Raw genomic sequence first — 461,373 nt, 5'->3', positions numbered from 1 at the left:
CGGGGCCTCGGTATCGATGATGATGGTTATCGGATTCGACGGGGCGCTCTCGTTGCCCGCGCCGTCGCTGCTGGTCACGATCAGGACGAGGTTATAGGTCCCATTCGGCAGATCCGCTGGCGGCGTCCAGGTCCAGGTCCCGCCAGGCTGAACGGTGGTTTCGCCGATTTGGGTGGTGCCGTCGTAGATGGTAACGATATCCCCTTCATTCCCGGTGCCGCTCAGGGTTGGGGTGGTATCGCGGGTGCTGTCCCCGCCGGTGAGGGCTGTCTCTTCGTCGCCGTCAGGGTTGACGGTGATGTCCGGGATACCCGGTGTGGCAGGAGGAACGTTATCCACCACCAGGTTAAAGGTGCCGGAGGTAGCGGTGTTGCCTGCCGCATCGCTGACCGTCGCGGTCAGGGCGTGCGTGCCGTTACCCAGCGGAGTCGTCAGCTGCACGCTCCATGCCCCCGTCGGGCTGGTGGTGGCGGTGCCGAGCAGGGTGGTGCCTTCATAGAGGCTAATCTGCGCGTTGGCCGGGCCTGTCCCCTGGATCAGCGGCAGGGTTTCGTCTGTCGGCTGGTTGCTGACCACGTCGCCTGTGACGGTGCCGGTGTTGTCCACGGCCAGGGTGATGACCGGGGCGGCCGGCGGTACGGTATCAATGGTGACGTTAAAGGCCGCAGACGGCAGGCCGGTATTACCGGCGGCATCCGTTGCCACCACGGTGATAGCGCGTAGCCCTTCGGCGAGGGCGGTCTCTGGCGTGAAGGTCCACGCGCCACCCGCGCCCACCACGGCGGTGCCCACTTCCACGCCATCCACCCGAATGCTGAGGGTGGCGCCCGCTTCCCCGGTGCCGTTCAGGGTCGGACGGCTGTCGTTGGTGGCGGTGTTGTTAGCGATGGCTACCGGGCTGCCGGAGAGATCGTTGATCGCGTTGACGATCGTCGGGGCGTCCGGGGCGGTGGCATCGACCACGATGCTCCAGCTGTTGGACGCGGCGCTGCTATTGCCCGCGGTGTCCACGGATTGTGCCGTCAGGACGTGGCCGCCGTCAGGCAGGGCGGTGGTGAGCTGGATCTCCCAGGTGCCTTCCGCGCTGACCTGCGTAGTGCCGACCAGATCCGAGCCGCTGTAAAGCTGGATAGTGGCATTGGCAGGGCCGGTGCCGCGGATCAGCGGGGTCGCATCGTTGGTGGTCTGTCCGTCGGTGATGGTGCCGGTGACGGCGGTCACGTTATCCACCACGTCGGTAATGATCGGAACGGCCGGAGGCGTGGTGTCAGGCGCCACGAACTGGCCTTCTGCGCCACTATTCCCGGCGCTGTCGGTAGCGGTGGCCGTCAGCAGTTCCCCGTTCGCTTTCGGCGTGGTGAGGGTAATGGAGAAGCTGCCGGCGTCATTGACGACCCCGGTGCCGATCACCGTGTTGCCATCGCGCACGGTGATGGTGCTGCCCGCTTCCCCGCGGCCGGTGAGGGTGTTGCCGTTATTGAGGATAGTGAAGCTGTCCGGAGCCCCCGGAGCGATGGTGTCGACGGTAATCGAGGTCACCGGCGACGCCGCGCTGAGGTTGCCCGCCGCATCGGTGGCGGTAGCGGTGAAGTTATGCTCCCCGTCTTCGAGGGCGATGCTGGTTTGATCCAGCGTCCACTGGCCCTCGGCGTTAGCGGTTGTCTCGCCCACCAGGGTCTCGCCGTCGTAGATGCGAACAGTTGCGCCTGCTTCGGCGGTGCCGTTGAGGGTTGGACGGGTGTCGTTGGTCGGGTTGCCGTTGAGCACTGGCCCCTGCGCCGAACCGGTGTCATCCACCACCGAGGTGATGGCTGGCGCGACCGGGGCGGTGGCATCGACGTTGATCACGAAACCGCTGGTTGCCGGGCTGACGTTGCCCGCCGCGTCGGTAGTGGTCACCGTCAGGGTATGTTCCCCGTCGGCCAGCGGGCTCTGCGGGGTAAAGGTCCAGGCGTTGTTCGCCCCGACGGTGGCGCTGCCCAGCAGGGTAGTGCCGTCGTACACGTTCACCGTGGTGCCCGCTTCCGCCGTGCCGCTGAGGGTCGGCCTGGCGTCGTTGGTCAGCTGGCCGCTGGTGAGGGCCACTTCGGTGCCGACATCGTCAAGAACCGAGACCAGCACCGGGGCGACAGGTACCAGCGTATCCACCGTCAGGGTGAAGGTGGCGGACGGATCGCTGGCGTTGCCTGCGGCATCGATCGCCACGGCCGTGAAGCTGTGCAGGGCATCGCTGAGCTGCGTGTCCAGCTCGATCGACCAGTTACCGTTGCTGTCTGCCTGGCCTTCGCCAAGCAGGGTCTCACCTTCAAAAATCCGCACAAGGGCGTTCGGTTCGCTGGTGCCAGTGAGCACCGGCTGCGGGTCGTTGGTGGTGCGGCCGCTGGTGAGCGGGCCGGTCACCGGGCCGACGTCGTCAATCGCCAGGGCGATCGTTGGCGGGATTGGTTTCAGGGTATCGACGATCAGGGTGAAGCCCGGCGAGGTTTCGCTGAGGTTGCCCGCCGCATCACGGGCGGTGGTGGTGAAGGTGTGGCTGCCGCCGGTCAGGGCGTTGTCCGGCGTCCAGCTCCAGCTGCCGGTTTCGGTGGCCTGTACGGTGCCGACGAGGGCTCCGTTGTCGTAAATCGCCACCGTGGCGTTGGCTTCGGCCTGGCCGGTCAGCGTTGGCGTAGCGTCATCGGTAGCCTGGCCGGAGGTGGTGATCGGATCCTGAAGGGGGCCCACGTTATCACTGATGGCGGTCAGCGTTGGTGCCGCCGGGGCCAGGGTATCCACCGTCAGGATAAACGGATCGCTGGCAGGCCCGGTGTTCCCGGCGGTGTCGGTGGCGGTAAAGCGGATGCTGCGTGTGCCTTCATCCAGCGCCGTTTCCGGGGTGAAGGTCCAGCTGCCCGAGGCGTTAACCACCGCGGTGCCGATCTCCAGCTCGTCGACAATGATGTGGATGGTGGCCCCAACTTCGCCGCTGCCGGTCAGGGTTGGCTGCGCGTCGTTGGTGGTATCGCCGCTGTTCAGGGTGGTAGTCGCGGTGCCGACATCATCCACAGCAGTAAGCAGGATCGGTGCCTGCGGGGCGGTGGTGTCGATATTCAGCGAGAACGCTGGCGAGGTGCCGGAGACGTTGCCCGCGGCATCGGTGGCGCTGACGCGCAGATCGTGCGGCCCCTGAGCCAGATCGCTGGTCGGGGTAAAGCTCCAGCTGCCGCTGGCGCTGACCAGCGCGGTGCCGATCTCGATACCGTTATCCAGGATGTGGACAGTGCTACCCGCCACGCCGGTACCGGTCAGTTCCGGACGCACATCGTTAGTCACTTGCCCGTTAGTCAGCGGGCCGGTATTGCCCGCCACGTCGTCGTTGATGCTGCTGATCACCGGGATGGCCGGTGGGGTCATGTCGACGGTCAGGATATACGCCCCGGAGATCGGGCTGACGTTGCCCGCGCTATCGGTGGCGACGGCGGTAAAGACGTGCTGACCTTCCGCCAGCACGGTGGTCGGGGTGAAGCTCCATGCACCCGTGTCGCTGGCGGTGACGGTGCCAATCAGCTTAATGCCGTCGTAGATAGCGACGCTGCTGTTGGCTTCTGCGGTGCCCGACAGGGTCGGGGTGTTGTCGTTGGTGCTGCCGCCGTTGGCGACGTTGCCGGTGACCGGGCCCGCATCATCGTTGGCCCCGGTGATGACCGCTTCGCCCGCGGTGGTATCCACCACCAGAGAGAACGGCGCCGAACGCGGGCTTTCGTTCCCAGCCGGATCGGTGGCGCTGAGGGTCAGGGCGTAGGTGCCATCATCCAGCGGTTCGGTCAGGGTAATGCTCCAGGCCCCGGTGTTGCCCACCGTGGCGGTGCCGATCAGGGTATCGTCCGCGTAAAGGCGGATCACATCTCCCGGCGTGGCCGTGCCGCTGAAGGTTGGCTGGTCATCGTTGGTCGGGCTGCCGCTGACCACCGTACCGGACAGCGGGCCCACGTCGTCCACCACGGCACCAAAGGCCGGAGCCTGCGGCGGGGTGAGATCGATATTGACCGTCGCCGCCGGTGACTGGCCGCTGGTCTGGTCCTGGAAGGTGGTGGTCACGCTGAAGCTGTGGCTGCCTTCAGCCAGGGCGGCTACCGGGTACGACCAGGCACCGGTCGTGGCGTCGGCGGTGACGTTGCCCAGCGCCGTGGTGCTGCCGTCCAGGTAAATCGTGACCAGACTGCCCGGGATTGCCGTACCGGTGAGGGTCGGGGTGGTGTCGTTAGAGCTGCCGCCTTTGACGTTGACGTTGCCGTCGGTGCCGTTGTCATCAAGGATGGCGTCGATTGTCGGCACGGCTGGCAGCGCAGGCGTCTGCGGAACCTCGTACGTCGTCGCCGGGTCGCTGGCGTTGCCCGCCACGTCGGTGGCGGTCAGTGTGAGGGTGACCGCATCGCTTTGCGGCGGGGTCAGGGCGATGGAGAACTGCCCCTGGGCGTTGGTCACGCCGGTCCCCAGCACCACGTCACCCGGGCCACGGACCGTAATGGTGGAGCCCGGTTCGGCGGTGCCGTTCAGCGGCGTGCCGCCGGAGACGACCCCGGTGACCAGTGGCGCATCCGGTGCGTCAGTGTCGATCACCACGCTAACCGGGCTGCTTTCGCTGGTATTACCCGCCGCGTCGCTCGCCACCAGGGTGATGGTGTGGGTGTCATCCGGCAGTTCAGTGCCGGCCGGCAGCGGGAAGGTCCACTGCCCTTGCTCGTCGACCTGCACCTAGCCGAGCGAAGTGCCGTCAACCGAGACGGTGATGGTGCTCAGCGGCTCCCCGGTGCCGCTCAGGGTCGGGGTACTGCTGTTGGCGTACAGCGTGCCGTTGGTGAGGGTGCTGTCAGAGATATCCAGCAGCTGCGGGTTGCCCGGCGGCACGGTATCGATGGTGAGGGCAAAGTCGCTTCCGGTGCCGCTGACGTTCCCGGCGGCATCCAGCGCCGCCACCGTCAGGGTGGTCGGGCCGTCATTCAGCGCTGGCGTGGTGATGGACCAGCTGCCGTTGGTGACCAGGCCGCGTCCCACCTCGACGCCGTTGCTGTAGAGGATCACCGTAGTGCCGTTTTCGCCGGTCCCGGTGACGGTTGGGGTGGTGTCGTTGGTGCTGCTGCCCGCGGCAAGGGTGTCATTCACGCTGGCGATCGTCGGGATCTCCGGCGCCTGGCTATCAACGGTCACGGTGATGGTGTCCGAGACCACCGAGGCGTTGCCCGCCGGGTCGGTGGCGACAACGGTAAAGCCGTGCGTCCCCTGGGCCAGCGGCTCATCGGCGCGCCAGGTCCAGTTGCCGTTGATGTCGACCACCACTTCGCCCACCAGTACGTTGCCGGTCGCGGTCTGGTCGTAGATGCCGATCACGTCATCCGGCGTGCCGGTGCCGCTCAGCACCGGACGGGTGTCGTTGGTGGCACCGTTGTTGCCCACCGGGCCGGTGATTTCGCTGACGTTATCGGTGACCACCGGCACATCAGGTTGATCCGGCGCTTCGGTATCAATGGTGATGGACACCGGTTGCGACGGGGCGCTTTCGTTGCCCGCGCCGTCTTTGTTGGTCACGGTCAGGCTGAGATCGTAGGTGCCATTTGGCAGACCTGCTGGCGGGGTCCAGGTCCAGTTGCCGCCCGGCGGAATAGTGGTTTCCCCGATTTTGGTGGTGCCGTCGTAGATGGTGACGATATCGCCTTCCGTACCGGTGCCGCTCAGGGTTGGGGTAGTGTCGCGGGTGCTGCCCCCGGAGGTGAGGGTCTCTTCCGTGCCGCCCTCAGGATTGACGGTGATCGCCGGGATGCCCGGCGTGCCCGGGGCCAGGGTATCGACCACCAGATTAAAGCTGTCAGAGGTGGCGATGTTGCCCACCGCATCGCTGACGGAGGCGGTCAGGACATGGGTGCCGTTACCGAGCGGGGTGCCGAGCTGAAGGCTCCAGACGCCATCCCCATTGCTGGTGGTGGTGCCGAGCAGGGTGGTGCCTTCGTAGATGCTGATCTGCGAGTTCGCCGGACCCGTCCCCTCGATCACCGGCCGGGTTTCATCGGTTGGCACATTGCTGGTCACGTCACCTGTGATGCTGCCGGTGTTGTCCACGACCTTGGTAATCACCGGGACATCCGGTGCCACGGTATCAATGGTCAGGGTAAAGGTTCCGGAGGCGGGGCTGCTGTTCCCGGCTGCATCCTTCGCCACCGTGGTGATCTCATGCAAACCATCCTCGAGGGCGGCGTCAGGCGTGAAGATCCACTCCCCGCCGATGCCGACCTGCGCGGTGCCGACCTCCACGCCATCCACCAGAATGCTGATGGTCGAACCTGCTTCACCCGTGCCGTACAGGGTCGGGCGGTTGTCATTGGTGGTGCTGTTGTCAGCGATGACTACCGCGGTCTCAGGCAGATCGTTGATCGCCTGGACGATCGCCGGGGTGGCCGGTGGGGTGGCATCAAGAATGAAGCTCCAGCTGTTGGAAGATTCGCTGAGGTTGCCTTTGCCGTCCACGGCTTGTGCCGTCAGGACATAGCCGCCGTCGCCGCTCAGCGCCAGCTCGGTGGACCAGTTGCCGTCGGCACCCACTTCGGCGGAACCCACCAGGATCTCGCCGTTGTAGATATTAATGGTCGCACCCGGCTCGCCGGTACCGGTGATTAGCGGCCGGGTGTCATTGGTAACCTGCCCGTCAAGGATCGCGCCGGTGCCAGCCTCCACGTCATCCACCATGCTGGTGATGACCGGGGCCTGCGGCGGAGTCACGTCCGGGGCGGTAACGCTGGCTTCCGGCCCGGTATTGCCCGCTGGGTCGGTGGCGGTAACCGCCAGGTCCTCCCCGTTCCGGCGCGGGGTGGTGAGGATAATTTCGAAGCTGCCGTCAGGGCCGGCGACGCCTCCGCCGATCACGTCGTCGCCATCGCGAACGGTAACGGTGCTGCCCGCTTCCGCCTTCCCGGTGACGGTGGCGCCGTCCGCAGAGATCTGAAGATCGGTTGGCGCATCAGGCGGGGTGATATCACTCACCACGGCGGTCGCTGGCTGGCTCGGGTTCCCGGCGGCATCAGAGGCGACCACGGTGAAGGTATCTCCCACGGCTTGCGCTTCCTTGAGGTCAACGCTGAACTGGCCGCGAGCGTCGGCCGTGCCGCTGCCAATCACCGTGCCGAGCGAGTTGAAGATGGTGATGGTGCTGCCTGGCTCGGCGGTGCCGATGACCTGGTTGCCGTTAGGGATTTGAGTGATGGTCGGCTGGTCCGGCGGCGTGCGGTCAATGGTAAAGTCAAATGAGGCGGAAGGCGCGCTGGTGTTGCCCGCCAGATCGGTCTCCGTCAGGGTGATGGCGTGTGCGCCATCGGCAAGCGGCGTCTCTGGCGTAAAGGACCATTTGCCGTCGGTGCCGACGGTTGCCTGGCCCACGGGCTGGCCGTTGTCATAAATCGTGATGGTGCTGCCCACTTCGCCCGTGCCGCTGAGGGCAGGGCGGTTGTCATCGGTGCTTTGCCCGGCGGTCACCACGCCCTGTTGCGTGCCGGTGGTGTCACTGACCGTCACGCCGGAAGGGGCGTTCGGAGCAATGGTATCGACGGTGATGCTGAATGCCGGGGATGCCGGTCCGGTGTTGCCCGTGCCGTCGGTGGCCCGGGTGGTGATTTGGTGCGCCCCTTCGCCCAGCGCGGTGGCCGGGGTGAAGCTCCAGCTGCCGTCGCCGTTGACCCGCGCGGTGCCGATGGCGGTGCCGTTGTCGTAAATCGTGATGGTGCTGCCTGCCTCGCCGCTGCCGCTAAAGGTCGGGCGGGCGTCATCGGTCGTCTGGCCGCTGGTGAGCGACCCGGTTACGCTGCCCACATCGTCGGCAACGGTGTTGATGACCGGGGCCTCCGGCGGGGTGGTATCGGCGGCGGTCACCGGGGTGCCTGGACCGACGTTGCCGGCACCGTCGGTGGGTGTCGCGGTCAGGGTTTCACCGTTAGTGTACGGCTTGTCCAAATCGACGGTGAACTCACCGTTGCTGTTGGTCTGGCCTCTGCCGACCACGTTGCCGTTGGCATCGGTGATGGTGATGCTGCTGTTGGCTTCGGCGCTCCCGCTAAGTTGCGTGCCATCTGCTGAGAATTTGAGGTTGCCGGGCGCGCCCGGAGGAGTGGTGTCGTTCGGGTCGGTGCCCGGCAGCGGCGGGTTAGTACCATTGCCGCCGTCACTGCCGCCGTCACTGCCGCCGTCACCACCACCGCCATTGCTGCTGTCCCCGTCGCTCCCGCCGCCGCCACCGCCACCGCCGCCACCTGCGGCCAGCGCAATGCCGCCTGCCACCGCCACGCCACCCAGGGCCCAGGGCCAGATCGCCGCCTCACCTGCCGACGCGGTAGTGGTGCCTGCCAGCAGGACATCAAGAGAGGCGATTGACTGGTAGCTCTCTGCCGCGATGGGATCGGCAATCCACCACAAGGCGCCGTTATCCTCCTGCAGCACCAGCTGGCTGATACCCTGCTCACCGCTGACGAAGAAATTTTTGAGTGTCAGGGTTTCGCCGTCGGCCAGCTTAACGATCAGGTCGTTACCGCTGCGTTCATAGTCGAGAATGTCGGCGCGTTCGGCGTTGATCTTAACGATGGAGGAGTCATTCAGCGTAACCTGAGACCCGTCTGTTACCGTTTCCTTGTGCGTCAGTTTGGAGATGACAGTGATTTTACTCATGTGTATTACTCCCGGCAGAGTGCAATGAAATGGCGAGCGATTCAGGCCATTTCTATTGAGCGGATTGAGCGCCACCCGTAGGGAAACTGTTTATTTACAACAATGACCCAGGGTAATTATTTAAAAGTTATTAATAGCTGCCGATAAAGCGATGGTGGCAGCGACATTTTGCCCTTGGTATTCAGGGGGGTAAGGCGATAGGGAATATATTTCTCGGCGGTAAAATCCTTGTCTTTAATATTGGTAACAATTTCGGATTGACTAAATTTGATATAGCCAGAAAGTACTAAAAGTGCAAATTAAGCACCGGTTAATAAAGGGTTAGCGTTGTTGAAGAGGTTATTTCTGCGCGGGTGTTGTTCGTGGGTCCAGGCGGGGTGCGGGCTGGCAGGGGTGGCGAAGCGCGGGGCACAGGCGTTTATTTTAGCGTTAATTTAATGGGTTAGGAATAATCTGGATGTGCAAAACGGGCGGATTTATATTTTAGCGGCGCTGTGTAAATAATTAAGTCACAGTAAAAGAGATATTGAATATGATATATTCCTTGCTGCTTTTTAATATTAATATACTGGTTTGCATTATTAAAATGATCTGCTATTTAGAGCATCGTTTAAGTTAAGGCAATAATGGTATTTGGTAGAAAAAATATTATGGTGGGAAGGTCACAATATTAATGGCATTAAGTTTGGGGTTATTTCAGGTATTTTGACGTTGTAGGCCGGGTAAGGCGTAGCCGCCACCCGGCGATGTTGCAGGCGTGCGGTCTGATTGCCCGGCGGCGCTACGCTTGCCGGGCCTACAAGGTCAAAGGCCGTGCCTGGCTAACCGGTAATGATGTGGTTCTGGTTTACCAGCTCCTCCCAGGTGGTCTGAACGTCATCCAGCGTCACCAGGGTCGCTGGCGTATAACCGGTGTCAGCCCCGTCCCGGTCGATGCCGATCACCGTGTTGCCATCACTGTTGCTGACCTGGATATAATCCCCCAGCGTGGCGCGATCGCCGTTCCAGCCCACCAGCAGTTCGCTGATGTCGATTTTATCTCCCGCCGTCAGCGAGAAGTTGCTGACGTGGTCTCCGCCGGTTTCACTGAGCACGTTATAGATCAAGGTTTCGCCCGTGGTACTGGCGCTCAGGGTGCTGACTACCGGCTCCTCGCTCTGGGCGAATGCCGCGGTTGCCACCGTTGCGGGCGGCGGGTTCGGGGCAGCCGGGTCGACGTTAATCGACCAGATATCGGACTTATCACTGTGATTGTTGCGACGGTCAACGGCGTCTGCGGTCAGGGTGTGAGGTCCGTCCGTCAGACTGGCCGGAACCTGGAACGACCAATGGCCCGTAGAATCGACCTGCGTCATCCCGATCTGGATATTCTGGCTGTAGATAAAGATGGTCGTGTCGAGCTCACCGGTGCCGGAGATAAGCGGGGTGCGGTCGTCGGTGAGCGACCCGCTGACGATAGTGCCGACAGTGGAGGGGACGTCATCCCTCACGTCGGTAATGATCGGTATGGCCGGAGGAGTAACATCCCTGGCTTCTATCGAACTGACATCGCTGGTGTTGCCCGCGTGATCGGTGGCGGTCAGGCTCATGAGCTCACCGTTCAGCCTGGCGGTGGCCATCGTGAAGGAGAAGCGGCCTGATTCGCCAACCACCACTTGATCGAGCTTGGTGGTGCCTTCCATAAGGACCACGGTGCTGCCCACTTCCGCGGCGCCGGTGAGCGTCACGTCATCGGCCGCGATCGCCAGTTCCGCAGGGGCGTCCGGAGGCGTGGAGTCCGTGGCGGTGGCCTGGCCTGGCTCGCTTTTGTTCTCCGAAGCATCAGTGGCATACACCGTCAGCACTTCACCGTTGAGCTGGTTGGGGGTGATGCTGACGGTAAACTTACCGTCGAGGCCCACGGTCCCGGTGCCGAGAGTCGCACCCGTAGCGTCTAAAACGGTGATTTGCGCTCCGGCTTCGGCTGTACCGCTCACGCTGTCGCCCGTTGCGGCCACCACAAGGTCGGCCGGTGCCGCCGGTGCGGTGACGTCCCGGGCAATCACTTCGGCCGCAGGGCCCTCGTTACCCGCTCTGTCGGTGGCCGCCGCGCTCAGCGTCTCACCGTTAAGCTGAGCCGCGTTCAGGGTAACGGAAAACGCCCCACTGGCATCCGCGACTGCCGTGCCTAAGGTGACGCCCAGATCGTTGCTGACCGTGACGGTCGAGTTGGCTTCCGCCGTACCGGTGAGGAGGGTCCCTTCGGTATTGAGCACCAGACCGGTGGGGGCAGGCGGTGGCGTACGGTCGATGGTAAATTCAAACGGCGCGGAGACGGCGCTCAGGTTACCCGCCAGATCGGTCTCCGTCAGGGTGATGCTGTGCAGCCCATCCGTCAGGGCCACTGGCGGGGTGTAGCTCCAGGTGCCTTTGTCGTCGACGACCACTTCCGTCACCAGCAGGCCGTTGTCATAGATCGCGATGGTGCTGCCCGGATCGCCCGAGCCGCCAAGCTCGGGCTGGTTATCATCGGTAAAGCCACCGTTAGTGAGCAGACCCTGAAGGGTGCCCTCGTCGTCCGTCACTTCCAGCACCGGCGCATTCGGGGCGAGGGTGTCAATGGTGAGGTTAAACTCCTCCGAGTCCGGGCTGACGTTGCCCGCGGCGTCGGTGGAGGTGGCGGTGAACTGGTGGAAGCCGTCAGCGAGATTGGCGCTGGGGGTGAAGGTCCAGCTGCCGTCGCTGTTCACCACCGTGGTGCCGATGGACTTACCGTTGTCGTAAAGAGTGACGGTGGTCCCGGCCTCGCCGCTGCCGCTGAAGACCGGGCGGGGATCGTCGGTGGTCTGGTCGCTGTTGAGCGCGCCGGTCAGGCTGCCGGCAGCATCGTCCGCGAGAATAATCATCGGCGTATCCGGCGCGGTGGTATCCGCGGCGGTAATGCTATTCGACGGGCTGACGTTGCCGGAGCTGTCGTTGGCGACAGCCGTCAGGGTCTCGCCGTTGGTATAGGGAATGCCCAGCTCAACGGTAAAGTCGCCATTGCCGTTGGTTTTCGCCTTGCCCACCACGTTACCGCTGGCATCGGTGATGGTAACCGTGCTGTTGGCCTCGGCATTACCGAGCAGCTGAGTACTGTCTGAGGAGAAACGCAGATTGGTTGGGGCGGCTGGTGGCGTGGTATCGAGCGGTACCGGGCCGGGATCGATACGGTCGCTACCCCCGCCGCCGCCGCCGCCGCCGCCAGCCGCCAGGGCAATGCCGCCTGCCGCCGCCACGCCACCCAGCACCCACGGCCAGATTGGGGTATCCCCGGATGAATTACTGACGTTGCCCGCAATCAGGGCATCGGTTGAGGGGATCGACTGATAACGCTCAACCGCGAGCGGATCGTCAATCCACCACAGGGCGCCGTTTTCATCCAGCACCAGCTGGTGGTTGTTGGCGAAGTAGTTTTTCAGCGTCACGGTTTCGCCGTTGGTCATCCTGACCAGCAGATCGCTGTTGCTGCGGGAATAGCTGGCGATATCACCCCGGCCGGCCTGAAGCTTCACGACGGAATCTTCGCCCAGTATGATCTGGTTTCCTTCGGCTACCGTTTCTTTATGCGTCAGTCTGGAGATGACAGTGAATTTACTCATGTGTATTACTCCCAACAGAGTGAAAGAAATGCTGTGTGTTTAAATTCATTTGTTATCAGCAGATTTTAAGCGCCCCGAAAGAGGCACTATTTGTCAGAAATAGTGACCTGCTGAAATGTTTTTAAAGCGGCTCATGCCAGGCGTGATGTTTGCCATCCCTGTTATTAATATTACGATCGTCTCATTAATGCTTAAAAATGATATAGCCAGAAAGCACTATAAGCGCAAATGACGAAGCGGTGAAACGAATTATAAGCGAGAAATAACGGGCTTGTAGTCTGATTAAAAGTGCCTGGCAGGAGGTGGTTTGAGGCGGGGCCTTATGGTATGCGGGATGGCGACCTGCTGGGCCTGTTTATTATGGCTGGGTAAAGGTTATGGAAATTGAGGTCTGTCACAATTTATCGCGATAAACGTGCTGCCGGGTGATGTTTATTAACTGCGTATTATGAAATATGAATATTTATTATTTTCGGGATTGTATTTTTTGTTGTGGGGTTTATTAGTTCAGATAGTGTGAATGAGAATAATACAAAAGCATGATTTTTTAGCTTTATAAATGGCCGATCCGTAAATAGCGCTACGACACAGGTACTATTTTCTGCAGGACATATTATCCTGCGGGGGAGGGCTTCGCCTGGATCTCAATGGCAATGGCGATCCGATCGTCCACCACCAGCGCAAAGCGATCCATTTTATAGGCCGACCGGGAGATGGCGGTGGTGGCATGCAGGGCGATCGTTTCTCCCGTCAGACGATCGAGCCGGGCATCAAGGATCACTGGACGGCTGAGATCCCGGACGGTGAGCGTACCGAAAGCGCGGTAGCGATCCGGGCCGAGCTTCACCACCCGGGTGCTGGAAAAGGTGATGGTCGGGTAGCGGGCGGCGTCAAAAAACATATCGCTTTTCAGCTGCCAGGTGAGCAGGTTATTGGAGGCCTGTAGCGTCGCCACCGGAACGGTGACGTTGATGCGGTCATCAAATTCATTGTCCGGGTTCAGCGTGACCGTTCCCGTTACCCCCTTCAGATGCGCCCACGACGGTATGCCGCCAAAGGCGCGCCACGACAGCTTGATCGCGGTTTTGTCCGTGTCGATGGTATGGGCGACCGGCACGGCAAAAAGCGGCGGGCAAACCAGCGTGACCACCAGCAGGAGAAGAAGGCGCAGCATAAGGTCTCCCTTTCACAGAGCGCAGGTTTATTCGATGTATGGCCCTGCGTGAGATAAGCGTAGAAAGACGAAAGCGCGTCGGCAAGGTGGCCGATCAAATCGTGCTACAGTGAGCGATTAAAATAGGATCTGAAAGGATTTTTCGATGGATTTTGTTGATAGCTTAAAACTGAAATATCCGGGTGCCCGGGCATGGGCTTTCGGGGACAGTCCTGAGATGGCCAACGAACTTGCGGCTCTGGTCGTCAAAGGGGTGAAGACCGCCTCCTGCTGCTCGCTGGCCTCCTTTAATGCCGATGACTCCGCCTCCTTGCCCGGGAGTTACCATATTATTCTTAACGGCCAGGACGCGCCGGTCTGCGTCATCAGAATGGTTTCTCTGCGCCTGATGCGCTTCTCTGAGGTCACGGAAGCCTTTGCCCGTCGGGAAGGGGAAGGGGATTTGAGTCTGGACTACTGGCGCGAGGAGCATAAGGCGTTTTTCACCCGGGAAGGGGTTTATGCGGATGATATGGAGCTGGTGGCTGAGGAATTTGTGGTGGTTGAGGTGCTGTGAGGGATTGCAACGCCGGGTGGCGGCTACGCCTTACCCGGCCTACGAACAGTAGGCCCGGCAAGCGAAGCGCCGCCGGGCAGAAAGGCCGCACCGCGGTGACAACACCGGCATGTGACCTTATCAAATCTCTTTAAACGCCAGCTCCAGACGGGCCATCAGCGGTTTGAACAGGTAGCTCAGGAAGGTGCGCTCCCCGGTTTTGATGGTCACGCTGGCGGGCATCCCGGCTTTAATCTTGTGATCGCGCAGCAAACGCACCCCCTCGGGGGAGACCTGCACTTCGGCCAGGTAATAGGGCTGCTGGGTCACTTTGTCGGTCAGACGATCTGCCGAGACGGTGAGCACCCGGGCGGGGACCGACGGCAACAGGGCGTGGTTCAGGGCCGGGAACATCACGTCCACGGTCAGCCCCGGGGCCATTTTATCGATGGCCTGCACCGGAATTTTGGCGTCGATTTGCAGCGGCTGTCCGGCGGCCACGATATCCATCAGGTGTTCCCCGGGCTGGATCACCCCGCCCACGGTGCTGACTTTGACATCCAGCACAATGCCGTCGATGGGCGAGCGGATCACGGTGTTATCCAGCTCGTGGCGGGTCGACTGTAACTCATCCTCCAGCATCGCCACCTCTTTTTGCTTATCCGTTAACTCGGACTCCACCTCCCGCTGGTACTGGTGCTGCACCTGGTACGCTTTGATCCGCAGTTCGTTCTGCTGCGACTTGAGTTTGGCGATGTTGAGAATATCCTCCGAGACGGTGCTGGAGATCTCCGCCGCCTCACGCTCCAGCACCATCAGCTGGGCTTTGGGATAGTAGTTCTTCTCGCTCAGCGCCCGGATGGCCCCCAGCTCTCTGTTGATTAGCGTGAACTGATGCTCGCGGTAGCCTTTAATCTTATTGAGGTTCTCCGTCTGCCCGACCAGCCCGTCGAGGGACTCGTCGATCATCGACAGCTCATCCTGAATATTTTTCCGCCGGGTCTCAAAGAGTTTGGCCTGGAGCTGCTGGCTCTCCGCCAGGCGTTTATTGTTGGCGAAGTTTTTGAGCAGGGTTTCGCTGAAGGTGATGCTCTCTGCGCCGTTTCGCTCTGCCAGCAGCCGGTCTTCGCTGGTTTTGGCGGAGATATACTGGGCACTTAACGCGCTGTAGCGCATATCCAGCTGCAGAGTGTCGAGGCGCATTAACACCTGGTTCTTTTTCACCGCTTCCCCTTCCTTCATAAAGATATCGGTCACCCGGCCGCCGCTTAAGTGCTGGATGGTTTTGCGGTTGCTGGAGACCGTCACCGTGCCGTCGGCCACCACCCCGGCATCCAGCGGCGCTTTCACTGCCCAGAGTAAAAACCCGCCGACGGCAATGAGGATCACCGCCAGGCCGCGAATCAACGGCGGCCAGATATTGATATCGACGAGGTCGGCGTCTGGCATCTCAGGGCCTTTATTCTTCTTGTTCATGATAATGCCTCACGTGGGGATGGTTGAGTTTCAACAGGTGCCGGGCTTTCGGCTGCGGGTGCGACGGGGACCGATTTCAGCATGTTGGCCTGGCGCAGGTTGGCAAACACCTGCTCCCGCGGGCCGAAGGCCTGAACGGCACCTTCATTAATCAGCAGCACTTTATTCACTACCCCCAGCAGGGTCGGACGATGGGAGATCAGCACCACCGTCTGCCCCTGAGCGCGCAGGGCATTGATGGCCTTGATCAGGGCCATCTCTCCGGCGTCGTCGAGGTTGGCGTTGGGCTCATCGAGGACGATAAAAGCGGGGTTGTTGTACACCGCCCGCGCCAGGCCGATGCGCTGACGCTGCCCGCCGGAGAGCTGATGGCCGCTGGCGCCAAGCGGGGTGTCGTAGCCCTGCGGCAGCCGCAATATCATCTCGTGAACCCCGGCCAGCTGCGCCGCGGCCACGATAAGCTCGCTGTTGGCCTCGCCAAAGCGGGCGATGTTCTGGGCGATACTGCCGTCAAACAGCTCCACGTCCTGCGGCAGATAGCCCATCGACGGGCCGAGCAGGGTTTTATCCCACTGGCAGATGTCGGCGCCATCCAGCCGCACTTTACCGGCCATGGGCTGCCACACCCCCACCAGCAGCTTCGCCAGCGAGCTCTTGCCGGAGGCGGAAGGGCCGATGATCCCCAGCACTTCGCCCTGTTCGAGCTGGAACGAGACGTTGCGCAGGGTGGCGACTTTCTGTCCCGGAGGGGCGGCAAACACCGCTTCGACGCTGATGACGCCTTTCGGGGTCGGCAGGGTGAGGATCGCTTTCGGCGCCGGGTACTCTTCCAGCAGGCGGGTGAGCTGCTTCCAGCTGCTGCGGAACTGCACAAACTGCTTCCAGCTGCCGATGATCTGCTCCACCGGGCTCAGCACGCGTCCGAGGATGATCGAGGCGGCAATCATCAGCCCGGGGGTGATTTCACCGGCGATCACCAGCAGGGCACCGGCTCCCAGCGACACGGACTGTAGCAGCACGCGGACAAACCGGCTCAGGCTGCTGTAGACCGCCGATTTATCGGCAATGTGGGTCTGGATCACCATCACTTTGGTATGGCCTTCCAGCCAGTGCTTTTTCAGGGTGGCGAGCATCCCCATCGCTTCGATGGTGTCTGAGTTCTGCAGCTGCTTGTTAAGGATGATGGAATTGCTGACGCTCAGCATCTGCGCCTGTTGAATCGGCGTTTTGGTGGAGAGCTCCGTGAGCAGCGTCAGGCAGAGTAAAATCAGGATCCCGCCGAGGGACAAATAACCCAGCAGGGGATGGACCAGGAACGCCACCAATAAATAGAAGGGCGTCCAGGGAATATCGAGCAGGGCAAACAGACTGTTGCCGGAGAGGATCTGGCGGATCTGCGCCAGCTCGTTCAACGCCTGCGCCGGGTTATTATCGCCCGTCGCAATTTTGCGCTTAAAGGCGGCATTAAAGACCAGCTGATTTAACTTCACGTCGAGACGGTTGCCCAGCCGGGTCATCACGCTGGAACGGGCGAACTCAATCATTCCGATGACGGTATATAACCCGATAATCAGTAACGTGAGCATCAGCAGGGTGGTGGTGTTCTGGCTGGCCAGAACCCGGTCGTACACCTGTAGCATATAAATTGCCGGCGCCAGCATAAGCATATTTATCACGCTGCCAAAAAACAGCAGGGTAATAAATGCAGGCCTGGTCCCCTTGAGGGCTTTTTTCAGTTCTGTTGACTTATACTGGCGCGGCATAGGGTGCTCCTTATTAAATCAATGAGGTCTGTCTGCTATTTATTGACGTCGTGAGTTAACTGAACTGGAAATCAGTTCCTGTTATTGAGCTCACCGCCGTATTCAGTAAGGTGATTCGTTCACCACTCGCGAAGCTCAGAACCGTCGACGTCCCATTGGCCGTTACCGAGATGCTGTTAAGGTAATTGCCCGCAGTAAGACCCCTGCCTGCCAGGTTAATGACGTCCTGACCCCCGGCCGCGTTACTGTCGAAATCGGTAATGATGTCCTGCCCGAAAGAGGCGCCGAAGATAAAGACATCGTTGCCGCCTGCGCCGGTGAGGGTGTCATTTCCGCCCGCGCCGTTCAGCCGATCTACGCCCGTACCGCCGGTGATAGTGTTCGCCAGGGCGTTACCGGTCCCGGTGAAGCCACCGTTGCCGGTAAAGGTCAACACTTCGACGTCCTGGCTCAGGGTAAAGGTGTTGAGACTGACCCGGACGGTATCGGTCCCGCCGTTGACCCCTTCCACCACCGTATCGCCCGCGTTATCCACGGTATAGAGATCGTTTCCGAGTCCGCCGGTCATGGCGTCGGCACCCTGGCCGCCGTCAAGGCTGTCGTTACCGTTCCCACCGATCAGGGTGTCGTTCCCGGCCAGACCGAACAGGGTATCGTCGCCATCCATCCCGTTCAGGGTGTCGTTCCCTCTGCCGCCGGTCATGGTGTTGGCCAGCGCGTTGCCGGTACCGTTGAAGTTGCCTGTTCCGGTATAGGTCAGGTTTTCAAGGTTATCGGCCATCACGTAGCTGGCGGCGGTGACCTCGACCAGATCGGTCCCAGCGTTGGCCCCCTCCGTGATAACGTCGCCTGCGTTATCCACGTGATAGGTGTCGTTGCCGACGCCGCCCGCCATCTGGTCAGCACCCTCGCCGCCGTCCAGATCGTCATTGCCCGTCCCGCCGATCAGCACGTCGTCCCCCGCCAGGCCGAGCAGGGTATCGTTACCCGCGCCGCCGTCGATGTAGTCACTGCCGGATGTGCCGAACAGGGTGTTGGCCCCGTTGTTACCGGTCAGCAGATTACCGACCAGCTGGGTCGGGGCTGAGGTCAGGGTCACCGACGGGTTGCCCTCATCGTCGGTCACGGTGACGATCACCCGCAGCTGCCGCTCTACCGTCGCCTGGGTCGGAATAAAGGTGGCCGCCGTGGCCCCGGCAATGTTGACGAAGCCCAGACCGGCACTCATCTGCCACTGGTAGCGGAAGTTGTTGCCGTTGGTCAGGCCATCGCCATCGGTAATGCCCGAGACGTCAGCCGTCAGGGCCAGGGTGCGGGTCGGCGTCAGGTCGCTGACCACCGGCACGCCGCGAGTCGGTTGATCCCGTGGTCCTACCGTGCCAGTGATCGCCGACACCAGGGATTCGGCATCGCCCATCCGGTCGGTGAAGCTGGCGGTCACCCGCAGCTGCGACCCAAAGAGGTTATTGCCCACCCGGAACTCGGTGCCGGTGGCCTGGTCGAGCCACTGGCCGCCTATCAGCGCCTGCCAGGTGTAGGTGATCGGCAGGTTGTCCGCCAGGCCATTGCCATCCGCCAGGTTAGCGGTGCTGACCCGCAGCAGATCGCCCACCCCAGGCGCCTTATTGCTGATATTGACGTCGCCGGTGGCCTTTTGCGATGTCACCCACAGCTGGGTGTTGTCGCCAAACTCCAGTTTTTCGATATTCAGCAGGCGGTCGGTGCCGTCACCTAAAGGCAGGTTGGCGGAGACGGTGGCGTGGTTGACCGTCAGGCTGCCGTCGGCGTTGCGGGTAAAGTTGTAGTTACCGTTAACGTCGCGGTAGAGCGCAACGTCGGTTTCGCCATTGTTACCGTCATTGAGGATCTCACGCACGATGTGCAGCTGCCCCGGGTTGATCACGCGGTTCAGCATGTCGGCATTGAGTTCCTTCATGCTGTCGACGCTCTTGATGACCCCGCCCTGTGCGTCCCTGACTTCAATCCGCACGTTCAGCCAGGCGTCGCCATCGATGATGTCATTCCCCGCTTTACCCATGATGCGGTCGCTGCCGCCGCCGCCGAGAATAATGTCCGCGCCGTTGTCCGGGTTCAGCACCACGCCATCCACGGCGCCGTTGATCAGATTGCTGCCGACCACCTTATCGAGGCCGTTGATCCGCGCCACCCCTTCCAGGGTGAGGTTGTTGGAGAGCGGCGTTCCCTGAACCGGGGCGGTACCAAGCGGCTGATCGGTCCCGGTGAGCACGTCGTCAAATTTCCAGCCCGACAGCCCCTCCACCAGGTCGAAGCGATCCCGCAGGATAAACTCCTGCTGGTTAACGAAGATCGGAATGCCGAGGTCAGAGTTGGCGCCGACAACGTCGCCCTTATGGATTGCCCAGTCGAAGCCCGCCATCCCGTTGTTACGCTGGATGCCCGCCCCCTGGACCATGATGTCATCGCCCGCTTCGCCGTCGTAGTCAGTGTCGTTCCCCTGACCGTTCAGCACGTCGTGACCGACAATGGTACTGTTGAAGAACAGTTCGGAGTTTTCACCCGTCAGGGAGTCAAAGCCGTCGCCGCCTTCAATCCAGTCATCACCTTCGTTCCCCAGCAGCGCGTCGGCACCGGAGCCACCCATGATGAAGTCATTGCCCAGACCGCCAAACACCTCCTGCGCATCCTCGCCCACCACAATAAAGTCCTGGCCGCTGCCGCCGAAGCTCAGGTCGTTACCGTTGCCGGAGAAGATGACGTCGTTTCCGGCATCGCCGTGCAGGAAGTCCGCTCCGCCAACCGGCGTACCGGTGTCGGTGATGATGTCGTCCCCGTCGCCGCCGTGCACGGTATCGGCTTCATCGCCGCCGTCGAGACGGTCGTTGCCGCCGTCGCCCCACAGGCTGTCGATCCCTTTACCGCCGATTAAGGTGTCGTTACCGGCAGAGCCCCCCAGTACTACGTGCCCGTCGCCGATGTATTTCAGGTAAGCGCCATCCGCCTTGCCATCGCCGTCAACGTCCGCCCCGGCCGCTTTGCGTACCACCAGCGGGGTGAGCAGGTCTTTCAGCGCATTACCCCATTTAGGATCGGCGCCAATCTGTACCCCGGTGTTCACTTCCAGAATATGATCCGGGGTCATGAACAGTTTCGCATGCACGTGAGAGGAGCCTTCATTGCCGAGGTCGCTGTTACGCATCACCAGGGCGGCAAAGGAGTTGGCCTCCAGCTGGGTCAGCATGTTCAGGCCCTGGGTACGGCTCAGGTAGTAGAAGCGGTCCCCGTCCTGCAGCATCTCCATCTGCGTCTCAAAGACGAAGTTGAAGGTGGATCCGAGCATGCCGCCGAACTCATTTTTCCGCTCTGCCAGGCCGCCAATCCAGAAGTCGACCATGTTCAGGCCCGTTTCTTTGTTAGCCCATGCGCCCGTGCTGTTGAAGAAGTCAAACGCATCGGCGCGCCGTGGATCGTTGGCATCACCAAACAGCAGGAAATCTACCGCTGCGCGTTTACCTTCGATGGTCTGTGCATCCAGGATCAACTGATGCTGTCCGTAGGCGGCCATAAAGTTGAGGATCGAGGCGGTATTTTTCAGGTAAACAGCAAAGTCACCCCAGCTCTCGTAGGGTTTCAATTCGCTGTTGCCCGTCAGTTCGAAGAACTGCGCACGGGCCTGATTGAGGGTGGGCATAAAGGTGTCGCGGCCGCGGGCGATGTTAAGTGCGCCGAGATCCAGCGGCAGACCGACCAGGTTATTGCGCAGGGCACCGGTCAGGAACTCATCGATTTCGTTGCCCACCTGACGGGTCATCCCGCGCACAATCGCGCCGATAGCGGCATGACTTTCCATCGAGCCGTCGTTATCGAAGGCCAGTGGGTTAAGGAAGGCCTGAATAAGCCCCAGGTCGTCACTTGCCATATCCATGCCGATACGATCGACGCTCTCGGTGAGCATCGAGTGGCCGAAGCGGTAGACCACGTGGGCGAACTCGGCGAAGATCGCCGGGTTGATGTCGGCGGTGTTCGAGAAGACAAAGGGGTCGACCGCCGGCTGGACGGCGCGGGCAAACTCTTCAAATACCAGGTGCTGGTATTCCATCTCGGTCGTGAAGCGACCGGCCTGGAACAGGTATTCGCCGTTCCACACCAGGGTGCTGGTATCCGCCGGGATCTCGGTGATCTGGTGGTTCGGCATCAGCCACTGGTTGATCACGCTGACATCACCCGACCCCAGAATGGTGGCTTTGTACTGCTCCACCAGACGGTTATGTTCGTCGTGGAACACCGAGTGCACCGCGGTTAAGCCGATGTTCTCGTTGCCGCGACCGTCACCGGTAATGAAGTGGCGATCGAGCAGTTCGTTGTCGTAGGTGCCGGCTTCTGGCGCGCCGCCAATCACATCGTTGGCATCGGCCAGCAGGACGCCGTTGGCGTCAACTTTCGGCACGGCGGTGTGGGCGATGTCATCGAGGAAGGCATGGCCGGTACGCAGGGTGTCAGAAGGCAGTAAGCCGCCGTTGGCCTCAACCAGCCCGTGGAGGGTAACAATCTGCACCTTGCCGTTGGCGCTTAACATCAGGTTGCCGTAGCGGTCGGTAGCCAGCAGCGGCACGTTGAAAATATCCGCATCGGTCAGCTGAATACCAAGGAATTGCAGGGCATGAGCTTTGACCTCCCCCCAGGTGGCGATCCCGTGCGCGCCATCCAGCAGATTACCGGTGGGCTCAGGCTTGCCATCAATGATGGTGAATTCGCGCAGGAAGATCTGGTGCGACGGATGGGAGGTGTAGGTCTGGTTCTGATCGATCCACGGGGTGGTGGTGTTCACCGTATTATGGGTGGCATCCACTTTAGCCCGGGTGAGGATCATGAAGTTCGTCGGGGAGCCCTCTTTGTACAGCGGATCGTCAGGCATCAGCGGAATAAACACGATCCCGTTGCCCTCTTTGGGGATCAGATCCAGACCGTGGTCAAAGAACTGGCCGAAGAAGGTCATCCAGCCGTTGAAGGCGGGCGACAACCCGACATCCGGGGAGAGGTTAGGGATGGACAGACTGCCGTTCTCGCTGGTGCCGCCCCCGGGGGCGTCTTTGAGTCCTTCCGCCGCATCCACTGCCGCCGGGTTATTGGCGGTCTGGTCGGAAATAATATTACTGATGGTGCGCGGGTCGGAATCGGTCACCACGCCGTTAGGGCCGGAGGTACTCAGATATTTGGCCAGCTCTGGATTGTTCTGAATGGCTTCCAGATCCAGCGGCACCAGCCTTGGCATGGTCTGGTCGGCAGAGCCGTACATCTCCTGACCCGGTAACAGGTTGTTCCAGGAGCCGTCCACGGTACGTATGCCGTACGGGAGCAGCGGGTCACCTACCGCATCACGCAGCGCGTCGCCGTTGACGGTGCCATCGGCATTCGTGGCGGATTCGGAGATCTTGATCTGCTTGAGAATAAATTCAAGGTCATGCAGCGTGACAGTAAAATCATATTGTTCGGCCATAATTAATTACCTCAATCTTGAATCGCTATCATCATTGCTTTTCGCTGTTTAAAAATTATGCGAAAAGAACGTGCCGGGTCGTGCGGGATTAATCCAGGGTCGGTGATTGCATTAATGCGCTCCGTGTTAAGTCGTTAATGACAGTGTCCTTTCCCCGTTATTACCGGGGTTGCAGGGGTAAATTTTGGGTAAGTTTATTTATCCCTCCTATGGAGAGATAAATAAAATCACTGACGGACTCGACGCTTCGAATGTGCAAACACATTCAAAAGGTTAGGGCCACAGACATGACAAGGTTTTAGCGGGGCTTAACGAATGTTTAAAAGTGTTATCACATGTTACTGTCTCGCTATTGAGATAACTATGAAGGGTCTTTATCTTCCCACAATAATACTTTTTTATGAGCACTCAGAGGCGCGGTTATTATTTTTTCTACGCCATTTTTGCAGAGTTGTACAAATTGAATGACGCTGTCTATATTTTCGAAATTATTTTCCCGGCTATTTCTGTGAAATGTTAAAGTTATTTAGCAGGCGAATTTATTTTTTTAAATTCCTGGGGCGGTAACAACAATATTACCCTGCGAAGGAATATTTGAACGGTTGGTCAAATTTAATAATAGCCAGTGAATATTTAATCGTTTCTGTAATTGATAATTATTCAGGGTGTATTGCTTCCGTTCGCATATCACCTGGCAGGAAGGCCTGTGTTATGATAAAGAACTCTTTAACTCAACTTCTTACGATGTAACGTCTATGACTTTGTCCCGCGAAAAACAGGCAGAAACCTCCCCGGAAACCATTGGGCGTGCATTACGCCGTCGTCCGCTGGCGCGCAAGAAATTGTCCGAGATGGTGGAAGAAGAGCTGGAGCAGATGATCCGTCGCCGGGAGTTCGCCGAAGGGGAGCAGCTTCCTTCCGAGCGTGAGCTGATGGCCTTTTTTAACGTGGGTCGGCCCTCGGTCCGCGAAGCGCTGGCAGCGTTAAAACGCAAAGGGCTGGTGCAGATCCAGAACGGCGAGCGCGCCCGCATTTCGCGGCCGTCTGCGGATACCATCATCAGCGAGCTTTCCGGCATGGCGAAGGATTTTCTGGCCCATCCGGGCGGAATTGCCCACTTCGAGCAGCTGCGCCTGTTCTTTGAATCCAGCCTGGTGCGCCATGCCGCCCAGCATGCCAGCGAGGCGCAGATCGCCCTGCTGGAAAAAGCGCTGGAGCTGAACAGCCAGTCGCTGGATGACAACGCGCTCTTTATCCGCTCTGACGTCGAGTTTCACCGCGTGCTGGCGGAGATCCCCAATAACCCTATCTTTATGGCCATCCACGTGGCCCTGATCGACTGGCTGATCGCCGCCCGTCCTGCGGTGCCTGAGCAGGCGCTACGCGAGCATAATAACACCAGCTATCAGCAACATATCGCCATTTTTAAGGCGATCCGCAGCCAGGATCCCGATGCGGCTGAACAGGCCCTGCAGGCGCACCTCACCAGCGTTTTCGCCACCTGGCACGCCTTCGATCAGAACAAGAAGCGTCGCAAGTAGTCCCCACGATCGTTTAGTGAACTGGATCGCGTTCTGAGCATTTCGATGATCTTTGTTTTGGTCTTGCTGGTATAACAGGTATAAAGGTCTACAGTCATAACATCATCACCACACACTCGAGGTTTGTATGTCAGTTACGCTGAAAGGGGTTATGCCCGCGCTTCTTACACCGTTTAATGACCAGCAGCAGCTGGATACCCAAAGCCTGCGCCAGCTGGTGCGGTTCAATATTGCCCAGGGGATGGACGGTCTCTACGTCGGGGGTTCCACCGGCGAAGCCTTTGTGCAGAGCATCGCGGAACGTCAGGAGGTGCTTGAAATCGTGGCCGAAGAGGCGAAAGGGAAAATTACCCTGATTGCTCACGTCGGCACCGTCAGCACCCATGAAAGCCAGCAGCTCGCCCAGGCCGCCAGCCGTTTTGGCTATGACGCCGTCTCTGCCGTGACGCCGTTCTACTATCCGTTCAGCTTTGAAGAGCACTGCGATCACTACCGCGGGATCGTTGATTCTGCGGAAGGGCTGCCGATGGTGGTGTACAACATTCCGGCCCTCAGCGGGGTGAAGCTCTCTCTGGATCAGATCAACACCCTGGTCACTCTGCCGGGCGTGGGCGCCCTGAAGCAGACCTCTGGCGATCTCTTCCAGATGGAGCAGATCCGCCGGGCACACCCGGATCTGGTGCTCTACAACGGCTACGATGAGATCTTCGCATCCGGCCTGCTGGCGGGGGCAGACGGCGGGATCGGCAGCACCTATAACATCATGGGCTGGCGTTATCAGGGGATCGTGAAAGCCCTGAAAGAGGGGGATATCGCCACCGCCCAGGCGCTGCAGACAAAATGTAATGAGGTTATCGACCTGCTGATCAAGGTCGGCGTGTTCCGCGGCCTGAAAACCGTTCTGCACTACATGGGCGTGATTGAGGTTCCGCTGTGCCGCAAGCCGTTTGCGCCGGTTGATGAAAAATATCTGCCCGCGCTGCGGACATTAGCGCAACAACTTCAACAAGAAAAAGAACAAGGTTAAGACAACGCCTGATGCTGGGCCTGTCCGGCATCACTGAAGCTGTACCCTACAAAAACAGCGTATGGGTTTACCCATTGCGGAGACTGACATGAATACAATGACACAAAATGTCCCGTGGTATTGTTGCCTCAACCGTCAACAGTGGCGTGCCTTTTCTGCCGCCTGGGTTGGCTATGTTCTGGATGGTTTTGATTTTGTTCTGATCGCCCTCGTCCTCACCGATATAAAAACCGAATTCGGCCTGACCACCCTGCACGCCGCGAGCCTGATCTCCGCCGCCTTTATCTCCCGCTGGTTCGGCGGCCTGATGCTGGGCGCGATGGGGGATCGCTACGGTCGCCGCCTGGCGATGGTGAGCAGTATCGTCCTCTTTTCCGTGGGCACTCTGGCGTGCGGCCTGGCCCAGGGGTACACCACCATGTTCATTGCCCGTCTGGTGATCGGCATGGGGATGGCGGGGGAGTACGGCTCCAGCGCGACCTACGTGATCGAAAGCTGGCCAAAGCACCTGCGCAATAAAGCCAGCGGTTTTTTGATTTCTGGCTTCTCCGTCGGGGCGGTAGTGGCGGCCCAGGTTTATAGCCTCGTGGTGCCGGAGTGGGGCTGGCGGGCGCTGTTCTTCATCGGCATTCTGCCGATTATCTTTGTCCTGTGGCTGCGTAAAAACATCCCGGAAGCGGAAGACTGGAAGGAGAAACAGCAGAGCAAAACCCCGGTCAAAACCATGGTGGATATTCTTTATCGCGGCGAACATCAGGTCATTAATATCGCCATGACGCTGGTGGCGGCTGTCTCGCTGTGGTTCTGCTTCGCCGGCCAGCTGGACAGCGCCGCCATTGTCGCCGTGCTCGGCCTGCTGTGCGCGGGGATCTTTATCAGCTTTATGGTGCAGAGCAACGGCAAACGCTGGCCGACCGGCGTCACCCTGATGGTGGTGGTGCTGTTTGCTTTCTTATACTCCTGGCCTATCCAGGCGCTGTTACCCACGTATCTGAAAAACGATCTGGCTTACGATCCCGCCACCGTCGCCCAGGTGCTGTTCTTCAGCGGCTTTGGATCTGCGGCAGGCTGCTGTGCCGGCGGCTTCCTCGGGGACTGGTTAGGCACGCGGAAAGCCTATGTCTGGAGCCTGCTGGCCTCGCAGCTGCTGATCATTCCGGTATTCACCATCGGCGGCAGCAGCGTCTGGGTGCTGGGCCTGCTGCTCTTCTTCCAGCAGATGTTCGGTCAGGGGATCTCCGGGATCCTGCCTAAACTGATCGGAGGCTATTTTGATACCGAGCAGCGCGCGGCCGGGCTCGGCTTTACCTACAACGTCGGCGCATTAGGTGGCGCGTTAGCCCCGGTGCTGGGGGCGTTTATTGCCCAGCGTCTGGATCTGGGCACCGCGCTCTGTTCGCTCTCGTTTGGCCTGACCTTTGTCGTCATCCTGCTGATTGGCTTTGATATGCCGTCCCGCGTGCAGCGCTGGCTCCATCCGGAGGCCCTGCGTACCCATGATGCTATCGACGGTAAACCTTTTAGCGGCGCTCTGATTGCTGGCGAAAGGGCCAGCCAGTTTGTCAAAAACAAAGGCTGAAGCTGAATTTCTTAATGGAGGTGTTATGTCATTCCTTGACGAGTTGGATGCAAAAGTGAAAGCCCAGGGCGGGCTGATTGTCTCCTGCCAGCCGGTGCCGGATAGCCCGCTGGATAAACCGGAGATTATCGCGGCGATGGCGCTGGCGGCCGAACAGGCGGGGGCTGTGGCGCTGCGCATCGAAGGAGTTGAAAATCTGCGTGCCGTACGCGCCGTGGTGACAATCCCGATTATCGGCATTGTGAAACGCGATCTGCCCGACTCCCCGGTGCGTATCACCCCCTGGCTGGAGGACGTGGATGCTTTAGCCGAAGCGGGGGCCAGCATCATCGCCTTTGACGGTACGCAACGCCCGCGCCCGGTACCCGTTGAGGCGCTGCTGGCGCGCATTCGGCACCATCAGCTGATCGCCATGGCCGACTGCTCTTCGCAGGAAGAGGGGCTGTATTGTCACCAGCTGGGGACGCAGCTGATTGGCACCACGCTGTCGGGTTACACCTCACCGGAGACGCCTGACGAGCCGGATCTGGCCCTGGTGGCCTCGCTGAGCGAGGCCGGTTGTCGGGTGGTGGCCGAGGGGCGCTATAACTCGCCGGCCCTGGCGGCACAGGCCATCGGGCAGGGGGCATGGACCGTCACGGTCGGCTCGGCGATCACCCGGCTGGAGCATATCTGCCAGTGGTATCGGGATGCCTTACTGGGAGCGACAAAATGATCGTCCTGGCGATAGATATCGGCGGGACCAAGCTCGCCGCGGCGCTGGTGGACAGCGCCCTGCAAATTATCGCCCGCCGGGAGATCCCCACTCCCGCCAGCCAGACGCCGGATGCGCTGGAGGCCGCGCTGTGCGACCTGGTGACGCCGCTCTTTTCACGGGCGCAGCGCTTTGCCATCGCCTCGACCGGGATTATTCAAAACGGGGTATTAACCTCGATCAACCCGTCCAACCTCGGGGGGCTTTCGCACTTTCCGCTGGTGGACTATTTATCTGCCCTGACCGGGCTCCCCGGCGTGGCCTTAAACGATGCCCAGGCCGCGGCGCTGGCCGAGTATCAGCAGGTGCCGCGCGCCATCCGCGACATGGTGTTTATCACCGTCTCGACCGGGGTAGGGGGAGGCGTGATCCTTAACGGCAGGCTGGTGACCGGATCCGGTGGGCTGACCGGCCACTGCGGCCACACCCTGGCCGACCCGAACGGGCCGCGCTGCGGCTGCGGGCGAATCGGCTGCGTGGAGGCGATCGCCTCAGGGCGGGGGATCGCCGTGGCGGCGGAAGGAGAGCTGGCCGGGCTGGATGCAAAAGCCATATTCGCTCACGCCACCCAGGGCCATGAACAGGCGGTAGCGCTGGTTGCGCGTTCCGCCAGAACGCTGGCGCGGTTAATTGCGGATCTGAAAGCCCTGACCGACTGCCAGCGGGTGGTGATTGGCGGCAGCATCGGCCTGGCCGACGGCTATCTCCCGCAGGTGCAACACTACCTGGCGCAGGAACCCTCTGCGTACCAGACCGAACTCTGTTCAGCCAGCCATAAGAGTAATGCCGGGCTGCTGGGCGCGGCATTATGGGCACAAGGAACTTTGTAATGATTGTGGGTGATATCAGGCAACTTCAGGCCGCAGGCCTGCCGGCGGCGTTTTGTCAGGCGATCGACCAGGCGCTGAGCGCCGGGATTGCGAATCTGGAACCGGGAAGCTATCCGCTGCAGGGGGATAAGGTGTTCGTCAACGTGATGGCGTTTGCCACGCAACACGCGGAGGAGAAACGCGCCGAACTGCACCGCGGCTACATTGACATCCAGATCCTGCTGGAAGGGGAAGAGCATATTTATTACGGCCTGGCGGGGAGCGCCCGGGAGTGTGATGCGTGGCACGAGGAGGAAGATTATCAGCTCTGCCAGCACATAGAGAATGAACAATCCGTGACGTTAAAGCCGGGGATGTTTGCCGTCTTTATGCCGGGAGAGCCGCATAAACCCGGCTGCTATCGCACCCGATCGGGCATGGTCAAAAAAGCGGTGATTAAGGTGCATCGCAGCGTGGTGCTTTAAGCGCTGAAACACAAAGCCCGCCGGGGATACCGTGCGGGCTTGCTGGACGTTAATCCTCTTCGCGCTCTCTGATGGCGCGCTGGCGTTCGTAATACTCATCTTCTGCCGAAACGATCTCATCCAGCAGGGAATCCATATCCACATCATGAACGTCTTCGACAAACAGCCCGGTGAGCGGGGTTTCCGGGGTTAATTTCCCGTCTTCATAGAGCATCCAGATCTCTTTACCGTAGCGCGTTTTCAACAGCTGCGGGGCGAACTGACCGTAATACTCGGTGATGTTATTCACATCGCGTTCAAACATGGACTGGGCGTGGTTGTTCGCGGCGGCATCCACCGCCTGCGGCAGGTCGATAATGACCGGCCCCTGGGCATCAAGCAGCACGTTAAACTCTGACAGGTCACCGTGGACAATACCGGCACACAGCATGCGCACGATGTTGCGGATCATGATGTCGAAATCTTTTACGGCTTCTGCTTCAGTTAAAGACACATCGCTCAGGCGTGGCGCAACGGCGCCATCACCGTCCGTGACCAGCTCCATCAGCAGTACGCCGTCCAGACACATATAGGGCTGCGGCACGCGTACCCCGGCGTTCGCCAGACGGAATAACGCATCAACCTCTGCCGTGTGCCAGACCTCTTCTTGCTGTTTACGGCCAAATTTAGAGCCTTTTTGCATGGCGCGGGCATCACGCGTATTCCGCACCTTGCGGCCTTCCTGATACTGCACGGCCTGCTTAAAGCTGCGCTGTGACGCTTCCTTGTACACTTTGGCACACTGGATTTGGTCCCCGCATAGCACGGTGTAAACGTCAGCCTCTTTGCCGCTTTTCAGGCGTTGAAGCACGTTGTCTATCAGGCCGTCATCGACCAGGGGCTGGAGTCTGTTTGGGATTTTCATGCGGCTTTTATAGCGCATTTTTGCCGCTTTTCGTATCAAAAAAGCAGGCAAATATCGTCTTCCAGAGGATTAACGTGTTGCCTGCCCCTCACAGCAGGCTTTGACCGCCTCATACAGTAACCTGACGCCTGTGGAGAGCTGTTGGCGGTGCGGGCAGATCATGTTCAGCGGCACGCTTTCGCCCTCATAGTCTTTCATTAAAACCCGCAGCCGACCGGCGTGGACATCCTCTGCGACATCCAGCCAGGATTTGTACGCTACCCCCGCTCCGGCGACCGCCAGGCGGCGGATCACCTCGGCATCATCACTCATCATGCTGCCGCTGACGTTCACGCTGTGCGTCTCGCCGTCACGGAAAAACGTCCAGCGATCGTGCAGGCGTCCGCGCAGGACAAAGGTGAGGGCGTTGACCCGGCTTAACGCCTCGGGATGCGACAGATCGCCGTGGCGGGCGACCCACCCGGGAGATGCCACCAGCACGCGGCGGTTGTCGGGAGCGACGGGGAGGGCGATATAGGAGGCATCTTCCGGTGTGCCGTAGCGAAAGGCGATATCGACCGGATCCTTAAAAACATCCGCCACCTGGTCGGAGAAAAAAATGCGCAGCCGTAATGCGGGATAGCGTTCGTCGAACGCCTGAAACACCGGCAGCAGCAAATTGCGGCCTAAATCCGACGGGACGGCGATCTGCAGGGTGCCGGAGATCTCCTGTTCCGGGGCCTGGATTTTTTGCATCCCGGCGTACATGGCATCCAGCATCTGTCGCGCGTAGGGAAGCCAGGCCTCGCCCTCCGGCGTTAAGCGCAGGCTGCGGGTGGAGCGCGCAAACAGCCGGATAGCCAGCGACGACTCCAGCCGTTTGATAGCGGCGCTGACCTGCGCTGGCTGGACGCCCGCCTCTCGTGCCGCATCGCTGAAGCTGCTCAGGGCAGCGACGCGTACGAACAGTATCAAATCCTCAAGCCGCACCATTTTCATCTCCCGAGTATAAGTCTTGTCTCTGCGAGGCTATTTTTCCCGTCACTGCTTCGCTTTACCATCAAATTATTGCGACACAGTGGATAAAACGCCGGAGAGATTATGAAAGCCATTGCTATTACCCGTTCTGCACCAGACAACATCGATTTCCTGCACGAGATTGAGCTGCCGCAGCCGACGGCAACAGGGCACGACCTGCTGATTGAAGTGAAAGCCATCTCCGTCAACCCGGTGGATACCAAGGTCCGCGCCGGGTTTAGCGGGGATACGCCGCGGGTTCTCGGCTGGGATGCGGTAGGAACTGTTACCGCCGTCGGTGAGGCGGTGACCCTTTTCTCGCCGGGTGACGAGGTCTGGTATGCCGGGGCGCTGGGCCGGGCGGGCAGCAACAGCGAGTATCAGCTGGTGGATGAGCGCATTGTGGCCCTGAAGCCAAAAACGCTGGACAACGCCGCCGCCGCCGCGATGCCGTTAACGGCGATCACCGCCTGGGAAATGCTTTTCGATCGGCTGGGCGTTCAGGAGCAGGGCAACGAAGGCGATGTGCTGCTGATCGTCGGCGCCGCAGGCGGGGTGGGGTCGATCCTCGTTCAGCTGGCACGCAAGCTGACGAAAATGACCGTGATCGGCACGGCGTCGCGCCCGGAAAGTCAGCAGTGGGTGCGGGAAGCGGGAGCGCATTATGTTATCGATCACAGCAAGCCGCTGTCGGAAGAGCTTGCCGCGCAGGGGATCAACGAGGTGACCCACGTCGCCAGCCTGAACCACACTGCCGCGCACTATGCGGAAATTATTAAGGCCCTGGCGCCGCAGGGCAAACTGGCGCTGATTGACGATCCCGAAACGCTGGATGCCCGTCCGCTGAAGGCGAAGAGCATCTCCCTGCACTGGGAGTTTATGTTCACCCGCTCGATGTTTGAAACCCGGGATATGATCGCTCAGCACCAGTTTTTGACCCGCGTCGCAACGCTGATTGATGAGCAGGTGATCGCTACCACGCTGGGTGAGCACTACGGCGCGATCACGGCGGCGAATGTGCAGAAAGCTCATGCGCAGTTGGAGACCGGACGTGCGGTCGGGAAGATTGTGCTGGAAGGGTTCTGACGTAAGACGGGATGGCAGGGGATATGTCCCTGCCATTCTCCGTTATGGATTGTTGTGATTTTGTTTTTTTGTTGTTATGAATTTATTTTAATGATTTCAGGTTCTTGAATTAAAAGCTTTAAATACTTCCTCAGAGCTGCTCAAAAATCCCTCAGATCCCATATTGACTAAACCCTGAATTAAAATAATTATGCTGCTAATCAATATAAAAATTCTATTCAGTTGCCTCTGACATTTCGTCTCTGCCAGCGAGCAAGCATCCGGGATCGCGCCATGAATAACTCCCGTTCGTTAGTGTCCTCTGGTGAGGGCGTAATTGGTCATCATTCGCATCATTTTTTGCGGCTGGTGGTCACGCTCTGTTATCTGGCCGTGGGTTTATCCGTTATCCCCGTTCCTGTGATGGTCAGGCAGGGGTTCCATGCCGATGAAAAGATGCTGGGCCTGGTGATGGGCATCTATGCTTTTACCGCAATCCCGGCGCGAATATTTACCGGGATCGCAATGCGCCGGTTTGGCTATCGCTCTGGCCTTATCGCTGCCGCGCTTTTATTGTCTGCCAGTTCACTGGTCTGCGCCTGGTCTGATTCCGTCAACGGCATGCTCTTCGGACGCATTCTTCTGGGCGTGGGGACAGGGGCAATGATGGCGGTGGCAACTGCGTGGATGGTTGAGCTCCCGGCCATGCAGTCGCAGATGGGGAAGGCAATTGGTTCGGTAGGGACTATAAACTATGCCGTGCTGGCCTTAAGCGCGCCGCTGGCGACATTAATTTGCCATGCGTGGGGAGCGCAGCAGACATTGTTTATTGCCGCACTCTTTCCGCTGCTGGCACTGCTGATTATCCCTAAGCTTGCGACGGTACCTGTTGGGCCGTGCGAACGTAACTGGCAAAGAGCTACAAACAGGGTCTTGCTGGCAAGCATTGTCCCTGGATTAGCGCTGCTACTTTCTGGGATTGGCTATGCCGGGATCGTCTCCTTTGGCCTGGAGATTGGCGTATCACGTCATTTAAGCGCCGGGGCCTCTCTGGTGCTGGTATTTGGTATCACCATGGTCGCGGCCCGGGTGTTGTTCGGAAATCTTACCCACCGTTTCTCGGGAAGCGTGGCCATTATGGTGGTGTTTGCCCTCGAGGCCGCCGGATTATTGCTGCTGGCCTATAGCCAGAGTAATGCAGGCCTGTGGACAGGCGCGGTGGCGATTGGTCTGGCGATGTCATTTATCTATCCGATGTTGGGCATTCGGGTCAGCCACATTGCCGGAAGCTACCGCGGAAGTGCTCTGTCCGTCTTTGGCGCGTTTATCAATGCAGGAATTGGCGCTGGCAGCATCATGATCGGCTTTTTGAGCGCGCACTGGACGCTGGCTGCCGCACTGAAAATGGCCGCCTTAAGCGTGCTGGGGGGATGTTTGCTGGCAGCGCTTTTGCCGGTATTAGAGCTTTTTTGCGAGCGGTATTTTTCTGAGCAGGTTGGTTGAGGTTCTGGTGGACAACAAAAAAGCCCGCAGGCTTGCGCCGTGCGGGCTTTCAGGACTTCGTATCAGGCTCTGGTGACCATCTACAAAGAATTTTGGTGGAGCTGGCGGGAGTTGAACCCGTGTCCGAAAGTTTTTAATCCACTAATAAATATGAATTAATTTCCCATAAAAATCCGCGCGGCTCCTTTACGGCTCCTTTCGTGTCCCGCCACTGGCTAGTAGTGGTCTTCGCTCAGTGTTTCCGTCGTACTCTTTCAAATAAGATCCGTAATGCCTGAAGAGCATCTCCGGCCCCTTGTGGCCCATCTGTCCGGCGAGCCAGAAAAGGTTGGCGCCCTGGCTGATGTGGCGCGTCGCAAATGTATGCCGGGTCTGGTAAGGGTTGCGGTACCTAATCCCCGCCTTACGTAAAGTTGGGACCCAAGCTTTTTTGCGGATCGCGTCTGCGCTGGCCCACGGCTTATTCGTTTTCGGATCCTCGAATATCGTTGCGTCTTTCATGAAGGTGAAAGTTTTCTGATTCGCCAGCACTGCCATCGCCACATCGTTAAGTTCTACTTTGCGTGTTCCTGCCTTTGTTTTCGTCCCCTTAATAACGCCAACTACACTCGCGTTCTGAACGTGCGCAGTCTTCCCGATGAAGTCGATATCGCGCCAGCGCAGCGCGCATAATTCGGAACTGCGCAAACCCGTCTGGATAGCGAACATAAACAGGTTTTCCCACTGCTTATTACCGGCAGAGGAGAGGAGGGCATCTACTTCTGCTGGTGAAAGCGGATCGACAATATAGTCGCTGTCAGCAGTCGATTTGTCGCTTTGATACCGGGATGCCGTTACCAGAGATACCGGGTTGAGTTGGAGCACGCCATCTGTTACAGCCTCGTCAAGCGCTGAGCGCAGGAAAGAAAGTTGGTTGCGAATTGTCTTTAGCGTAGTGGTGCGGCTCTGGATCCATGCTTTCATCGCAGCCGGCGTCAGCTCGCTTGCAGGCAGTGAATGAAGGGCTGCCAGAGCGCTACGACATTTTTTATAACCGCCAATAGTAGACGGCGAAAGTTTTCGCGTTTCACAGATGTGGATGTATTCGTCCAGGTACATTTTTATTGTCTTTCCAGCGGCCGCATTGCCAAATAATTTTAACCGTGCAGATCGCGGGAAATATTCTGCATAAACGAATGTTCCACGCTCGATTTGATTATGGATTTCGCCGAGGGTACGCTCGGCGTATTTCAAGTTTTTGGGGCTCACTTCCAAATTAGAAAGGGGCTCTCTGCATTTCACCCCTCTATAAGTGAACGTGATATTGATGGTTTCACCCTGGCTGTGCTTCCTGATGGTCACGCCGCGCGGGAGTTTAGGCGACTCTGTCTTGCCCATTTAGCTACCTCACTTAGATCAATCCATCTCTCCTTAACGCCTTCCACCTTCAGCACTTGAACTCCCTCCCGCCACACACCACGCTGCACGCGTTTATTGATGGCTTCGAGAGTCTCGCCTGTTTCACTGCAATAAGTTGAGATAGGGACACAATCGAGGTTCAGCATAATTCCTCCACTTTACCGGCTGCACCCGGCCACTCTTTAAAAATACAGGTCCCGCAACCATTGCGGGCCCAGTCACAACAGCTACCACATCGGTTTACTTTTTTAGCTGCGGATCCTCCATATCTGGCTTTTTAAAGTTCGCCTCTATGGACTCGCCCAGCCGCTTAAGCCAGTCGGCCAGTTTCAACGCGGCTTCTTCTGGCGACTTCTGGGGAGGGAAGTCACTGATTACGATACAGGCATCATAATTACCGTAACCGTCACGGTTTATCGACATGCCCTGCTCCAGCACCGTCAGCTGATTGCTGTGCTTAACGTAGTAACGGGATTCTGACGTTCCGGTGCTGCGCTCTTTGACATAAGAGACAAGCTCCACTTCGGTGGTAATAGTTTTACCCTGTTCGCCTTCAATGCGCTGAATCATTTTGGGGAACGCATCAGCCATTGTCTGCCTCCTGCTGCGGTGCTGCTGCAATCATCGCAGCCCAGCACAATTTAGCCCGGTGCGCCGCCTGCTCGCAGCCGCTCATAGCCTCGAATGTTTTCCATGCTTCTGGGTCACGTAACTCTTCGCGTAGCTCTGCCTCGAAGCCGGCGATGATCATGTTCTCTGTCGGCTCAACCGGCACAGCCACCAACCCATTCGACATGCCGCTGGTCGACTCGAAATCTTTTGGCAATAAATCCAATGCCCGCAAGGGCTGGATGGTGGTGGGCGACTTAGCGTTTTTAGCTTTACCTTGGGGCGCTGCGGCGCAGCTGGCGTTCCAGCCCTCCATCCAAATGAGCGCCGTGACGATCGGTAAGTGTTTAATTTCTTCTGGCAGCGTTTCAATGGTCATTTTGATCGGCGCTACTGGTGCGGGATACGGGACGGCGTAGAGTGGTCCCGGCTCGACATCATGACGACGCCAGCGGATATCACAGGTCCTTTCCTCGGTCGGTGATGACCAGGCGACTACATCAGCCACTGGCTCCTGCTCAATACCATCCAGAAGCAGACGGGCCATATCACGCACCACCTCCGGAGTTGCCACGTCATCATTCAGGTAATCCCACGCGCGGATCATCCCGTCTGTGTTTTCTTTGGACAGGTCTGGGTTTTCATCGGCCAGCGCCGTGATCACTTCTTCTGCGCTATCGATGATCTGCGTTAACTGCTCTTTGGTGAATTCGGTCATGCTGCGGACTCCTGTTTCTGCTGCGCGGCAGGGTTTAGCCACATGCATTCAGTGCGGATTTTCGTACCTCTACCGGCGCTAATGCGCGATGACTTTTCCATTTTCTGCCAACCGGCCAGCATGTCGTTGTATACATCCGAGTCGTAGCCGCTGATCATGACCATACCTGTCATCGTTCTGGCAACTGCGAGCAATTGCTCATGCTCTTCTACAGTCATTTCGTGGCTGTAATAACGATTACCCTGCACGCGGGTTTCCGGTACATAAGCTGGGTCGATGTAATGCAGGGTGGTTTCGGCGTCATGGGCGCGCATTACTGTCAGGGCATCTTTGTTTTCGATAATGACCCCCTGGAGGCGCTGGCATACTGCTGCCAGATTTTCCGGATAACGCTCCCACAGATGGGCAGCCGTCGCATATTTCCTCTTACTGTCGCTACGGAAGCCGGAATTACCACCGATTCCTGCTGCTGAACCGAAGCCCATGCTGGCGCGTACAACCATGCGCCTGGCTCGCTCAATCGGTTCATCGGTTGCTTCCCGCGCCGCGCAAAATTCATCGCGAGAATACGGCGTGAGCATGCATGCATCCTGCAGGCGCTGGTTCATTTCGGCGTCGCGCAGCACGCGGAACAGGTTTACCACTTCGCCGTCCAGGTCGTTATACACTTCCGCGTAGCTGCGGGGCTTCTGTAGCAGCACGCCAGCTGCACCGCCGAACGGTTCAACGTAGCAGACGTGCTCAGGCATCTGGGGGATGATCCAGGATGCCAGGCGGAATTTACCGCCGTGGTACCGGATTACGGGATGGTTGATACTGGTGCTCATTGTGCCGCTCCGTGGTGAAGTGTTGAAACAACCTCTGGCGCGCCAGGGCGTGCCTCTGCCACGAGCCGATCGCGCTCGCACAGTGATTCGCATAGTGCGGCTCGGGTTACATCCAGCCGCGTAGCCAGTTCGGTGACCAGCTTCGCTGACTCCGGTGGTAGTGACCGGGCTGCTCGGTGGGCTTCTGCCACTAACTGTCTTGTGGTCAGGCGCATTTGCGGATCCCCATCAGTTCGTTGAACCGGGCCATGAACAGACCGTAGGCCTGCACCGGGCGGAGCGGAATGACGGTAAACAGGTCGGTTGGCGGGATACCGACGAGGACGGGCCACACCGTGCCGTCGTCGATGTCCAGGTCGCGGCGTTCTGTACCGAGCATGACCAGGTCGGCATATTTAACGGTTGGGTGCTGGTGGGCCGGCAGTCCGAACTTCTCGCGGATCACGCCATCCACATACGCTTCGACGCGCCGGTAATCAGGCAGAATACGCTTCAGCGGTGCGGGAATATCCTGGACGTAGGCTTCAGCTGCATCATGCAGCAGCGCTTCGAGCGCGAACTCTGCGGGAACCAGCTGGCTCACCAGCACCGAATGCTGCGCAACGCTGTAGAACTCCGGCAGGTGGCCGGCAAAGCGGCAGATGTGGGAAAGAGCCGTGGCGATATCCTCGATCACGATATCTTCGTGATGAATATCGAGGTAGTTAATATGCTTCCCGGACAGTGTCTGAATATATGACATTACGTGTTCTCCATTAATACGCGCTGCACCGCGCCTGATTTTTGGTTGAGCGAATCCCTCGCCTGCTGGCGATCGTTAATTTAATTTCGCTTCACTAAATGCCCCTGATTCGGGGCATTTAAGGCAACGTAATTAAGCGCTGAAAGAACCGATAAAGGTTTCCACCTGGCTGCCTTTGAACTTCTCGACCAGCAGATCACGGAACTCGGTGGCCATATCTTCCTGTTGGGCTTCCAGCTGGACAATACGCAGCACCAGAGTAGGGCGATCGCCGCCGATGATGCTCAGCCGCAGTTTGAATGGACGCTCAGCCAGGCCTTCGAACGGCACGCAGCGAAACTCGAACGCCACCGGCATGATGTCCTGTGTGCGAGCTTCAACGCTTTCCATCAGAGAACGCTTACCGCTGAAGTCCTGATCCTCGTAGTCCGCTTTCTGAATGGACTCGATAGTGATTTTGCGGATCGCAGCTGCTGATTTTTTGGCGTCAATGGCCTCGCCGTCGGCATCAAAGCCGATCAGGTTTTCGGCCCAGTCTTCCAGCCACTCGGCCAGCTCTTTCTGTGAGTGACGATCGCCATTGACAGACAGCAGAGAGGCAAATGGGGCGGTCTTTTTCAGCGCCAGCTGCGCGGTGTTGTCTGCATGCCCTGGGCTTTCGATTGTGCCGAGGTTGAAGACCGCTGCGGCGCGCATATCGTCGGCGTTGATAAAGCAACGGCTACCTTCATCAGCGTACCCAGTCGAATAGCGCGTAAAGTCTTCAATGCTGGCGGTGGCCATCTTGCCGCGGAAGCGGTAGCGCTCCATGCAAAGCGATTCCAGGCTCTCAATGCGGACACCCTGCGGAACGACAGCTGCAGGGCAATCCACACTTTCAAGCTTCTCTTCCATGTAGCGGGAGAGTGTCAGATCGCTAATTTTTTCGATCGCGGTACCGTCTAAAGAGTGGGACATGGTGTTTCCTTAACGTGGGTGAATGGTAGGTTACTGCTGCGAGCGCAGCTTCGCATCCGGATCGCCTTTGAGGCTGAACAGCTGCCCCTGGTCTTCCTGCAGGATGGTCAGCTTGCCGCCGCGGTTGACGTACATCGGCGTTTCGGTGCTGTCCTCTTCTGAGGATTTACCGCGAGGGGTAGGGCGCACATAAGCCAGCTTGTGCTTGATCATCACGCGCTTCTCTTCGACAGAATTGCTCATGCGGTCCAGCTCAAAAGTCAAAGTCACTTTCCCCTTCTGGCCGTTGTTCAGCACGCCGAATGCGACTTCACTCAGCGCTACGGCGATCTTGTTCTGGAACACGCCTCCATCCAGTTCGCCCATAAACTCGGGCACATCGGTCAAACGTTCATTACTCATCGGCTTACCCTCTGAAGGCGGCTGCCACCGCCAGTTAGTTTCTCCACACAACACAGGAGAGCACCTGCGGTTAGGAAGCCGCCCGGGTGGATTGGGTTATGAGCCCGTCACCCGGTGATGCTCTCGTGTGTTGCGTAAAAAAATGCGGCATCCTCACGGGTAGAGAAAGATGCCGCCAAAGACAGCAATGCAGCTATTACAGGTCTTAGGTTGTGGTGGCGGCCCTTGCATGCCGCTGTAACGCCGTTTCCCTCCAGTCCGCGTTCTGACTGTTACCCCTGCGCATTACTCATGTCGGGCTTTGATCACCACGTTATGTGTAACAATGAGAACCGTTGTACGAATTAAATGTACCTTTAGTTACTTTAGCGGTCAAGTGAGGAATGTACTTTTTGTTACCATGAGGGGCATAAAAAATGCCGGTTAGTTATCCGGCATTGAGAATTAGCAACTTAGAGGTTTTGGGTGATCTGGACGACTTTCCCAACGATTCGGCAATTACCGTCTATCGGGATGGGTTTGAATGCTGGATTCAGTGGCATCAGGTATGCGAAAGGGCTATCCCATACCAGTTTCTTTACTGTCGCTTCCGCAGAACCATCCAGGAGAGCCACTACTATCTTTCCGTACAAATCATCTAGTTGACCATAATGAGGCTCAACAATAACGATGGATCCTTCAGGGATAGAAGGTAAGCCATGGGGATTGGTCATCGACTCCCCACGGACTACCAAACCGAATACTTCATCAGAAACATTTGCCGTAGTTTGCGTCCATGTAATCACGTCAGTAAGCCTTGAACATGCGTAAGTATCAGTCCACATCCCCGCCTGTACAGCAGAGATTATAGGGACTGCTGTAGGTGGTTTTAGGAAAGGGATAACTTTGGTGTCATCAGTCTTTTCCTCACCTTTACCATAGAGTATCCATTCGGGGCTAGTTTGCAGTGCCATGGCCAGCTGGTGGAGGTTTTCACCGTCAGGCTTTGTTGTGCCATTCTCCCATTTGGTCACAGACACACGGCTAACCCCAAGCCTTTTAGCAAGAGTCTGCTGTGTTATGTCGAGTTGGACTCGTCGGGATCTGATTCGGTCTTTCATCTCTGTTTTCATGTAACCAATGTTACATAGAATCCTCGTAACTGTTGTTTGCTATTTGATGTACCTTTTGTTACCTTTAAGGCGTGAATTCATCAGGAGGAGCCATGCGTAAATCAGATGTCATTGACCACTTTGGCGGTGTTTCAAAAACCGCAAGTGTTCTCGGGATCTCCCACCCGGCAGTTTGTCGATGGGGAGATGTAATTCCTCAAAAGCAGGCGTTTGTTATTGAGCGAATTACGAAGGGAAAACTCAAGTACGACGCAAGCCTTTATCAAAAGTCTACAGATTCAGCAGCTTGATATTAACCACAGAAAAAAGGGGTAAGCCGTGGGTATAGAACCTGAATGGAAAGTTGATAAGCAACCAGCCTGGCTGGTGGGTGCTATCAAAAAAACGATTACTGAACTGCCTGGCGGATATGCCGAAGCAGCTGAGTGGTTGGGTGTAACTGAAAACGCGTTGTTTAACCGCCTTCGTACAGATGGTGATCAGATCTTCCCGCTGGGTTGGGCCATGGTTCTGCAACGCGCTGGTGGATCTACTTACATTGCTGACGCTATCGCACGGCATTCAAACGGCGTCTTCGTGCCGCTGGCTGATGTTGAAGAGGTGGAGAACGGGGACATCAATCAGCGTCTCATGGAGTCAGTGGAGTGGATCGGCAAGCACTCACAGTATCTGCGTAAAGCAACAGCTGATGGTGTTATTGACGACGCGGAACGCGCTCAAATCGAAGAGAACAGCTATCAGGTGATGGCGAAATGGCAGGAACATTTAACGCTACTTTTCTGTGTGTTTTGTGCACCAGAAAAGAGTGACGCCCGCGAGTGTGCAGCTCCGGGCGTCGTGGCGTGTCGTAATCGTGGAGAAACTAACGCATGAACAGTTTAACGGTAAAGAACCGCTTACCGCAACTTCGGATGATCCCGGTGCCGGGCCTTCCTCTGTTTCGGTATGAACGCAGAGTAGCAAACCGCTGGGTGGCATGTAACCACAGCCGCGCCACTGCAATTGTGGGTGTGTACTACCGGAGGGCAAAGGCCTTATGCGCGAACTCGACCGCTGGTTTAAAGACCGCCGGGGGATCCCCGTTCGCGTCATCCGCTGGGAACCAGAAGCGCAGCGCGTTATCTACCTGCGTTCTGGCTACCCACACGAATGCTCAAGTCCACTCCAGGTCTTCAAGCGCGATTTCAGGGAAATTGAGGTAGGTCCAGATGAGCATGGAATTAATGGTCAGAGCCATGAAAGCAAAAGTGGGTAACCCGCTGCGCAAGCTCGTGCTGATCAAACTAGCCGATAACGCCAGTGATCAGGGCGAATGCTGGCCCTCCGTTCCCTATATCGCAGAGCAATGCGAGATATCGGAACGCTCTGTGCAAAACCATATCAAACAGCTGGTTGAGGATGGTCTGGTATCGGTTGAAGTCCGCAAGGCGGCCACAGGTCTGAACCGTACCAACGTTTATAAACTCAACCTTCCCAGTGGTGCAAATGCTGCACCATCTGGCGCACGTCCTGCACCGGGTGGTGAATCTCCTGCACCAGGTGGTGAATCTGCTGCACCGGTTAGTGGTGCAGGAGCTGCACCCGGAACCAGTCAGTTCTCTGAACCAGTCAATGAACCAGTCAATGAACCAGTCAATGAAAACTTATTTGATCTGGCCTGGGCGTTATATCCGAAGCGGGCAGGTGGTAACTCGAAAAGCGCTGCGTTGAAAGCATGGGATGCCCGTGTTCGCGAAGGCGTTTCACCTCTCGTCATGCTGGAGGGCGTTAAGCGCTATGCCGGGTTTGTTGCTCAAACAGGCAAGACCGGGACCGAGTTCGTGAAACAGGCCAAAACCTTCTTCGGCCCTGACAGGCACTACGAAGACGACTGGATGACTCCAGCAAGTTCTGGCATCAAAGAGGATCCGCTTTTTAAGTCCAGCTATGTCGGTACCGATTATTCGCAGGGAGCCAAAGGCTTCCGGGTGGTGAACGGATGAGATACGGATCTGTTTGTGACGGTATTGCAGCCACACTGCCAGCCGAATCACCGTCACCGCGAACCTGGCAGCGCCCGTTCCTCAAGTGGGCTGGTGGAAAATACCACCAGTTGCCGGATATCGACCGCCTGATCCCTGCCGGGCAGCGCCTGATTGAGCCGTTTGTTGGTGGTGGTTCTGTGTTCATCAACTCCCGTAAGCACGACTCTTTCCTGCTTGCGGACGTCAACGCGGACCTGATCCATCTATACCAGATGCTGGCCGTGGTACCGGATGTCGTAATTCGTCACGCCCGCCAGTTGTTCAGCACAAGGAACAGCGCCGCAGGGTATACCGACGTCGCCGATGATTTTAACGGGCAGCTGCTGCCCGGGCCGGAACGCGCCGCCGCTTTCCTGTACCTGAACCGGCATTGCTTCAACGGGCTGATCCGCTACAACCTCGCCGGAAAGTTCAACGTTGGCTGGGGCAAATACCCCAATCCATATTTCCCTGAAAAAGAGATCGAGGCGTTCACTGCGCTGGCGAGCAACTGCGTGTTCATGAATGCCGGGTTCCGCCGCACGCTTTCTCTGGCTGGCGACGGCGATATCGTTTACTGCGATCCACCGTATGAGCCACTGCCGGGTACCAGCGGGTTCACCAACTATGCGCCAGGCGGTTTTAGCTGGGAAGACCAGATCACCCTGGCGGAATGTTGTGTTGCCGCCCATCAGAGAGGTGCCCGGGTGGTGATCAGCAACTCATCAGCGCCACGCAGCATCGAGCTGTACCAGCAGCACGGCTTTGAACTCAACTACGTCCGCGCCCGGCGCGCGATATCCAGTAAATCCAGTACACGCGAAACCGTCAGCGATATCGTTGCGGTTCTGTAGGGGGTAGCAGTGGTCAATAAAGAATTAACGGTGCGCCAGAAGGAGGTTTTCGATCTGCTGGTGAAATACCAGAGCGAGCACGGTTATCCGCCGACTATCTCAGAGCTGTCCCGCCTGATGGGCGTGGTGTCGCCGAATGCGGCCGCCCTGCAGTTGCGTGCGTTGCAGCGCAAAGAGGCAATAACGATAGTCCCAGGCGCGCATCGCGGCATAAAAATCAACAGTCAGCCACCGCAGCCGGTTACGGAGGGTAAATGAAACTGGTGCTGCCGTTCCCACCAAGCGTAAACACCTACTGGCGCGCCCCGAATAAGGGGCCGCTGGCCGGTCGCCACCTCATCAGCGCCAAAGGTCGTGCTTACCAGAGCGAGGCATGCGCGGCGATCATTGAGCAGCTTCGCCGACTGCCTAAGCCATCCACATCACCTGCTGCAGTAGAGATCCTCCTCTGCCCACCAGACGTGCGGCGCCGCGATATCGATAACTACAACAAGGCGCTGTTCGACGCGCTGACCCACGCGGGCATCTGGGAGGACGACAGCCAGATTAAGCGAATGCTGGTGGAGTGGGGACCGGTGCTGAAAGGTGGCAGGGTCGATATTACGATCACACCCTACAGGCAGGAGGTGGATAAATGTCCAGCTGTGGGTTGAAAGAAAGTCGATCTGGCAGTAATGTCAAAAAGTGCAAGCGAAGCGGGCGTGCAGGCCCCTCGCAATACAATCAGTGGAGAACAAAATGAGTCAATTACTCGTGATTGATGGCGTTTCCGTACGCCGTGATATTTTTGGGCGTTATTGCCTTAACGATCTTCATCGTGCTGCTGGCGCTCAGGATAAGCACAAGCCAGCATTCTGGCTTCGCAATGAGCAAACTGAACAACTAATAAGCGAGTTGCAAATTAGCAACTCGGAAACGCCGGACCCGGTCAGCGTTATCCGCGGCGGCAAAGAGCAGGGCAGCTACGTCTGTAAAGAGCTGGTCTACTCCTACGCGATGTGGATCAGCCCGCAGTTCAGCCTGAGGGTGATTCGGACGTTTGATGCAGTTGTAAATCAGCCCGCCACTCTTCAGAGCCAGGCGGCAGATAAAATGCAGGCAGGCGTCATCCTCCTCGATTTTATGCAGCGCTCCCTTAACCTCTCCAATTCTTCTGTTCTCGGCGCATGCCAGAAGCTGCAGGATGCTGCTGGCCTGCCAAACCTTGCCCCGCAGTACGCCATTGATGCCCCAGCCGGTGCGCCTGATGGCTCCAGCCGCCCTACGCAATCGCTGAGCGCGCTGCTCAAAGCTAACGGCATCCGTATGTCGGCCACGGTGGCATATCAGCAGCTGGCTAAGCTGGGGATCGTTGAGCAGAAAGAACGCCGCAGCAGGTCAGGCGCTAACGGAATCAAGCGCTTCTGGGCGATGACTGCGAAAGGCTGTATGTACGGCAAAAACATCACCAGCCCGGCAAACCCACGCGAAACGCAGCCGCATTTCTTCGAGTCAAAATTTCAGGAGCTGTTGCGCCTGCTCGAAACCGTACATTGAGGTATCTGTGAGAGCGTTACTAACCCCTGTCGTCATAAAAGAGTTCGGGATCGTGGCGTTCCGGCCTGGTCCTGAGCTTATGCCGCATTTCCATCGCGGTCGCATTCTTTTAGAGAACGAGCCGGAGCGCCTGGCGGGGCTTCCAACCGGGGAGATCCCGGCGGCGCGTCAGCCGCTGGCGGAGGACCCCGCGATGGTACCTGTATTCGAACATGCCGATGTGATTAGGCGGTCCGGTGGCCTGTCATGTCTCGAAGGCTGGCTGTTGCGGGAAACCGGCTGCCAGTACCGGCACACCGACTACCACCACCACGAAATGGTCACCATGCGGCATGCGCCCGGCGTGCTGCGGCTGTGCTGGGCCTGCGATGTACGTGTGCGGGAGCAATTTACTAACGAACTGGCGGGTATTGCGCGGGAGAACCTGGTAGCCTGGATATTGTCGGTTGTTCGCGTGGGGCTGGGTTTCGATGATTCGCACGCGGTGACCCTGCCAGAACTGTGCTGGTGGCTGACGCTTAACAACCTGGCGCATGTCATACCTGAGACGGTGGCGCGTAAGGTCCTGCGTATCCCGGCCGAGAAAATGCAGTCGGTGATGCGTGAGGCTGACATTGTTCCGTCGGTACCGCCCACCAGCATCGTAGAGGAGGCCGTTAAAAAGGTGCTGGCGCTGCATGTAGATCCGGAGACGCCCGAATCTTTCATGCTGAGGCCAAAGCGCCGACGCTGGCAAAACGAGAAATACACCCGCTGGGTAAAGGCGCAGCAGTGCGCATGTTGCCAGAACCCGGCAGACGACCCCCACCACCTGATCGGCCACGGCATGGGTGGTATGGGCACCAAAGCGCATGATTTGTTCGTGATACCGCTGTGCAGGGCGCATCACGACGAATTGCACGCTGACGCTGTGGCATTTGAAGCGAAGCACGGCACGCAGCCGGAGCTGCTGTTGAAAACATTAGACCGGGCGCTGGCCATCGGCGCACTGGCGTAGACGGAGTGGAGAACGCTATGAATCTGGACGGAGTTTTAAAGTTTTTTGCACCGAAAGGGATGCACATCTCTGATAGCGTGCGCGCAACCGCGGGCGATCAGTTAACGGTAACCGACATCATGGCGGCGCTGGGCATGACCCAGGCCGACGCCGGGATCGGGCTTGCCATGTATCTGGGAAAGGCAGGTATCAGCCCGCAGGATAAGGAAGCGGCCATCTCCTGGCTGACGGAGTTCGCCAAACAGCATGCACCAATGGCCGTGCGTAAAGCAGCTGGTAAAAAGTTTCCTCTCTGCATGCGGATCCTCGCCAGATTCGCATTCAAGGATTACGCCTCATCAGCTGCTGACAGTACCGATTGCCAGAAATGCCGGGGCAAGGGCTTTATTACCAGAACCAGCGTGATCACCAAAAGCCATTACACGATGCGCCTGCCTCAATTTGCCAAGGATCTGGGCCAGTCTCCATCTGATTTTGAAGTCTTCCGCGAGGTAAAGGATGTGGAAGACCAGCTGTGCGACAAGTGCAACGGAACCGGCCAGATCAGTAAGCGCTGCCAGTGTGGCGGATCTGGTCAAACCCTCGACCGAAAGCAAACTGAGTTGCAGGGCGCTCCAGTATATAAGGAGTGCAAACGCTGTGAGGGGCGAGGATACAGCAGGCCGAAATCATCGGTGGCGTATCGTGGCGTTCTGGCCGAGCTGGACAGTCTTCCTGATCGCACCTGGCGATACAGCTGGAAGCCTTTTTATGAAAGCCTGGTGACAAAATGCTTCCAGGAAGAGAGCAACGCAGATGCGGAACTTAAAAAAGTAACAAGAATGCAAAGTTTGCTCTAAATTTCATATTTTGGCGTCACGTTACTTGCAATGTTGCCGTTTTTGTGTAAATTTGACGTTAACGATGGGCGTTGTATGTTCAGAGTTAAAAAACCCGCCACTGAGCGGGTTTTTCCGTTTAACAATCCTTTCTGTGGTGATGCCCTGTTCCAAGCTATTAAATGACACATTTTTTGAATCTCGTTGTGCCCACACGTCACCTTTTAAGGTTAAAATAGCCGCTTTATTCCTTTGCTTTGAGGCATAGATGCTTACAATTGAAGAGATTGGCCAGTCTGTCCGAAACAATATTCAGCTTGTCCTTGATAATTTCGGACTGCCTCTAGCTGTAGGCCCTATAAGCGATGACGATTATAAAGTTTTGTCTGGTGGGTTTGGTGAATTAGAGTGGGACTATGCTCTTTCCACCCACGGCAACTCCCCTGAGCGATATGAATTTTGCATAAAGCTGCTTAATCAGGACGTTATGGAAGGGGTACCTTCTGGTGCTGCGTTGTGTGTCTTTGGGGTTGAAGAATATGTTTTTAGTATCCATATGATAGAGAGCTTTGTAAAAGATGATGTGGATCACCCGCTAAAAGGCCGTATGGTTCTTATCACTTTAATGAGCGCATATCTGTTTTGTATGGCGGTCGAGTGCCCAACAGTACACATAGTTGAGCCAGTGCCTGACCTACATGATTTTTATGAAAGTTTCGGGTTTCGTATGTTGCCGTGTGGATATGTTATGGAAGCACAACTTTCTGATATTGAGGGTGTGTTCAATAAATTCGCACAATTAAGCTAGACGGGATCCCGTAACAGGTTGTACGATGTGTCACCCTTACCGCATAGGTAATGCGGGATTGTCAATTACTAATGACAGTGTGAAATTGATAATACTGATTGGCATACCCGATTGGTAATGAGTAGCAGACACTACTACTCTTAAATTGAAAGTTAGAGACAACAACCATAGTCTCCGAGGTACTCATGAAAGTTCAAAAAGCAACCAAGCCAGAAGTTAAATTCGACACTATGAAAGCATTCGCAGGTATGGGTGCTGCTGTTGAAGTACTGATGAAGGCTGCGCCTAATGCGTTTACCCATGCTACCGTTTCGGGTAAAGAACAGCAGGGTAAGCCGCGTCGTCGCAAGGCAGCATGAACCTAGCTGGTGCTTTTTGAAACCCGCCTTCTGGCGGGTTTTTGCTTTATGGGGTAACTGCTGATGAGTTGTTGTTCACCAACTAGCCACCTAACAGGGTGGCTTTTTTATTCCCGTCATATTGAGAGGACTCACTGCAATAAGAAGGGGCTTTATGTCCGAACCATTTTCTGAGGCGGGACGACGAATCTCAATGAGGAAGATGGAGAAGCAATAGTCAGTGCGCTCCTCCATCTAATCGAGTCAAATGCTCACCTCAACTTATCGGATGCCTAGTTTTTTTGCCATCTCGGTAATTATATGGTCATGGCGAGCGTCAATAGCTGATATGGCAGCACCACAAAAAGAGCACTGGATAAAGAATATATTGTGATTCGCACCTCTAACTTTCGTTTGGGTGGCCAACTCAAAAGAAGTTGAGTTGCAGTTCGCTTTTGGACACTTAGTTAATAGAGCCATTCATATTTCCTTATTTTGACTGTGGAAACAGCAGTCTACGGCATTCCTTTGACCGTGGAAAGTGAAGGTAACCACGCGCCGGGCGTGGCTAAGCATCCCGGCGTCAATTCAATACTGGCTGCCATATGGTGGCCTTTTTATTTCCCCTCATTTCTGAGAGGACTCACGGCACTAAGAGGGGGCTCAATGTCCGATCCGATTTCCGGCACCGGGTTAGCTGGTGGTGCTCTTACAGGTGCCAGTGTCTATGGACTACTGACCGGGACAGATTACGGCGTGGTTTTTGGTTCATTTGCAGGAGCTGTCTTTTATATCGCAACGGCGGCAGACCTGGGCGCACCCCGCCGACTGGCATATTTCGTAGTGTCTTATATCGCCGGCATTCTCTGCTCCGGCTTGGTTGGTTCGAAGCTGGCCAACTGGACTGGATACAGTGATAAACCTCTGGACGCTATTGGCGCCGTTATTGTTTCTGCATTAGCCGTCAAAATCCTGACGTTCCTGAACAACCAGGATGTCGGCTCGCTGGTGGCGCTGATAACGCGCCGGGGAGGTTCAGGTGGTTCTAAATGACCCGACAGCAACTATCAACGCGTTAATCTGCGCCGGTGTAGTGCTGACTCTGATGTTTTACCGCCGGGGTGATTCACGGCATCGCCCGTGGGTTTCTCGCCTGGCATGGCTGATTACTGTCACGTACAGCGCCGTGCCACTGGCCTACCTTTGCGGCATTTATCCTCATTCATCGTGGGCCACCATTGGGGCCAACATCACTTTCCTTTCCGTGCTGGTTGCCGTCAGAGGCAATGTTGCGCGTCTGGTCGATCATCTGAGGCACTAATGAACCAATCACAGTTTCAAAAGGCGGCTGGTATAAGCGCCGGACTTGCCGCGCGCTGGTATCCGCATATCGACGCGGCAATGAAAGAGTTCGGCATCACCGCAGTTAATGATCAAGCCATGTTCATCGCGCAGCTGGGCCACGAATCGGCAGGCTTTACGTCGCTGGTGGAGAGCTTCAATTACTCGGTCGATGGTCTTAAGAAAACCTTCGGTAAGCGCCTCACGCCGTATCAGTGTGAAATGCTGGGGCGGGTGGACGGCAAGCAGACTGCCCACCAGCCGCAGATCGCCAACCTGGTATATAGCGATCGCATGGGCAATAACAGCCCCGGCGATGGCTGGAAGTATCGTGGCCGTGGCCTGCTGCAGATCACCGGGCGGGAGAACTACACCAAATGCGGTGCGGCGTTGAAGTTAGATCTGGTGAGCACTCCTGAGCTGCTGGTGCAGGAACGACACGCTGCCCGGTCGGCGGCCTGGTTCTATGCGTTACGCGGCTGCCTGCTTTACTCCGGCGATATTGTGCGGGTCACGCAGCTCATCAACGGTGGGCAGAATGGTCTGGCTGACCGCAAGGTGCGTTACAGCCGGGCGCAGGCGGCCCTTTCATGAAGCTGCGTTACGTTCTAATGGTGCTGGTGGTCGCCATCTCTATCTCTGGTGCGATCGCCTGGCGTTCTGGCTGGAGCGCGCACGCTGACCATATCAACGTGTTGGCGGCGAAGAAGAAGGATAAAGCCGAGAAGATTATTCAGCCGGTAGAAGAGAAAGCCGCTGCGGCCACTGCCGAAAGCAAAGTGATTTACCGGACCATTACACGCGACGTGGTGAAATATGTTCAGTCTCCGGATCGTACTGTGTGCCAGTTTGACGATGCTGCTGTGCAGCTGCGCCAGCGTGCAATCGACGCTGCCAACTCCATCGGCGGATTTGATGCAGGAGCCGTGCAGGGGAAGTAACGCTGGCACCAATAGCGATGAAGATCTGCAGGCTGATATCGAAACTGCTGAATGTCTGCGCCAGTTGCGCCTCGATAAGTACCGCTGGCAGGCTTGGTACAACGCTGTGAAATGAATGATCTGGGCTAACAATAGCTTGGCATCAAGCATCGAGGGTGGAAATACCAGAGCTATCACAAAGTGGCTACATGCTGTATGAATGTTATTGTCTGAAAAAAATTGTAATGATAATTTCGACTCCTTAGATGGGATAATTCTGAGGTAGTCATGGAGAGAGGTGTTGTTGCTTTACCCTTTGAGGTCCATCAGCGTGATCAAGGGTTTATAACAGGTGATGCACTTTCGGCATTGCAACTTAATTATTTTGCCTTGTATTGGGATAAAATAACCATACCTAAAAATATCTTCTTTGGTATGCAGCTGCCAAATGAAGATGTTTTTGAGGAGGTCGGCTTACTTACTAGGCCGTTGGTAGATGTTGGCTCGGTAATGTCAGTTGAGAACTTCCCAAGAATTCATTTATCAACCCAAGCTCAAGTTACTGATCATTTGCGGAAAGTTGATAAGAGCACTGCATGGAGTATCCATCAAACAGGAGATAACTCTTTACTGTTCGCCGATCAATCTGTTTCTAAAGAAACTGTGAGATTAGAGCTTGAAAATTTATTGCCTGTCCCTGGCCCCAATGTTGCTATACATGAAATATTAGAATTTAAACATCGAAGAAAAGATGAACTGCAAGCGTTGCACTCATATTGTGATGAGTTGTACTTCGAGATAATCAATTCAGGTGATCCTACTCTTCAGGCCGCAAAGACTTTCACAAAGTTGAAGCAAGCGATTTCTGACTTAGAAAAATTAAATGTTGAAGGGTGGCGAAGTCCTATAAAATTTGATCTTGATATATCACCAGAATTTGATTTATCAGATATTCGAGCTGGAATCGCGACAATATTGGGTGCATTTAGCTCTCCCCACGTTCTTGAGACAGTAACTGCAGGAGCGGTGATTGCGGTTCTAGAAGGGTTTGTGAAAATTAAACCTCGCCTTCAAAGCATGAGAAATGGTGCGAACACAAACCTAGCCTACATATCTAAGGCTCGGGTCGAGGGCGTGTATAAGTGAGGTGATCATGTCCATATCTTGGTATGGAAAAAAAATGGGATCGGCCTACTTGCTCATAACTATAGGATCATTCATACAGTTCTGGTTTCCTAACGTGACATGGGCCTTGATTCCCCTTGTTGCCTTGCTATTCGGTTTTGTGCGACAAGAAAACTAACTACTCATCTCTACTATCCTATTGAAAAAACAAAACCGCCTCCGTGAAGTGAACCCCGAAAGTTGGACATCCAACGATTAGGGGTTTTGCGTTTCAATGGGCAGAAAAAAATACTCACCTGAATTCAAGCAGCAAGTCGTACTCCACTATCTGTTCAGCAGTGATGGTGCAAAGAAAACAGCGCGGTTGTTCGGCGTTGATCACGGAGCGGTCAGACGCTGGACTGAGCACTGGAAAGTGAATGGGATGGACAGTTTTACCATTCCTACCAGGGCTTACTCTGCCGAGTTTAAAGAGTCTGTCGTGCTCTGGATGCAGCAACACAACAAATCATCCCGGAAAGCTGCGGCGGAGTTTCGTATTGCAGCCGCTTGTACTGTCAGCAAATGGGAGCGTCTTTACCGTACTGGCGGTATCATTGCCCTACAGGATAAACCCAGAGGACGCCAGATGAAGTCAGGGAAGAACGAAACTTCAGATAAAGAACTTAATAATCCCCGTCCAGCGTTCCAGAACGCTGAGGAAGAACTTGAATACCTGCGTGTTGAGAATGCCTACCTAAAAAAGCTTCAGGCCTTGATTCGGGAAAAGCAGAAGACAAAGCAAAAATAATTACCGAATTGAGGCGAAACCATAACCTGAGAATGCTGCTTCATATAGCAGGATTACCTCGCAGCACGTACTACTGGCATGTCAAAGCAGATAGCCGTGGAGAGCGCTATGAGGGCGAACAGCAAAGAATAGCCGCACTGTTCCACTATCATAAAGGACGATATGGTTACCGGCGCATTACCCTGGCGTTGCGTAATGAAGGCTATGGCATTAATCATAAAACAGTACGGAAACTGATGCGCAAGATGGGGCTGGCCTCATGCCTGAGAAGCAAAAAGTATCAGTCATACAAAGGCACCTACGGTAAAGTAGCGCCAAATACCCTTGCACGTGATTTTAAGGCCAGCAGTCCAAACCAGAAATGGGTCACGGATGTGACAGAGTTCAACGTAAAAGGGACAAAGCTGTATCTGTCACCAGTGCTTGATCTGTATAACAGCGAGATAATAGCCTGGAATATGACGACGCATCCGGGAATGAATCTGGTCGAAAACATGCTCAGCAAAGCCGTCAAGAGGCTGAAACCGGGTGACAGACCGGTACTGCACTCTGATCAGGGTTGGCAGTATCAGATGGCACGGTATCAGGAGAAACTTAAAGCTAAAGGCATAGAACAAAGCATGTCGCGCAAAGGGAACTGTCTGGACAATGCAGTGATAGAAAATTTTTTTGGTCTGCTGAAAACAGAATGTTGGTACCACGAAGAGTTTGAAAATACAGACCATCTACGAAAAACGGTGGAAGAGTATATCCACTACTACAACAACGAACGAATCAAGCTAAAACTAAACGGCCTGAGTCCGGTACAATACCGAACCCAGGCCATGTCAGCCGCCAGTTAAGAACGTGTCCAATATATGGGGTTCACTTCATCCGGGCGGTTTTTTATTGCCATCACCATGGGTAGACCCATCGTAATGGCTTTAGCGGATAAATTGGGGATAGGCCCTATAGGGGATAAATTACAGCCTCGCTCACGCGGGGCTTTTTATTGGAGCCAACAATATGCCAGCAGCTATCCCGCGCGCCTGCCGTAAACGCGGGTGCTCCGGCACTACCACAGACCGTTCCGGCTACTGCGATGCGCACCGTAACGAAGGGTGGCAGCAGCACCAGCGAGGACTGAGCCGCCATCAGCGTGGCTACGGCAGTAAGTGGAACATTATCAGAGCCCGCATCCTGACGAGAGATCGACATCTGTGTCAGGAGTGTTTGAGGAATGGGAAGCCCGTTCCTGCATCAACAGTTGACCATATCAAACCCAAAGCTCACGGCGGCACTGACGACGACAGCAACCTGCAAGCGTTGTGCTGGCCATGTCATAAGCGCAAGACCGCAACGGAGAGAACCCGATGAGCTATACACGCTGCACCTACTGCGGCTCGACGCTGCACACCGTAGCGAATTGCCCAAAGACATGGGGAGGATCAGCCCGCCGTGCGAACCTGCGCTGCGGTTACTGCGGTCAGTCAGGCCATAACTCCAGCGCCTGCCCGCACAATGCCAGCAGCGCGCGGCGCCGCAACCTCAGTGATGACTTCCATCTCGACTGATGAAATGAAAAATGGTTTCAAATGCAATCATTCTGATGTGAATGATATCAATTCTCACTACCGGGGGAGGGCGGGTCAAAAGTTCAGACCCCTGCCTGCTAAGGACCGCCGCCTCAGTCAGATTTTTACACCCGCGAAATATAAAATTTAACTGGAGCGTCTATGGCTGGAGCGACGGGCCGATCCGGACGCCGCGCCAAGCCGACCGCCCGGAAGTTGCTGGCAGGTAATCCGGGTAAGCGCGCCCTCAATAAAGAAGAACCTTCCTTCACACCCATAACAGGCGTTGACCCGCCCGAGTGGCTCAGCGAATCCGCTGCAACAATGTGGAGAATGGTCTCAAAAGAGCTGTGTGCGCAGGAGGTTTTGTGCGCCACGGATTTACACAACCTCGAAATGTTTTGTGTGGCCTATGCCAACGCCCGCGCTGCGCAGGTGGACGTTGCTAAAAATGGAATCACCGTAACCGGCGCAATGGGCGGGGTGATCAAAAACCCGGCGCTGACCGTGCTGAATGAAGCAATGCGGCAGATGGCCTCCTTCGGAGGCATGCTTGGGCTGGACCCCAGCAGCAGGCAGCGCCTGATTGGTGGGAATAAAAAACAGTCGGACAACCCCTTTAAAAATCTATGACACGCAAAGCCTACCCCAACGTGAACGCCGCAAATCAGTATGCCCGCGACATCGTCCGGGGAAAAACTGTGGCGTGCCGCTACGTCATCGATGCGTGCCAGCGGCACCTTGATGACCTGGCGAAAGAGAAAACGAAAAAGTTTCTCTACCGGTTCGATAAAGACCTGGCGGAAAAGGCGGCTAAGTTCATTCAGCTTCTGCCGCATACCAAAGGTGAATGGGCCTTCAAACGCATGCCGATTACTCTGGAGCCCTGGCAGCTGTTTATTGTCTGCTCAGCGTTCGGCTGGGTGCGCAAGGGTACGAAGCTGCGGCGCTTCCGCGAGGTCTATACCGAGATCCCCCGCAAGAATGGTAAGTCAGCAATCTCCGCCGGGGTGGCGCTGTTCTGCTTCACCTGTGACGACGAGTTTGGCGCGGAGGTTTACTCCGGCGCTACGACGGAAAAGCAGGCCTGGGAGGTGTTCCGACCGGCGCGCCTGATGTGTAAGCGTACTCCGGCGTTATGTGATGCCTTTGGCGTGGAGGTCAATGCCTCCAACATGAACCGCCCAGAAGACGGCGCCCGTCTTGAACCCCTGATCGGCAACCCTGGCGACGGTGCATCCCCGAGCTGCGCCATTGTGGACGAATACCACGAGCACGATACCGACGCGCTCTACACCACCATGCTGACAGGTATGGGCGCCCGGCGTCAGCCGCTGATGTGGGCCATCACCACCGCAGGCTATAACATCGAGGGGCCATGCTATGACAAGCGCCGGGAAGTTATCGAAATGCTGAACGGCACGGTGCCTAACGATGAGCTCTTCGGTGTGATTTACACCGTCGATGAGGGCGACGACTGGACAGACCCGGCTGTCATGCGCAAGGCAAACCCTAACATGGGGGTGTCGGTCTACAGCGATTTCTTGCTGAGCCAGCAGAAGCGGGCTATGAACAACGCCCGGCAGGCCAACGTTTTCAAAACCAAGCATCTCAATATCTGGGTATCAGCCCGGGCGGCTTACTTCAATCTGGTCAGCTGGCGCAACTGCGAGGATGAGACGCTGACGCTCGAGCAGTTTGAGGGGCAGCCTTGTTATCTTGCGTTCGACCTGGCGCGAAAGCTCGACATGAACAGCATGGTACGGATCTTTACTCGCGATATCGATGGCAAGCGGCACTATTACTGCATAGCGCCCAAGTTCTGGGTGCCCTATGACACGGTATACAGCACCGACACAGATCATCAGCGTACTGCTGAACGCTTCCAGAAATGGGTGAACTCCGGCCATCTGGAGGTAACCGAAGGTGCAGAGATCGACTACCGTGTCATCCTGGAGGAAGCGAAGGCGGCCAACCGGCAGAACCCGGTAGAGGAATCGGCCATTGACCCCCACGGCGCCACAAACCTGTCACACCATCTGGCCGATGAGGGTCTCAGCCCAATAACCATCGTCCAGAACTACACCAATATGTCAGATCCGATGAAGGAGCTTGAGGCGGCGATAGAGGCCGGGCGCTTCCACCATGACGGACACCCCATACTGACGTGGTGTATTTCTAACGTTGTGGGCAAGCACTTGCCTGGTAACGATGACGTTGTGCGACCAATTAAGGAGCACAGCGAGAATAAAATCGACGGGGCCACCGCCCTGATCATGGATATCGGCCGGGCCATGCTGCCGGACACGCGGCAGGATCTTAACGGCTTCTTTGAAAACCCCATCATGGTAGGTTTCTGATGAATAAAAATAAGCAGCCAGGCAAGGTGAAAAGCGCCTTGCTCAACTGGCTTGGCGTGCCCATCAGCCTGACTACCGGGACGTTCTGGCAGGAGTGGTACGGCACGAGCAGCAGTGGCAAGGTGGTTACCGCGGATAAAGCGATACGGCTTTCGGCGGTCTGGTCCTGCGTCCGGCTCCTGAGCGAGTCGGTTTCTACATTGCCAGTCAAGATCTACACCCGGCAGGCTGACGGCTCGCGCAAGCTGGCGCAGGATCATCCTGTTTACCAGGTGCTGTGCCGTCGCCCCAACCTCGAAATGACACCATCCCGATTCATGCTTATGGTGGTGGCAAGCATCTGTTTACGTGGTAACGCCTTCGTCGAAAAGCTCTTTATCGGCAGCAAGCTGGTATCGCTGGTGCCGCTGCTACCCCAGAACATGGTAGTGAAGCGGCTAGACACTGGCCGGCTTGAGTACGCTTACACTGAAGACAGCAAAAAACGCGTTATCCAGGAAAAGAACCTGATGCATATTCGCGGGTTCGGTCTCGATGGTGTCTGCGGCATGATGCCGATGATGACAGGGCGTGACGTGATCGGCGCGGCGATGGCAGTCGAAGAGTCCGCAGCCAAGATTTTCGAGAACGGCCTACAAAGTTCAGGTTTTCTCTCTGCTGACGCAGCACTTGATAAGGATCAGAGAGAACGCCTTCGGCAGTATATGCAGGCGTTTACTGGATCCAAAAACGCCGGGAAAATTATGGTGCTTGAGGGCGGACTGAAATACCAGAACGTCACGATGAACCCCGAGGCGGCGCAGATGCTTGAGTCGCGATCTTTCAGTATTGAGGAGATCTGCCGCTGGTTTCGCGTGCCGCCGTTTATGGTCGGGCATACGTCAAAACAAAGCAGCTGGGCGTCGAGCCTCGAGGGAATGAACCTCCAGTTCCTGACGCATACGCTGCGCCCGCTGCTGGTGAATATTGAGCAGGAGATCTCCCGCTGTCTGCTTAATGGTGAAGAGGACCTCTTTGCAGAGTTCTCAGTAGAAGGGCTGTTGCGCGCCGACAGCGCTGGCCGGGCGGCGTACTACACCAGTGCGCTGCAGAACGGCTGGATGTCCCGCAATGACGTGCGCCGACTGGAGAATATGCCACCTATCGAGGGGGGCGATATTTACACTGTGCAGCTCAACCTGACGCCGCTCGAGGACCTTAAGCAGAACAGCCAGGCCGCACAGGCATTCGCGCTGCGGCAGGTCCATAACCACGTATTCCCCGATATTCCCTTCGAACAGTCACCGCTGAAAAAAGCGGCTTAGGAGCACCCATGACGATTAAGAGCCTTCCGGCTGCGCCGGAGGGGCGACCTTTTGCGCGCGAAAAACCTGATCTGCCGGCTGCGGCAATGGAGCGCTGGAACGGAGGTATCCGCGCCGCCCGGGATGGTGACAACAGCATTTCTATCTTCGACGTGATCGGCGCTGATTACTGGGGGGAGGGGGTGACGGCCAGCCGCATAGCTGGCGCGCTGCGCTCGCTCGGCGGCGCTGACGTGACGGTTAACATCAACAGCCCGGGCGGCGACATGTTCGAAGGCCTGGCGATTTACAACCTGCTGCGCGAGTACGAAGGCAGAGTCACCGTTAAGGTTCTCGGCCTGGCAGCGTCTGCTGCGTCGGTTATCGCGATGGCTGGTGACGATGTGCAGATCGGCCGCGGTGCGTTCCTGATGATCCACAACTGCTGGGTATATGCGATGGGTAACCGTCACGACCTGGCGCAGATCGCCGCGGATATGGAGCCGTTTGATAAAGCGATGAGTGATATCTACCAGGCGCGTAGCGGTCTCGATGTCGCTACCGTCGACAAGATGATGGACGGTGAAACCTATATCGGCGGCAGTGAAGCGGTGGAAAAGGGCTTTGCTGACAGTCTCCTCTCCGCTGATGAAATTGCTGACGACGACGACAGCCCGGGGGCGGCGCTGCGCAAACTTGATGCGTTACTTGCCAAAACCGATACGCCGCGCTCTGAGCGTCGAAAACTTCTTAAAGCCTTATCCGGCAGCAAGCCAGGCGCTGCTGCCATCCCTGAAGGTACGCCGGGCGCTACCGAAGAAATCAACCCTGACAATCTCAAGCAACTTGAAGACGCCCTGGCGGCGTTCGGCTAATAAGGAAAGACCATGTCTGAAGTTAACGAATTACTGAAAAAAGTCTCCGCGAAGCTGGAAGAAGTTTCCGGCACTTTCAGCCAGAAGGCCGAGGACGCGCTGAAGGAGGCTAAAAGCTCTGGTCAGCTGTCTGCGCAGACCAAAGAGGCCGTGGATAAAATTGCCACTGAACACAATGCGCTGAACGATGCGCTGAAGTCGCTGAAATCTTCAGTAGGCGAAATTGAGCAGCAGGTAGCTCAGATGCCACTGGCCAGCGCTGCAAAAATTATCGAGACCGTTGGACAGACCGTTATCAGCAGTGAAGCGCTGAAAGCGTTCGCGGCAAGCGTTGAAGGCGGGAAGCGCGTCAGCGTTCCGGTGAATGCTGCGCTGATTTCCACTGATGTGGCAACGGGTGTGGTTGAGCCGCAGCGCCTGCCGGGAATTGATACCGCGCCGAAGCAGCGCCTTTTCATTCGGGATCTGATTGCGCCAGGCCGCACTTCTGCGCCGGCCATCTTTTGGGTGCAGCAGACCGGATTCACAAATGCGGCGAAGGTTGTGCCTGAAGGTACCGCCAAGCCGTACAGCGATATCCAGTTCGCCACGCAGATCACCCCGGTGACCACCATCGCGCACATGTTCAAAGCGTCCAAGCAGATCCTGGACGATTTCGCTCAGCTGCAGTCCACCATCGACGCTGAGATGCGTTACGGCCTGAAGTATGTGGAAGAACAGGAAATTCTCTTTGGCGACGGTACCGGCGCGCATCTGAAAGGCATCGTCCCGCAGGCTTCGGCATACGACGCTGCCTTTACGGTTGAGCAGCAGAACGGTATTGACGATCTCCGTCTTGCGATGCTTCAGGCGCAGCTGGCACGCTTCCCGGCTTCCGGCCACGTCCTGCACTTCATTGACTGGGCGAAGATTGAGCTCACCAAAGACACGCTGGGTCGCTACATTCTGGCGAACCCGGCGGCGCTGACCGGCCCTACTCTCTGGGGCCTGCCGGTTGTGGCCACTGAGGCCGCAGCATTCCAGGGCAAGTTCCTGACTGGAGCGTTTAACGCCGCGGCCCAGCTGTTCGACCGTGAAGATGCCAACGTTGTGATCTCCACTGAGAACGCCGACGACTTCGAGAAAAACATGATCTCGATTCGTTGCGAAGAGCGCCTGGCGCTGGCGGTGAAACGCCCGGAAGCATTCATCTACGGAGCCTTCACTGCGCCTGCTGCAGGTGGCGGTGCGTAATCCTTAACGGCGGCCTGCGGGCCGCTTTTCTTTTTTCCTTTAAGGAGACAGCCATGAAGCTGATCGCTATCAAGCCCATCTACTTTGAAGGCAACGTGCTTACCGAAGGCACGGAGTTCGAAACGCTGGAGCAACACGGCCGCGACCTTCTGGCCAGCGGTTACGCTCAGGAGCCTGGCGAGAAAAAGCCGGATCCTGATAAAGACCAAAAGCCGAAAGGGAATGGCAAGACCAAATAAGGAGTGGGCATGCTGACCAAAGAGCAGGTTAAGCGCCACTGCAACATTGAGCAGGATTTCACGGAAGACGATATCTGGATCGACACCAGTATTAAAGCTGCGGCGCGGTACGTCGAAACATGGACCCGCCGTCGGCTTTATGACACTGCCGATGATCCTGACTATCTCGTTGACCCTGATCGGTTGCTTTATGGCGAAGACATCGAAATGGCTATGCTTCTGCTTATCGGTCACTGGTACGCAAACCGTGAAGCTGTAAACGTAGGTAACGTAACTTCTGCGCTTGCGTTCTCAACAGAAGCGCTTCTTCAACCCTACCGGATATATGGCGTATGAGAGCGGGGCGACTGCGACACAGGGTTACGTTACAAAAGCCAGCATCAGGGCGCCTGCCTTCGGGGCAGCCTGCCACTGGCTGGGTGGATGTAACTTCAGTCCGCGCTGAGGTGGCGGACGTCTCCGGGCGGGAGATGATAGATGGCGGAGCCGAGATAAGCAGCACCACTACCCGGATTTGGATGCGGCGCTATCCGTCCATTCCCGTATCTGCTGGCTGGAGGGTCGTTCACCTGCCGCCAACCGGTAACGGCGAGATATACGACATCAAATCGGCTATCTCTGCCGAAAACGGGACCCGCCTGGAGTTGCTTTGTGAGAAGGGGGTGAAGCAGTGATCTCAACGAGTCTTGATTTCTCCGGCCTGGCCGACATCGCTAAGGATCTGGAAACGCTCAGCCGGGCAGAAAATAACAAGGTTTTGCGTGATGCCACCCGGGCTGGCGCTCAGGTTCTGAAAGAAGAAGTAGAGAATCTCGCGCCAGTCAAAACCGGCAAAATGAAAAAAAATGTGGTGGTGGTGACCCAGAAAGGACGCCGCCGCGGCGAAATCACTTCCGGCGTACATATCCGGGGAGTCAATCCGGACACTGGCAACAGCGATAATACAATGAAGGCCGACAATCCACGCAACGCGTTTTACTGGCGGTTTGTGGAGCTCGGTACATCGAACATGCCAGCGCACCCGTTTGTTCGCCCGGCGTTTGACACCCGGCAGGAGGAAGCTACGCAGGCGGCGCTGGCGCGAATGAATCAGGCTATCGACGAGGTACTGTCGAAATGACAGAAGCCGATATCTATCTCCGACTCAGCGCGCTGGCAGGTGGCAACGTGTTTCCGTACGTGGCGCCACAGGGAACATCCGCACCGTGGGTGATCTACCTGTTGCCTTCCTCAGCCAGTGAGGATGCTTTCTGCGGACCGGCAGAAACAGCCTGCACGGTTCAGATCGATGCCTGGGCCTCGTCAATTGATGATGCCCGGGAGCTGCGTGATCAGGCTAAAGCTGCTCTGGCCGATCTGCATCCTGTCGGACTGAACGAGATCAACGGCTACGAGCCTGACACCGGACTTTACCGGGCAACGCTTGAAGTTCAGATCTGGCAATAACGCCATACTTCATATTAACTCTGCCGCCTCCTGGCGGCTTTTTTACATCCGGAGATCTCCATGTCCTCTAAGTATGAAAAAACACAGGGTACGAAAATTAATATTTCGGAAAATCCTGCAACCGAACCAAACCCAACCGGTGCCACCTGGCAATCCATCAACTGCTCAACCAAAGAACTTAGCTACACCGGCGGGCAGAAGTCAGACATCGACACTACCACGCTTTGTTCTACCGAGCAGGAGATGACCAATGGCCTGGCCGCGCCAGGTGAAATGACGGTTTCCGGTAACTGGTCTGCTGATGAAGAGGGGCAGAACACACTACGCGCCGCTTACGACACTGACGCGCTGCACGCGTTTCAGGTGATCTTCCCGTCCGGAAACGGTTACGCGTTTCTGGCTGAGGTGCGGCAGAACAGCTGGAGCCTGGGCACCGCAGGGGTGGTGACCGCATCGTTTACGCTGCGCATCAAAGGCAAACCCGTCCCGATCGTGCCTGCACCCTCTGCAGGCTGATAACAGCGGCGAAAGCCGCTTTTCCTGAAATCGAAACGAGAACAATGAAATGGACAATAAGATTTCACAGAATTCACTTCGCTCGCTCGCGCTGGCGCCGATGGCAGGCTTCCGTACTAAAACCGTCACCGTTCCGGAGTGGGAAAACGCCAGGGTAAAACTGCGTGAGCCATCAGCGCAGGCCTGGCTTGAATGGCAGCAGGTGCTCAACCCGAAGCAGGGAGAAGGCGAACCAGAAGAGTTGACAGCAGCAGAGCGCGCACTGCGTAACAAGAGCGCTGATGTGGTGCTGTTTATTGACGTGCTGCTGGAGGAGGATGGCACGCAGGTCTTCAGCGAAGAGGATAAGCCGCAGGTCGAACAGTTTTACGGCCCGGTGCATTCCCGTCTTCTCAAGCAGGCGCTCGACCTGACCACTTCGGCGGCCGAGGTGGAAAAGCCGTAAGCCAGCCCGGTACATTCTTCCTTATGACGCTGGCGCTCCGCATGGGGCGTACGCTCGATGAGCTTAAGCAAACCCTGACGGCCAGGGAGCTGCGCATGTGGATCGAGTTTGACCGCATCAATCCCATTAGCGATCGGCGCGGCGATATTCAGGCGGCGCAGATTTCCGCTGCCGTGCTTAACTCGCAGGGTGCGAAGGTCAGTATGGAGGATTTGATTCTCCAGTGGAATATGCCCGAACAGGAAAATAGCAGTGCCGGGCTGGAGGGGTTCTTTGCGGGGCTGGCTGGCTAGTTGCCAATTAATCGATCCAATCTTTTACGTTAGCTGAGAAAAAATAAAAATGACGAAGCCAACCAAAATTATAGCACCTATCATTTTGCCTATATTTTCTGCGGCCTGCTCTGTGCTTTGGTTTTCTTTGTTAATTTCCGCAGTTTTCTCATTAATGGTTGCTGTAATCACGTCAAACTCTTCAGCGAGGGTATTATAGATAGAAATCTGAGCTTCTTCCGGTTCGTTTTCAAAAAAATCATTAATGGCGTCATTACTTTCCAAAGTTGCTATATGGGTGTTCTCACCTATTGAGGATATATAATCAAAATAGTCACATTGTGTTTTGGCAAGCGCTCTGATTCTAGAACGAATCGGTTTATAAATTAATAATCCATCATCTCTTTCTTTAATTTCATAATAATCTTCCGGGTGTCCTGGAACTTCAAAATTCAAACTTAGCATCAATATCTCCAGAAATACGTTAAAAATGTCCTGTTTCCCGCTTCCTGCTACGGACTGAATGTTAAAAAATTCTCTATCAGAAGGTGCAAGAGATGGCTGCTCTACGCGAGCTAATAATCAAAATATCCGCAAACTCTCAATCTTTCCAATCTGAGATTGCTCGTGCCTCGCGCATGGGTTCGGATTACTACCGCACCATGCAGAATGGTAGCAGGCAAGCTGCAGCGTCCGCAAAGGAAGGCGAAAAGGCTTTAGCGGAGCTAACAGATGGCTTCGCTAGCGCAGGCAGGGCCGCAGCTGCAGCTGGTGCTGCATTCGCGACAGGAAAATTAGTTCAGATCGCCGACGAATGGACCTCAGTTAATGCCCGTTTGAAACAGGCATCCAGCTCGACTGATGACTTCACTAACTCTCAGTTGCAGCTCATGCAGATTAGCCAACGAACCGGGACCGCGTTTTCTGATAACGCCAATCTCTTTTCACGCGCTGCGGCATCTATGCGGGAATTTGGTTACGACTCGGCGGATGTTTTGAGGGTAACCGAGGCAGTTTCTACTGGGCTGAAGATTTCAGGAGCCAGTGCAGAGGAGTCCGGATCCGTAATTACTCAGTTTAGTCAGGCGCTGGCGCAGGGTGTATTGCGTGGTGAAGAGTTCAACGCCGTCAATGAATCAGGCGATCGCGTTGTCAGGGCGCTGGCTGCTGGTATGGGCGTAGCTAGAAAAGATCTAAAAGCGATGGCCGATCAGGGTCAGCTGACCATTGATAAGGTTGTTCCTGCGATCGTTAGTCAGCTCGAAACGTTGCGCGGTGAATTTAGTTCAATGCCGCAAACTGTCTCCGGTTCGATGCAGAGGGTAACGAACTCCTTTATGGCATGGGTTGGAGGAGTAAATCAGGCAACTGGTGCAACGGCAGCATTGTCTGGTGGGTTAGATGGTCTCGCTGGTTTTCTTGATGGTCTGTCACGTTCAGCTGTAAGCGGCGCGCTGGATGACGTTGCCAATAATATGACGCTTGTTACTACTGCTGCCACTGGTCTGGTAGGTATTGGCCTGGCGAAATATCTTAGTGGCATTGTCACGAGTGCTACTGGTGCTACAGCTTCGTTGATATCCGCAGCAAAAGCTGAAGTTGCGTTAGCCGTAGCGCAAGAAAGAGCAGCACAATCATCGGTTGCAGCCTCTCGCGCCGATGTTTATCGGGCACAGCAGGCGCTGCAGTCTGCCCGCGGGGCTGATATTCAGGCTGCTCAGCAGGAAAAGATTGCTGTCGCAGAAGCAAAAGTTACTGCTGCACAGGCTCGCCTGACCGCAGCACTGGCCAGCGGAACTGCCACAGAAAAGGTGAGGGCACGTGCTGCGCTGGAAAGAGCCCAATCGGGATTGGCTGCCGCAAAGAATGCGGACGTACAGGCTGCCGCGGAGAGAAGGCTGGCATCCGCTCAGGCTGCACTAAAACGTAATCTTGACGGTAGAATCACCGCACAAAACAACTTAAATAGCGTTACTTCTGTCGGCACCCGGCTAATGGGCGGGGCGATGGGATTAATTGGCGGAGTGCCTGGTCTCGTCATGCTTGGTGCAGGCGCATGGTATGCCTTGTATCAAAGTCAGGAGCAGGCTCGCCAGTCTGCGCAAGAGTACGCCAAGCAGATAGATCAGATCAGAGAAAAAACCTCAACCATGTCTCTCCCTGATGTTGAGGAAAATCGTAAAAAAACAGTTGAGTCTCTGGCTGAGATAGACCGCCAGATTGCTGAACAGCACAAGAAAATTACACAAAAAGAAAAACAGGTTCGTGATCTCAATACATCAAGAGGTAAGCCCGGAATAACCGGAGAAAATGACCTCAATATAGTGCGTGCCATTACTATTGTTACGGGTGATTTAGCTGTTGAGGAAGATAAGCTCAATAACTTGCGGGAGCAGGCGCGGATTATCCAGCAGGCGTTAGCAGAAATTGAACGTCGCAGGACCGATCAGCTTCGCGAGCAGGCGTGGAAGCAAAACCAGGCATATCAATCGTTGCTGATGATGAATGGTCAGCATTCTGAGCTAAACAGACTGCTTTCGCTTGGTAATCAGCTTCTCTCTTCAAGAGGCGCGCTGGTCAATGCCCCTATGCGCCTCCCTCAGGCACCTGTGTCTACCCAGGATCAGCAAAGCCTCATTCAAAAGCAGCAGCAGGCAGAGCTTGCTGGATTAACCGGTCTTGCCAGGATCCGCAAGCAGGCGCAATTTGACCTTGAAAAAATGGGCCGCACCGGCCCTGAAAACTCTACATATGCTGCGGATTATGTAAAGGCGGCCGAAGCAGAGTACAACAATGCGCAGCGAGTTGCTGACGCTCAAAGGTCTCAGGCAGATGCTACACGAGATGCAGGCAAGGCCGCTCGTGAGGCAGCGCAAACAGCCGAGCAGTACAGCAGAAAAATGGCTGATCTGAGCATTGCTACCGAAGTACAAAAAGTTCGTGCTACTCAGGGCGAGCAGGCTGCCGAATTATTTGCCGCGTCTCATGAAAGCGGCACCAAGTGGAGCGAAGAGCAGCGCAAATCCATTGAAGCTGGCGCTGTGGCGCTGGCCCAGTGGTCACAAAAAGCCGACGAGGCGGTACGCAAACACCGTGAGATGACCGACGCGCTTAAGGATCTCAAAGACGCTGCACGCCGGTATCAGGATGAAACAGTACTGAATGCTAAAACATCAGGGATGGGGAGTCGTGATCAGGATCACTACCGTGAACGGCAGGAAGTAGAGCGAGTCTTTGATAAAACGGATAAAGGTGCAGAGGCTGTAGCTGCCCGCGCTTCGGCGCTCGATACGCTTGATAAAAAATATCAACAGGCTAAAGCCAGCGAACTGGACTGGCGGGCTGGCGTCAGTGCGGGTCTTGCTGACTGGATGGATAATGTCAGCAATATCGCGGGCACGGTTTCACAGGGTATTACCTCTACTATGGACAGCGCTCTGGGTAACGTAGCTTCTATGCTTGTTCGCGGAAAAGCAGACTGGAAAGAGTGGGGCCTGTCTGCAATGGAGATGATCGCGAAGGTCAGCCTGCAGATGGCAGCAGTAAGCGCGTTGGGCGGCTCTTCTTCCTCGGGGATTCTGGGCACACTGGCCAGCAGCGTGGCGGGAGCGTTTGGCGGAGGTGCCGCTGCTGGCGCAACACCATCGGGGGCTTATACCGCCGCTGCGGGCTCGCTCACATTCAACGCTAAAGGTGGAGTATACGACTCTCCTTCTCTCAGTGCGTTCAGTAACAGCATTGTGGATACGCCGACATTCTTCGCCTTTGCTAAAGGAGCGGGTGTCATGGGCGAGGCGGGGCCGGAGGCGATCATGCCGCTGACCCGTGCCGCTGATGGGTCGCTGGGTGTGCGGGCTGTATCTTCAGGCGTGAATAATGCAACAGGTTATGGCAATACAGTCATCAATGTTCACGCCCCGGTCAACATTACCCAGGATGGTTCTGCAGGTGAAATCAGTAACGCCAATACCGCCAATACCGCCAGTACCGCACGACAGCTCGAAGGTATTGTCCAGCAAACCCTTACCGATCGCCTGAGGAAAGAAATATCGCCAGGCGGCATCCTCTATCGCCGCTAAGGAGCAATATGGCAATCGACACTTTTACATGGTGCGTCCGCATAGGGCCCACTGGAGCAAATACTGTGGCCACGCTTCAGGCGCAGTTTGGCGACGGCTATAAGCAGGTGGCTGGCAATGGGATCAACTCTGATGCCGAAACCTGGAATCTGGCATGCAATGGCGATGTGGCGACGATGAAGAAAGTGCGCGATTTCCTTCTGAGCCATGTGATCAAATCGTTCTGGTGGGTAAACCCGTGGGGCGAGCAGAAGCTATACCGGGTTAAAGCTGATTCTGTCAGCCCAACTTTTCCCCACGGTGGCTTTGTAGAACTGTCATTTGTGTTTGAGCAGGCCTTCGGGCCTTAGTTATTCCTCCTTTTCCAGGGCCGCTTGCGCGGCCTTTTTTTATGGGCTGAATATGAGCTTTACGAACGACGTACAGAAACTGGAACCGGGTGAACTGATACAGCTCATCGAGATCGACGGCACCGAATTTGGCATGGATACCATTTTGCGCTTCCATGCCCACAATATTGCTACTGCAGGCTGGGCTGCATTCGCGGCTGACAACCTCCCTGCCATTATCTGGCAGGGTCAGCAGTACGACCCTTACCCTTACGAGCTGAAAGGTCTGGAGCTGTCCAGCACCGGGGCGCAGCCCACACCCACGCTTTCCGTGTCGAACGTCGGCAACTATGTGACGGCGCTGTGCCTCGAGTATGACGATCTGGCGAGGGCAAAGGTGAAGATCCACACCACGCTGGCGAAATACCTCGACGCAGCCAACTGGACAGCCGGCAACCCGAACGCCAGCCCGGCGGACGAGCGCGTGCAGCTTTTTTACGTTAACGCCAAAACAGCTGAAACGCGGGTGCAGGTCGACTTTGAACTCTGCTCACCCTTTGACATCCAGAACCTGCAGTTGCCCACCCGTCAGATCACGCCGGTCTGCACCTGGTGCACGCGCGGCTGGTACCGCACCGGTACCGGGTGTGACTACAACGGGAACCGTTATTTTCTCAAGGACGGCACTCCCACCGATAACCCGGCGCTGGATATGTGCGGCGGCCTGATGCCGGACTGCGAAGCGCGGTTCGGGGCCGGCAACCCGCTGCCGTTTGGCGGCTTCCCGGCGGCAAACCTACAGGGTAAATAACCATGCGAAAAAAACTGATGGATGCGATCCGCGCCCACGTCTGCGCGGAATATCCGAAAGAGGCCTGCGGCGTGGTGGTGCAGGCCGGGCAGGCGCAGCAGTACATTCCATGCCGGAATATTTCAGCAATGCCCACTGAGGCCTTCACAATCTCGCCGGAGGATAAGCTCGCCGCGTCGGAGCGGGGTGAAATCATTATGGTTATCCACTCCCATCCGGATGTGGTGCAGCTTGTGCCCTCCGAAATGGACAGGGTGCAGTGCGACTGGTCCGGGGTGGAGTGGGGCATCATGAGCTGGCCGGACGGGGACTTCTGCACGCTGGCGCCACGTGAGGACCGGGACTACGCCGGGCGGCGCTGGGTGCTGGGTTTTGCCGACTGCTGGGCACTGATCCGGGAGTGGTACCAGCGTGAGCATGGTATTACCCTCGGTGATTACTCGGTACCGTACGAATGGTGGGAGCACGGCGAAAATCGCTACGACGATAACTGGGAGACAGAAGGCTTTATCCAGGTGGACCCGGCTGATATGCGTCCCGGCGATATGATCATGATGCGCGTACAGGCTCAGGTAACCAACCACGCGGCCGTTTACCTCGGTCACCACGAGCACCAGTACAATATCATGCTGCACCATAATTTCGGCAGCCTGTCTGCCCGGGTGCCGTACGGCAAGTATTACCGCGACCGCACCGTTCGTGTGGTCCGGCACAGGGAGTTGATGAATGCTGAAGACACTGATTCTTGAAGGCCGCATGGCGAAAAAATTCGGCCGCGAGCACAAATTTCACGTTGAGGATCTGCGCGAGATGCTGCGCGCCATGTGCAGCCAGGTTCCCGGTTTTAAACGCTACCTGTCAGAAGGGCATATGCAGGGGATCCGCTTTGCCTTCTTCAATGGAAAAAACAACATCGGCCTCGACGAGTTCGACATGACCCGCGGCGGTGCTGTTTATCGTATTTCAGCCATTACCGAGGGCGCAAAGCGCGGCGGCGTGCTGCAGATCGTTATCGGGGCAGTGGCGCTCGTGGCCGCGTATTTTACCGCGGGTGCTTCTTTTTCTGCGTGGGCTGCTGCAAACGGAATCAGCGCTGCAGCAGTAACTGCCTCGTCTACGGCCCTTGCGGGGATCGGTCTGTCTATGTCGCTTGGCGGCGTAGTGCAGATGCTGACACCCCAGCCAAAATACAACGTCGGCGCTTCCTCCAGTACGGACAACAAACCCAACTACGCCTTTGGCGCGCCGGTGAACACCGTGGCTGTGGGTTATCCGGTCCCCGTTCTTTTTGGTGAGCGCGAGATCGGCGGGGCAGTCATCAGCGCGGGGATCTTCTCCAGCGACCAGCAGTAAATTTTATTGTCAGCTACAGGCCACCTCCGGGTGGCTTTTTTTATGGGTGAAATATGCGACTTCTCGAAGATGAAACCCTTATTCAGGGACGTAAAGGCGGTGGCGCTAAACAGCACACTCCTGTTGAGGATCCGGATGACCTGCTGTCGACAGCAAAATTAAAAATGCTGCTGGCGATTGCTGAAGGTGAAATCCAGGGCGAACTGACGGCGCAGAACATCTTCCTCAACGACACTCCGCTGGCGAACGCCGACGGCAGCTACAATTTCACCGGCGTGAAGTGGGATTTTCGCCAGGGTACCCAGGATCAGACCTATATTCAGGGATTGCCAGAGGTCGACAACGAAATGTCGGCAAACGTGACAGTCACCACCACCGCGCCATGGACACGCCAGTTCTCTAACCTGATGCTGGATGCCGTGCGTATTAAGCTGAGCCTGCCCGTACAGTACACCTATAAAGACAACGGCGATATGGTCGGCACGGTCACGGAGTACGCCGTCGATCTCTCGACTGATGGTGCTGCCTGGCAGACGGTGGTTAACGGCAAATTCGACGGAAAGACAACCACGGAATACCAGCGCGATATCCGCATTGACCTGCCAGCGGCCACTACCGGCTGGGCTGTGCGGGTGCGTCGCATCACGCCTGATTCCGTGGGTAACTCAAAACTGATAAACGCCTTCAGGGTGTTCTCGTTCGCTGAGGTGATCGACAGCAAGTTACGCTATCCCAATACAGCGCAGCTGTACATCGAGGTCGATGCCAGCCAGTTTACCAGTGGCGCGCCGAAGGTGACCTGCAGGCCGAAGGGCAAACTGGTACGCGTGCCGGACTCTTACAATCCGGTTACGCGGACCTACAGCGGCACCTGGTCGGGCGGTTTCAAAATGGCCTACACCAACAACCCGGCCTGGATATTTTACGATCTGGTGCTGGATGAGATTTATGGCATGGGTACCCGCATCGATGCAGGCATGATCGATAAGTGGGAGCTGTATGCCATTGCGCAGTACTGTGACCAGCGGGTGTCGAACGGGGCGGGCGGTACTGAGCCGCGCTTTACCTGCAACGTTTATATCCAGAGCCAGCAGGATGCCTACACCGTTCTCAGCGATCTGGCTGCTGTATTCCGGGGGATTACCTTCTGGGGTAACGACCAGATTTACGTGCGTGCGGATGTGCCGCAGGATGAGGTCGATTTTACCTATCATGCCTCGAACGTGATCGACGGACTGTTTACCTACGGCGGCGGCAGCTACAAAAACCGCTACTCATCTGCGCTGGTGTCCTGGTCGGATCCTCAGAACCACTACAGCGACACCACAGAGAGTGTCTATGATTCCGACCTGGTGAAACGGTACAAGGTTAACCAGATGTCGATGACAGCGATCGGCTGTACATCCCAGAGTGAGGCGCACCGCCGGGGCCGCTGGGCACTGCTGTCTAATGCGCGCGACGGAACGGTGTCATTTGGCGTGGGGCTGGACGGTTATATTCCCCTGCCTGCGGAAATTATCGGTATCGCGGATCCGTTCCGTGCCGGCAGGCAGAACGGCGGCCGTATCCGGGCGGTGAGCGGGCGTAACGTCACGCTTGATCGCCCCGTTGATTACGCAGCCGGCGATCGCCTGGTGGTCAACCTGCCGGACGGCAAGGCGCAGACGCGGACAATCGCGTCCGTCAGCGCGGACAAACAGACGGTGACGGTCACGACCCCCTTCAGGCTGCCGCCTGAGTCCGGCGCAGTGTGGGCCATCGACAGCGACAACCTGGCTATTCAGTATTTTCGTGTGACATCCATCCGGGCGAACGACGACAGCAACGGTGGTTTCACGATCACCGCGGTTCAGCATGACCCGAATAAATATCGCTATATCGATGACGGTGTGCGCATTATCCCGGCGCCGGTCACCGTCACGCCGGTAAATGTTCTGCCGGCACCGAAAAACATCATCCTCAGCGAAACCGACCACATCGAGCAGGGGCTTACCGTTGCCACCATGAATGCTTCCTGGGATCGGGTGGAAGGCGCTATCCGGTACCAGGCGCAATGGCGCAAGGATAATGGCGACTGGATAAACGTCCCGGTGAGCAGCGCCCAGGGATTTACGGTGCAGGGGATTTACACCGGGAGTTATGACGTGCGGGTGCGGGCGCTTAACGCCCAGGATTCAAGCTCGCCGTGGGGTTATGCTGACACCACCTATCTTACGGGCAAAAACGGCAGGCCGGGAACGCCGCAGGCTCTGGCCGCCACGGACGATGTCGTCTGGGCTATCGATATCACCTGGGCTTTCCCGGATGGATCAGGTGATACGGCATATACCGAGCTTCAGCGCGCCACCACGGAAGACAAGGCTAACCCGCAATTACTGGCGCTGGTGCCGTATCCGGCCACGAATTACCAGCATGGCCCGATGCTGGCGGGCGTCAGTCAGTGGTACCGTGCGCGGCTGGTGGATCGTATCGGTAACACCGGCGACTGGACGGAATGGGCGGCAGGTCAGTCCAGCTCTAACGCCGGTGATTATCTCGACATGATTGGCGACACGATTGAACAGACCGAGGGCTATAAAAACCTCGTGTCGGACATTGCGGACCTGGGTGAAGATATCCAGTCAGCGCGCGACGACATCAGCACAGTCACAACAGAGTCGGCGGCGACCAAAGCGGGCCTGGCGAAGGAGATCACGGACCGTAAGAAAGCCATCGCCGACGAGGCAGCGGCCCGCGGCCAGGCGCTACTGACCGAGAAGAACGAGCGCGTCGCGGATATCAGCAACGTCAACCAGACGATTCAGACCACCACCGAATCGCTGGCACAGCAGATTGCGCAGGTGTCGGCGGGGACCGGTTCTCAGTTCGATCCGGCCAAAATCTGGTACTTCGATTCGACTGCGGAGGGCTGGTCCGGCAACGGCACGCCAACCATTGTTAACGGCTGGTTGCGCCCTGCCAACCACGCATCGGACCCATACGTTGCTTCTCCTGCGACGCTGGGCATTACAGCAGCTGCGTATCGCTTTCTGAAGCTGCGTATCAGGAAAGTGGGAGCGCCTGCATGGGCGGGGGAAATCCGCTGGCGCAATGCGGCCAGTTTCAACGAAACCAACCGCTTCGTGGTGGCCGAACCGGCGTATAACGCCGACGGCGTTGCCACGCTGGAATGCGACGATATCCCCTGGCTGGCCGAGACGACGATTAACCAGATTCGGCTGGACCTTTCCAGTAAACAGGACGCGACAAACTATTTCCTGATTGACTGGGTGGCGATTGGGCGGCCAACGCCGGGAGCCGGGATGGCGGCGCTGCAGCAGGAAACGGCGGCGCGCGTATCGGGTGACCAGGCGGAAACCACGGCGCGCGAGACACTGGCGACGCAGCTCCGGGGCGGCTATACCGGTGACGACCCGTCAAAACTGGCATCGGGTCTGCTGTACACCGAACGCCAGGCGCGTATCACCGCGCAGGAAGCGGAGGTGACAGCGCGAACTCAGCTGGAATCAACCGTTAACGCCAACAAAGCCAGCGTGACGCAGGAACTGGCAACGCTGACGACGGAGCAGGAGGCGCAGGCCACCACGCTGTCGGGCCTGCAGACCACCGTCGGGAAAAATACCGGCGATATCACGCGCATAGATAAAGCCGTCGCTGATAACAACAAGGCGCAGACCACCGCGCTGGCTGCGGTGAAGGCCACCACTGACCAGAACACGGCGGACATCAGCTCTGAAACCACGGCCCGTACGGATGGTGACAGCGCGCTGGGTCGCCGCATCGATACGTTGAAAGTTGATGTGGATGGCAATACCGCAAGCCGTGACGCAGGCATCATCGGTAACATCACCAACGCGCTTGCCAACTTCACCGCATTCTCGGATCAGCGTGTCACGTTTGCTGTAGCCGACATGAAAGCGATGGCTGAGATCACCTACGTCAGGAAGACCTCTGCAGACGCCACAAGCGCCGTTGCGGAGCAGGTCACCACGCTTAAGGCCACGGTTGAAACCAATGGACAGACCAACGCTGCCGCGATTACACGAATTGATCGGACGGTTGCGGATCTGGAGAGCGCAACGGCGACCAGCATTCAGCAGGTCACGGCTGCGATCGGTGATACCAACGCCAATGTCCAGACGACCAGCCAGGCTGTTGCTGACATCAACGGCAAGCTCTCGGCCCAGTGGGGCGTTAAAGTCCAGGTGGAGGCGAACGGCATCAAGCGCATCGCGGGTATCCAGCTGGGCATTGATGCCACAGGCTCCTCTAATTTCCTTGTCAGCGCCGATACGTTCGCGGTGTATAACCCGACTACTACCGGGCAGGAGCTGGTGTTTGCGGCTACCGGCGGGCAGATGTTTTTGCGATCGGTATTCATCCAGGACGGATCCATCGACAACGGCAAGATCGGCAATTACATCCAGTCCAGTACCTGGGACGGAACGGGAAATGTCGGCTGGCACATCAATAAATCCGGTTATGCAGTGTTTAACAACGTTACTGTTCGCGGGACCATTTATGCCACTGACGGGAGTTTTAAAGGAAAAGTCGAGGCAACCAGCGGGAGCTTCAGGGGTACGGTCGAGGCGACGTCTTTTATTGGGGACGTGGCGAACGTGGGCATTGCGCCGGACGCTGCTGTTTCAGGTGCAGGCACAGCTTCAAGTTCAATAACCTTTACTGATTCCTCCTCTTCACCGCTGGATAAATCTGCCTTGCTTGAAGCCATGGTATTTGTGTCTTCTACATCTGGCACCACGACGGTCGCCATCACCCTCAACATCAACGGTAATGTCCGTGACATGGGAGCTATCAGCGTGCCGTCCGGGACTGGAGGACTATGGATAGCCGTGCGTCACGCTGTACGTAACCTCACGGCCAACGTCATTACAGGCAATATAACGGTTAGTGGAACCGGGACGGCAAGTAAGCGTATTGCCGCTCCAACATTAACCATCACCCGCGGTACCGGCTCCTTCTCCTGACCCTTATAACCTCAGACCATAACACCCGGCTTCGGCCGGGTTTTTCATTTTAAGGACACCTTGAATGGCTACGATTGATGACAACTTAGCGAAAGCGGTTACGGAAGCGCTACGTCAGGCACAAATTGATATTTCCAACCAGGACAAATTGCTGGTGGGCCCTGGCGACGTGACACTTACACGGGCAGACGGTACTACGTTCACCGGTCCGTCATGGCCGAAGATGGCTGGCCAGACAAATGCCGCTATACAGTGGCGCGGTGCATTACCATCAAATGCCAACCTTAACACCTATGGTCCAACTGCTTCTTATGTTGGACAGTGGCATTTTGGAGTAGCTGGCGCACTTACTGCCAATGGATTCCCGGAAGACAGCGCGCAGGGTATTTTTGAAGTTTTCAATGGTGGCCCATACCTGGGAAGCCAGCGCTTCACTACAAAAAGCGGCAATATGTACTACCGCAACCTTTCAGGCTCATGGAATGGAGTTGATGGCCCGTGGAGCGCCTGGCTTCCTGTGGGATATTGTTCGATGCCTGGTACTTTCTCTGGAGATATGAATACGCTGGTAAGCCCTGGCTTGTGGTCGATAAATACCACTGTCACTAATGGGCCAACAGTCTCAGGCACTCCGATAGTCGGCGTCTGTGAGGTAATTTTACGCAACTCCAGCAGCACGGTGTTACAGCGGTTTACCAATATGACATCGAGCGCTTCATATTATAACTACACATGGCAGCGAACCCTTTACGGCACGACCTGGTCGCCGTGGGAACTGTTGGGAACAAAGGCGTTGAATGACATGGGGATCGGCATTCCGGTTCCTATGGTTTCCACCATGGATTGGCAGACGTTTAACTTTATTCCCGGCGCTCAGCACGTTTGCCTGCCGTCAAACCAGACGAACATCCCTGCCGGATTGACGTACGTATCAACCACTGCGCCTACCAACATTAACGTGCTTGGCGGCAGGGGGAACACCACCGCACTAATTTTGATGGTCACGCAGTTCACGACCGCTTCTACGGCGAAAAGCTATTTTATCGTGGTGTCGGGCACATCCCCGGCGCGAACCTTCACAATTTATGAGAACTTCACATCAGCCAGTACGATCCCTATCGCCAACGGTGGCACAGGCTCATCATCTCCATTTGGTACGACTGCCGGCACATTCGCGCAGGGCAACGACTCACGACTCAATACGATTAACGGTAAGTCTGGCGGTACTGTTAAGGGCGATTATATTGTTCTCGATAATACTTACGGGCACTCAACGCAACTTATGACTTATAACCCTGGGTCAGCAGGTACGCATTTCGGCGGAATGCTGATGAAAAGGCCAAACTCGCAGGGTTATATACTTTCTCAATACTCATCATCAGATTACGAGGTATCGTCTGTAACCATCGGTATCGATGGCCCTAGCGGAAACGTCTCTTGGGTATTCAATCGGAATGGTCAGGCCGTGGGCAACTGGCAACCACCATCCGATCAACGAATTAAAGACAATATCAAACGTATCGCCGATCCGTTAACTGCAATGCGCTCAATATCCGGTTGCGAATGGGATCGCCTGGATAATGGGCTTCATGGATATGGGTTCATTGCTCAGGAAGTTGAAGTGCTTTTCCCGCAAGCTGTAACAGTGGCGGGTGATATCAAGCTGAGCGATGGCTCCGTTATTGAGGAAGCGAAAACGGTCGATACGTTTGGCCTCTCGGCCGCGCTGCATCATGAAGCTATTCTCGCTCTTATGGATACTGTCGAAGACCTCACTGCGCAGATCTCCCAACTGAAGTCTGAAATCCAGGCGCTGAAATCGTAACGGCATCAGGATGTTCAGCAGTAATTATCAATAGGCATAGCCACTTTGCGATTTACTCCTCCTGAAACTACTGTATATAAAAACAGTATAAAATCAGGAGTGGTTGTTTATGGAATTTTACACGCCAGCAGATTTGCGCGGCATTGTCGCGCTACCGCTTTACGGGAGTCTTGTTCAGTGCGGATTTCCGTCCCCGGCGGCGGATTATGTTGAGCAGCGCATCGATTTAAACGAACTGATGATCCAGCATCCCAGTGCAACATATTTTGTTAAAGCGGCGGGTGACTCAATGATCGAGGCTGGCATCAGTGATGGTGATTTGCTGGTGGTGGACAGTTCCAGGATTGCTGAACATGGCGACATAGTAATCGCCGCGGTAGGAGGGGAATTTACCGTAAAGCGCCTTCAGTTGCGTCCGACGGTGCAGCTCAACCCGATGAACAGCGTCTACTCGCCGATCATGGTGGGTAGTGAGGACACGCTGGATATATTCGGCGTGGTGACATACATCGTGAAGGCGACCAGCTGATATGTTTGCCCTAGTGGATGTAAACAGCTTTTATGCTTCGTGCGAAACGGTGTTCAGACCCGACTTAAAGGGTAGGCCTGTCGTCGCGCTTTCGAATAACGACGGGTGCGTTATCGCCCGCAGTGCTGAGGCCAAGCAAATTGGCATAAAGATGGGCGAGCCCTTCTTTAAACAGCGGGAATTATTCCGGCGTTATAACGTCGCCACCTTTTCCAGCAACTACGAGCTGTATGCGGATATGTCGAACCGGGTGATGACTACGCTAGAGCTCATGTGCCCCCGCGTGGAAATTTACAGTATTGATGAGGCATTTTGTGACCTGACAGGAGTGAGGAACTGCCGGAACCTGGAGGATTTTGGCCGGGAGATCCGCGCTACTGTTTTACGTAATACACATCTCACGGTAGGGATTGGCATCGCGAAAACCAAAACCCTGGCGAAGCTCGCTAACCATGCCGCGAAGAAGTGGCAGCAGCAGACTGGTGGCGTGGTCGATTTGTCGAATCTCGATCGCCAGCGCCGGCTGATGTCGCTCGTTCCCGTGGAGGATGTCTGGGGGGTTGGGCGGCGGATCAGCAAAAAACTGATTGCTATGGGTATCACCAATGCATGCCAGCTGGCGGATACACCAGCCTGGGTAATCCGGAAACACTTTAATGTGGTGCTCGAGCGAACCGTGCGGGAGTTGCGCGGCGAACCATGCCTGGAGCTTGAGGAGTTTGCGCCATCGAAACAGGAGATTGTTTGCTCACGTTCGTTCGGTGAGCGGGTAACGGAATACGAGCAGATGCACCAGGCGATCTGCAGCCATGCAGCGCGCGCTGCGGAGAAACTGCGCGGTGAGCACCAGTACTGCAGGTATATTTCCGCTTTCGTGAAAACCTCACCATTCGCGCTCAATGAGCCGTACTACGGGAATAGCGTATCCGTGAAACTGCTGACGCCAACTCAGGACACTCGCGACATAATCAATGCCGCGGTGCGCTGCCTGGATAACATCTGGCGTGAAGGCCACCGGTACCAGAAAGCGGGCGTAATGATTGGTGACTTTTTCAGTCAGGGTGTTGCGCAGCTGAACCTGTTCGACGACGCTGCACCACGGCATAACAGCGAGAAACTGATGGAGATTCTTGATCGTCTCAACGCGAAGGACGGAAAGGGGACTTTGTTTTTTGCCGGGCAGGGAATACAGCAGCAGTGGCAGATGAAGCGGGAAATGTTGTCGCCGCGCTACACGACCAGATTTTCTGATTTGCTGATTGTTCGCTGAAGGAGAGTAACTTGGGGGATTTTATGCCTCAACAGCACAGACGCGGATGATGGGCCGGTGTAAAAGGTTCTCAAAAAAAAGCCCGCATCAGCGGGCTTCTTATCACTCGGGAGCCGCGGCTCCTTTGCGTATCCTTTTTTGTCCCCTCACCGTCTGGTCGGTGTCCTGCTGAGACTGCTAACTTCCTGTTATTGCTAGTGATGTCCTATCACTGTCCAATCATGATTGGTGGAGCTGGCGGGAGTTGAACCCGCGTCCGAAATTTCTACATCCTCGGTACTACATGCTTAGTCAGTCTTTACATTCGCACGCCAGCTGCGGACAGACACGCCACTAACGAACTAGCCTGATTAGTTTTAACACTTCAGCCCCAGGCAGGACATCCATGCGATCTCTTTTGGGTTTGACCTCTCTTTGATCCCCGTCTTAAGAGCGGAAGCTAGGGAGAGAGGGCTCTTAGCAGGTTATTAAGCTGCTAAAGCGTAGTTTTCGTCGTTTGCGACTATTTTTTTGCGGCTTTTTACGAGGCAAACCGCCCCTCGGCATGCACCTTGGGTTTCGCAAATCCCGTCGAATCCAGAATCAGCCCCAATAGTGTTACAGCAAGTATACCAGAATTATCAGCCCGGATACCAGTCCGGAACGCTAACTTATTGAATCGCTCAATAAGTATCCGGAAATTAACGGCCTGCGTGCTTCATGATGCGCGCTTTATCGACCTGCCACTCGCGATCCTTGGCATCGTTACGTTTGTCGTGCTGCTTCTTACCTTTCGCCACGCCGATTTTCACTTTGCACCAGGCGTTCTTCCAGTACAGCGACAGGGCGAGCACGGTATAACCTTCGCGATTGATTCGTCCGAAGAGGGAATCCAGCTCGCGCTTGTTCAGCAGCAGCTTACGGGTGCGGGTGGGATCGCAAACGTAGTGAGAAGAGGCGACCGTCAGCGGCTGAAAGTTTGCTCCAAACAGAAAAGCTTCGCCGTCTTTGAAGATCACGTAGCTGTCACCGATGTTGGCTTTTCCCGCACGCAGCGATTTAACTTCCCAGCCCTGCAGCGCAAGGCCAGCTTCGAATTCTTCTTCAATGAAATACTCGTGGCGGGCACGCTTGTTGAGCGCAATGGTTGCCGAGCCAGGTTTATGTGCTTTTTTCTTCGTCATAAGTGTCGTGAAGCCGTAGGTAATCTGATGTCAAAAAGTCACCTCATTGCGTCCTGTGAGGTCTAACGCGCTATATTAGCACGAGATGAGGCTCAGCGTTTTTTTAACAGGTGATAAATGTTATTATTTGTTGGTTGTTTGATCAGGAAAAATGTTATGCCTCAGATTAGTCGTACTGCGCTTGTCCCCTACAGTGTGGAACAGATGTACCAGTTAGTGAATGACGTTCAGTCATATCCGCAGTTTATCCCGGGATGTACCGGGAGCCGCGTGCTGGACTCAGGCCCGACGCAAATGACGGCAGCGGTGGATGTCTCCAAAGCCGGGATCAGCAAAACCTTTACCACCCGCAATACGCTGACCGATAACCAGAGTATTCTGATGCATCTGGTGGATGGGCCCTTCAAGAAACTGATGGGCGGATGGAAGTTTGTCCCGCTCAGTGCCGATGCCTGTCGGATCGAGTTTCATCTCGACTTTGAGTTTACCAACGCCCTGATTGAGCTGGCATTTGGACGCGTATTTAAAGAACTGGCGGCGAATATGGTTCAGGCCTTCACGGTGCGCGCTAAAGAGGTCTACAGTGCCGGCTAACATCGTGGTGGAAGTAGCCTACGCGCTGCCGGAAAAGCAGTATCTGCAGCGCGTAACCCTGGAAGAGGGCGCCACCGTTGAAGAGGCGATCCGTGCCTCTGGCCTGCTGACACTGCGCAGCGATATCGATCTGGCGAAAAACAAAGTCGGGATTTACAGCCGTCCGGTCAAACTGGGAGACAGCGTCAAGGACGGCGATCGGGTTGAGATCTATCGCCCGCTGATTGCCGACCCGAAAGAGCTACGTCGCCAGCGTGCGGAGAAGTCCGCAAAATAAACTGGTTACTGATAAAACAAAAAAGGTGCTCAATGAGCACCTTTTTGCGTTTCTGAAACCTTACTCTTTGGTGAGCGCCGGTTTGTTGTCGATGTTGGTCAGCACGCCGCTGCTGTTGAAGGTCAGCGTAAGAGTCTGCTGGGACACGTCTTCATGGCCAGGCTTCTGGCGGAACACGTAGAACCAGGTGTTAGTGCCGAACGGATCGGACATCATCGGCGTGCCCAGGGCATAGGCAACCTGCTGCTGCGTCATACCGACACGGATTTTAGACACATCGTTAGGAGCGAGATAGTTCCCCTGGTTGATGTCAGGGCGGTAAACCACTTTTTCCAGAGTGGAGCAGCCTGCGGTCATCATCAGAAGAACCGCTGCGGCAGCGGTCAGCGTTTTACAGCGCATAGTGATTTGATTCCTTTTCGGGCCCGGGCAATACGCGACGGCTCATATGTAATATGCCGATGATAATAGACCTTTCACCACATTAAAACCTCTGGCGTCCGGTCTGTCGGCGTTTTTATTGTTCTGTATGACCCTGAGATACCGAAAAAGTTTAGGCAGCAAGCAGTTCTTTCGCATTCGCCAGCGTGTTGCGAGTGACTTCGCTGCCACCCAGCAGACGGGCCAGCTCCTGCAGACGGGCGCGTTTGTCCAGCGGCTGCATGTGCGTTTCGGTCATCTCACCGTCGGTTTCTTTGCTGACAAAGAAGTGATGATGGCCACATCCGGCAACCTGCGGCAGGTGGGTCACACACATGACCTGGGTGGATTCGCCAAGCTGACGCAGCAGTTTACCCACTACCGCCGCGGTCGGGCCGCTGATACCGACATCCACTTCATCGAAGATCAGCGCCGGGGTTTCCATTTTCTTCGCGGTGATCACCTGAATCGCCAGGGCGATACGCGACAGCTCACCGCCGGACGCAACGCGGGAGATAGCCTGCAGCGGCTGGCCCGGGTTGGTGGTCACACGGAACTCAATGCGGTCTGCGCCCTCTGCCGTCAGATGATTGGCCTCAAACTTCACGTCAATGGTGAAAACGCCGTGCGGCATCGACAGCAGATGCATGCTCTCCGTGATGTGCTGGCTGAGTTCCTGAGCGTAACGCTGACGGACATTGTGCAGCTGCGTGGCGGTTTGCATCGCCTGCTGGTGATGCACGCTAACTGCCAGAGAGAGGGTCTCCAGCGAGTCGGCCTGATCGTCGAGTTGATGCTGCTCATCAAGCAGGGACTGGTGGAAGGCAGGCAGTTCTTCTGGCGAAACGTGGTGCTTACGCGCCAGGGAAATTTGACGCGAAATGCGCTGTTCCAGCTCAAACAGGCGGTTTGGATCGAGATCAAGACGCTCGCAGTAGTGGCGCAGCTCGTCGCTGGCTTCGGAGATCTGAATCGCCGCCTCTTCCAGCATATCCAGCATGCCGGACACTTTGCTGTCCATACCCGCCAGTTCGGTCACGAGCTGGCGCACGGTGTAGAGCTGGCTTTGCAGATTCACATCCTCGCCGTCTGCCATTAAGTTCAGCGCCTGCTGGCTGGTGGAGAGCAGCTGACCGCTGTTGGCGAGGCGTTTGTACTCTTCGTCGATCTGCTCAAACTCGCCCGGCTGCGGGCTAAATTCGTTCAGCTCTTTCAACTGATAGGCCAGCAGTTCGGCGCGAGCCGCCCGCTCCTGGCTCTGCTGTTGATGCAGCGCCAGTTCACGGCAGCTTTGATGCCACTGACGATAGTGCGCTGCCATCAGCTGCATAAGGTCAGACTCACCGGCATAGCCGTCGAGTAATGACTTCTGCTGCTCAGGCTTGATCAGCTGCTGATGAGCGTGCTGCCCGTGGATCTGAATTAACAGCTGACCCAGCTCGCGTAGCTGGGAGAGCGGTACCGCGGTGCCGTTGATAAAGCCGCGGGAGCGGCCGTCGCTGCTAAGAACCCGGCGAAGTAAGCACTCACGTCCATCTTCGAGCTGGTTCTGTTCAAGCCAGCGCAGGGCGGCAGGCGTATCTTTCAGGGAGAAACGGGCGCAGAGATCGGCGCGGCTGGCGCCAGCGCGAACCATGTTGCCATCAGCACGACCGCCAAGGCACAGCCCGAGCGCATCAATCGCAATAGATTTACCGGCCCCGGTTTCTCCGGTGATAGCCGTCATGCCGCTGTTGAAATCAATTTCGAGCTCACGAACGATGGCGAAGTTGCTGATGGTCAGTTGTGCCAGCATAAACGTTTTCCTGTATGAAAAACCATAACTGTGTTTGTGTACAGTATAAACTGGTTTTTTATCCAGTAAAGTGCTGGATGCTATTTCAGAACAATTTTTTCGACCAGCCGAGCTTGGAGCTTAATGTGTTGAAATAGCTGTAGTCTTTCGGGTGGATTAAATTGAGGTGATAATCGCAGCGGCGGATCAGCACGTCTTCCCCTTCCTGTATCGGCAGCGCGATTTGGCTGTCGCAGCTGATCTCCAGGTCGTTACGGCGGTGAGAGAAGCGCAGACGAATGGTGCTGCTGCTGTTGATCACCAGAGGGCGAGCCGAGAGGGTATGCGGGAACATTGGCACCAACGTGATGGCATCCAGCGAAGGAGTCAGGATCGGGCCGCCCGCCGAGAGCGAGTAGGCCGTGGAGCCGGTAGGGGTAGAGATAATCAGGCCATCGGAGCGCTGCGAGAAGGCGAAGATTTCGTCGATATAGACCTCGAACTCAATCATATGCGCCACTTTTCCCGGGTGCAGTACCACTTCGTTAATGGCGGTGCTGATCCGTTTCTGGCAATCCTGCTGGCACACCTGGGCTTCCAGCAAAAAACGTTTTTCACTGATGTAGTGGCCTTCCAGCACGTCTGCGAGCTGCTGCTGGGCGTTATCCGGGTCAAGGTCGGTCAAAAAGCCCAGGTTGCCACGGTTGATGCCGATGACTTTAATGTCGTAACGGGCGAGGGTTCGCGCGGCACCAAGCATATTCCCGTCGCCCCCGACCACTACTGCCAGGTCAGCCTGCTGACCGATTTCCGCCAGCGTGCCGGTTTTTACGTTTGTTAGCTGCAGTTCCTGAGCAATCTGTTGTTCAACAATCACATCGTAGTTTTTCGCACACAGCCAGCGATAGAGCATTTCATGTGTCGTCAACGCTGTAGGGTGACGTGGATGACCGACAATCCCAATACACTTGAAATGGTTGCTCATTTTCTGAAGGTCCTTGTGCGATTGAATGATGACAATGTGGCTTGTTCCCTTGAATCCCGGAAACTGATCCCCATAATAAGCGAAGTTAGGGAGTTGAATGCAGAAAAACGCGGAGAAATTCATGAGTAGTAAAGAACAGAAAACGCCTGAGGGGCAAGCCCCGGAAGAAATTATCACGGAGCAGCACGAAGAGGTTGAGGCTGCAGAGCCTGAGGCTGGTGCTGAGCAGGTGGATCCGCGCGATGAAAAAATTGCGAATCTGGAAGCTCAGGTCACTGAAGCCCAGAATCGCGAGCGCGATGGCATCCTGCGTATCAAAGCGGAAATGGAAAACCTGCGTCGCCGTACCGAGCTGGACGTTGAAAAGGCGCATAAATTTGCGCTGGAGAAATTCGTCAACGAACTGCTGCCGGTGATCGACAGCCTGGATCGCGCGCTGGAAGTAGCGGATAAAGCGAACCCGGACATGGCTCCAATGGTTGAAGGGATCGAACTGACGCTGAAATCCATGCTCGACGTGGTGAAGAAGTTTGGCGTCGAAGTGGTTGCTGATACCAACGTGCCGATGGATCCGAACGTGCACCAGGCGATTGCGATGGTAGAGTCTGAGGACGTTGCTGCCGGTAACGTGCTGATGGTAATGCAGAAAGGCTATACCCTGAACGGTCGTACTATTCGCGCGGCGATGGTCTCCGTAGCGAAAGCAAAGGCGTAATTTGCCTCCCGTAGTGCCGGGCGGCGGCTTCGCCTGACCCGGCCTACAACAGCTTACTCCGCGACGCTCTCCCTGAGCGGTTTCACCGGCAATACTTTTACCTGCTTAATCATATTGTCCTGCACGTCCAGGATATCAATATCGTACTGGCCAATACGCACCCGCGTACCTGCTGCCGGGATCTCCTCCAGCGCTTCCAGAATCATGCCGTTAATGGTACGAGCCTCGTCTTCCGGCATCTGCCAGTTAAAGGCTTTGTTGAGTTCACGGACGTTCGCGCTGCCGTCAATCAGCACCGAGCCGTCATTTTGCGGCGTGACCTCTTCAGCGAGGGAAGGGGACATGGAGGTGGTGAAGTCGCCCACAATCTCTTCCAGAATATCCTCGACCGTCACCAGCCCTTGGATATCGCCATACTCATCGACCACCAGCCCCACTTTCTTTTTATTGCGCTGAAACTTGATCAACTGGGTGCTGAGCGGGGTGCCTTCCGGGATGTAGTAAATCTCATCCGCTGCGCGCAGCATCACCTCTTTGGTGAACTCTTTCTTCTCGGTCATCAGCCGATAGGCTTCGCGCACGCGCAGCATGCTGATGGTGTCATCCAGGGAATCACGGTACAGAACGATGCGGCCATGCGGGGAGTGGGTCAGCTGGCGAACAATGGCTTTCCAGTCATCATTGATGTCAATACCGACGATCTCATTGCGCGGCACCATGATGTCGTCGACGCTGACCTTTTCCAGGTCCAGCACCGACAGCAGCATATCCTGATTGCGGCGGGAGATTTGCGAGCGCGACTCATGCACGATGGTGCGCAGTTCATCTTTGCTCAGCGCGCTGCTGATCACCACATCCGCTTTAATGCCCATCATACGCATCAGCACTCGCGTCACGCCGTTTAACAGCCAGACCAGCGGCATCATCAGAATGAGTAACGGCGCCAGCAGGAAGCTGCTGGGATAGGCGACCTTCTCGGGGTAAAGCGCGGCAACGGTCTTCGGCAACACTTCGGCAAAGACCAGCACTACAAAGGTCAGCACCCCGGTGGCGATAGCCACCCCGGCGTTGCCATACAGGCGCATGCCGACAATGGTTCCCAGCGCGGAAGCGAGAATGTTGACCAGGTTATTGCCGATAAGCACCAGGCTTATCAGGCGATCCGGTTTACGCAGCAGTTTTTCCACGCGACGTGCGGCCCGGTTACCTTGTTTGGCGCGATGACGTAACCGGTAGCGGTTCAGCGTCATCATGCCGGTTTCCGAGCCGGAGAAATAGGCAGAGATAACCACCATGACGATCAGGGTGACGATCAGCGTGGTGGTGGAGATGTGTTCCAGGGGGAACTCCTTGGTTGCTTAGCCGGCGAGTTGCTGGATGACGCGGCTACCAAAATAAGCCATTGTCAGGAGGCCTGCTCCCGCAACGTTGAACCAGACCACGCGGCGACCGCGCCAGCCTTCATGATAATGGCCCCATAACAGGACAATATAGACAAACCACGCGATTATGGAGAGTACGGCCTTGTCGATATTCTCCATGCTGAAGAGATTGTGCATGTAAAACAGGCCGGTACTCAGCGTCAGCGTCAGCAGCACAACCCCGACCTGGGTGATGTGAAACATCTTGCGTTCGATGGTCATCAGCGGCGGCATCTCGTTACTGAAGACCAGCTTTTTGTTTTTGAGCTGGTAGTCAATCCAGGCCAGCTGGAGCGCGTACAGTGCGGCAATGATCAGCGTCGCATACGAGAACAGCGACAGGCCAATATGCACCATCATACCCGGCGTGGTTTCCAGATGGGTGATGAACTCATTCGGCACGAAAGTGGCAAAGGCGAGGTTGATCAGCGCAAAAGCGTAGACAATCGGCAACAACAGCCAGCCGCGGTTTTTCGAGGCCACGATGGTCATTACCGTACAGATCATCAGGCTGACCAGCGACCCGACGTTGAGCAGGCTCAGGTTTTGTCCGCTGCCGTCGCCCGGCAGAATGCGCGCTTCGAGCGCAAAGGCGTGACTTATCAACGCGATGACAGCCGACAAAATAGCCATTCGCCGCCAGCCGCTGTTTTTTTGTAGCAGGCCAGGGATAATCAGCGCGAGGCTGACAGAGTACGCCACAAGAGCGATCAGTGCGAAAACAGGCATATAGGTGTCGACAGTTGTCCTGATGAGAAAGAGAGGCAGTATAACGTTACGTGAGGCGTGCTCCAACCGTTGCATAACAACAAAGGCGCCTTCATGTTATACTGCGGCAAAATTCTGTGTACGTGTCGCGCCAGCGACCTAACGTTTCTACCCCAGGCGAGAGACAATGTTTGATAATTTAACCGATCGTTTGTCGCGCACGCTGCGCAACATCAGCGGCCGTGGACGCCTTACTGAAGACAATATTAAAGAGACGCTGCGTGAAGTGCGCATGGCGCTGCTTGAAGCAGACGTTGCGTTGCCGGTCGTGCGTGATTTCATCAACCGCGTTAAAGAAAAAGCGGTTGGTCATGAAGTCAACAAGAGCCTGACCCCGGGTCAGGAGTTCGTCAAAATCGTTCGTAATGAACTGGTTTCGGCGATGGGCGAAGAGAACCAGAGCCTGAACCTGGCGGCGCAACCGCCAGCGGTAGTGCTGATGGCCGGTCTGCAGGGTGCGGGTAAAACCACCAGCGTCGCTAAGCTGGGTAAATTCCTGCGCGAAAAGCACAAGAAGAAAGTGCTGGTCGTCTCTGCCGACGTCTATCGCCCGGCGGCGATCAGACAGCTGGAAACCCTGGCTGAACAGGTTAGCGTCGACTTCTTCCCGTCTGACGTGTCGCAGAAGCCGATCGATATCGTTAACGCGGCGCTGAAAGAAGCGAAGCTGAAGTTCTTCGACGTGCTGCTGGTGGATACCGCCGGTCGTCTGCACGTTGACGAAGCGATGATGGACGAAATCAAACAGGTTCATGCCGCGATCAATCCGGTAGAAACCCTGTTCGTCGTCGATGCCATGACCGGTCAGGATGCGGCAAACACCGCGAAAGCGTTTAATGAAGCGCTGCCGTTAACCGGTGTGGTACTGACCAAAGTGGACGGTGACGCCCGCGGCGGTGCGGCACTCTCTATTCGTCATATCACCGGCAAGCCAATCAAGTTCCTCGGCGTCGGCGAGAAGACCGAAGCGCTGGAGCCGTTCCACCCGGATCGTATCGCCTCCCGTATTCTCGGCATGGGCGACGTGCTGTCGCTGATCGAAGATATCGAGAGCAAGGTTGACCGCGCGCAGGCCGAGAAGCTCGCCACCAAACTGAAAAAAGGCGACGGTTTCGATCTGACCGACTTCCTGGAGCAGCTGCGCCAGATGAAGAACATGGGCGGTATGGCGAGCCTGATGGGCAAGCTGCCGGGCATGGGTCAAATCCCGGACAACGTCAAATCGCAAATGGATGACAAAGTGCTGGTGCGTATGGAAGCGATCATCAACTCGATGACGCTGAAAGAGCGTGCCAAGCCGGAAATCATTAAAGGCTCCCGTAAGCGCCGTATCGCGGCGGGCTGCGGGATGCAGGTTCAGGACGTTAACCGCCTTCTGAAGCAGTTCGACGACATGCAGCGCATGATGAAGAAGATGAAGAAGGGCGGGATGGCCAAAATGATGCGTGGGATGAAAGGCATGATGCCACCGGGATTCCCTGGCAGATAAATCGTGTTTAATGCTCAGCATCAAGATGCTGATTGCATTTTCCCCAGAAATCAGTAAAATTTTCGGGCTTTTAATATGACACCGGGCTCCTTCCCTCGATGGGGCCCGGTGTTTTATTCACACAAGAGGATGTTATGGTAACTATTCGTTTAGCACGTCACGGCGCGAAAAAGCGTCCGTTCTACCAGGTTGTTGTTACTGACAGCCGTAATGCACGCAACGGTCGCTTCATCGAGCGCGTTGGTTTCTTCAACCCACTGGCCGCTGGCGCAGAAGAAGAAACCCGTCTGGATCTGGATCGTATCGCTCACTGGGTTGGCCAGGGCGCTACCGTTTCCGATCGCGTTGCTACGCTGATCAAAGCAGCAAACAAAGCAGCTTAATCTGTCACGGTGGTCATGATGAGCAAAAAAGCACCTGTTGAACCGATTGTATTGGGCAAAATGGGTTCTTGCTACGGTATCCGTGGTTGGCTCAGAGTGTTTTCCTCCACCGAAGACGCCGAAAGCATTTTTGACTATCAGCCCTGGTTTATCCAGAAGGCGGGTCAGTGGCAAGAGGTCGAGCTGGAAAGCTGGCGTCACCACAATCAGGACATCGTTATCAAGCTGAAAGGCATTGACGATCGCGATGCCGCGAATGCACTGACTAATTGTGAAATTGTCGTGGATTCGTCGCAGTTGCCTGAACTGGAAGAGGGCTACTACTGGAAAGACCTTATTGGTTGCCAGGTAGTGACTACTGAAGGTTACGGTCTGGGGAAAGTCATCGATATGATGGAAACCGGATCCAATGACGTTCTCGTCATTAAGGCAAACCTGAAAGATGCGTTTGGCATCAAGGAGCGGCTGGTTCCGTTCCTCGATGGGCAGGTTATCAAGAAAGTCGATCTCGCTACTCGTACTATCGAAGTAGATTGGGATCCTGGTTTTTAAATTCTCCTGAAAACGGTAAAAGACGGCGCTATGTGGATTGGCATTATTAGCCTGTTTCCTGAAATGTTCCGCGCGATTACTGATTACGGGGTAACTGGCCGGGCAGTAAAAAATGGCCTGCTGAGCATCGAGAGCTGGAGTCCACGTGACTTCACTCATGACCGGCACCGTACCGTGGACGAACGTCCTTACGGCGGCGGACCGGGGATGCTTATGATGGTACAACCCTTACGGGATGCCATCGCAGCAGCAAAAGCCGCGGCAGGTGAAGGCGCAAAGGTGATTTATCTGTCACCTCAGGGACGCAAGCTTGATCAAGCGGGCGTCAGCGAACTGGCAACGAATCAGAAATTGATTCTGGTGTGCGGTCGCTACGAAGGGATAGATGAGCGCGTAATTCAAACCGAGATTGACGAAGAATGGTCTATCGGCGATTACGTTCTCAGCGGTGGTGAGTTACCGGCAATGACGCTGATTGACTCCGTTTCCCGGTTCATTCCGGGGGTACTGGGCCATGAAGCATCAGCAACAGAAGACTCTTTTGCTGATGGATTGCTGGACTGCCCACACTATACCCGTCCTGAAGTGTTAGAAGGGATGGAGGTTCCGCCGGTATTACTGTCGGGAAACCATGCCGAGATTCGTCGCTGGCGCCTGAAGCAGTCGCTGGGCCGTACCTGGCTTAGAAGACCTGAACTTCTGGAAAACCTGGCTCTGACTGAAGAGCAAGCAAAGTTGCTGGCCGAGTTCAAAAAAGAACACGCGCACCAGCAGCAGAAACATGATGGGATGGCCTGAGGCCCCCGAATATCAGTTTACCCAGGATAAGAGATTAAATTATGAGCAACATTATTAAGCAACTTGAACAAGAGCAGATGAAGCAGGACGTACCTTCCTTCCGTCCAGGTGATACCGTGGAAGTGAAAGTATGGGTTGTTGAAGGTTCCAAAAAACGTCTGCAGGCATTCGAGGGCGTGGTTATCGCTATTCGTAACCGCGGTCTGCACTCTGCATTCACTGTTCGTAAAATTTCCAACGGCGAAGGCGTTGAGCGTGTCTTCCAGACTCACTCTCCGGTAGTTGACAGCATTGCTGTTAAACGTCGTGGTGCTGTACGTAAAGCTAAACTGTACTACCTGCGTGAGCGTACTGGTAAGTCTGCTCGTATTAAAGAGCGTCTGAACTAAGATTCGCTTAAGCGACATCCTGTAAAAAGGGCTGGCCGAAAGGCTGGCCCTTTTTTTATCTCTCTGTGCTCTGCACGTTAACGTATCCGTCATAAATCGTTTACAATGCCCCGCTCTGACGGAGGGGAAGTGACGACTAAACAGCATCAGGCACAGTGGCAACGTATCGCGGCAGGTCTCGCGTTATTTGCGATCCTGATGATCGTCTTCGCGCCGCTGGTCTCTGTCTCGTTGCAAAAAGATCCCATGAGCGCGATGCCCGGCATGCATCATGACATAAGCATGATGGCGGAGCACCACCACGCACCGTCTGAAAGTGTGCCTGTCGACCATGCCGAAGCCTGCGGTTACTGCGTCCTGCTGGCCCACGTTCCGGGCGTCATCCTGGCGCTGGTGCTGCTGTTATGCGCAGTCTTACTCAGACAGCGCTTCACGCCGCCGCGACCCGCCGTACACCACTGGCATTTCTTCCCCTGGCTCTGTCCCGATACCCGCGCGCCGCCACACCTGTCTGCTTAATCCATGTAAAAAAACGTGCACCCCGGTGTACCGATAACTTTTTGCCTTAAAAAGGGAAAGCATGACTACCTGCACTCCGCGCGCAGCATGGGGCCACCTGCTGCGTCGTCTTCACTTCTATATTGGTCTGTTTGTCGGGCCGTTTATCTTTATCGCCGCGCTCTCCGGAACGTTGTACGTCGCCACGCCGCAGTTGGAAAACGCGCTTTATCATCATGCGCTGTTCAGCGAGACCGGGGGCACAATACGTCCTCTTGCTGAGCAAATTGCGATAGCGGAAAAGATCACCGGCGGGGAGCTACGGCTACAGGCGGTACGTCCGGGCCTGACATCAGGAGAAACCACCCGGGTGATGTACATTGACCCGGCGCTGAAAGCCTCGGAGAACCGGGCCATCTTCATCGATCCGGTCAGTCTGGAGGTGCGCGGGGATATGACCGTCTACGGCACCAGCGGTATCCTGCCTTTACGCCAGAAAATTGATTATCTGCACCAGTCTTTGCTGCTGGGGGATGTGGGGCGAATTTACAGCGAGCTGGCCGCGTCCTGGATGTGGATCGCCGCGCTGGGAGGGATTGCCCTGTGGTTCTATACCCGGCCAAAACGGCGCATCAATAACCGCTTCCAGAACCGCCGTCGTCTGCACGTTTCCCTCGGCTGCAGCCTGTTGCTGGGTATGCTGCTCTTCTCTGCGACCGGCCTGACCTGGTCCCAGTGGGCGGGCGGTAATGTGGATAAACTGCGGGCAGAGATGAACTGGCTCACGCCGCAGGTGAATACGCAGCTGCATGGCCCGGCGGAAGCCGCCGATCCGCATGCTGAGCACCACGGTCATCACATGACCATGCCGATGCCGGAGATGAAACCTGACCTGTCCCTGTATGATGGCGTGCTGCGGGCGGCAAATGCGGCGGGGATTGATGCCACGAAGCTGGAGATACGTCCGGCGAAGAGTGCCTCAACGGCGTGGACGGTGACGGAGATCGATCGCAGTTGGCCTACTCAGGTCGATGCGGTTGCCGTTGATCCCACTACCCTGAAGGTTATCGATCGCACCCGGTTTGGGGATTACCCGCTGATGGCTAAACTGACCCGCTGGGGCGTGGATTTCCATATGGGCGTGCTGTTTGGCCTGCCAAATCAGCTGGTGCTGATCGCCTTTGGTATCGCGCTGTGCGTCATGATTGTGTGGGGCTACCGGATGTGGTGGATGCGTCGGCCCCGGCAGACGGCAACGGATCCTGCGCAGACTCTGTGTCAGAGCTGGCTGGCGTTGCCGCTGGGGGGACGCGTGGTCTCTTTAACCATCAGCGTAGTACTGGGGCTCATAATGCCGGTAATGGGCTGTAGCCTGGCGCTGTTTGTGGTTATTGACTGGCTGCGCTGGCGCGCGGCAGTGCGTGTGTCTCTGACCGAATCGCGGGAATAACGCTTCAGGGCGTGCTGATCACCACCGCCACGCGGCGGTTTTCGGCACGTCCCTGGCCGGTTTTATTATCCGCGACAGGATATTGCTGACCCAGGCCCTGGGTCGTCAGATTACTGCGTGGAATAGTGGCACCCTGCGCCCAGGCATCGGCAACTACATTGGCCCGCTTCAGGGATAACGCTTTGTTGTAGCTCTCTTCACCGTAGTTATCGGTATGGCCGTCCATCCGGGCGTGTTTCAGGCCGGTCGCGGCAAGGCGCGCTGCCATGCTTTTAATCTGCTGCTCGCTTTCAGGCTGCAGCTTATACTCGTTTTTACCAAACAGGATCTTTGCCGAAAGACCAAGCGACCAGTCCCCGTTTATCTCATTAAAGCCATAAGACTTCATGGCGGCGACCTGCTCAGCGGTAAATTTGCCCTGTGGCGTCTGGCATCCAGCCAGCAGCATTGATGCCATAAAGAGCGGTGCGACGTATCGCCTTAACATAATGTGTTCCTTTCTACGGTGTGATTTTTTGAACGTTGATGCTTCACCAGATACATATTCCGGTCGGCTTGCTCCAGTAAGGCTTCAACGGAGTGATGCTGCCAGCTCAGCGCGAAGCCAATACTGAGCGACATTCGGGAGGAGAACCCGTTGTGCAGGTCATAGGACGGGCTAAATTGTTGCGTCAGCGCGGCGCAGAGACGCAGCACTTCGTGTTCTGAATGGACGCCATACAGAATGATGGCAAACTCATCCCCACCCAGACGGTAAGATTGATGTTGTTCGCCGCCAAACTCGACCATTCTGCGGGCTACTTCAATCAGTACACAATCGCCTGCGGCATGGCCCCAGGTATCGTTAATACGCTTAAAGTCATCTCCATCCAGGAAGAGCAGGGCGGAGTTGGTCCGCGCGGAGGAATCACTCATCAGCGCGGCGATGCGGGTGCGAAAAGCGGCCCGGTTAGCCAGTCCGGTGAGCGGATCGTGCATGGCGGTGCGCATCAGTTGGGCGTTTTTAGCCTGCAACTTTAGCTGCCACTCTTCCATTTCATCCAGCAGGCTGTTGAAGTCCTGACCGAAGCGATGAAATTCATCAATGCGCTCCTCGGATACCCGGCGGGAGAAGTTCCGGTTTGTACGTACGTCATGCACCACATCGGTAATGTTTTGCAGGGCGGTCACCACGCCATTGTGCAGTGCACGGGTGATGGTTATTGCCACCAGGGAGGCAAACAGAAGACAGCCGGTTAATACCGCCAGCGAGGTCCAGAGAAAGTGGCCGATCAGGCTATCCCGTGCGGTGAGATGTAACTCGCCGATCGGTAAGTTGTTGTGCCAGATGCGCTGTCTGATGGGATGGGGGAATAACCACTGGCTGGCCAACTGGCTGAGCGGATCCGCTTTGTCGTTCGGCCCCATCGACCAGCTGGCAAAGCGATGATCGTAGCGATCCAGCAGTTCCGCTGCTGAGAACTGCCCTTGCTTGCCAAGAGAGGCCAGCGCTTCGTTAGCAGCGGTAGCATCATTGAAGACCAGCGCTGCCTCCAGACTGCGGCTCATGGTGGCGCTGGTTAATTCAAGGTTGCGTTGCGCATACTGTTTCAGCGTCACCACAGAAGCAATGCACAATAATAACCAGATGAGCGTCATAGTAATTAGGACGCTAATTATACTGATGCGCCGCAGAGTCCTTTTGAATGTTGGACGCGGCGCTGAAGTAATTTCCTTATTCATGCTTAGTATTCCGTGCGAGCATTAACACATCAGGATTAACTCTGACTCCGCTGCGCGACAGCATATCCAGATTGACGGAAAATCTTACTCTGGCGCTGTCTATTATCAGGCAGAAAGCACTACCTATAAGGCACTGCGGATTTTGCTCCGCAATTAATAGTAACGGTCTGGCATGAAACGCCTGACTTAATTCAAGCTGGTGGGTCGGGGATTCGCTGCCAAAATAGAGCGCGTGACATTCTGCACTCAATGCTTCCTGGTCTTCATGAATAATGACCGGGGTGTAGGGCAGCGCGTCCGGACCCTCGGCACTGAGCGCCTCAACATAATGAGAGGAGGCGAAAATACACAGGTTCGGCTTGCCGGAAAGCGCAGGCCAACGGGTGTAACTGACGATCCCGGAGACAATAGAACGTACCGATTTATCCGTTTCGGATAAGGTTCCGCCAATAGCGAGCCCACAGGGCATTGATAACATCAGTACTAATGCCGCACGGTGCCAGGAGATAAGAAAAAAGTTACACACCAGAATCCGCCATACCACTCTGGAAATAGTAGTCCTTGAGTTTCGCTGGCAGAATACCATTTTTTGCCCGTACAGTCATTATGCCAAAAGCATATTCAGGTACTTAAGTAAAATCTCACGCTCTTAATTAACAGAAATGGCGTTGACAGAATTAATTTAAACGGTTGGCTTTTGTTCCTTCATTCATTCCCTGTTGCCAGGCGGTGCGAAGGGTGGTCGCGTTTTCCGCGGTGTCACAGCTGGCGGGGAATATTCGGCCAGCTAATCCCCAGGCGTAAACAAAATTTTCCTGACATATTTTCTGTTGGCCGTCTTTATATCCGCTGAGATAGTCAGGGCGATCCACTTTAGGGTCGTTAAAATTAGCGGCAAGGGTTTCATTGGATTTTACCCCCACGCCATTCATGGCGTCTTCTTTACCGGCATCATACCAGTCGGTTCCCGTCCAGTGGGGCTGATGGGTATAAGGATCGATCTGACAGGCGGTTAAAAACAGGCACAGTAGCGGGGTAACAATCAGGCGCATAAGACATTCTCCCTTTTCCATTGAGCATAGCCTGGCGGCAAGAATGCAGACTGTAATTTTTACGTTACATGATAATCGAATGTTTTTGCTTTAAAGTGGGTGGTGTAAAGTATTATTTACGTATTTTGGATTGAAATCTTTACTCGGTGTGGTATCGTTGGGCTTCCTCATCGAGGAAACCACTATCGCAAACGAGCTTCCAGGATCGCAATCATGCAAAAAGACGCGCTGAATAACGTACATATTAGTGATGAACATGTTCTGATCACCCCGGATCAACTGAAAGCGGAATTCCCGCTGAGCGTTGAGCAAGAGGCGCAAATTGCGCACTCCCGCCAGACCATCTCCGACATTATTGCCGGGCGCGATCCGCGTCTGCTGGTGGTATGTGGTCCGTGCTCCATCCATGATCCAGAAACTGCCATCGAATATGCGCACCGTTTTAAAGCCCTGGCCGAGGAGGTCAGCGATAGCCTCTACCTGGTCATGCGCGTCTATTTTGAAAAACCTCGCACCACCGTCGGCTGGAAAGGGTTAATTAACGATCCGCACATGGATGGCTCGTTTGATGTGGAAGCTGGCCTGAAGATTGCGCGTAATCTTCTGGTGGAGCTGGTTAACATGGGGCTGCCGCTGGCAACTGAAGCGCTGGATCCGAACAGCCCGCAATATCTGGGCGATCTGTTCAGCTGGTCCGCCATTGGCGCGCGTACCACTGAATCGCAGACGCACCGTGAGATGGCCTCAGGCCTCTCCATGCCGGTCGGCTTCAAAAACGGTACCGACGGTAGCTTGGCAACAGCTATCAACGCCATGCGTGCCGCAGCGATGCCGCACCGTTTTGTCGGCATCAACCAGGCCGGCCAGGTCTGTCTGCTGCAGACCCAGGGCAACCCGGATGGCCACGTCATTCTGCGCGGCGGCAAGGCGCCAAATTACAGCCCGGCAGATGTGGCCCAGTGTGAAAAAGAGATGGAACAGGCAGGACTGCGCCCGGCACTGATGGTAGATTGCAGTCATGGTAATTCGAATAAAGATTACCGTCGTCAGCCGGCGGTGGCGGAATCCGTCGTCGCGCAGATTAAAGATGGCAACCGTTCGATTATTGGCCTGATGATTGAAAGCAATATCCATGAAGGCAATCAGTCATCCGAACAGCCGCGCAGCGCCATGAAGCATGGAGTTTCCGTCACCGATGCCTGCATTAGCTGGGAAACCACCGACGCGCTGCTGCGTGAGATCCACAAAGATTTGAACGGCCAGCTGGCGACGCGTCTGGCTTAAGAGGTTTGTTATGGTTGCTGAATTGACCGCTTTGCGCGATCAAATTGACGAGGTGGATAAGGCGCTGCTGGATTTGCTGGCGCGCCGCATGGCACTGGTTGCTGAAGTTGGCGAAGTGAAAAGTAAATACGGTTTACCGATTTACGTACCGGAGCGTGAAGCCTCTATGCTGGCATCCCGGCGCAAAGAGGCCCAGGCGCTGGGCGTCTCGCCGGATCTGATTGAGGATGTGCTGCGCCGCGTGATGCGAGAGTCCTACTCAAGCGAAAACGACAAAGGCTTTAAAACCCTTTGTCCGACGCTGCGCCCGGTAGTGATTGTTGGGGGCGGTGGGCAGATGGGGCGTCTGTTTGAGAAGATGCTGACGCTCTCTGGCTACCAGGTGCGCATCCTCGAAAAAGAGGACTGGGCGCGGGCGCAGACGATGGTTGCCGATGCGGGTATGGTCATTGTCAGCGTGCCGATCCACGTCACCGAAGAGATTATTGCCAAACTGCCACCGCTGCCGGAAGACTGCATTCTGGTCGATCTGGCCTCGGTGAAGAATGGCCCACTGCAGGCGATGCTGGCCGCGCATAATGGCCCGGTGCTGGGGCTGCACCCGATGTTCGGCCCGGACAGCGGCAGCCTGGCGAAGCAGGTGGTCGTTTACTGCGATGGCCGTCAGCCAGAAGCCTATCAGTGGTTCCTGGAGCAGATACAGGTGTGGGGCGCGCGGTTGCACCGGATCAGCGCCGTCGAACATGACCAGAACATGGCCTTTATCCAGGCGCTGCGCCACTTCGCGACCTTCGCGTATGGCCTGCATCTGGCGGAAGAGAATGTTCAGCTTGAGCAGTTGCTGTCGCTGTCTTCACCTATCTATCGCCTCGAACTGGCGATGGTCGGTCGATTGTTTGCCCAGGATCCGCAGCTGTATGCAGATATTATTATGTCTTCGGGCAATAACCTGGCGCTGATCAAGCGTTACTACCAGCGTTTTGGTGAGGCGATCACTCTGCTGGAGCACGGCGATAAACAGGCGTTTATCGACAGCTTCCGTAAGGTTGAACACTGGTTTGGCGATTATGCCCAGCGCTTCCAGAGCGAGAGTCGCATTCTGCTGCGGCAGGCGAATGACAGTCGCCAGTAATCTGATGATGTATATACTGAAAGCCAGCACTGCTGGCTTTTTTTATTTTGGGGATCTGTCATGGCTGAACCACGCGTTTTGTTTGACTATACGGGGCACTTACCGGAGTGCCCGACCTGGAGCGAAGCGGAAAGCGCCCTTTACTGGGCGGATATTCTGGAAGGTGAGATCCATCGCTATCATCTCTCCACGGGTGAACATACGGTTTTATCCTTCCACGAAGAGGTAGGTTGCTTCGCATTGCGCGAGGGCGGGGGATTTATCGTCGCCATGCGCACGGGCATCTGGCTGGCGGACAAGCATGGTCTGCTGCAACGGAAAGTCTGTGATAATCCGTCGAACCCGCAGCTGGCGCGTTTTAATGACGGGGGAACCGATCATTTTGGCCGCTTCTATGCGGGCACCTTCTGGGCACCGGGGGACTACAACGGCGCCCTGCTGATGCGGATCGACAATGACCTGACGCCGGAGGTCATCCAGTGTGATATCCACGGGCATAACGGTCTGGCCTTCAGTGACGACAAGCGCTGGATGTATACCTCCGATACCCCTAATGCGGTGATCTACCGCACGCCGCTGGATGAGCAGGGCGAGCCGGGTAAACGGGAAGTTTTTCGTCGGTTCCAGCCGGGGGAGGGGATCCCGGATGGTGCGGCAGTGGATGTGGAAGGCTGTTACTGGAGCGCACTGTTTGACGGCTGGCGTATCGCACGCTTTTCACCGCAGGGTGAACAGCTGGAAGAGTATCGGTTGCCGGTGCGCTGTCCAACGATGGTCTGTTTCGGTGGTGATGATATGCAGACGCTGTTTATCACCACCACCCGTGAGAACATGGAGCCGCAGGAAGTGGCGGCATATCCTCTGTCGGGCGCCATTTTCACCCTGCCCGTCAGCGTGGCAGGGGTGAAGAAAGGGCCATTTATTGCGCGTTAAACCGGATCAACCGGGACCACGTTTTCGCTCGGATAGCAGCCCAGCACCTTCATCGAACGGGTGATCTCACCCAATTCACGCAGGGCTTTCTGCAGGGATGCAGATTCCAGGTTGGCCTGGATATCGAGATAAAACATCTCTTCCCACGGGTTGCCGTGAATCGGGCGCGATTCCAGTTTGGTCATAATCAGATTGTGATTGCGCAGCACCAGCAGAGCTTCTACCAGCGCACCGGCCTGCTGACCGGTCGCCATCAGCAGAGTGGTTTTGGCCGGAACCTGATCGGAGACGTTTATCGCCTTACGCGCCAGCACGATGAAGCGGGTAATGTTTTGCGTCTGGTTTGCCAGGTTACGCTCCAGCACCTGCAATCCATACAGCGCGCCACCCGCTTCGCTGCCCAGCGCGGCCACGGTAGGGGAGTTGGCCTGCGCGACCTTTTCCATGGCCGCCGAGGTGCTCTCGGTATACTCAATTTTCCAGCCCGGATAACGGTTCAGGAACTGGCTGCACTGCTGGAAAGGTTGCGGGTGGCTGTAGACCGTCTCGATTTTGTCGAGGTCGGTGGTGCCGGAAACCAACACGCAGTGGTCGATAGGGATCGTCATCTCGCCAACCAGCGACAGGGTCGTGTGCTGGAGCAAATCGTAAACGTCATTGATCGCGCCGGAACTGGTGTTCTCGATCGGCACGACGGCGTAATCCGCTTGTCCGGTTTCCACCTGGTTGAAGATATCCGCGAACTTCGCGCAGCCGCTCTCAATAAACTCTTCGAAGTGACGGGCCGCATACTGACGTGCGGCGAGGTGGGAATAGGATCCTTTCGGCCCCAGGAAGGCAATTCGCGCCGAGTGCGGGTTGGTCTTGTTCAGGTGCTGTTGCAGCAAGGCCTGCTGCGTCAGGACGGAATCTTCAATGATCAGCTGGAACAGGCGGGTGATGTAATGCGCATCCAGATGGTGCGTTTTGCCAAGGTTAATCAGGCGTTCCAGCAGATCGCGCTCCCGATCGATATCGCGTACCGGACGATGCGACGCCAGCTTTGCCTTTCCTACCTCAACGGCCAGCGCACGGCGTTCGGCCAGCAATGATAGTAACTTTTCATCCAGAGCGCTGATCTTGTCTCGCAGATCCAGTAATGGGTTTTCCGGTGTCATAGCGTTGCCTTAATCATATTATCGTTATCAATAAAAAAGGCCCCCCGGTGTGGGAGGCCTTGTTGTTCGTCTTCGCATTCTTTATCACACGACGAAACGCCTCCCAATCAGGGGAAGGTAAAAAAGAATGCGAAGAAAAACGGCTTAACGGTCATGAATGATTCCTTCAGAAGACAGACTTAAAGTACCCGTACTGTTTTCACCCTGTCAATAAAAAACAAAAAACGCGCCCGAAGGCGCGTTGGCGATAGACTCAATGTAAAGGATTATTCATCTTCAGCTTCAACTTCTTCTGCGAAGCTAGCGTCTTTCACCGATGTTGTGGCGCGACGGGCTTCACCTTTGTGTTGCACTTTATTGAGCTGCCGTTCCAGCTTGTTAATCAAATCGTTGATTGCGGTGTACATATCCTCATGTTTCGCGCTGGCGACCAGGTGGCCGTTTGGAGTATTGATAGTTGCGTCAGCGATGAAACCTTGTGGCTCCTTAGAGAGAATGATATGCGGGTTAATCAAGTGTGTTTGCCATTTATCCAGTTTGGCGAGACGGTCTGCGACGTGCTGGCGAATTGCCGGAGTAATTTCCATTTGTTTACTGGTAATGTTCATTGTCATAAATTTTACCTCTTGTCTTTCCCGTCTTGGTGATTCCAGCATACCGTTCTCAATGTCAATTTGTGTGATCTAAATCACATTTTAATGTCCATTTTTGTCAACGGATTCTTTTTGTGAGGCAGGACAGGAAGAAGTAACTTTTACCTTGTCGCCGGAAGAAATTGCGGCCATAGTTGATAGGATTGGTGCGGGCTAAACCGCTTCAGCTTAGTTCGAAAATGGATAAAAAAACGGCAGCCCCTGGGCTGCCGTTTTGCATCTTACTCAAGGATCAGGAGCTGCTGCTGTTAGCGGCGATGATCTTCGCGACTTTGTCAGCCTGCGAGTTCATCTGCAGTTCACGATAAGCATTTTCCATCAGCTTCAGGCCATCACGCGTTGCCTGAGTATCAGGGTAATCACGCAGCATGCCTTCAACACGGTTCACTACGGCAACGTATGCGCCACGGCGGGTATAGTATTCCGCAACAGAGTATTCGTATTTCGCCAGACGGTCTTTCAGGAACACCAGACGTTTGCTGGCATCCGTCACGTACTGGCTGTTCGGATAGCCGCGTACCAGTTTGGAGAAGTCATTGAACGCATCGCGGGCGTGCTGAGGATCGCGGTCAGAACGGTCAACCCCAAAGAAGCCCTGCAGAGCGCTGTCGTCCAGCGCCATGTTGGTCAGGCCGCGCATATACATGACGTAATCAATATTGGGATGAGTCGGGTTCAGACGCATGAAGCGATCAATCGTCGCCTGGGCCAGTGGCAGATCGGCATTTTTATAGTAGGCGTAGATCAGATCCAACTGTACCTGCTGGGAATACGGGCCAAATGGATAACGATTATCCAGCGCTTCCAGTTGCGTTATCGCCTGTTTCCAGTTACCGTCCTGCAGCTTTTGCTGAGCAGTCGCATAGATTTCATTCGGCGGATTGTCAGGGACCTGTTCATTCGAACCGGAGCAGCCCACCAAAGCCAGGCTCAACGTGGCCGCTGCCACCAGATATTTCATGCGCGTCATGACGTTTTGACTTTCCTCAAATGTTTGTCCGGGAGAATCTCTTTCCTGCTCCCGATTAAGACCAGCTACAATAGCACACTATATTAAACGGCAAAGCCGTAAAACCCAACGTTAAACGAAGAAGCAGTCTATGGCACAACGAGTAGAACTCACCGCAACAGTCTCCGAAAAACAGCTCGGACAACGCTTAGATCAGGCTTTAACCGAAATGTTCCCTGATTATTCGCGTTCACGTATAAAAGAATGGATTCTTGACCAGCGCGTGCTGGTAAACGGCAAGATCTGGGACAAGCCAAAAGAGAAAGTGTTGGGTGGGGAAGTGGTCGCCATCAATGCTGACATCGAAGAAGAAGTCCGTTTCGAACCTCAGGATATCCCCCTGAATATCGTCTACGAAGATGACGACATTCTGGTGATCAACAAGCCACGTGACTTTGTTGTACACCCTGGCGCAGGCAACCCTGATGGCACAGTGCTGAATGCGCTGCTGCACTATTATCCGCCAATCGCTGACGTCCCGCGTGCCGGGATTGTTCACCGTCTGGATAAAGACACCACCGGCCTGATGGTCGTTGCGAAGACCATTCCGGCGCAAACGCGTCTGGTTGAGTCACTGCAGCTGCGTGAAATTACCCGTGAGTACGAAGCTGTCGCGATTGGTCATATGACCTCTGGCGGCACGGTAGAACAGCCTATCAGCCGCCATCCAACCAAGCGTACCCATATGTCCGTTCATCCGATGGGCAAACCGGCGGTCACGCACTATCGCATCATGGAACATTTCCGCATTCATACGCGCCTGCGTCTGCGTCTGGAAACCGGCCGTACTCACCAGATCCGTGTGCATATGTCGCACATCACCCATCCGCTGGTGGGCGATCAGCTGTACGGTGGTCGTCCGCGCCCACCGAAAGGGGCCTCCGAGGAATTTATCGCCATGCTGCGTAAATTCGATCGTCAGGCTCTGCATGCGACCATGCTGCGTCTCTATCATCCGATCACCGGCATTGAGATGGAGTGGCATGCGCCAATCCCACAGGACATGGTGGATCTTATCGACGCCATGCGCGCCGATTTTGAAGAGCATAAGGACGACGTGGACTGGTTATGACCAAACTGATTGTCCCGGAGTGGCCAGCGCCAGAAGGCGTAGCGGCCTGCAGTTCCACCCGCATAGGTGGCGTGAGTGAGGGAGCCTGGGAGTCATTAAACCTGGGCGCGCACTGCGGCGATAATCTCAATCATGTGGAAGAGAATCGTAAGCGGTTGTTTGCAGCAGGGCAGTTGCCGTCGAAACCGGTCTGGCTTGAGCAGGTTCATGGTACGGCTGTTCTCAGTCTTACCGGCGAACCCTATGCCTCGAAACGCGCCGATGCCTCTTACAGCAATACTCCGGGTACAGTCTGCGCCGTTATGACCGCCGACTGCCTGCCGGTACTTTTCTGCAACCGTGCAGGCACCGAAGTGGCTGCCGCCCATGCGGGCTGGCGTGGATTGTGTGCCGGCGTGCTGGAAGAGACCGTTGCCTGTTTTGCTGACAGCGCGGATAACATTCTCGCCTGGCTCGGCCCGGCGATTGGCCCGCAGGCCTTTGAAGTGGGTCCGGAAGTTCGTGAGGCCTTTATGGCGCATGACCCGCAGGCGGAGAGTGCTTTTTGTCCGGCGGGGGAGAAGTACATGGCGGATATTTATCAGCTTGCCCGTCAACGCCTGACCCATCTCGGTATCAGCCAGATCTATGGCGGCGATCGCTGCACTTTCACCGAAAAGGGTGATTTCTTTTCCTATCGCCGCGACAAGACGACCGGGCGTATGGCAAGTTTCATTTGGCTGATATAACCTATAGAATCAAGACGATCCGGTACGCGCCGTTTTCTTTTCGCATAATTCAGGTCATTCACCTTGAATAATTGAGGGATGACCTCATTTAATCTCCAGTAGCAATTTTGACCTGTTATGGGAGGAGTTATGCGTCTGGATCGTCTTACTAATAAATTCCAGCTTGCTCTCGCTGATGCCCAGTCACTCGCACTGGGGCACGACAACCAATTTATCGAACCTCTTCATCTCATGAGCGCCTTACTGAATCAGGAAGGGGGATCGGTTCGTCCTTTACTCACGTCTGCCGGCGTTAATGCGGGCCAGTTACGTACCGCCATCGATCAGGCATTAAGCCGTTTACCCCAGGTAGAGGGCACGGGCGGGGATGTACAACCGTCCCAGGATCTGGTTCGCGTATTAAACCTTTGTGACAAACTGGCGCAGAAACGCGGCGACAACTTTATTTCGTCAGAGCTCTTTGTTCTGGCGGCGCTTGAATCACGCGGCACCTTGACCGACCTGCTGAAAACGGCCGGCGCAACTACCGCCAACGTGACGCAGGCGATTGCACAGATGCGCGGAGGGGAAAGCGTGAACGACCAGGGTGCTGAAGACCAGCGTCAGGCATTGAAGAAATATACGGTCGACCTGACCGAGCGCGCCGAGCAGGGCAAGCTTGACCCGGTCATTGGCCGTGACGAAGAGATCCGCCGTACGATTCAGGTCCTGCAGCGCCGGACCAAAAATAACCCTGTACTGATCGGTGAGCCGGGTGTCGGTAAAACCGCCATTGTTGAAGGGCTGGCGCAGCGCATTGTTAATGGTGAAGTCCCGGAAGGTTTGAAAGGCCGTCGCGTGCTCGCGCTGGATATGGGCGCGCTGGTGGCGGGGGCAAAATACAGGGGCGAATTCGAAGAGCGCTTAAAAGGTGTACTCAACGACCTGGCGAAACAGGAAGGCAACGTCATTCTGTTTATTGACGAGCTGCACACCATGGTCGGTGCCGGTAAAGCGGACGGCGCCATGGATGCCGGGAACATGCTGAAACCAGCGCTGGCACGCGGTGAGCTGCACTGTGTCGGGGCCACCACGCTCGATGAGTATCGTCAGTACATTGAAAAAGATGCCGCACTGGAACGCCGCTTCCAGAAAGTGTTTGTGGCTGAACCGACAGTGGAAGACACCATCGCCATTCTGCGTGGTCTGAAAGAACGCTATGAGCTGCATCACCACGTGCAGATCACCGATCCGGCCATCGTGGCGGCAGCGACCTTGTCACATCGTTATATTGCTGACCGACAGCTACCGGACAAAGCGATCGACCTTATTGACGAAGCCGCTTCCAGCATTCGTATGCAGATTGACTCGAAACCGGAAGAGCTGGACAGGCTCGATCGGCGAATCATTCAGCTCAAGCTTGAACAGCAGGCGCTGAAGAAAGAGTCTGATGAGGCGAGTAAGAAGCGCCTGGATATGCTTAATGAAGAGCTGGAAGACAAAGAGCGTCAATATTCTGGCTTAGAAGAGGAGTGGAAGGCGGAGAAAGCCTCCCTTTCCGGTACTCAGACGATTAAAGCCGAGCTTGAGCAGGCGAAGATTGCCATCGAGCAGGCGCGTCGCGTGGGCGATCTGGCGCAGATGTCTGAGCTCCAGTACGGCAAAATTCCGGAGCTGGAAAAACAGCTGGCGGCGGCGACCCAGCTGGAAGGCAAAACCATGCGTCTGTTACGTAATAAAGTGACGGAAACAGAAATCGCCGACGTGCTGGCGCGCTGGACCGGTATTCCGGTCGCCAGAATGATGGAGAGCGAGCGCGACAAATTACTGCGTATGGAGGAAGACCTTCACCATCGGGTTATTGGCCAGGATGAAGCGGTGGAAGCGGTATCGAACGCCATTCGCCGTAGCCGTGCGGGTTTGTCCGATCCTAACCGTCCGATTGGCTCCTTCCTGTTCCTCGGGCCGACCGGGGTAGGTAAGACGGAGCTTTGTAAGGCGCTGGCAAACTTCATGTTCGACAGTGATGATGCAATGGTGCGCATTGACATGTCCGAGTTTATGGAAAAACATTCCGTGTCGCGTCTCGTAGGGGCACCTCCGGGCTATGTTGGTTATGAAGAGGGCGGGTATCTGACAGAAGCGGTTCGCCGTCGTCCGTATTCCGTTATCCTGCTGGATGAAGTTGAAAAGGCGCATCCGGATGTGTTCAACATCCTGCTGCAGGTGCTGGATGATGGTCGCCTGACGGACGGGCAGGGGAGAACGGTCGATTTCCGTAATACGGTCGTCATTATGACCTCGAACCTCGGTTCCGATCTGATTCAGGAACGCTTTGGTGAGCTGGATTATGGTCATATGAAGGATCTGGTGCTGGGCGTGGTGAGCCACAGCTTCCGTCCTGAGTTCATCAACCGTATCGATGAAGTGGTGGTCTTCCATCCGCTGGGTGAGAAACACATTGCCTCGATTGCCCGTATTCAGCTGCAACGTTTGTATAAACGTCTGGAAGAGCGTGGATATGAAATGCAGATTGCGGATGACGCGCTGCAGCTGCTGAGTGCGAACGGGTACGATCCGGTGTACGGCGCTCGTCCTTTAAAACGCGCTATTCAGCAACAGATAGAAAACCCGCTGGCTCAGCAAATCCTTTCCGGGAAGCTAATCCCGGGCAAAACGATACAGCTGGTGAAAAAAGACGACCAGATTGTGGCAGTGCAGTAAGTCACAAAAAGGCAAAAACGAGCCCCCAGGGGCTCGTTTTTGTTTAAAAACCAGGCAAGAATACAGGTCTGGATACAGAATTGCCTGGAAAGTGAGCGGTCAGTAAATAATTTTCACTTTATACTTGCCAGCCCAGAAGAACTGCCTATAATGCGCCTCCACTGACACGGCACAACGGCAAACAAGCCGCCGGGTCAGCAGAGAAAAGCGTGAAATTATCGCTTGACTCTGAAGCGGGAAAGCGTAGTATGCACAACCCGCGCCGCAGCGAAAAACGAAGCGGCACTGCTCTTTAACAATTTATCAGACAATCTGTGTGGGCACTCAAAGTGACATGGATTCTTAATGTCTTCGGACAATAAATGAATACCAAAGTCTCTGAGTGAACATACGTAATTCATTACGAAGTTTAATTCACGAGCATCAAACTTAAATTGAAGAGTTTGATCATGGCTCAGATTGAACGCTGGCGGCAGGCCTAACACATGCAAGTCGAGCGGCAGCGGGAAGTAGCTTGCTACTTTGCCGGCGAGCGGCGGACGGGTGAGTAATGTCTGGGAAACTGCCTGATGGAGGGGGATAACTACTGGAAACGGTAGCTAATACCGCATAACGTCGCAAGACCAAAGAGGGGGACCTTCGGGCCTCTTGCCATCAGATGTGCCCAGATGGGATTAGCTAGTAGGTGGGGTAACGGCTCACCTAGGCGACGATCCCTAGCTGGTCTGAGAGGATGACCAGCCACACTGGAACTGAGACACGGTCCAGACTCCTACGGGAGGCAGCAGTGGGGAATATTGCACAATGGGCGCAAGCCTGATGCAGCCATGCCGCGTGTATGAAGAAGGCCTTCGGGTTGTAAAGTACTTTCAGCGAGGAGGAAGGCGGTGAGGTTAATAACCTCATCGATTGACGTTACTCGCAGAAGAAGCACCGGCTAACTCCGTGCCAGCAGCCGCGGTAATACGGAGGGTGCAAGCGTTAATCGGAATTACTGGGCGTAAAGCGCACGCAGGCGGTCTGTCAAGTCGGATGTGAAATCCCCGGGCTCAACCTGGGAACTGCATTCGAAACTGGCAGGCTAGAGTCTTGTAGAGGGGGGTAGAATTCCAGGTGTAGCGGTGAAATGCGTAGAGATCTGGAGGAATACCGGTGGCGAAGGCGGCCCCCTGGACAAAGACTGACGCTCAGGTGCGAAAGCGTGGGGAGCAAACAGGATTAGATACCCTGGTAGTCCACGCCGTAAACGATGTCGACTTGGAGGTTGTGCCCTTGAGGCGTGGCTTCCGGAGCTAACGCGTTAAGTCGACCGCCTGGGGAGTACGGCCGCAAGGTTAAAACTCAAATGAATTGACGGGGGCCCGCACAAGCGGTGGAGCATGTGGTTTAATTCGATGCAACGCGAAGAACCTTACCTACTCTTGACATCCAGAGAACTTAGCAGAGATGCTTTGGTGCCTTCGGGAACTCTGAGACAGGTGCTGCATGGCTGTCGTCAGCTCGTGTTGTGAAATGTTGGGTTAAGTCCCGCAACGAGCGCAACCCTTATCCTTTGTTGCCAGCGGTTAGGCCGGGAACTCAAAGGAGACTGCCAGTGATAAACTGGAGGAAGGTGGGGATGACGTCAAGTCATCATGGCCCTTACGAGTAGGGCTACACACGTGCTACAATGGCGCATACAAAGAGAAGCGACCTCGCGAGAGCAAGCGGACCTCATAAAGTGCGTCGTAGTCCGGATTGGAGTCTGCAACTCGACTCCATGAAGTCGGAATCGCTAGTAATCGTAGATCAGAATGCTACGGTGAATACGTTCCCGGGCCTTGTACACACCGCCCGTCACACCATGGGAGTGGGTTGCAAAAGAAGTAGGTAGCTTAACCTTCGGGAGGGCGCTTACCACTTTGTGATTCATGACTGGGGTGAAGTCGTAACAAGGTAACCGTAGGGGAACCTGCGGTTGGATCACCTCCTTACCTTAAAGAACCTGCCTTTGTAGTGCTCACACAGATTGTCTGATGAAAAGTAACGAGCAAGACGGCTGCGAAGTCGCGACACATCGTGTCCCCTTCGTCTAGCGGTTAGGACTCCGCCCTTTCACGGCGGCAACAGGGGTTCGAATCCCCTAGGGGACGCCACTTGCTGGGTGTGAGTGAAAGGCACAACCAATCAGTATCTCAAAACTGACTGTTAAGTCATGTTTGAGATATTTGCTCTTTAAAAATCTGGATCAAGCTGAAAATTGAAACGACACGCCGTGTCTGTTCTCCGTAATAAGAGCAGATGAGCGGTGTGTCAGAGTCTCTCAAATTTTCGCAAGTCGATGATGAATCGAAAGAAACATCTTCGGGTTGTGAGGTTAAGCGACCAAGCGTACACGGTGGATGCCTAGGCAGTCAGAGGCGATGAAGGACGTGCTAATCTGCGATAAGCGTCGGTAAGGTGATATGAACCGTTATAACCGACGATTTCCGAATGGGGAAACCCAGTGTGACTCGTCACACTATCGTTAAGTGAATACATAGCTTAACGAAGCGAACCAGGGGAACTGAAACATCTAAGTACCCTGAGGAAAAGAAATCAACCGAGATTCCCCCAGTAGCGGCGAGCGAACGGGGAGCAGCCCAGAACCTGAATCAGCGTATGTATTAGTGGAAGCGTCTGGAAAGTCGCAGGGTACAGGGTGATACTCCCGTACACAAAAATACATGCACTGTGAGTTCGAAGAGTAGGGCGGGACACGTGGTATCCTGTCTGAATATGGGGGGACCATCCTCCAAGGCTAAATACTCCTGACTGACCGATAGTGAACCAGTACCGTGAGGGAAAGGCGAAAAGAACCCCGGCGAGGGGAGTGAAAAAGAACCTGAAACCGTGTACGTACAAGCAGTGGGAGCACCCTTGTGGTGTGACTGCGTACCTTTTGTATAATGGGTCAGCGACTTATATTCTGTAGCAAGGTTAACCGTATAGGGGAGCCGAAGGGAAACCGAGTCTTAACTGGGCGTTAAGTTGCAGGGTATAGACCCGAAACCCGGTGATCTAGCCATGGGCAGGTTGAAGGTTGGGTAACGCTAACTGGAGGACCGAACCGACTAATGTTGAAAAATTAGCGGATGACCTGTGGCTGGGGGTGAAAGGCCAATCAAACCGGGAGATAGCTGGTTCTCCCCGAAAGCTATTTAGGTAGCGCCTCGTGAACTCATCTCCGGGGGTAGAGCACTGTTTCGGCTAGGGGGCCATCCCGGCTTACCAACCCGATGCAAACTGCGAATACCGGAGAATGTTATCACGGGAGACACACGGCGGGTGCTAACGTCCGTCGTGAAGAGGGAAACAACCCAGACCGCCAGCTAAGGTCCCAAAGTCATGGTTAAGTGGGAAACGATGTGGGAAGGCACAGACAGCCAGGATGTTGGCTTAGAAGCAGCCATCATTTAAAGAAAGCGTAATAGCTCACTGGTCGAGTCGGCCTGCGCGGAAGATGTAACGGGGCTAAACCATGCACCGAAGCTGCGGCAGCGACACTATGTGTTGTTGGGTAGGGGAGCGTTCTGTAAGCCGTTGAAGGTGTGCTGTGAGGCATGCTGGAGGTATCAGAAGTGCGAATGCTGACATAAGTAACGATAAAGCGGGTGAAAAACCCGCTCGCCGGAAGACCAAGGGTTCCTGTCCAACGTTAATCGGGGCAGGGTGAGTCGACCCCTAAGGCGAGGCCGAAAGGCGTAGTCGATGGGAAACAGGTTAATATTCCTGTACTCGGTGTTACTGCGAAGGGGGGACGGAGAAGGCTATGTTGGCCGGGCGACGGTTGTCCCGGTTTAAGCATGTAGGCGGAGGTTCCAGGTAAATCCGGAACCTTGTTAACGCTGAGGTGTGATGACGAGGCACTACGGTGCTGAAGCAACAAATGCCCTGCTTCCAGGAAAAGCCTCTAAGCATCAGGTAACATCAAATCGTACCCCAAACCGACACAGGTGGTCAGGTAGAGAATACCAAGGCGCTTGAGAGAACTCGGGTGAAGGAACTAGGCAAAATGGTGCCGTAACTTCGGGAGAAGGCACGCTGATGTGTAGGTGAAGCCCCTGCGGGTGGAGCTGAAATCAGTCGAAGATACCAGCTGGCTGCAACTGTTTATTAAAAACACAGCACTGTGCAAACACGAAAGTGGACGTATACGGTGTGACGCCTGCCCGGTGCCGGAAGGTTAATTGATGGGGTTAGCGGCAACGCGAAGCTCTTGATCGAAGCCCCGGTAAACGGCGGCCGTAACTATAACGGTCCTAAGGTAGCGAAATTCCTTGTCGGGTAAGTTCCGACCTGCACGAATGGCGTAATGATGGCCAGGCTGTCTCCACCCGAGACTCAGTGAAATTGAAATCGCTGTGAAGATGCAGTGTACCCGCGGCAAGACGGAAAGACCCCGTGAACCTTTACTATAGCTTGACACTGAACACTGGTCCTTGATGTGTAGGATAGGTGGGAGGCTTTGAAGCGTGGACGCCAGTCTGCGTGGAGCCATCCTTGAAATACCACCCTTTAATGGCTGGTGTTCTAACGTAGACCCGTGATCCGGGTTGCGGACAGTGTCTGGTGGGTAGTTTGACTGGGGCGGTCTCCTCCTAAAGAGTAACGGAGGAGCACGAAGGTTAGCTAATCCTGGTCGGACATCAGGAGGTTAGTGCAATGGCATAAGCTAGCTTGACTGCGAGAGTGACGGCTCGAGCAGGTGCGAAAGCAGGTCATAGTGATCCGGTGGTTCTGTATGGAAGGGCCATCGCTCAACGGATAAAAGGTACTCCGGGGATAACAGGCTGATACCGCCCAAGAGTTCATATCGACGGCGGTGTTTGGCACCTCGATGTCGGCTCATCACATCCTGGGGCTGAAGTAGGTCCCAAGGGTACGGCTGTTCGCCGTTTAAAGTGGTACGCGAGCTGGGTTTAGAACGTCGTGAGACAGTTCGGTCCCTATCTGCCGTGGGCGCTGGAGAATTGAGGGGGGCTGCTCCTAGTACGAGAGGACCGGAGTGGACGCATCACTGGTGTTCGGGTTGTCATGCCAATGGCACTGCCCGGTAGCTAAATGCGGAAGAGATAAGTGCTGAAAGCATCTAAGCACGAAACTTGCCCCGAGATGAGTTCTCCCTGACTCCTTGAGAGTCCTGAAGGAACGTTGAAGACGACGACGTTGATAGGTCGGGTGTGTAAGCGCAGCGATGCGTTGAGCTAACCGATACTAATGAACCGTGAGGCTTAACCTTACAACGCCGAAGCTGTTTCGGCGGATTTGAGAGATTTTCAGCTGATACAGATTAGTCACTGCGCCTGAGGGCGGGGTGAACAACAGAATTTGCCTGGCGGCTGTAGCGCGGTGGTCCCACCTGACCCCATGCCGAACTCAGAAGTGAAACGCCGTAGCGCCGATGGTAGTGTGGGGCCTCCCCATGCGAGAGTAGGGAACTGCCAGGCATCAATTAAAGAAACCCCGTACCGCAAGGTACGGGGTTTCTTGCTTTTCCCTCGGTCCGGGCAAAATCAACAATCTCTGGCTAAAATAACAAGATACGCATTGTCAGCGAGGTTATTTTGCCGAACCCCCCCTTTAACTACGACCAAGATTTTGCCAACACCAACTTTCGTGACCACCCCGAACTTTATCAGGTAGGACGGGGAGAGCAGGGTGTTCTGCTGGTTGAACCTTACAAAAGCGAAATTCTGCCCCACTGGCGATACAAAAATGCTGAAGTTGCGACCAAATCTGCTCAGGAGATTTACGCGCTGTTTGAGCAGTACCGTCAGCAAAACGATTTTGTGGGTATGGATATGGCGAGAAAATTTATTCAGATGGGATATACCCGCGCCAGGCGCTACGCCAACCACAAAGGCGGGAAAAAGTACGATGATGAACGCAATGTTCGTCCGTTAGATCACGATCCTGTTAAAGCCGAAGCGGCAAAAATCTTTAAAGGATGGTGGGATAAAATTCGCGCCGACGAAGATTATTTGCAAAGAAAACAAGCGCATCAAAAAAAGTGGGGATAATGATATAACTCGCGGTAGCGCCCGTTTTATGATTTGTCTCACAAAATGAAATGAAACATAAAAGAAACAATTTTTTTACCTAACGTTAAATTTTAAATCTGGTTTTACTGGAATGGGTGCAATGGCCCGCAATGTAAGACAGGGGATTTAAAATGACAGAAACCGTAGCAAGTACAGATACGGATAGTAAAAAAGCAGCAGACGGCGATACTCGCCGCAGGATCTGGGCAATCGTCGGCGCCTCTTCAGGTAATCTGGTTGAGTGGTTCGACTTTTACGTTTACTCGTTTTGCTCACTCTATTTTGCCCATATCTTCTTCCCATCCGGCAACACTACTACTCAACTGCTGCAAACCGCAGGTGTCTTCGCCGCTGGCTTTTTAATGCGTCCGATTGGCGGCTGGCTGTTTGGCCGCATTGCCGATCGAAAAGGGCGAAAAGCCTCCATGTTGATCTCCGTCTGCATGATGTGTTTCGGCTCTTTGGTAATCGCATGTCTGCCCGGCTATGACGCGATTGGCACATGGGCACCGGCCTTACTGTTGCTGGCGCGTTTGTTCCAGGGGCTCTCAGTCGGTGGAGAATATGGCACAAGCGCGACCTATATGAGTGAAGTTGCAGTGGAAGGGCGTAAAGGCTTTTATGCCTCATTTCAGTATGTGACGCTGATAGGCGGTCAGCTGTTGGCTATCCTGGCGGTGGTGATCCTGCAGCAGGTATTAAGTGATGAAGATCTCCGTGCATGGGGATGGCGTATTCCTTTTGCGCTCGGCGCGGTACTTGCCGTGGTGGCGTTGTGGTTACGCCGCCAGCTGGATGAAACCTCCCGAAAAGAGGTGAGAGCGTTAAAAGAGGCAGGCTCATTTAAAGGTTTGTGGCGTAACCGAAAGGCATTTTTGATGGTGCTCGGCTTTACGGCAGGGGGTTCACTCACCTTCTATACCTTCACGACCTACATGCAGAAGTATCTGGTTAATACCACAGGTATGCATGCTAACGTAGCGAGTATGGTCATGACGGTGGCGCTATTTGTCTTTATGCTCATTCAGCCCATCATCGGCGCGCTGTCGGATAAAATCGGACGGCGTAGCTCTATGCTGATTTTTGGCGGGTTGTCGACGTTGTGCACTGTGCCCATTCTCACGGCACTTCAGCATGTCTCCTCTCCTTATGCCGCTTTTGCTCTGGTGATGGTAGCGCTGGTCATTGCCAGTTTTTACACCTCTATCAGCGGCATTCTTAAGGCAGAGATGTTTCCGGCGCAGGTACGTGCATTGGGCGTTGGGTTGTCTTATGCGGTGGCTAATGCCCTGTTTGGCGGCTCAGCGGAGTACGTCGCGCTGTCACTAAAATCGGCAGGCAGTGAGACGGTCTTCTTCTGGTACGTCACGCTGATGGGTGCGCTGGCATTTATTGTCTCGTTGATGCTGCACCGAAAAGGGAAAGGGGGCCGCCTTTAGTGCTCTGCCAGTTGCCACAGGGTATAGCCGGTCGTAGCCCCGGCGATATCCCAGGCAAAATCTTTCCAGCTCCAGCCGCTCCCCGCCGGGCGGCTGTCCCACAGCTCCTTCGATGCTCCCAGGCTTACCGAAAACATCAGGCCGTATGCCGCGCTGCGATCGCGACTAAAACCCTGGCGTTGAGCGTATTCATTGCCCGCCGCCGATAGCATCGCCGAGGCTAAAAAGTGTTGCGCTTTATCCTGACCAGACCAGCTATCCTGAGCCATATGGCTGCAGCCAGACAGTACCAGACAGCACATTAACAGGAAATAACGCACAACGACCTCCATAAAAAAGCCCCGTCGAGGACAGGGCTGAAGATTACAAAATGCGGCTAATCAGGCGATCGATTCGGATCCTGCGCAGGCGGCGGATCAACTTTCTGACCTTGACCGGGTAATCAGCAATGCTCTGCAGATCGCGGTAGTGGTTAACCACAGTGGTGTGGGTGCGGATCAGCTCCAGCTCGCGATCGCGCTGAGCGGCCAGCTCGTGACGAGGGTCGTGGATCAGAATGGCATTCTCCAGATCCAGTCGCCATGCGCGCGGGTTGAGGTTATTCCCCGTCAGCAGCATCCACTCATCATCAACCCACATCCCTTTCAGGTGATAGCTGTTGTCTTCATCTTTCCAGAGACGCACCACCAGCTGATCGGTATTTACATAATACTGCAGGCGACTGAGGAAGCGGCGAAGGTTGATCTCATACAGATAAGGCAGGGCGCCGATAATCTTAAACGGCTGATCTTCCGGGATGAAGAAATCGTTCGCGGTTTTATCGCCGACGATAATCTCAACCTTTTTACCGTCGCGTAAAAGCTGAATGATATTACGCACCAGCACGGCCGGCAGGTTGAAGTACGGCGTACAGATGGTCAGCTTATGCTCGGTGCACGGCATAAGATGGAAGATGGTTTTGTTGAGCAGGCTGGATTTGCCCAGACCCACCAGCGGGGTCACCGCAAGCTGTTCGTTATCTGCATCGCCCTGGAAATGGAACATGGCATCGCGCAGTTCCTGACGGAAAAGGCGAATATCATTTTTAATCTCCGGGCTTTTTGGACGATGAGGATCGTCAAGGCGATTCACGCCGCGACCGTGCACCAGATGCTGATCCACCCACTCGAACATAACGTCTGCCATGCGGGCATTACGCACCAGGTGATAGCGATCGTAACGGTATTTATCGAGCTGATGCAGATAAACGTCATTCAGACTCGCGCCGCTATACAGCACGCTGTCATCAATAATGAAGCCTTTGAAATGGAGGACACCGAGTGCTTCGCGGGTGTTAACCGGAACACCATAAACCGCGACTTCTACGCCAGGGTTCTCCTGCGCCATGCGGCAATACCAGTCGGCATTGGTGTTGGATGCGGCCGCACCAATACGGCCGCGCTGGGCGCGGTGCCAGTCAACCAGGATGCGTACATCCAGTTCCGGGCGCTGACGTTTGGCCTCGTATACCGCACGTAAAATGGCGCTGCCGCCTTCATCCTGTTCCAGATAAAGCGCGATAATGCAGATACGATGCGTTGCGCTGGCAATTTTTTCCAGTAGCGTCTCCCGAAAATCGGCGGGAGCATAAAAGAACTCTACATCATCAACTGACTGAGAAATCTTCGGTAGTTGAGCAAGGTGTTGTTGATGTTTATTACGCTTAAATTTGGACAACATCACAGTGCGTTTCTTCTCTGTTCATTGAAGGATTATATGGACTATGCAGACAACAGAAGCGGGCAATCATACCATCAGTGCCGTTTAATGTGGTCAACATTTCCAGTACCTTACTCTTGTTTACCTGCCGACATCAGCGCCAGCGTCAACCCGACAATGCCGTCTTCCAGCTGAACATCAACGGTAAAGCCTAATTTTCGCGCCAGGGCGATCATGCCACGGTTGTTGGGCATAGTAATCCCATTGAGGCGGATAAGTCCGTGATCGCGCGTATAACCGATCAGCTTTTCCATTAACCGTCTTCCTAACCCCAGGCCTTTTAGATCGGAGCGAACCAGCACCGCAAACTCCGCATCGACGTTATCGGGATCGGAGATCGCACGCGTGACGCCAAGGATCTCATCGCCCTCATCCGTGCGGCGGACGGCAACAAAAGCCATTTCCCGATCGTAGTCGATCTGCGTCATATTGGCTAAATCTTCGTGGGTAAATTCGTTGATTTCACTAAAGTAGCGGTAGTACAGATCTTCTTTTGTTACCTGATCGATAAAGCGCTGCAGCTGGGGTTCATCTTCCGGAAGGATGGGGCGAAACAGCGACTGCTCGCCGTTTTTCATCTCCACCCACTCTTCAAGCTGATGGGGATAAGGGCGGATCGCGAGACGGCTTTCGCGATCGCCGGTAAAGGCAGCCACATCCATTGTCACATCCAGCGCCGTCAGCTCGCTGCCGGATGCCAGCAGAGGATGAATATCCAGACGCTGGATTTCCGGGCTGTCGACAATCAGGTTCGATACCTGGACCAGGAACTGGCTCAGGGCGGCGATATCCAGTGGTCGCAGGGCGCTGCGCCCGCGGATCTTCTTACTCTTGATCGCCTGGATCACGAGATAACGTGCGAGGTTCATGTTCAGGGGAGGCAGGGCCACCACCGCCTGATCTTCAGGGCGCCACTCTACGCCCCCTTCACCCAGCATGATCAGCGGGCCGAAGACCGGATCGTGTTCGACCACAACCCGTAACTCCTGCGCCCCTGCGCGGTTGGCCATGCTTTGCACCAGCAGGCCGTGAATGCGCGCCTGGGGCCAGGTCATTTTGACGCGATCGATAATCGCTTCCGCCGCCTGCTGCACTTCCGCCGCGGTGCGCAGGTACAGCATTACCCCCTGAACTTCTGACTTATGCGGGATATCGGGGGAGCGCAGTTTCAGCGCCACCGGATAACCAATCTGCTCGGCGATATGTACCGCTTCCGCGCTGTCGCTGGCGATCCAGGTCGGCAGGGTATGCATGCCGAAGGCATTCAGGATCGGCTGCACCTCATGGGTATCCAGCGAGCGCGCGCCCTCATCAATAGCGCGTTGCAGCAGGGCCCGGGCATGTCCGGTATTGGCCGTCAGATTACCGGGGAGCGCCGGTGTTTCCCGCAGCTGTTTCTGGTTACGCCGGTACTCCACCATATGCATAAAGGCGGTGATTGTGCCTTCCGGGGTGCGGTATGTCGGCAAACCTGCCTCGCTGAACAGGCGCCGCGCCTCCTGCGAAGAAAACTCCCCGCACCAGTTAGTCAGAAGCGACACGTATTTCCCCCGCGGATGCTTTTTCACGGCCTCAATCAGCGAACGGGCGCTTTCGCTACCCGGTGCCGCGGCGCTCGGAGAGTGAATGACCATCAGGGCATCAAAATCCTGGCTTTCCAGCAGGATGTTGAGGGCGCTGATATAGCGATCGCTGCTGGCATCATCGCGCAAATCAAGGGGATTACCCGGCTCCACGCCAGGCGGTAGCGCATCACGCAGGCGCTGAAGCGTCTCTTCACTGAGCGCGGCCAGCTTCCCGTTGCGCAGCCAGAGTTCGTCCAGAGCCAGCGCGGCCGGGGCGGCGCCGTTGCTGATGATCATCAGCCGCTCACCCCGCAGCGGGCGCATATGGCTCAACGTTTCGACAGCGGAAAAGAGTTCGTGGGTGTCCTGAACGCGCAGTAAACCGGCGCGCTGGATGGCGGCATCCCATGCCGGATCCATCCCGGAATGCGAGTGCAAAAGACGCTGGGCGGCAGGGCTGCGTCCGCTTTTGATCACCAGAATCGGTTTATTACGCGAGGCGCTACGGGCCGCCGACACAAAGCGTCGCGCGTCGCTGAGATGTTCAAGATAGAGCAGAATAGCGCTGGTTTTGGTGTCACGCGCCAGGAAATCCAGCAGCTCGTCGACATCGATGTCCAGCCCATCACCCAGCGCGATAAAGTAGGAGAACCCCATCTCGCGCTGCTGGGCCCAGTCGAGGATCGTATTGGAGACCGCTGCCGACTGGGAGATAAAGGCCAGTTTGCCTTTACGTATCGGAACGGGAGAGAAACTGGCGTTCAGCCCCTGCCAGGGGGCCAGCAGGCCAAGACTGTTTGGCCCCAGCAGCCGCATCTGGTATCGCGCCGCGCAGGCCAGCAGCTCTGCCTGTTGTTCCGGCGGCGAGGAGAGAATAATGCAGGTTTTACAGCCTTTTTTCCCCAGCGCCTCAAGTAGGGCAATATTGCGTCGGGCGTGAGTACACAACACCGCGAGATCGGGGATAAAGGGCAGACTGTCCACGTCTGGCCAGGCCAGGACGCCCAGCACCGCTTTATAAGCAGGTGTTACCGGCAGGATCGGGCCGTTAAAACCGCCTGCGAGCAGGTTTCGCATCATCAGGTAACCGGCGCGTTCGGGTTTCATCGACGCGCCAATCACGGCGATGGATTTAGGGCGGAGTAAGGCTTCTAACCCGCGCTGGCTCATACAAGTCTCCTGAAAAGGCGAGTGACCTGATGATTTTAAACGCTTTCCGGCTCCGCTGCTGTGATGCTTCCCTTATGAATGGTTTTTCCGGCCAGATAGCGTTCGCGAAAACGAGTGAAGTGATCGCCCAGCGCGCTTGCCGCCTGAACATCTCCCGCCAGATCCAGCAGGGCAATCGCCACTTCGGCGGTGCAGTACTGGCCTTCCGCGTGGGCTTCGCGGAGGCGGTAAGCGGAAACGCGCGACAAATCGACGGAGATAACCGGCAGGGCATCCAGGTAAGGACTCTTGCGAAACATTTTGCGCGCCTCGGTCCAGGTGCCATCCAGCATGATAAACAGCGGCGGCTTACCGGATGGTGGGGCGGCAAGAACCGGACGGGTATCTCCCGCATAGGAGGCAGGGAATACCACCATCGGTTGATAGTCGGGGCTGGCGACCAGATCGAGCAGCGCCTGCGGTGGCTCAGTGCGTGACCACTGGAAGGCGGCGGTATCCGGTAAAATATCGGCAATCAGCCGCCCGGTATTACTGGGTTTCATCGGTTCGGTATCAAACATCACCAGACAGAAACGGCTATGGGCATGGCTGGGGGCCAGGGTCGCGCACAGGCACTGCTTAAGCGGCAGCAGGCAGCGCTGACAGCGACGAATACGGTTACCACGGGCAAGAAAGGGGCGGGTCGCACGCGCCAGGCGTTCGGCGCGCAATTGCAGTACGGCGTTATCAGTCATGGGGGAGTGCGCAGAAAAAACGCCATTCTCGCAGAGGGGAGAACGGGGCACAAGTTACATGCCCCGGAATATCAGAGGGATTCGTTCAGCCAGCTGTCAAACGGAGCTTTTGGAACGGCACCGTTCAGCATATCGACAACTTCACCATTCTTGAAAATCATGATGGTCGGGATACTGCGGATGCGGAAGCGGGCGCTTAGCTCGCGTTCGGCCTCAGTGTTCACTTTCACGAAACGCATTTTACCGCTACGCTCTTCTGCGACATCTTCAAAGATCGGCGCAAAGTTACGGCACGGACCGCACCACGGCGCCCAGAAATCGACCACTACCGGCAGATCGTCCTTCAGCAGTTTATCCAGAGTTGCGCCGGTAGCATTAATGACATCACCATCGAACAATTCATGACCGCAGCGTCCGCATTTTGCTCCATCATCAATTCGATCATCCGGAATGCGGTTAAGAGCCTGGCAGTTGGCACATACGGTATTCATAACTAACCTCAGGTAGAGCAGGGGGGACAAAGCGGCACTATGCCGGTTATGTTTCCAATATGTTACATATTATCAACGACCCTGTTTGAAACGACAATGCGTTTTATTCAATGAGAACAATAGTCACAGGCTTTTATACGAAGTAATGGCTATGCGCGGGTACATCGGGTAATCTGCGCGCTTCGCGCAGCGCTGGTGGAGAAAAGCATGAACGACGAACTGAAAAACAAAAGCGGCAAGGTCAAAGTGATGTATGTCCGCAGTGATGATGACTCTGATAAACGCACCGAAAATCCGCGTACCGGAAAAGGTGGCGGGCGTCCAGGGCCATCTCGTGCAGACGGTGGCCGTCGCCCCGCCCGCGATGAGAGAAACAGCCGCGGTGATGACCGCAAACGTGACGACCGTAAGCGTGACGATTTCAAACGCGACGATTTTAACCGCGACGCTTCCCCGTGGCGCACCGTTTCACGCGCGCCGGGCGATGAGTCAAAGGCTCCGGTCGATCACGGCAGCATGGCCGGTAAAACGGTTATTGATCCAGCAGTGATCCGTCGTCAGCGCGCGGAAGAGACCCGCGTCTACGGTGAGAACGCCTGTCAGGCCCTGTTCCAGAGCCGCCCTGATTGCATCGTTCGCGCCTGGTTTATCCAGAGCGTTACGCCGCGTTTCAAAGAAGCGCTGCGCTGGATGGCGGCCAACCGCAAAGCCTACCACGTTGTAGACGATGCTGAGATCACCAAAGCCTCTGGCACCGAACACCACGGTGGCGTTTGCTTCCTGATTAAGAAACGTAACGGGACTACCGTTAAGCAGTGGGTTAGCCAGGCGGGTGAAGATGACTGCGTACTGGCCCTGGAAGACGTGGGTAACCCGCACAACCTCGGCGCGATGATGCGCAGCTGCGCCCATTTCGGCGTGAAAGGGGTACTGTTGCAGGATGCGGCTCTGCTGGAGTCCGGTGCGGCAATCCGTACGGCGGAAGGCGGCGCAGAGCACATTCAGCCGATCACCGGCGACAGCGTTCTGGAAGCGATTGAGCAGTTCCGTAAAGCGGGCTACGCCATTGTAACCACCTCCAGCCACAAGGGCACCACGCCGCTATTTAAAGCGACACTGCCGCGTAAAATGGTGCTGGTGTTGGGTCAGGAGCGTGATGGTCTGACCGATGCGGCACTGTCGAGCGCCGATCTGAGCGTCTCCATTGATGGCACCGGCAACGTAGAAAGCCTCAACGTATCCGTTGCGACCGGCGTTCTGCTGGCGGAGTGGTGGCGTCAGAACAAAGCGTAATCCCGCTTTGCCTGTAGGCCGGGTAAGGCGAAGTCGCCACCCGGCAATATGCCCGGTGGCGCTACGCTTACCGGGCCTACATATTTTATCTATTCACTTTCAGCCGGTAACTCTGGCATCCAGTCAATCGGCGTTTCGCCCTGTTTCTCCAGCCACTCATTTGCCAGCACGAAATGATTGCAGCCAAAAAAGCCGCGATGCGCTGACAGCGGTGACGGGTGCGGTGCTTTCAGCACATGATGGCGCTGGGTATCAATGATCGCCCCTTTCTTCTGCGCGTGCGAGCCCCACAGTAAAAACACCACCCCTTCCCGATGCTGGTTAATCAGGCTGATAACTTTATCCGTAAAGGTCTCCCAGCCGAGGCTGGCATGGGAGTGCGCCTGCCCGGCTCGAACCGTCAGCACGGTGTTCAGCAGCAGGACCCCCTGACGCGCCCAGCTTTCCAGATAGCCATGTGCAGGCCGGGTAAAGCCAGGTACCGAGGCTTCCAGCTCCTTATACATATTCAGCAGGGAAGGAGGGGTAGCCACGCCCGGACGCACGGAAAAGGCCAGACCGTGCGCCTGACCCGGCCCGTGATAGGGATCCTGGCCCAGGATCACCACTTTGACATCGGCCAGTTCAGTAAAACGAAAGGCGTTAAAGACGTCTTTCTGTGGCGGATAGATGGTGACGCCATCCTGACGTTCGGCGGCTACCGTGTTCAGGGTGTTGACGAAGTAGGGCTGTTTTTTCTCATCGGCCAGTACATCGTGCCAGGTTAAAGGTGTTGTCATCTCGCTCTCCTGCGAATTTTCTCTGCCTCTAGCTTAACTGCTTATGACGAGGGAGCAAAATTGCCGGGGGAAAAAGGTCATCTAATTGAAAAATATTTAAAAATTGCGAGATTTTTTGAAGTCCGATTTTGAGGAAAATTGATATAAAACAATAATCTCCCTCTATCACCCTTTTACTGGTGTGGTTTTTATTGATTTAAGTCAATGAATGACGGGGGTTTGACTGATATATATACACTCAAGCAACAATGGTTTTACCAATTGCCCTAAACAATGGGCGACACCCAATAGTGTAGTTTAAGGGAGGCATCACATGATTACTGGTATCCAGATTACTAAAGCTGCAAACGACGACCTGCTGAACTCTTTCTGGCTGCTGGACAGCGAAAAAGGCGAAGCGCGCTGCGTATGTGCAAAAGCAGGCTTTGCTGAAGACGAAGTTGTCCAGGTTAATGCCCTGGGTGAATTCGAATATCGCGAAATCCCAATGGAAATCAAGCCGGAAGTCCGTGTGGAAGGCGGTCAGCATCTGAACGTTAACGTACTGCGTCGCGAAACGCTGGAAGATGCCGTCAAGCACCCGGAAAAATATCCGCAGCTGACCATCCGCGTTTCTGGCTATGCCGTTCGTTTCAACTCACTGACTGCAGAACAGCAGCGTGACGTTATTGCGCGTACCTTTACTGCCAGCCTGTAATCGTAGTCAGTACGCAGATAATAAAACGCCGGGTTAACCCCGGCGTTTTTTTACTCTTCTTTCTGTGAAGCCGGTGCGCTTCCGCTCGGCTTACGGCGCTTGCCCACGTTTTTGGAATCACGGTGGCGTTCCTTAACGCGCGGTTTCTCTTTTTCTTTCGCTTTTTTCTCTGCGCGTTTGGCGAGCACTTTCTTGGACGGTTTACCCGTCATTTTTTCACTCGGTGGACGTGTAGTCGGGCGCAGTTCATCAATCACGCGCGCTTTCACCGGCTCGTCGATGTAGCGGCCCACTTTCTGCAGCAGCAGATAGTCATGCGCCTCTACCAGAGAGATCGCCGTGCCTTTAAGGCCGGCACGTCCGGTACGACCGATACGGTGGAGGTAGACATCCCCGCTGCGCGGCATGTCGAAGTTAATCACATGGCTCACTTCAGGAATATCGATACCACGCGCTGCCACGTCGGTAGCAACCAGCACGTTTACGCGACCTTCGGTCAGGCGTTTAATCCCTTCGGTACGTTTAACCTGCGCCATCTCGCCTTCGAGATAACAGTTGTTAATCCCTGCGGCACGGAGTTGTTCAGCCAGCTCATGCACACGCTCGCGTTTACGTACAAAGACGATGGTACGCGTCGTATCATCTTGTTTTAACAGGTGCTTAAGTAACTCGAGCTTATGCTCGTAGTTATCGGCACGATAATACCACTGGTGAATTTTTTTGCGCTCGCGCGTGGACGGCGTGGCAGAGACCTCTGCCGGATCGTCAAGCAGACGCTCAGCGAAGTCCTTAATGGCATCGCCTTCAAGCGTCGCGGAAAACAGCATTGTCTGTTTGCGCCAGCGTGTTTCGCCCGCGATATGTTCAATATCCTGCGCGAAGCCCAGTTCCAGCATGCGGTCCGCTTCATCCAGAATCAGCGTTTCAACAGCACGACAGTCAAAGTTTTCTTCTTTGATGTACTGCATTAATCGCCCGGTCGTGGCGACCACGATATCCTGGTTCTCGCTGAACACTTCGGCGTGGTTCATGTAGGCTACGCCACCGGTGATTGTAGCAATATCCAGATGGGTATTGGCAGCCAGTTCACGCGCATGCTCCGCAACCTGAACGGCTAACTCACGTGTCGGGGTCAGAATAAGGATGCGCGGCGGCCCGGATTTCTTACGTGGGAAATCAATAAGGTGCTGCAAGACGGGCAGCAGGTACGCCGCTGTTTTACCGGTGCCTGTCGGCGCTGAACCGAGTACGTCGCGGCCTTCTAACGCAGGCGGAATGGCTGCCGCCTGGATGGCAGTCGGGCGTGTGAAGCCTTTATTCTGGAGTGCTTCCAGAAGGCTTTCGTCGAGTTCAAGTTCGGAAAAAGTCGTTACAGTCATGTTCTACCTCTGTGTGGGGCGCTGATTATAGACGTTATGGCTGCGATCTTCATCTGTTTGTGTGGATATCCCTTTTCCCTCGTTGCGCTTTCACCTATGCTACTCCCGTTTCATTTTGAAGGTTGCTCTGACATGTCTCAACTCAAAGCGCAGCTGCGCCGCGATGGTTTTACCTTTAAGCAGTTCTTTGTCGCTCACGATCGCTGTGCGATGAAAGTCGGCACTGATGGCATTTTACTGGGGGCATGGGCACCGGTTGCAGGCGTTAAACGTATCCTCGACATTGGCAGCGGCAGCGGGTTATTAGCCCTGATGCTGGCCCAGCGTACCGGGGAATCTGTCACCCTGGATGCGGTGGAGCTGGATCCGCAGGCGGCCGAACAGGCGGCGGAAAACGCGGCTGAATCACCCTGGGCTTCTCGTATTACTCTCCATTGTGCTGATGTTCTCACCTGGGCGCCAGAGCAAACGGCTCGCTATGACTTAATTGTCAGCAATCCTCCCTATTATGAACCCGGCGTCGGATGCGCAACGCCCGAGCGCGAGCAAGCACGTTCAACCGGCTCGCTCGATCACAGCGCACTGTTAGCCTGTGCGGCAGCGTTGATCACCGAAGAGGGTTTTTTCTGCGTGGTATTACCGGAAAGCGCGGGCAGTGCGCTTATCAATAACGCACTGGAGATGGGCTGGTATTTACGTCTGCGCACCGATATTGCTGACACGGACGGCAGGCTTCCGCACCGGGTGCTGGTGGCGCTGTCGCCGAAAGAAGGGGAGTGCTTCAGCGACAGGATGGTGATCCGTGGGCCGGATCAGCGTTATTCCGAGGATTACACGGCGCTGACCCACCCGTTCTATCTGTTTATGTGAGTCAGCGGAGAGAGCACCGACGGCCCGGAGTGCTCAAGTTGTTCCGGGTAGTCGATCGTATAGTGCAGCCCGCGGCTCTCTTTACGCATCATGGCGCAGCGCACAATCAGCTCGGCTACCTGAACCAGATTACGTAACTCCAGCAGGTTGTTCGAGACGCGGAAGTGGGCGTAATACTCGTCAATCTCCTGCTGTAGCATGGTAATGCGGCGCAGGGCGCGCTCCAGCCGCTTGGTGGTGCGCACAATCCCAACGTAATCCCACATAAAGAGGCGCAGCTCGTGCCAGTTATGCTGGATCACCACCAGCTCATCCGGGTTTTCCACGCGGCTCTCATCCCAGGCAGGCAGGTTTTCCGCCTGGCGGGCATAAGGCATGCGTTTGGTAATATCTTCCGCTGCCGACCAGCCGTAAACCAGACACTCCAGCAGGGAGTTCGAAGCCATACGGTTGGCGCCATGCAGGCCGGTATAGCTCACCTCTCCGATGGCATACAGGCCGTCGACATCGGTCCGGCCATGATCGTCCACCATCACCCCGCCGCAGGTATAGTGCGCTGCGGGCACTACAGGCATCGGCTCTTTAGTGATATCGATGCCTAGCCCCAACAGTTTTTCATAGATAGTCGGGAAGTGCTGACGCACAAATTCTGCCGGTTTGTGGCTGATATCCAGATACATGCAGTCCACGCCCAGGCGCTTCATTTCATGATCGATAGCGCGGGCCACGACATCGCGCGGAGCCAGTTCGCCGCGCTCGTCGAAGTCCGGCATAAAGCGCGTGCCGTCCGGGCGTTTCAGGTGCGCACCTTCACCGCGCAGGGCTTCGGTCAGTAAGAAATTGCGGGCCTGAGGATGGAACAGGGCGGTGGGGTGGAACTGGTTAAATTCCAGGTTGGCCACGCGACAGCCCGCACGCCAGGCCATGGCAATCCCGTCGCCTGAGGAGATATCCGGGTTGGTGGTGTACTGATACACCTTGGAGGCACCGCCTGTTGCCAGCACCACGGATTTGGCCCGGCAGGTTTCAACCGTCTCTTTATTCCGGTTCCAGACCCAGGCACCCACAACGCGGCGCGTGCCAGGCAGGCCAATCTTGTCGGAAATGATCAGGTCCACCGCATTGCTGCGTTCCAGCACCTGGATATTCGGATGGCTCAACGCCTGGCTGACCAGCGTCGTTTCTACCTCTTTACCGGTGGCATCCGCAGCGTGCAGGATGCGGCGATGACTATGCCCGCCTTCCCGCGTCAGATGATAGCTCTCTTCACCGTTGGCCTGCACATGCGTATCAAACAACACACCCTGATCGATAAGCCACTGTACGCAGTGGCGAGCATTACTGGCGACAAACTCCGCGGCGTGTTTATCCACGATACCGCCACCGGCAATCAGGGTATCTTCTACATGCGAGTCGATACTGTCCGTTTCATCAAACACAGCGGCAATCCCGCCCTGTGCATAGAAGGTTGAGCCTTCGCTGATGGGGCCTTTGCTGAGGACAATCACTTTCTGTTGTGGGGCGAGTCGCAGCGCCAGTGAAAGGCCGGCGGCACCGCTACCGATAATCAGTACGTCACAGGAGAGTTCAGAAATTGCGTTCATGATGTGTGTTTAATTTACTAAACAGTGTTTGGCCAGCATAGCACCCGAATGCGATGAATCGCACGTTTTTTTTTGCGGCTTGTTGCAATGACTAAACAGCCAGCGTGGCGGAGAAGAAACATAAAAAGGGCGAAAATATTTTGCGAAGCAGGTCGTTAGCTTCAGATTTTGTGGTGAAATAAAGCCCGTCTTGCGGTACCCTGCAAGCGGTAAAATGCCAATTCTTATCAGAAACTGGGTGCGTTTCAGTATCAGACTTATAATGATAGAAAATGAACAGTCTGCGACGCGATTAACAAAAACAAAGGCGTGACGGAACTTTTTGAAAAAAAGACCCTCAAAGCAACTGCTTGCTCACAGTGCAGTGTTTGGAGTGGCGTTTCGATAACGCGTGGATTTTAGGTTTGGGGAGACATTACCTCGGATGAGCGAGCAGTTAACGGACCAGATTCTGGTTGAACGGGTCCAGAAGGGAGATCAGAAAGCCTTTAACTTACTGGTGGTGCGCTACCAGCATAAAGTGGCGAGTCTGGTGTCCCGCTATGTACCGTCAGGGGATGTTCCTGATGTGGTGCAGGAGTCTTTTATCAAGGCCTATCGCGCGCTGGAATCTTTCCGGGGAGATAGTGCTTTTTATACCTGGCTGTATCGTATTGCTGTCAATACTGCCAAGAACTACCTCGTCGCTCAGGGGCGTCGTCCGCCTTCAAGCGATGTTGACGCAATCGACGCGGAAAATTTTGAAAGCGGCGGTGCGTTAAAAGAAATTTCGAACCCTGAGAACTTAATGTTGTCAGAAGAACTGAGACAAATAGTTTTTCGCACCATCGAGTCGCTCCCGGAAGATTTACGCATGGCAATTACGTTACGGGAGTTAGATGGCCTGAGCTATGAAGAGATAGCCGCTATCATGGATTGCCCGGTCGGTACGGTTCGCTCACGAATTTTTCGTGCGCGAGAAGCTATTGATAATAAAGTTCAACCGCTAATCAGGCGTTGACGATAGCGGGATACTGGAAAAGGTATTAGGCATGCAGAAAGAACAACTTTCCGCTTTAATGGATGGTGAAACGCTGGACAGTGAGATGCTCAATGAGCTCTCTCGCTCTCCTGAGATGCAAAAAACCTGGGAGAGTTATCATCTCATCCGCGATACCCTGCGCGGCGATACCGGCGAGCTCCTCCATTTTGATATCTCATCTCGCGTAATGGCTGCCATTGAGAATGAACCTGTTTCTCAGGCCACTCCGCTGATTCCTGAAGCCCAACCGGCGCCGCACCTGTGGCAGAAGATGCCTTTCTGGAAAAAAGTGCGTCCCTGGGCGAGTCAACTGACGCAAATGGGCGTCGCTGCTTGCGTATCGCTTGCAGTTATTGTTGGCGTCCAGCACTATAACACCCAATCTGAAGTCAACCAGCAGCCAGAAGCGCCAGTGTTCAATACGCTGCCGATGATGGGCAAAGCCAGCCCGGTAAGCCTGGGTATTCCTTCTGATGCATCGGCAGGCGCCGGTCAGCAGCAGCAGGTACAAGAGCAACGCCGTCGTATCAATGCGATGTTGCAGGACTACGAATTGCAGCGTCGTCTGCATTCCGAACAGCTTCAGTTTGAGCAGGCGCAAACCCAGCAGGCTGCTGTGCAAGTGCCCGGAAACCAAACTTTAGGAACGCAATCGCAGTAATGAAGCAACTTTGGTGCGCCATGTCTCTGATGGCGGGTAGCCTGTTGTTCACTGTCAACGCCTCGGCTGATGTATCGTCCGGGGCGTTGTTACAGCAAATGAACCAGGCCAGCCAGTCACTCAACTACGAGCTGGCTTTTATCAGTATCAATAAGCAGGGTGTAGAGTCGTTGCGCTATCGCCATGCCCGTCTTGATAAACAGCCGCTTGCCCAGCTTTTGCAGATGGATGGTCCGCGCCGCGAAGTCGTGCAGCGTGGCAATGAAATCAGCTACTTTGAGCCGGGTCTTGAACCCTTTACGCTGAACGGCGATTACATCGTTGATTCGCTGCCTTCGCTCATCTATACCGACTTCAAACGGCTTGCGCCTTACTATGACTTTATCTCCGTAGGGCGTACCCGCATCGCCGACCGGCTCTGTGAAGTGCTGCGCGTAGTCGCAAGAGACGGGACGCGTTACAGCTATATCGTCTGGATGGATGCGGAGACCAAGCTGCCTATGCGGGTCGATCTGCTCGATCGTGATGGCGAGACGCTGGAACAGTTCCGGGTGATCTCCTTTACCATTGACGATCAGGTCGGCAACAGCATGCAGAATCTGGCAAAAGCTAACCTGCCGCCGCTGCTCTCTGTACCGGCGGGCGATCCTGTCAGCTTCAACTGGGCGCCAAACTGGATCCCGCAGGGCTTCAGTGAAGTCTCCAGCAGCCGCCGCCAGCTACCGACGATTGATACCCCGGTCGAATCCCGACTTTATTCCGACGGTTTGTTTAGCTTCTCGGTTAACATCAACCGTGCAACGCCGGTGAGCGCCGATCAGATGCTGCGTACCGGACGCCGGACCGTGAGTACCACCGTGCGTGATAGCGCCGAGATCACCGTCGTGGGCGAACTGCCGCCGCAAACGGCTAAACGCATCGCAGACAGCATTAAATTCAGGGCCGGACAATGATCAAAGAGTGGGCAACTGTCGTTTCATGGCAGGAGGGCGTTGCGCTGGTTAGCTGTGACGTAAAAGCGTCCTGTAACAGCTGCGCCTCCCGCGCCGGTTGCGGAAGCCGGGTGCTTAACAAACTCGGGCCGCAGACGTCGCATACCATCAGCGTCCCCAGTGCAGAGCCGCTGGTGACAGGACAAAAAGTCGAGTTAGGGATCGCCGAAGGCAGCCTGTTGGGCTCGGCGATGCTGGTCTATCTCTCCCCGCTGGTGGGGCTGTTTGCTCTGGGCGGCGTATTCCAGGTGCTGTTCGGCACCGATCTGGCCGCGATGTGCGGCGCAGCCCTGGGTGGCGTGGGTGGCTTTTTACTGGCCCGCGGCTTTTCATCGAGGCTTGCCGTTCGCGAGGAGTGGCAGCCCGTTATTCTCAGCGTCGGGTTGCCCCCCGATGAGCTTCGCGTTGAAATGCTCTCTTCTGAAGCCCGGTGATGTCACCGGGCTTTGCTTTATTTACATCTCATAAAAGAAAACGCTGAATCTTCACGCTAAGCTTGCTGGAAGAGCATTTCCCGGTTAAGGAGATGTAGTGTAGAATGCTGCGTTTTCGCACTGAAAAACGTCAGGCTAAGAACAGCGGCCTCCAGGAATTCGTAAGGCATAATTATTTAACTATATGAAGAACATACGTAACTTTTCGATCATTGCTCACATTGACCACGGTAAGTCGACGCTGTCTGACCGTATTATCCAGATTTGCGGTGGCCTGTCTGATCGTGAAATGGCAGCCCAGGTTCTGGACTCCATGGACCTGGAACGCGAACGCGGTATCACCATTAAAGCGCAGAGCGTGACGCTCGACTATAAAGCGTCTGATGGCGAAACCTACCAACTTAACTTTATCGACACCCCAGGCCACGTAGACTTCTCCTATGAAGTTTCCCGTTCGCTGGCCGCCTGTGAAGGCGCGCTGCTGGTGGTTGATGCCGGGCAGGGCGTAGAAGCCCAGACGCTGGCCAACTGCTATACCGCGATGGAAATGGATCTCGAAGTGGTGCCGGTACTGAACAAAATCGACCTGCCAGCCGCCGATCCTGAGCGCGTAGCGGAAGAGATTGAAGATATCGTCGGTATCGACGCGACGGACGCAGTGCGCTGCTCCGCCAAAACCGGCGTAGGTGTAACCGACGTGCTGGAACGTCTGGTGCGTGACATTCCGGCCCCGGAAGGTGACGCTGATGCGCCGCTGCAGGCGCTGATCATCGACTCCTGGTTCGATAACTATCTCGGCGTTGTCTCGCTGGTGCGTATTAAAAACGGCACCATGCGCAAAGGCGACAAGATTAAAGTGATGAGCACCGGACAGGTCTATAACGCCGACCGTCTGGGGATCTTCACGCCAAAACAGGTTGACCGTACCGAGCTGAAATGCGGCGAAGTAGGCTGGCTGGTTTGTGCCATCAAAGACATCCTCGGCGCGCCGGTTGGCGATACTCTGACCCAGGCACGTAACCCGGCAGATAAAGCGCTGCCAGGCTTCAAAAAGGTGAAACCGCAGGTTTACGCGGGTCTGTTCCCGGTCAGCTCCGATGATTACGAGAACTTCCGTGACGCGCTCGGCAAGCTGAGCCTTAACGATGCTTCCCTGTTCTATGAGCCAGAAAGCTCAACTGCGCTGGGCTTCGGCTTCCGCTGTGGCTTCCTCGGCCTGCTGCACATGGAGATCATTCAGGAGCGTCTGGAGCGTGAATACGATCTGGATCTGATCACCACTGCACCGACGGTAGTTTACGAAGTTGAGACCACCTCGAAAGAGGTTATCTACGTCGACAGCCCGTCCAAGCTCCCACCGCTGAACAATATTCATGAGCTGCGTGAGCCGATTGCAGAGTGTCACATGCTGCTGCCGCAGGAGTTCCTGGGTAACGTCATCACGCTGTGCATCGAAAAACGCGGCGTGCAGACCAACATGGTTTATCACGGTAACCAGGTTGCGCTGACCTATGAAATTCCGATGGCGGAAGTGGTGCTCGACTTCTTCGACCGCCTGAAGTCAACCTCCCGCGGCTATGCGTCGCTGGACTACAACTTCAAACGCTTCCAGGCCTCCAACATGGTTCGTGTGGACGTGCTGATCAACAGCGAGCGCGTCGATGCTCTGGCGCTGATCACCCACAATGACAATGCTCCGTATCGCGGTCGCGAACTGGTCGAGAAGATGAAAGAGCTCATCCCTCGCCAGCAGTTCGATATTGCGATTCAGGCGGCCATTGGCAACCACATCATCGCCCGTTCGACGGTGAAACAGCTGCGTAAAAACGTTCTGGCAAAATGCTATGGCGGCGACGTCAGCCGTAAGAAAAAGCTGCTCCAGAAGCAGAAAGAAGGTAAGAAGCGTATGAAGCAGGTCGGTAACGTCGAGCTGCCGCAGGAAGCGTTCCTCGCCATTCTGCACGTGGGTAAAGACGGAAAATAATCCTATAAGGAGTTGGCATGGCGAACATGTTTGCCCTGATCCTGGTGATTGCCACCCTGGTGACGGGGCTGTTGTGGTGTCTGGATAAGTTTATCTTTGCCCCGAAACGTCACGAACGTCAGGCCGCCGCACAGGCTGCCACGGGCGACCAGTTGGATGCGAAAACCCTGAAAAAAGTCAGCCCGAAGCCGGGCTGGCTGGAAACGGGCGCTTCGGTCTTTCCGGTGCTGGCGATTGTGCTGGTGGTGCGTTCGTTTATCTATGAACCTTTCCAGATCCCATCCGGTTCGATGATGCCAACGCTGCTGATCGGTGATTTTATTCTGGTGGAGAAGTTTGCTTACGGCATTAAAGATCCGATCTACCAGAAAACGCTGATCGAAACCGGTCATCCAAAACGTGGCGATATCGTGGTGTTTAAATATCCGGACGATCCGCGTCTGGATTACATCAAACGCACCGTTGGCGTACCGGGCGATAAGGTAACCTATAACCCGGTCTCCAAAGAGGTGACGGTTCAGCCTGGATGCAGTTCCGGTACGGCCTGCGGAAGTGCGCTGGCGGTAACCTATTCCGGCGTTGAGCCAAGCGACTTTGTGCAGACCTTTGCCCGTCGTAACGGCGGCGAAGCCACCAGCGGATTCTTCCAGCTGCCGAAAGGCGAGACCAAAGAGAACGGTATTCGTCTGAACGAGCGCAAAGAGACGCTGGGCGATGTGACGCACCGTATCCTGACCGTCTCCATCGCTCAGGATCAACTGGGGATGTACTATCAGCAGCAGGGGCAGCAGTTGGCAGCCTGGATTGTGCCGCCGGGACACTACTTCATGATGGGTGATAACCGCGACAACAGCGCGGACAGCCGTTACTGGGGCTTTGTGCCGGAAGCGAATCTGGTTGGCAAAGCGACCACTATCTGGATGAGCTTTGAGAAACAGGAAGGCGAGTGGCCGACCGGCGTACGGTTAAATCGTATTGGCGGCATCCATTAATTCCTGATAAATGAGCACGTAGTCTCTTTAATCAGAGGCTACGTGAATTATTTAAGGGATAAATCTCTTCTGACTAACGACAACCCCTGTCGTTGCGTATAGAATATTCCCCCGAAGTTTAAGGTTGGCGCTGATTCAGTGCCACGGCACACGAAACCGCGTTGGCTTTCTCAGGACGGTTTCGTGTGCTGCATTTTTGACGCATTTATTCTATTGGTATCGCATGAACCCCATCGTAATTAATCGGCTTCAACGGAAGCTGGGCTACACTTTTCAGCATCAGGAGTTGTTGCAACAGGCATTAACCCATCGCAGTGCCAGCAGCAAACACAATGAGCGACTCGAATTTCTGGGCGACTCCATTTTAAGTTTTGTTATTGCGAATGCGCTTTATCACCGTTTCCCGCGCGTGGACGAAGGTGATATGAGCCGCATGCGCGCAACGCTGGTACGTGGCAATACGCTTGCCGAAATTGCCCGTGAATTTGAACTGGGTGAGTGCCTGCGACTCGGGCCTGGGGAACTGAAAAGCGGCGGCTTCCGTCGTGAATCTATTCTCGCGGATACCGTCGAAGCGTTAATCGGTGGCGTTTTCCTCGACAGCGATATCCAGACGGTTGAGCAGCTGATCCTGAACTGGTATCAGTCGCGTCTGGATGAAATCAGCCCGGGTGATAAACAGAAAGATCCAAAAACCCGTTTGCAGGAGTACCTGCAGGGTCGCCATCTGCCGCTGCCATCCTATCTGGTGGTACAGGTTCGTGGCGAAGCACACGATCAGGAATTTACCATCCATTGCCAGGTCAGTGGCCTGAGTGAACCGGTGGTTGGCACAGGTTCAAGCCGTCGCAAGGCGGAACAGGCTGCCGCCGAACAGGCGTTAAAAATGCTGGAGCTGGAATGAGCGAAGAAAAGAGTTACTGCGGTTTTATTGCCATCGTCGGACGTCCGAACGTTGGCAAATCGACCCTGCTGAATAATCTGCTGGGTCAGAAGATTTCCATCACCTCCCGTAAGGCGCAGACCACTCGTCACCGCATCGTCGGTATCCATACCGAAGGGGCGTATCAGGCTATTTATGTCGATACCCCGGGTCTGCATATGGAAGAGAAACGCGCCATTAACCGCCTGATGAACAAGGCGGCGAGCAGCTCTATCGGTGACGTTGAGCTGGTGATTTTCGTTGTCGAAGGCACCCGCTGGACTGCCGACGACGAGATGGTGCTGAACAAGCTGCGCGACGGCAAAGTGCCGGTGATCCTCGCGGTCAACAAAGTTGATAACGTGCAGGAAAAAGCCGATCTGCTGCCGCATCTGCAGTGGCTGGGTAGCCAGATGAACTTCCTCGATATCGTCCCGCTCTCTGCCGAGACCGGTCTGAACGTGGATACCATCGCGGGCATCGTGCGTAAGCATCTGCCGGAAGCGATTCATCACTTCCCGGAAGATTACATCACTGACCGTTCTCAGCGCTTTATGGCGTCTGAAATTATCCGTGAGAAATTGATGCGTTTCCTCGGCGCTGAACTGCCGTACTCCGTGACCGTGGAAATCGAGCGTTTCCAGACCAACGAGCGCGGCGGATATGACATCAACGGGCTGATCCTCGTTGAGCGCGAAGGGCAGAAGAAGATGGTGATTGGCAATAAAGGCGCCAAAATCAAAACCATCGGTATTGAAGCCCGTAAGGACATGCAGGAGATGTTTGAAGCTCCGGTTCACCTGGAACTGTGGGTGAAAGTGAAATCTGGCTGGGCCGATGACGAACGCGCGCTGCGCAGTCTTGGTTACGGCGACGACGTATAAGTCACTAAAACGTGGATGGATGGCAAAGAGCCTTTGTCCTTCACAGCCGTCCGTGGAGCGAAACCAGCCTGATGCTGGACGTCTTCACGGAAGAGTCAGGCCGCGTGCGCCTTGTTGCCAAAGGCGCACGTTCCAAACGTTCTAACCTGAAGGGCGCTCTGCAACCCTTCACACCGCTGCTGGTGCGCTTTAGCGGACGTGGGGAAGTGAAAACCCTGCGCAATGCCGAAGCCGTCTCTCTGGCGCTCCCCCTCTCTGGTATTACGCTGTACAGCGGTCTGTATGTGAACGAGCTAATCACGCGCGTTCTTGAACATGAGACCCGCTTCTCTAAACTCTTTTTCGACTATCTGCACTGTCTCCAGGCGCTGGCAGGCGCAACCGGCTCGCCGGAACCGGCGCTGCGTCGCTTTGAGCTGGCGTTGCTCGGGCATCTGGGATACGGCGTCGATTTTCTGCACTGTGCGGGCAGCGGCGAGCCGGTCGAAGACTCCATGACCTACCGCTATCGCGAAGAGAAGGGCTTTATCGCCAGCATTGTCATCGACAACAGCACCTTCACCGGACGGGATCTGCGGGCGCTGGCGGAACGTGAGTTTCCCGACGTCAGCACCCTGCGGGCGGCAAAACGCTTTACCCGCATTGCGCTCAAGCCTTATCTTGGTGGCAAGCCCCTAAAGAGCCGCGAATTATTCCGGCAGTTTATGCCGAAACGTTAGACCACAGAACAAAAGAAATCCGAGGATTGTCATGGCTGAATTACTGTTAGGCATCAACATCGACCACATTGCTACCCTGCGCAACGCGCGCGGTACGGCATATCCTGATCCGGTTCAGGCGGCATTCATCGCCGAGCAGGCGGGGGCCGATGGCATTACCGTGCATTTGCGCGAAGATCGCCGTCATATCACCGATCGTGACGTTCGTGTCCTGCGTCAGACCCTGGACACCCGCATGAATCTGGAGATGGCCGTCACCGAAGAGATGCTGGCGATCGCCGTTGAGACCAAACCGCACTTCTGCTGTCTGGTACCGGAAAAGCGTCAGGAAGTGACCACCGAGGGTGGGCTGGACGTGGCCGGTCAGCTGGATAAGATGCGTGACGCCTGCAAACGCCTGGCGGACGCCGGGATCCTGGTGTCGCTGTTTATCGATGCCGATGAAGCGCAGATCAAAGCCGCAGCCGACGTTGGCGCGCCGTACATTGAGATCCACACCGGCTGCTACGCCGATGCTGAAGACGATGCCACCCGGGCGAAAGAGCTGGATCGCATCGCCAAAGCGGCCACCTATGCGGCAGGTCTGGGTCTCAAGGTTAATGCCGGCCACGGCCTGACCTACCATAACGTCAAAGCCATTGCCGCCATCCCGGAGATGCATGAGCTGAACATCGGCCATGCGATTATCGGTCGCGCGGTGATGAGCGGCCTGAAAGAGGCGGTGGCAGAGATGAAGCGGCTGATGCAGGAAGCCCGCAAGTAATGGCCATCCTCGGCTTAGGCACGGATATCGTCGAGATTGACCGTATCGAAGCGGTGATTGCCCGTAGCGGCGATCGCCTTGCCCGCCGGGTGCTCAGCGATAACGAATGGGCCATCTGGGAGACGCACCAGCAGCCGGTGCGTTTTCTTGCCAAACGTTTTGCGGTGAAGGAGGCTGCGGCAAAAGCCTTCGGCACCGGGATCCGCAACGGCCTGGCCTTTAATCAGTTCGAAGTGTTTAACGATGAGCTGGGCAAACCGCGCCTCAGACTATGGGGCGAGGCGTTAAAGCTGGCGGAAAAGCTGGGCGTGGCGCATATGCACGTGACGCTGGCCGATGAACGTCATTACGCCTGCGCCACGGTGATTATCGAAAGTTAAATCTTATCCGCGTGGTGCATCAGGACAAACTTGTCCCACAGCTGCTCTTCGGATTCTGAATGTGCCGGATCCTTCAGGATGGTATTGGGGATCGGGCACACCTTCTGGCAGGTTGGCGTCTCGTAATGGCCAATGCATTCGGTGCAGCGGTCGCTGTTAATCTCATAAATGCTGTCCCCCATCGAAATCGCCTGGTTCGGGCATTCAGGTTCGCACATATCGCAATTGATGCATTTTTTGGTGATTAACAGCGCCATCAGGAAATTCTCAGAAACAACACAAACAGGGCGGGCATTATACGCTCGGTCATTCCCTGCTCAAACCAGTTTTTTTACCAGCGCCTCACTGTGGCGGATGCGTTCCGGAGCCCGCTCCAGATCCTGTTGAACCAGGGCCATAAACAGCAGGTCGGTCAGCATCATCTGCGCGCTGGTGGAGGAGATGGCCGCGCTGCGGGTGGCCTGCTCTTCGGCAATGGTGTACAGACAGCGGGTGGCCCGCTGCTGCAGGGCATTGGGGGTAAAGCCGGTGATAGCCAGAATTTTCCCGCCCACGCGCAGGGCTTCATCGGCGGCCAGGTTAATCTCCCGGCGCTCGCCGGTATAGGAGATAGCCAGCAGCAGATCGTCAGGTGCCATCGCCTGCACGGTAGCCAGCAGGGCGTGCATATCCTGTTCGACAATGGCGATCAGGCCGATCTTATTCAGCTTCCAGCCAAAATTACGTGCCACCAGGCCTGAAGCGCCGATCCCGGTAAGGATCACCCGCCGTGCCGCGTGCAGCATGGCGACGCTTTCCAGCAGTTTCTCTTCGCTGTTGACGTCCAGCGTGGCGTGCATCGCTGTGACGTTCTCCTTGATCAGCTTTTCCCCCACCAGACGCATCGGATCGTCGCCGCGGATCTGGTTGTGCACCGGCATGGATTGCGGATTCGGGTTGCTGGCCAGGGCTTCGCTCAGCGCCAGCTTTAGCGCCGGAAAGCCTTTAAAACCAATTTTTTGCGCGAACTTAACCACGCTGGATTGGCTCACGCCCGCCTCGCTTGCCAGCTGCTGGGAGCTGAGATGGCGGGCACGATCGGGTTGGGTGAGTAAAAAGTCCGCCAGTTTTTTATCGCTCTGGGCAAAGCCGGCGTAGCGCTGGCGGATTCGAATTAAACAGTTCATAAGGACTCCTGGCGAAATGTGATGACTGCAGCAAATGCGAATTCTGCTCGCCTGAATGAATTTTATATTCCATTATAATGCGAATATTATGAATTAAAAATTCTTGAGGCACAAAAAAATGAATCTCGGCTCACTGGTATCAGAATCCCGCAATCCACAAACCCTGGATCTCGACGCGCTCTCCACGCTTGACCTGGTTAATCGCTTTAACCAACAGGATACGCTGGTCGCGCAGGCAGTGAAAGAGACATTGCCCGAGGTGGCAAAAGCCGTGGATGCGGCAGCCGACGCGCTGAAGGCGGGCGGGCGCATCATCTACATGGGGGCGGGCACCAGCGGGCGTCTTGGGGTACTGGACGCCTCAGAATGTCCGCCGACCTTTGGCGTGCCGCATGGCCTTGTCATCGGCCTGATTGCCGGGGGGCCGGGGGCGCTGCTGAAGGCGGTGGAAGGGGCCGAGGACAGTAAGGAGCTCGGTGAAGAGGATCTCAAAGCCCTCAACCTGACCGCGCAGGATCTGGTGGTCGGGCTGGCGGCCTCCGGACGCACCCCGTACGTGATTGGCGGCCTCGAGTATGCGAACCAGACCGGCTGCACCACCGTGGCGATCTCCTGTAATCCGGGCTCACCCATTGCCCAGGTTGCCACCATCGCCATCTCGCCGGTTGTCGGCCCGGAGGCGCTGACCGGCTCCACTCGTCTGAAATCCGGCACTGCGCAAAAGCTGGTGCTGAACATGATCTCCACTGGCGCGATGGTGAAGTTTGGCAAGGTCTACCAGAACCTGATGGTGGACATGAAAGCCACCAACGTGAAGCTTATCGACCGGGCCTGCCGCATGGTGGTGGAAGCCACCGGTACCACGCGGGAAGAGGCGGAAGAGGTCTTGAAACAGACCGGATATGACGTCAAACCGGCCATTCTGATGATCTTAAGCGGGCTGGATGCCGCGGCGGCGCGCGCCAGACTCGACGCGCATCAGGGATTCTTACGTGCGGCATTAGAGAACTAAAAGAGGCGTACATGGAAAAAACAGCAGCTCTCGCCAGCGATATCCTTGCGGGTATTGGCGGGGAGAACAATATCCGGCGTCTGGAAAACTGCATGACGCGGGTGCGGGTGGAAGTTCAGGATGATGACAAGCTCGATCTGGCGCGGCTGAAAAAACTGCCCGGGGTCAGCGGCTATGTGAAGCAGGGGGAGCAGCATCAGCTGATCGTCGGCCCCGGCAAGGCTGCGCAGGTGGTGGATGCCATGCGTTCGCTGATGGGCGGGGCGGTGATGGATGACGCCGAGCGCACCAAAGCCCAGGTGAAGGCCAAATACAAAGCCCCGATGAGCGACGCATTGCGCCAGCTGGCCAACGTCTTTATTCCGCTGATCCCGGCCTTTATTGCCTCGGGGCTGATCACCGGGATCATCAATATCCTGAAACGCCCGGACATTGTCGGTGACTTCGCGACCCACTATCCCAATCTTCTGGGGATCCTCGGCATTTTCGGCAGCGCGGTCTTTGCCATCATGAACATTCTGGTGGGGGTTAACACCGCCAAAGTGTTCGGCGGCTCGCTGGCAATGGGCGGGGTGATGGCGGGGATCCTCTCCAGCCCACAGCTGGCGCAGATCACCCTGTTTGGTGAAGCGCTGCAGCCGGGGCGGGGCGGGGTGATCGCCGTGCTGCTGGTGGTGGTGTTGATGTGCTGGATCGAGAAACGGCTGCGCAATATCCTGCCGGGCTCGCTGGAGCTGATCTTCAATCCGCTGCTGACCACCTTAATCACCGGCAGCGTGGCGATTATCGCCCTGCAGCCGCTGGGGGGCGTGATCTCCGAATCCATCGCCCACGGTGCCTCCTGGGCTATCGATCGCGGAGGATTCCTGGTGGGCGGGGTTCTCTCGGGCACCTTCCTGCCGCTGGTATTGACCGGCTTACATCAGGGCCTGGTGCCGATCCACGTTGAGCTGGTGCAGGCCCATGGTTACAACGCGCTGTTGCCTATTCTGGCGATGGCCGGTGTCGGACAGATCGGCGCGGCGATTGCGGTGCTGATGAAAACCCGTAATGAACGCCTGAAAAAGGTCATCAAAGGGGCGCTGCCGGTCGGGCTGCTGGGGATCGGTGAACCGCTGATCTTCGGCGTCACCCTGCCGCTGGGCAAGCCGTTTATCGGCGCCTGTCTTGGCGGCGCGGTCGGCGGGGCGCTCATCAGTTACTGGAAAGTGGCAACCGTTATCACCTTTGGTATTTCCGGATTACCGCTGGCATTAACCATCGTGACCGGAAAAGTCATGCTCTATCTGTTAGGCTATCTGGTAGCGGTGATCGCCGGGTTCCTGTTTACCTGGCTGTTAGGGTTCAACGATCCAGAGGAGTAAGGTTTGGTCAATCACGAGCGTCGCGTAGTCTTTTTCGATCTGGACGGAACGCTGCATCAGCAGGATATGTTCGGCACCTTTATGCGCTATTTGCTGCGCCGACAGCCCCTGAATGCCCTGCTCGTGTTACCCCTGCTACCCATCATCGGCGGCGCGTTGCTGATTAAAGGCCGCGCCGCCCGCTGGCCGATGAGCCTGCTGCTGTGGGGCTGCACCTTCGGTCACAGCGAAGCGCGGCTCAAACAGCTGGAGAAAGAGTTTGTCACCTGGTTTCGCGGGCATGTTACCGCCTTCCCGGTGGTGCAGGAGCGGCTCACCAACTACCTCAACGCCAACGATGCCGACATCTGGCTGATCACCGGCTCGCCGCAGCCGCTGGTCGAGCAGGTCTATTTCGATACCCCTTGGCTGCCGCGCGTCAACCTGATTGCCACCCAGATGGGGCGCGCGTACGGTGGCTGGGTGCTGACCATGCGCTGCCTCGGCCACGAGAAGGTGGTGCAGCTGGAGAAAAAAATCGGCACCCCGCTGCGGCTCTACAGCGGCTACAGCGACAGCAAGCAGGACAACCCCCTCCTTTACTTCTGCCAGCACCGCTGGCGCGTCACGCCCCTTGGTGAACTGCAGCAACTGGAATGATTTTGTGATTATGCATAGCGGGTGTGTATAATGCGCCCGCTTTTCAGACTGGAGTATGCTGCGTTGTCCGACCTTGAACTCAATCATGAATACTGGATGCGCCATGCGCTCCAGCTTGCCAAACGCGCCTGGGAAGAGGGTGAAGTCCCGGTGGGCGCCGTGCTGGTCCACAATAACCAGGTGATTGGCGAAGGCTGGAACCGCCCGATTGGGCGTCACGACCCGACCGCCCATGCCGAAATCATGGCCCTGCGCCAGGGCGGACTGGTACTGCAAAACTACCGCCTGCTGGACACCACGCTCTACGTTACCCTCGAACCCTGCGTCATGTGCTCCGGTGCCATGATCCACAGCCGGATCGGCACGGTAGTGTTTGGTGCGCGGGATGAAAAAACCGGGGCGGCAGGTTCGCTGCTGGACGTACTCAGACATCCCGGCATGAACCATCAGGTCAATGTGTTGGGAGGGGTGCTGGCACCAGCGTGTTCGGAGATGCTAAGTGAGTTCTTTCGAATGCGGCGTCAGCAGAAAAAGAGACAAAAGGCAGAATTGAAGTTATCGGGCGAGTAAGCTCATCCGGCGATACTACCGGATAACTTTGCGCCAGCTGCTGTGCCGCCTGCGCCTCTCTCTCTTTCTCCATCAGATACCCCACCAGGCTTATCTGGTATTTGCGGATATTCTCCACGTAGGCGTACGCCTCGTGGCCGCGCGCATAGCCATAGGTTAACTTGCTGTAATACGGCTTCTGACTCAGCAGCGGCAGGCGCTGTTTGACGTCAGACCAGCTGTCGGGATTGCCTTTGGTTTTTGCCGTCAGGGCGCGGGCATCGATCATATGGGCGTATCCCATGTTGTAGGCCGCCAGCGCAAACCAGATCCGTTCCTCTTCCGGCACCGTCTCCGGCACCTTAGCCATCATATCCTGCAGATAACGTGCGCCACCGCTGATGCTCTGCTCGGCATCGGTGCGGTCGGTCAGGCCCAGGCTCTGGGCGGTGTTTTTGGTCAGCATCATCAGGCCGCGCACGCCGGTGGGTGAGGTGGCCTGTGCGTCCCAGTGCGACTCCTGATACGAGATAGCGGCCAGCAGACGCCAGTCAATCTCCTGCGCATATTTCTCAAACAGCGGCTTCAGATCCGGCAGCACGTTATCCACGGCGCGCAGGAAGCTGCGGGTATCGACATAGTCAAAGTCATCCCCGTGGCCGAGGTATTTCTCCTCCAGCCGCGCAAGGGTGCCGTCCTCATTCATCCCGTTGAAGAAATCGAGCATCGCGGCAGAGAGCGTCTGGTCGGCATCAAGGGGGCTGAACCAGGTGACAGGCTGCTCGTCAGTGACGTCCAGCGCCACCGCCAGCTCCGGGTGGACACGCTGGAACAGGCTAATGGCCACCGAATCAGCGATGGTGTAAGGCAGTTTGCCGTCGGTGACCTGCTCCAGCAGCGCCGTGGTGCCCTGCTTCTCATCCACCGTCCAGTTGAGGTTAGGGTACTTCTTCTCTTTCAGCGCCCGCAGGTCGTCGATTACCACATGCCCCGGTGCGACGGTGAGCTGTTCTGCTGTCAGACCGGCAAGGGTGCGCGGGCGCAGGCTGCCCACGCGATAGACCAGCTGCTGTGAGACAGAGTAATAGGTGGGGCCCGGCTGATAGTTCTTGCTACGTTCGCTGTTATAGACCAGCCCGGCGGCCAGCAAATCGGCATCGCCATTATCCAGGTCGTCAAACAGCTGACTGATGTTCTGGCGTACGGTCACTTTGAGCTTTACGCCCAGGTAGTCTGCAAAGTGCTGCGCCAGTTCGTAATCCAGGCCAATCACTTTATTGTTGATCGCGCTATAGGTCAGCGGTGAGGACAAGGTACTGACGCACAGCTCCCCCCGCGCCTGAATAGCGGCGATGCGGTTTTCGGCTTTGCTGAACCAGGGGATTGAAGGCCACAGGGCCGCTGCCAGCAGCAAGGTCACTATGCCGATGAACAGATAATTAATCTTTAATTTTTTCAATAAGTTGATTCTATGTGCTGTGTATTGTTCTGGTTTATGTGGGCCATAGTAAAAACAAGTATTACCAAAGATTTCGCGGCATTTTGCGCAAAGTAACGCCACTTGGCAACTTATTAGCGGGAGCTGCAACATCTCCTGCTAAATGACAACGTCGATTTTATTACGACGCAAACGGTTTCGTCGGCGCGCAGGATCCACTATAATAGCGCCCGTTTTCCCCCCTTGCGCACACTGTAAGCGCCTCCGGCGCTTCGAAGACGAGAGACTTATGATGGAAATTCTGCGTGGTTCGCCTGCACTGTCTGCCTTCCGTATCAACAAACTGCTGGCACGTTTTCAGGCGGCCGACCTTCCGGTAAGCAATATTTACGCTGAGTATGTCCATTTTGCTGACCTGAATGCTCCCTTAACGGCAGAGGATTTAGTCCGGCTTGAGCGCCTGCTGAAGTACGGCCCAAGCCTGAGCAGCCATACCCCGAACGGTAAACTTCTGCTGGTTACGCCTCGTCCGGGCACCATCTCCCCCTGGTCTTCTAAAGCAACCGACATCGCCCGCAACTGTGGTCTGAGCCAGATTGATCGTCTGGAGCGCGGCGTGGCGTATTACGTTGAAGCCTCCACGCTGACCGACGCCCAGTGGGCCGTTGTGGCAAGCGAACTGCACGACCGCATGATGGAGAGCGTGTTCGCCTCTCTGGATGACGCACAGCAGCTCTTCTCCCACCATCAGCCTGCGCCAGTCCAGAGCGTGGACCTGCTGGGTGAGGGCCGTCAGGCGCTGATTGACGCCAACCTGCGTCTGGGCCTGGCGCTGGCCGAAGATGAAATCGACTACCTGCAGGACGCGTTCGTTAAGCTGAACCGCAACCCGAACGACATCGAACTTTATATGTTCGCGCAGGCCAACTCCGAGCACTGCCGCCATAAGATCTTCAACGCCGACTGGGTTATCGACGGCGAGCAGCAGCCGAAGTCGCTGTTCAAAATGATCAAAAACACCATGGAGAAAACCCCTGACCACGTGCTGTCTGCATACAAAGACAACGCCGCGGTAATGGAAGGTTCCGAGGTGGGCCGCTTCTTCGCCGATCGCGAAGCAGGGCGCTATGACTTCCACCAGGAGCCTGCGCATATCCTGATGAAAGTCGAAACGCATAACCACCCGACGGCGATCTCGCCATGGCCGGGTGCCGCAACCGGCTCCGGCGGCGAAATCCGTGACGAAGGTGCCACCGGACGCGGGGCTAAACCAAAAGCGGGGCTGGTGGGCTTCTCCGTCTCCAACCTGCGTATCCCGGGCTTTGAACAGCCGTGGGAAGAGGACTTCGGTAAGCCGGAGCGCATTGTTACCGCCCTGGACATCATGACCGACGGCCCGCTGGGCGGTGCGGCATTTAACAACGAATTTGGTCGTCCGGCCCTGAACGGTTACTTCCGTACCTACGAAGAGAAAGTGGACAGCCACAACGGCGAAGAGCTGCGCGGCTACCACAAACCGATCATGCTGGCGGGCGGGATCGGCAACATCCGCGCCGATCACGTGCAAAAAGGCGAGATCGTCGTCGGTGCTAAGCTGATCGTGCTGGGTGGCCCGGCGATGAACATCGGCCTGGGCGGCGGGGCGGCTTCGTCGATGGCCTCCGGTCAGTCTGATGCGGATCTCGATTTTGCCTCCGTACAGCGCGACAACCCGGAGATGGAACGTCGTTGCCAGGAGGTGATCGACCGCTGCTGGCAGCTGGGCGATGCCAACCCAATTCTCTTTATTCACGACGTGGGCGCGGGCGGTCTCTCCAACGCCATGCCGGAGCTGGTGAGCGATGGCAACCGCGGCGGCCGCTTCAACCTGCGCGACATCCTGAGCGATGAGCCAGGCATGAGCCCGCTGGAGATCTGGTGTAACGAATCCCAGGAGCGCTACGTGCTGGCCGTTGCACCGGATCAGCTGCCGCTGTTCGATGAGCTGTGCCGCCGCGAACGTGCGCCGTACGCGGTGATCGGTGAAGCCACCGAAGAGATGCATCTCTCCTTAAGCGATACCCACTTTGACAACCAGCCGATCGATCTGCCGCTGGACGTGCTGCTGGGCAAAACGCCGAAGATGACCCGCGACGTACAGACCCGTAAAGCCAGCGGCAAAGCCCTCGACCTGCAGGGTGTGACCGTTGCCGAGGCGGTTAACCGCGTTCTGCATCTGCCGGCCGTGGCGGAAAAAACTTTCCTCGTTACCATCGGTGACCGCACCGTGACCGGCATGGTTGCCCGCGATCAGATGGTAGGTCCGTGGCAGATGCCGGTGGCGAACTGCGCGGTAACCACCGCCAGCCTCGACAGCTACTACGGTGAAGCGATGGCCTTGGGCGAACGTTCCCCGGTTGCGCTGCTGGACTTCGCGGCCTCTGCCCGCCTGGCGGTGGGTGAAGCGCTGACCAACATCGCCGCCACCCAGATTGGCGATATCAAACGCATCAAGCTCTCCGCCAACTGGATGGCCGCAGCCGGTCACCCGGGCGAAGACGCCGGGCTGTATGAAGCGGTGAAAGCGGTGGGGGAAGAACTCTGTCCGGCGCTGGGCCTGACCATTCCGGTGGGCAAAGACTCCATGTCGATGAAAACCCGCTGGCAGGAAGGCAGCGAGCAGCGTGAGATGACCTCGCCGCTGTCGCTGGTGATCACCGCCTTCGCTCGCGTGGAAGATGTGCGTCACACCATCACCCCGCAGCTCTCCACCGAAGACAACGCCCTGCTGCTGATTGACCTGGGTAAAGGTCATAACGCGCTGGGTGCCACCGCGCTGGCACAGGTTTACCGCCAGCTGGGCGACAAGGCTGCTGACGTGCGCGACGTGGCGCAGCTGAAAGGGTTCTACGACGCCATTCAGGCGCTGGTGGCCCAACGTAAACTGCTGGCCTACCACGACCGTTCCGACGGCGGCCTGCTGGTTACCCTGGCCGAGATGGCCTTCACCGGCCACTGCGGCGTGGAAGCCAACATTGCCAGCCTGGGCGACGATCGTCTGGCGGGGCTGTTCAACGAAGAGCTGGGTGCCGTGATTCAGGTACGTGCGGCCGATCGCGAAGCGGTGGAAGCGCTGCTGGCCCAGCACGGTCTGGGCGACTGCGTACACTACCTGGGTAAAGCGGTGACCGGGGATCGCTTTGTTATCGAGGCCAACGGTCAGACCGTCTTTGCCGAAAGCCGCTCTACGCTGCGTATGTGGTGGGCAGAAACCACCTGGCAGATGCAGCGTCTGCGCGACAACCCGGCGTGTGCCGATCAGGAGCACGAGGCGAAAGCTAACGACCAGGATCCGGGCCTGAACGTGAAGCTGTCGTTCGACATCAATGAAGACATTGCCGCGCCGTATATCGCGAAGGGTGCCCGTCCGAAAGTCGCGGTTCTGCGCGAGCAGGGCGTGAACTCCCACGTGGAGATGGCGGCCGCCTTCCACCGTGCGGGCTTCGATGCCATCGACGTCCATATGAGCGACCTGCTGGCAGGCCGTACCGGTCTGGCCGATTTCCAGGCGCTGGTGGCGTGCGGCGGCTTCTCTTACGGTGACGTGTTGGGTGCGGGCGAGGGCTGGGCGAAATCCATCCTCTTTAACGACCGCGTTCGCGACGAGTTCGAAACCTTCTTCCACCGTCCGCAGACTCTGGCCCTGGGCGTCTGCAACGGCTGCCAGATGATGTCGAACCTGCGCGAGCTGATCCCGGGCAGCGAAGCCTGGCCGCGCTTTGTGCGTAACCAGTCCGATCGCTTCGAAGCGCGTTTCAGCCTGGTGGAAGTGACCCAGAGCCCTTCTCTGCTGCTGCAGGGCATGGTGGGTTCCCAAATGCCAATCGCGGTATCTCACGGTGAAGGGCAGGTGGAAGTACGTAACGCCGCGCATCTGGCGGAGCTGGAGAGCAAAGGTCTGGTGGCGCTGCGCTTTGTCGATAACTTCGGTAAAGTCACGCAAACCTACCCGGCGAACCCGAACGGTTCAGCCAATGGCATCACCGCAGTGACCAGCGAAAGCGGTCGCGTTACGGTGATGATGCCGCACCCTGAGCGCGTATTCCGTACCGTCAGCAACTCCTGGCACCCGGAGAACTGGGGCGAGGACAGCCCGTGGATGCGTATCTTCCGCAACGCGCGTAAGCAGTTGGGTTAAGAGATCGTTGTTGTGCCCGGTGGCGCTTCGCTTACCGGGCCTACAAAGCCGAGTGAGGTTTTGTAGGCCGGGCAAACGCAGTGCCGCCCGGCGATTTCCCCGGTGTCGCAAATCTGCGACAACGCTCATATATTGATGTCGTCAACTGGCGACATTTAACTTATTGATATTAATAGAGTCCCTAATAACCCTGTAAGGATGTTGCTGATCGGCGACAGATAGCCTGAAAATCATCCCGCCCGTAACTACTGCTGATCCTTATAAAATTATATATAAATTAACAATTTAATATTTTTATTTGCATTATGGCACATCTGTTGCATAATAGTAGCCAGTGGCTCATTCACCCTCTTATGTCAGCCCCTTCGGGACGCGCTACATAAACTTCGAATGACGCACAAAAAGGTGCCTGCCGTCCAACTGCTGATCATAGCTCTGCTTTATCAGACCCGGGGCGAAACGTCGAGTTAGGCACCGCCTCATTCCATAACAAAGCCGGGTTTTTAACCCGGCTTTGTTGTATCTGAAGGGCTGTCCAGCTAGCATCCTCTTACCCCCTCGCAAAAAAGAGTAATGCGTTGAAACGCTGGTCTGTTTTCCCTCGCTCCTTGCGACAGTTAGTCATGATGGCATTCCTGCTGATCCTGCTGCCTTTGCTGGTCCTGGCATGGCAGGCATGGCAGAGCCTGAACGCCCTCAGCGCCCAGGCGGCGCTCACCAACCGTACCACCCTGATTGATGCCCGCCGCAGCGAGGCGATGACCAATGCCGCGCTGGAGATGGAGCGCAGCTACCGGCAGTATTGCGTGCTCGACGACAGGACGCTGGCAAACGTGTATCAAAATCAGCGTAAGCGCTACAGCGAAATGCTTGATGCCCATGCAGGGGTGTTGCCGGACGACAAGCTGTATCAGGCGTTGCGTCAGGATATCAATGCGCTGGCGCAGTTGCAGTGCCTCAACAGCGGCCCCGATGCGATGTCCGCCCTCCGGCTGGAGGCCTTCGCCAACGCCAATACCGAAATGGTCCAGGCGACCCGGGCGGTGATCTTCTCCCGCGGGCAGCAGCTCCAGCAGGAGATTGCCGAGCGCGGCCAGTTCTTTGGCTGGCAGGCGCTGGTGCTGTTTCTGGTTAGCCTGGTGCTGGTCCTGCTCTTCACCCGCATGATCATCGGCCCGGTGAAGGGTATTGAGCGGATGATCAACCGGCTGGGGGAGGGGCGCTCGCTGGGCAATACCGTGGTCTTTACCGGCCCGCGCGAGTTGCGCTCGGTCGGACAACGCATCATCTGGCTCTCCGAACGGCTGGCGTGGCTCGAATCCCAGCGTCATCAGTTTTTACGCCACATCTCCCATGAACTGAAAACCCCGCTCGCCAGCATGCGCGAGGGAACCGAGCTGCTGGCCGATGAGGTCGCCGGGCCGCTGACGCCTGAGCAAGGAGAAATTGTTGAGATCCTCGATGCCAGCAGCCGTAATCTGCAAAAGCTGATTGAGCAACTGCTCGACTACAACCGCAAACTGGCCGACGGGATACCCGAGCTGGAGCGGGTGGAGCTTGCACCGCTGGTGGATATGGTGCTCTCCGCCCACAGCCTGCCTGCGCGGGCTAAAATGATGCATACTGAACTGGCACTTTCGACGCCCGCCTGTTTAGCCGAACCTATGCTGCTGATGAGCGTGCTGGATAATCTTTATTCCAACGCGGTGCACTATGGCATTGAATCCGGTACCATTTATATTCGCAGTTTTACGCACGGCTCGCGTGTCTGTATCGATGTCGCTAACACCGGAAACCCGATCCCCGACGATGAAAAAACGATGATCTTCGAACCCTTTTTCCAGGGTAGTCATCAACGCAAAGGGGCGGTTAAGGGAAGCGGTCTGGGGCTGAGCATCGCCCGCGACTGCATTCGTCGTATGCAGGGAGAGCTTAATCTTGTCACTGACGACCGTACCGATGTCTGTTTTCGCATCGAACTGCCGCTTGAGTCGGAAAAATCACTGAAATGAATCTAAGTCTGGTGAGTATGTCACACGTCTTTTCCCGCGCCATTAACGCGGTATTTTCCGGCCACTTTATCCGCCTGAGCCTTCCCTGCCTGCTGCTGGCCGGATGCGTCACCCACGCGCCGACGCCTGCCATCAGCGACAAGCAGGATGAAAAATTGCCTGAACATCAGCTGGCGGACTTCCTTTCTACCGACTGCAATAATATCTGGCAGCTGCATGGTCAGGAAACCGACAGCAACCCGCTCTACTGGCTGCGCGGCATGGACTGTGCGGATCGCCTCTCACCCGCCGCGGCGCGTGCAGAGGCGCGGACCTGGAGCGATGACACCTGGCAGGAGAGCTTTAAACGCGGGCTCCTGCTGGCAAATGCCAAAATTAACCCGGTGGAGCGGCGGGTGTTGACCACCCGGCTGGATGCGCTGAGCCCGCAGATCCCCGCCCAGGTGCGCCCGCTCTATCAGCTATGGCGACACGGGCAGGTGCTGCAGCTGCAGCTGGCGGAGGAGCGTTCACGCTACGGCAAGTTACAGCAGACGACCGACGGTGAGCTGGATAACCTGCGCCAGCAGCAGCAATATTTACGCTCGCAGCTGGACACCACTACCCGGAAGCTGGAAAACCTGACCGATATTGAACGCCAACTCTCCACCCGTAAGCCGGTCAGCAACTATCTGCCGGATGCGCCAAAGAGTGCGACGCCGCCCGCTGACGGCGACGCGGCGGATACCCCGAAACAAGAGGACGGAAAGCCATGACAAGCCGAAAACCTGCGCATCTTTTGCTGGTGGATGACGACCCCGGCTTGCTGAAGCTGCTGGGCATGCGTCTGGTAAGCGAGGGCTACAGCGTGGTGACTGCCGAAAGCGGTCAGGAAGGGCTGAAGGTGCTGGGGCGCGAGAAGGTCGATCTGGTCATCAGCGATCTGCGGATGGATGAGATGGACGGCATGCAGCTGTTTACCGAGATCCAGAAGCTGCAACCCGGTATGCCGGTGATTATCCTCACCGCCCACGGCTCAATCCCGGATGCCGTGGCGGCCACCCAGCAGGGGGTCTTTAGCTTCCTCACCAAGCCGGTGGACAAAGACGCGCTCTATAAAGCGATCGACGATGCGCTGGAGCACGCCGCGCCGTCAGGCGATGAGACGTGGCGGGAGACGATTGTCACCCGCAGTCCGATCATGCTGCGGCTGCTGGAGCAGGCGCGGATGGTGGCGCAGTCCGACGTCAGCGTGCTGATTAACGGCCAGAGCGGCACCGGGAAAGAGATCCTCGCCCAGGCGATCCACAACGCCAGCCCGCGCGGCAAAAACGCCTTTATCGCCATCAACTGCGGGGCACTGCCCGAGCAGCTGCTGGAGTCGGAGCTGTTTGGGCACGCGCGCGGGGCCTTTACCGGCGCGGTCAGCAGCCGGGAAGGGCTCTTCCAGGCCGCAGAAGGCGGTACGTTGTTCCTCGATGAAATTGGCGATATGCCGGCACCGCTGCAGGTCAAACTGCTGCGCGTGCTGCAGGAGCGCAAGGTCAGGCCGCTCGGCAGCAACCGCGATATCGACATCAACGTGCGTATTATCTCCGCCACTCACCGGGATCTGCCCAAGGCGATGGCGCGCAACGAGTTTCGTGAAGACCTGTTCTATCGCCTCAACGTCGTCAACCTGAAGATCCCGGCGCTGGCGGAGCGGGCGGAAGATATTCCGCTGCTGGCGACGCAGCTGCTGCGCCAGTCCGCCGAGCGGCATAAGCCGTTTGTGCGGGCTTTCTCCACCGATGCCATGAAGCGGCTGATGACCGCCAGCTGGCCCGGTAACGTGCGCCAGCTGGTGAACGTGATTGAGCAGTGCGTGGCGCTCACCTCCTCGCCGGTGATCGGCGATGCGCTGGTGGACCAGGCGCTGGAGGGGGAAAATACCGCTCTGCCGACCTTCGTCGAGGCCCGCAATCAGTTTGAGCTCAACTATCTGCGTAAATTACTGCAGATCACCAAAGGTAACGTGACCCATGCGGCGCGCATGGCCGGACGTAACCGCACCGAGTTTTATAAGCTGCTGTCGCGCCATGAGCTGGAAGCAAACGATTTTAAAGAGTGATACCCTAAAATCCGCCTGAATATGATACTGTGAGCAACCGATTACGAGGCAGCTGACAGGCATAAGTTTAAGGACCACCATGAAAAAGATTGATGCGATTATTAAACCTTTCAAACTGGATGATGTACGCGAAGCGCTGGCGGAAGTCGGCATCACCGGCATGACGGTGACAGAGGTGAAAGGCTTTGGTCGTCAGAAGGGCCACACTGAACTGTACCGTGGCGCGGAATACATGGTTGATTTCCTGCCGAAGGTAAAAATTGAAATCGTGGTGTCGGACGACATCGTGGAGACCTGCGTGGATACCATTATCCGCACCGCGCAGACCGGCAAAATCGGTGACGGCAAGATCTTCGTCTTTGACGTGTCGCGCGTGATCCGTATCCGTACCGGTGAAGAAGACGACGCCGCGATTTAACGCCGGACTTCAACCTGTAGGCCCGCGCAAGCGCAGCGCCGCCGGGCAAAAAAAAGCCCCTCGTGAGAGGGGCTTTTTGCATTACAGCACCTTATGCGGGCCGAAGCATTCGTAATGAATATTATCTTTATTTACGCCCAGCTCAAGGAGCTGCGCCGCGGCGTACTGCATAAAGGCTACCGGGCCACAGACGTAGAACTGCATCTCCGGGGCGTGGAACTGCTCTTTATGCTGGCTTAACGCCATCAGACCTTCGCTGTCGAAGCGTGCTGCGGCACGGTCGTCATCCGACGGCAGGCGATACCAGGTGTGGGCGGTAAAGTGCGGCAGACCGGCAGCCAGCGTTTTCACTTCATCAGAAAATGCATGCACTTCGCCATTCTCTGCGGCGTGGAACCAGTTGACCTGCGCCTGATGCTGCGATTTCGCCAGGGTATCCAGCATCGCCAGCATCGGGGTCTGACCGACACCGGCGGAGATCAGCGTCACCGGGGTATTGGCATCCACCGCCATAAAGAAATCGCCCGCCGGCGCGGCCAGATGCACCACATCACCGACGCTAGCTTCGTCGTGCAGCCAGGTGGAGACCTGACCACCGTCCTCGCGTTTCACCGCAATGCGGTAGCCTTTGCCGTTTGGCTTACGGGTCAGGGAGTACTGGCGGATCTCCTGATGCGGGAAGCCTTCCGGCTTCAGCCACACGCCCAGGTACTGGCCCGGCTGGTAATCGGCCACCGGCTGGCCGTCCACCGGCTCAAATTCAAAGCTGGTAATCAGCGCGCTGCGCGGGGTTTTTTCCACGATACGGAACGCGCGGGTGCCTTCCCAGCCGCCGCTCTTGCTGGCGTTTTCGCTGTAGATCTGCGCTTCACGGTTGATAAAGACGTTAGCCAGCACGCCGTAGGCTTTGCCCCATGCGTCCAGCACTTCCTGACCCGGGCTGAACATCTCATCCAGGGTGGCCAGCAGATGGCTGCCAACAATGTTGTACTGCTCGGGTTTGATCTGGAAGCTGGTGTGTTTCTGGGCGATTTTTTCCACCGCTGGCAGCAGCGCCGGCAGGTTCTCGATGTTGCTGGCGTACGCGGCAATGGCGTTAAATAACGCTTCGCGCTGGTCGCCGTTGCGCTGGTTGCTCATGTTGAAAATCTCTTTGAGCTCCGGGTTGTGCGCGAACATGCGATCGTAAAAATGGGCGGTAAGTTTAGGACCGGTTTCGACCAGCAGGGGAATAGTGGCTTTAACGGTAGCGATGGTTTGAGCGTCTAACATAGCAGCTTCCTTCAAATGTTACTTTAATGATGTATTTTATATACATCTTATAAAAAATAACCCTGCGTTGTAAATGGTTCTTTGCAACTTGAATTAACTGCATCACAAACCTGAAAAGAAATCCACTTTACAGGGCGAGAGCGTTATTCCTCAAACCCTTGCGTGGCGGGCAGGTAAACGTTTGCGTAAAATCGTTTGTCAAGACCTGTTATCACTCTGCTAATCAGTTATACTGTTGCCCGTCGTCCAACTGGACTGCCTTTTTCAGGCAAAAATTTACTTGTTAGCTGAGTCAGGAGATGCGGATGTTAAAGCGTGAAATGAACATTGCCGATTATGATGCCGAACTGTGGCAGGCTATGGAGCAGGAAAAAGTACGTCAGGAAGAGCACATCGAACTGATCGCCTCCGAAAACTATACCAGCCCGCGCGTTATGCAGGCGCAGGGCTCTCAGCTGACCAACAAATACGCTGAAGGTTACCCGGGCAAGCGCTACTACGGCGGTTGCGAGTATGTGGATATCGTTGAGCAGCTGGCGATCGACCGTGCCAAAGAGCTGTTTGGCGCAGACTACGCTAACGTGCAGCCGCACTCCGGCTCTCAGGCTAACTTCGCGGTCTACACCGCGCTGCTGCAGCCGGGCGATACCGTTCTGGGTATGAACCTGGCGCAGGGCGGTCACCTGACTCACGGCTCCCCGGTTAACTTCTCCGGTAAACTGTACAACATCATCCCTTACGGTATTGATGAGTCCGGTAAAATTGACTACGAAGACATGGCGAAGCAGGCCAAAGAGCACAAGCCGAAGATGATCATCGGCGGCTTCTCCGCTTACTCCGGCGTGGTTGACTGGGCAAAAATGCGTGAAATCGCAGACAGCATCGGCGCATACCTGTTCGTCGACATGGCGCACGTTGCCGGTCTGATCGCCGCAGGCGTTTACCCGAACCCAGTGCCACACGCTCACGTGGTCACCACCACCACCCACAAAACCCTGGCGGGTCCACGCGGTGGCCTGATCCTGGCGAAGGGCGGTGACGAAGACCTGTATAAAAAACTGAACTCTGCCGTTTTCCCAAGCGCGCAGGGTGGCCCGCTGATGCACGTGATCGCGGCGAAAGCCGTGGCGCTGAAAGAAGCGATGGAGCCTGAGTTCAAAGTTTACCAGCAGCAGGTTGCTAAGAACGCCAAAGCGATGGTGGACGTGTTCCTGAACCGTGGCTACAAAGTGGTCTCCGGCGGGACTGAAAACCACCTGTTCCTGCTGGATCTGGTTGATAAAAACCTGACCGGTAAAGAAGCTGACGCTGCCCTGGGCCGCGCCAACATCACCGTCAACAAAAACAGCGTACCAAACGATCCGAAGAGCCCGTTCGTGACCTCCGGTATCCGTATCGGTTCCCCGGCTGTGACTCGCCGCGGCTTCAAAGAAGCGGAAGTGAAAGAGCTGGCTGGCTGGATGTGTGACGTGCTGGACAACATCAATGACGAAGCCGTTATTGAACGCGTGAAAGCGAAAGTGCTGGATATCTGCGCGCGCTTCCCGGTTTACGCATAAGTCTGCTTCGCAGAACAAAAAGGCCGCGTATGCGGCCTTTTTTTATGGCTAACGCCGGTCGATGGAGATAGCGCCCGGCCCGGCAACGGCCAGCAGCAGAAACCCGCCGGCGATACTGATGTTCTTGAAGAAGTTAATCATATTGGGCATCACCGCATCGCCGCTCATATCCCAGTAGTGGTGACCAATCACCGCCGTACCCAGAGTATAAAAGACGAACAGCACCGCCAGCGGGCGGGTAAAAAAGCCGAGCACGATCAGAATCGCGGCGGGCACCTCCATGATCACCGCCACAATGGCCGCCAGCATCGGCATCGGGGCGCCCAGCTTCGCCATATATTGCACCGTGCCGTCGAAACCGAACATTTTTGGCACGCCGAAAATGATAAACAGGAGGATAAGGGCGAGACGGGCGATTAACAGGATCAGCGCCCGGGACTGACCGAAATCGAAATACCGTATAGCGTTCATAGCGGCATGACCTATGTGAGCAGGATAATTAAACCCTAATACAGATTTGTGCCGCTTGCCATGAGCCATTCGGGTCACTTTTTTTGTTAAGCAACAGTTAATTTATAGCAGGCTATCTGCTTGCTTAATTAGCGCTTTATCGCCAGACTATCGCCTCCAAAACGGGAGGGATTCATGGTTTTGCATTCCACACGCTGGCTGGCGCTCAGCTACTTTACCTACTTTTTTAGCTACGGTATTTTTCTGCCTTTCTGGAGCGTCTGGCTCAAGGGAATCGGCCTCACTCCGGAGATGATAGGCGTCCTGCTGGGCTCGGGCCTGGTGGCGCGTTTTCTCGGTAGCCTGCTTATTGCCCCGCGCGTCAGCGATCCCTCCCTGTTAATCAAAGCCGTGCGCGTGCTGGCTCTGCTCACCCTGGTGTTTATGGCGGGATTCTGGGTCAGCCAGCAGTTTGCCTGGCTGGTGGTGGTGATGGTGGGCTTCAACCTCTTCTTCTCGCCGCTGGTGCCGCTGACCGACGCGCTGGCCAATACCTGGCAGAAGCAGATCACCATGGATTATGGCCGGGTGCGGCTGTGGGGCTCGATCGCCTTTGTGATTGGCTCGGCGCTGGTGGGCAAGCTGGTGAGCCTGTACGACTATCGCGCCATTCTGGCTCTGTTGAGCCTGGGCATTATGTCGATGCTGCTCGGGATGCTGCTGCGCCCATCGGTGATGCCGCAGGGCGAAAGCCGTCAGCAGGAGAGCGCAGGCTGGCCGGCATGGCGCTCGCTGGTGGCGCAGAGCTGGCGTTTCCTCGCCTGCGTCTGCCTGTTGCAGGGGGCGCATGCGGCCTACTACGGCTTCAGCGCGATTTACTGGCAGGGCGCCGGGTATTCGGCTTCGGCGGTCGGCTATCTCTGGTCGCTTGGCGTGGTGGCAGAAGTAATCATCTTTGCCCTCAGTAACCGGCTGTTCCGCCGCTTTGGCGCCCGGGAACTGCTCCTGCTCTCCGCCGTCTGCGGTATCGCCCGCTGGGGGATCATGGGCTGGACCACCGAACTGCCGTGGCTGATTGTGGCGCAGATCCTGCACTGCGGCACCTTCACGGTGTGCCATCTGGCGGCGATGCGCTATATCTCGGCGCGCGAAGGCAGCGATGTGATCCGCCTGCAGGCGGTCTACTCGGCGGTGGCAATGGGGGGCAGTATTGCGATCATGACCGTCTTCGCCGGCTTCCTGTACCAGCATCTCGGTCACGGGGTTTTCTGGGTGATGGCGCTGGTGGCGCTGCCCGCGGTTCTGCTGCGTCCGCGGGTAGCAGCGCGCTAAGATTCCAGCATGGCGCGAATATGTTCCTGCTGCTGCGCATTCAACGCCTCGACGGCGTGAATGAGCGGCGGCGAGAACAGGGGCAGGGCGGTGGTATAGGGCGTGACCACCAGGGCGGCCTCGCGCGGGGCCCCCTCCTTCTGAAAGGCCTGTAGCGTCACATAGCGAATGTTCAGCGGCAGCAGGGTCAGCTCCCGCAGCTGTTGTTCAATCAACTCCTCGCAGGCTTTATCCTCCCCGGTCAGCAACACCACCTGCTTTTCATGCAAATCGTTCTCCTGCATCAGCCAGGCGCCAAAGATCACCGCCACCAGGCTCGACTCCTCCTCAGAAAACCGCAGGCCAAACTCCGCCTCCAGCTCGAACAGCACCTCGCGGGTGGTACGCATCAGGCGCGGATAGAGGCGATGGATCTCTTCGGGCAGGCTGTTGTCGATACCGATGCCAAACAGCGAGCGGTCCAGAGCCTGCGCCAGATGAATATAGAGCTGATCGATAAGCCCCTGCTCGTCGCTGAACTGCATGCCGGTTTGCCCATGAAAGCGGGCGATCATGCGGGTGATGGTGCGACGCAGACGGTCATCTTCCTGGTGCGTATCGCGAAGGGGATCCGGCGTGCGGAGCATCATAAACAGCAGCGCCAGAAAAGGTTGCTCATCGGCGTGAGGCGCCTGCGCCACGCGGCGCTGCCAGTGGCGGATAATCTCCTGCGCCATCAGATATTCGCTGCGCGACTGGGTCCAGTTACGCTGAACCACCGAAAATTCGGGGCTCTGGCCCAGCTGGTGCTGGAGCAGACAGTACTGCAAATAGAGCTGCAAAAACTGCGTGTCCCGGCATTCAAACTGGCGCTGCAGGCGGCGGGAGCAAAAGTTAATCAGCGCCCGCAGGTTGGTATCGTCATATAAAGTGCGGGCGATGCCGAGCTGCTTTAGCGCGATTTTCAGAGATGGGGTAAACTGCTGCGCGACGAAGTGGGGGCAGAGGCGTAACGCCCGGCGCAACCAGTGCAGCAGGCACAAGCGTTGGTTCAGGTGGCTACCTTCCAGCAGGTAGCAGCCATCATGCTGTGTCGCAATGTCGAGCTGGTGATAGCGCTGGATCTCCATGCGCATCTCGTCGATATCCTGCCGGCAGAGGGCATCATCGACACCGTTGATTTCACCGATGCTTTGCAGGGTGGCGCGAAAGCCTGGCACATAGAGCATCAACAGAACCTGGCAGCGGCGCTGCGAACTGGAAAGTGCAGATGGCATTTCGAGAGTCGTCATCATCTGTCGGGTTCCAGTGAGTGTGTTTGATAAGAATAGCTAAAGGATGTACGCCATAGCACGTGATGCCGGGCTTTCCTTCAGGAATGCGGGTGAACATCACAGAATTTTTGACGTGAGGATGAGATGCAAACAGTGAAACGCAGCGCAACGACGCTTTTTTTGGCGGTTTTGTCTTTTACCGCCGCCGCGCACCCTCACAGCTTTATCACCCTGAAAACGCAGATCATGGTGAAAGACAACCAGCTTACCGGGCTGAAGATGCGCTGGGCGATGGATGAGCTGACCTCCGCCGATCTGCTTTACGATGCCGGAAACGCAAAGCCGGGGGATGAGATCTGGAAAAAGCTGGCGGCGGAAGTCATGGCCAATGTGCTCGGTCAGCACTACTTTACCGAGTTCTGGCATAACGGGCAGAAGGTGAAATTCCTCAACCGGCCGACCCAGTACGGCATGACCCGTCAGGAGCATCAGGCGGTGCTGACCTTTATTTTGCCGCTGGCGGAGCCTCAGCCGCTGGCCGGACAAAAATATACCTTCTCCACCTTCGATCCCTCCTATTACGTGGACATGAGCTACGCCGAGGATGACGATGTGTCGCTGCCTGCTGAGCTGCAAAAAAGCTGTTCCGTCAGCGTGGACACCCCGGAGCCCAGCGACGAGACGCTGAACTTTGCCAGCTCGCTGGATAAAGACGATGCGCCCCCGGAGGATATGGATCTCGGCAAACAGTTTGCCCAGACGGTGACCCTGCAATGTCAGTAGTACGCGCGCGACGCGGGTGGGATCTCTGGCCGCTGGGGCTGTTTCTGGTAGCGGCGGTGGCGGGGGCTGTCTGGCTCTGGCAGGCGTGGCCGCAGGTGATGCGCCAGAGCATTCTCTGGCAGCGGGACGTCAACCAGCAGATGAGCGGCCTGCTGAAGGCGGTGGCCGACAATCCGACGGCGGCAGGCGGGTCGCTGCTGCTATTCAGCTTTGTATACGGCGTGTTGCATGCCCTGGGGCCGGGCCACGGCAAAATTGTCATCGCCACTTGGCTTGCCACCCATCCCTCAAAACTGAAATCGAGTATCGGCTTAACCCTGGCCTCCTCTTTATTACAGGGAGTGGTGGCGATCGCCCTGGTGGTAGGCGTGTTAACGCTGCTGCAGCTCCCGGCGCGGGATCTGCACATGAGCAGCTTCTGGCTGGAGAAGGGAAGCTATGCCCTGGTGGGCGTGCTGGGGCTGATGCTCTGCTGGCGGGCGCTGAAAAAACTGCGCGGCCTGCTGCGTAAACCGACCTTCAAAGCCTTTACTCCGCATCACGTCCACGATGCAAACTGCGGCTGCGGCCATCAGCATCTGCCGAGCCCGACGCAGATCCAGCGCGCTGACGACTGGCGGGCGCGGATGATGATTATCCTGTCCATGGGCATGCGACCCTGTTCCGGGGCGATTATGGTGCTGCTGTTCAGTAAGGTGATCGGCGTGTTCAGCTGGGGCGTGGCTTCGGCGCTGGCGATGGCGGCGGGAACGGGATTAACCATCTCTTCGCTGGCGCTGCTGGTGCACGGCTTTCGTCAGCTGGCGGTCAGGCTTAGCGGCAACAAAGCGCCGGTACTGTGGCGACAGATCGAATGGACAACGCTGGCATTAGCGGGTGGAGTGGTATTGCTGGTAGCGGCGGTGATGATGTGGATCAGTGCGGTGCCGGTGGGCAGGGGAATGCGGCCGTTTTAAAATGCCGGGCGGCACTTCGTTTGCCCGGCCTACGGTCTTGTAGGCCCGGTAAGCGCGAGCGCCACCGGGCAAGACAACCAGAATTAACGCTTCAGCGCTTCACTCAGTTCGTCACGCATGTTCGCCAGCATCGCTTTCACAACGCGTGGGTTACCTGCAACGATGTTGCCGGACAGCATGTAGTTGTGGCCACCGGTGAAATCGCACACCAGGGCACCCGCTTCACGGGCAATCAGTTCGCCAGCAGCGAAGTCCCACGGCTTCAGGCCAATTTCAAAGTAACCGTCCACGCGGCCAGCGGCAACGTAGGCCAGGTCCAGCGCAGCGGAACCGGTGCGGCGGAAGTCAGCGCACTCGGTAAACAGTTTGCCCAGAATTTTCATGTAGGCAGGTGCGTGCTGTTTGGCTTTGAACGGGAAACCGGTCGCCAGAATGGTGCCGTCGAGGTCGCGAGCGTTGGTGCCGCGCAGACGGTAGCCGTTCAGCTGTGCGCCCTGACCACGGGTTGCGGTGAAGAGTTCGTTACGCATTGGATCGTAAACCACAGCCACTTCAGTACGGCCTTTGATGCGTACGGCGATAGAGACAGCGAAGTGTGGCAGACGTTTAACGAAGTTGGTGGTGCCATCCAGAGGATCGATAACCCACTGAACATCCTGATCTTCGCCTGCATGCTCACCGCTTTCTTCGGTGATGATAGTGTGCTGCGGGTAAGATTTGCGAATGGTTTCGATAATAATCGCTTCTGCGGCTTTATCGACGTTAGTCACAAAGTCATTGCTGCCTTTCTGGCTGGTTTCTACGGAATCTGGGGTCTCGTAGTGTTTGGCAATTACATTACCCGCCTTGCGCGCTGCGCGCACGGCGATGGTCAACATAGGATGTTGCATCGGTTACTCTCACTGGATGTTAAAGAACGGGGATACGAAAACGGCGCAGAGTATAGCAGCGGGATCGGAATATGTCTTCCGTTTATGATAACATCACCGAATATTCTCCAGACTCAGAAAAATTATGCTGCAAAATATCCGAATCGTGCTGGTCGAAACATCGCATACCGGCAATATGGGCTCCGTGGCCCGTGCTATGAAAACCATGGGCTTAACCAATCTCTGGCTGGTTAACCCGCTGGTCAAACCCGACTCGCAGGCCATTGCGCTCGCCGCAGGTGCCAGCGACGTGATTGGCAATGCGCAGATCGTCGATACCCTGGATGAAGCCTTAGCCGGTTGCAGTCTGGTAGTCGGAACCAGCGCGCGTTCGCGTACCCTGCCATGGCCGATGCTCGATCCGCGTGAATGCGGGCTGAAAAGCGTTTCCGAAGGCCAGCATGCGCCGGTGGCGCTGGTGTTTGGCCGTGAGCGCGTGGGGCTGACCAACGACGAGCTGCAGAAGTGTCATTATCACGTCGCCATTGCCGCTAACCCGGAATATAGCTCGCTGAACCTGGCGATGGCCGTGCAGGTTATTGCCTACGAAGTGCGGATGGCGTGGCTGGCAACGCAGGAGAAAGAGACTTACGCTGCGCCGGAAGAGACCCCGTATCCGCTGGTGGATGACCTGGAGCGTTTCTATGGCCATCTGGAGCAGACCCTGCTCGCCACCGGCTTTATCCGCGCCGGGCATCCGGGGCAGGTGATGAACCGACTGCGCCGCCTCTTTACCCGCGCGCGTCCGGAGAGCCAGGAGCTGAACATCCTGCGCGGTATTCTGGCGTCGATTGAGCAGAAGAATAAAGAGTAGTGCCGTTTGCTTGCCGGGTGGCGCTGCGCTTACCCGGCCTACAAGACCGTAGGCCCGTGCAAGCGAAGCGCCGCCGGGCAAAACTCATGAGCGCACAGAAGGTTAAATACCTGACTAAAACAGTCAAGTAAATAGTTGACCAAATTAGTCGGGAATGTCAGACTTGGCCCTGCTATGCAATACCCCCACTTTACAATAAAAATCCCCGGGCAGGGGCGAGTTTGAGGTTAAGTAAGACATGAGACTGACATCTAAAGGGCGTTATGCCGTGACCGCGATGCTGGACGTTGCGCTCAACTCCGAATCGGGCCCGGTTCCGTTGGCTGATATTTCTGAACGTCAGGGAATTTCCCTCTCTTATCTGGAACAGCTGTTCTCCCGACTGCGTAAAAATGGCCTGGTTTCCAGCGTCCGCGGTCCTGGCGGCGGATATCTGTTAGGTAAAGACGCGGGCAGTATTGCCGTTGGCGAAGTCATTAGCGCAGTTGACGAATCCGTCGACGCGACCCGTTGCCAGGGTAAAGGCGGCTGTCAGGGCGGCGATAAATGTCTGACTCACGCGCTGTGGCGCGATCTGAGCGACCGTCTGACCGGCTTCCTGAATAACATCACCATTGGTGAACTGGTTAACAACCAGGAAGTGCTGGACGTCTCAGGTCGTCAGCACTCGCACGAGTCCCATCGTAATACCCGCACGCAAGACGCTATCGACGTTAAACTGCGCGCGTAATAAAAAACGATAAGTATTTTAGAATCAGGCCGGGGCGTTCGCGCGCCCCGATGACCCGGTCGTACATCCAGCCGGTTGCCTGATTCCTTGCATTGAAGCGATGTACGGAGTCTATAGAGCAATGAAATTACCTATCTATCTCGATTACTCCGCAACCACGCCGGTGGACCCGCGTGTTGCCGAGAAAATGATGCAGTGTCTGACCCTGGACGGAAACTTCGGTAACCCGGCTTCCCGCTCCCACCGTTTTGGCTGGCATGCTGAAGAGGCGGTAGATATCGCCCGTAATCAGATTGCCGAGCTGGTTGGCGCCGATCCGCGTGAAATTGTTTTCACCTCAGGTGCGACCGAATCCGATAACCTGGCGATCAAAGGTGCGGCCAATTTCTATCAGAAAAAAGGCAAGCACATCATCACCAGCAAAACCGAACACAAAGCCGTGCTGGACACCTGCCGTCAGCTGGAGCGTGAAGGGTTTGAAGTAACCTACCTCGCCCCGCAGCGCAACGGTATCATCGACCTGAAAGAGCTCGAAGCGGCAATGCGTGATGACACCATTCTGGTCTCCATCATGCACGTCAACAACGAAATCGGCGTGGTGCAGGATATCGCCACTATCGGCGAACTGTGCCGTGCGCGCGGTATCATCTACCACGTTGATGCGACCCAGAGCGTGGGCAAACTGCCTATCGACCTGAGCCAGCTGAAAGTAGATCTGATGTCCTTCTCCGGCCACAAAATCTATGGCCCGAAAGGCATTGGCGCGCTGTACGTGCGTCGTAAGCCACGTATCCGTATCGAATCCCAGATGCACGGCGGCGGTCACGAGCGCGGCATGCGTTCCGGTACTCTGCCTGTTCACCAGATCGTGGGTATGGGTGAAGCCTACCGTATCGCCAAAGAAGAGATGGAAACCGAGATGGCGCGCCTGCGTACGCTGCGCAACCGTCTGTGGGAAGGCGTGAAGGATATGGAAGAGGTCTACCTGAACGGCGATCTCGAGCAGGGCGCACCGAACATTCTTAACGTCAGCTTCAACTATGTTGAAGGCGAGTCGCTGATCATGGCCCTGAAAGACCTGGCTGTCTCTTCCGGTTCTGCGTGTACTTCCGCAAGCCTGGAGCCGTCCTACGTACTGCGTGCGCTGGGCATGACCGACGAACTGGCACACAGCTCTATCCGCTTCTCTTTAGGTCGTTTCACTACCGATGAAGAGATTGACTACACCATCAAACTGGTTCGCAACTCCATTGGCCGTCTGCGTGAACTCTCTCCACTGTGGGAAATGTTCAAAGAAGGCGTGGATCTGAACAGCATTGAATGGTCACATCACTAATCGGTTTGTAAGGAGAATTCAACATGGCATACAGCGAAAAAGTTATCGATCATTACGAGAATCCACGTAACGTGGGCTCCTTCGACAACAGCGACGACAGCGTAGGCAGCGGCATGGTGGGTGCACCGGCCTGTGGCGACGTGATGAAGTTGCAGATTAAAGTCAACAATGAAGGTATCATTGAAGACGCGCGCTTCAAGACTTACGGTTGCGGTTCCGCAATCGCCTCCAGCTCCCTGGTCACCGAGTGGGTGAAGGGGAAATCCCTGGACGAAGCGCAGGCGATTAAAAATACCGATATTGCTGACGAACTCGAACTGCCGCCGGTGAAAATTCACTGCTCTATCCTGGCGGAAGATGCGATTAAAGCTGCAATCGCGGATTACAAAAGCAAACGTGAAGCAAAATAATTAGTTGAGGTTGTTATGTCGATTACCCTTAGCGACAGCGCTGCCGCGCGAGTAAGCTCCTTCCTGGCAAACCGTGGCAAAGGCTTCGGCCTGCGACTGGGTGTACGCACCTCCGGCTGTTCCGGTATGGCGTATGTACTGGAATTTGTTGACGAACCTGCGGCGGAAGATACCGTATTCGAAGACAAAGGCGTGAAGGTGGTGGTCGATGGTAAAAGCCTGCAGTTCCTGAACGGCACTCAGCTGGACTTTGTAAAAGAAGGCCTTAACGAAGGGTTTAAATTTACTAACCCGAACGTTAAAGACGAGTGCGGCTGCGGCGAAAGCTTCCACGTTTAATTGCGTATCACCTGCTAACCCCACCGCAGCCAGACTGTGTGTGGGGTTTGTTTTAATCAGCTAACCCTGAGATTGTTATGGATTACTTCACCCTCTTTGGGTTACCAGCCGGGTATGAAATTGATACTCAGGCGCTGGCGGCCCGTTTCCAGGATCTGCAACGTCAGTATCACCCGGATAAGTTCGCCAGCGGCACGCAGGCAGAACAGCTGGCGGCGGTGCAGCACTCTGCGACCATCAATCAGGCGTGGCAAACCCTGCGCAATCCGCTGAGTCGGGCAGAATATCTGCTTTTGCGCCACGGGTTTGATCTCTCCAGCGAGCAACACACCGTCCGCGACACCGCCTTCCTGATGGAACAGCTGGAGCTGCGTGAAGAGCTGGATGAGATCGAACAGGCCAAAGACGAAGCCCGTCTTGAGCGCTTTATTAAGCGCGTAAAAGGGATGTTCGATACCCGCCATCAGCAGATGGTTGACCAATTGAATAACGAGACGTGGGACGTGGCGGCGGACAGCGTTCGCAAGCTGCGTTTTCTCGATAAACTGCGAAGCAGTGCTGAACAACTCGAAGAAAAGCTGCTCGATTTTTAATTTCGGAAGCAATTATGGCCTTATTACAAATTAGTGAGCCGGGCTTAAGTGCCGCACCGCACCAGCGTCGTCTGGCGGTAGGCATCGACTTAGGCACCACCAACTCGCTGGTGGCGACCGTGCGCAGCGGCCAGGCTGAGACGCTGGCGGATGCGCAGGGTCAACACCTGCTGCCCTCTGTGGTCCACTATCAGCCCCAGGGCCACAGCGTGGGCTTTGATGCCCGCGCCAACGCAGCCCAGGATCCGGCCAACACCATCAGCTCGGTAAAACGCATGATGGGCCGCTCGCTGGCAGACATCCAGAGCCGTTATCCGCATCTGCCGTATCAGCTGCAGGCAAGTGAAAATGGCCTGCCGATGATCGCCACCGCCGCGGGTTTACTGAACCCGATCCGCGTCTCTGCCGATATCCTTAAGGCGCTGGCCGCCCGCGCAACCGCGACCCTGGAAGGCGAGCTGGATGGCGTAGTGATCACCGTTCCGGCCTATTTCGATGACGCCCAGCGTCAGGGCACCAAAGACGCGGCGCGTCTGGCGGGCCTGCACGTGCTGCGTCTGCTTAACGAGCCGACGGCTGCCGCCATTGCCTATGGCCTCGACTCCGGTCAGGAAGGGGTGATTGCGGTCTTCGATCTCGGCGGCGGGACTTTTGATATTTCGATTCTGCGCTTAAGCCGCGGGGTGTTTGAAGTGCTGGCGACCGGCGGCGACTCTGCCCTCGGTGGCGACGACTTTGACCATCTGCTGGCGGATCACATCTGTGAGCAGGCGGGGATATCCGATCGCAGTGACGCGCGTCTGCAACGTCAGCTGCTGGACGCGGCCATTGCCGCCAAAATCGCCCTCAGCGATGCCGCCTCCGTGACCGTTGAGGTCGCGGGCTGGAAAGGCGACATCAGCCGTGAACAGTTCAATGCGCTGATCGCCCCGCTGGTGAAACGCACCCTGCTGGCCTGCCGTCGCGCGCTGAAAGATGCGGGCGTGGAAGCAGAAGAGGTGCTGGACGTTGTCATGGTCGGCGGTTCGACCCGCGTTCCACTGGTACGCGAGCGCGTGGGCGAATTCTTTGGCCGCACGCCATTAACCTCTATCGATCCGGATAAAGTGATCGCCATTGGCGCCGCTATCCAGGCCGATATCCTGGTCGGCAACAAGCCGGACAGCGAAATGCTGCTGCTGGACGTGATCCCGCTGTCCCTCGGGTTAGAAACCATGGGCGGCCTGGTGGAGAAAGTGATCCCGCGTAACACCACCATTCCGGTGGCGCGCGCGCAGGAGTTTACCACCTTCAAAGACGGCCAGACCGCGATGTCGATCCACGTGCTGCAGGGCGAGCGCGAGCTGGTCCAGGACTGCCGTTCGCTGGCGCGTTTCGCGCTGCGCGGGATCCCGGCACTGCCTGCGGGCGGGGCGCATATCCGCGTCACCTTCCAGGTGGATGCAGATGGCCTGCTGAGCGTCACGGCGATGGAAAAATCGACCGGTGTCGAATCCTCCATCCAGGTGAAACCGTCCTACGGTCTGACCGATGGCGAAATCGCCACCATGATTCAGGACTCAATGAGTTTTGCTGCGCAGGATGTGAAGGCGCGTATGCTGGCGGAACAGAAAGTTGAAGCCGCACGCGTGCTGGAAAGCCTGAACAGCGCACTCACTGCTGATGCCGCGCTGTTAAGCGCCGCAGAACGTCAGGCCATTGACGACGCCGTCGCGCAACTGAGCGCGGTGGCGGTTGGCAATGACGCTGACGCCATAGAACAAGCGATTAAAAACGTTGATAAGCAAACCCAGGAGTTCGCCGCTCGCCGCATGGACCAGTCTGTCCGTACCGCGCTGAAAGGCCACTCCGTGGACGAGGTTTAATATGCCAAAGATTGTTATTTTGCCTCATGCGGACCTCTGTCCGGATGGCGCAGTTCTGGAAGCTGAGACCGGCGAAACCATCCTTAACGTTGCCCTGCGTAACGGTATCGAAGTGGAACACGCCTGTGAAAAATCCTGTGCCTGCACGACCTGCCACTGCATCGTTCGCGAGGGTTTTGACTCTCTTGCGGAGAGCACAGAAGATGAAGACGACATGCTGGATAAAGCATGGGGTCTGGAGCCGGAAAGCCGTCTGAGCTGTCAGGCGCGCGTCACCGATGAAGATCTGGTGGTCGAACTTCCGCGTTATACGCTTAACCACGCACGCGAGCATTGATATGGGACTGAAGTGGACTGACAGCCGTGAAATCGGCGAGGCGCTGTACGACGCTAACCCGGATCTCGATCCGAAGACCGTACGCTTCACCGATATGCATCAGTGGATTTGCGATCTGGAAGAGTTTGACGACGATCCCAACGCATCCAATGAAAAAATTCTGGAGGCGATTCTGTTAGTCTGGCTGGACGAAGCAGAATAAAAACGTAACGGGCTGCCTTCAGGCGGCCCGTTTGCTTGTTGCTAATAAGGATAAATAAAAATGACCGAAGCGATGAAGATTACGCTCTCTACTCAGCCTGCCGATGCGCGCTGGGGTGAAAAAGCCACTTACAGCATCAACAATGACGGTATTACCCTGCACCTGAACGGCAGCGACGATGTCGGTCTGATCCAGCGCGCGGCGCGGAAAATTGACGGCCTGGGCATTAAACATGTGTGTCTCGACGGCGAAGGCTGGGACACCGATCGCAGCTGGGCATTCTGGGCGGGCTATAAAGGTCCAAAAGGCACCCGTAAAATTGAGTGGGCGAACCTCGACGACGCAGGAAAGACAGAGCTGGAAAGCCGTCTGACCATCATCGACTGGGTGCGCGATACCATCAACGCCCCGGCGGAAGAGTTAGGCCCGGAACAGCTGGCGCAGCGCGCGGTGGATCTGCTGAGCAAAGTCGCTGGCGACAAGATGTCTTACCGCATCACCAAAGGCGAAGATCTGCGCGAGCAGAACTACATGGGCATCCACACCGTTGGCCGCGGCTCCGAGCGTCCTCCTGTGCTGCTGGCGCTGGATTACAACCCAACCGGTGATAAAGCGGCACCGGTATTCGCCTGCCTGGTCGGGAAAGGTATCACCTTCGATACCGGCGGTTACAGCCTGAAGCAGAGCGCGTTCATGGACTCCATGAAGTCCGACATGGGCGGCGCGGCCACCATTACCGGCGCGCTGGCCTTTGCCATCACCCGCGGCCTGAATAAACGCGTGAAGCTGTACCTGTGCTGCGCCGACAACATGGTCAGCGGTAACGCCTTCAAGCTGGGCGACATCATTCGCTACCGCAACGGCAAAAACGTCGAAGTGATGAACACCGACGCCGAAGGCCGTCTGGTGCTGGCCGATGGCCTGATTGACGCTTGCGCGCAAAAACCAGAGCTGATCATCGATATGGCAACCCTGACCGGGGCGGCGAAAACCGCGCTGGGCAACGACTACCACGCGCTGTTCAGCTTTGACGACAAGCTGGCGAACCGTGTGCTGGCAAGCGCTGCCGCCGAGAACGAACCGTTCTGGCGTCTGCCGCTGGCCGAGTTCCACCGCAGCCAGCTGCCGTCGAACTTCGCCGAACTGAACAACACCGCCAGCGCGGCCTACCCGGCAGGGGCGAGCACCGCCGCCGGTTTCCTGTCGCACTTCGTTGAGAACTATCGTGAAGGCTGGCTGCATATTGACTGCTCCGCTACCTACCGCAAAGCGGCGGTTGAGCAGTGGTCCGCTGGCGCAACCGGTCTGGGTGTGCGGACCATCGCGAACCTGTTGACCGCAGAGTAATTGACTTGCCCGGCGGCGCTGCGCTTGCCGGGCCTACAGATTACCGTCTTGCCGGGTGGCGCTGCGCTTACCCGGCCTACAAAACCCGTAGGCCCGTGCAAGCATAGCGCCGCCGGGCGATTTTGAAGTAACGAAACTATGTCAGAAACCAAAAACGAATTAGAAACTTTGCTGGAGAAAGCGGCCACCGAGCCTGCCCATCGTCCGGCATTTTTCCGCACGCTGCTGGAGTCCACCGTCTGGGTGCCTGGCACCGCCGCGGAAGGTGAGCAGGTTGTTGAGGACAGCGCCCTGGATCTGCTGCACTGGGAAAAAGATGACGGCACCTCGGTGATCCCGTTCTTCTCCTCCCTTGAAGCCTTACAGGAAGCGGTTGAAGATGAGCAGGCGTTCGTGGTGATGCCGGTGCGCACCCTGTTTGAGATGACGCTGGGCGAAACCCTGTTTCTGAACGCCAAACTGCCGACCGGGAAAGAGTTCACCCCGCGCGAAATCAGCCACCTGATTGGCGAAGAGGGTAACCCGCTCAGCACCCAGGAGGTGCTGGAGGGCGGTGCGTCGCTGCTGCTGTCGGAAGTGGCCGAACCACCGGCGCAGATGATCGACTCCCTGACCACCCTGTTCAAAACCATCAAACCGGTCAAGCGGGCGTTTCTCTGCTCGATCAAAGAGCAGGCCGACGAACAGCCGGTACTGCTGATTGGCATTGAGGCAGATGGCGAGATCGACGACATCATCCAGGCCGCGGGCAGCGTGGCGACCGACACCCTGCCGGGCGACGAGCCCATCGATATCTGCCGGGTCGTAAAAGGCGAGAAGGGCATCAGCCACTTTATCACCGAGCACATCACGCCCTTCTATGAGCGCCGCTGGGGTGGCTTCCTGCGCGATTTCAAAAACAACCGTATTATCTGAGCCCTTGCGGGGTGAACACTCACCCCGTTGCCTCCAGCAGCAGTAAATCCATCAGCAGCACCAGGTTCGACTCAAACGATGTCACTCCTGCGGCCTCGGCAGCGAAATGCACCGCTTCGTCGTATAAGGCAAAATGCAGATCCGCCATCCCCGCCAGGGTATTCGCCGACGCCCGGGTAAAAGCCACCACCGTCATCCCCACGTTCTGCGCGATCCGCGCCTTATCCAGCACCTGCTCCGTTTCCCCGCTGCGCGAGACCGCGATGAACACCTGATAGCGCGAGGCGTTGCTGAGAAAGATGTTGCGGCTGTCGCCAGGGCCGGAGATAAATGCCGTCTTGCCCAGCACCTGCAGTTTCTTGGTCAGGTACTCGGCAAACAGATAGGAGAAGCCCGCGCCGTAGAGGAAAAAGCTCTCCTTGTCGCGCAGCAGCCCGGCAAACCGGCGGCGTTTCTCCGCCGTTGCCCACTGAAAGGTCTGCTGATAATTGGCGATAAACTGATTAAACAGGGCGGGTAATTCCGCAGGTTGCCGGGTTTCGGCGGCAATGTGCGGGGTATCGCTCAACAGCTGCTTGCAGTGCCAGATAAACTCGCTAAAGCCGCTGAACCCCAGCTTGCGGCACAGGCGCATAATAGTGGCGGTGGAGACAAAGGTCGCCTGCGCCAGCTCCCGTACGGTGATCTGGCCCACCAGCAGCGGATGCTCGGTGAGATGGGCCAGCACGCGATACTCTGCGCGGGTCAGAGACTCCCCGCGCGTTAACAGTGTCGCCAGACGGTTATCCATTACCGGGACGGTTCAACCGGCAGATCGTCCCGGGCACCCCATTCACTCCACGCGCCGTCGTACAGCGTGACGTCGGTTTTGCCGAGGGTCGCCAGCGCCAGAATAACGACACAGGCGGTGACGCCGGAGCCGCAGCTGGCAACGACCGGCTGATGCAGATCCACGCCCTGGCGAGAGAAAATTTCACGCAGCTCGTCGGTGGTTTTCAATTCACCCTCAAACACCAGATCGCCCCAGGGCACGTTACGCGCGCCAGGGATATGGCCGCGCTTAAGGCCCGGGCGCGGCTCGTCGGCTTCCGCGTTAAAGCGCGGGGCCGGGCGGGCATCGACAATCTGCGCGGTCTGCTCGTGGCTTGCCAGCAGCACGTCGGTGACACGCTTGATCGCCCCGGCATCGAAGGTGGCTTCAAAGTCGCCGTCCGGCAGGGAGACATCGCCCTGCTGGAGAGGTAACTCGGCCCGCTGCCAGCCGGCAAGACCGCCCGCCAGAATCGACACCTTTTCCACACCGAAGGTTTTCAGCATCCACCACGCCCGTGGAGCGGAGAAGAGATTCCCTTCATCGTAAATCACCAGATGCTTGTCGTGGCTGACGCCCAGCTCGCGCATTGCCACCGCAAAAGCTTCCGGGCGCGGCATCATGTGCGGCAGGGGAGAGGTATGATCGGAGAGGGCTTCAATATCAAAAAATACCGCCCCCGGCAGATGCCCGGCGCGGTATTCGGCAGAAACGTCACGATGCTCCTGGCCAGGCGGCGCCATGCGCGCGTCGAGGATCTGGACTTCAGGGTCATCACTGTGCTCAATCAGCCAGTCGGCTGCGACAAAATATGAGGTGGACATGGGTGCCTCCATTAATGAATCCATTGATGGATTGTCGGTGTTTTTTCTGACACCGACAAGCGAACCACGTTCAACTCGGGAGCAAGCCCTTATTTTTTCACCGCTTCCCCATCCTGCCAGGCTTTTTGCAGCGCAGGCCAGTATTCCCGGTTGGCCTCAATCATCTCATCCAGAATCGCTTTGGCATGTTCCATGGTTGGCACGGTGCGGTTCAGGGTGAACGCCTGTAAGGCTTTCTCATAGCTGCCTTCGATGGTGGCTTCCACCAGCAGCTGCTCCGAGGCCAGCTGCTGTTGCAGCAGAGTCTGGTGGAACAGCGGCACCCGGCCGATGCGGATCGGCTCTGGACCTTCGCTTGTAATATAGGCCGGGACCTCAACCATCGCGTCGTACGGCAGGTTGACGATCGCCCCCCGGTTTTCCACCATCACCAGATGGCGCTGGCGCAGGTTAAACGCCAGCGAGCGGGCCACATCCACGATAAACTCGCCGTGCACCCCCACGTGGAATGCATCCGGCAGGATCCCGGTCTGTTTATACTCTTGTGCGGCGGCAAACAGCTTTTTCTCGCGACCGTTCATCACTTCGTTGGCGCGGGTATAGTCCGGATTCTGGTGATCCACGATCTGATTCGGCATCAGGTAGTACTGCAGATACGGGTTCGGCAGATACTCCGGGAAGTTATCCATGATCGGCTTGATGTTGCGCCAGGTTTTCACCCACGACGGATCCGAGTGCTGCGGGTCAGTTTTGGCCGCATCTTCGGTCAGCAGACCAAATTTTGCGACATGGCGACGCAGCTCCGGCAGTTTATCCTCGCCGTCCACCAGCACGCGGGTAAACCAGCCGAAATGGTTCAGACCGAAGTAGTCCACCTCCAGCTTGTGGCGATCCACACCCAGAATGGCCCCCATGTTACGCATCGCCGCTACCGGCATATCGCAAATGTTCAGTACCCGGGCGTCAGGACGCAGGCGACGTACGCCCTCGGCGACGATGGCCGCCGGGTTGGAGTAGTTGACGATCCACGCCTTCTCATGGGCATAGCGGTCAACCATGTCGATCAGCTCAACCATCGGCAGGATGGTACGCAGGCCATAGGCCAGCCCGCCCGGGCCGCAGGTCTCCTGACCGACCACCCCATGACGCAGGGGGATCTTCTCATCCTGCTCGCGCATTTTGTACTGGCCGACGCGCATCTGGGCGAAGACGAAATGGGCCCCGCTGAACGCCACTTCCGGGTCGCTGGTAACGGTAAATTTGATGCTCTGGCTGTGATCGCGAATGACCTTCTCCACCACCGGCGCGATGGTGTTTTGCCGCGCGGCATCAATGTCGTAGAGGCGAATTTCCGCCAGCGGGAATTTATCCAGCTGTACCATCAGGCTTTTCACAATCCCGGGCGTATAGGTGCTGCCGCCACCGGCGATAGAGAGAATAAATGGGGGTGTAATCATGTTTATCTCCTTCAGAGAACCGTCTCGACCGCTTCTCGCATTTTTTTGACATGCAGCCCGTAGACCACCTGAACGTTGTTACCTTGCTTGATAATGCCTTTCGCGCCCGTCGCCTTAAGCCGTGGCTCGTCGATGATGGCAACGTCTTTCACCGTGACGCGAAGACGGGTGTAGCAGTTATCCACCACCTCGATGTTTTCGCGTCCGCCGAGGCCGACCACAATCGCCTCGCCCAGACCATCATTGCTGCCTTTCGCCTGGTACTCCTGCTTGCTGTACAGACGGGTCTCCTGATCCTCTTCTTCGCGTCCCGGCGTCTTCATGCGGAAATGCAGGATCAGGAAGCGGAAGATCGCGAAGTAGAAGGCGAACATGATCAGCCCGACCAGGATGTACATCGGCCAGTTGGATTTTTCGGTGCCCAGCGGCAGGTTATAGAGAATGAAATCGATGATGCCGTTAGCCCCGATGGCGTGCACCCCCAGTAGATAAAAGAGCATCATGCCGATCCCGGTCAGCACCGCGTGCACCACAAACAGCAGCGGGGCGACGAACAGGAAGGAGAACTCGATCGGCTCGGTCACCCCCACCAGCAGGGAGGTGAGGGCCGCCGGGATCAGGATCGCTTTCGCCGCCGCTTTACGCTCCGGTTTGGCGGTGACATACATCGCCAGCGCGGCGGCAGGCAGGCCAAACATTTTGCTGATGCCGCGGGCATCCCATACCACGGTGCTGCTGAGCTGCTTCACCTCCGGACAGGCCATCTCGGCAAAGTAGATATTGCGCGCGCCCTGATAGGTGGCACCGCAGACCTCCTGGGTGCCGCCCAGTTCGGTATAGAGGAAAGGGGTATAGACCAGATGGTGCAGGCCGGTGGGCACCAGGATGCGCTCAAGGAAGCCGTAAATCGCTACCCCAAACGCCCCGGAGCCTTTAATGGCTAAGGCCATGGCGCTGATCCCGTTCTGGGCAAACGGCCACAGCTCGCTCATCACCACCCCCAGCAGCATGGAGACCGGGAGCATAATGATGGCGACGAAGCAGTGCCCCGAGTAGATCGCCATCGCGCCGTTAAACTGCACGCCGGAGTATTTGTTATACAGATAGCCCGACAGCGCCCCGGTGAGGATCCCGGCAAACACGCCCATCTCCAGCACCTGCACGCCTAACACCATGCTCTGTCCGGCGGCTTTCATCTGGTCCGCCGGGGCCAGCGCGCCCTGCAAATTCAGGGTCACGTTCATGGCGTTAATAAACACCACGAAGGTCACCAGGCCTATCAGCGCCGCGTAACCTTTGTCACGCGTTGCCAGACCGATGGGGATGCCCACGGCAAACACCAGCGCCAGGTTCACCAGCACCGAGACGGCGGATTTTGAAATCAGCTGGCCGATGCTCTGGATCAGCGGATGGCCGAGGAACGGCAGATAACCGGCAAGGGCGCCGTTACCCAACACATTACCAAAAGCAATGAAAAGACCGACAATAGGCAGGATAAGTACCGGTCCGTACAGTGATTTTCCGAAATTTTGTAGGGCGTTCACGGCTCGTTTCATGACGTTCTCTCTTATTGAACCGCGCACTCAGGGTGCGTCATAACGTTAAAATTAGCAGGGCAAACGCGAACTTAGCCAGCTATCTTGTTGTTTTAAAAACAAATGACGTTAAAGGTTACATGTAACCTTTAACGCTGTGATCGCGCCAGCAGCCAGAATGTTATCCACGCAGAAAACTTTGCGAGACGCTGTCCAGAATTGAAATCGACACTTTTGTATTAATGAAACTTGCGGATAATACTTATCCCGACGACGACCAACAGGCCCGCAAGGCCAGGGATAAAGGATGAAACCGTTTCGCCTTGCCGCGCTGTCATTAGCGCTGCTTACCACCATCACGCTTGTCGGCTGTGATGACAGTGACGACAAGACCTCTTCAGCGGCACCCGCCACCGCCACCGCTTCCACCTCTACGCCAGCGCCTGCCTCTGCGCCGGCAAAGCCGGACAACGCCACGCTGGAGAAACTGGCCGCGCAAAGCATGGGTAAAACGCTGACCCTGCTGGATGCGTCTGAGATCCAGCTGGACGGGGCCGCTGCCCTGGTGCTGACCTTCTCGGTGCCGCTCGATCCATCGCAGGATTTCGCCCGGACGGTGCACGTGGTCGACAAAAAAAGCGGCAAGGTTGATGGCGCCTGGGAGCTGGCGCCGAATCTGAAAGAGCTGCGCCTGCGCCATCTGGAGCCGAACCGCAACCTGGTGGTCACCGTCGAGCGCGATCTGCTGGCGCTGAACAAAAACACCTTTGGCAGCGACGTCGAAAAAGCCATTACCACCCGCGACATCGAGCCGAGCGTCGGTTTTGCCAGCCGCGGCTCGCTGCTGCCGGGTAAGGTGGTGGAAGGGCTGCCGGTGATGGCGCTGAACGTGAATAACGTCGATGTGAATTTCTACCGGGTTAAACCTGAATCATTAGCCGCCTTTGTCAGCCAGTGGGAGTACCGCAACTCGCTCACCAACTGGGAGTCCGACAATCTGCTGAAGATGGCGGATCTGGTCTACACCGGCCGTTTCGACCTTAACCCGGCGCGAAATACCCGTGAAAAACTGCTTCTGCCGCTGGCGGATATCAAGCCGTTACAGCAGGCGGGGGTCTATATCGCGGTGATGAATCAGGCCGGACATTACAACTACAGTAACGCCGCCACCCTGTTTACCCTCAGCGATATTGGTCTTTCCGCACACCGCTACCATAACCGGCTGGATATCTTTACCCAGAGCCTGGAGAACGGTGCGGCGCAATCGGCAATCGAAGTGCAGCTCCTTAACGATAAAGGGCAGACGCTGGCGCAGGCCACCAGTGACGCTGACGGCCACGCGACGCTGCAGACCGACAAAGAGGCGGCGCTGCTCCTCGCCCGCAAGGACGGGCAGACCACGCTGCTGGATCTCACTCTTCCGGCGCTGGATCTGGCGGAGTTTGCCATCTCCGGCGCGCCAGGCTTCACTAAACAGTTCTTTATGTTTGGCCCGCGGGATCTCTACCGCCCGGGCGAAACGGTGATCCTCAACGGCCTGCTGCGCGACAGCGACGGCAAACCGCTCCCCGACCAGCCGGTGAAGCTGGAGGTGCTGCGTCCGGACGGCCAGGTGGCGCGCACCCTGGTCAGCCAGCCTGCAAATGGCCTTTACCGCTTTGACTACCCGCTTGAGAGCGGGGCGCAAACCGGGATGTGGCATGTCCGCGCCAGCACCGGCGATAACCAGCAGCGGATGTGGGATTTCCACGTCGAAGACTTTATGCCAGAGCGCATGGCGCTCAATATTGCCGGACAAAAAGCGCCGGTTTCACCGCAGGATCCTGTCGCGTTCGATGTGACGGGGTATTACCTGTACGGTGCGCCCGCCAACGGCAACAGCCTGCAGGGCCAGCTCTTCTTACGTCCGCTACGGGAAGCCGTGGCCGCCCTGCCGGGCTTCCAGTTCGGGGACATTGCCGAAGAGAACCTGAGCCGCAGTCTCGATGAAGTGCAACTGACCCTCAACGATGAGGGGCGCGGGCAGGTGAGCAGCGACAGCCAGTGGAAAGAGACTCACTCCCCATTGCAGGTGATTTTGCAGGCCAGCCTGCTGGAGTCCGGCGGCCGACCTGTCACCCGACGGGCGGAACAGGCCGTCTGGCCGGCGGCGACCCTGCCGGGCATCCGTCCGCAGTTCGCCAGCAAAGCGGTCTATGACTACCGCACCGATACCACCGTCAACCAGCCGATTGTCGAGGAGAACAGCCAGGCCGGGTTCGATATTGTTTATGCCGATGCCAGCGGGGCGAAAAAAGCGGTCTCTGGCCTGCAGGTGCGCCTGATCCGCGAGCGCCGCGACTACTCCTGGAACTGGTCCGAGAGCGACGGCTGGCAGTCGCAGTTTGATCAAAAAGATCTGATTGAGGGCGAACAGGCGCTGGACCTGGCCGCCGACGAGACCGGAAAAGTGAGCTTCCCGGTGGAGTGGGGCTCCTATCGTCTGGAGGTGAAAGCCCCGGATGAGGCGGTCAGCAGCGTGCGCTTCTGGGCAGGCTACAGCTGGCAGGACAACAGTGACGGCACCGGGGCGGCACGTCCGGACCGGGTGACGATGAAGCTGGATAAACCGGCCTATCAGCCCGGGGAGACCATCAAGCTGCACATTGCCGCTCCGGCGGCAGGGAAAGGCTATGCGATGATCGAATCCTGCGAAGGGCCGCTGTGGTGGAAGGAGATCGACGTCCCGGCTGAGGGGCTGGATATGACCATCCCGGTGGATAAAGCATGGAAACGTCACGATCTCTATCTTTCCACGCTGGTGGTTCGCCCTGGCGATAAATCAAAATCGGCCACGCCAAAACGGGCGGTGGGCCTGCTGCATCTGCCGATGGGCGATGAGAGCCGTCGCCTGAGTATTGCCCTAGACAACCCGCAAAAAATGCGGCCAAACCAGACTCTGGCGGTTAAAGTGAAAGCCAGCGTGAAAGAGGGTGCCACCCCGCAGAAAGTTAACGTGCTGGTCTCGGCGGTGGACAGCGGCGTACTCAACATTACCGATTACGTCACCCCCGATCCGTGGCAGGCATTCTTTGGTCAGAAGCGCTATGGCGCGGACATCTACGATATTTACGGCCAGGTGATTGAAGGCCAGGGGCGGCTGGCATCGCTGCGCTTTGGCGGTGATGGCGATGAGCTCAAACGTGGCGGTAAACCGCCGGTCAACCATGTCACCATCATCGCCCAGCAGGCACAGCCGGTAGAGCTGGACGCCAACGGCGAGGGCACCGTTTCGTTGCCGATTGGCGACTTTAACGGCGAGCTGCGTCTGATGGCCCAGGCCTGGACCGATGACGATTTCGGCAGCAGTGAGAGCAAAGTGGTCGTTGCCGCACCCGTGATTACCGAGCTGAACACGCCGCGCTTCCTTGCCAGCGGCGATAACGCCAGGCTGACGCTGGATCTGACCAACCTTACCGATCGCCCTCAGACCCTGAACGTGGCGCTGACCGCCGGCGGCAATCTGGCGCTGGAAGGCGCCCAGCCGCAGCCGGTGCAGCTGGCGGCCGGTGAACGCACGACGCTGTTTATTCCGGTGCGGGCGCTGGAGGGTTACGGCGAGGGCGAAGTCGCCGCCCAGGTCAGCGGCCTGACGCTCCCGGGTGAAACCTTTGCGCCACAACAGAAGAGCTGGAAAATCGGCGTGCGTCCGGCGTTCCCGGCGCAAACGGTGAATACCGGTACGATGCTCAAGCCGGGTGAAAGCTGGCACGCGCCGGAACAGCACCTCGCTAATTTCTCACCGGTGACGTTACAGGGGCAGCTTATGCTCAGCGGCAAGCCGCCGCTCAACCTGGCCCGTTACATTCGTGAACTGCAGGCCTATCCGTATGGCTGTCTGGAGCAGACCGCCAGCGGCCTGTTCCCGTCGCTCTATACCAGTGCCGCACAGCTGAACGCGCTGGGTATTAAGGGCGACAGCGACGAGAAGCGTCGGGCAGCCATTGAGATCGGCATCTCCCGCCTGCTGCAGATGCAGCGTAACGACGGCGGATTCGCCCTGTGGGATAACGAGGGGCCGGAAGAGTACTGGCTCACCGCCTACGTCACCGATTTCCTGGTGCGCGCGGGTGAGCAGGGCTACAGCGTGCCGGCGGATGCCGTTAACAATGCCAACAACCGCCTGCTGCGCTACCTGCAGGATCCGGGCATGATGGCGGTCCGCTACAGCGACGATATTCAGGGCAGCAAGTTTGCGATCCAGGCCTATGCTGGGCTGGTGCTGGCACGTCAGCAGAAAGCCCCTCTCGGGGCATTGCGCGAAATCTGGGAGCGTCGTGCGCAGGCAAAATCGGGCCTGCCGCTGATGCAGCTGGGGCTGGCGCTGAAGCTGATGGGCGATGCGCCGCGCAGCCAGCAGGCGCTGGATCTGGCCCTCAAAACACCGCGCAGCGAAACGCAGAGCTGGATGGCCGATTACGGTAGCCCACTGCGTGATAACGCGATGATGCTGAGCCTGCTGGAAGAGTACAACCTGCTGCCGGATGCGCAGAGCACGCTGCTGAACGTCCTGTCTCAGCAGGCGTTCAGCCAGCGCTGGCTCTCTACCCAGGAGAGCAATGCCCTGTTCCTGGCGGGGCGTTCCCTGCAGACCCTTTCCGGGGCGTGGCAGGCCACTACCACGCTGGCGGAAGGCAACGTCCGTGGTGACAAACCGCAGGTGCAGAACCTCGATGCCGATCGGCTGGCCGCCCTGCAGGTTACCAATACCGGCACTGCGCCGCTGTGGGTGCGCCTGGACAGTAGCGGCTATCCACAATACGCGCCGCAGCCTGCTTCTAACGTGCTGAAAATCGAACGTCAGATTCTGGCGACCGATGGCAGCAGTAAATCCCTCTCCTCCCTGAAGAGCGGCGAGCTGGTGCTGGTCTGGCTGAACGTGACCGCCAGCCAGAACGTGCCGGATGCCCTGGTAGTTGACCTGTTGCCTGCCGGGCTGGAGCTGGAAAACCAGAACCTGGCCAGCAGCAGCGCCAGCCTGCAGGAGAGCGGCAGCGAGGTGCAAAACCTGCTCAGCCAGATGCAGCAGGCCGACATTCAGCATATGGAGTTCCGCGACGATCGCTTTGTCGCCGCCGTGCCGGTCAATGAAGGCCAGCCGGTGACGCTGGTCTATCTGGCCCGCGCCGTCACGCCGGGAACCTATGCGGTGCCCGTGCCGCTGGTGGAATCGATGTACGTGCCGCAGTGGCGGGCAACGGGTGCGGCCAGCGGCCCGCTGATCGTCGTTCCGTAACGTGCAGTATCGGAAATGGACAGGCTCCCGCTGGCTATGGCTGGCGGGGGCGATACTTCTGCTGTGGGGCGGCGTCATTGCTGCCGATCGCCTGTGGCCGCTGCCGCTACACGAGGTCAATCCCGCCCGAGTGGTAGTGGATGAAAAGGGGATCCCGCTGTGGCGATTTGCCGATCGCGACGGGATCTGGCGCTATCCGGTCACCATCGAAGAGGTCTCGCCGCGCTATCTCGAGGCCCTGATCCAGTATGAAGATCGCTGGTTCTGGGATCATCCTGGCGTTAACCCGTTCTCGGTGCTGCGTGCCGCCTGGCAGGATCTGACTGCCGGGAAGGTGGTGTCGGGCGGCAGTACGCTGACCATGCAGGTAGCCCGCCTGCTGGATCCCCATCCCCGCACCCTGGGCGGCAAAGTGCGTCAGCTCTGGCGCGCGCTCCAGCTGGAGTGGCACCTCTCCAAACGTGAAATCCTGACCCTCTATCTGAACTGCGCCCCCTTTGGCGGCACGCTGCAGGGGGTGGGAGCCGCCAGCTGGGCCTACCTGGGGAAAGCTCCTGCGCAGCTGAGCTATTCCGAAGCCGCGCTGCTTGCCGTCCTGCCGCAGGCCCCGAGCCGTTTGCGCCCGGATCGCTGGCCGGAGCGGGCCGAGGCGGCGCGCAACAAGGTGCTTAATCGCATGGCCTCGCAGGGCGTCTGGCCCGCGCGTCAGGTAAGCGAATCGCAGGAGGAGCCGGTATGGCTGGCCCCCCGGCAGATGCCGCAGCTGGCACCGCTGTTCTCACGCATGATGCTCGGCAAAAGCCGTGACACCAAAGTGGTGACAACCCTTGATGCCACGCTGCAGCGCCAGCTGGAGGAGCTGGCGTTGAACTGGAAATCCCGGCTGCCGCCCCGCAGTTCGCTGGCAATGATCGTTGTCGATCACAGCGATATGAAGGTGCGCGGCTGGGTTGGATCGGTCGACATTACCGACGACAGCCGTTTCAGCCATGTGGATATGATCTCGGCGATCCGATCTCCGGGATCGGTGCTTAAGCCTTTTGTCTACGGCCTGGCGATGGACGACGGGCTGATCCACCCGGCCTCGCTGCTGCAGGATGTTCCGCGTCGCACCGGCGATTATCGTCCCGGGAATTTTGACAGCGGTTTTCATGGCCCGATCAGCATGAGCGAGGCGCTGGTGCGATCCCTTAACCTGCCCGCCGTGCAGGTGCTGGAAGCCTACGGGCCGAAAAAGTTTGCCGGAATGTTGCGCAATGCCGGATTACCGCTGCTGCTTCCCCCAGGCGCTCAGCCGAACCTCTCCCTGATCCTGGGCGGCGCCGGGGCAAGTCTGGAAGATATCGCCGCGGCATACAGCGCCTTTGCCCGTCAGGGGCGGGCAGGAAGACTGCGCATGCAGCCGGAGGACCCGCTGGTTGAACGGCCCCTGCTGTCGCCCGGTGCGGCGTGGATCATCCGCCGTATTCTGGCCAACGAGGCACAGCCGCTGCCGGACAGCGCGCTTGCCCAGGTGGTGCCTCTGGCGATAAAAACCGGTACCAGCTATGGCTACCGCGATGCCTGGGCGATAGGGCTGAATGCGCGCTACGTGATTGGGATCTGGACCGGCAGACCGGACGGCACGCCGGTGGCCGGGCAGTTTGGTTTTGCCAGCGCGGTTCCGGTGTTAAATCAGGTCAACAACCTGCTGCAGTCGCGCTCGGCGCTGGATGAGGCGCGCCTGCCGCGCGATCCGCGTCCGGCCTCGGTGAGCCGCGGCGTGATTTGCTGGCCGGGCGGGCAGTCCCTGCCTGACGGGGACAGCAACTGTCGCCGCCGCCTCGCGACCTGGCTGCTTGAGGGGAGCCAGCCGCCGACGCTGTTGCTGCCGGAGCAGGAGGGCATCCGCGGGATTCGTTTCCCTGTCTGGCTGGATAACAGCGGTCAACGCGTGGTGGCGGATTGCCCGCAGGCACAGGAACGCACCCTCGACGTCTGGCCGCTGCCGCTGGAGCCGTGGCTACCGCAGGCGGAACGGCGGTCTGCGCGTATCCCGGCGGCATCTGCAACCTGCCCGCCGCTCGGCCAGGCCTTCCCGGCACCGCTGATCCTTTCAGGCATTCGTCAGGGAGCGGTTATTAAGCGTCTGCCGGGGGAGGCGCGCGTGTCCTTACCGCTGCAGGCCAGCGGAAGCGACGGGGCCCGCTGGTGGTTCCTCAATGGTGAACCGCTGAATGCGCAGGGGCGGACGTACACACTGCATCTTGAAAATGCAGGTGATTATCAACTGCTGGTGATGGATGAGGCGGGGCAGGTGGCAACCGTAGATTTTACGTTGCAGTAAATAAAACAGGTTTTAGCCACGATCTGTTGTTAAAACTCGTCTTATTTTAAAAAAATGTTACATGCATCCATAGGCAATGGCGTGAATGCTCATTATAATCCGCGCCATATATTTCGCATGAATGCAAAACAACAGAACAAATCACAGAGGTAATCATGGCTATTGAACGTACTTTTTCCATCATCAAACCAAACGCGGTGGCAAAAAACGTTATTGGCAGCATCTTTGCTCGCTTTGAAGCGGCAGGGTTCAAAATCGTTGGTACCAAAATGCTGCATCTGACCGTTGAGCAGGCTCGCGGTTTCTATGCTGAGCACGAAGGTCGCCCATTCTTCGACGGCCTGGTTGAGTTCATGACCTCTGGCCCAATCGTGGTTTCCGTACTGGAAGGCGAAAATGCCGTTCAGCGTCACCGCGATCTGCTGGGTGCAACCAACCCGGACAACGCTCTGGCGGGTACTCTGCGCGCCGATTACGCTGACAGCTTCACCGAGAACGGCACCCACGGTTCCGACTCCGTAGAATCTGCTGCGCGCGAAATCGCGTTCTTCTTCGCAGAAGGCGAAGTGTGTCCGCGTACCCGTTAATTTAACGGTTTCGTTTACACATTATTTTCGTAAATGCCGCGTGCAGACGTGGCATCCCTGCGCCAGACTTTGTACAATGCAACGCCCCGGATGAGCAGACTGCTTGCCGGGGCGTTTCTTTTTAACCCTCCACGGGCCATAACGTGTAACAACGAGGCCGGAATATATTATGTCTGAACTAGTTAATACCTCCGAAGTCGCCGTTCCTGCGGTTCCAAATAAAAATGGAAAAATCAACCTGCTGGATCTGAATCGTCAGCAGATGCGCGAGTTCTTCAAAGAGATGGGCGAGAAGCCGTTTCGTGCCGACCAGGTTATGAAATGGATGTATCACTATTGCAGCGATAACTTTGATGACATGACAGACATCAACAAGGTCCTGCGCAACAAACTCAAAGAAGTGGCCGAAATCCGCGCCCCGGAAGTGGTGGAAGAGCAGCGTTCAGCTGACGGCACCATCAAATGGGCGATTGCCGTAGGCGATCAGCGCGTTGAAACGGTCTATATCCCGGAAGATGACCGCGCCACGCTGTGCGTCTCTTCCCAGGTCGGTTGTGCGCTGGAGTGCAAGTTCTGCTCCACGGCGCAGCAGGGCTTTAACCGTAACCTGCGCGTGTCGGAAATCATCGGCCAGGTCTGGCGTGCGGCGAAGATCGTCGGCGCGGCAAAAGTGACCGGCACCCGTCCTATCACTAACGTGGTGATGATGGGGATGGGCGAACCGCTGCTGAACCTCACTAATGTGGTTCCGGCGATGGAAATCATGCTCGATGACTTCGGTTTTGGCCTGTCCAAACGTCGCGTGACGCTCTCCACCTCAGGTGTTGTACCTGCGCTGGACAAGCTCGGCGATATGATTGACGTTGCGCTGGCGATTTCGCTGCATGCGCCGAACGATGCCATCCGTGATGAGATCGTGCCAATCAACAAGAAGTACAATATCGAAACCTTCCTGAACTCGGTGCGGGGCTACATTTCGAAGTCCAACGCTAACCAGGGACGCGTCACCATTGAGTACGTCATGCTGGACCACGTCAACGACGGCACCGAGCATGCGCACGAGCTGGCGGCACTGCTGAAAGATACGCCGTGCAAGATCAACCTGATCCCATGGAACCCGTTCCCGGGTGCGCCGTATGGCCGTAGCTCAAACAGCCGTATCGACCGTTTCTCCAAGGTACTGATGGAGTACGGCTTCACCACTATCGTGCGTAAAACCCGCGGTGACGATATTGATGCCGCCTGTGGTCAGCTGGCCGGTGATGTTATCGACCGCACCAAGCGCACGCTGCGTAAACGTATGCAGGGCGAAGCTATCGACGTTAAGGCCGTGTAATTATTACGCTGCCACGGCGCATTATCTGCGCCGTGGCAGCGTAAGATGCGAATAAACAGTCATTGCACCGGTGTATGGGTAATAATTACGGTGCGTTTTATATGACTTTAAGGCAGTATGTAACGACGCAACAACAGTTTAGCCTCACTGACAAGCCGCTTCTGTCAACGAAAACCTGACAGTATTGTGCTGTCTTACTAAGGTTAACTGACCAGAAGTTTCGCGGTGCGGGTGGCATTGTGACACCGGCGCCAGGATCCTCAATTTTCACGTACCAGTAGTTGTAGCGAATGAATACTGAAGCCACTCACGACCAAAATGCAGCACTTTCCACTGGCGTTCGTCTTCGCAACGCCCGTGAACAACTCGGACTAAGCCAGCAAACCGTTGCGGAACGCTTATGTCTGAAGGTTTCCACGGTCCGCGATATTGAAGAAGATAAGGCACCTGCCGATCTTGCTTCAACGTTTCTGCGTGGTTATATCCGCTCCTATGCGAAACTGGTGCATATCCCTGAAGACGAACTGCTGCCGATGATGGAAAAACAGGCACCGGTCAGAGCGGCGAAAGTCGCGCCGATGCAGAGTTTTTCGCTGGGCAAACGTCGTAAAAAACGTGATGGCTGGCTGATGAGCTTTACCTGGCTGGTCTTGTTTGTGGTTATCGGCCTGACGGGCGCCTGGTGGTGGCAGAACCACAAAGCGCAGCAGGAAGAGATCACCACCATGGCCGATCAGTCCTCCGCCGAGCTGAATAACTCAGCGGGCGAGGGCGCTCAGAGCATCCCACTAAATACCGACGCCTCAGCAAACGCCAGCGAACCGCAGGCACCTGCTGCTGGCACCACGGATGTGGCAACGGCGCAGGCAACTGCGCCAGTGGCTAATCAAACAGCCCAGGCTCCGGCTGACAGTGCCGTCGTTTCGCCTTCCCAGGCGAACGTCGAGACTGCCCCGGCAGCCACCGCGGATAACGCGGTTCAGCCCCTGCCATCCGATCCGGCTGGCGTCGCGGCGGCACCGGCCGACCCAAACGCGCTGGTGATGAACTTCAGCGCCGACTGCTGGCTGGAAGTGACCGATGCGACCGGCAAAAAGCTGTTCAGCGGACTGCAGCGTAAGGACGGCACGTTAAATCTGGCAGGCCAGGCGCCCTATAAGCTCAAGATTGGTGCTCCGGCAGCGGTCCAGATCCAGTTCCAGGGTAAACCTGTCGATCTGAGCCGTTTTATCAGAACTAACCAGGTTGCGCGTCTGACCCTCAATGCCGAACAATCAGCAGCACAGTAAGTAACAGACAGGCAACGCGGGAGATTTTCCATGCATAACCAGGCTCCTATTCCACGTAGAAAATCGAAACGTATTTACGTCGGGAATGTGCCAATTGGTGATGGTGCGCCCATCGCCGTTCAGTCGATGACCAACACCCGTACCACCGATGTGGCGGCAACGGTCAATCAGATCAAAGCGTTAGAACGTGTGGGCGCAGACATTGTCCGCGTTTCCGTGCCGACAATGGATGCGGCAGAAGCGTTTAAACTCATCAAACAGCAGGTCTCCGTTCCGCTGGTTGCCGATATTCACTTCGATTACCGTATCGCGCTGAAAGTAGCGGAATACGGCGTCGATTGCCTGCGTATCAACCCAGGCAACATCGGTAGCGAAGAGCGCATCCGCGCGGTCGTTGATTGCGCCCGCGACAAAAACATCCCCATTCGTATCGGCGTGAATGCCGGTTCGCTGGAAAAAGATCTGCAGGAAAAATACGGTGAACCGACCCCGCAGGCGCTGCTCGAATCGGCCATGCGTCATGTGGATCATCTCGATCGTCTGAACTTCGATCAGTTTAAAGTCAGCGTGAAAGCCTCGGACGTTTTCCTCGCCGTTGAATCCTATCGTCTGCTGGCGAAGCAGATCGATCAGCCGCTGCACCTCGGGATCACCGAAGCCGGCGGCGCGCGCAGCGGTGCGGTAAAATCAGCGATTGGCCTTGGTCTGCTGCTGAACGAAGGCATTGGCGACACTCTGCGTGTCTCGCTGGCCGCCGATCCGGTGGAAGAGATCAAAGTCGGTTTCGATATCCTGAAGTCACTGCGTATTCGTTCCCGCGGCATCAACTTTATCGCCTGTCCAACCTGTTCGCGTCAGGAGTTCGACGTCATCGGTACGGTGAATGCGCTCGAGCAGCGTCTGGAAGATATCATCACCCCGATGGACGTTTCGATTATCGGTTGTGTGGTGAACGGTCCGGGTGAGGCGCTGGTGTCGACGCTGGGCGTTACGGGTGGTAACAAGAAAAGTGGTCTCTATGAAGATGGCATCCGCAAAGATCGTCTGGATAATAACGACATGATCGATCAGCTTGAAGCCCGCATCCGCGCCAAAGCCACCATGCTGGATGAAGCGCAGCGCATTAGCGTGCTACAGGTAGAAAAATAACGAGATGGGAAGCGGTTCGCTTCCTGTGTATGATTGAACCCTTCGGTTATGAACCCCAGGGTTCATTTTTGTCTATAGAAAGAGAACAAACGTGGCAAAGAACATTCAAGCCATTCGCGGCATGAACGATTATCTGCCTGCCGAGACCGCCATCTGGCAGCGCATTGAAGGCACCCTCAAGCAGGTGCTCGGCAGCTACGGTTACAGTGAAATCCGTTTGCCGATTGTAGAGCAGACCCCGTTATTCAAACGCGCTATCGGTGAAGTCACCGATGTGGTTGAAAAAGAGATGTACACCTTTGAGGATCGTAACGGCGACAGCCTGACCTTACGTCCGGAAGGTACGGCGGGATGTGTACGCGCCGGCATCGAGCATGGTCTCCTGTACAATCAGGAGCAGCGCCTGTGGTATATCGGCCCAATGTTCCGTCACGAACGTCCTCAGAAAGGTCGCTACCGTCAGTTTAACCAGCTGGGTGTCGAAGCCTTTGGTCTGCAGGGCCCGGATATCGACGCGGAGCTGATTATGCTCACCGCCCGCTGGTGGCGCGCGCTGGGTATTGCCGATCACGTCTCCCTGGAGCTGAACTCCATCGGTTCTCTTGAAGCGCGTGCAAACTACCGCGATGCGCTGGTGGCCTTCCTCGAGCAGCATAAAGAGAAGCTGGACGAAGACTGCAAGCGTCGCATGTACAGCAACCCGCTGCGCGTGCTGGATTCCAAAAACCCGGACGTGCAGGCCCTGCTGAACGACGCGCCTGCCCTGGGCGATTATCTGGACGAAGATTCCCGCGAACACTTTGCCGGTCTGTGCAAACTGCTGGAAGCTGCCGGTATTGCTTACACCGTTAACCAGCGCCTGGTACGCGGTCTGGACTACTACAACCGCACCGTGTTTGAGTGGGTTACCACCAGCCTCGGTTCACAGGGAACGGTCTGTGCGGGCGGTCGTTACGACGGTCTGGTGGAGCAGTTAGGCGGTCGTCCTGCACCGGCAGTAGGCTTCGCCATGGGTCTTGAGCGACTTGTTTTGTTAGTTCAGGCAGTTAATCCGGAATTTAAAGCCGATCCTGTTGTCGATATATACCTGGTGGCCTCAGGCGCGGAAACGCAGTCTGCGGCAATGCAGCTTGCCGAACGCGTGCGCGATGCGCTGCCAGCGGCTAAGCTGATGACCAACCACGGCGGCGGCAACTTTAAGAAACAGTTCGCCCGTGCCGATAAGTGGGGCGCGCGTATTGCACTGGTACTTGGCGAGTCAGAAGTGGCTAACGGCGAAGTGGTGGTGAAGGATCTGCGCTCTGGTGAGCAAACAACGGTAACGCAGGACGGCGTTGCGGCGCACTTGCGCACTCTACTGGGCTAAGGAGAAGGACTGCGTGGAAATGTACGAGAACGAAAACGACCAGGTCGATGCGATTAAACGCTTCTTTGCTGAAAACGGCAAAGCGCTGGCTGTTGGGGTCATTTTAGGTGTTGGTGCCCTGGTGGGCTGGCGTTACTGGAACAATCATCAGGTCGATTCCGCGCGTGGCTCCTCCTTACAGTATGAAGATACCGTGAGCGCCATTCAGGCCGATCGGCCGGAAACCCTGGCGGCAGCAGAGAAATTTGCCGCCGACAATAAAAATACCTATGGCGCGCTGGCGTCATTGGAAGTGGCTCAGCAGTTCGTTGATAAAGGCGAGCTGGACAAAGCGGCAGCTCAGCTGCAGCAGGGTCTGGCAGCCGCAGGCAACGATAACCTGAAAGCGCTCATCAATCTGCGTCTTGCCCGTATTCAGGTGCAGCAGAAGAAAACAGACGAAGCGCTGAAAACCCTCGACTCTGTTAAGGGTGAAGGTTTTGCCTCGATTGTTGCCGACCTGCGTGGTGAAGCACTGCTGAGTAAAGGTGACAAACAAGGCGCGCGCAGCGCATGGGAAGCGGGCGTGAAAAGCAACGCCTCGCCAGCGCTGAGCGAAATGATGCAGATGAAAATAAATAATTTGTCCGTCTGAGAGGGACCCGATGCAATTGCGTAAATTACTTCTGCCAGGACTGCTTTCCGTTACGTTATTGAGCGGCTGTTCACTGTTCAGCGGCGAAGAAGATGTTGTCACCATGTCTCCACTGCCAACGGTTGAAAACCAGTTTGCGCCGTCTACCGCATGGAGCACTTCCGTCGGTGACGGTATTGGCGACTTCTACTCCAACCTGCATCCGGCTTCTGCGGACGGCGTTGTCTATGCGGCTGACCGCAAAGGCATCGTCAAAGCCGTAAACGCCGATGATGGCAAAGAGGTGTGGTCGATTAATCTGGCAGAAAAAAGCGGCTGGCTGTCACGCACGCCGGCTCTGCTGTCAGGCGGTGTGACGGTTGCCGGTGGTCATGTCTATATCGGCAGCGAGAAGGCCCAGGTCTACGCCCTTAACGCCAGCGACGGCTCCATCGCATGGCAGACCCGCGTCGCGGGCGAAGCGCTCTCCCGTCCGGTGGTCAGCGACGGCATGGTGCTGGTGCATACCGCCAACGGTCAGCTGCAGGCGCTGAATGAAGCTGACGGTGCGGTGAAGTGGACGGTTAACCTCGATATGCCGGCGCTCTCCCTGCGCGGTGAATCTGCGCCAGCCACTGCCTTTGGCGCGGCTATTGTCGGCGGTGATAACGGTCGCGTTAGTGCCGTATTGATGCAGCAGGGCCAGATGATTTGGCAGCAGCGTATCTCTCAGGCAACCGGTCCGACCGAAATCGACCGCCTGAGCGATGTGGACACCACGCCGGTCATCGTCAATGGCGTGGTTTACGCTCTGGCCTATAACGGCAACCTGACTGCGATGGATCTGCGTAGCGGCCAGGTGATGTGGAAACGCGAGCTGGGCTCCGTGAATGATTTCGTGGTGGACGGCAACCGCATCTACCTGGTCGATCAGAACGATCGCCTGCTGGCGCTGAGCACCGAGGGTGGCGTGACGCTGTGGACGCAGAGCGATCTGCTGCACCGTCTGCTGACCGCACCGGCGCTGTATAACGGCAGCCTGGTGGTAGGTGATAGCGAAGGCTATATGCACTGGATTGACCCGAGCAACGGTCGTTTTGTCGCCCAGGAGAAAGTCGACGGTTCCGGTTTCCTGACCGAGCCGGTGGTGGCTGACGGCAAACTGCTGATCCAGGCAAAAGACGGTACGCTGTACGCGATCACGCGTTAATCACCGCGGTTGTAGTATACTCAACGGCTCCTGTTGCTTCAGGGGCCGTTTTGATTTTTTAAAAAACGCCGCAAACGCGACGTGATATCGAATTTTATGAGGCTTTAAACATGGTACCTGTGGTCGCGCTTGTCGGGCGCCCGAACGTTGGAAAATCCACTCTTTTTAACCGTTTAACACGCACCCGTGATGCGCTGGTTGCGGATTTCCCGGGGCTCACGCGTGACCGTAAGTACGGTCGTGCAGAAGTGGAAGGTCGTGAGTTTATCTGTATCGATACCGGCGGTATCGACGGGACAGAAGACGGCGTTGAAACTCGCATGGCGGAACAATCTCTGCTGGCGATTGAAGAAGCGGACATCGTGCTGTTTATGGTTGATGCGCGCGCGGGCCTGATGCCTGCCGACGTTGCCATCGCTAAGCACCTGCGCTCACGTGAAAAATCCACCTTCCTGGTGGCGAACAAAACGGACGGTATCGATCCCGATCAGGCGATGGCCGATTTCTGGTCATTAGGTCTGGGCGATATCTACCCGATCGCCGCCTCTCACGGCCGTGGCGTGACCAGCCTGCTGGAAACCGCGCTGCTGCCGTACGTTGACGAGATCAACCCGCCGGAAGAGGTCGACGAAGACGCCGAGTACTGGGCGCAGTTTGAAGAAGGCGAAGAGGGTGAAGAGGAGCCGGAAGACGACTTTAACCCGCAGGATCTGCCGATCAAGCTGGCCATTGTCGGTCGTCCGAACGTCGGTAAGTCAACGCTTACTAACCGCATCCTCGGTGAAGACCGCGTGGTGGTGTATGACATGCCGGGCACCACTCGCGACAGTATTTACATCCCGATGGAGCGTGACGAGCGTGAATACGTTCTGATCGACACCGCGGGCGTGCGCAAGCGCGGGAAAATCACCGATGTGGTGGAAAAGTTCTCGGTAATCAAAACTCTGCAGGCGATTGAAGACGCCAACGTGGTGATGCTGGTGATCGATGCCCGCGAAGGTATCTCCGATCAGGATCTCTCCCTGCTCGGCTTTATCCTCAATAGTGGGCGCTCACTGGTTATCGTCGTCAACAAGTGGGACGGCCTGAGCAACGAAGTGCGTGAGCAGGTCAAAGAGATGCTGGACTTCCGTCTGGGCTTTATCGACTTCGCTCGCGTCCACTTCATCTCAGCCCTGCACGGCAGCGGCGTGGGTAACCTGTTTGAGTCCGTACGCGAAGCCTACGACAGCTCCACCCGTCGTGTCGGTACCGCAATGCTGACCCGTATCATGACCATGGCGGCAGAAGACCATCAGCCACCGCTGGTGCGCGGTCGCCGCGTGAAGCTGAAATATGCTCACGCCGGTGGTTATAACCCGCCTATCGTGGTTATTCACGGTAACCAGGTAAAAGATCTGCCGGATTCTTACAAACGCTACCTGATGAACTACTTCCGCAAATCGCTGGACGTAATGGGTACGCCGATCCGTATTCAGTTCAAGGAAGGGGATAACCCGTTTGCCAACAAACGTAACACCCTGACGCCGAACCAGATGCGTAAGCGTAAGCGTTTGATTAAACACATTAAGAAAAGCAAATAATCTTTGCTGCTCTGCCGAAAAACCCGCGCCTGTCGCGGGTTTTTTTATGCCTGAAAGGGACGAATAATTATTGATGTGATGTCAATCACTATTCATGTTTATCCAACATAAAATCTAAGAAATAAGACGATTGTCGAACTTTCATCTTTTGGTGGTGGGGTGGGGGCTGGACAAAAGTTGCCTCAGGTTATCAAATGGTTAAATAATATTTCGCCGGATGTAAAAAAGCCGCCCGATTGCTAACCGGGCGGCGGGCTTCCGGTGTTTACAAGTAAGACGACACATCATCTCGGGAGAATTATGCAATCCTCTGTTAATAAAAACGAAAGCCGAACTTTCTTCGGTCATCCTTATCCACTCGGCGCGCTGTTCTTCACGGAGATGTGGGAGCGCTTCTCGTTTTACGGTATTCGTCCACTCCTGATCCTGTTTATGGCGGCCACGGTGTATGACGGCGGCATGGGGCTAGCGCGTGAAAATGCCTCCTCTATTGTCGGTATCTTCGCCGGAACTATGTATCTGGCGGCGCTGCCGGGTGGCTGGCTGGCGGATAACTGGCTCGGCCAGCAGAAAGCGGTCTGGTACGGTTCGATTCTGATTGCACTGGGCCACCTGTCAATTGCGCTGTCGGCGGTGATGGGTAACAACCTGTTCTTTATCGGTCTGATGTTTATCGTCCTGGGCTCGGGCCTGTTCAAAACTTGTATCTCGGTGATGGTGGGCACGCTGTATAAGAAAGGCGATGCGCGTCGCGACGGCGGCTTCTCGCTGTTCTATATGGGCATCAACATGGGGTCCTTTATCGCGCCGCTGATCTCCGGCTGGCTGATTAAATCCCACGGCTGGCACTGGGGCTTTGGTATCGGCGGTATCGGGATGCTGGTGGCGCTGGTCATCTTCCGCCTGTTTGCCGTGCCGTCGATGAAGCGCTATGACAGCGAAGTGGGGCTGGATTCCACCTGGAACAGCCCGGTCGCGAAGAAAAACGGCGTCGGCGGCTGGTTACTGGCGCTGGCGGCGGGTATTGCCATTATCGTTACCCTGATCGCGCAGGGCGTGATTGTCATTAACCCGGTCGCGGTGGCCAGCGTGCTGGTATACGTGATTGCCGCCTCGGTGGCGCTCTACTTCATCTGGCTGTTTATGTTTGCCGGCCTGAACCGCAAAGAGCGCGCCAGACTGCTGGTCTGCTTTATCCTGCTGGTGTCTGCGGCCTTCTTCTGGTCTGCATTTGAACAAAAGCCAACCTCGTTCAACCTGTTTGCCAACGATTACACCAACCGCATGATCGGTGATTTTGAAATTCCGGCGGTATGGTTCCAGTCAATTAACGCCCTGTTTATTATCCTGCTGGCACCGGTCTTTAGCTGGGCCTGGCCGAAGCTGGCGAGCAACAACATTCGCCCGAGCAGCATCACCAAGTTCGTGATCGGCATTCTGTGTGCGGCAGGGGGCTTTGGCCTGATGATGCTGGCGGCGCAGAATGTCCTGAGTAACGGCGGGGCGGGCGTGTCGCCGTTCTGGCTGGTGGGCAGTATCCTGATGCTGACCCTCGGCGAACTGTGCCTGAGCCCGATTGGTCTGGCGACCATGACGCTGCTGGCCCCGGAAAGAATGCGCGGCCAGATGATGGGCCTGTGGTTCTGCGCCAGTGCCCTCGGCAACCTGGCGGCGGGTCTGATTGGCGGTCATGTGAAGGCCGATCAGCTGGATATGCTGCCGGATCTCTTCGCACGCTGCTCCATCGCGCTGCTGATTTGTGCCGCCGTTCTGACGGTGCTCATTGTTCCGGTGCGTCGTATGCTGGAAAATACGCAGACGAAAAACGAGCCGAAACCGGTAACCAACGCCTGATATCAGCCTGAGCTGGCCGGAGCGTGCGTTACGCTCCGGCCTTGCCAAAACAGAGGTGATATATGCAGATTGGGTTTGTTGGACTTGGCGCGGTGGTTGAAACCGCCTACTTACCCGCACTACAAAACACCTTCGGCGCTTCTCTCCGCTGTCTGGGCTTTGATATCCAGGCGACAAGAACACTGGATGGAATCACCCGCTGCTCAACGCTTGCCGATCTCCTCGCCCAACCCCTCGATACGCTGTTTATCACCACCGCATCGCTGCAGCACCTTGAGGTGCTTGAGCTGGCGCTGGCGTCCTCCATCCCGCGCATTGTGGTTGAAAAGCCGATTGTCGCCACCCTTGCCCAAATCGCCAGGCTGAAAACGCTGCTGGCGAGACCGGAGGCGGCCGCCCGGGTGCTGGCGCTCGATCACTGGATGGCACGCATTAACCTGGTATCGCTGGGGTTGGTCGGGGCCTTTTCGGATATCGTCCGCATTGAGGGCTTTTTACAGGAGCCGAGCGGGTTTAACGCGGCGGGGGAGCCCATCGCGCTCAACTTTGCCACCGGGGAACCAGATACCCGAACGCTGCGTCATCCTGACGGGGTGATCCTGGATATCGGCACGCACGTGCTGGCGATGATGCGCGAAACGGTGCGCTACCTGGGAGACAATGGCGATATTGCCTTGCAGGTTGTAACGGCTAAAGACCGTCTGGGGCGCGATATCGCCAAAGGCGATCTGACCACGGCGGAAGGCGAGGCGCATCTTCAGGGGCAGATCGGCGGTGTGCCGGTGAATATCTGGCTCAACAAATATGCCGGGCCGTCCGGGGGGCAAAAAGGGCTGCGGCTGCATCTGCGGGACGGTCGCGTCATCAGCCACGACCGGCGTGGGGCAGAGGATGTGCTTGACCTGATCGATGGCGATAAAATTCAGTCCTGGCGTTTTGGCGGCACGATCTACGAACGCTGTCTGGCGGAGCATATTCTGGGGGAGCAAAGCCTGTTTACACGCGATCCGGACGAGGTGAGCCGCACGACGCAGCGCAGACTGGAAGAGGTGGAGATCCTGCTGACGTTACAGCAACAGCTACGTGGCCCCCACTAAACGCATCGTGTTAATATCAGGGCAGAACTGAATGTCCTTTGAAGGAGTCATCATGTCGATTACCTGCCCGGATTGCCATGCGGAGATTGAACCGCAAAACGGTGTGGCGCACTGCGAGAATTGCCACAAAGATATCGCCCTGGAAGCGCGCTGCCCGGAATGCCATCAGCCACTCCAGGTGTTAAAAGCCTGCGGTGCGGTGGACTATTTCTGTCAGAACGGCCACGGTCTGATCTCGAAAAAGCGCGTGGAGTTCGTCAGGACTGACGCTTAATCGCATACGCAGCCTTCGCCTTTTTGCCAGAGCTCGACCAGCGACTCTGGCGCTTCCTGCTCGGGAACCAGCACAATGATGTCGGTGTATTGCGCCTGATTGTGCCGGGTCCAGATTATCTGGATGCGAAAATAGCGCTGGTCGCCGCCGCCGGGTGACGACCGCTGGCCGGGCGGCTCTCCCCGCGGAATAGCCTGCTCCAGTATATTTACCACGCGCTGGCGCTGGGCGCTGTTAAGCGTCGAGAGCGCAATTCGCCGCAATCCGCTGAGATGGGGAATATAGGCCACACCGCCTTCACGCGCCAGCTCGACCACCGCGTCATCCGTCAGTTCCGGAACCTGCATTTACAACACTCCCACCTGTTTCCAGGCTTGCTCAATGGCTGCGGCGACGTCACCACCCGATCGCTTTTCACCGTGCGCTACCGTCAGTTTCGCAAAGGCGTCAAAATCTGCATCTTGCGCCAGCTGTCGATCGCAAACCGTGTCATACCAGGCATAACCGGCTTTCTCCCAGGCATGGCCACCAATGGCCGTCGCGGCAAGATAAAACGCGCGATTAGGAATACCCGAATTAAGATGCACGCCGCCGTTATCTTCGCGCGTTTTGATAAAGTCTTTCATATGCCCGGGCTGCGGATCTTTGCCGAGCAGGGGATCGTCATAGGCAGTTCCGGGTTCTGACATCGATCGCAGCCCTTTGCCATTAATCCCCTTAGCCAGCAGCCCTTCACCAATCAGCCAGTCGGCTTTATCGGCCGTTTGCTTCAGGTGATACTGTTTCACCAGCGAGCCGAAAACGTCAGATAAAGACTCATTCAGCGCACCCGATTGTTCAAAGTAGATAAGCCCGGCTTCGGTTTCGGTCACCCCATGGCTAAGTTCATGTGCCACAACGTCAATGGCAATAGTGAAGCGGTTAAATATCTCGCCATCACCATCGCCAAATACCATCTGCTGACCATTCCAGAAAGCGTTCTGATATTCCCGCCCATAATGAACGGTGCCCGTCAGTATCAGCCCTTTATTATCCAGCGAGTCGCGATGATAATTTTTCCAGAAAAAATCATGGGTGATACCTAAATAATCATAGGCTTCATCAACAGCAATATCCCTGTTTGACGCCTGTCCCTCATAACGCACCTGGGTGCCCGGCAGTTCCTGGGTCTGTTTTGCATCATAAATATCGCGCTCCAGCTGCCCGGCTTTATTAACGTGCGGCGCAGCGGGTTTACCTGGCATATGTGCCATAAGCGTCTGTACATGCGTCAGCGTCTGGCGGGCGCAACGCTGCTGCGGCTCAGAGCCACTCTCAATAATACGACGAAGAATATAGGGCGGGATCACGCTAAAGGTTCGGGTCATGCGTCTCTCCTGTTATGGCAATGCCGAAAAAAGAAACACTTTGAGTGTAAATGATGAAGGCGGGAGCGGGGAGAAGTCAGAGTATTCGTACCGGTAAAAAGTGGCACAACGCCTGCTCAGCGTTTAGGTTTTTACTGCGGGTAAAAAGAGGGGCGTAATGAACAGACCGATTGCACTGGGTATAACCGGATTCTCATTAATCGCGGTGACTTACGGCATGGCGAGATTTTCCTGGGGGCTGATGCTGCCCGATATTCGTCAGGCCATCCCTTTCTCGCCCCAGGTTGCCGGGGGGATTGCAGCCTGTAGCTATGCGGCTTATTGCCTGTCAGTCCTCTTTGCCTCTTTCCTCACTTACCGTTTCGGCTCCCGCGTACCGGCTTTGCTGGCAGCCGTCACGGCAGCAAGCGGCCTGTTTATTCTGGCATTCTCGTCGTTGCCGCTCACCCTTGCGACAGGATTATTTATTGCCGGATTAAGTTCGGGACTGGCCTCACCCGCGCTTGCCGGAGCCGTAGATGACACCATTGCGCCAGATCGCCAGACCCTGGTGAATACCGTCATTAATGCCGGAACAAGCGCCGGGATCATCCTCTCGGTGCCGGTTCTGTTTTTTATGCCGGGCGGCTGGCGTGCGGCCTGTATCGTCTTTGCCCTCCTGGCACTGCTCTGCCTGTATCGTCTTTGCCCTCCTGGCACTGCTCTGCCTGCTGGCAGCGTGGCGTTATCTGCCGGGTCGGGCTACGCGCAAGCGTGAACGAACACCCTCCTGGCGCGATTTGCTTCGCAAGCCGGGTATGTGCCGTCTGTTAATGATTACTTTCGTGAGCGGCATTGCCAGCGCCGCCTGGTGGAGTTTTGGCCCGGAGTTGCTTACGAGCCATACCGGGCTTGATAGCGCCGTGACGCGGGTTCTGTGGCTGGTGAGCGGCGGGGCAGGGATCGTCGCCGTGTTTACCGGAAGTGCGGCAAAACGTATCGGGATGCGCGGCGTTTATCGAGTTTCGCAGATTTTCATGGCCGCCTCGCTGCTGGCCCTTGCGCTAACAGAAGGGTTTGCCTGGTGGCTGGTCCCGGTGGTGGCGATGAGCGGGGCGGGATACGTGATTTTGTCCGGCGTACTGCTGGTGCAGGGCGCGGTTATTACCCATCCGTCACCTGCTGTGGGTGTCAGTATGGCTTTTCTGATGCTGGCAGCCGGACAGGTTATCGGCTCCGTAGCGTTTGGCCTGTTACTGGGAATGGCAGGCGCAGCGGTAGCGCTGGTCATTTTTTCCGGGCTGTCCTGGGGGCTGCTTGCCGTCGCGCCTGACGGCAAACCATGATCACGCTTTTTTGCGGGCGCGGGTTTTCTTCACTGGCGTCACGCCTTTCACTTCGCTTTCCACCCAGCCGTCTGACAACCGGGTGGTGAGCACATCCCCGGCTTTGACCTGTTTGGTCTGCTTCAGCACTTTGCCATCGTTCGCGGTGGTCACGCTGTAACCGCGAGCCAGCGTCGAGAGCGGACTGACGGCTTCCAGATGGGTGACCGCCTTACCGAAGCGCTCGCGGGTGCTGCTCAGTTGCGCGCGCAGGTTTTCCGCGAGGCGATACTCCAGCTGCTGAATACGCGTTTGCGCGCGCCAGATGCGCGGCTGCGGGTTGTGCTGGTTCAGGCGCTGAGTGGTGCGCTGCTGGCGCTGCACCGCCCGTTTAAGCTGACTGTCCACCGCGAGGTTCATCCGCTGGCGCAGACGTTCCAGCACGGTTTGCTGACGGGCCAGACGCAGCTGCGGGTGCTGCTGCTGCAGGCGATGATGCAGCTGGGTAAAACGACGGGTGCGGTTGGCGAGGAAATAGTCCATCGCCATCTCGAGGCGCTGCTGGCCGTTTTGCATCTGGCGCAGCAGCTCGAGCTGGTTACGGCTCACCACTTCTGCCGCGGCAGACGGCGTCGGCGCCCGCAGGTCGGCGACAAAATCCGCAATGGTGACGTCGGTTTCGTGCCCGACGGCGCTAACCACCGGGATCTGGCTGGCAAAAATTGCCCGCGCCACGCGTTCGTCGTTAAAGCTCCAGAGATCTTCCAGCGAACCGCCTCCGCGCCCGACGATCAGCACATCACACTCCTGACGGGCGTTGGCAAGCTGAATGGCGCGGACAATCTGCCCGGGCGCATCGTCACCCTGCACCGCGGTCGGGTAGATAATGACCGGCAGGGAAGGGTCGCGGCGTTTCAGGACGTGCAGAATGTCATGCAGCGCGGCGCCGGTTTTCGAGGTAATCACCCCTACGCAGTGGGCAGGGGAGGGGAGCGGCTGTTTATATTGCTGATCGAACAGCCCTTCCGCCGAAAGCGTGGCTTTCAACTGCTCATATTTCTGCTGGAGAAGCCCTTCACCCGCTGGCTGCATGCTCTCAACGATAATCTGATAATCACCGCGCGGCTCGTACAGGGTGATACTGGCGCGAACCAGCACCTGCTGCCCGTGCTGCGGCCGGAAGGTCACCCGACGGTTGCTGTTGCGGAACATCGCGCAGCGCACCTGAGCGGTATTGTCCTTCAGGGTGAAGTACCAGTGACCGGATGCCGGCTGGGTGAAATTGGAGATCTCTCCGCTAATCCACACCTGGCCAATTTCCTGCTCAAGCAGCAAACGGACCGTCTGATTCAGGCGGCTAACGGTATAAATTGAGGGGGATTGAGAGGATAACATGTGAGCGGGATCAAATTCTAAATCAGCAAGTTATTCAGTCGATAGTAACCTGATAAGAGGCAATCGCAAGCATTTTTTATAAAAAAGTGTAGATGCAATCGGTTACGCTCTGTATAATGCCACGGCAATATTTAACCACCCAGGTCAGAGATATTGCCCATGCTACGTATCGCTAAAGAAGCACTGACGTTTGACGACGTCCTCCTCGTTCCCGCTCATTCCACCGTTCTGCCGAATACTGCCGACCTCAGCACGCAGTTGACCAAAACCATTCGCCTGAACATTCCTATGCTCTCCGCGGCAATGGACACCGTGACTGAAGCGCGCCTGGCTATCGCCCTGGCTCAGGAAGGCGGCATTGGCTTTATTCATAAAAACATGTCTATCGAGCGTCAGGCGGAAGAAGTTCGCCGCGTGAAGAAACATGAATCTGGCATCGTTACCGATCCACAGAGCGTTCTGCCAACCACCACCCTGCACGAAGTGAAAGCGCTGACCGAGCGTAACGGCTTTGCAGGCTACCCGGTTGTGACCTCCGATAACGAACTGGTGGGTATCATCACCGGTCGTGACGTGCGTTTCGTCACCGACCTGAACCAGCCGGTCAGCGTCTACATGACCCCGAAAGAGCGTCTGGTTACCGTGCGTGAAGGCGAGTCCCGCGACGTGGTCTTCGCAAAAATGCACGAAAAACGCGTTGAAAAAGCGCTGGTTGTAGACGACAGCTTCCACCTGCTCGGCATGATCACCGTTAAAGACTTCCAGAAAGCAGAACGTAAACCGAACGCCTGTAAAGACGAGCATGGCCGTCTGCGCGTCGGTGCTGCGGTTGGCGCGGGCGCAGGCAACGAAGAGCGCGTTGATGCGCTGGTTGCTGCCGGCGTTGACGTGCTGCTGATCGACTCCTCTCACGGCCACTCCGAAGGCGTGCTGCAGCGTATTCGCGAAACCCGTGCAAAATATCCTGATCTGCAAATTATTGGTGGCAACGTGGCCACCGGCGCAGGCGCTCGTGCCCTGGCTGAAGCGGGTTGCAGCGCGGTGAAAGTGGGCATTGGCCCAGGCTCCATCTGTACCACCCGTATCGTCACTGGCGTGGGTGTTCCGCAGATCACCGCGGTATCCGACGCGGTAGAAGCGCTGGAAGGTACCGGTATTCCGGTTATCGCTGACGGCGGTATCCGCTTCTCCGGCGACATCGCCAAAGCCATCGCGGCCGGTGCGGCAGCGGTCATGGTTGGCTCCATGCTGGCCGGTACCGAAGAGTCCCCGGGTGAAATCGAACTGTTCCAGGGCCGTTCTTATAAATCTTACCGCGGCATGGGTTCTCTGGGCGCGATGTCCAAAGGCTCCTCCGACCGTTACTTCCAGACCGATAACGCTGCCGACAAACTGGTGCCGGAAGGTATCGAAGGTCGCGTGGCCTATAAAGGCTACCTGAAAGAGATCATTCACCAGCAGATGGGCGGCCTGCGCTCCTGTATGGGTCTGACCGGCTGTGGTACCATTGACCTGCTGCGTACTAAAGCGGAATTCGTGCGTATCAGCGGTGCAGGTATCCAGGAAAGCCACGTTCACGACGTGACGATCACCAAAGAGTCTCCGAACTACCGTATGGGCTCCTGATTAATTTCCGCGCCCGGCTTTGAGCCGGGCGCTCTGTTTTTGTTTCACTTGCCTCGGAATTAGCGTCAATGACGGAAAACATTCATAAACATCGCATTCTCATCCTCGATTTCGGTTCTCAATACACTCAGCTGGTGGCGCGTCGCGTGCGTGAGCTGGGCGTTTACTGCGAACTGTGGGCGTGGGATGTTACGGAAGCTCAGATTCGCGAGTTCAACCCAAGCGGTATCATCCTTTCCGGTGGTCCGGAAAGCACCACCGAAGATAACAGCCCGCGTGCACCGCAGTACGTGTTCGAAGCCGGCGTGCCGGTGTTCGGCGTCTGCTACGGCATGCAGACCATGGCGATGCAGCTGGGTGGTCACGTTGAAGGTTCTAACGAGCGTGAATTCGGCTACGCGCAGGTTGAAGTGCAGACCGACAGCGCCCTGATCCGCGGTATCGAAGACTCCCTGACCGCCGACGGCAAAGCGCTGCTCGACGTGTGGATGAGCCATGGCGACAAAGTCACCGCTATCCCGTCCGACTTCGTGACCGTTGCCAGCACCGAGAGCTGCCCGTTCGCCATCATGGCTAACGAAGAAAAACGCTTCTACGGCGTGCAGTTCCACCCGGAAGTGACCCACACCCGTCAGGGCCTGCGCATGCTGGAGCGTTTTGTCATCGACATCTGCCAGTGTGAAGCCCTGTGGACGCCAGCAAAAATCATCGACGATGCGGTTGAGCGTATTCGCCAGCAGGTCGGTGATGACAAAGTGATCCTCGGCCTGTCCGGCGGCGTGGACTCCTCCGTGACCGCAATGCTGCTGCACCGTGCCATCGGCAAAAACCTCACCTGTGTCTTCGTGGACAACGGTCTGCTGCGTCTGAACGAAGCCCAGCAGGTTATGGACATGTTCGGTGACCACTTCGGTCTGAACATTGTTCACGTGGAAGGCGAGAAGCGCTTCCTGGACGCGCTGGAAGGCGAAAACGATCCAGAAGCAAAACGTAAAATCATCGGCCGCGTGTTCGTGGAAGTGTTCGACGAAGAAGCCCTGAAGCTGGAAGACGTGAAGTGGCTGGCACAGGGCACCATCTACCCTGACGTGATCGAGTCCGCGGCTTCTGCCACCGGTAAAGCACACGTCATCAAATCTCACCACAACGTGGGCGGCCTGCCGAAAGAGATGAAGATGGGTCTCGTTGAACCGCTGCGTGAGCTGTTCAAAGACGAAGTGCGTAAGATCGGTCTGGAGCTGGGTCTGCCGTACGATATGCTCTACCGTCACCCGTTCCCGGGTCCGGGTCTGGGCGTGCGCGTGCTGGGCGAAGTGAAGAAAGAGTACTGCGACCTGCTGCGTCGTGCCGATGCGATCTTCATCGAAGAGCTGCACAAAGCGGATCTGTACAACAAAGTGAGCCAGGCGTTCACCGTCTTCCTGCCGGTTCGCTCTGTCGGCGTAATGGGCGATGGCCGTAAGTACGACTGGGTTGTCTCCCTGCGTGCGGTTGAGACCATCGACTTTATGACTGCCCACTGGGCACACCTGCCGTATGACTTCTTAGGCCGCGTGTCTAACCGCATCATCAACGAAGTTAACGGTATTTCTCGCGTGGTGTATGACATCAGCGGGAAGCCACCGGCTACGATTGAGTGGGAATAATCCCCACCCGTTAATCGTTCTCTATTCAAGCCCGCATCCTGCGGGCTTTTTATTGCCTGTTTCATTTCACCGCTTGCTCAATCACCCGGGCAATCTCCTCCGGCTGGCTCACCATCGACACATGGCTTGCCGCTACCTCCGTTGTTTTGGCATTAATCGCCTTCGCCATCGCACGCTCAAGATCCGGGTTGATCATCCGGTCATTCTTGCTGACCACATACCAGCTTGGCTTATCGTGCCAGGCCGCATGGGTGATCTTTTCCGCAAAGGCGTCGGCGCGGATCGGGCCCTGAGTGACGGTCAGCGTGCTTTGCTCACCTGCCTTAATATCTGGTGCAAAATCCTGGCGTACCGATTTGGATGGCAAATAGAGAAAACCGTCTGCGGTTTTGGCGATACCTGCGCTGCCCGGCGGGGCAGGGTAGCTCCCCGCCAGATCCCCTGTCGACTGGCCCGAGTCCGGGGCAAACGCCGCCACGTAAACCAGCGATTTTACCCGCGCATCGTTGCCTGCTTCGCTAATCACCGTCCCGCCCCAGGAGTGGCCCACCAGCACCACATCCCCGTGAGCCCGGGCGATGGCGCGCTGAGTCGCGGCGACATCCTCTTTTAACGAGGTGAGCGGCAGCTGAACGGCAATAACCTCGGTATGCTGGCGTTGCAGTTTGTCGATCACCCGTTTCCAGCTGCTGCCGTCGGCAAAAGCGCCGTGCACCAGTACCACGGTTTTACTGTTCGCCAGCGCCGTGCCGCTGGCGGCGGCCAGCAGCAGGCCCGCCGCTAAGGTATGGATAGACAGTTTTTTCATGGTATGCCTCAACGATAAATATCCGCAGTGCCTGACAGGGTGTTATTTCCCCCGGCGGAGGTAATGCGAAACGCGCTGGCTCCCGCTTCGGCGGCTTTGGCCTGCAGTTTCGCCTCCAGATCCGCGAGCGACGTTGCGCCGCTGCTGTCGGAAACGGTGCCAATCTTTTGCTCTCCCTGAGGATGATCAATCTCCTGGGCGGCGAAAGCGGAAGAGGCCATTGCAGCAGTAAAGGTCAGTACAGCAATCAGTAATGTTTTCATGGTTTAAATCCTTAAAAATAAGTGAGTGGACGCGTTCAGTGCATAACCGCAGCATGTGGCGGCACGGTGAATTCGATGGTTTTACGGTCAACAGGTTTATGGGTTGGGTCGGCGAGAATAAGAGTCACTTTGTGAGGGCCTGCGGGCAGCCCCACCAGAATGACCGGCTCGCCGCTTGCATCGGCCCAGTGCCAGGGATTGTCATCCACGATGACGTGGATATGGCCGATGCGCGGCGTTACTTTGAGCGCCTCGGGCCCGAATACGGGTTCAATGCTCATGTTCTCGGTGCGGTATTGAATAAAGACTGCGCCTTTACTCAGCGGGCCCGCCAGCGGCGGATCCACAATCAGCCTGGCCGGGGGCTGAGGCTGATCGAGCGGTGCAACGGCGGCCGGGCCGTTAACATCTGCGGCACTGAGCCCGCTTAACGGTGCGGCCCAGGTGCAGCCAGATGTCAGCGCGAACAGAGTGAGCAGTAAATGTCGACGCATCATTCGGGGATCTCCTCTTCAGGTCATCAATGGCGACAGATACAGAAAACCATTTTTATGTATCGGGTCTGTTTGCTGCGGGTGGCTTTTTTGTATGGCTGCGTAAGCAGGGCGGCGTGGATACAGTGCGATACATTCCGCGCATGCACGGGGCTGTTTCTGCTGGCATGGTGTCTGCCTGGGCACCCGGGTGGGTGCTGAAGCCAACAGGGCGGACAAGCGACAGCCATTGAAGCCGACAGCGCAGACGCGAAGGCCATCCAGAGGGCGGTAGATAAAACATTGCAGCACTTTGGCAGGCTGGATGTCGCGGTGGTAAATGCGGGCGTGCTTCGGCTCGGGACTATTGAGCAATATTCGCTGGACGATCTGGATGCTACCTTGGCCGTCAACGTGCGCGGCGTCTTCCTTGCTATTCAGGCGGCGGTTAAGCCGATGGCTGAAGGGGGGCGCGTGATCACCATCGGCAGCAATACGGCGGTGCGTACCGGGCATGCAGGCAGCAGCGTTTATGCCATGAGTAAAGCGGCAGTCGCCTCGATGGTGCAAAACCTCGCGCTGGACCTGGCGCCACGCCGCATCACCATTAACAACATTCAGCCAGGACCTATCGCCACCGATATGACTGCCGGAATGGCGGAGCAGATCGTCGGTAGCATTCCGCTGCAGCGGATGGGCGAGCCGGATGAGATCGCCTCGCTGGCGGCATGGCTTGCCGGTGAATCATCTGGCTATATGACGGGTTCAAGCCTGACCATTGACGGCGGATTCGTACTTTAGTCGCTAAGGGCAGGGATGCCCTGACTGTGATGCGAAGCCTGACCCTTCACGATAGCCACCGCCAGCCCGGCAATCACCAGCGTCAGCCCCCACGACAGCCCCATCGCGCCGAACGTCCCAAACGCCCGGTTTAACCATGCATAGGCCAGCGGGGAGGCCGCCGCCATCAGCTGGGCCGGGATCAGCAGTACCCCGGTGCGCCTGGCGTACTCTTCAGGGGCAAACAGCTGCAAGGGCAGGGTGGCTTTCACGATGGTCACCAGCCCGTTTATCGCCCCGTAGCCCAGCACAAAACCGGCGGCAGACCAGAGGAAGAGCGAACTGCTCAGCCCGAGCATAAAGCACACCGGCATGGCAAGGGCGGTGAGCAGCGTCAGGCGCAGCGGGGTGAGTCTCGCCCCGGCAACTACCTCCAGGAACCGCGCCCCGGTCTGCCCAATCCCCCATAGCATGCCGATGGTAACCGGCAGGCCGACGCTGGCGATAAATTCCGGCAGGTGCGTGGAGGTGCCGTTAGAGACAAAGGTGATCAGCGCAATAAAGGCGGCATACAGCCAGCCGTTGCGGCGATCCTGTCCACCGGCAGGCGGGTTGGGTTGCTTTACTGGCGGGAGGGTTTGATTGGGTAATGACAGGGTTAACGCGGCGCTCAGCAAGCCGAACAGAGCATAAACCAGCAGCGCGCTCCGCCAGGTCATAATCGTCAGCAACGCCTCTCCCAGCGGCCAGAACACCACCGAGGCCAGCCCGCCCGCCAGCGTCACGCGGGAAATGGTTCCCCGCGCCTGCTGGCCGTAGAGATTGACCAGCGCCGCGAACAGCGCGTCGTACAGCGACAGGCGCATGCCGATGCCGGTCACCATCCATGCGGCATACCAGACGACAAGCGATTGGGCATAAGCCATTACCACGCAGCTGGCGGAAATCAGCAGCGATCCGAGCATCACCACCCGTTGCCCACCCGCCCGCGCCAGCAGCTTAGCGACAAACGGCGAGAGGGCGGCCATCACCAGCATGGCCAGCGTCAGGCCCGAATAGATCGCGGGTGAAGACCAGCCGCTGTCCGCCGTGATTGCCCGGGCGAACGTGCCCGGCATATAAAAGGAGATCCCCCAGTTGATAAGCTGGTTACAGCCGGTAGTCAGGGGGAGCGCGCGGGGCATGGCCAGGTTTTTCATTATCATTCATTCCTTCAGACAGTTATCCTGAGCATATCCCGCGCATCAGGATGCTGGCAGGCCGGTGCGTTTATGGCTTCTATAAGAGAAACTTTGTGATGACGACGCTGAATCTGGGACAGGTGGCAACCTTTCGACTGGTCGTGCAGCGGGGCAGTTTTTCTGCGGCAGCGGACGTGCTTGGGCTTTCACAGCCCGCAGTAAGTTTGCAGATCCGCCAGCTGGAGCAGTTTCTGCAGGCGCGATTAATCGAGCGTACCGGACGGGGCGTCAAAGCCACGCCGGCCGGGCTGGCGTTGTTGACCCACGGCGAGCGGATAGAGCAGGCGGTAGACGAGACGATCCGGGCGGTGGCCGCGTTCAGCCATGAGGTGAGCGGAACGATCACTGTCGGGATGGGGGCTACGGCCTGTATCCATCTTTTGCCGCCGCTGTTGCAGCAGCTGCGTCAGGATCACCCCCTGCTGCGGGTCGGCGTCACCACCGGCAATACCCTGGAGATTGTTCGCGCCATAGAAGAGAACCGTCTTGACCTGGGACTGGTGACCTTACCCGCTGCGGGCTCGGCGCTGGCGATCGCGCCGGTGCTGGATGAAGAGTTTGTGTTTATTGCAGCAGAGGATCAGCAGGGGCTGTTTACTACGCTGACCGCCACTGCGCTACAGGCCCACCCCTTTATCGCCTTTGGTGCCGGGAGCAGCACCAGGGCGGTGATCGACGCCTGGTTCCAGGCCAGCGGTGTGGACGTTGAGCCGGTAATGCAGTCGGGCAGTATCGAAGCCATCAAACGTATGGTTCGCGTCGGGCTGGGGTACAGTATTATTCCCCGCATGGCGGTGGATTGTACGGAAGACAGGCAGGGGTTATGCGTGCGATCGCTTACGCCGGTTTTACAGCGCCAGCTGGCCATCGTTATGCGTCAGGATAAAGTGCTGAGTAAAGGCATCAGCGAAATTATTCGATTATTACAAACGGCGAAATAATTTAATTAGCCCATAAAAACAACAGGATTAATTAATTGTTGTGGAGGAACGTTCGACGTATTCGCCAGAGAGGCTGGATTGTTGCGCCTGCTTTTTTTCCTGGTGGTGATACCAGGCACCAATGGAGGAGTAAACGAAGCGGCCCACAAAAAAGAATAAGCTGATAAGGAGTATGATACGCGTCATCCGAGTGTTAAACCGATGTCGTTTTCGCATACGTGTAGCCTGACTCACTGTCGTTTTCCTGAAAATACCCTGCGGGCGATGTGCCATTAAGGCATACGGGGCAACAGGGGTCAATTATTCGGAATGTAAAATTCTGTCAACGATTAAGCCGCCAGATGTTATATATAATAATTAGTTTATTTACGCCATTGATAATTAGCACAAAAGTAGGGTTAAAAAATGTGAATATTCTTTTCTGGAATTAATCTGTTTGATTTAAGTCAAATCTTGCTCGCCATGGCTTACTAAAATCTTTGCTCCTTTCGTGCAAACGTTATTTCGTCTGCACGGCAACGTCGTCAGGTTGGATGCCTGTCAGAACTGCCCCTGGATGAGCGGGTTAACCATGGCATCTATGACTATTTTCTCGTTATACAAAAAATATAAAGACCGCTGGTGGGCGCTGCCGTTGATTTTGCCGGTCGTTCTGCTGCCCGTCGCGCGCCTTGCTACTACCTACACCCAGGTTCAGGGGAATATGGTGGTGCTCTATTACATGCCGCTGGCTTTTTTATTATCGCTGATGCTCTTTTACGGCATGGCGGCGGTGCCGGGCATTGTGCTTGCGCTCTTTGTTCGCTACTACCCTTCGGTGGGCGGTTACGAGACCGCCGTGGCGATTGGCCATTTTTTAATCCCGATAACCCTCAGCTGGGGCGGATATCGGGTTTTTGCCCCTCGCCGCAATAAAGTCTCCTATGGTGACGCACGGTTAATGGCGCAACGGATGTTCTGGCAGATGTTCTGTCCAGCCACGATTTTCCTGCTGCTGTTCCAGTTTGCCATCTATCTTGGCGTCTATAAGACACGCTTTGACCTGGCGGGTATCAGCATCCCCGGGATCCGCTCGCTGATTAACTATCAGGGATTACTGGTCGGGTGCCTGACGGGCGTGCCGTTCTGCTACCTGATCATCCGTACCCTCCGCCATCCCCGCTATTTACGAAGCCTGCTGTCGCAGATTCGGTGCCAGATCGACCGTAAAGTGACGGCGTCGGAGGTGGCTATCTGGCTGGTAGCAACCAGCGCATTGCTGGCTTTGCTTCTGTGGCCCATCACCGAAAACAGCACCATCTTCAGCACTAACTACACGCTGTCGCTGTTGATGCCGGTGATGCTGTGGGGATCGATGCGCTTCGGCTATAAGCTGATGTCCCTGATCTGGACCCCGGTGCTGATTGTCTCAATTCACTTTTTTGACAGCTACATCCCCCGGGCGCAGGGCTATGACATTCAGCTCACCATCACCTCCTCCAGCTATCTGGTCTTTACCTTCGTGGTGGTTTACATGTCGATGCTGGCGACGCGTCAGCGGGCAATCAATATTCGCGCCAGACGACTGGCATTTCTCGATCCGGTGGTGCATATCCCCAACCTGCGGGCGCTCAACCGCGCCCTGGGGAAAAAACACTGGTCGGTGCTCTGTTTCCTGCGTATCCCGGAGCTGGAAGTGCTGGGGCGTAACTACGGCGTCTTGCTGCGTATCCAGTACAAACAGAAACTGGCCGCGTGGATTAACGGCTATTTGCAGCCGGATGAGTGCGTGTATCAGCTGTCCGGGCACGATCTGGTGCTGCGTCTGAATACCGAGTCGCATCAGTCCCGGATTGACGAGCTGGATTTGCATATCAAGCGCTTTCGCTTCCTCTGGGACGGGATGCCGCTCCAGCCGCAGGTGGGGGTCAGCTATTGCTATGTGCGCTCACCGGTAGTGCATCTTTATCTGCTGCTGGGCGAGCTGAGTACCATCGCCGATCTCTCTCTGGCGACCAATCACCCGGAAAACCTGCAGCAGCGGGGCGCCATCAATCTGCAACGCGGCCTGAAAGACAAAGTCGCGATGATGAACCGCCTGCAGCGTGCGCTTGAAAAGGATGAATTTACTCTGCTGGCGCAGCCCGTGCAGGGGATCCGTGGCGATGACTATCACGAGGTACTGCTCCGGCTACAAAACGATGGCGCCGAGCTGATTTCGCCCGATGAATTTCTGCCCGTCGCGCAGGAGTTTGGCCTCTCCTCGCGTATTGATCTGCTGGTGCTGGAGAAGACGCTGCAGTTTATGGCCGACAACCGGGAGAGTCTGCCGGGACAGCGGTTTGCTATCAACCTGTCGCCCTCATCCGTTTGCCGTGCGCAGCTGCCGCTTGAGGTGAGCCACATGCTGCAAACCTATGCTATTGAGAGCTGGCAGCTGATATTCGAGATCACCGAGAGCAGCAGTTTTGGCAACGCCGGGCTGGCCATGCAGACCATGAACCATTTGCAGGAGATGGGATGCCGGGTCGCCATTGATGATTTTGGCACTGGCTATGCCAGTTACGCCCGTTTAAAAAGCGTGGATGCCGACATCCTTAAGATCGACGGCAGCTTTATTCGTAATATCGTCAGTAACAGCCTGGATTATCAGATAGTGGCCTCGATTTGCCATCTGGCGCGGATGAAGAAAATGCTGGTGGTGGCGGAATATGTCGAGAGCGAAGAGATTCGTTGCGCCGCAGAGGCGCTGGGGATTGATTATTTCCAGGGTTATTTAATCGGTAAACCCGTACCGCTGGACGCTTTACTGCCTCTTCAGGCGCTCACGAAGAGCGCCTGAAGAGGAGATTACGCGGCAACGTTTGGAGAGTGCTCTTCCTCAATTTTCAGGCACCAGCCGGTGACGGCACTCCAGTACTGCTGCTCTCTTTCCAGATCCAGCAGCACCAGCGCGTTCTGGCTAAACCAGTCGTGCGGGAAGCTCAGCGTCCAGTGGTTATCGTCCGTGGTGAGCGTCAGCGTTGGCGGCGTGGTTGTCGCCTGACGCTGGTTGTTAAGCAGCACCCCCAGACGTAACAGCTGGATCAGCGGCAGGAACTGTTTTTTCTTGAACAGCGTAAAGCGCGGCAACTCGTCCAGCTTAACGGCTTTGCGATGATAGCGTACCAGCGAAGCCATCATGGTCTGCTGCTCCTGATTAAAGCCTGGCAGATCGCTGTTTTGCAGAATGTAGGCCGAATGGCGGTGCATCCCGCTGTGATTGATGTTCAGCCCGACTTCGTGCAGCATCGCCGCCCACTTCAGCAGGGCCGCCAGCTGCGGATGCGCCAGTTTGGGGTTCTGGGTTTCCCACTGCTCATACATATGGGTAGTGGTTTCCAGGACCCGCTTCGCCTGCTCGCGGTCGATGTTGTACTGATTCGCCAGGCTCTGCGCGGTACGGCTGCGAATATCCTGGTGGCGGAATCGGCCTTCCATCTCATACAGCACGCCTTCGCGCAGCGCACCGTCAGACAGGCGCAGCTCGCGAATGGCCAGCGCATCGAACACGCCGCACAGGATCGCCAGACCCGGAACAAACACCGCTTTGCGCTCGTCAGACAGGCCAGGCAGGCTCAGAGCTTCAAAGCTCTTATGCTTGATCACCTCTTCCATCAGCATCGACAGACGCTCCGGGGTGATAAAGCCATCTTTTTCGCCCATCTCCACCAGCACTTCATGTGCGGCTTTAATCGTACCCGAGGCGCCAAGCGCCACGTTCCAGCCCTGCAGTCGGTACTGCCAGGCGAGCGACTCCAGCTTCTGCACCGCGGCCATGCGCGCACGCTGGAAGTTTTCCCGGCTGATTGTTCCGCCCGGGAAGTAGATCTGGGCGAAACTGACGCAGCCCATCCGGCGGCTTTCGACCAGATGCGGCTCAAAGTTTTCGCCAATCACCAGTTCGGTAGAGCCACCGCCGATATCGATCACCAGCTTGCGGCCTTTTTCCGGCTGAGTATGTTCCACACCCATGAAGATCAGACGGGCTTCTTCATTTCCCGAAATGATCTCGATAGGGTAGGGGATCACCTGCTCCGCGCGCTTTAAAAAGTCCGTGGCGTTCGCCGCCTGGCGAAGGGTGTGGGTTCCGACAATGCAGACGCTCGACGGGGTGAAGCCCTGCAGGCGTTCGGCAAACAGCGACAGGCAGTTCAGCCCGCGCTCCATCGCCTCTTCGCTGAGCATGTTGTCGGCGCCCAGGCCGTCAGCCAGATGGACGCGCTGTTTCAGTCGACCGATGATCTGCATTGCGCCATCAACCTCACGGGCAATGACCATGTGGAAGCTGTTAGAACCAAGGTCGACCGCAGCAAACTCCTGCGGTCGTGGGGTCTTATCGTTTATCGGCATAGGTTAATCGGGTTGCTCGAGTGATTTGATATAGTCGTAAATCGCCAGCTGTGACCGCACCTTACGGCGATTGCCGCGCGGCACATAGCGGTTACTCAGTTCTTTATCGATATAGCGTGCTTTTACGGTATCGTTTAACAGTAAGTCAATAATATCAAGTACTTGTTGCTTAAGCCGCGGATCGAGCAGCGGCGTCGCTACCTCGATGCGATAGTCGATGTTGCGCGTCATCCAGTCGGCGGAAGAGAGGTAGACCTGTTTATCGCCACCGTTCTCAAAAATATAGGTGCGATCGTGCTCGAGGTAACGGTCCACGATGCTGATGACGCGAATATTTTCGCTGATACCCTCAAGCTCGGGGATCAGGGAGCACATGCCGCGGATCAGCAGATTGACCGGAACGCCTGAGCCGGAGGCGGCATACAGGCGATCCACCAGCCCTTTATCGACCAGGTTGTTGAGCTTCAGCGTAATGCCGGAAGGCAGGCCTTTCTGCGCATTAGCGATCTCACGGTCGATCATGTCATACAGCAGGCGACGGGAGTTCTGCGGCGACACCAGCAGATAGTCGAAGCTGACCGGACGGTACGGGTTCTCAATGAAGTTGAATACCCGGCGCACCTCGTTGGTGATGCGCGCATCGGCGGTGAGCAGCGAGTAGTCGGTGTAAATTCGCGCGGTCTTCTCGTTGAAGTTGCCGGTGCCGATATGGGCATAACGCACCACGTCATCACCCTCTTTACGGGAGATGAGGAACAGCTTGGCGTGGATCTTCAGCCCCGGGGCCGAGAAGATCACGTGTACGCCCGCCTCGGTCAGACGGCGGGCCCAGTGGATGTTCGCCTCTTCGTCGAAACGCGCCTGCAGCTCTACCACCACGGTCACTTTCTTGCCGTTATGGGCGGCATGGATCATCGCATCGATAATGCGGGAGTCTTTCGCCACGCGGTAGATGTTGATTTTGATCGCCAGCACGTTAGGGTCGAACGACGCCTGACGCATCAGCTCCAGCACGTGCTCAAAGGTGTGGTACGGATAGTAGAGCAGGACGTCGCGCTCGCGGATTGCGTCGAAGCCGTTGCGGAACTTATCGAACCAGATATGGCGCAGACGCGGCAGCGGCTTGTTCACCAGGTTGGCCTTGCCGACGTTCGGGAAGCCGATAAAGTCTTTGAAGTTGTGATAGCGACCGCCCGGCACGATGGAGTCGTAGCGGGAGATGGTCAGCTTTTCACGCAGCATCTCGACCATCGCGTCCGGCATATCGCGCTGATAGACAAAGCGCACCGGCTCGGCGGTCAGACGCTGCTTAAGGCTGGAGGACATCAGCTCCATCAGGCTGGCCTCCATCTCGTGCACCAGGTCGTACTCGGCGTCACGGGTCATCTTCATCGAATAGGCGTTCAGGGCATCGTAATCGAAGAAGCCCTTGAAGATGTCGTCCAGGCAGTAGCGCAGGATGTTATCCAGCAGGATCATCGGCTTGCGACGGCGCGGCGTTTCCGGCGGCAGGTTGACGAAGCGCGGCACCTTGTCGGACGGGATCTCCAGCAGCGCATAGCGAATGCTGTCGCCGCGGATAATCTCCACCGCCAGATAGGTGTAGTCGTCCTTCAGGAACTGCACCAGATCGGTTTCACGGTTAATCAGAATAGGGGTGATGTGCTGGCGCAGATACTGTTTGAAATAGTGGCGCAGCCAGCTCTGCTGGTTGACCGAGAGCTGTCGCTCGTTGATCAGGAAGATTTGGTTGCGCGCCATCTCCAGCAGCAGTTCGTTATACAGGCTGTCAAATTCCTGATCGGCTTTCAGGACCCGGGACTGGATCTTGCCCAGCAGATGACGCGAATTCGAGTTTAAACCCTGCTCTTCGCTAATGATGATTCGACGCTTCAGTTCAGCAAAGCGAACTTTATAGAACTCGTCCAGGTTATTGGAGTAAATCCCCAGAAAACGCATGCGCTCAATCAGCGGGTTACTTTTATCCGCCGCTTCCTGAAGCACGCGCTCGTTGAATGCTAACCAGCTTAGCTCTTTCTCGATGTATAACTTTTCCTGACCCATTACTACTCACACTCCAGTTCAATCACAGGACGTGGTAAATCCGTCTCGCCTTTATTATGGCGAGCATTTCCACTATATGTCCAACTGTGTCAGAAAAGTATGACAGTTAAATTTATTCTTGAGGGATAATAGAGGGTTGAAGCGATGGTGCAACGGCTGTCGGGTGGCGCTATCGCTTACCCGACCTACGTACCGTAGGCCCGTGCAAGAGTAGCGCCGCCGGGCAAAAAACTACTCCTCCGCTGCATGTCCTTGCGGAGGTAACGGCGCGCCGTCCAGCCAGGCGGCGCCGTCGCGCATTTCCAGACGGCCATCAACAAACCAGCTCACCACCAGCGGGTAGATGGCATGCTCCTGAGCCTGAACCCGGGCGGTGACGTCATCTTCGCTGTCGCCTGCAAACACCGGCACTTTCGCCTGCAGGATCACCGGGCCGCCATCCAGTTCGTCGGTGACGAAATGGACCGAGGTGCCGTGCTCCTCGTCGCAGTTATCCAGCACCTGACGGTGGGTATTCAGGCCGGGATATTTTGGCAGCAGGGAAGGGTGGATGTTCAGCAGACGTCCGGCATAGTGCGCCACAAACGCCGGGCTGAGGATCCGCATATAGCCCGCCAGCACCACCACATCCGGGGCGTAGGCGTCGATCTCCTGCACCAGCTCGCGGTCAAAGGCCTCGCGGCTGGCAAACTGGGAGGCGCTGAGCGCATGGGCGGCAATGCCCGCCTCGCGGGCACGCTCAAGGCCGAAAGCGTCGGCCTTGTTACTGAATACTGCGCGGAGGGTGCCGTTGATTTTCTTCTGTTTGCAGGCATCGATGATAGCCTGCAAATTACTTCCGTTACCGGAAATGAGCACCACTATGTTTTTCATTCAATGACCACACGCTGTTCGGAATCAGACGCTTTGATGATACCGATTTTCCACGCGTTTTCACCTTTCGCCTGCAGCAGCGCCAGGGCATTGTCCACTTCGCTGGCCGGCAGGGCGATCAGCATCCCTACGCCGCAGTTGAAGGTGCGATACATTTCGTGATCGCTGACGTTACCGGCATCCTGCAGCCAGTTGAACACCGCCGGCCACTGCCAGGATGACTCGTCGATCACGGCCTGGGTGTTGTCCGGCAGCACGCGCGGAATGTTTTCCCAGAAGCCGCCACCGGTCAGGTGGGCGATAGCGTGAACGTCCACGTTCTCGATCAGTTCCAGAATGGATTTCACATAGATGCGGGTCGGTTCGAGCAGGTGATCGGCCAGCGGTTTGCCTTCCAGCTCGGTCGTCAGCGGGTCACAGCCGCTCACTTCGACAATTTTACGCACCAGTGAATAACCGTTGGAGTGCGGACCGCTGGAACCCAGTGCAATCAGCACGTCGCCGTCGGTCACTTTGCTGCCGTCAATGATCTCTGATTTTTCGACAACGCCCACGCAGAAGCCAGCGACGTCGTAATCTTCGCCGTGATACATCCCCGGCATTTCAGCGGTTTCACCGCCGACCAGCGCACAGCCCGACTGCAGGCAGCCTTCCGCGATACCGCTGATCACGCTGGCTGCGGTGTCGACGTCCAGCTTGCCGGTCGCGTAGTAGTCGAGGAAGAACAGCGGCTCAGCGCCCTGAACCACCAGGTCGTTAACGCACATGGCGACCAGGTCAACACCGATGGTGTCGTGGCGTTTCAGATCCATTGCCAGACGCAGCTTGGTGCCCACGCCGTCGGTGCCCGAGACCAGAACCGGTTCACGGTATTTTTGCGGCAGCGCGCACAGGGCGCCGAATCCTCCCAGCCCACCCATGACTTCCGGGCGGCGGGTTTTTTTAACTACCCCTTTGATACGGTCAACCAGCGCATTACCTGCGTCAATATCCACACCGGCATCTTTGTAGCTGAGAGAAGTTTTGTTGGTCACGGCTCAAGTCCCCACGCGATTGCATTGCGATAGTAAGAAAAATCGGCGCAATTCTAACAGTCCAGGCAAACGTTTGCGAGCCCATTCTGCAACAGAAAAAAGCGCCTCTGAAAATCCAGAGAAAATCGCACTCTGGCGCACAAACTTGAACCCGTTCACGAAAATGAAACCGGGTACATTCTTATTCTTGCAACCCCTTCGCTGAATGCACATCATTTCACTGAAACCGGTTTCTGTACTCTTTTTTGCCGATAATTAACGCTGAATGAGGGATATCGCATGTCAGGATTCAAAGAGGGTTTTCTGTGGGGCGGCGCGGTGGCGGCGCATCAACTTGAAGGCGGCTGGCAGGAGGGCGGGAAGGGCCCGAGCGTCGCAGACGTAATGACCGCAGGCGCACACGGCGTTCCGCGCGAAATCACCGACGGCGTGCTTCCGGGCAAAAATTACCCCAACCATGAAGCCATCGATTTCTATCACCGGTACAAAGAAGATATCCAGCTGTTCGCGGAAATGGGCTTTAAATGCTTCCGTACCTCGATAGCCTGGACGCGGATTTTCCCCAAAGGCGACGAACCGCAGCCCAACGAAGCGGGCCTGCAGTTTTACGACGATCTGTTTGACGAGTGCCTGAAGCACGGCATCGAGCCGGTTATTACCCTCTCGCACTTCGAAATGCCTTATCACCTGGTGAGCGAATACGGCGGGTGGCGTAACCGCAAACTGATCGACTTCTTTGTGCGCTTTGCCAGCGTGGTGTTTAAGCGTTATCAGCACAAAGTGAAGTACTGGATGACCTTCAACGAGATCAACAACCAGGCCAACTTCCACGAAGATTTCGCCCCGTTCACCAACTCCGGCCTGAAATATCAGCCGGGCGAAGATCGCGAGCCGGTGATGTTCCAGGCGGCGCACTACGAGCTGGTAGCCAGTGCTCTGGCGGTAAAAGCCGGGCGTGATATTAATCCGTCCCTGCGAATCGGCTGCATGATTGCCATGTGCCCGATCTACCCGCTGACCTGCGCCCCGGACGACATGATGATGGCGATGAACGCCATGCATCGCCGCTACTGGTTCACCGACGTACACGTCCGCGGCACCTATCCGCAGCACCTGCTGAACTACTTCGCCCGTCGCGGTTTTGATCTTGATATCACCGAAGAGGATAAAGCGGCGCTGAAACAGGGCTGTGTGGATTACATCGGCTTCAGCTACTACATGTCGTTTGCCACCAAAGCGACGGCGGATAATCCGCAGCTGGATTACGACGAAAGCAAAAGCCTGGTCTCCAACCCGTATGTGCAGAAATCGGACTGGGGCTGGCAGATTGACCCCGTTGGGCTGCGCTACTCCCTGAACTGGTTCTGGGATCACTATCAGCTGCCGCTGTTTATTGTTGAGAACGGTTTTGGCGCCATCGACGTGCAGGAGAGCGACGGCACGGTGAACGACCAGTACCGCATTGACTATCTCAGCGCCCATATCCGTGAGATGAAGAAAGCGGTGGTGGAAGACGGCGTGGATCTGATGGGCTACACCCCATGGGGTTGTATCGATCTGGTCTCTGCCGGCACCGGCGAAATGAAAAAACGCTATGGCTTTATCTATGTTGATAAAGATAACGAAGGCAACGGTACGCTGAATCGCAGCAAGAAAAAGTCGTTCGCCTGGTATCAGAAGGTGATCGCCAGTAACGGCGAGTCGCTTTAATTTCTTATTGCCGGGTGGCGGCTTCGCCTTACCCGGCCTACAAAATCGTAGGCCCGTGCAAGCGCAGCGCCGCCGGGCACAAAATCCGCCGCTCCCCCTCCAGATTTATTTGTCTGTTTTATAATCTGTAACGGTCTGTTATTCACTTTGGTTGATCCCGGTCAAGCAAGATGGGTATGGCGCTGTTCGAAAAAAGCGGTATAATCCGGCGATTTTTTTTGTGGCTGCCACCCGAAGGAGAAAGAGAATGAAGATTGTGGAAGTGAAACACCCACTCGTTAAACACAAGCTGGGCCTGATGCGTGAGCATGACATCAGCACTAAGCGCTTTCGTGAACTTGCCTCTGAAGTTGGCAGCTTACTGACCTATGAAGCAACCTCCGATCTGGAAACTGAAACTGTCACCATTGAAGGCTGGAACGGCCCGGTACAGGTTGAGCAGATCAAAGGTAAAAAAATTACCGTTGTGCCAATCCTGCGTGCGGGTCTGGGCATGATGGAAGGCGTGCTGGAGCACGTCCCGAGCGCGCGTATCAGCGTGGTCGGCATCTACCGTAACGAAGAAACTCTGGAGCCAGTACCGTACTTCCAGAAGCTGGTGTCCAACATCGACGAGCGTATGGCGCTGGTCGTTGACCCGATGCTGGCGACCGGTGGTTCGATGATCGCCACTATCGACCTGCTGAAAAATGCCGGCTGCAGCAGCATCAAGGTGCTGGTACTGGTTGCCGCGCCGGAAGGCATCGCCGCGCTGGAAAAAGCGCACCCGGACGTTGAGCTGTACACCGCCTCTGTCGATCAGGGTCTGAACGAGCACGGGTATATCATCCCGGGCCTCGGCGATGCCGGCGATAAGATTTTTGGTACTAAGTAATCGCATAACGATAAAGAAGCCGACTTTGATAGTCGGCTTTTTTTTGAATAAAACACACACAACCAATAATACTCAGAGGAAAACACTATGACGCGCCGTGCTATCGGGGTGAGTGAAAGACCGCCGCTTTTACAGACTATCCCGCTTAGTTTGCAGCACCTGTTTGCGATGTTTGGCGCAACCGTGCTGGTGCCAATCCTGTTCCACATTAACCCGGCCACCGTGCTGCTGTTTAACGGTATCGGGACGCTGCTGTACCTTTTCATCTGTAAAGGTAAAATCCCGGCCTATCTGGGCTCAAGCTTTGCCTTTATCTCCCCGGTACTGCTGCTGCTGCCGTTAGGCTACGAAGTGGCGCTGGGCGGTTTTATTATGTGCGGCGTGCTGTTCTGCCTGGTGGCCTTCATTGTGAAGAAAGCGGGTACCGGCTGGCTGGATGTGATGTTCCCGCCTGCGGCAATGGGCGCAATCGTTGCCGTTATCGGTCTTGAGTTAGCCGGTGTTGCGGCGAACATGGCGGGCCTGCTGCCAGCCGACGGCCAGTCGCCGGATACCAAAACCATTATCATCTCGCTGGTAACGCTGGGCGTGACGGTCTTTGGCTCCGTGCTGTTCCGTGGCTTTATGGCAATTATCCCGATCCTGATTGGCGTGCTGGCGGGCTATGCGCTCTCCTTCGCGATGGGCGTTGTCGATACTACCCCGATCGCGCAGGCCCACTGGTTTGCCCTGCCAACCTTCTATACCCCGCGCTTTGAGTGGTTTGCGATTTTCACCATTCTGCCTGCGGCACTGGTGGTGATTGCCGAGCACGTCGGCCATCTGGTCGTCACCGCGAACATCGTCAAGCGCGACCTGATTCGTGACCCGGGTCTGCACCGCTCGATGTTTGCTAACGGCTTCTCGACCATTATCTCCGGTTTCTTTGGCTCCACGCCAAACACCACCTACGGTGAGAACATCGGCGTGATGGCGATTACCCGCGTTTACAGTACCTGGGTTATCGGCGGCGCAGCGATTATCGCTATCCTGCTCTCCTGCGTCGGTAAACTGGCGGCAGCCATCCAGATCATCCCGGTGCCGGTGATGGGCGGCGTTTCGCTGCTGCTGTACGGGGTGATCGGTGCTTCCGGTATCCGCGTCCTGATCGAATCAAAAGTCGATTACAGCAAAGCGCAGAACCTGATCCTGACCTCGGTGATCCTGATTATCGGCGTCAGCGGCGCCAAAGTTCATATTGGCGCAGCAGAGCTGAAAGGCATGGCGCTGGCGACCATCGTTGGTATCGGCCTGGCGCTGATCTTCAAACTGATCTCTGTCCTGCGTCCGGAAGAAGTTGTGCTGGACGCCGAAGAGAGCGAAAAAATCTCGCATTGATCGTCCAACCGGGCGGTCGATCCGCCCGGTTCTCTCCCCGCTTGTTCCGTGTTAAACTCTGGGCCGATTCTGAGTAAGACCTGGTTGAGGTATTTCTGAACGCACCGGCACAGCTCTCTTTGCCACTCTATCTTCCCGATGACGAAACTTTCGCGAGTTTCTGGCCGGGTGATAACCCCTCTTTACTGGCTGCACTGCAAAACGTGTTGCGCCAGGAGCACAGCGGTTACATCTACATCTGGTCACGCGAGGGCGCGGGGCGTAGCCATCTGCTCCATGCTGCCTGCGCCGAACTCTCACTGCGCGGGGATGCGGTCGGCTATGTGCCGCTGGACAAGCGCACCTGGTTTGTGCCGGAAGTACTCGATGGGATGGAACAGCTGTCGTTGGTCTGCATCGACAATATCGAATGCGTGGCGGGGGATGAGCTGTGGGAAATGGCGATTTTTGATCTCTATAACCGCATTCTGGAGTCCGGTAAAACCCGGCTGCTGATCACCGGCGATCGTCCACCGCGCCAGCTGAATCTGGGGCTTGCCGATCTGGCTTCACGTCTCGACTGGGGACAAATCTACAAGTTACAGCCGCTTTCCGATGAAGATAAACTCCAGGCTTTGCAGCTGCGGGCGCGGTTGCGGGGGTTTGAACTGCCGGAAGACGTGGGGCGCTTTCTGTTAAAGCGGCTGGATCGCGAGATGCGCACGCTGTTTATGACTCTCGATCAGCTGGATCGGGCATCCATCACCGCCCAGCGGAAACTCACCATTCCCTTTGTAAAAGATATTCTTAATCTTTAGGCCCGGCACAGGCAGACTACCGGGCCACTTCATGCTTACTTCACAATCTCCAGCACCTGTTCAGGCGGACGGCCAATACGCGCTTTGCCGTTTGCCACCACAATCGGGCGCTCGATCAGTTTCGGATTATCCACCATCGCCTGAATTAACGCGTCTTCACCGAGCGCGCTGTCAGCCAGGCCCAATTCTTTGTAAAGCTCCTCTTTCTGGCGCATTAACTCTCTGGCGCTGGCCATTCCCAGCTGGCCTAACAGCGTGCGAACGGTGTCCGCATCCGGCGGCGTATCCAGATAGAGCACCACCTGCGGCTCAACGCCGTTGGTTTTCAGCAGGGTCAGGGTTTCGCGGCTCTTTGAGCAGCGAGGGTTATGGTAGATCGTAACCGCGTCAGACATCTTTTCTCCTTTTACATCTTTTCATACGGGCGGTAGCGCTGCTGCAGCTGGCGCAGCTGATCGATGCGGGCATCGTAACGGGCCTGCTGCAGGCTACCGAGTTTCACCTGCGAGCTGGCGCTGCTCAGCAGGGAGATGGCCTGGTCCAGGCGTCCGGCCAGGGCATAGCCTTCGGCGCGGGCCGCTAGCTCCTGATCGCGATGGCCAAGCGCGGCTTCTACCTGGGCCAGCAGATCCCAGCCGTTAGGATCATCTTTATTATTAAAGGTGTAGCGGTTGAGAATGGGGGCGGCCTCCTGCGGCTGTCCACTTTGTAAGTAAGCATTCGCCAGGTTGAGTTGCAGAACCGGATTGGTGCGCAATTCCCGGGCACCTTTCAGACGGTTGATCGCATCCTGGCCTTTTTTCTGGCCTAAATCGATGTCGGTGGCCAGATCGAGATACCAGGCATTGTTCGCCTCTGCGGTCAGCAGCGGCTGCAGATTTTTACGGGCCTCATCATAGTTGCTGGCCTCCATCGCCTGTAAAGCCCGGCCATACTGGGCCGCACGCTGTTCACGCACGTTGCCTTTGGCCAGCGCGTCCAGCAGATCGTTGGTCAGCTGGTTGCGCCCGGAATTGTACATGCCGAGGGTTCTGACCTTCGCCATATAGAAATCTTCCGAGGACTGCACCACCACCGGACGCATCTGGTTGGCGCGGTTGCGGGCATCCGAGAGGCGGCTTTCCGGCAGGGGGTGAGTCAGCAGAATTTCCGGCGGACGCGAAGAGTAGCGCGCCCGGTCGAGTAACTTTTCGAGGAAGTTCGGCATCGCCTGCGGGTCGAACCCGGAGCGTTGCAGTACCTGAATCCCGATGCGGTCCGCTTCCTGTTCATTTTGCTGGGTAAAGCTGATCATCCCCTGGCGCGTGCCCGCCAGCGTACCGGTCAGCGCCGCCATCCCCGCCTGCGGGCTGGCCATTGCCAGCAGAATGGAGCCCAGTGCGCCCACCCAGGTCAGCGGGGCGCTGCGCTTCTGATCTTCCATTGCCCGCGCCAGATGTCGCTGGGTGACGTGAGAAATCTCGTGCGCCATCACCGAGGCAAGCTGGCTTTCGTTATCGGCATAGCGGAATAACGCCGAGTGCAACACCACATTGCCGCCGAAGAAGGCGAAGGCGTTGATCTCATCGTTATTGATTAAAAAGAAGTGGAAAGGGGTCTTCACCGAATCTGCATGGGAGACAAGACGCATCCCCAGGGAATTGATGTACTGCACCAGCAGCGGATCGTTAATCAGCGGCGCACTGCCGCGCAGCTGGCGCACATAATAGTCGCCCATTTGCATCTCCTGACCAATGGAGAGCGTGCTGCCTGCCGAGGTGCCCATGTCCGGCAATGATTCTGCAGAGTCAGCGAACGCGGGCATCATCTGGCCGGCGGTCAGCGCAGCGATGAGCGTCGCAACCAACGTTTTTTTCAACTGCCTGAACATAACCTCTGTCCTGTCTGGTGAGTGTGCTAATTTGACCGAAGAACCCGCATATCGTTCATCTGCGGCTGCTCTGCGAGTGTAGCCGCGTCAGGGCGATAAGAAAATCCCTCTTTTCAGGCTTTTGCGTTTTGTGACAGAGCAAGAAAAAGCGAAAGTCTTTTCATTGACTCTCCGATACAATTCACCCTTTACGTCCAGCCATCATCTTCAGGGAAGGGTTGCATGCTCGAGTTATTAATGCAGTGGTACCGCCGACGCTTTAGCGATCCCGAGGCCATTGCTTTGCTGGTTATTCTGGTTGCCGGTTTTGGCATCCTTTTCTTCTTTAGCGGGCTGCTGGCCCCGCTGCTGGTGGCGATTGTGCTCGCCTATCTGCTGGAGTGGCCGACGGTGCGGCTGGAAAGTATCGGCTGCTCCCGCCGCTGGGCCAGCATCATCGTGCTGGTCTTTTTTGTCGGTATCCTGCTGGTGATGTCCTTTGTGGTGCTGCCGATCGCCTGGCAGCAGGGGATCTACCTGATTCGCGACATGCCCGGCATGCTCAGCAAGCTCTCTGATTTTGCCGCTACCCTGCCGCGCCGTTATCCGGCCCTGATGGATGCGGGCATTATTGATGCGATGGCGGAAAACATGCGTACCCGCATCATGACGATGGGGGACACGGTGGTGAAATTCTCCCTCGCATCGCTGGTGGGTCTGCTGACGCTGGCGGTTTATCTGGTGCTGGTGCCGCTGATGGTCTTCTTCCTGGTCAAGGACAAAGAGCAGATGCTGAACGCGGTGCGCCGCGTGCTGCCGCGTAACCGTGGCCTGGCAGGGCAGGTGTGGAAGGAGATGAACCAGCAGATCACCAACTATATCCGTGGCAAAGTGCTGGAGATGATCGTCGTCGGGGTCGCCACCTGGATTGGCTTCTTTATCTTCGGCCTGAACTATTCGCTGCTGCTGGCGGTCCTGGTGGGCTTCTCGGTGCTGATCCCCTACATCGGGGCCTTTGTGGTCACCATTCCGGTGGTGTGCGTGGCACTGTTCCAGTTTGGTCTGGGCACCGAGTTCTGGAGCTGTTTCGTCGTCTATCTGATTATTCAGGGGCTGGACGGTAACCTGCTGGTGCCGGTGCTGTTTTCGGAAGCGGTGAACCTGCATCCCATCGTCATTATTCTGTCGGTGGTGATTTTTGGCGGATTATGGGGATTCTGGGGCGTGTTCTTTGCCATCCCGCTGGCCACGCTGATTAAAGCGGTGGTGCATGCCTGGCCGGATGTGCCGGCGGTTGAGGAGTAATGTTTTCGCCGGGTGGCGCTTCGCTTACCCGGCCTACAAATCCTGTAGGCCCGTGCAAGCGTAGCGCCGCCGGGCGGCAAGCCGAATCAGGCGTTCTCTTTCACCCAGTTCAATACCACGTCGTGGTGATTGCTGGTTTTGAAGTCGTCAAACACGTGTTCAACCTTACCTTCGGCATCGATCAGGAAACTGATGCGGTGGATACCGTCGTAGGTTTTGCCCATAAAGGTTTTTTCACCCCAGATGCCAAACTCGCTGCAGACCTGATGGTCTTCGTCGGAGAGCAACGTGAAGTTGAGCAGCTCTTTTTCGGCAAAACGAGACAGCTTTTCAGGCTTATCGGTACTGATACCCAGCACTTCTACACCTGCGTTTTTCAACTCGTCCATGTTATCGCGTAGACCGCACGCTTGTACGGTACAGCCTGGCGTCATGGCTTTCGGGTAGAAATAGACCAGAACACGCTGTCCCTGGAAGTCGGTTAAATTTACTTGCTCACCGTCTTGATCGGGCAAGCTAAATTTCGGTGCGATGTCACCGGCTTTCAGTGGATTCATTACTCAACTCCGTCTTGTTCATGCTGGGAATAATTGACGACGTTTATACTGCCTTGCGCATTTAATTCTGTACAGAGGGCTTTGAACGCTTGCTCGATATTTGACGCATCCTGAGAGGCCGGGCTGTGCGCGGTGATCTGGATGAACAGTTTAGGGATGGTGTCGCCTTCACCCGGCTGGGTACGGGAGACCAGTTCGGCAATGTTCATCTGATGGCTATCAAACAGGGCGGTAAAGCGTTCGATTAAGTGCGGGGAGTCAGTCACTTCCACCTGAACCCAGACGGTTGCCGGCAGGGCCGGCTGCGGGCGCGCGGTGGTGCGCTTCATCACGATCAGCAGATCCAGCTCTGCGCCTTTTAACGGCAGGGTCGATTCAATTAAGGTGATCGCATTCCACGAACCGGAAAGCAGCATGATGAAGGTGAACTCTTCTCCGAGCATCGCCAGGCGGCTGTCTTCAATGTTGCAGCCGCAGCTACTGACGTGGCGGGTGATGGTATTCACGATCCCCGGCCTGTCGGCACCCAGCGCAGTGATAACCAGGTAATGTTGTGATGAGGTTGTCAAACCTGTTCTTCCTTTGCGTGGTTTAGTCTTTCTAAGGAAAGCATAAAAAAAACCGGCATACAATAACCTGGAGGCCTCATGTCCCTTGCTTTTATTACAGCACCAAACGTACCATTGAGACTCTTGTACGCACAGAGGATGGCCCATGTTCACGGGAAGTATTGTCGCGCTTGTTACACCGATGGATGAGAAAGGTAATGTCTGCCGGTCAAGCCTGAAGAAACTGATTGATTATCATGTCGCCAGCGGAACCTCGGCGATTGTTTCGGTAGGGACTACCGGTGAATCTGCTACGCTGAGCCATGAAGAGCATGGTGAAGTGGTCATGATGACCCTCGAACTGGCTGACGGGCGTATCCCGGTTATCGCTGGTACGGGCGCCAATGCGACCGCGGAAGCCATCAGTCTGACCCAGCGTTTTAACGATAGCGGCGTAGTGGGTTGCCTGACGGTAACGCCGTACTACAACCGTCCGACCCAGGAAGGTCTGTTCCAGCATTTCAAAGCCATCGCTGAACATACTGACTTGCCACAAATCCTGTATAATGTGCCGTCGCGCACTGGCTGCGATATGCTGCCAGAAACGGTTGGCCGCCTCGCGAAAGTAAAAAATATTATCGGTATTAAAGAGGCGACCGGGAACTTAAGCCGTGTTCATGAGATCAAAGAGCTGGTTTCAGACGACTTTATTCTGCTGAGCGGTGATGATGCGACCTCGCTGGACTTCATGCAGCTCGGCGGCCACGGCGTAATTTCCGTGACCTCCAACGTTGCAGCCCGCGATATGGCTGAAATGTGTAAACTGGCAGCTGCCGGTCACTACCAGGAAGCGCGCGTGATTAACCAGCGTCTGATGCCGCTGCACAACAAATTATTTGTCGAACCCAATCCGATCCCAGTGAAATGGGCATGTAAGGAGTTGGGACTTGTAGCGACCGATACGCTGCGTCTGCCGATGACCCCGATTACCGACCACGGTCGCGAAACGGTCACCAGCGCGCTGAAGCATGCCGGTCTGCTGTAAAGTTTAGGGAGATTTGATGGCTTACTCAGTACAGAAGTCGCGCCTGGTGAAGGTTGCGGGTGTTTCGCTTGTTATGCTGCTCGCGGCCTGTAGCTCAGATTCACGCTACAAGCGCCAGGTGAGCGGTGACGAATCCTATCTGGATGCTGCGCCGCTTGCTGAACTTCATGCGCCCGCTGGCATGATCCTGCCGATTCAGAATGGCGACTACAATATTCCGGTCACCAACGGGAGCGGCGCGGTAGGCAAAGCGCTTGATATCCGTCCACCAGCACAGCCTCTGGCGCTGGTGAGCGGGGCGCGTACTCAGTTCACCGGCGATACCGCGACGCTGCAGGTTGAGAGCGCGCGTAATGCCACGCTGTGGCCGCAGGTTGTCAGCGTGATTCAGTCGAAGAACTACACAATCACGCAACGCGACGACGCCAGCCAGACGCTGTCGACAGACTGGATCGAATGGACCCGTCTGGATGAAGATCAACAGTACCGTGGACGTTATCAAGTCTCTGTTAAACCTCAGGGTTACCAGCAGGCGGTCGTGGTTAAGCTGCTGAACCTGGAGCAGGCGGGCAAGCCAGTCTCAGATGCCGCGTCCTTGCAGCGCTACAGCACCGAGATGCTTAACACCATCGCTGCGGGCCTCGACAAAAACGCAACCGACGCTGCCAATGCTGCCCAGAGCCGCAATGGCGCAACCTTCGACGTGCAGAGCGCTGCCGACGATACCGGTCTGCCAATGCTTGTCGTACGTGGTCCGTTCAACCAGGTCTGGCAGCGTCTGCCTGCAACGCTTGAGCGCGTCGGCATGAAAGTGACCGACAGCACCCGCTCAACCGGCAGCATGGCGGTGACCTACAAGCCGCTGTCTGACAGCAGCTGGGAAGAGCTGGGCGCACGCGACCCGGGTCTGGCTTCCGGCGACTACAAACTTCAGGTCGGCGACCTGGACAACCGTAGCAGCCTGCAGTTTATCGATCCGAAAGGTCACACCCTGACCCAGTCGCAGAACGATGCGCTGGTGGCTGTCTTCCAGGCAGCATTCAGCAAATAAAAAGAGGGCTGGTTAATCCAGCCCTTTTTATTTTAGTGCTACGCAAACGTGTGCGTGGCATAATATCTCCAGTTTTGAACACAAATCATCACACCAGGAGTAATGAAGATGCAGAAGCAAGCTGAGTTGTATCGTGGCAAAGCGAAAACCGTATACAGCACGGAAAACCCGGATCTGTTGGTGCTCGAGTTCCGCAATGATACGTCAGCAGGAGATGGCGCGCGCATTGAACAGTTTGATCGTAAAGGGATGGTGAACAACAAGTTCAACCACTTCATTATGAGCAAGCTGGAAGAAGCGGGTATCCCGACGCAGATGGAAGCGTTGCTGTCCGATACCGAATGTCTGGTGAAAAAGCTGGATATGGTGCCGGTGGAATGTGTCGTCCGTAACCGCGCCGCAGGCTCCCTGGTGAAGCGTCTGGGTATTGAAGAGGGCATAGAGCTCAACCCGCCGCTGTTCGACCTGTTCCTGAAAAACGACGCCATGCACGATCCGATGGTCAACGAATCTTACTGCGAAACCTTTGGCTGGGTAAGCAAAGAGAACCTGGCGCGTATGCAGGAGCTGACCTTTAAAGCCAACGACGTGCTGAAGAAGCTGTTTGATGACGCGGGCCTGATCCTGGTCGACTTCAAACTGGAATTCGGATTGTTTAAAGGTGAGGTGGTTCTGGGTGATGAATTCTCCCCGGACGGCAGCCGCCTGTGGGACAAAGAGACGCTGGATAAAATGGACAAAGACCGCTTCCGCCAAAGCCTGGGCGGTCTGATCGAAGCGTACGAAGCCGTAGCCCACCGTCTGGGCGTCAAACTCGATTAATCCCGCCTTACCGCCAGGGGAACCTCTGTTCCTCTGGCATCTCACCCCTGTTTGCAGTGGTAATCTTGCCCCGAACCGCCTACGATCATACTTATTATCAAGATGATATTTTCGAGGTGGTTATGCGCTGGCAAGGGCGTCGTGAAAGTGACAATGTGGATGACAGACGCAGTAGCGGGGGCCCATCGATGGGCGGCCCGGGATTTCGCCTGCCGGGAGGCAAGGGCGGCATCATTATTCTGCTGGTAGTGGTGGTGGCCGGCTACTACGGCGTCGACCTGAGCGGATTGCTGACCGGGCAACCGATGCAGCAGCAGCAGTATCAGTCGCCGCGCTCCATCAGCCCGAATGAAGATGAAGCGGCGAAATTTACCTCAGTGATCCTCGCCACCACGGAAGATACCTGGGGCCAGCTGTTTGATAAAATGGGCCGGACCTACCAACAGCCGAAGCTGGTGATGTACCGCGGCGCCACGCGTACCGGCTGCGGGACCGGGCAGTCGGTAATGGGACCGTTCTACTGTCCTGCAGATTCGACCGTCTATATCGATCTCTCCTTCTACGATGACATGAAACGCAAGCTGGGCGCTGATGGCGACTTTGCTCAGGGCTACGTTATCGCCCATGAAGTGGGCCACCACGTACAGAAACTGCTTGGCATCGAGCCTAAAGTCCGTCAGCTGCAGCAGAACGCCAGCGAGAAAGAGGTTAATGCGCTGTCGGTGCGTATGGAGTTACAGGCCGACTGTTTTGCCGGCGTCTGGGGCCACAATATGCAGCAGGAGGGCGTGCTGGAAGCAGGCGATCTGGAAGAGGCCCTCAACGCCGCCCACGCCATTGGCGATGACCGTTTGCAACAGCAAAGCCAGGGGCACGTCGTACCGGACAGCTTCACACATGGAACCTCGGAACAGCGCTATAGCTGGTTCAAAAAAGGTTTTGACGGCGGCGATCCGGCACAATGCAACACCTTCGGTAAGGCCATGTAATTCTTAATGTCAGGGATGAATTTATCAGGATTGCCTGAACAACTGGCGCGAAAAGGGCACCGGCGATTGCTGGTGCTGAGCGGTGACGAGGCGTGGACACAGCAGCAGGCGCTGCTGCTGAAGGGGGATTATCCTGGCGACTGGCTGTGGGTAGGCGACGATGCCCCACAGCTCCCCTCATGTTCGCCCCAGGCGCTGAAGCAGCTGCTGGGCCGCGAGTTTCTCCATGTCATCTTCGATGCCCGTCACGGCTTCGACGTCTCGGCCTTTGCGGCCGTAGGCGGCACGCTGCGTGCCGGAAGCCTGCTGGTATTACTTACGCCAGCCCTGGAACATTGGCCGGAGAAAGCCGACCAGGATTCGCTGCGCTGGAGCGACAGCCCAGACCCGATCCCCACGCCACGCTTTATCGAACATTTTTGCCGCCACGTTTCGCGCGATCCGCAGGTTATATGCTGGCAGCAGGGCGCACCTTTTCCTCATCTGCACAATGCATATGCCCCCGACTGGCACCCGGCCAGCGGTGAGCCGCAGCGCGAGCAGGCCGGGATTCTCCATTATCTGACAACGATGCCAGAAGGGGTGGCCGCCGTGACCGCAGCGCGCGGACGCGGAAAGTCGGCGCTGGCGGGCATGCTGCTGCAACGCATTACCGGTCATGCCATTGTGACGGCCCCCGCCAGAGCGGCGACGGAGGTTATCGCCCGCTTCGGGGGTGACCGCTATCACTTTATGGCTCCTGACGCGCTGCTGGCCTCTGACCAGCGCGCCGACTGGCTGATCGTCGATGAGGCGGCGGCGATCCCCGGCCCGCTGCTGGCGCGGTTGGTGACGCGCTTCCCCCGGGTGCTGCTGACCACCACCGTGCAGGGGTATGAGGGCACCGGCAGGGGATTTCTGCTGAAATTCTGCGCCCGTTTTAGCGGGCTGCGATACTTTACCCTCAGCGAACCGGTGCGCTGGGCGGCGGGCTGTCCGCTGGAGCGCATTATCGCAGAGGTGCTGCTGTTTGATGATGCGCCCGACGACAGCCTCCCGCAGGGGGAGATCGTGTGTACGCCGCTGGAGCAGGAGGCCTGGAGCCGCGATCCTGAACTGCCGGCGGCGGTCTATAAATTGCTCTGCGCCGCTCACTACCGGACCTCACCCCTTGATCTGCGGCGCATGATGGACGCTTCCGGGCAGCATTTTTCCGTTGCCCGGGCCGGCGAGCGCGTCTGCGGCGCGCTGTGGCTGGTGGAGGAGGGCGGTCTGAGCCCGGCGCTCAGCCAGGCGGTGTGGGCGGGCTATCGCCGCCCACGCGGCAATCTGGTGGCGCAGTCGCTGGCGGCCCACGGCGGCTCACCGCAGGCCGCCACCCTTACCGCCCGACGAGTGACGCGCGTTGCCGTCCATCCTGCCCGCCAGCGCGAAGGCATTGGTCGGGCGCTGGTTGCCGCTGCCAGCCAGCAGGTGAACATCGACTACCTTTCCGTCAGCTTCGGCTACACCGAAGAGCTCTGGCGCTTCTGGCAGCGCTGTGGCTTTGTGCTGGTGCGCATGGGAAGCCACCGCGAGGCCAGCAGCGGCTGCTACACGGCGATGGCGATCCTGCCCCTCAGCGCGGCGGGGCAGGCGCTGTGCCAGCGCGAGCATCAGCGGCTCTGTCGTGATGCGCCGATCGTTGAACGCTGGAACGGTGAAAAGATCCCGGTAGTGCCAGCAGGTGAGGCTACCCTTAATGATGATGACTGGCTGGATCTGGGCGGGTTTGCCTTTGCGCATCGCCCCCTTCCTGCGGCGATGGCCAGCCTGACGCGGCTGCTGCAGGCGACGGAGCTGCCGCTGGCAGGACTGCGGGGCAGGATTGAGCAGGGGCTGGACGATAGCGCCCTGAGCCGCGCGTTGTGTCTTAGCGGGCGCAAAGCCTTGCTGAGCCATCTGCGTACCGAGACGGGCCAGGCGCTGACGCAGCTGGACAACGAACGTTGTCAGAGGCTGAAGCACCGCGTTTTGCAATGGCAATTTTTTCAATGACTTCATCAGTAAACCGGCATGTTCATTCTGCCTGTCAGGCGTAGAATCCCGCTTATCAATCAAGGAGACTGCCATGAAACATGACCATTTTGTTGTCCAGAGCCCCGATCGCCCGGCTAAACAGCTGTTGCTGCTGTTTCATGGCGTCGGCGATAACCCGGCTAATATGGCGCAGATTGGCAGCTGGTTTGCGCCTCTGTTTCCCGATGCCCTGGTGGTGAGCGTGGGCGGCGTTGAGCCGTGCGGTCCGAATGGCCGTCAGTGGTTTTCGGTGCAGGGCGTGACCGAAGAGAACCGTCAGGAGCGTGTGGATGCGATCATGCCGACCTTTGTTGACACGGTGCGTTACTGGCAGCAGCAAAGCGGTGTCGGGGCAAATGCCACCGCGCTGCTCGGTTTTTCTCAGGGCGCGATCATGGCGCTGGAGAGCGTGAAGGCCGAGGCGGGATTAGCCTCCCGGGTGATTGCATTCAATGGCCGCTATGCGACCCTGCCCGAGCGGGCGACCACCGAGACCACTATCCATCTTATCCACGGCGGAGAAGATCGCGTAATTGAGCTGTCTCATGCGGTTGCCGGTCAGGAGGCGCTGATCCGCGCGGGCGGCGATGTGACGCTGGATATTGTCGACGATCTGGGACACGCCATTGACGACCGCAGCATCCAGTTCGCGCTGGACCATCTGCGTTTTACCGTGCCGAAACACTATTTCGATGAAGCGCTCAGCGGCGGCAAGCCGAACGACGACGGTATTGTCGAGTTTTTCTGAGGGATAACCCTCTCCCCGCAAGGAGAGGGTAAAAGCGTTACTTCTTCTGGTCCTTTTTCGGCCAGTCGTCTTCGTCGTCCCACTTGTCGTTAAAGTCACGATGCGGAGGGAGGTCAGGTTTGTTGGCGAGGAATTTCTTGTGGTCAACGCGCTTGAGATCCTTGATCACGTTCAGCAGCACGCCTACCAGAAAAACCAGTACCAGGATCCACCAATATTTAGCCAGCCAGTCCATTCGCTTATCCTTCTTGGGGCAACCGTCAGGCGACGAGCTGCTCCATGATTCGTTGATACATACGGGCCAGCAGCTGCAAATCAGCGGCATTCACGCATTCATTGATTTTATGAATCGTGGCATTTACCGGCCCAAGTTCCACCACCTGCGCACCCATACGGGCAATAAAACGTCCGTCGGATGTGCCGCCCGTGGTCAGCAGTTGCGGTTTAATTTCATTATAGTGCGCGATAGCGTTAACCACCGCATCCACCAGCTTACCGCGCCCGGTGAGGAACGGCTGACCGGAGATCCACCAGTCCACGCTATAGCGCAGCTGGTGTTTCTCCAGCAGTGCCGCGACGCGGGCTTTAATCATCTCGTCCGTCAGCTCGGTGCTGAAGCGGAAGTTAAACTGCACAAACAGATCGCCGGGGATGACGTTGTTGCTGCCGGTGCCGGCCTGGATATTGGCAATCTGCATACTGGTTGGCGGGAAATAGTCGTTACCCTTGTCCCACTCGATACCCACCAGCTCGTTGAGCATCGAGGCGGCGCGGTGCACCGGGTTATCGGCCAGATGCGGATAGGCTACGTGGCCCTGAACGCCGTGAATAGTGAGATTACAGGTCATGGAGCCGCGACGGCCATTCTTGACCACGTCACCCACCACTTCGGTGCTGGACGGTTCACCCACCAGGCAGTAATCCAGGCGTTCGTTACGCGCCATCAGCGTTTCTACCACCTTCACGGTGCCGTTTTTGGCACTGGCCTCTTCATCAGAGGTGATCAAAAACGCCAGACGGCCTTTATGATTCGGGTATTGCGCCACGAAACGTTCGGCGGCAACCACCATCGCTGCCAGAGAACCTTTCATGTCCGCCGCGCCGCGACCAAACAGCATGCCGTCGCGGATCGTCGGTTCGAAAGGAGGATTGATCCAGCGGTCAGCGTCACCGGCTGGCACCACATCAGTATGTCCGGCAAACGCCAGCGTTTCGCCCTGACCACGCCAGGCCCAGAAATTTTGCGTATCGCCAAAATCCATAGGTTCGACGGTAAAACCAATCGCCCGCAGGCGTTCGATCATCAGCGCCTGACAACCCGCATCGTCCGGGCTCAGGGAGGGGCGGCGAATAAGCTGCTGAGTCAGCTCAATGACCGGGCATGACATAGACTACACCTCAATAAAATAGGTTTGGTATTGGTTTTCGTTGAAACCCAGCAGCATAGGCTTACCGGGCGCCCAGAGCAATGGGCGTTTGATGATTGCTGGCATTTCAACCATTAAGGCGGCGGCGCTGTCGGCATTGTCGATGCTGGCGCGCAGGCTCTCATCCAGTTTGCGCCAGGTGGTACCGCGGGTGTTCAGCAGGGCTTCCCAGCCCAGTTCCGCGATGAATTTTTGCATTAAATCCGCATCAAGACCGTCGGCGCGATAGTCGTGAAAACGGTAATCGACGTTGTTTGCCTCCAGCCAACGGCGGGCCTTTTTGATGGTGTCGCAATTTTTGATGCCGTAAAGGGTAATCATGGTGAATCCTTTTGTCTTAACAGGGAGCGATTGCTCAGTATTTTCGATGTTTAAGCGATTGCGAAAATATAACACATTTGTTTTATTACTTAATTTTATATTGAGGGGTGGTATAAATAATGTACAGCGCATGAATATTATTTCACCTTTATCGCATAGAAGTCCAGGTGCTAAAAAGTCGTGTAAGAACAGCCGCTAATTAATTTTTTCGTCGTTAATTAAGGTTATTTCAAAATATTGCAGTTGGTCACATAAAATTTATCGGACTGGACCCATATTATCTACAAGCCAGTCGTACCAACGGGGGTAGAGCAGTATCACTGATTAAAAAGTCTTCACAATGATGATATATTCTCGTAGAATGGCCATAATAATAAGAGAGGTAGTTATGATTGAACGTGAACTGGGGAACTGGAAAGATTTTATCGAAGGCATGCTTCGTAAATGACATTCAGGAAGAACTGCAAGAGCACTTAATTAGCTAAATAACAATAATGTGAAAATAAACACATAAAAAAGGCGGCCGGTAAGGACGCCTTTTTCATTTTCAATATCTTATTTCTGTTTTTCCTTTAGCGGGAAACGTCGGCGGACCAGCACAAAGAACAGCGGAACAAAGTAAATGGCGAGGATGGTGGCGGAGATCATCCCGCCCATTACCCCGGTTCCCACCGCGTGCTGGCTGCTCGATCCCGCCCCAGAGCTGGTGGCCATCGGCAGCACGCCGAAGACAAACGCCAGCGAGGTCATGAGGATCGGACGCAGGCGCTGGCGACAGGCGTCAAGGGTCGCAGCCATCAGCTCCTGGCCTTTCTCATTCATCTCATTAGCAAACTCGACGATGAGAATGGCGTTCTTCGCGGAGAGGCCAATGACCGTTAACAGCCCGACCTGGAAGTAGACGTCATTCTCCAGCCCGCGCATCCAGGTGGCGAGAAGGGCACCGATTACCCCCAGCGGCACCACCAGCATGACGGAGAACGGCACTGACCAGCTCTCATACAGGGCGGCCAGACAGAGGAACACCACCAGCAGCGACAACGCATAGAGCGCCGGCGCCTGGGCACCGGAGAGGCGTTCCTGATAGGACATCGCGGTCCACTCAAGGCCAAACCCGGCAGGCAGCTGCTGCACCAGATTTTTCATCACGTCCATGGCGGTGCCGGTACTGACCCCCGGCGCGGCCTCACCGACAATCTCTACCGCTGAATAGCCGTTGTAGCGTTCCATACGCGGAGAACCGGTTTCCCAGCGCGAAGTGGCGAAGGCCGAGAAGGGCACCATGCCGCCGTCTTTGTTGCGCACGTACCACATGTTGATATCGTCCGGCAGCATGCGGTATTTGGCTGCCGCCTGCACGTAGACCTTTTTCACGCGGCCCCGATCCATAAAGTCGTTCACGTAGCTCGAGCCCCAGGCGGTTTGCAGGGTGTCATTGATATCGTCAATGTCCACGCCCAGCGCCTGCGCCTTACGCTGGTCAATATCAATCTGCAGCTGCGGGCTGTCGTCCAGACCGTTGTGGCGCACGCGCGTGAGGGAAGGATCCTCCCCGGCCAGCTCCAGCAGTCGGTCGCGGGCGGCCATCAGCGCCACATGCCCGGCTCCGGCGTGATCCTGCAGCTCCATATCAAAACCTGCCGAACTGCCGAGCCCGCTGATGGCCGGTGGGCTGCTGGCGAAGACCCGCGCCTCTTTGATGTGGCTGAAGGCTTTGGTGGCGCGCTCGATGATGGCGAACGAACTGCCGGTTTTGGCATCGCGCTCATCCCAGTCTTTCAGGCGCACGAACATACGCGCCACGTTCTGCCCGTTCCCGCCAGGGCCAGAGCCCACGGTAGCAAAGACCGACAGCACGTTGTCTTTCTCTTTGTTGAAGAAGTAGGACTCCACCTGCTGAACCACCTTCAGGGTCTGCTGCTGGGTAGAGCCGCTGGGCAACTGCACCGAGGTGATAAACATGCCCCGGTCTTCAAGGGGCAGGAACGAGGTCGGCAGACGCAGGAACAGGAACACCATACCGCCCAGCAGAAGGACGTAAATCAGCACCCAGCGCAGGCTGCGGTGCAGGATCCGCCCGACGCCCGCCTCATAGCGCGCGGCGTTGCGGTTAAACATGCGGTTGAACCAGCCAAAGAACCCTTTCTGGCCGTGCTGTTCGCCCTTATGCAGCGGTTTAAGCAGAGTGGCGCAGAGGGCCGGGGTGAGGATCATCGCCACCAGTACCGACAGCACCATGGCTGAGACGATGGTGATCGAGAACTGACGATAGATCGCGCCGGTGGTGCCGCCAAAGAAGGCCATCGGCACGAATACCGCCGACAGCACCATGGCAATACCTACCAGCGCCCCCTGGATCTGTTTCATCGATTTTCGCGTCGCTTCGCGCGGGGAAAGCCCCTCTTCGCTCATGATACGCTCGACGTTCTCCACCACCACGATGGCGTCATCCACCAGCAGGCCTATCGCCAGCACCATGGCAAACATGGTGAGGGTGTTGATGCTATAGCCAAAGGCGTAGAGCACCGTAAAGGTGCCCATCAGTACCACCGGCACGGCGATGGTCGGGATCAGCGTGGCGCGGAAATTTTGCAGGAACAGGTACATCACCAGGAACACCAAAGCGATGGCTTCCAGCAGGGTTTTCACCACATCTTCAATCGAGGCCTTCACGAAGGAGGTGGTTTCATAGGCGATTTTGTACTCGAGGCCGTGAGGGAAATAGTGCGACAGCTCGTCGAGGCGGTTAATGACCAGTTCTGCCGTGGCCATTTCGTTGGCGCCGGAGGCCAGCTTTACCCCCAGGCCGGAGGCCGCTTTGCCGTTAAAGCGGCTCAGGTAATCGTACTTCTCGGCACCCATTTCGACGGTGGCGACATCGCCCAGCCGCACTTCCGAACCATCCTGGTTGACGCGCAGTGTGATATCGCGGAACTGCTCCGGGGTCTGCAACAGCGACTGGGAGTTAATGGTGGCGTTCAGCGCCTGCTTATCAATGGACGGCGTACCGCCCAGCTGGCCGACCGCAATCTGCGCATTTTGTGATTCGATGGCGTCGGTAACATCTTTCGCCGTCATCTGAAAACTGTTCAGCTTCGCCGGGTCGAGCCAGATGCGCATCGAGTATTGTGAGCCGTAGGCGTCGATATCCCCCACGCCGTTGATGCGGCTGAGCGGATCCTGAATATTACTGGCGACATAGTCAGCGATATCCTGCTTATCCATCGATCCGTCATTGGAGACAAAGGCGATGGTCAGAATGTTGGTATCGCCGGTTTTACGCACCGTCACGCCCTGATTCTGCACCGCCTGCGGCAGCTTACGCAGCGCGGACTGCAGCTGGTTTTGCACCTGCTGCACCGCTTCATCCGGGTCAGCGCCCGCGGTAAAGCTCAGCGTGACCGTCGCCTGCCCGGTGGCGCTGCTCTGGGAAGACATGTACATCAGGTTGTCGAGGCCGGTCATGTTCTGCTCGATCACCTGGGTGACGGTGTTCTCCAGAGTTTGCGCGGATGCCCCCGGATAGTTAGCCGTGATCCGCACGTTAGGCGGGGCCAGATCCGGGTACTGTTCAACAGGAAGGGAAAAAATGGCCAGCGTGCCGGTCAGGCACAACAAAATTGCCAGCACCCAGGCAAAAATGGGGCGATCGATGAAAAAATTCGCCATTAAAATAAGACCTCGTTTTGCTGCGCGTCGTCATTGTACATTGCCCGCATAACTCTAGCGGCAAGGCGGATGCCAAACGTGGAGAAATAAAGGAGATAATGTAAATTATCATGCGCTTTATTCGCGTCGTTGCCCGTTGTGAAGCGGTGAGTATTGTCTATCCGCATGGCTGACTGGTGACATTCCCCCCGTTTTTACCGTTATTTACCCTCGGTAGCGGCTGACGAGCGGAAACAGACGCTGACCTGCGTCCCTCCGCCGGGCGGCTGCGAGAAGTGCAGGGTGCCCCCCAGCCTGTCGGCGCGCTCGCGCATGATGTTCAGACCGTAGTGACCCGGCGGCTCGCTGGCGTCGCCAATCCCGATACCGTTGTCGCAAATGTTCACCCTATGGCTACCGTCCGGGGCGGTAACGCAACTGACCTCAATGTCGCTGGCCTGGGCGTGCTTGATGGCGTTTAGCACCGCCTCGCGCACAATTTGCAGCAGGTGGACCTGCATCTGGGCGTCCAGCGCCAGGGAGGAGAGCTGGCAGTCGAGGCGCAGTGTTGCGCCGGTCTGCTTCTGGAGATCCTCCAGCGTCTCCTGTAGCGCAGCGGGCAGGTTGGCCTGGTTCAGCGTCAGGCGGAAGGTGGTAAGCAGCTCGCGCAGCTGGCGGTATGCGGCATTCAGCGCCCGGGAGAAATCGGTAATGATCGCCTGCGCTGCCTCGTTTTCCTCCGGCACCGCATGTTTAAGCAGCGTCAACTGAATGCGCAGATACGACAGCACCTGCGCCAGCGAGTCGTGCAGCTCGCGGGCGATGGTGGCGCGCTCCTCCATCAGCAGCAGCTGGTGGTAGTGCTTTTGCGCCTGGTTGGAAAAGAGGCCGCGCCCGAGCATGGTGGCGACGCTTTTCATCAGCGGGATCGGCACGGCGCGCTGCTCGCTTTGCCAGCGTAGCTCACCGAACCGGGTCTCCAGCATAATGACCGGCAGCACCTGCGTCTCCAGGTGCTCGGCGGCCTCGCCCTCCTGCATTTTCCAGCCGTCGCTGGTATGCAGCGCCAGCCAGGCGATCCCGGTGTATTCGCGCACGGTCTGCAGGATATGACGGAAGCAGTGGCTGTCGATCTTGCTGGTGTTCATCTCCTGTGAGCAGGTAAACAGCATCTCCAGCTGCTGGTGGGCCTCGTGCAGATGGTGCGTCTTCTCTTCAACCGAAATTTCCAGAGAGCGGTACAGGGTGTGCAGCTCGGCGGCCATATGGTTAAAGGTGCGGGAAAGCAGGCCAAGCTCGTTCGGCAGATCGGTATCCGGCACCGGGGTATCAAACCGGCCCTGTTCGATGTGCAGGCTGGAGGCGACCAGACGATTGAGCGGGGCGACCACCTGCTGGCGGATCCGCCGCAGCGTGCTGAGCGCCAGCAGAATGATGCCGATCGCGCCGGCAAAGGAGATGGCGAACACCAGCTGGATTTTATGTTCGGCGTAATGCTGCAGGGAGAGGACAAAGGCATCGATACGCGCCACATACTCATCCATATGGTTCTGATACCAGGCGTAATCACCCTGATCGAGTTTCTCGTTAACACCCTGCCACGCCAGCTGCAGCAGGTGATAACGCTGTTGAACCTCATCCGGCACGTACCAGCTTTTCAGGGTGAGCAGGGCGGGGGCATTCAGCGTTTGCTGCCAGGCCTGTCGATGAGGCAGCAGATCGGCGCTGCCCCGTTGTATATCGTAACCCAGGCGATAGCTCTGCATCCGCAATGACCCCGCCAGGTTGATCGCTTCGGCGTCGCGCTGGCTGCTGGCGAGGGTAAACAGCGCAATGGCGCTTGTCAGCAGCGACAGGGCAATGATGGCGAAAAAGGCCCGGGCAAGGCTGCGTGAAACCGGTTGTTTAACTATCACAAATCGCGTCCTGAGCTAATACGAAACAGACCTGAACAACGTTTCCGTAGGGGGAATGAAACGTAATTTCATCAGGAATGAAATTAATTGATCTGACACAGGTTCAGGCGAAATAGTTCGCGTTCCTGGGCAATTGAACATTGCCTCAACCCGTTGCGGTGGGTAAATACATTTTTCATACAAAGAATAAGGTTATTTGGGCCAGCAGGGGAACCGTGATGAATCATTTTATTATGGCTAATAGCCAGTTATGCATTGGATGTCGAGCCTGCGAAGTGGCGTGCGTCATGGCGCATCATAATGAACAGCATGCCCTCAGCGCGCGCCATTTTACCCCCCGTATCACCGTGGTGAAAGAGGGCAATAAGCACAGCGCTGTTACCTGCCACCACTGTGAAAACGCCCCCTGTCTACAAAGCTGCCCGAATGGCGCCATCAGTCGGATGCGCGACAGCGTGCAGGTTGATGAGCAGAAGTGTATCGGCTGTAAAGCCTGCGTGGTGGCTTGCCCGTTTGGCACTATGGAGGTGGTCACCGGGGCGCAGTCGGCCACCGCGCAGAAGTGCGATCTCTGCCTGGATCGCCCCGAGGGGCCAGCCTGCGTGGCGAACTGCCCGGCGGATGCCTTATCAAGGGTCACGCCCGATACCCTGAATCAGCTGACCCGTACGCGGCAGGTGCGCACGGCGCGCCATGAGGCGCAGCCGTGGCAGACCGGGGCGGCGGTGACTCCCCGGACGATCGGCAAGCGCGAGCGGATGTATGCCCTGGCCGCGCGCGGCGAGCCGGATAAACTCTCCCCCGAGGCGCGGGCAGGTAATTTCGACGAAATCTATCTGCCGTTCCGTCCGGCGCAGGCGCAGCGTGAAGCCGACCGCTGCCTGACCTGCGGGGAACATTCGGTATGCGAATGGACCTGCCCGCTGCACAACCACATTCCCCAGTGGATTGAGTGCGTCAAGGCCGGGGATATCGACGCTGCGGTGGAGTTATCTCATCAGACCAACTGCCTGCCGGAGATAACCGGCCGGGTCTGTCCCCAGGATAAACTGTGCGAAGGGGCCTGCACGGTGCGCGACGTTGCCGGGTCGGTGACCATCGGCAACATCGAACGCTATATCTCCGACCAGGCGCTGGCCAAAGGCTGGCGGCCCGATCTGAGCCAGGTCACGCCCGTCAATAAGCAGGTCGCCATCATCGGGGCCGGGCCCGCCGGGCTGGCCTGCGCCGATGCGTTAATCCGCCGCGGCGTTAGCGTCACGGTCTTTGACCGCCACCCGGAGATCGGCGGCCTGCTTACCTTCGGCATTCCGGCCTTTAAGCTGGATAAATCGCTGCTGGCCCGCCGTCGGGAGATCTTCACGGCGATGGGCATCCGCTTCGAGCTGAACTGCGAGGTGGGTAAAGATCTCCCGCTGGCGCAGCTGCTTAGCGAATACGATGCTCTGTTTGTTGGCGTGGGCACTTACCGTTCGATGAAGGCGGGTATTCCCCATGAGGATGCGCCCGGGGTCTACGATGCCCTGCCGTTCCTGGTGGGCAACACCCGGCAGCTGATGGGGCTGGCCCCGTCGGTAGAGGAGCCCTTTGTCGATACCGCCGGGCTGAACGTGGTGGTGCTGGGCGGCGGCGATACGGCGATGGACTGCGTGCGCACCGCGCTGCGTCACGGGGCCGCCAGCGTCACCTGCGCCTACCGCCGGGATGAAGCCAACATGCCGGGCTCGAAAAAAGAGGTCAAAAACGCCCGGGAAGAGGGGGCCGCCTTTGAGTTTAACGTGCAGCCGGTGGAGCTGACCCTCGACGAGACCGGGCGAGTTAACGGCATTCGCTTCCTGCGCACCCGGCTGGGCGAGCCTGATGCCCAGGGCCGCCGCCGTCCGGTGCCTGTCGAGGGTAGCGAGTTTGTCATGCCTGCCGATGCGGTGATCATGGCCTTTGGCTTCAACCCGCATGCCATGCCCTGGCTACAGGCGCAGGGGGTCGAGGTGGATGACTGGGGGCGGATCGCCGCCAGCGTCGAGACGCGCTACCGCTATCAGACCAGCAACCCGCAGATCTTTGCCGGTGGCGACGCGGTGCGCGGCGCCGATCTGGTGGTCACGGCAATGGCGGAAGGGCGGCATGCCGCCCAGGGCATCGCCGACTGGCTTGGGGTCGAGGCACCCGCCCCGCATTAACCTGACGGACGACAACGCGGGCTTCTCAGCGTAGTATGACCAGCATGACGCGTAACGGAGCCCGTATAAACTTGAAAATTGAACTGATTAAAGACAAGTGCCTCTCGGATAACTATTTCATTCTGCGCAACCTGACCTACGATCTGACGCGGCGTAACGGCGAAGTGGTGCGCCACAAACGTGAAGTCTACGATCGGGGTAACGGCGCTACTGTCCTGCTCTACAACACTGAGAAGCAGAGCGTGGTGCTGATCCGCCAGTTCCGCATCGCCACCTGGGTGAACGGCAATCCCGACGGGCGACTGATCGAAACCTGCGCCGGGCTGCTGGATAACGATGAGCCGGAAGTCTGCATTCGCAAAGAGGCGATCGAAGAGACCGGTTTTGTCGTCGGTAACGCGCGCAAGGTGTTTGAGCTGTACATGTCCCCCGGCGGCGTGACGGAAATCGTCCATTTCTTCGTGGCGGAATACAGTGACGCCCAGCGCGCAGGCAAGGGCGGCGGGATAGAGGACGAAGAGATCGAGGTCCTGGAGCTGCCCTTCAGCGAGGCGTTATTGATGGTTCAATCGGGTGAAATACGGGACGGCAAAACGGTGATACTCTTACAGTATTTGCGCAGCTCCGGGTTAATGGATTGATATTATTATTCTTAATAAGATGTATTTCATATAAATCTATCCGATAAATCTGATTGAGTAACCCCGGCCTGAGCAGGAAGATACGGTCTGTTTGTCTGTCTTTGCTTCCGGGATCCTGCTATTCATGCGTCACAGCCTTTTTCTTATCTTTATGCTCAGCGTGCTGCCCGCGGCTCTGGTTCAGGCGGCACCTGCACAGCAGTCGTTTACTGACTGGCAGGTGACCTGCAACAACCAGAACTTTTGTATCGCGCGCAATACCGGTGAGCATAACGGGCTGGTGATGACGCTGAGCCGCAGCGCCGGGGCAAAAACCGATGCGGTGCTGCGCATCGATCTCGGCGGGCTGGCCACGCCCGACCCTAAACAGCCCGCTATCGCGCCCCGCCTGCTGCTTGACGGCGAGCCGCTGCAGCTTGCTCCACCGCACTGGCAGGTGACTCCCTGGCGTCTGACCACCGATCATGCCGCCACTATTACTGCTCTGTTGACCACGCTTCAGCAGAAAAAGGCCATCACCCTGGCGGATGGCAAGCAGGTCATCTCCCTGGATGGGCTGAAAGAGGCCCTGCAGTTTATCGATGCCCAGCAAAAGCGTGGCGGGAGTGAAACCGCGTGGATCAACAAAGGCGCGCAACCGCCGCTGAGCGTACCGCCCGCGCCGGCGCTGAAAGAGGTTGCCGTAGTCAACCCGACCCCCACGCCGTTAACCCGCGAAGAGCGCAGCGATCTGACCGACTATGGCACCTGGCGCATTAACAACAGCCAGTGCTCACTCGACCCGGCGCGTCGTGAAGTGCGGGTCACCGCCTTAACCGATGACAAAGCGCTGCTGATGATCAGCTGTGAGGCCGGGGCCTATAACACCGTCGATCTGGCCTGGCTGGTGTCGCGTAAGAAGCCGTTTGCCTCCCATGCGGTGCGCCTGCGCTTGCCGTTTGTGCCGTCGAGCGACAGCAGCGAGATGGAGTTGATGAACGCCAGCTTCGATGAGAAGAGCCGCGAGCTGACCACCCTCGCGCTGGGACGCGGCATTGCCGATTGCGGGATCCAGACGCGCTGGCGCTTTACCGGACAGCGTTTCCGTCTGGTGCGTTATGCGGAAGAGCCGAGCTGCGATAACTGGCATGGACCCGATTCCTGGCCCACGTTGTGGATCACAAGATAAAAGCAAAACGGTAACCATAAGGTTACCGTTTTTTGGTTTTGTAGGCCCGTGCAAGCGTAGCGCCGCCGGGCAAGGCACTTACAGTAAGGCCTGCGCCTTCTCTACCACGTTCTCAACCGTAAAGCCGAAGAACGGGAACAGCTTGTCGGCAGGCGCTGATTCACCATAGCCGGTCATCCCGACAATCTTCCCTTTCAGCCCGACATACTTGTACCAGTAGTCCGCAATACCCGCTTCGACCGCCACGCGCGCCGTAACGTCCGACGGCAGCACCGACTCGCGGTACGCCTCATCCTGAGCATCAAAGATATCCGTTGAAGGCAGGGACACCACCCGCACCGCGTGGCCTTCCGCGGTCAGCTTCTCCGCCGCCTTGACGGTGATCTCCATCTCCGATCCGGTGGCAATCAGAATAATATCCGGCTTGCCGCCGCTGTCTTTCAGGATGTATCCCCCGCGGGCAATATTTTTTACCTGGTCCGGGGTACGCTCGATCTGCGCCAGGTTCTGACGGGAGAGGATCAACGCCGTCGGGCCGTTGTGGCGCTCTATCGCCAGCTTCCAGCCCACCGCGGCTTCAACCTGATCGCACGGACGCCAGGTGCTAAAGTTCGGCGTCAGACGCAGGCTGGCCAGCTGCTCCACCGCCTGGTGGGTCGGGCCATCTTCCCCCAGCCCGATGGAGTCGTGGGTATAGACCATGATCTGCCGGGCCTTCATCAGCGCCGCCATACGCGCGGCGTTACGCGCATACTCCACGAACATCAGGAAGGTGGCGGTATAGGGCACAAATCCGCCGTGATGGGCGATGCCGTTGGCAATGGCGGTCATGCCGAACTCGCGCACCCCGTAGTGGATGTAGTTCCCGGCGATATCTTCTTTAAGCGAGGTTGAGCCCGACCATATGGTCAGGTTGCTCGGGGCCAGATCCGCCGAGCCGCCCAGCAGCTCCGGCAGGATCGGACCAATGGCGTTGAGGGTATTCTGCGAGGCCTTACGGGTGGCGATCTTCGCCGGGTTGGCCTGCAGGTTTTCGATCAGCGCCTGGGTGGTCTCTTCCCAGTTCTCGGGAAGCCCGCCGCTCATACGACGGCTGAACTCGGCCGCCAGCTCCGGGTGCGCTTTCTGGTAGGCAGCAAATTTGTCGTTCCAGGCCGCCTGCGCTTTTTCGCCCTCTTCGCGGGCATCCCAGGCTTTGTAGATCTCTTTCGGGATCTCAAAGGCCGGGTATTTCCAGCCCAGCTTCTGGCGGGTCAGGGCCACTTCCTCTTCGCCCAGCGCCGCGCCGTGCGACTCCTCTTTACCGGCTTTGTTCGGGGAACCAAATCCGATGACCGTGCGACAGATAATCAGCGACGGTTTATCGGTCACGCTTTGCGCTTCCTGGATGGCCGCCTTCAGCGCCTCAGGATCGTGACCGTCAATCTCATGCACCACATGCCAGTGGTAGGCTTCAAAGCGTTTTGCCGTGTCGTCAGTGAACCAGCCCTCGGTCTCGCCGTCGATGGAGATACCGTTGTGATCGTAGAAACCAATCAGCTTGCCCAGCCCCAGCGTGCCCGCCAGGGAGCAGACCTCGTGGGAGATCCCCTCCATCAGACAGCCGTCGCCCATAAACACATAAGTATTGTGATCGACAATCTCATGTCCCGGCTGGTTAAACTGCGCCGCCAGCGTGCGCTCGGCAATCGCCAGCCCGACCGCATTCGCCAGCCCCTGACCCAGCGGGCCGGTAGTGGTCTCCACCCCAGGGGTGTAACCCAGCTCCGGGTGACCCGGGGTTTTCGAGTGCAGCTGGCGGAAGTTTTTCAGCTCCTCAAGTGGCAGGTTATAGCCGGAGAGGTGCAGCAGGCTGTAGAGCAGCATCGACGCGTGACCGTTAGAGAGAATAAAGCGGTCGCGGTCGTACCACGTCGGATCGTTGGGGTTGTGCTTCAGGAAATCATTCCACAACACTTCTGCGATATCGGCCATACCCATTGGTGCGCCTGGATGACCGGAATTGGCTTTTTGCACGGCATCCATGCTGAGGGCGCGAATGGCATTGGCTAACTCTTTACGGGACATAGTTCACTCCATGGCAAGGTTACAGTTTGGCGGCGAGCAGATCTTCGAGTTTGCGTTGGTCGACCGCGAAAAGACGGATCCCTTCTGACAGCTTATCGACCGCCATGGCGTCCTGATTATGCTCCCAGCGGAATTCGGCTTCGGTCATTGGTTTTGGTTTTGGCAACACCGTTGAAGAAGGCACCAGGCGACGGACCACCTCTTCCTCTTTCTCCTGTAACTCCTGCAGCAGGTTAGGGGAGATGGTCAGGCGGTCGCAGCCGGTAAGGGCAAGGATCTGCTCGGTGCGGCGGAAGCTGGCGCCCATTACGATGGTTTCGTAGCGGTGCTGCTTATAGTAGTCGTAGATATTGCGAACGGATTTTACGCCCGGATCTTCCTCTACCACGTAGGGGTCCATCGGCTGGCGGGCCTGATACCAGTCGTAAATACGCCCGACGAACGGTGACACCAGGAACACCCCGGCTTCGGCGCAGGCGCGTGCCTGAGCAAAGGAGAACAGCAGCGTCAGGTTGCAGTTAATTCCCTCTTTCTCCAGCACTTCGGCGGCGCGGATCCCCTCCCAGGTGGAGGCCAGCTTGATCAGAATGCGCGATTTTTCGACATCCTGCTCCTCGTAGAGCTTCACCAGATGGCGCGCTTTGGCGATGCTTTTTTCCTGGTCAAAGGAGAGGCGTGCGTCCACTTCGGTAGAGACCCGTCCCGGAATGCTTTTCAGAATTTCGCTACCAATATTGACCGCCAGCTTATCGCTGGCCTCAGCGACCTGTTGCTCTTTGGTTTTCCCCCGTCCTTTACCGTACGCAATGGCGTCGTCAATCAGGTGCGAGAAGTGCGAGAGCCCGGCGGCTTTCAGCAGCAGCGATGGGTTGGTGGTCGCATCCTGTGGCTGGTAGTGGCGGATGGATTCGATATCACCGCTGTCAGCAACGACCGTGGTGAATTGTTTGATGCCGTCTAGTTGGTTCATAAGTAATGACTCCTTGAAAATAAAAGAGTTGGTGGAGTGTGTTAGATCACACTTCTGTGAAATTCGCGATGTACTTAACAAAAAAGCATAGCAGACGGACATGGTCTTGCTTTGATGGGCAGGTAACATGATTGTTATAAATTGATAACAATTTTTGTTTTTTGATGGTGAGAGTTTGGCAGCCTTCAAAGTTTGAGCGGCGGGCAGCAGCGATACTATCCGCCATCCAGGGTGAACTCAGACCATAACAACATCACCCATTTTGAACGATACGTGAAAGGAACCTTACAATGGACGAGCAGTTAAGACAGAGTGCCCTCGATTTTCATGAATTCCCCGTACCTGGCAAAATTCAGGTCTCTCCGACCAAACCCCTCGCCACCCAGCGCGACCTGGCGTTAGCCTATTCGCCGGGCGTGGCCGCGCCCTGCCTCGAAATCGAAAAAGATCCGCTGGCGGCCTACAAATACACCGCCCGCGGCAATCTGGTGGCGGTGATCTCCAACGGCACTGCGGTGCTGGGGCTGGGCAATATCGGGGCGCTGGCCGGTAAACCGGTAATGGAAGGCAAGGGCGTGCTGTTCAAGAAATTCGCCGGTATCGACGTGTTTGATATTGAAGTGGATGAGCTGGACCCGGACAAATTCATCAACGTGGTGGCCGCGCTGGAGCCGACCTTTGGCGGCATCAACCTCGAAGACATTAAAGCGCCGGAATGTTTTTATATCGAGCAGAAGCTGCGCGAGCGAATGAACATTCCCGTGTTCCACGATGACCAGCACGGAACGGCGATCATCAGCACCGCCGCTATTCTGAACGGCCTGCGGGTGGTGGAGAAGAACCTTTCTGACGTGCGGATGGTGGTCTCCGGCGCGGGCGCGGCAGCCATCGCCTGTATGAACCTGCTGGTGGCGCTGGGGATGCAAAAGCACAACATCGTGGTCTGCGACTCCAAAGGGGTGATTTATAAAGGCCGCGAAGCCAATATGGCGGAGACCAAAGCTGCCTACGCCGTGGACGACGACGGCAAGCGCAGCCTGGCGGATGTGATGGACGGCGCGGATATCTTCCTCGGCTGTTCGGGCCCGAAAGTGCTGAACGAAGAGATGGTGATGAAGATGGCGCGCGCGCCGCTGATCCTCGCCCTGGCGAACCCGGAGCCTGAGATCCTGCCGCCGCTGGCAAAAGCGGTCCGCCCGGATGCGATCATCTGTACCGGCCGTTCCGATTACCCGAACCAGGTGAACAACGTCCTCTGCTTCCCGTTCATTTTCCGCGGAGCGCTGGACGTCGGCGCGACAGCCATTAACGAAGAGATGAAGCTGGCGGCGGTTCACGCCATTGCCGAGCTGGCCCATGCGGAGCAGAGCGAAGTGGTGGCTTCCGCCTATGGCGATCAGGATCTGAGCTTCGGCCCGGACTACATTATTCCGAAACCGTTCGATCCGCGTCTGATTGTCAAAATCGCCCCGGCGGTCGCCAAAGCGGCGATGGACTCCGGCGTGGCGACGCGGCCTATCACCGACTTCGATGCCTATGTCGATAAGCTGACCGAGTTTGTCTATAAAACCAACCTGTTCATGAAGCCGATCTTCTCCCAGGCGCGCACGGACGCCAAACGTGTGGTGATGGCAGAAGGGGAGGAGGCGCGCGTCCTGCACGCCACTCAGGAGCTGGTGAGCCTGGGGCTGGCGAAGCCGATCCTGATTGGTCGTCCGAGCGTGATCGAGATGCGTATCCAGAAGCTGGGGCTGCAAATTAAGCCGGGCGTGGACTTCGAGATCGTCAACAATGAGTCCGATCCGCGCTTTAAGGAGTACTGGAACGAATACTACGCCATCATGAAGCGCCGGGGGATCACCCAGGAGCAGGCCCAGCGGGCGGTGATCGGCAACACCACGGTGATCGGGGCGATCATGGTTCACCGCGGTGAAGCCGACGCGCTAATCTGCGGCACCATTGGAGACTATCACGAGCACTTCAGCGTGGTGCAGGAGATCTTCGGCTATCGCGAGGGGGTACATACCGCCGGGGCGATGAATGCCCTGCTGCTGCCAAGCGGCAACACCTTTATTGCCGATACCTACGTCAACGATGATCCTACCCCGGAGCAGCTGGCGGAGATCACGGTGATGGCAGCGGAAACGGTGCGTCGCTTCGGTATCGAACCGAAGGTGGCGCTACTGTCGCACTCCAACTTTGGCTCCTCCAAATCGGCGGCCGCGTGCAAAATGCGCCAGACCCTGGAGCTGGTGCGCGCGCGCGCGCCGGAGCTGATGATCGACGGAGAGATGCACGGCGACGCCGCGCTGGTGGAGAGCATTCGTAACGAGCGGATGCCGGACAGCCCGCTGAAAGGCTCTGCCAACGTGCTGATCATGCCGAACGTCGAAGCGGCGCGTATCAGCTATAACCTGCTGCGCGTCTCCAGTTCGGAAGGGGTGACCGTTGGGCCGGTACTGATGGGCGTGGCGAAACCGGTGCATGTGTTAACCCCGATTGCGTCCGTGCGTCGTATTGTGAACATGGTGGCGCTGGCGGTGGTAGAAGCGCAGACGCAGCCGCTGTAATGGGGATGTGTCGGGTGGCGCTTTCGCTTACCCGACCTACAGGTTTTGTAGGCCGGGCAAGTGAATGCGCCGCCCGGCAATCAAATCCAGTTCCGAACCTTAATAAACTCCTTCAGGGCAGCCTCGCGGCTGCCTTCTTTCGGATCAAAGTTATACTCCCAGCGCACCAGCGGCGGCATCGACATCAGAATCGACTCCGTGCGCCCGCCGGTCTGCAGGCCGAACAGCGTGCCGCGGTCCCATACCAGATTGAACTCCACGTAACGCCCCCGACGATAGAGCTGGAACTCGCGCTCGCGCACGCCGTAATCGTGGCTTTTACGCCGCTCGACAATGGGTAAATAAGCGTCGGTATAGCCGTTGCCCACCGCCTGCATAAAGCTAAAGGCGGTATCAAAATCCGGGGTGTTCAGATCGTCAAAGAACAGCCCGCCAATGCCGCGCTGCTCGTCACGGTGCTTCAGATAAAAGTACTCATCGCACCATTTCTTGTATTTCGGGTAGACGTCCTCACCAAAGGACTGGCACAGGTCATGCGCGGTCTGGTGCCAGTGGATTGCGTCTTCCTCAAACCCGTAGAAAGGCGTTAAGTCGAAGCCGCCGCCAAACCACCACACCGGATCGGCACCCGGTTTTTCGGCGATAAAAAAGCGCACGTTGGCATGGCTGGTGGGCACGTAGGGGTTATGCGGATGCACCACCAGCGAGACCCCCATCGCTTCGAAGCTGCGGCCCGCCAGCTCCGGGCGGTGCGCGGTGGCCGAAGCGGGCATGGCATCGCCGTGAACGTGGGAAAAGTTAACCCCGGCCTGCTCGAACACGCCGCCGTTACGCAGCACGCGGCTGCGCCCGCCGCCGCCGGCTTCGCGCTGCCACTCATCCTGCTGAAATTCACCGCCGTCGACGGCGCTCAGTTTCTGGCAAATTTCATCCTGCAACTGCAGCAGAAAGGTTTTGACCAGCTGTGCATTGGGTTTCATTAACGTTTCCTGGAGTGCGCTTTCTGGTTATCGAACCAGCTGAAGTAACTGATGATCCCGGAGGCGATGGCGTTGGCGATCTTCTGGCGAAACGCCCTGGTGCCCAGCAATCGCTCTTCTTCCGGGTTGGTGATAAAGGAGGTTTCCACCAGCACAGAGGGAATCGACGGGGATTTCAGCACCACAAACGCCGCCTGCTCGGTACCCTTGCTGTGCAGACGGTGCACCGGCTTAATCTTCTTCAGAATATGCGAGCCGAGGGTCAGGCTATTCTTGATGGTGTCGGTTTGCACCAGGTCAAACAGCACCTGCTGGAGCAGATGATCTTTGTCGGTGGTCTTCTTTCCGGCCACTTCATCCGCACGGTTTTCACGGTCGGAGAGGTATTTTGCCATGGCGCTACTGGCGCCACGATTGGAAAGGGCAAATACCGAAGCACCCGCCGCCGAGGGGTTAGTAAAGCCGTCAGCGTGGATCGACATAAACAGATCGGCGCCGTGCTGGTGGGCAATCTCCACCCGGTCGTACAGCGGAATAAAGGTGTCGCCGGAGCGGGTCAGGCGGGCGTCAATGCCGTTGCTGCGTAAAATCGCCCGGACGTTTTTTGCAATCGCCAGCACGACATGTTTTTCTTTAGAGCCGTTACGGCCTATGGCGCCGGTATCGATGCCGCCATGGCCCGGATCGAGCATCACCAGACGCTTCGCACCGGGCTTTTTAGTTTTCGGCTTGCTGTGTCCGTTACTGGTTTTAAGGGTGCTTTCGTCTTTTGCCTGAGCCTGCTTTGCAATGCCCGTTAACGTTAAGGCCGCCAGCCCCGCTTTGAGAACCTGACGACGCGATGTGAGTGCTTTTAATGGTTTGAATGTGCTCATGCGGCCTGAATTGTAAAAATTGGGGTCCTGGTGTTATATCGTATCGTCTTTTCCGTTACGACAGTCCATGTGGCGAATTGTTTTACTTTTCATTTCAATACGTGACAAAGTGCCATTATGCCAAATTTCCTGACCTTTTTCGCTGGATATTGGCGAAAGAGGGCGTTCGCGTCATAATCACTGTTTTTAAACCCAAAAAGGCGGTTAATACCATGGAGATACGCGTTTTTCGCCAGGCAGACTTCGAAGAGGTGATCACCCTTTGGGAGCGCTGCGATCTACTGCGACCGTGGAACGATCCGGAGATGGACATCGAGCGCAAGCTCAACCATGACGTCAGTCTGTTTCTGGTCGCGGAAGTGAATGGCGAAGTAGTGGGCACGGTGATGGGCGGCTACGACGGGCATCGTGGTTCGGCGTACTACCTGGGTGTTCACCCGGAGTTTCGCGGGCGTGGCATTGCCAACGCGCTGCTCAATCGTCTGGAAAAGAAACTGATCGCCCGGGGCTGTCCGAAGATTCAGATCATGGTGCGTGAAGATAATGACGTGGTGCTGGGTATGTACGAGCGTCTCAACTATGAACATGCCGACGTGCTGACGCTGGGCAAACGCCTGATAGAAGATGAAGAGTATTGATTTTCACCCCGGGGACTATGACAGCCACGGTCGGGTTCGCCTGCCGTTTCTGTTCTGGTGCGTGCTGCTGCTTCAGGCGCGCACCTGGGTATTGTTTGTGCTGGCCGGGGCCTCCCGCGATCAGGGCAATACCCTGCTGAACCTGTTTTATCCGGACCACGATAACTTCTGGCTCGGGCTGCTGCCGGGGATCCCGGCGGTGCTGGCCTTTTTACTGAGCGGGCGGCGCCATCTCGTGCCGCGCCTGTGGCGCGCGCTGCGCTGGCTGTTGATCCTCGCCCAGGGCGTGCTGCTGGGCTGGCAACCCCTGCTGTGGCTCAACGGTGAGGCCGTGAGTGGGCCGGGCATTGCGCTGCTGGTAGCCGATATCGTGGCGCTGCTGTGGATGCTGACCCATCCCCGCCTCCGCGCCTGTTTTACGCCTGAAAAAGATTAAACGGCACTTTTTAGCGATGCTGCACTCCAACAAGCGTCAAATTAACCAGAAAGGATCTCCCGATGAAATCGCTGCGTTTACTGTTATGCGCGCTCCCCGTTGTCCTGACGGGCTGTTCAACGCTCTCCGCCATGAACTGGTCTGCGGCCTACCCCTGGAACTGGTTCGGTTCATCCACGGAAGTGACCGAGCAGGGCGTGGGGAATCTCACTGCCGCTACGGCGCTGGAACAGAGCGCCATCGAATCGGCGTTAGGCGGCGATTACCGTCTGCGCAGCGGCATGAAAACGCAGAACGGTACCATCGTGCACTACTTTGAAGCGATGAAAGATGACCAGCTGGCGCTGGTGATTAACGGTGATAAATCCACTGTCGGGCGCATTGAGGTGCTGGACAGCGAGATCGAAACCGACAATGGCGTGAAGATCGGGACCCCGTTCAGCGACCTGTATCAGAAAGCCTACGGCAACTGCGTCAGCGTGGCGGGTGATGACAGCGTGACGGTGGAGTGTAAGGCCGACGGCAGCCAGCATATCAGCTACCAGTTCAGCGGAACCTGGAGCGGCCCGGAGGGGTTGATGCCGTCTGACGACACGCTGAAGAACTGGAAAATCAGCAAAATTATCTGGCAGCAGTAAATTGCGCCTGGACAAGCCGCCTCGCTGAAAAAGCGGGTATAATCGCCGCCAACAATGCCACGACGTCGTGGCATCTTTTTTTCAGGAGGAGCGATGTCTCAGGTTCAGAGTGGCATTTTGCCAGAACATTGCCGCGCGGCGATTTGGATCGAAGCCAATGTCAAAGGGGATATTGATGCCCTGCGTGCGGCCAGCAAAGTTTTTATCGATAAACTGGCCACCTTCCAGGTCAAATTCCCGGATGCCCACTGCGGCGCGGTGGTGGCGTTCGGCCACAACGTCTGGCGTCAGCTGAGCGGTGGGGAAGGGGCCGAAGAGCTGAAAGACTTTGTCCCTTACGGCAAAGGTCTGGCCCCGGCCACCCAGTATGACGTGCTGATCCATATTCTCTCCCTGCGTCACGATGTGAACTTCTCCATTGCCCAGGCCGCGATGGCCGCCTTTGGCGATTGCGTCGAAGTGAAAGAAGAGATCCACGGTTTCCGCTGGGTGGAAGAGCGCGATCTGAGCGGCTTCGTTGACGGCACCGAAAACCCGGCAGGGGATGAGGTCCGTCGTGACGTGGCGGTCATCAAAGAGGGCGTGGACGCGGGCGGCAGCTACGTGTTCGTCCAGCGCTGGGAGCACAACCTCAAACAGCTTAACCGTATGAGCGTACACGATCAGGAGATGATGATTGGCCGCACCAAAGAGGCCAACGAGGAGATCGACGGCGATGACCGTCCGGCGACCTCGCACCTGAGCCGTGTGGATCTGAAAGAAGACGGCAAAGGGCTGAAGATTGTGCGCCAGAGCCTGCCGTACGGCACCGCCAGCGGTACGCACGGTCTCTACTTCTGCGCCTACTGTGCGCGTCTGTATAACATCGAACAGCAGCTGCTGAGCATGTTCGGGGATACCGACGGCAAGCGTGACGCCATGCTGGGCTTCACTAAGCCGGTCACCGGCGGCTACTACTTTGCGCCGTCCGTTGAGCGTCTGCTTGCACTGTAATTCCCTCAGCCTGACCCTCTCCCCACAGGGGAGAGGGGAGTAATGCCTTATTCCCTTTTCTGCTTCTAAATCACCAAACGGTATATAAAACCGTTACTCCTTTAGTACTCGTTATAAATATGATGACCCTAAGAAAATCATCACAACTCTTAGGGTGCGCAATGGCCGTTACTGTACTGAAAAAAGGATCTCTGGTGCTGGCAGCTTCAGTGTTGCTGGTCGCTCAGGCGCAGGCAACCGAGCTGCTGAACAGCTCTTACGACGTCTCCCGCGAGCTGTTTGCCGCCCTGAACCCGCCGTTTGAACAGCAGTGGGCGAAGGATAATAACGGCGACAAGCTGACCATCAAACAGTCTCACGCCGGTTCGTCCAAACAGGCGCTGGCGATCCTGCAGGGGCTGAAAGCGGATGTGGTGACCTACAACCAGATTACCGACGTGCAGATCCTGCACGACAAAGGCAAGCTGCTCCCGGCCGACTGGCAGAGCCGTCTGCCCAATAACAGCTCGCCGTTCTACTCCACCATGGGCTTCCTGGTGCGTAAGGGAAACCCGAAGAACATTCATGACTGGAACGACCTCGTGCGTTCTGACGTGAAGCTGATTTTCCCGAACCCCAAAACCTCCGGCAACGCCCGCTATACCTATCTGGCCGCCTGGGGGGCTGCGGATAAAGCTGACGGTGATGATAAAGCCAAAACCGAGCAGTTCATGACCCAGTTCCTGAAAAACGTCGAAGTGTTTGATACCGGCGGACGCGGCGCGACCACCACCTTCGCCGAGCGCGGTCTGGGCGATGTGCTGATCAGCTTTGAATCGGAAGTGAACAACATTCGCAAACAGTATGAAGCGCAGGGCTTCGAAGTGGTTATCCCAAAAACCAACGTGCTGGCGGAGTTCCCGGTCGCCTGGGTGGATAAAAACGTGCAGGCAAACGGCACTGAGAAGGCGGCAAAAGCCTATCTCAACTATCTCTACAGCCCGCAGGCGCAGACCGTGATCACCGATTACTACTATCGCGTGAATAACCCGGACGTGATGAACAAGCTGAAAGATAAGTTCCCGCAGACCGAGCTGTTCCGCGTGGAAGACCATTTTGGCTCCTGGCCTGAGGTGATGAAAACGCACTTCGCCAGCGGCGGTGAGTTGGACAAATTGTTGGCGGCGGGGCGTAAGTAATGTTTGCAGTTTCCTCCAGACGTGTGCTGCCGGGCTTTACCTTAAGCCTCGGGACCAGCCTGCTGTTCGTCTGTCTGATTTTGTTGTTACCGCTCAGTGCGCTGGTGGTCCAGCTCTCTGAGATGAGCTGGTCCCAGTACTGGGAGGTGATCAGCAACCCGCAGGTGGTGGCGGCCTATAAGGTGACGCTGCTGTCGGCGTTTGTCGCCTCCATCTTCAACGGCGTGTTCGGCTTGCTGATGGCGTGGATCTTAACCCGCTACCGCTTCCCGGGCCGCACGCTGCTGGATGCGCTGATGGATCTGCCGTTTGCGCTGCCTACCGCCGTGGCCGGTTTAACCCTGGCCTCGCTGTTCTCGGTGAACGGGCTTTACGGCGAGTGGCTGGCGAAGTTTGATATCAAAGTGACCTATACCTGGCTTGGCATTGCGGTGGCGATGGCCTTTACCAGCATCCCGTTTGTGGTGCGTACCGTGCAGCCGGTGCTGGAGGAGTTGGGTCCGGAATACGAAGAGGCGGCAGAAACCCTCGGCGCGACGCGCTGGCAGAGCTTCTGCAAAGTGGTCATGCCGGAGCTATCTCCCGCGCTGCTGGCGGGCGTAGCGCTGTCGTTTACCCGCAGCCTCGGTGAATTTGGCGCGGTAATTTTTATCGCCGGTAATATCGCGTGGAAAACGGAAGTCACCTCGTTGATGATTTTTATCCGGTTGCAGGAGTTTGATTACCCGGCGGCAAGCGCGATTGCCTCGGTGATCCTGGCGGCCTCGCTGCTGCTGCTGTTCTCAATTAACACTCTGCAAAGTCGCTTTGGTCGACGCGTGGTAGGTCACTGATGGCGGAAGTTACTGAATTGAAGCGCTACGACGCGCCCCGTATTAACTGGGGGAAATGGTTCCTGATAGGGACGGGCGTGCTGGTGTCCGCCTTTATTCTCGTTGTGCCTATGGTGTACATCTTTGTCCAGGCGTTCAGCAAAGGGATCATGCCCGCGCTGCAAAATCTGGCCGATCCGGACATGCTGCATGCCATCTGGCTGACGGTAATGATTGCCCTGATTACCGTGCCGGTGAACCTGGTTTTCGGCGTTTTGCTGGCCTGGCTGGTGACGCGCTTTAACTTCCCGGGCCGCCAGCTGCTGCTGACCCTGCTGGATATTCCGTTTGCGGTGTCGCCGGTGGTGGCCGGTCTGGTCTATCTGCTGTTCTACGGCTCCAACGGCCCGCTGGGCGGCTGGCTGGATGAACATAACTTACAGATCATGTTCGCCTGGCCGGGCATGGTGCTGGTGACGGTGTTTGTGACCTGTCCGTTTGTGGTGCGCGAGCTGGTGCCGGTGATGCTTAGCCAGGGCAGCCATGAAGACGAAGCGGCGGTACTGCTGGGCGCATCCGGCTGGCAGATGTTCCGTCGCGTGACGCTGCCCAACATCCGCTGGGCGCTGCTGTATGGCGTGGTGCTGACCAACGCCCGCGCGATTGGTGAGTTTGGCGCGGTGTCGGTGGTTTCCGGCTCGATCCGCGGCGAAACCCTGTCGCTGCCGTTACAAATTGAATTGCTGGAGCAGGACTATAACACCGTCGGTTCCTTTACCGCCGCAGCCCTGCTGACGCTGATGGCTATTTTGACCCTGTTTTTAAAGAGTATGGTGCAGTGGCGTTTAGAGAATCAGGCCAAACGCCAGCATCAGGAGGGAAATCATGAGCATTGAGATTGCCAATATTAAGAAGTCCTTTGGTCGCACCCAGGTGCTGAACGATATCTCGCTGGATATCCCTTCCGGACAAATGGTGGCGCTGTTGGGGCCGTCTGGCTCCGGTAAAACCACGCTACTGCGTATTATTGCCGGTCTGGAGCATCAGACCAGCGGGCATATTCGCTTCCACGGTACCGACGTCAGCCGCCTGCATGCGCGCGATCGTAAGGTGGGCTTCGTGTTCCAGCATTACGCCCTGTTCCGCCATATGACGGTGTTCGACAACATCGCCTTCGGGCTGACGGTACTGCCGCGTCGTGAACGTCCGAACGCCGCCACCATCAAAGCGAAAGTGACCAAACTGTTGGAGATGGTGCAGTTGGCACACCTGGCGGACCGTTATCCGGCCCAGCTCTCCGGTGGACAGAAACAGCGCGTGGCGCTGGCCCGTGCCCTAGCGGTTGAGCCGCAGATCCTGCTGCTGGATGAACCCTTCGGCGCGCTGGATGCGCAGGTGCGTAAAGAGCTGCGTCGCTGGCTGCGTCAGCTGCATGAAGAGCTGAAATTCACCAGCGTCTTCGTCACCCACGATCAGGAAGAAGCGATGGAAGTGGCCGACCGGGTAGTGGTGATGAGCCAGGGGAATATCGAGCAGGTTGATGAGCCAGAGCACCTCTGGCGCGAACCGGCTACCCGCTTTGTGCTGGAGTTTATGGGCGAAGTGAACCGTCTGCACGGCCATATTCGCGGCGGTCAGTTCCACGTTGGCGCCCATCGCTGGCCGCTGGGTTACACGCCTGGCTATCAGGGGCCGGTGGATCTCTTCCTGCGCCCGTGGGAAGTGGACGTCAGCCGTCGCACCAGTCTGGATTCCCCGCTGCCGGTACAGGTGCTGGAAGCCAGTCCAAAAGGCCACTACACCCAGCTGGTCGTGCAGCCGCTGGGCTGGTACAACGAACCGTTGACGGTGGTCATGCGCGACGAGGAGCCGCCATACCGCGGCGAACGTTTGTTTGTCGGGCTGCAACATGCGCGCATTTATCACGATAAGGATCGTATCGAGACGCGTGGAGATCTTGCTCTGGCGGAATCTGCCTGATAGGTTAAGCCCACGTAGTTTTGCCGGGTGGCGCTGCGCTTACCGGGCCTACCATATGCTCTCTGTAGGCCCGGTAAGCGTAAGCGCCACCGGGCTTTTTATTGGACAGCGATCATGAATACATTAGAACAAACCATCGGCAACACCCCTCTGATCAAACTGCAGCGCATGGGACCGGACAACGGCAGCGAAATCTGGATCAAACTGGAAGGCAATAATCCGGCGGGATCGGTCAAAGACCGCGCCGCGCTGTCGATGATCGTTCAGGCGGAAAAGCGCGGCGAAATCAAACCCGGCGATGTGCTGATCGAGGCGACCAGCGGTAATACCGGCATTGCGCTGGCGATGATTGCTGCTCTCAAAGGCTATCGCATGAAGCTGCTGATGCCGGATAACATGAGCCAGGAGCGCCGTGCCGCAATGCTGGCCTATGGCGCCGAGTTAATTCTGGTCAGTAAAGAGCAGGGGATGGAGGGGGCCCGCGATCTGGCCCTCGAGATGGCGAACCGGGGCGAAGGCAGGCTGCTGGATCAGTTCAACAACCCCGATAATCCTTATGCGCACTACACCACCACCGGCCCGGAAATCTGGCAGCAGACCGGGGGCCGCATCACCCATTTCGTCTCCAGTATGGGCACCACCGGCACCATCACCGGCGTCTCCCGCTTTCTGCGCGAGCAGGAAAAGGCGGTTACCATTGTTGGTTTGCAGCCCGAAGAGGGCAGCAGCATTCCGGGTATTCGCCGCTGGCCTGCGGAGTACATGCCGGGCATTTTTAATGCCTCGCTTGTGGATCAGGTGCTGGATATTCATCAGCGCGAGGCGGAAAATACCATGCGTGAACTGGCCGTGCGCGAAGGGGTTTTCTGCGGCGTCAGTTCTGGCGGCGCGGTAGCCGGCGCTCTGCGGGTAGCCGCGGCAACGCCGGGGGCGGTGGTGGTGGCGATTATTTGCGATCGCGGCGATCGCTATCTGTCTACCGGCGTCTTTGGTGAGGAGAGCTATGCGCAGGGCGCAGGGATCTAAACGCTATGGAAATGATTTTATTCCGGGACAAAACCCGGGCGCAGCAGACCGACATTGTGGCGGTGCAGTCGCAGGTGGTGTACGGCAGCGTCGGTAACAGCATTGCGGTGCCCAATATTCGCCAGCATCACCTCAACGTGACGGCGATACCGACGGTGCTGTTCAGCAATACCCCGCACTACGACACTTTTTATGGCGGGGTGATACCCGACGAGTGGTTCAGCGGCTACCTGAAAGCGCTGGGCGAGCGCGATGTGTTGCGTGAGCTGAAAGCGGTCACTACCGGCTATATGGGCAGCGCGAGCCAGATTGCTCTGCTGGCGGAGTGGCTGGGTGCGGTCAAGGCGCAGCATCCCGATCTGCTGATCCTGGTGGACCCGGTGATTGGTGACACCGACAGCGGAACCTACGTCAAACCAGAGATACCGGAAGCTTACCGCCAGCACCTGCTACCGCTGGCGCAGGGAATTACGCCGAACGTCTACGAACTGGAAGTTCTCAGCGGCAAGTCGTGCCGGGACAATGCCAGCGCCATTGCCGCCGCCAAAGGCCTGTTATCCGATACGCTACAGTGGGTGGCGATCACCAGCGCACCGGTTGCCGGTGATGCTGACAGCATCCACGTGGTGCTGGTTTCACACGACAACGTGACGGTCAGCGCCCACCCGCGCATTAAAGCCGATCTGAAAGGTACCGGGGATCTGTTCTGCTCTGAGCTGGTGAGCGCCCTGGTGCAGCGCGAAAGCGTGGCCGCAGCGATAAGCCGGGCAGGGGATCGGGTAACGCAGGTGATGCAGCACACCCAGGAGAAAGGGTACGACGAGCTGGTTCTGCCGGCCTGACAAACAAAAATGGCGCCCGAAGGCGCCATTTTTCTGTGCGGCAAGAAATTACTTCTTGATGCGGATAACCGGGGTTTCACCCACGGTAACGCTGCCGGACAGTTTGATCAGTTCTTTGATTTCGTCCATGTTGGAGATAACAACCGGAGTCAGGGTAGACTTGGCTTTCTCTTCCAGCAGTGGCAGATCGAATTCAATAACCGGGTCGCCAACTTTAACGCGCTGGCCTTCTTCAGCGATACGCTTGAAGCCTTCGCCTTTCAGCTCGACGGTGTCGATACCGAAGTGAACGAACAGCTCAATACCGCTATCAGATTCGATAGAAAATGCGTGGTTGGTTTCAAAAATCTTACCGATGGTACCATCAACCGGCGCAACCATTTTGTTACCGGTCGGTTTGATAGCAATGCCATCACCAACAATTTTCTCTGCAAACACGACATCCGGCACGTCTTCGATGTTGACGATTTCACCAGACAGCGGAGCAACAATCTCAATAGTTCCGGTGTCGCTGTTGCCTTTGTCACCGAACAGTTTACTAAATAACCCCATTAGCCATCTCTCCTAAGCAGTAAATTGGGCCGCATCTCGTGGATTAGCAGATTGTTTTTTCTTCAATGAACTTGTTAACCAGCGTCATTAACTCGTCCGTTGTCGGTTGAGCAAGAGCCTGCTCTGCTAATACCTTCGCATCTTCGAAGTTCGTGTTACGGATAATCTTCTTGATGCGCGGGATGGAAATGGCGCTCATAGAGAACTCGTCCAGACCCATACCCAGCAACAGAAGTGTAGCACGTTCGTCGCCTGCAAGCTCACCACACATGCCAGTCCATTTGCCTTCGGCATGAGAAGCATCAATAACTTGCTTGATAAGCGTCAGCACGGACGGTGACATTGGCTGGTAAAGATGTGAAATCATATCATTACCACGGTCAACTGCCAGAGTGTACTGGGTTAAATCGTTAGTACCAATACTAAAGAAATCGACTTCTTTCGCTAAGTGACGGGCAATCGTCGCTGCGGCTGGGGTTTCCACCATGACGCCAACTTCGATAGCTTCGTCGAAGGCTTTACCTTCGTCGCGCAGTTCCTGTTTGTAGATTTCGATCTCTTTCTTCAGTGCACGCACTTCTTCAACAGAGATGATCATTGGGAACATGATGCGCAGTTTACCGAAAGCGGAAGCACGCAGGATGGCGCGAACCTGGTCGCGCAGGATCTCTTTACGATCCATGGCGATACGCACTGCACGCCAGCCCAGGAACGGGTTCTCTTCTTTCGGGAAGTTCATGTACGGCAGCTCTTTGTCGCCGCCGATGTCCATGGTACGGACGATAACCGCCTGTGAGCCACAGGCTTCAGCTACCGCTTTGTAAGCAGCAAACTGCTCTTCTTCGGTTGGCAGGGCGTCACGGTCCATGAACAGGAATTCGGTACGGTACAGGCCTACACCTTCCGCGCCGTTGCGCTCTGCGCCATCAACGTCGCGTACGGTGCCGATGTTGGCACAAACTTCAACCTGATGACCATCCAGCGTAATTGCCGGCAGATCTTTCAGTTTTGCCAGTTCGGCTTTCTCGGTCGCAACCTGTTCCTGAACGGCACGCAGCTGTTCAATTTGGTCGTTGGTTGGGTTGACGTAAACCAGATTGTTTACGGCATCCAGAATCAGATAGTCGTCGTTTTTAACCTGTGCGGTCACGCTACCGGTACCCACGATGGCAGGCAGTTCCAGAGAACGCGCCATGATAGAGGTGTGGGAGGTACGGCCGCCGGCGTCAGTGATGAAACCCAGCACCTTGTTCAGGTTCAGCTGTGCGGTTTCTGACGGGGTCAGGTCAGCAGCAACCAGGATCACTTCGTCCTGAATCGCGCTCAGATCGATGATGGCCAGGCCGAGGATGTTGCGCAGCAGGCGCTTACCGATATCACGCACGTCAGCCGCACGTTCTTTCAGGTACTCATCGTCCAGCTCTTCCAGGGCAGTCGCCTGACCTTCGATAACTTCATGTGCAGCCGCATCGGCCGTCATGCCTTTATCTTTAATCAGGGCTATGATTTCCTGCTCCAGCTCCTCATCTTCGAGCAACATGATGTGCCCTTCGAAGATGGCTTCTTTTTCTTCACCGAAAGTTTCGCCAGCTTTAGTTTTGATCGTTTCCAGCTGCGCAGATGCTTTTGCACGGCCACTCAGAAAACGCTCAACTTCCTGATTTACCTTATCAGCAGAAATTTTTTTCCGGTCGATGACGATCTCGTCTTCTTTCAGCAGCAGTGCTTTGCCGAAAGCGATACCCGGGGATGCTAAAATGCCTGAAATCATAACCCTACCTTACTTGTGACTGATTTTTACAAAGAACCCGGAAACTTACTCGAGCTCAGCCATCAGTTTTACCAGATGCTCAACTGCTTTCTGCTCGTCTTCGCCTTCAGCGGAGATGGTCACAACAGTGCCCTGAGTCAGACCCAGAGTCTGCAGTTTGAACAGGCTTTTTGCGCTGGCGCTTTTGCCGTTGGAAGTCACAGTGATCTCAGAAGTGAAGCCTTTCGCTTCTTTAACAAACTGAGCAGCAGGGCGGGTGTGCAGACCGTTCGGAGCGGTAATGGTAACTTCTTGCTGGAACATTGTATTTCCCCAACTTATTGGTTTAGTGTTGTGGAACTAAAGTCTAGCCTGGCGGCAGGACTTTAGCCTGTATTGTTAGCACCGGCTTAACGGCACGAGGCACAGATGTGTCAAACGTATTTCCGGTACTGGCATGTCAGGCTGCTGACGTCTCGTTCGACATTAAACATTATGCCGCGAAAGCAAGACTTGAACCAAATCATAAAATCGATTCAGCAGCGGGAATTCGTGTATCGATTAATTTCGAGCTTCAAAATAATTGTCAGCTTAAATACCAGAGCTAACAGGGTGAAGCAATGCCAGACGAGATAAAACTTTGAAGCAGGCCACAAAAAAGCACCCGGATGGGTGCTTTTTTACGCGATATTTACATTCTGGCACTACTGTTGCAGTTCTTTCTCTGTGAAGAGATCGGCAAACAGTGCAGTACTTAAATAACGCTCACCCGACGATGGAAGAATAACCACGATATTCTTATTGGTAAAGGTTTCATCTTCGAGTAATTGCAGCGCCGCGGCTACAGCAGCACCGGAAGAGATACCAGCCAGAATACCTTCTTCTTCCATCAGACGACGGGCGGTAGAGATGGCTTCATCGTTGGTGATAGCCACCACTTTATCAATCAGTTTCAGATCCAGGTTGCCCGGAATGAAGCCTGCGCCGATACCCTGAATTTTATGCGGGCCTGGTTTCAGCTCTTCACCTGCCAGCGCCTGGGCAATCACCGGGGAGTCTGTTGGCTCAACGGCAACGGTAATCAGATCTTTTTTACCTTTTGTGCCTTTAATATAGCGAGACACGCCGGTGAGCGTACCGCCGGTACCCACACCTGAAATAAAGACATCAACCTGACCGTCAGTATCTTCCCAGATCTCCGGGCCGGTGGTCTTCTCGTGAATTTCCGGGTTAGCCGGGTTGCTGAACTGCTGGAGCAGCAGATATTTAGCCGGATCGCTGGCAACAATCTCTTCAGCTTTCTGGATAGCGCCCTTCATCCCTTTTGCGCCTTCAGTTAACACCAGGTTCGCACCCAGCGCCTTCAGCAGCTTGCGACGTTCAATACTCATGGTTTCCGGCATGGTCAGCGTCAGCTTGTAACCGCGCGCGGCGGCCACGTAGGCCAGAGCAATACCGGTGTTACCGCTGGTTGGCTCAACCAGCTCAACGCCAGGTTTCAACACGCCACGCTTTTCCGCATCCCAAATCATATTGGCACCGATACGGCATTTTACGCTGAAGCTTGGGTTACGAGATTCTACCTTCGCCAGGATGCGTCCATTACCGATACGGTTCAGTCGAACCAGGGGCGTGTGACCGATAGTCAGCGAGTTGTCTTCAAAAATCTTACTCATGGCCTGTCCTTAACTGTTTGAAATTGGGATACCGACCCAGCATACCTGTTGAATAAGTATGGGGAAGTAAGGAATTCGCATATCTATATGCTGCGTGGAAATAATGGGGATCAGTATGGAATAAGGGATGGCATAAGCCATCCCCCGTTTACACATTTTTGCATTATTTCCATAACGCGTGTTTATCACGGTAACAGTCAACCCACATCGCCGTTGCGCCGCAAACCGCAACCGGCATGATGAACAGGTTCAGGAACGGGATCATGGTGAACAGGCTGGTCAGCGCGCCAAACTGCATATTGGTCATTTTGCGGGCACGCAGGGCGGTACGCATCTCTTTAAACGGGACTTTGTGGTTATCGAACGGGTAGTCGCAATACTGGATCGCCAGCATCCACGCGCTGAACAGGAACCATAGCACCGGGGCAACCGTCTGCCCGATCCCCGGAATAAAGTAGAGGATCAGCAGCACGATAGCGCGGGGCAGGTACCAGGCGAACTTCTGCCATTCACGTTTCATAATGCGCGGCAGATCTTTCATGATGCCCAGAACGCCGGTGTCCGGCGGCGTAGCGCCCGTCAGACGCGCTTCCAGCTGTTCAGCCAGCAGGCCGTTAAAGGGCGCGGCTATCCAGTTAGCCAGGGTTGAGAAAAAGTAGCCAAACACCAGCAGCACCGAAACGATCGCCACGGGCCACAGCAGATAGCTCAGCCACTGCAGCCAGTCGGGAACGTGGCTCATGAGCGCCGGGATCCAGGTGTCCAGGCGGGTAAACAGCCACCAGAAGGCACCCCCCATCAGCAAAATGTTAATCAGCAGCGGGAGGATCACAAAGCGCCGGATACCCGGCAGCGAAACCAGTTTCCAGCCCTGAGAAAAGTACCAGACGCCGCTGCGGGGAGGGGAAGATGTTGATGAAACCATAACCAGGTTGAGCTCCTTTTATCACAACCAGTGAAATTGCCTGCCTATATTAGCCAGTTGCGGCGCGTTGACCAGTTCGGAAATGTTCGAAAAAACAGCAAAAAGCACGATTTAGTTCATCTTTATGCTGCGAATGCTCCCCATACACTTGCACTTGACGTAATCGGCAAATACTCTTAGTGAGTAAATGTTTGCCGTGGTGGCAAGGTGTTAGAACAACAGAGAATATAATGATGCAGGATTTGCGTCTGATATTAATCATTGTTGGCGCGATCGCCATAATCGCTTTACTGGTACATGGTTTCTGGACCAGCCGTAAAGAGCGCTCTTCTATGTTTCGCGATCGCCCACTGAAGCGCATGAAGTCTACTCGTGACGACGATAGCGATGACGATATCGAAGAAACGGAAGACGAGGGTGTGGGTGAAGTACGCGTTCATCGGGCCAATACTGCGCCCGGCGCAGGCCATGGGGAGCAAGAAGCGCCTCGTCAGCCTCCGCAGCATCAGTACCAGCCGCCTTACGCATCTGCTCAGCCACGTCCTGCTGCACCGCAGCCGGTGGTCGAGCCGGTACACCAGCCGCAACCGCAGCAGCATGAGCCTGTGCGCCAGCAACCTGTGCAGCAACCACAGTATGCCGCTCAGCCTGAACCGCAGCCGGTTGTGCAGCAGGCACCTCAGCCTGTCGCACCAGCGCCGCAACCGCAGCCGGCCCCTGCGCCTGCACCTGTTGTCGAGCCGGAACCGGTAGTTGAAGCTGCGCCAGTGGTTGAAAAGCCGCAACGCAAAGAGACGGTTATTGTCATGAGCGTGGCGGCCCACCAGGGCACGACCATCAATGGCGAAGTGCTGCTTAACAGCATCCACCAGGCGGGCTTCAAATATGGCGATATGAACATCTTCCATCGCCATCTGAGCCCGGACGGAAGCGGCCCATCGCTGTTCAGCCTGGCGAATATGGTTAACCCTGGAACCTTTGATCCGGAGATGACCGGTGATTTCACTACCCCGGGCATTACCATCTTTATGCAGGTGCCGTCTTATGGCGATGAACTGCAAAACTTCAAGCTGATGCTGCAGTCTGCCCAGCATATCGCGGACGAAGTCGGCGGTATGGTGCTCGACGATCAGCGTCGAATGATGACGCCGCAGAAACTGCGTGAGTATCAGGACCGCATCCGCGAAGTTAAAGAAGCTAACGCGTAAATTTCCGCGTTTTGTTTCACACCTCCTCAACCCCCGCATGTCGGGGGTTTTTCTCATTAATGGTGCGACACATGGACTCAATCGAACAACAACTTACCGAACTGCGAACCACGCTTCGCCACCATGAATATCTTTATCATGTGATGGATGCGCCCGAAGTGCCGGACGCGGAATATGACCGTTTGATGCGTGAACTGCGCGAGCTTGAAGCGCAGCGTCCCGATTTAATTACCCCGGACTCACCGACTCAGCGTGTCGGCGCCGCGCCGCTGGCCTTTTTCAGCCAGGTGCGTCATGAAGTGCCGATGCTGTCGCTGGATAACGTGTTCGACGAAGAGAGCTTCCTCGCCTTCAACAAACGCGTCCAGGATCGCCTGAAGCAGACCGATGCCCTGAGCTGGTGCTGCGAGCTGAAGCTGGATGGTCTTGCCGTCAGCATTCTGTATGAAAACGGTGTGATGACCCGGGCCGCCACTCGCGGCGACGGCACCACCGGCGAGGACATTACCACCAACGTGCGCACCATCCGCGCTATCCCGCTTAAGCTGCATGGTGAGAACATTCCGGCACGTCTGGAAGTGCGCGGGGAAGTGTTCCTGCCGCAGGCGGGCTTTGAAAAAATTAACGAAGAGGCGCGCCGCACCGGTGGCAAAATCTTCGCCAACCCACGCAATGCTGCGGCAGGATCGTTGCGCCAGCTGGATCCGCGCATTACCGCAAAACGCCCGCTGACCTTCTTCTGCTATGGCGTAGGTATCCTGGAGGGGGGCGAGCTGCCCGATACCCATCTGGGCCGCCTGCTGCAGTTTAAGGCATGGGGGCTGCCGGTGAGTAACCGTGTGCAGTTGTGCGACTCACCGGAAGCGGTACTGGCGTTTTATCGGCAGGTCGAAGCAGATCGTCCGACGCTGGGCTTTGATATCGACGGGGTGGTGATCAAAGTTAACTCCCTCGCGCTTCAGGAACAGCTGGGCTTTGTCGCCCGTGCACCGCGCTGGGCGGTAGCCTTTAAGTTCCCGGCGCAGGAGCAGATGACCTTTGTGCGCGACGTGGAGTTCCAGGTGGGTCGTACCGGGGCAATAACGCCGGTTGCGCGTCTGGAGCCCGTTCAGGTGGCAGGGGTGCTGGTCAGCAACGCGACCCTGCATAACGCCGATGAGATCGACCGTCTGGGGCTGCGTATTGGCGATAAGGTGGTTATCCGCCGTGCCGGGGACGTGATCCCGCAGGTGGTGAACGTGGTGGAGTCAGAACGTCCTGAAGATACGCGCGCGGTTGAATTCCCAACCCATTGTCCGGTGTGCGGTTCAGACGTTGAACGCGTTGAAGGCGAGGCTGTGGCCCGCTGTACCGGCGGTTTAGTCTGCGGCGCTCAGCGCAAAGAGTCGCTGAAGCACTTCGTCTCTCGTCGGGCGATGGACGTTGACGGCATGGGTGACAAAATCATCGATCAGCTGGTTGAGAAAGAGTACGTCCATACGCCGGCTGACCTGTTCCGCCTGACGCCGGGTAAGCTGACCGGACTGGATCGGATGGGGCCGAAATCCGCGCAGAACGTGGCCGACGCGTTGGAAAAATCCAAAGAAACCACCTTTGCCCGTTTCCTCTATGCACTGGGTATCCGTGAAGTGGGCGAGGCGACCGCGGCGGGGCTGGCAGCGTATTTTGGTACGCTGGAGGCGCTTGAAAAGGCCACGATTGACGAGCTGCAAAAGGTGCCGGACGTCGGCATTGTGGTCGCCACTCACGTCTTTAATTTCTTCTCGGAAGAGAGCAACCGCGAGGTGATCGGTCAGCTGCTTAACGAAGGCATTCGCTGGCCGGCGCCGCAGGTGATCAATGCCGAAGAGATCGACAGCCCGTTCGCCGGGAAAACCGTCGTGCTAACCGGTAGCCTGAGCCAGCTTTCTCGCGATGATGCCAAAGCGCGTCTGACGGCGCTGGGGGCTAAAGTGGCCGGCAGCGTGTCGAAGAAAACTGACCTGGTGATTGCCGGGGAAGCGGCGGGCTCCAAGCTGGCAAAGGCTCAGGAGCTGGGTATTGACGTGATTGATGAAGCAGAGATGCTGCGTCTGTTGGGAGAGTAACGTGGATAAAGCGCAGCTTATCGAGATAGCCAATACCGAAATGCCCTTCGGGAAGTATAAAGGCCGTCGACTGATTGATGTGCCGGAAGAGTATCTGCTGTGGTTTGCCCGTAAGGATGAGTTTCCTGCCGGGCATCTTGGCGAGCTGATGGCGCTCACGTTGCTGATTAAAACCGAAGGGCTGATCCAGCTGGTTCAGCCCCTGCGTCGTCCTTAAACTTTTGCCGTGCGGGCCTGCTCCTGGGCCTGCAACTCGTCGGTCTGGCGTTTGTAGCGACGCGCCATGACCGCGCAAATCATCAGCTGTAGCTGGTGGAAGATCATCAGCGGCAGCACCATCATCCCAATCACCGAGGTTGGAAACAGAATGTTGGCCATCGGGATCCCGTTTGCCAGGCTCTTTTTCGAACCGCAGAAGACAATGGTGATCTCATCGGCTTTGTTAAATCCGAAGCGGCGCGCGGCAAACACGTTGATACCAATAATAATCGCCAGCAGCACCAGGCTGACCACCACGATAAACAGCAGCGATCCGATCCCGACTTTATGCCAGATGCCATTGACTACGGCTTCGCTGAAGGCGGAGTAAACCACCAGCAGAATCGATGACTGATCGGTTTTGGCAATCCACTTCTTATGCTTCGCCACAAAGGCTCCGATCCACGGACGGGAAAGATGTCCCAGCACAAACGGCAGCAGCAGCTGCAGCATGATTTTGCCCACCTGCTCCAGACTCCCTTCCGCCCCGTGCATGTCCATCACCAGGCCAACCAGCAGCGGCGAGAGGAAAATCCCCAGCAGGCTGGAGGCGGACGCCGAGCAGACGGCCGCCGCCACGTTGCCACCCGCCATTGAGGTAAAGGCGATGGCTGACTGCACCGTAGCCGGCAAAATACAGAGATACAGGAAGCCGGTATAGAGTGCCGGATCGACATTGACCGGCGCCCACCAGGCAAAGAGCACGCCCAGCACCGGGAAAACGACAAAGGTGCTGCACATTACCCACAGATGCAGTCGCCAGTGGCTACCGCCGGAGATAATTGCTTCCCGGGAGAGCTTTGCCCCGTGCATAAAAAACAGCAGTGCGATGGCGGCGGTGGTAAGGCCTTCAAAAAACGGCACAAAGCCACCCTCGGCGGGGAAGAAGGAGGCGAGCAGGACAACCACGATAAGGGTGATGGTGAACGGATCGAGAATGCGGAAAAGTTTCATAAACACTCCTGAAAACAGATAGCGCTATTGTGCTTTCTTCCTTTTGAGAAATAAAATTGATTTATTGCATCAATTCATGAGTAAAACAGATGAATTACTCGTTACGACAGTTGCGTGTTTTTGTTACCGTCGCGCAGGCGAAAAGTTTTAGCCGTGCAGGGGAAATTATCGGCCTGAGCCAGTCGGCGGTCAGCCACAGCGTGAAAGAGCTGGAGCAGCAGACCGGGGTGCGGCTGATCGACAGAACCACTCGGGAAGTGATGCTGACCGAGGCGGGTCATCAGCTGGCGGCCCGGCTGGAAAGGATCCTCGATGAGCTCTCCAGCACTTTGCGGGACGTGGGCCGGGTAGGGCAGCAGCTCTCCGGGACGGTGCGCGTCGCCGCCAGCCAGACCATTTCGGCACATCTCATTCCTCACTGCATCGCGCAGAGTAATCAGCAATATCCGGATATCAATTTTGTGCTGCACGACCGACCGCAGCAGTGGGTACTGGAGAGCATCCGTCAGGGGGAAGTAGATTTCGGCATCGTTATCGATCCGGGGCCGGTCAGCGACCTCGAGTGCGAAGAGGTGCTCTCGGAGCCCTTCTTACTGCTCTGCCGTGACGACGATCCTCTTGCCGCTCATGAGCAGGTCACCTGGCAGGCGCTGCAGGGGGCAAAGCTGGTGTTACAGGATTACGCCTCTGGCAGCCGGCCCCTTATTGATGCAGCCCTTGCAGAACAGCAGGTAAAGGCGACGATTGTGCAGGAGATCGGCCATCCCGCCACGCTCTTTCCGATGGTGGAAGCCGGGATTGGCATCAGCGTACTTCCTGCACTGGCGCTGCCGTTGCCCCAGGGGAGCCGGTTAACGGTCAAACGTTTCACGCCGATCGTCGAGCGTAAGCTGATGCTGGTACGGCGTAAGAACCGTTCTTTGTCAGGGGCGGCACAGGCACTGTGGGAGGTGGTTCGTATGCAGGCGCAGCGGCTGACCGAGGCCCGCATACGGGATCCACTGTTTACGGCCGGGGAGCATTAAACGTAGATATCAATCTGGTGATCGGCAGAAGGGGTATTAATGCCTTCCGCTTTGGCCTGATTTTGTTCTTGTTTCTGTTGTGCTTCTTCAGCCTGACGATGTTGCAGTTGGGCCAGCTGCGCCTCCAGCATGGCGATCTGATTCTGAATAAGCTCTTGCTGTTTCTTTTTTTCCTCAGCGCTACCGCTTCCATCGGCAAGTTCTTTGAGCTGCTGGGTCAGTTTAGTTATCTGGGCCGTGATGCGGCTGATCTGAGAAGCGATATCGTTGCCGCCGGAACTGCTGCTGCCACTGCTTTGAGTTTGTATGGAAGGTGTGGAGGCCTGGATGGTGGTCATGCGTATTTCCTCTGCCAAAGAAAGAGATATCGGCAGGGAATAGAAGGACTTGAGTGAAACTACCTGTATTGGCAGAAATCGCAGATAGCAAAAAAGCGCCTTTAGGGCGCTTTTTTACATTGGTGGGTCGTGCAGGATGACTCGCTTCGCTCGCCCTTCGGGCCGTCGCCGTACGGCTCCGGTGCCTCACTGCGTTCGGCTCGAACCTGCTGCAGGTTCGAATCGTCTATATCGCAGATAGCAAAAAAGCGCCTTTAGGGCGCTTTTTTACATTGGTGGGTCGTGCAGGATTCGAACCTGCGACCAATTGATTAAAAGTCAACTGCTCTACCAACTGAGCTAACGACCCGAAATGGTGGGCGATGACGGGCTCGAACCGCCGACCCCCTCCGTGTAAAGGAGATGCTCTACCAACTGAGCTAATCGCCCATTTCGGAACTGCTATCGATAAGGTGAGAATGGTGGGCGATGACGGGCTCGAACCGCCGACCCCCTCCGTGTAAAGGAGATGCTCTACCAACTGAGCTAATCGCCCATTCTCAATTCTTATCTACACTGCGGCATCTATCGAAGTAGATGGTGGGTGATGACGGGCTCGAACCGCCGACCCCCTCCGTGTAAAGGAGATGCTCTACCAACTGAGCTAATCACCCCCGCTGTGTGGAGTCGCATTATAGGGAGAGTTGAAAATGAGTCAACGGCTTTTCTAAAGATTTTGTTCGTTCGTCGTAAAATTAAACAAAACGATCGCGAAACCACCAGTGATGCATGATTTCTAAACAAAAACGGCTATGAATAAGGATCTGACAGCAACAAGATTGAGGAATCAGGCGGGAGTGATAGAATATTGCCCACTTAAGTTTCCAGGATATGCCGGTTGTCGGCATCTTTATCACTGTAAGGCCACTTCATGAAAATCAAAACTCGCTTCGCGCCAAGCCCGACCGGCTATCTGCACGTCGGCGGCGCGCGTACTGCTCTCTATTCCTGGCTGTTTGCTCGCAACCAGGGCGGTGAGTTTGTGCTGCGTATCGAAGACACCGATCTCGAACGCTCCACGCCGGAAGCAATCGAAGCCATTATGGATGGTATGAACTGGCTTAACCTGGAGTGGGATGAAGGCCCCTATTTCCAGACCAAACGTTTTGATCGCTATAACGCGGTTATTGATGAGATGCTTGAAGCAGGCACGGCGTATAAGTGCTACTGCTCGAAAGAGCGTCTGGAAGCCCTGCGTGAAGAGCAGATGGCAAATAATGAAAAGCCACGTTACGACGGTCGCTGCCGCCACGATCATCAACATCACGCCGCGGACGAGCCTTGTGTGGTGCGTTTCGCAAACCCGCAGGAAGGTTCGGTCATTTTTGACGATCAGATCCGCGGCCCGATCGAATTCAGCAACCAGGAGCTGGACGATCTGATTATCCGCCGTACCGACGGTTCTCCAACCTATAACTTCTGCGTCGTGGTCGATGACTGGGATATGGCGATCACCCACGTGGTGCGTGGCGAAGACCATATCAACAACACCCCACGTCAGATCAACATCCTTAAAGCGCTGAATGCCCCGGTTCCGGTTTACGCGCACGTGTCGATGATCAACGGCGACGACGGTAAAAAACTGTCCAAACGCCATGGTGCAGTCAGCGTGATGCAGTACCGTGACGACGGCTATCTGCCGGAAGCCCTGCTCAACTATCTGGTGCGTCTGGGCTGGTCCCACGGCGATCAGGAGATCTTCAGCCGTGAAGAGATGATCCAGCTCTTCACCCTGAGTGCGGTGGGTAAGTCTGCCAGTGCGTTCAATACCGATAAACTGCTGTGGCTGAACCATCACTACATCAATACTCTGCCACCAGAGTACGTTGCGACCCAGCTGCAGTGGCACATCGAGCAGGCAAACATCGATACCCGCAACGGTCCTCAGCTGGCCGACCTGATTAAACTGCTGGGTGAACGTTGTAAGACCCTGAAAGAGATCGCGGAAAACTGCCGCTACTTCTATGAAGAGTATGACGAGTTCGATGCCGACGCCGCGAAGAAACACCTGCGTCCGGTTGCGCGTCAGCCGCTGGAAGTGGTTCGCGACAAGCTGGCCGCCATTACCGACTGGAGCGCTGAGAATGTGCATCATGCTATTCAGGCGACAGCGGATGAGCTGGAAGTCGGAATGGGTAAAGTTGGCATGCCGCTGCGCGTAGCCGTTACCGGTGCCGGTCAGTCTCCTGCTCTGGACGTTACGGTACACGCGATTGGTAAAACCCGCAGCGTGGCGCGTATCAACAGAGCGCTCGACTTTATTGCTGAGCGCGAAAGCCAGCAGTAATCAGGAAATAAAAAATAAAACGGCAGGTTTCCCTGCCGTTTTTTAATTCTCAGGCTGATGAATGCTCAGCCGCACGAGAAAACCTTGTATCCCTTCCCGTGTAAGCAGCGTTTCAAGCCGCTCCTGTTCCGTTAAGGTCATATTCTCCAGCGCGTTGATGATCCCAGGAAGCACGGCAACCGGCTTGGCGTCACCGTAGCTGGCCGTGCTCTCTGCCAGCTGGTAGAGGGCCTGTCGTTTACGAATGGCGGGAATATTCATGATGTGCGCACGCACCTGCGCATCAATATAGATAAGGCGCGCCCGCCCACCTTTTACGCCATTGATCCCTTCCGTCTTCCAGCCATTTTTGCGCACCCAGCGGTTTACGGTCTGTCTGGCGACGCCCAGCGTATCCGCCAGCTCCTCGGTGGTCATTTTGCTACGTAATCTTTTCATATCAGTTCTGATCGCGAATCCCTAAGCGTTGCAACAATCCGGTGATCCCTTCCCGGAGTAATAAAGAGGTAAGTTGTTTCTGTTCTGTCGGTGTCATTTCGTTGGCCAGCGTGATCAGCAGGGCCTGCAGCGAGTTATCCGGGGTTGCTTCCAGTAAGGTCGCCACATCCGGGGCTCGACGCGCATTGCGAATAAATTCCCGTACTTTCTCATTAACATGGACCAGACGCGCTTTACCGCCCTGAACACCAGGTTTTGGCGACGTGGACCATCCCTCTTTACGCACCCATTTATTGATGGTCTGTCGGCTATAGCCAGTGAGCCGGGCCAACTCTTCTGGCGTCATTCGTTCCTTGATCATGCAATTTCCTGAGTAAGAGTGTGGGTAATGAGTGGTTCATTTTATAACACCGTTTTACTGGAAAACGTGACAAGATTAACTCATGACTGCGAGCATTCTCGCAATGTGATTCATTTGCATGAATTTTCAGCGGTTGAACGCCAGAGTGATAATTTGCCGTTGACACTCAGCAAGGGAATTCATATTATGCCGCCCGTCAACACGACACGCTTTACGCGATGGGGCTATAGCTCAGCTGGGAGAGCGCTTGCATGGCATGCAAGAGGTCAGCGGTTCGATCCCGCTTAGCTCCACCAAACTCTGAACCCAACAGAGTCTGGCGCGTAAACAAAATTGTGGGGCTATAGCTCAGCTGGGAGAGCGCTTGCATGGCATGCAAGAGGTCAGCGGTTCGATCCCGCTTAGCTCCACCAAAATTTGAACCCTCGCCGAATGGCGGGGGTTTTTTTATGCCTGCAATAAATCCTTTGCTATCACCACGTTGACAAATACATCGCTTTTTTGGGTAAAAACTTTACTTTATGTAATGACTTTTCGTGGCCTGGAATGTTGAATGACGGTTTTAAAGAATCTATTATTAATATAGATTTAATTTCGCCAGGTAAACAGTTAAATAAAATTAATGAAAAACATAATTGATATTAACGGAAAGAGCTTCCTGCTTGCTCTGGCGTTATGCATGATTGTCGTGCCTTTTTCCCGCCTTATTTCACCCAAATCTGTTGTCGATGGCTTTGAGGTTTATCTTGCTTGGATGCCGCTGAGCGTCATGCTGGCGATCGTATTATTATTTGGTCGTCAGGCCATCCTGCCGATTATTATCAGCTTTGCCATCCTTAACGAATGGAATTTACAGCTGTCGGCAAAGCAGGATCTTATCCTGCTTTTTTGCCAGGTATTTAGTACTTTAGCGGTATGCGCCATACTCCGCTGGCAGGTGGGGTCGCGCTGGCGCTACCATGTCCCCAGCCGGTTCATGGCGGCGCGCATTGCGTGGCTGGGGTTTGTTCTGCCGCTGGCAATAAAACTGTCGATGTACCTGGCAGGCTATATTTGCGATTTTCCCGTTACCCTCGCCAATTTCACCGACCGGGGCTCAGTAATATATCATGTTGTCGATGTTCAGAGCCTGGTTTGCGCCGTTATCATCTTTACCATGCTGTTCTATTATCCGTTAAGAATGATTATTAATCCGAATTATGCGCGCCTTCTGGCGAAGAAATATACATAATTCCTTTTCGTCCCGAAACCAGTTATTTACATCTGCATTACTTATTTGCCTTATTGTTGGGCTTCTTCTGCTCTGTTTACCCTTTACGTCAGATATTATTGCCGGCTATCTGGTGCCAGTTATTTTCATTTTATTTACAATTGGCATCAGTCGATTTCGCTATCCGCTGATAATCCTTGGTTGGGCGCTAAGCGCATTGATGCTGCTGACCTATAACAGCAATTTTTTGCAGGGCGTGCAGAATGGTTACTCGCTGGCGTTTGTGCTGTCGGTACTTATCTCCTTCGCCATCTGTCTGGCTTATATGTCGCGCATTTATCAGCGCAGCGAATGGCTGAAGCGTGGCTGGCAGGAGAGGGCGCTGGTCGATCCGCTGACCGGCTTGCGTAACCTGCGCGCCCTGGAGTCCTTTCTGACCGACAACAAGGGCATCACCCTGTGCTGTTTGCGAATGGATAACCTGGAGTTTCTGAGTCGTCATTATGGCCTGATGATGCGGGTGCAGTGTAAACGCGCCATCATTCGTGAGTTGCAGCCGTTGCTGATGCCTAATGAATATGTTTTCCAGATCCCCGGTAATGAACTGGTGGTGGTGCTCAGCGGCCCGGAAACGGGGGCGCGGTTACAGCACATTGTTGATCATCTGAATAGCCGTAAAATCTACTGGAACAACACCGGGCTGGATATTGAGTTTGGCGGCGCCTGGGGAGGCGTGGAGTACAAATGCGGTGAAAGTCTCTACCATACGCTGGGTCAGCTCAGCTGGCTGGCCGAAAAGTCCTGCCCGGCGCATCAGGTTCTGTCGCTGAATAACAGTCTGGAGACGGTCTCAGGGCAGACGACGGAGCGCGTGCTAATGCTCAGCCGGGTCAAACGGGCGCTGGATGAGGGCGGCTTACGCCTGTATGCGCAGCCCATCCAGAGAGGCGATGGCGTGGGCTACCACGAAATCCTTTCACGTCTGGAGAGCGAAGGGGAGATCCTGACCCCCGATAAGTTTCTGCCGCTGGTGGCGCAATTTAACCTGAGTCGGCGCTTCGATATCAGCGTGGTGGAGGCGCTGCTGGCATGGCTGCGGGATCATCCCTCGGAAAATTGCTGTGCGCGTTTCTCGGTGAACCTGATGCCCTTGACGCTGATGCAGAAAGAGGTCGCGACGGAGATCATTGCCCTGTTTGAACGCTACGGGATAAGGCCGCAGACGGTGATCATCGAGGTGACCGAAGAGCAGGCGTTCTCTAATTCGGAAGTCAGTATCGCCAACATTCAGCAGCTGCGTCACTACGGCTTCAAGCTTGCCATCGACGATTTCGGTACCGGTTACGCCAATTATGAACGTCTCAAGCGCCTGCAGGCGGATGTCATCAAAATTGATGGCTGCTTCGTGAAGGATATTTGTAGTGACAGTATGGATGCGATGATCGTGAAGTCCATCTGTAACCTGGCGAAGACCCGGTCCCTGTGTGTGGTGGCGGAGTATGTTGAAACGGAGGAGCAGCGCGAGATGTTGCTCGCCTCGGGGGTAGATTATCTTCAGGGGTATTTAGTGGGCAAACCGCGCCCGCTCAATGAATTACAGGCGTAAAAAAACCGGGGAGGATAAGTCCCCGGTTTTTTTTAGCTGATTACAGAACCAGTGCAGCGATAGACGCAGACAGGACGCTGACCAGCGTGGAGCCGTAAACCAGTTTCAGACCGAAGCGGGAAACCACGTTACCCTGCTCTTCATTCAGGCCTTTAATCGCACCGGCGATAATACCGATAGAAGAGAAGTTGGCGAAGGAGACCAGGAAGACGGAGAGAATGCCTTCGGCGCGCGGGGAGAGGGAACCGGCGATTTTCTGCAGATCCATCATCGCGACGAATTCGTTAGAAACCAGTTTGGTTGCCATAATACTGCCCACCTGCAGCGCTTCGCTTGCCGGCACACCCATTACCCAGGCTACCGGGTAGAAGATGTAACCCAGAATGCCCTGGAAGGAGATGCCCAGCACGGCAGCAAACAGGGCGTTCAGCGCGGAGATCAGGGCGATAAAGCCGATCAGCATCGCCGCAACGATAACCGCTACCTTGAAGCCTGCCAGGATGTATTCACCCAGCATTTCGAAGAAGCTCTGACCTTCATGCAGGTTAGCCATCTGCAGGTTCTCTTCACTCTCATCCACGCGGTACGGGTTGATCAGTGACAGAACGATAAAGGTGCTGAACATGTTCAGAACCAGCGCAGCAACCACGTATTTTGGCTCGAGCATGGTCATGTACGCGCCCACGATAGACATGGAAACGGTGGACATTGCCGTGGCCGCCATGGTGTACATGCGATTGCGGGACATTTTGCCGAGGATGTCTTTATAGGCGATGAAGTTCTCAGACTGACCCAGGATCAGGGAACTTACGGCGTTGAAAGATTCCAGTTTGCCCATGCCGTTCACTTTAGACAGCACGGTACCGATAGCGCGGATCACAATTGGCAGAATGCGAATGTGCTGCAAAATACCGATCAGGGCAGAGATGAAGACGATAGGGCACAGCACCTTCAGGAAGAAGAATGCCAGACCTTCATCGTTCATTTTACCGAACACGAAGTTGGTCCCTTCGTTAGCGAATCCGAGCAGTTTTTCGAACATCTCGGAGAAGCCTTTCACAAAGCCCAGCCCCACGTCTGAGTTCAGGAAGAACCAGGCGAGCAATACTTCAATAACCAGTAACTGAACAACATAGCGAATGCGGATCTTTTTGCGATCGCTGCTGACCAGCAACGCAAGCACGGCAACAACAACGAGTGCCAGGACAAAATGTAGGACGCGGTCCATATTTGCTCCAAATATGAGGCAGGTTTAATTTCGCTGCACATTCTATGAAACAAGCGTAAAGAAAACGAGATCAAAGCCACACTATAGTCACGTCCTGTGACGAGACTCAAAAATAGTGACATACGATACATTTTCGTTATGTTGTGTAAATGAATTAAAAGTTAAGTTTCTGTGCTACGCTTCACAAAGGTTGCGTGCATTTTTCGCCCGTCAGCCTATCCACGAGTCCAGCCTGCTTATTGTTCTTCGCTATCACTGTAATCAATACAAACAAACTAAATGAACTTGATAATCATTCGCATTTTGATAGCATTAAACATAGCAAAGGCTATATTTCTGAGGCAAAAATGACCAATAGTCGCGTTGATGAGAGTAGCAGTGGCAGAGCAGCACGCAAAATGCGGTTTGCATTAATGGGACCTGCGTTTATTGCCGCCATTGGCTATATCGATCCCGGTAATTTTGCGACCAACATCCAGGCCGGGGCCAGCTTCGGCTATAAGCTGCTGTGGGTGGTGGTGTGGGCCAACCTGATGGCGATGATGATCCAGGTGCTGTCGGCCAAACTGGGCATTGCCACCGGTAAAAACCTCGCAGAACAGATCCGCGACCACTATCCGCGTCCGCTGGTCTGGTTTTACTGGGTGCAGGCCGAGATAATCGCCATGGCGACCGACCTTGCAGAATTCATCGGAGCCGCGATCGGCTTTAAGCTGATTCTGGGCGTATCGCTGCTGCAGGGCGCGGTTTTAACCGGTATCGCCACCTTCCTGATCCTGATGCTGCAACGACGCGGGCAGAAGCCGCTCGAAAAGGTGATTGGTGGCCTGCTGCTGTTCGTAGCGGCGGCCTATATTGTTGAGCTGATTTTCTCCCAGCCTGACTTCGTACAGTTAGGTAAAGGGATGGCGATCCCGAGCCTGCCCACCACCGAAGCGGTCTTCCTGGCGGCCGGGGTTCTGGGGGCGACGATTATGCCGCACGTGATTTACCTGCACTCCTCGCTGACCCAAAACCTGCACGAAGGGTCGCGCCATGAACGTTACTCTGCAACCAAATGGGACGTGGCGATCGCCATGACTATCGCCGGTTTTGTTAACCTGGCGATGATGGCCACCGCCGCGGCGGCATTCCACTTCAACGGCCATACCGGTGTTGCCGATCTCGATCAGGCCTATCTGACGCTGGAACCTTTACTCAGCCACGCGGCGGCCACCATTTTTGGCCTGAGCCTGGTGGCGGCGGGACTCTCGTCGACGGTGGTCGGAACCCTGGCGGGGCAGGTTGTGATGCAGGGATTTGTGCGCTTCCATATTCCCTTATGGGTGCGTCGCGCCGTCACTATGCTGCCGTCCTTTATTGTGATCCTGATGGGGCTGGATCCAACCCGCATTCTGGTAATGAGTCAGGTGCTGCTGAGTTTTGGTATTGCGCTGGCGCTTGTGCCGCTGCTGGTGTTTACCAGCGACAAGACGTTGATGGGCGATCTGGTGAACAGTGCATTGGTCAAACGGGCAGGGTGGGCGATAGTGGTGCTGGTGGTAGCCCTGAATCTGTGGCTGCTTATCGGCACGGCGTTGGGGTTATAAAAAAAGGCGCCGCGAGGCGCCTTTTTTATATTAGTGACGATGTCCGTGTCCGTGACCTTTGCGGCCGCGATGGTCATCACGATCCCGCCAGCCTTCGCGGTAGCCGCGCTCATAGGCGTTACGTTTATCCCAGCCACGATGGTAGCCGTTGTCATGTTTGTGCCAGCGTTTGCCACGCCATTCATAATTACGATGCCAGTAGCCGCGGTCACGCCAGCCGCCACCGTCCCAGTAGTTACCGTAATTATCGCGATCGCCAATTTGTAATTTTACTGATGGCAACAGGGTGATTTCGCCAGCATTAGCGACCAGCGGAGCTGAAGCCATTAATACTGCTGCCAGAATCAGGGACCTGAACATTATTATTCTCCTTCACGATCGGAGCCGTAATCGGCTTGTTAACGCAATATTAAGGGGCGGTAAAGCCCCGGATAATCGCTTTAACTCCTAATTCAGAAGGCATAGCACTTTTTGCTAAAAGTGCTTTTAATTCGCGCTGAACAGGATAGATTCTATTTCGTTCAGTTCCTCAGGCGTGAAGTGACGATTCGCCAGCATACCTACGGCGTCGTCGATTTGCGCCGTTTTGCTGGCACCAATCAGCACTGAGGTGATAGCTTCGTGATGTAATACCCAGGCCAGCGCCATCTGCGACAATTTCTGATTACGGCGTTCGGCCAGCGCATTGAGTTTACGGACCTTCACCAGCTTTTCTTCCGTGATCTGATTCGGGTTCAGGAAGCGGCTGCCGCTGGCCGCGCGGGAATCTGCCGGGATCCCGTTCAGATAACGGTCGGTCAACTGGCCACCTGCGAGCGGCGAAAATGCGATGCATCCCACCCCCTTCTGCTTAAGCACATCCAGTAATCCCTCCTCAGGCGCGCGTTCCAGCATCGAAAATTTAGGCTGGTGGATCAGGCAGGGGGTGCCTAAATCATCGAGGATCCCGATAGCCTGTTGGGCCAGCTCTGCCGGGTAGTTGGACAGCCCGACGTACAGCGCCTTGCCCTGACGCACGACGTGGTCCAACGCTTTCATCGTCTCCTGCAGCGGCGTTTCCGGATCCGGGCGATGATGATAGAAGATGTCGACATACTCCAGTCCCATCCGTTTCAGGCTTTGGTCGAGGCTGGCAATCAGGTATTTACGCGAGCCCCAGTCGCCGTAAGGCCCGTCCCACATGGTATAGCCCGCTTTGCTGGAGATGATCAGCTCATCGCGCAGGGCGCTGAAATCTTCCTGCAGGATCCGCCCGAAGTTACGCTCTGCCGATCCCGGCGGCGGACCGTAGTTGTTGGCAAGGTCGAAATGGGTAATGCCCAGATCGAAGGCACGATGTAAAAGTTGACGGCTGTTTTCAATCAGGGTGGCGTCGCCAAAGTTGTGCCACAGCCCGAGGGAGATGGCGGGCAGCTTAAGACCACTTTGCCCACATCGTTGATACACCATTGATTGATAACGGTTTTGATCTGCCTGGTAACCCATGAGTTTTTCCCTCTGCGTCAGAAAGTCATTCAGTGTATACGTTTACACCACGACCGAAGCAAACAGATTACCGCGCAAAAATACGTAAAGCATGGTTTCCACGCTCTGATTATAACCATTCCTGGACAGCTATCACGCTTCTTCAATACTCAAAGTGAAGTCAACATTATAAGGATAATAGTCATGCTTACCCCCTACACCGTCGCCGATTACCTGCTGGACCGCCTTACAGATTGTGGTGCCGATCATCTGTTTGGTGTGCCAGGCGACTACAACTTACAGTTCCTCGATAACGTTATCGCCAGCCCGGATATTGGCTGGGTGGGTTGTGCTAACGAATTGAACGCCGCCTACGCCGCGGATGGCTACGCGCGCTGCAAAGGGTTTGCCGCGCTGCTGACCACCTTTGGAGTGGGCGAGCTTAGCGCCATGAACGGTATCGCGGGCAGTTTCGCCGAGCACGTACCGGTTCTGCATATCGTGGGTGCGCCGGGAAGCGCCTCGCAAAAAAGAGGGGAGTTGCTGCACCATACCCTCGGTGACGGCGAGTTTCGTCACTTCTATAAAATGAGTGAGCCCGTGACCGTCGCGCAGGCGCACCTCACCGAACAAAATGCCTGCTATGAAATCGACCGGGTATTGACCGAAATGCTCCGGGAGCGCCGTCCCGGCTACATCATGCTACCTGCTGATGTGGCCAAAAAACCTGCCAGTCCGCCTGTAAGCGCTCTCATTGACCGTCTTTATGAAAGCGACAGCTTCCGCCTCGATGCCTTCCGCCAGGCGGCAGAGAAACGGCTGGCTGCGAGCGACCGCACCGCGCTGCTGGCCGATTTCCTGGTCCTGCGCTACGGTCTGAAAAACCAGCTCCAGCGCTGGGTGGAGCAGACGCCAATGGCGCACGCCACCCTGCTGATGGGGAAAGGAATTTTTGACGAGCGCAAACCGGGCTTCGCGGGCACCTATAGCGGTTCTGCCAGTGCGGGCGACGTCAACGAGGCCATTGAAGGCGCCGATACGGTGATCTGCGTGGGGACACGATTTACCGATACGCTTACCGCCGGGTTCACCCATAAGCTTACGCATCAGCAGACGATTGACGTTCAGCCCCACGCCTCGCGGATCGGGGATGTCTGGTACACAGGGATCCCAATGTCCCAGGCGATTGAGGTGCTCTCGAGCCTGTGCCATCAGTACGTCAGCGCCACCGCGGCGAACCGTCCGGCACGGCAGCTGCATGCGGTCCATCCCGGCACGCTGACGCAGGATAGTTTCTGGAAAACGCTGCAAACCTTTATTCGCCCCGGGGATATTATTCTCGCCGATCAGGGCACCTCGGCCTTTGGTGCCGGCGCGCTGCGTTTACCCGAAGACGTGAATTTTATCGTTCAGCCGATCTGGGGCTCGATTGGCTATACCCTTGCCGCCGCCTATGGCGCGCAGACGGCCTGCCCGGATCGCCGCGTGATTGCCATCACCGGCGACGGCGCGGCGCAGCTCACGATTCAGGAGCTGGGCTCGATGCTGCGGGATAAACAGCGTCCGGTGATCATGGTCCTGAACAACGAAGGCTACACGGTGGAGCGTGCCATTCATGGCCCGAATCAGCGCTATAACGACATTGCGCTGTGGAACTGGACGCAGATCCCGCAGGCCCTCAGCCTGGATTGTCAGGCCGAGTGCTGGCGGGTGAGTGAGACGGTGCAGCTGGAAGAGGTGCTGGAGAGAGTGGCGCACCCGGAACGGCTTTCGCTGATTGAGGTCATGCTGCCGAAAGCCGATGTTCCGCCGCTGTTGAGCGGCATCATCCAGGCGCTGGAAGCGCGTAAAAGCGCCTGATTACTTATCTTCGCGCCAGGCAATCATCATCGGTCTGCCCGCCAGCAACAGCCAGGCGGGCAGCATCACGATACAGAGCAATGGCAGCAGGGTGGTGTCTGGCACCACCACTGCCGCCATAAACAGGCTCAGCCAGGCATCCCGGGTAACAACCAGCACCAGCCCCAGAATTGAACAGGAGATGGTGATCGCCGCCGGTACCGCCTCGACGTGCTCATGCAGCATCAACCCCAGGGCGACGCCGATAAAGACCGCCGGGAAAATGCGCCCCCCGCGAAAACCGCAGGCCGCTGCCACCACCAGCGCCGCCAGTTTGATCAGCGCAAAGAGCAGATAATCTGAGACGCTGAACAGCTGGCCGAACGCCATCTGCTGCATCTCATCCAGTCCTTTGAACAGCGTAATGTTGCCCCCGATAGCGCCGAGGATCCCCAGTATCAGCCCACCCACACCAAGAATAAGTACCGGGTGCTTCAGGCGATGCATCAGCCGGTGCAGGCGCGGCAGACACCAGACCGCCACCATCCCCAGCGCGATGGCAATGGCGGCGACAATCGCCCCGCTAAAGATATCCACCAGCTGCATCTGGCTGTAGTGGGCGAGGGGCAAGGAGAAGTGGGGATGGAAAAACAGGCTGGTGGTCAGAGCGCCGGCGGCCGCAGACAGCAGCGGGGCGAACAGGCGATCCCAGAGGGGGATCTCGGCGTTGCCGCTCAGGGTCTGGGAGAATATCAGGGCCGCTGCGACGGGCGTGCCGAACAGCGCGCCTATGGTGCCCGCCGAGGCGAGGATGGTCCAGTCCAGGGCGTTAACCCGGGGAAAGACACGCGAACCCACGGCAACGGCGAGGGCGATATTCACCGCCATCACCGGATGCTCTGGCCCGAGGCTGACGCCCCCCGCGAGTCCGATAATCAGGGCGATAATCAGCCCGGGCAGGGCTGCGGCGTCCACCGGCGCGCCAATCAGCGGTTCTGTCGCCGGGTCCGGCCCGGCGTGGCCCGGGCTGTAGCGGATCACCAGCCCTACGGCGATACCGGTCAGGGTCAGGGTCAAAATCACCCAGGTCGGGGAGCTCGCGCTGAGGCCGACCGTGGAAGGCAATGACGTCCACAGAATTGACTGTAATACTGAGGCGACTTTCATAATCACAATCAGAATCAGGCTGGAGGCGACGCCAATAATCAGCGCGGGAGGGGCCAACAGCAGCATCGTTCTGGCTCGCGGATGGAGCATGATGATTTCCTTGTAAAAATTGGCGGTCTTTACTTTGCACGCTCAGACTGATGCTAATAGTGCAAATGGTGCTGAAACGGTAAAGTGAATCTGTGACGAAGATCGATAATCCTGGGGTGCTTTTATTCAGGTCGTTGTTGTTATCGGGCCTTGAATTTAGAGTGTGCCAAAGAGTTATTTTGACTTTAGCGGAGCAGTAGAAGAATGACAAAGTATGCTTTGGTAGGTGATGTAGGAGGCACTAACGCGCGTCTGGCGTTATGTGACGTCAACTCGGGGGAGATCTCCCGCGCCAAAACCTATTCCGGGCTGGATTATCCCAGCCTTGAAGCGGTGGTTCGTGTCTATCTGACCGAGCATGATGTCAGCGTTGAGGATGGCAGTATCGCCATTGCCTGCCCGATTACCGGTGACTGGGTGGCGATGACCAACCACACCTGGGCGTTTTCCACGGCGGAGATGAAAGCCAACCTTGGCTTTGCGCATCTGGAAATTATTAACGACTTTACTGCGGTGTCGATGGCGATCCCGATGTTAAAACCGGAACATCTGATCCAGTTCGGCGGTACCCAGCCGGTGGAAGGTAAGCCGATCGCCGTTTACGGTGCCGGCACCGGTCTTGGCGTCTCGCATCTGGTACACGTCGACAAGCGCTGGATCAGCCTGCCAGGCGAAGGCGGCCACGTGGATTTCGCGCCTAACAGCGAAGAAGAGGGCATTATCCTCGAAGAGCTGCGCGCAGAGCTCGGCCACGTGTCGGCGGAGCGCGTGCTCTCCGGCCCGGGGCTGGTGAATCTCTACCGGGCGATCGTCAAGTCTGACGGGCGTCTGCCGGAAAACCTGCAGCCGAAGGACGTAACCGAACGCGCGCTGGAAGATAGCTGCACCGACTGCCGTCGTGCGCTGTCGCTGTTCTGCGTCATCATGGGGCGTTTTGGCGGCAATCTGGCGCTGAATCTGAGTACCTTTGGCGGGGTCTACATCGCGGGCGGGATCGTACCGCGCTTCCTCGACTTCTTTAAATCCTCCGGCTTCCGCGGCGGGTTTGAAGACAAGGGCCGCTTCCGCGACTACGTTCGGGACATCCCGGTGTACCTGATCGTGCATGACAACCCGGGCCTGCTGGGTGCCGGGGCGCATCTGCGCCAGACCCTCGGCCAGGTGCTGTAATCCTTCCTCCCCGGTGAACGTCTGTTCACCGGGGATCGCCTTCACAGGTGCATCAGCTGGCGAAAATCTTTCACCTTGCTGCGACTTACCGGCACCTGAAAATCCAGATCCTTCAGCCGCAAAATGTAGGTGTTATTAAACCAGGGCTCGATCTCGCGGATCTTGTGCAGGTTTACGCAGAACGAACGGTGGCAGCGGAAAAAATGGCTCGTCGGCAGCTTGCTGCAGAATTCGGTAATGTTCATCGGCATCACGAACGACTCGCGACGGGTATAGACAAACGTCATCTTCTCATGCGCTTCGGCGTAATAGATATCGTCCACCGGCGTCACGATGATGCGTTCGTCCTTGATCAAATTGATGGTGTCGTTTTCACGCGTGACCGGTGAGGCTGCGACCTGTCCCGCGCCCGACTGCTGGTGCCAGGCTTGCTCAAGCTTTTGCAGCATGCTGACGATCCGCGACTCCTGATACGGCTTCAGAATATAATCGAAGGCTTCCAGCTCGAACGCCTCCACCGCATGCTCTTTCCATGCGGTAACAAAGACGATAAAAGGCTTACTGGCAAACTGGCTGATGTTTTGCGCCAGCAGCACGCCGTCCAGCGACGGAATATTGATATCCAGAAAAATGGCGTCGACCCTGTTGTGCTGAAGGTATTTCAGCACGTCCAGCCCGTCCTCAAAGGTGCCGACAATCTCCATCTGGCTATGTTCTTTGATAAGCCAGCTCAGCTCCTGTTGAGCGAGTATTTCATCTTCCACAATGATGACTTTCATGGGCACTCTCTCTACGACAATAACAACGTCTGCGCATGAACGGCGGAGCGTTCATTAGGCACATAAAAGGCGATCTCGGTGCCCGGCTCAAGGCGGCGAATGTGCAGCCCTTCACCATAGAGCAGCTTCACGCGGTGGTGAACATTCAGCAGGCCAATTTTATTGCCGGGCATTTCGTTCGACTCCACCCGCTCAATCACTTTCGGATCGATACCGTGGCCGGTGTCGCGTACCGCCACCCGCACGCGGTTACCGCACTCCGCCACGCTTATTGTCACTACGCCTTTACCCTTACGCGGCTGAATACCGTGGACAATGGCGTTCTCCACCAGCGGCTGGATCAGCAAACTCGGGATCACACAGTTCACTTCCTCATCGATGTCGTAGATGACGGTGAGCTTATCGCCAAACCGCGCCTGCTCGATGGCGATGTAATCCTTAATCTGGTAGAGCTCTTTTTTGATGTCGATCTGCTCATCATCCTTCAGCTCAATGTTGTAGCGCAGGTAGCGCGACAGATTAAAGATCAGCTGACGGGCGGTGTCCGGATTCAGGCGGATCGACGAGGAGATGGCGTTCAGGGCGTTGAACAGGAAATGGGGGTTAATTTTACTCTGCAGGGCGCGTAGCTCGGCCTTGTTAGCCATCTCCCGCAGCTGCTCGGCACGAGACACCTCCAACTGGGTGGAGATAATCTGCGACAGCCCGACCGCCATCTCCTGCAAGGATGAGGTGATCTGGTGCGCGTGGCAGTAGTAAATTTTTAGCGTGCCGGTGACGATCCCTTTCTCCCACAGCGGGATCACCAGCATGGAGTGGATCTCCGGGGTGCGGTGGGCTTCATCGTTATTCTTGATGATGATTTTGCCGTCGCTGATGGCCTGGCGGGTGGTGGGGCTAACGGTATCGTCATTATCCCGGTAGTTATGCTCGCCCACGCCCACGTAGGCCAGCACCCGGTCAATATTGGTAATAGCCACCGCATCGGCGTGAATATCGCTGCGGATGATGTCGCACACCTGACGCAGGGATTCGGCATTAATATCGCGAAACAGCGGCAGGGTTTTATTAGCAATATCCAGCGCCAGCTTGGCCTGCCGGGCGGCGCTGGCCTCTTTTTCACCCTCCACGCTCTGCACCAGCAGCACGATAAAGCCGATGCAGACGGTGCCGAGGATCATCGGGATGCCGATTTTCGACACAATATCCAGCCCCAGTTCGGCGGTCGGCGCCCAGGCCACCACCAGAATCATGGTCATCGTTTCACAGACCATCCCGCCGATAATGCCCGCCCGCCAGTGCTGCTTTTTGGGGAATTTGCGGTTGATCCAGCCCGACATCGCGCCCGCGATGACGCAGGTGATAAGGCAGGGAACAGCCGTCACGCCGCCGATATCGATCAGGTAACGGTGAAGCCCGGCGATGACGCCGGTGATAATCCCCACCCAGGGGCCAAACAGGATCCCGCCTGACATCACGGCAATAATACGCACGTTGACCAGGGAGCCTTCCACCGGCACCCCGGACCAGGTGCTGAACAGGGCAAACATCGAAAAGATGACGGTGACCGCCAGCAGCTCGCGCGGCGAGTGGGCTGATTTATGCAGCAGCTCGCGGAACAGGCGGATACGGATCAGGAAGAACAGGCAAATCAGCATTAATGCCGCGCGATCGAAGACCGCCAGCAGCATATTGAATATTTCGTGCACGGGTAAACCTGGGAAAACGGGAAAGAACCATGATAAAAAACCTGACGCCCAATGACCAGCCATCCGTAGAATTTATGAAATGAGGATAAACCATACAGTTCAAAGGGGATAAACTGAGGTTCACCTGAAAGTTGTACTTGTGAGAAAAACCACCCAAAAGTCGTAAATCCATTGATATTAAAATGTTAAGAAAAAGGCATCAGAGATGCCTCTTTTTATTATCACTTCCTGTTTTAGCTGCAGCAGTGTTCCCGTTTTAGCGCTACGTTTTTTTTATTTTTGCCTCTCGACAAGTCGATTTTTTTCAGGTTATTTTCTAAGCACGCCACACATCGTGGCGACGTCGCTCGGACGGTCCGGGCGCTAACGTTATCTGAGGTAGGTATGGCTGATTCCAGTCCTGAACGCCGTTTTTCGCGTATCGATCGTCTCCCCCCGTATGTGTTTAATATTACCGCTGAACTGAAAATGGCTGCGCGTCGGCGCGGCGAAGACATTATTGATTTCAGTATGGGCAACCCGGACGGCGCCACGCCGCCGCATATCGTGGAAAAACTCTGCACGGTCGCCCAGCGCCCGGATACGCATGGCTACTCCACCTCCAAAGGGATCCCGCGTTTACGCCGTGCCATCTCGCGCTGGTATCAGGACCGCTATCAGGTTGATATCGATCCCGAGAGCGAAGCCATCGTTACCATCGGCTCGAAAGAGGGGCTGGCGCACCTGATGCTGGCGACGCTGGATCATGGCGACACGGTGCTGGTACCGAACCCCAGCTACCCGATCCACATTTACGGCGCGGTCATCGCCGGCGCGCAGGTACGCTCCGTGCCGCTGGTGGAAGGTGTCGACTTTTTCAACGAGCTGGAACGCGCTATCCGCGAAAGCTATCCGAAGCCGAAGATGATGATCCTCGGTTTCCCCTCCAACCCGACCGCCCAGTGTGTCGAACTCGATTTCTTTGAAAAGGTAGTGGCCCTGGCGAAGCGTTACGATGTGCTGGTGGTGCATGACCTGGCCTACGCCGATATCGTCTATGACGGCTGGAAAGCCCCGTCGATTATGCAGGTTCCCGGCGCACGCGACGTGGCGGTGGAGTTCTTCACCCTGTCGAAAAGCTACAACATGGCGGGCTGGCGTATCGGCTTTATGGTCGGCAACAAAACGCTGGTGAACGCTCTGGCGCGCATTAAAAGCTATCACGACTACGGCACCTTTACCCCGCTGCAGGTGGCGGCCATTGCTGCCCTGGAAGGGGATCAGCAGTGCGTGAAAGATATCGCCGCCCAGTACAAACGCCGTCGCGATGTGCTGGTTAAAGGGCTGCATGAGGCGGGCTGGATGGTCGAGATGCCGAAAGCCTCGATGTACGTCTGGGCAAAAATCCCGGACGCCTACGCCGGAATGGGCTCGCTGGAGTTCGCCAAGAAACTGCTGCAGGACGCGAAGGTCTGCGTCTCACCGGGCGTGGGCTTTGGCGAGTACGGCGATACGCACGTGCGTTTCGCGCTGATTGAGAATAGCGACCGTATTCGACAGGCGGTGAGGGGGATCAAGAGCATGTTCCGTGCCGACGGGCTGTTGCCCCAGGCGACAAAAACCTCGCCAGAGCAGGCCGGTCAGTAAGCGCCAAAAAAAACAGGAGCCAGTGGCTCCTGTTTTTTTCACTGCATTTTCTTCGCTCAGTTCATCATCAGGGCAAAAGTGCCGACCCAGGCGAACACAATAACCGAAAAACCCATAAAGAAATATTTCACGTTCATCGCTCCGCGTATATCGTGATACGCATTAAATACAGAGTCCAACTGAGTATAGAGAGGTGAAGTCAGGCCAGGACGGAAATGAGAATTATCCCCGTTATGGCGTCAACTCCAGCTCAGAATTCTGCGCTTCCCGCTGCCAGACGGCGCTAATGTACGCCTAAATTTCAGGGGTGACAAGAGGCATTTTTTTAAATAATTTCCGCGACTTACGAGTGTCGTGGAACGGCGACAGTTTAATTTCGTGGGGTAATAAATCGCGCTTGAGCAACATAGCGTGCTAACGATAAAGCGGGGTGATTACAGGTGATTGAAAAGGTTAGTCTCAAGGCGAAACTAACCTTCGGCAGAGGCTTAACGATAGAGGGACGCCTCGCCCTCGGGACGAGTTTTGAAGCGGCGATGCACCCACAGATACTGTTCTGGCGCACGCATGATCTCTTTCTCGATCACCTTGTTGATCCAGGCTGCGGCAGCAACCTCTTCCTGCGGATAGTTTTCCAGTTCCGGCATGATAAACAGGCGATAACCGCTATTATCCGTTTTTCTCACCATTGTGACGGTCAGCATCGTGGCTTTGGACAGGCGTGAAATCACGAAGGTTCCGTTAGTCGTCGCAACATCTTTCACCGCAAAGAACGGGGCGAAGCTGCTGCCATTGCGGCCATAATCCTGGTCCGGGGCAAACCATACCGCTTCCCCTTTTTTCAGGGCACTGACCAGTCCGCGTAAATTATTACGGCTGATCATCGCCTTATTAGAACGCATACGACCGCGGGTCTGTACCCACTCCATCAGCGCGCTGTTGTGCGGCCGATAGGTGGCCATCATGGGCTGGCACAGCCCCATCACGCGACCGCCCAGTTCCAACGACATAAAGTGCACGCCGATCACCATCACTCCACGGTTTTTGGCCTGCGCACGCTGTAAATTTTCCAGACCTTCGACATCGAACCACTTGCGTACCCGTTTGTCCGGCCAGAACCAGGCCATCCCCGTTTCCAGTAACGCCATGCCGATGGATTTAAAGTTTTCAGTAATCAGATGTTCGCGCTCTTCGGGCGATAAGGCCGGAAAACAGAGCTCGAGGTTTCTGCGGCCAATGGATTCCCGACGTTTCAGAAAACGACGCGAGAGACTACCGAGGGTGGCACCCAACCAGAGCAGCACCGGGTAGGGAAGTTGTACGAGCAGCCACAGAACACCCAGACCAAACCACGTAAACCAGTAACGGGGATGCAGAAGGGTGAGTGTGAATTTGCATTGAGACAAGATAAGACAACCTTTATGAAGAGTGTGGAGGTAGCGCCAGACGGGCGATACGCCGTACTGCTTTTATGACCCGTATTAATACTAACGGTTCCGGGCTGTTACCGTACAGGTCGACTGGTCTGATAATGCGAGTTGCCGTTGGGCGGCGTAATGTAGCACTGAATATATCTTAACTGCTATCACTACTTTGTGCTCAAAAAACAGCAGTAAAAGGCGTCGAAAACGGGCCGATTCATTGTCCCAAAAAAGACATTAGTTTTCATGTGTTTCATAGCCAAAATCAAAGCCCATCAGCAGGTTCTGGCGCAGGGCGTGATTCAACGGATAGCTGTAACTTTGCCCGATGCTGACCACATGAATAACCCGTAACAGTGTCCCGCCGCCCAGCCTCGAGGGTTCGTCGGTGATCGCCACCTCCGCCCCCTGCAAACCATGACGTAAGGCGTGATAAGCCGGAGAGGCCGTGATGCTGTTATTCATCATGCTAAACACGCCCGGCAGCAGGCAAATCAGCAACACCGGGAAGGTCAGCGGATGGCGATTAAGCAGGCGAACCGGTCGCCAGGAGGTGATATAGAGCAGGGCCGCGCTCAGGGGGAGCAGCAGCAGGTAGAGCAGTTTTGCCAGATGGGTGAGGGCACCGAGCAGCGAGAACATTAACGCAATCGGCGGGACAATCACCGCCCGCGCCGCATCCTCTCCCTGCTTTTCATTCGCGCCGCCCGCGCCGTAGCTTGCCAGCCCGGCCTGCAGGCGCGGGATCTGCTGTTGCACAGCGTAATCAAGATGGGGTGCCTGTAGTTCAAGCGCAAACAGTTTCAGGGCGTCGTCTTTGGGGTACTCAGAAAGGATCCTGCTCTGGCGGGGGAGGGACAGCTTGTCACGCAGCGTTTTCTGCACCACCTCCAGCATGAAAAACGCCTCCCAGTCGAGCCGGGCAGGGATTATCTCCCCCTGATAACGCACCTCTTTCTGTGAAACATCGTAGTAGTCGAGATAGTCCCTGTAAATTTCCGCGCGCGCCGCCAGCCAGGCTTTGTAATAGCCGAGGAGCCCCCCCTCCTGGACGCTGATGCTGTCACGCAGGTTCTGCGCCGCCTCGTTTTCGAGCAGCTCGTGATAGCGGCTGACCGAGCTCATCAGAAGCGGCAGCATAGCTAAAAACGCTTTCCCCGACGGGCTGGTCCAGGTCTGCCGCTGCCCGCCGTCGGGATCCAGCGGGATCCCCTCCAGCGTCTGATGCCCGTCGATTAAGGATTGCTGGTAGAGCTGCGCCAGCAGCGCCTTATGCCGAAATTCGCCGGTGCTTTGCGCAACCTGATGCTCAATCACCCGTTCCACCGTCTGCCAGGTCACCACGCCGGCCAGCAGGCAGAGCGAAAACACCATGCTTGCCACATACAGCGCAGGAAAATCGATGCCACGTTTTTTCAGCCAGGCGTTTCCGCCCAGCACCAGCTGCAGTACCAGCAGGGACGCGGCGATGGCGGTTAACGCCCGGCCGTAGCGTTCCATACTGTGGATTTCATCGGGCGTGGAGAGACTTCCCACAAGATCCAGCAGGCGCGAGTTGAATGCCAGCTCACAGATGAGATAGGTGAGGGTGAGGATAATTACCAGGACGTTCTGCCAGAGAGGCAGCGTCGGGCGCTTGATCTCAGGGCGGCTGCTCAGTTCACCGATGACGCGTTCCGTCATGATTTCAGCTCCAGACTCGTCTGACGGGTTATCGCCGGTTGCCAGATCTGCTCGGGCAACGAATTGTCCAGCACCGGCATTGCCCTGGGCTGTGGTTGGTCTGCGGCTTTGATCTGCGGCCGTTTTTTCACTTTCACGGGTGGCGGCTCGTCCTCTGGCATTTCGCTGAACGATTCCTGCACGCGCTGCACGGGCATCACCGGGGGATGAACGTACCCAGGGCGATAGTATTTTTGTACCGGCCGTTCCCGGCTGGAGGCATTTTCATGGGAAGAGCACCCGCTTACGCCCAGGAGTAGCGCTAACAGCATCAGCCCGCAGCGGGGTATTTTTTGCAGTGGCACGCTCATCAGTTTGTCCTGACCCTGTTCACAGCGGAGGGATGTCTCCTTAACTGTAATCGGGAATTTTAAATCAGGCAGTTGTATCGCCTGAAAATTCGCCATTTGCGCCGCTTCGGTGAGGCGGCGACATGGTCAGTATGTATCCAACGCCAACATTTATTCCTCATGATTTTTTATTATTCATTTCAGGACCATCAGCCTGGGTGATGAGACCAAAGTTCATGGTCAGCCTGCGTTTATCACTACCACGGGCGGGGGCGCAGGGTTGTATCCTCAGGATTTTGGGATATGTCCGCGCTGCGGACAAAGACGAATGGCGTTGACCGCGGCATTACCCAGCAGATTGTGGTACATCGGCGGGGCGGCGGGGCGTTCCAGCAGTTCCACCCGGTGGCCATGTTCCCGCAGCGCAGCGGCAAAGCGCGCCTGCAGATCGAACGGCGTATTGCGGTCCTGTGGGCTGCCGATCACCATAATCAGCCGCAGAGGATCGGCGGCGATCCCGTCAAGATGATCGAGCGGATCCCATGGGTGCGGGAGCCCGGTGGTGTCCAGTGCCAGTGTCAGAGCTTTGCCCTGGCGCAGACGTAAACGCTGCGCCCGCTCCAGCAATCCCCAGGCGCCGGAGGAAAGTACCGCGCAGTCGATATCGCGACGGCCGGTGGTCAGCAGCGCCGAGGCGGCGGTTGAGCCGCCGCTGTGACCGCTGAGGATAAAACGCTGAATACCGTAGCGGGCTTTGATGGCGTCAAGGGCGGCCGCGATCGCCTGAAACTCTTCCAACTGACGACGACGGTAGTGGTTGCCGCTGGAGCCGTAGGTGCCGGGGCGGGCGATAACAATCGTCGGCAGCCCGGTCTGGCGCAGCATGGTGCGGGCCAGTCGGCGCTGGGCACCGGCAGTGTTGCCGGGGATGGCGTCGGGTGAACGCTTTATCTGTGAGACCCGGTCGCCTTTCAACACCACCAGCGCCAGCGGGGCGTCACGCAGATTTCCGGCGCTGAAATAGCGCATGCAGGCCTCGCCGCTCGGGTACTGCACCCAGGCGGCGTCGTTGCTGGAGGGGCAGTGTTGTCGGCTGGCCGGTTGGTTCCACAGCAGCGGCTCTTCAGCGTGAGCGAAAGCGCTTATCAGCAGCAGAAACCCTACCCTGGAACATCGACTCACAATACCTCCCCGGCAGAAACAATAGACATACAGAATACACAACGCATTACACATAATGTTATCATCGGTTAGGATTTTTCTGACAGGATTCCTCTGGCGTTATCAGGAGTTAACATGCCGCTCAGTGACTTACTTGCGCAGACCCGCCCGGCGATGGAATTGCTGGACGTTGCGCCTAAACCGCCCGTTTGCCCCTCCTGGGCGATCTTTTTTAGTGCTTCCGACAGTCAAAACCGTGCGCACATTGTGCAGGGTCATGGCGATACCTTTGATCAGGCCTGGCAGCAGGGCGCCGGGGCGCTACAACAGTGGCAACAGCAGAGCGGAGCTGACGTCCGCTGGCTGCGGGTTGACCTCGTCGATAAAGTGAAAGCGCTGCGCTGGGACACGCTGCAAGCCCAGTTAGCCAAAACAAAACGTAACTATTTTCGCTATGGCCTGAGCTTCGATCCGGCGTTTCGCTATGCCATGCTGGAACAGGAAATTGCCGCCAACGCGCTTCTCTATCACGGCGATCACGGCGTCGCCACGCCGAATGCCAACAACCTGGCCCATTTTACTCGTCGTCGCTTCGGGGCGGTGCTGAGCTGGCCCGAACAGCCTGACCAGGCGCTCTGGCGTTTCACCACCCGGGCCTTTTTCTGCGATGGCGAGCAGCTGTTGCCTGTCGAGTCGATCGGGCGTAACAGCGGTTACCGCCAGCTACCCGACTGGCAGGCGACGGCGCTGGATCCGATGATCGCCTCGGCCACTGATTATCTGGCGCGCCAGATTACCCCTTCCGGGCGCTACCAGTACGGCTGGTTCCCCTGCTTCGATCGCGCCATTCCGACCTATAACGCCCTGCGCCACGCCAGCTCAACCTATGCGCTGCTCGAAGGCTGGGAGGTGACGCGACAGCCTGCGCAGTTCGCGGCCATCGAGCGTGCGCTGGCCGATCTCTGCACCAGCTTTATTCGCACTTATACCCTGCCGGATGGCAGCGAAGCCGATTTCCTGGTGGATACCGGGGATGAGATCAAGCTGGGCGGCAACGCGGTATGCATCCTGGCGATGGCGAAATACAGCGAGCTGACCGGCGATCTCCGTTATATGGAGCAGATGGCGCGGCTGGCGAACGGGATTGGCTTTATGCAGGATCCCCAGACGGGTGGGTTTGTGCATGTGCTGAACGGCCGGGATCTCTCCCTGAAGGCGGCGCACCGCATTATCTATTACGACGGTGAAGCGGCTTTCGCGCTGATGCGTCTCTACGGGCTGACAATGGCGCCGCGCTGGCTGGCAATGGTCGAGCGGGCAATGGATCACTTTATCGAACAGAAGCACTGGCAGGCCCACGATCACTGGCTCAGCTACTGCGTGAACGAGCTGACGCTGTACCGGCCGCTGGAGCGTTATTACCAGTTTGGGCTGGATAACGTGCGCGACCACCTCGATTTTGTCCAGAACCGGGTTACCACCTATCCCACGCTGCTGGAGCTGATGATGGCCGCATCACGGATGATCGCGCGGCTTGAAACCTCGCCGCATAAACACCTGCTGGCGGGCTTCGACATGGCGGTATTTAATCAGGCGCTGGAGACCCGCGCCCGCTACCTGGCTAATGGCTTTTTCTGGCCGGAGCTGGCGATGTTCTTTAAAAACCCGCCACGTATCGTCGGCAGTTTTTTTATTCGCCACCATAGCTACCGGGTGCGGATCGACGATGTTGAGCACTACCTGTCTGGCTATGTCGCGTATCGTCAACGCTGGCGCGCCCGGTCAGGCGAGCAGTAAGCCGCTCCCATGCGACCTCTGCGTTCCTTCATCTCAGTGCAGTGTCGACGTTGGTTGTCGCTCTGGCTGGTGGCATTGCTGGTTATCTCCCCCGGGCTCGGCGCCGGGTGGGATTTCAGTGCCATCAGCACCCGCACCGAGCGGCTGTATGGCCCGGCCACCCCCGCCGCGCGGCAGCGGATCGATGAGTGGGCGGCCTTGCTTAACAACCCAGCGCAGGGCACGATCCAGGACAAGTTAAAGCAGGTTAATCAGTTTTTTAACGCCAGAATGGCCTTCCGGGATGATATCGTCGTCTGGAAGCAGCAGGATTACTGGGCAACGCCGATTGAATTTCTCCGTAAAGGGGCGGGGGACTGCGAGGATTTTGCGCTGGCGAAATATTTTACCCTGCGCGAAATGGGCGTTCCTGCGAACCAGTTACGTATTACCTATGTAAAAGCACTCGAACTGAATCAGGCGCATATGGTGGTGACATGGTATTCCACCCCCACGGCGATCCCGCTGGTTCTGGATAATCTTAAAACCGCCATCCTGCCGGCCACCCAGCGTACTGACCTGCTTCCGGTGTACGCGTTTAACGGCGAAGGGCTCTGGCTGCCGCAGTCCGGCGGCAACAAACGCGTGGGCGACAGCAAAAGGCTCTCCCGCTGGCAGGATCTTCTCACCCGAATGCGTGCAGAAGGATTTGTAATTAATGAATAGGATAGGGCCATGTCTCTTTATAAACAGCTACTGATTGGCATCTGTTTATTTACATTCGTCATTTTCTGCGGGAACTTCGTGGTGACCCTGGAAAGCTCACGGGAGCAGTACCGCAACCAGCTCAGCGCCCACGCGCAGGATGCGGCGACGGCGCTGGGGCTGTCGCTGACCACCCATATCGACGACCCGACCATGACCGAGCTGATGGTGAACTCCATCTTCGACAGCGGCTATTTCTATCGCATTCGCGTGATCGACATTAAGACCAATAAACCGATCATCGAGCGCAGCGATGTGCCCCAGGATACCCGCGTCCCGCAGTGGTTCGTGCGGCTGGTGCACCTTAGCCCTGGCGAAGGCGATGCCATCGTGATGCGCGGCTGGACCCAGGTCGCCCGGGTCGAAGTGGTCAGCCATCCGATGTTTGCCCTGGCGCGCCTGTGGAACGGTATTGTCGCCAGCTTTTTGTGGCTGACCGGCTGTAGCCTGCTGTTCCTGCTCGCCGCCACCCTGCTATTACGCCGCAGGCTGCGCCCGCTTAACTATATTGTCGACCAGGCGATGGCCATCTGCCGCCGCGAGTTCCTCAATGTGCCGGCCCTGCCGAAGACCCCGGAGCTGCGCCGGGTCGTTGAGGCCACCAACATGATGGTGACCCAGCTTAAAGCGTTATTCAGCGAACAGGCCCGGCGCACCGAGTCCCTGCGTCAGGAGGCCTATCATGACAGCCTGACCGGGCTGAGCAACCGCCGCGCGTTTGATATGCAGCTACAGTCGCGCCTGAGCGATGAAGAGAACGCCGGCGGGCACATCCTGCTGCTGCGGGTCCAGGATTTGATGGGCCTCAACCAGCGTCTGGGCGGGGCGAAATCCGATCGGCTGCTGGTGGCGGTGGCGGATATTCTGACCGGCCTGCAGCGCAACTATTTTCACAACGAAGGCTTTGTTGCCCGCGTGCGCGGCGGGGAGTTCGCCATTATCGCCCCGCAGATCCTCGGGCAGGATCTCGATAACCTGAGCAACACCCTCAGCACCCAGCTGAAGGCGCTGTCTGAGACGGGCATGAGCGACGTGACGCCGGTCGCCCACTTCGCGCTGGTTCCTTTTAACGTGGGCGATACCCCCCAGGCGGTGCTGGCGCAGGCGGACCAGGCGCTGGCGAGAGCGGAAACCGAGATGCGCTTCTTTGCCAGCTCCGATACCGTACCGACCGGAGAGCGCGAAGAGGATCATCACAGCTGGTACACTCGCCTGGATACCGTGCTGACCAATGGCACCTTTGAGCTGTTCTCGCAGCCGGTGTATGAGTGCAACAACGCGCATGTGGTGCTGCACCATAAGATCCTTGCCCGCATTAAAACCCGTGAGGGTGAGCTGGTGCCGGCGGGGCGCTTTATGCCGTGGATCCACCGTCTCGATCTCAGCCGTCGCATGGACATCGTGATGCTGCAACAGACCCTGCAAGAGCTGGCAAAATCGCCGCGCCCGCTGGCGCTCAGTATCAGCGGCGCCAGCGTCGGAGACGACCAGAGCCTGAACGCTCTGCTGCAACCGCTGAAAGGTGCACCGCAGCTGGCAACATGGCTGACTCTTGAGCTGGATGAAAATGAGCTTCCCGATGTTGAGCGCGTAAACGTGCTGGTCAGTCGTCTGAAGGCATTGGGTTGTCGTTTGGGGATCCAGCATTTTGGTGGTCGTTTCCACCTTATCGGCAATTTACCGCAGTGGGGTCTGGCCTGGATTAAAGTTGATGGCAGTTATATTCGCGATATAGACAGCGAGGGTGATGCTGCCAACTTACTGATTTAGTGTATGATGGTGTTTTTGAGGTGCTCCAGTGGCTTCTGTTTCTATCAGCTGTCCCTCCTGTTCAGCTACTGACGGGGTGGTGCGTAACGGCAAAAGCACCGCCGGACATCAGCGCTATCTCTGCTCTCACTGCCGTAAAACATGGCAACTGCAGTTCACTTACACCGCTTCTCAACCCGGTACGCACCAGAAAATCATTGATATGGCCATGAATGGCGTTGGATGCCGGGCAACCGCCCGCATTATGGGCGTTGGCCTCAACACGATTTTCCGCCATTTAAAAAACTCAGGCCGCAGTCGGTAACCTCGCGCATACAGCCGGGCAGTGACGTCATCGTCTGCGCGGAAATGGACGAACAGTGGGGATACGTCGGGGCTAAATCGCGCCAGCGCTGGCTGTTTTACGCGTATGACAGGCTCCGGAAGACGGTTGTTGCGCACGTATTCGGTGAACGCACTATGGCGACGCTGGGGCGTCTTATGAGCCTGCTGTCACCCTTTGACGTGGTGATATGGATGACGGATGGCTGGCCGCTGTATGAATCCCGCCTGAAGGGAAAGCTGCACGTAATCAGCAAGCGATATACGCAGCGAATTGAGCGGCATAACCTGAATCTGAGGCAGCACCTGGCACGGCTGGGACGGAAGTCGCTGTCGTTCTCAAAATCGGTGGAGCTGCATGACAAAGTCATCGGGCATTATCTGAACATAAAACACTATCAATAAGTTGGAGTCATTACCGACAGCGAGGACGATAAAAAACTGTTTATTGAGGCAATTTACTGGGCGACACGCCAGATTAACCTGCCGCTTATTGCCGAACGTGTGGAAACAGCTGGTGAACTGACGATTCTGGAAAAAATTGGCCTTCATGGCGCGATGGGTCGCTATTTCGCTGACGCCAGTACGCTGGGCGGAAATTAACCTCACAGGCTGAACGGAGGCTGAAAATGTATTACGTAGAACGCGATACGGAAAGACGAATTATTCGGGTGGAGCTGACCCCTTTTTCCACGATGACGGAACAGCATGACCTGTGCACACCCGAGATTGACGAGTGGATGCGTCAGCGAGAGATCCGCGAAGCCACGCTGTATCAACTGCGGCAGAGCGACCTTGAAATGGTGCGCGTGCTTGAAGACTTGATCGAGGTGCTGATGAGCAAAGGCGTGATCACCATTACCGATCTGCCGCCAGCTGCGCAGGCGAAACTCACCAGCCGTGCGCAGGCGCGCCGCTCGCTGAGTGGTCTGGAAGGGTTAATCGCAGAGGATGATGAAGGGCTTATTTAATCCCTATCGTTACGTGAAGGGATTAATCAACAATGACCAGGGGGCGATGGCCTGGCTCCCTGTTTTGATAGGCATACCTTTTAAAATTTCTATTCATTCATGTCATCTATTAATATAAGGCCCTGACTCGGGCCTGCATCAATAAATTTGTTGCTGAAAGGCGTATCGTAGTCAGAGTTGCACAGCAAATTACTAATACAGATTTAATTCTCTTTTAGCATTCTAAGCCTGAGCAATGGATGAATTGGGCGTGAAAAGGATTGAGGGATAAATATATGAGCGGCGTATCCGGGATCGTCAAAGCAGTAATAGGGCAGGTATTCGCAGTCAGTCCTGATGGCAGCACGCGGTTGCTGACGGAAGGTGACAGGGTCCTCGACGGGGAACAAGTCCAGACGGGAGCAACTGGTGCGATTACCTTATCGCTGGCGAACGGCAAACAGTTAGATCTGGGCCGTGACAGCCACTGGGACAGCGCAGGGCATGTGGCCACCGATGCCACAGCGGCCCAGCAGCAGGACGTTGCAGCTATTCAGCAGGCCATTGCCGACGGGCAGGACCCGACGCAAACCCTGGAGGCGCCGGCCGCAGGTCCTCAGCCCGGTGATTCTGGGGGTGAGCCAGGCGGCAGCGGCGGAGGGTCGCATACCCACGTCGTGCTCGATTTAACCGCTGAGATTGTCGACCCTAATGCAGGTTACCCGACGATCGGCCTTGATTTTCCTGATGATGAGCCCCCGGAAGAATTAACGCTGCTCGATACTGACGATTCGGATTCGGATTCGGATGCAGATGCAGACGCAGACGCTGATGCCGACGCGGATGCCGATGCCGACGCCGACGCAGATGCCGATGCCGATTCTGACGCGGATGCCGATGCAGACTCTGACGCCGATGCCGATGCCGATGCCGATGCCGACGCGGATGCAGATGCCGATGCTGATGCCGACGCGGATGCAGATGCTGACGCTGATGCAGATTCAGACGCGGATGCCGATGCGGATGCTGACGCAGATGCGGATTCTGATGCGGACGCCGATGCCGATGCGGACGCGGATGCCGATGCCGATGCGGACGCTGATGCAGATGCCGACGCGGATGCAGATGCTGACGCCGACGCCGACGCGGATGCCGATGCCGATGCCGACGCAGACGCAGATGCCGACGCGGATGCAGATGCTGACGCGGATGCAGATGCAGATGCTGATGCTGATTCCGACGCCGATGCAGATTCTGACGCTGACGCCGATGCCGACGCAGATGCCGATTCTGACGCTGATGCGGATGCAGATTCTGACGCTGATGCGGATGCGGACGCCGATGCGGACGCGGACGCCGATGCGGATTCGGATGCCGATGCGGATTCGGATGCCGATGCGGATGCCGATGCCGATGCCGATGCGGATGCTGATGCAGATTCTGACGCTGACGCTGACGCCGACGCCGATGCAGATTCCGACGCCGATGCTGATGCCGACGCGGATGCGGACGCTGATGCAGATGCCGATGCGGACGCCGATGCTGATGCAGACGCCGATTCCGACGCGGATTCTGATGCCGATGCCGATGCCGATGCGGACGCTGATGCAGATGCCGACGCGGATGCCGACGCGGATGCCGATGCGGATGCAGATTCTGACGCCGACGCCGACGCGGATGCCGATGCCGACGCAGATGCAGACGCAGATGCAGACGCGGATGCTGACGCCGATGCCGATGCCGATGCCGATGCTGATTCCGACGCCGATGCAGATGCGGATGCAGACTCTGACGCTGATGCCGATGCAGATGCAGATGCGGATGCGGATGCAGACTCTGACGCTGATGCCGATGCAGATGCAGATGCGGATGCGGATGCGGATGCGGACGCGGACGCCGATGCAGATTCTGACGCTGACGCCGATGCGGACGCTGATGCCGACGCGGATGCGGACGCTGATGCAGATGCCGATGCGGATTCTGACGCCGATTCGGATGCAGACGCGGATGCCGATGCCGATGCGGATGCTGATGCCGATGCCGATGCAGATGCGGATGCAGATGCTGATTCTGACGCCGATGCGGATGCAGACGCTGATGCCGACGCAGACGCAGACGCAGACGCTGATGCCGACGCTGACGCCGATGCTGATGCTGATGCGGACGCTGATGCCGACGCCGATGCTGATGCTGATGCTGATGCTGATGCCGATGCGGACGCTGATGCCGATGCCGACGCCGATGCTGATGCTGATGCGGACGCTGATGCCGACGCCGATGCTGATGCTGATGCTGATGCGGACGCTGATGCCGATGCCGATGCCGATGCCGATGCCGATGCCGATTCCGATGCAGACGCCGACGCCGATGCGGATTCTGACGCTGACGCCGACGCGGATTCTGACGCGGATGCCGATGCTGATGCAGATGCGGACGCCGATGCGGATGCGGATGCGGACGCTGATGCGGATGCGGATGCGGACGCTGATGCCGACGCGGATGCGGATGCGGATGCCGACGCGGACGCCGATGCAGATGCCGATGCAGACGCAGATGCCGATGCAGACGCAGATGCCGATTCTGACGCTGATGCCGACGCCGATGCGGATGCAGATGCCGATTCTGACGCTGACGCCGACGCCGATGCGGATGCAGATGCCGATTCTGACGCTGACGCTGACGCTGACGCTGATGCTGATGCAGATTCCGACGCCGATGCGGATGCGGATGCCGATGTGGACGCCGATGCTGATGCAGACGCCGATGCAGATTCTGACGCTGACGCCGATGCGGATGCAGATTCCGATTCTGATGCTGATGCCGACGCAGATGCCGACGCAGATGCCGACGCAGATGCCGATGCTGATGCCGACGCGGATGCCGATGCGGACGCTGACGCTGATGCCGACGCCGATGCTGATGCGGATTCTGATGCGGACGCCGACGCCGATGCGGATGCAGATTCCGATTCTGATGCTGATGCTGATGCCGATGCGGATGCCGACGCTGACGCGGATGCCGATGCGGACGCTGACGCGGATGCGGATGCAGATTCCGATTCTGACGCTGACGCGGATGCGGATGCGGACGCAGACGCAGATGCCGATGCCGATGCCGATGCTGATGCCGACGCGGATGCAGATGCTGATGCTGATTCCGACGCCGATGCAGATTCTGACGCTGACGCCGATGCGGATGCAGATTCCGATTCTGATGCTGACGCGGATGCCGACGCAGATGCCGATGCTGATGCCGACGCGGATGCCGATGCGGACGCTGACGCTGATGCCGATGCCGACGCCGATGCTGATGCTGATGCGGATTCTGATGCGGACGCCGATGCGGATGCAGATTCCGATTCTGATGCTGATGCTGATGCTGATGCCGATGCCGATGCGGATGCCGATGCCGACGCTGACGCTGACGCTGACGCTGACGCCGATGCGGATTCGGATTCGGATTCGGATTCGGATGCCGATGCGGACGCCGACGCGGATTCGGATGCCGATGCCGATGCAGACGCTGATGCCGACGCGGATGCCGATGCCGATGCGGATTCTGATTCTGATTCTGATGCCGATGCCGATGCCGATGCCGATTCCGATGCCGATGCGGACGCCGACGCCGATGCGGATGCGGACGCCGACGCCGATGCGGATGCGGACGCCGACGCCGATGCGGATGCGGACGCCGATGCCGATTCGGATGCAGACGCTGATGCCGATGCGGACGCCGATGCTGATGCCGACGCCGATGCAGACGCCGATGCAGACGCAGACGCTGATGCCGACGCGGATGCCGATGCCGATGCGGATTCTGATTCTGATGCCGATGCCGATTCCGATGCCGATGCGGACGCCGATGCGGACGCCGACGCGGATTCGGATGCCGATGCCGATGCAGACGCTGATGCCGACGCGGATGCCGATGCCGATGCGGATTCTGATTCTGATTCTGATTCTGATGCCGATGCCGATGCCGATGCCGATGCCGATTCCGATGCCGATGCGGACGCCGACGCCGATGCGGATGCGGACGCCGACGCCGATGCGGATGCGGACGCCGACGCCGATGCGGATGCGGACGCCGATGCCGATTCGGATGCAGACGCTGATGCCGATGCGGACGCCGATGCTGATGCCGACGCCGATGCAGATTCTGACGCCGACGCCGACGCGGATGCCGATGCTGATTCCGACGCCGATGCAGATGCGGATGCAGACTCTGACGCTGATGCCGATGCAGATGCAGATGCAGATGCGGATGCGGATGCGGATGCGGACGCCGATGCAGATTCTGACGCTGACGCCGATGCGGACGCTGATGCCGACGCGGACGCTGACGCTGATGCAGATGCGGACGCTGATGCAGATGCAGATGCCGACGCGGATGCCGATGCGGATGCAGATGCAGATTCTGACGCCGACGCGGATGCTGATGCCGATGCCGATGCCGATGCCGATGCCGATGCAGATGCAGATGCAGACGCTGATGCTGATGCGGACTCTGACGCGGATGCAGATGCAGACGCTGATGCTGACGCTGACGCTGATGCGGATGCGGATGCTGACGCAGATGCGGATGCTGACGCAGATGCGGATTCTGATGCGGACGCCGACGCCGATGCGGATGCAGATTCCGATTCTGACGCTGACGCGGATGCGGATGCCGACGCTGATGCCGATGCTGATTCTGACGCCGACGCCGACGCCGATGCTGATGCTGATGCGGATGCGGATGCGGATGCGGACGCCGACGCCGATGCAGATTCTGACGCTGATGCCGATGCGGATGCGGATGCAGACTCTGACGCCGACGCCGACGCCGACGCCGACGCGGATGCTGATGCTGATGCGGATTCTGACGCGGATGCCGATGCCGATGCGGATGCCGATGCGGACGCTGATGCAGATTCAGACGCGGATGCAGATGCTGACGCGGATGCGGATGCTGACGCAGATGCGGATTCTGATGCGGACGCCGACGCCGATGCGGATGCAGATTCCGATTCTGACGCTGACGCGGATGCGGATGCCGACGCTGATGCCGATGCTGATTCTGACGCCGACGCCGATGCAGATTCGGACGCTGACGCTGACGCTGATGCTGATGCTGATGCGGATGCGGATGCGGATGCGGACGCAGATGCCGATGCGGACGCAGACGCAGATGCAGATGCAGATGCAGATGCGGATGCAGATGCGGATTCTGACGCCGATGCGGACGCAGACTCTGACGCGGATGCAGACGCTGACGCGGATGCAGACGCTGATGCCGATGCCGATGCCGATGCCGATGCCGATGCCGATGCCGATTCTGACGCCGACGCAGATGCCGACGCCGACGCAGATGCCGATGCCGATGCTGATTCTGACGCGGATGCCGATGCAGACTCTGACGCCGACGCCGACGCCGATGCCGATGCCGATGCCGATGCAGATTCCGATTCTGACGCTGACGCTGATGCGGATTCTGACGCTGATGCGGATGCAGATGCGGATTCTGACGCCGATGCGGACGCAGACTCTGACGCGGATGCAGATGCTGACGCGGATGCAGACGCTGATGCCGATGCCGATGCCGATTCTGACGCCGACGCAGATGCCGATGCCGATGCCGATGCGGACGCAGACTCTGACGCGGATGCCGATGCGGATGCAGACGCTGATGCCGATGCCGATGCCGATTCTGACGCCGATGCCGATGCCGATGCCGATTCTGACGCCGACGCAGATGCCGACGCCGACGCAGATGCCGATGCCGATGCTGATTCTGACGCGGATGCCGATGCAGACTCTGACGCCGATGCCGATGCCGATGCCGATGCCGATGCCGATGCGGACGCCGACGCCGACGCCGATGCGGATGCAGATTCCGATTCTGACGCTGACGCTGATGCGGATTCTGACGCTGATGCGGATGCGGATGCAGATACGGACGCCGATGCAGATGCGGATGCGGATGCTGATGCAGACGCAGACGCTGACGCTGATGCCGATGCCGACGCAGATGCAGATGCCGATTCCGACATCAAACTGACCGTTACCGTCACGCCAGGCAGTAAAACGACCGAGACGTCAGATGACAAGATCATCCACATTAACGGCGGCAGCGGCGATCCGAACGGTTACGATATTCAGAACGGCGTGATCGTGGCGATCGGCAGTAATGTGCACGTCTGGCTGACCCCGGATAGCCCGGACGGCAAGGTGCAGGGCGACTTCGTGCCGAAGGCTGACAGTGCGGATCAGATCCACTACTACAACAGCCAGGGTAACGCCAACGCCAATAACGGTGATAAGACCCATACCGATATCTTTGTGGTCGGTGACCATACGGGTGGCTACTACCAGCAGAGCGACTGGCCGCAGGATCGCTATGACTTCCGGCCGCTCAACGGCATTACCGGCAACCAGGGCTTACCGCAGAGCAGCGTAGGTAAGGACTATATCTTTGTTCAGGGTAATGAGGCTGACTACACCGTCACCGGGGTCGATCATCCACAGAACGGCAAAAACAACGACATAGATAACCTGCATGTGGTTGATAATGAGACCGGGAAGTCGCCGTTCCAGAACGCCAACGGCATTGAGGGCGTTATTTTTGGTGACGGGCCATCCTCTTCGCACGGGGGCAGTACCACCGTTACCACAACGGCTACCCTGAACCTTGACGTGAATCTCGAAAGCTCAGACAGCACCGACCACCTGAGGAGCATCACGCTGGACGGTATTCCTGAAGGTGCGACCTTTACGGGTAACCACACCAGCGTCACTTACGATGCGGAAAAAGGGGTCTACATCCTGACCTTTGATAACGATACCTCGCACTATACCGGCCAGGTCAGCGTCGAACTTCCGGCCGGTAGCAGCGATTTTGGTAAGGTCACGCTGGAAGTGGACTCTACCGCTGTCGAACAGCACGAAACCGAATTCACGGTTGACGGCAAAGAGGGCGGAACCTTCGTCAGCGAAAGCCACGGTGGGGAAGAGCATGCCGATGACGCTGTTGACGACGATCGTTCTCTGATGGCCAGCCACAGCGTTGAGGAGAGTCATCCCGATCATGACGGTGAGGAGAGCGATAAGCAGACGCACACCAGCAGCCTGGATGCTGACGATCGCGCCGCCTCGTTAATCGATGACGACAATCTGATGCTCAACACCACGAACGCAGAGCACAGCGAGACGTCGACGGCATCGGCCGATCATGCCAGTGATGCGTTGTTGGGCGATGCGCAGAGCGAGTCCCTCGCCACGCTGCAAAGCGCCAGCCCGGGTCAGGAGGAGCAGCTGAACTTCAGCGATCTCATCCACGACGAGGAGCATAACGATCTCAGCAATCTGATTCAGGCCGGTCCGCAGAGCGATGCGGCAGAGGGCCCGGGGGAGGTCGAACATGTTCCCGCTGAAGGCGGTGAGATAGCCGGAGCGGACGGTTACGATGCCGGTAACGACGCGATGCTGGATAATCTGATCGCGAAACCGGAAGAGCACGTCTGATCCGCCGCCGCGCAGGGTGCAGTTGGGCTCTGCGCGGCAACAAAAATGAGATGAATTCAGGTCAGACGAGGGATCCCGTCCGATCATAAACTCGCAGGATGCATTTTTTCCCTCGGTCTAATGGGATTTTCTCTGGTGGGTATTGACCAACAATCAAGGGATATGAAGGAAAAACAGCAAGATGAAACAGTATAGTCAGATTGTGATGGGTGCGGCGCTGGTGTTGAGCGCCACGCAGAGCCAGGCCACTACCCTGGAGCAGGCCGTAAAAGATAGCCTGTTATGGCACCCGGAAGTTAACGCGTCGGTCAACAGCCGCTATTCCGCAGATCAGGATCTCCGCGCCGCCAAAGGCGGTTATCTGCCGACGCTGGATCTCACGGCCGGTACCGGCTGGGAGCAAACCGATAACGCCAGCACCCGTGCGGCAGGGGATCATCTGCGTGATTTGCACCGCAGCGAGTCCGCCATCAACCTGCGGCAGAACGTCTTCAATGGATTTGCGACCACCAGCGAAGTGGGCCGCCAGAAAGCGACGGTCAACTCGCGTGCCTGGACGGTGCTGAATACCAGCGAATCTACCGCTCTGCAGGCGATCCAGAGCTATCTCGATGTCCTGATGCGCCAGCAGATGGTGGCGCTGGCAGAAGATAACCTGAAGAATCACGAGCGGGTGTTCGATCAGATCCGCCTGCGTACCGAGCAGGGCGTGGGCCGTCAGGCAGACTTCGATCAAGCGGAAGCACGCCTGGCGCAGGCGCGCAACAACCTGCTGACCGAGCAAACTAACCTCGAAGACTCCCGTGCCAACTACCAGAGCATTACCGGCAAAGAGCCTGATACGCTGGTGATGCCCACTAAAATCGTGGTTCCTGCCTCGCTGGACGCCGCGCGTTCGGTGATGCTGGAAAATAACCCGCTGCTGAAGCAGGCCGATGCCGATGTGGAAGCGACCCGCCAGCAGTACGAGGCGGCAAAATCGCGCTTCTACCCGGATGTGAATGTTGAAGTCGGTCGTACCATGGATAACAACATCGATGGCACCCGCGGGCACAGCCAGGAGTGGCAGGCGATGCTGCGTATGCGCTACAACCTGTACAACGGCGGCAGCGACCAGGCCACGCTCACCTCTTACGCCTACAAAATGAAAGAGGCGCAGGATGTGAAAAATAACGCCCAGCGTCAGCTGAACGAAGAGCTGCGTCTGGCCTGGAACGCCCTGAAAAACGCCAGGCAACAGGTGCCTATCGCCAAAGACTATGCCGATCGCAGCGTGAAGGTGCGGAGCGCCTATCAGGAGCAGTTCAGCCTGGGCGACCGTACCTTGCTCGATATGCTGGACAGCGAAAACGAAGTGTTCAGCGCCCAGCGCCGTTACGTCGAGCTGCAGTTTGTGGACATGTTTACCACCTACCGCATCAACGCCCGAACCGGCGAACTGCTTAAGAGCCTGAACATTCAGGCGCCGTCGGCAGCGCAACCGCTCGATCAGGCACAGCGTTCACAGACGGAGCTGCCTGAATTAAAATAAGCCGCCCTTAAAGGCTGACGGGGTTATTGCCGACACAACGACCGGTAATAACCCTCTTTTTTTTACCTGCGGCAGACGTCTGCAGAACACTGAGGCAGAGAATGACGCCTGACATTGACTCCCCCGATCGCATCGAGATGACCCCGCAGGCGCAGGGCAGACAGGATCCCCGGCAAAGCCATGACGATCCGCTGCTGGATGCGCTGATGATCGTCTGTAAACTGCATAACATTGCCACCAGCCGCAACGTCCTGACCACCGGTCTGCCGCTGGAAGCCCACACCCTGACGATTGAGAGCTTTCCGCGCGCCGCCGGGCGGGCAGGGCTCAAGGCGCGGGTGGTGCAACGTCCGCTGGAAAACATCACCGCGATGTCACTGCCCGCCGTTCTGCTGCTGAAAAACAATCAGACCGCGGTGTTGATTGGCTGGGATCAACAGCAGCGCGCGCGTCTGCTGCCCAGTGAAACGGAAGGCGGTGAGATTACCGTCTCGCCCGAGACGCTGGCGGAGAACTACAGTGGCCGGGTGATTTTCATCTCCCCGGAACATGAGTTTGATGCGCAACCGACGGCCACGCTGCCGCGCACCAAAGCCTGGTTCCAGGACACGCTCAAACTGTCGAAATTCCTCTACCTGGATGCGGTGGTCGCCAGCTTCCTCGTTAACCTGGTGGCACTTGCCGCCCCGCTGTTCGTGATGAACGTCTATGATCGGGTGGTGCCCAACCAGGCCACCGCTACCCTGTGGGTGCTGGCGATCGGCATCAGCATCGCGTTTGTGTTCGACTTTGTGCTGAAGATCCTGCGGGGCATTTGCCTCGACCTGGCGGGTAAAAAGACCGACCTGGTGGTCTCCTCGGCGCTGTTCGAGCGGCTGCTGGGGATGAAGATGAAGCTCCGCCCGCAGCGGGTGGGGAGCTTCGCGCAGAACTTTCAGGAGTTCCAGTCGATCCGAGACTTCCTGTCATCGCTGACGCTGACCGCCTTTATCGACCTGCCGTTTACCCTGCTGATCCTGCTGGTTATAGGCATCATCGGGGGGCCGCTGGTCTTTATCCCGCTGCTCTGCTATCCGCTGGCGCTGCTGGTGAACTGGCTGATCCAGCGCCCGCTGATGTCGCGGGTCAAGAAAACCTATCAGCTCTCCAACGAACGCCAGGCGATGCTGGTGGAGACGCTCACTGGCCTGGATGCCATCAAGATCAACAACGCCCAGAGCGAGCGCCAGTATCAGTGGGAACACCTCACCGGTCAGCTCAGCAAGCTGGAGTTACGGGTGAAGTCGCTCTCCTATGTGGCGGTGAACTTTACCGCCTGGCTGCAGCAGTTCAGCGGGGTGGCCATTATCGTGGCCGGGGTCTACATCATTATTGGCGGCAACCTGAGTATGGGTGGGCTGATTGCCTGCTACCTGCTGCACCGTCGCGCCATGATGCCCATCGGCCAGCTTTGTAGCCTGATCACTCGCTATCAGCGGGCAAGAATGACCAAAGGCACCATTGACCGGATGATGGGCCTCGAGCAGGAGGTGCAGGACAACGAGGTGCCGCTGAAGCGGGAAACACTCTCCGGTGCCATTGAGCTGCGCGACGTCACCTTTATCTACCCGGGCAATCAGTATGCCTCGCTCAGCAATGTCTCGCTGACGATCCAGCCCGGCGAGAAGGTAGGGATCATCGGCCGCAGTGGGTCGGGCAAAAGCTCGCTGGCGAAACTGCTGGTCGGCTTTTATCAGCCGGACAGCGGCAACGTGCTGATCGACGGCATTGATGCCCGCCAGATAGACGTCCACGATCTACGCCATAACATCGGCTATGCCCCTCAGGATATCCACCTGTTCAGCGGTACCCTGCGGGAGAATCTGGTCTACGGCGCCAGCTACGTTGACGACGAGACCATGCTGCGGGTCGCCACCCTGACCGGGGTACATGAGTTCGCCCGTCGCCATCCGTCCGGTTACAACATGCAGGTGGGCGAGCGGGGGATGAGTCTCTCCGGCGGCCAGCGGCAGGCGGTGGCGCTGGCGCGCGCGCTGCTGCTCGATCCCCCGGTGCTGCTGATGGATGAACCTACCAGTTCGATGGATAACACCAGCGAAGATCTGATTAAAAAAGCGCTGATACCGGTCATCAGCAACAAAACGCTGCTGATGGTGACGCATCGTGCCTCGCTGCTGACGCTGGTGGATCGTCTGATTATCGTCGACAACGGCAAAATCATTGCCGACGGTCCAAAAGAGAGCGTTATGAGCGCGCTGAAGAAAGGACAAATTCATGCGAATCGTTGAGTCGCTTAGCCGTCTGATGAGCTGGCTGTCAGGAGATAAACAGCCGGCACCGTTCACCACCAATGAGGTGAACAAAGCCTTGCTGGATGATGCCCCGCGGGTGGTACGCGTGACGCTGTGGGCAATTCTCGTCTTCTTTATCGCTATGATCCTCTGGGCCTCGCTGGCCAGTATTGATGAAGTGACGCGTGGGGAAGGGCGGGCTATTCCCTCCTCCCGTTTGCAAAAAGTGCAGAACCTCGAAGGGGGGATCGTGGCCGAGGTCTTTGTGCATGAAGGCGAGGTGGTGAAAGCCGGGGCGCCGCTGCTGCGTCTGGATGATACCCAGTTTCGCTCCAACGCCGGGGAAACCGATGCCGATCGACTGGCGCTGCAGGCGCGGATCCAGCGTCTGACCGCACAGCTTAACGATGCCACCACCCTGACCCTGGCGCCGGAAATTGTTCAGCAGGCACCGGATATCGCCAGTGGCGAGATGGAGCTGTTCACCAGCGTTAACAAACGCATTCAGAGCGAGCTGGCCGGGCTTAACGAACAGCTGGTACAGAAGAAGCAGGAGCTGCTCGACTTCCAGGGCAAGGTCAGCCAGTACCGCCGTAGCCTGGGGTTGCAGCAGCAGGAGGTCAGCATGTCTGAACCGCTGGTGGCCAAAGGGGCAATCTCAAAAGTAGAAGTGCTCCGTCTGCGTCGTGGCGTGGTGGAAACTCAGGGGCAGCTGGACTCGGTGCTGCTTGCCATCCCCCGGGCTGAAGCGGCCATCAAGGAGATTGAGAGCAAGGTCAGCGAAACGCGGGGCCGTTACCGCAGCGAGGCGCTGGGGCAGCTCAACGAGGCGCGAACCGATCTCAGCAAAATAGAGGCTTCGGGTAAGGCGATTACCGACCGGGTGAATCGCACCCTGGTGACGTCTCCGGTGCGCGGCGTCGTCCAGCAGCTGCTGGTGAACACCATCGGCGGCGTGATCCAGCCGGGTAACGACCTGGTGGAGATTGTACCGCTGGACGACAAGCTGCTGGTGGAGGCCAAGATCCGTCCGCAGGACATTGCGTTTTTGCGTCCGGGTCAGGAGGCGACGGTGAAGTTCACCGCCTACGACTATACGATCTATGGCGGGCTGAAGGGCACGCTGGAGCAGATCAGCCCCGATACGGTGACCGACAAAGACGGGAAGAGTTTTTATATCATTCGTCTGCGCACCGACAAAAACCATCTCGGCACGGATGAGAAGCCGCTGCTGATTATTCCGGGGATGGTGGCCTCGGTGGATATCATTACCGGCAAGAAAACGGTGATGGCCTATCTGCTGAAACCGATCCTGCGGGCGAAAGCGGAGGCGTTCCGCGAGCGTTAAGAAGGGAGAAAGACCACCTCTCCGGGAGGTGGTCTCTCAGGGTTACCACATCAAATCATCAGGCACGACAAAATCAGCATAGGGATCGTCTTCGTCCTTCGCTTCCTGAGTCAGCTCGCTGCTTAACACGATATAGCTCGCATCACGCTGGGAAATTTTCTCGGCAACGATGGCGGGGATAATTGCATATTCGCTCTCACGGCCCGCTTCGGCAACCAGTCGCGCAATGGCGAGACGGCCATTGATCAGCTGCGCCTGGGTGGTCTTATCGACATAGATTTTTTTAATCAGATTATTGTCGGTGAAGTTAAAACCGATATCGCCTTTTGCCACTACGACCCGGTTCATCTCAATTAACTGCTTGATCTGCGCCTTATACTCTTTCGCCAGCGTGGCCTGCTTCTGCTGCTCGCTCAACTCTTTATCACGTTCAAGTTGCGCCTGCTTGTTTACTTCCACCGCTTCGCGCGCCTCGCGGGCCTGCACGCGGGATTTTTTGGCGGTGCGCTGCACTTTCGCCATTTTTTTGCTGGAGACTAAGCCAGCTTTAAGCATCTGCTCTTGTAGTGTGAGTTTGGTCATGTTCGTTTCTGAAATCTGTCAAATGATTGGCAGATTATACCCTGGAGGACGGCACAGGGCACAGTATTCAGGACAGCTGCAACGCGGTGGCGTCGGTAACCTGCGCAAAACCAGCCTCAAGCAGCGCCAGAGTGACATCATGAATAGCCTTCGCGCTGAGCTGAGATTTTTCCAGCTCAAAGCTGAGCACCGCATCTTTTAGCACCGTCATCTTTAAACCAAGGTCGGCACCCATTCTGACGGTGGAGTTAACACAAAATCCTGCAACGGCACCGATAACCACCACCTCTGAAATATTTGCCTCCTGGAGATGAGCCAGCAATCCCGTTGAGCTGAACGCAGAAGAGGTGTGTTTGATAAATACCGGCTCGCCCGGGCGTTCCTCAAATGAGGCAAGGGGCTGGCTTGAGGGGGAACCGTGATGAAGAGGCGAACCCTGCTCAGGCGTCTGGTGTCGCACATGGATGACAGGTCGGCCAGAGGTTCTGAATTGTTCAATTACAGAGGTCATGTTTTCAATGCTGTTCTGAGGGAAGTAATCCACGCCCTGTTGAATTCTTTCCGACACAAATTTTTGCATATCGATGATGAGTAGCGCTTTTGACATATTACTCTCTTTAAACCGGACTGGTGGCATGGTGAGTCAGTGCTCAAGAGTAACTGTTTTTGCTCAGGGGCGTCAGCGCCCTGGTTTGGTGGGGTGAGCTCCGGTATTCCGGAGCCCTGTACATCTTATCGAATCACGTTACCGTGCTGTACGCAGCGTCCATCATTGCAGTTAACGGCATCCACTCTGGCGGCACGGTGGTTTCTTGCCTGCGCGGTGACCGTCGCGGCAGCAACGGGGTGATCGGAATTCGCTACCACGGCAGCGCGCTCAACCGGGTGGAAGATAACCCCGGCAAAGGCTGAGCAAGGGGCGATTAATGCCATAACGATGAGGATTCTTTTCATTCCATTTCTCCGTTGTTTTTTTGAGGCGTGAATGCGTTTAACGGCGGGAGAGTACAGCACAGCGGCACATAACGTTGTGTGTATGGGTGCTATTGGTTGGAAAGGGGAGATAAAGCTGGTAAGGAAGGTAGGCAAATGTCCCCTGCAGGAATCGAACCTGCAACTAGCCCTTAGGAGGGGCTCGTTATATCCATTTAACTAAGGGGACGAAGCGGCACGAGTATAACGCCATTTGTACCAGGCGTTAAGCACGCCGCCGCCTGACTGCTTAAAGTGTCGCCATTCAGGCCGTTTTTTTATCTTCTTCGGCCTGCTCCTGTTGGGCCTGCTCCCTGGCTTTGATCTCGGCTTTGCGCTTATTCGACATATCGTTACGGATTTGCGCATGGCTCAGCAGGGCAAATATAAAGGTGCCGCCGCAGATGTTACCAGCCAGGGTAGGGATGGCGAAGGGCCAGAAAAACTCGCTCCAGTGAATGGTGCCGTTAAAGACCAGATATAAAATCTCCACCGTGCCCACCACGATATGGGTGGTATCGGCCAGTGCGATAAGCCAGGTCATCAGGATGATAACCACGATTTTGGCCGAACCGGCAGCCGGGAACATCCATACCATGGTGGCGACGATCCAGCCGGAGATAATGGCGTTGGAGAACATTTCGAGAGGGCTGTTTTCCATCACCCCCGTCCCGATTTTTACAAACGCGTCGCGGGTAGCCTCGTCAAAAATCGGCATATATTCAAACGCCCAGGCTGCGACGCCGGTTCCGATAATATTCCCGAACAACACCACGCTCCACAGGCGCATCAGCAGGCCGAAATTGCCCCATGTCGGGCTCTGCATCACCGGCAATACCGCGGTGACGGTATTCTCGGTAAACAGCTGCTGGCGCGCCATGATCACGATAATAAAGCCAAAGGTATAACCCAGGTTTTCCAGTACCATCCCGCCGGGGATACCTTCAAACTGAACGTGAAAAATCCCTTTGGCCAGAAAAGAGGCGCTCATTGATAACCCGGCAGCGATAGCCGACCACAGCAGGGCCATGGCATCGCGTTCCAGCTCTTTTTCACCGTCCTGGCGAATATGTTCGTGGATGGCCATCGCGCGTGAGGGGAGTTGGTCCTCATCGACCTCAATCTTCTTTCCCCGGCGCTTCTCCTCGCTTTCAACTTCCAGTTCTTCGGTATGGTTATCTATTTTCTCTTCTTTGAGTTCGTCCATTATGGTGCTCCAGAGGTGGCTGATACCTTTAAGCGTAGCGGTTTTTGTCCCAACGCCCGTGGGTATGCTCTTAAATTCCTGCAATGACAATAAAGGCGATACATCTTCGGCAAAGGCCGTATAAAATTGCCAGCCAAACGAAACTGCAAAGCCAGGCTATTCTGAGATCATAAAGAGGGTGTTTATTGCCCTGATTTGTGGTCGTAGACATCAGTAAGCGTGCTGATACAATCACTTGCACATCTACAGACGGAGCGCGAAAGCTCCAGTACGGATGGCTTTCGAAGATAGCCATACTTAACAGGGAGAAAGATATGAAACTTCAGCTGTCGGCGGTTGCGCTGGGCACCACGTTGCTGATGGGCTGCGCCAGCTCTGGCGAGCAGCAGGGGCGCTCCGATCCTCTGGAAGGATTCAACCGCACCATGTACAGCTTCAACTATAACGTGCTGGATCCCTATCTGGTGCGTCCGGTTGCGGTGGCATGGCGTGATTATGTTCCACAACCTGCCCGTAACGGGCTGAGCAACTTCACCAGCAACCTTGAAGAGCCTGCGGTGATGGCGAACTACTTCCTGCAGGGCAATCCCTATCAGGGGATGGTCCACTTCACCCGCTTCTTCCTGAACACCCTGTTAGGGATGGGCGGCTTTATAGACGTTGCCGGGATGGCGAATCCGAAGCTGCAACGCGAGCAGCCCCACCGTTTTGGTAGTACCCTGGGTCATTACAATGTGGGTTATGGCCCGTATGTGCATTTACCGTTCTACGGCAGCTTCACCCTGCGTGATGATGGTGGTGATGCGGTCGATACCCTCTATCCGGTACTGTCGTGGCTGACCTGGCCGCTGTCGGTGGGTAAATGGACGCTGGAAGGTGTCGAGTCGCGCGCGCAGCTGCTGGATTCAGACGGACTGCTGCGTCAGTCTTCCGATCCGTACATCATGGTGCGTGAAGCCTACTTCCAGAACCATGACTTTATTGCTAACGGCGGCAAGCTGAAACCGGAAGATAACCCGAACGCGAAAGCGATCGAGAATGAACTCTCCGAGATTGATGCGGAATAAAAAAGAAAAGGTGAGCACGAGGCTCACCTTTTTTTATCGCTACGTGATTAGAACGCGTAGTTGAAGTTCATGCCATACAGCCAGGCTTTACCTTCAGAAGAGAACTCATACGGACCTTCCTGGAACGTCACTTTCTGACCATGCATATAAGAGACACCCGCATCGATTGAGGCATCTTTGTTGAATGCATAGGTCGCGCCGGCGCTCAGCCAGAAGCGATCCTGATCCGGAATGGAGATAGAACGTTTGTCTGCCGGAACCGGGCTGTCATCGAAGGCAATACCGGTACGGAACGTCCAGTTATCGTCCATATAGTAGGTGGTACCCAGAGCGATGCGGTAAGCGTCACGGAAGCTTTCGTCTTTAAAGAACAGCGTATCACCGCCGCTGTTGGTCGCTTTCAGCTCCTGGAACTGGCTCCAGCTCGTGTAGGTCAGGCTATAGTGGATGGCCCATTGCGGCGCGACTCTGTTGTAACCGGACAGTTCCCACATCTCAGGTAAGTTCAGGGTCAGAGAACCGCCAGTGGTGCGGCCATCCGTCCCCATTGGCAGACCAAAGTTGCCGAGGATCTGGTTGTAGGCTGAAGGCAGGCTGCTCTTATAGTCGCCATCGAAATCGATTTTTACTTCAGAACGGTAGGTAAAGCCATAGCGGTTGTTCTTGTCGATTTCATACAGAATACCGGCGTTCCAGCCAAAGCCCCACTCATCACCCTTCAGGTAGGCAATCTGGGTATCTCCAGGGATCCCCGCGACCGGTCGTGCCAGGGCTGGAGGTAGTGCGCCGGAGCCTGCGACGATTCGACCCAGGTCACCCGCGTAGCGCTCAATTTTCGCTTTCGCATACACCGCATCAAAGCCAACACCGAAACTCCAGTGATTATCCAGGCGATAAGCACCGCTCAGGTTCAGGTTGAGGGTTTCCAGGTCGGTTTTACCGCCGTATGCCCCTGCTGCGTAGTTGTTATTGAACTCGGTTGCCAGTCCGTAGTTAGAGGTAACGGACGCGCCCCAGCCAAATTGTTCATTGATTGGCGCGACAAAGTGCAGGTTTGGAACCCATGCTGTTGGCGCGATGTTATCCGCGTTCAGGCTTGCGCCGGTTGGTGAACGTCCGGTGATATCTACGCCAGGGTCAACAAAAATGGCACCCGCGGAGAAGGTTGGACGATCAAACATCATGATCAGGGCAGGGTTACGGCTCGCATTTCCTGCGTCATCAGCGATAGCGCCTTCCCCGGAATAGGCACGGCCCAGGCCTGAGGAAGAAAACTCGTTAAGCTGAAAGCCCGCAGACCAGGCGGAGGTGGAGACGATTGCCACTGCGACTGCCAGCGCAGTTTTGTTGAACAGGGTTTTCTGGCTCATGACCATAACCTCATTGAGTTATTTTTATTCAATATTTGTTACATACCGTAACAGGAGCGCGAAGTGTAGGGTCTGTCGTAACACTTAGAAATCAGACCAGTGGCGAGAGTATAGGTCTGACCAGATAGAATGTTGCAAGTCTGTTTATTAATATTTACTGATATGTTTTTCGAAACGGGATCTGGTTGGCAAAATTGTGACCAGTTCGCTTACTCCAAACGGGTGATTTTTGTTTTAGATCATTTTTACGTGTGATATTGCTCACTTACCCGCGTTTAGGCCATTAACGACTGGAGCCGCTCCCGAGCGGGGCGTAAAATATCAGCATTGTGTCTATTTCGCGCCGTGCGCGACTACAGAGGAAATCTACTATGAGTAAATGCAGTGCTGATGAAACCCCGGTTTGCTGCTGTATGGATGTGGGTACCATCGTGGATAACACGGATTGCACCGCCTCTTACAGCCGTGAGTTCGCCAGCCGTGCCGAAGCCGAAGAGACGCTGGCCGCACTGACTGCCAAAGCCCGCGGCGTTGAGTCTGAACCGTGCGACATCACCTCCACCTTCACTGAAGTGAACGGCGGGGTGCGCCTGGACATCGATTTTGTGTTCAGCTGCGAAGCTGAGTCCCTGATTTTCCAGCTCGGTCTGCGTTAATTTCCCTTCAATGCCCCCATTCATGGGGGCGTTTCGTTTGTGCTCTGTGGCTTCGCTCGCAATTTTTCTTCTCCCCGATTGGCTAATGTAAAAATTTGGTTAAGACTGTTATCAGGTCAGACCACTTTGCGCATTTGTTATTCACAGGGGAGCGTTATGAGTCAGGCATTACCGCTAATCACCCGTCAGGGCGATCGCATTGCCATTGTCAGTGGATTACGTACGCCATTTGCCCGTCAGGCGACGGCGTTTCATGGCATTCCTGCCGTCGATCTGGGAAAAATGGTGGTGGGGGAGTTGCTGGCTCGCAGCGAAATACCTCCTGAGGTGATTGAACAGCTGGTCTTCGGCCAGGTGGTGCAGATGCCGGAAGCGCCGAATATTGCCCGTGAGATCGTGCTGGGCACCGGAATGAATGTCCACACCGATGCCTACAGCGTCAGCCGCGCCTGCGCCACCAGCTTTCAGGCGGTGGCGAACGTTGCGGAAAGCCTGATAACGGGCACCATTCGCGCCGGAATTGCCGGGGGGGCCGACTCATCGTCTGTCCTGCCGATCGGCGTCAGCAAAAAGCTTGCCCGCGTGCTGGTGGACGTCAATAAGGCCCGCACCACCGGGCAGCGCTTATCCCTCTTCTCGCGTCTGCGTTTGCGCGATCTCCTTCCTGTCCCGCCTGCGGTCGCGGAATACTCCACCGGCCTGCGGATGGGCGATACCGCCGAACAGATGGCGAAGACCTACGGCATTACCCGCGAACAGCAGGATGCGCTGGCGCACCGCTCGCACCAGCGCGCCGCTCAGGCCTGGGCGGAGGGCAAGCTGGCGCAAGAGGTGATGACCGCCTACACCCCGCCGTACCGTGAGCCCTTAAGCGAAGATAACAATATCCGGGGCACTTCGACGCTGGCGGATTACGCGAAACTGCGTCCGGCATTCGACCGTAAGCACGGCACCGTGACCGCCGCCAACAGCACGCCATTAACCGATGGCGCGGCGGCAGTGATCCTGATGACCGAATCCCGGGCCAAAGAGCTGGGCCTCACCCCGCTCGGCTACCTGCGCAGCTATGCCTTTACCGCCATTGATGTCTGGCAGGACATGCTGCTGGGGCCGGCCTGGTCCACGCCGCTGGCGCTGGAGCGTGCCGGGCTCACTATGAACGACCTGACGCTTATCGACATGCATGAAGCCTTTGCCGCCCAGACCCTGGCCAACCTGCAGCTGCTGGCCAGCGAACGCTTTGCCCGCGACGTGTTAGGGCGTGCCCATGCCACGGGCGAGGTGGATGAAAGCAAATTTAACGTGCTGGGGGGCTCCATTGCCTACGGCCACCCCTTTGCGGCAACCGGGGCGAGGATGATCACCCAGACGCTGCACGAGTTGCGCCGTCGCGGCGGCGGGTTTGGCCTGGTCACCGCCTGTGCGGCGGGTGGCCTGGGCGCCGCAATGGTTCTGGAGGCAGAATAATGGAGATGACAACGGCGTTTACCCTCAATGTGCGTCCGGACAACGTGGCGGTGGTCACCATCGATGCGCCAGACGAAAAGATGAATACCCTGAAAGCCGAGTTTAGCGGTCAGGTCCGCGCGATCCTGAAGCAGGTGCGGGAAAACAAAACCCTGCGCGGGCTGGTATTTATCTCGGCCAAGCCGGACAACTTTATCGCCGGGGCCGATATCAACATGATTGCCCGCGCCAACAGCGCGCAAGAGGCGGAAGATCTTGCCCGTCAGGGGCAGCAGATCATGGCCGAAATTCATGCTCTGCCGATCCCGGTGATTGCGGCGATCCACGGCGCCTGCCTCGGTGGGGGTCTGGAGCTGGCTCTGGCCTGTCACGGACGAATTTGTACCGACGACGGCAAAACGGTGCTGGGTCTGCCGGAAGTGCAGCTCGGCTTACTGCCCGGCTCAGGTGGCACCCAGCGTCTGCCGCGGCTGGTGGGCGTCAGCACGGCGCTGGAGATGATCCTCACCGGCAAGCAGCTGCGTCCGCGTCAGGCCCTGAAGGTGGGGCTGGTGGACGAGGTGGTCCCGCATGCCATCCTGCTGGAGGCCGCAGTAGCGCTGGCTCTGAAAGACAAACCGGCCGGTCGTCAATTACCGGTGCGCGAGCGCGTGCTGGCAGGCCCGCTGGGCCGCACGCTGCTATTTAAGATGGTAGCGAACAAAACCGAACAAAAAACGCAGGGGAATTACCCGGCGGCAAAACGTATTCTCGAAGTTATCCATACCGGTCTGACGCAGGGCAGCAGCAGCGGCTATGCCGCAGAAGCCAAAGCCTTTGGCGAGCTGGCGATGACCCCGCAGTCACAGGCGCTACGCAGCCTCTTTTTTGCCAGCACCGAGGTCAAAAAAGACCCGGGTAGCGAGGCAGATCCTGCCCCGCTCGACGCCGTCGGCGTGCTGGGTGGCGGGCTGATGGGGGGCGGTATCGCCTTCGTAAGCGCCAGCAAGGGCAAATTACCGGTGCGGATCAAGGACATCAACCCGAAGGGGATCAACCATGCCCTGCAGTACAGCTGGCAGCTGCTTGATAAGAAGGTCAAACGCCGCCATATCAAAGCCAGTGAGCGCGATCGCGAGCTGGCGCTGATCTCCGGCACCACCGATTACAGTGGCTTTCGCCATCGCGATGTGGTGATTGAGGCGGTATTTGAGGATCTGGCGCTGAAACAGCAGATGGTGGCTGAGGTTGAAGCGCACTGCGCGCCGCACACCATCTTTGCTTCTAACACCTCGTCGCTGCCGATTGGCGATATTGCAGCGCAGGCTGCGCGTCCTGAACAGGTGATCGGGCTGCATTTCTTTAGCCCGGTTGAAAAAATGCCGCTGGTGGAGGTCATTCCGCACGCTGGCACCAGCCCGCAGACCGTTGCCACCATTGTTAAGCTGGCAAAAATGCAGGGCAAAACGCCGGTGGTGGTGGCCGATAAAGCCGGGTTCTACGTCAACCGCATCCTGGCACCCTATATCAATGAAGCCATGCGCCTGCTAACCGAAGGGGAGAAGGTGGATCACATTGATAATGCGCTGGTGAAGTTTGGTTTCCCGGTCGGCCCAATCCAACTTTTGGATGAGGTGGGAATAGATACCGGCACTAAAATTATACCTGTGCTGGAAAGGGCTTACGGGGAACGATTTAGCGCCCCTGCAAACATTGTTTCTGCAATTTTGAATGACGATCGCAAAGGCAGAAAAAATGGACGCGGTTTCTATCTTTACGATCCAAAAGGGCGTAAAAGCAAGAAGCAGGTAGACCCGGCGGTTTATGGGCTTATTAAGCCCACCGGCGAGGGCAAACTCTCTGCACAGCAGTGTGCAGAACGTTGCGTCATGATGATGCTCAACGAGGCGGCGCGCTGCTTTGATGAGCGGGTAATCAGAAACGCTCGCGACGGCGACATTGGCGCGGTGTTTGGCATTGGTTTTCCACCTTTCCTGGGTGGCCCGTTCCGCTATATGGATAGCATTGGCGCGGGTGAAGTTGTTGCGATTTTACAACGACTGGCTGTGCAATATGGGCCGCGGTTTACACCGTGTGACACATTGTTGCAAATGGCGGATCAGGGGCTGCGATTTTGGCCAGCAAAGGAAACTGACCCGGTAAATTAAGGTCAAATAAGAGTAAATCCGCCGTTGAAGGGTCTGGTCCTGTCTAATTTGTAAACTGACATTGACTATACTTACGCCGTTGAGGTAAAAAACAGCGTTTCATTCAACGGATGGATCAGGCACAATGCCCGGCCATCGGGTTTTCTACCTCGTGATGTGTTCACGCGGGGTGTTAACGCCGGTGATCCTGGTCAACAAAAGCGGTGCAATATGCAAGTTTTTATCATGCGTCACGGTGACGCGGCACTCGATGCTGCCAGTGACTCTGTTCGTCCTCTTACGCCTTGCGGCTGTGACGAGTCCCGTCAAATGGCAACCTGGCTGAAAGGGCAAAAAGTGGATATTGAACGTGTCCTCGTCAGCCCGTTCCTGCGTGCTGAGCAGACACTGGAAGTGGTAGGGGAGTGTATGAACCTGCCTGCCGGTGTCGATGTTCTGCCCGAGCTGACCCCCTGTGGCGATGTGGGTCTGGTCAGTGGCTATCTTCAGGTGCTGTGCAATGAAGGCGTCGCCTCTGCGCTGGTGATTTCCCATCTGCCGTTAGTCGGCTACCTGGTATCTGAACTCTGTCCGGGCGAAACGCCGCCGATGTTCAGCACTTCCGCCATTGCCAACGTCACTCTCGATGAAAAAGGTGTCGGCGTGTTCAACTGGCAAATGAGCCCCTGCAATCTGAAGATGGCGAAAGCTATCTGACGTAAACCACATCCAGGCGGGTAGCCTCAGCCACCCGCCTGCCTGTCAGGGCAGCTCAGGCGGTTGCCACTCTTCCACTTCAATCAGCACCAGCAAGGCGGCATCACCGCCGTACTCTTTGGGTGCCTGATGAAAAGCCATCACGTGCGGATGCTGGGCAAGCCATAGTGGGGTTTGCTGCTTGAGGATATGCTTTCCGTGGCCGTGCATCACGCAGGCGCAAAAGACATGTTCCCGGCGGCAGGCCGCAATCAGCGCGCCCAGCTCCTGTTTGGCCTGCATCTGCGTTAAGCCGTGCAGATCGAGAAACAGTTCCGGCGAATAATCCCCACGACGTAATTTTTTCAGCTCGAAATGGCTGACGTCCGATCGCACATACTTTACCGCGCCCTCGGTGTTCAGCAGCGGCTGGAACTCATCGGAAAAATAGTGGCTGGCGTCTGCCTGTTCCTGGATCAGCCGTTTTACCGGAACTTCACTCACTTTTTTGCGTAACGGAGGGTGGACGATGGTGTCCTGCTTGATTTTACGCGTGCCGGTCATCAGCTGACGAAACAGCGTTTGATCCTCCTCGCTCAGCGATGTTTTCTTTTTCATGGGTCCGTCTCATCTCTTATTTCCCACAGTGTACCTGACTCGCCGCGCGGCAAAACGCATTTTTTACCCGCAAGGCGTTAGCGACAGTGCTGATTTATCGCCGTCTTCGTGGCACACTAGCCGCCGAAAATTTAGCGAGCATGCCCTGGAGAATATAGTGGATAAAATTTTTGTCGATGAAGCGGTGAATGAGCTGCAAACCATTCAGGACATGTTGCGTTGGGCGGTCAGCCGTTTCAGCGCGGCCAATATCTGGTACGGTCACGGTACCGATAACCCGTGGGATGAGGCGGTGCAGCTGGTTCTGCCGTCCCTCTATCTGCCGCTGGATATCCCGGAAGATATGCGCTCTGCGCGCCTGACCTCCAGCGAGAAACACCGCATCGTTGAGCGCGTGATCCGCCGCGTTAACGAACGTATCCCGGTGGCCTACCTCACCAATAAAGCCTGGTTCTGCGGCCATGAGTTCTTTGTCGATGAACGCGTGCTGGTGCCGCGCTCGCCGATTGGAGAGCTGATCAACAACCATTTCGCCGGCCTGATTGACCATCAGCCGGAGCACATTCTGGATATGTGTACCGGCAGCGGCTGCATCGCCATTGCCTGCGCCTACTCCTTCCCGGAGGCGGAAGTGGACGCGGTGGACATCTCACCTGATGCGCTGGCGGTAGCGGAACATAATATTGAAGAGCACGGCCTGATCCATCACGTGACGCCGATTCGTTCCGATCTGTTCCGTGACCTGCCAAAAGTGCAGTACGACCTGATCGTCACCAACCCGCCATACGTTGACGCAGAAGATATGTCCGACCTGCCAAACGAGTATCGCCACGAACCTGAGCTGGGTCTGGCGTCCGGCTCCGACGGCCTGAAGCTGACCCGCCGCATCCTTGCCTGTGCACCGGATTATCTGACCGACAACGGCATTCTGATTTGTGAAGTGGGTAACAGCATGGTACATCTGATGGAGCAATATCCGGATGTGCCGTTCACCTGGCTCGAGTTCGACAACGGTGGCGACGGCGTCTTCATGCTGACCAAAGCGCAGCTTCTCGCCGCGCGCGAACACTTCAGCATCTACAAAGATTAATCCAACGGGCTTCGGCCCGTTTCACATTGCGCAAACACAGAAAGCTCAAACACAGAACAACGAAAACGGAGCCGTGATGGCAGGAAACAGTATTGGACAATTATTCCGCGTGACCACCTTTGGTGAGTCGCATGGTCTGGCGCTGGGTTGCATCGTTGATGGCGTACCGCCAGGCATCGAACTGACCGAAGCCGATTTACAACATGATCTCGACAGACGTCGTCCAGGGACATCGCGCTACACCACCCAGCGCCGCGAGCCGGATCAAGTCAAAATCCTGTCAGGCGTCTTTGAAGGACGCACCACCGGCACCAGCATTGGCCTGCTGATTGAGAATACCGATCAGCGTTCGCAGGACTACGGCGCCATCAAGGACGTGTTCCGTCCGGGCCATGCCGACTACACCTACGAGCAAAAATACGGTTTTCGCGACTATCGCGGCGGCGGACGCTCCTCCGCCCGTGAAACTGCCATGCGCGTTGCCGCAGGCGCTATCGCCAAAAAATATCTGGCGCAGAAATTTGGCATCACTATTCGCGGCTGTCTGACCCAGATGGGCGATATCCCGCTGGCGATCGCAGACTGGGATCAGGTCGAGCAGAACCCGTTCTTTTGCGCGGATGCGTCAAAGCTGGAGGCGCTGGACGAACTGATGCGCGGCCTGAAGAAAGAGGGCGACTCCATCGGCGCCAAAGTCACGGTCGTGGCTGACGGTGTACCGCCGGGCTGGGGTGAGCCGGTCTTTGACCGCCTCGACGCCGACATCGCCCATGCAATGATGAGCATCAACGCGGTGAAAGGGGTAGAGATTGGCGACGGTTTTGACGTTGTGGCCCTGCGCGGCAGCCAGAACCGCGACGAGATTACGAAAGAGGGCTTCCAGAGCAACCACGCGGGCGGCGTGCTCGGCGGGATCAGCAGCGGGCAGCAGATTGTCACCCATATTGCGCTGAAACCGACCTCCAGCATTACCGTACCGGGGCGCACCCTTAACCGTGCGGGCGAGGAAGTCGAGATGATCACCAAAGGACGTCACGATCCGTGCGTCGGGATCCGCGCGGTGCCGATCGCAGAAGCGATGCTGGCAATCGTGCTGATGGATCACTTCCTGCGCCAGCGCGCGCAGAATGCGGATGTGACGACCCCACTTCCACGCTGGTAACCATGAAAAAAACCGCAATTGCTCTGCTGGCGCTGCTTGCCAGCGGGGCCTCGCTGGCGGCAACGCCGTGGCAGAAAATCACTCATCCGGTCGCGGGGAGCGCCCAGTCGATTGGTGCGTTTTCCAATGGCTGCATCGTCGGCGCCCAGGCGCTGCCGCAACAGTCCAGCACCTACCAGGTGATGCGTACCGATCAGCGCCGCTATTTTGGCCATCCGGATCTGGTGCTGTTTATTCAGCGGCTGGGCAATCAGGTGCATAACCTGGGGCTGGGCACGATGCTGATTGGCGATATGGGGATGCCAGCAGGCGGTCGCTTCAACGGCGGCCACGCCAGCCATCAGACCGGGCTGGATGTCGATATCTTCCTCCAACTGCCGAAAACGCGCTGGAGTTCAGCACAGCTGATGAAACCGCAGGCGCTGGATCTGGTGGCGCGGGACGGTAAAAACGTCGTGCCGTCCCTCTGGTCACAGGATGTCTCGAGCATGATCAAACTGGCGGCGGAAGATAACGACGTCACGCGCATCTTCGTCAACCCGGCCATCAAGCAGCAGCTCTGCCAGGATGCAGGCACCGACCGCGACTGGCTGCGCAAAGTGCGACCGTGGTTCCAGCATCGCGCGCATATGCACGTGCGTCTGCGCTGTCCGGCGAACAGCCTCGAGTGTGAAGATCAACCGTTACCGCCGCCAGGGGATGGCTGCGGCGCGGAATTACAAAGCTGGTTTGAGCCAGCAAAACCTGGACCCAAGCCTGAGAAGAAGACACCGCCTCCGTTGCCGCCTTCCTGCCAGGCGCTACTGGATGAACATGCCCTGTGATGGACCAATTTACTGAGTTGTTTATGGTGTCGCCGCTGCTGCTGGTGGCGCTGTTTTTTATCGCCATGCTGGCCGGTTTTATTGATGCTCTGGCCGGCGGCGGCGGGCTCCTGACCGTTCCGGCGCTGCTGGCGGCAGGGATGAGCCCGGCGCAGGCGCTGGCGACCAACAAGCTACAGGCCTGCGGTGGTTCGTTATCGGCGTCGATCTACTTTATCCGCCGCAAGGTGGTGAGCCTGGCCGATCAGAAGCTCAATATTCTGATGACCTTTATCGGGTCGACCTCCGGCGCGCTGCTGGTTCAGCACGTGCAGTCCGACATACTGCGCCAGATTTTGCCGATCCTTGTGATCTGTATTGGTCTCTACTTTTTGCTGATGCCCAGGCTCGGGGAAGAGGACCGTCAGCGCCGCCTGCACGGACTGCCGTTTGCCCTGATCGCTGGCGGCTGCGTCGGCTTCTATGACGGCTTTTTCGGCCCCGGCGCCGGGTCGTTCTATGCCCTGGCCTTTGTGACGCTGGCCGGGTTTAACCTCGCCAAATCCACCGCCCACGCCAAGGTGCTCAACGCCACCTCTAACCTGGGCGGCCTGCTGCTGTTTATCATCGGCGGGAAGGTGATCTGGGCAACCGGCTTTGTGATGATGGCCGGCCAGTTCCTGGGCGCACGGGTAGGATCGCGCCTGGTGTTAAGCAAAGGGCAACAGCTCATCCGTCCGATGATTGTCATTGTCTCGGCCGTCATGAGCGCCAAACTTCTTTATGACAGCCACGGACAGGAGATCCTCCACTGGTTGGGGATGAACTAATGAACAGTACGCATAAATATGAACAGCTGATCGCGATTTTCGACGGCTGTTTTGCCGATGATTTTAATACCCGTCTGATTAAAGGCGACGACGAACCGATCTATCTTCCTGCAGATGCTGAGCTTCCGTTCAACCGGATCGTTTTCGCACACGGATTTTATGCCAGCGGTTTGCATGAAATATCGCACTGGTGTATTGCCGGAAAAGCGCGTCGCGAGCTGGTGGACTTTGGCTACTGGTACTGCCCGGACGGGCGAGACGCAGCGACCCAGGGGCAGTTTGAAGATGTGGAAGTGAAACCCCAGGCGCTGGAGTGGCTGTTCTGCGTGGCGGCAGGATTTCCGTTCAACGTCAGCTGTGACAACCTCGAAGGGGACTTCGAGCCAGACCGTATTGTCTTCCAGCGCCGCGTTCACGCGCAGGTGATGGACTATCTTGAGAACGGCATCCCGGAACGTCCGGCGCGCTTGATCAAGGCTTTACAGAATTATTACCACACGCCGGAGATCACGGCGGAATGCTTCCCGTGGCCGGAAGATCTTTAATAGAGGAAAGAAGATGATCGCAGAGTTTGAATCACGCATTCTGGCGTTAATTGATGACATGGTAGAACACGCCAGTGACGATGAGCTGTTCGCCAGCGGTTATCTGCGTGGACACCTGACGCTGGCCGTTGCCGAGCTGGAAGCCGGTGATGACCATTCACCACAGGCGGTGCACGCTGAAGTGTCCCGCAGCCTGGAAAAAGCCATTCTGGCGGGCGAGCTCTCTCCGCGCGACCAGTCGCTGGTGCTGGGGATGTGGGAAACCTTGTTTCAGAAAGCCAGCCTGACGTCATAAGTTAGCGCCTGTAGGCCGGGCAAGCGCATGCATCGCCCGGCGTGAAAACGGCTCCTCTGCCAGACGCCCGGTGGCGCTACGCATACCGGGCCTACGCTTTCACCATCTTCCCTTTCAACAACTTCCTCACCCATAACCGGTTCGGATTCAGCGCCGCCAGCGTATGCGCATCCAGCGGGATCGGCTCGTGGCTCATCTGCGCGGCGAGTATTTCCGCCGTCAGCGGTGCCGTACAGAGCCCGCGTGAACCCAGTCCGCCCAGCATAAACAGATTGCGGAATTCCGGGGCATTCACTGCCCGGTCCTTGTTGTGGGCTAAATCCTGATACGCCGCCAGGGTGGCGTCATAGTCCGGCACCGCCCCGGTCATCGGCAGGTGATCGCGGGTGGCGCAGCGAATACCGTTGCGCGCCTCTCCGGTGCTGACGTCTACCTCTTGTGCCCATGTCGCCTGGGGTAAACAGTCGATCAACCGCTGGCGGTTATGCTGCTGATCCTCGTCGCTGTACTGCGGCTCCGTCTGTCCACGGTGATAGCTCGCACCGATACAGTGGTGGCCGTTGGTCGGATTTTGCGGCGTCAGATACCCGTCGTAGCAGAGTACCTGACGCAGCTGGCTCAGCTGCGGGGCGGCCGGGATATGGCTCACCTGACCACCCACCGGATAAACCGGCAGCTGTGCGGTCTGGCTGAACTGGCTGATGCCATGTCCGTTGGCCAGCACCACGCTGCCGTGTTGCACGTGCTCGCCCCCGGCGAAGTGCAGCGTCCAGCGCGCGTCGGCCTGCTCAAGCGACGTCACCTTGCGACCGTACTGCACCTGCAGGCCGAGCGTTTGCGCCTCGGCAATCACCGCCGCGGTAAGCTGCGCCGGACACAGCCAGCCGCCGAGCGGATACTGGATCCCGCCGCAGCCGGTCGGCACCCCGATACTCTCTTCCACCTGTTGGGCGTTGACCGCAACGGCGATCTGTTCGGGCAGGCCCAGGGCAAGCATCTGGTTGATTTTCTGCTGACTCTTCTCGTCCCAGCCAAGCTGGGTGACGCCGCACCAGGCATGATCAAACGCGACCGGCAGGGTATCGTACAGACGACGGGCAAAGGTAAATGCCGTCGGGAAAAACTGGCTGAGCGCCGCATCGTGCGCGCTCAGCAGGGGATAGAGCGCGCCCTGGCGATTGCCGGAGGCACCCGTCGCCGGAGCCAGGTCGGCGCAGTAGAGCGTCACCTGCCAGCCGCGGCGCAACAGCGCCAGCGACAGCAGGGCGCTGGCGATCCCGCCGCCCACCACGGCGGTTTCCCGCCCGTCGCTGGCCGTACGGGCAAACCACGGCGTGCGGGCAGGGGAGGGGCGATCCTGCTCCATCACCCCGACGAGCATTTCGCGCTTGCGGCCAAAGCCTTTGGTTTTTTGCATGGTGAAGCCAGCTTCCTGCAGGCCACGACGGACAAATCCGGCGCAGGTGAAGGTGGCAAGCGTAGCCCCGGGGCGGGCCAGGCGGGCCATTGCGGCAAACAGCTCCGGGCTCCACATATCCGGGTTTTTGGCCGGAGCGAAGCCGTCAAGGAACCAGGCGTCGACCTGCTGATTGAGGGAGTCATCCAGCTTGTCAGTCAGCTCGTTGATATCACCCAGCCAGATATCAAGGGTGACACGCCCGTCGTCCAGCAACAGGCGATGGCAGCCCGCGATGGGCAGCGGCCACTGGGCCTGGAGCTGCTCTGCCCAGGGCGCTAATTCCGGCCAGTGCTGATGCGCCAGACGCAGGTCGGCGGCGGCCAGCGGGAATTTCTCAAAACTGATGAAATGTAACCTTTGCAGCGTAGCCTCAGGGTGAGCCGCACGGAAGCGATCGAAGGCCTGCCAGAGGGTAAGAAAGTTCAGGCCGGTGCCAAAACCGCTCTCCGCCACCACGAACAGATCGCGGGGATGTACCGGAAAACGGGCGTTCAGCTGATTTCCATCGAGGAAAACATAACGTGTCTCTTCCAGTCCGTTATCATTAGAGAAGTAGACATCATCAAAATCTCGGGAAACAGGTGTACCCTCAGCGTTGAATTCGAGGTTGGCAGGTTGTATGGCGTTTTGTTTCACGTAAGTTACTCGTCTGACAGGCTGTGCCGCGATCTTAACGATGTGCGTCTGTTGGTGCAAATTTCCGCAGAAATTGGCTGATCGGACTTGTTCGGCGTACAAGTGTACGCTATTGTGCGACTCGAAACTTAAAATAGTGCGACTTACAGAGGTATTGAATGAAACGTGCAGTGATTACTGGCTTGGGCATCGTTTCCAGCATCGGTAATAACCAGCAGGAAGTCCTGGCATCTCTGCGTGAAGGACGCTCCGGGATCACCTTCTCTGAAGAGTTTAAAGATTCTGGCATGCGCAGCCACGTCTGGGGTAATGTCAAACTGGACACCACGGGCATGATCGATCGCAAAGTGGTCCGTTTCATGAACGATGCCTCTATCTACGCCTACCTCTCCATGCAGGAAGCCATTGCTGATGCTGGCCTGAGCGAAGACGTTTATCAGAACAACCCACGCGTGGGTCTGATTGCTGGCTCCGGCGGTTCGTCAAAAGCGCAGGTCTTCGGTGCTGACGCTATGCGTAGCCCGCGCGGCCTGAAAGCGGTGGGTCCATACGTGGTGACCAAAGCGATGGGCTCAGCGGTATCCGCCTGCCTCGCCACCCCGTTCAAAATTCACGGCGTAAACTACTCCATCAGCTCCGCATGTGCCACCTCCGCACACTGTATCGGTAACGCGGTTGAGCAGATCCAGCTGGGCAAACAGGACATCGTGTTTGCTGGCGGCGGCGAAGAGCTGGGCTGGGAAATGGCCTGTGAGTTCGACGCGATGGGCGCACTGTCCACCAAATATAACGAAACGCCAGAAAAAGCCTCCCGTACTTACGATGCAAGCCGCGACGGCTTCGTTATCGCCGGCGGTGGCGGTATGGTTGTGGTTGAAGAGCTGGAACACGCTCTGGCCCGTGGCGCGCACATCTATGCTGAGATCGTGGGCTACGGCGCAACCTCCGACGGTGCAGACATGGTTGCTCCATCCGGTGAAGGCGCAGTGCGCTGCATGAAGATGGCGATGCACGGCCTGGATACCCCAATCGACTACCTGAACTCCCACGGCACCTCTACTCCGGTAGGCGACGTGAAAGAGCTGGGTGCTATCCGCGAAGTGTTTGGCGACAACAGCCCGGCCATCTCCGCGACCAAAGCCATGACCGGTCACTCTCTGGGTGCGGCTGGCGTGCAGGAAGCTATCTACTCCCTGCTGATGCTGGAACACGGCTTCATCGCCCCAAGCATCAACGTGGAAGAGCTGGACGAGCAGGCTGCTGGCCTGAACATCGTTACCGCGACAACCGAGCGCGAGCTGAATACCGTGATGTCCAACAGCTTCGGTTTCGGCGGCACCAACGCCACGCTGGTCATGCGTAAGCTGAAAGCATAAGCGTTTGATGTATAGTAAGAGGGAGCCTGTGGCTCCCTTTTTTTATGCCTGAACATGGAGTTATGCATGACGGCCGTTACATCAGATAAAAACGCCTCCTCCGGAAACGTCTCGCTGTTTCGTATCGCCTTTGCGGTATTCCTGACCTATATGACCGTTGGCCTGCCGCTGCCGGTGATCCCGCTGTTTGTTCACCAGGAGCTGGGCTATGGCAATACCATGGTGGGTATCGCCGTGGGTATTCAGTTCTTAGCTACGGTGTTAACCCGCGGCTACGCCGGACGGCTGGCGGATCAGCATGGTGCCAAACGCTCGGCGCTGCAGGGCATGTTTGCCTGCGGGCTGGCGGGCGGCGCATGGCTACTGGCCGCGCTGCTGCCGGTGGATGCTGCCTGGAAATTCGCGCTGCTGGTGGTGGGACGCTTAATTCTTGGTTTTGGTGAAAGTCAGCTGCTGACCGGCACTCTGACCTGGGGGATGGGGCTGGTAGGGCCCGCACGTTCCGGCAAAGTGATGTCCTGGAACGGGATGGCCATCTATGGGGCGCTGGCCGCTGGCGCACCGCTGGGTCTGTTGATTAACAGCCAGTTTGGCTTTGCGGCACTGGCCGCCACCACCATGGCTCTGCCGCTGCTGGCATGGGCGTTTAACGGCACGGTGCGTAAAGTTCCGGCCCATAAAGGCGAACGACCTTCCCTGTGGAGCGTTGTGGGGCAAATCTGGCAACCGGGTCTGGGCCTTGCCCTGCAGGGTGTCGGCTTTGCGGTGATTGGTACCTTCGTCTCGCTCTACTTTATGAGCCGCGGCTGGGCGATGGCAGGGTTTACGCTTACCGCCTTTGGCGGCGCGTTTGTTCTGATGCGGGTGCTGTTCGGCTGGATGCCGGATCGTTATGGTGGCGTAAAGGTGGCGGTGGCCTCGCTGGTGATTGAAACCCTTGGCCTTGTGCTGCTCTGGCAGGCCCCAAACGCGCCGGTGGCGCTGCTGGGCGCAGCCCTGACCGGCTGCGGCTGTTCGCTGATCTTCCCGGCACTCGGTGTCGAGGTCGTTAAACGCGTTGCCCCGCAGGTACGCGGCACGGCGCTGGGCGGTTATGCCGCGTTTCAGGATATCTCATACGGGGTCACCGCGCCGCTGGCAGGCCTGTTAGCGACGTCATTTGGTTATCCATCGGTCTTCCTGGCAGGGGCGGTTTCTGCGGTGGTGGGAATAGTGGTGACGCTGGTGGCGTTTCGTAAATCTTAGCGGTTTGTTGCCGGGTGGCGGCTACGCCTTACCCGGCCTACAGGTTGTGTTTTTGTAGGCCCGGTAAGCGTAGCGCCACCGGGCAAAATATCAGACGACCAGCCAGAAAATCGCCAGCGCAATGATTAACGCAATTAACATCAGTCCCGGACGGGCAGAGAGTGTTCTGAAGGTTTCCACCACCGGGGCAAACAGCGGGCTGTAGATCGGCTGGATATTGCGCACTTCAATTACGCCAGCTTCACGCTCGGTGCGGCGGGTAAAGATCGCATTAAGCAGATCCTGAACCTGCGCGGTGGTCAGCACCGTCTGCGGCGTCGCCTGCCAGTTCTGGTGGGCATAATCCTGAATGCTGTCCCACTCCTGCGGCTCCAGCGGCTGTTTCAGCGCTGCCTGCAGGGTGTGCAGCGTTGGCGCGCTCTGGCTGCTCAGGGTCTGGCGTGCCTGCAGCCAGGTGGCAAGATGGGTAAACTGTCTGGCCGGGATCAACTCTCCCGCTTTTACACCGGACAACTCCAGCATCGACTGCCAGATCAGTTTGGTCGGCTCACCCGTGGCGGCGGCCAGCTTGGTCACCATCTGCTTGAGCGTATTGTGTTCAGCAGGCAGCAGCGGGCGCTCAGTGGCCGGACGCTGTTGCGGCTGCGGAATGGCGAGCTGGTTATTTTGCAGCAGCGTCAGCACCGTCTTAAGCTGCTCGGGCGTCAGCTGGCTAAGTGCCGTCTGACCGTACTGCTGACGAATAAAATCGCTGGTCGCCTGACGGTTATTCCCCTGGCTTAACAGCTCCGTCAGCTGCGAAACCATTTGCCGGGTGGTGTGGTTTTGCTGCGCGGTATTCAGGCGCTGGTTCAGGTTTTGCTCTGCAGCAGGGAAGTGACGCGACAGCATGGGCGCATCGCCCTTCAGGCCCAGATCGTGTTTGACCCCAGCCCACACTTCCGCATTCTGCTGCGACGTCAGGGCAATCAGCCGGGTGATCAGGCGTTCCAGTACGGTGCGCTGCTGTGTGGAGAGGGGCTGTTCGCCTGCGACATGAGACGGACGCGGGCCGTCACCCGGAGGTTGCGGCGGCGTACCTGAAATGGGCTGCATCGTCAAAAAATCCTTAAGGTCGTTACTCTGCGTAAACCAGGTTACGTATATGCCTGGCGGCCAGATTATGGCACACTTGACCGGTTAACTTCCTCTCAAACAGGTACTCAGACGTGAAAATCCTCGTTGATGAAAATATGCCTTACGCCCGCGAGCTGTTCAGCCGCCTGGGTGAGGTTAAGGCCGTTCCCGGACGCCCGATCCCGCTCGCTGAGCTGGATGATGCCGACGCGCTGATGGTGCGCTCAGTGACCAAAGTGAATGAGGCGCTGTTGTCTGGTAAAGCGGTGAAGTTTGTCGGTACGGCAACCGCGGGAACCGATCATGTGGATGACGCGTGGCTGAAGCAGGCGGGGATCGGTTTTTCCGCCGCGCCGGGCTGTAACGCCATCGCCGTCGTGGAGTATGTTTTCTCTTCCCTGCTGATGCTGGCCGAGCGTGACGGGTTTAGCCTGGCCGATCGCACTGTCGGTATTGTCGGAGTGGGTAACGTCGGCAGTCGCCTGCAAAAGCGCCTCGAGGCGTTAGGTATCCGCACGCTGCTGTGCGATCCCCCGCGTGCCGATCGTGGCGATGAGGGCGATTTCCGCAGCCTGGACGAGCTGGTGGCGGAATGTGACGTCCTCACCTTCCATACTCCGCTGTTTAAAGACGGGCCGTATAAATCCCTGCATCTGGCCGATGAGGCGCTGATGAGCCGCCTGAAGCCGGGCACTATCCTGATTAACGCCTGTCGCGGCCCGGTGGTGGACAACGCCGCGCTGCTGAAGCGTCTGGACGCTGGTCAGGATCTCAGCGTGGTGCTGGACGTCTGGGAGCCGGAGCCGGATCTCAACGTGGCCCTGCTGAATAAAGTGGATATTGGCACCGCACACATCGCCGGCTACACCCTGGAAGGCAAAGCGCGCGGCACCACCCAGGTGTTTGAGGCTTACAGCGCCTTTATTGGCAAATCGCAGCAGGTGGCGCTGGATACCCTGCTGCCGACGCCGGAATTTGGCCGCATTACCCTGCATGGCCCGTTGGATCAGGCAACGCTGAAAAGGCTGGTGCATTTAGTGTATGATGTGCGCCGCGATGACGCGCTGCTGCGAAAAGTAGCGGGTATGCCGGGTGAGTTCGACAAGCTGCGCAAGCACTATGTGGAGCGCCGCGAATGGTCTTCCCTGTATGTGATGTGTGATGACGCTGCGGCGGCATCACTGCTGCATAAGCTGGGTTTCAACGCCACTCATCATCCGGTTCGTTAATGTCTTCTTAATGCTCCCTGGCGGATAACCCGCCGGGGACGCTTTTTTATTTCTGGAGTAAACCACCATGTCTGAAGGCTGGAACATTGCCATACTGGGCGCAACGGGCGCCGTGGGCGAAGCCCTGCTCGAAACCCTTGCCGAGCGTCAGTTCCCGGTGGGGGAGATCTTTGCCCTGGCGCGTAATGAGAGCGCAGGTGAGCATCTGCGTTATGAGGGCAAATCGGTACGCGTTCAGGATGCGGCTGAATTTGACTGGACCCAGGCACAGCTGGCCTTTTTCGTCGCCGGTGCTGAAGCTTCCGCAACCTATATTGAAGACGCCACCAATGCGGGCTGTCTGGTGATTGATTCCAGCGGCCTGTTCGCTCTTGAGCCGGACGTGCCGCTGGTGGTGCCGGACGTCAACCCGTTCGTGCTGGCCGACTACCGCAACCGTAACGTTATCGCCGTCCCGGACAGCCTGACCAGCCAGCTGCTGACCGCCCTGAAACCGCTGATCGATGATGGCGGCTTATCCCGTATCACCGTCACCAGCCTGCTGTCGGCCTCCGCTCACGGTAAAAAAGCGGTGGATGCGCTGGCCGGGCAGAGCGCGAAGTTGCTGAACGGTATTCCGGTAGACGAAGAGGACTTCTTTGGTCGTCAGCTGGCCTTCAACATGCTGCCACTATTGCCGGATCGCGAAGGCAGCGTTCGTGAAGAGCGCCGTATCGTCGATCAGGTACGCAAGATCCTACAGGATGAAGGGCTGATGATCTCCGCCAACTGCGTGCAGTCGCCGGTGTTTTACGGCCATGCCCAGATGGTGAGCTTCGAAGCGATGCGCCCGCTGGCGGCGGAAGAGGCGCGCGACGCCTTTGCCCGCGGTGAGGACATCGAACTGTCCGAAGAGAGCGAGTTTCCGACCCAGGTGGGCGACGCAACGGGCAACGCCCGCCTCTCCATCGGCTGCGTTCGCAACGATTACGGCATGCCGGAGCAGATCCAGTTCTGGTCGGTGGCCGATAACGTTCGTTTCGGCGGTGCGCTGATGGCGGTGAAAATTGCCGAGAAACTGGTGCAGGAGTATCTGTACTGATGTCAGAAGTGGAACAAAAGCCGGTCCATAAAATTGCTCTCGGGATTGAGTACGATGGCAGTAAATATTATGGCTGGCAGCGTCAGAACGAAGTGCGCAGCGTCCAGGAGAAACTGGAGAAGGCGCTCTCTCAGGTGGCGAATGAGCCCATAAATGTCCTGTGCGCGGGGCGTACCGACGCCGGAGTCCATGGTACGGGGCAGGTGGTTCATTTTGAAACCACCGCGGTGCGTAAAGACGCGGCCTGGACGCTGGGAGTAAATGCGAATTTGCCTGGTGACATCGCAGTGCGTTGGGTCAAAACTGTGCCGGACGATTTTCACGCCCGCTTCAGTGCCACCGCGCGCCGGTACCGTTACATCATCTATAACCAGCGTCTGCGGCCGGCGGTGTTAGGCCAGGGCGTAACGCATTTCTACGAGCCGCTGGATGCCGGGCGCATGCATCGCGCAGCGCAGGCGCTGATTGGCGAAAACGACTTTACCTCGTTTCGTGCGGTGCAGTGCCAGTCGCGCACCCCGTGGCGCAACGTGATCCACATTACCGTCAGCCGGTATGGCGCGTATGTGGTGGTGGATATCAAGGCCAATGCCTTTGTACATCATATGGTGCGGAATATTGTTGGCAGCCTGATGGAAGTGGGCGCCGGACACCAGCCGGAGAGCTGGATTGCAGAGTTGCTGGCAGCAAAGGACAGAACCCTGGCAGCAGCAACGGCGAAAGCGGAAGGGCTGTATCTGGTCTCGGTCGATTACCCGGATCGTTTTGACCTTCCGAAACCGCCAATGGGCCCGCTGTTTTTAGCGGACTGATAGCCGTGCAATAAAGGTTTAGACAATATGGATTTTATTCGCTTTCTGATTGATTTCATTCTGCATATTGATGTTCACCTGGCAGAGCTGGTCGCTGATTATGGCGTCTGGGTGTATGCCATTCTGTTCCTGATCCTGTTTTGTGAAACCGGACTGGTGGTGACCCCGTTCTTACCGGGCGATTCGCTGCTGTTCGTGGCGGGGGCGCTGGCCTCCCTGGAAACCAACGACATCAACGTTCACCTGATGGTGGTTCTGATGCTCATCGCCGCGATCCTTGGCGATGCGGTGAACTACACTATAGGGCGGCTGTTTGGCGAGCGGTTATTCAGTAATCCGGACTCGAAGATTTTCCGTCGCAGCTATCTCGATAAAACCCATGCGTTTTATGAGAAACACGGCGGTAAAACCATTATCCTCGCGCGTTTCGTGCCGATCGTCAGAACCTTTGCCCCCTTTGTTGCGGGAATGGGACACATGTCGTACCGTCATTTCGCACTCTATAACGTGACGGGCGCGCTGTTATGGGTGCTCAGCTTTACCTACGCGGGATATTTCTTCGGTACCATTCCTATGATTCAGGAAAACCTCAAGCTACTGATCGTAGGGATTATTGTGGTCTCCATCCTGCCGGGCGTGATCGAAATTATTCGTCACCGGCGCGCGGCGGCAAAACAAGCAAAATAAAAGCACGACTGCGGTTCGACCACTTTTTTATCCAAAGTTTCGGGCTGTTATGTTTTAATGTGCAACATTCATGGTCTGTCGGGGGCAAAAATGGCATTATGCGCCCCTTACAGCAAACCTGGTTCAGGCAGAAAGGTTATCAATGAGCTGGATTGAACGAATTAAAAGCAATATCACCCCAACCCGCAAAGCGAGTATTCCTGAAGGGGTATGGACCAAATGTGACAGCTGTGGCCAGGTTCTGTACCGCGCCGAGCTGGAGCGTAATCTGGAAGTTTGTCCGAAGTGCGATCACCACATGCGTATGTCGGCGCGTAACCGCCTGCATAGCCTGCTGGATGAAGGTTCTCTGGTTGAACTGGGCAGCGAGCTTGAGCCGAAAGATGTGCTGAAGTTCCGCGATTCCAAGAAATATAAAGACCGTCTGGCCTCTGCGCAGAAAGAGACCGGCGAGAAAGACGCCCTGGTGGTGATGAAAGGCACCCTGCATGAGATGCCGGTTGTCGCAGCGGCATTTGAGTTCTCCTTTATGGGCGGCTCAATGGGTTCCGTGGTTGGCGCGCGCTTCGTGCGTGCGGTTGAGCAGGCGCTGGAAGACAACTGTCCGCTGATCTGCTTCTCTGCCTCCGGCGGTGCCCGTATGCAGGAAGCGCTGATGTCGCTGATGCAGATGGCAAAAACCTCCGCAGCGCTGGCGAAAATGCAGGAGCGCGGTCTGCCGTACATCTCCGTACTGACCGACCCGACCATGGGCGGCGTATCGGCGAGCTTCGCGATGCTGGGCGATCTGAACATCGCTGAACCGAAAGCGCTGATCGGCTTTGCCGGCCCGCGCGTTATCGAACAAACGGTACGTGAGAAACTGCCGCCGGGCTTCCAGCGCAGTGAGTTCCTTATTGAGAAAGGCGCTATCGACATGATCGTTCGCCGTCCGGAGATGCGCCTGAAGCTGGCAAGCATCCTGGCGAAGCTGATGAACCTGCCGTCGCCGAGCCCGGATGAACCGCGCGAAGGCGTGGTAGTACCGGATCAGGAACCCGAGGCCTGATAACTGAAAAGGGCAGGGCCAATGGCGCTGCCCTTTTGCTTTCTAACCGTAACTGAAAAGCGCGCAACATGGAAAATATCACTCTTCCCCAAGCCACGTCGCCTCTGGCCGCGTGGCTTTCTTATCTGGAAAGCCTGCACAGTAAAGCCATCGACATGGGGCTTGAGCGCGTCAGCCAGGTCGCGGCGCGCCTTGACGTTCTGAAACCGGCCCCCTTTGTCTTCACCGTGGCGGGTACTAACGGCAAAGGCACCACTTGCCGCACGCTGGAGTCCATGCTGATGGCGGCGGGCTACAAGGTGGGTGTCTACAGCTCGCCGCATCTGGTGCGCTACACCGAGCGCGTGCGGGTGCAGAACGCAGAGTTAGCCGAATCAGCACATACTGCCTCGTTCGCAGAGATCGAAGCCGCGCGCGGCGACATTTCGCTGACCTATTTCGAATATGGCACCCTGTCGGCGCTGTGGTTGTTCAGGCAGGCGCAGCTGGACGTGGTGATCCTTGAAGTCGGCTTAGGCGGGCGTCTGGACGCCACCAACATTGTGGATCCGGATGTCGCCGTGGTGACCAGCATCGCGCTGGATCATACCGACTGGCTGGGGCCCGATCGCGAAAGCATCGGCCGTGAAAAAGCCGGTATTTTCCGCGCGGGTAAACCGGCGATTGTCGGTGAGCCGGAGATGCCGCACACCATCGCTGACGTGGCGCAGGAGAAAGGGGCGCTGTTGCAGCGTCGCGATGTCGACTGGCGCTACAGCGTGACACAGAGCGGCTGGCGCTTTGAAGATGCCAAAGGCGCGCTGGACAACCTGCCGCTGCCGCAGGTGCCGCAGCCGAACGCGGCGACGGCACTGGCCGCCCTGCGCGCCAGTGGTCTGGCCGTAGACGAGCAGGCCATTCGTGACGGCATTCAGCAGGCGATCCTCGCCGGGCGTTTCCAGATTGTCAGCGAATCACCGCGTCTGATTCTGGATGTGGCGCATAACCCTCATGCCGCGGCTTACCTCGCCGGACGTCTCAAATCATTGCCAAAAACCGGGCGCGTGCTGGCGGTAATCGGTATGCTTCATGATAAAGATATCGGCGGCACGCTGGCCTGCATGGAGACTGTGGTCGATAGCTGGTATTGTGCACCTCTGGAAGGCCCGCGCGGGGCAACGGCTGAACAGCTGATGGAACACCTCGGCCAGGGCCAGACCTTTGCCAGCGTGGAGCAGGCATGGCGCGAGGCGATGGCGGACGCCAGACCAGAAGATACCGTGCTGGTGTGTGGTTCCTTCCACACGGTGGCACATGTCATGGACGTAATGGATGCGGGGAGAACCGGTGGCAAGTAAGTTTCAGAACCGTTTAGCAGGCACCATTGTGCTGGTGGCGCTGGGGGTGATTATTCTCCCCGGGCTGCTTGATGGACAGAAAAAGCATTACCAGGATGAGTTTGCGGCGATCCCGCTGGTGCCTAAACCCGGCGACCGGGATGAGCCGGACATGCTGCCGGCTGCGACCCAGGCATTACCTGCTCAACCGCCTGAAGGGGCGGCTGAAGAGGTGCGGGCTGGCGATGCCGCGGCGCCATCTTTAGATCCGTCGCGTCTGGCGGCCGGAAATAACAACGAGCTGGATCCAGCCCCGGTCGAGCAGTATGCGCCGAAACCGGTGCAAAAACCGAAACCGGTTGAGAAACCGCAGCCGAAACCGCAGCGCGACAACACCAGCCAGCAGCTGGCGGCGGCTACGGAAACCCCGCCGGCCAAACCGGCTGCAGAAGAGAAGCCGGCCCCGACCGGTAAAGCCTACGTTGTGCAGCTTGGTGCGTTGAAAAATGCCGATAAGGTCAACGAAGTGGTGGCCAAACTCCGTGGCGCGGGGTATCGCGTTTACACTTCGCCTTCGACGCCGGTACAGGGTAAAATCACCCGTATTCTCGTGGGCCCGGATGCATCAAAAGATAAGCTGAAGGGGTCGCTTGGGGAGCTGAATCAACTCTCCGGCCTGAGCGGCGTGGTGATGAACTACAGCGTGAATTAATGTACGTATTATTCTCCTCCTACCGACGTTTTTCCTGAAAGGAGAAGGCCGGGGGAGGGCGAGGCAGGCGTCCGAAGAGACGTAACGGCCTGGGGCGTTGATTAGTTTTTCAGCGCCTTTTTTATTTACGCGCGGGAAGGAAATCCCTACGCAAACGTTTTCTTTTTCTGTTAGAATTCGCCCCGAACTGGATGACAGGGCGTTTAATCGTGGGACGTATATGGTCTGGATTGATTACGCCATCATTGCGGTGATAGGTTTTTCCTGTCTGGTTAGCCTGATCCGTGGCTTTGTTCGTGAAGCGTTATCGCTGGTAACCTGGGGCTGTGCCTTCTTTGTTGCCAGTCATTACTACACTTACCTGTCTGTCTGGTTCACGGGCTTTGAAGATGAACTGGTTCGAAACGGAATCGCCATCGCGGTGCTGTTTATCGCGACGCTGATTGTCGGCGCCATTGTTAACTACGTGATAGGCCAGCTGGTTGAGAAAACCGGTTTGTCGGGAACGGACAGGGTGCTTGGGATCTGCTTCGGTGCATTGCGCGGGGTGTTGATTGTCGCCGCGATACTGTTCTTCCTTGATACCTTTACCGGGTTCTCAAAAAGTGAAGACTGGCAGAAATCGCAGCTGATCCCGCAGTTCAGCTTCATCATCAGATGGTTCTTTGACTATCTGCAAAGCTCGTCGAGTTTTTTGCCCAGGGCATAAACCCTGAGATGTGGCTTAACGAGGAAATGACGAATGTGCGGTATTGTCGGTATCGCCGGTTTCATGCCGGTAAACCAGTCTATTTATGACGCATTATCGGTGCTTCAGCACCGTGGGCAGGATGCTGCGGGTATCATCACCATTGATGCACACAACTGCTTCCGTTTACGTAAGGCTAACGGCCTGGTAAACGATGTGTTTGAAGCCCGCCATATGCAGCGTCTGCAGGGTAACATGGGTATTGGTCACGTTCGTTACCCTACCGCAGGCAGTTCCAGCGCCTCTGAAGCGCAGCCTTTCTACGTTAACTCCCCGTATGGCATCACGCTTGCCCACAACGGCAACCTGACCAACGCCCACGAGTTACGTAAAAAGCTGTTTGAAGAGAAGCGTCGCCACATTAACACCACTTCTGACTCTGAAATTCTGCTTAACATCTTTGCCAGCGAACTGGATAACTTCCGTCACTATCCGCTGGAAGCTGACAACATTTTTGCTGCCGTGGCGGCCACTAACCGTCTGATTCGTGGGGCCTATGCCTGCGTCGCGATGATTATCGGCCACGGTATGGTCGCGTTCCGCGATCCGAACGGGATTCGCCCGCTGGTGCTGGGTAAACGCGATATTGGCGATGGCCGCACCGAATATATGGTGGCCTCCGAAAGCGTGGCCCTGGACACCCTGGGCTTTGAGTTCCTGCGTGACGTTGCTCCGGGCGAAGCGGTTTACATCACCGAAAAAGGCCAGCTGTTTACCCGTCAGTGTGCGGAAAACCCGGTCAGCAACCCGTGCCTGTTCGAGTACGTCTACTTTGCCCGTCCGGACTCCTTCATCGACAAGATCTCCGTCTACAGCGCCCGTGTGAATATGGGCACCAAGCTCGGCGAGAAGATTGCCCGCGAGTGGGAAGATCTGGATATCGACGTGGTCATCCCGATCCCGGAAACCTCCTGCGATATCGCGCTGGAGATGGCGCGCATCTTGGGTAAACCCTATCGCCAGGGCTTCGTGAAGAACCGCTATGTTGGCCGCACCTTTATCATGCCAGGCCAGCAGCTGCGCCGTAAATCGGTGCGCCGCAAGCTGAACGCCAACCGCGCTGAGTTCCGCGATAAGAACGTGCTGCTGGTGGATGACTCCATCGTGCGTGGCACCACCTCTGAGCAGATTATCGAGATGGCCCGTGAAGCGGGTGCGAAGAAGGTCTATCTGGCCTCTGCGGCACCGGAAATTCGCTTCCCGAACGTCTACGGTATCGACATGCCGACCGCCAACGAGCTGATCGCTCACGGTCGTGAAGTGGATGAGATCCGCCAGATCATCGGCGCCGATGGCCTGATTTTCCAGGATCTGAACGATCTGATCGACGCGGTGCGCGCAGAGAACCCGGATATCCAGCAGTTCGAGTGCTCGGTGTTCAACGGTATCTACGTCACCAAAGATGTGGACCAGAAGTATCTGGACTACCTCGACTCTCTGCGTAACGACGATGCGAAAGCCGTGCAGATGGCGAACGATCTCGAAAGCTTAGAGATGCACAACGAAGGTTAATCCTTATCACAGGCGAGGGCATCTGCCCTCGCTTGCAACTCCCGCCAAAATCCTGCACAGTCTGCCCTGTTACAGCAAGGGCGATAATCATGAAACGATTGATAGTAGGGATCTCAGGGGCCAGCGGCGCGATTTACGGTGTCCGTTTGCTGCAGGTATTACGCGACGTCGCTGACGTTGAAACCCATCTGGTGATGAGCCAGGCCGCGCGTCAGACTCTCTCTCTCGAAACCGATTACTCCCTGCGCGACGTTCAGGCCCTGGCCGACGTGGTGCATGATGCCCGCGATATCGCCGCCAGCATCTCCTCCGGGTCGTTTAAGACTTCGGGTATGGTGATCCTGCCCTGTTCCATTAAAACCCTCTCCGGCATTGTTAACAGCTATACCGATACCCTGGTGACCCGCGCCGCCGACGTGGTGTTAAAAGAGCGCCGCCCGCTGGTGCTCTGCGTGCGCGAAACTCCGCTTCATCTGGGTCACCTGCGGCTGATGACTCAGGCTGCTGAGCTGGGCGCGGTGATCATGCCGCCGGTCCCGGCGTTTTACCACCGTCCGCAAAGCCTGGACGACGTCATCAATCAAACCGTAAACCGGGTTATTGACCAGTTCGACATTGAACTGCCGGACGATCTCTTCGCCCGCTGGCAGGGCGTCTGACGGGAAAGGTGTCCTGCCCTGGAGCAGGTCAGCGCAACGTGCCCTGTTTCAGGGCAATTCTGCAACCGCGATCATATCCTCAACATTTAATTCCTTTTTTCCATTCTTCCCACTGCGGTTCGTTTGGCAGACCTGCTATCTTTCACCATTAAGGCAATCTTGCAACCTTTCGTTAACATATTTAACGCCGTAATTTTGCGCCACACGCAATCTGGCACAAGACCTGCAAGGGATCGCCTGCAACAACACACAACATCATCTATTACAAAATAAAATCACGACACTTGAGGGTAATGTATGAAGAAGACGGTTCTGGCTCTGTCTTTGCTGGTGGGATTAAGCGCAGCGGCAAGCAGCTATGCAGCGCTCCCACAGACCGTACGTATCGGTACTGACGCGACCTATGCGCCATTCTCATCGAAAGATGCGAAGGGCGATTTTGTCGGGTTTGATATCGACCTGGGGAATGAGATGTGCAAACGCATGTCCGTGAAATGCACCTGGGTGGGCAGCGACTTTGATGCGCTGATCCCATCGCTGAAAGCCAAGAAAATCGATGCGATTATCTCTTCACTCTCCATCACTGAGAAACGCCAGCAGGAGATCGCCTTCTCTGAGAAGCTGTACGCAGCAGACTCGCGCCTGATTGCGGCGAAGGGCTCGCCTGTCCAGCCCACTATTGATTCGCTGAAAGGCAAACACGTTGGCGTCCTGCAGGGCTCCACGCAGGAAGGCTTTGCCAATGCCAACTGGCGCGAGAAGGGCGTCGATGTCGTGGCTTACCAGAACCAGGATCTGATCTATTCCGATCTGGCGGCAGGGCGCCTGGATGCAGCTTTCCAGGATGAAGTTGCGGCAAGCGAAGGCTTCCTGAAACAGCCGGCAGGGAAAGAGTTTGCCTTTGCGGGCCCGTCGGTTAAAGACAAAAAATACTTTGGCGACGGTACCGGGATTGGCCTGCGCAAGGACGACGCCGAGCTGAAAGCGGCCTTTGATAAAGCCTTTACCGAACTGCGTAAAGACGGCACCTACGACAAACTGGCGAAGAAATATTTCGACTTCAATGTCTACGGCGACTAACTCTAACTGACGGTGTGCACCATAATGGTTCACCGTTATGGTGCGTTGATTGCCTTTGCGAACCACGATGGTGCAAATCCTGCGCCGCGTTGGTTATAAAGTGAATAGTTAAGCACTGATAATGCACTTTTTCGCGTCAGCCGGGCATAATCTTTTGCCTTGCCGCGGCGATTAATGGCACATTAAAGGCAACCCCCGTCGGCGTTAAAATCCCGTAAGAAGACAGTCTGTTGAGGATAGATATGAAAAAACTGGTGTTGTCACTTTCCCTGGCTCTGGCATTTTCCAGCGCTACTGCGGCATTCGCAGCAATTCCGCAAAAAGTACGTATTGGTACTGACCCGACTTACGCCCCCTTCGAATCGAAGAATGCACAGGGTGAACTGGTAGGATTTGATATCGATTTGGCAAAAGAACTGTGCAAACGTATCAAAACAGAATGTACCTTCGTTGAAAACCCTCTGGACGCGCTGATCCCTTCGCTGAAAGCGAAAAAAATCGACGCTATTATGTCTTCACTCTCTATCACCGAAAAACGCCAGCAGGAGATTGCCTTCACTGACAAACTTTATGCAGCGGATTCCCGTCTGGTGGTAGCAAAATCCTCTGATATCCAGCCGACCCTGGAGTCACTGAAAGGCAAACGCGTAGGCGTGCTGCAGGGCACCACCCAGGAGACCTTCGGTAACGAGCACTGGGCACCGAAGGGGATCGAAATCGTCTCTTACCAGGGCCAGGAGAATATCTACGCTGACCTGACCGCAGGCCGTATCGATGCCGCTTTCCAGGACGAAGTCGCAGCCAGCGAAGGCTTCCTGAAGCAGCCGGTAGGTAAAGATTACAAGTTCGGCGGTCCGTCCATTAAGGACGAGAAACTCTTCGGCGTGGGCACCGGTATGGGGCTGCGTAAAGAGGACAACGAACTGCGCGAAGCGCTGAACAAAGCCTTTGCCGAGATGCGCGCGGACGGTACTTACGAAAAAATGGCGAAGAAATACTTCGACTTTGATGTCTACGGTGGCTGAATACCCCACTGAATAACGTGCGGCCCCTCCCGCTACGGGAGGGGAAAAGACACGGCGTCACCACTCACGACACGACAGGGCAGGCGGTATGCTGTACGGATTTTCTGGCGTAATTTTACAAGGCGCACTCGTCACCCTTGAACTGGCTCTCAGTTCGGTGGTGCTGGCGGTGTTGATAGGCCTGGCGGGCGCGGGCGCGAAGCTGTCGACCAATCGGGCAATGGTTCTGCTGTTTGAAGGCTATACCACCCTGATCCGTGGTGTGCCTGACCTGGTGCTGATGTTGCTGATTTTCTACGGTCTGCAAATCGCGCTGAATGGCGTCACGGATGCCATCGGTATGGCGCAGATTGATATCGATCCTATGGTGGCCGGTATCATTACCCTGGGCTTTATCTACGGTGCCTACTTTACTGAAACCTTCCGCGGAGCCTACCTCGCGGTGCCGAAAGGGCATATCGAAGCGGCCACGGCATTCGGTTTTACCTCCTCTCAAACATTCCGCCGTATTATGTTTCCGGCCATGATGCGCTTTGCGCTGCCGGGCATCGGCAACAACTGGCAGGTTATCCTCAAAGCGACGGCGCTGGTCTCGTTATTGGGACTGGAAGATGTGGTGAAAGCCACGCAGCTGGCGGGCAAAAGCACCTGGGAACCGTTCTACTTCGCCATCGTGTGCGGGGTCATTTATCTGGTGTTTACCACCGTCTCCAATGGTGTGCTGCTGCTGCTCGAGCGTCGCTACTCCGTGGGTGTGAAGAGGGCTGACCTGTGATCGAGATTATTCAGGAATACTGGAAATCGCTGCTGTGGACCGACGGATACCGTTTTACCGGTGTGGCGATCACCCTCTGGCTGTTGATTGCATCCGTGGTGATGGGCGGCATTCTGGCGATATTTCTCGCCATTGGCCGCGTGTCGAACAACAAATACATTCGCTTTCCCATCTGGCTGTTTACCTATATTTTCCGCGGTACGCCGCTCTATGTGCAGCTGCTGGTCTTCTACTCCGGGATGTACACCCTGGAGATCGTGAAAGGCACCGAGATGCTGAACGCCTTCTTCCGCAGCGGGCTGAACTGTACCGTCCTGGCGTTGACGCTGAACACCTGCGCCTATACCACCGAGATTTTCGCGGGGGCGATCCGTTCCGTTCCCTATGGCGAGATTGAGGCGGCGCGGGCCTATGGCTTCTCCTCCGTGAAGCTCTACCGCTGCATTATTCTGCCGTCGGCGCTGCGCATTGCGCTGCCTGCCTACAGCAACGAAGTGATTTTAATGCTGCACTCCACCGCGCTGGCCTTTACCGCCACCGTGCCGGATCTGCTGAAGATTGCCCGCGACATCAACTCGGCAACCTACCAGCCGTTTACCGCCTTCGGGATCGCGGCGGTGCTCTATTTAATCATTTCTTACGTCCTGATTAGCCTGTTCCGTAAAGCGGAAAAACGCTGGTTGCAGCACATAAAACCTTCTTCGACGCACTGAGAATTAAGATGGCTGAGAACAAATTAAACGTTATCGATTTGCACAAACGCTACGGCGAACATGAAGTGCTGAAAGGGGTGTCGCTGCAGGCAAATGCAGGCGATGTGATCAGTATTATCGGCTCGTCAGGGTCGGGTAAAAGTACCTTCCTGCGCTGCATTAACTTCCTCGAAAAACCGAGTGCCGGCAAGATTGTGGTCAGCGGCGAGAACATCAATCTGGTGCAGGACAAAGACGGACAGCTCAAGGTGGCGGATAAGCACCAGCTGCGGATGTTGCGTACCCGTCTGACGATGGTGTTCCAGCACTTCAACCTCTGGAGCCACATGACGGTGCTGGAGAACGTGATGGAAGCGCCGGTGCAGGTTCTGGGCTTAAGCAAGCAGGAAGCCCGCGCCCGTGCGGAGAAATACCTGGCGAAGGTGGGTATCGACGCGCGTCAGCAGATTAAATATCCGGTGCATCTCTCCGGCGGCCAGCAGCAGCGCGTCTCTATCGCCCGTGCGCTGGCGATGGAGCCGGAAGTGTTGCTGTTCGACGAACCGACCTCCGCGCTCGATCCCGAGCTGGTGGGTGAAGTGCTGCGCATCATGCAGCAGCTGGCCGAAGAGGGGAAAACGATGGTGGTGGTCACCCACGAGATGGGCTTCGCCCGTAACGTCTCTAACCACGTCATTTTCCTGCATCAGGGCGTAATCGAAGAGCAGGGGCACCCGGATGAGGTGCTGGCGAATCCGAAGAGCCCGCGCCTGCAGCAGTTCCTGAAAGGGTCGTTGAAGTAGTTTTTTGCCCGGTGGCGCTACGCTTTCCGGGCCTGGGGGTTTTGTAGGCCGGGCAAATGCAGTGCCGCCCGGCATTCAGGCCGCACCCAACTCCAGCCGGTACACCCAGTCGTCATACCGCACGCCGTTAATCTCATACGCCTGTTCCAGCACCTGGGTGCGCACAAAGCCCGCTTTTTCTAATACCCGCACCGAACCGCCGTTATCCGCCAGCACATAGGCATTAACCGCCTTTATTCCCATCCGGATAAAGGCATATTCACACACGGCATGCAGCGCCTCGCTGGCAATCCCCCGGCCCTGCGCGGCAGGGATCACCGTGTATCCAATATCGGCCTCTTCAGGATACTGAGCGCTGATTTGCAACCCAATATCCCCCAGCGGGGTGTCATCATCGTGGGTGCGGATCACAAAGGTATGCGGGGTCGTCAGGCGGGCGGCAAACAGTCGCCGGGTCTCTTTTTCCGGGGCGATAGCGGCCATATAGCGCATGATCTCGGGCGATTCGCGAAGCCGCAGAAAGAAGGGCCAGTCGGAGGGCTCAAAAGGGGAGAGCGTCAGCCTGGAAGTGGTGATTGTGGCCATCGTAACGCCTTAAACGGGGATCGGGCATAGTAATTTAACACAGCCGACCGGGCAGATTTAACCTACCACATCTCCCAGGGCTTCTTCTAAATCGTACCACCGGAAGGCAAACCCGGCCGCCTCCAGACGCTTCGGCAGCGCGCGCTGGCCGCCCAGCACCAGCACGGCGGACTCTCCCATCAGCAGGCGAATTGCGGTGGCCGGAGCGCGAACCACGGCGGGGCGATGCACCGCATGCCCCAGGGCATGGGCGAACTGTTCGTTGCGAACCGGGTAGGGAGAGACCATGTTGAACGGGCCCCGCAGGTCGTTATCCAGCAGCCAGATAATGCCATTCACCATATCGTCGATATGGATCCACGCCAGATACTGACGGCCATTGCCGACCGGCCCGCCGAGACCCAGCTTAAAGACCGGCAGCATCTTCCCCAGAATCCCGCCTTTCGGTGCCAGCACTACGCCGGTGCGCAGCAGGCAAACGCGGGTCCGATCGCTCTGCGCTCCGCAGGCGATCTGCTCCCAGCGGGCGCACAGCTTATGGGTAAATTCGTTGTGCGGCGGCTCCTCTTCGGTGACCACCACTTCGCCTAAATCGCCGTAATAGCCCGATGCTGAACCGGAGATAAACACCGACGGCGGCGTGTCGCTGGCCTTGAACATATCAACCAGCCGCTGGGTGATAGTCCAGCGGCTGTTGCACAGCCGCTGCTTATGTTCTTCCGTCCAGCGTTTATCGGCGATGGGTTCCCCCGCCAGATTGATTACGGCGTCAAAGCCGTTGAGATCCTGATGCTCGGTGAGCCCTTTCCAGATATCGATGCCGGAGCCGAGTGTCTGACGCGCTTTCTCGGGACTGCGCGTCACCACCGTCAGCTCATGGCCCAGCGTCTGCAAGCGGGGGATCAGATGCCGGCCAATCAGGCCGGTACCGCCGGTTACCAGGATCTTCATACAACCTCCGGGGGTTGCGCTTAGCGTTGCCAGCTTAACGTCATTGAGACGGAGTCGGCATAGCGCAGCGCGTGAAGTTTATCGATCTCTACTTCAGCATAGGTGACCCAGTGATGTTCGCGTGCGATATCCAGCACATCCTGAGTTAATTTTTCCAGCAAAGAGAAGCGGTTACTCTCGACATGTTGAATGATGCTTTTGGTGACGGTGCGATAGTTCAGGGCGTCATTGATATCCTCACTGTCCCGCGCCTTATCGGCCGGGTAGTGGATCACCACATTAACCACGATATCCTGACGGTTAGCGCGCTCCTCCTCTTTGATGCCGATATAGGTGCGCAGGCGTAAATTTTTAATACGAATAATCGCGTCTTGCTGGGACATTGCAGGCTTCCTCCGTGTCATTATCGCCACCATAATACATGAGGAAACCGTTTATAGCTGCTGCGCTTTTTGCATGGCGCGCTCGGTTGCCGGACGGGTACGAATGCGCTCAAACCAGTTGTTTACTGCGGGCCACGACGCCAGGTCGACGCGATGGTTTTCATGAGTATTGACCCACGGCCAGCAGGCGATATCCGCAATGCTGTAGTGATCGCCACCCAGCCACGGCGATTTTTCCAGCCGCTTGTTCAGCACGTTATAGAGCCGCTGCGTCTCGACCTGGAAGCGTTCGATGGCGTAGGGGATCGGCTGCGGCGCAAAGTGGTTAAAATGGGTGTTCTGACCAATCATCGGTCCCAGCCCGCCCACCTGCCAGAAGAGCCACTGTAGGGTGACGTGGCGTTCCCGTAATTCGCCGCTCAGCAGCTTGCCGCTTTTTTCCGCCAGATAGAGCAGGATCTCGCCGGACTCAAACAGGCTCAGCGGCGCACCGCCATCGTCCGGTTCATGATCGACAATGGCCGGGATTTTATTGTTGGGAGAAATGGCGAGAAACTCAGGGCGAAACTGTTCGCCTTTGCTGATATCCACCGGCAGGATGCGGTAATCCAGCTGGGCCTCCTCCAGAAAAAGCGTGATCTTATGCCCGTTGGGGGTAGGGGCGTAGTAAAGGTCAATCATCGCAACTCCTGTCATAACGATTATCGCGGCATAGGATCGAGTATAGGTGGTGATGATAAATCGTGAGTTTTCATCAAGTGACAGCCGGGGCCGGAGGTTATATTTTGGATATAAACCCATCCCCTGAAGCGTTACGAGGATCTTATGAGCGAACCTGCAATTACCCTGTGGTCAGATGCTGATTATTACTCCCCTTACGTCATGAGCGTGTATGTTGCGCTGGCCGAGAAAGGATTGCCCTTTACCCTGAAGACCGTGGATCTCAGCCGGGGTGAAAACCGGCAGCCGCAGTGGCGAGGCTATGCTCTGACCCGTCGCGTACCGGTGCTGGAAATCGACGGCTTTGAACTCAGCGAATCCTCCGCCATTACGGAATTTCTGGAGGAGAAATTTGCGCCGCCGGAGTGGGAGCGGATCTACCCCCTGGATCTGCAAAAACGCGCCCGCGCGCGCCAGATCCAGGCGTGGCTGCGCAGCGATCTGGTCCCGATCCGCACGGAGCGCTCTACCGACGTGGTGTTCGCCGGGGTGAGAAAACCGGCCCTGAGCGAAACCGCGCAGCGGGCGGCAAACCAGCTCTACGATACTGCCTCCTCGCTGCTTGTCCACGGCCAGCAAAACCTGTTCGGGGAGTGGTGTATTGCCGATGCGGATCTGGCCCTGATGCTCAACCGTCTGGTGCTCAATGGCGATGACGTGCCGCAGCAGCTGGTGGATTACGCAAACTTCCAGTGGCAGCGTGCCTCCGTGCAGCGCTACGTGGCGCTGTCGGCGAAGCGGGCGGGCTGATATTCCGGTATGATGGGGCCGCTTTTCGACATAAGGAGTCTCTGATGAAGTTAATGTTTGCATCGAACATCCACGGCTCGCTGCCGGCGACCGAACGGGTGCTTTCGCTATTTGACCAGAGCGGGGCAAAATGGCTGGTGATCCTCGGGGATGTGCTGAACCACGGCCCGCGCAACGCCCTGCCCGAAGGCTATGCGCCTGCTGAGGTCGCCGATCGGCTCAACGCTTACGCGTCGCGAATTATCGCCGTGCGCGGCAACTGCGACAGCGAAGTTGACCAGATGCTGCTGCACTTTCCCATCACCGCCCCCTGGCAGCAGATCCTGCTGGAGAACAGCCGCCTGTTTGTGACCCACGGCCATCTGTATGGACCGGATAACCTGCCCGCGCTGAATGCTGGCGATGTGCTGGTTTACGGTCATACTCATATTCCGGTAGCCGGGAAACGGGGCGACCTTATACATTTCAATCCTGGCTCGGTCAGCCTGCCCAAAGGCGGCTTTCCCCCCAGTTACGGCATGCTGGAAGGAAACCATTTGTGCGTTATGACGCTGAATGACGGCCAGGTTATTGCGCAGTCAGAGATTAATCCGTAATTTACTCCTCAACAGTAAACGCGCCGCGAGAGCGCTTTAAAGAGAAGGTTTCCCGATGGTGGAGCACAGTCATTTGGCAAGTACGGAATGGGTGGATATTGTCAACGAAGACAATGAGGTAATCGCACAGGCGAGCCGCGAGCAGATGCGGGCGCAGCGCCTGCGTCATCGCGCGACCTATATCGTGGTGCATGATGGGATGGGCAATATTCTGGTTCAGCGCCGTACCGAAACGAAAGACTTCATGCCCGGCATGCTCGATGCGACCGCCGGTGGCGTGGTGCAGGCCGATGAGCTGTTGCTCGATTCCGCCCGCCGTGAAGCGGAAGAGGAGCTGGGGATCGCCGGCGTGCCGTTTGCCGAACATGGCCAGTTCTATTTCGAAGATAGCCACTGTCGCGTCTGGGGAGGCCTTTTCAGCTGCGTCTCCCACGGTCCGTTTGCGCTGCAGGAGGAAGAGGTGAGTGAAGTCTGCTGGATGACCCCGGCTGAGATCACCGCCCGTTGCGACGACTTTACGCCAGATTCGCTGAAAGCGCTGGCCCTGTGGATGAGCCGCAATGCCAGCAACGAGCCGGTGAAGCACGAAGAAGCGTAACGAAGCGAATAAAAAAAGGCGACCCGAGGGTCGCCTTTTTACGTTGGGGTGCTGCTTACTGCTGGGAAGACTGGATCGCGGTCAGTGCGATGGTGTAAACGATATCGTCTACCAGCGCGCCACGAGACAGGTCGTTCACCGGCTTGCGCATACCCTGCAGCATCGGCCCGATGGAGATCAGGTCGGCTGAACGCTGTACCGCTTTGTAGGTGGTGTTACCGGTGTTCAGATCCGGGAAGATGAACACGGTAGCGCGACCGGCAACCGGGGAGTTAGGCGCTTTGGATTTAGCAACGTCAGCCATCACTGCGGCGTCATACTGCAGCGGGCCATCGATAACCAGATCCGGGCGTTTTTCCTGGGCAATACGGGTCGCTTCACGCACTTTCTCTACGTCGCTACCTGCACCAGAGGTACCGGTGGAGTAGGAGAGCATCGCTACGCGCGGTTCAATACCGAAGGCAATCGCAGAGTCAGCAGACTGGATCGCGATCTCGGCCAGCTGTTCAGCGGTTGGATCCGGGTTGATCGCACAGTCACCGTAAACGTAAACCTGTTCCGGCAGCAGCATGAAGAACACAGAAGAGACCAGGGAGCTGCCTGGTGCTGTTTTGATCAGCTGCAGCGGCGGGCGGATAGTGTTCGCGGTGGTGTGAACGGCACCGGAAACCAGACCGTCAACTTCATCCTGCTCCAGCATCAGGGTACCGAGAACCACGTTGTCTTCCAGCTGTTCGCGGGCAACGGCTTCAGTCATGCCTTTGCTCTTACGCAGCTCGACCAGACGGGCAACGTAGCTTTCACGCACCACTTCCGGGTCAACGATTTCGATACCAGAACCCAGCTCAACGCCCTGAGAGGCGGCTACACGGGTGATCTCATCCGGGTTACCCAGCAGCACGCAGGTCGCGATACCGCGCTCGGCACAGATGGCAGCGGCTTTAACGGTACGCGGTTCGTCGCCTTCTGGCAGCACAACGCGTTTGCCCGCTTTACGCGCCAGCTCGGTGAGCTGATAACGGAAGGCTGGAGGAGAGAGGCGACGGCTACGCTCGGAGGTTGCGGTCAGGGATTCAATCCACTCAGGATTGATACAACCGGCAACGTATTCCTGCACTTTCTCGATACGCTGATGGTCATCAACCGGTACTTCCAGGTTGAAGCTCTGCAGGCTCAGAGAGGTCTGCCAGGTGTTGGTGTTCACCATGAAGACCGGCAGGCCGGTAGCAAATGCACGTTCGCACAGCTTGCTGACGCGTGGGTCCATTTCATAGGCACCGGTCAGCAGGATCGCACCGATTTCCACGCCGTTCATCGCCGCCAGACAGGCTGCAACCAGCACGTCTGGACGGTCAGCGGAGGTCACCAGCAGGGAACCTGCACGGAAGTGCTCCAGCATGTGCGGAATGCTGCGCGCACAGAAGGTCACAGACTTCACGCGACGGGTGTTGATATCGCCTTCGTTGACGATGGTCGCGTTCAGGTGACGCGCCATGTCGATCGCACGGGTCGCGATCAGGTCGAAGCTCCAGGTCACCGCGCCCAGTACTGGCAGAGAACTGTATTCCTGCAGCTTAGCCGGATCGATTTTCACCACTTTCGCTTTGGAAGAGTCGTCGAAAATTTCAGACAGGTCAGGGCGGGTACGGCCTTGCTCATCCACCGGAGCGTTCAGTTTGTTGACGATAACGCCGGTGATGTTGGCATTTTTCGCGCCGCCGAAGCTGCTGCGGGTCAGCTCAATACGCTCTTTCAGCTGTTCCGGGGTGTCGGTACCCTGGGACATCACGAACACGATTTCCGCGTTCAGCGTTTTGGCGATTTCGAAGTTCAGGGACTGGGCAAACTGATGCTTGCGCGTTGGAACCAGGCCTTCAACCAGCACCACTTCCGCATCCTGTGCGTTAGCGTGATAGTTAGCGATGATCTCTTCCATCAGCACGTCTTTCTGGTTGCTGGAGAGCAGAGACTCAACGTGGCTCATCTTCAGCGGTTCAGCGGCTGGCAGATTGGAGTTCGCACGAACGATAGTGGTGGTCTGGTCTGGGGCATCGCCACCAGCACGTGGTTGAGCGATTGGCTTAAACACGCTCAGACGAACGCCTTTGCGTTCCATCGCACGGATCACACCGAGGCTGACGCTGGTCAGGCCTACGCTGGTTCCGGTCGGGATCAGCATAATAGTACGGGACACGATTTATCCTCTTTCGTTACCGCCGACATCAGGCGGGCTACAAAACAGCACCGCCAGCATTGCTGGCGGTGTGGAATCAGGCAGTCAGACGGCTCGCATCTTGTGCGATAACCAGCTCTTCGTTGGTTGGGATAACCATCGCAAGACGGGTGCCTTCTTTGTTGATGAAGCCAGACTTACCGAAGCGCGCGGCCAGGTTACGTTCATGGTCAACGTCAAAGCCCAGCACGCCCAGTTTGCCCAGGGACAGCTCGCGCACCATTGCCGCGTTCTCACCGATACCGCCGGTGAAGACCACGCCGTCCAGACGACCGTCCATCAGCGCAGTGTAAGAACCGATGTACTTCGCCAGACGGTGGCAGTAAACGTCCATTGCACGTTTAGCGTCTTCTTTATCTGCGTAGTTGTCTTCAACGTAACGGCAGTCGCTGGTGACTTCGGTCAGACCCAGCAGGCCAGACTCTTTGGTCAGCATTTTGTTGATATCTTCAACGCTCATGCCCAGGGTATCGTGCAGGTGGAAGATGATCGCCGGGTCGATATCACCGGAGCGAGTACCCATCACCAGACCTTCCAGCGGGGTCAGACCCATAGAGGTATCAACGCATTTGCCGTTACGGATAGCAGAAACGGAACCGCCGTTGCCCAGGTGGCAAGTGATGATGTTCACTTCTTCAACCGGCTTGTTCAGCATTTTCGCGGCTTCTTGCGTCACGTAGAAATGGCTGGTGCCGTGGGCGCCGTAGCGGCGAACGCCGTGCTCTTTGTACAGTTTGTACGGCAGGGCATAGAGGTAAGACTCTTCCGGCATGGTCTGGTGGAACGCGGTGTCGAATACGGCCACGTTTTTGTCTTTCAGATGCGGGAAGGATTTCAGCGCTTCAGCGATACCGATCAGGTGAGCCGGGTTATGCAGCGGTGCAAAAGAAGCGGAGTCTTTAATGCCCTGAATAACGGAGTCATCAATAACCACGGACTTGGTGTACTTCTCGCCACCATGAACGATACGGTGACCGATAGCGGTCAACTGAGCGGACAGTTCTGGTTTTTGTGCCAGAATAGTGTTAACGATAAAGTTCAGCGCTTCGCTGTGAGCGGCGCCTGCACCTAAAGCCGCTTCCTGTTTGCTGCCGTCCATTTTCCACTTAAGACGTGCTTCTGGAAGATGAAAACATTCGGCCAAACCAGAAAGGTACTCTTCACCGTTGATCGCATCGATGATGGCGAATTTAAGTGAGGAGCTACCGCAGTTCAGAACCAGTACTAACTTACTCGACATGGAAGTACCTATTATTGATACGTGGCTAAAAAAACGTCAGTGAGTCAAGGATCGTAGCGCAAGATATCGCTGACATTTATGATTAACATCATGCCCGAAGTACATTTCGGCATGACGAAAGGAATACATATGATTTTATGCCATTTTGCGCATTTTTCCGGCAATGGCATAATGTGCGATAATTTGACGAGTGAACATTCCTCGTCTAAGGCCTTTGCAGGCCGGCACAGGATACCTGATACTGGGTAGTGCTGACAAAAGTTTTTGAACGTTGTCATGACCAGTTGTGGTTTTGCACGAATTTTTTAATCTTTATATGTGAAGTTGAGGTAAGCCATGTCGACACCCGTGAACCCTTCCGTGAGCTTTTTCAGCCTGTTTCGCCGGGGACAGCATTATTCGAAGACGTGGCCACTGGAAAAGCGCCTGGCGCCCGTCTTTATTGAAAACCGCGTGATCCGCGCCACCCGACACGCGATCCGTCTGATGCCGCCCATTGCGGTCTTCACCCTGTGCTGGCAGATTGCGCTGGGCGGGCAACTCGGGCCTGCGGTGGCTACCGCCCTGTTTGCCCTAAGCCTGCCGATGCAGGGATTGTGGTGGCTGGGCAAACGCTCGGTCACGCCGTTGCCGCCGTCGGTGTTGTCCTGGTTCTATGAAGTTCGCGGCAAGCTGCAGGATGCCGGTCAGGCGCTGGCGCCGGTCGAGGGCAAACCCGACTATCAGGCGCTGGCAGATACTCTGAAGCGGGCATTCAAGCAACTTGATAAAACATTCCTCGATGACTTGTGATTGATCATCGAAACGATGACTAAAAGAAGGCACAGTAACTGACCGTTACCGTGTCTTTTTTTTAAAGCTGCCATGTGCAACAGGAGTCGAAAGATGGAAATGACCCACGCTCAGCGTCTGATTTTGTCCAATCAGTACAAAATGATGACGATGCTTGATCCCGACAACGCCGAGCGCTATCGCCGCTTGCAGACTATCGTCGAACGTGGTTTCGGTTTACAGATGCGCGAGCTGGATCGCGAGTTTGGCGAACTTAAGGAAGAGACCTGTCGTACCGTTATCGACATCATGGAGATGTACCACGCCCTGCATGTCTCCTGGACTAACCTGAAAGATGCCCAGACCATCGACGAACGTCGTGTCACTTTCCTGGGCTATGATGCGGCCACCGAATCCCGTTATCTGAGCTATGTCCGCTTTATGGTCAATGTGGAAGGGCGCTACACCCATTTCGATGCCGGTACCCATGGCTTTAACGCCCAGACCCCGATGTGGGAAAAGTATCAGCGCATGCTCAGCGTGTGGCACGCCTGCCCGCGTCAGTACCATCTGAGCAGCAATGAGATTCAACAAATTATTAACGCCTGACGGAGGTTGATGTGCAGTGTAAAGGTTTTCTGTTTGATCTGGACGGTACGCTGGTAGATTCATTACCGGTAGTGGAGCGCTCCTGGTGTCGCTGGGCCGACAGGCACGGCATTGACCATCAGGAGGTGCTGAATTTTATCCATGGCAAACAGGCCATAACCTCTTTACGGCACTTTCTCCAGGGAAGAAGCGAAGCAGATATTCAGGCCGAGTTTACCTGGCTTGAGCAGGTCGAGGCCACCGATACCGAGGGCATCACCGCGCTGCCGGGGGCGCTCGAGCTGCTCAGACATCTGAATGAAGCGGGGATCCCGTGGGCTATCGTCACCTCCGGCTCTGTTCCTGTGGCCCATGCGCGCCATAAAGCGGCAGGGTTGCCGGTGCCGGAGGTATTTATCACTGCGGAGCGGGTGACGCGCGGCAAGCCGGAGCCCGATGCCTTTTTACTGGGCGCGAAGCTGCTGGGGCTGGCGCCGGAAACGTGCGTGGTGGTGGAAGATGCTGCCGCCGGCGTGCTGGCGGGCCTCAACGCTGGCTGTCACGTCATCGCCGTCAATGTTCCGGCCAACTCGCCGCGTCTGGACGAGGCGGATCTGGTGCTTAACACGCTGGAGTCCGTTGCTGTCAGCCGCACCGCCGACGGGAATGTAACAGTCTCACGAAAAATGTAATCCCATGATATAGCCCCACATTGTTGGGGCTTTTTTATGGCACTATCGGCTTCACTCTCTTCTGACAAGGATCTGTTTTGAACGGTGAACTTATTTGGGTCTTAAGCCTGCTCCTTATCGCGATTATTCTGTTTGCGACCGGCAAAGTCCGCATGGATGCCGTGGCCCTGCTGGTGATTGTGGCCTTTGTGCTCAGCGGCACCTTAACCCTCCCGGAAGCCTTTTCAGGCTTTAGCGATCCCAACGTTATCCTGATTGCTGCCCTGTTTATTATCGGCGACGGCCTGGTGCGTACCGGCGTGGCGACCAGTATGGGCTCCTGGCTGGTCAGCGTGGCGGGCAACAGCGAAACCAAAATGCTGGTCTTTTTAATGCTCACCGTTGCCGGGCTGGGGGCATTTATGAGCTCCACCGGGGTGGTGGCGATCTTTATTCCGGTGGTGCTGAGCGTCTCGATGCGCATGCAGATCTCGCCCTCGCGCCTGATGATGCCGCTCAGCTTCGCCGGGCTGATCAGCGGCATGATGACGCTGGTGGCGACGCCGCCGAACCTGGTGGTTAACAGTGAACTGCTGCGTGAGGGCCTGGAAGGCTTCGGCTTCTTTAGCGTCACGCCGCTGGGGCTGGTGATCCTGGTGCTCGGTATTGTTTATATGTTGCTGACCCGCTTTGCCCTGAAGAGCGATAAGCAAGATAAACCCCGCGACGGCTGGAAGCGCCGTACCTTCCGCGATCTGATCAAAGAGTATCGTCTCACCGGACGGGCCCGCCGCCTGGCGATCCGCCCGGGCTCACCGCTGATCGGGCAGCGTCTGGACGATCTGAAACTTCGTGAACGTTACGGCGCCAACGTTATCGGGGTGGAGCGCTGGCGCCGTTTTCGCCGGGTCATCGTTAACGTTAACGGCGTATCGGAGTTCCGCGCCCGGGACGTGCTGCTGATCGATATGTCCTCGGCGGATGTCGACCTGCGCGACTTTTGCAGCGAGCAGCTGCTGGAGCCGATGGTTCTGCGCGGCGAGTATTTTTCCGATCAGGCGCTGGACGTGGGGATGGCGGAAGTGTCGCTGATCCCCGAGTCGGAGCTGCTCGGGAAAACCATCCGCGAAATCGGTTTTCGTACCCGTTACGGTTTAAACGTGGTGGGGTTAAAACGCGACGGCGTGGCGATGGACGGCTCGGTGGTGGACGAACCTCTGGAGCTGGGGGATATCTTCCTGGTGGTGGGCAACTGGAAGCTGATCACCCAGCTGGGCCAGCGAGGCCGTGACTTTGTGGTGCTGAACTTACCCATCGAGGTTAGCGATGCCTCTCCCGCCCACAGCCAGGCGCCGCACGCCATTTTTTGTCTGGTGTTGATGGTCGCCCTGATGCTGACCGACGAGATCCCGAACCCGGTGGCGGCGATCGTTGCCTGTCTGCTGATGGGCAAATTCCGCTGCATTGACGCTGAAAGCGCTTACAAAGCGATCCACTGGCCGAGCATCATTTTAATTGTCGGCATGATGCCCTTCGCGCTGGCGCTGCAAAAAACCGGCGGTGTGGATCTGGTGGTGAAAGGGCTGATGGAGCTGGGGGGCGGTTACGGCCCCTATATGATGCTGATGTGCCTGTTTATCATGTGCGCCACTATCGGGCTTTTTATCTCCAACACCGCGACCGCCGTACTCATGGCGCCCATTGCGCTGGCGATGGCGAAATCGATGGGCGTATCGCCTTATCCGTTTGCGATGATGGTAGCGATGGCCGCCTCCGCCGCCTTTATGACTCCAGTCTCGTCACCGGTGAATACCCTGGTGCTTGGGCCGGGTAAATACAGCTTCAGCGACTTCGTGAAGCTTGGCGTGCCCTTCACGATCCTGGTGATGGTGGTGTGCGTGGTGATGATCCCGGTCTTGTTCCCGTTCTGACAGTTTTGCCCGGCGGCGCTACGCTTGCCGGGCCTACGGTTTGGTAGGCCGGGTAAGGCGCAGCCGCCACCCGGCAAAAAACTCACAAGGGGGAATCCTGGCTGATCTCATCCAGCGACAGCTGGAAGCTAGGGACAAAGACTTCCATAAAGTAGTCCATCTCCTGGCTACGGCGCGCCTCGAGCGTCTTTTCCAGCCGGGTTTTCGCCAGTAAAAATTCGTGATTACCGGCAGACAACTCTTCCAGACACTTCAGGTAGGCGCAGAGCGCGTCGGCCTGCTTGACGATCGATCGCTCCTCTTCGCTGTAGCTCTGCTCGTCAATCAGCGGCTCGAAGATATCCCGCAGCTCATCCGGCACCATATCGACCAGTTTTTGCTGGGCGATTTTCTCGATCGCTTTGTACTCCTGGGCGATTTGCGAATTGAAGTACTTCACCGGCGTCGGCAGATCGCCTGTCAGCACTTCGGAGGCATCATGGTACATCGACAGCAGGGCGATACGTTCGGCATTGACCTGGCCGTTGAACTTGCGGTTCTTGATGGCGGCCAGCGCGTGGGCGACCATGGCAACCTGCAGGCTGTGCTCGGAGACGTTCTCGGTGCGGACGTTACGCATCAGCGGCCAGCGGTTAATCAGTTTCAGACGGGAAAGATGGGCGAAGAAATGACTCTGACTCATAAGTTACCTTTTGTCTTGCACTGCGACAGGTTTCATTGTGAGGGGAGGGGCGGTGAGATGCAAATGCGGGTTTTTGTAGGCCGGGTAAGCGAAGCGCCACCCGGCATTAAAGTCGTTACTGATGGTATCCGCCGAGGAAACGCCCGAAGCGGCTGATGGCCATCTCCAGCTCATCCTCACGCGGTAGCGTAACGATACGCACATGGTCCGGCCACGGCCAGTTAAACGCGGTACCCTGTACCAGCAACACTTTTTCCTGCAGCAGGAAGTCGAGCACCATCTTCTGGTCGTCAAAGATGTTGAAGCGTTTGATATCGATTTTGGGGAACATATAGAGCGCGCCGTTTGGCTTCACGCAGGAGACGCCCGGAATATCGTTAATCAGCTCCCAGGCGCGTTGACGCTGCTCGTACAGACGCCCACCAGGCACGATAAATTCACTGATGCTCTGATAGCCGCCCAGCGCCGTCTGGATCGCGTGCTGAGCCGGTACGTTGGCGCACAGACGCATCGAGGCCAGCATCTCCAGACCTTCGATATAGCCTTTGGCGTGTTTTTTTGGCCCGTTCAGCACCATCCAGCCCTGACGGAAACCGGCAACACGGTAGGTTTTCGACAGGCCGTTAAAGGTGACGGTCAGTAGATCCGGCGCCAGTGCGGCAATGGAGTGGTGCTGCGCCGCGTCGTACAGAATTTTGTCGTAGATCTCGTCCGCGAAGATGATCAGATTATGCTGGCGGGCCAGCTCGACAATCTCCAGCAGCAGTTCTTTAGAATAGACGGCACCGGTCGGGTTGTTCGGGTTGATGATGACGATCCCGCGGGTGCGCGGCGTAATTTTGGCGCGAATGTCATCCAGATCCGGGAACCAGTCAGCCGATTCATCACACAGATAATGCACCGCTTTACCGCTGGAGAGCGATACCGCTGCCGTCCAGAGCGGGTAATCCGGGGCCGGAACCAGCATTTCGTCACCGCTGTTCAGCAGGGCCTGCATCGCCTGGACGATTAGTTCGGAAACACCGTTACCAATATAGATATCTTCTACGGTCACATCGCGCATGCCCTGCGCCTGATAGTGCTGCATGATGGCTTTACGCGCAGAGTAGAGACCTTTGGAGTCGCTGTAGCCTTGCGCCGTCGGCAGGTTGCGGATCACATCAACCAGAATTTCATCCGGTGCATCAAAACCAAATGGCGCCGGGTTGCCGATATTGAGCTTAAGTACTTTATTACCTTCTTCTTCGAGACGCTTTGCCTCTTTAAGAACCGGGCCACGAATGTCGTAACAAACGTTATCTAACTTGCTGGATTTTTCGATGGGTGACATGAATCTTTAACCTTTTCACTGTTATTGCTACTTCCTGCCGTGGAAGTCAGCACGAAACAATGTACTCCTCGCTTGGCCAATTTTGAAGCGTCGGCAGAAGAAGATTTTGTTCATGCCCGAAAAGCCAAGTTGAAGTTTTTAACTGTTTTAAAGGTTTGGTTACATTTTATGGTCCATATTTATGTTGTTATTTGGTGATTTATTTTGGTTGTTGCATATTAAAATGGATTTTACGCTGTAAAAAAGCCGCATGTTGAGAGGCTTACGGTGGTAGTGCTACAGTTTCTTTGAGGAACATTTCGTAAAAGCTGAATGAAATTGAGTAGCGTTTGCGGTCCGGCCTCTTTATATAAAGGTTGCCCGTGTGAAATTAATGTTAAGTATAATTAATCATTAAGTCCTGGTTGAATTATTAGTTATTTCCAAATAAAGGCGAAATCGCAACTTTCGTTAATATAAATAAAATTAGTTTAGCGAGTTATCAATCAGGTTAAATGCCTGGAAACACGATAAGGCTTATAAATAAAAAGGTTTTAGGGTAAGATGTCACCGGGTTTAGCGATAAAAGATAACAGGCCACCAGAGGTCTTGATGCCTGGACCTTTAATAGTTTATTGTTATTGTTAGAATTATCTCTGCCTTGAGAAGTTAAGTGACACCATTGCTGCTTAACCTGTACTGCGATAAAGTTGACGCTGGAAATGCATCTTCTTTAATGGAATTTACATCATCCGACAATCATCTATATATCTCGATCGCTTTTGAGAATAAAAATATCGTCAGATAAGTTGTTTCTGACCACTGATATACCCAGCACAATTACATTATGCAGGCACACTGCCAGACCGGGACGTCAGAGGATTTTGTTCAGAAGGAACTGTATTACTTTTACGCACACAGCTTAAACCCGGGGCAGCTCCGTACGAGCAACCTGTAAGTGAAAAGATATGATTAATGCAAATCGTCCGATACTGAATCTCGACCTCGATCTGCTGAGAACCTTTGTGGCGGTCGCCGATCTGAACACCTTTGCTGCTGCCGCGGCCGCAGTTTGCCGTACCCAGTCCGCGGTCAGTCAACAAATGCAACGACTGGAGCAGCTGGTGGGTAAAGAGCTTTTTGCCCGTCATGGTCGCAATAAGCTGTTAACGGAACACGGTATTCAGCTGCTGGGTTACGCCAGAAAAATCCTGCGCTTCAATGATGAAGCATGTACATCATTAATGTTTAGTAACCTGCAGGGAGTCTTAACCTTAGGCGCGTCTGATGAATCGGCCGATACCATTCTGCCGTTCCTGCTTAACCGGATTAGTTCGGTTTATCCGAAGCTTGCGCTGGACGTCAGGGTAAAACGCAATGCCTTTATGGTCGATATGCTGCAGGAGCAGGAGGTCGATCTGGTGGTTACAACCCACCGCACCGGCCTGTTTGAGAGCCTGACGCTGCGAACATCGCCAACGCACTGGTACTGCGCCGCAGAATTTTCTCTGCAGCGCGGCGAGCCGGTTCCGCTGGTGCTGCTGGACGATCCCAGCCCGTTCCGCGACATCGTGCTGGCCACGCTTAACGCCGCCAATGTGCCATGGCGACTCGCCTATGTGGCCTCCACGCTGCCTGCGGTTCGCGCAGCGGTGAAAGCGGGGCTTGGCGTGACGGCACGCCCGGTTGAGATGATGAGCCCGGATTTACGGGTGCTAGGCAAAGCAGATGGTTTGCCTGCCCTGCCGGATACGGAGTATATGCTGTGTCATAACCCACTCAGCAACAACGAGCTGGCGCAGACCATTTTTAACGCGATGGAAAATTACGACAACCCCTGGCAGTACAACAATGTTACTCCGGAAGGGGGGGATGACTCCCTGGTGATTGAGAGCGATTTCGAGTAAACGAATCTCTAATGATCTGATAACAAATTCGTCCCGGTAAAAAAGAACCACGGAGGCTGATGACCAGCAAAGTGGTTCTTTTTTTGCATTGGGATCGGTGCAGTTTACCTTAGGTGTTTTACAATCCTCTTCTTTATCAACTTGATAGTCATTAATCCTCCCCTGTCTACCCCGCTCACGCGCTTCTTTCCAATGTCAATGGGCATGTTAAAAAAGCAGCAAAGATGTTGCCGTTTTTTTGATTGAATTAACAAAAGCGTGTCACAGATCAAGAAAATACTCCTCTTTGGGGGGAGGAATCAGCGGCAAATCCTGTCAAAATAGACGGGTAATCTTTGTATTAGTTCATTACGGACTCGATTCAACACCCCTACGCAGGAACGCGCCTCACAGTTTTTGAGGGTAAAGGGCATTAAATGTTAATGAAGTTCGAACGATGTAATTTAATGTGAAGAAACTTTTGTTAAAGTTGACAAAAGGTTATAGAAAGGAGTAAAAAACCACATCATTTTGCTGTCTATGTCTCATTTTTCGACAGTTAGTGTACGGTTATTTGTTCCTCCCCATGAATCGATGTGATGCCCATCTGCCAGAAAGAGCAGGGTTTACAGGTATCACTTTTGATGAGTAAGCAATGAGTATGTCAACATCCACAGAAGTCATCGCTCATCACTGGGCATTCGCAATCTTTCTTATCGTTGCCATTGGCCTGTGCTGCCTGATGCTAGTCGGCGGCTGGTTCCTCGGCGGTCGCGCCCGGGCAAGGCACAAAAACACGCCATTTGAATCGGGTATCGATTCGGTAGGGACCGCGCGTTTACGCCTGTCCGCCAAGTTCTATCTGGTGGCCATGTTCTTCGTCATCTTTGACGTGGAAGCGCTTTACCTGTTCGCATGGTCGACCTCCATTCGCGAGAGTGGCTGGGTAGGCTTTGTCGAGGCCGCAATTTTCATTTTAGTGTTACTGGCCGGTCTGGTTTATCTGGTGCGTATTGGCGCGCTGGACTGGACACCTGCACGTTCACGCCGTGAACGTATCAACCCGGAAAACAGTATCTCTAATCGTCAGCAGTAACAGCGAGGCAATAAGATGGATTATACGCTCACCCGCATAGATCCTAACGGTGAGAATGACCGTTACCCCCTGCAAAAGCAGGAGATCGTAACCGACCCCCTGGAGCAAGAAGTCAACAAAAGCGTGTACATGGGCAAGCTCGAAAATGCCATGCACGATATGGTCAACTGGGGTCGTAAGAACTCCATCTGGCCATATAACTTTGGCCTTTCTTGCTGCTACGTTGAAATGGTGACGTCATTCACTGCGGTGCATGACGTTGCGCGTTTTGGTGCAGAAGTACTGCGTGCCTCTCCGCGTCAGGCTGACCTGATGGTGGTGGCGGGTACCTGCTTTACCAAAATGGCGCCGGTCATTCAGCGTCTGTACGACCAGATGCTCGAGCCAAAATGGGTTATCTCCATGGGTGCTTGTGCAAACTCTGGCGGCATGTACGACATTTATTCTGTCGTGCAAGGTGTAGATAAGTTCATCCCGGTGGACGTTTACATCCCGGGCTGTCCACCGCGTCCAGAAGCCTACATGCAGGCTCTGATGCTGTTGCAGGAGTCGATTGGCAAAGAACGCCGTCCGCTCTCCTGGGTTGTGGGCGACCAGGGTGTTTACCGCGCTAACATGCAGTCCGAGCGCGAGCGTAAACGCGGCGAACGTATTGCAGTGACCAATCTGCGTACACCAGACGAAATTTAATTTGCGCCTGTGGGCATGGAGATAACCTTCGCATATCACTATTCAAATAGCGCGAAGCCACGCCCGACAGTCACCACGGACCTTTTGCAATGGTGAACACTATGACCGACTTAACCGCGCAAGACGCCGCCTGGCAAACACGGGATCATCTGGATGACCCGGTCATTGGCGAACTGCGCAACCGTTTTGGGCCGGATGCCTTTACTGTTCAGGCCACCCGCACCGGGGTACCCGTTGTTTGGGTGAAGCGTGAGCAGTTACTGGAAGTGGTTGATTTCCTCAAGAAACTGCCTAAACCTTACGTCATGCTGTTTGACTTACACGGCATGGACGAACGTCTGCGAACTCACCGCCAGGGTCTCCCTGCTGCGGATTTTTCCGTTTTCTACCACCTGATCTCAATAGACCGCAACACGGATATCATGCTCAAGGTGGCATTGTCTGAAAACGACATGCATCTGCCGACCATCACTAAACTTTTCCCGAACGCCAACTGGTATGAGCGTGAGACCTGGGAAATGTTTGGCATGACTTTCGACGGTCACCCGCACCTGACGCGCATCATGATGCCGCCAACCTGGACCGGTCACCCGCTGCGTAAAGACTACCCGGCGCGCGCCACCGAATTCGACCCGTTTGAGCTGACCAAAGCCAAACAGGATCTGGAGATGGAAGCGCTGACCTTCAAGCCGGAAGACTGGGGCATGAAACGCGGTACCGACAATGAGGACTTCATGTTCCTCAACCTCGGTCCAAACCACCCGTCTGCGCACGGTGCATTCCGTATTATTCTTCAGCTTGATGGCGAAGAGATTGTCGACTGCGTACCTGACATCGGCTACCACCACCGTGGTGCTGAGAAGATGGGCGAGCGTCAGTCCTGGCACAGCTACATTCCGTATACCGACCGTATCGAGTACCTCGGCGGCTGCGTAAACGAAATGCCATACGTGCTGGCCGTTGAGAAACTGGCAGGTATCACCACGCCGGATCGCGTTAACGTGATTCGCGTTATGCTGTCAGAACTGTTCCGTATTAACAGCCACCTGCTGTACATCTCCACGTTCATTCAGGACGTCGGCGCGATGACCCCGGTCTTCTTCGCCTTTACCGATCGTCAGAAAATTTACGATCTGGTGGAAGCGATTACCGGTTTCCGTATGCACCCGGCCTGGTTCCGTATCGGCGGTGTGGCACACGATCTGCCGCGCGGCTGGGACCGCTTGCTGCGTGAATTCCTCGACTGGATGCCGAAACGTCTGGCCTCCTACGAGAAAGCCGCACTGCGTAACACCATTCTGATTGGTCGTTCTAAAGGCGTTGCGGCCTATGGCGCGAAAGAGGCGCTGGAGTGGGGTACAACAGGTGCAGGTCTGCGTGCCACCGGTATTGATTTCGACGTGCGTAAAGCCCGTCCTTACTCTGGCTATGAGAACTTCGACTTTGAGGTCCCGGTTGGCGGCGGTGTTTCCGACTGCTATACCCGCGTGATGCTGAAAGTGGAAGAGCTGCGCCAGAGCCTGCGCATCCTTGAGCAGTGCCTCAACAACATGCCGGAAGGCCCGTTCAAGGCGGATCACCCGCTGACCACGCCGCCACCGAAAGAGCGCACGCTGCAGCATATCGAAACCCTGATTACGCACTTCCTGCAGGTTTCCTGGGGCCCGGTCATGCCGGCGCAAGAATCCTTCCAGATGATCGAAGCGACCAAGGGTATCAACAGTTACTACCTGACCAGCGACGGCAGCACCATGAGCTATCGTACCCGTGTACGTACGCCAAGCTTCCCGCACCTGCAGCAGATCCCGGCCGCCATTCGCGGCAGTCTGGTCTCCGACCTGATTGTGTATCTGGGTAGTATCGATTTTGTTATGTCAGATGTGGACCGCTAATTATGCACGAGAATCAACAACCACAAACCGAGGCTTTTGAGCTGAGTGAAGCAGAGCGTGCCGCTATTGAGCACGAGATGCACCACTACGAAGACCCGCGTGCGGCGTCCATTGAAGCGCTGAAAATCGTACAGAAACAGCGTGGTTGGGTGCCGGATGGGGCGATCTATGAGATCGCAAAAGTGCTGGGTATCCCGGCAAGTGACGTAGAAGGCGTGGCGACGTTCTACAGCCAGATCTTCCGTCAGCCAGTGGGCCGCCATGTGATCCGCTACTGTGACAGCGTCGTTTGTCACATCACCGGTTATCAGGGCATCCAGGCCGCTATCGAGAAAAAACTCGATATCAAGCCAGGGCAGACCACCTTCGATGGGCGCTTTACCCTGCTGCCAACCTGCTGCCTGGGTAACTGCGACAAGGGGCCGACCATGATGATTGATGAGGATACTCACAGCTATCTGACGCCGGAAGCCATTCCTGACCTGCTGGAGCAGTACAAATGAAAACTGTAATTCGTACTGCTGAGACTCATCCGCTGACCTGGCGTCTGCGTGATGACAAACAGCCGGTATGGCTTGAAGAATACGAAAGCAAAAACGGCTATGCCGGGGCGCGTAAAGCCCTGAGCGGTATGGCGCCGGATGAAATTGTTAATGCGGTAAAAGACGCTGGCCTGAAAGGGCGCGGCGGCGCAGGCTTTTCCACCGGTCTGAAGTGGAGCCTGATGCCGAAAGACGAATCCATGAACATCCGTTACCTGCTGTGTAACGCCGATGAAATGGAGCCGGGCACCTATAAAGACCGCCTGCTGATGGAGCAGCTGCCGCACCTGCTGGTGGAAGGCATGCTGATCTCCGCCTTCGCGCTGAAAGCCTACCGCGGCTACATCTTCCTGCGCGGCGAGTATATCGAAGCGGCAGAGAACCTGCGTCGCGCGATTGCCGAAGCCACCGAAGCGGGCCTGCTTGGCAAAAACATTCTCGGCACCGGTTTTGACTTCGAACTGTTCGTGCATACCGGTGCAGGGCGTTATATCTGCGGTGAAGAGACCGCGCTGATTAACTCCCTCGAAGGTCGCCGTGCGAACCCGCGTTCCAAGCCACCGTTCCCGGCAAGCTCCGGCGTGTGGGGTAAACCGACCTGCGTAAACAACGTCGAAACCCTGTGTAACGTCCCGGCTATCCTCGCTAACGGCGTGGAGTGGTATCAGGGCATCTCTTCAAGCAAAGATGCCGGTACCAAGCTGATGGGCTTCTCCGGTCGCGTGAAGAATCCTGGCGTCTGGGAGCTGCCGTTCGGCACCACCGCACGTGAAATTCTGGAAGACTATGCCGGCGGCATGCGCGATGGTCTGAAATTCAAAGCCTGGCAGCCGGGTGGGGCAGGGACTGACTTCCTGACCGAAGCCCACCTCGATCTGCCAATGGAATTCGAAAGCATTGGTAAAGCAGGCAGCCGTCTGGGTACGGCGCTGGCGATGGCCGTCGACCACGAGATCGGCATGGTACCGCTGGTGCGTAACCTGGAAGAGTTCTTCGCCCGTGAGTCCTGCGGCTGGTGTACACCGTGCCGTGACGGTCTCCCGTGGAGCGTGAAGATCCTGCATGCTATCGAGCGTGGCGAAGGCCAGCCTGGCGATATCGAGACACTTGAGCAACTGTGTCGATTCCTGGGCCCAGGTAAAACCTTCTGTGCGCATGCGCCAGGTGCGGTCGAGCCACTGCAAAGCGCGATTAAATATTTCCGCGAAGAATTCGAAGCAGGCATCAAGCAGCCGTTCAGCAATACCCATTCAATCAATGGTATTCAGCCGAACCTGCTGAAAGCGCGCTGGTAAAAACAGAATTTTGATTAACGCTCGGTTTCGACCGAGACAACTGGAAGCATGCTAATGGCTACGATTCATGTAGACGGCAAAGAATACGAGGTCAACGGCGCGGACAACCTGCTGGAAGCTTGTCTGTCCCTCGGCCTTGATATTCCGTATTTTTGCTGGCATCCGGCGCTGGGGAGCGTCGGTGCTTGCCGCCAGTGTGCGGTGAAGCAATATCAAAACGCGGAAGACACGCGTGGTCGCCTGGTAATGTCCTGTATGACGCCAGCCACCGAAGGTACCTTTATTTCTATCGACGACGCGGAAGCTAAACAGTTCCGCGAAAGCGTGGTGGAGTGGTTGATGACCAACCACCCGCACGATTGTCCGGTCTGTGAAGAGGGCGGTAACTGCCACCTTCAGGATATGACCGTGATGACCGGGCACAGCTTCCGTCGTTACCGTTTCACCAAACGTACCCACCGTAACCAGGATCTGGGGCCGTTCATCTCTCACGAAATGAACCGCTGCATCGCCTGCTACCGCTGCGTGCGTTACTACAAAGATTACGCCGACGGCGAAGATCTGGGCGTCTATGGCGCGCATGACAACGTCTACTTCGGTCGTCCGGAAGATGGGGTGCTTGAGAGCGAATTCTCCGGTAACCTGGTAGAAATCTGCCCGACCGGCGTCTTCACGGATAAAACGCACTCCGAGCGTTACAACCGTAAGTGGGACATGCAGTTTGCGCCAAGCATCTGCCAGCAGTGCTCCCTCGGCTGTAACACCAGCCCGGGTGAACGCTATGGCGAACTGCGTCGTATCGAAAACCGTTACAACGGCACCGTTAACCACTACTTCCTCTGCGACCGCGGTCGTTTCGGCTATGGCTATGTGAACCTGAAAGACCGTCCGCGTCAGCCGGTTCAACGTCGCGGCGACGACTTCATCACCCTGAACGCTGAACAGGCGATGCAGGGCGCAGCAGATATTTTGCGCCAGTCGAAGAAAGTGATCGGTATCGGCTCCCCGCGCGCCAGCATCGAAAGCAACTTCGCGCTGCGTGAGCTGGTGGGTGCGGATAACTTCTACACCGGCATCGCTCAGGGCGAGCAGGAACGTCTGCAGCTGGTGCTGAAAGTGCTGCGCGAAGGCGGAGTCCATACTCCGGCGCTGCGCGAAATCGAATCTTATGATGCGGTTCTGGTATTGGGTGAAGATTTAACCCAGACCGGCGCTCGCGCTGCCCTGGCGGTTCGTCAGGCGGTGAAAGGTAAAGCGCGTGAAATGGCCGCAGCCCAGAAAGTGGCTGACTGGCAGATCGCGGCGATCCTCAACATCGGTCAGCGCGCCAAGCATCCGCTGTTTGTGACTAACGTCGACAACACCCGTCTGGACGACATCGCGGCCTGGACCTACCGTGCCCCGGTTGAAGATCAGGCGCGCCTCGGTTTTGCTATCGCTCACGCGCTGGACAACAGCGCCCCGGCCGTTGAAGGCATGGATCGCGATCTGCAGAACAAGGTTGACGTGATCGTGCAGGCGCTGGCCGGTGCGAAGAAACCCCTGATTATTTCCGGTACTAACGCCGGTAGCGCAGAGATCATTGAAGCGGCAGCCAACGTGGCTAAAGCGCTTAAAGGTCGCGGTGCTGACGTTGGCGTGACCATGATTGCCCGTGCGGTAAACAGCATCGGTCTGGGCATGATTGGCGGCGGCTCTCTGGAAGAAGCGTTAAGCGAACTGGAATCCGGTTCCGCTGACGCGGTTGTGGTGCTGGAAAACGACCTCCATCGTCATGCTTCCGCTGCCCGCGTGGACGCAGCCCTGTCTAAAGCGCCGCTGGTGATGGTTATCGACCATCAGCGTACGGCGATCATGGACAAAGCGCATCTGGTGCTCTCTGCGGCAAGCTTCGCAGAAAGCGACGGTACCGTTGTGAACAACGAAGGCCGTGCCCAGCGCTTCTTCCAGGTTTATGACCCGGCGTACTACGACAACAGCATCGTGATGCTGGAAAGCTGGCGCTGGCTGCACTCCCTGCACAGCACCGTGCTGAGCCGTGAAGTGGACTGGACCCAGCTCGACCACGTGATCGACGCTGCCGTGGCAAAACTGCCGCAGCTGGCAGGCATTAAAGATGCGGCACCGGAAGCGAGCTTCCGTATTCGCGGCCAGAAACTGGCCCGTGAACCGCACCGCTACAGCGGTCGTACCGCAATGCGTGCCAACATCAGCGTGCACGAACCGCGTCAGCCGCAGGATAAAGACACCATGTTCGCCTTCTCAATGGAAGGGAACAACCAGCCGTCTGCACCGCGTTCGCAGATCCCGTTCGCATGGGCGCCAGGCTGGAACTCCCCGCAGGCATGGAACAAGTTCCAGGCTGAAGTGGGCGGTTCTCTGCGTCACGGCGATCCGGGCGTGCGTCTGATTGAAGCAAGCGAAACCGGTCTGGCGTTCTTCTCCACCGTTCCGGCAAGCTTCCAGGCGGAAGAGGGCAACTGGCGTATTGCGCCGTACTACCATCTGTTCGGTAGCGACGAAATGTCCCAGCGTTCCCCGGTCTTCCAGACCCGTATGCCGCAGCCTTACATCAAGCTCAACCCGGCGGATGCCGCGAAGCTTGGCGTGAATGCAGGCGCGCACATCAGCTTTAGCTACGAAGGCCAGACCATCAGCCTGCCGCTGATTATCTCTGAAGGTCTGACAGCAGGGCAGGTGGGTCTGCCGATGGGTATGCCTGGCATCGCGCCGGTACTGGCGGGTGCGCGTCTTGATAACCTGCAGGAGGCAAAAGCATGAGTTGGTTTACGCCCGATCTTATCGACATCCTGCTGAGCATCCTGAAAGCGGTTGTTATTCTGCTGGTGGTGGTCACCTGCGGCGCGTTCATGAGCTTCGGTGAACGTCGTCTGCTCGGTCTGTTCCAGAACCGTTACGGACCGAACCGCGTGGGCTGGGGTGGTTCACTCCAGCTGGTCGCGGACATGATCAAGATGTTCTTTAAAGAGGACTGGGTCCCGCGCTTCTCGGATCGCGTGATCTTTACTCTGGCACCGATGATCGCCTTTACCTCGCTGCTGCTGGCGTTTGCTATCGTTCCGGTCAGCCCGACCTGGGTTGTGGCGGATCTGAACATCGGGATCCTGTTCTTCCTGATGATGGCAGGCCTCGCGGTCTACGCGGTGCTGTTCGCCGGCTGGTCCAGTAACAACAAATACTCGCTGCTGGGTGCGATGCGTGCGTCTGCGCAGACCCTGAGCTACGAAGTGTTCCTGGGTCTTTCCCTGATGGGCGTGGTGGCGCAGGCCGGTTCATTTAACATGACCGACATCGTCAACAACCAGGCCGATATCTGGAACGTGATCCCGCAGTTCTTTGGTTTTGTTACCTTTGCTATCGCGGGCGTGGCGGTGTGTCACCGTCACCCGTTTGACCAGCCAGAAGCCGAACAGGAACTGGCCGACGGTTACCACATTGAATATTCCGGTATGAAATTCGGTCTGTTCTTCGTGGGCGAGTACATCGGTATCGTCACCATTTCCGCGTTGATGGTAACGCTGTTCTTTGGTGGCTGGCATGGCCCGTTCTTACCGCCGTTCATCTGGTTCGCGCTGAAAACCGCGTTCTTCATGATGATGTTCATTTTGATTCGCGCAGCGTTACCGCGTCCGCGTTATGACCAGGTAATGTCCTTCGGCTGGAAAGTGTGCCTGCCGCTGACGCTCGTCAACTTGTTGGTAACGGCGGCTGTCATTCTCTGGCAGCAGCCATAAGGGGCTTTGAGATCATGACCTTGAAAGAATTATTGGTAGGTTTCGGCACCCAGGTACGCAGTATCTGGATGATCGGCCTGCACGCGTTTGCCAAACGCGAAACCCGGATGTACCCGGAAGAGCCGGTATATCTGCCGCCGCGCTACCGTGGCCGTATCGTGCTGACTCGCGATCCGGACGGTTCGGAGCGCTGCGTTGCCTGTAACCTGTGTGCGGTAGCCTGTCCGGTAGGCTGTATCTCTCTGCAAAAAGCCGAGACGGTAGACGGTCGCTGGTACCCGGAGTTCTTCCGCATCAACTTCTCACGCTGCATCTTCTGCGGTCTGTGTGAAGAAGCGTGCCCGACCACGGCGATTCAGTTGACCCCGGACTTCGAGCTGGGCGAATACAAGCGTCAGGACCTGGTGTACGAAAAAGAGGATCTGCTGATTTCCGGTCCGGGCAAATACCCGGAATATAACTTCTACCGGATGGCGGGTATGGCAATCGACGGCAAAGATAAGGGCGAAGCAGAGAACGAAGCCAAGCCTATCGACGTCAAGAGCCTGTTACCGTAAGGAGAGGGGCAATGGAATTCGCTTTTTATATCTGTGGCCTGATCGCCATCCTGGCTACGCTGCGAGTGATTACGCACACCAACCCGGTGCATGCGCTGCTCTATTTAATCATTTCGCTGCTGGCTATTTCCGGGGTGTTCTTTGCGCTGGGCGCACACTTTGCGGGTGCGCTTGAAATCATCGTTTACGCCGGGGCCATCATGGTTCTGTTCGTCTTCGTGGTGATGATGCTGAACCTGGGCGGCTCAGAAATCGAACAGGAACGTCAGTGGCTGAAGCCGCAGGTGTGGATTGGTCCGGCGATTCTGTCGGCCATCATGCTGGCGGTGATCGTTTACGCCATTCTGGGTGTGAACGATCAGGGTATCGACGGTACGCCAATCAGCGCCAAAGCGGTGGGTATCACCCTGTTTGGGCCATACGTACTGGCGGTTGAACTGGCCTCGATGCTGCTGCTGGCAGGCCTGGTCGTGGCATTCCACGTCGGTCGCGAAGAGCGTGCCGGCGAGGTGCTGAGCAACCGCAAGGACGACAGCGCGAAAAGAAAAACGGAGGAACGCGCATGATCCCTTTACAACACGGACTGATCCTCGCAGCGATTTTATTCGTGCTGGGCTTAACCGGTCTGGTTATCCGCCGCAATCTGCTGTTTATGCTGATTGGCCTGGAGATCATGATCAACGCTGCCGCGCTGGCCTTTGTGGTCGCCGGTAGCTACTGGGGCCAGACCGATGGTCAGGTGATGTACATTCTCGCCATCAGCCTTGCGGCTGCCGAAGCGAGTATTGGCCTGGCGCTGTTACTGCAGCTCCACCGTCGCCGCCAGAACCTGAACATCGATTCAGTAAGTGAGTTGCGTGGATGAACATGCTTGCCTTAACCATTATTTTTCCGCTGATCGGCTTCCTGCTGCTGGCGTTTTCTCGCGGCCGCTGGTCTGAGAATCTGTCTGCCACCGTCGGCATGGGCTCTATCGGTCTTGCTGCGCTGGTTACGGCGTATGCGGGTATCGACTTCTTCAGTAACGGACGTCAGGCTTACAGCGTGCCGCTGTGGACCTGGATGTCGGTCGGTGATTTCAACATCGGTTTCAACCTGGTGCTGGATGGTCTTTCCCTGACCATGCTCTCCGTGGTTACCGGTGTGGGCTTCCTGATCCACATGTTCGCCTCCTGGTATATGCGCGGTGAAGAGGGTTACTCCCGCTTCTTCGCCTACACCAACCTGTTTATCGCCAGCATGGTGGTTCTGGTGCTGGCCGATAACCTGCTGCTGATGTATCTGGGCTGGGAAGGCGTGGGTCTCTGTTCTTACCTGCTGATCGGTTTCTACTACACCGATCCGAAGAATGGCGCAGCGGCCATGAAAGCGTTCGTCGTGACCCGTGTGGGTGACGTCTTCCTCGCCTTCGCGCTGTTCATTCTCTACAACGAACTGGGCACGCTGAACTTCCGCGAAATGGTGGAACTGGCGCCGGCGCACTTCGAAGCAGGCAACAACATGCTGTGGTGGGCAACCCTGATGCTGCTGGGTGGTGCTGTGGGTAAATCCGCGCAGCTGCCGTTGCAGACCTGGCTTGCCGACGCGATGGCGGGTCCAACCCCTGTCTCCGCGCTGATCCACGCCGCGACCATGGTGACCGCCGGTGTTTACCTGATTGCGCGTACCCACGGTCTGTTCCTGATGACTCCGGAAATCCTGCACCTGGTCGGTATTGTCGGTGCGGTGACGCTGGTGCTGGCAGGCTTTGCCGCACTGGTGCAAACCGACATCAAACGCGTTCTCGCTTACTCCACCATGAGCCAGATTGGCTACATGTTCCTGGCGCTGGGCGTACAGGCGTGGGACGCGGCGATTTTCCATCTGATGACGCACGCGTTCTTTAAAGCGCTGCTGTTCCTCTCGTCCGGTTCGGTGATCCTCGCCTGCCATCACGAGCAGAACATCTTCAAGATGGGCGGTCTGCGCAAATCCATTCCGCTGGTTTACGTCTGCTTCCTGGTCGGCGGCGCGGCGCTGGCGGCACTGCCGCTGATTACCGCTGGCTTCTTCAGTAAGGACGAAATCCTTGCGGGCGCCATGGCGAATGGTCATATCAATCTGATGGTTGCGGGTCTGGTCGGTGCATTCATGACCTCCCTGTATACCTTCCGTATGATTTTCATCGTCTTCCACGGTAAAGAACAAATTCACGCTCACGCAGGGAAGGGGATCACCCACCACCTGCCGCTGATTGTGCTGCTGGTACTCTCCACCTTCGTTGGCGCGATGATTGTGCCACCGCTGCAGGGCGTACTGCCGGACACCACCGAGCTTGAGCACGGTCGCGTTCTGACGCTTGAAATCACCTCCGGTGTGGTCGCGATTGCGGGCATCCTGATTGCTGCATGGCTGTGGCTGGGCAAACGTACGCTGGTGACTGCTGTTGCCAACAGTGCGCCAGGCCGTCTGCTGGGCACATGGTGGTACAACGCGTGGGGCTTCGACTGGCTGTACGACATGATCTTCGTGAAACCCTTCCTCGGTATTGCGTGGCTGATTAAACGCGATCCGCTGAACTCACTGATGAACACCCCGGCGATCCTCTCCCGCTTTGCAGGTAAAGGTCTGCTGTTCAGCGAGAACGGGTACCTGCGCTGGTACGTGGCCTCCATGAGCATTGGTGCGGTTGTGGTGCTGGCGCTGCTGATGGTGTTGCGTTGATCGTCGTTAAGTGAATTTTATTCGAATTCGTTGAAAATCAGGCCCCTGCTGGGGGCCTTAAAAAGGAATGCAAATCGCCATGTTACTACCCTGGCTAATATTAATTCCCTTTATCGGTGGGTTCCTGTGCTGGCAGACCGAACGCTTTGGCGTGAAGATGCCGCGCTGGATTGCGCTGATCACCATGGGATTGACGCTTGCGCTTGGCCTGCAACTCTGGTTGCAGGGCGGCTACTCTCTGACCCAGTCCGCTGGGATCCCACAGTGGCAGTCTGAATTCATTCTGCCGTGGATCCCGCGTTTCGGTATTACCATTCACCTGGCGATTGACGGTCTGTCGCTGCTGATGGTGGTGCTGACCGGTCTGCTCGGCGTTCTGGCGGTACTGTGCTCCTGGCGAGAAATCGAAAAATACCAGGGCTTCTTCCACCTGAACCTGATGTGGATCCTGGGCGGCGTGATCGGCGTGTTCCTTGCCATCGACATGTTCCTGTTCTTCTTCTTCTGGGAGATGATGCTGGTGCCGATGTACTTCCTGATCGCGCTGTGGGGCCATAAGGCGTCCGACGGTAAAACGCGTATCACGGCGGCAACCAAGTTCTTCATCTACACCCAGGCGAGTGGTCTGGTGATGTTGATTGCCATCCTGGCGCTGGTATTCGTGCACTATAACGCGACCGGTGTCTGGACCTTCAACTATCAGGACCTGCTGAAGACGCCGATGTCCCACGGTGTTGAATACCTGCTGATGCTGGGCTTCTTCATTGCCTTTGCGGTGAAAATGCCAGTGGTTCCACTGCACGGCTGGCTGCCGGATGCGCACTCCCAGGCACCAACGGCGGGTTCCGTTGACCTGGCGGGGATCCTGCTGAAAACCGCGGCCTACGGCCTGCTGCGTTTCGCACTGCCGCTGTTCCCGAATGCCTCCGCAGAGTTCGCGCCAATTGCCATGTGGCTGGGTGTGATCGGTATCTTCTACGGTGCATGGATGGCCTTCACGCAGTACGACATCAAACGTCTGATTGCTTACACCTCCGTTTCCCACATGGGCTTCGTGCTGATTGCGATCTACACCGGCAGCCAGCTGGCGTACCAGGGCGCGGTGATCCAGATGATTGCCCACGGTCTGTCCGCAGCCGGTCTCTTCATCCTGTGTGGCCAGCTGTATGAACGTCTGCACACCCGTGACATGCGTCAGATGGGGGGTCTGTGGGGCAAAATGAAATGGCTGCCAGCGATGTCGATGTTCTTCGCGGTTGCTACCCTGGGGATGCCGGGCACCGGTAACTTCGTTGGCGAATTCATGATCCTGTTCGGCAGCTTCAAAGTGGTTCCGATGATTACCGTCATCTCCACCTTTGGTCTGGTGTTCGCTTCCGTGTACTCGCTGGCGATGCTGCACCGCGCCTACTTCGGTAAAGCGAAGAGCGAAATCGCTGCCAAAGAGCTGCCGGGGATGTCGCTGCGCGAGCTGTTCATCATCCTGCTGCTGGTCGTACTGCTGGTGCTGCTGGGCTTCTATCCGCAGCCGATTCTGGATACCTCGCACTCCGCGATGGGTAACATCCAGCAGTGGTTTGTTAATTCTGCTTCTACTACAAGGCCGTAAATCGCCATGACAATAACTCCACAACAACTGATTGCGCTGCTACCGCTGCTGATCGTCGGATTGACGGTGGTGGTTGTGATGCTCTCCATTGCGTGGCGACGCAATCACTTCCTGAATGCCACGCTGGCGGTTCTGGGTCTGAACGCTGCGTTAGTCTCCCTCTGGTTTGTTGGCCAGGCGGGTGCGATGGATGTCACTCCGCTGATGCGCGTTGATGGCTTCGCCATGCTGTACACCGGGCTGGTGCTGTTAGCCAGCCTGGCGACCTGTACCTTTGCTTACCCGTGGCTGGAAGGCTACAACGACAACAGAGAAGAGTTTTACCTGCTGGTTCTGATTGCTGCCCTCGGCGGTATTCTGCTGGCGAATGCTAACCATCTGGCGGCGCTGTTCCTCGGCATTGAGCTGATCTCTCTGCCGCTGTTCGGCCTGATTGGTTATGCCTTCCGTCAGAAGCGCTCTCTGGAAGCGAGTATCAAGTATACGATCCTGTCTGCTGCTGCTTCGTCTTTCCTGCTGTTTGGTATTGCGCTGATTTACGCTCAGTCCGGTAACCTCTCCTTCATGGCGCTCGGCAAGAGCCTCGGCGACGGCATGCTGCATGAGCCGTTGCTGCTGGCGGGTCTGGGCATGATGATTGTTGGCCTCGGCTTTAAACTCTCTCTGGTGCCGTTCCATCTGTGGACGCCAGACGTTTACCAGGGTGCTCCGGCGCCGGTATCCACCTTCCTGGCGACGGCGAGCAAAATCGCTATCTTCGGCGTGGTGATGCGTCTGTTCCTGTACGCACCGGTAGGCGAGAGCGAAGCGGTGCGCGTGGTGCTGGGTATTATTGCCTTCGTCTCCATCATCTTCGGTAACCTGATGGCGCTGAGCCAGACCAACATCAAGCGTCTGCTCGGTTACTCCTCCATCTCGCACCTGGGCTATCTGCTGGTAGCGCTGATTGCGCTGCAGAGCGGCTCCATGTCGATGGAAACCGTGGGTGTCTACCTGGCCGGTTACCTGTTCAGCAGCCTCGGCGCGTTCGGCGTGGTGAGCCTGATGTCCAGCCCGTACCGTGGCCCGGATGCAGATTCCCTGTTCTCCTACCGTGGTCTGTTCTGGCACCGTCCGATCCTGTCTGCGGTCATGACCGTGATGATGCTGTCGCTGGCGGGTATCCCGATGACGCTCGGCTTTATCGGTAAGTTCTACGTGCTGGCTGTCGGTGTGCAGGCCGGTCTGTGGTGGCTGACGGCGGGTGTCGTTATCGGCTCCGCGATTGGTCTCTACTACTACCTGCGCGTTGCCGTGAGCCTGTACCTGAGCGCGCCTCAGCAGCTCAACCGCGATGCGCCAGGCAACTGGCAATACAGCGCTGGTGGTATTGTGGTGCTGATCTCGGCCCTGCTGGTACTGATCTTCGGTATCTATCCGCAGCCGCTGATCACCATCGTGCAGCACGCGATGCCGCTGATGTAAAAACAAAAAACCCGCTTCGGCGGGTTTTTTTATTGCCCAGCGGCGCTGCGCTTGCAGGGCCTACGGGTATTGTAGGCCGGGTAAGCGCAGCGCCACCCGGCAAAAGAGCGCCAATCAGGCCAACTGCTTACGGCTAATCAACGGCCCATCAATCTTCTTCGTTGCCCGATCCAGTACCTCTTCAATCACCGATGACAGCTCGTTCAGCTCAAACTTCGCCACGTAGCCATCGGCTTTAACCTTGCGGATATGATCTTCGTTGGCGTTGCCGGAAAGGGAAGAGTGGATTACTACCGGAATGTCCTTCAGGATGGCGTCGGTTTTGATCTTGCGCGTCAGGGTAAAGCCGTCCATCTCCGGCATCTCAAGGTCGGTCAGCACCAGCGCAATCTTATCGGTGATCGGCACGCCTTCCGCCTGGGCCTGGGCCGACAGGACGTTAATCTTCTCCCACGCCTCTTTGCCGGTGATGTGCATCAGCGCCGGGATCTGCATTGCCTGCAGCCCTTTCTCCAGCATCGAGCGCGCCACTTTGGAGTCTTCCGCCACAATCGCCACGGCACCCGGCTTGATATTGAATTTGGTGGTCTTCAGGTCGGTAGCATGCAGGTCGTGGTTGGCCGGGGTGATGTCATACAGGATCTGCTCAACGTCCAGTACCATCGCCAGATCGTTGGTATCGGTCTTTTCGTCCAGGCAGGCAATGCTGGTGATATAGCGTCCGCTGACGGCGGTTTCTGCCGCGTGCACCTGTTTCCAGTCCAGTCGCATAATGTTTTCGACCGACTCCACGGCAAAGGCCTGCACGCTACGGGCATACTCGGTGATCAGCAGAATATTCAGCCCCGTCGTCGGCTTGCAGCCTGCGACGGCTGCGAGGTCGATAACCGGGATCACCTGGTCACGAATATTGACCATACCCATCAGGGGTGATTTCATCCCCGCCGGTTTGGTGAAGGCTGGCATGGGCACAATCTCGCGAAGCTTAAAGACGTTGATGCCGAACAGCTCAGATTTATTTTCATTCAAAGATGTGCCGAGACGAAACAGCAGCAGCTCAAAACGGTTCGACAGGGTCAGATTTGCCCTGTCATCAATGTCTTTCTGGAAGTTATCCATTTTTGCCCCTAAGTGAAAAATACCTGCATGGTAGGGTTATCGGCAGAGTCGGGGAAAAATAGAGCGTTAAACGCGCACCGTAGCAAAATCTTCTGCCAGCTGGCTGTTGGCAAATAGGGCGCGGCACTCGGCCAGCAGCATGGCGCAGCCTTCGGCGTCATAGCGGGAGCTGACGTGGGTGATGAGCAGCCTTTTTACCTGCGCATCGCAGGCAAGCCTGGCCGCCTGACGCGTTGAGCTGTGGCCGCGGCTGTTGGCTTTCTCCTCCATCGCCGCCTCAAGCGTGGCCTCATGCACCAGCAGATCGACGCCCTGAGCCAGCGCGAGGCCGCTTTCGCAGGGGGCGGTATCCCCGAAGATGGCCAGCTTCTTACCGGGGCGGGGCGGGGAGAGATAGTCTGCGCCATCGATTATCCGGCCATCGTCCAGGGTGACGCGCTCCCCGCGCTTGAGCTGCTGGAACAGCGGGCCGAAGGGAACCCCGGCGGCAACAAGCGCTGCGCCATCCAGAGCGCCGGGCTTATCCTGCTCCTCCACGCGATAGCCGTAACACTCTACCGGGTGATTCATCGCCGCTGCGGTCACGGTCCAGGCGTCATCGCTGAACACCACCCCGGCGCTAATCTCGACAATCTCGAGGGGGTAATCGGTCCAGGAGCCGCTGATCCGCAGGCTGGTTTCAACAAACTCACGAATGCCGGGCGGGCCGTAAATGGTCAGCGGGTGGATGTTGCCCGCCATCGAGCGGCTGCACAGCAGGCCCGGCAGGCCAAAAAGGTGATCGCCATGCAGGTGGGTAATGAAGATTTTATCCAGCTTGCCGGGATGGCTGGTGGTGCGCAGCAGCTGATGCTGCGTGCCTTCGCCGCAGTCAAACATCCACAAACCGCCGCGGGTCGGGTGCTGTAAATCCAGCAGAATTGAGGTGACGTTGCGCGTACGGGTGGGCACGCCAGCGGATGTTCCTAAAAAAAGCAGCTCCATAATGCACTCAGCCTCTGTGCCGGGGACGAAAAGTCATTAGTATAACGGCTACCGACACGATAAGGAGACCCCAATGATCCAGTGGCAAGATCTGCACCATAGCGAGCTGACCGTTCCCGCGCTTTACGCGTTACTCCAGCTACGCTGCGACGTCTTTGTCGCCGAACAAACCTGTCCCTATCAGGACATCGACGGCGAGGATCTGGTGGGGGAAAACCGGCACATCCTCGGCTGGAAAGATAGTCAGCTGGTGGCGTATGCGAGGATTCTGAAAAGCGACGACGATTTTTCCCCCGTTGTGATTGGCCGGGTGATTGTCAGCAGCCAGGCGCGTGGCGAAAAACTTGGATACGCCCTGATGGAGCAGACGCTGCGTTCCTGCGAAAAACAGTGGCCTGACAAGGCGTTATACCTGGGTGCGCAGGCGCATTTGCAGGCATTTTATGCCCATTTTGGCTTTGTTCCGGTGACCGACATCTACGATGAAGATGGCATCCCGCATATCGGCATGGCGAAAGAGATACAACAAGCGTAGCAGGCAGAATCGGCAGGTATTGTCTATAGTTAGCGAACTGATGCAACCACAAGGAGAAAACTATGTCCTTCCAATCTTCGGAAACGCATGTTGATGACGATCTGACGCTGTTAAGTGAAACGCTGGAAGAGGTCCTCCGTTCTTCAGGCGATCCGGCCGATCAAAAGTACATTGAGCTGAAGGCGCGTGCCGAACAGGCACTGCACGACGTGAAAACACGCGTCAGCCAGGCGTCGGACACTTACTATTATCGGGCTAAAAAAGCGGTCTATCGTGCAGACGATTATGTCCGTGAAAAACCCTGGCAGGGTATTGGGGTAGGTGCCGCCGCCGGTCTGGTGCTCGGTATTCTTCTCGCCCGCCGTTAACGCTACACACGCACGCTTCTCCCTGCCAAATAGGGGGTACTGCTTTTTCAGGCAACTACCCCGTATAATGTGAGGTTTTTGAGCTGGGAGAAGTTCGCGTGCACTCGATTTCCACCGCGCTGGCAGGCCTTTGCCACCAGTTAGCCGCCGATTTTCCTGATGCACCCGGTCTGCATCATCTCGATGTCTCCTTTGCGCTCAACGATGCGTTTGACCCGCTCGCCTGGCTGAATGCCCAGCATTTTTTCCCCCATTTCTACTGGCAACAGCGTAACGGCGACGAAGAGTACGCCGCGCTGGGAGCGACCCAACACTTCTCCTCTCTCTCTGCCGCCCGTCATTTTTTACAGGGTTATCCGCAGTTCCCTGACCTTCGGGTCGTGGGCATTAATGCGTTCGAGCCTGTGCAGGGCGACCTGTTCCTGCCGCGTCTGCTGTGGCAACGCAACGGCGGAACCGCGACGCTGCGGCTGGTTCTCTGCAGCGCCACCTCGCTGAAAAACGATGCCCGGCGCGCGCGCGAATTTATTGGCGCCCTTAAAGAGAGCCAGCCTGTTGACGCTGTTGTCCAGACGGTGACGAGCGAAACCCAGCGGCCGGAGAAATCCGGCTGGCTGGCGTTAGTCCGCCGCGCAACCGACGCTATTGCTCAGGGGGACTTTGACAAAGTGGTGCTGGCCCGGGCAACGGACCTGCACTTCAGCCTGCCGGTCAATCCTGCCGCCCTGATGGCCGCCAGCCGTCGGGTGAACTTCCAGTGCTACCACTTTTTGATGCGCCTTGATGCCACTCATGCCTTTCTCGGTTCGTCGCCGGAACGGCTGTGGCGGCGGCGCGGAACCCTGCTGCGCACCGAAGCGCTGGCCGGTACGGTCGCCAGCCATTCGGATGAGGTGCAGGCCGCTCACCTGGGCGACTGGCTGATGAATGACGATAAGAACCAGCGTGAAAATATGCTGGTGGTCGAGGACATCTGTCAGCGCCTGCAGCGCGAGGGTGGGGTGCTTGACGTCCTGCCGCCGCAGGTCGTGCGCTTGCGCAAGGTCCAGCATTTACGCCGCTGCATCTGGACCACGCTGCAACAGCCGGACGATGAACAGTGCCTGACGCTGCTCCAGCCCACCGCGGCGGTCGCCGGTCTGCCGCGTCAGGCGGCACGGGAGTTTATCGCCCGCAATGAACCCTTTGATCGGGAGTGGTATGCCGGTTCCGCCGGCTATCTGTCATTAGCGCAAAGCGAGTTTTGCGTGGCGTTGCGCTCGGCCAGGGTGCAGGAGACCTGCGTGCGCCTGTACGCCGGGGCGGGGATCGTCAGCGGTTCCGATCCCGAGCAGGAGTGGCAGGAGATTGAAAATAAAGCCGCCGGGCTGCGCTCTCTGCTCCTAAAGGATTAATACTGAGTCGTACATACCCGATTCATATCAAAATTACATCTTTTCCTATTATTTATACTAAGTCGCAATATTGATACCGGACAATTCCATGTCAGTGAGTTCTTTTAACCGGCGCTGGGCGGCGGTGATCCTTGAAGCCCTGACCCGCCATGGCGTCAGGCACATTTGCATCGCACCCGGCTCGCGTTCGACGCCGCTGACCCTGGCCGCTGCGGAAAACCGCGCCTTTATTCATCACACCCATTTTGATGAGCGCGGTCTCGGGCATCTGGCGCTGGGGCTGGCCAAAGCCAGTAACGCCCCGGTGGCGGTGATTGTCACCTCCGGTACCGCGGTGGCGAACCTCTATCCGGCGCTGATTGAAGCCGGGCTGACCGGCGAAAAACTGGTGCTGCTGACGGCGGATCGTCCCCCGGAGCTGATCGACTGTGGTGCAAACCAGGCCATTCGCCAGCCGGGGCTCTTTGCCTCTCATCCCACGGAAACGCTGTCATTGCCGCGTCCGACCCGGGATATTCCCGCCCGCTGGCTGGTCTCGACGGTGGATAACGCGCTGGGCGCGCTGCGTGCGGGCGCGCTGCACATCAACTGTCCTTTTGCCGAGCCGCTGTATGGCGAAATGGATGATACCGATCTTGACTGGCAGCAGGCGCTGGGCGACTGGTGGCAGAGCGATAAACCCTGGCTGAGCGCTTCCGCAGAGCTTTCAAGCCCCAAACAGCGCGACTGGTTCTTCTGGCGGCAAAAACGCGGGGTGGTGCTCGCGGGCAGAATGAGCGCTGCGGAAGGGAAAAAGGTGGCGGAGTGGGCGCAAACCCTGGGCTGGCCGCTGATTGGCGACGTGCTCTCCCAGACCGGGCAGCCGCTGCCGTGCGCCGATCTGTGGCTGGGCAATGCGAAAGCCGTTACCGAACTGGAGCAGGCGCAGATTGTGGTCCAGCTGGGCGGCAGCCTGACGGGTAAACGACTGCTGCAATGGCAAACCACCTGCACACCAGAAGAGTACTGGCTGGTGGATCCGCGGGAAGGACGGCTTGATCCGGCGCACCATCGCGGTCGCCGACTGGTCTCGAACGTGGCCGACTGGCTGGAACTCCATCCGGCGGAAAAACGCGCCCCCTGGGCCGCGGCGATCCCGGAACTCTCCCGTCAGGCCTGGGAGCTGACGGCGCAGCACAGTAAAGAATTTGGCGAGGCGCAGCTGGCGCACCGTATTCGTCACTATCTCCCCGAGCAGGGGCAGCTGTTTGTCGGCAACAGTCTGGTGGTACGTCTGATTGATGCCTTTTCCCGCCTGCCGGCAGGTTATCCGGTGTTCAGTAATCGCGGCGCCAGCGGCATTGACGGGCTGATCTCCACCGCTGCCGGGGTCCAGCGCGCCAACGCCCGCCCAACGCTGGCGATCGTTGGCGATCTCTCGGCGCTGTACGATCTCAACGCGCTGGCGCTGTTACGCCAGGCCTCTGCACCCTTTGTCCTGCTGGTGATCAACAATAACGGCGGACAGATTTTCTCCCTGCTGCCGACGCCCCAGAGTGAGCGTGAACGCTTCTATCTGATGCCGCAAAACGTGCAGTTTGAGCATGCGGCGGCGATGTTCAGCCTCCGCTATCAGCGCCCGACCAACTGGACGGAGCTGGAGAGCGCTCTGAATACGGCGTGGAGCAAACCCCGCGCAACGCTTATCGAAGTAGTGGTTAACGACAGCGACGGGGCGCAGATGCTGCAGAACCTGCTGGCGCAGGTAAGCCACCTGTGATCCTGCAGGGGACGCACTGCGCCGGCTCGGCAGGAAAACCCTGGCTGGTGTTCCTGCACGGCTTTTCCGGCGATCGCCGCGAATGGCAGCTGCCCGGAGAAGGGCTGGGCGATTTTCCCCGGCTGTATCTCGATCTGCCGGGACACGGCGACTCGGCGCATATTGCGGGGCGTGATTTCAGGGACGTAAGCGGTTTGCTGAATCGCACCCTTTTTAGTTACAACATACTAAAATACTGGCTGATAGGGTACTCCCTCGGCGGCCGCATTGCGATGTATCACGCCTGCCAGCGCCCGGAAGGGCTGCAGGGGCTGATCGTTGAGGGGGCGCATCCAGGGCTGCGTGATGATCATGAACGCGCAAGCCGCCGTGCCTCCGATGCCCACTGGGCCGCACGTTTTCGCCATGAGCCCTTAGAGGCGGTGTTTGCCGACTGGTATCAACAGCCGGTATTTGCTTCGTTAACCGAAGCGCAGCGGCAGGCGCTGGTTGCCCTGCGCAGCCGCAATAACGGCGCAACGCTGGCCGCAATGTTGCAGGCGACGTCCCTGGCCGAACAACCCGATTTACGGGCTGCGCTCGCTGAGTGCGTGGTCCCTTTTTTCTATCTGTATGGCGAGCGGGATGACAAGTTCAGGGCGATTGCCCGGGAACTTCCCGCGATCGGCCATCAAATACCCCAAGCCGGACATAACGCCCATCGGGAAAACCCCGGTGCGGTGGCTGAGCGTCTGGCTCAGATACTCCGTCAATCCATAAAGGACACTCTATGATCTACCCTGATGAAAACATGCTCTACGCACCGGTGGAATGGCAGGACTGCTCCGAAGGCTACACCGACATTCGTTACCATAAATCGGCGGACGGGATCGCCAAAATCACCATTAACCGTCCCGAGGTGCGTAACGCGTTTCGTCCGGTTACCGTCAAGGAGATGATCAATGCCCTGGCGGATGCGCGTTATGACGATAATATCGGCGTGATTGTCCTGACCGGGGAGGGTGAAAAAGCCTTCTGCGCCGGTGGCGATCAGAAAGTGCGCGGCGACTACGGCGGATACCAGGACGACTCTGGCGTACACCACCTGAACGTGCTCGACTTCCAGCGCCAGGTCCGCACCTGTCCGAAACCGGTAGTGGCGATGGTTGCCGGTTACTCCATCGGCGGGGGCCACGTACTGCACATGATGTGCGACCTGACGATTGCCGCAGAGAACGCCATTTTCGGCCAGACCGGCCCGAAAGTGGGCTCCTTCGACGGCGGCTGGGGTGCGTCCTACATGGCCCGCATCGTCGGTCAGAAAAAAGCGCGTGAGATCTGGTTCCTGTGCCGTCAGTACAACGCCCAGGAAGCGCTGGACATGGGCCTGGTTAACACCGTGGTGCCAATTGCCGATCTGGAGAAAGAGACCGTGCGCTGGTGCCGTGAAATGCTGCAAAACAGCCCGATGGCGCTGCGCTGCCTGAAGGCGGCCCTGAACGCCGACTGTGATGGGCAGGCGGGGCTGCAGGAGCTGGCGGGTAACGCCACCATGCTGTTCTACATGACCGAAGAGGGTCAGGAAGGACGTAACGCCTTTAACGAGAAGCGCCAGCCGGACTTCAGTAAATACAAACGGAATCCGTAATGCGCGGCGTACAGATCTACCGCTGGCAGGTACCGATGGACGCGGGTGTGGTACTGCGCGAACGGCGGTTAAAAACCCGCGAGGGTCTGTTCGTGCATCTGCAGCAGGGCGATCGGCACGGGTGGGGAGAAGTTTCCCCCCTGCCGGGCTTCAGCCGCGAATCGCTGGAGGAGGCTGAAGCCTCGCTGCGGGCGTGGAGCATCGCCTGGGGTGAAGGGGCAGCGCCTCTGTTGCCCGGCCTGCCTGCGGTGGATTTTGGCATCAGCTGTGCGCTGGCGGAGCTCGACGGCTCCCTGCCGGAAGAGGCCGACTATCGCGCGGCCCCGCTCTGTACCGGGGATCCTGACGAACTCTTTGCCGTACTGGCCGCCATGCCGGGCGAAAAAGTGGCGAAGATTAAGGTTGGTCTCTATGAAGCGGTGCGCGACGGCATGGTGGCGAATCTGCTGCTGGAGGCCATCCCGGATTTGCGTCTGCGCCTCGATGCTAACCGAGCCTGGACTCCGCTGAAAGCGCAGCAGTTTGCGAAGTACGTTAACCCGGCCTACCGGGATCGTATTGCCTTTCTGGAAGAACCCTGTAAAACGCGCGCGGACTCGCTGGCGTTTGCCCGGGAGACGGGGATTGCCATCGCCTGGGATGAAAGCCTGCGCGAGGACGATTTCGAATGGATTGCCGAGCCGGGCGTTCGGGCGGTGGTGATCAAACCCACGCTCACCGGCAGCATCGCGAAGGTGCGTGAGCAGGTGACGGCGGCCCACGCCCTCGGGCTGACGGCGGTGATCAGCTCGTCGATTGAGTCGAGCCTCGGTCTGACCCAGCTGGCGCGCATTGCTGCTCAGCTCACGCCGGATACCGTTCCCGGCCTGGATACCCTGAACCTGATGCAGGCGCAATTGCTGCGGCCCTGGCCGGGCAACACCTTGCCGTGTCTGGAACGCGAGGCGCTGGAGCCGCTGCTATGATCTTTTCCGACTGGCCGTGGCGGCACTGGTGCGCGCTCAAAGCTGAACAACCGGCTCTGCGGCTTAACGGTGCATGCCTGACCTGGCGCGAACTCTGCCAGCGTACCGATGCCCTGGCGAGCGGCTTTGTGCAGCAGGGGGTAAGGGAAGGGGATGGGGTGATGCTGCAGGCGCATAATCATCCCGACACGCTGCTGGCGTGGCTGGCGCTGCTCCAGTGCGGGGCTCGGATCCTGCCGGTGAACCCACAACTGCCGCGTTCCGTACTGAAGATCATGCTCCCGCCTCTGACGCTGCGCTTTGCGCTGGTACTCAACGGCGATGGCGGTTATTCGGGCCTCTCAGCCCTGTCGCTGGAGCCGCTGCAGGGGAGTGCGGGCGGGGAGTGGCAGCCGGACCGGCTGGCGACCATGACCTTAACCTCGGGCTCGACGGGGCTGCCGAAAGCGGCCGTGCACACCTGTGCCGCCCACCTTGCAAGCGCCGAAGGCGTGCTGGCCCTTCTGCCCTATGCCGGAGAAGACGACTGGCTGCTCTCGCTGCCGCTGTTTCATGTCTCCGGGCAAGGGATCCTGTGGCGCTGGTTGCTGGCAGGTGCCCGCCTGACCGTCTGCGAAAAACAGCCCCTGGAACAGATGCTCCAGGGGTGCACCCACGCCTCGCTGGTGCCGACCCAGCTCTGGCGGCTGCTTAACGGCGGAGACGAGGTGGCGTTAAAAGCGGTGCTGCTGGGCGGCGCGGCGATCCCCGGAGAGTTAACCCTGCGGGCTGCCAGCCGGGGCATTCGCAGCTGGTGCGGGTATGGCCTGACGGAGTTCGCCTCCACGGTCTGCGCCAAAGAGGCGGATGGCCTGGCGGATGTCGGCTATCCGCTGCCGGGCCGGGAAGTGAAGCTGGTGGAGGGTGAAGTGTGGTTAAAGGCTGCCAGCATGGCCAGCGGCTACTGGCGTGACGGTCAGCTTGTCACCGTCGCCAACGCGCAGGGCTGGTTCGCCACCCGCGATCGCGGTGAGATTGTTGACGGACGCCTGACGATCCTTGGTCGCATGGATAACCTGTTTTTCAGCGGCGGAGAAGGGATCCAGCCCGAGGAACTGGAGCGAGTGATCGGCACTCATCCTCAGGTCAGCCAGGTGTATGTGGTTCCCCTCGATGATGTCGAGTTTGGTCAGCGTCCGGTGGCGGTCGTCGAGTGCGAAGCGGAGGCAGATATCGCGCAGCTGCCGTACTGGGTCGCTGATAAGCTGGCGCGCTTTCAGCAGCCAGTGCACTGGCTGGTCCTTCCCGCTGAACTCAAAAATGGCGGGATTAAGATCTCCCGACGCGCCCTGCAACAGTGGGTTCATCAGTCGCTAAGAGGGTGATTTGCGAGCCTGCTCGGGAAAGAAACTCAACAAGCTTACCTGCAGCACGCGCTGTGCTATTTTCCGGCGAAAGGAACTGACGCAAGGGAAAATATGCACAGCCCATCAACACCCACACCGCATGACGCGGTGTTTCGTCATATTCTGTCGCAGGCAGAGACGGCGCGTGATTTTTTAGCGATTCACCTACCTGAAAAATTACGCGCACTCTGTGATTTGTCGTCGTTGCGGCTGGAGTCTGGCAGCTTTGTCGAAGAGGATCTTCGTCTCAGCTACGCCGATCTCCTCTGGTCCGTGAAAACCGCTTCCGGCGCCGGGTATATTTATGTGCTGATCGAGCATCAAAGCTCCCCGGATCGGCACATGGCCTTTCGCCTGATGCGCTATGCGATTGCCGCCATGCAGCGGCATCTCGACAAAGGGCACCGGGAGCTACCGCTGGTGATCCCAATGCTGTTTTATCATGGCCGGATCTCGCCTTACCCATGGTCGCTGCGCTGGCTTGATGGCTTTCAGGTGCCTGAACAGGCGGAATCGCTCTACACCGGGGCCTTTCCCCTGATTGACATCACCTGTCTACCCGACGAAAGCATCATGCAACACCGGCGGATTGCGATGCTGGAACTGCTGCAAAAGCATGTCCGGCAGCGGGACATGCTGGAACTCCATGAGCAACTGGTCAGGCTCCTGGCGCTGGGATACACTGGCAACGCCCAGCTTAAAACGTTGCTCAACTATCTTCTTCAGGCCGGCCATACCGCCGATCCTGCAGCGTTTTTGCAGGCATTAGCACACAGGACGAAGGATCATCAGCATAAGGAGACGTTAATGAATATTGCGCAATTTCTCCGGGAAGAGGGCATGGCTCAGGGATTAAGTCAGGGGTTAAGTCAGGGCAGAGCGGAAGGCATTGAACAGGAGGCGCTTCGCATCGCGAAGGCTATGCTGGAAAAGGGCCTGCCGCCCGAGACCGTCACCCAACTGACCGGGCTGGCACCCGAGATTGTCGAGCAGGCCAGACATTAGTCATGCAATAAAAAACGGGAGCCTGAGCTCCCGTTCTGTTTTTACTTCTCTTCGGCTAAGCGCATCAGTGCCGCCTGGACACCCGCTCCGTAGTCAGGATGAACCTCACTGAACAGGGCAATCTGGCGTGCCTGAATAAACGCCGGTACATCCTGCATATCCCCGGCGATACGTTCAAACATTCGCTGGTGCTCTTCCGGGCTCAGCAGTTCAAACAGCTTGCGCGGCTGGCTGAAATAGTCGGCATCTTCACGATGGTTCCAGTGGTCTGCGGCACCCTCAAGCGACAATGGCGGCTCGCTAAAGTCCGGCTGTTCCTGGAACACGCCAAAGCTGTTTGGCTCATAGGTGGCGCCGTTGCCGCTGTTGCCATCCACGCGCATCGCGCCGTCGCGATGGTAGTTATGGAACGGGCAGCGCGGGGCGTTCACCGGGATCTGGTGATGGTTTACCCCTAAACGGTAGCGGTGGGCATCGCCGTAGGAGAAGAGGCGCCCCTGCAGCATGCGATCCGGCGAGAAGCCAATCCCCGGGACCACGTTAGCAGGCGACATCGCCACCTGCTCAACTTCCGCAAAGTAGTTATCCGGGTTACGGTTCAGCTCCAGCACACCCACCTCCATCAGCGGATAGTCGCCGTGCGGCCAGACTTTGGTCAAATCGAACGGATTGTAAGGCACCTTCGCGGCATCGCTTTCCGGCATGATCTGCACGTAAAACGTCCAGCGCGGGAAGTTGCCTTTTTCAATAGAGGTAAACAGATCCCGCTGTGAGCTCTCGCGATCTTCTGCAACCAGGCGTTTGGCTTCATCGTCCTGCAGGTTAGCAATACCCTGCTGGGACTTGAGGTGGAATTTCACCCAGAAGCGTTCGTTGTTGTGGTTAATAAAGCTGAACGCATGGCTGCCAAAGCCGTGCATGGTGCGATAGGAGCACGGCAGGCCGCGATCGCTGAAGTCAATGGTCAGCTGGTGCAGCGTTTCCGGCAGTTGAGAGAAGAAATCCCATTTGTAAGTCGGGTTACGCAGGTTGGTACGCGGATCGCGTTTCACCACGTGGTTAAGATCCGGGAACTTCAGCGGATCGCGCAGATAGAAAATAGGGGTATTATTGCCGACCAGATCCCAGTTACCTTCCTCGGTGTAAAACTTGATGGAGAAGCCGCGGATATCACGTTCCGCATCGGCGGCGCCGCGTTCACCGGCCACGGTGGAGAAGCGTACAAAGAGATCGGTTTTTTTACCGACAGCGGAGAACAGCTTCGCACGGGTAAAGGCGGTGATGTCCCGGGTAACGGTAAAGGTGCCGTAGGCGCCTGAGCCTTTGGCATGCATACGACGTTCCGGGATCACCTCTCTGTCGAAATGCGCCAGTTTTTCCAGGAACCAGACATCCTGCAGCAGCATCGGTCCGCGTGGGCCCGCGGTGGCAACATTATTGTTGTGAACAACGGGGCAGCCGGATGCGGTGGTTAAACCTTTCTTGCTCATATTTTCTCCCTGATGTGTGAGTATTAGTCGGTAAATTTCCGTTTTGAGCAAAAGTTAATCTAAAGAAATGCGTCAGGGCAGGTATTGATCGGACGCAAGGTAACCGGGCGTAACCTGTTTCTCAGGATTTAACATTGTTAAATCCTGTAAGTATCAACTCGTTACAAACTTATTTTTTTATTATCTCACCACAGCGTTGATCGCAGGGCGACTCACGTTAAAATCACGCGTTTTTGGAAGTTATCTAAATAATTGTGCGGGATCACGACAATGAAAAAAGTGGCATTACTGGGCCTCGGCGGCCTGATGTTCGTTTCTGCGGCAGCGAACGCAATTTCCATCAGCGGCCAGGCCGGTGAGGACTACACCAACGTTGGCGTCGGTTTTGGCACCGAAACGTCGGGTCTGGCCGCGAGCGGCAACTGGACCAATAACGACGATGAGGGTGACGTGGCCAGCATCGGTCTGGGTCTGAACGTGCCTCTCGGTCCGTTCCTTGCCACCGTGGGCGGTAAAGGCATCTACACCAACCCGAAAGACAGCGATGAAGGCTATGCGGCAGCGGTAGGCGGTGGTCTGCAGTGGAAAATTGGCAACAGCTTTGGTCTGTTTGGCGAGTACTACTACTCTCCGGACTCCCTTTCCAGCGGTATCGATAGCTACGAAGAGGCCAACGCGGGTGCGCGCTGGACCATCATGCGTCCTGTCACCATTGAAGCGGGCTACCGTTACCTTAACCTGGCGGGCAAAGACGGCAACCGCGACAACGCCGTCGCTGATGGCCCGTACGTGGGCGTAAGCGCAGGCTTCTGATCTCCCGGCGCGGCGTTCTGCCGCGCCTGTTTCTCTCTTCCCCCCACAGCCGATTGCGCTATAGTGTTTTCACCACAAATGCGGGAGAACACAATGATAAACGTGGAGATGCTGTCCACTGGCGATGAAGTGCTGCATGGACAAATCACTGATACCAATGCGGCCTGGCTGGCGGATATTTTCTTTGAGCAAGGATTACCCCTAACGCGGCGTAACACGGTGGGCGACTCGCTGGAGTCGCTGGTCAACGTCCTACGTGAACGTAGCGAACAGGCGGATGTGCTGATTGTAAATGGGGGCCTCGGCCCCACCAGCGATGACCTGAGCGCGCTGGCCGCCGCCACGGCGAAAGGCGAAGAGCTGGTGCTGCATACCGAGTGGCTCAGCCATATGGAGCGTTTCTTCAGCGATCGCGGCAAGGTGATGGCTCCCAGCAACCGCAAACAGGCAGAAATTCCGGCCAGCGCGGAGTTGGTTGATAACCCTGTCGGTACCGCCTGCGGCTTTGCCGTTCAGCTTAATCGCTGCCTGATGTTCTTCACCCCCGGCGTTCCGTCCGAATTTAAGGTGATGGTGGAAAAAGGGATCCTGCCGCGTCTGCGGCAGCGTTTTACCTTACCGGAACCCCCGATCTGTTTACGACTCACCACTTTTGGCCGCTCGGAGAGCGACCTGGCGCAGAGTCTCGATCATCTGGTGTTACCGCCAGGCGTGACGATGGGCTACCGCTCCTCCATGCCGATTATCGAACTGAAATTAACCGGCCCGGCCACCGAGAAGGCCGCAATGCTGGCCCTGTGGCCTGAGGTGCAGCGCGTGGCGGGTGAGAACCTGATCTTCGAAGGCACCGAAGGACTCCCGGCGCAAATCGCCCGCAATCTACAGGCCCGCCAGCTGAGCCTGACCCTGAGCGAGCAATTTACCGGTGGCCTGCTGGCGTTACAGCTCTCGCGGGTAAGCGCTCCACTGCTGGCAAGCGAGGTGGTGCCTTCCCAGGAGGAGACCCTGGCGCAAACTGCCCACTGGGTGGCCGAGCGGCGCGTGAAACATTTTGCCGGTCTGGCGTTAGCGGTGTCGGGTGCGGAAGAAGATCATCTCAATTTTGCCCTGGCTACCCCGGAAGGCACCCACGCCCTGCGGGTGAAGATGAGCACAACGCGCTACAGCCTGGCAGTCCGTCAGGAGGTCTGCGCGATGATGGCGCTTAACATGCTGCGTCGCTGGCTGAACGGCAAGCCGGTGGCCACTGAACATGGCTGGATCAACGTCGTCGAGACGCTGTTCCTGCCGTGATTTTTGCGCGCCGGGCTCCCCGTCCGGCGCGTTATTGTCCAACCTGTTGTACTCGCTCTGTTTTTTTCTGCGCTGTTCGTCACAATTTTATCCTGCTGTTTGTCCAGCTGGCTGGAACCCTCCGGCGATTTGAACTCACTCACAAATAAACCCGCCCTCAGCCGCAACACTGATTCCAGTATTCAGGACTGGAGTCCAGCATGTTGGAATCAACCAAAGTACCGGCACTGACCCGCGCCATCGATATTCTCGACACCATTGCCCGTCTGGGGCCCTGTAGCGCCGCGACTATTATCGACGCGCTGGGGATCCCGAAAAGCACTGCCTATCTGTTGCTGGGTGAACTGAGAAGACAGCGTTTTCTCAGCCTCGACAGCCAGGACAACTACTGCCTGTGGACCCGGCTGGTGGAGCTGGCGGGCCATGCGGTCAGCCGGATGGATCTGCGTGAGATGGCGCGCCCGCGCCTGACGCAGCTGATGGACGAGAGCGGCCTGCTGTGCCATCTCGGTATTATCGATAACGGCAGCGCTTACTACATCCTCAAAATCGAGTCGCCCGCAACCATCAGCGTGCGTTCCCACGAGGGGAAAAGCCTGTCGCTCTCCCGCTCGGGGATTGGCAAATGCCTGCTCGCCTGGCAGCCCGAGCGGGTGCAGGAGGCCATTATTGCCAGCCTGGACTGGGAGCGGGTCACCCCTACCACTATCACCAGCGCCGGGCAGATGCGCGACGAGCTGGCACGCATTCGCGCCAGAGGCTGGAGCTTTGACAACGGGGAAGACTACCCGGACGTGCGCTGCGTGGCGGCGCCGGTCTTTAACGCCAGCAACGACCTTACCGCGGCAATCTCGGTGGTGGGTACCCGGTTGCAGATCAACGAGGACAACCGCGATTACCTGGCCGGTAAAGCGATTGCCTGCGCGAAAGATATTTCCCGTTTACTGGGCTGGAAAAGCCCCTTCGATCAAGCCTCATAATATGGAGAACATCATGACCCTACCGAAGATTAAACACATCCGTGCCTGGTTTACCGGCGGCGCTACGGCAGAGAAGGGCGCAGGCGGTGGTGATTATCACGACCAGGGGGCCAACCACTGGATCGACGACCACATTGCCACCCCAATGAGTAAATATCCGCAGTATGAACAGTCGCGTCAGTCCTTCGGCATTAACGTCCTCGGCACGCTGGTTGTCGAAGTGGAGGCCGACAACGGCCAGACCGGTTTTGCGGTCTCCACCGCCGGAGAGATGGGCTGCTTTATCGTTGAGAAGCACCTCAGCCGCTTTATTGAAGGCAAGTGCGTCAGCGACATCAAGCTTATTCACGACCAGATGCTCGGGGCGACCATGTATTACGCTGGATCCGGCGGGCTGGTGTTGAACACCATCTCCTGCATCGACCTGGCGCTATGGGATCTGTTCGGCAAGGTGGTCGGCTTGCCGGTCTACAAGCTGCTCGGCGGTGCGGTACGGGATGAGATCCGCTTTTATGCTACCGGCGCGCGGCCGGACCTGGCGAAAGAGATGGGCTTTATCGGCGGCAAAATGCCGACCCACCGGGGGCCGCACGATGGCGACGCCGGGATCCGCCAGGACGCGGCAATGGTGGCGGAGTACCGCGAGAAATGCGGTCCGGACTTCTGGCTGATGCTCGACTGCTGGATGAGCCAGGACGTGAATTACGCCATCAGACTGGCTCACGCCTGCGCGCCCTATAACCTGAAGTGGATTGAGGAGTGCCTCCCGCCGCAGCAGTACGAAGGCTATCGCGAACTGAAGCGCAATGCCCCGCCGGGAATGATGGTGACCAGCGGCGAGCACCACGGCACCCTGCAATCCTTCCGCACGCTCTCCGAAACCGGGATCGATATCATGCAGCCGGACGTTGGCTGGTGCGGCGGCTTAACCACCCTGGTGGAGATCGCCGCTATCGCTAAAGCGCGGGGACAGCTGGTGGTGCCGCACGGCTCGTCGGTTTACTCCCACCATGCGGTGATCACTTTCACCAACACGCCGTTCAGCGAGTTCCTGATGACCAGCCCGGACTGCGCGACGCTGCGTCCGCAGTTTGATCCGATCCTGCTTGATGAACCGGTGCCGGTGAATGGCCGCATCCACAAATCGGTGCTGGATAAACCCGGCTTCGGCGTCGAGCTGAACCGCGATTGTGCCCTGAAGCGTCCTTACAGCCACTAATCCGTCGCGCCGCGCTTCGGCGTGGCGTCACCTTTTACTGAGGATTGTCCATGAGTATGACTCTGCTCGACAGCGTGGTCAGGAAAAACCGCGCCCGCCTGATCCCGTTCATGCTGGCGCTCTACGTGCTGGCATTTCTGGATCGCTCTAATATCGGCTTCGCCAAAGAGAGCTACCAGATTGATACCGGGCTCAGTAACGAAGCCTATGCCCTGGGCGCCGGGATCTTCTTTGTGGTTTACGCCCTGCTGGGAGTGCCCGCTAACCTGCTGATGCGCAAGTTTGGCGCACGGACGTGGATTGGCACCACCACGCTGCTGTGGGGGTTCCTCTCCGCGGCGATGGCGTGGGCCGACACGGAAAGTAAGTTTCTGCTGATCCGCACCCTGCTGGGGGCAGCGGAGGCAGGCTTCTTCCCCGGCATGATCTACCTCACCTCCCAGTGGTTCCCCCAGCGCAACCGCGCCAGCATCATGGGGCTGTTTTACATGGGCGCGCCGCTGGCGTTGTCGCTCGGATCGCCGCTCTCCGGGGCGCTGCTGGAAATGCACGGCTTTATGGGCCATCCCGGCTGGTTCTGGATGTTTATTATCGAAGGGCTGATTGCCGTGGGGGCAGGAGTCTTTACCTTCTTCTGGCTGGACGATACCCCGCAGCAGGCGCGGTTCCTCACTGCTCAGGAGAAGCAGGTGCTGATCAATCAGCTGGCGGGGGAGGAACAGAGCAAGGTCACGTCCCGGCTGAGCGATGCCCTGCGCAACGGTCGGGTCTGGCAGCTGGCGTTTATCTACATGACTATCCAGATCGCCGTCTACGGGCTGATCTTCTTCCTGCCGACCCAGGTGGCGGCCCTGCTCGGCACCAAAGTGGGCTTCACCGCCTCGGTGGTGACCGCTATTCCGTGGGTTGCGGCGCTGTTTGGCACCTGGCTCATCCCGCGCTACTCCGACCGCACCGGCGAGCGGCGCAACATCGCCACGCTGACTTTGCTGGCCGCCGGTATTGGAGTGGGCGTCTCAGGGCTGGTATCGCCGTGGCTTGCGATGGTGGCGCTGTGCGTGGCCGCGGTCGGGTTTATCGCCGTGCAGCCGGTCTTCTGGACCATGCCGACGCAGCTGCTCTCCGGCACCGCGCTGGCGGCGGGGATTGGCTTCGTCAATCTGTTTGGCGCAGTGGGTGGTTTTCTCGCTCCGCTTATCCGGGTGAAAGCCCAGACCGTATTTGGCAGCGATGCGGCCGGGCTGCTGGCGCTGGCCGGGATTGCGATCCTCGGCGCACTGGCGATTCTGGTGCTGGGCGTGACCCGCAGCGTGCCGCAGGCCGATCGCGTACATCATTAATATCAGGGAGTTATTATGCAAAACGTTCTTTCCAACCCCTTTAAGCAGGCTCTGCGTAACGGTGAAACGCAGATCGGGCTGTGGCTGAGCTCCACCTCATCTTATATGGCGGAGATCGCGGCGACCTCTGGCTACGACTGGCTGTTAATCGACGGGGAGCATGCGCCCAACACGGTGCAGGATCTCTACCACCAGCTGCAGGCGATTGCCCCTTATGCCAGCCAGCCGGTGATACGCCCGGTTGACGGTGACCGCAGCCTGATCAAACAGGTGCTGGATATTGGTGCCAGGACGCTGCTGATCCCAATGGTCGACAGCGCCGAACAGGCCCGGGAGATCGTCTCGGCCACCCGCTATCCGCCGCTGGGCGTACGCGGCGTGGGGGCCGGCGTGGCGCGGGCGGCGCGCTGGGGACGGGTGGAGAACTACATGGCCCGGGCCAACGACGAGCTGTGCCTGCTTATTCAGGTGGAGAGCAAAGCCGCACTGGATAATCTGGATGCGATTCTGGAGGTGGAAGGAATTGACGGGGTGTTTATCGGTCCGGCCGATCTGTCGGCTTCGCTGGGCTATCCCGACAACGCCGGGCATCCGCAGGTGCAGGCCATTATCGAGCAGGCGATCCGCCGGATCCGACACGCGGGTAAAGCCGCGGGCTTCCTTGCGGTGGAGCCTGAGATGGCGACGCGTTGTCTGGCGTGGGGGGCGAACTTTGTTGCCGTCGGGGTCGATACCATGCTCTATACCGGAGCGCTGGACGAGCGGCTGGCACTGTTCAGATCCGGCAGCGCCCGGGCCAGTAAAAGCAGCTACTGACCGGGTTACATTTCGATTTCGATATCACCTTTTGCCCGGCAGCAGCAGGGCAAAATTTCCCCTTCGTTGATGAAGGCCAGCGGTTCGGTGATCCAGTCGACCTGACCGGTCACCAGGCGGCAGCGGCAGGAGCCGCAGTAGCCTTCACGACACTGGTATTCGACCTCAATCTGGTGGGATTCCAGCGCAACGAGCAGGGAAGGGTGTTCTTCCTGGCACAGGAGTTCTGTGCCAGTAAGACGAAGCGTCACGCGGCTCATCAGAGCTGGAAGTCGCTCAAATCGTCGGTGTTGACTTCGGAGTCAATCTGACCGACCAGGTAGGAGCTGACTTCCACTTCCTGCGGTGCCACCTGAACGTTATCGGACACCAGCCAGGTGTTGATCCACGGGATTGGGTTGGAGCGGGTCTGGAACGGCAGGTCGAGGCCCACAGCCTGCATGCGGATGTTGGTAATGTACTCCACGTACTGGCAGAGAATATCTTTGTTCAGGCCAATCATGGAGCCGCCCTGGAACAGGTATTCCGCCCACTCTTTTTCCTGCTGTGCCGCCTGGACAAACAGGTCATAGCTCTCCTGCTTGCACTCTTCAGCAATCTCGGCCATCTCCGGATCGTCCACGCCGCTGCGCAACAGGTTCAGCATATGCTGGGTGCCGGTCAGGTGCAGGGCTTCATCACGGGCGATCAGACGGATGATTTTGGCGTTGCCTTCCATCAGCTCGCGTTCCGCGAAGGCGAAGGAGCAGGCGAAGCTGACGTAGAAGCGGATCGCTTCCAGGGCGTTAACGCTCATCAGGCACAGGTAGAGCTTTTTCTTCAGCTCACGCAGGTTCACGGTGACGGTTTTACCGTTCACGGTGTGGGTGCCTTCACCCAGCAGATGCCAGTAGCTGGTCATCTCGATCAGGTCGTCATAGAAGTGGGCAATACCCTGCGCGCGCTTCAGGATCTGATCGTTGGTAACGATATCATCGAACACAATCGCCGGATCGTTGACGATATTACGGATGATATGGGTGTAGGAGCGGGAGTGGATCGTCTCGGAGAACGCCCAGGTCTCGACCCAGGTTTCCAGCTCAGGGATAGAGATCAGCGGCAGCAGCGCCACGTTCGGGCTACGACCCTGGATGGAGTCCAGCAGCGTCTGATACTTCAGGTTGCTGAGGAAGATGTGCTTTTCATGTTCCGGCAGGGCCTGGAAGTCGATGCGGTCGCGGGAAACGTCAACTTCTTCCGGACGCCAGAAGAAGGAGAGTTGCTTTTCAATCAGCTTTTCGAAGATGTCATATTTTTGCTGATCGTAGCGTGCCACGTTGACCGGCTGGCCGAAGAACATCGGCTCTTTGAGCTGGTCGTTTTTCGTCTGTGAAAAGGTGGTGTATGCCATGAGTGTGTCCTGTGAGAGATTTTGTAGGTCGGGCAAACAAAATCGTAGGCCGGGTAAGCGTAGCGCCACCCGGCATTTACATTAAATCTTACATGCGCCGCTTTCGCAGCCATCATCCTGAATGGACGGGGCCAGATCGTCCTGCGCATCTTCCGCACCGTCACGGGTGTTTTGATAGTACAGGGTCTTCACGCCGAATTTATAGGCGGTAAGCAGGTCTTTCAGCAGCTGCTGCATCGGCACTTTTCCGGACGGGAAGCGTGACGGATCGTAGTTGGTGTTCGCAGAGATCGACTGGTCGATAAACTTCTGCATGATGCCCACCAGCTGCAGATAGCCGTCGTTATTTGGCATTTCCCACAGCAGCTCGTAGTTGTTTTTCAGCAGCTCGTAGTCCGGCACCACCTGACGCAGGATCCCGTCTTTCGAGGCTTTGATGCTCACGTGGCCGCGCGGCGGCTCGATGCCGTTGGTGGCGTTGGAGATCTGCGAGGAGGTCTCGGACGGCATCAGGGCAGAGAGCGTGGAGTTACGCAGGCCGTGGGTTTTAATGGACTCACGGAGCGCTTCCCAGTCCAGGTGCAGCGGCTCGTTGGCGATCGCGTCCAGGTCTTTCTTATAAGTGTCGATCGGCAGAATGCCTTTGGCGTAGGTGGTTTCGTTGAACCACGGGCAGGCACCCTGTTCGATAGCCAGATCGTTGGAGGCCTTCAGCAGGTAATACTGAATGGCTTCGAAGGTCTGGTGCGTCAGGTTGTTGGCGCTGCCGTCGGAATAACGCTTGCCGTTTTTCGCCAGCCAGTAGGCATAGTTGATCACGCCAATGCCGAGGGTACGACGACCCATTGCACCGCGTTTTGCCGCCGGGATTGGGTAATCCTGATAATCCAGCAGCGCATCCAGGGCACGTACCGCCAGCACCGCTAGCTCTTCCAGCTCGTCGAGGCTGTTAATCGCACCCAGGTTGAACGCGGAGAGCGTACAGAGGGCGATCTCGCCGTTTTCGTCGTTCACATCTTCCAGCGGTTTGGTCGGCAGGGCGATCTCCAGGCACAGGTTGGACTGGCGCACTGGGGCAACGACCGGATCGAACGGGCTGTGGGTGTTGCAGTGGTCAACGTTCTGGATGTAGATACGGCCAGTGGAGGCACGCTCCTGCATCATCAGCGAGAACAGCTCAACCGCCTTCACGCGCTGCTTGCGGATGCTGTCGTCGTTTTCGTACTGGACGTACAGGCGCTCAAACTCGTCCTGATCGGCAAAGAAGGCGTCGTACAGGCCCGGGACGTCGGATGGGCTGAACAGGGTGATGTCGCCGCCTTTCAGCAGACGGGTGTACATCAGCTTGTTGATCTGAACGCCGTAGTCCATGTGACGTACGCGGTTGCCTTCCACGCCACGGTTGTTTTTCAGTACCAGCAGGCTTTCGACTTCCAGGTGCCACATCGGGTAGAACAGGGTTGCAGCACCGCCGCGCACGCCGCCCTGAGAGCAGGATTTCACCGCGGTCTGGAAGTGTTTGTAGAACGGAATACAGCCGGTGTGGAACGCTTCACCGCCGCGAATTGGGCTGCCCAGCGCGCGAATGCGACCGGCGTTGATGCCGATACCGGCGCGCTGGGAAACGTATTTCACGATGGCGCTGGAGGTGGCGTTAATGGAGTCCAGGCTGTCGCCGCACTCGATCAGCACACAGGAGCTGAACTGGCGGGTTGGGGTGCGCACGCCGGACATGATTGGCGTAGGCAGAGAGATCTTGAACGTGGAGACCGCATCATAGAAACGCTTCACGTATTCCAGACGGGTTGCACGCGGGTAGTTAGAGAACAGGCAGGCGGCGACCAGAATGTAGAGGAACTGGGCGCTCTCGTAGATTTCGCCGGTCACACGGTTCTGGACCAGGTATTTACCTTCCAGCTGTTTTACCGCGGCGTAGGAGAAGTTCATATCACGCCAGTGATCGATAAACCCGTCCATCTGCTTGAACTCTTCTTCCGTGTAGTCTTCCAGCAGATGCGTGTCGTATTTGCCCAGCTCAACCATCTTCACCACATGATCGAACAGCGCTGGCGGCTCAAACTGGCCGTAGGCTTTTTTACGCAGGTGGAAAATGGCCAGACGGGCAGCGAGGTACTGATAATCCGGTGCTTCGCGGGAGATCAGATCCGCCGCCGCTTTGATGATGGTTTCGTGGATATCAGAGGTCTTGATGCCGTCGTAGAACTGGATGTGGGAGCGCAGTTCAACCTGGGAGATAGATACGTTGTTCAGTCCTTCTGCTGCCCAGTCGAGAACACGATGGATTTTGTCCAGATTGATACGCTCGGTAGCACCGTCGCGCTTTGTCACCAGCAGACTCTGATTCATGTGGGTTTTTACCTGTCCGTGAAAAAAGAAAATATCCCCCGCTTATCCACAGGTTGTTGTGGATAAATACTATATATAGGGGTTTCGCATTAAGCATAACGCAAGATGGTGAGTATTCTAGTAAGGATTCTTTTCAGTACAAGAGTTGATTTTGAGGTTAAATTGAGGTTGTCAAAGCGTAAAAAAGCGTAAGTCCTCGTACCGTAAGGCCTGGACGTGATGTCAATAATTTAGAAAAAAAAATGAAAATTTGATCGACTGCTGATTTCTTCAACGGGTGGTCAAAAATGCGCAACGGGGGGTTGCGCATTCGTTAGAAAAAGAGTGGATATTCTTAGTCTTTTTTTGCGGTGGTATGGAGCATGTAGTTCACGTCCACGCCCGGCGCCAGTTTGAACTTGTCGGTCAGAGGATTGTAATGCAGACCGGTCATGTGCTGCTCTTTCAGCCACGTGCCGTCAACCCAGCTCAGTAATTCGGCCGGTTTGATGAATTTTTTCACGTCATGCGTACCTTTTGGCACCATCCGCAGCACGTACTCCGCGCCGACCACCGCCATCAGCCACGCCTTACCGTTGCGGTTGATAGTGGAGAAGAACACCTGACCGCCCGGCTTCACCAGCGCCGCACAGGCTTTGACTACCGATTGCGGGTCGGGAACGTGCTCCAGCATCTCCATGCAGGTGACGACGTCATACTGATGGGCATGCTTTGCGGCGTGCTCCTCAACCGTTTCCTGCACATACTCTACCTGAATGCCGCTTTCCAGCGCATGCAGTCGCGCCACCTGCAGCGGCTCGAAGCCCATATCCAGTCCGGTCACCGTGGCGCCTTCGCGCGCCATGCTCTCGGCGAGAATGCCGCCGCCGCAGCCTACATCGAGCACCTTTTTACCGAACAGGCCGCCGGAACGCTCCGCGATATAGCCCAGACGCAGGGGGTTAATGCGGTGCAGGGGTTTGAACTCACCTTCAAGATCCCACCAGCGCGAGGCGACGGCTTCGAATTTAGCGATCTCTTCATGGTCAACGTTGGGAGCCACCGGGGATTTTTCCGCATTCATGGACGCTTTTACTCCGTAATTTAAAGACGAGGAAGTATATCAGGATAACAAAGCAAATTAGTTTAAACCTGAGCGGGTGTGTTATAATTTCCGACCTTTGAATCCGGGATACAGTAGAGGGATAGCGGTTAGATGAGCGACCTTGCGAGAGAAATTACACCGGTTAACATCGAGGAAGAGCTGAAGAGCTCCTATCTGGATTATGCGATGTCGGTCATTGTTGGCCGTGCGCTGCCGGATGTCCGCGATGGACTTAAGCCGGTACACCGTCGCGTACTATACGCCATGAACGTATTGGGCAATGACTGGAATAAAGCCTACAAAAAATCTGCCCGTGTCGTTGGTGACGTAATCGGTAAATATCACCCCCATGGTGATATTGCAGTTTATGACACCATCGTCCGTATGGCACAGCCATTCTCACTGCGTTACATGCTGGTTGATGGTCAGGGTAACTTCGGTTCTGTCGACGGCGACTCCGCCGCGGCGATGCGTTATACGGAAATCCGTATGTCGAAAATCGCCCATGAGCTGATGGCCGATCTGGAAAAAGAAACCGTTGATTTCGTCGATAACTACGACGGCACCGAGCGCATTCCTGATGTGATGCCAACCAAGATCCCTAACCTGCTGGTAAACGGTTCTTCCGGTATCGCCGTAGGTATGGCCACCAACATTCCACCGCACAACATCACGGAAGTGATCAACGGCTGTCTGGCCTATATTGACGATGAAGAGATCAGCGTTGAAGGGCTGATGGAACACATCCCGGGCCCGGACTTCCCGACCGCCGCCATCATTAATGGCCGTCGCGGTATTGAAGAAGCGTACCGTACCGGTCGCGGCAAGATCTATATTCGTGCCCGCGCCGAAGTCGAAGCCGACGCGAAAACCGGCCGTGAGACTATTATCGTCCACGAAATTCCGTATCAGGTGAACAAAGCGCGCCTGATCGAGAAGGTTGCCGAGCTGGTTAAAGAGAAACGTATTGAAGGGATCAGCGCGCTGCGTGATGAGTCTGACAAAGACGGCATGCGTATCGTGATTGAGATCAAACGTGACGCGGTAGGGGAAGTGGTTCTTAACAACCTGTACTCCCTGACTCAGCTTCAGGTCTCCTTCGGCATCAACATGGTTGCGCTGCACCATGGTCAGCCGAAGATCATGAACCTGAAAGACATTCTGAGCGCGTTCGTGCGTCACCGCCGTGAAGTGGTGACCCGTCGTACCATTTTCGAACTGCGTAAAGCCCGCGATCGCGCGCACATCCTTGAAGCGCTGGCGGTTGCGCTGGCGAACATCGATCCGATCATCGAGCTGATTCGTCGTGCACCAACCCCTGCCGAAGCGAAAGCGGGCCTGATCGCGCAGCCGTGGGATCTGGGCAACGTCTCTTCCATGCTGGAACGTGCCGGTGACGACGCCGCGCGTCCTGAGTGGCTGGAGCCGCAGTACGGTATTCGCGATGGCAAATACTGGCTGACCGAGCAGCAGGCTCAGGCGATTCTGGATCTGCGTCTGCAGAAACTGACCGGCCTTGAGCACGAAAAACTGCTCGACGAGTACAAAGAGCTGCTGGCACAGATTGCTGAACTGCTGCATATCCTGGGCAGCGCCGATCGTCTGATGGAAGTGATCCGTGAAGAGCTGGAGCTGGTCCGCGATCAGTTCGGCGATGAGCGTCGCACCGAAATCACGGCGAACAGCGCTGATATCAACATCGAAGACCTGATCAACCAGGAAGACGTTGTTGTGACCCTGTCTCACCAGGGCTACGTGAAGTACCAGCCGTTAACCGACTACGAAGCACAGCGTCGTGGCGGTAAAGGCAAGTCAGCGGCACGTATTAAAGAAGAAGACTTTATTGACCGCCTGCTGGTGGCCAACACCCACGACACCATCCTCTGCTTCTCCAGCCGGGGTCGTCTGTACTGGATGAAGGTTTATCAGCTGCCGGAAGCGAGCCGTGGCGCGCGTGGACGTCCAATCGTCAACCTGCTGCCGCTGGAGCAGAACGAGCGTATCACCGCAATTCTGCCGGTTCGCGAGTACGCGGAAGGCGTGAACGTGTTTATGGCGACCGCCAGCGGCACGGTGAAGAAGACCGCCCTGACCGAGTTCAGCCGTCCGCGTTCTGCCGGCATTATTGCCGTCAACCTGAACGAAGGCGACGAACTGATTGGTGTGGATCTGACCTCCGGTTCCGACGAAGTGATGCTGTTCTCTGCCGCCGGTAAAGTGGTGCGCTTCAAAGAGAGCGCAGTGCGCGCCATGGGTCGTACCGCGACCGGCGTGCGTGGCATCAAGCTGGCGGGCGAAGACAGCGTCGTCTCCCTGATTGTTCCGCGCGGCGAGGGAGCGATCCTGACCGTTACGCAGAATGGCTACGGTAAACGTACTGCCCAGGACGAGTATCCAACCAAGTCCCGCGGCACGCAGGGCGTTATCTCGATCAAAGTGACCGAGCGTAACGGCTCCGTTGTTGGTGCGGTGCAGGTTGATGATACCGACCAGATCATGATGATCACCGATGCCGGTACGCTGGTGCGTACCCGCGTGTCAGAGATCAGCGTGGTGGGCCGTAACACCCAGGGCGTGATCCTCATCCGTACCGCGGAAGATGAAAACGTGGTGGGTCTGCAGCGCGTTGCTGAGCCGGTGGATGACGAAGAGCTCGACTCTATCGACGGCAGCGTAGCGGAAGGTGATGATGAGATCGCACCCGAAGCCGACACCGACGACGATGTAGCGGATGACGCTGAAGAGTAATGTCTCCTGACGATAAAGGGCCGGTCTCCGGCCCTTTTCTTTTGCAGCTACACGCAATTGCAGACAACCGAACATTGCGACCGCGCCCGTTTACCGCTACCTTAAGCCATTCCTTTTGACCCTGATGGCGGAGCCTCGCCCCCTTGAAATACCTCGTCTCCTTTCGAACCACTCTGAAAGTCTCTCGCTATCTATTTCGGGCGCTGGCGCTCCTGATCTGGGTGCTGATCGCCCTGTTTTCGGTGTTTTACATCGTCAACGCGCTGCACCAGAAGGAGTCGGAGATCCGTCAGGAGTTCAACCTCAGTTACGATCAGTCCCAGCGCTATATTCAGCGCACCGCCGACGTCATGAAGGAGCTCAAGTATATCGCTGAGAACCGTCTGACGGCAGAAAATGGCGTACTGGCCAGCCGCGGGCGCGACAGCAAAACCGAGGTGCCCAATTTTGAGCCGCTGTTCCCCGATTCTGACTGCTCGGCGATGGGGTCAGCATGGCGAGGTTCGCTGGAGTCGCTGGCCTGGTTTATGCGCTACTGGCGCGACAATTTCTCGGCAGCCTACGATCTGAACCGGGTCTTTCTGATTGGCAGCGAAAACCTCTGTATGGCCAACTTTGGCCTGCGTGACGTGCCGGTGGATCGTGACAACGCCCTGAAAAGCCTGCACGAGCGAATCATGAAATACCGTAATGCCCCGCAGGATGAGCGCAGCAATAATCTGTTCTGGATCAGCCAGGGCCCACGTCCCGGAGTAGGGTACTTCTACGCGATGACGCCGGTCTACCTGGCTAACCGCCTGCAGGCGATGCTCGGCACCGAGCAGACTATCCGCATGGAAAACTTTTTCACCCCTGGCAATTTGCCAATGGGCGTGACCATTCTCGATGAAAACGGCCATGCGCTTATCTCGCTGGCGGGGCCGGAAACCCGCCTCAAGGTTGACCCTCGCTGGATGCAGGAGCGTTCATGGTTTGGTTATACCTCCGGTTTCCGCGACCTGGTGCTGAAAAAGAGCCTGCCGCCTTCGTCGCTGAGCATCGTCTATTCCGTGCCGGTGGATCTGGTGCTGGAGCGTATCCGCATGCTGATCCTCAACTCGGTGCTGCTGAACGTGCTGGTGGGGATTGCCTTGTTTACTCTCGCGCGGATGTACGAGCGCAAAATCTTTATCCCGGCGGAAATCGACGCCCAGCGCCTCGAAGAGCATGAGCAGTTTAACCGCAAGATTGTTGCCTCTGCGCCGGTAGGGATCTGTATTCTGCGCACCCTGGACGGCACCAATATCCTCAGTAACGAGCTGGCGCATAACTATCTGAATATGTTGACTCATGAGGACCGGCAACGGCTGACGCAAATTATCTGCGGGCAGCAGGTCAACTTCGTCGACGTGCTGACCAGCAACAACACCAACCTGCAGATCAGCTTTGTGCACTCGCGCTATCGCAATGAGAACGTCGCCATCTGCGTGCTGGTGGATGTCTCCGCGCGCGTCAAAATGGAAGAGTCGTTGCAGGATATGGCTCAGTCGGCCGAACAGGCCAGCCAGTCGAAATCGATGTTCCTCGCCACCGTCAGCCACGAGCTGCGCACCCCGCTGTACGGGATTATCGGTAACCTCGATCTGCTGCAGACCAAAGAGCTGCCGCGGGGCGTTGACCGTCTGGTGACGGCGATGAATAACTCCTCCAGCCTGCTGCTGAAAATCATCAGCGATATTCTCGACTTTTCCAAGATCGAGTCCGAGCAGCTGAAAATTGAACCGCGTGAATTCTCCCCACGCGAGGTGATGAACCATATCAGCGCCAACTACCTGCCGCTGGTGGTGCGTAAGCAGCTGGGGCTGTACTGCTTTATTGAACCGGACGTGCCGGTATCGCTGCAGGGCGATCCAATGCGCCTGCAACAGGTGATCTCCAACCTGCTCAGCAACGCCATTAAGTTCACCGACATGGGCTGCATTGTAATGCATGTCTCCAGGGCAGGGGACTACCTGAGCATTCGCGTGCGTGACACCGGGGTAGGTATTCCGGCCAAAGAGGTGGTCAAACTCTTCGACCCGTTCTTCCAGGTGGGGACGGGAGTTCAGCGAAACTTCCAGGGTACAGGGTTGGGGCTGGCGATTTGTGAAAAACTGATCAGCATGATGGACGGCGATATCTCGGTGGATACTGAGCCGGGTATGGGCAGCCAGTTCACCATCCGCATTCCGCTCTATGCGGCGCAGTCACCGACCACCGGGCTGGTGGATGGATTAAGCGACAAACGCTGCTGGCTGGCGGTCAATAACGCCTCGCTGTATGCCTACCTGGAATCCCTTCTGACGCCGCATGGCATTCGCGTGGCGCGCTACGCCGGACAAACGCCGGACGCGGAAGATATGCTCATCACCGACGATGAGCTGAAGCAGCCGTGGCAGGGCAAAGCAGCGGTGATCTTCTGCCGTCGCCATATCGGTATTGCCCAGGAGCGCGCCCATGGTGAGTGGGTGAACAGCGTAGCCTCGCCGCACGAACTGATTGCGCTGCTGGCGCGGATCTACCGCGTGGAAATGGATGCAGGCGATGGCTCGGCGGCGCTGCCGTCGCCGGAATCGGCGCAGTCGCTGAATGAAGACATGATGATCCTGGTGGTGGATGACCATCCAATTAACCGTCGTCTGCTGGCCGATCAGCTGGGCTCGTTGGGCTATCAGTGCAAAACCGCCAATGATGGTGTGGACGCGCTGAACGTTCTGAGTAAAAACCACATCGACATCGTTCTGAGCGATGTGAACATGCCGAACATGGATGGCTACCGCCTGACCCAGCGTATTCGCCAACTGGGCCTGACCCTGCCGGTGGTGGGCGTCACCGCTAACGCGCTGGCGGAAGAGAAGCAGCGTTGCCTGGAGTCGGGAATGGATAGCTGTCTTTCCAAGCCGGTAACGCTGGACGTGCTCAAACAGACGCTGTCGGTGTATGCGGAGCGGGTGAGGAAGACGCGGGGATAAAAAAAAAGCCCATTTCCGGGCTTTTTTTATTGCCCGGCGGCGCTTCGCTTGCGCGGGCCTACGGGCAGTGTAGGCCGGGTAAGCGTCAGCGCCACCCGGCGTTTTGCACAACTACTCTTTATCAGCAGGACTCAGCGTCACGGAAGAGAGGTAGTTCAGCAGGGCGATATCGTTTTCTACGCCCAGTTTCATCATCGCGGATTTTTTCTGGCTACTGATGGTCTTGATGCTGCGGTTCAGCTTCTTGGCAATCTCGGTAACCAGGAAACCTTCGGCGAACAGACGCAACACTTCGCTCTCTTTCGGCGACAGACGTTTGTCGCCGTAGCCGCCAGCGCTGATTTTTTCCAGCAGGCGGGAGACGCTTTCCGGGGTAAATTTCTTCCCTTTCTGCAGCGCGGCCAGCGCTTTTGGCAGATCGGTTGGTGCGCCCTGTTTCAGGACAATCCCTTCAATATCGAGATCCAGAACGGCACTTAAAATTGCCGGGTTGTTGTTCATGGTCAGCACGATGATCGAAATACTTGGGAAGTGACGCTTGATGTATTTGATAAGCGTAATCCCGTCACCGTATTTATCTCCAGGCATGGAAAGGTCGGTGATGAGCACGTGCGCATCAAGTTTTGGCAGGTTATTAATCAGTGCTGTGGAATCTTCAAATTCGCCGACTACATTCACCCACTCGATCTGTTCAAGTGATTTGCGAATACCGAACAGTACAATCGGATGGTCATCGGCAATAATTACGTTCATATTGTTCATGTATAGGGCTACCTTGCTACAGCAAGCTTTTGACATAGTCGTCAATGTCGCTGATGTATTTTTCTATGCTGGCGGCATCTTTCTCACGAATAAGATGTTCCAGCGTTTCACATAATTGCTTGCCTGGAACCAGATTAAGCATGGCAAACACCCCTTTGAGCCGGTGGGCTGTCTGAGCCAGCGCTGCGAAGTCGTTCGCGGCGGATTCAGTATACAACCTCTTAACATCATCTGGTACTGTGTCTACGAAGAGAGAATAATAGCCGCTGGCCTGCAGTTCGGCATTTTCATTGCCGCCCAGTGGGGATTCCGGGATCGTTTCCTGCGCCAGCTGCTCCTCTATTAGTTGTAGTACAGCTTCCTGCATCGCATTGCTCATATTAAAGTTGACGCGCACCTGGCCGGGGCCAATTTTTCGCACGCCAGGCTCATCATCGCTTAAAAGCAAGCCTGAGGCAGTAAGATTAGACGGATTATCCGTTAAAAAGAGATCATATTCTTGACTTGCCAGCCTTTCGTCCGGGGAAATACAGGTCGCACCCCAGTTTTCCAGCTGGCGAACCACGATACTGCGGATCTCATTCGACGTCACATCCACCATGATCACTACCTCGTCCAGCAGGCCCTCATCATCCTCTGCTTCCTGCGGCGTGGCCGGCATTTTGACGTGCAGTGAATAACGGGTGCCCAGCGATTCGCGGGCTTTAATATTCAGGTGGCCGCCAAGCTTACGTGCCAGCTGATCGCACAGCCAGAAGGTGAGGGCGTTGGCTTTGCCGTAATTATCGCTCTGAGTATCATTCAGGAACGGGAAGTGCAGGTTGTCGATTTCACTGGCCGTAACCCCTTCACCGGTATCAAGGATACGGAAGGTGAGACGGTCATCGGCTGATTCATCGCTGCTCACTTCAAGCGTAATTTTGCCGATCTGGGTGGTGGTCACAGCGTACTGGATCAGCATCAGCAGAATACGACGCAGCGCGTCACGGTCGCCGTGGCGTTCATCATTGGCCCGCAGCGGGTTGTTAATCAGCAGCTGCAGCCCCTTACGCTTGATCACCGGCAGCACTTCCGGCACCACTTCATCAATCAGATCCTGAATCGAGAACAGCGTTGCGGTGCTCTTCCAGCTGTCATTTTCCAGCATATTGGCGAGCTGGATCTCATCCACCAGCCGCACCAGTGTATCGGCATGCCCCGACAGCTGCAGGCTTTCCGGGCTGGTTAACTGGGCCGCTTCGCTGGCCAGCGCCTTCAGAGGCAGTTTAAAGGCATCGCCAATATTCTGCATAAAGGCCGCGCGGCCCTGCTGGTTCTTCTCATACAGCCTTTGCGCCTGTTTGAGCTTTTTATTCACCAGCACCTCGCGATCCTGATCGCGAATGATAAAGATCTGCGTGCGTGACGCCACCTGGCTGCGGAACTGGCGGATCTCATACAGCTCATTATTAATGGTGGCCTGAATCACGCCCTGATGCTGATCGGCCATGCTGGTGATGTTCTGCAGATTCAGGTGCGGCAGCAGGTGATCGGCGATTTTGTTGCTGATCACCGTGCGGTTGGCTTCCTGGTCGTGTACCAGCAGGCCGAGCGGCAGCACCGAGACAATCTCTTCATTGAGCGCGCGCAGCACGCGCAGCTCGTTGCTGGTACCTGCGGCGACGGGGGCATCGCTCTGGCGGCCTGGCTGCGAGCGGAAGGTGGTGTAACCAAACAGCGCCAGCGCCAGCAGGCCGATATTAAGCAGCAGCGGCAGCAGGATATTTTGCAGGGTGTCCAGCAACAGGGTACCAAAAGGGACCTGCCAGACCAGGCGCATACCGGTCGTGTTCAGCGAGGAGGCAATCTCGATTTTCGATCCGTTAAAGGAGATCGAGACGCTTTCGGGGCTCTCTTTGTCCGTCGGCGCGCGCAGGTTTTGCCCCGAGGAATCCTGTTCCAGGCGGAAGCTCTCAAGCGGCATATCCGGGGGGATCAGATCGTTGATCGGCAGATCGAAGGCCACCACCGTTGCCAGATGCCCTGGCTGATTGAAGGTAGTGCGCAGGGTAAAGTAGTAGCCATTTTGCCAGGCCAGGCGGCGCAGGGAAGAGAAACTTTCACGCTCATCCAGGGCATTGGCCTGCTGCAGCATCTCTGCGCGACGGGAGTCGACAACGGTGCCCACCGACGACTCTTTAAAACCGGAGGAGAGATCTTTTAGCGGCAGGGTGGAGATCAGGATCATGCTGTTGTCCTGACCGTTGAGATAGTACATCGACCAGGGAACGGTCTCCGCTCCCCATAGCGTATCAAGATAGGTCGACATGCGCTGGGTCATTTCCAGCGTGGCGCTGTCGTGCGAACCGAAAATCAGGGCTTCGGTTTTGCGCCGCGTTTTCTCCAGATAATACACATCCTGCTTCAGCCGCGTCTCCTGCAGCCCTTCTGCGGATGCGGTTGTCGGCGTGGCGGCGATGTTGTCGTAAATCTGCCAGGTTGCGTAGCGCCAGGTGTCGATACGTTTATGCAGCGCGTGGCTGATATCGACAATCTGATAGCTTTTATCTTTTAACCAGGTGTTCACCGCGCTCTGCACCATCACGCCCATGGTCACTAACAGCACAACGATCAATAGAAGAAAGAAACGGGTAATGCTGCCCGGAAGCAGGGAGAATTTGTTCGCGGCTGTGGTTTCAGACTGACTCATTGATGTGGTTAACCCGTTATGGCTGCGCTTCAGGCGAATAGGGCAGTATAAAGCGTAATAATCGAATTTCCAGCCTCACGCTACTTCCGGGGCTGACTTTTTCGTCCTGTTGCGCAAGACGAAAAGGATTGTCTTAAATCTGTACGGTTAAACGATAATTGTACAAATAACTAACAATATAGTGGAAAAATAGCACGAATAAACAAGAAATTAAATTACCCGTTCAATTTTCAGGACTAAAAATAGCACCCTAAGATTTAATTAATAGTCGTTATAGTTTCGGGTGGGTAGCACAGATATTTTAAATTTGCGTAAAGAAGGGTAAAAAAAAACCGAATGCATTGCATTCGGTTCAATTCGGGATAAACAGACATTCAAATTTGAATGACGGTAATAAATAAAGTTAATGATGATAGCGAGAGATATTTTAGTAGCCGGCTGCCTTTTTGTTTTGGCAATCAGTGCTATAATGAATTTTTTGTTAAGTTATTGATTTTAAATCATAATTTTAACATTTTGATTTATGGTGCTTTATTTTTTAACTTATTGTGCGGCAAAAAAGTTCCCTCAAATTTACAAAATGAAACATCTATACGGCAATATGAAACATCTTAAAAGTTTTCGTATCATATTCTTGTTGGATTATTCTGTATTTTTGCGGAGAATGAACTTGCCGACTGGTTAAGAGGGTTAATCAGTAAGCAGTGGTAATAAAAGACATATAACAGAGGGTTAAAATAATGAAAGTTAAAGTACTGTCCCTCCTGGTACCAGCACTGCTGGTAGCAGGCGCAGCAAATGCGGCTGAAATTTATAACAAAGACGGCAACAAATTAGATCTCTACGGCAAAGTAGACGGTCTGCACTATTTCTCTGATGACGATAGCGCTGATGGCGATCAGACCTACATGCGTCTCGGCTTCAAAGGCGAAACTCAGGTTAACGATCAGATCACTGGTTACGGTCAGTGGGAATACCAGATTCAGGGCAACACCACCGAGAGCGACGACCAGTCCTGGACTCGTGTGGCCTTCGCAGGTCTGAAATTCGCTGAAGCAGGTTCTTTCGACTACGGTCGTAACTACGGCGTGATTTACGACGTCACTTCCTGGACCGACGTTCTGCCAGAATTCGGCGGCGACACCTACGGTTCCGACAACTTCATGCAATCCCGTGGTAACGGTGTTGCTACCTACCGTAACCAGGACTTCTTCGGTCTGGTTGATGGCCTGAACTTTGCTCTGCAGTACCAGGGTAAAAACGGCAGCGTCAGCGGTGAAAACGACACCGGTCGTAGTACTCTGAAACAGAACGGTGACGGCTTCGGCGGCTCCCTGACCTATGATCTGGGCGAAGGCTTCAGCGTCGGTGCGGCAGCAGCGTCTTCCAAACGTACCGCAGACCAGAACGCCTTTGGCGTTTACGGCGAAGGTGACCGTGCTGACGTGTACAGCGGCGGCCTGAAATATGACGCGAACAACCTCTACCTGGCCGCGCAGTACTCCCAGACTTACAATGCGACCCGTTTCGGTGACTCTAAGTCCAGCCGTAGCGATGCAATCTATGGTTTTGCTAACAAAGCCCAGAACTTCGAAGTGGTTGCGCAGTATCAGTTCGACTTCGGCCTGCGTCCATCCGTGGCTTACCTGCAGTCCAAAGGTAAGGACATCGATAACTATGGCGACCAGGATCTGCTGAAATATGTTGATGTTGGCGCGACTTACTACTTCAACAAAAACATGTCCACCTATGTGGATTACAAAATCAACCTGCTGGATGATAACTCCTTCACCGACCGTGCAGGCATCAGCACTGATGACATCGTAGCCCTGGGTCTGGTTTACCAGTTCTAAGTCTTACGCAGTATTGCAAAAGGGGCCAACTGGCCCCTTTTTTTGGTCTTACTATCAGCCCCTTACAAAGCCTGCTTTTTAGTGTACTCTTGCCGGTCTCAGGCTTGAGGATAATAACGAATGGAAATTACTTTTCTGCGTGTCGGCTTTCTGGCGACACTGTTTATGTTGTCTGCGTGCGATGCCCCCGCTCCTCCGGCTAAGGCCGACACCGCCGCAACGGTGCTGGAAGGGAAAACCATGGGTACCTTCTGGCGCGTCAGCGTGATTGATCTCTCTGCTGCCCGGGCTGAAGAGCTACGCGGCAAGATCCAGTCCCAGCTGGATGGCGACGACCAGCTGATGTCCACCTATAAAAATGACTCTGCCCTGATGCGTTTTAACCAGTCCCAGAGCACCTCCCCCTGGCCGGTGAGCGAAGCGATGGCGGATATTGTCACCGAGTCGCTGCGGGTGGGCTATAAAACCAACGGCGCGATGGATATCACCGTCGGCCCGCTGGTTAACCTGTGGGGCTTTGGCCCGAACAAGCAGCCGGTGAAAACCCCCGACCAGGCGCAGATTGACGATGCCCGGGCGCAAACGGGCCTGCAGCATCTGACGGTGATAAATCAGTCCGGCAAGCAATACCTCGAAAAAGATATCCCCGATCTGTTTGTCGATCTCTCAACGGTGGGTGAGGGCTATGCTGCCGATCACCTGGCCCGGCTGATGGCCGAAGAGGGGATCTCGCGCTATCTCGTGTCAGTTGGCGGGGCGCTGGTCAGCCGCGGCATGAACGCCAGCGATAAGCCCTGGCGCGTGGCGATCCAAAAACCCACCGATCGGCAAAATGCCGTCCAGGCCATTGTCGATATCAACGGCCACGGCATCAGCACCTCCGGCAGCTACCGTAACTATTATGAGCTGGACGGAAAACGCATTTCCCACGTCATTGATCCCCAGACCGGTCGCCCGATTACGCACAATCTGGTGTCGGTGACGGTGATCGCCCCTACGGCGCTGGAAGCCGATGCCTGGGATACCGGTCTGATGGTGCTGGGGGCTGAGAAAGCCAAAGAGATCGCGCGTGAGCAGGGGCTGGCGATCTATATGATCGTCCGCGAAGGGGAGGGCTTTAAAACCTGGATGTCTCCGCAGTTCTCCAGCTTCCTCGTCAACGGGGCGAATTAAAAAGCAAGGTTGCGGGTTTTTGTCGGGTGGCGTTCAGGCAGGCTAGGCGTATGCTTATATAAGGAGCCGATCATGAAAAAGCCGAACCTGATGAATGACGATCAATGCTGGCTGGCGGTGCTGGCCCGCGATGGCCATGCCGATGGTCAGTTTGTGTTTGCCGTACAGACCACCGGCATCTTCTGCCGTCCCTCCTGCCGGGCGCGCCACGCCCTACGTGAAAACGTTCGCTTTTACCCCGATGCCCGCCAGGCAGTGCAGGCGGGTTTTCGCCCCTGCAAACGCTGCCGCCCGGATCAACCGGATCCCCAGGCGCAGCGGATCGCCACCATCGAAAAAGCCTGCCGGTTACTGGAGCAGGAGCAGCCCCTGACCCTTGAGAGGCTGGCGCAGGAGGTGGCGATGAGCCCCTGGCATCTTCATCGTCTGTTCAAATCCTTCACCGGGATGACGCCGAAAGCCTGGCAGCAGGCGGCCAGGGCGAAACGGCTGCGCGACGCCCTGACGCAGGGTGAAAGTATTACCGACTCCGTGCTGGCAGCAGGTTTTCCCGACAGCAGCAGCTATTACCGCAACGCCGATGCCACCCTGGGAATGACCGCGAAGCAGTACCGCAGCGGCGGGGAGGAAACCACCGTGCGCTATGCTTTGAGCAACTGCACGCTGGGACGTTGCCTGGTGGCGGAGAGCACGCGGGGCGTCTGTGCCATTCTACCCGGGGATGATGACAGCGCCCTGATTGCCGAGCTGGAAACGATCTTTCCTCACGCCCGGCGAGAACAGGCGGATGCCGCCTTCGCCGCGCGCGTCGCCCAGGTGATCGCCAGCGTGGATAACCACGCCGTGGCGCTCGCCCTGCCGCTGGATATTCGCGGCACCGCCTTTCAGCGTCAGGTCTGGCAGGCCCTGCGCGCTATACGTAGCGGAGAGACGGCAAGCTATCAGCAGGTGGCCAACGCCATTGGTCATCCCGGTGCGGTGCGGGCGGTGGCCCGGGCCTGCGCCGCCAACAAGCTGGCGATTATTATTCCCTGTCACCGGGTGGTACGGAGCGACGGCGGGCTGTCGGGCTACCGCTGGGGTACGGCCCGTAAAGCGGCACTGCTGCGTCGCGAAGCCAAAAAAGAGGAGGTGTGATGCTCGATTTGTTTGCAGATGCTGAGCCCTGGCAGGAGCCGCTGGCGCCGGGGGCGGTGATCCTGCGCCGCTTTGCCCTGACGCGGGCCACCGCCTTAATGCAGGGGATCGAACAGGTCGCCAGCGCCTCGCCGTTCCGCCAGATGGTTACCCCCGGGGGATACACCATGTCGGTGGCGATGACCAACTGCGGCGGACTGGGCTGGACCACTAACCGGCACGGTTACCTCTATTCAGCGGACGATCCGATCACAAATGCGCACTGGCCGCCGATGCCGGACGCTTTTGCTGCCCTGTGCCACGATGCCGCCTGCGCGGCGGGTTATCCCGACTTTCAGCCGGATGCCTGTCTTATCAATCGCTATGCCGTCGGGGCTAAACTGTCGCTGCATCAGGATAAGGATGAGGCCGACCTGCGGGCGCCGATTGTCTCGGTCTCGCTCGGCCTGCCCGCGGTGTTTCAGTTCGGCGGATTACGCCGTAACGATCCGCTTCAGCGCCTGCTGCTGGAGCATGGTGACGTGGTGGTGTGGGGTGGACCATCCCGCCTGTTTTATCATGGCATTCAGCCGCTTAAAGCCGGAGAGCACCCTCTGACCGGCGACTGTCGCTACAACCTCACCTTCCGCCAGGCGGCGAATAACGAATAAAAATAAGAATTATTCTTGATGTAAGTGGCGAGCAGTTTACACTGCTGGCTGATTTTTCTTGTCTGGATTGCTCTGCATGGAACTCCTGTTACTGGTCTGGCGCCAATACCGCTGGCCGTTTATCGCGGTGATGGCGCTCAGCCTGCTCAGCGCCGCGCTGGGTATTGGGCTTATTGCCTTTATTAACCTGCGCTTAATTGAAACGGTGGACACCACCCTGATGGTGCTGCCGGAATTTCTCGGCCTGCTGGTGCTGCTGATGGCCGTCACCCTGGGTTCGCAGCTGGCGCTCACTACCCTCGGCCACCACTTCGTCTACCGCCTGCGCAGCGAGTTCATCAAGCGTATTCTGGATACCCAGGTTGAACGCGTCGAGCAGCTGGGCAGCGCCTCGCTGCTGGCCGGGTTGACCAGCGATGTACGCTCAATCACCATCGCCTTTGTGCGTCTGCCGGAGCTGGTGCAGGGGATTATTCTGACCTTCGGATCGGCCGCCTATCTGGCCTGGCTCTCCACCAAAATGCTGGCGATCACCGCTCTGTGGATAGCGATCACCATCTGGGGCGGCTACCTGCTGGTGTCGCGCGTCTACAAGCACATGGCGGTGCTGCGCGAAACCGAAGATAAGCTCTATAACGACTATCAGACAGTGCTGGAAGGGCGCAAAGAGCTGACCCTTAACCGCGAGCGCGCCGAGCACATCTTCAATAACCTCTATATCCCGGATGCCCGCGAATATCGCCACCACATTGTGCGGGCCGATACCTTCCACCTGAGCGCGGTCAACTGGTCCAATATCATGATGCTGGGGGCGATTGGCCTGGTCTTCTGGATGGCCAACAGCCTGGGCTGGGCAGATACCAACGTCGCCGCGACCTACTCGCTGACCCTGCTGTTCCTGCGCACGCCGTTGCTCTCCGCCGTCGGCGCGCTGCCGACCCTGCTCAGCGCCCAGGTAGCCTTTAACAAGCTGCGCAAGTTTGCTCTCGCACCGTACAAAGCCGAGTTCCCGCGACCTGAAGCCTTCCCGGACTGGCAGACCCTGGAGTTGCGCAACGTCACCTTCAAATATCAGGACAACGACTTCTCCGTCGGGCCGGTGAACTTAACCCTTAACCGCGGCGAGCTGCTGTTCCTGATTGGCGGTAACGGCAGCGGGAAATCAACGCTGGCAATGTTGCTGACCGGCCTGTATCAGCCCCAGTCCGGCGAGATCCTGCTGGACGGTAAGCCGCTTAGCGCCGAAAAACCGGAAGATTACCGCAAGCTGTTCTCTGCGGTGTTTACCGACGTCTGGCTGTTCGATCAGCTGCTGGGCCCGGAAGGCAAGCAGGCCGATCCGGCGCTGGTGGAGAAGTGGCTGGCGCATCTGCAAATGTCGCACAAGCTGGAGTTGCAGGATGGCAAGATCCTCAACCTGAAGCTGTCGAAAGGGCAGAAGAAGCGCGTGGCGCTGCTGCTGGCGCTGGCGGAAGAGCGCGACATCATTCTGCTGGATGAGTGGGCCGCCGATCAGGACCCGCATTTCCGCCGCGAGTTCTACCAGGTGCTGCTGCCGCTGATGCAGCAGATGGGCAAAACCATTTTTGCCATCAGCCATGACGATCACTATTTCATCCATGCCGACCGCCTGCTGGAGATGCGCAGTGGACAGCTGACCGAGCTGACCGGCGCCGAGCGTGATGCCGCGTCGCGTGATGCGGTGGCACGTACCGCCTGAGTGTCAAAATGCCGGGTGGCGGCTTTGCCGCCCCCCGGTCTGCAACTGCCGATTTTTTGCTCTTCCCGCCGATTCGTTTATTAAAATTTACACAACCCCGCGCTATGCTTAATGCCAACTCATTTAATGGATTTATGATTAATGTCTGCATTAAGCAAAAACAGCGCACGGCTGCGCGATGAAGAGCGTGCGCGCCTGATCTGGCTGATGACCACCGACAAAGCGCTCACCTCCACCCTGCTGGGTAAACTGACCCTGGCTGAGCAATATGATGTCGGGACCTTAGCCGACGATATTGCTGAGGTAGGGGCGCTGGTGGCGCATTTGCCGCCGCCGGATCTGGCCGACACCCTCGAAGCCTTACCCTCGGAAGAGCGCCATGCCCTGTGGCGGCTGGTGCAGGATCACGAGCGCGGTCAGGTGCTGGTGGAGGCGTCCGAGAACGTCTGGGAAGATCTGATCGATGAGATGAGCGACAACGCGATCCTCGACGCGCTGCGTACCCTGGATATCGACGATCAGATTTACCTGGTTCAGCACCTGCCGCGCAACCTGACCGGACGCCTGCTGGCGTCGCTGCCGCCTCAGGAGCGCGCCCGCGTCCACCAGGTCATGCATTATGAGCAGGATCGCGTCGGGGCGATCATGGAGTTCAGCGTGATCACCGTGCGCCCGGACGTAACCCTGGGCACGGTCCAGCGCTACCTGCGTCGGCTCGGCAAAATGCCGAAGAACACCGACAAACTCTTTGTCACCTCCCGGGATAAAACCCTGCTCGGCGAGCTGGAGCTGCAGACCATCCTGCTCAACAGCGCCCAGAGCAAGGTCAGCGAGGTGATGGACCCCCAGCCGATGCTCTTCTCCCCGGAAGATGATGCCGAGAAAGCCGCCCGCACCTTTGAGCGTGACAACCTGCTCAGCGCCGCGGTGGTGGACGCGGTGGGCAAGCTGTTGGGGCGACTGACCATCGATGAGATCGTCGATGTGGTCTATAAAGAGACCGATAACGATATGCGCGCCCTCGGGGGACTCAGCGCGGAAGAGGATGTTTATGCTCCGGTGAGTAAGGCGGTGAAAACCCGCTGGGCGTGGCTGGCGATCAACCTCTGCACCGCCTTTATCGCCTCGCGGGTGATTGACGGCTTTGAACACACCATCTCGCAGCTGGTGGCGCTGGCTTCCCTGATGCCCATCGTGGCCGGCATTGGCGGCAATACCGGCAACCAGACCATCACCATGATCGTGCGCGCCCTGGCATTGCAGCATATTCAGCCGGGCAACTTTACCTTCCTGATTTTGCGTGAGCTGGGCGTGGCGCTGATCAACGGCCTGGTGTGGGGCGGGATTATGGGGGGCGTCACCTGGTGGCTGTACGACGATATGGCGCTGGGCGGGGTAATGACCCTGGCGATGGTACTAAACCTGCTGGTGGCGGCGCTGATGGGAGTGATCATTCCGATGGTGATGACCCGCCTCGGGCGCGACCCCGCAGTGGGGTCGAGCGTGATGATCACCGCCATCACCGATACCGGCGGGTTCTTTATTTTTCTTGGGCTGGCGACGCTGTTTCTGCTGTAGCGGCGCTGCTGCGTCGCAGGCGGGCAGGGAGGATCGCCATGACGATAATCCCGCCCAGCACGCCAATTGCCAGATTGCCGGTTGAGACGGTGGCCGCAACGGTCACCAGCATGACCAGGGTTTCCGCGACGGGCGCGCCTTTCACCGCGGCAGGGCGGATGCTCTGCCAGTTGAAGGTCTTAATGGCAACAATCGCCATGATCCCCGCCAGCACCGCCATCGGGATTTTAGCCATCACGTCGCTCAGGGCAGTGACCAACAGCAGCAGCACCAGCCCGGCGGCGAAAGTGGAGACGCGGCTGCGCCCCTTGCCCATTTCAACGTTAACGATGGTCTGACCGATCATCGCGCATCCGGCGATCCCGCCGAAGAAGCCGGCCATGATATTGGCCACGCCCAGCCCCATGCTCTCGCGGCGCTTGCTGGACGGAGTAGCGGTCAGCTCATCCACCAGTTTTGCCGTCAGCAGCGACTCCATCAGGCCGACAAAAGCAATACTTAGCGCGCAGGGCCAGATAATGCTCAGGGTTTGCAGATTGAGGGGCACCAGCATCTGGGTGATCCCCGGCAGGCCGCCGCCGATAGAGCCTTCGTCGCCGACGGTCGGCAGCAGCTGGCCGCTGGTGACGGTAAAAAGGGTCAGAACCACAATCGCAATCAGCGGGGAAGGAATACTTTTAATGTAGCGGGGCGCCCACAGCACAATCAGCAGGGTCAGGACAAACAGGCCGACAATCAGCGGACTTTTGCTCCAGAAGTGGGGCACCTGGGCAAAGAAAATTAAAATCCCCAGCGCGTTCACAAACCCGGTCATCACCGCCTGAGGAATAAAGCGCATCAGGCGCGCCATCCCCAGCGCGCCGAACAGGATCTGGATCAGCCCCGCCAGCAGCACCGCCGGCAGAATATACTGCGCGCCATGCTGATGAACCATCGGCCCAATCACCAGCGCCACTGAACCCGCGGCGGCGGTCACCATCGCCGGACGTCCGCCCATTACCGACAGCGCCAGACACAGCACCACCGACGCGAACAGGCTCACTTTCGGATCGACGCCCGCCACCACGGAGAAGGAGATCACCTCCGGAATAAGCGCCAGGGCGGTGATCACACCGGCCAGGATTTCACGCGTCAACAGCGACGGAGAACGCAGAACGGCAAGAGTATGGGGAGAAGCGTGTGTTGGAGACATAGTTTTTCGCAGGTTAGTGGCGGTGGGCAGGATCTGTGCGGCCGATCACAAAGGGCAGCATAGTAGCGGGAAAACGCGCGCGTTTCCAGCGCAGCACGTGCCATGTCCCTACAAATACCGCGACATTAATTATCATAATTACAATAATTATTTAACCTTTAAACAATATTTAAATATTGCTACCGTGGCGCCGCACTCGACTTCATCTGCATAAATAGCGAACAATACGCTTATTACGAAGGCATTAATTATGAAAAAAATGACTGCCCTGTTGCTGGCTGCGGCGGCAAGCCTTAGTGCTGCCCCGATGGCGGCGAAGGCTCAGGCATCGCAGGATCAGGAAACGGACGTTCTGTTAATTGGCGGCGGGATCATGAGCGCCACGCTCGGAACCTATCTGCAGGAGCTTCAGCCGGACTGGTCCATGACCATGGTGGAACGTCTGGACGGCGTGGCGCAGGAGAGCTCCAACGGCTGGAATAACGCCGGGACCGGTCACTCGGCCTTAATGGAGCTGAACTACACCCCGCAGAAGAAAGACGGCTCCATCAGTATTGAGAAAGCCGTGGAGATCAACGAAGCGTTCCAGATCTCCCGTCAGTTCTGGTCTCACCAGGTGAACAGCGGCGTGATGCACGATCCGCACAGCTTTATTAACACCGTGCCGCACATGAGCTTTGTCTGGGGCGACGACAACGTTAACTTCCTGCGCGGCCGTTATGCTGCCCTGCAGCAAAGCTCGCTGTTCCGCGGGATGAAGTACTCCGAAGATCACGCCCAGATCAAGGCGTGGGCACCGCTGGTCATGGAAGGGCGTGACCCGAACCAGAAAGTGGCCGCGACCCGTACCGAAATCGGTACCGACGTTAACTACGGCGAAATCACCCGCCAGCTGGTGGGCTCTCTGCAGAAAAAAGAGAACTTCAACCTGTCGCTGAACAGCGAAGTGCGCGGCTTTAAGCGTAACGCGGACAACTCCTGGAGCGTGACCGTTGCCGATCTGAAGCACAATGAAGAAGAGCACGTCATCAAGGCGAAGTTCGTCTTTATCGGTGCGGGCGGCGCGGCGCTGAAGCTGCTGCAGGAGACCGGCATTCCGGAAGCGGATAATTATGCGGGCTTCCCGGTTGGCGGCCAGTTCCTGGTGTCGGAAAACCCGGAAGTGGTGAACCGCCATCTGGCGAAAGTGTATGGCCAGGCCTCCGTGGGCGCGCCGCCGATGTCGGTGCCGCACATCGATACCCGTATCCTTGACGGCAAGCGCGTGGTGCTGTTCGGGCCGTTCGCCACCTTCTCGACCAAGTTCCTGAAGAACGGCTCGCTGTGGGATCTGCTGAGCTCAACCACCACCTCGAACGTGGGGCCAATGGTCGATGTTGGTCTGGATAACTTCGATCTGGTGAAGTACCTGATTAGCCAGGTAATGCTCTCCGATGACGATCGCTTCGAGGCGCTGAAAGAGTACTACCCGGATGCGAAGCAGGCGGACTGGCGTCTGTGGCAGGCGGGTCAGCGCGTGCAGATCATCAAGCGTGACGAAGAGAAAGGCGGCGTGCTGCGTCTGGGCACCGAAGTGGTCAGCGATAAAGAGGGCACCGTAGCCGCGCTGCTGGGGGCATCCCCGGGCGCATCCACTGCGGCACCTATTATGCTGCATCTGATGGAAAAAGTGTTCAAAGACAAAGTCGCCAGCCCGGAATGGCAGGCGAAACTGAAGACCATTATTCCGTCTTACGGTACGGCGCTGAACGGTAACGTTGACGCCACCGAGCAGGAGCTGGAGTACACCAGCCGCGTGCTGCAGCTGAAGTATGAAAAGCCGCAGGCACCGGATGCGGCGCCTCAGGCTCAGCCGCAGGCGACATCCCAGCCGGAAAGCAAACCGGTCGCGGATATCGCGCTCTGATGCAAAAAAGCCGGGTTAAGTAACCCGGCTTTTTTTTAACGCACAACGGCGTTTTCGACCTTCTCATCTGCCTGCCAGACGCGGTATTTCACCTCAACGTTGTCCGGCGTATAGACCACAATCGGCAGCTTACTGTTGTAGCGCAGCAGGCTATGCTCACCCAGATTCGCGGTCACAAATTTGGCGGTCTTTTTCCCTTCCGGGCAGGCCATCATGGTGGAGACCGGCGAGGTGACCTTATCAAAGACGTAATAGTCATAGCCCCAGCCTTCCAGCGTCTTGCTGGTTAACTGCCCGCCGAGGCGGTGCACGTTGCAGTCCACTTCCAGCGTCTGGCCGATCAGCAGCTCAACTTTATAATTCGCTTCATCTTTCTGCGCGGGCAGGTCGATAACCTGGCGCTTCATCCCATGCTCCGCCTGCGGATACGGGGCCGTTTTCTCAAGCGGTTGAGCGGCAGGGGCGGCATATGCGCTGGCGCAGGCCAGTGCCATCAGGGCGACGATGCTTTTAGATGCGTTTTTCACAGTCATTCCTTTTTATGTCAAACGGGTCATGCCTACACTATCATATCTGGTGTTTTTTGCCTGTATTTTATTTTTATCTGGTGTATATCACTGACAATTTGCCTTTGTTGTGGTTTTAAATTCTGGGTTGGTGCCGGAGGGCCGATCGTGGTAGGGTGAGCGGCAATCATTGTTATTCATCTGTGAAGGAATAAATGCATGGTACGCCAAAAACTTAACACCCCGGCGGGAAAAAAATTTCTGCTGGCACTGCTGACGGTGTTTCTGATTGCGGTGATTGGGGTGGGGCGTGTGACGATCGTCGGCGTGGTTGAGCAGTACAACATTCCGTTGACGGAGTGGACCACCAGCATGTTCGTTCTGCAATCGGCGATGGTGCTGGTCTACAGCACGGTCTTTACCGTTCTGCTGGCTATCCCGCTGGGGATCTTTTTCCTCGGGGACAGCGAGAAGCACTGAGTTTTCCCGCTTCGATATTAACGATATTTATTCGCATTCCCTCCTGCACCGTTTTCGGGTTAAATACCTGTTTTCCCGATAGCAGGAGTGGAGCATGGACTCCCGGTTTTCCACGCTGAGCCGGATCCCAAAAGGGGTCTGGGTCGTTGGCGGCGTCAGCATGTTGATGGATATCTCCTCGGAGATCATCCATAGCTTATTACCGCTGTTTATGGTGACCACGCTGGGTGCCAGCGTCATCTTCATTGGTCTTATCGAAGGGCTGGCGGAAGCCACGGCGCTGATCGTCAAGGTCTTCTCCGGCGCCATCAGCGACTATCTGGGGAAACGCAAAGGTCTGGCGCTGCTGGGCTACGGGCTGGGTGCTGCCAGCAAGCCGCTGTTTGCGCTCGCCTCCTCGTCGGGAATGATCCTCGGGGCACGCTTAATCGACCGGGTGGGGAAGGGGATCCGCGGTGCCCCCCGTGACGCGCTGGTGGCCGATGTGACGCCGCCTGAACTGCGCGGTGCAGCCTACGGGCTGCGGCAGTCGATGGACACCCTCGGCGCTTTCCTTGGCCCGCTGCTGGCCGTGGGCATGATGCTGTTGTGGAACGACGATTTCCGCACTATTTTCTGGATCGCCGTTATTCCCGGCGTGCTTGCCGTCGCGCTGCTCTTTTTTGGTCTCCATGAACCCGCCTCTCCGATTGCGCACAAGCGTACCAATCCAATTAAAAAAGAGAACCTGAAGCGCCTCGGCGCCAGCTGCTGGTGGGTGATTGGTCTGGGCGCGGTCTTTACCCTGGCCCGCTTCAGCGAGGCATTTCTGGTGCTCCGGGCCCAGCAATCCGGTATTCCGCTGGCGCTCATCCCACTGGTGATGGTCGCCATGAACCTGCTTTACGCCTTTTCGGCCTATCCGTTCGGCAAACTCTCCGATGCCATGAGCCACACCCGTTTGCTGCAGTGGGGGCTGGCGGTGTTGATCGCGGCGGATATTGTACTGGCGCTGAGCACCCACTGGGCGGGGATCATCATCGGCGTGGCGCTGTGGGGCATCCATATGGGAATGACTCAGGGGCTGTTGACCGCGATGATTGCAAAAACGGCACCCGCCGATCTGCGCGGTACCGCCTTTGGCCTGTTCAGCATGGTGAGCGGCGTGGCGCTGCTGATTGCCAGCCTGGGAGCGGGCATTATCTGGGAGACGTGGGGCGCGGAATACACCTTCTATGGCGGAGCGGCGATTTGCATCGTGACGCTGGCGTACCTGCTCAGGCGTCCGGCGACCTTGTAAAGCGTACAATAGCGGAAAAGTATTCAGTAAAAAATTCGGCGAGTTAGCACCGTTTTGTTACCAATGTGGTCCTTTCTTTCAGGAGATTTTTATGAAAAGGACCGCACTTTATACTGCGCTGGCGTCAGCCCTGCTGCTGCCGTCACTATACGCCCATGCCGGCCCGCAGGCGCACGTCGTCTGCGCTTACAACCACACTCTGGGCGATGACGCCATCATGATGTTTGGCAAAGTCAATCAGGCGATGTGGCACGGCTTTTTCGGTAATACCCACACCGATGCTTACTCCTCTTATGATTTGCTGCGCCAGCAGCCAGAAACCACCTGTGATAACAAAGCCGACAGCTCGGCTTACTGGGTGCCCTCCCTGCGTCTCCCGGACGGCACGGTGGTGAAGCCGGCGTATCAGAAAACCTATTATCAGGCCAATAACGTCGATCAGTACCCGCTCAGCCCATTCCCCGCCGGGCTGGAGATGCTGGCAGGCGATCACCATGGTACGAAACCCAACTCGCGGATCACCTTTTTATGCGCCAACGGTAAAGGTTACACAAATACAGTGGGTGAAGTCTGTGGGCTGAGAAAAGCCAATGATGCCGTGCAGTTTAATATCGGGATCCAGTTCCCCAACTGCTGGGACGGCATCAACCTGAAGCCGCACCACGGGATGGCCAATGCCGTTTACGATGTGAAAGGGCAGTGTCCTTCCGGCTTCCCGGTGAAGCTCCCGACGGTGAACATGAACGTGGCCTGGGTGCTGCACGGCATCACCTCTCTGGATACGGCGAAAGCGCAGCTGTCGCTTGATCCCACCATGAATGGCGATGCGCGCGAGGAGCACTGGGGCAGTCTCTATACCGCTCATGCCGACTTTATGAACGGCTGGACTGAAGATGCGGCGCGCTTTATGACCGAGATGTGCATGAATCAGGGCATGGATTGCGGCACCAACGTGCCTTACGGCTATTCGAAGGCGCTGGCGAACGTCTGGGTGAGCAGCGAGACGCCGAGCACGCCGGTTCCGACGGCGCAGACCCTGTTAATCCAGGATAACTGGAAAAACGGCGGCCGTACCCGTAACGTGGAGACCATGAGCCTGGTGAAATTTAAGATCCCTGCGCTGCCGGCCGGCCAGGATCCCGCCCTCTTCAAATACAAGATCCGCATCTATGGCGGGAAAGTCGAAGCCAACGGCGCGGATCAGATCTTCTTCTATCCGGCCAGCAACGACTGGGATCCGGCTACCGTCACCTGGAAAACCCGGCCTTCCTGCAACTACAGCTCGGATGCTGTCCTGTATCTCAACAACAAGCGTGAGTACCGGATGGTGGATGTCGATAAGGCGGTGCGTAAAGCCCTGGCCGCAGGCAAGACGGAAATCTCCTGGTACATCGGTGGCGACCGTCAGGGCAACCACTATCAGTTCAGCCCGGCAGATTCAAAAGAGAGCCTGCTGCTGATGCTGACCGGATACAAACATACCCCGGAAATCTAACCAGCAGGATGCCATGCAGCAGCCGGCCCGCTGACGGGCCGGTTTTGTCTTTCTTTACAAATGCTTACACTTATCACGAGGGTAAGCAAAAGACATTCAATTCAGTTGGTTACAAATACGACCGGCTCACGCTTATTTCATTTGAAACACCCATCAAACGCGTTGAAATCAAAAAATACTCTTTAATCATCAACGGCCTGGCATCTCTCCCTGATTCATATCAATAACTTATTAGTTTCCCTTTAAAACAATTTCGTTTGTGAATCACAGCACGCAATGCTAATTTTCATCGCGAATTAACACTGTGTGGTTTTTAAACAGCGTAAAGCACTGTTCAGAGTGCGGCTGACTCTCTGTTTTTCAGCATCTTTCTTTATATTTGGTGGGTACGGGTATGGTTAAAAAATTACTGATCGCTGTTGTGCTTTCCTCGTTAGTCTCCGGGCCAGCAATGGCAATTAACGCCAGTTTCCGCGAGCAGCTTATCCGCTCCGGGTGTAATCAGCAGACTGAGATGGACGGCAGCTGTGATGTTCATAAAACCAAAGCGGAGAACCAGAAATCCGCAGAGCTGAACAATTTTCTGCGCGACAGCGTTCGAGGGCAAAAGGTTGATGCAGCTTACAGCGCGCTTGAGGGATATGGTTTTAAAAATACGCAGCCTTTGACCTGGATAAAGGGTAAGCAAAAGGTGATCCTGAAAATCGATAACGCTGATGTGGTGACCAGCGCCACCGTCGCGCACTGATTCAGTCTGAAAAATTGAATGCCCTCACAGCCCCTTTAGGGCTGTTGCTCAGGCATAAAAAAACCAACCGCAACGGGTTGGTTTTTTTTGGGATTTTTGGTCGGCACGGAGAGATTTGAACTCTCGACCCTCGCCACCCCATGACGATGCGCTACCAGGCTGCGCTACGTGCCGACACGTAAAATTTATACTACCCATTTCCGCGTTTAATGCAAGGCCAGTTCAGGCTAACTGATTAATTTTAAATCAATTAGCAATAAACCGTTTTTCATCCGTCAGCACCTGTAACAGCAGGCTGAGCTGTGGCGTCTGGTCGTTAAGTTTCTCACCCTGCGGGTTATAGGTTTTGTAGCTGCCGTTGCTGTTCAGTACCAGCGTCAGGGCTGGCGTCGTGACGGCCAGCGTATTGTTGCTGGCGGCCGTCACCCAGTTATGGCGACGTGTGGCGCTGAACAGATCCTGACCCTGGGAATACTCGTTGGCAGGCGTACTGACGTGGAGCAGACGCTGCATCAGGGTGGTCATCACATCCTTATGATCGGTCAGCATGTTAATACGCTGCGATGGCGTGCCCGGCCAGTGGATCACCAGCGGAACGTGCAGGCGAGGGCGCGACCAGTCGACATCATTGCCCTCGTTGCCCAGCGGCACGCCGTGACCGGCAGTGATCACCACCACCGTATTCTCCAGCTTGCCGGACTCACGCAGGGCATCCAGCACCCGGGCAATCTGCGCATCCACATCACCTGCCGCCTTAGCGTAGCGGCGAGCAAAGGTTTTCTGGTTGCTGTCATCCAGCGTGGTGCCGTTGAGGGCAACCCACGAGAACCAGCGGTTATCGTCCTGCGCATAGCGGTTCAGCCAGTTGATCCACTGTCCGGCGGTCTGTGCGTCGGACTGGCTCTGCGTCGTCGGCAGCGAGAAGTCGGACAGCAGCGCCTGGCGGTACAGCGGGCTGCTGAAGCCATCAGACGAGAACAGCCCCAGCTGATAACCCTGCTGGTTCAGGCCGGTGATCAGCGCCGCCGGGATACGCGACGACAGCACGCCGTCCATATAGCCCGGCGAAATACCGTAGAACAGGCCGAAGATCCCGGTATCGGTGGAGTTACCGGAACTCATATGTTGGGTAAAGTTGATGTTCTTATCGGCAAATTCCGCCAGCGTCGGCATCTGCTTCTCAAAGCGCGAGTAGTTCAGCCCGTCGACGGTGATCAGCAGGACGTTCTGTCCCTGGCCCATGTCACGGTAGCGCAGATCGCTGAGCGGATACTGCACCGATACCGCTTCGGGATCGCCTTGCTCAATCAGGCGGCGCTGGTACTCCTGCGCATCCAGCAGGCCGTGTTTCTCAAGGAAGCGACGGGCGGTCATCGGATAGGAGAGCGGCAGGTTCGCGCGCTGCATGGTGATCGGCCGATAGAAGTTGGCATCTGCCCAGATATACATGAAATGCGAGCCGATAAAGGCCACAAAAAACAGGGCGGCAACCGGTTTGGCGTAGCGACGACGGCGCGTCAGGCTGCGCAGCTTTTGCCAGCTCCAGGTAGCAAACAGCATCTCAATCAGCAAGATAATCGGCACGCTGATAAACATCAGCTGCCAGTCACGAGCCGTTTCGTTCTGGTCGGGGTTAATCACCAGTTCCCAGACGACAGGATTAAGATGGAGATGGAAACGGGTAAAGACCTCGCTGTCGATCAGTAACAGCGTCATGCCTGCGGTGGCGAGGATGGCGGAGACAAACCGCATCAGCCGCTGCGACATGACGACAAACGTCAGCGGGAACAGGATCAGAAGATAGGTCGAGAACACCAGAAAGCTGAAATGGCCAATGACGCTCATCCAGGAGTAGATACGCCCGGCAAGCGTGGTTGGCCAGTCGGCGACAAACAGATAACGACTGCCAAGCACCATCGCCAACAGAATGTTGAACAGGGCAAACCAGTGCCCCCAGCTAACCATCTGGGAGACTTTTTCACGGTAGCGCTGACGATTCGTCACCATAAACTGTCGTTCGTTTCCCTTAGTGCGCCTGGTCGTCGTTAACCGAGGACTGTAAGGCCTGGGCGAAAGATTTCGCGATCGCCTGGCGCTGGGCCGGCGCAACGCTGGTATTGATAAGGTTCGTCACCATATTTCCCAGAACCATCAGGGAAAGGTCGGTTGGCGCCTTATGTTTTTCCAGTACGTTGAGCAGCTCACTGAGCATTTGTTCAACGTGTTCATCACTATAGCGGGAGAGTTGTGGCATAAATCGAAATCTGTTTGTGGAGGAAAGGGCAACATATTACCGTAGCAACAGCTTTTTTTCCCCTTTTTTATCTTCGGTTGCATACATGACTGGCGGGTGGTTGAATACGGCCCGGTCTAAAAGGAGAGTTTATCATGAGTCTGGATATCAACCAGATTGCCCTGCACCAGCTTATCAAGCGTGATGAGCAAACCCTTGAGCTGGTGCTGCGCGATTCGTTACTGGAACCTACGCCTACTGCGGTTGACATGATCGCGGAGCTGCACCGGGTTTACAGCGCCAAAAACAAAGCCTATGGCCTGTTCAGCGAAGAGAGTGAACTGGCGCAGACGCTGCGCCTACAGCGTCAGGGCGAAGAGGATTTCCTCGCCTTCAGCCGGGCCGCTACCGGCCGCCTGCGCGATGAGCTGGCTAAATACCCGTTTGCCGATGGCGGGATCGTCCTGTTCTGCCACTATCGCTACCTGGCGGTGGAGTATCTGCTGGTGGCGGTGCTGAACAACCTGAGCAGCATGCGCGTCAATGAGCAGCTGGATATCAGCTCCACCCACTATCTGGACATCAACCACGCGGATATCGTGGCGCGGATCGATTTGACCGAATGGGAAACCAATCCGGAATCGACCCGCTATCTGACCTTCCTGAAAGGGCGGGTAGGGCGCAAGGTTGCCGACTTCTTTATGGATTTCCTCGGCGCCAGCGAAGGTCTGAACGCCAAAGCGCAAAACAAAGGCCTGCTGCAGGCGGTGGATGACTTCACTGCCGAAGCCGAGCTGGACAAGTCCGAGCGCCAGAACGTGCGTCAGCAGGTGTACACCTACTGCAACGAGCAGCTGCAGGCAGGGGAAGAGATCGAGCTGGAGTCGCTGTCAAAAGAGCTGGCAGGCGTCAGCGAGGTGAGTTTCCAGGACTTTACGGCGGAGAAGGGCTACGAGCTGGAAGAGAGCTTCCCGGCGGATCGCAGCACCCTGCGTCAGCTCACTAAGTTTGCCGGCAGCGGCGGTGGGTTAACCATAAACTTTGATGCCATGCTGTTGGGCGAGCGCATCTTCTGGGATCCGGCGACCGACACGCTGACCATTAAAGGCACCCCGCCGAACCTGCGCGACCAGCTACAGCGTCGCACGTCCGGCGGTAAATAACGGCCATAAAAAAACCCCGCAATGCGGGGTTTTTTCTCAACCTGTTAGCGATTACGCGCGAACGAAGTCGATGTGAGACAGTTTTGGCTTGAACGGGTGACGCTGAACAGCCTGAACCTTCACTTTTTCTTCTTTACCGTCAACAACCAGGGTCAGAACTTCGCCGTAAAAACCAGGCTTGTCCTGCAGGTTCCACACTTTGTCGTGGTCCAGTTCGATTGCGATCGGAGCAGCTTCGCCGCCATAGATGATGGCAGGGAATTTGTTTGCTACGCGCAGGCGGCGGCTCGCACCCTTGCCCTGCTCTTTACGTGCTTCTACATTGATAGTTAACATTGATTTCTCTCTGTACATATTATTCCTGCTACAGGCGACCCAGCAGCAGGTAAGTGTTCTGCCTCACGGATGTGAAGCGGGCGGCATTTTATACTCAAATGGCCCGCACATCAATGAAAAGTCCCTTTATCCACGTAATTCGTTGGCCCGGCGATAGCGGCCTTCATAATCGAAAACCTTCTCGCGTACCTGCCAGAACTGCCCTTTTTTGCGCGCAACCACAAAGTCAGGGGGGCGCAACAACGGCTGCTGATGGACGATGTCCGCCGCGGTGATCCAGCGCAGCGGCACCCCCGGCGTGCGGGTATGCGGGCGGATAAACAGCTGCTCAAAGGCGGTACGCTGGGCGGGCGTCTGCAGACGGAAGCGCTCACTCACATCGGCTCCATCCTCATCGTAATAGGTGATTTTCAGCCATTCGCCTTTCTCATCCGCGCCCTGAGCCAGCACCATCCCGCTGCAGCGCAGCACCAGCGCATCCTTCAGCTTCAGGGCCGCTTTCAGCATATCGTCGGGATCGACCAGCACCGTATCGCAGGCGCGGCAGCGGCGGGCGGCAATATCGTTTTCGGCGTTACACTGCGGGCAGTTTTTAAAGCGGAAGCGGTAGTCGCACTGTTCGCGATGGCCCTCGTCATCTTCAAACCAGCCCTGACAGCGGCGGCCAAAGTGCTCAATCAGGGTGCCGTCAGCGGTGGTTTTGCCCCAGAAGGTGTTGGCAAACCCGCAGCCGGGACAAAATACCTGCACGGGAACGTTGTCACTTTTTCCCTTCGGCGCGCCCACTTCCGGGGCGTACAGGTCGTGAGGGTTCCCGGCGTAATCCAGAATCAGGCAGTCGGTTTTGCCGGGGGCTAAGCGCAGGCCGCGGCCCACGATCTGCTGATAGAGGCTGACGGATTCGGTCGGACGCAGAATAGCGATCAGATCGACGTGCGGAGCGTCAAAGCCGGTCGTCAGCACTGACACATTGACCAGATAGCGGAACTGCTGCGCCTTAAAATCTTCTATCAACCGGTCGCGCTCGCTGCCCGGCGTTTCGCCGGTGATAAGCCGGGCCTCGCTGGCGGGCAGAAGGCCGGTGATTTCCCGGGCGTGCTCGACGGTGGCGGCAAAAATCATCACCCCTTTGCGTTCGGCGGCAAATTCCATAATCTGGCTGATGATGTGTGGGGTAATGCGATCCTGTTTTTTCAGCTCGCGGTTGAGATCCGCCTCGCTGAACAGGCCGTTGCTCTGCACCTGTAAACGGCTGAAGTCGTACTGCACCACCGGCATGTCCAGCCGCTCCGGCGGCGTCAGGTAGCCGTGTTTGATCATGTAGCGCAGCGGCAGCTCGTAAATGCAGTCGCGGAACAGCGCCTTTTCATTGCCGCGCACCATGCCGTGATAGTGAAAGCGGTAGATCCAGCCTTTGCCGAGGCGGAACGGGGTGGCGGTGAGACCCAGTAGACGGATTTGCGGATTCACGCTCTTCAGGTGAGTCAGGATCTGCTGGTACTGGCTGTCGTCGTCATCGCTGATGCGATGGCACTCGTCCACGATCAGCAGCGAGAACTCGCTCTGAAATTTGTCCAGATTGCGCGCCACCGACTGCACGCTGCCAAACACCACCTTGCCGTGGCTCTCTTTACGCTGTAAACCGGCGGCAAAAATATCGGCCTCCAGGCCCAGCGCCAGATACTTGGCATGGTTCTGCGCCACCAGCTCTTTGACGTGCGCCAGCACCAGCACGCGGCCGCGCGCCAGGCGTGCCAGTTCAGCGATCACCAGGCTTTTTCCCGCACCCGTGGGCAGGACGATGGCGGCCGGTTCTTTATGCTGGCGAAAGTGGGCGAGGGTGGCGTCCACGGCTTCCTGTTGATAGGGGCGAAGTGTAAAGGTCATGGTTACTCAGCTTTGTTATCCCGCATATAGTATGCCACGAAACTTTTTCCCTTGAGTGGCGCACAGAGCCCGTTATACTGGGCTGTTGTTAACTGCTTCTTTTCCGGGCGCCCCGTCCGGCTCCCGGCACCTTTAAGGCTAAAATTATTTCATGCGACTTGATAAGTTTATCGCTCAGCAACTCGGCGTAAGCCGCGCTATTGCTGCGCGTCTGATTCGCGGCAGCCACGTTACCGTGGATGACGACATTGTGCGAGACAGCGCGTTCAAACTCCAGCCTGAGCATCAGGTAGAATATGAAGGCAATTCGCTGACTCAGCAGAACGGCCCGCGCTACTTCATGCTCAATAAGCCGCAAGGCTATGTCTGCTCGACCGATGATCCCGATCATCCGACCGTGCTCTATTTCCTCGACGAACCCGTGGCGCACAAGCTGCACGCTGCCGGGCGTCTGGACATCGACACCACCGGCCTGGTGCTGATGACCGACGACGGCCAGTGGTCGCATCGTATTACCTCCCCGCGTCACCACTGCGAGAAAACCTACCTGGTGACTCTGGAATCCCCGGTGAGCGACAGCACGGCAGAACAATTCGCCCATGGCGTCCAGCTGCATAATGAAAAAGATTTGACCAGGCCTGCCGTGCTGGAAGTGATCACCCCTACCGAAGTGCGTCTGACCATCAGCGAAGGGCGCTACCACCAGGTAAAACGCATGTTTGCTGCCGTGGGAAACCACGTTGTTGGTCTGCATCGCGAACGGATCGGAGAGATTGCTCTCGACCCGGAACTTGAGCCAGGCGAATACCGCCCGTTGACGGAAGAAGAAATTGCCAGCGTTGGCCTCTCTTCTCGCTAATTTCAGGAGCTAACTGTGACCACCAGGCCACACTCGTCGTTCAGCATTGTCTTTATCCTTGGCCTGCTGGCCATGCTGATGCCGCTGTCCATCGACATGTATCTGCCCGCGCTGCCGGTGATCGCTGAGCAATTTGGCGTACCGGCCGGTAGCGCCCAGATGACCCTCAGCACCTATATCCTCGGCTTTGCCCTCGGCCAGCTGCTGTACGGACCGATGGCCGACAGCCTGGGCCGCAAACCGGTAATACTGGGCGGGACGCTGGTGTTTGCCGGCGCGGCGGCGGCCTGTGCGATGTCGCAGTCCATCGATCACCTGATTGTGATGCGTTTCTTCCACGGCCTGGCGGCAGCGGCGGCCAGCGTGGTCATCAATGCCCTGATGCGTGATATCTACCCGAAAGAAGAGTTCTCCCGCATGATGTCCTTCGTCATGCTGGTCACCACCGTTGCGCCGCTGGTGGCGCCGATGGTCGGGGGCGCGGTGCTGGTGTGGTTCAGCTGGCATGCGATTTTCTGGATCCTGGCGCTGGCGGCCCTGCTGGCCTCGGCGATGATCTTCTTCTTTATAAAGGAAACCCTGCCCGCTGAGCATCGGCAGAAGTTTCATATCCGCACCACGCTCGGCAACTTTGCGTCACTGTTTCGCCACAAGCGCGTGCTGAGCTATATGCTGGCCAGCGGCTTCAGCTTTGCCGGGATGTTCTCCTTCCTCAGCGCCGGGCCTTTTGTCTACATCGAGCTTAACCACGTCTCACCGCAGCATTTTGGCTACTACTTTGCGCTGAACGTGGTGTTCATCTTTGTGCTGACGATGATTAACAGCCGCTTCGTTCGCCGGGTAGGGGCGCTGAACATGTTCCGCATCGGGCTGTGGATCCAGTTCGTGATGGCGATGTGGATGGTGGTGACCGCCTTCTTCGACGTGGGCTTCTGGACCCTGGTAGTGGGTATCGCGGCCTTTGTCGGCTGTATATCGATGGTGTCGTCCAACGCGATGGCGGTGATCCTTGATGAGTTCCCGCATATGGCCGGGACCGCCTCTTCCCTTGCGGGGACTTTCCGCTTCGGTATCGGGGCCATTGTCGGGGCGCTGCTCTCCCTGGCGACCTTTACCAGCGCCTGGCCGATGCTGTGGTCAATTGCCCTGTGCGCTACCGGTTCTATTCTTTTCTGCCTCTACGCCAGCCGACCACGAAAAGCGGTCAAATAAGGCACAAAAAAGGGTCCCGACGGGGCCCTTTTTTGATGCCGGTCAACCAAAACAGGTTTCGTTGACGCCATGTTTGTTTCTTTTATGTAAAATATATTTGTGTAAATAGTCACAGCTTTGTACCTAAAAAGGTTGTGTTAGATCACAGAAACGGGTACATATAGCGCCGCCATCGATCTGAAACACTGACAAAAAGCCCTGAGAAATAAGACGCCAGAGCCCGTGGTAACTGGGTGTAAGCGTTTTCTTACTCAAAATAGAGCAAGTGTTTAATGATGTGTTACTATAAATGTAAATAGATTGTGAAGTATATTTTGCTTCCGGGGAACAAACGTGAATACATTACAGCTCTCCATTATCCATCGCTTGCCGCAGAGCTATCGCTGGTCGGCGGGTTTTGCAGGCTCGAAGGTTGAACCGATTCCGCAAAACGCTGCGAACAGTGACAACTGTCTGGTGGCGCTCAAGCTGCTGGGGCCGGAAGAGGGCAACGCATGGCCGGTGATGGAAAAGCTGAGCCAGGCGCTGACGGATATTGAGCTTTACAGCTCGGTCCTGGAGTGCGAAGGCGAGCCGTGCCTGTTCGTGAAAAGCCAGGACGAATTCGCGGCAACCTGCCGCCTGAAAAACTTCGGTGTGGCGATTGCCGAATCCGTAGCAGGTCAGGATCCTGTCTGAGCGTCAGCGTAACGCTAATAGCTGACGCGTGTACTCCTGCGTCGGCGCGGCAAACACGCGCTGACACTCCCCTTGCTCGACCACCTCTCCCTGCCGTAACACAATCACCTGGTGACAAAGCGCCCGTACCACCTGTAAATCGTGGCTGATAAAGATATAGGCCAGCCGGTGCTTTTGCTGGAGCTCCTTCAGCAGCGCCAGAATCTGCGCCTGCACGGTTTTATCCAGCGATGAGGTGGGTTCATCCAGAATAATGAGCTCCGGGCGCAGGATCAGCGCGCGGGCAATGGCGATGCGCTGACGCTGGCCACCGGAGAAGGCGGCAGGATAGCGATGCCGGGTCTGCGGATCCAGCCCCACTTCGCCCATTACCCGAATCACTTCCTCTTCCCGCGCCTTAAGGCTGAGCTCGGGTTGATGCACCCGCAGACCCTCCTCAATAATTTGCTGCACGTTGAGACGTGGATTCAGGGAGGAGTTCGGATCCTGAAACACCACCTGCATCCGGTGGCGGACGGGCAGCATCTGTCGGCGATCCCAGCGGTGCAGCGGCCGCTCGTCAAACACAATCTCCCCTTTCGAGGCGATCAGGCGCAGCAGCGCCAGCCCGGTGGTGCTCTTGCCGGATCCGGATTCGCCCACCAGCCCCAGAGTTTCGCCGGGGCGTAACGTAAAGCTGACGTTGTTCAGCACCTGCTTGTTGTCCACCACCCGCCGCAGGAGGCCTTTGCGCACCGGAAACGCTACCGAGAGATCTTTTACGCTCAATAGCGGTTGCGCAACGTCCGGCAGCGGAACGGGATCCCCGGCGGGCTCGCTGTTGAGCAGCCGCTGGGTATAGGGGTGCTGGGGGGCGGCAAGCAGCGTCGCGGCCCGGTTCTGTTCCACGCAGCGGCCGTTTTGCATCACCGCCACCCGGTCGGCCAGCTTTTTCACGATGCTAAGATTGTGGGTGATAAACAGCAGGCTCATGTTCAGTTCGTCGCGCAGCTCGCGTAACAGCTGCAGGATCTGCGCCTGCACCGTGACGTCCAGCGCGGTAGTCGGTTCATCGGCAATCAGCAATTCCGGGCGGGTCAGCAGCGCCATGGCGATCATCACCCGCTGGCGTTCACCGCCGGAGAGCTGATGCGGAAAATCACCGAGCCGTTTTGCGGCATTGCGGATCCCGGTGCGTTCGAGGCAGTCGAGCATCTCCCCGCGCGCCGCCTCTTTACGCATCCCGCGGTGCAGGGAGAGCACCTCATAGAGCTGTTTTTCCAGGGTATGCAGCGGGTTAAGCGATACCATCGGCTCCTGGAAAATCATGGCGATCTTGTTGCCCCGCACCCCGCGCAGGGTACGCTCGTCGGCATGCAGCAGCGACTGGCCATGGAACAGGATATCGCCCTGGGGATAGACCACCGGCGGGGCGGGGAGCAGACGCAGAACCGAGAGGGCGGTGACGCTCTTCCCGGAGCCCGATTCCCCCACCAGCGCCAGCGTTTCCCCTGCATCTATTTGCAGGGAGATATCGTTGACCACGGTGCGCAGCTCGCCCTGCTGGCGAAAAGCGATGGAGAGAGCGTCGATGTGAAGCAGAGGCTGGGTCATCTTAAACCGCCTTATTCGGATCAAAGGCATCGCGGACCGCTTCGCCAATGAAAATCAGCAAAGAGAGCAGCACGGCGACGGAGAGAAAGGCGGCAATCCCGAGCCACGGTGCCTGGAGATTGTTTTTTCCCTGTAACAGCAGCTCGCCCAGCGACGGCGACCCCAGCGGCAGGCCGAAGCCGAGGAAATCGAGCGAGGTGAGGGTGGTGATGGAGCTGCACAGAATAAACGGCAGGAAGGTCAGGGTTGCCACCATGGCGTTCGGCAACATATGGCGGAAGATGATCCCGCGATCGCTCACCCCCAGCGCCTGAGCGGCGCGGATGTAGTCGAAGTTGCGGGTGCGCAGGAATTCCGCCCGCACGACGCCCACCAGCGCCATCCAGCCAAAGAGCACCGTAATAGCCAACAGCCACCAGAAGTTGGGCTGAACCACGCTGGAGAGCAGAATAATTAAGAACAGCGTCGGCATCCCGGACCAGACTTCGATAAACCGCTGCCCCCAGAGGTCAATCTTCCCGCCGTAATAACCCTGAATCGCTCCGGCCAGTACGCCCATCACGCTGGAAAACAGGGTCAGCAGCAGGCCAAACAAAATGGAGATCCGCGTCCCGTAGAGAATACGCGCCAGCACATCCCCACCGTTGGCATCGGTGCCGAGCCAGTTTTGCGCCGAGGGCGGAGACGGGAACGGCGTGATGGTGGCAAAGTTAATGCTGGTGGCGCCAAAGCGGACCGGCGTCCACAGCACCCAGCCGTGCTCGCTAAGCTGCGCCTGCAACCACGGGTCCTGATAATCCGCTGCGGTGGCAAAAGGGCCGCCAAAATCGCTTTCGCTGTACTCTTTCACCACCGGAACGTACCAGCGATCGTTAAAGTGCACCAGCAGCGGCTTGTCGTTGGCAATGAGTTCCGAACAGAGGCTCAGGGCGAAAAACAGGGCGAAAATCCACAGCGACCAGTAGCCGCGGCGATTGTCACGAAAGCGAGCCCAGCGGGCCTGGTTGATGGGGCTTAAGCGCGGCATCAGCGACCCTCAAAATCAATACGCGGATCGACCAGCGTATAGCAGATATCGCTGAGGATATTCAGCAGCAGGCCAATCAGGGTGAAAATATAGAGCGTGCCAAACATCACCGGATAATCCCGCGAGACGGTGGCCTCGTAGCCCAGCAGCCCCAGGCCATTGAGCGAGAACATCACCTCAATGAGCAGGGAGCCGGTAAAGAACATGCTGATAAAGGTGGCAGGAAAACCGGCGATCACCAGCAGCATGGCATTGCGAAAAATGTGTTTCCACAGGATGCGTCGCTCGCTCACCCCTTTGGCGCGGGCGGTGACCACGTACTGCTTGCGGATCTCGTCGAGGAAAGCGTTTTTGGTCAACATGGTCAGGGCCGCAAAGCCGCCGATCACCGTCGCCAGCACCGGCAGGGTGATGTGCCACAGATAGTCGGTGATCTTCTTGTACCACGGCAGGCTGCTGAAATCGGTCGACACCAGCCCGCGCAGCGGGAAGATATCGAAGTAGCTCCCGCCGGCAAAGAAGACGATCAGCAGCACGGCAAACAGGAACGCCGGGATCGCATAGCCAACAATAATGAAGGTGCTGCTCCAGATATCGAACCGGCTACCGTTATCCATCGCTTTGCGGATGCCGAGCGGGATCGAGACCAGATAGATAATCAGGGTGCCCCATAGCCCCAGGGTGATGGAAACCGGCAGGCTCTCTTTAATCAGATGCAGCACCGAGGCGCTACGGAACAGGCTGTCGCCAAAATCAAAGCGCAGATAGTCCCCCAGCATTTTGAAGTAACGTTCGTGGATCGGCTTATCAAAACCGTAGCGCTGGGTGATCTCGGCGATCACCTCCGGATCCAGGCCGCGCCCGCCGCGATAGTGGCTCTCATTGATATTGCCGACCCCGGTGCGGGCGTGGCTGGCGCGCATGCCTTCATCGCCCCCGCCGGGCATCGTCCCGCTGTTACCGAATTCGATGGCGGCAATCGCCTGATCCACCGGGCCGCCCGGGGCGATCTGCACGATAAAAAAGTTGATGGTGATGATCGCCCACAGGGTGGGGATCACCAGCAGTAAACGACGAAGTAAATAAGCGCCCATTGCGTATCCTTAACGCCGTTCGGCGGGTAATTTCGCCGCTCTGTTAACGTCATACCACCAGTTTTCAAACCCGAGAGCATAGACCGGACGCTGGGCAGGAAGGGCGAACTTATCCCAGCGGGCCACCCGGTCCTGGCCCATAAACCACATTGGCAGCATGTAATAGTTCCAGGTCAGGACCCGATCCAGCGCCCGCCCGAGGGGTAGCAGCTTCTCTTTATCGCCCTGCGCGGCAACGATCTGCGCAATCAGGGCATCGACCGCCGGGTTTTTCACCCCCGGCGCATTATAGGTTGAGTCAATGTATTCTGAGGACCATGAGATCTGCAGGTCAGTCCCGGGCCAGGGCATCGCCCGCCACAGGCGCGGCATCATATCGTAATCGCGGTTGCGCATCCGGTTGGTGGCTTGAGAATTATCCACCTGGCGGATGTTCATGGTAATGCCCAGCCGCTCAAGGTTGTGCTGGAACGGCAGCACCCACTGGTTATTGCCGCCGGAGGCCAGCAGCAGTTCAAAGCTGAGCGGTTTACCGGTTTGCTTGTTGACCCGCTGCTTATTTTTGATTTCCCATCCGGCCTCATCCAGCAGCTGGCTGGCCTTCAGCAGGTTGTTGCGATCGTAGCCGTCGCCTCCAGAGACGGGAGGCCGGAAGACGCGGGTAAAGACCTCCGGTGGAATAGCGCTTTTCAACGGCGCGAGAAGCGTCAGTTCTGCGGCATCCGGGTAGCCCTTCGCCGCATACTCCGTGTTCTGGAAATAGCTGTTAACCCGGCTGTAGGCGCCGTAGAACAGCGCCTTGTTCATCCACTCAAAATCAAAGGCGAGGGTAATGGCCTCGCGGACGCGGCGATCGCTGAATACCGGGCGCTGAATATTAAACGCCAGCCAGCGCGTGTCCTGAGCGGAGTCGTTTTTCAGCGCCTCTTTCACGATAAAGCCGCGGTCAAAGTTTTTCCCGGTGTAGCGCGTGGCCCAGTTTTTGGCGCTGCTTTCGACCCGCATATCAAAGGCACCCGCTTTAAAGGCTTCGAAGGCCACATTGTCGTCCAGATAGTAGTCGTAGCGCAGGGTGTCAAAATTCCAGCGGCCCCGGTTCACCGGCAGGTTGGCCGCCCAGTAATCTTTCACCCGGGAGTAGATCAGATACTGTCCCATCCGCCAGTGGGTGATGCGATACGGCCCACCCGCCAGCGGTGGAGTGGCGAGCGGATCGCTGAGCTTGTGGTCTTTCCAGAACTTTTCGGGCATCACCGGCAGGGTCAAGAGGCTCAGCATGTCCTCTTTATTGGGTTTAGGCAGCGTGATGCGCACCGTCAGCGGGGCGATGGCCGTCACCGTCGCCCCTTTATAGACCAGCCGGAACTGCGGCACTCCTTCGGTCATAAATTTATGGAAGGTGAAGGCCACGTCGCTGGCCTTCACCGGCGTGCCGTCATGAAAGCGCGCCAGCGGGTTGATGGTCAGCTCCATCCAGGAAAAATCATCGGCGTAGCGTGCCTGCTCTGCCACCAGCGGATAGTAGCTGCCGGGCTCATCGTCAGAGGTGGTAAAGAGGGTATCGTAGAGGGCGTCGGTGCGCTCGGCCGCCACGCCGCGCAGGGCGTAGCGGTTGAAGTTGTCGAAGGTGCCAATGGCTGCAAGAGTAACGCTGCCCCCTTTGGGCGCGGCAGGGTTGACGTAGTCGTAGCGATCGAAATTGATGGCATATTTCGGCTCGCCAATCACCGCGAACGCGTAGCTCTCTTTGATGGTTTGCGCCTGGCCGAGTCCACTCATCATCGCCATCAGCAGCACTACTATGCGCACAATCATTCCGCTACGTTTTCCTCTTACAGTCTGGCCGGGCCGGATACCTGAATAATAAGTGACGTAGCGGTGGTTGGGAAATTATTCGCGGTCCAGGTGAACATCAGGCTGCCAGACCTGTAGCTGCTCCAGGCGCATCGGGCGGCTGATCCAGTAGCCCTGCAGCATATTGACGCCGTGATCGCGCAGCCACTTTGCCTGCTCGGGGGTCTCGACCCCTTCGGCGATGGTCACCATATTGAGTCGTTGGGCGAGGGTCAGCACCGTGTCCAGCACCGGGGAGGTGACGGTTTCCATGCCGATGGCGTTAACGAAGCCCCGATCGATTTTGAGATAGTCCATGGTAAAACGCTCAAGGTAGATCAGGGCGCTGTGCCCGGTGCCAAAGTCATCCACCGCGATTTCAAACCCTTCCAGGTGCAGCCACTCAAACAGCTTTGTTGCTTCCCGCTGATTCAGCATATCGCGCTCGGTAATTTCGAGCACAAGCTGGAAATGATCCGGTGGCAGCGAGGCGGCAAACTTACGCATATCGTCCTTGAAGCTGTCGGCGTGCAGGTGACCCGGGGAGATATTAATCCCCAGCTTCGAACCCGGGGGGAGGCGTTTTTTCAACGCCGGGGCGTCGCGCAGGATCAGGTCGAAGAGATGCAGGGTCAGCGGCACAATTAATTTCTGCGCTTCCGCAAAGCTAATAAAGGCATCCGGCGGGATCTCGCCAGCGCCTGGATGGTGCCAGCGCATCAGGACCTCCACGCCGCCCATTTGCATGTTAGTCGCGTCCACGACCGGCTGATAGACGACGTAAAACTGATTCTGCTTAATGCCGGTGAGGATCTCTTTACGCGGGTTGGCGCGGTTCATCAGCCAGTAGAAACAGAGAACCCCGATGCTTGAGCCGCACATCAGACCAAACAGCAGCGCAAATTGCAGATCGGCCAGCGTCCAGGTTTCGGCGTACAGATGAATGGTCAGCGGTAGCCCCTCGATCTGGCTTGAGCGCGCCGGTTGATTGTCCAGGTCTGAAACGTGAGTTAAACGATTTGAATAGGTCGAAAAAGCGGTCTTGCCGATAATAAGGGCAATACCGGCAAATTCATCCTGGCGGGCGGTATATAACAGATAGGGGGTCAGGTTGAGATTAATAGAGGTAAATACCCCGCCGTTATTCAACAGCGGATTTCGGTGCCATAACACAATGGCCGGTTTTTTCGGCATCATCGGGGTACCGGGCAGCAGGGCCATATCGACCTCTTTATCGACGTCGATATCCGGCACCAGATCGCTGAGCGGGACATGCATCGGCCCGGTTGCTGACGAGCAGAAGGCGATTTTATCTTTTACCAGCAGGAAGGCTCGGACGTTAAGACTGAATGCGGCGCGAGAGGTTAATTCGGCGCTGACCTCGTGGCACTGGCTTAAGGTCAACGGCTGCAGTTCATCAACGGAGACGCGCAGCTCTTTGAAATAATCCGCCATGTAGTCATGGAGGTCGGTAATCAGGTTATCGAATTTCACTTCCCGTTTGTGATAACTGAAAAAAAACTGCATACCGCCGCAGAGCAGGGCGACAAGAAGACCGACAAGCACGCTGAGCATCAGCACTTTGCGGCGGGTTGATAAACGGCGGGTAAACATAAATGGTATCGGATCCTGATGTGCCGCCCGCGTTATCATGACGGCTAAACTCACGCAACTATCAGACTATAGCCTGGAACGACCAGACCTGATTTCAATGTTGAGGTACAAAAAAAAAGCACTGCATAAGCAGTGCTTTTTTACCATGCTGTCAGCCAAGGGAAACGGACAGCACAGGTGGTTAACTGCGAGTCAGTACACGACGCGCTTCATTGTAGCGCTTCTTCCAGTAGGGCTCGTTCATACTGGAGATCGTCACACCACTGCTGGTGGACGCGTGGACAAACTGGTCGTTACCAATATAGATGCCGACATGACGGCCGGTTGAACCCGCACGGAACAGAACTAAATCGCCGGTGCGTAAGCTGCTACGCGAAATCGATTTGCCCATTTCCTGTTGTTCATAGGTTGAACGCGGAAGTTCTAAACCAAACTGTTCGCGGAAAGTACGCTGTACGAAACCGGAACAATCAATCCCTTTACGTGTTTCGCCGCCAAGGCGATAGCGCACGCCTTTCCAGCTAGCATACTGGTCCATTAATCGGGATTTAATATCCAGATTGCTGACCATCTTTTCAAATTCATCCTGAGAAGCTTGCAGTGAAGAGGCGTCTTCCGACCCCACAACACGCGTCTCAGGATGCATATTCTTTGCGGTATTCGATGCGCTACAAGCTGAAAGCAGAACCGCTACTGCAATCGCCGGGATCACCCGTGAGAAGTATCTCAAAATCGGTTGAGATTTGACCATGTTGTTTATTATCCCTTGAAGTCCTTAACGACAAATATCGTTATAAAAAATGCCAAGCGAGACGAGACTAAATACCTGCGCACTATCAGACAATTCTTTATGGTCAAATCTGTGGCGAATCGCACAAATTTATTTACAACGATAATAATTGTAGCGCTGAGGTAAAACGAGTCTGAGAGTACCCGATCGGGCCAGCCATTGCGAGCAAAAATATCCAATTTTTTATAAGAAAATGTGATACCGAAAGTTTGCTGCCGGGATAGCAATATCAGGGAGTAATTTAGGTTAAGGATTGTACAACGCGTTAATTTCTAACGCGATTAATATGACAGGAAGATGACAAGAGCGGGGAGGGCAAGCCGATAATCCATCAGAGATCGGCAATGATCCCTGATGGATACTGTTAATTTCGGTGAGTAACTTGTTTTAAGATTGTTGAATTACCCGGGGCAGGTAGCGATCAAAAAAGGTTATTAAGCGCTCACTCAATGGGGTCATCAGACACCATGGAAGCCCAATCAACGCCACCGAAAGGGATCCGACGGCAATATCGCTGAACCAATGCGCGCCAATCATTACCCGTGGGAAAGAGAAAACCATAAAAATAATCAGGGCTAATGCGAAAGTCTTATGACCAAAATAGCGCCACATAAACGCGGTGAAAATAAGCAGCATCATCCCGTGATCGCCCGGGAAACTGTCCTTCGAAGCGTCCTTTGTCGAAATATGCAGCAATTCACTGACGCGGTAGATATCCGGGAAAAATAGCGTCGGACTCGCGCGTTTTACCGGAATAAGGGCCTGCGCCAGCTGGTTCAGAACCACCGCGGTCAGCAGCATCACCAGGCCAATCATCAGAATGCGTCGCCGTCCGGCAGCGCTTTCGTTGCGCCAGAAGGTGAGCATCAGGTAGCCCATCGCCAGCAGGGAGCAGACGTCAAAGGCGCGGTTGTTGGTGATCGCCACCAGCCACAGGAAGGCGCGACTCTCCACCAGCTGGTGGTTGAAGAAGTGAAATATCCCGCTGTCCAGCGGGAACCAGAAACCGTGGTTGGCCGGCAGATACCAGGATAAAAAGAGGGCCAGGCCAGCCAGGTTGAGTAATAAAATGGGTAATAGTCGGGTTTTCATCATCATGCCGTCAGCAGTTAAATCAGGGCAACGTTAGTTGCCCGAACTTAAACGAAGCTTCAACAAGCTCGACTGTAAGGCGTTCCAGTCGGTGTTAACCGCACTAATTAACTCTATTCGGCTATCCGGCGGCGCCACGCCCTGCGTCTCGATGTGAAAATCGGCCCCCTGACGATTGACCTGTAAGAGCCCCTCGGGAATACGCATTACCCCTTTCACGCGCTCAACCGGTGCCAGCCGCACCCACTCGAGCAAACCGATAGTGTCGAAGCAGGTGTCGGCGTCGAACACCCAGCCGCAGGCCTGATGCCCCTGGCCGCTGTTCAGGCTGCGACGCCAGCGCTGATGCGCAGGCAGGCTCAGCGCGGCCAGCCCCTGTTTTTCGCCGTGGCTGTGGGTATGGGCAGCGCTGGCGGGCAACGCATTCAGATTACGCCGCGGCAGGTCAAGCAGGGTATTGTCGATATTCCCCTGAGTGGTATACGCGAGCTGACGTTCACCGCCGAAGTGCTGCCACCAGATATCCAGTGCGGCGCGGCTTTCCGCGGTGGCACGATCCTCTTTATTGGCGATGATGACGTCGGCGGCGGCAAGCTGATCGCGGAAATTCTCGTTCTGGACATATTTCTCGTCCAGCAGCTGACGCGGGTCGAGCAGACACAGGGTAGCGCGCAAATCGATCCACGGCTCATAGACCGGGGCGGTGAGCAGGTCGAGGATCTGCTTCGGATGGCCCAGCCCGGTCGGTTCAATCAGCAGCCGGTCGGGCTTGCCCTGACGCAGCAGGGTGTTCAGCCCCACCTGCATCGGCAGACCGTTCACGCAGCACATGCATCCCCCCGGGATCTCCTTCACCAGCGCCCCGTTATCGGCCAGCAGCGTGCCATCAATGCCGATCTCGCCAAACTCATTGACCAGTACGGCCCATTTTTCAGCAGGATCTTTATTCGCCAGCAGGTGCAGTATCGACGTGGTTTTCCCGCTGCCGAGAAAGCCAGTAATGAGATTGGTTTTAGTCACAGGTGCTCCAGGGGTGATAAATGTAATGCTATAACAATTATCAGTAATCCTGACGCAAAAGAACAGCCATGGGAAGGGGGGAGGGCGAACGGGAGTCTTCCCGCTCGCCTGAAACGCACCGGTTAAAACTGGAGCGTATCGATAATAGCCTGGCGCGCGCCCGTCTGTCGGATGCGCTGGTAAGCCCCGGTGACGGCCTCAACGAACTGCGGATCCTGCGGCAGGTCGGTGCCGAAAATTTCAGTGAGCGTCAGCAGGGCCGTGACGCGCTCCTCTTCGCTGCTGGTTTCGACGATGGTGCGAATTTTATCGCTCAGCGGATCGCGGACATCAATGGTATGGCCCGCATCGTCCACGCCGCTAACATAGCGCATCCAGCCTGCCACACCGAGCGCCAGCAGCGGCCAGGCGGTGTCGCGCTGGCGGTGAAGACGAATACTCTCCAGCATGCGCTGAGGCAGTTTCTGGCTGCCGTCCATCGCAATCTGCCAGGTGCGGTGCTGCAGCGCCGGGTTGGCGAAGCGGTCAATCAGGCTGTCGGCGTAGGCGGCGAGATCCACCCCGGTGATGCGCAGCGTCGGGGCCTGTTCATCGAGCATCAGGCGACGGGCAGCGTCACGCAGCGCGCTGTCCGCCATGCAGTCGTTGATATGGGCGAAACCGGCCAGATAGCCGAGATACGCCAGGAACGAATGGCTGCCGTTGAGCATGCGCAGCTTCATCTGCTCCCACGGCAGGACGTCCTGCACCATCTGTACTCCGGCTACTTCCCACTCCGGGCGGCCGGCGACAAAGTTGTCCTCGATCACCCACTGGATAAAGGGCTCGCAGCTGATGGCGCACGGATCCTCGACACCCACCTCACGGGCGATTTCTGCAAGAGAGTCGTCTGTGGCGGCGGGGACGATCCTGTCCACCATGGTGCCCGGGAAGCTGACGTTAGCGGCGATCCACTCCGCCAGCTCAGGCGAACGCTTGTGGGCCATGCCCAGCACCGCGTTTTTCACCACGTGGCCGTTATCGGGAATGTTATCGCAGGAAAGGACGCTGAACGGCGAAAGACCCCGCTCGCGACGGCGATGCAACGCTTCGACCAGGATCCCCGGCGCGGAGTGCGGTTCATCGGGGTAGTCCAGGTCGTGAATGATGCGTTCATTACGGGTATCCAGCTTGCCGGTGGCCGGATCGATGCAGTAGCCCTTTTCGGTAATGGTCAGGGAGACAATCGCCACCTGCGGCTCGCAAAACTTCTCAATAATGGCCGCCAGCGAATCCAGCTTTGCGTTCAGGCATTCATGCACCGCCCCCACGATAATCGGCTGATTACCTTCAGCGCCTTTTTCCAGCACCGTAAACAGATGATCCTGCGCGCGTAGCTGGCTCATCAGCGTATCGCCGCTAAACAGGCTAATCTCACATATCCCCCAGTCGCCGCCTTTGGCGTTCAGCACCCGATCGGTCAGGAGCGCCTGATGGGCGCGATGAAAGGCACCAAAGCCGAAATGGACGATACGGGAGCGTAACGCCTGACGATCGTACTGCGGCTGTAACACATTAGCGGGTAGCGTGGTGGAGGCAATTGTCTTCATGAAATACACACCTGATTAACCATTAATTAACAATGCCAGTGTAAAGTTATATGACAACAAATTGAATTGGTGAGCCGTAATTATCCGGGAACTGTGAGATGGATCAATCAATATAGCGAGACACATTGACCTCTCTGGTCAGGCATGTATGGTAGCCGTCATCTCGATAGATAATATTGGTATAACAACTTTAGAGGGTGAATCAATGGAACAAACCTGGCGTTGGTACGGGCCGAAAGACCCGGTTTCTCTTGATGATGTGCGTCAGGCTGGCGCAACGGGCGTCGTCACCGCACTGCACCATATTCCCAACGGTCAGGTGTGGCCGGTGGAGGAGATCAAAGCGCGTCAGGCGCTGCTGGCAGAGAAAGGGCTGACCTGGTCGGTGGTCGAAAGTATTCCGGTTCACGAAGAGATCAAAACCCACTCCGGTGATTACCAGACCTGGATTGCCAACTACCAGCAGAGTATCCGCAACCTGGCGGCCTGCGGTATTGATACCGTGTGCTACAACTTTATGCCAATCCTTGACTGGACGCGTACCGACCTCGAGTACGAAATGCCGGATGGCTCAAAAGCGCTGCGCTTTGACCAGATCGCTTTTGCCGCCTTCGAGCTGCACATCCTGAAGCGCGAAGGCGCAGCGGCAGATTACACCGCACAAGAGCAGCAGCAGGCGCAGGAATGGTTCAACAACGCCAGCGATGCCGAGATTGAAAAACTGACCCGCAACATTATCGCCGGCCTGCCGGGTGCGGAAGAGGGTTATACCCTCGACCAGTTCCGCGCGCGTCTGGCGGAGTATGGCAACATCGATAAAGCCCAGCTGCGGGAAAACATGGCCGTCTTCCTGCGCGCTATCGTGCCGGTGGCGGAAGAGGTGGGCGTGCGTCTGGCGGTCCACCCGGACGATCCACCGCGTCCGATCCTCGGCCTGCCGCGTATCGTCTCTACCATTGAGGATATGCAGTGGCTGAAAGAGACGGTCGACAGCATCTATAACGGCTTCACGATGTGTACCGGTTCCTACGGCGTGCGTGCCGATAACGACCTGGTGCAGATGATCGAGACCTTCGGCGACCGGATCCACTTCACCCACCTGCGGGCCACCTGCCGGGAAGATAACCCAAAAACCTTCCACGAAGCGGCGCATCTTGGCGGCGACGTGAACATGGTGGCGGTGGTCGATGCGATTCTGGGTGAAGAGCAGCGTCGCAAGCGGGCGGGCGATCTGCGTCCGATTCCGTTCCGCCCGGATCACGGGCACCAGATGCTGGACGATCTGCGTAAGAAAACCAACCCGGGTTATTCCGCGATTGGGCGTCTGAAAGGGATGGCGGAAGTGCGCGGCGTAGAGCTGGCGTTGAAGATGACGAAGTATCCAGAACTCCTGTAGGTTCAGCTGCCGGGTGGCGGCTTCGCCTTACCCGGCCTACAACAGCACGAATAAAAAAACCGGCTCAATGGCCGGTTTTTTTGTAGGCCCGGTAAGCGCAGCGCCACCGGGCAAATGCCACATTAGTCAGCACGACCCATATAGCGTTTTTCTTCGATATGGATGCGGATTTTCTCGCCTGCGGAGAGGTATTCCGGCACCTGTACGACCAGACCGGTGGTCAGGGTCGCCGGTTTGTTACGCGCGGAAGCGGATGCACCTTTGATGCCCGGTGCCGTTTCCACGATCTCCAGATCGACGGTCTGCGGCAGCTCCAGCGCCAGCAGGACGCCGTCCCAGGTCAGGACCTGCATATCCGGCATCCCGCCTTCCGGGATAAACAGCAGCTCTTCTTCAATCTGATCTTTGGTGAAGATGTACGGGGTGTAGTCTTCTTTATCCATAAAGACGTATTCGTTGCCGTCAACGTAGGAGAAATCGACATAGCGACGGGTCAGGGTAACGGTATCCACGATATCGTCGCCTTTGAAACGCTCTTCAACTTTCAGACCGGTACGCACATCAGCAAAACGCATTTTGTACAGCGTTGCTGCGCCACGGGCGCTTGGTGCCTGAATATCGATGTCTTTCACAATCAGCAGCTTGCCGTTGTAATTCAGCACCATACCTTTCTTAATTTCGTTCGCTCTTGGCATTGCAGTCATCCTGTTTACGGGAAGGTCAAAAATATCGCGTCAAAGTACTCGCGCGCGGCATTTCAGGCAAGTGGATTTCGTGGCTTTTGCTATCAATACGCAAAAGGTGTTACTGTGCGCGTCACGCCCGCGGGAGCGGCTTTCTTTCAGGTAAAGTACGTTTATGGATTGCCGTCCGGACTGCGGCGCATGTTGCACTGCGCCTTCCATCTCCAGCCCCATTCCCGGGATGCCCAACGGCAAGCCTGCCAATACGCCTTGCGTCCAGCTGGACGCACAGCAGCGCTGCAAAATCTTCGGGTCGAGCTCGCGGCCCAAAGTCTGTGCCGGGCTCCAGCCTTCGCTCGAGATGTGCAGCACCTCGCGCGGGCAGGCCATGACCTGGCTGCTCGAACTCGAGGCGCTCACCGCGCCTTAAATGTCCTTAATGCGCGTCAGGCAGAGCGTGGTGAGGATGCACATCCCCAGCGCAATCCAGAATACCGCGTGATAGCTCCAGAACTCGGCCACCACCCCGGCCACAGAACCGGCGATAATCCAGCCCACACGGGTGGTATTGGTGTACAGCGTCGTCGCGGCACCCGCCTGGCCTGGCATCAGATCTTGGAAGTAAAGCATGCCGATCCCGGCGAGAATGCCAATATAAATGGCGTTCAGCAGCTGTAATCCCAGCAGCACCACCGGTGAGTGAGCGGTAAGCATTCCGACGTAAAACAGCAGGCCCGCGACGGCGGCAACGCGCATCAGGAAACGTTTACCGAAGCGTTTTGCGTAGTAGCCCGCAATCAGCATCGTAGGGATCTCCAGCCCGGCGGCCGTGCCCATCATCACCCCCGCCAGCTTCTCGGACAGATGCAGCTCATTAATGATAAACAGCGGCATATTGATGATGTACAGGCTGTTGGTGCCCCACATTAAGGTGCAAACCGTAAACAGCAGCAGGGCATCGCGCCGGTTGCGGCGAGGAGATTCCAGCACCCCGGTCGCCAGCTTCGGCTCTTTGCGCATCGTCGGCAGGAAAAACCACACCATCGCGCCACAGACCACAAAGGCCACGGCGGCGCTGAGATACATCGCCGTGAAACCAAACCCCATCGCCAGGGCGTAGGCCAGCGGCGGCCCGACCACCCATGCCAGGGAGACCTGGGCGCGCAGGATCGAGCTGAACATCACCGCCTCGCGGCCGGTATGGTCGGCATGCTCCCGGGCGAGGGCGAACAGCTGGGGGTTGGCGGTGGAGCCGAAGCTGCTGAGAAACACGCCGACAAACAACAACACGAAATAGTTACGGTTCCAGGCGAACAGCAGGCAGGCAAACACGCCCATCAGGCAGCAAAAGACGATCAGGGATTTGCGGTCGCCTTTCTTGTCCGAACGCCCGGCCAGAAACTGGCTGACCAGGATGCCGATGATGGCGCTTCCGGTAAAGAAGAAACCGACCATGGCCGGACGGGCATGAACCTCGTTAGTAAGGAACAGGCTCAGGGTTGGAGTTTGTAACGCACCGGCAATCCCGGTAAGGAAGGCAACAATCAAAAACGCCGATGAGGTCAAATCAAATGACTTTGGCGAGGCGGCGGCGGGGGTCGTATGCATGTTTCTGTATCAGTGATATGAAGAGAGGCGGAGTTTACGCCGCTTGTCAGAAAATAGACAGCGCGCAAGGCCACTCACCCCACGAAAAATCAAAATCCCCTTTCAGATTGTTATATGCGTTTGCTGAAGTAGCTGAAACACAGCGGTGAAATTCAAAACAGATAAGAAAAAATGCTTTGTCTGGCAATAAAATGTGCCGCACATCTAAATTTTGTATGCTGAATTGTAACTTTACTTGCAAGCTTTTGTAGAAAGAGCAAGACTTCTTGAAACGTTTCAGCGCTATCGGGTACCTCTGATTCAACCGGAATAGCGTATTTTTTTTCATGTTAGCTGAAACGATTCAATTTCAGCAGGAGTGGAGAACCATGTTCCAGTTATCCGTGCAGGACATTCATCCCGGCGAACAGGCCGGTACTAAAGAAGAGGCCATCCGGCAGATCGCCGCCGCGCTGGTGCAGGCGGGCAACGTCGCCAACGGCTACGTTGACGGCATGCTGGCGCGCGAGCTACAGACCTCAACCTTCCTTGGCAATGGCATCGCCATTCCGCATGGCACCACAGATACCCGCGACCAGGTGCTGAAAACCGGCGTTCAGGTTTATCAGTTCCCGCAGGGCGTGCTCTGGGGCGAAGGCCAGGTGGCTTATGTCGCCATCGGGATTGCCGCCAGCAGCGATGAACACCTCGGCCTGCTGCGTCAGCTGACGCACGTCCTGAGCGACGACGCGGTGGCTGAACAGCTGAAATCCGCCACCACTGCCGAAGAGCTGCGCGCGCTGCTGATGGGTGAAAAGCAGAGCGAAGCCCTGAAGCTGGATAACGACACGCTGACCCTCGACGTAGTGGCATCCGATCTGGTGACCCTGCAGGCGCTGAACGCCGGTCGCCTGAAAGAGGCCGGTGCGGTGGATACCGCCTTCGTAGCCCACGCCGTTAACGACAAACCGCTGAACCTCGGTCAGGGCGTCTGGCTGAACGACTGTGCTGAAGGCAACCTGCGCAGCGCTATCGCGGTCAGCCGTGCGGCCACCGCTTTTGACACCGCCGGGGAAACCACGGCCCTGCTGGTCACCGTCGCCATGGCCGATGACCAGCCGGTTGAGGTGCTGAAGCGCCTCGGCGATCTGCTGCTGAACAAAAAAGCTGAACAACTGCTGAAAGCCGATGCCGCAACCCTGCTGGCGCTGCTGACCAGCGATGATGTGAATACCGATGAACTGCTGAGCGCCGAATTTGTGGTGCGTAACGAACATGGTCTGCACGCTCGTCCGGGCACCATGCTGGTCAATACCATTAAGCAGTTCAACAGCGACGTCACCGTCACCAACCTCGACGGCAGTGGCAAACCGGCCAACGGTCGCAGCCTGATGAAGGTTGTCGCGCTGGGCGTGAAAAAAGGCCATCGCCTGCGTTTTACCGCGCAGGGTGCAGATGCTGAACAGGCGCTGAAAGCGATTGGCGAGGCCATCGCGGCCGGTCTGGGGGAGGGCGCATAATGAGCAGACGTGTTGCCACCATTACGCTGAACCCGGCTTACGACCTCGTGGGCTTTTGCCCGGAAATTGAACGCGGCGAAGTTAACCTCGTGCGTACCACTGGCCTGCACGCGGCAGGTAAAGGGATTAACGTTGCGAAAGTGCTGAAGGATCTCGGGATCGACGTCACCGTCGGCGGCTTCCTCGGCAAAGATAACCAGGATGGTTTCCAGCAGCTGTTCAGCGAGCTGGGGATCGCCAACCGTTTTCAGGTGGTGCAGGGCCGTACCCGCATCAACGTGAAAATGACCGAAAAAGATGGCGAAGTGACCGACCTGAACTTCTCCGGTTTTGAAGTCACCCAGGCCGACTGGGAGCGTTTTGTGAATGACTCCCTGACCTGGCTGGGTCAGTTCGACATGGTCTGCGTCAGCGGCAGCCTGCCGTCCGGCGTCAGCCCGGAAGCCTTTACCGACTGGATGACGCGCCTGCGCAGCCAGTGCCCATGCATCATCTTTGACAGCAGCCGCGATGCGCTGGTGGCGGGTCTGAAAGCCGCGCCGTGGCTGGTGAAACCGAATCGTCGCGAACTTGAGATCTGGGCTGGCCGTAAGCTGCCAGACTTAAAGGATGTCATTGACGCCGCCCATGCCTTACGTGAGCAAGGTATCGCGCATGTGGTGATCTCGCTGGGTGCAGAGGGCGCGCTGTGGGTTAACGCCTCCGGCGAATGGATCGCCAAACCGCCATCGATGGAAGTGGTCAGCACCGTGGGTGCAGGCGATTCGATGGTGGGCGGGTTGATTTACGGCCTGCTGATGCGTGAATCCAGTGAACACACGTTACGTCTTGCCACCGCCGTTGCTGCCCTGGCCGTCAGCCAGAGCAATGTCGGGATCACCGATCGTACCCAGTTAGCCGCGATGATGGCGCGCGTTGACTTGAAACCCTTTAACTGACAGCAGGAGAGGCATAATGAAAACGCTGCTGATTATTGACTCTGCACTCGGACAGGCCCGCGCCTATATGGCGAAAACCTTGCTGGGTTCGGCGGGACATAAAGCACACCTTGATTTCATCGACAACCCGGGCGATGCCGAACTGGTTATCGTCCTGGGCGACAAGATCCCGGCCGACAGCTCGCTGAACGGCAAAAAAGTGTGGCTGGGCGATATCAATCGCGCGGTCGCTCACCCGGAACTGTTCCTGAGCGAAGCGAAAGGCCATGCGGCGCTGTATACCGCTCCTGTCGCAGAAGCGGCGGCAACGACTGTTACCAGCGGTCCGAAACGCGTGGTGGCGGTGACCGCCTGCCCGACCGGCGTGGCGCACACCTTTATGGCCGCAGAAGCCATTGAAACCGAAGCCAAAAAACGCGGCTGGTGGGTGAAGGTTGAAACCCGCGGCTCGGTGGGCGCAGGCAATGCCATCACCCCGGAAGAGGTGGCGGCAGCGGATCTGGTGATCGTGGCCGCGGATATCGAAGTGGATCTGGCGAAGTTTGCCGGTAAGCCGATGTATCGCACCTCAACCGGTCTGGCGCTAAAGAAAACCGCCCAGGAGCTGGACAAAGCCCAGGCGGAAGCGAAAACCTTCCAGCCGGCGGGCAACACCGCCTCCTCGGCCTCCGAAGGCAAGAAAGAGTCCGCCGGGGCTTACCGTCACCTGCTGACGGGCGTCTCCTATATGCTGCCGATGGTGGTGGCGGGCGGTCTCTGTATCGCGCTCTCCTTCGCCTTTGGTATCGAGGCCTTTAAAGAGCCGGGTACCCTGGCGGCGGCATTGATGCAGATTGGCGGCGGCTCGGCGTTCGCGCTGATGGTGCCGGTGCTGGCAGGTTACATTGCGTTCTCCATCGCTGACCGTCCTGGTCTGACCCCGGGCCTGATCGGCGGTATGCTGGCCGTGAGCACCGGCTCTGGCTTTATCGGCGGGATCATCGCCGGCTTCCTCGCCGGCTACGTGGCGAAGCTGATCAGCTCGAAGCTGAAACTGCCGCAGAGTATGGAAGCGCTGAAACCGATCCTGATCATTCCGCTGTTCTCCAGCCTGGTTGTTGGTCTGGCTATGATCTACCTGATCGGTAAGCCGGTCGCAGGTATCCTCGAAGGCCTGACCCACTGGCTGCAGACCATGGGCACCGCCAATGCGGTCCTGCTGGGTGCGATCCTTGGCGCCATGATGTGTACCGATATGGGTGGTCCGGTGAACAAAGCGGCTTATGCGTTCGGCGTTGGCCTGCTGAGTACCCAGACTTATGCTCCGATGGCGGCGATTATGGCTGCAGGTATGGTGCCACCGCTGGCGCTGGGCCTGGCGACTATCATTGCTCGTCGTAAGTTCGACAAGGCGCAGCAGGAAGGCGGTAAAGCGGCGCTGGTTCTGGGCCTGTGCTTTATCACCGAAGGGGCGATTCCGTTCGCTGCCCGCGACCCGATGCGCGTTCTGCCGTGCTGTATCGTCGGCGGTGCGGTGACCGGTGCTATCTCCATGGCGGTGGGCGCAAAACTGATGGCGCCGCATGGCGGTCTGTTTGTTCTGCTGATCCCGGGTGCGATTACGCCGGTGCTGGGTTACCTGTTCGCGATTATCGCCGGTACGCTGGTGGCAGGTCTCTCTTACGCGGTGGTAAAACGCCCGGAAGCTGAAGCGATTGCCGCGAAAGCAGCATAAATATTGTTTATCCGAAAAGGGCAGAGGCGACTCTGCCCTTTTTTATTGCGTTTAAACGTGCAGCGCCTCGCATTCTTTTGTAGAGTTGAAAACTGTCGCTACAAATAAGTGTGAGTTTGTTCATATTCATTAAACGATCCTCTCTTTGCTCGCTTTACTTTCCCCCTTCCGCACATACCATGAACACATGTTTATAAATAAACATGTGTTCTAATAAATATCAACGTTACCAGATCGCTTAATTATCATTGCGATGGCCTGTGCGCCAGAGGATGTTCTATGCGTGAAAAGGATTATATTGTTGTTATTGGTTCTGCAAATATGGATGTGGCGGGATATTCACATGCTTCGCTCAATTATGCCGACTCTAATCCAGGGAAAATAAAATTCACACCCGGCGGCGTAGGCCGCAATATTGCGCAAAATCTGGCGCTACTTGGTAAAAATGTCTGGCTTCTTTCCGCGGTAGGCGATGATTTTTACGGTCAGTCGCTGCTGTCTCAAACCCAGGCCGCCGGTGTGCAGGTTGATAAGTGTCAGGTTATTCCCGGAGAGGGAACATCCAGCTATCTATCGTTGCTCGACAATACCGGGGAGATGCTGGTTGCCATCAACGATATGGCGATTTCTGACCACATTAATCCGCACTATCTGGCCCATCACCTGGCTTTTATCCGCGCTGCAAAAGCGGTGGTGGTGGACTGCAACCTCAGCGAATCCGCCCTCGGATGGATCTTTGAAAACGCAGGCCAGACGCCGGTTTTCGTTGATCCGGTTTCGGCCTGGAAATGCAGCAAGATTAGCGATTGGCTGGGCCATATCCACACCCTGAAGCCCAACCGGCTGGAGGCCGAAACCCTGAGCGGCATCCCGCTGACCTGCGCGGCGGATGCGCCGAAAGTGGCGGCCTGGTTTCACCAGCATGGCCTGTTCCGGCTGGTGCTGAGCATGGGCGGCGACGGCGTTTATTACAGCGAAAAGGCGGGCGAAAGCGGCTGGTCAGCGCCCTTTAAAACCCAGGTGGTCAACGTCACCGGCGCGGGGGATGCAATGATGGCGGGGCTCGCTTTCTGCTGGCTGGACGGCGCCGCATTTAAAGATTCCGTGCGTTTTGCCCAGGGCTGTTCTTCGCTGGCGCTGGCTTCCGTATTTACCAATAACCCTGATTTATCGTCTGAAAACGTTAACGCATTAATGGAGAGAGAACATGTCTGAATTAAAATTGTCTGCTGAGTTCCTGCAAATTTCTCCTGAGGTTCAGGACGCTTTAAATAATAACAAACCGATTGTGGCGCTTGAGTCCACTATTATTTCTCATGGCATGCCTTTCCCGCAAAATGCCCAGACGGCGCTGGAAGTTGAAGATGCGATCCGCCAGCAGGGCGTTATTCCGGCCACCATTGCGATTATTCGTGGCGTAATGAAAGTCGGGCTCAGTAAAGAAGAGATTGAATTATTAGGCCGCGAAGGTCATGCGGTGACCAAAGTCAGCCGCCGGGATTTGCCTTTCGTGGTGGCGGCAGGTATCAACGGCGCAACGACGGTTGCCTCAACCATGATCATTGCGGCGATGGCCGGGATTAAGGTCTTTGCTACCGGCGGGATTGGCGGTGTTCACCGTGGCGCAGAGCACACCTTTGATATTTCCGCCGATTTACAGGAGCTGGCAAAAACCAACGTCGCCGTCGTCTGCGCAGGGGCAAAATCGATTCTCGACCTCGGCTTAACCACCGAATATTTAGAAACCAACGGCGTGCCGCTGATTGGCTATCAGACCCAGTCCCTGCCAGCCTTTTTCTGCCGCACCAGCCCGTTTGAGGTCAGCATTCGTCTCGACAGCGCCGAGGCGATTGCCCGGGCCATGGCGGTGAAATGGCAGACCGGCCTTAACGGCGGCCTGGTGGTGGCGAATCCCATCCCGGAACAGTTTGCAATGGCGGAAGAGACCATCAACGCGGCTATCGACCAGGCGGTGAGGGAGGCGGAAGAGCAGGGCGTCACCGGCAAAGCCAGCACCCCGTTCCTGCTGGCCCGCGTGGCGGAATTGACCGGCGGCGACAGCCTGAAATCAAATATCCAGCTGGTCTTTAACAACGCCCGTCTCGCCTGCGATATCGCGAAGGCTTATCAGCGCCTCGCGTAACCCTCTCACAGGCAGTTTGCCGTCGCCTGTCTTCGCAGTGGAATCACGGATACCCGGCCTGTCGCCGGGTTTTCAGGTAAGGAAATCATTATGGACGTAATGAGAAGTCTGCTGGGTATGGCGGTACTGTTGGCGATAGCCTTCCTCCTGTCGGTCAATAAACGCCGTATCAGCCTGCGCACCGTCGGCGCCGCATTCGTATTGCAGGTGGCGATCGGCGGCATCATGCTCTATTTCCCACCCGGCAAATGGCTGGTCGAGCAGGCCGCGATCGGAGTGAGTAAAGTCATGTCTTACAGCGATGCCGGCAGCGCCTTTATCTTTGGGGCGCTGGTCGGGCCGAAGATGGATACCCTGTTTGACGGGGCCGGGTTCGTATTTGCCTTTCGGGTGCTGCCCGCCATTATCTTTGTCACCGCGCTGATCAGCCTCCTGTACTACATCGGAGTGATGGGGCTGCTGATCCGCGTGCTGGGCGGCATTTTCCAGAAAGCGCTGCGCATCAGCAAAATCGAATCCTTTGTGGCGGTGACCACCATCTTCCTCGGGCAGAACGAGATCCCGGCGATCGTGAAACCCTTTGTCGACAAGCTGAACCGCAACGAGCTGTTTACCGCCATTTGTAGCGGGATGGCGTCGATTGCCGGTTCGATGCTGATTGGCTACGCGGGCATGGGGGTGCCGATTGATTACCTGCTGGCCGCCTCGCTGATGGCGATCCCCGGCGGGATCCTCTTTGCCCGCCTGCTGAGCCCGGCCACCGAGGAGTCACAGGTCACCTTTGAGAATCTTTCTTTCAGCGAGACCCCGCCGAAAAGCATTATCGAAGCCGCGGCGACCGGGGCGATGACCGGGCTGAAAATCGCCGCCGGGGTGGCGACCGTGGTGATGGCCTTTGTGGCGATCATTGCGCTGCTGAACGGCATGCTGGGCGGCATCGGCGGCTGGTTCGGCATTGAAAGCCTGAGCCTGGAGGGGTTGTTTGGCTACGCCCTCGCGCCGCTGGCGTGGATCATGGGCGTCGAATGGCAGGATGCGACGCTTGCAGGCAGCCTGATCGGGCAGAAGCTGGCGATTAATGAATTCGTCGCCTATCTCAACTTCTCGCCGTATCTGCAGACCGCCGGTCAGCTGGACGTGAAAACCATCGCCATTATCTCGTTCGCGTTGTGCGGTTTCGCCAACTTCGGCTCGATTGGCGTGGTGGTCGGGGCGTTTTCGGCGGTCTCGCCCCAGCGTGCCCCGGAGATTGCCCAGCTTGGCGTGCGGGCGCTGGTGGCGGCGACGCTCTCTAACCTGATGAGCGCCACCATTGCCGGGTTCTTTATCGGTTTATCGGGATAGAGGGAACAGGCCGGGTAGCAAAACTACCCGGCTTTTTTACTGCGCGGTCTCCAGCAGAGACCAGGCGTTATCCACCGACAGAGTCGGATTGTTAATGCTTTCGCTGGCGCGGGAGAGCGCCGCGCAGGCGAGGGCAAACCGGGCCGCATCAGCAAAATCGCTCCCGTCGAGGAAGCCGTAGACGAGGCCCGCCATAAAGGCATCGTCGGCACCAAAACGGTCAACAACCGGGTGCGCAGGAGGCGTCAGCAGGAACGGCTCCGCGCCCTGTTCACTGCACAAGACCGTATCATCTTCCAGACACACCACAATCCTCTGCACCCCTTTCTCATGCAGGGCGGTCAGCGCCGCCTGACGATCGTCGCACTCCGCCAGAATCTGCAGCTCTTTCAGCGTCGGCTTGAGGGTATGGATCCGCGACAGCCAGGGCTTGATTCTGTCGGCTTTAAACTCTGAAACCGTGTCGACAAACACCGGTACATCCCCGGCGAGGGTAAAGACCCACTCCAGGGATTCCGCCGTAAGGTTGCAGTCGGCCAGCACCACCCCCGCATGGGCCAGCAGCTCGCGCGACTGGTTCAGCAGCTGCGGCGTCAGCCCCTGCAGGATATGGGTGTCGTTGATGGCTAGCACGGTATCGTCCTGCGGGTTGGCAATCGACAGATAAGTTGCCGTACTTTGCCCGTGCAGGCGGATCGTGCTCTGGACGTTCACGCCCGCCAGCCGGGTTTGCTCCAGCAGGGTCTCGCCATAAAAATCGCTGCCGACGGCGGAGATCAGGTGCACCTCGCGACCCAGCAGCGCCAGGTTATGGGCGATATTTCGCGCCACGCCGCCCGCCGCGCACTGAATTGCTCCCGGGTGGGAGGAGGGTTCAGGGAAGCGAATGTCGGCCACGCCGCGAATATCCATATTGATGGCGCCGAGCGCCACGCAATAATCCTGTTCGGTGAGGATATAGCCCTTGCCCTTGATCGCCCCTTTACGCATTAAATCCATGATGTGCGCGGCCACGCGCGAACGGCTGATATCGAGGATCTGGGCGATTTCATGCTGCTGAATAAGAGGGTTACGCCGCAGGATCTTCAGGATCTGCTTTTCCCTTTCGTTCATCATTATGCGGTGGCCTCGGCGTACTGTTGTGCTTTCAGCCAGGCGATCTCTTCCGCCCAGATATCCGGGTTGATGGTTTCCAGCACCAGCGGAATGCCGTCGAAACGCGGGTCCTGCATGATAAAGCGGAACGCGTCGTGGCCGATGTTGCCTTCACCCAGGCTGTGGTGGCGGTCAACGCGGCTGCCAAAAGCGCTTTTCGCATCGTTGAGGTGCATGCCGCGCAGGTACTTAAAGCCCACAATGCGCTCGAATTCCGCGAAGGTTTTGGCACACTCTTCACTGCTTCGCAGGTCGTAACCCGCCGCAAAGGCATGGCAGGTATCAATGCAGACGCCGACGCGGGTTTTATCTTCCACGCCATCGATAATGGCCGCCAGATGCTCAAAGCGGAAACCGAGGTTGCTGCCCTGTCCGGCGGTATTCTCAATCACCGCCGTTACCCCTTGAGTCTGTTCCAGCACGATATTGATCGACTCGGCGATCCGTGCCAGACAGGCGTCTTCATCGATCTGCGTCAGATGGCTGCCAGGGTGGAAGTTCAGCAGCGTCAGGCCGAGCTGCTCGCAGCGCTGCATCTCATCCAGGAAGGCCTCGCGGGATTTATCCAGCGCCTCCTGAACCGGGTGACCGAGGTTAATCAGGTAGCTGTCGTGGGGCAGGATCTGGCCGGGAGTGAAATGGTATTTTTCGCAGGCCGCTTTGAACTCATCAATCACCTGAGTCGTTAAGGGTGCGGCGCGCCACTGGCGCTGATTTTTGGTGAACAGGGCGAAGGCGGTCGCCTCAATTTCGGCGGCACGAATGGCGGCATTCGCCAGACCGCCAGCAGCGCTGACGTGCGCTCCAACATATTTCATAAAGGGACTCCTGTTAACCCGCAAACGCTTATGATAGCGGGTTAACAGGAGAAGTTTGAAGTGGTTTATGCCAGCAGGCTATGAACCGCCAGGTTAATGGCACCCCCGCCAACAATCAGCCAGACAAAGAGCAGCAGCGCCATCAGCAGCGGTTTCGCCCCGGCTTTTTTCAGGGCGCTGACGTGGGTGGTTAAGCCCAGCGCCGCCATCGCCATCGCCAGCAGCACCGTATCCAGCGTCACCAGCATATCGACGACTGTTTTGGGCAGCAGATGGAACGAGTTAAACACCGCCACCACAATAAACAGGATCGCAAACCACGGAATGGTTATTTTGCTCTTCTCGCCGTTGCCCGCCGGAGCGAGCTGCTTCACCCGCGCCGCCAGGATCAGCAGGAAGGGCGCCAGCATCATTACTCGCAGCATTTTGGCGATCACCGCCGCATTCTCCGCGTCCGGGCTGATGGCATGACCGGCTGCTACCACCTGAGCGACCTCATGCATCGTCGAGCCAATATAAATCCCGTAGGTTTCCGGGCTAAACCAGTGCGCCACCAGAGGATACATCGCCGGATAGAGGAAGATCGCCAGGGTACCGAAGATCACCACCGTCGCGACGGCAACCGTCACCTTGCTGGCCTCGGCCTTGACTACCGGCTCGGTCGCCAGTACCGCCGCGGCACCGCAAATGCTGCTGCCCGCGCCAATCAGCCAGCTGGTCTGTTTGTCGAGCCCGAAAACCTTCTGGCCGATAAAGCAGGCCAGCAAGAAGGTGCTGGTCAGGGTTAACACGTCGATGGCGATCCCGCTGACCCCAACGTCAGCAATCTGCGCAAAGGTCAGGCGAAAGCCATACAGGATGATCCCGAGGCGCAGCAGGTGCTGCTTAGCGAAGATCACGCCGCTATCGCAGGGCTTGTAGATGTGCGGATAGACCGTATTCCCGACGACCATACCCAGCAGGATGGCCAGCGTCAGGGCACTGAAGCCCGCCCCGGCTACCGCCGGAATACTGCCGCCCCATAATGCCACGCCGGTGACCAGCGCGCTCAGCGCCAGGCCGGGAATGTAGTGCCACACTGTACGATGATGCTGCAGGGTGAGTGTTGTCATAACCTTCTCCTTTTCTCTGGCTAAAGGTTACGGCGTGCTGGCTTAAAAATAAAATTGATTATATATTTATAATTAATCTTTATAAGTGGTAAGCAGAGTGCTTACCGTACCGGATGGCAACTATGCACATTACGTTACGCCAGCTTGAAGTCTTTGCCGAAGTGCTGAAAAGCGGGTCGACTACCCAGGCTTCCCAGATGCTGGCGCTATCCCAGTCCGCGGTCAGCGCCGCGCTGACCGATCTTGAAGGCCAGCTGGGGGTTCAGCTCTTTGACAGGGTAGGGAAGCGGCTGGTGGTTAACGAGCACGGGCGTTTGCTCTATCCCCGCGCGCTGGCGCTGCTGGAGCAGACCGTCGAGATCGAACAGCTGTTTCGCGAGGATAACGGCGCCATTCGCGTCTATGCCAGCAGCACCATCGGCAACTATATCCTGCCGGAGGTGATTGCCCGCTACCGCCGCGATTTCCCGTCTTTGCCGCTGGAGATGAGCGTCGGCAACAGCCAGGACGTGATCACCGCGGTGATCGACTTTCGGGTGGATATTGGCCTTATCGAAGGGCCGTGCCACAACGCCGACATCATTGCGGATCCCTGGCTGGAGGATGAGCTGGTAGTCTTCGCCTCGCCGGCCTCTTCTTTATTGCAGCAGGAGGTGACGCTGGAGCGGCTGGCGCAGGCACCGTGGATTTTGCGCGAGCAGGGGTCGGGCACGCGGGAGATCGTCGATTATCTGCTGCTTTCGCATCTGCCGCAGTTTCATATGGGCATGGAGCTGGGCAACTCGGAGGCGATCAAACATGCGGTGCGCCACGGTCTTGGCATCAGCTGCCTGTCACGCCGGGTGATTGCTGAACAGCTGGAGAGCGGCACGCTTGTGGAGATCCCCGTTCCGCTGCCGACTAAGCTGGTGCGTACCCTGTGGCGCATCCATCATCGCCAGAAGCACCTCTCCAACTCCCTGCAGCGTTTTCTGCGTTACTGCGAAATGTAGGCCCGCCCGGCGGCGATTTACCCGCCGGGATCTGTTTCGCAAACCGGTGTCATTCTCTGCTTTACTTATAATCCCGGCCCGGTCATGAAGCTCTCTTATAACAGGGCATTTGTGCCGGAAGAGCTGGCGATCGTCTGCTACAATCGCGCCTCATTTTTTGAATGGACAGCATTTTCATATGGTTTCCGAAAATAAAACCACAGAAGCGCCCGCGCTACGTCGCGAACTCAAGGCGCGTCACCTGACGATGATTGCCATTGGCGGTTCTATCGGTACAGGTTTGTTTGTCGCCTCTGGAGCGACCATTTCTGCAGCGGGCCCTGGCGGCGCGCTCTTTTCCTATATCCTGATCGGTTTGATGGTCTACTTCCTGATGACCAGCCTGGGCGAGCTGGCGGCATATATGCCGGTATCCGGTTCTTTCTCCACCTACGGTCAGAAATACGTGGAAGAAGGCTTCGGCTTCGCGCTGGGCTGGAACTACTGGTACAACTGGGCGGTCACCATCGCCGTGGATCTCGTGGCCTCGCAGCTGGTGATGACCTGGTGGTTCCCGGATACGCCGGGCTGGATCTGGAGCGCCATCTTCCTCGGACTGATCTTCCTGCTGAACTACATCTCCGTGCGCGGTTTTGGCGAAGCGGAATACTGGTTCTCGCTGATCAAAGTCGCCACGGTGATCATCTTTATCGCCGTGGGCGTGGCGATGATCTTCGGTATCTTCAAAGGCACCGAACCGGCGGGCTGGAGCAACTGGGGGATTGGCGATGCGCCCTTTGCCGGGGGCTTCTCGGCGATGATTGGCGTGGCGATGATCGTCGGCTTCTCCTTCCAGGGAACGGAGCTTATCGGTATTGCCGCCGGTGAATCCGAAAACCCGGAGAAGAACATTCCGCGCGCGGTGCGGCAGGTCTTCTGGCGTATCCTGCTGTTCTATGTGTTCGCAATCCTGATTATTAGCCTGATCATTCCGTATACCGATCCGAGCCTGCTGCGTAACGATGTGAAAGACATCAGCGTCAGCCCGTTCACCCTGGTGTTCCAGCATGCCGGCCTGCTCTCTGCGGCAGCGGTGATGAATGCGGTGATCCTGACGGCGGTACTGTCGGCGGGTAACTCCGGGATGTACGCCTCTACCCGTATGCTCTACTCCCTGGCCTGCGACGGCAAAGCGCCGCGTATTTTCGCGAAGCTGTCCCGGGGCGGCGTGCCGCGTAACGCGCTGTATGCCACCACCGTGATTGCCTGCCTGTGCTTCCTGACCTCAATGTTTGGCAACCAGACGGTCTACCTCTGGCTGCTGAATACCTCCGGCATGACGGGCTTTATCGCCTGGCTCGGTATCGCCATCAGCCACTACCGTTTCCGTCGCGGCTACGTGAAGCAGGGTTATGACATTAGCAACCTGCCGTACCGCTCCGGGTTCTTCCCGCTGGGGCCGATCTTCGCCTTTGTGCTGTGTCTGATCATCACTCTGGGTCAGAACTACGAAGCCTTCCTCGCCGACACCATTGACTGGGGCGGCGTGGCAGCGACCTATATTGGTATCCCGTTGTTCCTGATCATCTGGTTTGGCTACAAGCTGGCGAAGGGAACGAAGTTTGTCAGCTATAGCGAAATGGAATTTCCGAATAGCTTTAAAAAATAACCGCAACGCCTCTCTTTAACCCGCTCACCCGAGCGGGTTTTTTTATTTCTCCACACTATGCACTCTTGACATAACTTTTAACAATTGAATTGATAATAGTTATCGTTTGCTTTATCATTAGCAAAGTAATCAAAGGGATGAAGGAGTCAGCATCGTTGCCCTGGTCAGGGGAGGATGTTGTGCCCACACCTGCAAAGAATTACCCGGCCGACCTGCCAGAGAAGCGGGCGGCATGCAATGCAATTGTGAGCAGTACATATTTGATTTTGCTGTGTTTACCTCATGGAGATAGGAAATGTTTAGGTTGAATCCCTTCGTTCGGGGAGGGCTGTGCGCGTCTGCTCTGTCCCTGGCCCTGCCGGTTGTTGCGGCGGAATCTGGCGACACCATGGTGGTGACCGCCTCGGCCAACGAGCAAAACCTGAAAGATGCCCCGGCCAGTATCAGCGTCATCACTCAGCAGGATCTGCAGCGCAAGCCGGTGCAGAACCTGAAAGATGTATTAAAGGACGTTCCGGGCGTGCAGTTAACTGACGAAGGGGACAACCGTAAGGGCGTCAGTATTCGCGGTCTGGACAGCAGCTACACGCTGATCCTGGTTGACGGTAAACGCGTCAACTCGCGCAATGCCGTTTTCCGCCATAACGACTTCGACCTTAACTGGGTTCCGGTTGACGCCATCGAACGCATCGAAGTGGTGCGCGGTCCGATGTCTTCCCTCTACGGCTCCGATGCCCTGGGCGGCGTGGTCAACATCATCACCAAAAAGATCGGCCAGAAATGGACCGGGACCCTCACCGCCGATACCACGATTCAGGAGCACCGCGATCGTGGCGACACCTATGGCGGCCAGTTCTATACCAGCGGCCCGCTGGTGGATGGCGTCCTCGGCCTGAAGGCCTTCGGCAGCCTGTCTAAACGCGATAAAGACGATCCGCAAGATTCAACCACCAGCGCTACCGGAGAAACTCCGCGCATCGAAGGCTTTACCAGCCGCGATGCCAACGTGGAATTTGCCTGGACCCCGAACGAGAACCACGATTTCACCGCGGGCTACGGTTTTGACCGTCAGGATCGTGACTCCGACTCGCTGGATCAGAACCGCCTTGAGCGCCAGAACTACTCCCTGAGCCACAACGGCCGCTGGGGCGTGGGCAACAGCGAGCTGAAATTCTACGGCGAGAAGGTTGATAACAAAAACCCGGGCAACAGCAACCCAATTACCTCCGAAAGCAACTCCATTGACGGCAAATACGTCCTGCCGCTGGGGGAGATTAACCAGCTCCTGACCTTTGGCGGGGAATGGCGTCACGACAAGCTGAAAGATCCGGTTAACATCACCGGCGGCAGCAGCAGTAATACCTCGGCCAGCCAGTATGCGCTGTTCCTGGAAGACGAATGGCGGATCTTCGAGCCGCTGGCGCTGACCACCGGCGTGCGTATGGATGACCACGAAACCTACGGCGACCACTGGAGCCCGCGTGCTTATCTGGTCTATAACGCCACCGATACCCTGACGGTAAAAGGCGGCTGGGCGACGGCATTTAAAGCGCCATCCCTGCTGCAACTGAGCCCGGACTGGACCACCGGCTCCTGCCGTGGTGCCTGTGAAATTGTCGGTAGCCCGGATCTGAAGCCGGAAACCAGCGAAAGCATCGAGCTGGGTCTCTACTACTCCGGAGAAGAGGGCTGGTTAGAGGGCGTGCAGGGCAGCATTACCGCCTTCCAGAACGACGTTGATGACCGCATCAGCATTCTGCGTACCGCGAACGTCAATCAGGCGCAGGGCTACCCGAACTACGTCGGGCTGAATGCCGATGGCGAACCGGTGTTCCGTTACTACAACGTCAATAAAGCGCGTATCCGTGGTCTGGAGACGGAAGTTAAGTTCCCGATTGCCGAAGACTGGCGCATGACGCTGAATTACACCTATAACGACGGGCGTGATATCAGCAACGGCGAGAACAAGCCGCTCTCTGAGCTGCCGTTCCATACCGCGAACGGCACGCTGGACTGGCAGGCAACCCAGGCGTGGTCCTTCTACGTGCAGGGTAATTATACGGGTGAGAAACGCACCGTTACCGATGGCGCCGCAACGCCGGGCGGTTACGTGGTGTGGAACACCGGTGGTGCGTGGCAGGCAACCAAAAACGTCAAGCTGCGTGCGGGGGTTATGAACCTGCTGGATAAAGATCTCAGCCGCGACGACTACAGCTATACCGAAGAAGGACGCCGTTACTTTATGGCGGTGGATTACCAGTTCTGATCGAGGGATCGCCGGAGCGGTGCGGTCTGTTTGCCGGGCGGCGCTGCGCTTGCCCGGCCTACGGGCTGGTGTGGGTTTTGTAGGCCCGGTAAGCGAAGCGCCAC

At 57.0% G+C, this 461,373-nt stretch carries 405 protein-coding genes, 9 tRNA genes, 3 rRNA genes, 2 other RNA genes, 4 pseudogenes and 1 other annotated feature (1 of these 424 running past the window's edge); of the genes and pseudogenes, 273 read left to right on the top strand and 150 right to left on the bottom strand.

Annotated elements, in window-relative coordinates; genetic code table 11:
* The 4 genes from GNG27_RS17860 to GNG27_RS17845 form a co-directional block, all read right to left on the bottom strand.
* Window positions 1–4,734, bottom strand: partial view of a BapA/Bap/LapF family large adhesin gene (locus GNG27_RS17860; RefSeq protein ID WP_156264442.1) — the start only. It extends 7,494 nt beyond the left edge of the window; only the first 4,734 of its 12,228 coding nucleotides appear in the window; its start codon is at window positions 4,732–4,734; the stop codon falls past the left edge of the window.
* A complete protein-coding gene (locus GNG27_RS17855; protein ID WP_156264441.1) occupies window positions 4,735–8,682 on the bottom strand; it encodes an Ig-like domain-containing protein in 3,948 nt (1,315 codons plus the stop codon). It abuts the gene before it with no gap.
* Between the two features lie 821 nt (window positions 8,683–9,503).
* A complete protein-coding gene (locus GNG27_RS17850) occupies window positions 9,504–12,302 on the bottom strand; it encodes an Ig-like domain-containing protein (RefSeq protein WP_156264440.1) in 2,799 nt (932 codons plus the stop codon).
* Window positions 12,303–12,915: 613 nt separating this feature from the next.
* Window positions 12,916–13,476: a YceI family protein gene (locus GNG27_RS17845; RefSeq protein WP_156264439.1), complete on the bottom strand. Its 561-nt coding sequence runs from the start codon at window positions 13,474–13,476 to the stop codon at window positions 12,916–12,918.
* Window positions 13,477–13,621: 145 nt separating this feature from the next.
* Between GNG27_RS17845 and GNG27_RS17840 the strand changes: the two genes are divergently transcribed.
* On the top strand, window positions 13,622–14,032 hold the full coding sequence (locus GNG27_RS17840) for an ASCH domain-containing protein (protein WP_156264438.1): 411 nt from the start codon (window positions 13,622–13,624) through the stop codon (window positions 14,030–14,032).
* A 120-nt stretch (window positions 14,033–14,152) separates the two neighbouring features.
* On the opposite strand, the gene GNG27_RS17835 is transcribed toward GNG27_RS17840, so the two are convergent.
* Genes GNG27_RS17835 through GNG27_RS17825 form a run of 3 tightly spaced genes read right to left on the bottom strand, consistent with a single transcriptional unit; the run spans window position 14,153 to window position 22,726 of the window.
* Complete coding sequence (locus GNG27_RS17835) at window positions 14,153–15,487, bottom strand: HlyD family type I secretion periplasmic adaptor subunit (protein ID WP_156264437.1); 1,335 nt, start codon at window positions 15,485–15,487, stop codon at window positions 14,153–14,155.
* Window positions 15,484–17,250, bottom strand: a complete 1,767-nt coding sequence (locus tag GNG27_RS17830; protein ID WP_156264436.1) for a type I secretion system permease/ATPase — start codon at window positions 17,248–17,250, stop codon at window positions 15,484–15,486. The genes GNG27_RS17835 and GNG27_RS17830 overlap by 4 nt, the downstream gene beginning before the upstream one ends.
* Window positions 17,251–17,305: 55 nt before the next feature.
* Window positions 17,306–22,726 (bottom strand): peroxidase family protein, encoded by a 5,421-nt coding sequence (locus GNG27_RS17825; RefSeq protein ID WP_156264435.1) that lies wholly within the window; start codon window positions 22,724–22,726, stop codon window positions 17,306–17,308.
* Window positions 22,727–23,481: 755 nt separating this feature from the next.
* On the opposite strand from GNG27_RS17825, the gene nanR reads away from it, so the two are divergent.
* The 6 genes from nanR to nanQ all read left to right on the top strand — a co-directional run bounded on the left by nanR (window position 23,482) and on the right by nanQ (window position 28,921).
* Entirely contained in the window at window positions 23,482–24,267 is a 786-nt protein-coding gene (gene nanR, locus GNG27_RS17820) for a transcriptional regulator NanR (protein ID WP_156264434.1), read from the top strand.
* A 127-nt stretch (window positions 24,268–24,394) separates the two neighbouring features.
* A complete protein-coding gene (gene nanA / locus GNG27_RS17815) occupies window positions 24,395–25,294 on the top strand; it encodes an N-acetylneuraminate lyase (protein WP_156264433.1) in 900 nt (299 codons plus the stop codon).
* Window positions 25,295–25,382: 88 nt separating this feature from the next.
* The gene (locus GNG27_RS17810; RefSeq protein WP_156264432.1) at window positions 25,383–26,873 is read left to right on the top strand and encodes an MFS transporter; all 1,491 of its coding nucleotides are present in this window, start codon (window positions 25,383–25,385) and stop codon (window positions 26,871–26,873) included.
* Between the two features lie 25 nt (window positions 26,874–26,898).
* Complete coding sequence (locus GNG27_RS17805; RefSeq protein ID WP_156264431.1) at window positions 26,899–27,588, top strand: N-acetylmannosamine-6-phosphate 2-epimerase; 690 nt, start codon at window positions 26,899–26,901, stop codon at window positions 27,586–27,588.
* The gene (locus GNG27_RS17800) at window positions 27,585–28,457 is read left to right on the top strand and encodes an N-acetylmannosamine kinase (RefSeq protein WP_156264430.1); all 873 of its coding nucleotides are present in this window, start codon (window positions 27,585–27,587) and stop codon (window positions 28,455–28,457) included. Before GNG27_RS17805 ends, GNG27_RS17800 begins: the two co-directional genes overlap by 4 nt.
* The gene (gene nanQ / locus GNG27_RS17795) at window positions 28,457–28,921 is read left to right on the top strand and encodes an N-acetylneuraminate anomerase (protein WP_156264429.1); all 465 of its coding nucleotides are present in this window, start codon (window positions 28,457–28,459) and stop codon (window positions 28,919–28,921) included. The genes GNG27_RS17800 and nanQ overlap by 1 nt, the downstream gene beginning before the upstream one ends.
* A 49-nt stretch (window positions 28,922–28,970) precedes the next feature.
* Here the strand turns inward: nanQ and GNG27_RS17790 are convergent, their stop codons facing one another.
* Both GNG27_RS17790 and GNG27_RS17785 read right to left on the bottom strand, forming a co-directional pair.
* Window positions 28,971–29,825, bottom strand: coding sequence for a PA4780 family RIO1-like protein kinase (locus GNG27_RS17790; protein WP_156264428.1), 855 nt, complete (start codon window positions 29,823–29,825; stop codon window positions 28,971–28,973).
* Between the two features lie 69 nt (window positions 29,826–29,894).
* On the bottom strand, window positions 29,895–30,797 hold the full coding sequence (locus GNG27_RS17785; protein ID WP_156264427.1) for a LysR family transcriptional regulator: 903 nt from the start codon (window positions 30,795–30,797) through the stop codon (window positions 29,895–29,897).
* A 108-nt stretch (window positions 30,798–30,905) separates the two neighbouring features.
* On the opposite strand from GNG27_RS17785, the gene GNG27_RS17780 reads away from it, so the two are divergent.
* Both GNG27_RS17780 and GNG27_RS17775 read left to right on the top strand, forming a co-directional pair.
* Window positions 30,906–31,907, top strand: a complete 1,002-nt coding sequence (locus GNG27_RS17780) for a zinc-binding alcohol dehydrogenase family protein (protein WP_156264426.1) — start codon at window positions 30,906–30,908, stop codon at window positions 31,905–31,907.
* Window positions 31,908–32,180: 273 nt separating this feature from the next.
* Complete coding sequence (locus GNG27_RS17775; RefSeq protein WP_156264425.1) at window positions 32,181–33,389, top strand: MFS transporter; 1,209 nt, start codon at window positions 32,181–32,183, stop codon at window positions 33,387–33,389.
* Between the two features lie 186 nt (window positions 33,390–33,575).
* On the opposite strand, the gene GNG27_RS17770 is transcribed toward GNG27_RS17775, so the two are convergent.
* From GNG27_RS17770 to GNG27_RS17735, 9 genes are all read right to left on the bottom strand, one after another.
* Complete coding sequence (locus GNG27_RS17770; protein WP_156264424.1) at window positions 33,576–34,766, bottom strand: site-specific integrase; 1,191 nt, start codon at window positions 34,764–34,766, stop codon at window positions 33,576–33,578.
* On the bottom strand, window positions 34,727–34,933 hold the full coding sequence (locus GNG27_RS23780) for an excisionase (protein WP_231600409.1): 207 nt from the start codon (window positions 34,931–34,933) through the stop codon (window positions 34,727–34,729). The genes GNG27_RS17770 and GNG27_RS23780 overlap by 40 nt, the downstream gene beginning before the upstream one ends.
* Window positions 34,934–35,027: 94 nt before the next feature.
* Window positions 35,028–35,378 carry a hypothetical protein gene (locus tag GNG27_RS17765; protein ID WP_197090540.1) on the bottom strand — a complete coding sequence of 117 codons (351 nt, stop codon included), beginning with the start codon at window positions 35,376–35,378 and terminating at the stop codon, window positions 35,028–35,030.
* Window positions 35,371–36,114, bottom strand: a complete 744-nt coding sequence (locus GNG27_RS17760; protein WP_156264423.1) for a hypothetical protein — start codon at window positions 36,112–36,114, stop codon at window positions 35,371–35,373. Before GNG27_RS17760 ends, GNG27_RS17765 begins: the two co-directional genes overlap by 8 nt.
* The gene (locus GNG27_RS17755) at window positions 36,111–36,941 is read right to left on the bottom strand and encodes a DNA adenine methylase (RefSeq protein ID WP_156264422.1); all 831 of its coding nucleotides are present in this window, start codon (window positions 36,939–36,941) and stop codon (window positions 36,111–36,113) included. Before GNG27_RS17755 ends, GNG27_RS17760 begins: the two co-directional genes overlap by 4 nt.
* Before the next feature lie 205 nt (window positions 36,942–37,146).
* Window positions 37,147–37,683: an HD family hydrolase gene (locus GNG27_RS17750; protein WP_156264421.1), complete on the bottom strand. Its 537-nt coding sequence runs from the start codon at window positions 37,681–37,683 to the stop codon at window positions 37,147–37,149.
* Window positions 37,684–37,815: 132 nt separating this feature from the next.
* Entirely contained in the window at window positions 37,816–38,640 is an 825-nt protein-coding gene (locus GNG27_RS17745) for a YfdQ family protein (RefSeq protein ID WP_156264420.1), read from the bottom strand.
* A gap of 30 nt (window positions 38,641–38,670) precedes the next feature.
* The gene (locus GNG27_RS17740; RefSeq protein WP_114316997.1) at window positions 38,671–39,042 is read right to left on the bottom strand and encodes a hypothetical protein; all 372 of its coding nucleotides are present in this window, start codon (window positions 39,040–39,042) and stop codon (window positions 38,671–38,673) included.
* A gap of 452 nt (window positions 39,043–39,494) precedes the next feature.
* Window positions 39,495–40,154 carry a LexA family transcriptional regulator gene (locus GNG27_RS17735; protein ID WP_197090539.1) on the bottom strand — a complete coding sequence of 220 codons (660 nt, stop codon included), beginning with the start codon at window positions 40,152–40,154 and terminating at the stop codon, window positions 39,495–39,497.
* A 92-nt stretch (window positions 40,155–40,246) separates the two neighbouring features.
* Between GNG27_RS17735 and GNG27_RS17730 the strand changes: the two genes are divergently transcribed.
* The 33 genes from GNG27_RS17730 (at window position 40,247) to GNG27_RS17575 (ending at window position 61,927) form a co-directional block, all read left to right on the top strand.
* Window positions 40,247–40,444 carry a Cro/CI family transcriptional regulator gene (locus GNG27_RS17730; RefSeq protein WP_155167032.1) on the top strand — a complete coding sequence of 66 codons (198 nt, stop codon included), beginning with the start codon at window positions 40,247–40,249 and terminating at the stop codon, window positions 40,442–40,444.
* Between the two features lie 28 nt (window positions 40,445–40,472).
* On the top strand, window positions 40,473–41,027 hold the full coding sequence (locus GNG27_RS17725; RefSeq protein WP_156264419.1) for a YmfL family putative regulatory protein: 555 nt from the start codon (window positions 40,473–40,475) through the stop codon (window positions 41,025–41,027).
* Between the two features lie 163 nt (window positions 41,028–41,190).
* Complete coding sequence (locus GNG27_RS17720) at window positions 41,191–41,409, top strand: DUF4222 domain-containing protein (protein ID WP_156264418.1); 219 nt, start codon at window positions 41,191–41,193, stop codon at window positions 41,407–41,409.
* A complete protein-coding gene (locus GNG27_RS17715) occupies window positions 41,363–42,136 on the top strand; it encodes a helix-turn-helix domain-containing protein (protein ID WP_156264417.1) in 774 nt (257 codons plus the stop codon). The genes GNG27_RS17720 and GNG27_RS17715 overlap by 47 nt, the downstream gene beginning before the upstream one ends.
* Window positions 42,133–43,011, top strand: a complete 879-nt coding sequence (locus GNG27_RS17710; RefSeq protein WP_156264416.1) for a Dam family site-specific DNA-(adenine-N6)-methyltransferase — start codon at window positions 42,133–42,135, stop codon at window positions 43,009–43,011. Before GNG27_RS17715 ends, GNG27_RS17710 begins: the two co-directional genes overlap by 4 nt.
* Before the next feature lie 9 nt (window positions 43,012–43,020).
* The gene (locus GNG27_RS17705; RefSeq protein WP_156264415.1) at window positions 43,021–43,269 is read left to right on the top strand and encodes a hypothetical protein; all 249 of its coding nucleotides are present in this window, start codon (window positions 43,021–43,023) and stop codon (window positions 43,267–43,269) included.
* Complete coding sequence (locus tag GNG27_RS17700; protein WP_156264414.1) at window positions 43,266–43,664, top strand: RusA family crossover junction endodeoxyribonuclease; 399 nt, start codon at window positions 43,266–43,268, stop codon at window positions 43,662–43,664. Before GNG27_RS17705 ends, GNG27_RS17700 begins: the two co-directional genes overlap by 4 nt.
* An 85-nt stretch (window positions 43,665–43,749) precedes the next feature.
* Window positions 43,750–44,547, top strand: coding sequence for a KilA-N domain-containing protein (locus GNG27_RS17695; protein ID WP_156264413.1), 798 nt, complete (start codon window positions 43,750–43,752; stop codon window positions 44,545–44,547).
* Window positions 44,548–44,554: 7 nt separating this feature from the next.
* Window positions 44,555–45,544 carry a DUF968 domain-containing protein gene (locus tag GNG27_RS17690; protein ID WP_156264412.1) on the top strand — a complete coding sequence of 330 codons (990 nt, stop codon included), beginning with the start codon at window positions 44,555–44,557 and terminating at the stop codon, window positions 45,542–45,544.
* Between the two features lie 17 nt (window positions 45,545–45,561).
* The gene (locus tag GNG27_RS17685) at window positions 45,562–46,383 is read left to right on the top strand and encodes an antitermination protein (RefSeq protein ID WP_156264411.1); all 822 of its coding nucleotides are present in this window, start codon (window positions 45,562–45,564) and stop codon (window positions 46,381–46,383) included.
* A 247-nt stretch (window positions 46,384–46,630) separates the two neighbouring features.
* Window positions 46,631–47,170 carry a hypothetical protein gene (locus GNG27_RS17680; RefSeq protein ID WP_156264410.1) on the top strand — a complete coding sequence of 180 codons (540 nt, stop codon included), beginning with the start codon at window positions 46,631–46,633 and terminating at the stop codon, window positions 47,168–47,170.
* Window positions 47,171–47,355: 185 nt separating this feature from the next.
* Window positions 47,356–47,529: a hypothetical protein gene (locus tag GNG27_RS23540; RefSeq protein WP_197090538.1), complete on the top strand. Its 174-nt coding sequence runs from the start codon at window positions 47,356–47,358 to the stop codon at window positions 47,527–47,529.
* Between the two features lie 645 nt (window positions 47,530–48,174).
* A complete protein-coding gene (locus GNG27_RS17675; RefSeq protein WP_156264409.1) occupies window positions 48,175–48,561 on the top strand; it encodes a phage holin family protein in 387 nt (128 codons plus the stop codon).
* Entirely contained in the window at window positions 48,548–48,829 is a 282-nt protein-coding gene (locus tag GNG27_RS17670; RefSeq protein WP_156264408.1) for a phage holin family protein, read from the top strand. The genes GNG27_RS17675 and GNG27_RS17670 overlap by 14 nt, the downstream gene beginning before the upstream one ends.
* Window positions 48,829–49,443 (top strand): glycoside hydrolase family 19 protein, encoded by a 615-nt coding sequence (locus tag GNG27_RS17665; RefSeq protein ID WP_156264407.1) that lies wholly within the window; start codon window positions 48,829–48,831, stop codon window positions 49,441–49,443. The genes GNG27_RS17670 and GNG27_RS17665 overlap by 1 nt, the downstream gene beginning before the upstream one ends.
* A complete protein-coding gene (locus GNG27_RS17660) occupies window positions 49,440–49,790 on the top strand; it encodes a hypothetical protein (protein ID WP_156264406.1) in 351 nt (116 codons plus the stop codon). The genes GNG27_RS17665 and GNG27_RS17660 overlap by 4 nt, the downstream gene beginning before the upstream one ends.
* Window positions 49,791–50,057: 267 nt before the next feature.
* On the top strand, window positions 50,058–50,915 hold the full coding sequence (locus GNG27_RS17655; protein WP_156264405.1) for a DUF6236 family protein: 858 nt from the start codon (window positions 50,058–50,060) through the stop codon (window positions 50,913–50,915).
* 253 nt (window positions 50,916–51,168) lie between these two features.
* Window positions 51,169–52,526 (top strand): IS3 family transposase gene (locus GNG27_RS17650; protein WP_105318584.1). Its coding sequence is split into 2 segments (ribosomal slippage): window positions 51,169–51,631 and window positions 51,631–52,526, totalling 1,359 coding nucleotides; the frame shifts between segments, so codons are not numbered across the junction.
* Window positions 52,527–52,689: 163 nt separating this feature from the next.
* A complete protein-coding gene (locus GNG27_RS17645; protein WP_156264404.1) occupies window positions 52,690–53,040 on the top strand; it encodes an HNH endonuclease in 351 nt (116 codons plus the stop codon).
* Window positions 53,037–53,237, top strand: coding sequence for a hypothetical protein (locus tag GNG27_RS17640; RefSeq protein WP_032617619.1), 201 nt, complete (start codon window positions 53,037–53,039; stop codon window positions 53,235–53,237). Before GNG27_RS17645 ends, GNG27_RS17640 begins: the two co-directional genes overlap by 4 nt.
* Before the next feature lie 162 nt (window positions 53,238–53,399).
* Window positions 53,400–53,870 (top strand): phage terminase small subunit P27 family, encoded by a 471-nt coding sequence (locus GNG27_RS17635; RefSeq protein ID WP_114386283.1) that lies wholly within the window; start codon window positions 53,400–53,402, stop codon window positions 53,868–53,870.
* Window positions 53,867–55,597 carry a terminase large subunit gene (locus GNG27_RS17630; RefSeq protein ID WP_156264403.1) on the top strand — a complete coding sequence of 577 codons (1,731 nt, stop codon included), beginning with the start codon at window positions 53,867–53,869 and terminating at the stop codon, window positions 55,595–55,597. Before GNG27_RS17635 ends, GNG27_RS17630 begins: the two co-directional genes overlap by 4 nt.
* Window positions 55,597–56,901, top strand: coding sequence for a phage portal protein (locus GNG27_RS17625; RefSeq protein ID WP_156264402.1), 1,305 nt, complete (start codon window positions 55,597–55,599; stop codon window positions 56,899–56,901). The genes GNG27_RS17630 and GNG27_RS17625 overlap by 1 nt, the downstream gene beginning before the upstream one ends.
* 8 nt (window positions 56,902–56,909) lie before the next feature.
* Entirely contained in the window at window positions 56,910–57,755 is an 846-nt protein-coding gene (locus GNG27_RS17620) for a head maturation protease, ClpP-related (protein WP_156264401.1), read from the top strand.
* Between the two features lie 12 nt (window positions 57,756–57,767).
* On the top strand, window positions 57,768–58,988 hold the full coding sequence (locus GNG27_RS17615; RefSeq protein WP_032617624.1) for a phage major capsid protein: 1,221 nt from the start codon (window positions 57,768–57,770) through the stop codon (window positions 58,986–58,988).
* A gap of 53 nt (window positions 58,989–59,041) precedes the next feature.
* Window positions 59,042–59,227 carry a hypothetical protein gene (locus GNG27_RS17610; protein ID WP_156264400.1) on the top strand — a complete coding sequence of 62 codons (186 nt, stop codon included), beginning with the start codon at window positions 59,042–59,044 and terminating at the stop codon, window positions 59,225–59,227.
* Window positions 59,228–59,236: 9 nt separating this feature from the next.
* Window positions 59,237–59,563 (top strand): head-tail connector protein, encoded by a 327-nt coding sequence (locus tag GNG27_RS17605; RefSeq protein WP_156264399.1) that lies wholly within the window; start codon window positions 59,237–59,239, stop codon window positions 59,561–59,563.
* Window positions 59,560–59,901, top strand: coding sequence for a phage head closure protein (locus GNG27_RS17600; RefSeq protein WP_156264398.1), 342 nt, complete (start codon window positions 59,560–59,562; stop codon window positions 59,899–59,901). Before GNG27_RS17605 ends, GNG27_RS17600 begins: the two co-directional genes overlap by 4 nt.
* The gene (locus GNG27_RS17595; protein WP_156264397.1) at window positions 59,898–60,347 is read left to right on the top strand and encodes an HK97-gp10 family putative phage morphogenesis protein; all 450 of its coding nucleotides are present in this window, start codon (window positions 59,898–59,900) and stop codon (window positions 60,345–60,347) included. The genes GNG27_RS17600 and GNG27_RS17595 overlap by 4 nt, the downstream gene beginning before the upstream one ends.
* Window positions 60,344–60,673 carry a DUF3168 domain-containing protein gene (locus tag GNG27_RS17590; protein ID WP_156264396.1) on the top strand — a complete coding sequence of 110 codons (330 nt, stop codon included), beginning with the start codon at window positions 60,344–60,346 and terminating at the stop codon, window positions 60,671–60,673. Before GNG27_RS17595 ends, GNG27_RS17590 begins: the two co-directional genes overlap by 4 nt.
* A gap of 60 nt (window positions 60,674–60,733) precedes the next feature.
* On the top strand, window positions 60,734–61,189 hold the full coding sequence (locus GNG27_RS17585; protein ID WP_156264395.1) for a phage tail tube protein: 456 nt from the start codon (window positions 60,734–60,736) through the stop codon (window positions 61,187–61,189).
* Between the two features lie 49 nt (window positions 61,190–61,238).
* Complete coding sequence (locus GNG27_RS17580; protein WP_156264394.1) at window positions 61,239–61,634, top strand: phage tail assembly chaperone; 396 nt, start codon at window positions 61,239–61,241, stop codon at window positions 61,632–61,634.
* 23 nt (window positions 61,635–61,657) lie between these two features.
* Window positions 61,658–61,927 (top strand): DUF4035 domain-containing protein, encoded by a 270-nt coding sequence (locus GNG27_RS17575; protein WP_156264393.1) that lies wholly within the window; start codon window positions 61,658–61,660, stop codon window positions 61,925–61,927.
* 24 nt (window positions 61,928–61,951) lie between these two features.
* On the opposite strand, the gene GNG27_RS17570 is transcribed toward GNG27_RS17575, so the two are convergent.
* Window positions 61,952–62,371: a hypothetical protein gene (locus GNG27_RS17570; protein ID WP_156264392.1), complete on the bottom strand. Its 420-nt coding sequence runs from the start codon at window positions 62,369–62,371 to the stop codon at window positions 61,952–61,954.
* Between the two features lie 92 nt (window positions 62,372–62,463).
* Here GNG27_RS17570 and GNG27_RS17565 point away from each other — a divergent pair, with 92 nt between their 5' ends.
* From GNG27_RS17565 to GNG27_RS17525, 10 genes and pseudogenes are all read left to right on the top strand, one after another.
* A complete protein-coding gene (locus GNG27_RS17565) occupies window positions 62,464–65,985 on the top strand; it encodes a phage tail tape measure protein (RefSeq protein WP_156264391.1) in 3,522 nt (1,173 codons plus the stop codon).
* A gap of 8 nt (window positions 65,986–65,993) precedes the next feature.
* Entirely contained in the window at window positions 65,994–66,335 is a 342-nt protein-coding gene (locus tag GNG27_RS17560) for a phage tail protein (protein ID WP_156264390.1), read from the top strand.
* 52 nt (window positions 66,336–66,387) lie between these two features.
* On the top strand, window positions 66,388–67,125 hold the full coding sequence (locus GNG27_RS17555) for a phage minor tail protein L (RefSeq protein ID WP_156264389.1): 738 nt from the start codon (window positions 66,388–66,390) through the stop codon (window positions 67,123–67,125).
* 2 nt (window positions 67,126–67,127) lie between these two features.
* Window positions 67,128–67,874 carry a C40 family peptidase gene (locus GNG27_RS17550; protein WP_156264388.1) on the top strand — a complete coding sequence of 249 codons (747 nt, stop codon included), beginning with the start codon at window positions 67,128–67,130 and terminating at the stop codon, window positions 67,872–67,874.
* Window positions 67,852–68,478, top strand: a complete 627-nt coding sequence (locus tag GNG27_RS17545; RefSeq protein ID WP_156264387.1) for a tail assembly protein — start codon at window positions 67,852–67,854, stop codon at window positions 68,476–68,478. Before GNG27_RS17550 ends, GNG27_RS17545 begins: the two co-directional genes overlap by 23 nt.
* A 53-nt stretch (window positions 68,479–68,531) precedes the next feature.
* Window positions 68,532–70,995, top strand: a pseudogene (locus tag GNG27_RS23775) (host specificity protein J); the annotation flags it as partial.
* A gap of 23 nt (window positions 70,996–71,018) precedes the next feature.
* The gene (locus tag GNG27_RS23915; protein WP_370462899.1) at window positions 71,019–73,466 is read left to right on the top strand and encodes a DUF1983 domain-containing protein; all 2,448 of its coding nucleotides are present in this window, start codon (window positions 71,019–71,021) and stop codon (window positions 73,464–73,466) included.
* A gap of 64 nt (window positions 73,467–73,530) precedes the next feature.
* On the top strand, window positions 73,531–75,291 hold the full coding sequence (locus GNG27_RS23765) for a pyocin knob domain-containing S74 family peptidase (RefSeq protein WP_231600408.1): 1,761 nt from the start codon (window positions 73,531–73,533) through the stop codon (window positions 75,289–75,291).
* A 109-nt stretch (window positions 75,292–75,400) separates the two neighbouring features.
* A complete protein-coding gene (locus GNG27_RS17530) occupies window positions 75,401–75,820 on the top strand; it encodes a translesion error-prone DNA polymerase V autoproteolytic subunit (protein WP_156264385.1) in 420 nt (139 codons plus the stop codon).
* Between the two features lies 1 nt (window position 75,821).
* Window positions 75,822–77,090 (top strand): Y-family DNA polymerase, encoded by a 1,269-nt coding sequence (locus GNG27_RS17525; RefSeq protein WP_156264384.1) that lies wholly within the window; start codon window positions 75,822–75,824, stop codon window positions 77,088–77,090.
* A gap of 226 nt (window positions 77,091–77,316) precedes the next feature.
* Here the strand turns inward: GNG27_RS17525 and ssrA are convergent.
* Together ssrA and smpB are read right to left on the bottom strand one after the other, a co-directional pair.
* Window positions 77,317–77,680: a transfer-messenger RNA gene (ssrA, locus tag GNG27_RS17520) on the bottom strand.
* 90 nt (window positions 77,681–77,770) lie between these two features.
* A complete protein-coding gene (smpB, locus tag GNG27_RS17515) occupies window positions 77,771–78,253 on the bottom strand; it encodes an SsrA-binding protein SmpB (RefSeq protein ID WP_039030084.1) in 483 nt (160 codons plus the stop codon).
* Window positions 78,254–78,409: 156 nt separating this feature from the next.
* Here smpB and GNG27_RS17510 point away from each other — a divergent pair, with 156 nt between their 5' ends.
* A complete protein-coding gene (locus tag GNG27_RS17510) occupies window positions 78,410–78,847 on the top strand; it encodes a type II toxin-antitoxin system RatA family toxin (RefSeq protein ID WP_197090537.1) in 438 nt (145 codons plus the stop codon).
* Window positions 78,837–79,124: an RnfH family protein gene (locus GNG27_RS17505; protein WP_156264383.1), complete on the top strand. Its 288-nt coding sequence runs from the start codon at window positions 78,837–78,839 to the stop codon at window positions 79,122–79,124. Before GNG27_RS17510 ends, GNG27_RS17505 begins: the two co-directional genes overlap by 11 nt.
* Window positions 79,125–79,184: 60 nt before the next feature.
* On the opposite strand, the gene bamE is transcribed toward GNG27_RS17505, so the two are convergent.
* The 3 genes from bamE to nadK form a co-directional block, all read right to left on the bottom strand.
* A complete protein-coding gene (gene bamE / locus GNG27_RS17500) occupies window positions 79,185–79,526 on the bottom strand; it encodes an outer membrane protein assembly factor BamE (RefSeq protein WP_039030087.1) in 342 nt (113 codons plus the stop codon).
* A 151-nt stretch (window positions 79,527–79,677) separates the two neighbouring features.
* The gene (gene recN / locus GNG27_RS17495) at window positions 79,678–81,339 is read right to left on the bottom strand and encodes a DNA repair protein RecN (protein ID WP_142486771.1); all 1,662 of its coding nucleotides are present in this window, start codon (window positions 81,337–81,339) and stop codon (window positions 79,678–79,680) included.
* Between the two features lie 85 nt (window positions 81,340–81,424).
* Window positions 81,425–82,303: an NAD(+) kinase gene (gene nadK / locus GNG27_RS17490; protein WP_077227861.1), complete on the bottom strand. Its 879-nt coding sequence runs from the start codon at window positions 82,301–82,303 to the stop codon at window positions 81,425–81,427.
* Between the two features lie 121 nt (window positions 82,304–82,424).
* Here nadK and grpE point away from each other — a divergent pair, with 121 nt between their 5' ends.
* Entirely contained in the window at window positions 82,425–83,018 is a 594-nt protein-coding gene (grpE, locus tag GNG27_RS17485; RefSeq protein WP_156264382.1) for a nucleotide exchange factor GrpE, read from the top strand.
* Window positions 83,019–83,071: 53 nt separating this feature from the next.
* Here the strand turns inward: grpE and GNG27_RS17480 are convergent, their stop codons facing one another.
* Both GNG27_RS17480 and GNG27_RS17475 read right to left on the bottom strand, forming a co-directional pair.
* Window positions 83,072–84,358: an HlyC/CorC family transporter gene (locus GNG27_RS17480; protein ID WP_142486769.1), complete on the bottom strand. Its 1,287-nt coding sequence runs from the start codon at window positions 84,356–84,358 to the stop codon at window positions 83,072–83,074.
* An 18-nt stretch (window positions 84,359–84,376) separates the two neighbouring features.
* The gene (locus GNG27_RS17475) at window positions 84,377–85,168 is read right to left on the bottom strand and encodes an inner membrane protein YpjD (RefSeq protein WP_142486768.1); all 792 of its coding nucleotides are present in this window, start codon (window positions 85,166–85,168) and stop codon (window positions 84,377–84,379) included.
* A gap of 166 nt (window positions 85,169–85,334) precedes the next feature.
* Here GNG27_RS17475 and ffh point away from each other — a divergent pair, with 166 nt between their 5' ends.
* The 7 genes from ffh (at window position 85,335) to GNG27_RS17440 (ending at window position 90,766) form a co-directional block, all read left to right on the top strand.
* Entirely contained in the window at window positions 85,335–86,696 is a 1,362-nt protein-coding gene (gene ffh, locus GNG27_RS17470; protein WP_106994995.1) for a signal recognition particle protein, read from the top strand.
* Window positions 86,697–86,830: 134 nt separating this feature from the next.
* Window positions 86,831–87,079, top strand: a complete 249-nt coding sequence (gene rpsP / locus GNG27_RS17465; RefSeq protein ID WP_003863133.1) for a 30S ribosomal protein S16 — start codon at window positions 86,831–86,833, stop codon at window positions 87,077–87,079.
* A 15-nt stretch (window positions 87,080–87,094) separates the two neighbouring features.
* Window positions 87,095–87,631 carry a ribosome maturation factor RimM gene (rimM, locus tag GNG27_RS17460; protein ID WP_370462877.1) on the top strand — a complete coding sequence of 179 codons (537 nt, stop codon included), beginning with the start codon at window positions 87,095–87,097 and terminating at the stop codon, window positions 87,629–87,631.
* 30 nt (window positions 87,632–87,661) lie between these two features.
* Window positions 87,662–88,429, top strand: a complete 768-nt coding sequence (gene trmD / locus GNG27_RS17455; RefSeq protein ID WP_106994998.1) for a tRNA (guanosine(37)-N1)-methyltransferase TrmD — start codon at window positions 87,662–87,664, stop codon at window positions 88,427–88,429.
* Between the two features lie 41 nt (window positions 88,430–88,470).
* The gene (gene rplS / locus GNG27_RS17450) at window positions 88,471–88,818 is read left to right on the top strand and encodes a 50S ribosomal protein L19 (RefSeq protein WP_002914145.1); all 348 of its coding nucleotides are present in this window, start codon (window positions 88,471–88,473) and stop codon (window positions 88,816–88,818) included.
* A 105-nt stretch (window positions 88,819–88,923) separates the two neighbouring features.
* The gene (locus GNG27_RS17445) at window positions 88,924–89,337 is read left to right on the top strand and encodes a DUF2946 domain-containing protein (protein ID WP_156264381.1); all 414 of its coding nucleotides are present in this window, start codon (window positions 88,924–88,926) and stop codon (window positions 89,335–89,337) included.
* Between the two features lie 61 nt (window positions 89,338–89,398).
* Window positions 89,399–90,766, top strand: coding sequence for a PepSY domain-containing protein (locus tag GNG27_RS17440; protein WP_156264380.1), 1,368 nt, complete (start codon window positions 89,399–89,401; stop codon window positions 90,764–90,766).
* Between the two features lie 4 nt (window positions 90,767–90,770).
* Here GNG27_RS17440 and GNG27_RS17435 read toward each other — a convergent pair whose 3' ends face one another.
* The 4 genes from GNG27_RS17435 to GNG27_RS17420 form a co-directional block, all read right to left on the bottom strand.
* Window positions 90,771–91,253, bottom strand: a complete 483-nt coding sequence (locus GNG27_RS17435; RefSeq protein WP_156264379.1) for an OmpA family protein — start codon at window positions 91,251–91,253, stop codon at window positions 90,771–90,773.
* The gene (gene dgcN, locus GNG27_RS17430; protein WP_142486763.1) at window positions 91,247–92,488 is read right to left on the bottom strand and encodes a diguanylate cyclase DgcN; all 1,242 of its coding nucleotides are present in this window, start codon (window positions 92,486–92,488) and stop codon (window positions 91,247–91,249) included. Before dgcN ends, GNG27_RS17435 begins: the two co-directional genes overlap by 7 nt.
* Window positions 92,481–92,966, bottom strand: a complete 486-nt coding sequence (locus GNG27_RS17425) for a YfiR family protein (protein WP_197090607.1) — start codon at window positions 92,964–92,966, stop codon at window positions 92,481–92,483. Before GNG27_RS17425 ends, dgcN begins: the two co-directional genes overlap by 8 nt.
* 199 nt (window positions 92,967–93,165) lie before the next feature.
* Complete coding sequence (locus tag GNG27_RS17420; RefSeq protein WP_142486761.1) at window positions 93,166–93,540, bottom strand: DUF2799 domain-containing protein; 375 nt, start codon at window positions 93,538–93,540, stop codon at window positions 93,166–93,168.
* 213 nt (window positions 93,541–93,753) lie between these two features.
* On the opposite strand from GNG27_RS17420, the gene aroF reads away from it, so the two are divergent.
* From aroF to GNG27_RS17405, 3 genes are read left to right on the top strand one after another with little or no spacing between them, the layout of a single operon-like run.
* Entirely contained in the window at window positions 93,754–94,824 is a 1,071-nt protein-coding gene (gene aroF, locus GNG27_RS17415) for a 3-deoxy-7-phosphoheptulonate synthase AroF (RefSeq protein ID WP_142486760.1), read from the top strand.
* 10 nt (window positions 94,825–94,834) lie between these two features.
* Window positions 94,835–95,956, top strand: a complete 1,122-nt coding sequence (gene tyrA, locus GNG27_RS17410; protein ID WP_142486759.1) for a bifunctional chorismate mutase/prephenate dehydrogenase — start codon at window positions 94,835–94,837, stop codon at window positions 95,954–95,956.
* Window positions 95,957–96,016: 60 nt separating this feature from the next.
* Window positions 96,017–96,889 (top strand): SMP-30/gluconolactonase/LRE family protein, encoded by an 873-nt coding sequence (locus GNG27_RS17405; RefSeq protein ID WP_142486758.1) that lies wholly within the window; start codon window positions 96,017–96,019, stop codon window positions 96,887–96,889.
* Here the strand turns inward: GNG27_RS17405 and pheA are convergent.
* The 4 genes from pheA to bamD form a co-directional block, all read right to left on the bottom strand.
* Window positions 96,886–98,046: a bifunctional chorismate mutase/prephenate dehydratase gene (pheA, locus tag GNG27_RS17400; RefSeq protein ID WP_142486757.1), complete on the bottom strand. Its 1,161-nt coding sequence runs from the start codon at window positions 98,044–98,046 to the stop codon at window positions 96,886–96,888. The two genes, GNG27_RS17405 and pheA, sit on opposite strands and share 4 nt — an antisense overlap.
* A 30-nt stretch (window positions 98,047–98,076) precedes the next feature.
* Window positions 98,077–98,202 (bottom strand) — a sequence feature (Phe leader region).
* A complete protein-coding gene (locus tag GNG27_RS23530) occupies window positions 98,154–98,201 on the bottom strand; it encodes a hypothetical protein (RefSeq protein ID WP_193767862.1) in 48 nt (15 codons plus the stop codon). Its footprint overlaps the feature before it by 48 nt.
* Before the next feature lie 110 nt (window positions 98,203–98,312).
* The gene (gene raiA / locus GNG27_RS17395; protein WP_142486756.1) at window positions 98,313–98,660 is read right to left on the bottom strand and encodes a ribosome-associated translation inhibitor RaiA; all 348 of its coding nucleotides are present in this window, start codon (window positions 98,658–98,660) and stop codon (window positions 98,313–98,315) included.
* A gap of 271 nt (window positions 98,661–98,931) precedes the next feature.
* Window positions 98,932–99,669: an outer membrane protein assembly factor BamD gene (gene bamD, locus GNG27_RS17390; protein WP_142486755.1), complete on the bottom strand. Its 738-nt coding sequence runs from the start codon at window positions 99,667–99,669 to the stop codon at window positions 98,932–98,934.
* 130 nt (window positions 99,670–99,799) lie between these two features.
* Between bamD and rluD the strand changes: the two genes are divergently transcribed.
* The 9 genes from rluD to GNG27_RS17345 all read left to right on the top strand — a co-directional run bounded on the left by rluD (window position 99,800) and on the right by GNG27_RS17345 (window position 111,712).
* Entirely contained in the window at window positions 99,800–100,780 is a 981-nt protein-coding gene (rluD, locus tag GNG27_RS17385; protein ID WP_156264377.1) for a 23S rRNA pseudouridine(1911/1915/1917) synthase RluD, read from the top strand.
* Window positions 100,777–101,508, top strand: coding sequence for a purine nucleoside phosphorylase YfiH (gene yfiH / locus GNG27_RS17380; protein WP_156264376.1), 732 nt, complete (start codon window positions 100,777–100,779; stop codon window positions 101,506–101,508). The genes rluD and yfiH overlap by 4 nt, the downstream gene beginning before the upstream one ends.
* A 129-nt stretch (window positions 101,509–101,637) precedes the next feature.
* Window positions 101,638–104,211, top strand: coding sequence for an ATP-dependent chaperone ClpB (gene clpB / locus GNG27_RS17375; protein WP_156264375.1), 2,574 nt, complete (start codon window positions 101,638–101,640; stop codon window positions 104,209–104,211).
* 431 nt (window positions 104,212–104,642) lie between these two features.
* A 16S ribosomal RNA gene (locus GNG27_RS17370) occupies window positions 104,643–106,184 on the top strand.
* 87 nt (window positions 106,185–106,271) lie between these two features.
* Window positions 106,272–106,346, top strand: a tRNA-Glu gene (locus GNG27_RS17365).
* 219 nt (window positions 106,347–106,565) lie between these two features.
* Window positions 106,566–109,471: ribosomal RNA gene (locus GNG27_RS17360) — 23S ribosomal RNA — on the top strand.
* Between the two features lie 92 nt (window positions 109,472–109,563).
* A 5S ribosomal RNA gene (rrf, locus tag GNG27_RS17355) occupies window positions 109,564–109,679 on the top strand.
* The 16S, 23S and 5S rRNA genes sit together here with 1 tRNA gene alongside, the layout of an rRNA operon.
* Window positions 109,680–109,796: 117 nt before the next feature.
* Window positions 109,797–110,252 carry a DUF4385 domain-containing protein gene (locus GNG27_RS17350; RefSeq protein WP_142486751.1) on the top strand — a complete coding sequence of 152 codons (456 nt, stop codon included), beginning with the start codon at window positions 109,797–109,799 and terminating at the stop codon, window positions 110,250–110,252.
* A gap of 152 nt (window positions 110,253–110,404) precedes the next feature.
* Entirely contained in the window at window positions 110,405–111,712 is a 1,308-nt protein-coding gene (locus tag GNG27_RS17345) for an MFS transporter (protein WP_156264374.1), read from the top strand.
* Here GNG27_RS17345 and GNG27_RS17340 read toward each other — a convergent pair.
* The 5 genes from GNG27_RS17340 to trxC form a co-directional block, all read right to left on the bottom strand.
* Window positions 111,709–112,044, bottom strand: a complete 336-nt coding sequence (locus GNG27_RS17340) for a YfiM family lipoprotein (protein WP_370462876.1) — start codon at window positions 112,042–112,044, stop codon at window positions 111,709–111,711. The two genes, GNG27_RS17345 and GNG27_RS17340, sit on opposite strands and share 4 nt — an antisense overlap.
* A gap of 31 nt (window positions 112,045–112,075) precedes the next feature.
* Entirely contained in the window at window positions 112,076–113,431 is a 1,356-nt protein-coding gene (gene pssA, locus GNG27_RS17335) for a CDP-diacylglycerol--serine O-phosphatidyltransferase (RefSeq protein ID WP_142486749.1), read from the bottom strand.
* 110 nt (window positions 113,432–113,541) lie between these two features.
* Window positions 113,542–116,205 (bottom strand): protein lysine acetyltransferase, encoded by a 2,664-nt coding sequence (pat, locus tag GNG27_RS17330; protein WP_156264373.1) that lies wholly within the window; start codon window positions 116,203–116,205, stop codon window positions 113,542–113,544.
* A gap of 35 nt (window positions 116,206–116,240) precedes the next feature.
* The gene (tapT, locus tag GNG27_RS17325; RefSeq protein WP_142486747.1) at window positions 116,241–116,939 is read right to left on the bottom strand and encodes a tRNA-uridine aminocarboxypropyltransferase; all 699 of its coding nucleotides are present in this window, start codon (window positions 116,937–116,939) and stop codon (window positions 116,241–116,243) included.
* A 71-nt stretch (window positions 116,940–117,010) separates the two neighbouring features.
* Window positions 117,011–117,430 (bottom strand): thioredoxin TrxC, encoded by a 420-nt coding sequence (gene trxC, locus GNG27_RS17320; protein WP_142486746.1) that lies wholly within the window; start codon window positions 117,428–117,430, stop codon window positions 117,011–117,013.
* Between the two features lie 207 nt (window positions 117,431–117,637).
* Between trxC and GNG27_RS17315 the strand changes: the two genes are divergently transcribed.
* Window positions 117,638–118,723 (top strand): tRNA/rRNA methyltransferase, encoded by a 1,086-nt coding sequence (locus tag GNG27_RS17315; RefSeq protein WP_142486745.1) that lies wholly within the window; start codon window positions 117,638–117,640, stop codon window positions 118,721–118,723.
* An 89-nt stretch (window positions 118,724–118,812) separates the two neighbouring features.
* On the opposite strand, the gene ung is transcribed toward GNG27_RS17315, so the two are convergent.
* Window positions 118,813–119,502, bottom strand: coding sequence for a uracil-DNA glycosylase (gene ung, locus GNG27_RS17310; protein ID WP_142486744.1), 690 nt, complete (start codon window positions 119,500–119,502; stop codon window positions 118,813–118,815).
* Between the two features lie 313 nt (window positions 119,503–119,815).
* Between ung and grcA the strand changes: the two genes are divergently transcribed.
* Window positions 119,816–120,199, top strand: a complete 384-nt coding sequence (gene grcA, locus GNG27_RS17305; protein WP_103180763.1) for an autonomous glycyl radical cofactor GrcA — start codon at window positions 119,816–119,818, stop codon at window positions 120,197–120,199.
* Between the two features lie 50 nt (window positions 120,200–120,249).
* Here the strand turns inward: grcA and srmB are convergent, their stop codons facing one another.
* Window positions 120,250–121,578 (bottom strand): ATP-dependent RNA helicase SrmB, encoded by a 1,329-nt coding sequence (srmB, locus tag GNG27_RS17300; RefSeq protein WP_142486743.1) that lies wholly within the window; start codon window positions 121,576–121,578, stop codon window positions 120,250–120,252.
* Between the two features lie 132 nt (window positions 121,579–121,710).
* On the opposite strand from srmB, the gene GNG27_RS17295 reads away from it, so the two are divergent.
* Window positions 121,711–122,448 (top strand): tRNA1(Val) (adenine(37)-N6)-methyltransferase, encoded by a 738-nt coding sequence (locus tag GNG27_RS17295; RefSeq protein WP_156264372.1) that lies wholly within the window; start codon window positions 121,711–121,713, stop codon window positions 122,446–122,448.
* On the opposite strand, the gene nadB is transcribed toward GNG27_RS17295, so the two are convergent.
* The gene (gene nadB, locus GNG27_RS17290; protein ID WP_156264371.1) at window positions 122,433–124,052 is read right to left on the bottom strand and encodes an L-aspartate oxidase; all 1,620 of its coding nucleotides are present in this window, start codon (window positions 124,050–124,052) and stop codon (window positions 122,433–122,435) included. The two genes, GNG27_RS17295 and nadB, sit on opposite strands and share 16 nt — an antisense overlap.
* 359 nt (window positions 124,053–124,411) lie before the next feature.
* Here nadB and rseD point away from each other — a divergent pair, with 359 nt between their 5' ends.
* The 12 genes from rseD (at window position 124,412) to acpS (ending at window position 133,804) form a co-directional block, all read left to right on the top strand.
* Complete coding sequence (gene rseD / locus GNG27_RS23910) at window positions 124,412–124,480, top strand: rpoE leader peptide RseD (protein WP_231313890.1); 69 nt, start codon at window positions 124,412–124,414, stop codon at window positions 124,478–124,480.
* Window positions 124,477–125,052: an RNA polymerase sigma factor RpoE gene (rpoE, locus tag GNG27_RS17280; RefSeq protein WP_032613187.1), complete on the top strand. Its 576-nt coding sequence runs from the start codon at window positions 124,477–124,479 to the stop codon at window positions 125,050–125,052. Before rseD ends, rpoE begins: the two co-directional genes overlap by 4 nt.
* Before the next feature lie 31 nt (window positions 125,053–125,083).
* Complete coding sequence (rseA, locus tag GNG27_RS17275; RefSeq protein ID WP_142486739.1) at window positions 125,084–125,734, top strand: anti-sigma-E factor RseA; 651 nt, start codon at window positions 125,084–125,086, stop codon at window positions 125,732–125,734.
* Entirely contained in the window at window positions 125,734–126,687 is a 954-nt protein-coding gene (gene rseB, locus GNG27_RS17270) for a sigma-E factor regulatory protein RseB (protein WP_142486738.1), read from the top strand. Before rseA ends, rseB begins: the two co-directional genes overlap by 1 nt.
* Window positions 126,684–127,160 (top strand): SoxR-reducing system protein RseC, encoded by a 477-nt coding sequence (gene rseC / locus GNG27_RS17265; protein WP_142486737.1) that lies wholly within the window; start codon window positions 126,684–126,686, stop codon window positions 127,158–127,160. Before rseB ends, rseC begins: the two co-directional genes overlap by 4 nt.
* A gap of 184 nt (window positions 127,161–127,344) precedes the next feature.
* Window positions 127,345–129,144 carry a translation elongation factor 4 gene (gene lepA / locus GNG27_RS17260; RefSeq protein ID WP_032613179.1) on the top strand — a complete coding sequence of 600 codons (1,800 nt, stop codon included), beginning with the start codon at window positions 127,345–127,347 and terminating at the stop codon, window positions 129,142–129,144.
* A 17-nt stretch (window positions 129,145–129,161) separates the two neighbouring features.
* The gene (gene lepB, locus GNG27_RS17255; protein WP_156264370.1) at window positions 129,162–130,136 is read left to right on the top strand and encodes a signal peptidase I; all 975 of its coding nucleotides are present in this window, start codon (window positions 129,162–129,164) and stop codon (window positions 130,134–130,136) included.
* 223 nt (window positions 130,137–130,359) lie between these two features.
* On the top strand, window positions 130,360–131,040 hold the full coding sequence (gene rnc / locus GNG27_RS17250) for a ribonuclease III (protein WP_032613175.1): 681 nt from the start codon (window positions 130,360–130,362) through the stop codon (window positions 131,038–131,040).
* Window positions 131,037–131,942, top strand: coding sequence for a GTPase Era (era, locus tag GNG27_RS17245; RefSeq protein ID WP_142486735.1), 906 nt, complete (start codon window positions 131,037–131,039; stop codon window positions 131,940–131,942). The genes rnc and era overlap by 4 nt, the downstream gene beginning before the upstream one ends.
* A gap of 11 nt (window positions 131,943–131,953) precedes the next feature.
* Window positions 131,954–132,661, top strand: coding sequence for a DNA repair protein RecO (gene recO, locus GNG27_RS17240; RefSeq protein WP_156264369.1), 708 nt, complete (start codon window positions 131,954–131,956; stop codon window positions 132,659–132,661).
* A gap of 31 nt (window positions 132,662–132,692) precedes the next feature.
* Entirely contained in the window at window positions 132,693–133,424 is a 732-nt protein-coding gene (gene pdxJ, locus GNG27_RS17235) for a pyridoxine 5'-phosphate synthase (protein WP_142486733.1), read from the top strand.
* Window positions 133,424–133,804: a holo-ACP synthase gene (gene acpS, locus GNG27_RS17230; RefSeq protein WP_156264368.1), complete on the top strand. Its 381-nt coding sequence runs from the start codon at window positions 133,424–133,426 to the stop codon at window positions 133,802–133,804. The genes pdxJ and acpS overlap by 1 nt, the downstream gene beginning before the upstream one ends.
* Here the strand turns inward: acpS and GNG27_RS17225 are convergent.
* Both GNG27_RS17225 and GNG27_RS17220 read right to left on the bottom strand, forming a co-directional pair.
* Window positions 133,801–134,061 (bottom strand): YfhL family 4Fe-4S dicluster ferredoxin, encoded by a 261-nt coding sequence (locus tag GNG27_RS17225; RefSeq protein WP_106994567.1) that lies wholly within the window; start codon window positions 134,059–134,061, stop codon window positions 133,801–133,803. The two genes, acpS and GNG27_RS17225, sit on opposite strands and share 4 nt — an antisense overlap.
* A gap of 60 nt (window positions 134,062–134,121) precedes the next feature.
* The gene (locus tag GNG27_RS17220) at window positions 134,122–134,970 is read right to left on the bottom strand and encodes a MurR/RpiR family transcriptional regulator (protein ID WP_156264367.1); all 849 of its coding nucleotides are present in this window, start codon (window positions 134,968–134,970) and stop codon (window positions 134,122–134,124) included.
* 118 nt (window positions 134,971–135,088) lie between these two features.
* Between GNG27_RS17220 and murQ the strand changes: the two genes are divergently transcribed.
* From murQ to tadA, 4 genes are read left to right on the top strand one after another with little or no spacing between them, the layout of a single operon-like run.
* Window positions 135,089–135,982, top strand: coding sequence for an N-acetylmuramic acid 6-phosphate etherase (gene murQ, locus GNG27_RS17215; RefSeq protein ID WP_142486730.1), 894 nt, complete (start codon window positions 135,089–135,091; stop codon window positions 135,980–135,982).
* A gap of 11 nt (window positions 135,983–135,993) precedes the next feature.
* A complete protein-coding gene (locus tag GNG27_RS17210) occupies window positions 135,994–137,346 on the top strand; it encodes a PTS transporter subunit EIIC (protein ID WP_156264366.1) in 1,353 nt (450 codons plus the stop codon).
* A 3-nt stretch (window positions 137,347–137,349) separates the two neighbouring features.
* Window positions 137,350–137,985 carry a phosphatidylglycerophosphatase C gene (yfhb, locus tag GNG27_RS17205; protein ID WP_142486728.1) on the top strand — a complete coding sequence of 212 codons (636 nt, stop codon included), beginning with the start codon at window positions 137,350–137,352 and terminating at the stop codon, window positions 137,983–137,985.
* 30 nt (window positions 137,986–138,015) lie between these two features.
* Window positions 138,016–138,555, top strand: a complete 540-nt coding sequence (gene tadA / locus GNG27_RS17200) for a tRNA adenosine(34) deaminase TadA (protein ID WP_156264365.1) — start codon at window positions 138,016–138,018, stop codon at window positions 138,553–138,555.
* Here the strand turns inward: tadA and mltF are convergent.
* Window positions 138,437–139,993, bottom strand: a complete 1,557-nt coding sequence (mltF, locus tag GNG27_RS17195; RefSeq protein WP_156264364.1) for a membrane-bound lytic murein transglycosylase MltF — start codon at window positions 139,991–139,993, stop codon at window positions 138,437–138,439. The two genes, tadA and mltF, sit on opposite strands and share 119 nt — an antisense overlap.
* Before the next feature lie 268 nt (window positions 139,994–140,261).
* On the opposite strand from mltF, the gene purL reads away from it, so the two are divergent.
* From purL to glnB, 5 genes are all read left to right on the top strand, one after another.
* Window positions 140,262–144,149, top strand: a complete 3,888-nt coding sequence (gene purL / locus GNG27_RS17190; RefSeq protein WP_156264363.1) for a phosphoribosylformylglycinamidine synthase — start codon at window positions 140,262–140,264, stop codon at window positions 144,147–144,149.
* A 578-nt stretch (window positions 144,150–144,727) separates the two neighbouring features.
* Window positions 144,728–146,161 (top strand): two component system sensor histidine kinase QseE/GlrK, encoded by a 1,434-nt coding sequence (gene qseE / locus GNG27_RS17185; RefSeq protein WP_197090536.1) that lies wholly within the window; start codon window positions 144,728–144,730, stop codon window positions 146,159–146,161.
* Complete coding sequence (qseG, locus tag GNG27_RS17180; protein WP_156264361.1) at window positions 146,158–146,916, top strand: two-component system QseEF-associated lipoprotein QseG; 759 nt, start codon at window positions 146,158–146,160, stop codon at window positions 146,914–146,916. The genes qseE and qseG overlap by 4 nt, the downstream gene beginning before the upstream one ends.
* Window positions 146,913–148,250: a two-component system response regulator GlrR gene (gene glrR / locus GNG27_RS17175; protein WP_156264360.1), complete on the top strand. Its 1,338-nt coding sequence runs from the start codon at window positions 146,913–146,915 to the stop codon at window positions 148,248–148,250. The genes qseG and glrR overlap by 4 nt, the downstream gene beginning before the upstream one ends.
* A 79-nt stretch (window positions 148,251–148,329) precedes the next feature.
* Window positions 148,330–148,668 (top strand): nitrogen regulatory protein P-II, encoded by a 339-nt coding sequence (glnB, locus tag GNG27_RS17170; protein ID WP_039029746.1) that lies wholly within the window; start codon window positions 148,330–148,332, stop codon window positions 148,666–148,668.
* An 81-nt stretch (window positions 148,669–148,749) separates the two neighbouring features.
* Here glnB and hmpA read toward each other — a convergent pair whose 3' ends face one another.
* Entirely contained in the window at window positions 148,750–149,940 is a 1,191-nt protein-coding gene (hmpA, locus tag GNG27_RS17165) for an NO-inducible flavohemoprotein (protein WP_156264359.1), read from the bottom strand.
* Between the two features lie 305 nt (window positions 149,941–150,245).
* On the opposite strand from hmpA, the gene glyA reads away from it, so the two are divergent.
* Window positions 150,246–151,499 carry a serine hydroxymethyltransferase gene (glyA, locus tag GNG27_RS17160; RefSeq protein WP_156264358.1) on the top strand — a complete coding sequence of 418 codons (1,254 nt, stop codon included), beginning with the start codon at window positions 150,246–150,248 and terminating at the stop codon, window positions 151,497–151,499.
* Window positions 151,500–151,547: 48 nt separating this feature from the next.
* On the opposite strand, the gene GNG27_RS17155 is transcribed toward glyA, so the two are convergent.
* Window positions 151,548–151,970, bottom strand: coding sequence for a DoxX family protein (locus GNG27_RS17155; RefSeq protein ID WP_156264357.1), 423 nt, complete (start codon window positions 151,968–151,970; stop codon window positions 151,548–151,550).
* Window positions 151,971–152,144: 174 nt separating this feature from the next.
* On the opposite strand from GNG27_RS17155, the gene GNG27_RS17150 reads away from it, so the two are divergent.
* Window positions 152,145–153,281: a 3-phenylpropionate MFS transporter gene (locus tag GNG27_RS17150; protein ID WP_156264356.1), complete on the top strand. Its 1,137-nt coding sequence runs from the start codon at window positions 152,145–152,147 to the stop codon at window positions 153,279–153,281.
* Here the strand turns inward: GNG27_RS17150 and csiE are convergent.
* On the bottom strand, window positions 153,278–154,555 hold the full coding sequence (gene csiE, locus GNG27_RS17145) for a stationary phase inducible protein CsiE (protein WP_156264355.1): 1,278 nt from the start codon (window positions 154,553–154,555) through the stop codon (window positions 153,278–153,280). The two genes, GNG27_RS17150 and csiE, sit on opposite strands and share 4 nt — an antisense overlap.
* A gap of 123 nt (window positions 154,556–154,678) precedes the next feature.
* Between csiE and GNG27_RS17140 the strand changes: the two genes are divergently transcribed.
* The gene (locus GNG27_RS17140; RefSeq protein ID WP_142486712.1) at window positions 154,679–155,317 is read left to right on the top strand and encodes a DUF1007 family protein; all 639 of its coding nucleotides are present in this window, start codon (window positions 154,679–154,681) and stop codon (window positions 155,315–155,317) included.
* Complete coding sequence (locus GNG27_RS17135) at window positions 155,308–156,273, top strand: nickel/cobalt transporter (protein WP_156264354.1); 966 nt, start codon at window positions 155,308–155,310, stop codon at window positions 156,271–156,273. Before GNG27_RS17140 ends, GNG27_RS17135 begins: the two co-directional genes overlap by 10 nt.
* Before the next feature lie 83 nt (window positions 156,274–156,356).
* On the opposite strand, the gene suhB is transcribed toward GNG27_RS17135, so the two are convergent.
* Window positions 156,357–157,163, bottom strand: a complete 807-nt coding sequence (suhB, locus tag GNG27_RS17130; protein WP_142486710.1) for an inositol-1-monophosphatase — start codon at window positions 157,161–157,163, stop codon at window positions 156,357–156,359.
* Between the two features lie 124 nt (window positions 157,164–157,287).
* On the opposite strand from suhB, the gene trmJ reads away from it, so the two are divergent.
* The 11 genes from trmJ to sseB all read left to right on the top strand — a co-directional run bounded on the left by trmJ (window position 157,288) and on the right by sseB (window position 166,090).
* Window positions 157,288–158,016 (top strand): tRNA (cytosine(32)/uridine(32)-2'-O)-methyltransferase TrmJ, encoded by a 729-nt coding sequence (trmJ, locus tag GNG27_RS17125; protein WP_142486709.1) that lies wholly within the window; start codon window positions 157,288–157,290, stop codon window positions 158,014–158,016.
* A gap of 238 nt (window positions 158,017–158,254) precedes the next feature.
* On the top strand, window positions 158,255–158,746 hold the full coding sequence (gene iscR, locus GNG27_RS17120; protein ID WP_142486708.1) for a Fe-S cluster assembly transcriptional regulator IscR: 492 nt from the start codon (window positions 158,255–158,257) through the stop codon (window positions 158,744–158,746).
* A gap of 121 nt (window positions 158,747–158,867) precedes the next feature.
* Window positions 158,868–160,082 carry an IscS subfamily cysteine desulfurase gene (locus GNG27_RS17115; RefSeq protein ID WP_142486707.1) on the top strand — a complete coding sequence of 405 codons (1,215 nt, stop codon included), beginning with the start codon at window positions 158,868–158,870 and terminating at the stop codon, window positions 160,080–160,082.
* Between the two features lie 23 nt (window positions 160,083–160,105).
* Window positions 160,106–160,492: a Fe-S cluster assembly scaffold IscU gene (gene iscU, locus GNG27_RS17110; RefSeq protein ID WP_004866383.1), complete on the top strand. Its 387-nt coding sequence runs from the start codon at window positions 160,106–160,108 to the stop codon at window positions 160,490–160,492.
* A gap of 15 nt (window positions 160,493–160,507) precedes the next feature.
* Window positions 160,508–160,831, top strand: a complete 324-nt coding sequence (iscA, locus tag GNG27_RS17105) for an iron-sulfur cluster assembly protein IscA (protein WP_039029731.1) — start codon at window positions 160,508–160,510, stop codon at window positions 160,829–160,831.
* A gap of 77 nt (window positions 160,832–160,908) precedes the next feature.
* The gene (gene hscB, locus GNG27_RS17100) at window positions 160,909–161,424 is read left to right on the top strand and encodes a co-chaperone HscB (RefSeq protein ID WP_156264353.1); all 516 of its coding nucleotides are present in this window, start codon (window positions 160,909–160,911) and stop codon (window positions 161,422–161,424) included.
* Window positions 161,425–161,438: 14 nt separating this feature from the next.
* Complete coding sequence (hscA, locus tag GNG27_RS17095; RefSeq protein WP_156264352.1) at window positions 161,439–163,289, top strand: Fe-S protein assembly chaperone HscA; 1,851 nt, start codon at window positions 161,439–161,441, stop codon at window positions 163,287–163,289.
* Between the two features lies 1 nt (window position 163,290).
* Complete coding sequence (gene fdx / locus GNG27_RS17090) at window positions 163,291–163,626, top strand: ISC system 2Fe-2S type ferredoxin (RefSeq protein WP_106994594.1); 336 nt, start codon at window positions 163,291–163,293, stop codon at window positions 163,624–163,626.
* A gap of 1 nt (window position 163,627) precedes the next feature.
* On the top strand, window positions 163,628–163,828 hold the full coding sequence (gene iscX / locus GNG27_RS17085; RefSeq protein ID WP_032613119.1) for a Fe-S cluster assembly protein IscX: 201 nt from the start codon (window positions 163,628–163,630) through the stop codon (window positions 163,826–163,828).
* A gap of 60 nt (window positions 163,829–163,888) precedes the next feature.
* Window positions 163,889–165,175: an aminopeptidase PepB gene (gene pepB, locus GNG27_RS17080; protein ID WP_142486705.1), complete on the top strand. Its 1,287-nt coding sequence runs from the start codon at window positions 163,889–163,891 to the stop codon at window positions 165,173–165,175.
* 138 nt (window positions 165,176–165,313) lie between these two features.
* The gene (sseB, locus tag GNG27_RS17075) at window positions 165,314–166,090 is read left to right on the top strand and encodes an enhanced serine sensitivity protein SseB (protein WP_156264351.1); all 777 of its coding nucleotides are present in this window, start codon (window positions 165,314–165,316) and stop codon (window positions 166,088–166,090) included.
* 19 nt (window positions 166,091–166,109) lie between these two features.
* Here the strand turns inward: sseB and GNG27_RS17070 are convergent, their stop codons facing one another.
* From GNG27_RS17070 to GNG27_RS17055, 4 genes are all read right to left on the bottom strand, one after another.
* Window positions 166,110–166,880, bottom strand: a complete 771-nt coding sequence (locus GNG27_RS17070) for a MurR/RpiR family transcriptional regulator (RefSeq protein WP_142486703.1) — start codon at window positions 166,878–166,880, stop codon at window positions 166,110–166,112.
* The gene (gene sseA / locus GNG27_RS17065) at window positions 166,880–167,725 is read right to left on the bottom strand and encodes a 3-mercaptopyruvate sulfurtransferase (protein WP_142486702.1); all 846 of its coding nucleotides are present in this window, start codon (window positions 167,723–167,725) and stop codon (window positions 166,880–166,882) included. The genes GNG27_RS17070 and sseA overlap by 1 nt, the downstream gene beginning before the upstream one ends.
* 89 nt (window positions 167,726–167,814) lie before the next feature.
* Window positions 167,815–169,182 carry a 6-phospho-alpha-glucosidase gene (locus GNG27_RS17060; protein ID WP_142486701.1) on the bottom strand — a complete coding sequence of 456 codons (1,368 nt, stop codon included), beginning with the start codon at window positions 169,180–169,182 and terminating at the stop codon, window positions 167,815–167,817.
* Between the two features lie 11 nt (window positions 169,183–169,193).
* Window positions 169,194–170,738, bottom strand: a complete 1,545-nt coding sequence (locus GNG27_RS17055; protein ID WP_156264350.1) for a PTS transporter subunit EIIC — start codon at window positions 170,736–170,738, stop codon at window positions 169,194–169,196.
* 286 nt (window positions 170,739–171,024) lie between these two features.
* Between GNG27_RS17055 and GNG27_RS17050 the strand changes: the two genes are divergently transcribed.
* The 13 genes from GNG27_RS17050 (at window position 171,025) to GNG27_RS16990 (ending at window position 190,676) form a co-directional block, all read left to right on the top strand.
* A complete protein-coding gene (locus GNG27_RS17050) occupies window positions 171,025–175,992 on the top strand; it encodes an alpha-2-macroglobulin (protein ID WP_156264349.1) in 4,968 nt (1,655 codons plus the stop codon).
* Window position 175,993: 1 nt separating this feature from the next.
* A complete protein-coding gene (gene pbpC / locus GNG27_RS17045; protein ID WP_156264348.1) occupies window positions 175,994–178,318 on the top strand; it encodes a peptidoglycan glycosyltransferase PbpC in 2,325 nt (774 codons plus the stop codon).
* 155 nt (window positions 178,319–178,473) lie between these two features.
* A complete protein-coding gene (gene ndk / locus GNG27_RS17040) occupies window positions 178,474–178,905 on the top strand; it encodes a nucleoside-diphosphate kinase (protein WP_032613104.1) in 432 nt (143 codons plus the stop codon).
* A gap of 169 nt (window positions 178,906–179,074) precedes the next feature.
* A complete protein-coding gene (locus tag GNG27_RS17035; RefSeq protein ID WP_142486697.1) occupies window positions 179,075–180,241 on the top strand; it encodes a bifunctional tRNA (adenosine(37)-C2)-methyltransferase TrmG/ribosomal RNA large subunit methyltransferase RlmN in 1,167 nt (388 codons plus the stop codon).
* 290 nt (window positions 180,242–180,531) lie between these two features.
* Window positions 180,532–181,530 carry a cytoskeleton protein RodZ gene (rodZ, locus tag GNG27_RS17030; protein ID WP_156264347.1) on the top strand — a complete coding sequence of 333 codons (999 nt, stop codon included), beginning with the start codon at window positions 180,532–180,534 and terminating at the stop codon, window positions 181,528–181,530.
* 30 nt (window positions 181,531–181,560) lie between these two features.
* Window positions 181,561–182,679 (top strand): flavodoxin-dependent (E)-4-hydroxy-3-methylbut-2-enyl-diphosphate synthase, encoded by a 1,119-nt coding sequence (gene ispG / locus GNG27_RS17025; RefSeq protein ID WP_156264346.1) that lies wholly within the window; start codon window positions 181,561–181,563, stop codon window positions 182,677–182,679.
* A 91-nt stretch (window positions 182,680–182,770) separates the two neighbouring features.
* The gene (gene hisS, locus GNG27_RS17020) at window positions 182,771–184,045 is read left to right on the top strand and encodes a histidine--tRNA ligase (protein ID WP_142486695.1); all 1,275 of its coding nucleotides are present in this window, start codon (window positions 182,771–182,773) and stop codon (window positions 184,043–184,045) included.
* A 13-nt stretch (window positions 184,046–184,058) separates the two neighbouring features.
* Complete coding sequence (locus GNG27_RS17015) at window positions 184,059–184,679, top strand: YfgM family protein (RefSeq protein ID WP_156264345.1); 621 nt, start codon at window positions 184,059–184,061, stop codon at window positions 184,677–184,679.
* A 10-nt stretch (window positions 184,680–184,689) separates the two neighbouring features.
* Window positions 184,690–185,868 carry an outer membrane protein assembly factor BamB gene (gene bamB, locus GNG27_RS17010; protein WP_142486693.1) on the top strand — a complete coding sequence of 393 codons (1,179 nt, stop codon included), beginning with the start codon at window positions 184,690–184,692 and terminating at the stop codon, window positions 185,866–185,868.
* A 110-nt stretch (window positions 185,869–185,978) separates the two neighbouring features.
* Window positions 185,979–187,451 (top strand): ribosome biogenesis GTPase Der, encoded by a 1,473-nt coding sequence (gene der, locus GNG27_RS17005; RefSeq protein ID WP_156264344.1) that lies wholly within the window; start codon window positions 185,979–185,981, stop codon window positions 187,449–187,451.
* A 300-nt stretch (window positions 187,452–187,751) separates the two neighbouring features.
* On the top strand, window positions 187,752–189,305 hold the full coding sequence (locus tag GNG27_RS17000) for a peptide MFS transporter (protein ID WP_156264343.1): 1,554 nt from the start codon (window positions 187,752–187,754) through the stop codon (window positions 189,303–189,305).
* Window positions 189,306–189,367: 62 nt separating this feature from the next.
* Entirely contained in the window at window positions 189,368–190,402 is a 1,035-nt protein-coding gene (locus GNG27_RS16995; protein WP_156264342.1) for a Gfo/Idh/MocA family oxidoreductase, read from the top strand.
* Window positions 190,403–190,454: 52 nt separating this feature from the next.
* Complete coding sequence (locus GNG27_RS16990; RefSeq protein WP_142486689.1) at window positions 190,455–190,676, top strand: zinc ribbon domain-containing protein; 222 nt, start codon at window positions 190,455–190,457, stop codon at window positions 190,674–190,676.
* Here GNG27_RS16990 and GNG27_RS16985 read toward each other — a convergent pair.
* Complete coding sequence (locus tag GNG27_RS16985) at window positions 190,673–191,023, bottom strand: protealysin inhibitor emfourin (protein ID WP_142486688.1); 351 nt, start codon at window positions 191,021–191,023, stop codon at window positions 190,673–190,675. The genes GNG27_RS16990 and GNG27_RS16985 overlap by 4 nt on opposite strands.
* A complete protein-coding gene (locus GNG27_RS16980; RefSeq protein WP_142486687.1) occupies window positions 191,024–192,043 on the bottom strand; it encodes a M4 family metallopeptidase in 1,020 nt (339 codons plus the stop codon).
* Between the two features lie 217 nt (window positions 192,044–192,260).
* Here GNG27_RS16980 and GNG27_RS23755 point away from each other — a divergent pair, with 217 nt between their 5' ends.
* Together GNG27_RS23755 and GNG27_RS23750 are read left to right on the top strand one after the other, a co-directional pair.
* Complete coding sequence (locus GNG27_RS23755; RefSeq protein ID WP_231600407.1) at window positions 192,261–192,800, top strand: MFS transporter; 540 nt, start codon at window positions 192,261–192,263, stop codon at window positions 192,798–192,800.
* A 55-nt stretch (window positions 192,801–192,855) separates the two neighbouring features.
* Entirely contained in the window at window positions 192,856–193,368 is a 513-nt protein-coding gene (locus tag GNG27_RS23750; RefSeq protein WP_231600406.1) for a hypothetical protein, read from the top strand.
* On the opposite strand, the gene xseA is transcribed toward GNG27_RS23750, so the two are convergent.
* Window positions 193,369–194,742 (bottom strand): exodeoxyribonuclease VII large subunit, encoded by a 1,374-nt coding sequence (xseA, locus tag GNG27_RS16970; RefSeq protein ID WP_142486685.1) that lies wholly within the window; start codon window positions 194,740–194,742, stop codon window positions 193,369–193,371.
* Between the two features lie 159 nt (window positions 194,743–194,901).
* Here xseA and guaB point away from each other — a divergent pair, with 159 nt between their 5' ends.
* Both guaB and guaA read left to right on the top strand, forming a co-directional pair.
* A complete protein-coding gene (guaB, locus tag GNG27_RS16965; protein ID WP_142486684.1) occupies window positions 194,902–196,368 on the top strand; it encodes an IMP dehydrogenase in 1,467 nt (488 codons plus the stop codon).
* Between the two features lie 68 nt (window positions 196,369–196,436).
* Entirely contained in the window at window positions 196,437–198,014 is a 1,578-nt protein-coding gene (guaA, locus tag GNG27_RS16960; protein WP_142486683.1) for a glutamine-hydrolyzing GMP synthase, read from the top strand.
* A 61-nt stretch (window positions 198,015–198,075) separates the two neighbouring features.
* On the opposite strand, the gene GNG27_RS16955 is transcribed toward guaA, so the two are convergent.
* From GNG27_RS16955 to GNG27_RS16945, 3 genes are read right to left on the bottom strand one after another with little or no spacing between them, the layout of a single operon-like run.
* Window positions 198,076–198,822, bottom strand: a complete 747-nt coding sequence (locus GNG27_RS16955; RefSeq protein WP_156264341.1) for an alpha/beta fold hydrolase — start codon at window positions 198,820–198,822, stop codon at window positions 198,076–198,078.
* Window positions 198,823–198,830: 8 nt separating this feature from the next.
* Window positions 198,831–199,085 carry a DUF1471 domain-containing protein gene (locus GNG27_RS16950; protein WP_156264340.1) on the bottom strand — a complete coding sequence of 85 codons (255 nt, stop codon included), beginning with the start codon at window positions 199,083–199,085 and terminating at the stop codon, window positions 198,831–198,833.
* A gap of 35 nt (window positions 199,086–199,120) precedes the next feature.
* Complete coding sequence (locus GNG27_RS16945) at window positions 199,121–199,582, bottom strand: DUF6130 family protein (RefSeq protein WP_156264339.1); 462 nt, start codon at window positions 199,580–199,582, stop codon at window positions 199,121–199,123.
* Between the two features lie 213 nt (window positions 199,583–199,795).
* On the opposite strand from GNG27_RS16945, the pseudogene GNG27_RS16940 reads away from it, so the two are divergent.
* Window positions 199,796–200,359: pseudogene (locus GNG27_RS16940) on the top strand (SDR family oxidoreductase); the annotation flags it as partial.
* Here GNG27_RS16940 and GNG27_RS16935 read toward each other — a convergent pair.
* Window positions 200,356–201,537 (bottom strand): MFS transporter, encoded by a 1,182-nt coding sequence (locus GNG27_RS16935; protein WP_156264337.1) that lies wholly within the window; start codon window positions 201,535–201,537, stop codon window positions 200,356–200,358. The pseudogene GNG27_RS16940 and the gene GNG27_RS16935 overlap by 4 nt on opposite strands.
* Window positions 201,538–201,635: 98 nt before the next feature.
* Here GNG27_RS16935 and GNG27_RS16930 point away from each other — a divergent pair, with 98 nt between their 5' ends.
* The gene (locus tag GNG27_RS16930; protein ID WP_156264336.1) at window positions 201,636–202,520 is read left to right on the top strand and encodes a LysR family transcriptional regulator; all 885 of its coding nucleotides are present in this window, start codon (window positions 201,636–201,638) and stop codon (window positions 202,518–202,520) included.
* 27 nt (window positions 202,521–202,547) lie between these two features.
* Here GNG27_RS16930 and GNG27_RS16925 read toward each other — a convergent pair whose 3' ends face one another.
* Entirely contained in the window at window positions 202,548–202,754 is a 207-nt protein-coding gene (locus tag GNG27_RS16925) for a YfgG family protein (protein ID WP_142486675.1), read from the bottom strand.
* A gap of 346 nt (window positions 202,755–203,100) precedes the next feature.
* Between GNG27_RS16925 and GNG27_RS16920 the strand changes: the two genes are divergently transcribed.
* The gene (locus tag GNG27_RS16920) at window positions 203,101–205,341 is read left to right on the top strand and encodes an EAL domain-containing protein (protein ID WP_156265167.1); all 2,241 of its coding nucleotides are present in this window, start codon (window positions 203,101–203,103) and stop codon (window positions 205,339–205,341) included.
* 8 nt (window positions 205,342–205,349) lie between these two features.
* Here GNG27_RS16920 and ppx read toward each other — a convergent pair whose 3' ends face one another.
* The 4 genes from ppx to purM all read right to left on the bottom strand — a co-directional run bounded on the left by ppx (window position 205,350) and on the right by purM (window position 210,862).
* Entirely contained in the window at window positions 205,350–206,891 is a 1,542-nt protein-coding gene (gene ppx, locus GNG27_RS16915) for an exopolyphosphatase (protein ID WP_156264335.1), read from the bottom strand.
* Between the two features lie 3 nt (window positions 206,892–206,894).
* Window positions 206,895–208,955, bottom strand: a complete 2,061-nt coding sequence (gene ppk1, locus GNG27_RS16910; protein ID WP_142486673.1) for a polyphosphate kinase 1 — start codon at window positions 208,953–208,955, stop codon at window positions 206,895–206,897.
* A gap of 231 nt (window positions 208,956–209,186) precedes the next feature.
* Complete coding sequence (gene purN, locus GNG27_RS16905) at window positions 209,187–209,828, bottom strand: phosphoribosylglycinamide formyltransferase (protein ID WP_156264334.1); 642 nt, start codon at window positions 209,826–209,828, stop codon at window positions 209,187–209,189.
* The gene (gene purM / locus GNG27_RS16900; RefSeq protein WP_106994629.1) at window positions 209,825–210,862 is read right to left on the bottom strand and encodes a phosphoribosylformylglycinamidine cyclo-ligase; all 1,038 of its coding nucleotides are present in this window, start codon (window positions 210,860–210,862) and stop codon (window positions 209,825–209,827) included. The genes purN and purM overlap by 4 nt, the downstream gene beginning before the upstream one ends.
* A gap of 279 nt (window positions 210,863–211,141) precedes the next feature.
* Between purM and GNG27_RS16895 the strand changes: the two genes are divergently transcribed.
* From GNG27_RS16895 to GNG27_RS16880, 4 genes are all read left to right on the top strand, one after another.
* A complete protein-coding gene (locus GNG27_RS16895) occupies window positions 211,142–212,572 on the top strand; it encodes a 6-phospho-beta-glucosidase (protein WP_156264333.1) in 1,431 nt (476 codons plus the stop codon).
* Window positions 212,573–212,819: 247 nt separating this feature from the next.
* Window positions 212,820–213,446 carry a uracil phosphoribosyltransferase gene (gene upp / locus GNG27_RS16890; protein ID WP_032613066.1) on the top strand — a complete coding sequence of 209 codons (627 nt, stop codon included), beginning with the start codon at window positions 212,820–212,822 and terminating at the stop codon, window positions 213,444–213,446.
* Between the two features lie 87 nt (window positions 213,447–213,533).
* The gene (uraA, locus tag GNG27_RS16885; RefSeq protein WP_142486670.1) at window positions 213,534–214,823 is read left to right on the top strand and encodes a uracil permease; all 1,290 of its coding nucleotides are present in this window, start codon (window positions 213,534–213,536) and stop codon (window positions 214,821–214,823) included.
* 95 nt (window positions 214,824–214,918) lie between these two features.
* On the top strand, window positions 214,919–215,620 hold the full coding sequence (locus GNG27_RS16880; RefSeq protein ID WP_221888536.1) for a DnaA inactivator Hda: 702 nt from the start codon (window positions 214,919–214,921) through the stop codon (window positions 215,618–215,620).
* 35 nt (window positions 215,621–215,655) lie between these two features.
* On the opposite strand, the gene arsC is transcribed toward GNG27_RS16880, so the two are convergent.
* Window positions 215,656–216,015 (bottom strand): arsenate reductase (glutaredoxin), encoded by a 360-nt coding sequence (gene arsC / locus GNG27_RS16875; RefSeq protein WP_156264332.1) that lies wholly within the window; start codon window positions 216,013–216,015, stop codon window positions 215,656–215,658.
* Window positions 216,016–216,026: 11 nt separating this feature from the next.
* A complete protein-coding gene (gene bepA, locus GNG27_RS16870; RefSeq protein WP_142486667.1) occupies window positions 216,027–217,490 on the bottom strand; it encodes a beta-barrel assembly-enhancing protease in 1,464 nt (487 codons plus the stop codon).
* Window positions 217,491–217,712: 222 nt separating this feature from the next.
* On the opposite strand from bepA, the gene GNG27_RS16865 reads away from it, so the two are divergent.
* Window positions 217,713–218,774: an AI-2E family transporter gene (locus GNG27_RS16865; protein WP_156264331.1), complete on the top strand. Its 1,062-nt coding sequence runs from the start codon at window positions 217,713–217,715 to the stop codon at window positions 218,772–218,774.
* Between the two features lie 86 nt (window positions 218,775–218,860).
* On the opposite strand, the gene bcp is transcribed toward GNG27_RS16865, so the two are convergent.
* Together bcp and GNG27_RS16855 are read right to left on the bottom strand one after the other, a co-directional pair.
* Window positions 218,861–219,331 (bottom strand): thioredoxin-dependent thiol peroxidase, encoded by a 471-nt coding sequence (bcp, locus tag GNG27_RS16860; RefSeq protein ID WP_142486666.1) that lies wholly within the window; start codon window positions 219,329–219,331, stop codon window positions 218,861–218,863.
* Window positions 219,331–219,900 (bottom strand): glycine cleavage system transcriptional repressor, encoded by a 570-nt coding sequence (locus tag GNG27_RS16855; protein ID WP_032613050.1) that lies wholly within the window; start codon window positions 219,898–219,900, stop codon window positions 219,331–219,333. Before GNG27_RS16855 ends, bcp begins: the two co-directional genes overlap by 1 nt.
* Before the next feature lie 145 nt (window positions 219,901–220,045).
* Here GNG27_RS16855 and dapA point away from each other — a divergent pair, with 145 nt between their 5' ends.
* The 6 genes from dapA to ypfH all read left to right on the top strand — a co-directional run bounded on the left by dapA (window position 220,046) and on the right by ypfH (window position 226,571).
* The gene (gene dapA, locus GNG27_RS16850) at window positions 220,046–220,924 is read left to right on the top strand and encodes a 4-hydroxy-tetrahydrodipicolinate synthase (protein WP_156264330.1); all 879 of its coding nucleotides are present in this window, start codon (window positions 220,046–220,048) and stop codon (window positions 220,922–220,924) included.
* A gap of 16 nt (window positions 220,925–220,940) precedes the next feature.
* Window positions 220,941–221,975, top strand: coding sequence for an outer membrane protein assembly factor BamC (gene bamC / locus GNG27_RS16845; RefSeq protein ID WP_142486663.1), 1,035 nt, complete (start codon window positions 220,941–220,943; stop codon window positions 221,973–221,975).
* A 108-nt stretch (window positions 221,976–222,083) separates the two neighbouring features.
* Complete coding sequence (gene purC, locus GNG27_RS16840) at window positions 222,084–222,797, top strand: phosphoribosylaminoimidazolesuccinocarboxamide synthase (RefSeq protein ID WP_142486662.1); 714 nt, start codon at window positions 222,084–222,086, stop codon at window positions 222,795–222,797.
* 122 nt (window positions 222,798–222,919) lie between these two features.
* Window positions 222,920–223,786, top strand: a complete 867-nt coding sequence (locus GNG27_RS16835; protein ID WP_142486661.1) for a neutral zinc metallopeptidase — start codon at window positions 222,920–222,922, stop codon at window positions 223,784–223,786.
* A gap of 15 nt (window positions 223,787–223,801) precedes the next feature.
* Window positions 223,802–225,802, top strand: coding sequence for a tRNA(Met) cytidine acetyltransferase TmcA (locus GNG27_RS16830; protein WP_304599207.1), 2,001 nt, complete (start codon window positions 223,802–223,804; stop codon window positions 225,800–225,802).
* 73 nt (window positions 225,803–225,875) lie between these two features.
* Window positions 225,876–226,571: an esterase gene (gene ypfH, locus GNG27_RS16825; RefSeq protein ID WP_156264328.1), complete on the top strand. Its 696-nt coding sequence runs from the start codon at window positions 225,876–225,878 to the stop codon at window positions 226,569–226,571.
* Window positions 226,572–226,608: 37 nt separating this feature from the next.
* On the opposite strand, the gene GNG27_RS16820 is transcribed toward ypfH, so the two are convergent.
* From GNG27_RS16820 to GNG27_RS16810, 3 genes are read right to left on the bottom strand one after another with little or no spacing between them, the layout of a single operon-like run.
* Window positions 226,609–226,806: a YpfN family protein gene (locus GNG27_RS16820; RefSeq protein WP_095453344.1), complete on the bottom strand. Its 198-nt coding sequence runs from the start codon at window positions 226,804–226,806 to the stop codon at window positions 226,609–226,611.
* 25 nt (window positions 226,807–226,831) lie between these two features.
* Window positions 226,832–227,959 (bottom strand): succinyl-diaminopimelate desuccinylase, encoded by a 1,128-nt coding sequence (dapE, locus tag GNG27_RS16815; RefSeq protein ID WP_156264327.1) that lies wholly within the window; start codon window positions 227,957–227,959, stop codon window positions 226,832–226,834.
* Window positions 227,960–227,962: 3 nt separating this feature from the next.
* Window positions 227,963–228,319, bottom strand: a complete 357-nt coding sequence (locus GNG27_RS16810; protein ID WP_156264326.1) for an ArsC family reductase — start codon at window positions 228,317–228,319, stop codon at window positions 227,963–227,965.
* A gap of 388 nt (window positions 228,320–228,707) precedes the next feature.
* Here GNG27_RS16810 and ypfM point away from each other — a divergent pair, with 388 nt between their 5' ends.
* Entirely contained in the window at window positions 228,708–228,767 is a 60-nt protein-coding gene (ypfM, locus tag GNG27_RS16805; protein ID WP_015572204.1) for a protein YpfM, read from the top strand.
* Between the two features lie 107 nt (window positions 228,768–228,874).
* Here the strand turns inward: ypfM and acrD are convergent, their stop codons facing one another.
* Both acrD and narQ read right to left on the bottom strand, forming a co-directional pair.
* Window positions 228,875–231,988 (bottom strand): multidrug efflux RND transporter permease AcrD, encoded by a 3,114-nt coding sequence (gene acrD / locus GNG27_RS16800; RefSeq protein ID WP_156264325.1) that lies wholly within the window; start codon window positions 231,986–231,988, stop codon window positions 228,875–228,877.
* Between the two features lie 200 nt (window positions 231,989–232,188).
* Window positions 232,189–233,883, bottom strand: a complete 1,695-nt coding sequence (gene narQ / locus GNG27_RS16795) for a nitrate/nitrite two-component system sensor histidine kinase NarQ (RefSeq protein WP_156264324.1) — start codon at window positions 233,881–233,883, stop codon at window positions 232,189–232,191.
* 218 nt (window positions 233,884–234,101) lie between these two features.
* Here narQ and aegA point away from each other — a divergent pair, with 218 nt between their 5' ends.
* From aegA to GNG27_RS16780, 3 genes are all read left to right on the top strand, one after another.
* Window positions 234,102–236,063 carry a formate-dependent uric acid utilization protein AegA gene (gene aegA / locus GNG27_RS16790; protein WP_156264323.1) on the top strand — a complete coding sequence of 654 codons (1,962 nt, stop codon included), beginning with the start codon at window positions 234,102–234,104 and terminating at the stop codon, window positions 236,061–236,063.
* A gap of 65 nt (window positions 236,064–236,128) precedes the next feature.
* A complete protein-coding gene (nudK, locus tag GNG27_RS16785; RefSeq protein WP_142490011.1) occupies window positions 236,129–236,704 on the top strand; it encodes a GDP-mannose pyrophosphatase NudK in 576 nt (191 codons plus the stop codon).
* A gap of 124 nt (window positions 236,705–236,828) precedes the next feature.
* A complete protein-coding gene (locus GNG27_RS16780; RefSeq protein WP_156264322.1) occupies window positions 236,829–237,872 on the top strand; it encodes a DUF1176 domain-containing protein in 1,044 nt (347 codons plus the stop codon).
* Between the two features lie 78 nt (window positions 237,873–237,950).
* Here GNG27_RS16780 and tkt read toward each other — a convergent pair whose 3' ends face one another.
* Together tkt and tal are read right to left on the bottom strand one after the other, a co-directional pair.
* Complete coding sequence (gene tkt, locus GNG27_RS16775) at window positions 237,951–239,939, bottom strand: transketolase (RefSeq protein WP_142486652.1); 1,989 nt, start codon at window positions 239,937–239,939, stop codon at window positions 237,951–237,953.
* A gap of 19 nt (window positions 239,940–239,958) precedes the next feature.
* Complete coding sequence (gene tal, locus GNG27_RS16770; protein WP_156264321.1) at window positions 239,959–240,909, bottom strand: transaldolase; 951 nt, start codon at window positions 240,907–240,909, stop codon at window positions 239,959–239,961.
* Window positions 240,910–241,199: 290 nt separating this feature from the next.
* Between tal and maeB the strand changes: the two genes are divergently transcribed.
* Entirely contained in the window at window positions 241,200–243,479 is a 2,280-nt protein-coding gene (gene maeB, locus GNG27_RS16765) for an NADP-dependent oxaloacetate-decarboxylating malate dehydrogenase (RefSeq protein WP_142486650.1), read from the top strand.
* A gap of 80 nt (window positions 243,480–243,559) precedes the next feature.
* On the opposite strand, the gene hemF is transcribed toward maeB, so the two are convergent.
* Window positions 243,560–244,459: an oxygen-dependent coproporphyrinogen oxidase gene (hemF, locus tag GNG27_RS16760; RefSeq protein ID WP_156264320.1), complete on the bottom strand. Its 900-nt coding sequence runs from the start codon at window positions 244,457–244,459 to the stop codon at window positions 243,560–243,562.
* On the bottom strand, window positions 244,459–245,334 hold the full coding sequence (amiA, locus tag GNG27_RS16755; protein WP_156264319.1) for an N-acetylmuramoyl-L-alanine amidase AmiA: 876 nt from the start codon (window positions 245,332–245,334) through the stop codon (window positions 244,459–244,461). The genes hemF and amiA overlap by 1 nt, the downstream gene beginning before the upstream one ends.
* 212 nt (window positions 245,335–245,546) lie before the next feature.
* On the opposite strand from amiA, the gene GNG27_RS16750 reads away from it, so the two are divergent.
* The 10 genes from GNG27_RS16750 (at window position 245,547) to pdxK (ending at window position 253,877) form a co-directional block, all read left to right on the top strand.
* The gene (locus GNG27_RS16750) at window positions 245,547–245,972 is read left to right on the top strand and encodes a GNAT family acetyltransferase (protein ID WP_142486647.1); all 426 of its coding nucleotides are present in this window, start codon (window positions 245,547–245,549) and stop codon (window positions 245,970–245,972) included.
* Entirely contained in the window at window positions 245,959–246,408 is a 450-nt protein-coding gene (locus tag GNG27_RS16745; RefSeq protein ID WP_156264318.1) for a DUF2919 domain-containing protein, read from the top strand. Before GNG27_RS16750 ends, GNG27_RS16745 begins: the two co-directional genes overlap by 14 nt.
* Window positions 246,409–246,470: 62 nt before the next feature.
* Window positions 246,471–247,046 carry an RpoE-regulated lipoprotein gene (locus GNG27_RS16740; protein WP_156264317.1) on the top strand — a complete coding sequence of 192 codons (576 nt, stop codon included), beginning with the start codon at window positions 246,471–246,473 and terminating at the stop codon, window positions 247,044–247,046.
* Between the two features lie 93 nt (window positions 247,047–247,139).
* Complete coding sequence (locus GNG27_RS16735) at window positions 247,140–248,039, top strand: Dyp-type peroxidase (protein WP_156264316.1); 900 nt, start codon at window positions 247,140–247,142, stop codon at window positions 248,037–248,039.
* A gap of 161 nt (window positions 248,040–248,200) precedes the next feature.
* Window positions 248,201–249,217: a sulfate ABC transporter substrate-binding protein gene (locus GNG27_RS16730; protein WP_142486643.1), complete on the top strand. Its 1,017-nt coding sequence runs from the start codon at window positions 248,201–248,203 to the stop codon at window positions 249,215–249,217.
* Complete coding sequence (gene cysT / locus GNG27_RS16725; protein WP_142486642.1) at window positions 249,217–250,050, top strand: sulfate/thiosulfate ABC transporter permease CysT; 834 nt, start codon at window positions 249,217–249,219, stop codon at window positions 250,048–250,050. Before GNG27_RS16730 ends, cysT begins: the two co-directional genes overlap by 1 nt.
* On the top strand, window positions 250,050–250,925 hold the full coding sequence (gene cysW, locus GNG27_RS16720) for a sulfate/thiosulfate ABC transporter permease CysW (protein WP_142486641.1): 876 nt from the start codon (window positions 250,050–250,052) through the stop codon (window positions 250,923–250,925). Before cysT ends, cysW begins: the two co-directional genes overlap by 1 nt.
* On the top strand, window positions 250,915–252,009 hold the full coding sequence (gene cysA / locus GNG27_RS16715) for a sulfate/thiosulfate ABC transporter ATP-binding protein CysA (protein ID WP_142486640.1): 1,095 nt from the start codon (window positions 250,915–250,917) through the stop codon (window positions 252,007–252,009). The genes cysW and cysA overlap by 11 nt, the downstream gene beginning before the upstream one ends.
* 114 nt (window positions 252,010–252,123) lie before the next feature.
* A complete protein-coding gene (gene cysM / locus GNG27_RS16710) occupies window positions 252,124–253,035 on the top strand; it encodes a cysteine synthase CysM (RefSeq protein WP_142486639.1) in 912 nt (303 codons plus the stop codon).
* A gap of 5 nt (window positions 253,036–253,040) precedes the next feature.
* Window positions 253,041–253,877, top strand: coding sequence for a pyridoxine/pyridoxal/pyridoxamine kinase (pdxK, locus tag GNG27_RS16705; RefSeq protein ID WP_156264315.1), 837 nt, complete (start codon window positions 253,041–253,043; stop codon window positions 253,875–253,877).
* A 48-nt stretch (window positions 253,878–253,925) separates the two neighbouring features.
* Here pdxK and crr read toward each other — a convergent pair whose 3' ends face one another.
* The 5 genes from crr to cysZ form a co-directional block, all read right to left on the bottom strand.
* The gene (gene crr, locus GNG27_RS16700; protein ID WP_032612978.1) at window positions 253,926–254,429 is read right to left on the bottom strand and encodes a PTS glucose transporter subunit IIA; all 504 of its coding nucleotides are present in this window, start codon (window positions 254,427–254,429) and stop codon (window positions 253,926–253,928) included.
* A gap of 43 nt (window positions 254,430–254,472) precedes the next feature.
* Window positions 254,473–256,200: a phosphoenolpyruvate-protein phosphotransferase PtsI gene (gene ptsI / locus GNG27_RS16695; RefSeq protein WP_142486637.1), complete on the bottom strand. Its 1,728-nt coding sequence runs from the start codon at window positions 256,198–256,200 to the stop codon at window positions 254,473–254,475.
* 45 nt (window positions 256,201–256,245) lie between these two features.
* Window positions 256,246–256,503 (bottom strand): phosphocarrier protein Hpr, encoded by a 258-nt coding sequence (ptsH, locus tag GNG27_RS16690; RefSeq protein ID WP_000487600.1) that lies wholly within the window; start codon window positions 256,501–256,503, stop codon window positions 256,246–256,248.
* A 380-nt stretch (window positions 256,504–256,883) separates the two neighbouring features.
* A complete protein-coding gene (gene cysK, locus GNG27_RS16685; protein ID WP_106994669.1) occupies window positions 256,884–257,855 on the bottom strand; it encodes a cysteine synthase A in 972 nt (323 codons plus the stop codon).
* Between the two features lie 163 nt (window positions 257,856–258,018).
* Window positions 258,019–258,780, bottom strand: a complete 762-nt coding sequence (cysZ, locus tag GNG27_RS16680; RefSeq protein WP_032612971.1) for a sulfate transporter CysZ — start codon at window positions 258,778–258,780, stop codon at window positions 258,019–258,021.
* Window positions 258,781–259,010: 230 nt separating this feature from the next.
* On the opposite strand from cysZ, the gene zipA reads away from it, so the two are divergent.
* From zipA to GNG27_RS16665, 3 genes are all read left to right on the top strand, one after another.
* Entirely contained in the window at window positions 259,011–259,988 is a 978-nt protein-coding gene (zipA, locus tag GNG27_RS16675; RefSeq protein WP_142486636.1) for a cell division protein ZipA, read from the top strand.
* 71 nt (window positions 259,989–260,059) lie between these two features.
* Window positions 260,060–262,075, top strand: a complete 2,016-nt coding sequence (gene ligA, locus GNG27_RS16670) for an NAD-dependent DNA ligase LigA (RefSeq protein WP_156264314.1) — start codon at window positions 260,060–260,062, stop codon at window positions 262,073–262,075.
* Window position 262,076: 1 nt separating this feature from the next.
* Entirely contained in the window at window positions 262,077–262,292 is a 216-nt protein-coding gene (locus GNG27_RS16665) for a DUF3820 family protein (protein WP_156264313.1), read from the top strand.
* Here GNG27_RS16665 and GNG27_RS16660 read toward each other — a convergent pair.
* Window positions 262,289–263,287 carry a bile acid:sodium symporter family protein gene (locus GNG27_RS16660; RefSeq protein ID WP_142486634.1) on the bottom strand — a complete coding sequence of 333 codons (999 nt, stop codon included), beginning with the start codon at window positions 263,285–263,287 and terminating at the stop codon, window positions 262,289–262,291. The two genes, GNG27_RS16665 and GNG27_RS16660, sit on opposite strands and share 4 nt — an antisense overlap.
* A gap of 89 nt (window positions 263,288–263,376) precedes the next feature.
* Here GNG27_RS16660 and GNG27_RS16655 point away from each other — a divergent pair, with 89 nt between their 5' ends.
* Entirely contained in the window at window positions 263,377–264,312 is a 936-nt protein-coding gene (locus GNG27_RS16655; protein WP_142486633.1) for a LysR family transcriptional regulator, read from the top strand.
* Here GNG27_RS16655 and GNG27_RS16650 read toward each other — a convergent pair.
* The 6 genes from GNG27_RS16650 to GNG27_RS16625 all read right to left on the bottom strand — a co-directional run bounded on the left by GNG27_RS16650 (window position 264,309) and on the right by GNG27_RS16625 (window position 265,303).
* Complete coding sequence (locus GNG27_RS16650) at window positions 264,309–264,650, bottom strand: FlxA-like family protein (protein WP_142486632.1); 342 nt, start codon at window positions 264,648–264,650, stop codon at window positions 264,309–264,311. The genes GNG27_RS16655 and GNG27_RS16650 overlap by 4 nt on opposite strands.
* Window positions 264,651–264,770: 120 nt before the next feature.
* Window positions 264,771–264,896, bottom strand: a non-coding RNA gene (locus GNG27_RS16645) — RtT sRNA.
* Window positions 264,897–264,923: 27 nt separating this feature from the next.
* Window positions 264,924–264,999 (bottom strand) — tRNA-Lys (locus GNG27_RS16640).
* A 4-nt stretch (window positions 265,000–265,003) separates the two neighbouring features.
* Window positions 265,004–265,079: transfer RNA gene (locus GNG27_RS16635), tRNA-Val, on the bottom strand.
* 30 nt (window positions 265,080–265,109) lie between these two features.
* Window positions 265,110–265,185, bottom strand: a tRNA-Val gene (locus GNG27_RS16630).
* A 42-nt stretch (window positions 265,186–265,227) separates the two neighbouring features.
* Window positions 265,228–265,303 (bottom strand) — tRNA-Val (locus GNG27_RS16625).
* A 257-nt stretch (window positions 265,304–265,560) separates the two neighbouring features.
* Here GNG27_RS16625 and gltX point away from each other — a divergent pair.
* Window positions 265,561–266,976, top strand: coding sequence for a glutamate--tRNA ligase (gltX, locus tag GNG27_RS16620; protein WP_106994676.1), 1,416 nt, complete (start codon window positions 265,561–265,563; stop codon window positions 266,974–266,976).
* Window positions 266,977–267,018: 42 nt separating this feature from the next.
* Here gltX and GNG27_RS16615 read toward each other — a convergent pair whose 3' ends face one another.
* On the bottom strand, window positions 267,019–267,414 hold the full coding sequence (locus GNG27_RS16615) for a YfeC-like transcriptional regulator (protein ID WP_156264312.1): 396 nt from the start codon (window positions 267,412–267,414) through the stop codon (window positions 267,019–267,021).
* 1 nt (window position 267,415) lies between these two features.
* On the bottom strand, window positions 267,416–267,775 hold the full coding sequence (locus GNG27_RS16610; protein ID WP_142486630.1) for a YfeC-like transcriptional regulator: 360 nt from the start codon (window positions 267,773–267,775) through the stop codon (window positions 267,416–267,418).
* Between the two features lie 220 nt (window positions 267,776–267,995).
* Here GNG27_RS16610 and GNG27_RS16605 point away from each other — a divergent pair.
* The 3 genes and pseudogenes from GNG27_RS16605 to GNG27_RS16595 all read left to right on the top strand — a co-directional run bounded on the left by GNG27_RS16605 (window position 267,996) and on the right by GNG27_RS16595 (window position 270,591).
* Window positions 267,996–268,071, top strand: a tRNA-Ala gene (locus GNG27_RS16605).
* Window positions 268,072–268,112: 41 nt separating this feature from the next.
* Window positions 268,113–268,188: transfer RNA gene (locus GNG27_RS16600), tRNA-Ala, on the top strand.
* 209 nt (window positions 268,189–268,397) lie between these two features.
* Window positions 268,398–270,591, top strand: a pseudogene (locus GNG27_RS16595) (EAL domain-containing protein).
* 40 nt (window positions 270,592–270,631) lie between these two features.
* Here GNG27_RS16595 and GNG27_RS16590 read toward each other — a convergent pair.
* A complete protein-coding gene (locus GNG27_RS16590) occupies window positions 270,632–271,819 on the bottom strand; it encodes a NupC/NupG family nucleoside CNT transporter (RefSeq protein WP_039032602.1) in 1,188 nt (395 codons plus the stop codon).
* Window positions 271,820–272,166: 347 nt separating this feature from the next.
* On the opposite strand from GNG27_RS16590, the gene GNG27_RS16585 reads away from it, so the two are divergent.
* A complete protein-coding gene (locus tag GNG27_RS16585) occupies window positions 272,167–273,408 on the top strand; it encodes an Nramp family divalent metal transporter (protein WP_142486628.1) in 1,242 nt (413 codons plus the stop codon).
* A gap of 30 nt (window positions 273,409–273,438) precedes the next feature.
* Here GNG27_RS16585 and ypeC read toward each other — a convergent pair whose 3' ends face one another.
* Both ypeC and GNG27_RS16575 read right to left on the bottom strand, forming a co-directional pair.
* On the bottom strand, window positions 273,439–273,768 hold the full coding sequence (ypeC, locus tag GNG27_RS16580) for a DUF2502 domain-containing protein YpeC (protein ID WP_142486627.1): 330 nt from the start codon (window positions 273,766–273,768) through the stop codon (window positions 273,439–273,441).
* A 126-nt stretch (window positions 273,769–273,894) separates the two neighbouring features.
* A complete protein-coding gene (locus tag GNG27_RS16575; protein WP_156264311.1) occupies window positions 273,895–274,893 on the bottom strand; it encodes an aldo/keto reductase in 999 nt (332 codons plus the stop codon).
* Window positions 274,894–275,076: 183 nt separating this feature from the next.
* Between GNG27_RS16575 and ipdC the strand changes: the two genes are divergently transcribed.
* Entirely contained in the window at window positions 275,077–276,732 is a 1,656-nt protein-coding gene (ipdC, locus tag GNG27_RS16570) for an indolepyruvate decarboxylase (protein ID WP_142486625.1), read from the top strand.
* On the opposite strand, the gene GNG27_RS16565 is transcribed toward ipdC, so the two are convergent.
* Complete coding sequence (locus GNG27_RS16565) at window positions 276,733–277,968, bottom strand: ion channel protein (RefSeq protein ID WP_142486624.1); 1,236 nt, start codon at window positions 277,966–277,968, stop codon at window positions 276,733–276,735.
* A 204-nt stretch (window positions 277,969–278,172) separates the two neighbouring features.
* Here GNG27_RS16565 and glk point away from each other — a divergent pair, with 204 nt between their 5' ends.
* The gene (gene glk, locus GNG27_RS16560) at window positions 278,173–279,138 is read left to right on the top strand and encodes a glucokinase (RefSeq protein ID WP_142486623.1); all 966 of its coding nucleotides are present in this window, start codon (window positions 278,173–278,175) and stop codon (window positions 279,136–279,138) included.
* 41 nt (window positions 279,139–279,179) lie between these two features.
* On the opposite strand, the gene GNG27_RS16555 is transcribed toward glk, so the two are convergent.
* Both GNG27_RS16555 and GNG27_RS16550 read right to left on the bottom strand, forming a co-directional pair.
* On the bottom strand, window positions 279,180–279,917 hold the full coding sequence (locus GNG27_RS16555) for a LytTR family DNA-binding domain-containing protein (protein ID WP_142486622.1): 738 nt from the start codon (window positions 279,915–279,917) through the stop codon (window positions 279,180–279,182).
* An 11-nt stretch (window positions 279,918–279,928) separates the two neighbouring features.
* Window positions 279,929–281,626, bottom strand: a complete 1,698-nt coding sequence (locus GNG27_RS16550; RefSeq protein WP_142486621.1) for a sensor histidine kinase — start codon at window positions 281,624–281,626, stop codon at window positions 279,929–279,931.
* 384 nt (window positions 281,627–282,010) lie between these two features.
* Here GNG27_RS16550 and alaC point away from each other — a divergent pair, with 384 nt between their 5' ends.
* Complete coding sequence (gene alaC / locus GNG27_RS16545) at window positions 282,011–283,252, top strand: alanine transaminase (RefSeq protein WP_142486620.1); 1,242 nt, start codon at window positions 282,011–282,013, stop codon at window positions 283,250–283,252.
* Window positions 283,253–283,308: 56 nt separating this feature from the next.
* On the opposite strand, the gene ypdK is transcribed toward alaC, so the two are convergent.
* The 5 genes from ypdK to GNG27_RS16520 form a co-directional block, all read right to left on the bottom strand.
* Window positions 283,309–283,389, bottom strand: coding sequence for a membrane protein YpdK (ypdK, locus tag GNG27_RS23905; RefSeq protein WP_098946261.1), 81 nt, complete (start codon window positions 283,387–283,389; stop codon window positions 283,309–283,311).
* 351 nt (window positions 283,390–283,740) lie between these two features.
* The gene (lpxP, locus tag GNG27_RS16535; protein WP_142486619.1) at window positions 283,741–284,661 is read right to left on the bottom strand and encodes a kdo(2)-lipid IV(A) palmitoleoyltransferase; all 921 of its coding nucleotides are present in this window, start codon (window positions 284,659–284,661) and stop codon (window positions 283,741–283,743) included.
* A gap of 249 nt (window positions 284,662–284,910) precedes the next feature.
* Window positions 284,911–286,356, bottom strand: coding sequence for a hypothetical protein (locus GNG27_RS16530; protein WP_156264310.1), 1,446 nt, complete (start codon window positions 286,354–286,356; stop codon window positions 284,911–284,913).
* Entirely contained in the window at window positions 286,353–286,706 is a 354-nt protein-coding gene (locus GNG27_RS16525) for a hypothetical protein (RefSeq protein ID WP_156264309.1), read from the bottom strand. The genes GNG27_RS16530 and GNG27_RS16525 overlap by 4 nt, the downstream gene beginning before the upstream one ends.
* A 267-nt stretch (window positions 286,707–286,973) precedes the next feature.
* Window positions 286,974–287,867 (bottom strand): S9 family peptidase, encoded by an 894-nt coding sequence (locus tag GNG27_RS16520; protein ID WP_231600405.1) that lies wholly within the window; start codon window positions 287,865–287,867, stop codon window positions 286,974–286,976.
* Between the two features lie 114 nt (window positions 287,868–287,981).
* Between GNG27_RS16520 and GNG27_RS16515 the strand changes: the two genes are divergently transcribed.
* The 10 genes from GNG27_RS16515 to GNG27_RS16465 all read left to right on the top strand — a co-directional run bounded on the left by GNG27_RS16515 (window position 287,982) and on the right by GNG27_RS16465 (window position 306,100).
* Window positions 287,982–289,643 carry a Mur ligase gene (locus tag GNG27_RS16515; RefSeq protein WP_156264308.1) on the top strand — a complete coding sequence of 554 codons (1,662 nt, stop codon included), beginning with the start codon at window positions 287,982–287,984 and terminating at the stop codon, window positions 289,641–289,643.
* 9 nt (window positions 289,644–289,652) lie between these two features.
* The gene (gene lapG, locus GNG27_RS16510; RefSeq protein WP_156264307.1) at window positions 289,653–290,348 is read left to right on the top strand and encodes a cysteine protease LapG; all 696 of its coding nucleotides are present in this window, start codon (window positions 289,653–289,655) and stop codon (window positions 290,346–290,348) included.
* A gap of 9 nt (window positions 290,349–290,357) precedes the next feature.
* Window positions 290,358–292,157 carry a LapD/MoxY N-terminal periplasmic domain-containing protein gene (locus tag GNG27_RS16505; RefSeq protein WP_156264306.1) on the top strand — a complete coding sequence of 600 codons (1,800 nt, stop codon included), beginning with the start codon at window positions 290,358–290,360 and terminating at the stop codon, window positions 292,155–292,157.
* Between the two features lie 28 nt (window positions 292,158–292,185).
* Window positions 292,186–292,883 (top strand): IS1-like element IS1B family transposase gene (locus tag GNG27_RS16500; protein WP_095033700.1). Its coding sequence is split into 2 segments (ribosomal slippage): window positions 292,186–292,435 and window positions 292,435–292,883, totalling 699 coding nucleotides; the frame shifts between segments, so codons are not numbered across the junction.
* A gap of 224 nt (window positions 292,884–293,107) precedes the next feature.
* Window positions 293,108–293,449, top strand: coding sequence for a tryptophan synthase subunit beta (locus GNG27_RS16490; protein ID WP_142486613.1), 342 nt, complete (start codon window positions 293,108–293,110; stop codon window positions 293,447–293,449).
* Window positions 293,450–294,235: 786 nt separating this feature from the next.
* Window positions 294,236–299,467: a hypothetical protein gene (locus tag GNG27_RS23520; RefSeq protein ID WP_197090534.1), complete on the top strand. Its 5,232-nt coding sequence runs from the start codon at window positions 294,236–294,238 to the stop codon at window positions 299,465–299,467.
* 113 nt (window positions 299,468–299,580) lie between these two features.
* Entirely contained in the window at window positions 299,581–300,930 is a 1,350-nt protein-coding gene (locus GNG27_RS16480; protein ID WP_142486612.1) for a hypothetical protein, read from the top strand.
* Window positions 300,931–301,111: 181 nt separating this feature from the next.
* Window positions 301,112–302,461, top strand: coding sequence for a TolC family outer membrane protein (locus GNG27_RS16475; RefSeq protein ID WP_142486611.1), 1,350 nt, complete (start codon window positions 301,112–301,114; stop codon window positions 302,459–302,461).
* A gap of 101 nt (window positions 302,462–302,562) precedes the next feature.
* Window positions 302,563–304,749: a type I secretion system permease/ATPase gene (locus tag GNG27_RS16470; RefSeq protein ID WP_142486610.1), complete on the top strand. Its 2,187-nt coding sequence runs from the start codon at window positions 302,563–302,565 to the stop codon at window positions 304,747–304,749.
* Window positions 304,736–306,100, top strand: a complete 1,365-nt coding sequence (locus GNG27_RS16465) for an HlyD family type I secretion periplasmic adaptor subunit (protein ID WP_142486609.1) — start codon at window positions 304,736–304,738, stop codon at window positions 306,098–306,100. The genes GNG27_RS16470 and GNG27_RS16465 overlap by 14 nt, the downstream gene beginning before the upstream one ends.
* Window positions 306,101–306,142: 42 nt before the next feature.
* Here the strand turns inward: GNG27_RS16465 and GNG27_RS16460 are convergent, their stop codons facing one another.
* The 5 genes from GNG27_RS16460 to GNG27_RS16440 all read right to left on the bottom strand — a co-directional run bounded on the left by GNG27_RS16460 (window position 306,143) and on the right by GNG27_RS16440 (window position 308,861).
* Window positions 306,143–306,682 carry a DUF2058 domain-containing protein gene (locus tag GNG27_RS16460; RefSeq protein ID WP_142486608.1) on the bottom strand — a complete coding sequence of 180 codons (540 nt, stop codon included), beginning with the start codon at window positions 306,680–306,682 and terminating at the stop codon, window positions 306,143–306,145.
* Between the two features lie 67 nt (window positions 306,683–306,749).
* Window positions 306,750–307,289: an isochorismatase family protein gene (locus GNG27_RS16455; RefSeq protein ID WP_156264305.1), complete on the bottom strand. Its 540-nt coding sequence runs from the start codon at window positions 307,287–307,289 to the stop codon at window positions 306,750–306,752.
* A gap of 125 nt (window positions 307,290–307,414) precedes the next feature.
* Window positions 307,415–307,636 carry a hypothetical protein gene (locus GNG27_RS16450; RefSeq protein WP_142486605.1) on the bottom strand — a complete coding sequence of 74 codons (222 nt, stop codon included), beginning with the start codon at window positions 307,634–307,636 and terminating at the stop codon, window positions 307,415–307,417.
* A 136-nt stretch (window positions 307,637–307,772) separates the two neighbouring features.
* Window positions 307,773–307,844: transfer RNA gene (locus GNG27_RS16445), tRNA-Arg, on the bottom strand.
* A gap of 75 nt (window positions 307,845–307,919) precedes the next feature.
* On the bottom strand, window positions 307,920–308,861 hold the full coding sequence (locus GNG27_RS16440) for a formate/nitrite transporter family protein (RefSeq protein WP_156264304.1): 942 nt from the start codon (window positions 308,859–308,861) through the stop codon (window positions 307,920–307,922).
* A 314-nt stretch (window positions 308,862–309,175) separates the two neighbouring features.
* Here GNG27_RS16440 and mlaA point away from each other — a divergent pair, with 314 nt between their 5' ends.
* Window positions 309,176–309,928, top strand: a complete 753-nt coding sequence (gene mlaA, locus GNG27_RS16435; protein WP_156264303.1) for a phospholipid-binding lipoprotein MlaA — start codon at window positions 309,176–309,178, stop codon at window positions 309,926–309,928.
* Window positions 309,929–309,975: 47 nt separating this feature from the next.
* Here mlaA and fadL read toward each other — a convergent pair whose 3' ends face one another.
* The gene (fadL, locus tag GNG27_RS16430; protein ID WP_197090533.1) at window positions 309,976–311,298 is read right to left on the bottom strand and encodes a long-chain fatty acid transporter FadL; all 1,323 of its coding nucleotides are present in this window, start codon (window positions 311,296–311,298) and stop codon (window positions 309,976–309,978) included.
* A gap of 371 nt (window positions 311,299–311,669) precedes the next feature.
* Here fadL and GNG27_RS16425 point away from each other — a divergent pair, with 371 nt between their 5' ends.
* From GNG27_RS16425 to sixA, 4 genes are all read left to right on the top strand, one after another.
* Window positions 311,670–311,954 (top strand): YfcZ/YiiS family protein, encoded by a 285-nt coding sequence (locus tag GNG27_RS16425; protein WP_142486589.1) that lies wholly within the window; start codon window positions 311,670–311,672, stop codon window positions 311,952–311,954.
* Between the two features lie 156 nt (window positions 311,955–312,110).
* Complete coding sequence (gene fadI / locus GNG27_RS16420) at window positions 312,111–313,421, top strand: acetyl-CoA C-acyltransferase FadI (RefSeq protein ID WP_156264301.1); 1,311 nt, start codon at window positions 312,111–312,113, stop codon at window positions 313,419–313,421.
* Complete coding sequence (gene fadJ / locus GNG27_RS16415) at window positions 313,421–315,568, top strand: fatty acid oxidation complex subunit alpha FadJ (protein WP_156264300.1); 2,148 nt, start codon at window positions 313,421–313,423, stop codon at window positions 315,566–315,568. The genes fadI and fadJ overlap by 1 nt, the downstream gene beginning before the upstream one ends.
* A gap of 210 nt (window positions 315,569–315,778) precedes the next feature.
* Window positions 315,779–316,264 (top strand): phosphohistidine phosphatase SixA, encoded by a 486-nt coding sequence (gene sixA, locus GNG27_RS16410; RefSeq protein ID WP_142486586.1) that lies wholly within the window; start codon window positions 315,779–315,781, stop codon window positions 316,262–316,264.
* A gap of 45 nt (window positions 316,265–316,309) precedes the next feature.
* Here the strand turns inward: sixA and smrB are convergent, their stop codons facing one another.
* Window positions 316,310–316,861 (bottom strand): endonuclease SmrB, encoded by a 552-nt coding sequence (gene smrB / locus GNG27_RS16405; RefSeq protein WP_032612873.1) that lies wholly within the window; start codon window positions 316,859–316,861, stop codon window positions 316,310–316,312.
* A gap of 157 nt (window positions 316,862–317,018) precedes the next feature.
* Between smrB and prmB the strand changes: the two genes are divergently transcribed.
* From prmB to GNG27_RS16375, 6 genes are all read left to right on the top strand, one after another.
* Window positions 317,019–317,951 (top strand): 50S ribosomal protein L3 N(5)-glutamine methyltransferase, encoded by a 933-nt coding sequence (gene prmB / locus GNG27_RS16400; RefSeq protein ID WP_142486585.1) that lies wholly within the window; start codon window positions 317,019–317,021, stop codon window positions 317,949–317,951.
* Window positions 317,952–318,027: 76 nt separating this feature from the next.
* Window positions 318,028–319,113 (top strand): chorismate synthase, encoded by a 1,086-nt coding sequence (gene aroC, locus GNG27_RS16395; protein WP_142486584.1) that lies wholly within the window; start codon window positions 318,028–318,030, stop codon window positions 319,111–319,113.
* Between the two features lie 2 nt (window positions 319,114–319,115).
* The gene (mepA, locus tag GNG27_RS16390; protein ID WP_142486583.1) at window positions 319,116–319,937 is read left to right on the top strand and encodes a penicillin-insensitive murein endopeptidase; all 822 of its coding nucleotides are present in this window, start codon (window positions 319,116–319,118) and stop codon (window positions 319,935–319,937) included.
* Entirely contained in the window at window positions 319,937–320,746 is an 810-nt protein-coding gene (locus GNG27_RS16385; RefSeq protein ID WP_156264299.1) for a sulfite exporter TauE/SafE family protein, read from the top strand. The genes mepA and GNG27_RS16385 overlap by 1 nt, the downstream gene beginning before the upstream one ends.
* Window positions 320,746–321,291, top strand: coding sequence for an elongation factor P hydroxylase (locus GNG27_RS16380; RefSeq protein WP_142486581.1), 546 nt, complete (start codon window positions 320,746–320,748; stop codon window positions 321,289–321,291). The genes GNG27_RS16385 and GNG27_RS16380 overlap by 1 nt, the downstream gene beginning before the upstream one ends.
* Window positions 321,292–321,304: 13 nt before the next feature.
* Window positions 321,305–321,586 (top strand): YfcL family protein, encoded by a 282-nt coding sequence (locus GNG27_RS16375; RefSeq protein ID WP_142486580.1) that lies wholly within the window; start codon window positions 321,305–321,307, stop codon window positions 321,584–321,586.
* A 91-nt stretch (window positions 321,587–321,677) separates the two neighbouring features.
* On the opposite strand, the gene mnmC is transcribed toward GNG27_RS16375, so the two are convergent.
* Complete coding sequence (gene mnmC, locus GNG27_RS16370) at window positions 321,678–323,681, bottom strand: bifunctional tRNA (5-methylaminomethyl-2-thiouridine)(34)-methyltransferase MnmD/FAD-dependent 5-carboxymethylaminomethyl-2-thiouridine(34) oxidoreductase MnmC (RefSeq protein WP_197090532.1); 2,004 nt, start codon at window positions 323,679–323,681, stop codon at window positions 321,678–321,680.
* Between the two features lie 158 nt (window positions 323,682–323,839).
* Here mnmC and fabB point away from each other — a divergent pair, with 158 nt between their 5' ends.
* Together fabB and GNG27_RS16360 are read left to right on the top strand one after the other, a co-directional pair.
* The gene (gene fabB, locus GNG27_RS16365) at window positions 323,840–325,057 is read left to right on the top strand and encodes a beta-ketoacyl-ACP synthase I (protein ID WP_142486578.1); all 1,218 of its coding nucleotides are present in this window, start codon (window positions 323,840–323,842) and stop codon (window positions 325,055–325,057) included.
* 66 nt (window positions 325,058–325,123) lie between these two features.
* Window positions 325,124–326,302, top strand: coding sequence for an MFS transporter (locus tag GNG27_RS16360; protein WP_156264297.1), 1,179 nt, complete (start codon window positions 325,124–325,126; stop codon window positions 326,300–326,302).
* 90 nt (window positions 326,303–326,392) lie between these two features.
* On the opposite strand, the gene flk is transcribed toward GNG27_RS16360, so the two are convergent.
* Window positions 326,393–327,397, bottom strand: coding sequence for a flagella biosynthesis regulator Flk (flk, locus tag GNG27_RS16355; protein WP_142486576.1), 1,005 nt, complete (start codon window positions 327,395–327,397; stop codon window positions 326,393–326,395).
* Between the two features lie 113 nt (window positions 327,398–327,510).
* Here flk and pdxB point away from each other — a divergent pair, with 113 nt between their 5' ends.
* The 15 genes from pdxB (at window position 327,511) to hisP (ending at window position 341,597) form a co-directional block, all read left to right on the top strand.
* Entirely contained in the window at window positions 327,511–328,647 is a 1,137-nt protein-coding gene (gene pdxB, locus GNG27_RS16350) for a 4-phosphoerythronate dehydrogenase PdxB (RefSeq protein WP_142486575.1), read from the top strand.
* 67 nt (window positions 328,648–328,714) lie between these two features.
* Window positions 328,715–329,728: an aspartate-semialdehyde dehydrogenase gene (locus GNG27_RS16345; RefSeq protein WP_156264296.1), complete on the top strand. Its 1,014-nt coding sequence runs from the start codon at window positions 328,715–328,717 to the stop codon at window positions 329,726–329,728.
* Window positions 329,728–330,540: a tRNA pseudouridine(38-40) synthase TruA gene (truA, locus tag GNG27_RS16340; protein WP_156264295.1), complete on the top strand. Its 813-nt coding sequence runs from the start codon at window positions 329,728–329,730 to the stop codon at window positions 330,538–330,540. Before GNG27_RS16345 ends, truA begins: the two co-directional genes overlap by 1 nt.
* Before the next feature lie 27 nt (window positions 330,541–330,567).
* Window positions 330,568–331,227 carry a DedA family protein gene (locus tag GNG27_RS16335; protein ID WP_059307463.1) on the top strand — a complete coding sequence of 220 codons (660 nt, stop codon included), beginning with the start codon at window positions 330,568–330,570 and terminating at the stop codon, window positions 331,225–331,227.
* Between the two features lie 142 nt (window positions 331,228–331,369).
* Window positions 331,370–332,275 carry an acetyl-CoA carboxylase, carboxyltransferase subunit beta gene (gene accD, locus GNG27_RS16330; RefSeq protein ID WP_103825166.1) on the top strand — a complete coding sequence of 302 codons (906 nt, stop codon included), beginning with the start codon at window positions 331,370–331,372 and terminating at the stop codon, window positions 332,273–332,275.
* Between the two features lie 68 nt (window positions 332,276–332,343).
* A complete protein-coding gene (folC, locus tag GNG27_RS16325; protein ID WP_142486572.1) occupies window positions 332,344–333,612 on the top strand; it encodes a bifunctional tetrahydrofolate synthase/dihydrofolate synthase in 1,269 nt (422 codons plus the stop codon).
* The gene (dedD, locus tag GNG27_RS16320; protein WP_142486571.1) at window positions 333,602–334,303 is read left to right on the top strand and encodes a cell division protein DedD; all 702 of its coding nucleotides are present in this window, start codon (window positions 333,602–333,604) and stop codon (window positions 334,301–334,303) included. The genes folC and dedD overlap by 11 nt, the downstream gene beginning before the upstream one ends.
* A 220-nt stretch (window positions 334,304–334,523) precedes the next feature.
* Complete coding sequence (gene cvpA, locus GNG27_RS16315; RefSeq protein WP_032612840.1) at window positions 334,524–335,012, top strand: colicin V production protein; 489 nt, start codon at window positions 334,524–334,526, stop codon at window positions 335,010–335,012.
* A 33-nt stretch (window positions 335,013–335,045) separates the two neighbouring features.
* Window positions 335,046–336,563 carry an amidophosphoribosyltransferase gene (purF, locus tag GNG27_RS16310; RefSeq protein WP_142486570.1) on the top strand — a complete coding sequence of 506 codons (1,518 nt, stop codon included), beginning with the start codon at window positions 335,046–335,048 and terminating at the stop codon, window positions 336,561–336,563.
* A gap of 89 nt (window positions 336,564–336,652) precedes the next feature.
* Complete coding sequence (locus GNG27_RS16305; RefSeq protein WP_142486569.1) at window positions 336,653–337,222, top strand: UbiX family flavin prenyltransferase; 570 nt, start codon at window positions 336,653–336,655, stop codon at window positions 337,220–337,222.
* Between the two features lie 297 nt (window positions 337,223–337,519).
* A complete protein-coding gene (gene argT, locus GNG27_RS16300) occupies window positions 337,520–338,302 on the top strand; it encodes a lysine/arginine/ornithine ABC transporter substrate-binding protein ArgT (RefSeq protein ID WP_142486568.1) in 783 nt (260 codons plus the stop codon).
* Between the two features lie 242 nt (window positions 338,303–338,544).
* Window positions 338,545–339,327, top strand: a complete 783-nt coding sequence (gene hisJ / locus GNG27_RS16295; RefSeq protein WP_142486567.1) for a histidine ABC transporter substrate-binding protein HisJ — start codon at window positions 338,545–338,547, stop codon at window positions 339,325–339,327.
* An 88-nt stretch (window positions 339,328–339,415) separates the two neighbouring features.
* On the top strand, window positions 339,416–340,102 hold the full coding sequence (locus GNG27_RS16290) for a histidine ABC transporter permease HisQ (protein WP_142486566.1): 687 nt from the start codon (window positions 339,416–339,418) through the stop codon (window positions 340,100–340,102).
* Complete coding sequence (locus tag GNG27_RS16285) at window positions 340,099–340,815, top strand: ABC transporter permease (RefSeq protein ID WP_032612827.1); 717 nt, start codon at window positions 340,099–340,101, stop codon at window positions 340,813–340,815. The genes GNG27_RS16290 and GNG27_RS16285 overlap by 4 nt, the downstream gene beginning before the upstream one ends.
* 8 nt (window positions 340,816–340,823) lie before the next feature.
* Complete coding sequence (gene hisP, locus GNG27_RS16280; RefSeq protein WP_106994731.1) at window positions 340,824–341,597, top strand: histidine ABC transporter ATP-binding protein HisP; 774 nt, start codon at window positions 340,824–340,826, stop codon at window positions 341,595–341,597.
* A gap of 75 nt (window positions 341,598–341,672) precedes the next feature.
* Here the strand turns inward: hisP and GNG27_RS16275 are convergent, their stop codons facing one another.
* From GNG27_RS16275 to yfcG, 4 genes are read right to left on the bottom strand one after another with little or no spacing between them, the layout of a single operon-like run.
* A complete protein-coding gene (locus GNG27_RS16275) occupies window positions 341,673–342,182 on the bottom strand; it encodes a GNAT family N-acetyltransferase (protein ID WP_142486565.1) in 510 nt (169 codons plus the stop codon).
* 57 nt (window positions 342,183–342,239) lie between these two features.
* Window positions 342,240–343,133, bottom strand: coding sequence for a TIGR01777 family oxidoreductase (locus GNG27_RS16270; protein WP_142486564.1), 894 nt, complete (start codon window positions 343,131–343,133; stop codon window positions 342,240–342,242).
* A 20-nt stretch (window positions 343,134–343,153) separates the two neighbouring features.
* Window positions 343,154–343,516, bottom strand: coding sequence for a dihydroneopterin triphosphate 2'-epimerase (folX, locus tag GNG27_RS16265; protein ID WP_142486563.1), 363 nt, complete (start codon window positions 343,514–343,516; stop codon window positions 343,154–343,156).
* A gap of 51 nt (window positions 343,517–343,567) precedes the next feature.
* Entirely contained in the window at window positions 343,568–344,197 is a 630-nt protein-coding gene (gene yfcG / locus GNG27_RS16260) for a GSH-dependent disulfide bond oxidoreductase (protein ID WP_142486562.1), read from the bottom strand.
* Between the two features lie 144 nt (window positions 344,198–344,341).
* Between yfcG and yfcF the strand changes: the two genes are divergently transcribed.
* From yfcF to yfcD, 3 genes are read left to right on the top strand one after another with little or no spacing between them, the layout of a single operon-like run.
* Window positions 344,342–344,986 carry a glutathione transferase gene (yfcF, locus tag GNG27_RS16255; RefSeq protein WP_156264294.1) on the top strand — a complete coding sequence of 215 codons (645 nt, stop codon included), beginning with the start codon at window positions 344,342–344,344 and terminating at the stop codon, window positions 344,984–344,986.
* Between the two features lie 44 nt (window positions 344,987–345,030).
* Window positions 345,031–345,582, top strand: a complete 552-nt coding sequence (gene yfcE, locus GNG27_RS16250; protein ID WP_156264293.1) for a phosphodiesterase — start codon at window positions 345,031–345,033, stop codon at window positions 345,580–345,582.
* A 55-nt stretch (window positions 345,583–345,637) separates the two neighbouring features.
* On the top strand, window positions 345,638–346,180 hold the full coding sequence (gene yfcD / locus GNG27_RS16245; protein ID WP_156264292.1) for an NUDIX hydrolase YfcD: 543 nt from the start codon (window positions 345,638–345,640) through the stop codon (window positions 346,178–346,180).
* A 55-nt stretch (window positions 346,181–346,235) separates the two neighbouring features.
* Here the strand turns inward: yfcD and pta are convergent, their stop codons facing one another.
* Window positions 346,236–348,374, bottom strand: coding sequence for a phosphate acetyltransferase (pta, locus tag GNG27_RS16240; RefSeq protein WP_142486558.1), 2,139 nt, complete (start codon window positions 348,372–348,374; stop codon window positions 346,236–346,238).
* Between the two features lie 76 nt (window positions 348,375–348,450).
* Window positions 348,451–349,653: an acetate kinase gene (gene ackA, locus GNG27_RS16235; protein ID WP_156264291.1), complete on the bottom strand. Its 1,203-nt coding sequence runs from the start codon at window positions 349,651–349,653 to the stop codon at window positions 348,451–348,453.
* A gap of 336 nt (window positions 349,654–349,989) precedes the next feature.
* On the opposite strand from ackA, the gene yfbV reads away from it, so the two are divergent.
* From yfbV to GNG27_RS16215, 4 genes are all read left to right on the top strand, one after another.
* The gene (yfbV, locus tag GNG27_RS16230) at window positions 349,990–350,445 is read left to right on the top strand and encodes a terminus macrodomain insulation protein YfbV (protein ID WP_032612804.1); all 456 of its coding nucleotides are present in this window, start codon (window positions 349,990–349,992) and stop codon (window positions 350,443–350,445) included.
* Between the two features lie 93 nt (window positions 350,446–350,538).
* Window positions 350,539–351,033, top strand: a complete 495-nt coding sequence (locus GNG27_RS16225) for a YfbU family protein (protein WP_142486556.1) — start codon at window positions 350,539–350,541, stop codon at window positions 351,031–351,033.
* A gap of 11 nt (window positions 351,034–351,044) precedes the next feature.
* Window positions 351,045–351,704, top strand: coding sequence for a sugar phosphatase (locus GNG27_RS16220; RefSeq protein WP_142486555.1), 660 nt, complete (start codon window positions 351,045–351,047; stop codon window positions 351,702–351,704).
* Window positions 351,705–351,781: 77 nt separating this feature from the next.
* On the top strand, window positions 351,782–353,614 hold the full coding sequence (locus GNG27_RS16215; protein WP_142486554.1) for an SLC13 family permease: 1,833 nt from the start codon (window positions 351,782–351,784) through the stop codon (window positions 353,612–353,614).
* An 82-nt stretch (window positions 353,615–353,696) separates the two neighbouring features.
* Here GNG27_RS16215 and yfbR read toward each other — a convergent pair whose 3' ends face one another.
* Together yfbR and GNG27_RS16205 are read right to left on the bottom strand one after the other, a co-directional pair.
* The gene (yfbR, locus tag GNG27_RS16210; protein ID WP_142486553.1) at window positions 353,697–354,296 is read right to left on the bottom strand and encodes a 5'-deoxynucleotidase; all 600 of its coding nucleotides are present in this window, start codon (window positions 354,294–354,296) and stop codon (window positions 353,697–353,699) included.
* A 115-nt stretch (window positions 354,297–354,411) separates the two neighbouring features.
* A complete protein-coding gene (locus GNG27_RS16205; RefSeq protein ID WP_032612793.1) occupies window positions 354,412–355,626 on the bottom strand; it encodes a pyridoxal phosphate-dependent aminotransferase in 1,215 nt (404 codons plus the stop codon).
* 947 nt (window positions 355,627–356,573) lie between these two features.
* On the opposite strand from GNG27_RS16205, the gene lrhA reads away from it, so the two are divergent.
* The 14 genes from lrhA (at window position 356,574) to nuoN (ending at window position 373,094) form a co-directional block, all read left to right on the top strand.
* A complete protein-coding gene (lrhA, locus tag GNG27_RS16200; protein ID WP_142486552.1) occupies window positions 356,574–357,512 on the top strand; it encodes a transcriptional regulator LrhA in 939 nt (312 codons plus the stop codon).
* Window positions 357,513–358,146: 634 nt separating this feature from the next.
* A complete protein-coding gene (gene nuoA / locus GNG27_RS16195; protein ID WP_032612789.1) occupies window positions 358,147–358,587 on the top strand; it encodes an NADH-quinone oxidoreductase subunit NuoA in 441 nt (146 codons plus the stop codon).
* Between the two features lie 15 nt (window positions 358,588–358,602).
* Window positions 358,603–359,277, top strand: coding sequence for an NADH-quinone oxidoreductase subunit NuoB (gene nuoB, locus GNG27_RS16190; RefSeq protein ID WP_032612787.1), 675 nt, complete (start codon window positions 358,603–358,605; stop codon window positions 359,275–359,277).
* Window positions 359,278–359,366: 89 nt separating this feature from the next.
* On the top strand, window positions 359,367–361,169 hold the full coding sequence (gene nuoC, locus GNG27_RS16185; protein WP_142486551.1) for an NADH-quinone oxidoreductase subunit C/D: 1,803 nt from the start codon (window positions 359,367–359,369) through the stop codon (window positions 361,167–361,169).
* A 2-nt stretch (window positions 361,170–361,171) separates the two neighbouring features.
* Window positions 361,172–361,672 (top strand): NADH-quinone oxidoreductase subunit NuoE, encoded by a 501-nt coding sequence (gene nuoE / locus GNG27_RS16180; RefSeq protein WP_142486550.1) that lies wholly within the window; start codon window positions 361,172–361,174, stop codon window positions 361,670–361,672.
* Complete coding sequence (nuoF, locus tag GNG27_RS16175; protein WP_156264290.1) at window positions 361,669–363,006, top strand: NADH-quinone oxidoreductase subunit NuoF; 1,338 nt, start codon at window positions 361,669–361,671, stop codon at window positions 363,004–363,006. Before nuoE ends, nuoF begins: the two co-directional genes overlap by 4 nt.
* 54 nt (window positions 363,007–363,060) lie before the next feature.
* A complete protein-coding gene (nuoG, locus tag GNG27_RS16170) occupies window positions 363,061–365,787 on the top strand; it encodes an NADH-quinone oxidoreductase subunit NuoG (protein ID WP_156264289.1) in 2,727 nt (908 codons plus the stop codon).
* Window positions 365,784–366,761 carry an NADH-quinone oxidoreductase subunit NuoH gene (gene nuoH, locus GNG27_RS16165; protein ID WP_142486547.1) on the top strand — a complete coding sequence of 326 codons (978 nt, stop codon included), beginning with the start codon at window positions 365,784–365,786 and terminating at the stop codon, window positions 366,759–366,761. The genes nuoG and nuoH overlap by 4 nt, the downstream gene beginning before the upstream one ends.
* Before the next feature lie 14 nt (window positions 366,762–366,775).
* Entirely contained in the window at window positions 366,776–367,318 is a 543-nt protein-coding gene (gene nuoI, locus GNG27_RS16160) for an NADH-quinone oxidoreductase subunit NuoI (protein WP_003861491.1), read from the top strand.
* Between the two features lie 11 nt (window positions 367,319–367,329).
* Window positions 367,330–367,884, top strand: a complete 555-nt coding sequence (gene nuoJ, locus GNG27_RS16155; RefSeq protein ID WP_106996022.1) for an NADH-quinone oxidoreductase subunit J — start codon at window positions 367,330–367,332, stop codon at window positions 367,882–367,884.
* Window positions 367,881–368,183: an NADH-quinone oxidoreductase subunit NuoK gene (gene nuoK, locus GNG27_RS16150; RefSeq protein ID WP_032612773.1), complete on the top strand. Its 303-nt coding sequence runs from the start codon at window positions 367,881–367,883 to the stop codon at window positions 368,181–368,183. Before nuoJ ends, nuoK begins: the two co-directional genes overlap by 4 nt.
* Window positions 368,180–370,021, top strand: a complete 1,842-nt coding sequence (gene nuoL / locus GNG27_RS16145) for an NADH-quinone oxidoreductase subunit L (protein ID WP_156264288.1) — start codon at window positions 368,180–368,182, stop codon at window positions 370,019–370,021. Before nuoK ends, nuoL begins: the two co-directional genes overlap by 4 nt.
* A 79-nt stretch (window positions 370,022–370,100) precedes the next feature.
* Entirely contained in the window at window positions 370,101–371,630 is a 1,530-nt protein-coding gene (gene nuoM / locus GNG27_RS16140; RefSeq protein WP_032612768.1) for an NADH-quinone oxidoreductase subunit M, read from the top strand.
* Between the two features lie 6 nt (window positions 371,631–371,636).
* Entirely contained in the window at window positions 371,637–373,094 is a 1,458-nt protein-coding gene (gene nuoN / locus GNG27_RS16135) for an NADH-quinone oxidoreductase subunit NuoN (protein ID WP_106996019.1), read from the top strand.
* A 114-nt stretch (window positions 373,095–373,208) separates the two neighbouring features.
* Here nuoN and GNG27_RS16130 read toward each other — a convergent pair whose 3' ends face one another.
* Together GNG27_RS16130 and rnz are read right to left on the bottom strand one after the other, a co-directional pair.
* On the bottom strand, window positions 373,209–374,213 hold the full coding sequence (locus GNG27_RS16130) for a chemotaxis protein (RefSeq protein ID WP_156264287.1): 1,005 nt from the start codon (window positions 374,211–374,213) through the stop codon (window positions 373,209–373,211).
* 66 nt (window positions 374,214–374,279) lie between these two features.
* Window positions 374,280–375,197, bottom strand: a complete 918-nt coding sequence (gene rnz / locus GNG27_RS16125) for a ribonuclease Z (RefSeq protein ID WP_156264286.1) — start codon at window positions 375,195–375,197, stop codon at window positions 374,280–374,282.
* 73 nt (window positions 375,198–375,270) lie between these two features.
* On the opposite strand from rnz, the gene GNG27_RS16120 reads away from it, so the two are divergent.
* The 9 genes from GNG27_RS16120 (at window position 375,271) to GNG27_RS16080 (ending at window position 384,235) form a co-directional block, all read left to right on the top strand.
* Window positions 375,271–375,732 (top strand): GNAT family N-acetyltransferase, encoded by a 462-nt coding sequence (locus GNG27_RS16120; RefSeq protein ID WP_156264285.1) that lies wholly within the window; start codon window positions 375,271–375,273, stop codon window positions 375,730–375,732.
* Window positions 375,733–375,794: 62 nt separating this feature from the next.
* Window positions 375,795–376,100: a stress response protein ElaB gene (gene elaB, locus GNG27_RS16115; RefSeq protein WP_142486542.1), complete on the top strand. Its 306-nt coding sequence runs from the start codon at window positions 375,795–375,797 to the stop codon at window positions 376,098–376,100.
* A gap of 98 nt (window positions 376,101–376,198) precedes the next feature.
* The gene (menF, locus tag GNG27_RS16110; RefSeq protein ID WP_156264284.1) at window positions 376,199–377,494 is read left to right on the top strand and encodes an isochorismate synthase MenF; all 1,296 of its coding nucleotides are present in this window, start codon (window positions 376,199–376,201) and stop codon (window positions 377,492–377,494) included.
* Between the two features lie 88 nt (window positions 377,495–377,582).
* Entirely contained in the window at window positions 377,583–379,253 is a 1,671-nt protein-coding gene (gene menD, locus GNG27_RS16105; RefSeq protein ID WP_156264283.1) for a 2-succinyl-5-enolpyruvyl-6-hydroxy-3-cyclohexene-1-carboxylic-acid synthase, read from the top strand.
* Entirely contained in the window at window positions 379,250–380,026 is a 777-nt protein-coding gene (gene menH / locus GNG27_RS16100; RefSeq protein ID WP_156264282.1) for a 2-succinyl-6-hydroxy-2,4-cyclohexadiene-1-carboxylate synthase, read from the top strand. The genes menD and menH overlap by 4 nt, the downstream gene beginning before the upstream one ends.
* On the top strand, window positions 380,023–380,880 hold the full coding sequence (gene menB, locus GNG27_RS16095) for a 1,4-dihydroxy-2-naphthoyl-CoA synthase (RefSeq protein WP_156264281.1): 858 nt from the start codon (window positions 380,023–380,025) through the stop codon (window positions 380,878–380,880). The genes menH and menB overlap by 4 nt, the downstream gene beginning before the upstream one ends.
* Window positions 380,880–381,845 (top strand): o-succinylbenzoate synthase, encoded by a 966-nt coding sequence (gene menC, locus GNG27_RS16090; RefSeq protein ID WP_156264280.1) that lies wholly within the window; start codon window positions 380,880–380,882, stop codon window positions 381,843–381,845. The genes menB and menC overlap by 1 nt, the downstream gene beginning before the upstream one ends.
* Window positions 381,842–383,209: an o-succinylbenzoate--CoA ligase gene (menE, locus tag GNG27_RS16085; RefSeq protein ID WP_156264279.1), complete on the top strand. Its 1,368-nt coding sequence runs from the start codon at window positions 381,842–381,844 to the stop codon at window positions 383,207–383,209. Before menC ends, menE begins: the two co-directional genes overlap by 4 nt.
* Before the next feature lie 93 nt (window positions 383,210–383,302).
* Window positions 383,303–384,235 (top strand): Rpn family recombination-promoting nuclease/putative transposase, encoded by a 933-nt coding sequence (locus GNG27_RS16080; RefSeq protein WP_156264278.1) that lies wholly within the window; start codon window positions 383,303–383,305, stop codon window positions 384,233–384,235.
* A gap of 41 nt (window positions 384,236–384,276) precedes the next feature.
* Here the strand turns inward: GNG27_RS16080 and GNG27_RS16075 are convergent, their stop codons facing one another.
* Window positions 384,277–385,725 (bottom strand): catalase, encoded by a 1,449-nt coding sequence (locus GNG27_RS16075; RefSeq protein ID WP_142486534.1) that lies wholly within the window; start codon window positions 385,723–385,725, stop codon window positions 384,277–384,279.
* Window positions 385,726–385,995: 270 nt separating this feature from the next.
* Between GNG27_RS16075 and GNG27_RS16070 the strand changes: the two genes are divergently transcribed.
* The 6 genes from GNG27_RS16070 to yfaU all read left to right on the top strand — a co-directional run bounded on the left by GNG27_RS16070 (window position 385,996) and on the right by yfaU (window position 392,186).
* Window positions 385,996–386,538 carry a YfaZ family outer membrane protein gene (locus tag GNG27_RS16070; RefSeq protein WP_142486533.1) on the top strand — a complete coding sequence of 181 codons (543 nt, stop codon included), beginning with the start codon at window positions 385,996–385,998 and terminating at the stop codon, window positions 386,536–386,538.
* Between the two features lie 93 nt (window positions 386,539–386,631).
* Window positions 386,632–387,831, top strand: a complete 1,200-nt coding sequence (locus GNG27_RS16065; protein WP_156264277.1) for a nicotinamide mononucleotide deamidase-related protein YfaY — start codon at window positions 386,632–386,634, stop codon at window positions 387,829–387,831.
* Between the two features lie 200 nt (window positions 387,832–388,031).
* Window positions 388,032–388,811: an IclR family transcriptional regulator gene (locus tag GNG27_RS16060; RefSeq protein ID WP_156264276.1), complete on the top strand. Its 780-nt coding sequence runs from the start codon at window positions 388,032–388,034 to the stop codon at window positions 388,809–388,811.
* A gap of 13 nt (window positions 388,812–388,824) precedes the next feature.
* The gene (rhmD, locus tag GNG27_RS16055; RefSeq protein ID WP_156264275.1) at window positions 388,825–390,030 is read left to right on the top strand and encodes an L-rhamnonate dehydratase; all 1,206 of its coding nucleotides are present in this window, start codon (window positions 388,825–388,827) and stop codon (window positions 390,028–390,030) included.
* A gap of 50 nt (window positions 390,031–390,080) precedes the next feature.
* On the top strand, window positions 390,081–391,370 hold the full coding sequence (locus tag GNG27_RS16050; RefSeq protein WP_156264274.1) for an MFS transporter: 1,290 nt from the start codon (window positions 390,081–390,083) through the stop codon (window positions 391,368–391,370).
* Between the two features lie 15 nt (window positions 391,371–391,385).
* The gene (gene yfaU / locus GNG27_RS16045; protein ID WP_156264273.1) at window positions 391,386–392,186 is read left to right on the top strand and encodes a 2-keto-3-deoxy-L-rhamnonate aldolase; all 801 of its coding nucleotides are present in this window, start codon (window positions 391,386–391,388) and stop codon (window positions 392,184–392,186) included.
* 5 nt (window positions 392,187–392,191) lie between these two features.
* Here the strand turns inward: yfaU and yfaE are convergent, their stop codons facing one another.
* From yfaE to ubiG, 4 genes are all read right to left on the bottom strand, one after another.
* Window positions 392,192–392,446, bottom strand: a complete 255-nt coding sequence (gene yfaE / locus GNG27_RS16040) for a class I ribonucleotide reductase maintenance protein YfaE (protein ID WP_142486527.1) — start codon at window positions 392,444–392,446, stop codon at window positions 392,192–392,194.
* Window positions 392,446–393,576 (bottom strand): class Ia ribonucleoside-diphosphate reductase subunit beta, encoded by a 1,131-nt coding sequence (gene nrdB, locus GNG27_RS16035; protein ID WP_156264272.1) that lies wholly within the window; start codon window positions 393,574–393,576, stop codon window positions 392,446–392,448. The genes yfaE and nrdB overlap by 1 nt, the downstream gene beginning before the upstream one ends.
* An 81-nt stretch (window positions 393,577–393,657) precedes the next feature.
* The gene (gene nrdA, locus GNG27_RS16030; RefSeq protein ID WP_142486525.1) at window positions 393,658–395,943 is read right to left on the bottom strand and encodes a class 1a ribonucleoside-diphosphate reductase subunit alpha; all 2,286 of its coding nucleotides are present in this window, start codon (window positions 395,941–395,943) and stop codon (window positions 393,658–393,660) included.
* A 334-nt stretch (window positions 395,944–396,277) separates the two neighbouring features.
* On the bottom strand, window positions 396,278–397,006 hold the full coding sequence (ubiG, locus tag GNG27_RS16025; RefSeq protein ID WP_156264271.1) for a bifunctional 2-polyprenyl-6-hydroxyphenol methylase/3-demethylubiquinol 3-O-methyltransferase UbiG: 729 nt from the start codon (window positions 397,004–397,006) through the stop codon (window positions 396,278–396,280).
* Window positions 397,007–397,138: 132 nt separating this feature from the next.
* On the opposite strand from ubiG, the gene gyrA reads away from it, so the two are divergent.
* The gene (gene gyrA, locus GNG27_RS16020; RefSeq protein WP_156264270.1) at window positions 397,139–399,775 is read left to right on the top strand and encodes a DNA topoisomerase (ATP-hydrolyzing) subunit A; all 2,637 of its coding nucleotides are present in this window, start codon (window positions 397,139–397,141) and stop codon (window positions 399,773–399,775) included.
* Window positions 399,776–399,918: 143 nt separating this feature from the next.
* On the top strand, window positions 399,919–402,765 hold the full coding sequence (gene rcsC, locus GNG27_RS16015) for a two-component system sensor histidine kinase RcsC (RefSeq protein WP_156264269.1): 2,847 nt from the start codon (window positions 399,919–399,921) through the stop codon (window positions 402,763–402,765).
* 111 nt (window positions 402,766–402,876) lie between these two features.
* Here the strand turns inward: rcsC and rcsB are convergent, their stop codons facing one another.
* Window positions 402,877–403,527: a response regulator transcription factor RcsB gene (gene rcsB, locus GNG27_RS16010; RefSeq protein ID WP_032612710.1), complete on the bottom strand. Its 651-nt coding sequence runs from the start codon at window positions 403,525–403,527 to the stop codon at window positions 402,877–402,879.
* Window positions 403,528–403,543: 16 nt separating this feature from the next.
* Window positions 403,544–406,216 (bottom strand): phosphotransferase RcsD, encoded by a 2,673-nt coding sequence (gene rcsD, locus GNG27_RS16005; RefSeq protein WP_142486521.1) that lies wholly within the window; start codon window positions 406,214–406,216, stop codon window positions 403,544–403,546.
* 740 nt (window positions 406,217–406,956) lie between these two features.
* On the opposite strand from rcsD, the gene GNG27_RS16000 reads away from it, so the two are divergent.
* The 6 genes from GNG27_RS16000 (at window position 406,957) to mgtE (ending at window position 414,327) form a co-directional block, all read left to right on the top strand.
* Window positions 406,957–408,069 carry a porin OmpC gene (locus tag GNG27_RS16000; protein WP_142486520.1) on the top strand — a complete coding sequence of 371 codons (1,113 nt, stop codon included), beginning with the start codon at window positions 406,957–406,959 and terminating at the stop codon, window positions 408,067–408,069.
* A 120-nt stretch (window positions 408,070–408,189) separates the two neighbouring features.
* The gene (gene apbE, locus GNG27_RS15995) at window positions 408,190–409,242 is read left to right on the top strand and encodes an FAD:protein FMN transferase ApbE (RefSeq protein ID WP_142486519.1); all 1,053 of its coding nucleotides are present in this window, start codon (window positions 408,190–408,192) and stop codon (window positions 409,240–409,242) included.
* Window positions 409,243–409,314: 72 nt separating this feature from the next.
* Window positions 409,315–410,379: a bifunctional DNA-binding transcriptional regulator/O6-methylguanine-DNA methyltransferase Ada gene (gene ada / locus GNG27_RS15990; protein ID WP_156264268.1), complete on the top strand. Its 1,065-nt coding sequence runs from the start codon at window positions 409,315–409,317 to the stop codon at window positions 410,377–410,379.
* On the top strand, window positions 410,379–411,029 hold the full coding sequence (alkB, locus tag GNG27_RS15985; RefSeq protein ID WP_156264267.1) for a DNA oxidative demethylase AlkB: 651 nt from the start codon (window positions 410,379–410,381) through the stop codon (window positions 411,027–411,029). The genes ada and alkB overlap by 1 nt, the downstream gene beginning before the upstream one ends.
* A 76-nt stretch (window positions 411,030–411,105) precedes the next feature.
* The gene (locus GNG27_RS15980; protein WP_142486516.1) at window positions 411,106–412,749 is read left to right on the top strand and encodes a multidrug ABC transporter permease/ATP-binding protein; all 1,644 of its coding nucleotides are present in this window, start codon (window positions 411,106–411,108) and stop codon (window positions 412,747–412,749) included.
* Between the two features lie 141 nt (window positions 412,750–412,890).
* Window positions 412,891–414,327 carry a magnesium transporter gene (gene mgtE / locus GNG27_RS15975; RefSeq protein ID WP_142486515.1) on the top strand — a complete coding sequence of 479 codons (1,437 nt, stop codon included), beginning with the start codon at window positions 412,891–412,893 and terminating at the stop codon, window positions 414,325–414,327.
* On the opposite strand, the pseudogene GNG27_RS15970 reads toward mgtE, so the two are convergent.
* Window positions 414,290–415,580, bottom strand: a pseudogene (locus tag GNG27_RS15970) (SulP family inorganic anion transporter). The gene mgtE and the pseudogene GNG27_RS15970 overlap by 38 nt on opposite strands.
* A 189-nt stretch (window positions 415,581–415,769) precedes the next feature.
* Between GNG27_RS15970 and mqo the strand changes: the two are divergent.
* Window positions 415,770–417,425 carry a malate dehydrogenase (quinone) gene (mqo, locus tag GNG27_RS15965; protein WP_142486513.1) on the top strand — a complete coding sequence of 552 codons (1,656 nt, stop codon included), beginning with the start codon at window positions 415,770–415,772 and terminating at the stop codon, window positions 417,423–417,425.
* Between the two features lie 35 nt (window positions 417,426–417,460).
* Here the strand turns inward: mqo and eco are convergent, their stop codons facing one another.
* Window positions 417,461–417,958: a serine protease inhibitor ecotin gene (eco, locus tag GNG27_RS15960; protein WP_142486512.1), complete on the bottom strand. Its 498-nt coding sequence runs from the start codon at window positions 417,956–417,958 to the stop codon at window positions 417,461–417,463.
* Between the two features lie 192 nt (window positions 417,959–418,150).
* Here eco and GNG27_RS15955 point away from each other — a divergent pair, with 192 nt between their 5' ends.
* The 4 genes from GNG27_RS15955 to GNG27_RS15940 all read left to right on the top strand — a co-directional run bounded on the left by GNG27_RS15955 (window position 418,151) and on the right by GNG27_RS15940 (window position 421,933).
* Window positions 418,151–418,411 (top strand): DUF2534 family protein, encoded by a 261-nt coding sequence (locus GNG27_RS15955; protein WP_142486511.1) that lies wholly within the window; start codon window positions 418,151–418,153, stop codon window positions 418,409–418,411.
* 94 nt (window positions 418,412–418,505) lie between these two features.
* Window positions 418,506–419,690, top strand: coding sequence for an MFS transporter (locus GNG27_RS15950; RefSeq protein WP_156264266.1), 1,185 nt, complete (start codon window positions 418,506–418,508; stop codon window positions 419,688–419,690).
* 91 nt (window positions 419,691–419,781) lie between these two features.
* Complete coding sequence (locus GNG27_RS15945) at window positions 419,782–421,185, top strand: DUF1996 domain-containing protein (RefSeq protein WP_156264265.1); 1,404 nt, start codon at window positions 419,782–419,784, stop codon at window positions 421,183–421,185.
* Between the two features lie 394 nt (window positions 421,186–421,579).
* A complete protein-coding gene (locus GNG27_RS15940; RefSeq protein WP_142486508.1) occupies window positions 421,580–421,933 on the top strand; it encodes a hypothetical protein in 354 nt (117 codons plus the stop codon).
* Between the two features lie 97 nt (window positions 421,934–422,030).
* Here the strand turns inward: GNG27_RS15940 and GNG27_RS15935 are convergent.
* The 3 genes from GNG27_RS15935 to GNG27_RS15925 form a co-directional block, all read right to left on the bottom strand.
* A tRNA-Pro gene (locus GNG27_RS15935) sits at window positions 422,031–422,107 on the bottom strand.
* 72 nt (window positions 422,108–422,179) lie between these two features.
* Window positions 422,180–423,940 carry an LPS biosynthesis-modulating metalloenzyme YejM gene (gene yejM, locus GNG27_RS15930; protein ID WP_156264264.1) on the bottom strand — a complete coding sequence of 587 codons (1,761 nt, stop codon included), beginning with the start codon at window positions 423,938–423,940 and terminating at the stop codon, window positions 422,180–422,182.
* A gap of 19 nt (window positions 423,941–423,959) precedes the next feature.
* Window positions 423,960–424,187, bottom strand: coding sequence for a YejL family protein (locus GNG27_RS15925; RefSeq protein WP_032612681.1), 228 nt, complete (start codon window positions 424,185–424,187; stop codon window positions 423,960–423,962).
* A 134-nt stretch (window positions 424,188–424,321) separates the two neighbouring features.
* Here GNG27_RS15925 and yejK point away from each other — a divergent pair, with 134 nt between their 5' ends.
* Window positions 424,322–425,329, top strand: coding sequence for a nucleoid-associated protein YejK (gene yejK / locus GNG27_RS15920; RefSeq protein WP_156264263.1), 1,008 nt, complete (start codon window positions 424,322–424,324; stop codon window positions 425,327–425,329).
* A 51-nt stretch (window positions 425,330–425,380) separates the two neighbouring features.
* Here yejK and rplY read toward each other — a convergent pair whose 3' ends face one another.
* Window positions 425,381–425,665: a 50S ribosomal protein L25 gene (gene rplY, locus GNG27_RS15915; RefSeq protein ID WP_106995380.1), complete on the bottom strand. Its 285-nt coding sequence runs from the start codon at window positions 425,663–425,665 to the stop codon at window positions 425,381–425,383.
* A 126-nt stretch (window positions 425,666–425,791) separates the two neighbouring features.
* Complete coding sequence (locus GNG27_RS15910; RefSeq protein ID WP_156264262.1) at window positions 425,792–427,552, bottom strand: DEAD/DEAH box helicase; 1,761 nt, start codon at window positions 427,550–427,552, stop codon at window positions 425,792–425,794.
* A 151-nt stretch (window positions 427,553–427,703) separates the two neighbouring features.
* Between GNG27_RS15910 and rsuA the strand changes: the two genes are divergently transcribed.
* The 3 genes from rsuA (at window position 427,704) to GNG27_RS15895 (ending at window position 430,301) form a co-directional block, all read left to right on the top strand.
* The gene (gene rsuA / locus GNG27_RS15905) at window positions 427,704–428,411 is read left to right on the top strand and encodes a 16S rRNA pseudouridine(516) synthase RsuA (RefSeq protein WP_142486505.1); all 708 of its coding nucleotides are present in this window, start codon (window positions 427,704–427,706) and stop codon (window positions 428,409–428,411) included.
* A gap of 15 nt (window positions 428,412–428,426) precedes the next feature.
* The gene (locus tag GNG27_RS15900; RefSeq protein WP_142486504.1) at window positions 428,427–429,623 is read left to right on the top strand and encodes a Bcr/CflA family multidrug efflux MFS transporter; all 1,197 of its coding nucleotides are present in this window, start codon (window positions 428,427–428,429) and stop codon (window positions 429,621–429,623) included.
* 333 nt (window positions 429,624–429,956) lie between these two features.
* The gene (locus GNG27_RS15895; RefSeq protein WP_142486503.1) at window positions 429,957–430,301 is read left to right on the top strand and encodes a YejG family protein; all 345 of its coding nucleotides are present in this window, start codon (window positions 429,957–429,959) and stop codon (window positions 430,299–430,301) included.
* 3 nt (window positions 430,302–430,304) lie between these two features.
* Here GNG27_RS15895 and yejF read toward each other — a convergent pair whose 3' ends face one another.
* From yejF to GNG27_RS15850, 9 genes are all read right to left on the bottom strand, one after another.
* Entirely contained in the window at window positions 430,305–431,894 is a 1,590-nt protein-coding gene (gene yejF, locus GNG27_RS15890) for a microcin C ABC transporter ATP-binding protein YejF (protein WP_156264261.1), read from the bottom strand.
* Window position 431,895: 1 nt separating this feature from the next.
* Window positions 431,896–432,921 (bottom strand): ABC transporter permease, encoded by a 1,026-nt coding sequence (locus GNG27_RS15885; protein WP_142486501.1) that lies wholly within the window; start codon window positions 432,919–432,921, stop codon window positions 431,896–431,898.
* Window positions 432,921–434,015, bottom strand: coding sequence for a microcin C ABC transporter permease YejB (locus GNG27_RS15880; protein WP_156264260.1), 1,095 nt, complete (start codon window positions 434,013–434,015; stop codon window positions 432,921–432,923). Before GNG27_RS15880 ends, GNG27_RS15885 begins: the two co-directional genes overlap by 1 nt.
* A 9-nt stretch (window positions 434,016–434,024) precedes the next feature.
* Window positions 434,025–435,830: an extracellular solute-binding protein gene (locus tag GNG27_RS15875; protein ID WP_156264259.1), complete on the bottom strand. Its 1,806-nt coding sequence runs from the start codon at window positions 435,828–435,830 to the stop codon at window positions 434,025–434,027.
* Between the two features lie 75 nt (window positions 435,831–435,905).
* On the bottom strand, window positions 435,906–437,462 hold the full coding sequence (locus tag GNG27_RS15870) for a cyclic di-GMP phosphodiesterase (RefSeq protein ID WP_156264258.1): 1,557 nt from the start codon (window positions 437,460–437,462) through the stop codon (window positions 435,906–435,908).
* 181 nt (window positions 437,463–437,643) lie between these two features.
* Window positions 437,644–438,213 (bottom strand): bifunctional murein DD-endopeptidase/murein LD-carboxypeptidase, encoded by a 570-nt coding sequence (gene mepS, locus GNG27_RS15865; RefSeq protein WP_039031038.1) that lies wholly within the window; start codon window positions 438,211–438,213, stop codon window positions 437,644–437,646.
* 426 nt (window positions 438,214–438,639) lie between these two features.
* Window positions 438,640–439,344 carry a phosphatase PAP2 family protein gene (locus GNG27_RS15860; protein ID WP_231600404.1) on the bottom strand — a complete coding sequence of 235 codons (705 nt, stop codon included), beginning with the start codon at window positions 439,342–439,344 and terminating at the stop codon, window positions 438,640–438,642.
* Between the two features lie 33 nt (window positions 439,345–439,377).
* On the bottom strand, window positions 439,378–440,364 hold the full coding sequence (locus GNG27_RS15855; protein ID WP_156264256.1) for a GTP-binding protein: 987 nt from the start codon (window positions 440,362–440,364) through the stop codon (window positions 439,378–439,380).
* A 122-nt stretch (window positions 440,365–440,486) separates the two neighbouring features.
* Entirely contained in the window at window positions 440,487–441,953 is a 1,467-nt protein-coding gene (locus GNG27_RS15850) for a mannitol dehydrogenase family protein (RefSeq protein WP_156264255.1), read from the bottom strand.
* 205 nt (window positions 441,954–442,158) lie between these two features.
* Here GNG27_RS15850 and uxuA point away from each other — a divergent pair, with 205 nt between their 5' ends.
* Window positions 442,159–443,349 carry a mannonate dehydratase gene (gene uxuA / locus GNG27_RS15845; RefSeq protein WP_156264254.1) on the top strand — a complete coding sequence of 397 codons (1,191 nt, stop codon included), beginning with the start codon at window positions 442,159–442,161 and terminating at the stop codon, window positions 443,347–443,349.
* Window positions 443,350–443,471: 122 nt separating this feature from the next.
* Here uxuA and yeiP read toward each other — a convergent pair whose 3' ends face one another.
* Window positions 443,472–444,044, bottom strand: coding sequence for an elongation factor P-like protein YeiP (gene yeiP / locus GNG27_RS15840; protein ID WP_014884579.1), 573 nt, complete (start codon window positions 444,042–444,044; stop codon window positions 443,472–443,474).
* Window positions 444,045–444,207: 163 nt separating this feature from the next.
* Between yeiP and GNG27_RS15835 the strand changes: the two genes are divergently transcribed.
* Window positions 444,208–444,462 (top strand): YkgJ family cysteine cluster protein, encoded by a 255-nt coding sequence (locus GNG27_RS15835; protein ID WP_156264253.1) that lies wholly within the window; start codon window positions 444,208–444,210, stop codon window positions 444,460–444,462.
* On the opposite strand, the gene setB is transcribed toward GNG27_RS15835, so the two are convergent.
* Window positions 444,459–445,640, bottom strand: coding sequence for a sugar efflux transporter SetB (setB, locus tag GNG27_RS15830; protein ID WP_156264252.1), 1,182 nt, complete (start codon window positions 445,638–445,640; stop codon window positions 444,459–444,461). The two genes, GNG27_RS15835 and setB, sit on opposite strands and share 4 nt — an antisense overlap.
* 368 nt (window positions 445,641–446,008) lie before the next feature.
* Here setB and fruB point away from each other — a divergent pair, with 368 nt between their 5' ends.
* From fruB to GNG27_RS15800, 6 genes are all read left to right on the top strand, one after another.
* The gene (gene fruB / locus GNG27_RS15825) at window positions 446,009–447,139 is read left to right on the top strand and encodes a fused PTS fructose transporter subunit IIA/HPr protein (protein ID WP_142486492.1); all 1,131 of its coding nucleotides are present in this window, start codon (window positions 446,009–446,011) and stop codon (window positions 447,137–447,139) included.
* A complete protein-coding gene (fruK, locus tag GNG27_RS15820; RefSeq protein ID WP_142486491.1) occupies window positions 447,139–448,077 on the top strand; it encodes a 1-phosphofructokinase in 939 nt (312 codons plus the stop codon). Before fruB ends, fruK begins: the two co-directional genes overlap by 1 nt.
* A gap of 16 nt (window positions 448,078–448,093) precedes the next feature.
* Window positions 448,094–449,791, top strand: coding sequence for a PTS fructose transporter subunit IIBC (gene fruA / locus GNG27_RS15815; protein ID WP_142486490.1), 1,698 nt, complete (start codon window positions 448,094–448,096; stop codon window positions 449,789–449,791).
* 279 nt (window positions 449,792–450,070) lie between these two features.
* On the top strand, window positions 450,071–451,006 hold the full coding sequence (locus tag GNG27_RS15810) for a pseudouridine kinase (protein WP_156264251.1): 936 nt from the start codon (window positions 450,071–450,073) through the stop codon (window positions 451,004–451,006).
* Window positions 450,999–451,934, top strand: coding sequence for a pseudouridine-5'-phosphate glycosidase (locus tag GNG27_RS15805; RefSeq protein WP_156264250.1), 936 nt, complete (start codon window positions 450,999–451,001; stop codon window positions 451,932–451,934). Before GNG27_RS15810 ends, GNG27_RS15805 begins: the two co-directional genes overlap by 8 nt.
* Before the next feature lie 90 nt (window positions 451,935–452,024).
* The gene (locus GNG27_RS15800; protein ID WP_156264249.1) at window positions 452,025–453,278 is read left to right on the top strand and encodes a NupC/NupG family nucleoside CNT transporter; all 1,254 of its coding nucleotides are present in this window, start codon (window positions 452,025–452,027) and stop codon (window positions 453,276–453,278) included.
* A 36-nt stretch (window positions 453,279–453,314) separates the two neighbouring features.
* On the opposite strand, the gene GNG27_RS15795 is transcribed toward GNG27_RS15800, so the two are convergent.
* The 3 genes from GNG27_RS15795 to GNG27_RS15785 all read right to left on the bottom strand — a co-directional run bounded on the left by GNG27_RS15795 (window position 453,315) and on the right by GNG27_RS15785 (window position 456,363).
* Complete coding sequence (locus tag GNG27_RS15795; protein WP_156265161.1) at window positions 453,315–454,391, bottom strand: sugar kinase; 1,077 nt, start codon at window positions 454,389–454,391, stop codon at window positions 453,315–453,317.
* Between the two features lie 2 nt (window positions 454,392–454,393).
* Complete coding sequence (nfo, locus tag GNG27_RS15790) at window positions 454,394–455,251, bottom strand: deoxyribonuclease IV (RefSeq protein WP_156264248.1); 858 nt, start codon at window positions 455,249–455,251, stop codon at window positions 454,394–454,396.
* A gap of 65 nt (window positions 455,252–455,316) precedes the next feature.
* A complete protein-coding gene (locus tag GNG27_RS15785) occupies window positions 455,317–456,363 on the bottom strand; it encodes a YeiH family protein (protein WP_156264247.1) in 1,047 nt (348 codons plus the stop codon).
* A 122-nt stretch (window positions 456,364–456,485) separates the two neighbouring features.
* Here GNG27_RS15785 and yieE point away from each other — a divergent pair, with 122 nt between their 5' ends.
* The 3 genes from yieE (at window position 456,486) to cirA (ending at window position 461,269) form a co-directional block, all read left to right on the top strand.
* Window positions 456,486–457,355, top strand: a complete 870-nt coding sequence (yieE, locus tag GNG27_RS15780; RefSeq protein WP_156264246.1) for a DNA-binding transcriptional regulator YeiE — start codon at window positions 456,486–456,488, stop codon at window positions 457,353–457,355.
* Window positions 457,356–457,533: 178 nt separating this feature from the next.
* On the top strand, window positions 457,534–459,003 hold the full coding sequence (locus GNG27_RS15775) for an amino acid permease (RefSeq protein WP_142486486.1): 1,470 nt from the start codon (window positions 457,534–457,536) through the stop codon (window positions 459,001–459,003).
* Between the two features lie 295 nt (window positions 459,004–459,298).
* Entirely contained in the window at window positions 459,299–461,269 is a 1,971-nt protein-coding gene (cirA, locus tag GNG27_RS15765) for a catecholate siderophore receptor CirA (RefSeq protein ID WP_156264245.1), read from the top strand.
* The last annotated feature ends 104 nt before the right edge of the window (window positions 461,270–461,373 follow it).

Origin of the sequence: Leclercia sp. 119287 (assembly GCF_009734485.1) — a bacterium.
GTDB classification, from domain to species: Bacteria; Pseudomonadota; Gammaproteobacteria; order Enterobacterales; family Enterobacteriaceae; genus Enterobacter; species Enterobacter adecarboxylatus_C.
The sequence above is the reverse complement of the archived record's forward strand: the minus strand, read 5'-3'. Positions and strand labels throughout refer to the sequence as shown.

Excerpts from the sequence above, each read along its gene's own strand:
- GNG27_RS16050 (WP_156264274.1), top strand. The coding sequence starts at position 390,081 with ATGAGTATGACTCTGCTCGACAGCGTGGTCAGGAAAAACCGCGCCCGC.
- GNG27_RS17225 (WP_106994567.1), bottom strand. The coding sequence starts at position 134,061 with ATGGCGCTGTTAATCACCAAAAAATGCATCAATTGCGATATGTGCGAA.
- iscA (WP_039029731.1), top strand. The coding sequence starts at position 160,508 with ATGTCGATTACCCTTAGCGACAGCGCTGCCGCGCGAGTAAGCTCCTTC.
- aroC (WP_142486584.1), top strand. The coding sequence starts at position 318,028 with ATGGCAGGAAACAGTATTGGACAATTATTCCGCGTGACCACCTTTGGT.
- GNG27_RS16205 (WP_032612793.1), bottom strand. The coding sequence starts at position 355,626 with ATGTCACCCATCGAAAAATCCAGCAAGTTAGATAACGTTTGTTACGAC.
- GNG27_RS16460 (WP_142486608.1), bottom strand. The coding sequence starts at position 306,682 with ATGACCAAACTCACACTACAAGAGCAGATGCTTAAAGCTGGCTTAGTC.
- yfbR (WP_142486553.1), bottom strand. The coding sequence starts at position 354,296 with ATGAGTCAGAGTCATTTCTTCGCCCATCTTTCCCGTCTGAAACTGATT.
- glyA (WP_156264358.1), top strand. The coding sequence starts at position 150,246 with ATGTTAAAGCGTGAAATGAACATTGCCGATTATGATGCCGAACTGTGG.
- GNG27_RS17805 (WP_156264431.1), top strand. The coding sequence starts at position 26,899 with ATGTCATTCCTTGACGAGTTGGATGCAAAAGTGAAAGCCCAGGGCGGG.
- pepB (WP_142486705.1), top strand. The coding sequence starts at position 163,889 with ATGACCGAAGCGATGAAGATTACGCTCTCTACTCAGCCTGCCGATGCG.
- GNG27_RS17675 (WP_156264409.1), top strand. The coding sequence starts at position 48,175 with ATGTCCGATCCGATTTCCGGCACCGGGTTAGCTGGTGGTGCTCTTACA.
- GNG27_RS17750 (WP_156264421.1), bottom strand. The coding sequence starts at position 37,683 with ATGTCATATATTCAGACACTGTCCGGGAAGCATATTAACTACCTCGAT.
- GNG27_RS16060 (WP_156264276.1), top strand. The coding sequence starts at position 388,032 with ATGTTGGAATCAACCAAAGTACCGGCACTGACCCGCGCCATCGATATT.
- GNG27_RS15775 (WP_142486486.1), top strand. The coding sequence starts at position 457,534 with ATGGTTTCCGAAAATAAAACCACAGAAGCGCCCGCGCTACGTCGCGAA.
- GNG27_RS17800 (WP_156264430.1), top strand. The coding sequence starts at position 27,585 with ATGATCGTCCTGGCGATAGATATCGGCGGGACCAAGCTCGCCGCGGCG.
- nanQ (WP_156264429.1), top strand. The coding sequence starts at position 28,457 with ATGATTGTGGGTGATATCAGGCAACTTCAGGCCGCAGGCCTGCCGGCG.
- GNG27_RS17150 (WP_156264356.1), top strand. The coding sequence starts at position 152,145 with ATGGTTTTGCATTCCACACGCTGGCTGGCGCTCAGCTACTTTACCTAC.
- ptsH (WP_000487600.1), bottom strand. The coding sequence starts at position 256,503 with ATGTTCCAGCAAGAAGTTACCATTACCGCTCCGAACGGTCTGCACACC.
- GNG27_RS17555 (WP_156264389.1), top strand. The coding sequence starts at position 66,388 with ATGAGCTTTACGAACGACGTACAGAAACTGGAACCGGGTGAACTGATA.
- nrdB (WP_156264272.1), bottom strand. The coding sequence starts at position 393,576 with ATGGCATACACCACCTTTTCACAGACGAAAAACGACCAGCTCAAAGAG.
- GNG27_RS15850 (WP_156264255.1), bottom strand. The coding sequence starts at position 441,953 with ATGAAGACAATTGCCTCCACCACGCTACCCGCTAATGTGTTACAGCCG.
- ada (WP_156264268.1), top strand. The coding sequence starts at position 409,315 with ATGAAAAAGCCGAACCTGATGAATGACGATCAATGCTGGCTGGCGGTG.
- fruK (WP_142486491.1), top strand. The coding sequence starts at position 447,139 with ATGAGCAGACGTGTTGCCACCATTACGCTGAACCCGGCTTACGACCTC.
- cysK (WP_106994669.1), bottom strand. The coding sequence starts at position 257,855 with ATGAGTAAGATTTTTGAAGACAACTCGCTGACTATCGGTCACACGCCC.
- nuoF (WP_156264290.1), top strand. The coding sequence starts at position 361,669 with ATGAAAACTGTAATTCGTACTGCTGAGACTCATCCGCTGACCTGGCGT.
- GNG27_RS16515 (WP_156264308.1), top strand. The coding sequence starts at position 287,982 with ATGCCGCTCAGTGACTTACTTGCGCAGACCCGCCCGGCGATGGAATTG.
- yfaE (WP_142486527.1), bottom strand. The coding sequence starts at position 392,446 with ATGAGCCGCGTGACGCTTCGTCTTACTGGCACAGAACTCCTGTGCCAG.
- mlaA (WP_156264303.1), top strand. The coding sequence starts at position 309,176 with ATGAAACTTCAGCTGTCGGCGGTTGCGCTGGGCACCACGTTGCTGATG.
- setB (WP_156264252.1), bottom strand. The coding sequence starts at position 445,640 with ATGCATACGACCCCCGCCGCCGCCTCGCCAAAGTCATTTGATTTGACC.
- cvpA (WP_032612840.1), top strand. The coding sequence starts at position 334,524 with ATGGTCTGGATTGATTACGCCATCATTGCGGTGATAGGTTTTTCCTGT.
- GNG27_RS17765 (WP_197090540.1), bottom strand. The coding sequence starts at position 35,378 with ATGGCTGATGCGTTCCCCAAAATGATTCAGCGCATTGAAGGCGAACAG.
- rplS (WP_002914145.1), top strand. The coding sequence starts at position 88,471 with ATGAGCAACATTATTAAGCAACTTGAACAAGAGCAGATGAAGCAGGAC.
- purL (WP_156264363.1), top strand. The coding sequence starts at position 140,262 with ATGATGGAAATTCTGCGTGGTTCGCCTGCACTGTCTGCCTTCCGTATC.
- amiA (WP_156264319.1), bottom strand. The coding sequence starts at position 245,334 with ATGAGCACATTCAAACCATTAAAAGCACTCACATCGCGTCGTCAGGTT.
- yfcE (WP_156264293.1), top strand. The coding sequence starts at position 345,031 with ATGAAGTTAATGTTTGCATCGAACATCCACGGCTCGCTGCCGGCGACC.
- argT (WP_142486568.1), top strand. The coding sequence starts at position 337,520 with ATGAAGAAGACGGTTCTGGCTCTGTCTTTGCTGGTGGGATTAAGCGCA.
- upp (WP_032613066.1), top strand. The coding sequence starts at position 212,820 with ATGAAGATTGTGGAAGTGAAACACCCACTCGTTAAACACAAGCTGGGC.
- nuoG (WP_156264289.1), top strand. The coding sequence starts at position 363,061 with ATGGCTACGATTCATGTAGACGGCAAAGAATACGAGGTCAACGGCGCG.
- GNG27_RS17440 (WP_156264380.1), top strand. The coding sequence starts at position 89,399 with ATGACTACCTGCACTCCGCGCGCAGCATGGGGCCACCTGCTGCGTCGT.
- GNG27_RS16120 (WP_156264285.1), top strand. The coding sequence starts at position 375,271 with ATGATCCAGTGGCAAGATCTGCACCATAGCGAGCTGACCGTTCCCGCG.
- cysM (WP_142486639.1), top strand. The coding sequence starts at position 252,124 with ATGAATACATTAGAACAAACCATCGGCAACACCCCTCTGATCAAACTG.
- fabB (WP_142486578.1), top strand. The coding sequence starts at position 323,840 with ATGAAACGTGCAGTGATTACTGGCTTGGGCATCGTTTCCAGCATCGGT.
- GNG27_RS16450 (WP_142486605.1), bottom strand. The coding sequence starts at position 307,636 with ATGAAAAGAATCCTCATCGTTATGGCATTAATCGCCCCTTGCTCAGCC.
- GNG27_RS16270 (WP_142486564.1), bottom strand. The coding sequence starts at position 343,133 with ATGAAGATCCTGGTAACCGGCGGTACCGGCCTGATTGGCCGGCATCTG.
- cysA (WP_142486640.1), top strand. The coding sequence starts at position 250,915 with ATGAGCATTGAGATTGCCAATATTAAGAAGTCCTTTGGTCGCACCCAG.
- GNG27_RS17780 (WP_156264426.1), top strand. The coding sequence starts at position 30,906 with ATGAAAGCCATTGCTATTACCCGTTCTGCACCAGACAACATCGATTTC.
- glrR (WP_156264360.1), top strand. The coding sequence starts at position 146,913 with ATGACAAGCCGAAAACCTGCGCATCTTTTGCTGGTGGATGACGACCCC.
- GNG27_RS16955 (WP_156264341.1), bottom strand. The coding sequence starts at position 198,822 with ATGAAAAAACTGTCTATCCATACCTTAGCGGCGGGCCTGCTGCTGGCC.
- nadK (WP_077227861.1), bottom strand. The coding sequence starts at position 82,303 with ATGAGCAACCATTTCAAGTGTATTGGGATTGTCGGTCATCCACGTCAC.
- GNG27_RS17405 (WP_142486758.1), top strand. The coding sequence starts at position 96,017 with ATGGCTGAACCACGCGTTTTGTTTGACTATACGGGGCACTTACCGGAG.
- GNG27_RS17720 (WP_156264418.1), top strand. The coding sequence starts at position 41,191 with ATGCGCGAACTCGACCGCTGGTTTAAAGACCGCCGGGGGATCCCCGTT.
- GNG27_RS16290 (WP_142486566.1), top strand. The coding sequence starts at position 339,416 with ATGCTGTACGGATTTTCTGGCGTAATTTTACAAGGCGCACTCGTCACC.
- GNG27_RS17760 (WP_156264423.1), bottom strand. The coding sequence starts at position 36,114 with ATGACCGAATTCACCAAAGAGCAGTTAACGCAGATCATCGATAGCGCA.
- GNG27_RS17210 (WP_156264366.1), top strand. The coding sequence starts at position 135,994 with ATGGAAAAAACAGCAGCTCTCGCCAGCGATATCCTTGCGGGTATTGGC.
- GNG27_RS16440 (WP_156264304.1), bottom strand. The coding sequence starts at position 308,861 with ATGGACGAACTCAAAGAAGAGAAAATAGATAACCATACCGAAGAACTG.
- mepA (WP_142486583.1), top strand. The coding sequence starts at position 319,116 with ATGAAAAAAACCGCAATTGCTCTGCTGGCGCTGCTTGCCAGCGGGGCC.
- ptsI (WP_142486637.1), bottom strand. The coding sequence starts at position 256,200 with ATGATTTCAGGCATTTTAGCATCCCCGGGTATCGCTTTCGGCAAAGCA.
- nanA (WP_156264433.1), top strand. The coding sequence starts at position 24,395 with ATGTCAGTTACGCTGAAAGGGGTTATGCCCGCGCTTCTTACACCGTTT.
- GNG27_RS16810 (WP_156264326.1), bottom strand. The coding sequence starts at position 228,319 with ATGATTACCCTTTACGGCATCAAAAATTGCGACACCATCAAAAAGGCC.
- acrD (WP_156264325.1), bottom strand. The coding sequence starts at position 231,988 with ATGGCGAATTTTTTCATCGATCGCCCCATTTTTGCCTGGGTGCTGGCA.
- ackA (WP_156264291.1), bottom strand. The coding sequence starts at position 349,653 with ATGTCGAGTAAGTTAGTACTGGTTCTGAACTGCGGTAGCTCCTCACTT.
- gyrA (WP_156264270.1), top strand. The coding sequence starts at position 397,139 with ATGAGCGACCTTGCGAGAGAAATTACACCGGTTAACATCGAGGAAGAG.
- rsuA (WP_142486505.1), top strand. The coding sequence starts at position 427,704 with ATGCGACTTGATAAGTTTATCGCTCAGCAACTCGGCGTAAGCCGCGCT.
- bamE (WP_039030087.1), bottom strand. The coding sequence starts at position 79,526 with ATGCGCTGTAAAACGCTGACCGCTGCCGCAGCGGTTCTTCTGATGATG.
- GNG27_RS17660 (WP_156264406.1), top strand. The coding sequence starts at position 49,440 with ATGAAGCTGCGTTACGTTCTAATGGTGCTGGTGGTCGCCATCTCTATC.
- ppx (WP_156264335.1), bottom strand. The coding sequence starts at position 206,891 with ATGCCGATAAACGATAAGACCCCACGACCGCAGGAGTTTGCTGCGGTC.
- bepA (WP_142486667.1), bottom strand. The coding sequence starts at position 217,490 with ATGTTCAGGCAGTTGAAAAAAACGTTGGTTGCGACGCTCATCGCTGCG.
- GNG27_RS17730 (WP_155167032.1), top strand. The coding sequence starts at position 40,247 with ATGCGTAAATCAGATGTCATTGACCACTTTGGCGGTGTTTCAAAAACC.
- GNG27_RS17835 (WP_156264437.1), bottom strand. The coding sequence starts at position 15,487 with ATGAACAAGAAGAATAAAGGCCCTGAGATGCCAGACGCCGACCTCGTC.
- GNG27_RS16075 (WP_142486534.1), bottom strand. The coding sequence starts at position 385,725 with ATGAGCAAGAAAGGTTTAACCACCGCATCCGGCTGCCCCGTTGTTCAC.
- nuoK (WP_032612773.1), top strand. The coding sequence starts at position 367,881 with ATGATCCCTTTACAACACGGACTGATCCTCGCAGCGATTTTATTCGTG.
- GNG27_RS17810 (WP_156264432.1), top strand. The coding sequence starts at position 25,383 with ATGAATACAATGACACAAAATGTCCCGTGGTATTGTTGCCTCAACCGT.
- GNG27_RS16345 (WP_156264296.1), top strand. The coding sequence starts at position 328,715 with ATGTCTGAAGGCTGGAACATTGCCATACTGGGCGCAACGGGCGCCGTG.
- GNG27_RS17710 (WP_156264416.1), top strand. The coding sequence starts at position 42,133 with ATGAGATACGGATCTGTTTGTGACGGTATTGCAGCCACACTGCCAGCC.
- nrdA (WP_142486525.1), bottom strand. The coding sequence starts at position 395,943 with ATGAATCAGAGTCTGCTGGTGACAAAGCGCGACGGTGCTACCGAGCGT.
- GNG27_RS16820 (WP_095453344.1), bottom strand. The coding sequence starts at position 226,806 with ATGGACTGGCTGGCTAAATATTGGTGGATCCTGGTACTGGTTTTTCTG.
- fdx (WP_106994594.1), top strand. The coding sequence starts at position 163,291 with ATGCCAAAGATTGTTATTTTGCCTCATGCGGACCTCTGTCCGGATGGC.
- GNG27_RS17435 (WP_156264379.1), bottom strand. The coding sequence starts at position 91,253 with ATGTTAAGGCGATACGTCGCACCGCTCTTTATGGCATCAATGCTGCTG.
- ffh (WP_106994995.1), top strand. The coding sequence starts at position 85,335 with ATGTTTGATAATTTAACCGATCGTTTGTCGCGCACGCTGCGCAACATC.
- GNG27_RS23520 (WP_197090534.1), top strand. The coding sequence starts at position 294,236 with ATGCAGATGCAGACGCAGACGCTGATGCCGACGCGGATGCCGATGCCG.
- GNG27_RS23780 (WP_231600409.1), bottom strand. The coding sequence starts at position 34,933 with ATGCTGAACCTCGATTGTGTCCCTATCTCAACTTATTGCAGTGAAACA.
- mgtE (WP_142486515.1), top strand. The coding sequence starts at position 412,891 with ATGTCTGCATTAAGCAAAAACAGCGCACGGCTGCGCGATGAAGAGCGT.
- GNG27_RS17680 (WP_156264410.1), top strand. The coding sequence starts at position 46,631 with ATGCTTACAATTGAAGAGATTGGCCAGTCTGTCCGAAACAATATTCAG.
- fadJ (WP_156264300.1), top strand. The coding sequence starts at position 313,421 with ATGGAGATGACAACGGCGTTTACCCTCAATGTGCGTCCGGACAACGTG.
- der (WP_156264344.1), top strand. The coding sequence starts at position 185,979 with ATGGTACCTGTGGTCGCGCTTGTCGGGCGCCCGAACGTTGGAAAATCC.
- pdxK (WP_156264315.1), top strand. The coding sequence starts at position 253,041 with ATGGAAATGATTTTATTCCGGGACAAAACCCGGGCGCAGCAGACCGAC.
- zipA (WP_142486636.1), top strand. The coding sequence starts at position 259,011 with ATGATGCAGGATTTGCGTCTGATATTAATCATTGTTGGCGCGATCGCC.
- GNG27_RS17550 (WP_156264388.1), top strand. The coding sequence starts at position 67,128 with ATGCGAAAAAAACTGATGGATGCGATCCGCGCCCACGTCTGCGCGGAA.
- glk (WP_142486623.1), top strand. The coding sequence starts at position 278,173 with ATGACAAAGTATGCTTTGGTAGGTGATGTAGGAGGCACTAACGCGCGT.
- GNG27_RS17155 (WP_156264357.1), bottom strand. The coding sequence starts at position 151,970 with ATGAACGCTATACGGTATTTCGATTTCGGTCAGTCCCGGGCGCTGATC.
- GNG27_RS16530 (WP_156264310.1), bottom strand. The coding sequence starts at position 286,356 with ATGACGGAACGCGTCATCGGTGAACTGAGCAGCCGCCCTGAGATCAAG.
- yejM (WP_156264264.1), bottom strand. The coding sequence starts at position 423,940 with ATGGTGACGAATCGTCAGCGCTACCGTGAAAAAGTCTCCCAGATGGTT.
- menB (WP_156264281.1), top strand. The coding sequence starts at position 380,023 with ATGATCTACCCTGATGAAAACATGCTCTACGCACCGGTGGAATGGCAG.
- rplY (WP_106995380.1), bottom strand. The coding sequence starts at position 425,665 with ATGTTAACTATCAATGTAGAAGCACGTAAAGAGCAGGGCAAGGGTGCG.
- pheA (WP_142486757.1), bottom strand. The coding sequence starts at position 98,046 with ATGACACCGGAAAACCCATTACTGGATCTGCGAGACAAGATCAGCGCT.
- fadL (WP_197090533.1), bottom strand. The coding sequence starts at position 311,298 with ATGAGCCAGAAAACCCTGTTCAACAAAACTGCGCTGGCAGTCGCAGTG.
- smpB (WP_039030084.1), bottom strand. The coding sequence starts at position 78,253 with ATGACGAAGAAAAAAGCACATAAACCTGGCTCGGCAACCATTGCGCTC.
- GNG27_RS17575 (WP_156264393.1), top strand. The coding sequence starts at position 61,658 with ATGACGCTGGCGCTCCGCATGGGGCGTACGCTCGATGAGCTTAAGCAA.
- hmpA (WP_156264359.1), bottom strand. The coding sequence starts at position 149,940 with ATGTTAGACGCTCAAACCATCGCTACCGTTAAAGCCACTATTCCCCTG.
- GNG27_RS15880 (WP_156264260.1), bottom strand. The coding sequence starts at position 434,015 with ATGGGCGCTTATTTACTTCGTCGTTTACTGCTGGTGATCCCCACCCTG.
- GNG27_RS17610 (WP_156264400.1), top strand. The coding sequence starts at position 59,042 with ATGAAGCTGATCGCTATCAAGCCCATCTACTTTGAAGGCAACGTGCTT.
- GNG27_RS15955 (WP_142486511.1), top strand. The coding sequence starts at position 418,151 with ATGGTACGCCAAAAACTTAACACCCCGGCGGGAAAAAAATTTCTGCTG.
- ipdC (WP_142486625.1), top strand. The coding sequence starts at position 275,077 with ATGCTTACCCCCTACACCGTCGCCGATTACCTGCTGGACCGCCTTACA.
- rhmD (WP_156264275.1), top strand. The coding sequence starts at position 388,825 with ATGACCCTACCGAAGATTAAACACATCCGTGCCTGGTTTACCGGCGGC.
- GNG27_RS15785 (WP_156264247.1), bottom strand. The coding sequence starts at position 456,363 with ATGACAACACTCACCCTGCAGCATCATCGTACAGTGTGGCACTACATT.
- nuoC (WP_142486551.1), top strand. The coding sequence starts at position 359,367 with ATGGTGAACACTATGACCGACTTAACCGCGCAAGACGCCGCCTGGCAA.
- GNG27_RS16985 (WP_142486688.1), bottom strand. The coding sequence starts at position 191,023 with ATGCAGGTTCCGGAACTGACGGATGACGCGGTGGTCGAGCTGGCGCGT.
- yfiH (WP_156264376.1), top strand. The coding sequence starts at position 100,777 with ATGACCAAACTGATTGTCCCGGAGTGGCCAGCGCCAGAAGGCGTAGCG.
- iscX (WP_032613119.1), top strand. The coding sequence starts at position 163,628 with ATGGGACTGAAGTGGACTGACAGCCGTGAAATCGGCGAGGCGCTGTAC.
- GNG27_RS15795 (WP_156265161.1), bottom strand. The coding sequence starts at position 454,391 with ATGAACGAAAGGGAAAAGCAGATCCTGAAGATCCTGCGGCGTAACCCT.
- yfcF (WP_156264294.1), top strand. The coding sequence starts at position 344,342 with ATGAGCGAACCTGCAATTACCCTGTGGTCAGATGCTGATTATTACTCC.
- GNG27_RS15875 (WP_156264259.1), bottom strand. The coding sequence starts at position 435,830 with ATGATTGTGCGCATAGTAGTGCTGCTGATGGCGATGATGAGTGGACTC.
- cysT (WP_142486642.1), top strand. The coding sequence starts at position 249,217 with ATGTTTGCAGTTTCCTCCAGACGTGTGCTGCCGGGCTTTACCTTAAGC.
- rseB (WP_142486738.1), top strand. The coding sequence starts at position 125,734 with ATGAAGCAACTTTGGTGCGCCATGTCTCTGATGGCGGGTAGCCTGTTG.
- ubiG (WP_156264271.1), bottom strand. The coding sequence starts at position 397,006 with ATGAATGCGGAAAAATCCCCGGTGGCTCCCAACGTTGACCATGAAGAG.
- lapG (WP_156264307.1), top strand. The coding sequence starts at position 289,653 with ATGCGACCTCTGCGTTCCTTCATCTCAGTGCAGTGTCGACGTTGGTTG.
- cysW (WP_142486641.1), top strand. The coding sequence starts at position 250,050 with ATGGCGGAAGTTACTGAATTGAAGCGCTACGACGCGCCCCGTATTAAC.
- GNG27_RS17620 (WP_156264401.1), top strand. The coding sequence starts at position 56,910 with ATGACGATTAAGAGCCTTCCGGCTGCGCCGGAGGGGCGACCTTTTGCG.
- alkB (WP_156264267.1), top strand. The coding sequence starts at position 410,379 with ATGCTCGATTTGTTTGCAGATGCTGAGCCCTGGCAGGAGCCGCTGGCG.
- GNG27_RS17135 (WP_156264354.1), top strand. The coding sequence starts at position 155,308 with ATGTCAGTAGTACGCGCGCGACGCGGGTGGGATCTCTGGCCGCTGGGG.
- GNG27_RS17345 (WP_156264374.1), top strand. The coding sequence starts at position 110,405 with ATGACAGAAACCGTAGCAAGTACAGATACGGATAGTAAAAAAGCAGCA.
- GNG27_RS17525 (WP_156264384.1), top strand. The coding sequence starts at position 75,822 with ATGTTTGCCCTAGTGGATGTAAACAGCTTTTATGCTTCGTGCGAAACG.
- GNG27_RS17685 (WP_156264411.1), top strand. The coding sequence starts at position 45,562 with ATGAATCTGGACGGAGTTTTAAAGTTTTTTGCACCGAAAGGGATGCAC.
- GNG27_RS16360 (WP_156264297.1), top strand. The coding sequence starts at position 325,124 with ATGACGGCCGTTACATCAGATAAAAACGCCTCCTCCGGAAACGTCTCG.
- nuoM (WP_032612768.1), top strand. The coding sequence starts at position 370,101 with ATGTTACTACCCTGGCTAATATTAATTCCCTTTATCGGTGGGTTCCTG.
- GNG27_RS17140 (WP_142486712.1), top strand. The coding sequence starts at position 154,679 with ATGCAAACAGTGAAACGCAGCGCAACGACGCTTTTTTTGGCGGTTTTG.
- GNG27_RS17605 (WP_156264399.1), top strand. The coding sequence starts at position 59,237 with ATGCTGACCAAAGAGCAGGTTAAGCGCCACTGCAACATTGAGCAGGAT.
- GNG27_RS17625 (WP_156264402.1), top strand. The coding sequence starts at position 55,597 with ATGAATAAAAATAAGCAGCCAGGCAAGGTGAAAAGCGCCTTGCTCAAC.
- GNG27_RS17745 (WP_156264420.1), bottom strand. The coding sequence starts at position 38,640 with ATGTCCCACTCTTTAGACGGTACCGCGATCGAAAAAATTAGCGATCTG.
- GNG27_RS17050 (WP_156264349.1), top strand. The coding sequence starts at position 171,025 with ATGAAACCGTTTCGCCTTGCCGCGCTGTCATTAGCGCTGCTTACCACC.
- hisP (WP_106994731.1), top strand. The coding sequence starts at position 340,824 with ATGGCTGAGAACAAATTAAACGTTATCGATTTGCACAAACGCTACGGC.
- dgcN (WP_142486763.1), bottom strand. The coding sequence starts at position 92,488 with ATGAATAAGGAAATTACTTCAGCGCCGCGTCCAACATTCAAAAGGACT.
- lepA (WP_032613179.1), top strand. The coding sequence starts at position 127,345 with ATGAAGAACATACGTAACTTTTCGATCATTGCTCACATTGACCACGGT.
- ypeC (WP_142486627.1), bottom strand. The coding sequence starts at position 273,768 with ATGTTCAGGTCCCTGATTCTGGCAGCAGTATTAATGGCTTCAGCTCCG.
- trmD (WP_106994998.1), top strand. The coding sequence starts at position 87,662 with ATGTGGATTGGCATTATTAGCCTGTTTCCTGAAATGTTCCGCGCGATT.
- GNG27_RS15945 (WP_156264265.1), top strand. The coding sequence starts at position 419,782 with ATGAAAAGGACCGCACTTTATACTGCGCTGGCGTCAGCCCTGCTGCTG.
- trmJ (WP_142486709.1), top strand. The coding sequence starts at position 157,288 with ATGCTGCAAAATATCCGAATCGTGCTGGTCGAAACATCGCATACCGGC.
- ppk1 (WP_142486673.1), bottom strand. The coding sequence starts at position 208,955 with ATGGGTCAGGAAAAGTTATACATCGAGAAAGAGCTAAGCTGGTTAGCA.
- GNG27_RS16930 (WP_156264336.1), top strand. The coding sequence starts at position 201,636 with ATGACGACGCTGAATCTGGGACAGGTGGCAACCTTTCGACTGGTCGTG.
- rimM (WP_370462877.1), top strand. The coding sequence starts at position 87,095 with ATGATGAGCAAAAAAGCACCTGTTGAACCGATTGTATTGGGCAAAATG.
- GNG27_RS17055 (WP_156264350.1), bottom strand. The coding sequence starts at position 170,738 with ATGAAACGAGCCGTGAACGCCCTACAAAATTTCGGAAAATCACTGTAC.
- GNG27_RS16590 (WP_039032602.1), bottom strand. The coding sequence starts at position 271,819 with ATGGACCGCGTCCTACATTTTGTCCTGGCACTCGTTGTTGTTGCCGTG.
- acpS (WP_156264368.1), top strand. The coding sequence starts at position 133,424 with ATGGCCATCCTCGGCTTAGGCACGGATATCGTCGAGATTGACCGTATC.
- nanR (WP_156264434.1), top strand. The coding sequence starts at position 23,482 with ATGACTTTGTCCCGCGAAAAACAGGCAGAAACCTCCCCGGAAACCATT.
- GNG27_RS16740 (WP_156264317.1), top strand. The coding sequence starts at position 246,471 with ATGAAATCGCTGCGTTTACTGTTATGCGCGCTCCCCGTTGTCCTGACG.
- sseB (WP_156264351.1), top strand. The coding sequence starts at position 165,314 with ATGTCAGAAACCAAAAACGAATTAGAAACTTTGCTGGAGAAAGCGGCC.
- GNG27_RS16575 (WP_156264311.1), bottom strand. The coding sequence starts at position 274,893 with ATGGGTTACCAGGCAGATCAAAACCGTTATCAATCAATGGTGTATCAA.
- tal (WP_156264321.1), bottom strand. The coding sequence starts at position 240,909 with ATGAACCAACTAGACGGCATCAAACAATTCACCACGGTCGTTGCTGAC.
- fruA (WP_142486490.1), top strand. The coding sequence starts at position 448,094 with ATGAAAACGCTGCTGATTATTGACTCTGCACTCGGACAGGCCCGCGCC.
- GNG27_RS16745 (WP_156264318.1), top strand. The coding sequence starts at position 245,959 with ATGAAGAGTATTGATTTTCACCCCGGGGACTATGACAGCCACGGTCGG.
- GNG27_RS17070 (WP_142486703.1), bottom strand. The coding sequence starts at position 166,880 with ATGGATAACCGTCTGGCGACACTGTTAACGCGCGGGGAGTCTCTGACC.
- GNG27_RS16990 (WP_142486689.1), top strand. The coding sequence starts at position 190,455 with ATGTCGATTACCTGCCCGGATTGCCATGCGGAGATTGAACCGCAAAAC.
- nuoH (WP_142486547.1), top strand. The coding sequence starts at position 365,784 with ATGAGTTGGTTTACGCCCGATCTTATCGACATCCTGCTGAGCATCCTG.
- GNG27_RS17565 (WP_156264391.1), top strand. The coding sequence starts at position 62,464 with ATGGCTGCTCTACGCGAGCTAATAATCAAAATATCCGCAAACTCTCAA.
- GNG27_RS17770 (WP_156264424.1), bottom strand. The coding sequence starts at position 34,766 with ATGGGCAAGACAGAGTCGCCTAAACTCCCGCGCGGCGTGACCATCAGG.
- GNG27_RS17645 (WP_156264404.1), top strand. The coding sequence starts at position 52,690 with ATGCCAGCAGCTATCCCGCGCGCCTGCCGTAAACGCGGGTGCTCCGGC.
- rluD (WP_156264377.1), top strand. The coding sequence starts at position 99,800 with ATGGCACAACGAGTAGAACTCACCGCAACAGTCTCCGAAAAACAGCTC.
- elaB (WP_142486542.1), top strand. The coding sequence starts at position 375,795 with ATGTCCTTCCAATCTTCGGAAACGCATGTTGATGACGATCTGACGCTG.
- GNG27_RS16225 (WP_142486556.1), top strand. The coding sequence starts at position 350,539 with ATGGAAATGACCCACGCTCAGCGTCTGATTTTGTCCAATCAGTACAAA.
- GNG27_RS17035 (WP_142486697.1), top strand. The coding sequence starts at position 179,075 with ATGTCTGAACTAGTTAATACCTCCGAAGTCGCCGTTCCTGCGGTTCCA.
- GNG27_RS17715 (WP_156264417.1), top strand. The coding sequence starts at position 41,363 with ATGAGCATGGAATTAATGGTCAGAGCCATGAAAGCAAAAGTGGGTAAC.
- GNG27_RS17000 (WP_156264343.1), top strand. The coding sequence starts at position 187,752 with ATGCAATCCTCTGTTAATAAAAACGAAAGCCGAACTTTCTTCGGTCAT.
- GNG27_RS23750 (WP_231600406.1), top strand. The coding sequence starts at position 192,856 with ATGATTACTTTCGTGAGCGGCATTGCCAGCGCCGCCTGGTGGAGTTTT.
- GNG27_RS16525 (WP_156264309.1), bottom strand. The coding sequence starts at position 286,706 with ATGAGCGTGCCACTGCAAAAAATACCCCGCTGCGGGCTGATGCTGTTA.
- rcsB (WP_032612710.1), bottom strand. The coding sequence starts at position 403,527 with ATGAACAATATGAACGTAATTATTGCCGATGACCATCCGATTGTACTG.
- tapT (WP_142486747.1), bottom strand. The coding sequence starts at position 116,939 with ATGACTGATAACGCCGTACTGCAATTGCGCGCCGAACGCCTGGCGCGT.
- GNG27_RS17700 (WP_156264414.1), top strand. The coding sequence starts at position 43,266 with ATGAAACTGGTGCTGCCGTTCCCACCAAGCGTAAACACCTACTGGCGC.
- GNG27_RS16505 (WP_156264306.1), top strand. The coding sequence starts at position 290,358 with ATGTCTCTTTATAAACAGCTACTGATTGGCATCTGTTTATTTACATTC.
- GNG27_RS17790 (WP_156264428.1), bottom strand. The coding sequence starts at position 29,825 with ATGAAAATCCCAAACAGACTCCAGCCCCTGGTCGATGACGGCCTGATA.
- GNG27_RS17665 (WP_156264407.1), top strand. The coding sequence starts at position 48,829 with ATGAACCAATCACAGTTTCAAAAGGCGGCTGGTATAAGCGCCGGACTT.
- flk (WP_142486576.1), bottom strand. The coding sequence starts at position 327,397 with ATGCAGCCCATTTCAGGTACGCCGCCGCAACCTCCGGGTGACGGCCCG.
- GNG27_RS17475 (WP_142486768.1), bottom strand. The coding sequence starts at position 85,168 with ATGCCTGTTTTCGCACTGATCGCTCTTGTGGCGTACTCTGTCAGCCTC.
- GNG27_RS16655 (WP_142486633.1), top strand. The coding sequence starts at position 263,377 with ATGAATTACTCGTTACGACAGTTGCGTGTTTTTGTTACCGTCGCGCAG.
- cysZ (WP_032612971.1), bottom strand. The coding sequence starts at position 258,780 with ATGGTTTCATCAACATCTTCCCCTCCCCGCAGCGGCGTCTGGTACTTT.
- trxC (WP_142486746.1), bottom strand. The coding sequence starts at position 117,430 with ATGAATACCGTATGTGCCAACTGCCAGGCTCTTAACCGCATTCCGGAT.
- nuoL (WP_156264288.1), top strand. The coding sequence starts at position 368,180 with ATGAACATGCTTGCCTTAACCATTATTTTTCCGCTGATCGGCTTCCTG.
- murQ (WP_142486730.1), top strand. The coding sequence starts at position 135,089 with ATGAATCTCGGCTCACTGGTATCAGAATCCCGCAATCCACAAACCCTG.
- GNG27_RS17840 (WP_156264438.1), top strand. The coding sequence starts at position 13,622 with ATGGATTTTGTTGATAGCTTAAAACTGAAATATCCGGGTGCCCGGGCA.
- ndk (WP_032613104.1), top strand. The coding sequence starts at position 178,474 with ATGGCTATTGAACGTACTTTTTCCATCATCAAACCAAACGCGGTGGCA.
- yejF (WP_156264261.1), bottom strand. The coding sequence starts at position 431,894 with ATGACCCAGCCTCTGCTTCACATCGACGCTCTCTCCATCGCTTTTCGC.
- grpE (WP_156264382.1), top strand. The coding sequence starts at position 82,425 with ATGAGTAGTAAAGAACAGAAAACGCCTGAGGGGCAAGCCCCGGAAGAA.
- crr (WP_032612978.1), bottom strand. The coding sequence starts at position 254,429 with ATGGGGTTATTTAGTAAACTGTTCGGTGACAAAGGCAACAGCGACACC.
- GNG27_RS16750 (WP_142486647.1), top strand. The coding sequence starts at position 245,547 with ATGGAGATACGCGTTTTTCGCCAGGCAGACTTCGAAGAGGTGATCACC.
- iscU (WP_004866383.1), top strand. The coding sequence starts at position 160,106 with ATGGCATACAGCGAAAAAGTTATCGATCATTACGAGAATCCACGTAAC.
- GNG27_RS16980 (WP_142486687.1), bottom strand. The coding sequence starts at position 192,043 with ATGACCCGAACCTTTAGCGTGATCCCGCCCTATATTCTTCGTCGTATT.
- GNG27_RS15925 (WP_032612681.1), bottom strand. The coding sequence starts at position 424,187 with ATGCCACAACTCTCCCGCTATAGTGATGAACACGTTGAACAAATGCTC.
- GNG27_RS15800 (WP_156264249.1), top strand. The coding sequence starts at position 452,025 with ATGGACGTAATGAGAAGTCTGCTGGGTATGGCGGTACTGTTGGCGATA.
- guaB (WP_142486684.1), top strand. The coding sequence starts at position 194,902 with ATGCTACGTATCGCTAAAGAAGCACTGACGTTTGACGACGTCCTCCTC.
- GNG27_RS15860 (WP_231600404.1), bottom strand. The coding sequence starts at position 439,344 with ATGAAAACCCGACTATTACCCATTTTATTACTCAACCTGGCTGGCCTG.
- dapA (WP_156264330.1), top strand. The coding sequence starts at position 220,046 with ATGTTCACGGGAAGTATTGTCGCGCTTGTTACACCGATGGATGAGAAA.
- ispG (WP_156264346.1), top strand. The coding sequence starts at position 181,561 with ATGCATAACCAGGCTCCTATTCCACGTAGAAAATCGAAACGTATTTAC.
- GNG27_RS16935 (WP_156264337.1), bottom strand. The coding sequence starts at position 201,537 with ATGAAAAACCTGGCCATGCCCCGCGCGCTCCCCCTGACTACCGGCTGT.
- clpB (WP_156264375.1), top strand. The coding sequence starts at position 101,638 with ATGCGTCTGGATCGTCTTACTAATAAATTCCAGCTTGCTCTCGCTGAT.
- hisJ (WP_142486567.1), top strand. The coding sequence starts at position 338,545 with ATGAAAAAACTGGTGTTGTCACTTTCCCTGGCTCTGGCATTTTCCAGC.
- GNG27_RS16475 (WP_142486611.1), top strand. The coding sequence starts at position 301,112 with ATGAAACAGTATAGTCAGATTGTGATGGGTGCGGCGCTGGTGTTGAGC.
- GNG27_RS17445 (WP_156264381.1), top strand. The coding sequence starts at position 88,924 with ATGCCCCGCTCTGACGGAGGGGAAGTGACGACTAAACAGCATCAGGCA.
- nuoN (WP_106996019.1), top strand. The coding sequence starts at position 371,637 with ATGACAATAACTCCACAACAACTGATTGCGCTGCTACCGCTGCTGATC.
- GNG27_RS17850 (WP_156264440.1), bottom strand. The coding sequence starts at position 12,302 with ATGAGTAAATTCACTGTCATCTCCAGACTGACGCATAAAGAAACGGTA.
- GNG27_RS17740 (WP_114316997.1), bottom strand. The coding sequence starts at position 39,042 with ATGAGTAATGAACGTTTGACCGATGTGCCCGAGTTTATGGGCGAACTG.
- GNG27_RS17630 (WP_156264403.1), top strand. The coding sequence starts at position 53,867 with ATGACACGCAAAGCCTACCCCAACGTGAACGCCGCAAATCAGTATGCC.
- GNG27_RS17640 (WP_032617619.1), top strand. The coding sequence starts at position 53,037 with ATGAGCTATACACGCTGCACCTACTGCGGCTCGACGCTGCACACCGTA.
- era (WP_142486735.1), top strand. The coding sequence starts at position 131,037 with ATGAGCGAAGAAAAGAGTTACTGCGGTTTTATTGCCATCGTCGGACGT.
- apbE (WP_142486519.1), top strand. The coding sequence starts at position 408,190 with ATGGAAATTACTTTTCTGCGTGTCGGCTTTCTGGCGACACTGTTTATG.
- rnz (WP_156264286.1), bottom strand. The coding sequence starts at position 375,197 with ATGGAGCTGCTTTTTTTAGGAACATCCGCTGGCGTGCCCACCCGTACG.
- truA (WP_156264295.1), top strand. The coding sequence starts at position 329,728 with ATGTCAGAAGTGGAACAAAAGCCGGTCCATAAAATTGCTCTCGGGATT.
- GNG27_RS17600 (WP_156264398.1), top strand. The coding sequence starts at position 59,560 with ATGAGAGCGGGGCGACTGCGACACAGGGTTACGTTACAAAAGCCAGCA.
- rcsD (WP_142486521.1), bottom strand. The coding sequence starts at position 406,216 with ATGAGTCAGTCTGAAACCACAGCCGCGAACAAATTCTCCCTGCTTCCG.
- rpsP (WP_003863133.1), top strand. The coding sequence starts at position 86,831 with ATGGTAACTATTCGTTTAGCACGTCACGGCGCGAAAAAGCGTCCGTTC.
- bamC (WP_142486663.1), top strand. The coding sequence starts at position 220,941 with ATGGCTTACTCAGTACAGAAGTCGCGCCTGGTGAAGGTTGCGGGTGTT.
- recN (WP_142486771.1), bottom strand. The coding sequence starts at position 81,339 with ATGCTGGCACAACTGACCATCAGCAACTTCGCCATCGTTCGTGAGCTC.
- purC (WP_142486662.1), top strand. The coding sequence starts at position 222,084 with ATGCAGAAGCAAGCTGAGTTGTATCGTGGCAAAGCGAAAACCGTATAC.
- GNG27_RS17785 (WP_156264427.1), bottom strand. The coding sequence starts at position 30,797 with ATGGTGCGGCTTGAGGATTTGATACTGTTCGTACGCGTCGCTGCCCTG.
- ypfH (WP_156264328.1), top strand. The coding sequence starts at position 225,876 with ATGAAACATGACCATTTTGTTGTCCAGAGCCCCGATCGCCCGGCTAAA.
- rodZ (WP_156264347.1), top strand. The coding sequence starts at position 180,532 with ATGAATACTGAAGCCACTCACGACCAAAATGCAGCACTTTCCACTGGC.
- GNG27_RS16660 (WP_142486634.1), bottom strand. The coding sequence starts at position 263,287 with ATGAAACTTTTCCGCATTCTCGATCCGTTCACCATCACCCTTATCGTG.
- pdxJ (WP_142486733.1), top strand. The coding sequence starts at position 132,693 with ATGGCTGAATTACTGTTAGGCATCAACATCGACCACATTGCTACCCTG.
- tadA (WP_156264365.1), top strand. The coding sequence starts at position 138,016 with ATGCGCCCGCTTTTCAGACTGGAGTATGCTGCGTTGTCCGACCTTGAA.
- GNG27_RS15885 (WP_142486501.1), bottom strand. The coding sequence starts at position 432,921 with ATGCCGCGCTTAAGCCCCATCAACCAGGCCCGCTGGGCTCGCTTTCGT.
- pssA (WP_142486749.1), bottom strand. The coding sequence starts at position 113,431 with ATGTTGTCCAAATTTAAGCGTAATAAACATCAACAACACCTTGCTCAA.
- srmB (WP_142486743.1), bottom strand. The coding sequence starts at position 121,578 with ATGACTGTAACGACTTTTTCCGAACTTGAACTCGACGAAAGCCTTCTG.
- fruB (WP_142486492.1), top strand. The coding sequence starts at position 446,009 with ATGTTCCAGTTATCCGTGCAGGACATTCATCCCGGCGAACAGGCCGGT.
- GNG27_RS17115 (WP_142486707.1), top strand. The coding sequence starts at position 158,868 with ATGAAATTACCTATCTATCTCGATTACTCCGCAACCACGCCGGTGGAC.
- purF (WP_142486570.1), top strand. The coding sequence starts at position 335,046 with ATGTGCGGTATTGTCGGTATCGCCGGTTTCATGCCGGTAAACCAGTCT.
- nuoI (WP_003861491.1), top strand. The coding sequence starts at position 366,776 with ATGACCTTGAAAGAATTATTGGTAGGTTTCGGCACCCAGGTACGCAGT.
- GNG27_RS17510 (WP_197090537.1), top strand. The coding sequence starts at position 78,410 with ATGCCTCAGATTAGTCGTACTGCGCTTGTCCCCTACAGTGTGGAACAG.
- GNG27_RS17530 (WP_156264385.1), top strand. The coding sequence starts at position 75,401 with ATGGAATTTTACACGCCAGCAGATTTGCGCGGCATTGTCGCGCTACCG.
- cirA (WP_156264245.1), top strand. The coding sequence starts at position 459,299 with ATGTTTAGGTTGAATCCCTTCGTTCGGGGAGGGCTGTGCGCGTCTGCT.
- GNG27_RS23755 (WP_231600407.1), top strand. The coding sequence starts at position 192,261 with ATGGCGAGATTTTCCTGGGGGCTGATGCTGCCCGATATTCGTCAGGCC.
- GNG27_RS17420 (WP_142486761.1), bottom strand. The coding sequence starts at position 93,540 with ATGCGCCTGATTGTTACCCCGCTACTGTGCCTGTTTTTAACCGCCTGT.
- GNG27_RS17845 (WP_156264439.1), bottom strand. The coding sequence starts at position 13,476 with ATGCTGCGCCTTCTTCTCCTGCTGGTGGTCACGCTGGTTTGCCCGCCG.
- mqo (WP_142486513.1), top strand. The coding sequence starts at position 415,770 with ATGAAAAAAATGACTGCCCTGTTGCTGGCTGCGGCGGCAAGCCTTAGT.
- yfaU (WP_156264273.1), top strand. The coding sequence starts at position 391,386 with ATGCAAAACGTTCTTTCCAACCCCTTTAAGCAGGCTCTGCGTAACGGT.
- menE (WP_156264279.1), top strand. The coding sequence starts at position 381,842 with ATGATCTTTTCCGACTGGCCGTGGCGGCACTGGTGCGCGCTCAAAGCT.
- dapE (WP_156264327.1), bottom strand. The coding sequence starts at position 227,959 with ATGTCATGCCCGGTCATTGAGCTGACTCAGCAGCTTATTCGCCGCCCC.
- accD (WP_103825166.1), top strand. The coding sequence starts at position 331,370 with ATGAGCTGGATTGAACGAATTAAAAGCAATATCACCCCAACCCGCAAA.
- GNG27_RS17570 (WP_156264392.1), bottom strand. The coding sequence starts at position 62,371 with ATGCTAAGTTTGAATTTTGAAGTTCCAGGACACCCGGAAGATTATTAT.
- GNG27_RS15910 (WP_156264262.1), bottom strand. The coding sequence starts at position 427,552 with ATGACCTTTACACTTCGCCCCTATCAACAGGAAGCCGTGGACGCCACC.
- GNG27_RS16455 (WP_156264305.1), bottom strand. The coding sequence starts at position 307,289 with ATGTCAAAAGCGCTACTCATCATCGATATGCAAAAATTTGTGTCGGAA.
- GNG27_RS15870 (WP_156264258.1), bottom strand. The coding sequence starts at position 437,462 with ATGTTTACCCGCCGTTTATCAACCCGCCGCAAAGTGCTGATGCTCAGC.
- csiE (WP_156264355.1), bottom strand. The coding sequence starts at position 154,555 with ATGATGACGACTCTCGAAATGCCATCTGCACTTTCCAGTTCGCAGCGC.
- GNG27_RS17295 (WP_156264372.1), top strand. The coding sequence starts at position 121,711 with ATGTCTCAACTCAAAGCGCAGCTGCGCCGCGATGGTTTTACCTTTAAG.
- GNG27_RS16555 (WP_142486622.1), bottom strand. The coding sequence starts at position 279,917 with ATGAAAGTCATCATTGTGGAAGATGAAATACTCGCTCAACAGGAGCTG.
- GNG27_RS16835 (WP_142486661.1), top strand. The coding sequence starts at position 222,920 with ATGCGCTGGCAAGGGCGTCGTGAAAGTGACAATGTGGATGACAGACGC.
- rnc (WP_032613175.1), top strand. The coding sequence starts at position 130,360 with ATGAACCCCATCGTAATTAATCGGCTTCAACGGAAGCTGGGCTACACT.
- GNG27_RS16080 (WP_156264278.1), top strand. The coding sequence starts at position 383,303 with ATGCACAGCCCATCAACACCCACACCGCATGACGCGGTGTTTCGTCAT.
- GNG27_RS17830 (WP_156264436.1), bottom strand. The coding sequence starts at position 17,250 with ATGCCGCGCCAGTATAAGTCAACAGAACTGAAAAAAGCCCTCAAGGGG.
- GNG27_RS17560 (WP_156264390.1), top strand. The coding sequence starts at position 65,994 with ATGGCAATCGACACTTTTACATGGTGCGTCCGCATAGGGCCCACTGGA.
- GNG27_RS17825 (WP_156264435.1), bottom strand. The coding sequence starts at position 22,726 with ATGGCCGAACAATATGATTTTACTGTCACGCTGCATGACCTTGAATTT.
- sixA (WP_142486586.1), top strand. The coding sequence starts at position 315,779 with ATGCAAGTTTTTATCATGCGTCACGGTGACGCGGCACTCGATGCTGCC.
- GNG27_RS17545 (WP_156264387.1), top strand. The coding sequence starts at position 67,852 with ATGCTGAAGACACTGATTCTTGAAGGCCGCATGGCGAAAAAATTCGGC.
- grcA (WP_103180763.1), top strand. The coding sequence starts at position 119,816 with ATGATTACTGGTATCCAGATTACTAAAGCTGCAAACGACGACCTGCTG.
- GNG27_RS15805 (WP_156264250.1), top strand. The coding sequence starts at position 450,999 with ATGTCTGAATTAAAATTGTCTGCTGAGTTCCTGCAAATTTCTCCTGAG.
- yeiP (WP_014884579.1), bottom strand. The coding sequence starts at position 444,044 with ATGCCAAGAGCGAACGAAATTAAGAAAGGTATGGTGCTGAATTACAAC.
- GNG27_RS17220 (WP_156264367.1), bottom strand. The coding sequence starts at position 134,970 with ATGAACTGTTTAATTCGAATCCGCCAGCGCTACGCCGGCTTTGCCCAG.
- hscA (WP_156264352.1), top strand. The coding sequence starts at position 161,439 with ATGGCCTTATTACAAATTAGTGAGCCGGGCTTAAGTGCCGCACCGCAC.
- xseA (WP_142486685.1), bottom strand. The coding sequence starts at position 194,742 with ATGTTATCCTCTCAATCCCCCTCAATTTATACCGTTAGCCGCCTGAAT.
- fadI (WP_156264301.1), top strand. The coding sequence starts at position 312,111 with ATGAGTCAGGCATTACCGCTAATCACCCGTCAGGGCGATCGCATTGCC.
- GNG27_RS16070 (WP_142486533.1), top strand. The coding sequence starts at position 385,996 with ATGAAAAAAGTGGCATTACTGGGCCTCGGCGGCCTGATGTTCGTTTCT.
- iscR (WP_142486708.1), top strand. The coding sequence starts at position 158,255 with ATGAGACTGACATCTAAAGGGCGTTATGCCGTGACCGCGATGCTGGAC.
- GNG27_RS16565 (WP_142486624.1), bottom strand. The coding sequence starts at position 277,968 with ATGCTCCATCCGCGAGCCAGAACGATGCTGCTGTTGGCCCCTCCCGCG.
- nadB (WP_156264371.1), bottom strand. The coding sequence starts at position 124,052 with ATGAACGCAATTTCTGAACTCTCCTGTGACGTACTGATTATCGGTAGC.
- nuoA (WP_032612789.1), top strand. The coding sequence starts at position 358,147 with ATGAGTATGTCAACATCCACAGAAGTCATCGCTCATCACTGGGCATTC.
- GNG27_RS17585 (WP_156264395.1), top strand. The coding sequence starts at position 60,734 with ATGTCCTCTAAGTATGAAAAAACACAGGGTACGAAAATTAATATTTCG.
- ligA (WP_156264314.1), top strand. The coding sequence starts at position 260,060 with ATGGACTCAATCGAACAACAACTTACCGAACTGCGAACCACGCTTCGC.
- eco (WP_142486512.1), bottom strand. The coding sequence starts at position 417,958 with ATGACTGTGAAAAACGCATCTAAAAGCATCGTCGCCCTGATGGCACTG.
- GNG27_RS16130 (WP_156264287.1), bottom strand. The coding sequence starts at position 374,213 with ATGGATAACTTCCAGAAAGACATTGATGACAGGGCAAATCTGACCCTG.
- raiA (WP_142486756.1), bottom strand. The coding sequence starts at position 98,660 with ATGACAATGAACATTACCAGTAAACAAATGGAAATTACTCCGGCAATT.
- GNG27_RS17340 (WP_370462876.1), bottom strand. The coding sequence starts at position 112,044 with ATGGAGGTCGTTGTGCGTTATTTCCTGTTAATGTGCTGTCTGGTACTG.
- bcp (WP_142486666.1), bottom strand. The coding sequence starts at position 219,331 with ATGAATCCACTGAAAGCCGGTGACATCGCACCGAAATTTAGCTTGCCC.
- GNG27_RS17735 (WP_197090539.1), bottom strand. The coding sequence starts at position 40,154 with ATGAAAACAGAGATGAAAGACCGAATCAGATCCCGACGAGTCCAACTC.
- menD (WP_156264283.1), top strand. The coding sequence starts at position 377,583 with ATGTCAGTGAGTTCTTTTAACCGGCGCTGGGCGGCGGTGATCCTTGAA.
- GNG27_RS16650 (WP_142486632.1), bottom strand. The coding sequence starts at position 264,650 with ATGACCACCATCCAGGCCTCCACACCTTCCATACAAACTCAAAGCAGT.
- GNG27_RS17425 (WP_197090607.1), bottom strand. The coding sequence starts at position 92,966 with ATGTTATCAATGCCCTGTGGGCTCGCTATTGGCGGAACCTTATCCGAA.
- bamD (WP_142486755.1), bottom strand. The coding sequence starts at position 99,669 with ATGACGCGCATGAAATATCTGGTGGCAGCGGCCACGTTGAGCCTGGCT.
- guaA (WP_142486683.1), top strand. The coding sequence starts at position 196,437 with ATGACGGAAAACATTCATAAACATCGCATTCTCATCCTCGATTTCGGT.
- GNG27_RS16735 (WP_156264316.1), top strand. The coding sequence starts at position 247,140 with ATGTCTCAGGTTCAGAGTGGCATTTTGCCAGAACATTGCCGCGCGGCG.
- hscB (WP_156264353.1), top strand. The coding sequence starts at position 160,909 with ATGGATTACTTCACCCTCTTTGGGTTACCAGCCGGGTATGAAATTGAT.
- yfcD (WP_156264292.1), top strand. The coding sequence starts at position 345,638 with ATGGTGGAGCACAGTCATTTGGCAAGTACGGAATGGGTGGATATTGTC.
- GNG27_RS16465 (WP_142486609.1), top strand. The coding sequence starts at position 304,736 with ATGCGAATCGTTGAGTCGCTTAGCCGTCTGATGAGCTGGCTGTCAGGA.
- GNG27_RS16585 (WP_142486628.1), top strand. The coding sequence starts at position 272,167 with ATGACCAATAGTCGCGTTGATGAGAGTAGCAGTGGCAGAGCAGCACGC.
- GNG27_RS15940 (WP_142486508.1), top strand. The coding sequence starts at position 421,580 with ATGGTTAAAAAATTACTGATCGCTGTTGTGCTTTCCTCGTTAGTCTCC.
- GNG27_RS16470 (WP_142486610.1), top strand. The coding sequence starts at position 302,563 with ATGACGCCTGACATTGACTCCCCCGATCGCATCGAGATGACCCCGCAG.
- GNG27_RS16945 (WP_156264339.1), bottom strand. The coding sequence starts at position 199,582 with ATGATGCGTCGACATTTACTGCTCACTCTGTTCGCGCTGACATCTGGC.
- nuoB (WP_032612787.1), top strand. The coding sequence starts at position 358,603 with ATGGATTATACGCTCACCCGCATAGATCCTAACGGTGAGAATGACCGT.
- yieE (WP_156264246.1), top strand. The coding sequence starts at position 456,486 with ATGCACATTACGTTACGCCAGCTTGAAGTCTTTGCCGAAGTGCTGAAA.
- sseA (WP_142486702.1), bottom strand. The coding sequence starts at position 167,725 with ATGTCCACCTCATATTTTGTCGCAGCCGACTGGCTGATTGAGCACAGT.
- GNG27_RS17615 (WP_032617624.1), top strand. The coding sequence starts at position 57,768 with ATGTCTGAAGTTAACGAATTACTGAAAAAAGTCTCCGCGAAGCTGGAA.
- uraA (WP_142486670.1), top strand. The coding sequence starts at position 213,534 with ATGACGCGCCGTGCTATCGGGGTGAGTGAAAGACCGCCGCTTTTACAG.
- GNG27_RS16275 (WP_142486565.1), bottom strand. The coding sequence starts at position 342,182 with ATGGCCACAATCACCACTTCCAGGCTGACGCTCTCCCCTTTTGAGCCC.
- GNG27_RS16895 (WP_156264333.1), top strand. The coding sequence starts at position 211,142 with ATGTCAGGATTCAAAGAGGGTTTTCTGTGGGGCGGCGCGGTGGCGGCG.
- glnB (WP_039029746.1), top strand. The coding sequence starts at position 148,330 with ATGAAAAAGATTGATGCGATTATTAAACCTTTCAAACTGGATGATGTA.
- GNG27_RS17655 (WP_156264405.1), top strand. The coding sequence starts at position 50,058 with ATGGAGAGAGGTGTTGTTGCTTTACCCTTTGAGGTCCATCAGCGTGAT.
- GNG27_RS16490 (WP_142486613.1), top strand. The coding sequence starts at position 293,108 with ATGTATTACGTAGAACGCGATACGGAAAGACGAATTATTCGGGTGGAG.
- rseC (WP_142486737.1), top strand. The coding sequence starts at position 126,684 with ATGATCAAAGAGTGGGCAACTGTCGTTTCATGGCAGGAGGGCGTTGCG.
- GNG27_RS16425 (WP_142486589.1), top strand. The coding sequence starts at position 311,670 with ATGAGTAAATGCAGTGCTGATGAAACCCCGGTTTGCTGCTGTATGGAT.
- GNG27_RS16065 (WP_156264277.1), top strand. The coding sequence starts at position 386,632 with ATGATAAACGTGGAGATGCTGTCCACTGGCGATGAAGTGCTGCATGGA.
- alaC (WP_142486620.1), top strand. The coding sequence starts at position 282,011 with ATGGCTGATTCCAGTCCTGAACGCCGTTTTTCGCGTATCGATCGTCTC.
- lepB (WP_156264370.1), top strand. The coding sequence starts at position 129,162 with ATGGCGAACATGTTTGCCCTGATCCTGGTGATTGCCACCCTGGTGACG.
- mepS (WP_039031038.1), bottom strand. The coding sequence starts at position 438,213 with ATGGTCAAATCTCAACCGATTTTGAGATACTTCTCACGGGTGATCCCG.
- GNG27_RS17580 (WP_156264394.1), top strand. The coding sequence starts at position 61,239 with ATGGACAATAAGATTTCACAGAATTCACTTCGCTCGCTCGCGCTGGCG.
- GNG27_RS16865 (WP_156264331.1), top strand. The coding sequence starts at position 217,713 with ATGCTCGAGTTATTAATGCAGTGGTACCGCCGACGCTTTAGCGATCCC.
- yejK (WP_156264263.1), top strand. The coding sequence starts at position 424,322 with ATGAGTCTGGATATCAACCAGATTGCCCTGCACCAGCTTATCAAGCGT.
- GNG27_RS16995 (WP_156264342.1), top strand. The coding sequence starts at position 189,368 with ATGCAGATTGGGTTTGTTGGACTTGGCGCGGTGGTTGAAACCGCCTAC.
- suhB (WP_142486710.1), bottom strand. The coding sequence starts at position 157,163 with ATGCAACATCCTATGTTGACCATCGCCGTGCGCGCAGCGCGCAAGGCG.
- smrB (WP_032612873.1), bottom strand. The coding sequence starts at position 316,861 with ATGAAAAAGAAAACATCGCTGAGCGAGGAGGATCAAACGCTGTTTCGT.
- GNG27_RS16385 (WP_156264299.1), top strand. The coding sequence starts at position 319,937 with ATGGACCAATTTACTGAGTTGTTTATGGTGTCGCCGCTGCTGCTGGTG.
- lrhA (WP_142486552.1), top strand. The coding sequence starts at position 356,574 with ATGATTAATGCAAATCGTCCGATACTGAATCTCGACCTCGATCTGCTG.
- GNG27_RS16610 (WP_142486630.1), bottom strand. The coding sequence starts at position 267,775 with ATGATCAAGGAACGAATGACGCCAGAAGAGTTGGCCCGGCTCACTGGC.
- purN (WP_156264334.1), bottom strand. The coding sequence starts at position 209,828 with ATGAAAAACATAGTGGTGCTCATTTCCGGTAACGGAAGTAATTTGCAG.
- GNG27_RS16000 (WP_142486520.1), top strand. The coding sequence starts at position 406,957 with ATGAAAGTTAAAGTACTGTCCCTCCTGGTACCAGCACTGCTGGTAGCA.
- aegA (WP_156264323.1), top strand. The coding sequence starts at position 234,102 with ATGAATCATTTTATTATGGCTAATAGCCAGTTATGCATTGGATGTCGA.
- GNG27_RS17315 (WP_142486745.1), top strand. The coding sequence starts at position 117,638 with ATGAACGACGAACTGAAAAACAAAAGCGGCAAGGTCAAAGTGATGTAT.
- GNG27_RS15835 (WP_156264253.1), top strand. The coding sequence starts at position 444,208 with ATGGATTGCCGTCCGGACTGCGGCGCATGTTGCACTGCGCCTTCCATC.
- uxuA (WP_156264254.1), top strand. The coding sequence starts at position 442,159 with ATGGAACAAACCTGGCGTTGGTACGGGCCGAAAGACCCGGTTTCTCTT.
- maeB (WP_142486650.1), top strand. The coding sequence starts at position 241,200 with ATGGACGAGCAGTTAAGACAGAGTGCCCTCGATTTTCATGAATTCCCC.
- GNG27_RS17590 (WP_156264396.1), top strand. The coding sequence starts at position 60,344 with ATGACAGAAGCCGATATCTATCTCCGACTCAGCGCGCTGGCAGGTGGC.
- GNG27_RS15980 (WP_142486516.1), top strand. The coding sequence starts at position 411,106 with ATGGAACTCCTGTTACTGGTCTGGCGCCAATACCGCTGGCCGTTTATC.
- GNG27_RS23915 (WP_370462899.1), top strand. The coding sequence starts at position 71,019 with ATGATTGGCGACACGATTGAACAGACCGAGGGCTATAAAAACCTCGTG.
- GNG27_RS16335 (WP_059307463.1), top strand. The coding sequence starts at position 330,568 with ATGGATTTTATTCGCTTTCTGATTGATTTCATTCTGCATATTGATGTT.
- ypdK (WP_098946261.1), bottom strand. The coding sequence starts at position 283,389 with ATGAACGTGAAATATTTCTTTATGGGTTTTTCGGTTATTGTGTTCGCC.
- aroF (WP_142486760.1), top strand. The coding sequence starts at position 93,754 with ATGCAAAAAGACGCGCTGAATAACGTACATATTAGTGATGAACATGTT.
- rpoE (WP_032613187.1), top strand. The coding sequence starts at position 124,477 with ATGAGCGAGCAGTTAACGGACCAGATTCTGGTTGAACGGGTCCAGAAG.
- yfbV (WP_032612804.1), top strand. The coding sequence starts at position 349,990 with ATGTCGACACCCGTGAACCCTTCCGTGAGCTTTTTCAGCCTGTTTCGC.
- GNG27_RS16615 (WP_156264312.1), bottom strand. The coding sequence starts at position 267,414 with ATGAAAAGATTACGTAGCAAAATGACCACCGAGGAGCTGGCGGATACG.
- hemF (WP_156264320.1), bottom strand. The coding sequence starts at position 244,459 with ATGAAACCCAATGCACAGCTGGTCAAAACCTTTCTGCTGCAGTTGCAG.
- GNG27_RS17775 (WP_156264425.1), top strand. The coding sequence starts at position 32,181 with ATGAATAACTCCCGTTCGTTAGTGTCCTCTGGTGAGGGCGTAATTGGT.
- tkt (WP_142486652.1), bottom strand. The coding sequence starts at position 239,939 with ATGTCCCGTAAAGAGTTAGCCAATGCCATTCGCGCCCTCAGCATGGAT.
- GNG27_RS16780 (WP_156264322.1), top strand. The coding sequence starts at position 236,829 with ATGCGTCACAGCCTTTTTCTTATCTTTATGCTCAGCGTGCTGCCCGCG.
- rseA (WP_142486739.1), top strand. The coding sequence starts at position 125,084 with ATGCAGAAAGAACAACTTTCCGCTTTAATGGATGGTGAAACGCTGGAC.
- gltX (WP_106994676.1), top strand. The coding sequence starts at position 265,561 with ATGAAAATCAAAACTCGCTTCGCGCCAAGCCCGACCGGCTATCTGCAC.
- nfo (WP_156264248.1), bottom strand. The coding sequence starts at position 455,251 with ATGAAATATGTTGGAGCGCACGTCAGCGCTGCTGGCGGTCTGGCGAAT.
- tyrA (WP_142486759.1), top strand. The coding sequence starts at position 94,835 with ATGGTTGCTGAATTGACCGCTTTGCGCGATCAAATTGACGAGGTGGAT.
- ung (WP_142486744.1), bottom strand. The coding sequence starts at position 119,502 with ATGACAACACCTTTAACCTGGCACGATGTACTGGCCGATGAGAAAAAA.
- GNG27_RS17635 (WP_114386283.1), top strand. The coding sequence starts at position 53,400 with ATGGCTGGAGCGACGGGCCGATCCGGACGCCGCGCCAAGCCGACCGCC.
- GNG27_RS16950 (WP_156264340.1), bottom strand. The coding sequence starts at position 199,085 with ATGAAAACATTACTGATTGCTGTACTGACCTTTACTGCTGCAATGGCC.
- nuoJ (WP_106996022.1), top strand. The coding sequence starts at position 367,330 with ATGGAATTCGCTTTTTATATCTGTGGCCTGATCGCCATCCTGGCTACG.
- GNG27_RS16375 (WP_142486580.1), top strand. The coding sequence starts at position 321,305 with ATGATCGCAGAGTTTGAATCACGCATTCTGGCGTTAATTGATGACATG.
- GNG27_RS16380 (WP_142486581.1), top strand. The coding sequence starts at position 320,746 with ATGAACAGTACGCATAAATATGAACAGCTGATCGCGATTTTCGACGGC.
- GNG27_RS23540 (WP_197090538.1), top strand. The coding sequence starts at position 47,356 with ATGAAAGTTCAAAAAGCAACCAAGCCAGAAGTTAAATTCGACACTATG.
- pat (WP_156264373.1), bottom strand. The coding sequence starts at position 116,205 with ATGAGCCAGCGCGGGTTAGAAGCCTTACTCCGCCCTAAATCCATCGCC.
- qseG (WP_156264361.1), top strand. The coding sequence starts at position 146,158 with ATGAATCTAAGTCTGGTGAGTATGTCACACGTCTTTTCCCGCGCCATT.
- GNG27_RS17855 (WP_156264441.1), bottom strand. The coding sequence starts at position 8,682 with ATGAGTAAAATCACTGTCATCTCCAAACTGACGCACAAGGAAACGGTA.
- yfcG (WP_142486562.1), bottom strand. The coding sequence starts at position 344,197 with ATGATTGACCTTTACTACGCCCCTACCCCCAACGGGCATAAGATCACG.
- GNG27_RS16305 (WP_142486569.1), top strand. The coding sequence starts at position 336,653 with ATGAAACGATTGATAGTAGGGATCTCAGGGGCCAGCGGCGCGATTTAC.
- GNG27_RS16730 (WP_142486643.1), top strand. The coding sequence starts at position 248,201 with ATGGCCGTTACTGTACTGAAAAAAGGATCTCTGGTGCTGGCAGCTTCA.
- folC (WP_142486572.1), top strand. The coding sequence starts at position 332,344 with ATGGAAAATATCACTCTTCCCCAAGCCACGTCGCCTCTGGCCGCGTGG.
- GNG27_RS17695 (WP_156264413.1), top strand. The coding sequence starts at position 43,750 with ATGAGTCAATTACTCGTGATTGATGGCGTTTCCGTACGCCGTGATATT.
- folX (WP_142486563.1), bottom strand. The coding sequence starts at position 343,516 with ATGTCCCAGCAAGACGCGATTATTCGTATTAAAAATTTACGCCTGCGC.
- GNG27_RS23765 (WP_231600408.1), top strand. The coding sequence starts at position 73,531 with ATGGCTACGATTGATGACAACTTAGCGAAAGCGGTTACGGAAGCGCTA.
- GNG27_RS15950 (WP_156264266.1), top strand. The coding sequence starts at position 418,506 with ATGGACTCCCGGTTTTCCACGCTGAGCCGGATCCCAAAAGGGGTCTGG.
- GNG27_RS16920 (WP_156265167.1), top strand. The coding sequence starts at position 203,101 with ATGACTATTTTCTCGTTATACAAAAAATATAAAGACCGCTGGTGGGCG.
- arsC (WP_156264332.1), bottom strand. The coding sequence starts at position 216,015 with ATGTCTGACGCGGTTACGATCTACCATAACCCTCGCTGCTCAAAGAGC.
- bamB (WP_142486693.1), top strand. The coding sequence starts at position 184,690 with ATGCAATTGCGTAAATTACTTCTGCCAGGACTGCTTTCCGTTACGTTA.
- GNG27_RS17755 (WP_156264422.1), bottom strand. The coding sequence starts at position 36,941 with ATGAGCACCAGTATCAACCATCCCGTAATCCGGTACCACGGCGGTAAA.
- GNG27_RS15810 (WP_156264251.1), top strand. The coding sequence starts at position 450,071 with ATGCGTGAAAAGGATTATATTGTTGTTATTGGTTCTGCAAATATGGAT.
- GNG27_RS17060 (WP_142486701.1), bottom strand. The coding sequence starts at position 169,182 with ATGATTACACCCCCATTTATTCTCTCTATCGCCGGTGGCGGCAGCACC.
- nuoE (WP_142486550.1), top strand. The coding sequence starts at position 361,172 with ATGCACGAGAATCAACAACCACAAACCGAGGCTTTTGAGCTGAGTGAA.
- menC (WP_156264280.1), top strand. The coding sequence starts at position 380,880 with ATGCGCGGCGTACAGATCTACCGCTGGCAGGTACCGATGGACGCGGGT.
- GNG27_RS16830 (WP_304599207.1), top strand. The coding sequence starts at position 223,802 with ATGAATTTATCAGGATTGCCTGAACAACTGGCGCGAAAAGGGCACCGG.